The organism is Arthrobacter sp. UNCCL28 (assembly GCF_900102805.1).
In the GTDB taxonomy this organism is placed as follows: Bacteria; Actinomycetota; Actinomycetes; order Actinomycetales; family Micrococcaceae; genus Arthrobacter; species Arthrobacter nicotinovorans_A.
In genome coordinates this window covers 562,422-1,023,794 of sequence record NZ_FMWE01000001.1, presented here as the reverse complement: position 1 = coordinate 1,023,794, position 461,373 = coordinate 562,422, and the positions used below count along the sequence as shown (strand labels likewise).

Below are 461,373 nucleotides of genomic sequence, written 5' to 3'. Positions count from 1 at the left end.
GACTTCCTACAAACTGACCCAGTGAGCTTGGTGTACCAAAACACCAGTGGATCACGTGGCAATTTGGAAAGCTGGATACGTGCTTGCAATCGTCTGCCCTGGACAGGGCTCCCAGACCCCCGGATTTTTGGCCCCTTGGCTGGAACTCCCCTCCGTCGAAGGCCAACTGGCCAACTTGAGCGAGATCGCAGGCATTGACCTCAAGGCCCACGGCACCACCTCTGATGAAGAAACCATCAAGGACACTGCGGTGGCCCAGCCACTGATCGTTGCGGCCGGACTCGTTGCTGCCACGTCGCTGTTCGACGTCGAACTCAGCACCCTGCCGGTGATCCTCGCCGGCCACTCGGTCGGCGAAATCACCGCTTCGGCCTTGGCCGGTGTCCTGACGGAAGCGGAGGCCATGACTTTCGTGCGGGAACGCGCCAACAGCATGGCTGCTGCCGCCGCGGTCACCCCCACGGGCATGAGTGCAGTGGTGGGCGGAGACCCCGCTGAAGTATTGGCAGCCATCGAAGCCACGGGCGCAACGCCGGCAAATGTCAACGGAGCCGGACAAACCGTCGCAGCAGGTACCTTCGAGCAGCTCAAGGCACTTGCCGAAAATCCCCCGGCCAAGGCCCGCGTGATTCCGCTCAAGGTTGCAGGCGCCTTCCACACCGCCCACATGGCACCTGCAGTCAGCGCACTTGAAGCCCTCAAACCCTCGCTTTCGCCGCAAAACCCCACGGTTCCACTGCTGTCAAACCACGACGGCCAGGAAGTCACAGCCGGGCCGGCCGCCGTCGACAGCCTGATCGCCCAGGTTTCCCGCCCGGTCCGCTGGGACAAGTGCATGGAGACAATGGTGGGACGCGGCGTCACCGGCGTCATCGAACTCGCCCCTGCCGGCACCCTGACCGGCCTTGCCAAGCGCGGCATGCCCGGAGTCAAGACCGTCGCCGTCAAAACCCCGGATGACCTGTCCGCGGCCCTGGCGCTCTTCGCAGAATTGGAGGGACAGGCATGAGCACTCCCGTGCTGAACAAGACTGTTGTCAACGAGAATGCGCGCATCCTCGGCATCGGCGCCTACCGTCCCGATGTCATCGTCACCAACGAAGACGTCTGCCAGTGGATCGATTCCTCGGATGAGTGGATCCGCCAGCGCACCGGCATCATTACCCGCCACCGCGCTGCTGCCGACATCAGCGTGATCGACATGGCTGAAGGCGCTGCACGGGAGGCACTCCAGCAAGCTGGAATCGAAGCGTCCCAACTCGGCGCCGTGATTGTCTCCACCGTGACACACCCTTACGCCACTCCCTCGGCTGCTGCGGCCCTCACCGAACGTTTGGGCGCGACGCCGGCACCTGCCTACGACATCTCGGCCGCCTGTGCGGGATACTGCTACGGCGTTGCCCAGGCCGACGCCCTGGTGCGTTCCGGCGCAGCCCAGTACGTCCTGGTTGTCGGCGCGGAAAAGCTCTCCGATGTCATCGACAACCATGAACGCACCATCTCATTCCTCCTCGGCGACGGCGCAGGCGCCGTTGTGGTCGGTCCGTCCGACACACCGGGCATCGGCCCTTCGGTATGGGGCTCGGACGGCAGCAAATGGGACGCCATCGGCATGACCCACTCCCTCGAAGACGTCAAGAAACTGGGCGAATCCGCAAGGCATTCTGACGAAATCGACGATCCCGCCATTCTTTCGGCCACCCAGGATGTTTGGCCGACACTCCGGCAAGATGGCCAGACCGTGTTCCGCTGGGCAGTTTGGGAAATGGCCAAGGTCGCCCAGCAGGCGCTCGACGCAGCCGGAATTGAAGCCAGCGACCTCGCGGCCTTCGTTCCGCACCAGGCGAACATGAGGATCATCGACGAGATGGTCAAGAAGCTCAAGCTTCCCGAATCCGTTGTCATCGGCCGCGACATCGCCCAGGCAGGCAACACGTCCGCGGCGTCCATCCCGTTGGCAACGCACCGCTTGCTTCAGGAGAACCCTGGGCTAAGCGGCGGCCTGGCCCTTCAGATCGGGTTCGGCGCCGGGCTGGTCTTCGGTGCCCAAGTAGTGGTTCTGCCGTAGACCGGGAATCATCCCGGGTTCTCACCAGCCAACTGAATACGACTTACAAACCCAAACCGCAACCCGCGGTTTGCCCCCTTTCCGGCAGTAGCCGGTACAACAAGAAAAGGAGCCAACAATGGCTAGCAACGAAGAAATCCTGGCCGGCCTGGCTGAAATCGTCAACGAAGAGACGGGCCTCGCCACCGAAGCCGTAGAGCTCGACAAGTCCTTCACCGAGGACCTGGACATCGACTCCATCTCCATGATGACCATCGTTGTCAACGCTGAAGAGAAGTTCGGCGTACGCATCCCGGACGAAGAGGTCAAGAACCTCAAGACCGTCGGCGACGCCGTCAGCTTCATCGCCAACGCACAGGCCTAGTCCTGACACCAGCTGTGCCGGGCCGGGATCTCCATCCTTCGCGCCCGGCACAGCCGCAGTAACACCCAAAGATTTTTTTGCCTCCCCTTGTAATGCTTCAGGCGGGACGGCTATCCGACAGAGAGTGATCGCATGGCACGCAAAGTAGTCATAACCGGTCTGGGGGCCACCACTCCCATCGGCGGCGACGTACCCACAATGTGGCAGAACGCGCTGAAAGGGGTCTCCGGTGCCCGCACACTCGGCGACGAGTGGGTGGCCAAGTATGACCTCCCCGTCCACTTTGCTGCCCGGTGCTCGACGCCGGCACTTGAGGTCCTGAGCCGCGTAGAGGCAAAGCGCATGGACCCCTCAACGCAGTTTGGCGTGATCGCTGCCCGCGAGGCGTGGTCTGACTCCGGCCTTGAAGACATTGACCACGACCGGCTGGCAGTAGCCTTTGCTACCGGCATCGGCGGCGTATGGACGCTCCTTGATGCTTGGGACACGCTCAGGGAAAAGGGGCCGCGCAGGGTCTTGCCCATGACCGTTCCCATGCTCATGCCCAACGGTGTAGCAGCGGCGGTCAGCCTTGACCTCGGAGCCCGTGCGGGAGCCCACACCCCGGTGTCGGCCTGCGCCTCCGGAACCGAAGCCCTTCACCTGGGCTTGGATCTGATCCGCTCGGGCAAAGCAGACGTTGTGGTGTGCGGTGGCGCCGAGGCTGCCATCCACCCGATGCCCATGGCTGCGTTCTCCTCCATGCAGGCCTTGTCCCGCCGCAACGACGAGCCGGAGCGTGCCTCCCGCCCGTACGACATCGACCGCGACGGCTTTGTCATGGGTGAAGGCGCCGGCGCGCTGGTCCTCGAGGCCGAGGAACACGCCCTTGCCCGTGGCGCCCGGATCTACGCCGAACTGGCTGGAACATCCGTTACTGCCGATGCCTACCACATCACCGCCCCCGACCCCGAAGGTCTTGGCGCAACCCGGGCGCTGAAGGCTGCCATGTTCGACGGCCGCATCCAGGCCGAAGACGTCGTCCACGTCAACGCCCATGCAACATCCACTCCGGTGGGCGACAAACCTGAGTACACGGCCCTGCGTGCCGCTCTGGGAACTCATGTGGACAATGTGGCGGTCTCCGCTACCAAGTCGCAGATGGGCCACCTCCTGGGCGCATCAGGGGCTGTTGAAGCGGTGCTGACCGTGCTCGCCGTCTACGAGCGCAAGGCACCGGTGACCATCAACCTCGAAAACCAGGATCCTGAGATCCCCCTCGACGTCGTGACGTCCGTCCGTGATCTTCCGTCCGGTGACATCGTGGCGCTGAGCAACTCCTTCGGCTTCGGCGGACACAATGCCGTCATCGCAGTCAGGAACGTCTAAGCGTCGGTTGCCTGCGGGCATTGACTAAGTGAGACGTGAAAAGGGCCCCACCATCCGGTGGGGCCCTTTTCGTTGCTATGGAAATTGCCGGCGTCGAACACTTCAGCGAAGCTGCCGGCCTCAGCTGCGGCGGCGTTCTAGCCGACCTGGTGGAGCCAGCGGACGGGAGCGCCTTCTGCGGCGTGCCGGAACGGTTCAAGTTCCTCGTCCCAGGCTTCACCCAGCGCCAGGGACAACTCATGGTAGACAGCCGAGGGGTCCCCTGCACCTGATTCGTAGGCATAACGGATGCGGTCCTCGGTGACCATGATGTTGCCATGGACATCCGTGACGGCATGGAAAATTCCGAGCTCCGGGGTGTGGGACCAACGGGCTCCGTCCACTCCCTGGCTCGGTTCTTCGGTTACCTCGTAGCGCAGATGCGCCCAACCCCGAAGGGCTGATGCCAACTGCGCCCCGGTACCGGGAGTCCCGGTCCACGACAACTCTGCCCGGAACATTCCAGGCGCGGCAGGTTGAGGGGTCCACTCAAGATCGGTCCGCTTGTCTACGACCGATCCGATGGCCCACTCAACGTGCGGGCAGAGTGCCGTAGGGGCCGAGTGCACAAACAGGACACCGCGGGTTGTTGCAACAGACATTCCATCCTCCATAGCTGTAGGTACGTCTTCCCCAACGACCTCTGCCTGGATGTTTGCTGTTGCTGCCGGATGCCAAGTGACTCTTGCAGGCCCTGACAGGCTATTGAATTATGTGAAGCACTACTGACGATCTTGGCACAGGGGTAACCCTCAACTGTGAATTGAAGGTTTCCCCGTGGTGCTCTTATTTTGCCGTACGACGCCCGTTTCCGCCAGTGCGCTGCTTCGGCGATCGTACTTACGCCCTGGGATGCGCTTGTTGGTAACTCTTCCGCAATCTGTCCACCGACACGTGAGTGTAAATCTGCGTGGTTGCCAGGCTGCTGTGACCAAGAATTTCCTGCACGGCACGCAGGTCCGCTCCCCCATCCAAAAGGTGGGTAGCTGCGCTGTGCCTCAGTGCGTGCGGTCCTGTGGCCGAAGTGTCGCCCAAAGCCTGCAGCAGTTCGCTGACCACGGCCCGGATCTGGCGTGGATCAACCCGGTTTCCCCGCACTCCCAAAAAGAGTGCCGGTCCGCTGTGAGAGGTGACCACTGCGGGGCGTCCCCGGCGAAGCCAGTCATCGATTGCCAAAGCTGCGGGAACCCCGTAGGGGACAGTCCGTTCCTTGTTTCCCTTGCCCAGAACCCGGAGTGTCCGCCGGTCAGGGTCCAGATCATCGACGTCCAGGCCGGCAAGCTCGCCGACTCGAACTCCGGTGGCGTAGAGGAGTTCCACCATGGCCCTGTTTCTCACTGCCATGGGGCCGCCGTCTGCCGCTGCAGTGTTAAGGTCATCAACTATCCGGGTCACCTGCTGCTGCTGGAGGACGCCGGGCAAGGACTTGTCCCTCTTGGGCGCCTGAAGACGGACCGCGGGGTCCACGGCAATGAGCTCTTCCCGCAATGCCCACGCGGTGAAAGACCTGGCCGTAGCTGCCCGCCGGGCCAACGTGGCCCTTGCCATTCCGGCTTCACTCTGTGCGCCAAGCCAGCGCCGCAGCGAGCCCAATTCCACTTGGCCGAGCTCTTCGATCCCCTCCTGCACGGCAAATCCCAGGAGGCTCTCTACATCGGCAAGGTAGGCGCGTACTGTGTGCGCAGACCTCGCCCTTTCGCCTTCCAGATATCGGCGAAAGCCCTCCATTGCGCTGAGCATCGATGCTGGCAGTGATTGTCCGTCCACTTACCCCACTTTGCCAGCATCAGGGGCCAACAGGCCGGATCAACATGATGTTCCGGAACGGCTCAGGTGTTTCCAGCCCTTTTCCAGGCACCCCGTTCCGAGCTGGCCAAGCCCATAAGCCCCAGCCGCCCCAGACCTGCCCGCACGGCATCCGGGCTCAGGCCGGCAACCACCGTCAGCTTTTCCACCGAGCTTGCGGATCGGAGCGGGAGGGCATCCAGGAGGATGAGGTCTTCAAGCGACAAGCCATCGTGTATGGCTGATTCGACGTCTGCTGCCCCGCTGTTGGATTCTCCGATGGCACCGGCCAGCTCAGCGATCTCACCAGCGTCCGTAACGCAGATGGCTCCTCCTTCCCGGAGCAGGCGGTGGCAGCCAGCCGAATTCGCACTGTGGATGGACCCGGGAACCGTCGCAACAACTCTGCCGATCGATTCAGCATGATGTGCCGTATTGAGCGCCCCTGAACGCCACCGCGCCTCCACCACCACCGTGACCGATGCCAGGGCTGCGATGATTCTGTTGCGCTGCAGGAAGCGGTAACGGGTTGGAGCGGATCCCGGCGGCACTTCCGAGACAACAGCGCCTTGGGTGGCTACGGCCCGGAGAAGATCGTCATTTCCAGAGGGATAGAAGCGGTCCACACCGCCGGCCATCACAGCAATGGTGGGCAGGCTGGCTGCCCCACCACCGAGTGCCCCACGGTGCGCGTGGGCATCGATGCCATAGGCACCACCGGATACCACTGTGTAGCCGCGCTGGGCCAAGGCGTACGCAAAATCACCAGTGACCGATGCCCCGTAGCTCGTACTGTCCCTCGACCCCACCAAGGCAATGGTTCGACCAACAGGGGGCAGCGGCTGCTCCTGGCCCCGCCACCAGAGGCAGAGCGGCTCCTGAAGACCGAGATCGGAGAGTTGCTCTGGCCACAGATCATCACCGGGAATGATCAAACGCCCACCAAGCCGCCGCATTGTCTCCAGGTCGCGATCCGGGGCAAGGTCTTTGGTGCGTGGCGCCCATCGGCGAAGACTGGCCGTGAGCCCGGCCCAGGTGGATGGTCCTCCGGCTTCGAGAAGGAGGGCCGAGATCTCCTTCTCCAAGGCCGGGCCGGTCGGCAGTTCCCCGGTAGCGACACCCAGGGCATCAACCGCACCGAGAGCCCGCACCAAGGCAAGGCCCACAGAGTCCTGGGGTTCCATGAGCCGGGCGAGCGCTGCCCGGGCAATCCGTTCCTTGTCCTGCATCGCCACTACGGCCATTGGCCTGGTTCCTTTCGATTCAATTTCCCTCATGTCACGGCCGCCGTTTGCCGCAGCCCCAGCGCTTGGCCGATGTGATCGGCATTTGGTGTTCCGCCATGTCCCAGGTCTGCCAGCGTCCAGGCCAGCCGGAGCACGCGATCGTATCCGCGGGCCGTCAGTGTTCCTCGTTCCAACGCCGTGTCCAGGATCCGGGTGGTCCCCGGCGGCAGCCGCAGCTCACCCCGCAGAGTGCGTCCTGGAACCTGGGAATTGGTTTCGAGCCCCAGGTACCGCAAGCGATCCAGCTGGATTGCCCTCGCCGCCAGGACGCGGGCCGCTACGGTGCGTGTGTCTTCTTCGTCTGTTCCTGCTTGCCCGAAATCGGCCAAGGAGACCCGTTCAACCTGAAGCTGGATATCAACCCGGTCCAGCAGCGGTCCCGACATTCTCCCGAAGTAGCGTCGCCTCATCATGGCGGTGCAGGTGCAGTCCATGCCCTTGCCCGACGCCTTCCCGCACGGGCAAGGGTTGGCCGCCAGGATGAGCTGGAAACGGGCAGGGTAGGCTGCAGTTCCAGCCGAGCGGTGAATCACCAGTTCGCCGCTCTCCAGCGGTTGCCTGAGGGCATCGAGCACCCGACGCTCAAACTCCGGGGCCTCGTCCAGGAACAAGACCCCGCGATGCGCCCGTGACGCTGCGCCGGGTCGGGGAAGCCCGGATCCACCACCAATGATGGCAGCGGGTGTGGCACTGTGATGCGGATTCTCAAAGGGTGGCCTTCGAACCAACCGCACGGCAGAGGACTGCACTGCGGCCAACGAGTGGATGGCCGTCACTTCCATGGCAGCGTTGTCTGCCAGATCCGGGAGCAGCCCCGGCAAGCGCTCAGCCAGCATCGTCTTTCCAGCACCCGGCGGGCCGGTCAACAGCATGTGATGGCCACCGGCGGCAGAGACCTCAAGCGCGCGGCGTGCCTCGCCTTGGCCCGAGACATCACAGAGGTCCGGCACAACGGCGCCTTGGACGTCCTCATCTTCGCCCGGCAGGGTGCCGCTCCCGGGATCGTAGTCCAGAGCCAGCTCTTTGGGGTCGGCGCCGAAGTCGAAAGCGAGCCTGGCGAGCGTCTTGTATCCGCGGACGTTGGCGCCGGGGACCAAGGAAGCCTCCACGGCGTTGGCTTCAGCCACCACCACATCGGGATAGCCTGCCTGGACTGCTGCCATTACTGCCGGCAGGATGCCGCGGACAGGCCGCAAGCGGCCATCCAGGCCCAGTTCAGCAATGAACACCGTCCGGCCGATGGAGCGCACGTCATTGGCGGCGCGAAGAACCGCCATGGCAATGGCGAGATCAAATCCCGAACCCCGTTTCGGGAGGGATGCAGGTATGAGGTTGGCGGTGATCTTACGCCGGCTCAGAGGGATCCCTGAGTTTTGGGCGGCCGACCGGATTCGTTCCTTGGCTTCGTTCAAAGCAGCATCGGGAAGCCCCAAAATCACGAAGTTTGGGAGGGTCTGGCCGCTTTCTTACAATTGACACATGATAAAGACTTCAGCCCCGAAGCGGGTGATCCTGTACCTACGCCTTAGTGTTTCCAAGGACGAGAGCGTGTCCATTGCTAACCAAAACAAGGAACTCGCAGCCCTCGCAGAGCGTGAAGGCTGGGAGATCGTCGCCACCTTCACGGACGACGGTCTTAGCGGCGGCAAGCCAAGAGAAAAGGCCGACAAAGCTCTCCGGATGCTCAGAGACAATGAGGCCGACGTCATCGCCGTATACAAGTTTGACAGGTGGAGCCGCATGGGCGCCCGCGCGGTGGCTGACCTCCAGGACGTCCTCGACGCCCGCGCTGCGAACCATTCCCCGGCTTTGTTCATCGCACTCTCCGATGGACTCCGATCTGATAGCCCCGCCTGGGATATCCAGGTCGCCCTCATGGCCGCACTCGGCCGCACTGAGCGCCAGTTGATCCGCTCCCGCGTTGCCGCAGCGCGCAAGTACCAGCGATCTACCTTCCGCCACTCCGGCGAACCGGCCTACGGCTATAGGACGATCCCGCACCCCGACGGGAAGGGTCGGGCCCTGGAGCTTCACCCCGAGGAGTCCGCCGTTGTTCGTCGTATGGTCGACGCGGTCCTCGACGGCGCCACCGGGTACGCCGTGGCAAAGATGCTCAACGCCGAGGGAATCAAACCTCGCCGTTCTGAGAAGTGGACCGCGCCCGGCGTCGCCGACCTTCTCCGACGCGACGCTCTCCTCGGCTATATGACCCACCGTCGTCCCGGCGAAAACTCCCGCACCCGGCGCCCGATCCTCGGAGAAGATGGCCTTCCCGTACAAGTGTGGCCCGCCATCGTCACTCCGGAGGAGTCAGCCCAGCTTCACGCAGCGCTTGCCCGACGAGGAGACTGGAACAAGATGCCCGGTGCTGGCAGGACGCGCGCCTCGCGTCTTCTCTCCGGCCTCGTTGAGTGCGCCACCTGTGGCCGAACGATGCGAGTTAACTACACGGACAAGCTCAAAGACGGTAACCGCGCTGCCCGCTATGTGTGCTCAGCGCCCGCTGGAGCCTGCCCCGCAAAGGTGAGCATTCACGCCGACATGCTGGAGAAACATCTGACGTCTGAGTTCCTCAACGTCGCTGGCAAGCTTGACGTCTACGAGGTCCGCGAATCAACGACGCGTAACGTCGGCGATCTCGCCCAGGTTGAGCAAGCTATCGCCGCGACCGCCGCCGACATGGCTGCTCCTGGCGCTGATATCGCATTCCTGGCCGCACGCATGGCCGAACTCCATGCACGGCGCACGGCACTTGAAGCGGTCCCGGTCGAGACGCTAACGGAGACAGTAGCGACGGGGGAAACTTTCGCTGAGGCGTGGGAGAACCGCGACACGGCCGGACGCCGCAAACTGATCTCTTCGGCGCTTTCCCGGCGCGTGGTCGTCAAGCCAGCCGTAAAAGGCTCCCGGAAGCTCGACGCTACTCGTCTCGATATACCGTGGCAGTGGACCGAGCCTGACGCTATCGACCCCGCTCATTTCGACGACTGGGAGGCAGCTACGGAAAATCAACCCAATCATGCCCGCGAGCGCATCTGTGGCACTGGTCCGCCCATGGAACTCACCTACAAGCCCGATGCAACTGATTTTCGGCGCTGGCTTCTGACCGACGCCGAGAGGACCGTGCGCGCCGAGGAGGAGCGACTCACGTCAGGCGATGAAGATAACGGCCGCGTGTAAACGCTCTGAAGGCCCTTGCCCGAACTGGGCAAGGGCCTTTTCGTGCGCCGAGGTGGCCGCTGACGGCGCCGAGGAGGGCAACTGACAGGCGTCATGGCGAAAGTATGACGAAATGACGGTTCTTTCGTCATTCTCTATCTCCCCTTAAAGACTCTCTCTCTTAAAGCCCTAATAGAAAATGACGTTTCTTCCGTCATTTCGTCATGGTTCCGTCATTGGCCTTCCCGGCGATGCCCGGCCATCGGCCATCGGCCCTCCCCGGCGAAAACTTTCCAGAAACGTCCCTCTTCAGTGAGCAGAAACGGCGTCCCTGGCTCTCTCTATAGGTAGAGGATCTAGCCTGCCCTCTTCAGCGACGCTCACGCTTCAGGGGGACGTCAAGAGTCGCTGCCGGACAGGCGTTGAGTTCCACAGCAATGTGTTGAGCTCCGCCTGTCCGATCACCGCCCCGCTCTACTGACGAGCGGGGCCTTTCCAGACATTCAACTGTGACATTGCCCTTGCCTGGTCGCCGAAAGGAGACGCCCTTGCTTTGCCCCGTCTGCAAGAAACACCTCGTAACGGGACGCCGCCGCGAGACGTGCTCGGAACGCTGCCGCCAACGGCGTTCACGTGCACTCCGTAGGGAACGCGTCGAACGAACCCTAGTCCTACTGGATAGGCAGACTGCCGCGCTGGCCTCCGGCGCTGACCCTGCCAGCCTTGCGGATCTCGCCCGAGAGGCGCGGCGACTTCTTGAAGCGGCCTGAGTTATCCGTGTTGCCTACAGTTTTCGGCCCACAGTGGGCCAACCCCCGCTAAAAAGCGGCTCCCCTCACCCCCCTAGACGCTCAAAGGAGCACACATGACAAACACCTTCCTTACTGCTGACAACATTGCCCGCACGGCCGCCGCTATCGTAGGTCAGGACTTGAACCTCGCCGGAAAGGTCTACCGCGACCTAGAGGCCGACTTTGCTACTGGTAAGGGCAACACGGTCAAGATCCGTGTTCCCGGCGCCGTAGCCGCCCAGACAAGGGGCATCTACGACACGTCGACCCCGCTCGTGTCGGACGAGATCGCCGAGCAGAGCATCGACGTCGAATTGACAGACCACGTTTACGACAACGTCGTGCTGTCTGACGGCGACCTTGATCTGGAAATCACGGACTACACCGCTCAGGTGCTTCTCCCCCAGGCGGCTGCGATCGTCAAGCACGTGGAGCGTGCCGTCGCGTCGGCAATGAAGGCCACCCCGGAAACAGCGACAATTACCTACTCGGCCGCCACTCCGGCGAAGACCTTCACGCAGATGCGTAAGGAACTGCGCGACAACGGCGTTCCAACCGAGGCGCCGCTGATCGCCGCCGTAGGAAGCGCCGTGTACGCCGATCTTCTGGACGGCCCAGCCGGAACCTGGGACGAAAGTGGCAAGGTGCGCGGTTTCGAGATCGTCGAATCGACACGACTCGCGGCTGACGAGATCGTTGGTTTCATCAAGGAGGCCTTCGCCTTGGTTGTCCGCGCGCCCCGTGTGCCTGACGGCGCCCCCTTCGGCGCGAGCGTCTCCGAGTCCGGCTTCAGCCTCCGTTACATCCGCTCCTTCGACGGGACCGTGGCCGCCGACCGTTCCCTCGTCTCGGCTTTCGTCGGCGTCCAGGCTATGCCTCTCGCCGTCGATAACGAGGACGGCACCGTTTCCCTCGTCGATAACGGCGGCGCCGTCCGCGTCCTGACTGCCTAATCCCACCAATCAAGGGGGCCTCGTTGCTGAGGCCCCCTTCAGCATTCCCTCAGAAACTCTCACGAAAGGGCTTAGTCTCTTGTCCGCCAAACGCCGCGTACGCCGCCAGCTCCACGGCATCGTCGCACCAAAGATTCCCTCAAACCGTCCAACCTCGCTGACGCCCGCACCGACCGGCGATACAACGACGCTTGCAGGCAGCGCTGGTATGTCCCACCTGATACGGCGAAGCGCCGCCCGCCGCAAGAACGCCGGTGACTGTCAGCGTGCCTAGCTCCCTCCCCCCTATCGTTAGCGAGCTAGAGCAACGCCTGGGCCTTGTTCCGGGCTCGCTGGAGGGAGTCGACAAGAGCCGCGCCGAGAAGGCTCTCGAAGACGCCGCGATCCTGGCCTTGGCTGAAGCCTCCGAAACGAAGGCCGCCAAGTGGGAAACCGACTGCCCGAAGGTGGTCCGCCTCGTCGTCCTGAAGGCCGCCCGGCGCGAGTTTGAAAACCCCCGAGGGATCGAAAACGAGTCCCTGGGCGAGCGTTCCGTCGGCCTGACCGATACCTCCGGCGTCTACCTGACCGCCCGCGAGGTTGCCCAGATCCGCCGAGCCGCTTCCGGCCGCTCCGGTGGCTTTGTCGGCTCCATCCGTACCCCGAGCACCTACGGGCCCCATCCGGGAATGATCCCCGCCGACTGAGCTCCACCCTGGGGGTCACCTCCCCCCGCCCCCTCCCGCTCTCCCGAAGAGGCATAGCGCCGCTGGCAAAGCGTGCGTGCCGTGTTTTCGAGCGCAAATGCCCTGTTTTCGACCCTCAAAACCCTAGGAACCAATCTTGCAACGCTGCACCGGCCCCTGCGGCCGACTCCTCTACGTCTCCGATTTCCCCCGGCGCGGCTTCGGCAAGTGCTGGGACTGCTTCCGGGGCGCTACCCCTGACCATGAAGGCCACGACACACCGCACAGCTCCACAACCGCCACCCACGGCCCCGGCCGAGTGCGCGGCTTCTAACCGAAAGGCTCCCGATGACTGAAATACCTGCCCACCTCGGCGACGCGGGCCGTAGTCTCTACGGTGCCGCCCTCGAAGACTTCGAGCTCACCCTTCCCGAGCTCGCCGCCCTGCTGCAGGCCGCCGAAACGATCGACACTCTCCGCATCATCGAGGACGAGATCCGCTCGACCGGCCCCGTCGTCGGCGGACGGCCGTCACCTCTGCTCGCTGAAGCACGCCAGCAACGGGCAATCCTGGTCCGCCTCCTCGGGCTCCTTGACCTCCGGCTCGAAGACGGCGAAGCGCCAGGAGAAAACGGCGTTCGCCCCTCTGTCTCCCGCGCTGCCCGTAAAGCTGCCCGCTCGCGGTGGTCTAAGTAATGGCGCGTCGAAAGACTGTACCCGCGCCCCCGCTCCGCTCGGCGTCGCTTGAGTCCCTGGGCCCGTTGGAACTAAGCCCCGCCGAGGTCGCCGCCGTAGGAATCGTCAGGGCAGCAGCGGACGCCGTCCGTGCTCTACCGCTTCACGGGGCGAGCTGGGAAGCCGCACGAGCGACCCGCCAGGAATCGCCCCTAGCCCAGCACGTTGCAGCAGCGGCGAGCCTCGTCCGGCGCACTGCCGAATCCCACGCCCGCGCTGCCTTGGCTCCCGCCAAAGCCCCGTTCTAGCTGACCTGAAAGGAACCAGCGCTATGCCTGTAACCCCTGAAATCAAAGAATGCGCCCAGTGCGGTCCGCGCCTCGTGTCCCAGTTCCGGCGGCGGAGCGGAGGGCGACGAAACTCAATTTGCCGCCGCTGCACAAAGCTCAACGCCCGGCGCTCGCGATGGGAATCTCGGCAACAGAACGGCTAGAAGCCGCTACAACAAAAGGCCCCTCCGCAGCCCAGGAACTTACTTCCTAGGCTGCGAGAGGGGCCTTTATTCATTTGTCAGCGGGCACTCCAGAACCGGCCGCATCCTGCTGGAGCTCGGCGCTCTTCACGAAGGCCCTAAGCGCCGGAAGAGCCGGAAGATCGACCCAAAGGCTGGACGAATTCTGGGAAACCGATGCCCCGCCTACTTTGAAGGCGTCGTAGTCGAGCGCGTCAAAGATCGGTGCCAGCGCTGCCGCTTTTGCCGCTGAGAGATGTCCAATCTTCCGACCTTTGCCATAAACCGCAACGGCGTTCACATCCCATTCGTTCTCTGGCTCACGAACCAAAAGGTACTCGTTAACGGCATAGCTTCCCCTCGCGGAGTCCGGAATCCAGTAGGAGAGGCCGACAACGCGAGTCCGGACTGATTTGATCCCGCTGAGTTCGAGGATGCTCAATGAACGCTTCGGCAGAAGAACTCTCATTACCCTCGCCGACTGCTCTCTCTCCTCCCTCTTTGGGAGTTCTTCGGGTCGGTTGCTGGATCGTTGCAGAGCTTCACGTATCGGCTCTATCGAGGAAGACAGGGGCGCATCTGACAACGCTGCTATATAAGCATCTGTGAGCTCCTGGCTTACCTCGACGGCGTCTCGTTCCGCGTGCGCCACGACTGTATCGGATGAAGAGGAGCGCCCCAAGAGTCGTCTTATGAATCCCATGTGCGCAGCCTATATCCCTTACGACAACGGATTGAGCATCTTGACCCGGGTAGCTTCTGGGTCATTCTCAACCATCTCCCGCAACGACGAAAACGACTCCTCCTTCGATTCCAACTTCCAACTCAGATAAGCGCGCCACCCGAGTCGACCACAAGAATGACCCCGCCGCGCTCTTCACATAGAGCGCCGAGAACGGCCTCGTCTTCGGCGACGCCCGCGCGGAATCGCGTCGAGGCCTTCCTGACAGCCCTCCTCCCCACTTCAGCTACTGCTCCGCCACAGTTGCCCAGCGTGTACTCGGCGAGTCCGAGATCCTCCTAGTCCAACGAGTCGAACGCCGCGCCCGACAGTCTGCTAGCCCAATTCTTCAGTACTGAGAGCGAAGTAACCCTCCGGCGAGCCAACCCCAATGGCTTCGCGGAGGGGCTATTTATCGTTCAAGGGTGCATCCTCGGCGGGAACCACGTAGTACGGGATAGGGAAACTTCGAACTCGAATGTTTTCCGGGTCGTCCTCTGCCAATTGCCTTAATTCGCCCGAGTCTTTGCGCTGCCAACGCACGCCAGTACCGTCCGTGAACTGGACCTCGCTTTCAGGAAGCGCCATGTCCCCTGTGAAGGGAGTCAAGATCTCGCGGATGCCACCTGCTTCAATACTCTGCCACTGCGCATGAAGGGTGGTCAGGGGGTCGGCGTCCGGATGCATCTCCCGTCGAGCTATAACAATCTTCGAAATAGGTTCTTCTCCGCCGTTGTGAACCTTCCAAAGTAATTTCGTATCGTAGCGAATCTTCCCGGCCCTGTGTATCTCGTTAACGACCGTAACCTGGGCTGCAAGCTTCCGCTTCGCGGCAGTCAGTTCCGCTTCTCGTTGCTGACGAAACTCCGCCCGCTCTCTCGCTGCCGCCTCTCGATCGGCCTTCGCTTCCTCGCGCTCCTCCCTCAAACGCTTACCGTCCCGTCGACCCAAATGGAGAGCAACGAGAACAGCGGAAATCGTCCCAACGCCTGCTAGCCAATCCGGAACGCTTCCCCAGTCTGGGGAGGTGAAAAGTGCGCCAATATCGGTGCTGAACATCTACGGCGCAACCTCTCGAAGAAGGGACCTGGCGAGCCTCCTCAGCCCTGGTAAGGCAGGAAGATCCAACCAGGCATTTACGTCCTGATCCGCGCCTTTCAGCAAGCCGGTCGGCTTCTGTATCGTCCCCATGAGGGAAGCGTAACAGCGGTTATCACCGTTGCAGCGACTTGATGAGCTTCTCCGCTTCCTCGATGCCCGGCGGCAGCAAACGGAGGGTGCCGTCTCCCTCGTCAAACTCAATCCATCGAGCCTTGTGGAGGGGCCGCAGCGTCTGATTGCGCAGGTTGTGCTTGTTACCATGCTCCATCCAGCGAATCACTTCGCTTTCCGTTGCATCGGTCACCCCCGCCAAGAGCAGGAGCAATTGCTCTTTACGGGAAAGGCCGGCCTGAAGCACACGCTTCTTGTCGCCGCGTTGCCACACCAGGGCGATTTGCCGTTCGACCAACTCCTCCACGACGTCTGCCGCCTCCTGCGTGCTACACGTGTGGAGGAGCCGGACGAGTTCGGCGACGAGCCACTTGCTCATGTAGAGGACAACGGTGGCGTCCATCTGGTTGGGGTCGACATCACCCCCGGCATGACCGACGCCTCGGTTGTTCCGTATCTCGTACAAGCCGATCAGCATCCGAGGGATCTGAATCCTCGCCGAACGAACTGCCTGCGGGTACTTCTGTTCCAGCCCTTGGCACGCCTGAACCATGTTGCGGGGCTTCACGGCACGCGGTGAGTAAGTGCCAGACAGGTAGCCGTCAACCGTAGTAAATACAGCCTCACACAGCTTGCCGCCGTTGAGTTCCGACGGTTCCCACCTGTGTTGCTCGAAGTTGGTCACAACTTCGGTAAACGCCGACAGCACGTCCGCCGCCAATCCGGCCGGGAGGGCGGAGAGTGCCGCCTTAGCGTCAACCGGCATTCCTGACCATGTCCTCCACCGCTTTGAGGCCCGGCTGAGAGAGTTTCAACACCCGACGCGACTTGTCCGCAGCACCGCCGCCTAGCTGGATTATGAACTTAGGCGTCTTGTTACGGAAGGAATCGACGATCTTATTGAGGCTAGCGTCCTCGTGGCCCTGGTCTTTCAAGAGTACGTTGATCTCGCGGTTACCAAACGACTCTTTTGCGGCCTTTACCTGCAACCAGTACGCGGCAACCAAAAAACGTTCCGCACGGCTGGACGGGTTGCAGTGGGCATAAAGCTCGGCGAAGTGCTGGAACCGGTCTATAGCCGGGGCCTCCGGCTCCTGCTCCAGTTCACCCATAATCACTGCAGGTTCGGCTTCAGCTTCACTCTGCCGCTGCTGCGCAGACCGCCCCGTCAGCTCCGACGCTGACGCATACTTGGCATAGGCCCAAGCGAGGACCCTTGCCCGGGTATCGTCGTCTAGCGGAACGAAGGCGTCTTCGATGGCCCCCATAGCTTCGATCTCGGCACTTGGCATCTATATCCCCATTTGGTCGATCGGGCAGGCCGCTCCGGCCCAATATCACAAGTTTAGTGTTGGGAAGGGCATTTCACCCGGTGAAACGACGGTTAATTACACATATGTCATTCACCTCATAGCGAACACACGCGAGTACATGTGTCATTTATTAGACAACGGCTGGCCAATATCTGCCTCAACCTCCACGATGTAGCCGTTGAGGCCCACAAGCGCTACGCAGTAGCTGCGACCCACGCCCACTCAGCCCACACCCCGCAAGTGGTCAAGCTCCGGTTCGTCCTCGCCGTTGTCAATTACTGACACGACGTCAACGCGCCTCCGCGGTGCCTTCAGCTCATGTTCACGGCACCAGGCAGAAGCCAAGCGGTGGAGCCGGGCCAACTTGGCCGTCCCCACTGCTTCAAAAGGATGTCCGTAGTCCAGGCTCCGGCGGGTCTTTACTTCCGCCACCACCAGGGTGTCGCCGTCGATCGCGACGATATCAATTTCACCGTCCGGGCATCGCCAGTTCCGGTCGACGATCCGCATTCCCTGTGTTTCCAGGAAACCGGCCGCCAATGCTTCGCCATTCCGGCCCAGCAGGTCTTTTGATCTCATGACCACCACCTCCGCTTACCAGCCTTCCGGCTGGAGGCGGCAAACGGCAGGGGCACACGGGGCTATGTGGGTAAACCCGCCAGGATCAATGCTGTGGAGGAAGGCTCACACGCTAGTTGCCGAGATCTCCCAGGTCTCCCAGCCCGCCATCCTTGGGCAAGGACAGGTCTTCGCTGCGGGGCAGTTCTTCGACGTTGACATCCTTGAAGGTAATAACTCGGACGTTCTTCACGAAACGGGCCGAACGGTAGACGTCCCATACCCACGCGTCCTGCAGGGTCAGGTCGAAGTAGATCTCCCCGTCTGCGCTGCGTGCCTGAAGGTCTACATGGTTGGCCAAGTAGAAGCGGCGCTCTGTTTCCACCACGTAGCTGAACAGCCCGACAACATCCCTGTACTCGCGGTAGAGCTGCAGCTCCATGTCGGTTTCATAGTTCTCAAGGTCCTCGGCGCTCATAGTTCCATCTTGCACTATCTCCCGGCCGGGACGCGCCACCGAGGCCCTGCGTGCAGCGGCCAGACCAGGCGCGGTACCTCTCGGGCTCGCTCAGTCGGTCTCCGGCCCCGTCAGGTTCCAACTGGTCCGGTGATAAGCGCTGGGCCCTTGCAGCCGGATCACGTCCCTGTGGGCGGAGGTGGCATATCCCTTGTTTTCGTTCCACCCGTAGGCAGGGACCTCGGAGTGAAGGTCCACCATGATACGGTCCCGGGCCACTTTGGCCAGGACACTGGCAGCGGCGACACTGAGGCAACTCATATCCGCTTTGACCCGGGTATGCACAGGGGCTTCGCACCACGGCCCGAGCGCGGGCTCATCAAAGAGGGAGGCTTGGACGTCCGGCGACAACCAGTTGTGGCTGCCATCGAGCAGGACGACGTCGGGAGTAATGCCACCTTCCAGGATCTCCAACCAGGCACGCGTGCCTGCCAGGCGCAACGCGGCAATGATGCCAATATCGTCAATCTCCCGTGACGAGGCATGACCCACTGCCGACGCAACGGCCCAATCACGGACCAGGGGTTCCAACCTGTCACGGTCCTCCGGCTTGAGCAGCTTGCTGTCCCGGACATCGGCCAACAATCCGTGATCCTCAAGGTTGACCACGGCAATTCCTACACTGACAGGTCCGGCAAGGGCTCCACGCCCCACCTCATCCACGCCGGCCAGCAACCGTACTCCGGGCGACAGGAAGGATCGCTCCACCTCGAGGGTGGGGAAACCAACAGGACTTTTTGCCTTGGGCTTTGACTTGCCGCCGGACTTGGCCTTGTTCCTGGCGGGGGCCGAGCCCGTGGACCTTGCTGCGGTCCGCCCCGTGGGCAGGGCTGCGGCCGAACCCGTGGACACGGCAGGGGCCTTGCCTGCAGCCTTGCCCTCCGGGTCTGTGATTGCCCTGGCCATTATTTCCCTGCAGTTCCTGCCGGGACGTCCTTGAAGACGTCCGGGAAGTTGTCGAGGTAGGTCCAGCGGTTGACGGGCCAGGCTATGACCGTGGCGCGGCCTTCAATGTCCTCGATGTTAATGAACCCGCCGCTGGTCTCCTGGTGGGCACGGGAGTCGGCCGAGTGGTTTCGGTTGTCGCCCATCACCCACACTTTGCCCTCCGGAACAACGATGTCGAAAGGGTTTGGCTGCGGTATCTCGGCCGGATTGATATAGGTCTCCTCCAGCGGGACCCCGTTGACGCTGACGCGCCCCTGGGCGTCGCAGCAGGTTACATGGTCCCCGGGAAGACCGATGACGCGCTTGACCAGGTGCTGATCGGTGTTGTCGGCCGCCAAACCCACGAACTCCAAGGCATCCCCTACCCAGTCCATGGGGCCGGCAGGCTCTTTGGCAACCGGCGTCAGCCAGTTCTGGGAGTCCTTGAACACCACGACGTCGCCGTGTTGCAGTGCGAAGGGCTCAGGAACCAGGAGGTTGATGAAGATGCGGTCGTTGACATCCAGGGTGCTTTCCATGGATTCCGACGGAATGTAGAACGCCCGGAAAAGGAACGTCTTCAGGAGGAAGGACAGCACCAGCGCGATGGCCACCACTGTGACGATCTCCTTGACCCACACAAGTACAGGATTTTTGCGGGGCTTCTCCAGCGCGTGGGCGCCACCGGGGGTGTCGCCTTTGCCGTCGTTGCTGCCGGCTGCGGCAACTGGAGGCTCGGCGTTCGCACTGGAACCGTCATCGGGCAGGCGGGAACCAGCCACTCCGGCGGTACTTGCCGTTCCGTCCGAGGCCCGGGCGTCGTCGTCGTACCGCTCGGGATTCTCTGGAGCTTTGTCCGGCATCTACTGTCCGTTCTTCGATATTTCGGCCTGCGGAGAGCGAGGCATTTCTGCAAATCTATCAAGTGGCCAGATGATCTGGACCGGTCGGCCAATCACTCGTTCCACAGGAACCATACCGCCGCCCGGTGCGCCCAGCAGCCCACGGGAGTCGGCAGAACGTGAGCGGTGGTCACCCATGAGCCAGAGGCGGCCCTGAGGCACTACGACATCGAATTTCTGCTTACTGGCTTCATCCCCGGGATAAACATAGGGTTCCTCAAGCGGCTGGCCGTTGACTGTGAGGAGGCCGCCTGAATCGCAGCACTGGACATGGTCTCCTGCAACTCCGATGACCCGCTTGACGTACGTGGTGTCACTGCCGGTCAACCCGAACCACTGGCTTGCGGCAGAAACGGCGTCAACGAACGGGCCTTGTCCACTGCTCAGCGGAGCGAACGAGCCGCGGCCGTCGAAGACCACGATGTCACCGCGGCGGATAGGTTCGGAAGTGAAAGCTGTCCGGGACACCAAAATCCTGTCCCCCGTCCCGAGGAGGGGTTCCATGGATTCGGACGGAATGTAGTAGACGTCAAGCCACAGCGACCGGACCAGTCCACTGATGGCTATGGCCAGGACCAGTGCCAGGAAAACAAAACGCCAGCCCTGTTTCCGGGGCTGGCGTTCTGTTGTGTCCATGACTCGTATCCCTGTTGCGTTGCGGATTGCTCCGGAACTACCGGGCACGAATCCTGGACCCGTTGGTAAGTCGCAGGACTTACTTGGCGAAGTCGCGCTTTTCCTTGATCTTCGCAGCCTTACCGCGCAGTGCGCGCATGTAGTAAAGCTTGGCGCGGCGGACGTCACCCTTGGTGACGACCTCGATCTTGTCGATGATCGGGGAGTGTACCGGGAAGGTACGCTCTACGCCGACACCGAAGGAAACCTTGCGCACGGTGAAGGTTTCGCGAACGCCGTCACCCTGGCGGCCCAGGACGAAGCCCTGGAATACCTGGACACGGGAGTTCTTGCCTTCGATGATGTTGACGTGAACCTTGAGGGTGTCACCCGCGCGGAACTCGGGAACATCGTTACGCAGCGAGGCTGCATCTACGCTATCGAGGATATGCATTAATCCACTCCTGGTGAACGCCACAGGTCATTCACTTTGGGTTACGGCAGACAAGCCCGGGGCACAAAAGGCAACCGGAAATCTCCGCCGAAGTTTCTTAGTGTCCGGCTCCGCCACTGATTGGCGCCGCCGGGTTGTCCGACTGTTGGCTGAACTCCCCCTGTGGCAGGTGTCAGCCCAGTAGACACAAGGGTTAATTCTGCCATATGCGCTGCCGTCGGGCCAACTGCCGGGACTGTTGAACGTTCGACGGCGGCAGCGGACCTCAGTTTGTGGCGTCGCCACCGGGCCGGGGACGCAGGCGGCCCTCGATGACGTCGTACCCAAGCTCAGCGAGGGCGTTGCGGTCAGCGCGGCTCAACGCACCGGCGTCGAACTCTTCCAAAAGGTCCGGGCGGCGCTCTGCGGTCCGCCGGAATTGCTCGTGGCGCCGCCACTGGGCGATCTTTCCGTGGTTGCCGCTGAGCAGGATGGCAGGGACGTCATGGTCACGCCATGCCGAAGGCTTGGTGTAAACGGGGTACTCCAACAAGCCATCGGAATGGGACTCCTCAACCAGGGATTCCGGGTTGCCCACGACTCCGGGCAGGAGCCGGCCGATGGCCTCGACCATGGCCAGCACGGCCACTTCACCACCGTTGAGCACGTAGTCGCCCAGGCTGACCGGCCTGACAGTGAAGTGGTCCTGCGCCCAGTCGATGACCCGCTCGTCGATTCCTTCATAGCGCCCGCAGGCGAAGACGAGTTGCTCTTCCTCTGCCAGCTCATAAGCCAGCGCCTGGTTGAACCTCTCCCCCGCCGGCGAGGGAACAATCAGAACCGGCTTGGAGCCTTCACTGGCCCCTGCCACCGATTCAAGGGCCTGGGCCCACGGCTCAGGCTTCATCACCATTCCGGCTCCGCCGCCATAGGGCGTGTCATCCACAGTCCGATGCTTGTCGGTGGTGAAGGCGCGCAAATCATGGACGTTGAGCTCGAGCAGACCGTCCTGGCGGGCCTTCCCTATGAGGGAGAGCTCCAGCGGAGCGAGGTATTCCGGGAAGATGCTGACAACATCAATCCTCATTCAGGATTCATCCCCTGCGCCGTCCGCGGGCTCTCCGGCGTTGTCATCATTGACTTCAAAGAGCCCGTCAGGCGGAGTGATCAGGATGTAGCCGTCCTCAACGTTGACCTCCGGCACGATTTCCTCGACGAAGGGGACCAGTATTTCCTTGCCATCGTCCGTCTTGACCATCAACAGGTCCTGGACCGGCATGGTGTTCAGGGCGGCGACCTTGCCGACTACCTGTGAACCGACCCGTGCATCGAGGCCAACGAGTTCGTGCTCGTACCAGCCTTCGTCATCGTCTTCATCCTCAAGTTCTTCGGTTTCGATGAAGAGCTTGGCACCACGGATGACTTCAGCCGCATTGCGGTCCGCAATCTCATCGAAACCCAACAGCAGGATGTCCTTGTTCCACCGGGCACTGCGGATGGTCAAGGGGCCCGCCGAGGCAGGCTCCACGATGAACTCGGTTCCTGGTACGAAGCGCTCGGCCGGTGTGTCGGTAAGTACCTGTACGGTCACTTCGCCGCGGATACCGTGGGGTTTGCCGATCCGTGCCACCTGGAGCTGCATGGGTTCCTCTGAATTCTTGTTGTGCCCGCGCCGCCGGGCAGCCACGGTTGTGAAATGGTGGATAAAGCAATCCGGCCCCTCCACCATATTCGGTGAAGGGGCCGGACTTAAGACAAGCAGTGCTGAGCGCGTTACCGGCGACGGTCGGTGTCGACGACGTCGACCCTGACCTGCTCGCCACCAGCCAAGGCCGCAACCACAGTGCGCAATGCACGTGCGGTCCGTCCTTGGCGGCCGATCACCCGTCCAAGGTCCTCCTGGTGAACACGCACCTCAAGGGATTCCCCGCGGCGGTTGTTCTTGGCACTGACCTTGACATCCTCAGGGCTGTCAACGATCCCACGGACCAAGTGCTCGAGCGCTTCTGCCAGCAACTTACTCAGCCTCGGTGGTCTCTGCTTCAGCCTCGGCCGGAGCTTCCGCTTCGTCCTTCTTGGCCTTCTTGGTGATGGCTTCCGGAATGATGACGGAACCCTTCTCCGGTGCTACGAAGGCTTCCTTCGGAGCTTTGGTCTTCAGGGTGCCTTCCTGGCCCGGGAGGCCCTTGAACTTCTGCCAGTCACCGGTGATCTTGAGGATCGCGGCAACCTGCTCGGTCGGCTGGGCGCCAACGGAAAGCCAGTACTGGGCGCGCTCGGAAGCGACCTCGATGTACGACGGCTCTTCGGTGGGGTGGTACTTGCCGATTTCTTCAATGGCACGGCCATCGCGCTTGGCGCGGGCATCCATGACGACAATGCGGTAGTACGGTGCGCGCATCTTACCGAAGCGCTTAAGGCGAATCTTTACGGCCACTTTTGTGGTCACTCCTGTTTCTGAAACGAGGTGAACCCGACGTTCTGCACCCGTGGGGCGGGCCATACTGGACGGTTCGAAGGACAAGATACGAGCACGGAGAGAGGGGCCGCACCGATCGAGTACCTGTCTATTGTGCCAGATGCCCGGAGCAAATACGACTTACGCCCCGCGGGCCGGTGTGTTGTTGCCCACCTGCAGTGCAAGCAAGGGCACGCCCGGACCCGCGCCCGCGGCTATTCGGACCAGACGTAGAGTCCGGAACGCTCCACCTTTTCAACGTCGGTTGCCAAGGCAGCCAACTGCTGGACGTACTGGCGGGACTGGGCGGCGTCGAAAGGCATATCGTCCTGGGCGGCCCAGGCGGCAGCAACGTCGTCGAGGACGTTTGCGTCGCCTTCGCTCTCATAGGTGAGCAGTTCGGCCAGAGCCGTCACCATGGCCTCAGGAACGCCCAGGAGGGCATCGCTGGTGACGTCAACCAGCGCGAGTTCGTAGTCGGCACCGGCTGCGTGGACTGCCTGGCCGGCCAGGTCTCCCAACTGCTCCACTTCGAAGTCGGTAATGCCCTCGATCCTTACGGCAGGGCCGGTGACATCCGCGCCCTTGTCCAGGGCGGCTGCCCTCTTGAGTGCTTCATCGTGGGTGGCTACAAAGATTTCGGCAAAGCCCATGGAAAGTACTCTCATTCCTTCGTGCTGACGGGGCGGCGGCACGCAACCCGAACGGTTCCGCGCCATCACCGTCCAGCCTAGTGCAGCACGCGCGCCGCAGCTTAGCGGACCGCTACCCGCAGCTTGTTCCGCCAAGGATCTTCGAAGCGAAGCTCGGCACCGGTGTGATGGTTCTGTACCCCGGCGGTTTTGAGTCGATCTGCAAGGGAAGCGATGTCGTCTGCGCCAGGAACCTCTATGAGTACTTCACCGAGGCCGAGCGTGTCCTTCCGGGGTCCGGCGCCACGGCTGTTCCAGACATTCATCGCCATGTGGTGGTGGTAGCCACCGGCGGAGACGAACAGCGCCTGCCCATGCCAGCCTGCGGTCTGCTCAAAGCCGAGGGTCTCCACGTAGAACTTCCGTGCAGTGTCGACGTCGCCCACCTGCAAGTGGACGTGTCCGATTCCCGCCGCCGCCTGGTGTTGGCCGGTGACTGCAGCTTCGTTGAGGTGCTGTTGCAGGAACCTCTGCGGCGGCAGGGCCACGTTGTCCATCACCACGTTCTTGCCATCCCACTGCCAGGATTCGCGGGGCTTGTCGTAGTACAGCTCAATGCCGTTGCCCTCGGGATCGGTGAAGTAGAACGCTTCGCTGACCAAGTGGTCGGCGCTGCCGGCAAAGGCGCGGGGCTCATATTCGGCGGCGGTTGCAATCGTTGCCGCCAGGGACGGCTGGTCCTGGAACAGAATGGCCGTGTGGAAAAGACCGGCTTCCCCGCGGCCTGGAATCCGGAGGCCCGACGCCGGCGCAAGGTGCACCACAGGCTTTCCGACGCGCCCGAGGTAGAGCCCGCCGTCCTGCTCGGCCACGATTTCCAGGCCGAGGGCCCGCTGGTAGTAGTCACTCATGACCTTCATGTCACCTACCTTGAGCATCACGGTGCCCATGGTGAGTTCGGCCGGCAGAAGATCCTGGCTCAGTGGTGTGGTCAATGTAAAGCTCCCTGGTCCGCGGCGCCGCTCGTCGACACCTTACATAAACTAAATTACTTGAAGCTTCAATTTATTCCTAACGGACTACAGAACCGCGAAGGACGATGTGCGAGAGGTTGGCTACGGTCTGCAGGTCCTGCCTCGGATCCTCCGAACACAGCACGACGTCGGCACTGGCCCCTTCGCTGATACCGTCCTCTCCCAGCCACGCCCGGGCACGCCACGCTGCAGCGTCCAGCACCGCCTCCGGCGGCAGGCCGGCGTCGTGCAGCTCTTTCATCTCATCGGCGATCCTGCCGTGCTTAATCACGCTGCCGGCGTCTGTGCCCGCGTAAATTTCCACTCCGGCCTCGAAGGCTTCAAGCACCCGCTCGCGCCGCCGCTCCCACAGACGGACCATGTGGTCTGCATAGTGCGGAAACTTCGGCGCAGCCTGTGCGGCGATGTCCGGAAACGTGGCGATGTTGACCAAGGTGGGAACGATCGGCACCGACTGCTCCACCAAACGGGGAAGGTGCCGCGGAAGCAGGCCCGTGGCGTGCTCGATGCAATCGATGTTGGCGTCCAACATGTCATCGATCGTGTCCTCGGCAAAGCAATGGGCCGTCACCCTGGCACCCTCATCGTGGGCGGCGGAGATCGCATCCCTGACTACTGCGGCAGGGAATGAAGCAGCAAGATCTCCCACGCCGCGATCGATCCAGTCCCCTACCAGTTTCACCCAGCCATCGCCGTCGCGGGCTTCCTTCCGAACAGTCTCCACGAGGTCACCGGGATCAATTTCATGACCCAGGCCCCGGAGATAACGCCGGCTACGGGCAATGTGGCGGCCGGCCCGGATAAGGCGGGGCAAGTCCGCACGCTGCTGGACCCACCGGGTGTCACTGGGTGATCCGGCGTCCCTGATCAGCAGCGTCCCGGCGTCGAGGTCAGCTTGGGCCTGGGCAAGAGTGGCCTGCTCGTCAACGGCGCCGCCCGCGCCCAAACCGATATGGCAGTGGGCGTCAACAAAGCCGGGCAGGACCCAGCCATCCAGGACGCGGTCCGGCGCCTTCGCAGGGCGCACGAAGGTCAAAGTGCCGTCCACGGACCACATTCCGTGGCGTTCCTCGCTGATTGAGACGAGCACGGGTCCGGAAAATTCGATGGTGGCCATGGGAAAAGCCTAGTCCGCAGCGGCGCCTTCGGAGCTGGATGCTCATGTGACTGCGGGCCCGTTGGGAGCTGTGGTAGCTTCGTCTACGACCACACGGGAGCCCTTGCAGGGGCTGAGATCGGACTGAGGCAGTCTGCGACCGTTGAACCTGTCCGGGTAATGCCGGCGAAGGAAGTGAGCAGTCCATTGAACACCACCAGTACACAGCACAGCCCTGCCCAAAACCCGTCCAGCACGGACGATATTCCATCCAGCACCGGAGCAATCACGCCGGAATCCGTGACCCAATCATTGAAATCCCACTCCCTTGCCTACCGTGAGGACCCGGAGAATGGAATCCGGGTTCCCGTGACGGAAATCGCCCTGGAACCCTCTCCCAACGGCGATGCCAACGAGCCGTTCCAGGTGTACCGCACGGCGGGACCGGGCAGCGATCCGGTGATGGGGCTGGAACCATTCCGGGCAGCCTGGATCGAACGCCGAGGCGACACCGAGGCCTATCGCGGACGGCAACGCAACCTGCTCGACGACGGCAGGTCGGCGGTTCGTCGCGGGGAAGCAACAGCGGAATGGAAGGGTGCCAAGCCCGAGCCGCGACGCGCCGTCGAGGGTAAAACCGTGACACAGATGCACTATGCCAGGCAGGGAATGGTGACCCCGGAGATGCAGTTCGTCGCGTTGCGGGAGAACTGTGACGTTGAGCTGGTCCGCAGCGAGGTCGCAGCGGGCCGGGCAATCATTCCCAGCAACATCAACCATCCCGAGTCCGAGCCGATGATCATCGGCAAAGCCTTCCTTGTGAAGATCAACGCCAACATCGGCAACTCTGCCGTGACAAGCTCCATTGCCGAGGAAGTGGACAAGCTGCAGTGGGCCACTCAATGGGGCGCCGATACCGTCATGGATCTCTCCACCGGCGATGACATCCACACCACCCGTGAATGGATCATCCGCAACTCCCCTGTTCCGATCGGAACCGTCCCTATTTACCAGGCGCTGGAGAAGGTCAATGGCGAAGCCAACAAGCTGACGTGGGAGATTTTCCGTGACACGGTCATAGAACAATGCGAGCAGGGCGTGGACTACATGACCATCCACGCCGGGGTGCTGTTGCGCTACGTCCCGCTGACGGCCAACCGGGTTACGGGGATTGTCTCACGCGGCGGCTCCATCATGGCCGGCTGGTGCCTGGCGCACCATCAGGAAAACTTCCTCTACACGCATTTTGACGAGCTCTGCGAAATCTTCGCCCGATACGACGTCGCCTTCTCCCTGGGCGACGGCCTGCGCCCGGGCGCAACCGCCGACGCCAACGACGCCGCCCAGTTTGCCGAGCTGGACACCCTGGCCGAACTCACGCAGCGCGCATGGGCGTTCGATGTCCAGGTCATGGTGGAAGGACCGGGACACGTGCCGTTCCACTTGGTCAGGGAGAACGTGGAACGGCAGCAGGAACTGTGCAAAGGTGCCCCGTTCTACACGCTGGGGCCGCTGGTCACCGATGTCGCTCCTGGCTATGACCACATCACCTCGGCCATCGGAGCTACCGAGATCGCCCGGTACGGCACCGCCATGCTCTGCTACGTCACTCCCAAGGAGCATCTGGGCCTCCCGAACAAAGACGACGTCAAGACCGGCGTCATTACGTATAAGATCGCAGCCCATGCCGCGGACCTCGCGAAGGGACACCCCGGCGCCCATGAGCGCGACGATGCCCTGTCCAAGGCACGGTTCGAGTTCCGTTGGCGCGACCAGTTCGCCCTTTCGCTGGACCCCGTAACGGCTGAAGCCTTCCACGACGAAACGCTGCCGGCAGAACCGGCCAAGACAGCCCATTTCTGCTCCATGTGCGGCCCCAAGTTCTGCTCCATGCGCATCAGCCAGGACATTCGCGACGAATACGGGTCGGCCAAGGCCCAGGAAGCGATCGCCGAAATGTACAGCGGGATGCGCGGCAAGAGCGAGGAATTCCTGGCCTCGGGCGGAAAGGTCTATTTGCCGGAACCTCAGGTGCCGGGAAGCAAGGCCACCGTCAAAGCCGGCTCAGGAAGCCTGGATTGAAAGGGCCCGTCCGACGTCTGCAACAAAGGATCGGATGATGTGATCTCCGTCCACAGAGTCCTGGGGCCGGTGTCCTCCCGCTGCGACTCGGCGGAGGGCGCCGGTTTCCTGGAGATAACCGGCAATTTCCTCATAAAGAGGCTCCCATCCACCCGTGAGGACCAGGGTGGGAACACCGGGCACAATGTGCAGCGGCGCATCCCACGGCGGAGCCTGGAGCCTGAGCCTGCGGGCCGAACGCCGTGCTTCGGGAGAATCCAATCCCCCGGTTTCGGCAGAGAACGCCCGGCGGTAATACTCACGCTGATAATCGGCGTCGTTGAGCTGGTCCCGCACATCGAACAGCGGTTCCATGAGGGCACGGTGGGAAGCTGTGGCTGGGAGCTCGGCCGTCAGGGAAAGGCAAGCAGGCTCCACCAAGGCCAGCGAATGCACCAGGTCCGGACGTTCGATCGCTGCCAACATGGCAGAGATGGCACCTTGCTCGTGCGCCACCACATGGCCGCCCCTCGAATCCGCAAGGGCGTTGATGACAATGGCCACGTCCGCGGCAACGCTCGATTCCACGGGCTCGGCTACGGCGTCAAAGCCGTGCCGGCGCAGGAAAAGCGCGTCATAAGCCAGGGCCATGCCGTGCTGTTTCGGCCATGCAGCAGCACCGAAGCTGCCCAGGCCGTGAACGAAGACTACGCGCTGCTTATGCATTGGTTCAGCCTATTCCACGGCCCTGACATCCCAACTGCGGACGCGGTTGGGATGCCGGCCACGGCCTATTTGCCGAGGAACTTCTCGAAGCCCTTGGGAAGGTTGAGCGATGAGGGGTCGAAGTCGGCCGCACCCTGGCCAAAAGCTGCACCGGAGGGTGCCGCCGAGGCTGCGTTGGCGCGCTTGGCTTCGGCATCACGCAATTCCTGGGCAGCCTTGGCCGGGTTGCCGGAGCGGGCCTTCTTCTTGGGCGCGTTCTTGCCTCCCTTGCGGCCTCCGCCCGGACCTCCAAGGCCAGGCATCCCGGGCATTCCAGGCATGCCGCCACCCTGGGCCAGCTTCTTCATCATCTTCTGGGCCTGGGCAAAGCGCTCCAGCAAGCCGTTGACCTCGGAGACATGGACGCCTGAACCCTTGGCAATACGGGCACGGCGTGAGCCGTTGATGATCTTGGGAGCAACGCGCTCGTGCGGCGTCATGGACCGGACGATGGCCTCGACGCGGTCGATTTCCTTCTCATCGAAGTTCTCCAGCTGCTGGCGGATGTTCTGCGCACCCGGCATCATCATGAGCATCTTCTTCATGGAGCCCATGTTGCGGATCTGCTGCATCTGGGCGAGGAAGTCATCCAGGGTGAAGTCTTCCTGGTCGGCGAACTTCTTCGCCATCCGTGCGGCTTCGTCCTTGTCCCAGGCCTTCTCGGCCTGTTCGATCAAGGTCAGAACGTCACCCATGTCCAGGATGCGCGAAGCCATCCGGTCGGGGTGGAAGAGCTCAAAGTCGTCCAGGCCTTCGCCAGTGGAGGCGAACATGACGGGCTTACCGGTGACGGACGCAACGGACAGCGCGGCGCCACCGCGGGCGTCGCCGTCGAGCTTGGAAAGCACAATGCCAGTGAAGTTGACGCCTTCATCGAACGCCATCGCCGTGTTGACAGCGTCCTGGCCGATCATGGAGTCGATCACGAAGAGAACTTCGTTGGGGATGATCGCCTGACGGATGCGGCGGGCCTGGTCCATCATTTCGGCGTCGACACCAAGGCGGCCGGCGGTGTCAACGATCACGACGTCGTGCAGCTTCTGGCGCGCTTCCTCAACACCGGCCTTCGCGACGGCGACGGGGTCACCGGCAGGGTGCTCCAGCTCGGAGGTGGCACCGGGATGGGGAGCGAACACGGGGACGCCCGCGCGCTGGCCAACCACTTGGAGCTGCGTGACGGCGTTGGGACGCTGGAGGTCGCAAGCGACCAGCATGGGGCTGTGGCCCTGGGCCTTGAGCCATTTGGACAGCTTGCCGGCGAGGGTAGTCTTGCCTGCACCTTGAAGGCCGGCAAGCATGATGATGGTGGGTCCGGTCTTGGCCAGGCGGATGCGGCGGGTCTCACCACCGAGGATCTCCACAAGTTCCTCGTTGACGATCTTGACGATCTGCTGGCTCGGGTTCAGGGCACCCGAAACTTCGGCGCCCAGGGCACGCTCGCGAACGCGGCCGGTGAACTCACGGACCACGGACACTGCAACGTCCGCGTCCAGCAGGGCGCGGCGGATCTCCCGGACTGTGGCATCAACATCAGCCTCGGTGAGGCGCCCCTTGCCACGAAGGTTCTTGAAGGTTGCTGTCAACCGGTCAGAGAGTGAATTGAACACGCGCCGTGCACTTCTTTCGATGGTCTTCTAATGGCGGCCAATGCGGCACACCAGAGTCTTGACGATTGCCCCCAGCAAACATGTCTCAACCCAACAAATCTGAATCGACTAGGGGACTCGACTATCTAGGGTACCAAGTCGGACCTGCAAGATGGCATGCTGGCACAGTGACCAGTAAAACAACTGTAAAAACGTTGCTCATCCTCGGCGCGTCCGGGGACCTCACAGGCAGGCTTTTGCTGCCCGGCCTGGCCGGCCTGCTGGCCTCCGGCAGGGCCCCGGGATTGCGCCTGGTGGGCGCGGGCTCGGATCCGTGGACTCCTGAACAGTGGCGGGAGCGGGTCAGCGGGGCTTTCGCGGCAGCCGCGGGCACGGCAAACGACGCCGGCCGCTCGGCACTGGAAACCGTGGCCGGCGCCACCGAGTACCACCAGCTTGATGTCACGGCGGACGGGCCCCTGGCGGAGCTCCTGGCGACCCTGGAGGGTCCCATCGCCATCTACTTCGCCCTGCCTCCGCACATCAGCCAGAAAGCGTGCGAGGTACTCCGCCGGGAACAAATCCCCGCCGGTACTCGCCTGGTGATGGAAAAGCCGTTTGGTTCGGGTACCGAATCCGCGCACGAGTTGAACAAGACGTTGGCGGCCCTGGTCCCCGAGGACCACATCCACAGGGTTGACCACTTCCTGGGCAAAGCCACGGTGCTGAACATCCTGGGCCTTCGATTCGCCAACCGGTTCCTGGAGCCGGTGTGGAACCGCGAACACATCGAGAAAGTGGAGATCGTCTTCGACGAGGACCTGGCCCTGGAAGGACGTGCGCGCTACTACGACACCGCCGGCGCGCTCCGGGACATGATCCAGAGCCACCTCCTGCACATCATGGCCTTCCTGGCCATTGACGCACCCGCAACCATTGAGGAGCGGGACCTGCGCGACGCCGTGGCAACGGTCCTGCGGGCCAGCAGCATCAAGGCACCCTTCGCGGACACCACGCGGCGGGCGCGGTACACGGCCGGAACCCTTGGGGAACGAAGCGTGCCGGACTACGCTGCCGAAGACGGCGTGGATCCTGCCCGCAACACTGAAACCCTGGCTGAAGTCCGGGTGGAAATAGACAATTGGCGCTGGCAAGGGGTCCCTTTCATTCTCCGTTCCGGCAAGGCAATGGGACGCCGGCGCAAGGAGGCCGTCATTACCTTCCGCCCGGTGCCCCACCTGCCCCGGGGATTCTCCGGCGTGGACTCCCCCAACCAGCTGCGGATTGGATTCGGTCCCGACGTGCTCCAGCTGGACGTGGACGTCAACGGCCCCGGCGACATCTTCACACTGGACCGTGCCAGCCTTGTGACAGAACTCAATGCAGCCGGAATGTTGCCGTACGGCGAAGTGCTGGAAGGCATTCTCAACGGCGATCCCCTCCTGTCGGTCCGCGGGGATACGGCAGAGGACTGCTGGCGGATCATCGAGCCGGTTCTTCGCGCCTGGGAGGCCGGTGACGTCCCGTTGGAAGAGTACGACGCCGGCGGCGCGGGTCCGGCGGCCTGGCCCACCGCCGTCGTGGAGTAAAGCCGGGACAAAGAGAACAAAACAGCGGGCCGGGTACCTTGACTGGTACCCGGCCCGCTGTGTTCGGCTCAGGATCTTGTTCGCGAGGGACTTAGATTGCGGCCGCGCCGCGCTCCCCGGTCCTGACCCGGACTGCTTCGTAGACATCCACGGTCCAGACCTTGCCGTCACCGGCACGTCCGGTGTTCGAGCTGGCGATCAGGACATCAAGGATGTCATCTGCTTGCTCGTCCGTGGCGAGGACTTCAATGCGGATCTTGGGCAGCAAGTCCACGTTGTATTCGGCTCCGCGATACACCTCGGTGTATCCCCGCTGGCGGCCATAGCCGCTGGCCGCGCTGACCGTCAGGCCCTGGACCCCGTATGATTCGAGGCCTTCCCGGACTGCTTCAAGCTTTTCGGGACGGACGATCGCTGTAATGAGCTTCATGCCTGGACACTCTCCTTGCCTTCTGCGGGGGTCTTGGCCGCAGCGGTCTCCGATTTTCCGATAACTGCGTTGTGCAGCGGCTGGAAGCTGCCGCCGTGGCCGTTGACTCCGAATTCGTAGGCCGTCTCTGCGTGGAGGCTGAGGTCTACGCCAACGTTCTCCTGTTCCGTTGAGACCCGGAAGCCCATGGTCTTGTGGATGGCAAAGGCGATGATGGCCGTCATGATGGCCGAGTAGGCAATGGCGATGCCGGCTGCTGCGAGCTGTGCCCACATCTGGGTCCAGCCGCCGCCGTAGAAGAGGCCGCCGCCGACTCCGTCAGTGGACTTGGCGATGAAGCCCAGTGCCACGGTGCCGATGATGCCGGAGACGAGGTGGACGCCTACAACATCCAAGGAGTCATCGAAGCCCCAACGGAACTTCAGGCCAACTGCCAGGGCTGAGGCAACGCCGGCGACAACACCGAGGCCGAGGGCGCCGATGGGGTCAACGTTGGCGCAGGCCGGGGTGATGGCTACCAGGCCGGCTACTACACCCGATGCTGCGCCAAGGGAGGTCGGGTGGCCGTCACGGATGCGTTCGGTGATGAGCCAGCCGATCATGGCTGCTGCAGGGGCTGCCAGGGTGTTGATCCAGATAAGGCCTGCCTGTTCGGCGGTGGTTGCTGCGCCGCCGTTGAATCCGAACCAGCCGAACCAGAGGACTGCAGCGCCGAGCATCACGAACGGGATGTTGTGCGGGCGGTGGTTCGGGTCCTTGCCGAAGCCGCGGCGGTTGCCGATGATGAGGACCAGGACCAGTGCGGCTACACCTGCGTTGATGTGCACAACGGTGCCGCCGGCGAAGTCAATGGCCGGGCCGAGGGCCTTGCCGATCGCGCCTTCCGGGCCGAAGAGCCCACCGCCCCAGACCATGTAGGCCAGCGGGCAGTAAACCAGGGTGACCCAGACCGGAACGAAGATGCTCCAGGCACCGAACTTGGCCCGGTCAGCGATCGCGCCGCTGATGAGGGCAACGGTGATGATGGCGAAAGTGGCTGCGTAGCCGATCTTGATCATGGCGTCCGGAGTGGTTTCAACTCCTATGAGGCCAAAGGAAGCGAACGGGTTGCCCACGATTTCCAGGAAGCCTTCACCGGAACTCATTGAGGCGCCCCACAGCACCCAGACAACCCCAACGATGCCGATGGAGATGAAGCTCATCATCATCATGTTCAAGGCTGCTTTGGCGCGTGTCATGCCGCCGTAGAAAAATGCCAGACCAGGTGTCATGAACAGCACAAGCGCCGCCGCCACCATGACCCATACGTGACCTGCGGTAAGTTCCATGGTGCACGTTCCTCTCTTGCTAGATCTGCGGTTCAACCGCTGTCCTGACGCCGTTTGCGTCCTGCTTAAGAGTTTTGTGCCACCGTGTTTCACCTGCGCAGGTTTTATATTGCGCGCCGGTTACAACAACCTCCCCAACGTAAATGGTGCATATCTCCGGTGTTACGGATATGTTTCAGGCGTCGGACTTCTCAGGAAAATACCCGTTCTTGACCCTCCGTCCCTCCATTGACCTTCACTACCCGCAAGGACCCACCCCGTATGACCGAGTCGCCCAGATCCGTCAAAGCTCCAAGGATCCGGCAGGAGAAAGAACCCTTGCCCCGCGATATCAAGGTGATGTTGGCCGCAGCCTTCCTGATCGCCCTCGGCTTTGGACTGGTGGCGCCCGTACTGCCGCAATTTGCCACCACCTTCGACGTCGGCGCTACCGCAGCCGCTGTGATCGTGAGCATTTTCGCGTTCATGCGCCTGGTCTTCGCTCCGGCGGGCGGCGCCCTGATCGGACGTTTCGGGGAACGTAATGTCTACGTGTCCGGGTTGCTGATCGTGGCGGTGTCCACGGCGGCGTGCGCGTTTGCCCAGGATTACTGGCAACTGTTGGTCTTCAGGGGCCTCGGCGGGGCCGGGTCGGTCATGTTCACTGTCGCGGCCATGGGCCTGCTCATCCGCCTAGCACCCCCCGAAAGGCGGGGGCGGGTCTCCGGCGCGTACGCCTCGGCGTTTCTGATCGGCAGCGTGCTGGGACCGGTCGTGGGCGGACTTCTGGCAGGCTTCGGGCTCCGTGTCCCTTTCCTGGCCTACGCAGGGGCCCTCCTCGTGGCCGCTTTGGTGGTCCGGACAATGCTCAGCGGCGAAGGGAACGCCGCGGAAGATACACAACCGGCGCCGGCCATGACCCTTAAGGAAGCCCTCTCCGACTCCGCTTACCGTGCGGCAGTCTTCTCGAGCTTCAGCAACGGCTGGGTGACGTTCGGCGTCCGCATGGCCACCATTCCGCTGTTCGCGGTTGCTGTCCTGCAGTCCAAACCCGAAACGGCAGCGTGGGCACTTGCCATCTTTGCCGTCGGCAACGCCCTGGCGCTGACCTTCTCCGGGCGTTTGGCCGACGCATGGGGGCGCAAGCCATTGCTGATCCCGGGTCTGGTCATCACCGGCGTGGCCACCGGTGTCATCGGGCTCACCACTGACCTGGCCGGATTCCTCGTTGCCTCGGCGGTGGCGGGGTTCGGGTCCGGACTCCTGGGCCCGGCCCAGCAGGCCGCCGTCGCCGACGTCATTGGCAGGGGGCGCTCGGGCGGCAAGGTACTGGCAGTCTTTCAGATGGCGGCGGACACCGGGGCCATTATCGGGCCGGTCGCAGCCGGCTTGCTCGCCGACCGACTGGGTTATGGCTGGGCATTTGGCATCACAGGTGGCGTCCTCCTGCTCGCCTCTGCGGCGTGGTTGCCGGCACGGGAGCCCCTTAAAGCAAAAAACTGACCGGCAGCAACGGCCCTCCCGGGTTGTCGGGGAGAACCACTGCTGCCGGCCAGCGCAATGCGCAGGACTGGGGCGTGCTAGTTGAGCAGTGCGTCCACGAAGCTTTCGGCGTCAAAGGGCGCCAGGTCATCCGGCCCTTCACCCAGGCCGATGAGTTTGACGGGCACGCCCAGGGATTTCTGGATGGCCACTACGATGCCGCCCTTGGCGGTTCCGTCGAGCTTGGTCAGCACGATGCCGGTGATGTTCACTACTTCGGCAAAGACACGGGCCTGGTTGAGCCCGTTCTGCCCGGTGGTGGCGTCCAGGACCAGCAGGACTTCATCAACCTCGGCCAGCTTCTCAATAACCCGTTTGACCTTGCCGAGCTCATCCATCAGGCCGGTCTTGTTCTGCAAGCGTCCGGCGGTATCGACCATCACGACGTCGACTTCCTGATCGATGCCGGCCTTCACCGCTTCGTAGGCGACGGAGGCGGGGTCGGCGCCGTCGATGTCGGACTTCACCGTGGGCACGCCAACGCGCTGGCCCCAGGTTGCCAACTGCTCGGCCGCTGCTGCCCTGAACGTATCAGCGGCACCCAGCAGGACATCCTTGTCTTCGGCCACCAACACCCGTGCCAGCTTGCCCACCGTGGTTGTCTTGCCCACGCCGTTGACACCAACAACCAGAACGACGGCGGGGCGGTCGCCCTTGCGCTGGACGTTCAGGGAACGGTCCATGGAAGGATCCACCAGCTTGATGAGCTCCTCGCGGAGCATCGCCTTGACGTCTTCGGGGCTGCGGGTACCGAGGACCTTGACGCGCTCACGCAGGGCGTCCACCAGTTGCAGGGTGGGTTCGGTGCCGAGGTCGGCCAGCAGGAGGGTCTCTTCGACCTCGTCCCACACGTTCTCATCAATCTTGTCGCCCGAGAGCAGCGCAAGGAGGCCCTTGCCCAGGATGCTGTTGGACTTGACCAGGCGGGCACGCAGGCGGGTCAGGCGGCCCTCCACCGGCGCGGGCGTATCAATGGCGATGGTTTCGAGCCCGGCGGCGTCGTCCGGGACGTCGGCCCCCTCAACGGTTCCGTCAAAGGTTGGAGCCGGGGCCTTAACCGCGTCCGGGCGGTCCTCCACCAGGGTTCCGCCGCCTGCTGCCGAGGACTGCGGGGGGTCGTTGGCATCTCGGGTGCCGGGGTACTTCGCCCCCGACTTCCGGGCCTTCAGGAGAACCGGTACGAGTCCGCCGACCACCACAAGGGCAGCGAGAATGGACAGAATTATGGGTAGGAAATCGTTCACACCCCTACCTTCTCATAAAGCTAAGCCCCGGCACCGAGCCTTTGGCTGATGACAGTGGAGACACCGTCGCCACGCATTGTCACACCGTATAGGGCGTCCGCTACTTCCATGGTGCGCTTCTGGTGGGTGATCACGATCAGTTGGCTGGACTCCCGCAATTCTTCGAAGATGGTGATGAGCCGGCCCAGGTTGGTGTCGTCCAGCGCAGCTTCGACCTCGTCCATCACATAGAACGGCGAAGGACGGGCTTTGAAAATCGCCACCAGCAGCGCCACGGCCGTCAGGGACCGTTCACCACCGGAGAGCAAGGAGAGCCTCTTGATCTTCTTGCCGGCGGGCCTGGCCTCCACCTCGATTCCCGTCGTCAGCATGTCATCGGGGTCCGTGAGCACCAGCTTGCCCTCGCCACCGGGGAAGAGCCGGGCAAAGACGTGGTCGAACTGGGCCGAAGTGTCGGCAAAAGCCTCGGTGAAGACCTGCTGCACACGCGCGTCCACCTCTTTGATGATGTCCAGCAGGTCCTTGCGGCTGGACTTGAGGTCCTCGAGCTGGGAGCTGAGGAACTGGTGCCGTTCCTCCAACGCGGCGAACTCCTCCAGCGCCAGCGGGTTTACTTTGCCCAGCGCGGCCAGGTCCCGTTCCGCTTTCTTGAGCCTTTTTTCCTGCTCGGCCCGGACAAAGGGAATGCCTTCAACAATGGCCTCGCCGTGCTCGTCCACCGGTGCCCTGAGTTCGGCCCACTTGTCCGTGGCTGCTCCGGCGGGCACCGGAACAGGGAGCCCGGGGCCATAGTCGGCAACGAGTTGCTCCGCGGATAACCCAAGTTCCTCGATGGAACGCGTCTCCAGCGCCTCAATACGAAGACGCTGCTGTGTTCGCGCCATCTCGTCCCTGTGCACCGAGTCCGTCAGTTCAGCCAGCTCCCGGGCGAGGGCTTCATTGCTGGTCCGGACCTGGGTCAGTTCCGCCTCCAGCCGCTCCCGGGTCTGCTCTGCCAGATCGCGATCCCAACCTGCAACGTCCACGGAGACATCGATGAACCGCAGTGCCTGTTCCACCGCTGAGGCCACAGCCGCTGCACGTTGTGCCTGGGCACGCCGCCGCTGCGCACGGCGGGCAGCCTCTTCGCGGGCACGCCTTTCCGTTGCCGCTGCCCGTTCAAGCGATGCTGCCCGGTTGCTGATGGCGCCCAGTTGCTCTTCTGCGGTCCTCAGAGCCAGCCGGGCTTCTGTTTCGACTGAGCGGGCAACCCTGGCCTGGGCGGCGAGTTCGTCGCGTTGGTCCGTCGATGGCTCTTCGTCGGGAGCTTCCTGGGCGGCGGCGAGCCGCTCCGCGGCGACCTCAAGGTCAAGCTGCGCCTCGGCGATGTTTGCCTCGGCCCTTGCCATCGAAGCGGCGAGCCTGTCACTTTCGCCCACGGCGCTGCGGAGGACGGAATTGAGGTGCCCAAGGCGCTCAGCTACCGCAGCCAGACGGGCGTCGGACTCGTGCAAGCGCTCCAAGGCAGCGTCGGCCCGGTCCTGGGCTTCGGCCCGGCGGGACTGGGCATTGGCCAGTGCAAACCGGCCACGCTCCAGGCGGGCAGTGACCTCATGAAGGCGGGCAACGGCGTCGTCCACTGCAGCCTGGACTTCAAGGAGGGACGGTGCTGTGGCCGAGCCGCCGGTGACGGTCAAGGCGGTGACCATGTCGCCCTCACGCGTGACGGCGTTAAGGTCATGGTGTTCCTTGACCAGTTGGGCGGCTGACCGAAGATCATCGACGACGGCGGTCCCCACCAGCAAGGACAACGCGCCTTGCGCTGCGGGATCGGAAATCTTCACGACGTCGACTGCCCAGCGGCCGCCGGGCGGAAGCGCCACCTCGGCGCCGGCGTCAGTACCCCCGCCGGTTCCGTCGGCCAGGAGAAGTGCCGCGCGGCCGGCGTCGCCCTCTTTCAACGAGGCGATGGCTGCCAGCGCGTCGCCGGTGTTTGCCGCCACCAAGGCGTCCGAGGCACTGCCCAGTGCAGCAGCGATGGCAGCCTCGAACCCGGGCTCGATAGCCACCAACTCAGCCAAAGGCCCCAGAATCCCTTCCGCTGAGAGGAGGCTGGCCGAACCGTCCTTGCGGTTGAGCCCAAGCTGGAGGGCGTCGCGGCGTGCCGTCAAGGCATCGCGCTGCCTCACAGCCTCCCGTTCCGCGGTCTTCAGTTCCTCGATTTCGGCCAGGACGGCGTCCAGGGCGTCGTTGGCATTTTCGTAGTCGGCGTCAAGGCTTTCTTCGCCGTCCTCAACCCCTGCCACCTGGGATTCAAGGGCAGCGAACTCGCTTTGGGCCTTCCGGCGCCGTTCGTCACCGGAAGCCAGGGATTCCCTGAGCCGGCCCCGTTCGGCTTCGGCGGCCTCGGCCCTGGACCGGGCAGCAGCTACCTGGCCTGCAAGCCTGGCCAACCCTTCCCGTCGATCGGCAGCGGCCCGCAACATGGCGGTCAGTCTCTTGTCCTCCGCCGCGGCCACGGCCTCGGCGGCGTCCTTTGCCACGGTGGCTTCAAGAAGCGCCGCTTGCTTGGCAAGGATGTCGTGCTGGAGCGCAGACTCCTCTTCGCGGACCCGGGCAGCCTGCCGTTCCAATTGTTCGGGGTCCCGGCCGGTGTCCGGCGCAGCCTCGGAGGAGCCCAGAAGCCGGCGGCGTTCAGAAGCCAGCGAACCCAGGGAACGCAGGCGCTCCCTGCCGGCGGAGAGTTGGTACCAATGATCACGCGCGGCGTTAAGCTTCGGGGTGGCTTCTGCAGCCTGCTGCTCCAGGGCAGCCTGTCGCCTGCGTCCGGTTCCCAGCTCCGCCTCCACCACCTGGCGCCGCTCCTTCAACGCGGCCTCGTCGGCAACATCCTGTTCAAGGCTGGTAGTGAGCTGCACCAGGTCATCGGCCAGGAGGCGTGCCTTGGCGTCCCTGACATCGAACTGGACCGTCTGTGCCCGCCGGGCGATTTCGGCCTGTTTGCCCAACGGTGTCAGTTGGCGGCGGATTTCCGCAGTGAGGTCACCGAGCCGTGCAAGGTTTGCCTGCATGGCTTCAAGTTTCCGAACAGTTTTTTCCTTGCGGCGGCGGTGCTTGAGGATACCCGCAGCTTCCTCAATGAAGCCCCGACGGTCCTCCGGCGTGGCATGGAGGACCCGGTCCAGTTGCCCCTGTCCCACAATGACGTGCATCTCCCGGCCCAGGCCGGAATCGGACAACAGTTCCTGGATATCAAGCAGGCGGCAGGGCGCGCCGTTGATGGCATACTCTGAGCCGCCGGTCCGGAACAGCGTCCTGGAGATGGTGACTTCGCTGTATTCGATGGGCAAGGCGTTGTCGGCGTTATCAATGGTCAATGACACATGGGCGCGGCCCAGGGGCGGCCGGCCGGATGTTCCGGCGAAGATGACGTCTTCCATCTTGCCGCCACGCAGCGTCTTGGCACCCTGCTCGCCCATCACCCAGGCCAGGGCATCAACCACGTTGGATTTGCCTGATCCGTTGGGACCGACAACAGCAGTGACGCCAGGCTCAAAGTCAAACGTCGTTGCCGACGCGAAGGACTTGAATCCTCGGACAGTCAAACTTTTCAAGTGCAAGGCGCTTCGGTTCTCCTGGGTGTCCCGGGCGGATGTATCCCCTAAATCTACTGCCGTTTGAGCGAAATTCATGGATCCATTGCCGGAACTCCTTGTGGACGGCCAGCCACACCCCTACACTCCTGCCAAGGGCTACTTGGCCTGTTCGTTCCGGTGATCCGGCTGCAAGGTGGGCAGAAGTTCACTTACAGCTGGATCCGGTCCCGATCTTCGGAACTTCGAGCCAAGGATAAATACCCGTGTTTCATAACTGAAGATCTTGGTTTGACCCTGGCTGGGGAGCGGCAAGCAGGGACCGTGCGTGAAAAACGCGGACCCATGTACGCATTTTCGGCGCGCCACCTCCAGGAGTTCTGATGCCCGGTACTTCAGCCAACCGACCCCAGCAAGTCCTCAAGGGCTTCTTAGTGCCCTTGATCCTGGCGATGGTCGCTTCACTCCTGCCCCTCGCGGTGCCAGCCGCCGTCGCAGCGGGACCCTGCGACCCCGTGGTCAATCCAGTGGTCTGCGAGAACTCCAAACCCGGAAGTCCGCCCTCGGAGTGGGACATCAACGGTGCCGGAGATGACAGCATCCAGGGATTCTCCACCGATATCAGCGTCAACGTGGGCCAACCCATCCGTTTCAAGGTGGACACCAACGCATCCAACTACACCATCGCGATTTACCGGACAGGGTGGTACGGAGGCAACGGTGCCCGCAAGATTGCCGATGTCACGCCGTCGGTCCTGCGGCAAAACCAGCCCGCGTGCCGGACTGATGTCGCCACCGGAATCTATGACTGCGGCACGTGGGCGGTATCGGCAACGTGGCAGGTACCCACCACGGCCGTGTCCGGTGTCTACATTGCCGTCCTTCGGCGCCCCGATACCGGCGGCATGAGCCACATCACGTTCATTGTCCGCAACGACGGCAACCGTTCTGCCGTCATCTTCCAAACCGCTGACCAGACGTGGCAGGCCTACAACTCCTATGGCGGCGCCGACTTCTACCAAGGAGTCAACGGCCGCGCCTACAAGGTCAGCTACAACCGTCCCGTGGCAACGCGGGGTGGACCCGATGGCCGGGACTTCTATTTCGCCAATGAATACCCCATGGTGCGCTTCCTGGAACAGAACGGCTACGACGTCAGCTACATCAGCGGCCTCGATGCTGACCGCAGCGGCGGCGAACTGCTGAACCACAAGGTGTTCCTCTCTGTCGGCCACGATGAGTATTGGTCCGGGCCGCAACGGGCAAACGTCACGGCTGCGCGGGATGCGGGGGTCAATCTCCAATTCCTTTCGGGCAATGAAATGTACTGGCGGACACGGTTTGAGCCTTCGTCAGTGGATGGTGCAGCCAACCGCACCCTGACCTGTTACAAGGAAACCTGGGCCAACGAAAAGATTGATCCCACAGCCCAGTGGACAGGCACCTGGCGTGATCCCCGCTTCGCGGCCCAGGCAAATGGAGGCGGCCTGCCCGAGAATGGCCTGACAGGTACGCAATACATGTCCAATTTCTCGGACCTGCCGGTCACAGTGAAAGCAGACGAGGGCAAGACCAGGCTTTGGCGGAACACAACCCTGGCTTCGATGGCTGCCGGTTCCTCTGCAGCTCTGGCCCCCCATACTGTCGGATACGAATCAGACGAAGACCTGGACAACGGATTCCGGCCGGCGGGCCTCATCCGGTTGTCCACCACGGTAGGCAGCGTTCCGCAATATCTCCAGGACTTCGGGAACACGGTGGCTGCAGGAACCACCACGCATAACCTCACCCTCTACCGCGCGGCCAGCGGTGCCCTGGTCTTCTCCGCAGGCAGCGTCCAGTGGACCTGGGGCCTTGACCAGGAGCACGACGGTAATGGTGCACCAGCTGATTCCCGCATGAGGCAGGCCCAGGTCAACATCCTCGCCGACATGGGCGCCCAGCCCGCCACCCGTGCTGCCGGGCTGGTGGCTGCAGCTGCCAGCACCGACACCACCAAGCCCACCGCCGCCATCTCCACGCCGGCCAATGCCGCCACCGTGGCACAAGGCAGCAGCGTCACCGTCACCGGAACAGCCGCCGACGTAGGCGGCGTAGTGGCCGGAGTCGAAGTTTCCACAGACGGCGGAACCACGTGGCACCCCGCCACGGGCAAGCAAAGCTGGAGCTACACCTACATACAAAAGGGTTTCTCCACAGCCACCATCCAGGCACGGGCCATCGACGACAGCGCCAACATCGGTGCCGCTGTCACCAGGAACCTGACCCTCAGTGGCCCCTACAGCGTTTTTGGCCAAACGGTTCCTGTGGTCAAAGACTCCGGTGACGGTGGAGCCTATGAAATGGGCCTGCGGTTCACCCCGTCAATAGACGGCTTCATCACAGGCGTCCGCTTTTACAAGAGCACCGCCAACACAGGCACGCACACCGGATCATTGTGGAGTGCAACCGGCGAGCGCCTGGCCACGGCCACGTTCACCAATGAAACTGCATCCGGCTGGCAGACTGCTTTGTTCAGCCAAGCAGTGCCTGTAGCAGCGGGACAGAAATATACCGCCTCCTATTGGGCTCCCAACGGGCACTATGCCACCAAGGACTACCAATGGGCGAGCTTCGGTTCCACGGACGCGCCTTTGAAGGTTGCTGGTGGTTTCGGAGCTGAACCTGCAGGGGTTTACAGCACCTCTCCAGGGTTCCCCACCACCAGCTTCAACGGTGGCAACTACTTCGCGGACGCGCTCTTCAGCACGGTAGACAGCTCCCCCATGACCGTCTCGGGCCAAACGCCCATTCCGTCGTCGTCGAGCGTGTCCGTGAACACCAAGGTAAGCGCTGTGTTTTCCAAGCCGGTCACTACGGCCAGCGTCCAGTTGGCGCTGCAGTCGTCCTCGGGTCCTGTTGCAGGAACGACGGCGTATGACGCCGCGACGCGGCGGGCCACCTTCACGCCGTCGAGCGCCTTGGCATTCAGCACCCAATATACGGCGACGTTGTCCGGAACCGATTCGATCGGTGGCGGCGTCACGGCAGGCGGAACGTGGTCCTTCACCACTGCTGCCACGCTGCCGGTTCCGGGCGCTTGTCCGTGCAGCCTCTTCGATGACTCGGTCACTCCGGGGATTGCCGAACTGCGTGAAGGCGTGCCCTTGACCCTCGGGGTTAGATTCTCCAGTGTTTCCGCTGGTGAAGTCCTCGGTATCCGCTTCTACAAGGCCGCCGGGAACACAGGCACCCACAATGGCGCCCTGTACACCGCTGCGGGCCAGCAATTGGCGACAGTGGCGTTCACCAATGAAAGTGCGTCCGGATGGCAGACAGCGATGTTCAGCCAACCGGTCCCGATGGCAGCCAACACGGAATACATCGTTTCCTACAAGTCGCTGACCGGTACCTACTCGGCCACAGCCAACGGCTTTGGGTCAGGGATGAGTGTTGGACCGTTGCGGGCAGCATCTGATGCAGGTGCCTACACCTACAGCGGTGACTTCGCCGCTTCACGATCGACCGCCAGCTACCTGGTGGACGTGGTGGTGACCGTGCCGAATCCGCCATTCACAGTCGGTTCACACTCGCCGCTGCCGAACGCTTCAAGTGTTCCCCTGAACACCGCCGTGAGCGCTGTGCTGTCCGAGGCCGCAGCGGCGTCCAGCGTAGGGTTGGCGCTGAAAGCGAGCGGCGGGACCTCCGTAGCGGGCACGACTGCCTACGACTCCGCCACCCGCAAAGTCACCTTCACTCCTACTGCTCCACTGGTCGCAGGTACCACCTACACGGCGACAGTGACGGCAACCTCGGTCTCAGGTCAACCCATGTCCGCCGGCGGAACCTGGACGTTCGCAACGGTTCCCGCGCCGCGCACACCGGGTGCTTGTCCGTGCACGCTGTACCAGGACACTGTGACACCCACCACCCCTGATGCGAATGACGGAGTTGCGTTGTCCCTCGGTGTGCGGTTCGCCAGCGATACTGCCGGGCAGATCACCGGGGTGCGCTTCTATAAAGCCGCCGGCAACACAGGCACCCACACGGGATCGCTCTACACGGCCGCGGGACAACTCCTGGCCACCGCTACCTTCACCAACGAATCAAGTACCGGGTGGCAGACTGTCACTTTCAGCCAACCGGTCAGCATCGAAGCCGACACCGAGTACGTGGCTGCCTATAAGGCTCCCACGGGCAAGTACTCATACACCGCTGGCGGATTTGGTGCAGGATTGACCAGCGGACCGTTGCGCACCGCCAATGACTCGGGAGCCTTCAGCTACACCACTGATTTCCCGGCATCATCATCGACCTCCAGTTACCTGGTGGATGTGGTGTTCACTACAGCTGTGCAGCCGCTGACAGTCACCGAACAGGTACCCGCCCCTGGCGCCACCGGCATCCCGACGGACGTCAAGCCCTCCATCACCTTCTCGGCCGCCATCAACCCGGGAGCGACTTTCACCCTGACAGCCAACGGCAACCCCGTGGCGGGGTCAGCTGCCCTTTCCGCCGACAACCGGACCATCACGTTCACCCCCACTGCGGCGCTGCCGAACAGCACAGTGGTCACGGCCAACGTGGGCAACGTCGTCTCCCAGCAGGGGCAAACCTTCCCGGCCGGCAACTGGCAATTCACGACGGCGGCTCCCACCGTCCAGCTGTCAACGATCTTTGGCTCGCTGACACCGCAAACAGTGACCGCGAGCGACTTCATGCCGGTGGAACTTGGCACTGCGTTCAGTGTTTCGCAGGCAGGGAATGTGACGGGGATTCGTTTCTACAAGGGGGCCGGCAACACCGGAACCCACGTAGGTTCGCTGTGGAACTCGGCCGGTACGCGCCTGGCGCAGGTGACCTTCACCAATGAAACAGCTACTGGCTGGCAGACCGCTACACTGGCTGCCCCGGTGGCGTTGGTGACAGGCCAAACCTACGTGGTGTCCTACCGGGCACCCAATGGCCGCTACTCCTATACCTCCGCGTTCTTCAACCAGACCTACACAAGCGGGGTGTTTACAGCCAGTGGCCCGAACAACGGGCGCTACCGGTACGGATCCGGGGGTGTGATGCCTGCCAACTCCTGGAACGCCACCAACTACTTTGTTGATGTGGTGTATTCCACCACTGCACCGGCACAGCAGACCGCGGCCCCGTCCCCCACCGCTACTCCTACTCCTACGCCAACGGCGACGGCGACGCCAACTGCTTCACCGAGTCCCTCACCCAGCCCGAGTCCTACGCAGTCAGGCGGACTCCTCTGCGGCTTGTTGGGTACCTGCTGAGTCAGCCGGCGCACCACAGGCGCCTCTCTACAGCGGGGTACCACTACAGCGGCGCACTACAGCCACCCTCTCTCAGCGGCGCACCACGACGGGACGAAGCCGGGCGGCCAGGAGTTCCGCCCGGCGGTGAACTACCCATTATTGGTGTCGACACCGAGTGGGGCTCAGCGCACAACGCTTGGGGACCACGCATGGGCTATGAACAGGCTGGGTTGCGAGCCTGGTTCGGTGCCCAGCTGCCAGATGTTGCTGTCACCTTCCACTGCGTCATCCGGCAAGCCGTAAAGCAAGTTCTTCCCATCCAGCCATTCGATCTGGTCATCCACGCTGCGCTGCTCCGAAAGAACGCTTTCCTGCCCTGACGCGAGGTCAAGGACGGCGACCTTCCAATGGGCAACCAGCCCGCCGCCGTCGTTCTTCTTATAAGCGATGCGCGTGCCGTCAGGTGAAATGGACGGGCATTCCACTTGGTCGTGGATGGCGGTGAGTGTCTTGGCGGACAAGCTTCCCCGAACCAGCCAAATGCGGCCTGAGGACGCCGCTGTGGCGTAGAAGACGTCGCTCTGGCCTGGAGCGAAGGTCACTCCCCAGATGTTCCTGTCCGTTGCTGCCAGGCGCTCGCCGTTGACCAACAACGCGAAGTCCTCCAGGTTCCCGGACGTTCCACCGGGCAAGCTGATCTCCGTGGCCGTGGAAAATCCCGAAGCGGCGTAGGAGTGTCCGGTAATAAAGACCGTCGTGGCAATCATCGAGCCGTCAGCGCTGACCCTGGCCCTGCTGGGGATGCCAGGGAGAGCCCATGAGCGTTGGGGCTGCCAGTCACGGTCCAGGACTGCGGCTTCAAATGAGGTGACCAGGCCGCGGTTGGTTTTCAGGCACACCACGTTTTGGGCTGTCCCATAGACGCGGTCGCATTCCTGTTCGCTCACAGCCCGTGGACCGCCCGGAGCGGACAGGGGAACTGTGGCCGCACTGCCATAGCCCTGGCCTGAGGCTGTGTTGCGGAAAAGGACGAAAGGAACGTTCGGAAGTGACTGGCCCGCCGTGACTCCCACGGAGGAAGCTGCGGTCCGGCTCTCTTCAAACCGTTGATAGGCGCCCACAGCATAGATCCCCGCCACCACCAGCACCAGCGCGGTCACGGTTAGGAGGACGGTCCATCGGGTTTTGCTGCCGGCCAGGGTCCCACTCATCCTGCAGTGCCTGCGTCCTGGTGTATTACAGGCCGGGCGCTCCGCAGGATCACCGCCACAGCCAGCACCGCGCAAGCCAGGAGAACGCTTGCCAGCAGCATCGCTGTCGGGGCACCGAGTGCGAACCAGAGCACGCCAAAGCCCGCGGAGGCGGCCATGCGGCTCAATGCCACCACCGTTTGTGCTGAGGCGATTCCGGTGGCAAGTTTTCCTGCGGGGGTGAGCTGGCCTGCCAAGGCGGCCAGGACGCCGTCGGTTGCAGCGTAAAACGCGCCCAACAGCACCAGGCATCCCACCGTGCCCCACAAGCCCCCGAAAGGTACAGCAGCAAGAAGGTACGTTGCCAGCAAAGCGATATGCCCACCCACGAAAACCGGCACTTTGCCTACCTTGTCAGCCAGCCGTCCCAATGGCACCGCGAAGGCCAGGAACACCACATTCGTGCCGACGAACAGCAGCGGAAACCACTGCACGGCGAACGAATCCCTGTCCTGCAATACCAGGTAGATGAATCCATCACCGATGGTCACCAAGCCAAGAAGACCTGCGGCGATCAACAATTTGCCCAGTCCGGGCTCCTTCAAATGGCTCCAGGAAAAGGCGAAGAGCCGCCTGCCGTCGAGCCCCTCCGTGGTCTTGGCGCCAAGAGCACGGATGTCCGGAACCACCAATGCCAGGACGGCAACGCCTATCACGGCGAAGGCGAGCGACACCACGAAGACGGTGCTGAAACCATTGGGAATCATCAACAGGACAAAGAAGGCGATCAAAGGCCCGGCTGCAGCCCCAATGTTGTCCAGCATTCTGTGAACGCCAAAGGACCGTGCCAAATGTTCAGGCTGGGCCGAAACTGTGATCAACGCATCCCGTGGGGCCGTCCGAATGCCCTTTCCAATCCTGTCCCCGGTGACTATCGCCGCAACGAACCAAAAACCACCGGCAAAAAGGAAACCAATCCTGGCCACCATGGATAGTCCATAGCCGGCAAGTGCTATGCGCTTAGGGTGCCCGGTCCGGTCAGCCGCCCACCCGGCCGCAATCCTGACGATCGCACTCGCGCCCTGGTTGATTCCGTCGATGAAACCGAAGGCAATAGTGGACAGTCCGAGGAATCCGGTGACATATAAGGGAAGGATTGCCGTGACGGATTCCGAAGAAACGTCGGTCACCATACTCACGATGCCCAGCCAGAGAATCACAGGGGACAAACGGAACGGCACCTCCGCTGCCAGTGCCGTTGCCTTGTTCGTTGACTTGTTCCGTTTACCGCCGCTGCGGTCCGAGAGCGAGATGTACATAATTTCCTATCCCGCCCTCGTGTGCAGGCTGCCCAACAGCTGGAAGCGCGAGCCGCCTGTCCCGGTGGTGGATACCGAGACGGTTACAGTGTCCGTGCCGCGCACAAAGCGGGCCGCCACAGAACCGTCCGCAGCAGGGGCCTCTTCGGACCAAAAGCCACGAGAGACCAACGATTGTCGGAAGGAGTCAAGGACCTCGGCCCGTGGCTTGGCCACGATGCCATCCGCTGTGAGCTGCAGGATGTCACCGGAAGTGGACACCGAAGTAGAGCCAATGGTGGTTCCGGAAGGCAACGTAACAACGTCTCCCGGCCAGCCGTCCACCAATTCACCCGAAACACTCCCTGGTTGGGGAAGCGCCCCGGTGATGAGCGGAGCCGGGGCAGATGGTGCCGGCAGACCCGTTGGTGTGGCGGTGACCGGTGGAAGAACTTCGAGGAGCTTGGCGGTGGGTTCGCCGGTTTTTCCCTCAGTACCGCTGTTGCCGCTGCCGCCGGCAGCAGGGCTGCCCTCTGCGCCGCCGTTTCCAGCCCCCGACGCCGTACTGCCGGAGGTGGGCGTTCCTGTGCCGGTGGATCCGGCACCCGTACCCGGGCTTGAAGTGGACGATGAAGGGCCTTGCGCCGAAGTGGCTCCGGGCTTGGCCAGCTGGTCGAGCACAATGGCCACGGCGGCAATCAACACAGCCAGGCAGATACCCGCTATGACCAGCCGGCGCGCCATCATGGCATTCCTGGGCCGGCTGCGATGCGGAAGGGGCTCTGTGGTCCCGAATCAGGAACGGCCACAGGTAGAACTGACGCCACCCGCATTGTGGTGGCGTTGGCCTTGTCGTTGATCATTGCGATGGCGATTCGCAGCGCCAAGCTGTTCATGGGGACAGTCTGCCATTGCGATCCGGATTCCGGAACAGTCCTGGCCCTACCAACGTCCATTCCGGGGCCGGGGCTGACACACCGGGCAGGTGTAGGAGGAACGGTTCATGAACTGCTCCCGCTTCATGACGGTGTGCAAACCCAGTCCCTCACACCGGACGCATAGTTCGCCGGCGCGGCCGTAAGCGTTCAACGAGCGGGCGAAATACCCGGAGTCGCCGTTGACATTGACATACAAGGAATCGAAACTTGTACCGCCCGCAGCCAGGGCGGCCTGCATGACGTCCCTGACGGCATCCACCAACCGCCCGGCGTCAGCACGGCGCATGGTGTCCGTGGCCCGTGCGTAGTGGAGCCGGGCACTCCACAAGGCTTCATCTGCGTAGATGTTGCCGATCCCGGAGATGACCGACTGGTCCAGAAGTGCCCTTTTAATGCCCGTCTTGCGGTTCTTGATCTTTCGGTAGAAGAGATCGAAAGAAAAATAGGGATCCAACGGATCGCGTGCGATGTGCGCGGCTTCCTCTGCGATCTCCGGCAGGGGCGTTTCTCCAAGGCCACCTGGGCCGCCGTCGGAGGTGGGGATCAATGACGTCACGAACAGGCCACCGAAAATCCGTTGGTCAACGAACCGCAACTGCTCCGGCATGTCCTCGGCAGGACTGAGCTTGATCCTGACTTTGAGGTGCTTTTCGTCCGGAACGGCCGGGTCCTGCATCAACAGCTGCCCGCTCATTCCCAGATGGGCCATGAGTGCCACCTTTGGGAGGTGCGCGGTTGCCGGCGGTTCGGTGAGGTCGCCTGGGGCGTCGTCCGTGCCGGTCACAGCCAGAGGCATCCAAAGGAATTTGCCCCGCCTGACCACGTCCAGCACCGTGGCATGCTCAAGATTGCCGATGAAGTCTTCGGTTCCGAGGGCATGCCTTCGGATGGAACGCGGATCAATGACGTCCACCCCGGTAATGGAACGTCCGCGGACCCAACGGGCCAAACCGCGGCGCACCACCTCTACTTCAGGAAGCTCAGGCATGTGGGATCAGGTGGAAGCAGGTCCGGTCGGGGCCGGGTCCAAGGCATTCAGCGCGCGCCAGGCATCGGCAGCCGCTTCCTGTTCCGCTTCCTTCTTGGAATGACCGGAGCCACGACCATAAGGAGTGCCGCCGATATTCAACACGGCTTCAAAGGTTCGGGCATGATCGGGTCCGGAACCTTCCACGGCATAGTGGATGGCACCAAGTTGCCTGCTGGCAGTCAGTTCCTGGATGCTCGTCTTCCAGTCGGTCCCGGCACCGAGGGCTCCGGCATCCTTCAGGAGCGGGCCCACCAGGCGCATGACCAGCTGACGTGCGGTTTCCATGTCGTTTGAGAGGTACGTGGCGCCGATCAGGGCTTCCATGGTGTCAGCCAGGATGGAGGCCTTGTTCTTACCGTCGGTCAGCTTCTCGCCTTGGCCGAGGTAGATGAACTCGCCAACACCGATTTCCCGGCCGATCCCGGCCAGCGCACGCGTACTGACGACGGCGGAACGCCGCTTGGCGAGCTCGCCCTCAGGAAGCGTGGGGTTCTCACGGTAAAGAGAATCAGTGACGGAGAATCCCAGGATGGAGTCGCCGAGGAACTCAAGGCGCTCGTTGGTGGGAATCCCGCCGTTCTCATACGCGTATGAGCGATGTGTCAGAGCAAGACGAAGCGTCTCGGTGTCAATCGAGACACCGAGACGCTTCAGAAGCTCTTCAGTTGAAGACATCCTTAGTCAGCCTGTACGGCAGATTAGGCGTCTGCGACCTTGCGGCCCTTGTATTCAAGGAACAGCGCGGTGCCGGCAGAGTCAGTAACGACCTTTGCCTGGTGCGGCAGGCTGTAAGTAACCTGACCGTTTTCGATGGTCTTGACCAAGTTGGGGGCAGTTGCCTTCCACTGGGCACGGCGGGCGCGTGTATTTGCGCGAGACATTTTCCGCTTGGGAACAGCCACGGCTATCTCATTTCTCTCTTAGACGAACACTTACTAATCGGTTTGCCGGTCAGTCTTAGCCAGATCAGCTAGGGCAGCCCAGCGAGGGTCAATGACCTCGTGGTGGTGCCCCGGCTCGTCTTCCAGGCGCGCTCCACATTCGGAGCACAGACCCTGGCAGTCTTCCCGGCACACCGGCTGGAACGGCAGCATAGTGACAACTGCGTCCCGCAACACCGGCTCAAGATCGATCAGATCGTACTCGACTCGACGTTGCTCTTCATCGTCTTCTCCGCCCGAAAGCTCAACGCCTTCATAGAAGAAAAGTTCTTGCACATTGACTTCAAGGTCATACGCAAGGGGATCCAGGCATCGGCCGCACTCGCCGGTTACTTCGACGATGACGGTGCCGGATACCAGAATTCCTTCGTGTACGGCCTCAAGGCGAAGATCCAGCTCAATATCTGAGCCTTCCTTCACGCCAATGAGCGCCACACCAAGGTCACTTGGTGCAGGTACATGCTCGTTGAGTGTCCGCATGGTCCCTGGACTGCGTCCAAGGTCCTTGACTACCAGCGCCAAGGGCGAACTTGCATCTCGCTTAATGAGAACTCCTGTAGAACATATGACCGACGTACCATCTTAGCCTGATCACGCTTGAGGACTCAAACCGACGCCGGGCGCGCACGAATGCGCGGTGGTTTCAGCTTGGGGCACTCCGCGAAAGGGCGCGAGGTACCCATCAAGACTACCCTTTGCGCGGGTGTTCCGTTGCAGGCTCGCCAGCGAGGAGCCGTTTGAGCACCGATTTGGGGACAAAATCAGAGATATCCCCGCCCAGCACGTTCACTTCCTTGATGAGTGTCGAGGACAAATGGACGTAATGCGCTTCGGCAGGAAGGAACACCGTTTCGACGCCGGCCAACTGGCGGTTCATGGTAGCCATGGGAAGTTCGTAGTCGAAGTCAGAGGATGAGCGGAGGCCTTTGACGATGGCAGACACACCCCGGTGGCGGCAGTACTCAGCCAACAAACCTTCACCCATCGGTTCGACGATGATTCCCCGAAGGGACGCCAGCGTTTCACGTGCCATCTCCATCCGGTCTTCCAGGCTGAACCGGTACTTCTTGGCATAGTTGGTGGACACGGCCACAATGACTTCGTCAAACAAGCCCGCAGCCCGGGCGATGACTTCGAGATGTCCATTGTGGATAGGGTCAAAGGATCCAGGGCATACCGCTCGTCTCATGAGACGAACCTACCCCATAGCTTCGCCGGGATACCATGGCAGACATGGCATCCGCAGGCATCAGCCCTTCCCTCGATACGAGCTCCGGGCAGGTCCCGGGCACCGGCCCGGCACCCTGGCAGCGGGCAGCAACCGGAGCCAACCTCCTCTCCCCCGGGGGAGGGTTGGGAGTGACCATCTTCGAGGAGATGACCACCCTCGCCGTCTCGACCGGAGCCATCAACCTCGGCCAAGGGTTTCCGGATGAGGATGGCCCTGCCGAGATCAAGGCGGCAGCCCAGTCCGCCATTGCCGCGGGGGCCAACCAGTACGCACCCGGCAAGGGCCTTCCCGCTTTGAGGGAAGCCATCACAGCACACCAGCAGCGGTTCTACGGGCTGGCTCCGGATCCGGACACCGAGGTCCTTGTCACCACTGGCGCGACAGAAGCGATCGCTGCTTCGCTGTTGGCGTTCATCCAGCCAGGTGACGAGGTTCTGACCTTCGAACCGTTCTACGACTCCTACGGAGCGATCATTGGTTTGGCCGGCGCCACCCACGTCACCGCTCCCCTGCTGGCTCCGGATTTCCTCCCCGACCTTTCGGCCCTTGAAGCGTCCTTCAGCAACCGCACCCGGGTTGTCCTGCTGAATAATCCGCATAATCCCACCGGCGCGGTCTTTCCCCGCCAGGTCCTTGCAAAGATCGTCGAACTCGCAGCCAGGTATGACGCCATCATTGTCAGCGACGAGGTCTACGAGCACTTGACCTTTGGCGTGGACCATATCCCTGTCACTTCCCTTCCGGGAGCAGCGGACAGGACCATCACCATTTCCTCCGCCGGAAAGACCTTTTCCTTCACCGGCTGGAAAATCGGTTGGCTCAGCGGGCCCGAACACCTGGTCTCCGCTGTGCGCACAGTAAAGCAGTTCCTGACCTACAGCTCGGGAACACCATTCCAAGGTGCCATTGCCGTTGGGCTGGGCCTTCCCGACGAGTTCTACACCGGTATTGCCGCGACCCTGGCAAGCAAACGCGACATCCTGGCCGAAGGACTGCGGGCCGCCGGATTCGGCGTCCATGTCCCCAGCGGCACCTACTTCATCAACGTGGACACGGCCCCCCTAGGTATCAGGGATTCCGTGGACCTCGCCAGGCGGCTGCCTGGGCTGGTGGGCGTGGCAGCAATTCCGGTGCCTGTCTTCTGCCATCCGGAGGGAGCGGAGCGAACCCGCAGCCTGCTGCGCTTTGCCTTCTGCAAAAAGACCGCCGTGCTTGAAGAAGCTGCAGAACGCCTCTCTTCACTCCGGGACCGGCTCTGAGTACCACCGGCCCCGGACCACACGTCGCCTCACGCTACCTCCGGACCACGGGGCAGCACGCCACCATCGACGCCGATACCCTGATCGAGGGCAGCTTCATTCTCAGCATCGGCGGTGCCGAACAATCGCACGTCAACCTCGCGGACCCGCGGGAGATCTTTTATGAGTACCTGCGCAGGATTGGCCACGTGGTGGATTTGGCCGCTGAGCCCGGGGAACCCATCCGTGCCCTTCATCTGGGTGCGGGGGCTTTGACCCTTGCCCGCTATATCCAGGCAACCCGCCCAGGTTCAGCACAATACGCCGTTGAATTGGAACGCGAACTCCTGGACTTCGTGCTCCTCAAACTTCCCATGCCACAAGGCACCACGTTGACCACCCACATCGGCGACGCGCGCGAGGCCTTGGCGGAGCTGGACGCCGGGGCGCGTTTCGACGTCGTGATTCTTGACATCTTCTCCGGGCCGGACGCGCCGGCACATATTGCGTGCAAAGAGTTCTACGAAGAAGCTTCAGCACGCCTGGGCCCTGACGGGGTACTGATCGTCAACGTGGGAGATGAACCTGCGCTGACCCTTGTGAAGAGCCAGGTGACTGCCTTGCGCCAGGCCATGCCCGATGTGGCCGCCTTCGCAGAGACGGGAATGTTTGAAGGCCGCTACCCCGGAAACATCATTCTTGTGGGCACTGGCAGGAAATGGTCCCCGGAATGGACAGCAGAGCTGCTGGCCCGCGGCCCGCATCCGGCCACCGTCCTTACCGGGATGGACCTGGACAAGATCGCCGGCTAGGCACCGCTGCCCCTAAGCCGGCTCGGCAAACCACAGCTTGGTTTCGCCGTACTTCTTGTCGGCGAAACAGTCCATGGTCCCAGGCCAGGCCGGTTCAGGACTCCGCGAGCTCCGCTCCACAACCACCACGGCTCCCTCGTCCAAGTGCGGTGCCAGCTTTTCCAGCACCGCGGTCAGGGCCGGTTCGTCCAAAGGGTATGGCGGATCAAGGAAGACCAAGTCCCACACGCCGCCTTCGCGGACCCGTTCCAGGAACGACTCCACCTTGGATCGGTGGACAGAGACTTTCTTGCCGCCCAGAAGTTGGTTGACCAAGTCTGCGTTGCGCTGGCAAACATCGCTGGCTTTGGCATCGAATTCCACCAGGTCCACGCTGCGTGCACCACGGCTGGCACTTTCTACACCCAAGGCTCCAGAGCCCGCATAGAGATCAAGGACCCGGGCGTCGTCAATGATTGCCAAAGATTCCAGCCGGGAAAAAAGGGCCTCCTTGACGCGGTCAGTGGTGGGCCGGGTAGCGGTACCAGGGACACTGGCCAGAGGGTTCCCACCACCCACTCCGGCAATAATCCGGCTCACAGATCTGCTCCCGGGGCCGAGGCACCCCGTGGGCCGCCGGAACCTGGATTTCTAGCCACGTTCAAGGAACGCCTCCTTCTCGGGGTTCAAGTATTCGTCGATTGCTGATGCGAGGCCAGGCTGGTGCTGGAGGGCAGGATCCTCTGCAACAAGGCCTTGGGCGTCCGTCCGTGCGCGGGCAATGATGTCCTCATGCTCCAGGACCCGAAGCAATTTCAGTGTGGAACGTCCGCCGGATTGCGAGGCCCCGAGGATGTCGCCTTCACGGCGCAGCTTCAAATCTTCCTGGGAAAGCTCAAAACCATCGGTGGTGGATGCCACTGCTTCAAGTCGTCGACGACTCGGGTGGCCCGGTTCCAAGGTGGTCACCAACAAGCAGGTACCTGGCAGTCCGCCACGGCCAACACGGCCGCGGAGCTGGTGGAGTTGCGAAATTCCGAAACGGTCCGCGTCCAGAATGACCATCAACGTGGCGTTGTGGACGTCCACGCCCACCTCGATGACGGTGGTGGAAACCAGCACCTTGACCTGGTTGGCCGCGAACGACGCCATGGTTTCGGTCTTCAACTGAGGGTCCTGCCGGCCATGGAGCGGCGCCACGGGGACACCGGACAGCGACGGCTCCTGCAGCAGGCTCTCGACGACGGCAGCCACCGATGCGAGCTCGCGCGCGGATCCTTCGTCCGAGAGGTCCGCGTCGCTTGGTTCGGCTTCTCCGGGACTGAAGTCGCCGTCGTCGTCCGTTCCGATCTTGGGACACACCACATACACCTGATGGCCCGACTCAACTTCTTCACGCGACCGCTTCCAGATGCGGTCCACCCAGCCGGGGTTCTCCGCGAGCCCCACCACATGCGTGGAGATAGGAGCGCGACCGGCAGGAAGCTCATCCAGGATCGAAGTTTCAAGGTCTCCGAAAACCGTCATGGCCACGGTCCGGGGAATAGGGGTTGCCGTCATGACCAGCAGATGCGGCGGGCGCTGGGCCTTGGCCCGGAGGGCGTCCCGCTGTTCCACGCCGAAACGGTGCTGCTCATCGACCACAATCAGGCCAAGGTCCTGGAAGCTGGTCTTGTCACTAAGCAAGGCATGGGTGCCAATGACGATCCCGGCATTTCCCGAGGCAGCGTCCAACATGGCCTGCCTGCGGACCGCCGTCGGCATGGAGCCTGTCAGCAACGTCACCTGGACCGAGTCCGGCCCGGCGTCCCCGCCGAGCATTCCTGCCCCGCCAAAGACATCGTCCCGTGCCAATACCCCCAAGGTCCTGCGGATCGAGTGGAAATGCTGGGCGGCCAGAACTTCGGTTGGTGCCAGCAAAGCGGCCTGGCCTCCGGCATCGACAACCTGCAACATGGCCCGTAGGGCAACAATGGTCTTTCCAGACCCTACTTCCCCCTGCAGCAGCCGGTTCATGGGTGTATCCCGGGCCAGTTCTTCAGCGAGCGTCTTCCCGACGGCGGACTGGCCGGCAGTGAGGGTGAACGGCAGGTTCCGGTCGAAGCTGCTGAGCAATCCGTCCGGGCGGGGACGGCGGGCAGTGGCTTCCTCCGCTGCGAGCTGGGCCCGCCGCCTGGCCAAGGCTGTCTGCAGAACCAGTGCTTCCTGGTATCTGAAGCGCTCCTGCGCCCGCTGCCAGTCCTTCGCCGTCTCCGGTGAATGGATCAGGCGGTAGGCTTCGGCCACGCTGAGCAGCCCATCCCTGCGGACGATGCTTGCAGGAAGCGGATCTTCCAGGGCATCGAGATCCATGGTTTGGAGCAGGGCCGTGATCACCTTATGGATTGACCAGCTGGTGAGTTTGGCGGTTGCCGGGTAGACCGGAATCGGCATGGCGGCAAGCTTTTCCGGGTCCATGGAACCTTCGGCTTCAGGGTCCTCATCCAGCAACAGAAAATCCGGATTGGTCAGGCCCAGCGCACCACCGTAGCGGGTCACTTTGCCGGAGAACATGGCCCTGCGGCCGGCCTGAAGTTCCGCTTTGGCCCTGAAACCATTGAAGAAGCTGACTTTCAGGGTGCCCGGAGCCCCGCTTCCACCGGCTTCATCGGTCACCACGACGTCGGTAATGGAGCCGCGTCGCGCCCGCATCTGGCGCGTCGTGTTGGACAGGACCCGGGCAATCAGGGTGACTTCTTCATCCAGCGGAAGGTTGCTGATGGGCGTCAGCTCCCCACGGCTCAGATACCGGCGCGGGAAATAGTTCAGCAAGGCACCGGTAGTTTTGAGCCCCAAGTGCTTCTCGATGACTGCTGCGGACCTCTTGCCGATCCTGCGCTCGAGGGGAAGTTCCAGCTCAGTAATCATGCCGTGACTGGCCTGTAATGCCGGACTCCTGCGGGTCACCGGACTCAGCTTCGGCTGGCCTGTGGCTGCCGGTGCCGGGCAGGGCCAGTTGGCTGACAGCGATGTCCGTGGGCTCTCCCAGGGATCGAATCAGCGCTACTGCCGGCTCGGGGTCCGGAACGTGAACGTGGACCCTCCACCGGTAGCTGGCTTCAACCGTGGATTCCTCGTCATCATCATCCTGGCTCCGTGCGCCGCCCACTTGGCTCATGATGACCGAATCACCCATCTCATCAAGACGCTGCCTCAGGATGGCTGCGTTCAAAGGGGACAGGTTGATGGTGCACATGACCTCCACACCGTCATCGGCCGGCATACGCTCGTGGATGTGCGGGTCCTGCAGCTTATACCCGTGAAGACCGTCCAGGAGTTCGTCCTGGAGTTCTTCACCCAGAACCGCTGCCCGCAGGCAATCGAGGATCAGCAGCATGCCAACGCCACCGGCATCCACCACGCGGGCTTCCTGGAGCTGGGCGAGCTCGCCCTCAGTACGGATGACGGCCTGGTAGGCAGCTTCCACAACGGCGTCGAGTGCAAGACCGAGGGCGTGATTGCTGTCGTCTGCGTTCTGCGAGGCGTCCACGGCCTGCGCGGCGTCCGATGCCGCTTCCAGGACCGAGAGCATCGTTCCGGCTACAGGCTCACTAAGGGCTGACCAGGCGCGGATCTGGGCCCGGTTCAGGGCTGTAGCCAGCAAGGGCGCACTGAGCCGGGATTTACCGGCCAGTGGCTCGGCAGCAGCACAGAGGAAGACCGCGAACAGCGTGCCCGAATTGCCCCGGGCCTGCTCCATGGCAGCTTGGCCTGCACGTGAGAGGACCCCGCCGACGTCGTTGCCCGTTTCCGTGGTGCCCGTTTCCGTGGTGTCCGGGGCGGTGCCGCCCAAGGCGGAAACCGCGGCACGGACTGTGAGATAGAGATTGGTGCCGGTATCGCCGTCGGCTACAGGAAAAATGTTGATCGCGTTGAGGCGATCGCTGTGGTTGCCGAGGACCACCTCCGCCTTGCCGAGCCAGCGTTTCATGGCGTGCGCATTCGCGGCGATCTTAGTCTGCAAAGTGATCCCATCCAACGGTGTCAACAGCTTGCCCGGCAATCCGGACGCCCCTGCCTGGCGGCTCGACAACGGCTTCAACTGAGCCTATCGCAGTGAACCCCGCCGGTAGCTGAATTCCGGCTGGGAAGGTGGCCAGCAATCCATGGTCCTCTCCCCCGCCAAGGACCCAGGGCAACGCCTCGCAACCCAGTAAAAGAGCGGCCGGTTCCAGCGGCATGGCATGGATCTCCAAGGCCACGGGGTCAAGGTTGAGGGTCACGTTGCTGGCCGAAGCGAGCCTGCCGCCGTCCCGGAGCAGTCCGTCGGAAATATCCATCATGGCAGTTGCACCTCCTCGCGCCGCCAAGGGTCCCGCTGCCAAAGGGGGCTGGGGGCGGCACTGGTTTTCCACCAGAGCCTGCAGTTCGGTATCCAGGCTCTGCATCGGATGTCGGCTTTCCAACAATGCCCAGCCGGCAGCGGCCCTCCCCAAGGTCCCCGCAATTGCCACGACGTCGCCGGGTTTGGCCCCGGATCGCAGCACAGGCGGCAAGCCCCCAAGGCTTCCGACGACGGCGACCGTCACCGACAGCTCGCGGCCCCGCCCAAGGTCTCCCCCGGCAACGGAACAATCAGGAGCGCCCAAGCCGACGATGGCCGCAGTGAGACCGTCGGCAAAAGCCTCCACCCAAACCACAGGAGTGTCCGGGGGCATTGTCAGGCTGACAACCAGGGAAGTGGCGCTGCCGCCCATGGCGTTGATGTCGCTGAGGTTTTGCGCCGCAGCCTTCCAGCCGACGTCGTAGCCGGTGGTCCGGTAACCGTTGTTCCATTCGAGCCTGAAATCCTGGTCCTGGGTTTGGGTGTCGATGGAAATCAAACTGCGGCCATCCGGGGCCGCTACCAAGGCAGCATCGTCTCCAGGGCCCAGGAGAATGCCCGGGCTGTGGTTCAGGCGCGGAAAGATCCTGGCGAGGAGCTCTGATTCCGAAAGGTCTTGGACGGTCAACTGTTCTGCGGGCACGGCTCTACGCTATCGCGATCCACCGACAGGATAATGACATACGGAGGTTCCCCGGCATCGGGGGGAATGTGACCTCCGATACCGGAATCTGCCCTCGAGCCCGCCCGGGATAGGCTGGATGAATGCACCGAAAGACCCTCCGCCGGACAGCCCTGGGCGTATCTTCGGCCCTCGCGGCCACCCTCGCCCTCACAGCGTGTTCACCCACCGTTGATGTCACGGCCGCCACAGACGCCGCCAATCCTGCTTGCGCACCGATGATGGTTGCCCTGCCGGACCAAATCGGCGATGCCGCACTGCGCAAGACCAACAGCCAGGCCACTGCGGCATGGGGTGAACCGTCGCAGGTTATCCTGCGCTGCGGAGTGAACGTACCCGGGCCCACCACGGACCGCTGCGTGAGCGTCAACGACATCGACTGGGTCATCAAAGAAGGTGACCCCGTGTACACGTTGACCACCTTTGGCCGCGAACCTGCCACCGAGATCCTGATTGATCCGGTCAAGTTGGAGGCAGCGAACATCAGCTCCGCAACCGTACTCACCGAGCTCGCGGCTGCTGTCGGCAAGATCAAGGCAACCGGCAAATGCGTTGGCCAGGAGGACCTGCAGAACCTGCCCGCCGGTAAGTAAGGCGGTCAGCGGGCCCGCCAGTCAGTTCAGCAGCCGCCCGTCAGTTCAGCAGGCACGCATCAGCGCAGACCCGTTTTGCGGTTCAGGGCCAGATGTATCAATTCGTCGATCAACTCGCCGTAAGCCAGCCCGGATGCCGCCCACATTTGCGGATACATGCTCTTGGGCGTGAATCCCGGCATGGTGTTGATCTCATTGATGATCAGCTCGCCGGCCGGGGTGTAGAAGAAGTCCACGCGGCTAAGCCCCTCGGCTCCCACCGCATCGAATGCCAGGGCAGCAAGTTCGCGAACACGGATGATGGCCTCTTCGGGCATGTCGGCCGGGCAACTCAACGCCGCCGCTCCATCTTCAACATACTTGGCAGCGAAGTCATAGAACTGGTGCTCTCCTGCTGCCACCGCGATTTCACCGGGCATGGACGTCCGGGGCGCGTCCGTGCCGCGTCCTTGGAGTACGGCACATTCGATCTCACGGCCCACAATGCCGGCTTCGATCACGAGTTTCAGGTCATGCCTGCGGGCCTCTTCGATCGCGGCGTCCAGCCCTTCCAGGGAATCCACTTTCGAGATTCCCATGGACGAACCTGCCCGGGCAGGCTTGACGAACACCGGGAAACCAAGTTTGTCCACGCGCTTACGGACGGCCTCGGCGTCGGTAAGCCAGTCCCGGTCCGTAACAGCAATGTACGGTCCGACGCTTAGTCCGGCGGACTCGAAGACCACCTTCATGAAGTGTTTGTCCATGCCCACCGCAGAAGCCAGGACCCCGGCCCCGACATATCGGGTGTCGGAAAGTTCCAGCAGGCCCTGGATGGTTCCGTCTTCGCCCCACGGGCCATGAAGAAGCGGGAACACAACGTCCACGGAGCCCAACTCCTGGGGAATGGCGTTGGGCTCGGTAACGACCAGTTGATGCTCACCGCCCACTTCGGCCAGGGTCACGGTCTTTTCCGACGCCGGCACTTCAGGCAGTGCTGCGGCGCTGAGGGACCACTCACTGGTGTCAGCCGGGGCCAGCACCCATTGCCCCGACTTGGCAATGCCGATCGGAATGACGTCGTACTTGTTCTTGTCGATGGCTCCCATGACCCCGGCCGCGGTGACGCAACTGACGGCATGTTCGCTGGAGCGGCCGCCGAAAAGAACCGCCACGCGGGGGCGGTTGGTTGCGGGGGTGGAGTGATCTGTCACCATCAGTAGTCGCCTTCGGACTTCAGTGCCCGGGCCAGCAAACGTGGTCCCAGGTCATCAACGGACATTCTGCCTTCCAGCACCGCTACCACGGCTGCCGTAATGGGCATTTCAACGTTCAGTTTGCCGGCAAGTTCGTGCACAGCCGGGCCGGACTTGATTCCTTCGGCAGTCTGGGTCATTTGTTCTGCGACCTGTTCCAAAGTCAGCCCTTCGCCCAGCAAACGGCCCGCCGTGTGATTGCGCGACAACGCCGATGAACAGGTGGCTACCAGGTCACCGAGGCCGGCCAGACCGGCCATGGTGTGGGCTTCGCCGCCGAGGGCGAGGGCAAGCCGGGAGGTTTCCGCAAGTCCACGGGTGATGACCGAAGCCTTGGTATTGTCACCCATCTGCCGGCCTTCGCAAATACCCACGGCGAGGGCAATGACGTTCTTGACGATCCCGCCGATCTCAACACCCACCACATCCGTGCTGGTGTACGGCCGGAAGTACGGCGCTGTGCAGGACAACGCTATGGCAGCGGCAGTATCGGCATCGCTGCAGGCAACCACGGACGCTGTGGGCTGCTCACGGGCAATCTCCATTGCAAGGTTGGGGCCAGAAACCACTGCTACACGGTCGGCAGGAAGCCCCAGTTCCTGTGCGATGACTTCGCTCATCCGGGCATCAGTGCCCAGCTCCAATCCCTTCATCAGGGAAACCACCACGGCGTCGGGGGCCAGCAAGGGCTTCCACTCGCTCAGTTGTGGCCGCAACGACTGGGCAGGAACAGCAAGGACCACCAAGGCAGCGTCTTTGAGCACCTCCGCCACGTCAGTGGAGGCGGTGACGGAAGCCGGAAGCTCAATGTCTTTGAGGTACTGCGGGTTGCGGTGCAGTGAATTGATCTGTTCCACAACCTCGGGACGGCGGCCCCAGATCCGGATGCTGCGTTCAGCGCCGGCGGCCTCCGCGGCGTCGGCCAGGATTTTGGCAAAGGTGGTGCCCCATGATCCGGCACCCAAAACCGCCACGACGTCCGGGGTCCGGGCAGGGCTTTGGATAATGGTCATTTACCTTCCTCGGGTTCCGGAGCGTCGGAGGCTCCGCGCTCGACGAAACGGCCATGTTTTGACTGTTTGTGAACAGCCGGATCCCAACGTTCAGCAGGAGCGTCTTCGTTGCGGAGCGTCGCCAGCAGGCCCGTGATGGCGTCCATAATGACTTCGGTTGCCTCAGTCAGCGTGGCGCGATCCATCGGACGGTCGGCGAAGGCACTGAGGTCAACCGGCTTCCCGACCAGGACCCGTACTGTTTTGCGCGGGAAAATGTGAAAACGCTTCGCATAACGGGGGAAGACTTCCTGCGCTCCCCAGTGCGCCATAGGGACAACAGGCGCACCGGTTTGCAGAGCAAGCCTTGCTGCTCCTGTGTGGCCTTTCATGGGCCACAGATCGGGATCCCGTGTCAGGGTGCCTTCGGGATAGATGATGATCGCACCACCGGCGTCCACTACCTCCTTGGCGACTTGCAGCGAACGGTTCGCTCCCGCCGTCGAGCGTTCAACCGGTATCTGCTTGGTGGCTGCCAGCAGTGCTCCGAGCACGGGGACTTTGAAAAGCCCCTTCTTGGCCAGGAAGTGCGGTGGCCGCTTCTGGTTGTAGACCATGTGCCCAATGACGATGGGATCGATCTCGGTGCAATGGTTGGGCGCCGCGATGAAGCCACCCGGGGGAAGGTTTTCAACACCTTCCCACTTCTTGGCCATCACGAGGTTCATCAACGGACGAGCCAGGCCCGCCAGCAGCACGAATGTGGCACGGCTCTTGGCCGATTCCTTCAAAGGATCCCCCGCTACTTGGTGGTGGTGATATCGAAATCGGCGCCCAGGCCGGCCAGCTTCTCGGTAAAGCGCTCGTACCCGCGGTTAATGATGTCGATGCCGGTAACCCTGGAGGTGCCGGTGGCTGCCAGTGCCGCGATGAGGTGGCTGAAGCCGCCCCGGAGGTCCGGGATATCAATATCGGTGCCACGCAGTGGAGTGGGTCCGGAAATCACGGCGGAGTGAAGGAAGTTCCGTTGACCGAACCGGCACGGCACACTGCCCAGGCACTCACGGTGCACCTGGATGTTTGCTCCCATGCGGGCCAGCGCCTCGGTGAAGCCGAACCGGTTCTCATACACCGTCTCGTGCACGATGGACACGCCCTCGGCCTGGGTCAGTGCCACTACCAGTGGCTGCTGCCAGTCAGTCATGAAGCCGGGGTGCACATCCGTTTCCAGCACCAGCGGGGAGAGCTTGCCGCCCTGGTGGTAGAAGCGGATGCCGTCGTCTCCGATGTCCATCCCGCCACCGACTTTGCGGTAGGTGTTCAGGAAAGTCATCATGTCCCGCTGGGATGCACCTTCAACGAAGATGTCTCCCCGGGTCACCAATGCAGCCGAGGCCCATGATGCGGACTCGTTGCGGTCCGGCAGAGCACGGTGGTTGTACCCACGGAGGTCCTTGACGCCCTCAATCCTGATGGTGCGGTCGGTTTGGACGCTGATGATGGCGCCCATTTTCTGAAGGACCGCAATGAGGTCGATGATCTCGGGCTCCGTTGCAGCCCCGATGAGTTCAGTGATTCCTTCTGCCCGTGTTGCGCTCAGCAGCACCTGCTCGGTGGCACCAACCGAAGGATAGGGAAGGGAGATTTTGGCTCCATGGAGGCCGTGCGGTGCGGAGATGTGGATCCCGCCCGGGCGCTTTTCCACCACGGCACCGAACTGGCGGAGCACATCCAGATGGTAATCGATGGGCCTGTCCCCGATTTTGCAACCACCCAGATCGGGGATGAAGGCCTCCCCGATGGCATGGATCAGGGGCCCGCACAGCAGGATGGGGATCCGGGAATCCCCGGCATGGGCGTCAATGGCCGTACTGGAGGCAGTCTTGGCATCCTTGGGATCCAAGGTGAGGTCACCCGTAACGGGGTCCTTCACCACTGTCACTCCGTGCAGCTGCAGCAGGCTGGTGACAACCTCTACATCCTTGATTTCCGGCACGTTCCTCAGCACCGATGGTTCGCTGCCCAGCAACGCCGCCACCATGGCCTTGGGCACCAGGTTCTTGGCACCGCGAACGGTCACTCGTCCCGTTAATGGGACGCCACCGCGGATTGTCAGAACACTACTCATCTATACCGGTTTCCTCACGACTACTCGCCCCCCAAACTTACAAAGGCTCCAGCTAAGCATAGAAGCTTGCGTTACCGAACCGAAATGGACGCACCCTGCGCCGGCCGTACCGGGCCTCAGCAGGCCCTCTACGAAAAAGGACCGGCGGGCAGCCCTTCACGGTGCCCACCGGTCCACAATCTGCCGCTGTGCGGCCTTGGTTGAAGGCTTTAGCCAGCCTCGACCTTCGCAGGAAGCGTCTTCGGTTTGAAGGAAGGCCGCGTGGCCTCGTAAGCGGTGATGTCTTCCTCGTGCTGCAGGGTCAGGCCGATGTCATCCAGGCCTTCCAGGAGGCGCCAGCGGGTGTAGTCGTCAATATCGAAGGGAGCAACAACATTGCCGCACTCCACGGTTTTGCTGACCAGGTCCACCTTGACTTCGGTGCCGGGGGCGTTCTCCAGGACCTTCCAGATGAGTTCAATGTCATCCTGCGCCACCTGTGCGGCGAGCAAACCCTGCTTGCCGGAGTTTCCGCGGAAAATATCGGCAAATCGGGAAGAGAGCACGGCTTTGAAACCGTAGTCCTTCAGCGCCCAGACAGCGTGCTCGCGGGATGAGCCGGTTCCGAAGTCCGGTCCGGCCACCAGCACTGAGCCGGCATTGAACGGGGCTTGGTTGAGGATGAATGACTCATCCTTGCGCCAGGCAGCGAACAGGGCGTCTTCGAAGCCGGTTCGCGTGATGCGCTTGAGGTAGACGGCAGGAATGATCTGGTCGGTGTCCACGTTGCTCTGGCGCAACGGCACGCCGATCCCGGTGTGGGTGGTGAATGCTTCCATGATGATCCTCCTAGACTGCTGTTCCGGTCAGGCTGCCGGCCGTGGCGGACTCAAGGTCCGACGGCGAGCTCAGCGTGCCACGTACGGCTGTGGCCGCAGCGACAACAGGTGAGACCAAGTGGGTGCGTCCCCCCTTGCCTTGCCTGCCCTCAAAGTTGCGGTTGGACGTTGATGCGCAGCGCTCTCCCGGCTCCAGTTGGTCCGGGTTCATGCCCAGGCACATCGAGCAACCGGCGAAACGCCATTCGGCGCCAAATTCCTTGAAGACCTTGTCCAGGCCTTCCGCTTCGGCTTCCAGGCGGACACGGGCCGAGCCGGGAACCACCAGCATGCGGACCTGGGGGTCCTTCTCACGGCCGCGGATGATGTCCGCAGCGGCGCGGAGGTCCTCGATGCGGGAGTTGGTGCAGGATCCAAGGAAGACCGTGTCCACGCGGATGTCCTTCATGGGGGTCCCTGCTTCCAGGCCCATGTACTGGAGCGCGCGCTCGGCCGCAGCCTTGGCGTTCTCGTCGCCGAAGTCTTCAGGGGACGGGACCTTGGCCGAAAGGGAAACACCCTGGCCCGGGTTGGTACCCCAGGTCACGAACGGCTCCAGGGTGTCGGCGTCCAGGTCCACCTCGACGTCGAACCTCGCGTCCTCGTCGGTGTGCAGCGTGTTCCAGTACTCGACGGCGGCGTCCCAGTCTGCGCCCTCGGGCGCATGGGGCCGGCCCTGCATGTAGTCGTAGGTGGTTTGGTCCGGAGCCACCATGCCTGCCCGGGCACCGGCCTCGATGGACATGTTGCAGATGGTCATGCGGGCGTCCATGGACAGTGCCCGGATGGCGGACCCACGGTATTCCAGGACATAGCCCTGGCCACCGCCGGTGCCGATCTTGGCAATGACGGCCAGGATGATGTCCTTGGCCGTGACACCGGGACGAAGGGTTCCTTCAACGTTGATGGCCATGGTCTTGAACGGCTTCAGGGACAGCGTCTGGGTTGCCATGACGTGCTCAACCTCGGACGTGCCGATGCCCATGGCCAAGGCACCGAAGGCTCCGTGCGTTGAGGTGTGGGAGTCGCCGCAAACCACAGTCATGCCCGGCTGGGTCAGCCCCAGCTGCGGTCCGACGACGTGCACGATCCCCTGTTCCTTGTCACCCAGGGAGTGCAGGCGTACGCCGAATTCCTTGCAGTTGGCCCGCAGCGTTTCAATCTGGGTGCGGCTGGTGAGGTCGGCAATTGGCTTGTCGATGTCCAGCGTGGGAGTGTTGTGGTCCTCGGTGGCGATGGTGAGGTCGACACGGCGCAGCGGCCGCCCGGCCAGCCGCAGGCCTTCAAAAGCCTGCGGTGAGGTCACTTCGTGGACCAGATGAAGGTCGATGAAGAGAAGATCGGGCTGGGCGTTGGCTCCTTCGCCTTCACCTTTGCGCACTACGTGCGCGTCCCAGACTTTCTCGGCCAGTGTCTTTCCCACGGCCTGCTCCCTTCACTGCGTTTGGCTTGTTGCGTTGTTCTTTGTCCACTGAAGCAGCATCGCTGCGATATAGGCCAGCGAAAGAACTTGCATCTCAGATATTGAGACGGCAATATCATTACATGGACAATTCTAGTGGAGTCGGTGTCATTGATAAAGCGGCCCAGGTTCTCGACGCCCTCGAGGCCGGGCCTACGACACTCGCGCAACTTGTAGCGGCTACGGGCCTTGCCCGGCCCACGGTTCACCGGCTCGCGCTGGCGCTGGTACATCACCGTTTGGTGAGCCGCGACATCCAAGGACGCTTCGTCCTGGGCAGCCGCCTGGTGGAGTTGGCCTCGGCCGCCGGTGAAGACAGGCTGATCGCCTCCGCTGGACCGGTCCTCATCCAGTTGCGCGACGCCACGGGTGAAAGCGCCCAGATTTTCCGCAGGCAAGGTGACTGGCGCGTCTGCGTGGCATCAGCCGAACGCCCCATTGGCTTGCGCGACACCATTCCTGTTGGCACGCAGCTGTCCATGAAGGCCGGCTCCGCCGCCCAGGTGCTGCTGGCATGGGAGGACCACGACAGGCTCCTGGAAGGGCTGCAAAATGCCCGCTTTACGCCCACCGTACTGGCGGGAGTACGACGCCGGGGCTGGGGTCAGAGCCTCGGCGAACGCGAGCCTGGAGTCGCCTCGGTTTCCGCTCCCGTCCGCGGACCATCCGGCCGGGTCATTGCGGCCGTCTCGATTTCGGGTCCCATTGAGCGGCTGACCCGCCAGCCGGGCCGCCTGCACGCCGAAGTAGTTTGCAACGCCGCCCGGGTGCTGACCGAGGCGCTGCGGAAGAACAACGACTAGGTCCGCCATGGAGAACTACGCCGTATTCCTCCGCGGCATCAACGTCGGTGGCATCAACATCAAGATGGCCGAGCTCAAAGCCGCCCTCCAGAATTATCCGTTCGCCAAGGTCAAGACCCTTCTGGCCAGCGGAAACGTGGTGCTGCAAAGTGAACTCAGCGCCCTGGAAGTCAAGAAGCAGTTCGAGCAATGCCTGCGAACGAGCTTCGACTACGACGCCTGGGTGGTGGTGCTCACAGCAGCGCGCGTTGGCGAACTGGTGGATGCCTGCCCCTATCCGGCTGACGATAAATCCACGCACAGCTACATAACGCTGGCTTCCGATACCGCCATGCTCGATGAACTCTTTGAGGCCGGCGAAACCCTGGGCAGCGTGGAACAGGTGCGCCTGGGCCCGGAGGCGTCGGCGTGGCTGGCCCCTGCCGGCGGCACGCTTGAGAGCCCTTTCAGCAAGCTTTCCTCCAAGGCACGATACAAAGCCGGCACTACCACCAGGAACCTGCGCACCCTCATCAAAGTCAGGGATGCCGCAGCAGCCCTCTAGGCTCAGCGACTCCGGCTCCACGATTCCAGCTCAGCGTACTGGGGCAGAACGTGCCACCTTCAGCGCAGCATTGAAGGCCTTCAGCCGCGTGATCTCTACGTCCACCGGCTCCACGATCCGTCGCCCGGCAACACCAGCCACTGCGGCCTTCAACCTCTTCGCTGCCCGGGCAGCACGTGCCTTTGCCGCCCATCCGCCCACAATCCTGCCTGCTATGGCGAGGACGATTCCCAGCAGCACTCCCCCGGCCACCATCAAGGTGGGCCACGGCCAACCCTCAGTCCGCGGCACCTCCGGCACGGGCATCTGGAAGTAGCCCAGCGCCGCCAGCACACCGAGCCAGCCAAGCCCACCAACGGCCAGCACCAAGGCGAGCCACTGGAGCGTGTTGAACAGCACCCACCACAGTGGCCGCTGTGTTGCCTTGAGGTCGGTGCCGGCAATTGCCTGATCCAAGGCATCGGGCAACTGTTCCCTGCCGTCGCGTGCGGCTGCGCGGATTGCTGCGCGCCACGGCCCCGGAGCACCAGCGGACGCCGCATCCGCGAAATCCCTGACGGCAGCATCGGTGCGTGCCCGCTCCGGCGCGCCGGCCGGAGGCAGTGAGGTCCTGCTGAGTTCGGGACGTGTGTCCTTCCGCCCCAGGTTCAGCCTCCGCAAGGGGTCCGGGCGGAACCGCAGCAACCAACGCGTCACCGGCCACCCCGTCCTTCGGGCTGATTCCCTTGCGAAGGACCTTTGGACCGCGTCCACCACCACCGGTACGTTTGCCGCCGTCGCCAGTTCGGATGCCAGCCGCGCCTTGGCGCCCGCTGTGATGCCGTGGGCTTCACCGTCGCCGGACGCGATTGCCAATTCCGTACCTGCTTTGAGGACGTCCGCTGCCAGCCTCCGCGTTGTTGCTTCCCGTTGGACCACGACGTTCCTGATGGCCGCACGGACGTCCGGTACGCCGGTGCCTGTTACGGCAGATGCGCCGACCACACGCACCTTGCCCAGACCGTCACGTTCCAGGATGCCTTTCAGGGACTCCATGACGGCAGAAGCATCGCCCGCGCTGAGCTTGTCCATCTGGTTCAGGACCACCAGGGTGACGGCCCCGTGGGAAGCCATGGGCCGCAGGAAGTCGTTGTGCACGGCGGCATCGGCGTACTTTTGCGGGTCCAGGACCCACACCAGGACATCCACCATGCCCACCATGCGCTGCGCGATCTCCCGGTTTTCCTCCCTGGTGGAGTCGAAGTCCGGAAGATCCATGAGAACCAGGCCGGTGTCAGCGTCGGCCAACCCCTCAACCGGGGGCAGCACATGGCGTTCCTTGACATCGAGCCAATCAAGCAACGGACCGCTGCCGTCCCCACCCCAGATCCCCGCCAGCGGAGCTGAGGTGGTGGGTCGCCGCGCCGTAGCTGTGGCGAGGTCGCTGCCGGATACGGCGTTGAACAATGAGGACTTACCGCTGCCCGTAGCCCCAAAGAAGCCCACCACGGTGTGCCCGGCGGACAACGAGCGCCTGGAGGTGGCTCGCTCCAAGACCTCGTAGACCGATTGAAGGTTCTCGTCCGGAAGCACGCCTTCTGCGAGTTCGCGGGCCGTATTAAGGGCCTCCAGCCTGCGCTGCAACTGGGAGGCCTCGCGGACCTGGCCGTGGCGGCTCATGCGGTTCCTGCCAAGCGGCGCAAGGTCTTGGCATGTCCGGCCAACTGGTTCCCGGAACGCGGATGCACCGCTTCAAGGCGGTCCAGGAAACGCTGCCGTTCATCATCCAATAGCCGCTGGCACTGCGTGTGCAAGTCATCCCGGGCTTGCTGTGCAAGGCGACGCACGGCATCCTCACCGAACACCGCCTCCAGCAGCTTCTGACCCACTACGGCCGTACCACCGGCGATGCCGATCTCCAGCCCGCTCAAGCCCGCAGTCATGGAGAACACCACTACCATCAGCGCAGCGCCCAGGCCATTCACGCCAAAGGACAACCAGCGCGCCTGGGTTCGCTTTCCCTGCCCTTGGGTGCGGATCATCTCCATCAGCCCTTCCTGCCAGGAGCGGATGGCGGCTGCGGATTTTGCATCGAAACCTTCGCTTGTTCCGGAGAGGTCATCGGCACCAAGCAGGTGCCGGCCGGCCGATCCGGATCGCCAACGGCTGTCCACGTTCTCTGCTGCGTTGGTCGCTTCATCCAGGATCACAGCCTGCAGGCCGGTCTCGATGGCGGTCTCCACTTTCACCGCAGGAGCAGGCTCCCCCCGAAAGAACGCCCCCATACGGTCCCTCATCCGCCCGATGTTCTGCTCCAGCGCCCGGAAAAACTCTCCCGTGCCCACAAAGTCCTGCCACCGGGCCAGTACTTCCCCACGCAAGAGTGCGCCATCCTTGGTGGCCTCAAGAATGCGGGAAAGGGCGTCTTCATACTCCAGGATGCACATCTTCCGGAGTTCATCCGCAGCAGCATCCTGTGCTGACGCTGCCCCGGCGATGCCCTCCAACCGGACGCCGACGGCTTTGACGGCTCCATTAAGGGTGCGCCGGGCGACGTCCGCCCGGCCCGCCGCATTCGCTGCCAGTGCTGCGAGCCACTCACGCAGCGCTGACACCGATTCATCCGGGAGCATGCCCAGATCGTCCAAGGCGCTTTCCGGCACGACAAAGAGCTCTGCCTCGGCAAGCCCCTGCCGGTCCAGCATGGCTTTGAGGTCTGCCCGTACTTCTTCTTCCGCTGCCAAGGGCACCCGGTCCAGGACCACGGCAACAGTGATGTCGCGCGACGCCGCGTCCAGGAGCAGCCGCCAGGGAACGGCATCGGCATAGCGGTTGGCGGTGGTGACAAACACCCAGAGATCCGCGGCGGCGAGCAACTGGCCGGCAAGCCTGCGGTTGTCATCGGAAATTGAGTCGACATCAGGTGCGTCCAGGAGCGCGATGCCCTGGGGCACGGCGTCATGGCCCACCAGTACCAGAGAGGTGATCGCTTGGGCGTCCGGAGCCGCGCCTGCCTCGGTGGCGGGCACTGGACGCGAGGAAACAGTCCCCCGGATGCGCTCAAGGCTGGGAAGGATCCGGTGGCCTTCGAACCAGCCGGCGTCCTGGGGATGATGCAGGAGGATGGGTTGGCGCGTGGTTGGCCTGATGGCCCCGGCCCGCGTCACGGGATATCCCACCAGCGCGTTGACCAGCGTGGATTTGCCCGCACCCGTGGAACCCCCGACGACGGCCAGCAGCGGAGCGTCGAGGCTGCGGTAGCGGGGAATGATGTAGTCATCGAGTTGCGCCAGCGATTCACGGATCCATTGACGGGCCTCGGGGGCATCCTGGATCGCGAGCGGAAGGGTGGTGAGCGCCAATTCGGCACGGGCAGCTTCCAAGGCCTCGACGGCGGCTGCCGCGCCTTGAGCTACGGGGGCTTTCCGGAGAGCTGCCGGGTCTTCGTTTGCGGTCACAGCATCATCATGCCAGCCGTATCCACCTTCGGGGCGCGCGGCTGGCGCCATGTGCATAACGGAGGCAAAAAGAAATCCCCCGGAACCGTGGTTCCGGGGGATTCTGTGGTGACCCCAGCGGGATTCGAACCCGCGTTACCGCCGTGAGAGGGCGGCGTACTAGGCCGCTATACGATGGGGCCTTGCACTTTATTCACCGTTTCCGGTGATCAAGCTGAATGAGTATTTCATATATTCAGCTTCTCTCCAAATCGCTTCAGCGACTCGGAGGTTCCGATTTTCCAGCGAATTCACGCGGATAATCAGAGCTGGGATACCAGGACTCGAACCTAGAATGACGGTACCAGAAACCGTAGTGTTGCCAATTACACCATATCCCAAAGTGACTTTTGGACCGGAGTTCCGCGCTTCGGTTTCCCTCTGCTTTTCCCTCCGTGCCCCTCAGCACGAGTAATGACTCTACCGGAGTCTTGCCACCTGCACAAATCGAGAAGCCGTTACCTGCATCACACGATTCTTTACTGCCCGGCAGCGGGCTTAGACCGCAGTCGAAGCCTTCATCAGCAACCTCGACAATGAGTCCACTTGCCGGCCCGCGAACTCCTCCACTACCTCTCCTGTCCTGTTAAGCCACACGCCAACCAAACCTGCCGCCGTCGCGCCGTCGGCGTCCAGCAGCCTGTTGTCGCCGACATACAGGGTCTCCCCTGGAGCAGTGCCGAGCAGACGCACACCCTCAAGGTAAATGGCGGGATCCGGCTTGGGCACGCCCACCGTATCCGTTCCCACCAAGACCTTGATCCTGGAAAGGCCGGCGCCATCGAGTTTGGCCCGCTGGTAGTCGTGCACGTTGTTGCTCACGGCACCATAAGGGACACCCGCGGCATCAAGGGCATCCAGCACCCCTGCCACATCTTCAAAGGCCCTCACATACGCCGTCTGGCGCTGGTGGTACTCAGCCACCCACGCCTGTGCATCCTCGCCGTCGTCGAGCTCCACGCCAAAGTGACCCAGGGCAGCCCTGCCGCGAAGCAGGCGCTGCTCGTTGAAGGTCAGCTCCCCTGCCAGGTATCGGTCATAGAAGTGCGTGGTCTCGTGGGTGAAGATGCGGCCGAACTTCACCCACCCGGCCTGGTCCAGGCCGGGCAGGAGATGTTCGCTGACGTCACGCAATGCTGTGGTCATGGCGTACTCGAGGTCCACCAGGGTGTCATCGATGTCGAAGAGGACACCGCGGATAGTGCCGAAGGAGCTTACGATCGCCATGACGTGTGCCGCCCTTAGCCGCGGAAGGCGCGAACACGGGCCAAGGAAGAATCCTTGCCCAGGATCACCATTGACTCGAACAAAGGCGGAGAGATGCGGCGGCCGGAAATGGCAGTGCGCACGGGACCGAAGGCTGCGCGGGGCTTGATTCCAAGGTCTTCCACGAGTGCCTGCTTCAGGGCAGTCTGGATGTTCTCGGCAGTCCAGTCCCCGATGGGCTCAAGGGCGGCCAGGGCAGCGTCAAGGACCTCGTCCAGATTGGCAGGGAGCCCCTTCCGGGCGTCATCCGCCACGTCAATGGCGTCGTCGGCCTTGAAGAGGAACGCCAGCATCTCGGGAGCCTCGCCAAGAAGGGTGATGCGCTCCTGGACCAGCGGGGCTGCTTCGGCAAGAATCTCTTCCTGGCGCGGGGTAAGGATCTCCCCCACGAACCCTGCGGCGCGGAGGTACGGGACCAGGCGCTCCTTGAAGTCTTCCGGAGCCAGCAAACGGACATGCGTACCGTTGATGGCCTCGGCCTTCTTGATGTCAAAGCGTGCGGGGTTGCCCAGGACATCATGGATGTCGAAGTTGGCCACCAGTTGCTCCACGGTGAAGATGTCCTCGTCCGCGCTTAACGACCAACCCAGCAGTGAGAGGTAGTTCAGCAGGCCTTCTGGAATGAAGCCGCGCTCCCGGTGCAGGAACAGGCTGGACTCGGGATCACGCTTGGAGAGCTTCTTGTTGCCCTGGCCCATCACGTAGGGCAGGTGACCGAACTCGGGCATGTACTTGGCCACACCGATCGCGTAGAGCGCACGGTACAGGGCGATCTGTCGCGGAGTGGAGCTCAGGAGGTCCTCGCCGCGCAGGACGTGGGTGATGCCCATGAGTGCGTCGTCCACCGGGTTGACCAAGGTGTACAGCGGGGCGCCATTGGCGCGGACTACTGCGAAGTCGGGCACGGATCCGGCCTTGAACGTGATCTCGCCACGGACAAGGTCGTTGAACGTCAGGTCCTCATCCGGCATGCGGAGGCGAAGGACAGCCTCCCGGCCTTCAGCCTTGAACTGCGCCAACTGTTCCTCGGTCAGGTGCCCGTCAAAACCGTCATAGCCCAGTTTGGGGTCGCGGCCGGCGGCCTTGTGGCGGGCCTCGATTTCCTCCGGTGTGGAATAGGACTCGTAGACGTGTCCACCGGCTTTGAGCTTGGCAATGACGTCCTGGTAGATTCCGCCACGCTGGGACTGGCGGTACGGCTCGTGCGGGCCGCCAACCTCTACGCCCTCATCCCAGTTGATGCCGAGCCACTTGAGGGCGTCCAGCAGTTGGTGGTAGCTCTCCTCGCTGTCACGGGCGGAGTCCGTGTCCTCGATGCGGAAGATCAATTTGCCGCCGGTGTGGCGTGCGTAGGCCCAGTTGAACAGGGCGGTACGGATCAGGCCAACGTGCGGAGTCCCCGTAGGCGAGGGGCAAAATCGGACGCGGACCGGAGTGTCGGCGTTGACGGCAGGAATAGCGCTGGAAGCAGCGTTCGACGCAGAAGCAGTAGTCATAGTAGGTCCAACTTTACCGCTTGGCGCCGGCTCGGTTTTCGACCCAACCGCTCGACGGCGGCACCTACCTTTCGTGCGAGAGGCGGGTGCCGCCGTCGGGCCTTGGGTTTTGAGGTTCCGCTGGCTTTGAGCCTAGCGGCGAACCACCGGATTGGAGAGCCGGCCGATGCCTTCGATCTCCACTTCGAAGCGATCGCCTTCGCTCACCAGCCCGACGCCGGCCGGCGTACCGGTCATGATGACGTCGCCGGGGAGCAGGGTAAAGGCGTGGGAAACGATCGAGACGAGTTCGCGCACGCCACGGATCATCTGGTTGGTGCTGCCGTCCTGGCGAAGTTCACCATTAAGCCGTCCCTGGATGGACAAATCCTCGTGGTCGAGCTCGGTTTCGATCCACGGGCCCAGCGGTGCCGAGGTGTCGAACCCCTTGGCGCGCGCCCACTGGAGATCCGTCTTTTGGACATCGCGGGCAGTGAGGTCGTTGCCGCACGTGTACCCAAAGATGACGTCGTCCGCGCGATCCTCCGGGACGTCCTTGCAGATGCGGCCAATGACCACGCACAGCTCCGCTTCGAAGGAAACTTCCTCCGAGAACTCCGGGAGGATGATGGGATCGTTCGGACCGATCACCGAGGTATTGGGCTTCAGGAACAACAAGGGCTGCTGGGGAACTTCATTGCCCAGTTCAGCGGCGTGCTCGGCAAAGTTCCGGCCGACCCCAATGACCTTGCTGCGGGGAATGATCGGAGCCAGGAGCCGGACGTCCTCGAGCTTGTGCTTCAAATGGGTACGTTCAACGCCGTTGAAGAAGGGGTCGCCGTTGATGACAGTGATTTCCTCACTGCCGGGCTCGCCTTCAACAACGCCGTAAAGGGGATCAGAATCAACTACAAACCGGGCGATACGCATGGGCTCAAGCCTACAGTCCGGGTTTAGCTTCTGAGGTAATCCAACTGGGCGGCAACGGAAGTCTCTGCCGCCCACCGCACTGATGGGTCGACGTCGGGGTACACGGCATCGGTGACTGCCCCGATCGAAGCCCCACCGCCCAACTGCTTCAGCGCTGCCCTGATTTGGTCGAGGCGCTGACCACGGTGATCCCTGTACTCCCGGCACTTATCGTCCAGGGCCGGGAGCACGGGGCCGTGCGCGGGAAGGAGGGTAGCCGGCCCGAGTGCCTCAAGCTTGTCCAGGCTTGCAAGGTAATCGCCCAACCGGCCATCCGGATAATCCAAAATTGTGGTGCCGCGTCCCAGGATGGTGTCGCCGGTCAGGACAGAGCCGTGGGGGCCGTCGGCGGGAAGATGGAAACACACCGAGTCCGATGTGTGGCCAGGGGTGGCAACAACGCGGACTTCCACGCCCCCTGCAGTGAGGACTTCCCCATCCCTGAGGGGCTCGCCGCCGTGGCAGTGCTCAGGCAGAACGGCGCGGACCGGCGCTCCCGTCAGCTCGTGGAAGCGTGCTGACGCTTCAGTATGGTCGGCGTGCCGATGAGTAATCAGGACAACGTCCACAGTGCCCGCCGCTGCCAGCGCTGCCAAGTGCTGCTCATCTTCGGGCCCGGGGTCCACCACGGCCACGCGACTGGAGCCTGGAGCTCCGATGACGTATGAATTGGTGCCGTCCAGGCTCATCGGTCCCGGGTTAGGGGCCAGCCGGAAACGGGTCAGCCCGCTGCTGCGCTGGAGGGGAGAGGTCTCGCCGCTTGGTGCGTTGCCGGTGTTCGCCATTGATTCAGAAGTCACGCTCCCATCTTGGCACCGAACCGATGCTCATTCACATCCCCCGCCCTACCGACCGATCCTCTCTCACATCCCCCGCCCTACCGACCGATCCTCTCTCACATCCCCCGCCCTACCGACCGATCCTCTCTCACATCCCCCATCCGACCGCCGATAGGTGAGAGCGTTGCGCCCACACCAAGGGGACCTGCAAGAGCGTCGCGCCCACACCAAGGGGACTTGCAAGAGCGTCGCGCCCAACCCAAGGGGACCTGCAAGAGCGTCGCGTAAGCAGAACGGCGGCCCTTCCGCTTGATGGCCAAGGGAAGGGCCGCCGTCGTGCCGTGGCGTTTCGAAACGCTCCGGAAGCTAGACCAGGCGGGTCAGCCAGCCGTGGGTGTCCTCGACCTTGCCGGTCTGGATGCCCAGGAGCTGCTCGCGGATGGCCATGGTGGTCTCGCCCGCCGTCGCGTCCTCAGAACCGATGAACTCCGTGGCGTCCTTGAGCACACCGATCGGAGTGATCACGGCTGCGGTGCCGCAAGCGAAGACCTCGGTGATCTCGCCGGAGGCAACGCCGTCGCGCCACTCATCCAGGGTGATCTTGCGCTCGGTGACCTCGCGGCCCATGTCCTTGGCCACCTGGATGACGGACATGCGGGTGACGCCTTCAAGGATGGTGCCGCTGAGGGCCGGCGTGACCAGCGAGCCGTCCTTCATCACGAAGAAGACGTTCATGCCGCCGAGTTCTTCCACGGCGTCGTCGTTGAAGTGGTCCAGGAACAGTACCTGCTTGCACCCGTTCGCTTCGGCTTCCTGCTGCGCGATCAAGGAAGCAGCATAGTTGCCACCGCACTTGGCAGCACCGGTCCCGCCGCGGCCGGCACGGGCATATTCGCGGGAGATCCAGATGGAAACAGGCTTGAGCTCGCCGCCGAAGTAGTTTCCTGCGGGAGAAGCGATAACGCGGAAGGACACTTCACGGGCAGCACGCACACCAAGGAACGCCTCCGTGGCGATCATGAACGGACGAAGGTAGAGGGCTTCACCGTCACCGGAAGGAACCCATTCCTTGTCAGCCTGGACCAGCTCGCGGATGGCACCCAGGAAGAACTCCTCGGGCAGCTCGGGCAGTGCGAGGCGGCGCGCGGACTTGTTCAAGCGCGCTGCGTTGGCCTCGGGACGGAAGGTCCAGACGGAACCATCTGCGTGGCGGTAGGCCTTGAGGCCCTCGAAGATTTCCTGGCCGTAGTGCAGCACCGCCGCAGACGGGTCCAGGGAGATCGGTCCGTAGGGCTCGATCCTGGCATTCTGCCAACCGCCATTGCCATCGGCGTCAACCTTGTAGTCGACGACGGCGGTGTGGTCGGTGAAGTAGTCGCCGAAGCCTGGGTTCGCCAGGATGGCTGCACGCTCCTCAACAGACTTCGGTGTTTCCGAAAGCTGCTGGCTGAATTCGACGCCATGGGCAGTCTGAGTCATGTTTCCTCCACAGTCAGCTACCTGGCAGGGCGAACCGGGCCTAAAAAGGGTGCGGTTCAGCGATGGACCAGGGAAGCAGGTAAATAATTCAACACAAGCTTACGCCTGAGTATTGGGCCTAAAGTGCGGCCGCGATGGCATCGCCGATGGCAGCTGTGCTGCGTGGCTCGCCGGTGCGGCTTTCGACGTCGGCGACCACTGCCGCCTCGATCTTGCGGGCCGCCGTGGTGTAGCCAAGGTGGTCCAGGAGGAGCACTGCGGAGAGGATGGCCGCGGTGGGATCGGCTTTCTGCTGTCCGGCGATATCCGGAGCGGAGCCGTGGACGGGCTCGAACATTGACGGCGCTGTGCGGTCCATGTTGATGTTGCCCGATGCCGCCAGGCCGATGCCGCCGGTCACGGCTGCGGCGAGGTCAGTGAGGATGTCACCAAAGAGGTTGTCGGTAACGATCACGTCGAAGCGCGCGGGGTCGGTCACCATGAAAATGGTGGCGGCGTCGATGTGCAGGTAGTCGTGCGTGACCTCGGGGAATTCCTGGGCCACCGCTTCAACAGTGCGCTTCCACAGGTGTCCGGCAAAAACCAGCACATTGTGCTTGTGGACGAGCGTGACGTGCTTACGCGGACGCTCGTTGGCACGACGGAACGCGTCGCGGACAACGCGCTCCACACCGTGGGCCGTGTTGAGGGAGACCTCGGTAGCGACCTCGTGGGGGGTGCCACCGCGCAACGTCCCGCCATTGCCCACGTACGGGCCTTCGGTGCCCTCGCGGACCACGATGAAATCAATCGTGCCGGGGTTTGCCAAGGGGCTGCCGACAGTGCCGTACAGGCGGGAGGGGCGCAGGTTCACGTAGTGGTCCAGGCTGAAGCGGAGCTTGAGCAGCATCTCGCGTTCGATGATGCCAGAGGGGATGCGGGTATCACCCGGGGCCGCTCCCACAGCGCCGAAGAGGATGGCATCGCGGGTGCGAAGGTCCGCCAGGACCTCGTCCGGGAGGGTCTCGCCTGTTTCAAGCCAGTGCTGGGCACCGAGCTTGTAGTTGGTCAGTTCAAGGGCAACGCCTTCGGCGGCTACGGCCTTTTCGAGGACCTTGACGGCTTCGGCGATGACCTCGGGGCCAATGCCGTCGCCAGGGATGACAGCGAGATTGATGGACGTTGCACTCATAGCTCTATCTAGCCAAGCAATCCACATGCTGGTCAAAATCGTCTCATTCTGCGAACACTTCCATGCCAGAGAGTCAGACCACAGCATGATGCCCGCCATGGGAACCACCGCATAGAGTCTAAGCGTGGATAGAAGGCATGCGGTTTATGAATGGTTCCGGCTCAACCGCTTCATGGTTGACCTGACGGCAACGTGCCTGCTGATCCTGCTCTTCGGCCCGGTTTACCTCCTCGCTGATCGTCCGTGGCTCTCACTGTTGTCCTGCAGCCTCCTGCTCCCCCTCGCCTGGCGACGCACGCGGCCGGAGTTGGCGGCCGGCGCAGTGATCCTGGTGTGCCTGATCCAGTGGGCGGTAGGCGCTGAACCAGTGGCAGGCCAAATCGCCGTCCCTTTGGTCATCTACGCCACCGCGGCCTACGGGCCTGCCTGGGCCAGCCGGAGTGTCCTGATTGCCGGCCTCGCAGGCGGCGTGATGCTTACCACCAGGTTGTTCTCGACCACTGTGGAGTCGGGAATCATGGGCCTCACCATCGGCACGCTGTACACCGTCCTGATCTGGATGCTGGTGCTGGTCAGCTGGACGCTGGGAGACCTCACCCGGGTACGCAGGCTCCAGCTCCAGGCGTTGGAGGACAGGACGCGGCGCCTGGAAGTGGAGCAGTTGCAGGAACGGAAACTGGCCGCCGCGGATGAGCGTTCCCACATTGCCCGCGAGATGCACGACATCGTGGCGCATTCCTTGTCCGTGATCATCACCCAGGCCGATGGAGCGAGGTACGCTGCCGCCGCTAAGCCCGAGCTCGCAACTGAAGCCCTGGCCACGATTGCTGCCACGGGCAGGGACTCCCTGGGCGAAATGCGCAGGCTGCTGGGAGTACTCCGCTCCGACGACGACTCCCCCACCCGCCCGCAGCCGCGACTCTCGGACCTGGACGAACTGCTCCTCGGGTTCCGGGCCGCCACCCTTCAAGTTGCTTTTGAACAGAGCGGCGTTCCCCGCCGGGCGCTGCCTGCCGGAGCGGAGCTCACGGCGTACCGCATCATCCAGGAAGCCCTCACCAACGTCATGAAGCACGCCGGCCCGCAAGCGAAGGCGGGCGTCACTTTGACATGGCAGGCCCGGGGCCTGCAGCTGGACATCCTCGACGACGGCCGGGGCGCCGCTGCTGATCCGCCGGCACCTGGCGGTGGGAATGGCTTGCTGGGAATGAGCGAGAGAGTCTCCCTCTACGATGGTTCCTTGGCAGCAGGCCCGGAACAGGGCGGCGGTTTCCGCGTGTCTGCATTCATCCCGTATTCGGAGGCTTAAGCAATGGCAGAAGTTCCTGCGCCCATCAGGGTGGCGCTCGTTGATGACCAGCAGTTGGTGCGGTCCGGTTTTGGGATGCTCATCAATTCCCAGCCGGACCTTGAGGTCGTAGCCGAGGCCGGTAACGGGATCGAGGCTGTCCAGGCGTTGGCAGCCACCGCCGCCGATGTTGTCCTCATGGATGTCCGGATGCCGGGCATGGACGGCATCGAGGCAACCCGCCGCATCCTGGAACAGGCCGCAGCACAGCCTTCAGGCTCCCAGCGGGCGGAAGTCAAAATAGTGGTGCTGACTACCTTCGACCTGGACGAGTACGCGCTGGCAGCCATCCAGGCCGGGGCCAGCGGGTTCCTCCTGAAGGATGCCCCACCCGAAGAACTACTGGAAGCCATCCGCACCGTCTTCCGCGGGGATGCGGTGATAGCTCCCTCCACCACCAGGCGTTTGCTGGACCATGTGGCACCGTTGCTGAGGACACAGACGCCGGAGCAGTCCGTGCATGCTGCCGCCGTCGAGCGCCTGACGACCCGCGAGCGCGAGGTCTTCCAGCTGATCGCCCAGGGACAGTCGAATCCCGAGATCGCCGCGGGGCTGTTCCTCTCGGAAGCCACAGTGAAAACCCATGTGGGGCACATCCTTGCCAAGTTGGGGGCCAGGGACCGGGTGCAAGTAGTGGTGATCGCCTACGAGACCGGCGTTGTAGCCCCTGGGTCCTAGCATCTCCGACCTGGGTATGAGTGCCGCCGCCGGACAATGGGCCCTTGGCCCGATCCTGTAGGGCCATGGCAGAACATAGCGTGAAAGCATGTCAACTTTCACGCACCTCTCCCACCCGTCAGGAACCGAGCGGCCCAAGGGCTCCGACGCGGCCCAGGCCCGCCCCGCCGTCGAGGCCCACGAGCTGACCAAAAGCTATGGCCGCGCAGATACCACTGTCACCGCACTGAACAAGGTCTCGGTGAGCTTTGATGCTGGAAAGTTCACGGCCATCATGGGGCCCTCAGGTTCCGGCAAGTCCACGTTGATGCATTGCCTTGCGGGCCTTGATACGGCGGACTCGGGCCGCATTGTCCTCGGTGGCACGGAGTTGACTGGCCTGAACGACCGTCAGCTCACGGCGCTCCGCAGGGAGAGGATCGGCTTCGTTTTCCAGGCCTTCAATTTGGTGCCCACGTTGACGGCCGAGCAGAACATCACCCTTCCGCTGGCTTTGGCGGGGACCACCGCCGACGCCGCGTGGCTGGATACCGTTGTCAACACCCTGGGCCTGAAGGACCGGCTCAAGCACCGCCCGCACGAGCTTTCCGGCGGGCAACAGCAACGCGTGGCAGTAGCCCGGGCCTTGCTGACCCGTCCCGACGTCGTGTTCGGCGATGAGCCAACGGGAAACCTTGACTCCAAAGCCGGCGGTGAAGTGCTGGCATTGCTCCGCCGGAGCAGCCAGGAGATGGGCCAGACCATCATCATGGTCACCCACGACCCCGTGGCCGCCAGCTATGCCGACCGCGTGGTCCTGATGAGCGACGGCGGGCTGGTGGGCGAGATCCATGATCCCACCGCGGATTCGGTCCTGGCAGCCCTCGGCAAGCTGGGGGCCTGAGCATGCTGCGTGTTGCCGTTTCCCAATTGACGACGCATTTCCGGCGTTTCGTCGCCATCGGACTCGCGGTGATGTTGTCCGTCATGTTCCTCTCCGCGACGCTGATGGTGGGTGCAAGCACGAATGCCTCCCTGGGCGCCAGCATCGGCGAGTCGTACCGCAACGCCGACCTGGTTGCATCATCCAGGAACGGCGAAGCGTTCACCCAGGCAGCTGTGGACGCTGCCGTCTCCGCCCCTTCGGTGGAGGACAGCTACGCCGAGCGGTCCACCTATGTCATGTTCGAAGCCGGCGGCGGTGAGCAGTACGGGCGCCTTCGCAACGCAGCGCCGGCATCTTTGGAGGGCGCTGTGTTGAAGAGCGGCTCCATGCCTTCAAAGGCGTCGGAGGCAGTGATCGATGTCAAGACCGCTGAGCATCTTGGACTGTCCGTGGGGAGCATGCTTGAGCTCCGCGGAGCAGGACCTGTCAAGACCGCCAAAGTCAGCATTACCGGCCTGATCCAGGCCACCAATGATCCTTTCTCCTCCTCGGCAGCACAGTTGGTGGCCTCCGATGCCGTCCTGAACGCGGTGCAGGACGCCGGAGCCGGGTTTACCGGGGTTCAGTTTTCACTCAAGTCCGGCGAAGACGCGGCGGCGGCCAAGGAGTACATCACCCATCGGATGGAGGCGGCGGGAGCGGCATCTCCTGTGCTGGAAACGGCCCAGGAGAAGGTCACATCCACTGTGGCCATGCTGAGCGCGGGGCAGGACCAGCTGACCATAGTGCTGCTCGCATTCGCCGGCGTGGCCATCCTTGTCTCCACGTTGGTGGTAGCGAACACCTTCTCCGTTCTGGTGGCCCAGAGAACCAGGGAGCTGGCCCTTCTTCGGTGCCTCGGAGCAGGCCGGGGACAAATCCGCGGCTCGGTCATGCTCGAAGCTTTGGTGGTTGGTTTCCTGTCCTCGGTGCTGGGCGTCCTGGCCGCTGCAGGCCTGATGACCGGGCTGATTGCCTGGGCAAGGTCCCAGCCGGAACAGGCCTTTGCGACGTTGGCTGTCCCACCGTCTGCCATTGTTGCCGGCTTGGTCGCCGGAACAGTGTTGACTGTGGTCGCGGCGCTGGTTCCCGCAAAGGCGGCCACCGCCGTCGCGCCCCTTGCTGCGCTGCGCCCCAGCGATGACGCGTCCGTCCGGAACAAACGGGGCAAGGTGCGCCTGGTCCTGGGGCTGGTGACCCTGCTGGGCGGCGCCGCGGCGCTGGCGTACGGCAGCGTGAACGTCTCGCTGGGCGTTGCCCTGCTGGGCGGCGCTGCCTCGTTTGTGGGCATTCTCCTTTGCTCCACGCTGTTCATCCCCACAGTTGTTGCCGTAGCAGGCCGGCTCGCGGCACCGGCGGGAGTGCCGGGCAAGCTCGCCGCCGTGAACGCCACACGCAACCCTGCCCGCACCTCGGCGACGGCTGCGGCACTGCTTATTGGCGTCACCTTGGTCTCGCTCATGATGACCGGAGCGGCCACCTCGCGGCAGGCGTTCAACGACACCCTCGCCGAGAACTACCCTGTGGACCTTTCCGCCCAGACTGCGGTGGATGGTTCAGGCGATCACGATCAGGCCTTGGCGAGGATCAAAGGGCTCGACGGCGTCAGCGCGGCGGTCCTGCTGGAGCCGGTGGGAACACTCAGCGATACAACCACCCCCGACGGCGGCCAGACCATCTACGGCATCTCCGCCGCCGATGCCGCGGAAGTCCTGCGCGATAACAACCTGAAACCTGGTCCCGGAACCCTCTACCTTCCCGAGGACTCTCCGGAAGGACCTGCCAGCATCGCGACTGCGGCAGGCAGCGTTTCCCTTGATGCCAAGGTACTGCGCACCCGCCACGTTCCGGCGTTCGTGGAGAGTTCCAGCATTCCTGCCTCTCCACTGCCTGAAACCGCCTCCATGGTGTGGGTGAAACTGGATGATTCGGTCTCCACGGACAGAGTGCAGGCCCTTCAGAAGGACATTGCTGCGGCATTGGGTGTGCAGGAGCGCACAGTCAGTGGGGCCGCCATCGAGCGGGTGACGTTCAACAGCATCATTGACGTGCTGCTGTTGGTTGTCACCGGGCTGCTGGGTGTGGCCGTAGTCATTGCCTTGATCGGGGTGGCCAACACCTTGTCCCTCTCGGTCCTGGAACGGACCCGGGAGAACTCGCTCCTCAGGGCGCTGGGCCTCACCAAAGGCCAGCTCCGCGGAATGCTGGCCATCGAGGCCGCACTGGTCGCCGGCGTGGCCGCCATCATGGGTGCGGGAATGGGCATCGTCTACGGCTGGCTCGGGGCACAGGCAACCCTGGGCGGGGTAGCGAGTGTTGTTCCGGCCGTGCCGTGGCTGCAATTGGCCGCCGTCTTTGGCGTAGCTGTGGTGGCAGGTCTGCTGGCCTCGGTCATCCCGGCCCGGCGTGCGGCGCGGCTATCCCCCGTGGAAGGATTGGCCACCGCTTAGACCCTCTTCCACATATCCCCCTGAAATAAGAAACGCTCTCCCACTTCCCGGCAGGAAGTGAGAGAGCGTTTCTTATTTATACCCGTTAGGTGGGAGAGGGTTTACGCCTCGGCGGGCTCTTCGTAGCGGGGGAAGACCGGTGCCGGAGCCGGCAACTGTGTGCCCGCAACGATCGGCGTGGCGATTGCGGCGAACTGCCTGGCCTCACCTTCGGCCTGGCCGAGCACCTCAAGCAGTTTGGCGGACGACGACGGCATGACCGGCTGGGCGAGGATCGCCACGATCCTCACTACCTCCAACGTGACGTACAGGACCGTGTTCATACGCTCGATGTCCGTCTTCCGCAGGACCCACGGGGCCTGCTCGGCAAAGTAGGCGTTGGTGTCACCCAGCACGGTCCAGATGGCTTCCAGCGCCCTGCTGAATTCCTGCTTGTCAAAGGCGGAGCGGGCTGTCTCCAGCAACTCCCCCGCCTGTGCCAGCAAGGCAGTGTCCTCGGCAGTGAAGGCGCCCGGTACCGGAACCTTGCCTTCGCAGTTCTTCGCCACCATGGACAACGAACGCTGGGCAAGGTTTCCGAAGTTGTTGGCGAGATCCGAATTCATGCGGCCCACGATTGCCTCGTGGTTGTAGTTGCCGTCAGCACCGAAAGGAACTTCGCGGAGGAAGAAGTACCGGCACTGGTCCAGCCCGTACTGGGCTACGAAATCCTGGGGGGCCACCACGTTGCCGAGGGACTTGGACATCTTGACGCCGTTGTTGGTGAGGAAGCCGTGGATCATGACGCGTTGTGGCAGCTCCAGTCCGGCGCTCAACAAGAACGCAGGCCAGTAGATGGCATGGAAACGCGAGATGTCCTTGCCGATCACGTGGACGTCAGCGGGCCAGAACTTCCTGAAGGATTCAGACTCGATATCCGGGTAGCCAACGCCGGTGAGGTAGTTGGTGAGAGCGTCAACCCAGACGTACATGACGTGCTTCTCATCGCCCGGAACAGGAACACCCCAGTCGAAGGTGGTGCGGCTGATCGACAAGTCCTCAAGACCACGCTTGACGAAGCTGATGACCTCGTTGAAGCGGGACTGCGGTGCGCCGAATTCAGGCTGAGCCTCATACAGCTCGAGAAGCTTTTCCTGATAGTTGGAGAGCCGGAAGAAGTAGCTCTCCTCAGCAGTCCAGGTGACCAGGGTGTCAGTCTCCTTGGAGTAGCGGAGCCCGTCATCCTTCACTACGGTGTCGTCCTCGACGTAGTAGGCCTCGTCGCGGACGGAGTACCAGCCCTCGTACTTGGACAGGTAGATGTCGCCGTTGGCTTCCATCTTCTTCCAAATGGCTTGGGAAGCGGCATAGTGATCGGGATCGGTGGTGCGGATGAAGCGGTCGTGGGAGATGCCCAGGTCCTTGCTCATCTGCTGGAACGCCGCCGAGTTGCGGTCCGCGAGCTGCTTGGCAGTGATGCCTTCCTTCTCGGCAGACTGCTGCATCTTGAGTCCGTGCTCGTCCGTCCCGGTCATGAAGAACACTTCATGGCCGTCAAGGCGCTTGAAACGCGCCATGGCATCGGTGGCAATGACCTCGTAGGCGTGGCCGATGTGCGGCACGCCGTTGGGGTAGCTGATTGCGGTGGTGATGTAGAACGGGGATTTCTCTGGAGACGTCACTCTAAGAAGTTACCTTTATTTAGGATGAAATAGCTTAGTTAAGTTCGGTCAGCGTATCGCTGAGCCGGACCAGTTCGTGGTCGTGGGAGGCCACCAGCACGGCGATGCCATCACTGGTGGTGTCCTTGAGGATCCCGATGATGCGGTTGGCCGCGGCCCGGTCCAAGCTGGCCGTGGGCTCGTCCACCACCAGTACGCGGGTACCCAGGATCAGGGCACGGGCAATAGCCACACGCTGGCGTTCACCACCGGAGAGCTGGGCGGGGCGGTGGCGCATGCGGCGTCCCAGGCCCACCAGGTCCAGGAGGTCCTTGGCCATCTCGGTCCGCTGCTCCACTTCGCCGTCAGGCACGGCGGGAAGCAGGACGTTCTCCAGGGCGCTCATGCCGTCGATCAAGGCGCCGCCCTGGTCCACATATCCGATGAGTGCACGGCGACGGTCGGCGATTTCGTCATCACCCATGGTGTCCAGAGGCAGGCCCTCCCAAAAGACCTTGCCCGACGTCGGGAGCGTCAGTCCGGCGCTCACCGTCAGGATGCTGGTCTTGCCGGAACCGCTTCGGCCGGCGATGCAGTGCATCTCACCGGCATGAAGGGTGAGGTTGAAGTCGTCGACGACGTCCACTTCCTCGGCGCCGCCTTTGTCGCCACCGTAATGGATGGTCACGCGGCTCAGTTCCAAGGGAGTTGCGTGGTCAGCGGCCTTCACGATCGTGTTGGCGCGGGTCTGCAGCGACTCTTCCGTGGATTCCGGGGTGGCCGTCAGCTCGGGGTTGAGTTTGTCAGTCATTTGACTACTTTCGTTGCAATCGGAATCCAGCAAATTACGGCCAGCAGACCGGCCAATCCGGCCCACAGGGCCGCGTAGGGTGCCAGCAGCAACCCGAGTCCCAGGGCGCCGAGGACGCCGAGGGGAAGTGCCACTGTGCCTACAAGGGCGTTCTCGAAAAAGCGAACCTGGCCCAGCATGTCCGGGTTCCAGCCCATGGCCTTCAACGTACCGAGGTACTCCCGCTTGGCGTGGAGTTCAAAGCGACCGGTCACGAGGGTCAGCAGCAAGCCAACCACTACTCCGAAGACTGCCAGGATGACGCTGGGCAAGGCGATGCTTGCAGCGGCCAGGCCACTGAGGGCGCTGGCACCTGCTGCCCGCGGAATATCGATCAGCAGCGCGATCAGGGCACCTACTGCAGCCCCGAACACACCTACCGCCACCGCAAGGGAGATGGAGTTGAACCGGTTGGTGGTGAGTTGCCTGTTGGCGAAGGTCAGCGGAGAGTCCACCGTTACAAGACGGTCATCGTGCTGCGGCTCCTGGTCGATCACCACGCGGTGGCGCAGCTGCTGGGCAGCCAGCCAGGCGGCTCCACAGTAGATGATCAGCATGGTCACTGAAACGATCACGGTGGCGATGTTCCAACTGAGCAGGCTGAGGATGACTCCGGCGGCAGCGAGGGCTGCCGCGCCTACGGCAAATTCTTCAAGGACCCAGGACCGGATGCGTTTCTGCGTCCAGCCCATCGCCCTGAGAATGCCGGCTTCGCTCCGGCGCTGCCTGATGTAGCTGACCGTCGAGGCGCCGGTCAGGAGCGTTGCGCCCAACAGGGTCAGGAAGAGCAGGGTGATGTTGGTACCGGTCAGCGAACCGGAGACGGCATCGGCTGCATCCTGGCGGACCCAAGACTGCTGGACGGTGCCCAGGGGTGATTCCTTGCCGGCGTCGTCCTTGCTGTAGCCGGGGACGAAAATGTTGGCATCTTCGCGTGCGGAACCGGCCACCACGGTGGCCTCCAGCCCGAGCTCACGGATCTGGGTGGCCAGCTTCTCCACCTCAGGCTGGGCAGTCTTCCAGTTACCGGGAGCCGAAGCCTTGACCCGGATGGCGTCGATGACGTCGGCATTGGTGTCGTAGCCGCGGGCTGCAGCGAGGCCGTAGTAGTCGGTAATGGCACCGGCAGACTGGCTGACCAGACCTGTAGCGCTCAAGGAAGGCTTCAGTTCCGTGCCTGCTACATCCTTGCCCTCAGCGTCCTTGGTGAGGGTCATCGGAGTGGGGTCGTAGCCGCCCAGGGGCAGCTTGTTGACATCACCGGCTGCCGACTGGACGGCTGCGGGGTCGAAGGTGCCGTACACCATGGGAAGCGGTGCCGCCGGTTTCTTGCCCGTTTCCAGGTCTTCCCGGTAGGAGCGCTCATCAACAGGCTTCCGTTGGGTCTGGTCCACGGCTGCACCAAAGGAGGACTTCTCCGGGAGACGGTTGACCGTAACCCAGTCCCCCGGCGTGGCGCTCTTGTCCGAGGCGCCATTGGAGGCTTCGTCGCCGTCCTTGTACTTGGGCGCAGCGGCGAATGCTGCGCTCCAGGTTGCCGGGTTGTACAGGCCCTGGCTGAAGGAAGCGGTGCTCCCCAGCAGCTTGCTGTGGTCTGTGGAGCCTGGCCATTCGAGGGCAAACGGGGACTTGGAGACGAACGGGAGGTAATCCTTGTCCAGGCTGCGGGTGACCGTGCCGACCTCGTTGACCACCTTGCCGCTGGCGTCCAGTTCTTCGATTTTGACCGAGTACTGCAGGTCAAGGGAGGTGCCGGAACGGACAATGAGCGGAATCGCCTGGGAATCGTCGGTCAGCAGCCCGTCACGCTTTGCCTGCTGGTACTGGGTCATCAGCGGCGCCCAGTACTTGAGCTTGACGCCCAGGAAGTCGGGGCCCTCCTCCAGCTGGTCCATGCTCAGGCCCGTGGTGAAGAGGCTTTCGAAGTGGCGCCCGATTGCTCCGGCGTCACGTGCATCAGCCGGCGGGGCCTTCTCGAGGGGCGCCAGGAAGTCGCCTGCGGATCCCAGCAGCGCCCTTTCGGCCGCCGGGTCAACCGCGACGACGGACTCGGTCACCTCAGGTGCCAAGGGCAGCGCTACGGAGAGGTTGAAGAGGTTGTGCTCGGAGCCAAGCGCGGGAGCCGGGAACTTGACCCCGGTCTCACCTTCGGGTCCGGCAATCCTGACGTTGGAGCCGCCTGCAGCCTGCTCCTGGATCAAGCGGCCCTTGCCCAGGGTGCCCTCTGCGCTGGTCTTGAAGAGTGTTTGCTGGTTCACTCCGTCGGAGCTCGTGGCCGAGGCCGTCAGCCGGTACTTCTTGGGCGTATCGGACAAGACCGATTCGGCAGCCGGCCATTTGCTGGAATCCATGGCCGAGGGGTCCCCCGCTGTCACAGCCCCGGCCAGGCCGGCGTTGTAGCCGAGGTAGTCCATGGCGTTGAGGCGGGGAGCCTCAAGGTTCTGCGAAACGCGGGAGACCAGGCTGATGGGGGCGGCAACCGCCGTCTGGCCCATGGTGCGGATCTTTTCCAGCTGTTCAAAGCTGATCCCGCCCTGGCCGTTGGCGATTTCCGGCTGGATCAATGCACCGCCGTCGCCATCTTGGTCCTGGTCAGGCTTGGCCTGGACCAGGATGTCGTAGAGACCCCGCGAGTTCTCATCCACTGTCCTGTTCAAAGCAGCCTGCGACTGGCTTTGGACGAGGACGGACAAGCACATAGCGACGATCAAAATGGCCGCGGTCAGCAGCAGCACACGGCTTCTGATGAACCTTTGGACGGCGTTCATTGGGCTCCCTGAGACCTTGATTGCGGGCGCGCACGCAAAGTCCGGAACTCCTCAAAAGACACAAGGGAATACCGGGCTGTAGGTGCAAAAGTTGTGGCCGGCCTGCTGCCGGGTCCGAATCCCGGACCCAGCCATTGTAAGCAGACCGGCCACTCCAGCGTGCCAAAGGTGTGTCGCCGGCACGCGAACTCAGCTGATGGAAATCAGGTAAAGTCCTAGTCCTCCAGGTCCACTTCCCGGACCATGTCCGCACCAATGCCGGCCTTGATGGCTTCCAGGACCTGCTGTGGCACGGAGCTGTCGATGGTCAGCAGGGCAAGAACCTGGCCGCCTTCGGTCTGGCGGGCAACCTGCATGCCGCCGATATTGATGTTGTTCATGCCCAGGATGTGTCCGATGGTGCCGATAACGCCGGGACGGTCCGCGTAGGCCACCACCACCAAGTGCTCGCTGATGGGGATTTCGACGTCGTACCCGTTGACGCCCACCAGCTTTTCCACCTGCTTGGGACCCGTGAGGGTTCCGGCAACGGAGATCTGGGAACCATCGCTGAGGGCACCACGGATGGTCAGGACGTTGCGGTAGTCCTCAGCATCCGGAGTGGTGATCAGGCGGGTGTTGATGCCGCGCTGTTCGGCGATCACAGGGGCGTTGACGTAAGAGACCTGTTCGGTGACCACATCGGCGAAAACGCCCTTCAGTGCAGCAAGCTCGAGCACTTTGACATCCAGCGAGGAAATCTCGCCTGCAACTTCGACGTCGATCTGGGTGAGCGAAGCGTGCGTCAGTGCGGTGAAGATGCGGCCCAGCTTTTCAATCAGCGGGATGCCCGGGCGGACATCCGGGGCGATGACTCCGCCGGCGACGTTCACGGCGTCGGGCACCAGTTCACCGGCAAGGGCCAAGCGAACCGATTTGGCCACGGAAACCCCGGCCTTCTCCTGGGCTTCGTCCGTTGAAGCGCCCAGGTGCGGAGTCACGATGACGTTGTCGAACTCGAAGAACGGCAGGTCGGTGCTGGGCTCCTTGACGAAGACGTCAACGCCGGCTCCGGCAATCTGGCCTTCCTTCAACGCAATGTGGAGTGCTTCTTCATCCACGAGGCCGCCGCGGGCTACGTTGACCACGTAGGCGGTTTCCTTCATCTTGCGGAAAGCATCAGCGCCGAGCATCCCCACCGTTTCGGGCGTCTTGGGCATGTGGATGGTGATGAAGTCGGAGTTCTCCAGGAGCTCGTCCAGGGTGACGAGCTTGACGCCCAGCTGGGCGGCGCGGGCCGAGGTGATGTAGGGGTCGTACGCCAGGATCTGGGTATCGAAGCCCTGCAGGCGCGCTGCGACCAAGGCACCGATGCGGCCCAGGCCGATGATGCCGATCTTCTTCTCGAAGAGTTCGATGCCCGTGTACTTGGAGCGCTTCCACTCGCCATTCTTCAGCGCGGAGCTCGCCTGCGGAATGTGGCGTGCCAAGCTGAGGATGTGGCCAACGGTCAGCTCGGCTGCGGAGACGATGTTGGACGTCGGGGCGTTGACCACCATGACGCCTGCCTGGGTGGCGGCCTTGATGTCCACGTTGTCCAGTCCGACGCCGGCACGGGCGATGACCTTCAGGTTCTTCGCGGCGGCAATGGCTTCGGCGTCCACCTGGGTAGCCGAGCGGACCAGGATGGCATCGACGTCGGCGATTGCGGACAGCAGCTGCGAACGGTCTGCGCCGTCGGTCTGTCGGATTTCAAAGTCCGGGCCCAAAGCCTCGACTGTGGCGGGCGAAAGTTCCTCGGCGAGGAGGACGACGGGTTTGCTGGCTGACACGGGGAGGCACCTTACTTTGGACAACTTTTGGGACAGGACTGGACAAGGAGCGGATGCGTGGCCCGGGGCACGGCGCCGGGACCAGCCCAGAATATCGAATACGGGCCGGGATTCCGCTGCCGGCGGGGGATGTTACGGCCGGGCCGGCGGCCGTTGTGAAGAAGTTCACAGCCAAGGCCGCTGATGAAAACATGGGCGCAATGCCGGTGATACGGCAACGCCCGCCCGGCTTTGTCCACCGGGCGGGCGCGTCGTTATGTGGCGGAGGCCTTTAGGCCGGCGCCGAAGGATCAGCGGGCTGCGGAACCTTCAACGTAGTCAGCGTCCTGCTGCTGCCAGGAGAAGAGGGAGCGCAGTTCGCGGCCGACCTCTTCGATCGGGTGCTGCTCTGCCTTGGCGCGAAGTTCCTTGAACTCGGTACCGCCGTTGTCCTGGTCGTCGATGAAGCGCTTGGCGAACGCACCGCTCTGGATGTCGGCGAGGACAGCCTTCATGTTTTCCTTCACCTCGGGGGTGATGACGCGCGGGCCGGAGACGTAGTCGCCGTACTCTGCGGTGTCCGAAACGCTCCAGCGCTGCTTGGCGATGCCGCCCTCCCACATGAGGTCAACAATGAGCTTGAGCTCGTGGAGGACCTCGAAGTAGGCGATCTGCGGCTGGTAGCCGGCTTCGGTCAGGGTTTCAAAGCCGTACTGGACCAGCTGGGAAACGCCGCCACAAAGAACGGACTGCTCGCCGAAGAGGTCGGTTTCGGTCTCTTCGGTGAAGGTGGTCTTGATGACACCGGCGCGGGTACCACCGATCGCCTTGGCGTAGGACTTTGCCAGGTCCCAGGCCGAGCCTGAGGCGTCCTGCTCCACTGCAATGATGTCCGGGATACCGCGGCCGGCTTCGAATTCGCGGCGAACCGTGTGGCCCGGCGCCTTCGGTGCGATCAGGATGACGTCAACGCCGGCCGGAGCCTCGATGTAGCCGAAGCGGATGTTGAAGCCGTGGGCGAAAGCAAGTGCCTTGCCCTCGGTCAGCTTGTCCTTGATGGAGTCGTTGTAGATCGCGCGCTGGTGCTGGTCCGGTGCCAGGATCATGATGACATCTGCCCATTCGGCGGCGTCCGCAACGTTCTTGACCGTGAAGCCGGCGTCCTCTGCCTTGGCGGCCGACTTGGAGCCGTCCTTCAGCGCAATAACAACCTCGACGCCGGAATCGCGCAGGTTAAGCGCGTGGGCGTGGCCCTGGGAGCCGTAGCCAACGATGGCTACTTTGCGGCCCTGGATGATCGACAGGTCTGCGTCGTCGTCGTAGAACATTTCAGTCACTTGCGTAACTCCTCTTGAGTGGTTTTCTTAGATATTGATTGTGGTGCTGCGGTACTGGACGTTCTGCTCACGCGGAGCGGAGCGCCCTGTCACTCATGGAGCGGGATCCCCGTCCAACGGCCAAGGTGCCGGACTGCACGATTTCACGGATGCCGAACGGCTCGAGCACTGAAAGCAGCGCGGCGAGCTTCTCGGGGGTACCGGTTGCCTCGATCACCAACGAGTCTGTGGACACGTCGACGACTGCGGCACGGAACAGGTCTGCAGCCTGGGTAACCTGCAGGCGTGTCGCGGCATCCGCACGTACTTTGACCAGGATGTGGTCACGTTGTACGGAAGATTCGGAAGTCAGCTCAACGATCTTGATGACGTTGACCAACTTATTGAGCTGCTTGGTGACCTGCTCGATCAGGTCGCCGTCGGCGTCGACGACAACCGTCATGCGGGACATGCCAGGAACCTCGGTGGGTCCCACAGCCAGGGAATTGATGTTGAACGCGCGCCGGGCGAACAGGCTGGCCACGCGGGTCAGCACGCCGGGCTTGTCTTCTACCAGAACGGACAGTGTGTGGCGGGTCATGCCTAGTCCTCCTCTTCCCATTCCGGGGTCATGTTGCGGGCAACCTGGATCTGGTCATTGCTGACACCTGAAGGCACCATGGGCCACACCATCGAGTTGGGGCTGACCACGAAGTCGATGACCACGGGGCGGTCATTGATCTCGAGTGCCTTCTGGATGGTGGCGTCGATGTCCTCGTCACGCTCGCACCGCAGTGCAGCGCAACCGTAGGCGTCGGCCAGCTTCACGAAGTCCGGAATCCGGACGGTGTCGTGGCCTGTGTTCAGGTCCGTGTTGGAGTAGCGGCCCTCGTAGAACAGCGTCTGCCATTGGCGGACCATGCCCAGCGAGGAGTTGTTGATGATGGCCACCTTGATGGGGATGTTGTTGATGGCACAGGTGGCCAGTTCCTGGTTTGTCATCTGGAAGCAGCCGTCACCGTCGATGGCCCAGACCACGCGATCCGGTTCACCGACCTTGGCACCCATGGCCGCCGGAACCGAGTATCCCATGGTTCCTGCTCCACCGGAGTTCAGCCAGGCGTGCGGCCGTTCGTACTTGATGAACTGGGCAGCCCACATCTGGTGCTGGCCCACGCCGGCAACGTAGATGCCTTCGGGACCCGTGAGTTCACCGATCCGCTTGATGACGCGCTGCGGTGCGGTGAGTCCGTCTTCCGGCTCGGTCCAGCCCAGCGGGTACGTATCGCGCAAGTTGCCGAGGAAGGCCCACCAGGAATCCAGGTCCGGGGTTCCGCTCAATTCAAACTGCGTCTTCACGGCTTCGGTGAGTTCGGGAATGATCTCCTTGACCGAACCAACGATCGGGACGTCGGCAGTGCGGTTCTTGGAGATCTCAGCCGGGTCGATGTCAGCGTGGATGACCTTGGCAAACGGGGCGAAGGTCTTCAGCACGCCCGTCACGCGGTCATCAAACCGGGCCCCAAGGGTGATCAGGAGGTCTGCTTGCTGAAGTGCGGTCACGGCGGAGACCGAGCCGTGCATACCGGGCATGCCGACATGCTGCGGGTGCGAATCAGGGAAAGCACCACGGGCCATCAAGGTGGTAACCACGGGAGCGCCGGTAGCCAGCGCAAGTTCCATGAGTTCGGCCGAGGCATGGCCCTTGACCACGCCGCCGCCGACGTACAGCACGGGCTTGCTGGCAGCAGCGATCAGCTTGGCAGCTTCGCGGACCTGCTTGTTGTGTCCACGCACCACGGGACGGTAGCCCGGCAGGTCCACCTTCGGAGGCCAGGAGAACGTCATCTGGCCCACCTGGGCGTCCTTGGCGATGTCCACCAGGACCGGGCCCGGACGACCCGTGGAGGCGAGGTGGAATGCCTCGGCCATCACATGCGGGATGTCGTTGGGGTCCGTCACCAGGAACGAGTGCTTGGTGATGGGCATCGTGATACCCACGATGTCAGCTTCCTGGAAGGCATCGGTGCCGATGACTCCGCTGGATACCTGTCCGGTGATGGCCACCATCGGCACGGAGTCCATGTGGGCATCCATGATGGCGGTAACGAGGTTGGTGGCACCGGGGCCTGAGGTGGCGATGCAAACGCCAACCCGTCCGGTAACCATGGCGTAGCCTTGCGCGGCGTGGCCGGCTCCCTGTTCGTGACGGACCAGGATGTGATTCATGCTGGAGGCCATCAAGGGGTCGTAGGTGGGCAGGATCGCGCCACCGGGCAAACCGAAAATATCGTCCACGCCGAGTTCTTCGAGCGAGCGGACAATTGCTTGCGAGCCGGACATCACCGTTGGGGGTACAACGGTGTTCGGCCCAAGTACAGGAGAGAGAGGTGCAGCAGCGTCGACGACGACGGCCTCAGCCGTACGGTCGACCTTTTCCGGAGCTTTGTGGGCTCCAGCGGACTTTGCAGCCATCAGCGAGGGGCTGATCGGCGATCCTTTGCTCATCGGACTCTTCCTTAGTGGATCTTCAATAGATGGGTCTTGCTTGGGGGAATAAAAAAACCCCTCAGCCTTCCGGCTCTTCGAGGGGTTTGCGCGTGACGGTTCGTTACCAGTCGGGCTAAGCCACGCGCTTGGTAAGGACGACGACGCCGACGGTAACGAATGTGATCATGCGTTCAGTGTTCCCTCTAAGTGAGATACGTGTCAATTGACCACTATCGTATCTCACTATTTGGACAGCCATGTCCGCCTGCCGGACTCCGGCGGCCCTGCGGCAGCCGGAGTCCCAGACAGGAATTATCCGCAGTACGCCCCCGTTGAGGCGCTGTGGACAAGCTTGGCGTACTTGGCAAGGACACCCTTGGTGAACTTCGCCGGCAGCGGCTCCCAGCCCTCCTTGCGGGCTTCGAGCTCCGCCTCGTCCACCAGGAGGTCGAACGAGCGTGCAGCGATGTCGACGCGGATGCGGTCCCCGTCCTTCACAAAGGCGATGGGACCGCCGTCGACCGCTTCAGGGGCAACGTGGCCAATGCAGAGTCCGGTTGTGCCGCCGGAGAACCGGCCATCGGTGAGCAGCAGGACATCCTTGCCCAGCCCTGCCCCCTTGATGGCGCCGGTAATGGCCAGCATCTCGCGCATGCCGGGGCCGCCCTTGGGGCCTTCGTAGCGGATCACCACCACGTCACCCTTATGGATTTCGCCGTTGTCCAGCGCAGTGAGGGCGCCTTGTTCACGCTCGAAGACGCGGGCGGTGCCTTCGAAGACGTCGGCGTCGAAGCCGGCACTCTTCACCACTGCGCCTTCAGGTGCCATGGAGCCGTGGAGGATGGTGATGCCGCCGGTCTTGTGGATGGGGTTGTCCAGCGCCCGGAGGATCTTGCCGTCGAGGTCCGGCGGGTTGATGGAGGCGAGGTTCTCGGCGAGGGTCTTGCCGGTGACGGTGAGGCAGTCGCCATGCAGCAGGCCGGCGTCAAGCAGTGCTTTCATGATGACGGGAACGCCGCCAATCTTGTCCACATCGGTCATGACGTAGCGGCCAAAAGGCTTCAGGTCGCCAAGGTGGGGAATTTTGTCACCGATACGGTTGAAGTCATCAAGGGTCAGCTCGACTTCTGCCTCGCGGGCAATAGCCAGCAAGTGCAGGACGGCATTGGTGGAACCACCGAAGGCCATGGTTACCGCAATGGCGTTTTCAAAGGCCTTCTTGGTCATGATGTCGCGGGCTGTGATCCCCAGGCGCAGCAGGTTCACCACCGCTTCCCCGGACTTACGGGCGAAGTCATCACGACGCCGGTCTGCCGAAGGCGGGGCGGCGGAACCCGGAAGGGACATCCCCAAGGCTTCGCCGATGCAGGCCATGGTGTTCGCCGTGTACATACCGCCGCAGGCACCTTCGCCCGGGCAAATGGCTTTTTCGATCCGGGTGAGGTCTTCCATGCTCATCTTGCCTGCAGCGCAGGCACCGACAGCTTCGAAGGCATCGATGAGGGTGACTTCCTTTTCCGAGCCGTCCTCAAGCTTGACCCAGCCGGGCATGATGGACCCGGCGTAGAGGAACACCGATGCGAGGTCCAGGCGGGCAGCAGCCATCAGCATCCCGGGAAGTGATTTGTCGCAACCGGCCAACAGGACCGAACCGTCGATCCGTTCGGCCTGCATCACCGTTTCCACGGAGTCGGCAATGACTTCGCGGGAAACCAGAGAGAAGTGCATGCCTTCATGCCCCATGGAAATGCCGTCCGAGACGGAAATCGTGCCGAACTGCATGGGAAAGCCTCCACCGGCGTGGACGCCTTCCTTGGCGCCTTGTGCAAGCCGGTTAAGGGAGAGGTTGCAGGGGGTAATTTCATTCCAGGAACTGGCGACGCCGATCTGGGGTTTGGCGAAGTCGTCGTCCCCCATGCCCACTGCACGGAACATCCCACGGGCAGGTGCAGCGTGGATGCCGTCAGTGACCACCCGGCTGCGTGGCTTGATATCCGGCGTGGTGTCTGTCGCAATCTCAGTGTCACTCATGACCAAAGTCTATGGGTACGCAGGCCCGGCCACCGCTGTTCCATGCCGCGTTAAGCGGGACCGGCCGAATATTGCAGGACACCGGCGCGTTCCCTTGTGGTCCAGCCCCCGGCTGTCCGGGGGTTCAGGTTCGCCCGGGAGCATCCTGGAGCTCCCTGGCGATCGCCGCGGCCTCGTTCCTGAGCATGTCAAGGACCATGGCGATGGTGCCCCTGGCTGCAACCTCCTGACGGGACAGGGCAACAATGCTCCTGCTGGCTTTGACGTCCGTCAACGGCCGGAGCACGAGTCCACGCCGGGCACTGGCCCGGGCGGTATAGCGCGGCAGGAGGCAGATCCCGTGGCCGGCGACCACCAGCGCTTCCAATACCCGCAGGTCCGGATACCGCTGGCCGCGCCTGGCTTGACGGCCTGCATGGAGCTCGATCTGGCGAAGGACAGTGTCGAAGGGAAACCCCTCCGGCACGCCGATCCACGGGTAGTCAACCACATCCCCCGGGCTCAAACCTGCCTTCGCTGCCAGCGGATGTCCGGCGGGCATGGCGACGTCCAGGGCCTCTTCGAGCAGCGGGACAACCGTCAGTCCTTGGCGGGCAAATACGTCCGGCCCATCCACGCTGTGGGCCAGGACAATGTCGTAGTCCGCCACCAGCGGCGCGAAGTGGGCGGTTCCCGGGTCTTCGAAGTACGCGTCAAAAGTCAGCCCGTCCACCGCGGATACCCGATGCAGCACCCCGGGCAGGAGCATTTCGGCGGCACTGGGGAAGAAAGCCGCCGAGACACGGGTCTGCCAGCCTTTCCTGTAGGTGTCGATGGTGGACTCAGCGCGCGCCATTGCAGTGGCTATGTCCGCAGCAGCGGCCGCCATGGCATATCCAGCTTCGGTCAACTGGACGCCCCGACCGACTTTTTCCACCAGCACAACACCGATTTCCGCCTGCAGTGTCTTCAATTGCTGCGAGACGGCAGAAGCCGTGACATTCATTGCTTCAGCTGTGGCACCGACGCTTTGCCGGTCTGCCAACTCGCGCAGAATCTGCAGCCTCTTGAAATCCATTCAGCCAGCCTAGGCTACCCCGGAGGAATTGGCTTTCCAGCCATTTCCGGCGCCGGAATTATAGCCTGCAGGGGCGGCAAATTTCCATGGAACAGCAGGTCAAACGCTGGACAGCCCATGGGGAGGCACGTAACGTCAGGAACACCACGAACTGCACCCCTGTGAGCAGAAGGGCATCCACATGGACTGGATAATTTGGGTCATTGTCATTGTGTTGGTCGTTGCCATTATTTGGTGGCTATTGAACCGCAACAAATCACGTAATTCCTCCTCGACTCCAGCACCCGCGGCAATGGAGCCCGCCAACACCGCTTCCCTGCCGGATACGGCCGCAGCAGCGGCGGGAGTAGCCGGACTTGCCGGCGTCACCAACCTGGGCAAAGCTGCCGCAGAGGGCAGCGGTCCCACCGCCGGGGAGCCATCCGGGGAGCCATTTGAGGACCCGGCACCCGCAGTGGACGAGTCCCTGGCAGATGAACCTGCCCAGCTCAAAGCGCGCCGGGACCAGGGTGCGGCCGACGCCGCGCTGTCCACTGACAGTGACACTGTGACTGACGCTGGCGCTGGCCCTGTCACCGACGCTGACAGTGACGCTGGCGCTGGCGCTGATCGCACCTCCCCCATGGGTGAAGTCCGGGATTCGTCGGAAGCCATGTCCACGGAACCGCAGCCAGCCGCCACGCCTGGCCTCACTGTGGATGAGCCTGTCATTGCTGCTCCGGTGGTGGAGGAACCGGAGGTCGGGGAACCCGTGGTGGCAGAACCAACAGTCAACACAGACATAGTCGCCGCCGACACGGTCACCAGCGAGACGGTCAACAGCGACACAGTCAACAGCGGCGCAACGGTGCACTCGGCCGATGCCGGCGACGTTGACGATTGGGATGCCGGCACTGCGGATCCAGCCGGTGCTTCGGAGCCCGCCGGTGCTTCGGCGCTTCCGGCCAAGGATGAGCCTGCAGGCGAGGATGCCACTGCAGCGACGTCTGAGTCGGCAGACAAGGCCGAGTGGGAAACGTCCTGGACGGACTCGTCCGGCACCCCTGTCCACCATCACGAATACACGGACGTCCACGCCCCCACCCTGCCGGGCGCCGAGTCCGCAGCAGCGGAGGACCCCGCAACATCGGGTCACCTCGCCGCCGACCACCCCTACGGAACAGGCTCCTCCAGCACTCAGGCCGACGCCTACCCCGTGAAAGCCAGCGCGACGGCCATGACGTACTACGACGAAGACACCGCAGGCTATGAAGAAGTTGCCGCAGACGTGTGGTTCGAATCGGCGGCCCACGCTGAGGCTGCCGGCTTCAGGCCTCCCAGGCGCAACAGGCACTGAAAGGTCTATCCAGCAGGGTTTCTGAGGGTTACGGCGATCTGATGGTGACGTCGATGGGCAGGCAGGCACGGGCAGCACGAAGTTTGCGCGCGTTCCTGCCTTCCTGTGCCATTGCCTTGGTGCTGGCAGGCTGTACGGGCAGCCCGTCAGCACCTGGAACAGCCGCGACGCCAAACCCAAGCTCCAGCCCGGCAAGTTCCAGCCCCGTTGGACCCGAAGCTCCGGTCGTCACTGAAAAGCTCGACGTCGGGTTGCAGCTGCCGTGGTCGGTGGTGTTCCTCCCTGACGGAACGGCAGTGGTGTCCGAGCGCGACTACGCCCAAGTCAAAGCGATCAGGGACGGGCAGGCCCGTACGGTAGGTGAGGTTCCCGGCGTCGAACCGGGAGGTGAAGGCGGCCTCCTGGGCCTTGCGTTGTCTCCATCCTTCGGCAGTGACCGCTGGCTGTATGCGTACTTCACCTCCGCCACCGACAACCGGATTGCCAGGATGACGCTGATGCAGGGCCCGGATGGCTCGTTGTCCCTGGGCGAGCCGGAGGTTGTCTTCTCCGGAATTTCCAAGGCATCCACCCACAACGGCGGCCGGATCCGCTTTGGTCCCGACGGTTTCCTGTATGCAGGCACGGGGGATTCACAGCGGCGGGAACAGCCTCAGGACATCAACGCTTTGGGCGGCAAGATCCTGCGCCTTACCCCTGATGGGCGGCCTGCCCCGGGCAATCCCTTCGGCGACAATCCCGTCTTCAGCTACGGGCACAGGAACGTACAGGGACTGGCATGGGACAACGAGGGCAGGCTATGGGCCAGCGAGTTCGGACCTGACGTGGATGATGAATTGAACCTGATCACCCCGGGTGGCAACTACGGGTGGCCCACTGTGACCGGAGCTCCGGGCAGGAGCGGCCTGATTGATGCCAAGGTGGTGTGGCCTTCAACGTCCGAAGCGTCTCCGAGCGGACTGGAAATTGTTGGCAACGTGGCCTACACAGGTGCCCTTCGTGGCCAACGGCTGTGGAGCGTGCCGCTCGACGAAGAGACGGCAGGAAAACCTGTGGCTTATTTCACAGGACAATATGGGCGCCTCAGGGATGTTGCCCGGGCCCCCGACGGCACCCTGTGGGTGATCAGTAACAACCGGAACCCCGACTTTGCGCTGATTCTGAGGGTCTCGCCCTAGCGCCGGCCACCCTGTACGGGTCGATTTCGCAGTTGGGCGGATCTCGTGTATAGTTTCATGTCGTTGCGGAGATCGCCGGGGAAACAAAAGCCCCAAAGGTTGGTCGAATTCAACAGCTGCACCTCTAGCTCAACTGGCAGAGCAATTGACTCTTAATCAATGGGTTCCGGGTTCGAGTCCCGGGGGGTGCACCAAGGAAGCCCTGGAGTGATTTTCACTCCAGGGCTTTTTTTATTTCTCCTTCCACCGTGGAATCACCCCGTCATGGCATGCATCACTCCCCCACTCCTTTTGGTTTTGAACAGTCCAAATCTCGTGTAGAGTTATTCCTCGTTGCGGAGCTCAACGAGGAATGCGAATTCATCGAAGACTTGGACAACAGCTGCACCTCTAGCTCAACTGGCAGAGCAATTGACTCTTAATCAATGGGTTCCGGGTTCGAGTCCCGGGGGGTGCACCAATAACAAAAAGGCTCCGGATCGTGAAAACGATCCGGAGCCTTTTTGTTTGGCCTGGCCGAGGCGCTCCGGGTAGGAACGCCTCGGTCTGGGCCTTGGTGTAAGTCAGCTCTGTGCTGCGTCAGCTGCGTCAGCTGCGCCTTCGCTGGGTTCCGGCTCGGGAGCAGGCAAACCAGCCAGCCCCCGGACTACGATCCTCAGCTCCTCACGCAACCGTGCAGTATCAACGGCAACCGGAGACAGGACGTCCTGCTCAAGCTTTACCGCTTCGGCAAGCGCTGCACTGCCGGCATCCGTAAGGGTCACCACGTGGCTTCTGCGGTCGGAGTCGCTGCGCTGGCGCGTGATGTGCCCGTGCAGCTCCAACCGCGCAAGAGTGGTACCCATTGTCTGGGCCTTGACCCGCGCAACTTCGGCCAATGCTGCCTGCGTTATTGCACCTTTGGCAGCAAGCACCTGCATGGCTATGACCCCGGCGTGGGTAAGGCCGATGGACTTCAATTTTTCATTCCACGAGATTTCCACCAGGCGCGCAGCTGTCGAAAGCAATCGGGTGGTGGGCCATCTCTCCATATCTGGCATGCCGACAGTATATGCGCGGACGGGGAGCCAGTGCGGCTTCACCCCACTAAACTGGGAAATCGCGATCCCCAGCTAGGAGCATATTGTGGCAGAACGACTTATCCCGGGCGACGTCGCCCCGAACTTCTCACTTCTGGATGAAACCGGTAAAAGCGTTGGCTTGGCGGACTTCCGCGGACGCAAAACCATCGTCTATTTCTATCCGGCAGCATCAACCCCCGGCTGCACCAAGGAAGCCTGTGACTTCCGCGACACCCTGGCTTCACTGCAGGCTGCAGGCTATGAGGTTGTTGGCATCTCTCCCGATCCCGTCAAAGCACTGGCGAAGTTTGCATCCGAAGAACAACTGACCTTCCCGCTCCTCTCGGACGAGGACCATGCTGTGGCTGAGGCCTACGGAGCTTGGGGCGAGAAGAAGAACTACGGCAAGACCTACATGGGACTGATCCGGTCCACGGTGGTGGTGGATCCCGAAGGAAAGGTGTCTCTGGCGCAATACAACGTGCGTGCAACCGGGCATGTTGCCAAGCTCCGCAGGGACCTCAAGCTGGACAGCTAGCAGGTACACTGGAGGCCGATGGCGGGCCGCCCCTGGGGCGCCGGCCATCAGCCGGCGCGAGTGGTGAAATTGGCAGACACGCAGGATTTAGGTTCCTGTGCCTTCGGGCGTGGGGGTTCAAGTCCCCCCTTGCGCACAGCATCAAAGGCAGTGAATGGACCACATAGAACACCCCCGATTTTGCAATCGGGGGTGTTTTTTCCTCAAGCAGCGGGGACAGCTTCCTGAAAATGCGCTGGGAAGTGCACTCAGGAGGTTCAACTAGACTGGAATGCGGTCTGGCAAAGCCGGCCACAGCACTTCCGACCGGCTTGAGGGGACAAGAGTGGCAAGCAGCAAGATGCGGCGACTGACCGTACAGTTCGTAGCTGCAGCAGCGGTTTTAGGGCTGGCAGCATGCACAGGAGCGCCGGGATCTGCGCCGTCTTCGTCTTCCAGCAGTACAGCTCCCGCAGAGCCTGCTGCCACCTTCAATTTCGGTACTGCCTCCATGCCCCTTGGGCTCGATCCCGCCATGACCGCGGATTCAGAGTCCTACCGGGTCACCCGCCAGGTCCTCGAAGGACTGGTGGGCGTCGATGGCGCCACAGGTGAGACCACTCCCCTTTTGGCCACGGAGTGGAAAGACAGCAACAACGGGCTCAGCTACGATTTCACGCTCCGCTCCGCAGTAACCTTCCACGATGGCACCCCACTTGACGCTGCAGCTGTCTGCGCAAACTTCAACCGCTGGTTCACCTTTTCCTCCGAGCTCCGGAAACAAGCTCCCGGGATCTCTTTCCAAGGGGTGTTCAAGGCTTACTCGGACGAACCCGTGTTCTCCATCTTCAAAGACTGCAAAGTGGTCTCTGCCACTGACGTCCAGATCAACCTGACGCGGCCTTTCACCGGTTTCCTCCAGGCGTTGACCCTTCCCGCCTTCGCCATTTCCTCGCCCACCGCCCTGGAAGCACAAAAAGCGAACGTGCTGGACCAGACCCTCAACGGCCAGGCCGTGTCCGCCTACGCCAGCCACCCCGTGGGGACGGGCCCATATGAATTCAGTGCCTGGGATGAGAATAAAATCACCCTGGCCACCTACAAGGGCTACTGGGGCAACCGCGGCCAGATAGCAACCATCAACTTCATTCCCTACGACCGCGCCGAAACGCGTCAGCAAGCCCTCTTGGACGGCAAGATCGATGCCTACGACCTGGTCACCCCCAGCACGTTTGACCAACTGGTAAAGAAGGGCGTGCAGATCATCCAGCGCGATCCGTTCTCCGTGATGTACCTCGGGATCAACCAGGCAACAGCCCCGTTGGACAAGCTCGAGGTCCGGCAGGCAATCGAAATGGCAGTCGATAAAGAAACATTGATCCGGCGGTTCTTCATCGACAACACGGCCCAAGCCTCGCAGTTCGTGCCGCCCAAGCTCAGCGGCTTCAACAACAATGCCCCCTCCCTGGGGTACAACCCCGATAAGGCCAAGGCCTTGCTGGAAAAGGCGGGTTACAAGGGCGAGGAAATCAAGTTCTACTACCCGTTGAATGCCACCCGCGCCTACATGCCCACTCCGGAGAAGATCTACGCTGAAATCAGCCGCCAGCTGGTTGCCGTGGGCTTGAACATCAAGCCGGTGCCCGTGGACTGGGAGGGCGGCTACCTGCAACGGGTCCAGTCGGCCGGAGACCGCGGCCTGCACCTCCTGGGGTGGAACGGCTCCTACGCTGACGCCGACAACTTCCTGGGGCCGCTCTTCGGCGAGAAACGCGCCGAGTTCGGCTATGCGGATTCAGAAGTATTCCACAAAATCGAGCGGGCACGCGCCATGCCTGATGGTGACGACCGCAACGCCCAGTACCAGGCCATCAATGCCGAAATCGCAGCCTCGGTCCCGGCAGTGCCCATCGCCTTCCCCATCTCGGCGTTGGCGCTGTCCAACAAGGTGGAAAGCTACCCGGCTTCACCGGTCCTCAACGAAGTTTTCACGAACGTCCGCTTAAAGCCTTGACGATTGCCCGCAATTTCAGTATTGGGTCTGCGCGGGGATATTCTGTGACAGCCAGTGCCGCCGCTAACGGAGATTGATCGTGACCTTCATTTCCAAGACTCAACATGCCGACGTCGTCCTTATTGGCGGCGGAATCATGAGCGCCACCCTTGGTGCGTTCATCAAGCAACTCGAACCCACCTGGACCATCTCCCTGTTCGAACGACTCGACGAAGCGGGGCTTGAGAGCTCCGGACCGTGGAACAACGCCGGCACCGGACATGCCGCGCTGTGTGAGCTTAACTACTCGCCCGCAGCCAAAGACGGCTCCGTGGACCCCTCCAAGGCCCTCCACATCAACGAGCAGTTCCAGCTCTCGCGCCAATTCTGGTCCCACCTCGTGGACAGCAGCGTTATCGGTTCCCCCAAGGGCTTCATCAACACCGTTCCGCACATGAGCTTCGTCATTGGCGACGACCACGCGGACTTCCTCAAGACCCGGTACGAGGCACTGAAGCCCAACACACTGTTCCGCAGCATGGAATACACCGAGGACCAGGACCAGATTGCCAAGTGGGCGCCCCTGATCGTCAAGGGACGCGACCGTAAGCAACGGGTTGCCGCTACCCGGGCTGCTGAAGGCACCGACGTCGATTTCGGCGCCCTGACACGTGAGCTGACCACCTACCTGCAGGACAGCGGCGCCGAGGTCAATTACGGCCACGACGTCACCAACATCAACCGGGCTGCAGGTGGCGGCTGGGACCTTTCCATCAAGCATCACAAGTCCGGCGAGCACGGCCGGATCCATGCGAAGTTCGTCTTCGTCGGAGCCGGCGGCGGAGCCCTGCACCTCCTCCAGGCTTCCGGCATTCCCGAGAGCAAGGGCTACGGCGGTTTCCCCGTTTCCGGCCAGTTTTTCCGCTGCACGGACGACGCCATCACGTCCCAGCACAGCGCCAAGGTATACGGGCAGGCATCCGTAGGAGCGCCGCCCATGTCCGTACCGCACCTGGACACCCGCTACGTGGACGGCAAGCGTTCGCTGCTGTTCGGCCCGTACGCCGGTTTCTCCACCAACTTCCTGAAGACCTCCAGCTACCTGGACCTGCCCTTGTCCATCCGGCCGGGAAACATCATTCCCATGCTGGCTGTAGCCAAGGACAACATGGACCTCACCGCTTACCTCATCAAAGAGGTGGCCAAGCGCCATGAGGCCAAGGTTGAGGCCCTGCGCGAGTACTACCCGGAAGCTGCCGGTGGTAATTGGGAACTGATCACGGCCGGCCAGCGTGTACAAATCATCAAGAAGCACCCTCAGAAGGGTGGCGTCCTGCAGTTCGGCACCGAGGTCATTGCCTCCCGCGATGGTTCCATTGGCGCATTGCTGGGTGCCTCTCCGGGAGCCTCCACTGCTGTACCAATCATGATCGAACTGCTCCAGAAGTCCTTCCCGAAGAACTTCAAGGGCTGGCAGTCCAAGCTCAAGGACATGATGCCGGGCTACGGCGTCAAGCTCAACGAGAACCCTGAGCTCGCTGCCGAACTCGAAGCAAGCACCGCGCGTTCGCTGCAACTCGAAGTGGCAAACGCCGTCCAAAGCTAGGCCATACCCGGGGCTGCGGCCGGTTCCCGTCAGACGAATCGTTTCGTAGACCCTGGGAGTCAATGCAATGTTCCGCCTGGCCAAGCTTTCTCTGGGAAACCGGGCCCTGATCGCGCTGATCACCGTCTTCGCTGCCGTGTTCGTCGTGATCACCATGGGATCCCTGAAGCAGGAACTCATACCGTCCATCGAGTTCCCGCAGATCACTGTGGTGACCTCGATGCCGGGGGCCTCTCCGGAGGTGGTGGACAAGCAATTGAGCCAGCCCCTGGAAACAGCACTGAACAGTGTTGAGGGGCTGGAGTCCACCACGTCGACCTCCCGCAACGGTGTTTCACAAATCACCATGGTGTTCACCTACGGGTCCAACCTTGACCGGGCACGCAACCAGATTGACCGGGCCATCTCGAACGCCAAGCGGGTTCTGCCGGCCGACGTCGAGCCACAGTCCATTGCCGGGAACATCAGCGATTTTCCGATTGTCTACCTGGCCGTGTCCTCGGACAAACCGCTGAGCGAACTCAACGCGGACCTCTTGCGGTTGAGCGTTCCACGGCTGCAGAAGATCGACGGCGTCCGCGGCGCCGACGTCACCGGTGGAGCCAGCCAGCACATCCTGATCGAACCGCGCCCGGCGGATCTGGCCACCACTGGAGCGTCCATCCAGGCCATCAGCAGCGCTTTGAAGAACAATGGCACCCTGGTCCCCGTGGGCACCATCGAGGACCAGGGAAAGACGCTGTCCCTCCAGCTCGGAAGTCCGGTTGATTCGCTGGAGATCATCAAGGGGCTGCCCCTGGCCGGCGCCAAGACCGCGGCCACTATCGGGTCGGTAGCCGATGTCAGCATCGAAGACGACGCCGCCACCTCCATTACGCGCACCAACGGCAAGCCGACGCTGGCGCTGTCCGTCACCAAAAAGCCCGAGGGCGATACCGTGGCGATTTCCCATGCCGTGCGGGACGCGATCGCACCTATGCAGGAAGAACTCGGCAACAACGCAACGTTCACACCGGTCTTCGACCAGGCTCCGTTCATTGAGAAGTCCATCAAGGACCTCACCACCGAAGGACTCCTTGGACTGGGCTTCGCCGTGGCCGTCATCCTGGTTTTCCTCATGTCCGTACGATCGACCTTGGTGACCGCTGTTTCGATACCGCTGTCCCTGCTGATCACCTTCATCGGCATCTCGGCCACAGGCTATTCCCTGAACATCCTCACTTTGGGTGCCCTGACCATTGCGATCGGGCGCGTGGTTGATGACTCGATCGTGGTGATCGAGAACATCAAGAGGCATCTGAGTTACGGTGAAGCCAAGCTGACAGCCATTTTGACCTCCATCAGGGAAGTCGCCGGGGCCATCACCGCTTCGACGTTGACCACCGTTGCCGTCTTCCTGCCCATTGCCTTTGTGGGAGACCTGGCCGGGGAGCTGTTCCGGCCTTTCGCCCTCACAGTGACCATCGCCCTGTTGTCCTCACTGCTGGTCTCGCTCACGATCGTGCCAGTCCTGGCCTACTGGTTCCTCGCTTCCCCGACACAGGGAGCGGCGACCCAGGCTTCCCTCCGGGAAGCTGCGGCAAAAGCCCGGGAAGCCGAGGAAAGAAGCAGGCTCCAGCGCGGCTATCTTCCGATCCTGGCGAAAACACAGAAACACCCGGTTATCACGTTGTCCGCCGCCGCCTTGATCCTTGTGGCAACGGTCGCCGTTTCACCGCTCCTGGCCACTGACCTGCTGGGCCGCTCCGGCGAGAACAGCATGACCGTACGCCAAGTGCTTCCAGCCGGCACGAGCCTGCAGGCCACCAGCGATGAGGCAAGCAAGATCGAGGATTCCCTCAAGGGCATCAACGGCATCAAAGACGTGCAGGTCACCTCCGGAAACGCCCAGACAGGCTTCGCCGCCCTGACCTCCACTGGTTCCTCCAACTCGACGTTCACCATTGTGACTGATGAGAAAGTGAACCAGGCCAAGCTCCAGGATGAGGTCCGCTCCAAGCTCCAAGGCGCGGCGGGAAAGATCACTGTCGGGTCCCAGCAAGGTGGATTCGGCACATCTTCCACGGTGGACATCACTATCCGGGCAGCGAACTCCGCCGATCTCCAAACGGCCAGCGACGCCACGGTGAAGGCCATGGAAGGAGTGCCCGGCAGTTCGGAGGTAGCCACCAACCTGGCCTCCAAGCAATCAGTGGTCCAGGTCCGCGTTGACCGCGCCAAGGCCGTGGCCGCCGGACTGACCGAGGAGCAGGTTGGGGCCTTCCTTGCTTCCACCGTCAGCCCCGTCCCTGCCGGCACCGTGCGCATCGATACCAACGACTACCCTGTGCAGATCGGCGAGGGCACCCGGTTCACCAGCATTGCTTCGGTGCGGGCGCTCCAGCTCCCCACAGCCCGGGGTGGCGTGGCGCTGGAGACGATCGCCGCCGTCGAGCAGGTTGATACTCCTGTGTCCATCACCAGCAGCAATGGGCAGCGTACAGCGCGGGTGACTGTCACGCCGTCAGGTTCCAACCTAGGCAGCGTCAGCGCCGCGGTCCAGGAGCGTCTTGCATCCCTGGAACTTCCGGCCGGGGTTACAGCCACCATCGGAGGTGCGACCACCCAGCAGGCGGAGTCGTTCCGGCAGTTGGGCCTGGCACTGCTGGCAGCCATCGCGATTGTGTACGTCATCATGGTGGCAGCGTTCAAGTCACTCATCCAGCCCCTGATCCTGCTGGTCTCCGTGCCGTTCGCGGCAACGGGAGCGGTAGGCCTGCTCCTGGTGACCGGTGTTCCGCTGGGCCTGCCCTCGTTGATCGGCATGCTGATGTTGGTAGGCATCGTAGTCACCAACGCTATTGTCCTCATTGACCTCATCAACCAGTACCGCAAGCCCCACGATGGCAGCCCCGGCATGAACGTCGCGGAGGCCATTACGCACGGCGCCCGCCAGCGGCTCCGCCCCATCCTCATGACGGCGTTGGCCACGGTGTTCGCACTGACGCCCATGGCATTTGGACTTACCGGCGGCGGCGGCTTCATTTCACAGCCCCTGGCGATCGTGGTGATCGGAGGCCTGGTCTCCTCCACGGCGTTGACCTTGGTGCTGGTCCCGGTCCTCTACAAACTGGTGGAGGGACGCAGGGAAAAGAAAGACTTGCTGAAGGCCTTGAAGGAGAAGCCGGCACCTGAATCCGGAAGCGGAACAGCCGCCCCGGCAGGAAACGCGGCCGGTGGCTCCTCCGATGAATTCCAGGATTGGACCACGGGAATGATTCCCAGGGTCAAGGGTCGCCGCGCTGCCCACAACCCCGGCGAATAGCGGCCACAGCCAACAAACTCCATGACATGCAGGGCCGGGAACAATTCCCGGCCCTGCCCTGTTACAGGTATCGATACATGCAAATGCATCTAGTTTGAGGTACACTGTTGAAAGAGCCCGGACCTCGGGCAGGGAGAAAGGCACATCATGCAGATCGGCGTATTCAGCGTCAGCGACATCACAGCTGACCCCACCACGGGCCGCACACCCACAGAGAACGAACGCATCAAGGCCTCCGTTGCCATCGCCAAAAAGGTCGAAGAAATCGGCATGGATGTCTATGCCCTTGGCGAGCACCACAACCGGCCGTTCTTCTCCTCCTCCCCCACCACGACGTTGGCCTACATCGCTGCCCAGACCGAGCGCATCACGCTGTCCACGGCCACCACACTGATCACCACCAACGATCCTGTGAAGATTGCCGAAGACTTCGCAATGCTTCAGCACCTCTCCGACGGCCGCGTGGACCTGGTCCTTGGCCGCGGCAACACTGCACCGGTCTACCCCTGGTTCGGCAAGAACATCCAGGACGGCGTTGAGTTGGCCATTGAGAACTACAGCCTGCTCCGCAAGCTGTGGGATGAGGACACCGTCAACTGGTCGGGCAAGTTCCGCACGCCTCTGCAGAACTTCACCTCCACGCCGCGCCCCCTCGACGGCGTCGCCCCGTTCGTGTGGCACGGTTCAATCCGCACACCGCAGATCGCGGAAGTTGCCGCGTACTTCGGCGATGGCTTCTTCGCCAACAACATCTTCTGGCCCAAGGAGCACTACCAGCAGCTGATCGGCCTCTACCGTGAGCGTTACGAGCACTACGGGCACGGCAAGGCAGACCAGGCAATTGTGGGACTCGGCGGTCAGTTCTTCATGAGAAAGAACTCCCAGGACGCGGTGAAGGAATTCCGCCCGTACTTCGACAACGCACCGGTTTACGGCCATGGACCGTCCTTGGAAGACTTCACCTCCCAAACGCCCCTGACCGTGGGAAGCCCCCAGGAAGTCATCGAAAAGACGCTGACTTTCCGTGAGGCCTTCGGCGACTACCAGCGCCAGTTGTTCCTGATCGACCACGCCGGACTTCCCCTGAAGACCGTGCTTGAGCAGCTGGACCTGTTTGGTGAGGAAGTCCTTCCTGTCCTGCGCAAGGAATACGCCGCCATGAAGCCCGCCCACGTGCCGGACGCTCCGACCCACGCATCCCGCGTGGCCGCTTCGCTGGAGGAAAAGGTCAGCGAATCCGCTACTGCAGGTGCCGCGGGGCAGGACGCCTGATGTCCGGTCCAACGGGCGCGGCATCCTCCGCCGTTCGCCTCGCCGCCGAAACCTGGGAGTCGCTGTTCCGCTCCCAGGTGGCGGTGATGCGGAAACTTCAGTCAGGTCCGGCGTTCAAGACCCTGCCCGTCAAGGAATACGACGTCCTTTTCACGTTGTCCAAGTGCCCTTCCGGCCAGCTGCGGCTCAATGAGATCAATGACAAGGTTCTGCTGAGCCAGTCGAGCCTGAGCCGTTTGGTGGATCGCCTGGAGAAGCGCGGATTGGTGGAGCGGACGGCAGCCCCCGACGACGGCCGCGGAGTGCTGCTCTCACTCACCGAGGCCGGCAGCGAGCTTCAAAAAGCCATCGGACGGGACCATGTAAGGGACATCGCCCATTTGGTGGGGCCCGCACTTACACCCGAAGAACAGCGTGAACTACTCCGCTTGACCGAAAAACTCCGGGCCTCGGTGGCCGGACACTAGCTAAGCCGGACGAGCTCCCGGAGGTTTTCCACCGGGAGCTCGCCATTGACCGAAGCACTGACCTTGAGTGTCTTCAGCGTCAGGCTGCCGCCTACGGTGGAGAGGAACGCCGTGTCCGAGGAATCCCGGCCGGCGGTGATCCTCAGCATGGATTCGCGCGGAGCAAGGCCTGTGGGATCGATGATGTACCAGGCGCCGTCAACGTAGGCTTCGGCAACGGCATGGAAATCCATGGGACTCAGCCCGGGAGCGTACACAGCCGCGAGCCGCGCGGGAATGTCTTTGGCCCGCAGCAGGGCGATCGCCAGATGGGCAAAATCGCGGCACACGCCCTTGCGGTGCAGCAACGTTTCCACGGCTCCATCAGTACCCCGCGAAGAACCGCTGACGTAACGGAGTTCACCGTTGACCCAGTCGCGGACAGCCTGAAGCAGTTCAACGCCTTGCAGGTTTCCGAACTCGGCATAGGAAGTAGGCAGCAGCCTGTCCGACTCCGCATATCTGCTGGGCCGGACGTAGCGGATCAGTTCCATGGGATTGGAGGTTTCGGGGATGCCAACGCCGTGGACAGTTGCCCTGTACTCCACGGTCACTTCACTGGGCTCGGTGAACTCAAGGTAGTGGAAGCGTCCGCCGTGGTGGTCGCAGAGTTCGGCAAAGGGAAGCTCCCCACCTGCCGCCGTGATGGACAGGGTTTCGGTCACTGAGTCGTAGCCGGAATTTTGGGCCACGGCTATGGCCATGGCTACTTTGGTGTTGGCTGCGGTCTTGAAAACGAGCGTGGCAGCAACGTTGCGTTCCATTGATCTCCGGGGTGTGTTGCGACGGGAAGCCCCCAACGCCGCCGTATGTGTGAACCAGCCAATCGCCTGGGCTATTGATTGACCTTCAGAGACAGTAGCATCCGCTGGACATTGGCGAATTCAGAACCGTGGACCGCATACTTTGCCGCGAGGTCAAGAGTTTCGAAAGACTTGGCCGGGGCCACCTTCTCGTCGGCAGCATATGCATGGAGCACGGGGATGTCTCCAAAGGAATAGTCGCCTTTCCCATCCGGTCCCAGCACCCGGTTCCTGAGTTCGCACGATTGCCCGTCAGCCCCGGCCACCGTATTGGTGATGCCATATGAGCCGAAGAATTTGTATCCCTGGATCACCCGGAAAACCGCCCGTGGATCAATGGTGTCCGGCCCATCGGCATGCGGAACGTCCAAAGGTACGCTGCTGATCACTACATAGGGCCTGGCTTGTCCGGCCGGGCAATTGACCGGAGCAGATGGCGGCAGGCCGGTCTGGAGGGTGGCAACGTATTTCCCGGCACCGTCCTTGACTTCGACCTTCACTGCTGCCGGCAAGGAACCCGGCTCGGGAGTCACCGACTGGGCAATCCAATCCCTGGGCAGTTCGAAACTGACGCTCTTGGCCGGATCCGTATAGGTCTTCCATGAAAGCGCCGTTGCTGCGGGACCCGGCGTGGCGACGGCCGCCCCCGACGAAGCCGCCTGGCCCTCCGGGCCCGGTGTTGCCGAGGGTGAGCCAACGGCGGTACCAGGCTCCGGCGTCGCGCTTTCCGTCGGCGCCCCCGTGCCCGACTCCGAACTGTTCGGCTTCGACGTTGCCGTGGAGGTAACCTGCGGTCCCTTGTTTTCAGCCGAGCAAGATGCCGTTGCGGCCAGGACCGTCCCTGCAAGGACCAAGGCAGCGAGCTTCACCGGAACGCGCTTCAGGTTCATGATGCCGATCATGGCCCCAGCCTATCGGCGGCGATACCGCGACACGCACAGGGTTAGGCTGTGGGTATGGCTCCCGATCAGCAGGACTATTTCGAGGACGACATCCCCACCATGTCAGCGGTTGATATAGCCGACTGGCGCCTGCGGACGTTCGCCCTGTACGACAAAGTGCGTCAACTTGCAGCCACCAATCCTTTCGACGCCCACGTTTTCTGGCGCCAGGAGCGGGACCTGATGTTTGCCACCCATCCGGCATCCGCGCTGACGGCCGGGATGAAGGCCTCCTTTTCAGGACTGCGTACGGCTGACTACGACCCCGCCTTCCGCAGGCACGCGGTGTTGCTCCCTGACGGATCCGGGCAGGAAATGAATGTTGAGACAGGCACCGACGGCGTTGTGCCGTTTGTCAGGATCGGCACCTTCGACTTGGATGAACTGGGCTCCTTGGCAGTGTGGCGGCTCAGGAGCTACGGCGGCGGGATCTTTGTCCCGTTCCGTGACACCACCGCAGGCAAGGATGGCGGAAGCTACGGGGCGGGTCGGTACCTGCTGGACACGGTCAAGGGCTCCTTCCACGGCACCAGGAGCTCCTCCGGTGAACCGGAGTTCATCCTGGATTTCAACTTTGCCTACAATCCCTCCTGCGCCTACAACGAGGCTTGGGCGTGCCCCTTGGCAGGACCGGACAACCGGTTGGCCACAGACATTCCCGTGGGCGAACTCTACGTGGGCTAGCCAAACACCCCTCCTGGGCCAACGACTGTGAGGGCCGCGATGGCCGCCGTTATGGTCAACGGGGCCACGATCAAGCCCAACACCGCGTAACCCTTCCACTTGATCAACACGTTCATGCGGACCAGGCGATCGTGCCACAGCAGGGTGGCCAGGGAAGCCCATGGCGTGATCAGGGGTCCTGCATTGACACCTATCAAGAGTGCAGCCATCCGCACTGGACTTCCTGCCAGCGGCTCGGCCAAAAGATAAGCAGGCAGGTTGTTGACCACATTGGATCCAAGCGCACCTGTCATGGCCAACCTCAGCAGTTCGACGAAGCCGCTTCCTTCCCCTGCCACCTGCCCAAGCAACACGGAGGCGCCAAGGTACTGGGTTGCTTCGACCACCAGGAAAAGGCCGCACGTAAAAAGCAGCAGCGACCACGGAATCAGCGTCACCTTAAGCACTTTCGGGCGCCGAATGGCGAAAAACGCCGCCAGCACCACGGCTGCGGCGGTGGCCGGAATCCAGATCGCCGCACCGGACACCAGGGCCGGCAAGAGGAGAACCAGGACCACGGCGCTGGCACCCAGCAGCACCCGATCAGGGGCGGCGGCCGATGTTGGCTCTGGGGCGGGTCGTGCAGAATCCAAGGCGTAGGTCTTGCGCAGCTCGCGCCGGAACACCACTGCAACGAACACCAACGGAACCACAATTGCCGCCAGGGACGGAGCCCACATCAGGCGGGCAAACTGTGCCGGGCTGATGCCACCCAGATTGTGCTGCGCCAGGAGGTTCGTCAGATTGGAAATCGGCAGCAACAGACTCGCCGTATTCGCCAGCCACACCGTGGTCAAGGCCGAGGGCAGGACGGGCAACCCGGCTTGGCGGGCTACGGTGACCACCACCGGAGTCAGCAGGACCGCCGTCGTATCCAGCGACAGGAAGATCGTACTCAGGACGGCGAACAGCGCAAGCAGCAACCACAACAGGACACCACGGCCACGACCCCATCTCCGGAGTCGCCGGGCAATCCACTGGAAAGTCCCTGCCTCACTGACGAGCTCGGTGACCACGGTCATGGCAACGACGAACGCCAGGATGGGTGCCACCCGGTCTACCAGGACGGCTACTTCGTGCCACGGTAAAACGCCCGTGGCAACGGTTACCCCGCCTGCCACGAGGAGAACCAATCCGATGATCGCCAGGCGCATGAATCGGATTCTAAGCCCGGGGCCTGGGATTCTCCCCCAGGCGCTCTGGTTTCCCCGTCCGTTCAGACCCATCCATTCACACCCAGCCGGGGCACAAGCCGTCACGGGACCGTAAGCAATGGAACGCGGTTGTGCTGTCCCCCGAAGCCTAGGCTTGATCCATGAACCGAATCCGGATTTTCATTCGCTCCCACAGGGCTCTTGCCGCAGTGATCGCAGTGATGGTCCTGGCAGCGGTGATGGCAGGGGCAGCACTCTTCCAACCGTGGCGGATTTTCACCAGCAGCAATGTCAACGAAGCGCTGCCTGTTGTGGAAGGCCCTGCGAACACATCATCGGGTGGTGGGACGGCGGCTGCGTCACCTGGGAACACCGCGACCCAGCCCACCAACCCCCAGCCCACCAACCCCCAGCCCACCAGTCCCCTGCCCACCAATCCCATCCCAAGCCCGGCGATTCTCAAGAGCGGCGCCTTCGAATCCCAGGAGCATGAGACCACCGGCTCCGCGCAGTTGCTGGCGTTGCCCGACGGCAGCCACGTACTGCGCCTCGAGAACCTGGCCAGCAGCGACGGACCCGATGTCAAGGTGTGGCTCAGCAGCCTGGAAGCAGGCGGTGACTGGTTCAAATACCGCTCAGGGGCTTACGTGGACCTCGGCAGTATCAAGGCCACCCACGGAAACCACAATTGCGCCATTCCCGCCGGCACTGACGTCAGTGGGCTGACGTCGGTAGTCCTGTGGTGCGATCGCTTCAGTGTAGCTTTCGGATCTGCACCGCTGGCCTGAGGCGCAGCGAAGCCGCCCCTGCCTATCCCGGATGATCGCGCAACTGCCACAAGAACAGCCACAAGAAGTAACGCGGGCCAAGGAACACCGGCACAACGCATCAGAGGACGTAGGATGTCATCATGACTTCACGCCTCCCTCGTCGTATTGCCCGTGTCCGGCCCGTCCCGCCGCTCTCAGCCGATGAGCACTTCTTCGTGGCCAATGACGCCCGGGACTTCGGCTCCGATGCCGGCCGGGAGTGGACAGTGATCGATTCGCCGTTCCCGTCATCCCGGGCGAACACCGCCAGTCCAGCGCGGGACGGCTGGGAGACCGGTGCGACGGTCACGGAAGGCTCCTTCACTTTCCTGGCACCGGCCGTCCCCGTGAATGTGTTGGGCATGGCGCACAACACAGGCCAGCCGGGCCGCGACCTGCCGCCCCAGGCATTCCACAAGGCCGCCTCGAGTGTGGTTGGCCCTGGCGAGGCCATCCAGCTGGACTCCACGGTGGGCTACGTCGACCCTGAAGCCGAACTAACGGTAGTCATCGGGCGCCCCGCCCGCGGTTTGACTGCCGAAACGGCGCGTTCGGCGGTTCTCGGCTACACCATCGGCAACGACGTCTCGGCAAGGGATCTGCAGAAAACCGACGAACTCTGGATCAGCGCCAAAAGCCAGGACACCTTCACTCCAGTCGGCCCATGGATTGTCACGGACCTTGAGGCCTCCAACCTGGAAATCGGGATCGTACACAACGGCCATGAACTTCAGACCGCCAGTTCAGCTGACCTGGGTTGGAAAGTGGATGAGATCCTTGTTTACCTGACCTCTTTCATGACCCTCCAGCCCGGCGATCTTGTGCTGACGGGCTTCCCCGCCGAGTGCGCCCGCATCCAGCCAGGCGACACCGTGGTGTGCCGGGTTGAGGGGATAGGCGAGCTCCGGAACCCCGTTACCGGCGCTTCCTGGGAAGATCTTCCGGCGTAGTGTGTCAGGCTTAAGCCATGGAGACAGCTGCGGACGCCACTGAGCTACGCCCGTCTCCCCCGCAGAAACCACCCCGCATACGCCACCGTGGGGTCCTGAAATACCCCGTAGTGCGGCAATTGATCCGCTTTACCGGGGTGGGTGTGGTCTGCACCGCGAGCTCGCTGGCCATCTACGCGTTGTTGCGTCCGTGGATTGACCCCCAGCTGGCAAACGCCGTGGCATTGATTGCGACCTCGCTGATGAATACGGCGTTGAACCGCAGGCTCACGTTCAAGATCACGGGGAAAAAGAAGCGCACCCGGGATCACCTCAGCGGGGTCCTGGTGATCGCCATCGCCTTGGTCATCACCGGTGGCAGTCTGGGTTTGCTGCACCTCTTCCGGCCCGAAGCCACGGTCACCGAAGAGCTGTGGACCACAACCCTGTCCGGCTTCGTGGCCACTGCGGTCCGGTTTACCCTGCTGAGGCATTGGATATTCCGGCGAGCGCGGCACGTATAGCCGGCCGTGCAGCCGTTGCGGGGCCAGCCGGTAGCGCAGCTGCGCAAGCCTGCCTCAGTTGTCGCCTTGAGGGGAGGCAAGGTTCCGGACACGCCCGACGGCGGTTTCCACGGCGTCCGCGGCCTGCTCCAGTTCGGAGCCGGTGACTGTTGGAGGGAAACTGAAACGGACTGCCGTCTGGGCTGTCTCGGGAGCTATTCCCAAGGCCACCAACACGGGCGAGGGGGCATCGGATCCTGCAGCGCAGGCCGAGCCGCTGGAGCACACCACGCCCAGCCGCTCAAGTTCGAGCAGAACCGATTCGCCGCTGGTACCCGGGAAACAGAAGGACGCCACCGATGGCAAACGCTGCAGCCGGTGGCCAGTGACCACAGCTCCCGGCACGCCGGCCAGGACCCGTTCGATGAACTGATCCCTGAGACCGGAGACCCTGGCTGCCTGTTCCGGCTGCTCGGCACCTGACAACGCCAGTGCGGTGGACAAGGCAACGGCGCCGGCCACGTTCTCCGTCCCTGACCTCCTGCCCCGTTCCTGTCCCCCGCCGTGAACGAGTGGTTCCACCCGGAGCCGGCCCTTGGTGAACAGCACACCTGAACCCTTGGGCGCACCGAGCTTGTGCCCGGACAAGCTCAGGGCATCCACCCCGAGCGCTTTGACATCCAGGGGAAACCATCCGGCGGCCTGGACTGCATCGGTATGGAAGGGGATTCCGTGTTCGCGCGCCACCGCAGCCAGAGCCGTGATCGGTTGGACCGTTCCGATCTCATTGTTCGCGTACATGATGCTGATCAACGCCGTGTCCGGTCCTGCCACCGCACGCAGACCCTCGATGGAGACGAGCCCTTCAGAGTCAACGGGAAGGACGTCCACAACAAAACCGTGCACCCGCTCCAGATACCTCGCCGATTCCTCCACGGCTGGATGCTCGATTGCGCTGATAACTACCCTGTTCAGCGAAGGATCAGCGGACCGCCTGGCCAGTGCAATGCCTTTGACGCCAAGGTTGTCCGCCTCGGTGCCTCCTGAGGTGAAAGTCACCTCGCCAGCACGGCAGTTGAGGATCTTCGCGACACCTGCACGGGCTCCGGCGAGCGCAGCTGCTGCGGCTTCGCCCAGGGTGTGGTGGCTGGAGGGGTTGCCGAACTCACCGCTCAAGTAAGGCCACATGGCCTCAAGTGCCTCGCGGCGAACGGGGGTGGTGGCTGCGGCGTCGAGGAAGATCATGGGTGCCTCAGGCTGTCTCCAGGACCACGTCGAGGCCGAGATCCAGGGCGCTCACGCTGTGGGTCAACCCACCAATGGAGATGACGTCTACGCCGGCAGCGGCAATTTCCGTTACGGTTGCGATGTTGACGTTGCCACTTGCCTCCACGATGGCGCGGCCGTCCACTTGTTTCACTCCGGCGCGGAGTTCCTCGATGGAGAAGTTGTCCAGCATGATGGTGTCCACTCCAGCGGCCAAAACGGGTTCGATCTGTTCGGCCCGGTCCACTTCGACCTCAAAGTGGGTGGTGTGGCCCAGCTGTGCCTTGGCGGCGATCAGCAGTTCCGTCAGTTTTGCGGAGTCGCCACCGGTCATGACGGCCAGGTGGTTGTCCTTGGCCAGTACGGCGTCCGAGAGACTGTAGCGGTGGTTGGCCCCGCCACCGCAGCGCACAGCATAACGTTCCAGGACGCGAAGACCGGGTGTGGTCTTGCGGGTATCAGTGATCCGGGCACGGGTGCCTTCCACCAGCCGGACAAATTCCGCGGTCTTCGTAGCGATGGCGCTCATGCGCTGCACCAGGTTCAATGCGACGCGTTCGGCCAGCAGCACCGAGCGGGCGCTGCCGCTGACCCTGGCAAGGTGCGTCCCGGCGTCGAACGCTTCACCGTCGGCCAGCAGCAGGTCTACCTCGGTATCCGGGTCAACGAGCTTCATGGCGTCACGGAACACGGTGCCGCCGCTGAAGACGCCGGGGACGCGCGCATTCAGCACCGCGGTTGCCCGGGCATCGGCGGGGATGAGCAGTTGCGAGGTGATGTCGCCGCTGGGAGCGTCCTCCGCGAACGCCCGTTCCAGGATGTCCCGCACGGGCGCTGCGGGGAGGGTCAGGTTAGTCATGGACGAGGCTCACTTTCCGGCTCATGGTGTAACGCTTGTCAAAATCTTCGACGGCGGCCGGCTCCGTCATGCTGTCGCTGCGGTAGTGCGCCCCCAACGACTCCCGGCGCTCCCGGGCCGCATGAACGAGCAGCTGTGCCGCCAACAACAAATTCGAGTCCTCATGCACACGGACATCGAGGGAATCAGGAACATTCAACGGCTGCACATCTCCAGCCCAGGCAACCAACGCCACACCGGCCTCCCGCAGCAGTGCGCCATCACGCAAAACCCCTGCCTTGGCAGTCATCAGCCGCCGCAAGGACCCCCTCGAAAACACCCCTGCCCGCGCAAACGAAGCCTCACGAACCCCCGGCCCCGGCAAGCTCTCAAACTCCCAGGAAACAGGAGCGGGCAGGTCAGCATCCAGCTCATCCAGCGGCGCCGGAGGCCCCGACAGCGCCGTTGTCGCGTGAGCGCCCGAACCGGCCGCCGAGCTTGCGAGGCGTTCGCCGGTTCGAGGCGCGAGCGCAGGCGCCAAGGGGACTGCGGCGTCGCGGTAACCGGAGAGAAAAGCGTCAATAGCCCGCCGCCCAAACACCAGTCCCTCGAGCAGGGAGTTGCTTGCCAAGCGGTTAGCTCCTTGCACACCGGTACAAGCCACCTCACCGGCAGCGAGCAATCCGGGAACAGAGGTCCGGCCGTAGAGATCCGTCACCACCCCACCCATCCAGTAGTGGGCAGCCGGTGCCACGGGAACCAGGTTGCGGGTCCAGTCCACGCCCGCCTGGCGCGTGCGCGTACTGAGGTTCGGGAAGCGCCTGGCCAGGAAGCCGCCGCCGCGTTGGTGCTCAATGACGGTGGCGTCCAGGTAGACGTGACCGTTGGGGTCACCAAGTTTCGCAAGGTGAAGGGCGATGCTGCGGGAGACCACGTCCCTGGGCGCGAGCTCGGCGTCGGGGTGGTAGTCCGGCATGAAGCGATGACCGGCGGCATCGAGCAGGATGGCCCCCTCACCCCGGACTGCTTCGGAGATGAGCAAGGGATCGTTGTTGCCCTCGGCCTCCCTGGCTTCCTTGTCCAGCACCATGCAGGTGGGATGGAACTGGAAGAATTCGAGGTCCGCGACGGCGGCACCAACCCGCCATGCCAACGCAAGTCCGTCAGCCGTTGCAACAGAGGGATTGGTTGTTTTGGCGAACAGTTGCCCCGCGCCGCCCGTGGCGAGCAGGACGGAGTCGCCATGGACCCCGAGGCTGCGTCCGTCGTGGAGGAAATTTACTCCCACCACACGGCTGCCTTGGTGTCCGCCCAGGGCCAGGGACGTGGCGTGTGCGTGGCCGATGACCTGGATTTTGCCTGCGGCTTGGAAATCCAGCACGGTCCGGATCAGGGCTGCGGCCACTCCGGCACCGGTGGCATCTCCCCCGGCGTGCAGGATACGCGGGGCTGAATGGGCAGCTTCCAGGCCCAAGGCGGGATCGCCTTGGTCATCGAGGTCGAACTGGACACCGAACCTACCCAACCCGGCGATATCCATACGGGCCTCGGTGCACAGGACCCGAACGGCTTCTTCATTGCAGTGGCCGGCCCCGGCTTTGAGGGTGTCGGCGATGTGGGCCGCCACAGTATCACCGGGTGCAGGTTCGTCCAGGACGGCGGAGATGCCACCCTGGGCGTAGTAGGTGTTGCTGTCCGCCAGAGCACCCTTGGTCAGCAACACCACTTCCGCCCCGGCTTCAGCGGCAAGCAGGGCTGAGTACAGTCCTGCGATACCGCTGCCGACGACCACCAGCCGCCGGGGCACGGGGCCGCGGGCAAGGCTCTCTGTTGTCATGTGGGGCTCGATTCGGTTGGTCCGGTGTGGCCGGGCTAGGCCGGCTTGGCTGCCAGCATGCGCTCGAGCGCAATCTTGGCGTTGTCCTGCACGGAGTCATCCACCGTGATGCGGTTGACGATTCGTCCTTCCACGAGCTCCTCAAGGACCCAGGCAAGGTACCCCGGGTGGATGCGGTACATGGTGGAGCACGGGCAGATGACGGGGTCGAGGCAGAAGATGGTGTGCTGCGGGTTTTCGGCGGCGAGCCTGTTCACCATGTTGATCTCGGTGCCGATGGCGAACGTGGTGGGTTCGGTGGCGGCGGCGATGGCTTTCTTGATGAAGTCGGTGGAACCGGCGGAGTCGGCGGCGTCCACTACCTCCATGGGGCATTCGGGGTGGACGATCACGTTGACCCCTGGGAAGTCCTGCCGGGCTTTCTCGATCTGTCCTACGTTGAAGCGCTTGTGGACTGAGCAAAAGCCGTGCCAGAGGATGACGCGGGAGTCCAGGAGGACCTGTTCGTCGTTGCCGCCGAGTTCCTTGCGCGGGTTCCACATGGGCATCTGCTCAAGCGGGACGCCGAGTGCCTTGGCGGTGTTGCGGCCCAGGTGCTGGTCGGGGAAGAACAAGACCCGCTGACCGCGTTCGAAGGCCCACTCCAGGACGACCTTGGCGTTGGAGGACGTGCACACGATTCCGCCGTTGCGCCCACAGAACGCCTTCAAAGCAGCTGAGGAGTTCATGTACGTGACCGGAATGACCGGTACACGTCCGGACGCGTCCGGCTCCGTGCCGAAGATTTCCTCAAGTTGTTCCCAGCATTCTTCCACTGAGTCTTCGTCTGCCATGTCAGCCATGGAGCAGCCCGCGGCGAGGTTCGGCAGGATGACGGCTTGGGCCGGGGTGGAGAGGATGTCAGCTGTCTCGGCCATGAAGTGAACGCCGCAGAAGATGATGGCTTCGGCGTCCGGCTTGGTCAGCGCTGCATTGGCCAGCTGGAACGAGTCGCCCACGAAGTCCGCGTACTGGATGACTTCATCGCGCTGGTAGAAGTGCCCCAGGATGACGGCCCGGTCCCCGAGAGTCTCTTTGGCGGCCCGGATGCGGGCGTCCAGTTCGGCGTCGGAGGCCTTTTTGTATTCTTCGGGCAACTGCCCCTGGCGCGGCGTGGCTTTCGGTGCCACGTCATCGCTTGAAGCGCCGGGGCCGTAGGCTGGTTCGCCGGCGAGGGCTTCGGCAAGGTCATATTCCCAGGGGCCCCTGGCCAGTGCGGGGCTGCACGTGGATCCCGCGCGGGAGAGGCCCTTCTCGGCTTCCTCGCGGGTGATCAGCTGGACGGCAGTATTGACGCTGCTCATGGTGTACTCCTGTTGTCTGGCCCGAGGCCTGGGGTGCCGGTAAAGCGGTAGAGGCGTGGTGGGCGGTGTTTTCCGCCTTGCAGGTATTCACCGGTTTCTTCTATTTCCGGTGTTGCCTTGACGTGCCTGCGGAAGTTTGCGGGATCGAGCGGGCGGTCCAGCACGGCCTCGTAAACTTCGCGGACTTGGGCGAGCGTGAAGAACTCGCCCAGCAAGTGGTAGGCGATGGAACCGTAGGCCATCTTGTTGCGGAGCCGCCAGAGGGCGTAGTCGACGATCGCCTGGTGATCGAAGGCCAGTTCCCCAAGCCGGTCTGCACGGAACCAACGCACGTTCTCGGACTCGTCAGCGAGGGCAGCTTCCGTGGGTTGCACCAGCGCCCAGTACACAATGGAAACCACCCGCTGGGTGGGCGACCTGTGGAGTCCGCCAAAGGCGTAGAGCTGTTCCAGGTAATGGGGCGCCAGTCCCGTGGTTTCGCGGAGGTTCCTTGAGGCAGCGTCCTGGAGGGATTCGTCGTGGGCCAGCGGTCCGCCCGGGAGCGCCCACATGTCCTTGAACGGCTCACGGATACGGCGGACCAGCGGCAGCCACAGGGTGGGCCGGCCCGACTTTTCACTGGGGCGAAGGGCGAAAATCACCGTGGAGATAGCCAACGACGGCGGCGCGAGCCGCCTCTCGGCGACATTGGCTGAGTTCGTGTTCACGGCGTTTCACCTCGCTTCATCGCCGCCAGGAGCTCTCGGTGTACACCAGACAGTCATGCACACCGGAAAGCTAGTTAAAGTCATGTTGACTAGAACTAATGGTACGGCTCAACGGGCGACAGGCAAAATGCTTTACGTCACACTGCCTTCGCGGCAGCTTCCATCAGGGGCAGGGTGCGGCCCTGGATGTGGCTGTTCAGGACAATCACCGACGAGCACCTGACCACGGACTTGGTGGCGATCATGGCGTCCAGCACCCGCTGCATGTCCGGGTTGGACCGTGCTGCGATCCTCACCATCAGGTCCGAGTTTCCCGTGACCGTGTGGACCTCGATGATTTCCGGGATGGCACCCAGGCTTTCAATGATGGCGTCGTGGCCGATCTCCTGGGTGATCGTGACCGAACAGAACGCCACCACCGGAAACCCAAAGCTGGCGGGATCCGGCTGGGGAACCCATGATCCGATGACCCCGTTCTCGATCATCCTGTCGATCCGGGACTGCACCGTGGCACGGGCCACCCTGAGCACGCGGGAAGCCTCCAGCACTGAGGATCGCGGCGAGTCAGTGAAGAAACGTACAATTTTTGCATCAAGCGCATCGACCAGCATCAAAGTTCCTGTCCCCGGGGATTCGTACCCATCACATCGCTACAGCAAAAAGTGATGTATCTTACAAACTGCGAGAATTATTCCACGGCTCGTGCCGCGTCGTCGACGCCTGCGTGCCAAGCCCATGAGGCCAACACGCCAAACCAGCATGCAATCCATAGAAGGTAGACACGTATGACAACGAAGTCCATCGCGGCTCCTGCCCCAACATCAGGCCTCGGGCACTCGCTCAAGCCGCGCCAGCTCACCATGATGGGATTGGGCAGTGCGATCGGCGCCGGCCTCTTCCTCGGCTCGGGGGCAGGGGTCCAGGCTGCAGGTCCGGCAGTGCTCATTTCCTACCTCGTCGCCGGCACCCTGATCATCCTGGTCATGTGGGCGCTGGGCGAGATGGCGGCCGCCAACCCCAACAGCGGCGCTTTCTCTGTGTACGCGGAAAAGGCCATGGGCAAGACTGCCGGCGGAACCATCGGCTGGCTGTGGTGGCTCCAACTGGTGGTGGTCATCGCCGCCGAAGCCCTCGGCGCAGCCGGACTGCTGTTCTCGATCTGGCCCGTCATCCCGGTGTGGATACTCGCCCTGGTGTTCATGGTGGTCTTCACCGGCATCAACCTGGTGGGCGTGCGGAACTTTGGCGAGTTTGAATTCTGGTTCGCCATCCTCAAGGTCGCTGCCATCGTGATCTTCCTGCTCATTGGTGCCGCCCTGCTGTTCGGCTGGCTCCCGAACGTTCCCTCCCCCGGATTCTCGGCCTTCGGCGACTTTGCTCCCAACGGCATCGGCGGAATCGCAGCAGCCTTGTTCGTGGTGATCTTCGCCTTCGGTGGCACCGAGATCGTCAGCGTTGCCGCAGCAGAAACCGAGAACCCCGCCCACAGCGTCGGCAAGGCCATCCGCACAGTGGTGTGGCGCATCCTGGTCTTCTACATCGGCTCCGTCTTCGTCATCGCCGCCGTCCTGCCTGTGGGCTCGGAGGGACTCAAGTCCCCGTTCGCCGGAGTGCTGGACCTCGCAGGAATTCCGGGCGCCGGCGCAGCCATCACCCTGGTGGCCGTGGTGGCCCTGCTGTCGGCATTGAACGCCAACCTGTACGGCGCCTCCCGCATGATCTTCTCCCTCTCAGAGCGCGGCGAAGCTCCGCGTTTCCTCTCCCGCCTGAGCGGATCAAAGGTTCCCGTTGCCGCCGTCGGAATTTCGGTTGCTTTCGGCTTCATCGCCACGGTCCTGGAATTGCTGTTCCCGGAGAAGATCCTGCCGGCACTGTTGAACCTTGTGGGCTCCACCTGCCTGGTGGTCTGGGGAACTGCCCTGGTGTCCCAATTCATCCTTCGCCGCAGGGCAGACCGGGATGGCACCGAACTGCCCTTGCGGATGAAGGGATTCCCGTTCCTGACCATTCTGGGACTTGTGCTGCTGGGCCTGATCCTGGTGGTGGGCTTTGCCAACCCGGAAAGCGCCGGACAACTGATCGGAACGTTCATCCTGATCCTGGCCATCGCCGCCGGCTGCTTTATCAACGCCAAGTCCAAAGCCACCCGCCACAGCACGGCGGCGAAGTAACACCTGCACATCACAACTAAGAAGTCCTGCACAGTTTGTACTGTGCAGGACTTCTTTTTATGCCCAACTTGTACAAAGTGTTTCGTTTGAACTGTGCTGATTGCGCACAGCCACAATCGGTGACTAGGGTCACAACCATGACGACCAAACCCGTGCTGGCCGCCGTCGACGACGACGCGGCCCCGCTCACGCACCATCAACTCCGTGAGCTGTACACCTTGATGGCAGCAGTCCGGCACCTGGATACCTCAGCGGTCGCCTGGCAACGCCAAGGCATCATTCCCGGCTACGCCCCGGAGCTCGGCCAGGAAGCCGCACAGGTAGGCAGCGGCTATGCCGTGGACCGGACCCGCGATTTCGTTTTCCCCACGTACCGTGAAATGGGCGTTGCCCGGGCCATGGGACTGGACATGGTGGGCTACATGTCCACCCACAAAGCCACCTGGCATGGCGGCATGTACAACCCCCTGGAATCACGGTTCGCCCCCATTCAGGCAGTGGTGGCAGGATCCGTGCTCCATGCAGTCGGCTGGGCCCACGGCCAGACCCTCACCGGCCCGGGAACAGACGGACTGGGGGTGGCCATGACCTACTTCGGCGACGGCGCTTCCTCCCAGGGCGACGTCCATGAGGCCATGAACTTCGCCGCTGTCTTCAAGGCCCCCGTGGTCTTCTTCGTGCAGAACAACGGGTGGGCCATCTCGGTCCCCACCGAACGCCAGGTGGCAGGCGGCTCCGTGGCCGCCCGCGCAGCCGGATACGGCATCCCGTCCCTGCAGGTAGATGGCAACGACGTCGCAGCCGTCTACGAAGCCACCCGTTCCGCTTTCGCCCACTGCCGCGCAGGGAACGGCCCGGTGGTCATTGAGGCCATGACCTACCGGCGCGGCCCTCACTCCACAGCGGACGACCCCGGCCGCTACCGCACCCTGGAGGAGGAACGTCTGGACGCCGGCGAGGATCCCCTGGAGCGCTTCAAACAGCGCCTGCTGGCCGAAGGAGTGGCCGATGAGGCCTTCTTCGCCGAGGCCCAGTCCTTGGCTGAGCAGGAAGAAGAGGCAATCCGCGCCGGAATCGCGGACCTCGGCGCGCGTCCCGGCGCGGAAATGTTCAGCATGGTCTTCCAGGAGCCCACCCCTTCCCTTCAATCCCAGGCCACCGCGTGGCGCGAGGAGTCCGAACATGTCTGAGACCATCACCGGGCTGCACCCCAACGTGGACAGCACAGCCGGCGTCGAGCACCTGTCCATGCAACAGGCCCTCAACCGGGCATTGGACGAGCTCCTGGCCGGGAACGCCAGGACCGTCATTTTCGGCGAGGACTGCGGCCGGCTGGGAGGCGTCTTCCGCATCACGGACGGCCTGCAGGCCAAGTACGGCGAGGACCGGGTGTTCGACACCGCGCTGGCCGAGTCGGGCATTCTGGGCATGTCCGTGGGCCTTGCCATGGCCGGCTTCCACCCCATTCCCGAGGTCCAGTTCGATGGCTTCGCCTATCCGGCCATCAACCAGATCATTTGCCAGATCGCCCGGATGAACTACCGCAGCCGGGGCACATTGCCCATGCCCATTACACTGCGCGTGCCCAGCTTCGGCGGCATCCGAGCGCCCGAACACCACGGCGAAAGCCTTGAGGCACTCTTTGCCCATGTGCCCGGACTCAAAGTTGTCTCCCCTGCTACCCCGCACGACGCCTACCACCTGCTCAAGTACGCCGCCACCCGCCCGGATCCGGTGATCTTCATGGAGCCGAAGTCGCGCTACTGGCAAAAGGGGCCGGTGGACGTCACCACCGCGACTCCCGGTGAGGCAATCCACGACGGCGGCACCTCCGGCGGCGGCAGCCTCACCGGCGCCCGCGTGGCCAGGGAGGGCAAGCACCTCACGCTGGTGGCATGGGGCGCCATGGTGTCCCGTTGCCTGCAGGTTGCTGAACTGGCCGCCGAGGACGGGATCGATGTCGAGGTCCTGGACCTGCGCTGGTTGAAGCCGATTGATGCAGAGGCCCTGGCGAGGTCCGTCGGAAAGACGCGGCGCGCCGTCGTCGTCCATGAAGCGCCGCTGACTTCCGGACTTGGCGCCGAGGTGGCCCAACTCATCACGCAGAGCTGTTTCGCAACGCTCAAGGCGCCGGTGGAGCGGGTCACCGGCTTTGACGTGCCCTATCCCTCCGGAGACCTGGAGGACGAATACATCCCCAACATCGACCGCATCCTCTTTGGGATCCAACGCGTACTGGAGTACCGCCGTGGCTGAAATTTCGTTCCCCCTCCCCGATCTCGGTGAGGGACTCATCGAAGCAACTGTGCTGGAGTGGCTGGTTGAACCCGGCCAGCAGGTGGAACGCAACCAAGCGATCGTGGAGCTTGAGACCACCAAATCGGCCCTCGAGTTGCCCAGCCCCCAGGCAGGTAAAGTGGTGCGTATTCACGGGGCGCCCGGTGAGACCATCAATGTGGGCGAGCCGCTGATCGTGTTCGAGGTTCCGGACGACACCGCCGGGATCGTGGGCACTGTTCCGAAGGACGAAGCACCCAAGCGCCGGGTCCGCCTGAGCGCCGTACTCGATGAGGACTGAGACCATGACCGGCAGGCACACCGTGGAACAACACCGGCACACCGTGGAGGGCACCGACCCCGGCCTGTTCGTGGCCGTGCATGAATCCGCCACTGACGCCGGCTTGCGCCCTGTCCTGCTGATCCATGGCTTCTCCTCTTCCAGCAAGCTGAACTGGGAGGACAGCGGCTGGATCACTGCCCTCCAGGACGCGGGCCGCCAGGTGATCACCGTCGACCTGCCCGGCCACGGCCGGAGCCATTCCCCGGAGGATCTGGACTCATATACGCCCAGCCGCATTCGCGCGGACCTTCTGCAGATAGTGACCGACGCCGGTGCCCGGCCCCTGCGCGAGGGCGATCCGTCCACGGGACTGGACGTCATTGGCTACTCTCTGGGTTCACGGCTGGCCTGGGAATTTGGCGCCACCCAGCCGGACTTGGTCCACCGGATCGTCCTCGGTGGCCCAAGCTCAGCGGATCCTCTGGCTGCCTTCGACCTCGCGGCCGCCCAGCGGCACCTCTCCGACGGCACGCCTGTGGAGGACGCATCCACCGCAGGGCTGCTGAGGATGGCGCAAATGCTTCCCAGCAACAACCTGTTCGCCATGTTGTCCCTCATCGAAGCCGTGAAGGGAGAACCTTTCGATCCCGCCGAAGCAGCCCCGCATATGCCCCTGTTGTTGGTGGCCGGCGAAAAGGACGAACGGGCAGCCACCATGCCGGAGCTCGCGGCCATTGCCGGTAAGCGGGGCGGACTGGTGGAAACCCTGGTGATCCCCGGGCGGACCCACACCAACGTCATCACCAGCCGTGCGTTCAAGGAAGCCGCCATCGCGTTCCTTGGCGTCTGATCCGCGGGACAAGTTTGCGCCGGGTTGGCACTTCACACCCATGTTTGGGGAAAACATGGGTGTGAAGTGCCCACACGCGCGACTTCAACCACCGCGTAATCAGCGCGCCAGCCGCTCCGCGTTAAGGCTCATGCGCTCCAGCACGCTTAACGCCATGGCGTACTCGTCAATCCCGATGCCCATGGACAGGTCCTCTCGGGCGGCTTCAACAAACCGCTGGGCTTCATGGAACTTCTCCCGACCACGGTCACTAAGGACCAGCCGGTCATCAATCATGGTGATCATGCCCCGGCCAACCAACGCCGCGAGTTCCCTCTCCCGCATCCGGATATCGTTCCCCCATAAAGGGCGCAAGGTTTCCTCCAGCTGGTCCGGAAGTATCGCCCCCTCGGACAGAACGCTGAGGGTTTGCCACTGACGCCGGCTGAGCTTGATCCGGGCAAGGATGCTGTCCAGCTGGGCCTCCAACGCGGCGTCGAGCCTCTTGATCCAATATCCGATGGGCTTGTTCACAAGCCCATGCTTTCAGCGGATACGCCGCCGGGCAAGGTCTGGACGGTAGGCTTGGAAGGGCAACGAATTACGTGGAAGTGGAGCAGATGGGCATGCGTTTCAAGGACCGTGCGGAAGCCGGTCGACGCCTGGCTGAAGCCCTCCCCCAACTCCGGGAGCAGCCGGACACCATAGTGCTGGGCCTGGCCCGCGGTGGCGTTCCCGTGGCCGCTGCGGCAGCAACCGCGTTGTACCTGCCCTACGGTGCCGTCCTGGTACGCAAGCTTGGCATCCCCGGCCGCGACGAGACCGCCTTCGGCGCCCTGGCGTGGTCACAAGGGGATGTTCTAAGGATCATCAACAGGCCACTGAAGGAACTTATCCTCGCCCACGGCATCTCCCAGTCCGCGCTGGATGCGGTGGAGGCAAACGAACGGTCCGAGCTGCTCCGGCGTGCGCAGGCCTATCCTGGCATCGGGCACGATCTTCGCGGAAAGACGGTGGTGCTGGTCGACGACGGACTGGCCACCGGGGCCACCATGCGGGCGGCCGTGGAAGCTGTTCGTTCAGCCGGGGCACGCACGGTCATTGCCGCCGTGCCTGTCGCCTCATTGGAAGCCTCGACGTCGCTGGCCCGGGTCTGCGACTTCGTCATGGCATTGCACACACCCGGAAAGTTCCATGCTGTTGGCGCCTTCTACGAACACTTCGGGCAGTTGACCGACGCCGACGTCGTCAGCCGGCTGGAAGGTGCCGGGGCCGGCGGGCGCCCCTAGCCGCCGTCGTTCTCCAACGCACAAGCGGGTGCGGTCCGTTGTGGACCGCACCCGCTTTGCAGTTTCCCGAATTAGTGGTGGACGCTGTAGCCCAGCGGCCGGCCGCGGGTTTCCTTGGCGAGGATTACGCCTACGGCGGAGATGATGCACAGCCCCATGATGTACAAGCCCACCGAACCGGACCACTTGGTGGAGTCCAGGAGCAATTGGGCTATAAACGTGGCGAAAGCGCCGCCAAGTATCGAGCCCAATGCGTATCCTATGGAGATTCCGGAGTAGCGAACCTGCGCCGGGAACATCTCCGCGTACATGGCGGACATCGGACCGTACGACAGCCCCAGGCCTATGGTCAGCACGAACAATGCCAGTCCGTAGAGAACGATATTCTTCGAGTCAATCAAAAGGAACATAGGAATCATCCACACAAAAATCAGACCATAACCAATGAGGAATGTCTTTACGCGGCCGATCTTGTCCGACAACCAACCGCCCACCATGGTGAAGATGAGCCAACCGAAGGAGGCGACAGTTGTGGCAAGCAGGACCGGCGGCAAAGGCATGCCGAGTGCTTTGGTCGCATATGAGATGAAGAAGGCAATCAGCAGGTACCCGGCGGCGTTGTTGGCAATGAAGATCAAAGCGGCGAGAACAACTTCCTTCTTGTTCTTCCGGAAGAGCTCACCCAAGGGCGCCTTGCTTTCAGCCTTGCGCTGGGCAATCTCCTTGAACACCGGGCTTTCGCCGACGGCGCGGCGGATGAGGTAGCCCACCACGATCAGGACTACGGACAGCAGGAAGGGCACACGCCATCCCCATGAGGCGAATTCTTCCTTGGACATGGCCGTCTGAAGGATGAACAGCAGGCCGGTGGCCAGGATCATGCCGATGGGCACACCGATCTGCGGGTAGGCGCCGAAGAGTCCGCGCTTTTTGACCGGTGCGTGCTCCACGGCCATGAGCGCGGCACCGCCCCACTCACCGCCTGCGGAGAAGCCCTGGACCACGCGGAGCGTGATCAGCAGGACCGGAGCCCAGACACCGATGGTGGCGTAGGTGGGCAGCAAGCCGATCAGGGCGGTGGCTGCACCCATCATGACCAGTGTCATGACCAGGACGGCTTTACGGCCCATCCTGTCGCCGAGGTGTCCGGCGACGAATGCCCCGAGGGGACGGAACAGGAAGCTGATGCCGATCGTGGCGAACGACAAGAGCTGGGCGACTCCGGGGTTGGACTTCTCCAAGGGAGAGAGGAACAACGGTGCCAACAGTGTTGCCGTGAGTTGGGCGAAGATGAAGAAGTCGTACCACTCAATGGTGGTGCCTACCAGCGTTCCGGCCAGTACCCGGCGCTCTTCGCGCTTACTGCTGGGTCCTGACTGGGAGTCGACAGTGGAAGTTGCGGTCATTGGAACTCCATGGGGTGAGAGTGACTGGTCGGCGTTTGACTTGCATTAACCGACAGAACGGTCAGTTAGGAAAGAATACTACATTCTGTGACCCAAAGCACAGCCCTCGGGAAGTTCGCACCAACATAGGATGGTTCGCATGAATCCCCGCAGCGATGTCCACCCTCCAACGGAAGCGGCGGCACAAGCACCGCCGTCGCAAACCTTGTCACGGGGAATCCGCGCCTTGGAGATCCTCGCGGCCGCCGACCATCCACTGACCATTGCCGAGCTCACCGAAGCGCTCGGTGTGCACCGCTCCGTGGCCTACCGGATTCTCCGGACCCTGGAGGACCATTCCCTCCTGGTGCGCGATGACTCCGGGCGGGTACAACCCGGGCCCGGGCTGGCAGTCCTTGCCAGTGGCGTCTCCCGGAACCTGCAAACCGCCGCGCTGCCGGAACTGACCCAACTCGCCAACACCTTGCACATGACGGCCTTCGTGGCCGTCTGGGACCATCAAGAGTGCGTCACCCTGGTCACCGTTGAACCGCGGCACGCCGGCGCTGCGCTGGCCCAGCACCCCGGAAGCCGCCACCCGGTCAGTACCGGCGCGCCCGGAATCGCCATTCAATCCACCATGACCGAAGAACGCTGGCAGCAGATGGGCGCCGGAAACCCCTACCGCCCCGAAGCCCATCAGGCGCGCCGCCTGGGCTACGCCACCAGCCACGACGAAGTCATCGCCGGACTGTCCTCCATTGCCGCCCCCATCAGGGTCCCCGGCGGACGGCCCGCCGCGATCGCCGTCGTCTATATCCGCCTGGACCAAGACCCTGACGCCGTTGGCCAGGCACTGGCGGCCAGTGCGGCACGCATTGAGAGCCAGCTGGCTTGAACCTTTCCGTGCAGGTCAAGTGGCGTGCCCCACAGCACAAGACCGGCAGCAACGGGAACTGAATACTCGAAAGAAGGACCGGACATGCCGTCCGGTCCTTCTTTCGAGCCCGAGAAGGAACCCATGAGCCTGAATCTCCTAGACACCTCCAATTGGCTGCCGTTGGACGGCCTGGCCCCCGGCTTCGACGCCAACAAGGCGCCCACCGTGCAGGACCTGGCAGGAAAGCAGTTCTCCCTCAGCAATGACGGCGGCCCCATGATTTTCAGCTTCGATGACGAAGAAGTTCAGTGGGCTGCGGCCGGCCAGTCAGGAACCGCACCCTATGAGGCCTTCCTGGTGGCCGAGGAACTGTACTACGTCCAATGGCAGAGCACCCAGGATCCCGGACTCGCCGTTTCCCTGGTCCTGGACCTGCTGCACGGCAGGGCGCTGTACATTGGTGCCGCACTGGGCAGGGCAACAGCGTCGAGTGTGGCCGTCCAGCACGATTTCCGCCCCGGGACGCTCGATGGCCACCATCCCACGGGGGCCGAAATTTCAGAAAGCAACGCACTCATTGGGCGGCGAGTTGAATGGGTCTACAGCGAATCCCACGCCTATGAGCACATCTACCTCAGCCCCACCTGGTACACCTGGCAATGCCTGGCAGGTCCCGAGCGCGGATTGGCGGACACGGACTCCAACACCGTCTTTCAGATCCGCCCCGGAATCTTCGTCTTCACGTGGCGCGAGAAAGTCATACCGTGCGGATCGGTGACCATTGCGGACCACCGTGATCCCCATGCCATCCGGTCCCACGGCAGCCTCTTCGGTTGGGACGAGGCGGGCATCGCGCCGGTGCACTTCACTTTCGGCGCCCACGGCCGGCTGATCAGCATCAGCCAGCACAGCCCCGGGCTCAACCCGGCGATGGGAATCTAGCTCCACGGAAACAGGACAAGGAAGCCCCGGCGGGCGAAACACCCGCCGGGGCTTCCTTCTGGATCAAGGACAGTTCTCAGTCTTCGGAACCATGGCCGATCCGGGCGTACAGTGCAGGCTGCGAGCGCCGGAGACGCAGGCCCCAGATGAGTCCAACAACTCCGGGCAGCAGCACCAGCATCGGCAGGACAAACGAGGCGGCCGTTGACTCGGTTTGCCCCAGCAGGACGTTGAAGTTGGCCATGATGAGCACAAAGACGATCGCCAGGAGCACGAACCCCAGGCCGGGAGCGATCACCCTGACCCACAGGCTTGCCCCGTGCTGCTGGCGGCGGAAGAATCCGATCACTGCCACAGAGACCACGGCCATCAACAGCACAAGCCCCATGGCACCACTGTTGGTGAGCCAGGTAAACATGGTCAGGACGGGATACAGCTCGCCCATTTCCGAGCCGGAGCCGGCAATGGCAAAGGCAATGGTTACGACGACGGCAATGACCGTCTGTGCCAGCGAACCGGCAAAGGGTGCCCCGCTGGCGGCCCGCACCTTGGCCAGCGCCGACGGCAGGACACGCTCTCGTCCGAGGGAGAAGAAGTAGCGGGCTACGGCGTTGTGGAAGCTGACGAGTGCGGCGAAGAGGCTGGTGACAAAGAGGATCTGGGCAATGTCGCTGAGCAGGACGCCGCCACGGGTGCCCAGGAAGGCGAAGATCATGTCAGGCCCATTGGTGGTGGCCGCCTCAATCACAGCGGAGGGGCCGGCGCCTACGGTCATGGCCCAAGCGGAGATTGCGTAGAAGACAGCGATGATGCCAACGGCCGAGAAGGTTGCCCGGGCCACGGTGCGTTTGGGGTCCTTGGCCTCTTCACCGTAGATGGCCGCGGATTCGAAACCCATGAAGGCGGCAATACCGAAGGAGAGGACTGCTCCAACCCCGGGAACGAACAGGCTTTCGGGGCTGAAGGTTGCTGCGCTGATGCCTTCGGGCGCTACTGCGAGGCTGATGACGTCGTAGGCAATGACCACCAGGAACTCCAGGGCGACCAGGACGCCCAGCACCTTGGCGGACAGATCCACCCTGTTCACTCCCAGCCATCCGACGATTGCGATGCACACCAGCACAGGAATCCACCACGGCACGCTGATACCAAGCCTCGCGGACAACAGCGATGAGACGGTGAAGCCGAACAAGCCGTAGATGCCCACTTGCATGAGGTTGTAGGCCATGAGGGCAATCAGTGATGCCCCCACACCGGCCGGCCTGGAAATGCCTTGGGCAATGTAGGCGTAGAACGCCCCGGCGTTGGTGACGTAGCGGCTCATTGCGGCGTAACCGACAGCGAACAAAGCCAGGATTGCGCCCAGGATCAGGAAGGACAGTGGGACACCGGTGACCCCGGTAACGGCGAAGGTGGTGGTTACTCCACCCGCAAGCACGGTCAGCGGTGCCGAGGCCGCGATAATCATGAAGGTTACTGCCGGTACGCCCAGACGCCTCCTGGTGCCTACGGCTCCAGCGGCCTTGCCTTTGACGGGGTTGTCCACGCTCATAGTGTGCTCCTGCCTCGGTGCCACGGGAGATTGCGCGGCACGATGTCTGTCATTCCGCAATCTTCCACCGCATGGTCCCTGCGTGACTTGTCTCACACGGCAGGGTGTTTGTCGGAGCACGCAAGCACGGACGCACGGGGCGCCCGGTGTAGAATCGTGGGCAAGCTCACGTCCGCACAACCGGGCATTCCCGGCATCAGTGGCAGCGGCGCCGCGGGCCACTAAGAAGGAGTTTGATGACCGTCGCGGCTGATACGGGCCCCGCAACCGTGGAAACCATCGTGGCGGAGTCGTTCCAGGAGTGGAGCAAGGCGATCTCCACCTCCTTTGTGCCCCTGCTGGCAACGGGTCCGGTCAGTTCCTCGTTCCAGGCAGCGTCCTTCCACGGAACAATGCGGGCACGCGTGCTGGGACAAATCTCCGTGGTGGAAATTACCGCCGGTCCCCACACTGTCCAGCGCACACCGGAGCTGATTGCCAAGTCAGCAGGACGCTTCTTCAAACTCAGCATCCAGTTGGCGGGATCGGGCCGCCTGGTTCAGGACGAACGCGAGGCCGTGCTGCTCCCCGGCGATCTCTCCATCTACGACACCTCCCGCCCGTATCAACTAACGTTCGACGACGACTTCCGCACTTTGGTGCTCATGTTCCCGCACGTCCTGCTGGACTTGCCCGCTGAAGCGATGGGACATGTGACGGCCTTGCGCATTCCGGGCGATGAGGGCCTGGGCGAACTCATCAGCCCCTTCCTGGTCAAGCTGGCCGATAACCTCGAAGCCCTCTCCGGCACCAACGGGCTCCGGTTGGTCCACAACGCCCTGGACCTGGTCACCACGCTTTTCAACGGTGAACTCGATCAACTGATCGAGACAGGGAGGGATCCGCACCTGCTGCTGTTGGGCCGAATCCATGACTACATCGAGGCCAACCTCGGTGACCCCGAGCTCTCCCCCGGGACCATTGCCGCTGCCCATTACATTTCCACGCGGCATCTGCACGACCTCTTCCAGGAAATCGGGACCACTGTAGCGTCCTCCATCCGGCAACGGCGACTGGAACGTTGCCGGCGGGACCTCAGGGATCCGGTGCTGGCGGATCGAGCTGTCACGGCAATCGCGGCGCGGTGGGGGTTCACCGATGCCGCCCATTTCAGCCGCATCTTCCGCGCAGCTTTCGGGAATTCCCCCACCGGATACCGCAGCGAACCGCGGTAGCTGGAGTTACGCCTGAGGCCTGCTTTTCATCACCAAGGATGTCAGGACGCCAAGCACCAGAAGGCCCGCCGCGGCTGCCATCGAAACCACGAAGGCCGCACCGGGCCCCTGTGTCTGGGCCAATTGCCCCGCCAGGTAGGCACCCAACGCGGTACCTGCAACGATTCCACTTGCCAGGGCCGTCATGACTGTGGCCATGCGACCCGCCGGCGCCACCACTCCGCCGATGCTGAACACGGTGACCATCACTGGGCCCACGGGAATACCCAGGATCAGCAGGACAAAGACCATTGGCCAGATACCGGCGGGCAACAGGAGCAGGAACGACAATGCTGACATCGCAAGGGCAGCCGCGACCCAACGGGAGGCCAAGCTGAACCGTTGCGGCCAAAAGGCTACGGACAGAGCCGCCACAGCGGAACTCAGACCCATCACGGCATACAAAAGACCTGCGATCTCGGCCGTTGCGTACTGCGCTGAATAGGCGCTCAGCGCGTTTTGGGTCGCCCCGAAAAAGGTACCCATGCACACCATGGCAAGGACCGGAACGGCCACTACTGCTCCAGCCCAACGGTTGCGCCGCTGCGGACCCGTTTGCGCAGCCCCATCACCGGAAGGCACGACGCCGGGCGCCGGCTTGCGGGGTGCGGGAACCACTGCATGCTGGCTGGGGTGGACGGCGAAAGCCGGCACCAATGTGATGGTCATGACCGCTGCCAGGGCCAGTGGCAGCCACGGCGCCACCATGCTGGCCAGGACACCCACCAACGCAGGTCCGAGGACGAACGTCACTTCGTCAGCGGTGCCCTCATAGGACAACGCGGTATCCAGATCGGCACGGTTTGATGCCACGCTCTTGCTTCCACTGGTGGCCGAGGGGGAAAGGTTGCGGGTGGTCAGTGCCATCCAGCGGACCCTTGCCATCGGACCAACCTGCGGGCAGCTCGCACCGGCCATGAAAGCCGCCACCAGGACGACTGCGGCATCACCTGCCGAACCGTAGGCCGGGGTGAGGTACGCCGCGGCAAGCAATCCGGCAACAGCCAATGCGTTGATGACCGCGGCCACGAGAAGCACTATCCGCTGACCTGCGCGATCAGCCAGGGAACCAAGGACCGGCGCGCCAAGGGCAGAACCGATGCCAACAGCCCCGGCAGCCATGCCGCCAATGGCGTAGGACTGGCTGACGGCGGTGACCAGTGTCAGGGTTCCGACGGTGAGCATGGCCAGGGGAAGCCGGGCGAAGAGGCCCAAGGGCAGGAAACCAGGTCCTGCCAACTCGGGAAGCCGCGCGAAACGGCCAGGCAGGCGTGATGGGCGTGAGGTCGCAGAAGGGAGGGGCTGGGAGGCCACTGAAGATTTTTCCATTAATCCGGGTTCGCTAAAGGATGCGCATCGTCCCTCCTCCCGATGCGCGCGACCCGGTGTAACGGGTTAAGTCTATCGGATATGTCCTAGGCCGGCACCGCTTCAGCGATGCGCACCGTGGATCCGTGCCGGCCTTTGACTACTTGCACCTGGCTGGTGATGCGTTGCTTCATCTCGGCCACGTGGCTTACCAGGCCAACAACCCTGCCTCCATCACGCAGTCCTTCCAAAGCATCCATCACTTGCTCCAGTGCTTGCTCGTCGAGGCTGCCGAAGCCTTCATCGACGAACAGCGTCTCAATATCCACGCCACCGGCCTCCTGCTGGACAACATCGGCAAGGCCGAGGGCAAGGGACAGCGAGGCCATGAAAGACTCCCCGCCGGAAAGGGTTGAGGTGTCGCGGCGCTGGCCGGTCCACTCATCCACCACTTCCAGACCCAGTCCCGACTTCGCACCCCGTGCTGCCTTGGCGTCAGTGTGCTGCAACGTGTATCGGCCATCGCTCATGGCGACAAGCCGCTCCGAGGCGGCGATGGCCACTTGTTCCAGGCGCGCGGCCAGAACATACGTGTTCAGGCTCATCCGGTAACTGTTGTCACCGGCTCCCCGCACCGTGTCTGCCAACTCTGCGAGCAGCCGGGCCTTGTTCCGCGGCTCCTTGCCCGACTGGGCGAGCACCCCGTACTCAGCCCTGAGCCGGACAACAGCTTGGACCGACTTTCCAGCCAACCCTGCTGCAACGGCGGCCTCACGTGCTTTGTCGGCAGCCTCGGCAGCCAACTGTTCCAGGCCGTCAAGTTCCGCCTCTGGCAGGGGAAGCTCGCCAATGCCCGCTTCCTTCGCGGCCAGGACCAGGTCCTCACCGGCAAACAGCTCGTCGAGCCGGGAAGACTCAGCGTCGAAATCGGTGAGGTCCTTTTCAAGGCCAACAACATCGGCCGGCGGCAGGAGTTCACGACGTGCTTCCTCCGCAGACCCGAATCCGGATTCCGGCAACGCCCGGTCAAGGGAGGCAAAGGCATCCGCCTGCGATTGTGCTGCGCTTTCGATGTCCCGATCAGCATCAGCGGCCTGCTGCAGCAGAGTGCGTTCAGCCGACAGGGCCTCCAACCTTTCGCGCAGGCTCTTGAAGCCACCCCTCAAGCCGGAGAGTTCGGTTTCCAGTTCAGTGAGTTGTTCCTCGAACAACCCCACCTCGGAAGCTGCCTGGGCAGCGGCCGAGAGGGAGCCGGCGCGTTCTTCCTCCACCAGTGCGATGCGCCGGTCAAGGGACTTGTGACGGCTCCGCAGCACCTCCAAGGAAGCTTCTGCCTTTCGGGCCTCCGAGAGGGCCTTCCTGGCATCCTCACGCTTCGTCCCGGCGTCGGCGGCGTCCGCAGAGCCTCCTTGTGCTTTCAGGCCGGCGAGAACCTGGGCTGCCGCGGAGACCTGCTCTGCAAGCTTGGCCTCGGCTTTCTCGCAGGTATCGAAACGCTCCTTCAGCTCTTCCTCTTCCTGGGCGAGCGAGAGGGCCGAACGTACTGCGGCAGCTGGGTTAGGGTGGTCCGTGCTGCCGCATACGGCACATGGCGAACCGTCTTCCAAGGCTGCTGCCAGCTCTCCCGCCGCATTGGCAAGGCGCAACTCCCTCAGATCGAGCCACTGCTGGCGGGCATTCTGGGATACGGTCCGGGCACGGAGATGTTTCCCGGTGATGTCCTCCAAATCTTCGGCAGCAGTGGCGTGGCGGGCCACAATCTCCACCAGTTCGGTGGCCGCCGCAGCTTCCCCTTCCAGCTCTGCCAGCTTCCCTGCTACAGGTTCGAGGACCGTAATCTGCGACTCCACATCAGCCGCTTCGTCGCGAAGCTGGTCCAATGCGGAGCGTGCCGCTTCAGCTGCAGCAGCATGTTCGGCCGACGCTGCGCGTTTGGCTGAAAGCCGTGTTGCGATACCTTCCAGGCGCTGCTCATCGGGAAGACGTGCCTCCAGCACGGCGCAACTTGCCTTGACGCTCTCCAGGGATGTGGCAGGGTTCTGGGGGTTAATATCGGCTGCGTCCAATTTTGCGCGAATACCGGCCGCTAGCCCAGCGACAGCCTCGACTTTGCGGGCTGCCGAATCCACGGCATCCAATTGGCCGCTAAGAACAGCGGCACGCCGATGCCGGCCGAGCCTTTCCCTGTTCTCCTGCGCGCGGGGAGCGGCCAACTCCAAAAGGACCCGCCGCTGCATCGCAGCGGCGAGACGCCCGTGGCGTGCAGCCTTGTCCTGTGCTTCCACGGCTTTGGCTGCGAGTCGCGTGGCCAAAAACCCGGCGTCTGCGGCATGGTCCTGACGGCGCTGCCACTCGGCCGTGGCTTCGTCCTCCACCCCGGCCAGCCATTCCTCGGGATCTTGCCCTGCGACGATGGTGGCAGAGGCACCTTCGGAATCCCCCGTCCCGGCCTGGGTTGTCCCCAGTTGTTGCCGTTCGGCGGCAACCCTGTCCAACAGCATGGTCAGTTCCGCTGTGTTCTCCTGGACGGCCCCGGCAGCGAGAACGGCCTGCCGTGCCAGATGGCGCTCAACAGCTTCAAAGCGCTGGGTGCCGAACAGTTTTTGGAGCAGTTCCAATCGGTCCCCTGCCTTGGACCGGAGGAAGGCGGCAAAATCACCCTGTGGCAGCATGACTACCCTGGTGAATTGCTCCCGGTCCATTCCCAGGACGTCGGAAAGCTCGGCCCCTACTTCATCATTCCTGGAGGATTTCTCTTCCCAGGTGCCCTTCACCCTTTCACGGAGCAGCGTCTTGGCCTGTTGCGTGGTGAAGCCGTTGCGCCCACGGGCGCTGGGCCGATCCCACGCGGGCGAGCGCGTTACTTCGAAACGCCTTCCACGAGCGGAGAACTCACACACCACGCGTGGTTCCGCGCCCGGGGCCGCGTGGTCGCTGCGGAGCCTTTTTCCTTCCTGCCGTGCACCCGGGACGGAGCCGTAGAGGGCAAAACAGATGGCATCCAGGATGCTGGTTTTCCCGGCACCGGTAGCGCCGTTCAGCAGGAAGAGGCCCTGGGCACTGAGTTGGTCGAAGTCGATGTGCTGGGGCGTGGCAAAGGGACCGAAGGCTTCGATGTCCAAACGATGGATTCTCACAGCTCCGCTTCCTCCAATCGCACAGCTTCAAGGGCTTCCTTCAGGGCGGTTTCCTCGGCCTCGCCTGAACCGCGTCCCCGGACATGTTCCAGGAAGCCGCAGCAGACGTCGAGGTCGTCTTCGGCCTCGGCGAGCCGGCTGCTGTAGCTGGTCTTGGCCACGGCTTCGACGCCTTCGGGGTCGAAGGCCAGAACCAAGGTGTCGGGGAAACGGGTTCGCACCCTCTCCATTGCCTGGGCGGGGCGTTGTGCATCCGTCAACGTGATCTGGCAGTAAGCAGCTTCCGCCCATGCGTGCTCCCCTGATGCCAACAGGCCATCCAGCGTGCCGCGCAGGATGGCCAACGGTTTGGGAGCTTCCCACAAAACCTCGTCGACCTTCACTTCACCGTCGGCGTCGATGTCCACCAGCCAGGCGCCCTTGCGGTGCTTGGCCTCGGAGAAAGAGTAGGCCAGCGGCGAACCTGAGTATCGGACGTTCGGCGCAAGTTCCTGGCGGCCATGAAGGTGCCCCAGTGCGGTGTAGGCGAAGCCCTCAAAAAGATCCAATGGAACAGCCCCCAGTCCGCCGATGCTGAGGTCCCTCTCGCTGTCCGAGGTGATGCCTCCGCTGGCGAAAGTGTGGGCGAGGACTACAGGGTGGACCGGTCCGTTTTCCCGGCGGCGCTCCACATCACGCCGAATGCGTTCCACAGCCTCCAAGGTGACATCGAAGTGGTTGGCAGTTTCGACGCCCATCCGTTCAGCCACCAGCCGGGGCTCCAGATAGGGAATCCCGTAAATGGCCACGTCCCCGCTGCCAGGGTCCGGCCCCAATGGCATGACCACCGGCACGTCCAGGTCCTCAACCCGGGTCCGGAGATGCACTCCCCCACGCTCCAACAGCCGGGAAGCGAAGCCCAACCGGATGGCGGAGTCGTGGTTGCCGCTGGTCAAAACCACGGCGGCACCTGCATGGGAGATCCGGACCAAGGCATCATCGAGGAGTTTCACCACGTCAAGGCCCGGCAAAGCGCGGTCATAGACATCACCTGCGATCAGGACGACGTCAACGGATTTGGCCTGGACAACCGATACCAATTGGTCCACGAAGTCGCGCTGGGCTTCAAGCATGCCAACGCCGTGAAATGACCGGCCGAGGTGCCAATCCGAAGTGTGAAGTAACCGCATAATCCCAAGTTAACCGGGGGCACCGACAATAAAGCGGAGGCGGGCCGTCCGGCGTCGATCCTGTCCGGCAGTCAGCCCTTTTTACCGTCGAAGAAATCACGGGCATCATCTGCGGCGGCAGCAGGGGCAGGTGCCCGGCTGACCGTGCTCTTGCCCGGCGAAGCGTCGTGGACCTTGGCATCAGCGGTTTCGGCCGCCTCTACCGTGACATCCTGGTCGGTATCGAATTCATCGTGGACTCCGTCAGCAGCGCCCGCCTGCTCATCCGTGGTCCCGGCACCGTTGGCTGCGGTAAGGCCCTGGAAACCACGGAAGACGAGACCGGCCAGCGCCGCGCCCATCAGCGGTGCCACCCAGAAGAGCCACAGGCCCTCAATGGCCCAAGGTGAACTGAAGAAAGCCTGGGCCGTTGCCCGTGCGGGGTTGAAAGGAAGGTTGCCCAGGACCTGCCCCAGCTGGAGCAGCACCACCATGGCAAGGCCTACGGCGAAGGGAGCCACTGCGGGAACAGCCCGGCGGCCGGCGGTCGCTCCGAGGAAAACCGCAACAAGCAGGGCAGAACCAAGGATTTCAACCATCAGGACCCCCGCCATCTGCGTTTGGGCCGGCGCGTGCTCCCCGAAGCCGGGAGCCACCACGTCGAAGGCAGCGCGGGCGTTCGTCAGCACGGGGACGGTGGTCACCACGAAGTACACGAGGGCAGCACCAGCGATGCTTCCAACGATCTGGGCCGCCAGGTAGGCCACTGCAGCGATGGCCCGGATCCGGCCCGCTACCAGGTTGCCGAGGGTGATGGCCGGATTGAAGTGGCCACCGGACACATGCCCGAAGGCCAGCATGGCGACTGTCACTGTCAGGCCTGCCGCCAGGGCAACCGGGACAGGTGCCCCGCCCGGGTTGGAGAAAATCCCGACACCCACCGCCACGACCACAATGAACATCGATCCCAACGCCTCAGCCGACAAGCGGGCAAAAAGCCCCGGTTGGGGTTCGGAAGTGGCCTGAACAGGAGAGGTCATGTCGAATGTGTCCTTAAGGTTGGTCAGGGAGGCGGCCCGGCCGGCCCCGAAGCGTGCTGCGCGCACTTGTCCAGTGGTGCTTGCTGCCCGGCGCATCCTTGGCGCAGGTACGCCGTTTGGAAGTCCAAAGCTCTGAGCATTGTGCCAGCCGAGTCTGGGCGGTTGCTGAATCCTGCCTTCGAGCTTAGCCGCCCAAAGCTATGGCGGCGATCGCCGTTCCACCAAGGCACACTACGGCCACGGTGCTGACCAGGACCAACTGAGGGGAAGCAGCGGCGTTCCCGGCCTGGAGCTGGCGTGATCGAACCCACACCACGGAGGCGAGGACGACGGTGGCAAGAGCTGACATGAGCGCACAGAGGCCTTGGTAGTCAAGCCCCGGGAGCCCGGGGGCAAGTGTGCCCCTGGACGGCTCCGACGTCAACCAACTCCGCCAAATGAAAAGGTCCACCACCACCAGGGAGATCAGGGTCCGGCGCCATGCCAGCGTGGTCCGCTCCGGTTGAAGGCCGGGATCGCGGACGTCGGCACTCACGGGATGTCCTTTATCACCGGGCCACCAGGATCAGTACCGCGAAGGCGAAGGCTGCCAGGGCCACCACGATGGTCATGAACAACATGACACGGGAGAAGGGAAGCGCTTGGTCGTTGCGCATTGCCGCTTCCATGTGCCCCCACCGGCGGTAGGACAAGGCGGCCAAACCTGCGCCGACCAGTGCCAAAAGGACGCAAAGGACCAGCCGAACCGGAGCCGGCGCGATGTTGGGAGCCAGCTGGTCAACTGCTACGGCGCCGGCAAGCAGGGCCAGGGAGGTACGGATCCAGGCGAGGAAGGTGCGCTCGTTGGCAAGCGAGAACCGGTAATCAGGTGTCTTGCCGGATCGTCGCCAAGCAGGTTCACGCACGCAGGTTCCTCCAAGGTTTCATCGGTGCCGGGCAGCTTCCCCACCATATCAGCGGGCGTTCGCGGGCACGGTAAGTTACTGGCATGAGTGTTGAACCTTCCTCCCGTGTAGCGCCGTCCTTCGAATCCCGTGTCCATGGCTCACTTTTGGGTGGCGCGCTGGGTGATTCCCTTGGCTATGCTGTGGAGTTTGATTCCATCGCAGCGATCCGTGCGAAGTACGGCCCTGCCGGCCTGACTGGCTTTGGACAGCTCGACGGCGGCAGCCACTTCTCGGACGATACCCAGATGACGCTGTACACCGTTGACGGCCTGGTGGAAGCCCTGGAGTGGGCCAACGATGGCGTGGCTGCGGACGAGATTGCCTGCCTGTGGTTGGCTTACCTGCGGTGGCTCAACACCCAGGACGTCGCTGTTGCCTCGTCCGCACCCGCACCCCAACCCCGGTGGATCGATGCCCAGGAAGTGCTCCGGCACCGCAGGGCACCCGGGAATGCCTGCCTGAGCGGCCTGGCTACCGGGGAGATGGGCACGGTGGCCCGTCCGGTGAATCCCGATTCCAAGGGATGCGGCACGGTGATGCGTTCAGCACCCTTTGGACTGGTCCCCCACATCCCGCGGGAGGCTGTCTATAAGCTGAGCTCCGACGCTGCTTCATTGACACACGGCCATCCTTCAGCGCGGCTTAGCGCAGCGGCCTTCAGCTTGCTGATCCACAACATCGTGGCCGGCAGCGACGTCCGTGATGCCGCAACCACAGCCCTCAGCTACGTAAACGATGTTCCCACCAAAGCGCCGGAACTTGGCGAGCGGCTGGAGAACGCCCTGCAGTTGTCGCAGCAATCCCCCGTCCTGAAACCCGAAGAGCTCACCGCAGCGCTCGGTGAGGGCTGGGTCGCCGAGGAGGCACTCGCCGTCGGACTGTACTCCGTACTGGCCACGAGTGGCGCTTCACCAGCGGAGCACTTCGGCAATGCTGTGGCCGTTGCCATCAACCACAGCGGTGACAGCGACTCCACCGGATCCATCGCCGGCAACATCCTGGGGGCCTTCTACGGCGAAGAATGCCTCCCTGCCGACTGGCTCGCCGCCCTGGAAGCCCCCGAGGTCATCCGTGGCATGGGAGAGAGGCTTCTGGCCGTCACTACCGGATGACGGGAGCTATGAGCTGCGGAGCGCCACGTTGTTGCAGGCCTCGCAAACAGCCTCGGGAATGATGCCGCGGCGCTGCAGGAAGCCGAAAATTGCGCAGCCCAGGCAAAAGCCGGCGAACGCCTCCAGCGAGGCCGCCACGATCAAAACAGCCAGCAGGACCCAGGCAGCGAGCTGGTGGCCGGTGAAGAACAGCACGACGGCGGCACTGGTCAAGGCGGCGCCAATGCCTTGGGCAAAGCGCTTGGGCGGGCCGGCAACGAGCTTCACGTGCCCGATCCTGGGTGCGAGCACTTTAACCGAAAGCAGCGCGAGCGGGGAAACACGGGGACCAAACAGCACGCGGAGCCAAAAACCTGTGGCAAGTACCGCCAGGCCCCATCCCCAGCCGGTCACCAGTGTTGCCCCGGACAGAACCACCACGAGCCCGGCGGTGATGCGGGCAGCGTAGTCGTTCACGGGATTGGGGAACGCGAAAACGGCACGCCAATCAGTCCTGCGGTATGAATCTGCCCCTGCAGCATCATCGTGCCCACGCAGCTGCGCCGGGCGAAAGGGAAGCTTGGTCATCCACCAAGGCTAGGAGCGCAGTTCATCGGGCGGGAAGCATTGTTGCGCAGTGTGAACACGGCCGTGTCCGTTCCCGCCCTCCGCGGTCAGGGCTTAGCCCCCGCCCACCATCTGCAGGAATTCGCCTTCGGAGACAACCTCGATTTGTTGGCCCTTGGCATGGAGCTCCAGCACCCGCTTGGCTTTGCCCGTGAGTCGACCGGCGCGCAGGTCCCCGGCCACAAAACCGTCGCCGACGATCAGCACGGTGGTCCTTGCCGTCACCCTGCTCTCGGGCCGGGCTCCCATGTCCGCGGCACGCACTTTGGCTTCAGGCCGGGTGATGGCAAGATCCCCGGTGAAAACCACAGTCTGTCCGTACAAGGGGTGCCCCGGCTCCGCACTGGGATTCGGTAAGGGATTGGGGCCTTCCTCGGGCCAGGCCGACCATCCACTGGGACCTCCGGCAGCGCGGTCCGGCGCAGCTTCACCAGCGCTTCCCATCCTGGCTGCGAGCGCAGAACGGGTGGCTTTGGAAAGACCTTGGGAGGGATCGAACGCCGGCTGCCGGGGAAGGTTAAGGCCCAGGGAGAGATACAGTTCGGCGATGCTGTTCGCGTTGTTCCGCCGGGCGATGTCCACCAGGATTCCAGCGCAGGCCCGGGCATCCTCCGCCGCATCGTGGTGGTTGACCAGGGGCACCCCGGCTTCTTCCGCGGCGTATGGCAGGGAGTTGGACACCAGGGAGTAGCAGCGCCGGGAAAGCATGACAGTGCAGACATAGTCATAGGCGGGGCCGGCGAGCCCTGATACTTCGAGGCCGGAACGGATGACTCCGAGGTCGAAGGCTGCGTTGTGGGCTGCGAGGACGTCACTGCCGATGAACGCACCGATTTCGGGAAAGAGTTCACCGAACCGTGGACGGCCGGCAACGTCTTCGGCCCTGATCCCGTGGATGCGGGTGTTGTGGAACTCAAAGTGGTCGTGGTTCTCCGGGGGGCGCATCAACCAGGACGCTTCTTCCACCACGACTCCGCCGCGGACTTTGCTCAGGCCCACCGAACACGGCGACCCCCGGAAGCCGTTGGCTGTTTCAAAGTCGATCGCCGTAAAGTCCAATGCCACTGGACAAGGTTACAGCCGGCAAAGGCCGCCCCTGCCAATTTCCGCGGCGGGGCGGCCTCTCCAGGCCAGTATTGTGGCGAACGCTACACGTTGACCCCTATGGGGTGGCTTTGCGAAGGGTTGTGTAGGAGCCGGCAGCCAGGACCACACACAGCAGCGCTGCCCAGCCGCTGATGCTCAGGGGGCTCTGCTGGGCAAACCAGGCCCCAATCGCTCCCCACCATTGAAGCAAGGTGGACAAGGCGGCCACACCAATCAGGAGCAGCCCGGTACCCAGGGTCGAGATCAACGTCCCGGTGGTCCCCCAGCGCTTGAAGACCGTGGCGAACCAAAACCCGATGATGAACATGAACATCATCACCACGAAGAAAAACGCGGCAGTGGAATACCACGGACCGTCCGTCACCCACGGGATGTTGAAGAAGTAGCCGTAGACACCCCAGCCATTGGTGGCTTTTTCAATGACGCCGCCGAGCATATAGAGCACCGTCATGCCCACCGCAATGAGCGAGAACAAGCCCAGGGTTCCCAGGTAGAAAGCCTTGCGGCTGATGCTCAGTCCTTGGGAAAACGGGAACACCAGGGTCATGCTTTGGATTCCCAGGACCAGGAAGTACCACAGGGGCGCCTGGCTGCCGCCGCCGTTTTTCCCTTCGGTGACGGGTATGAGCGCAAAGATGGCCAGCGACATGAGGAAGGAAGCCGCCAGGATGGTCAACGGCCACCCGATGTACGTCCACTTGTTGATCAGCTGCATCCGGGCAACTGCCATGGTCCTGCTCATCGTCGTGCCTCCATCGTGTCATCGGCGAAGTCGCCACTCGGCGTCCCTGCAGAGTCGGCGCCGGCCATGGTCTTTCGCACCACCAACTGCTGCAAGGAAACCGGCGACAGTTCAAGGCCCAACTCCCGGGCCTCGGTGCGTTCGCGGTGATCCAACACCTCGTCCACGGTCACTGACGCCAGGGACCCGAGCGTTTCGCGGTGCAGGACCTTCCTGCCGCTGAGGAACGAATCCACCGTTTCGGCAGAACCGGATACCGTGACCGCCGAACCCCGGATCTCCTCGGCATCGGCGTCCATGATGATCCGGCCCCGGTCGATCACCACTACGTGCTCCAGGAGGTTTGCTACCTCATCGATCAGGTGGGAGGAGAGGATGATGGTTCGCGGGTGCCGGGCGTAGTCCTCAACCAGGCGGTCATAGAACAATTGCCGGGCAACGGCGTCGAGCCCCAGGTACGGCTCATCGAAGAAGGTCAGTTCTGCGCGGGAGGCGAGGCCGATGATGACCCCGACGGCGGATAACTGCCCCCGTGAGAGCTTCTTGATGCGGCGTGTGAGGGGAAGCTGGAAGTCTTCAGCCAGCCGGTCCGCGAAACCCTGGTCCCAGTCCTTGTAGAACAGGGCGGCCGAGCGGAAAGCGTGGCGGGGCTGGAAATCGTCCGGATACTTCTGCGATTCCCGGATGAAGCAGATCCTGGATAACACGGCGTCATTTTCATAGGCGCTGGCGCCAAAGACGAGTGCTTCCCCGGAGGTGGCAAAGGCCTGGGCGGTGAGGATGGACATCAGCGTGGTCTTCCCGGCGCCGTTTCTCCCCAGCAGGCCGTAGATACGGTTCGCGGAGAGGCTGAGGTTGACGTTGTCCAGTGCGTTGAGGTCTTTGTAGTGCTTGATCAGGTGACGGGCCTCGACGATGGTCTCGTTCACAGGGCCGCGCTCCTTTCCTTGTCTGTCCCGGTTTCCGGTACAAGCCCGGAGGTGCGTTCAATCATGGTGTTCAGCTGCTCGGCCGTAATGCCCAGCTTCCGGGCTTCCAAAGCCAGCGGCTTGACGTATTGCTCGACAAATTCTTCGGTGCGGCGCGCTATCAACTGGGCGCGGGCCCCTGTTGCTACGAACATCCCTATCCCCCTGCGCTTGTACAGAATTCCTGAATCCACCAGCAGGTTGACGCCTTTGGCGGCGGTCGCCGGGTTGATCCGATGGAAGGCAGCAAACTCGTTGGTGGAGGGCACCTGCGACTCTTCGGCCATGGTTCCGTCCACGATTCCGTTCTCGATGAGCTCTGCGATCTGAAGGAAGATCGGCTTGCTGTCATCGATCATGAGCACCACCGCCTCTTTGGTTCGTTACTCATGTAACTAACCATACAAGCAGTGAAGCAGGAGTCAAGGCTCGCGCCGGGAAAATCACGACGACGGCCGTCAAGTAGGCTTGTTGGGTGATCTTTTCTGCGATAAACGACCTTGCCGTATCCACCATCGGGGGTGCGGGACCGGTTCAACCCTCCATGGCTTCGTTCCTGCCGGACTGGCTGAACCCTGACGTCTTCCTCCGCGATTCACCGCTGGGACCCTGGGTGATCCTCCTGGTCTGCGCCATCGTTTTCGCAGAAACAGGCCTCCTGGTGGGTTTCTTCCTGCCGGGTGATTCGATGCTGTTCACGGCAGGGCTGCTGGTCTCCACCGGTGCCATCGAATTCAATCTCTTCGCCATGTGCGGCCTGATCATCGTCGCTGCCATCATCGGCAACCAGACTGGCTACCTCATAGGGTCAAAGGCCGGCCCGGCCATCTTCAACAAGCCTGATTCACGGCTTTTCAAGAGGGAAAACGTCGAAAGCGCCCACGCGTTCTTTGAAAAGCACGGTGGCAAGGCCTTGATCCTTGCCCGCTTCGTTCCCATCATCCGGACCTTCGTGCCGGTCATCGTGGGCGTTGCGCAGATGGATAAGCGCAAGTTCTTCCTCTTCAACGTCATCGGCGCTGTCCTTTGGGGCGGCGGAGTGACCCTGCTCGGTGCATGGCTTGGCCAGTTCGAGTGGGTCGGAAACAACATCGACATCATTTTCATTGTGATCGTCCTGATCTCGGTCATCCCGATCTTCATTGAGATTGGACGTGGATTCGTAGCCAAGCGCCGTGCGGCTGCCGGAGGCGGGGACCCCGTGGAGGAGTTCATCGAGGAACACGAGGGCGGCAAGCAGGAGCACTGAGGCTTCACAGCCGCTCCGAGGCACAGGCCGCGCCTGGAGCCCGGAACAGCAAAAAAAGGCACCCCGCATCGGCGGGGTGCCTTTTTTGCTGACGCAGAGCTTACTGCGAACCGGGGCCGGACAAAGCCGAGACGATCGCGGGAAGCAGTGCCCGGAACGCCTGGCCGCGATGGCTGATGGCGTTTTTCTCCTCCGGGCTCAGTTCTGCACAGCTGCGGTCCATGCCGGCCGGCTGCAGCACGGGGTCGTAGCCGAAGCCACCCTCACCCCGGGGTTCACGCAGGAGCGTCCCTTCGAGCTGGCCGTATTCGACGGTTTCATGGGCGATGCCATCGGAACCCGGCACAGCCAAAGCGGCAGCACAAACAAACGCAGCTCCACGGAAGTCGTCCGGAACATCAGAGAGCTGGGCCAGCAACAAGTTCAGGTTGGCGGTGTCGTTCCCGTGGGTTCCGGACCAACGCGCCGAGAAGATGCCCGGAGCTCCGCCCAGAACATCGACGGCCAAGCCGGAATCATCGGCAATCGCGACCAGACCCGTAGCCTCCGCCACGGCGCGGGCCTTCAGGAGCGAGTTCTCGGCAAAGGTGACGCCGGTTTCCGCAACGTCCGGGGCACCGGCCGCAGCGGCGTCCACCACCTGGGTATCGACGTCGAGTCCTGGTACCTGGTCCCGCAGCAACTCCCTGAGTTCCCTCAGCTTGCCCTTGTTGTGGGTAGCCAGGACAAGGCGCGGAGCCGCGGTTGCTGCCGTGCCGCTCACGGGGCCTCGGCCAGGGTTTCGCGCTGGATGGCTGACAACTGCGTGGTGCCCAGCAGGGCCAGGTCCAGCAGTGCGTTCAATTCGTCGCGGTCGAAGGGAGCACCTTCAGCGGTGCCCTGGACCTCGACGAACTTTCCGGATCCGGTGACCACAACGTTCATGTCGGTCTCGGCCCGGACGTCCTCCACATAGGGCAGGTCCAGCATGGGCACGCCGTCGATGATTCCCACGGAGACCGCTGCGATGGTGTCCACCAGCGGCTCGGCGTTGCGCGCGATCAGCTTGTTCTCCCGGGCGAAGCGGATGGCTTCAGCCAGCGCGACATAAGCACCCGTGATGGCAGCGGTGCGGGTGCCGCCGTCGGCCTGCAGGACGTCGCAGTCCAGCACGATCGTGTTCTCACCCAACGCCTTGGTGTCGATGATCGAGCGCAGTGAGCGCCCGATCAGGCGTGAGATTTCGTGGGTACGGCCGCCGATCTTGCCCTTCACGGACTCGCGGTCCGATCGGGTGTTCGTAGCCCGGGGCAGCATGGCGTACTCCGCGGTGACCCAGCCGCGGCCTTCGCCCTTAAGCCAGCGCGGCACGCCCTCGGTCAGGGAAGCTGTGCACAGGACCCGGGTGTTGCCGAACTCGATCAGCGCCGAACCTTCGGCCTGCTTGGACCAGCCGCGCGTGATGCTGATGGGGCGCAGTTGGTCTGGGGTCCGGCCATCGGCACGGATGACGGGGGTGGCTGTAGCTTCAGAAGTCATGCTCCAAGCTTAGCCAAGCCCGGACACCCCCGGCGCCCGCACTGGCCGGCGCCTTCCAGGCTGGATCGTTCGACTGGATCGTTCGACTGGCTCATTCGGCTAGATCGTGTAATGCACTCCGGCGACAGCTACGGCGACGTCGCCGGCGAAGACCGGTTTCGCCTCGGACAGGACCTTGGTTTGTGAAGTCCATACCGGAATGTGGGTCAACAGCAACCTCTTGGCAGCAGCGTTCGTTGCTGCCTCCCCCGCACGCTTGCCGGTGAGGTGGACGTCCTTGACGTCATCGTCCCGGCCTTCCTCGAACGCCGCTTCACAAAGGAACAAGTCCGCGCCCTGCGCCGCATCCTCCAGGCCTTGGCAGGAATCGGTGTCCCCGGAGTACGTCAGGACCTTCGTAACCGCCACACCGTCCTTGCCGGGCTCGGTGGCAGTCACTCGCAACGCGTAGGCCTCTTCCACCGGGTGGTTTACGGCAAACGGGGTCACCGTAAAGGGGCCCACAGTGACAGGTTGCCGTTCGGCCCAGTGGGTAAAGTCGAATTCCTCGTGCATGCCCGGATCCAAATCCAGGCCATAGGCTGTGGCCATCCGGTCCGCCGTAGCGGCAGGTCCCCAGACCGGGAGCCGGTCCCGCCCCCATCCGCCTGGCTTCCAGCGAACAGCCACGTGGAGTCCGCAGAGGTCCATGCAGTGGTCCGGGTGGAGGTGGGTGAGGAAGATTGCGTCAATGTCTTCCAGATCCGTGTAACGCTGGATGGCACCCAACGCACCGCTGCCCAGGTCCATGACGATCTTCCATTCGCGCTCACCGTCATGCGCGGTCACCAAATAGCACGACGCCGGGGAACCGGGTCCGGGGAATGAGCCCGTGCAGCCCACAATGGTGAGTTTCACAATCCACGCCCCAGGGTGTTGCCCGCGCCGGCGTTGACGGCCGGATCCGGCTGTACAAAGTACGAGCGCCGGGACAGACCGGTTCCCGAGCGTGCCGCTTCCAACATCTCGGGCGTAATACGGGCCAGGCTGCCGGTGGGGTACTGCGCCGCCACATGGTCCACGTGCTTCACCGAGAGGACCTCCGGTCCCAGGAAACGGCGGGCGAGGGTCTCGAACTGGGCAGCATCTCCAGTGGCAATGAACTCGTGGCTTGGCGTGGTGGGCTCCGTCCGCTGGATGCCATGGTTGGCCAAGGCACGGTAGACGTCTTTGGCTGTTTCCTCGGCACTGGAAACCAGCGTGACGTCCTCGCCCATGACAAAGGAGATGACGCCGGTCAGCAACGGGTAGTGGGTGCATCCGAGGACCACAGTGTCCACTCCGGCTTCCTTGAGCGGCTCCAGGTATTCGTTGGCTGCAGCGAGAAGGTCGGGCCCGGTGGTGATGCCAGCCTCCACGAAGTTCACAAAAGCCGGGCAGGCCACTGAGGTGATGGTGAGGTCAGGAGCAGCAGCGAAAGTATCTTCGTAGGCACGGGACCCAACAGTGGCTGAGGTTCCGATGACGCCGATCCTGCCTGAACGCGTAGCCGCGACAGCCCGCCGCACGGCCGGCTGGATGACCTCGATGACCGGAATGCCATAGCGGGCCGTATACCTTTCCCGCGCATCCCGGAGCACGGCGGCGGAGGCGGAGTTGCAGGCAATGGTCAGCAACTTCACGCCCGAATCCACCAGCTCATCCATGACGCCCAAAGCATTGGCCCGCACCTCGGCGATGGGAAGGGGACCGTAAGGGCCGTTGGCAGTGTCACCTACGTAGAGGATTGACTCGTTGGGAAGCTGGTCGATGATGGACCGCGCAACGGTCAACCCGCCTACTCCGGAGTCGAAAATGCCGATCGGGCGCGTGCCGACAAGTTCCCCCGTGCTGATGGGGGCGTCAGAGCCCAGGGCGCCGCTTGGTGAACCCGATGCTGAAGTCATAATTATTCGAGAATAAGGCTTCCCTTGGTGTGCGGCCATTACCTGTGGTCTCCGCCTCGTGTCTGATGTGTCACACGGAAGGAGCAGCACTTGGCCGTCCGGATCAGGATTTCCCCTGCCTTGCCGCCATCATGGCCTGTACCAGGGACTCCTGCAGCCAGGTAGTGAAGTTGTACACCAGGGCCAGGTAACTTTCCACGTCTTCGGCCTGGCTCCAGTCCTGCATGCTGTGGATGTGTTCGGCATCAGCTTCATCGCGGATGTCCAGGCGTTCGGCGAGGACCAGGCGGACGTCGTTCAGGGCCATGGACCACCGCGTGGCGTCCTCTGGAGTGAGGACCAGGTCGTCTTTGTCCAGCCCCATGGCCGCGGCCCTCAGGGCTCCGATCTTGTTTTCCCGCACCGAGCGTTCGGTGAGCTGCCGGAACTCCAGCGAGCCGCCGTCGTCGTCCTTCATGACGTTGGGCAGCAGCCGCAGCAGCGCACGGTCGCTGGGCTGCTTGACGTCCATGTCCAGGCCGATGAGGGCCGCCAAGGGGTCTTCGTTCTCCTTGATGTCCTGCTCCAACATGGAAATGACGTCGTCCAGCAATCCGCGCAAGAGGTCCCGTTCAGCGGGTTCGAGGTATCCCGTGATGCCCTTGAGTCCGTACTTGAATGCCTTAGCCACGCTGGCGGCCGCCCTTTCCGGGTGTTTCGTTTCCGCTCGCGGCCTTCTCCACGGTGGCCCACAAGCCAAAACCGTGCATGGCTACCGCGTGCTGCTCCACTTGTTCCTTGCTTCCGTGGGCCACGATGGAGCGGCCCTTTTTGTGGACCTCCATCATTAGCTTGTGGGCTTTGGACTCGGAATAGCCGAAGTAACTCTGGAAGACAAAGCTCACGTAGCTCATCAGATTCACCGGATCATTCCAGATCACAAGGTTCCACGGGATATCAGGGGCGGTCAGGACATCGGTGGCGGACTGCTCTGCAGCTTTGGTCCGCTCATCGATGTCCGTGCCATACGCAACGCTGGGGCTCATCTGTCCATTCTATGGCGGCTCGCACTAGAGTGAATTCGTGAGTAGAGCCACGTCCTGGGACCACCCCGCAACTTCCTTGTACACCGACCATTACGAACTGACCATGCTTCAGGCCGCCTTGCATTCGGGCGCCGCGCATCGCCGTTCGGTCTTCGAAGCCTTCGCCCGGCGGCTGCCGGACGGCCGGCGCTACGGCGTGGTGGGCGGCACGGGGCGCCTGCTGGAGGGCATAGCCGACTTCCGCTTCGGCGACGCCGAGCTCGCATTCCTCCAGCAGAACAAAGTGGTCAACCAGGAAACACTGGACTATCTGGCCGACTACAAGTTCAGCGGCGACATCTGGGGCTATGCCGAGGGCGACGCCTATTTCCCCAACTCCCCCATCCTGATCGTCGAATCCACCTTCGCAGAAGCCTGCATCCTGGAGACCTACATCCTGTCCGTCCTCAACCACGACAGTGCCATTGCCTCCGCCGCTTCACGCATGACCTCCGCAGCGGGCACCCGCCCCTGCATCGAGATGGGCTCCCGTCGGACCCAGGAAGAATCGGCGACGGCGGCAGCGCGCGCCGCCGTGATCGCCGGCTTCGCCAGCACCTCCAACCTGGAGGCCGGACGCCGCTACGGCATCAAGACGGTCGGCACGGCAGCCCACTCCTTCACCTTGCTCCATGACACCGAGCGGGAAGCCTTCGAAGCGCAGATCGCGACCTTCGGACCCGGGACCTCGCTGCTGGTGGACACCTACGACGTCGAGACCGCGGTGCGCACTGCCGTGGAACTCGCCGGCGACAAGCTCGGTGCAGTCCGCCTGGATTCCGGGGACCTGATTGCCCAGGCACAGTGGGTCCGGCAATTGCTGGATGACCTGGGCAACGTCAACACAAGGATCGTGGTGACCTCGGACCTTGACGAATTCGCCATCGCTGCCCTCCAGTCGGCCCCGGTGGACTCCTACGGCGTGGGCACGTCCCTGGTGACAGGTTCCGGTGCTCCCACGGCCAGCATGGTCTACAAACTGGTGAGCCGTACCAACGATTCCGGCGAGTTCATTTCAGTGGCCAAGGCCGCAAAGAACAAAGCCAGCGTGGGTGGACGGAAGTACGCCCTGCGCAAACTCAATGACCGCGGCCGCGCCACCCAGGAGGTGGTGGGCATCGGCCATCGTCCCCAGGACGACGGCAACGACCGCGTGCTGCTGCACCAATTCGTCAAGAACGGCGAGGTCCTCCCGGGATGGACCGGGCCCGAAGGCGTGATCCGCGCCAAGGAGAGGCACACGGCCACCATGGCCGAGCTGCCCGCCGTCGTCAACCGCCTCCAGCGCGGCGAGGCCGCCATTCCCACTGTCTACGAGGAGAACTGATGTCCCGTGCCCTGATCATCGTTGATGTCCAGAACGACTTCTGCGAGGGCGGTACCCTGGCCGTTGAAGGCGGCGCAGCAATCGCCGGAGCCATCACCGAGTATGTTGATGCCAACCAGCAGCACTTCGACCACATCGTTGCCACGCAGGACTGGCACATCGAACCGGGCGGACACTTCTCGGATGACCCCGACATGGTGGATTCCTGGCCTCCGCACTGCCGCGCCCGGACAAAGGGCGCGGAACTGCACGAAGACCTCGACCCCGAGTACATCCAGGCCTATTTCCGCAAGGGACAATACACCGCGGCCTACTCCGGCTTCGAAGGGGTCCTCGCGCCCGAAGACGACGTCCCTACCGGAGACTTGAAGGCCGGCGCAACCGTAGCCGACGTCCTCGAGGAAGATGCGATCGGGCTCGATGACTGGCTGCAAAGCCACGACGTCGAGGACGTTGTGGTGGTGGGCCTGGCCACCGACTACTGCGTGAAGTCAACGGCACTTGACGCCGTTCAGGCCGGCTACAACACCACCGTCATCGCGGGCCTTACGGCCGGAATCGCCGAAGACCTCACCGATGCGCTGGACGAGATGGAAGCAGCCGGCGTCGACGTCGAACGCGACTGAGCTGCCGCTTTCTGAACAGACACGGAAGGCCCGCAGCAGATACGCCGAAGGGCGCCGCAACCGCGGCGCCCTTCGGCGTATCTGAGGGATGACGGTTCCGCTACTTCCTGCCGATGAACCAATCCTGGAGCTTGCGCAAACGGGCCTGCAATTGCTCCTCGTTGGCTTGGGCGACCGCCGGACCGCCACACACTTCACGAAGTTTGGTGTGGACAACCCCATGCGGGGTACCGGTTCGGGCAGCCCAGGCGGCGACGTTCTTGGCCAGCTCGTTTCGCAGATCCATGAGCATCCGGTGGTCAGGCACAGCGGGAGAGGCAGCAGCGGCCAGCGGCGACTGACGCTTCTTCCGCGACTGTTGATCGTGCTGGCGCTGACGCAGCAGCGTCCCTACCTGCTCGGCGTCCAGGAGCCCTGGAATGCCAAGGAAGTCCAGCTCGTCATCGGAACCGATGTCCGCACCGGTGCCGAATTCGCCGCCGTCAAAAAGGACGCGGTCAAAAGAGGCCTGGGAGTCCAACGCTTCAAACTTGCCCTTGGTCAGTTCATCCGATGCCTTGTCCTCGCGGTTGGCCTCGGCCATGAGGTTCTCTTCGGGACTGAAGAGACCATCCTCATCCTTCTCCGGGCGGTCCAGGGCGTGGTCACGCTCGGCCTCCATGGTGTTGGCGAGGATCATCAGCGGCGGCACCGACGGAAGGAAGACCGACGCCGTTTCACCCCTCTTGCGGGCACGCACAAAACGACCCACAGCCTGGGCGAAGAACAGCGGAGTGGAGGTTGAGGTTGCGTACACACCGACAGAAAGACGCGGGACGTCAACGCCTTCGGACACCATGCGGACGGCAACCATCCAGCGCTGGTCCCCAGCAGAGAATTCCTCGATCTTGCTCGAGGCCTTGGAGTCGTCCGAGAGGATCACCGTGGGCGACTGGCCTGTGATCTTCTTGAGCTGGCCCGCATAGGCCCGGGCGTCGTCGTGGTCCGTGGCGATAACCAGGCCACCGGCGTCGGGCACCGTCCGCCTGACCTCGCCCAGACGCTTGTCCGCCGCGGCGAGAACGGCGGGGATCCATTCCCCGGTGGGGTTCAACGCAGTACGCCACGCCTGGGAGGTGATGTCCTTGGTGACAGCTGCTTCACCCAGTGAAGCAGCCATCTCGTCGCCTGCACTGGTGCGCCACCGCATCTGGCCCGAATAGGCCATGAAGAGCACGGGACGGACCACGTGATCCCTCAGGGCATTGCCGTAACCATAGGTGTAATCGGCCTTTGAACGCCTGATGCCGTCGCGGTCCTCGGCGTATTCGACGAAGGGAATGGGCGAAGTATCCGAACGGAACGGCGTACCGGTCAGCGACAGGCGCCGCGCGGCAGGATCAAAGGCCTCACGCAGGCCATCGCCCCAGGAGAGCGCTTCACCGCCGTGGTGGATTTCATCCAAAATCACCAAGGTACGCGCCGCTTCGGTCTTTGCGCGGTGCAACATGGGCTTGCTCGCCACCTGCGCGTAAGTCACTGCGACGCCAACAAAACCACGGCCATGCTGGCCATCGGAGTTCTTGAAGTTGGGGTCGATGGCGATCCCGACTTTGGCTGCGGCGTCAGCCCACTGACGCTTCAAGTGATCGGTAGGGGCAACGATGGTAATCCTGTTGACCACACCGCTGTCCAGCAAGGTGGTGGCAATCCGCAACGCAAAAGTAGTCTTACCGGCACCAGGGGTAGCCACGGCAAGGAAGTCTTTGGGGTTGCGGGTCATGTAGAGGTCCAGCGCCTCCTGCTGCCAGGCGCGGAGCTTGGGCGCAGTGCCCCAGGCGGCCCGTTCCGGGTACGCCGGAGGCAGGGATGGGCCGCCGAAAAGTGTTTCTGTCATGCTGGCTCCCCCGGCCTGATGGCAGCGCCCATGGCCTCCAACCCGGCTAAGAAGCCGGGTTGGAGGAGGCAACTGTGACGATCAGAAGGGACCTGTGTTCTCTTCCCACCCACTACTTGGAGTTGCCCGGGCCGCCGTTGTTTCCACCGTCGTTGCCGGGGCGGAGGCCTTCGTAAATCTCCTTGCACTCCGGGCAGACCGGGAACTTCTGGGGATCACGTCCGGGTGTCCAGACCTTACCGCACAAGGCAATGACCGGTTCGCCGGTCAAAGCCGACTCCATGATCTTTTCCTTGCGGACGTAGTGGGAAAAACGCTCGCGGTCGCCGGGTTCCACTTCCTGGCGCGTTTCTTCGCGCTCAATGGTGGCAGTGGACGTTCCGGCTCCGGAAAGCTCGCGCATGGGGTCGTTTTCGAATGGATCCGGAGGAAGCGTAGTCATGCCAAACATCTTACCGTCTAGATGCCCTGCCACTCCGGCTTGTTGTCGAACGTGTGGCGATAGTAATCGGCCAATTTCAGCGATGACGCGGCTGCCTCATCCACCAAAATTGTTGCGTGCGGGTGCATCTGGAGGATCGATGCAGCGCAGATCGCCGCCACGGGGCCTTCGACGAAATCGCGGACAGCCTGCGCCTTTTGGGCACCCGTCGCCACCAGCACCACATGCCGGGCATCCATGATCGTCCCCAGTCCCTGCGTCACCACATGGTGGGGAACGTCATCGATGCTGTCGAAGAAGCGGGCGTTGTCCTTGCGGGTCTGCTCGATCAGTGTCTTGATCCGCGTCCGCGACGCCAGGGAGGATCCTGGCTCGTTGAAGCCGATGTGCCCGTCAGTGCCCACGCCCAGGATCTGGAGGTCCACGCCGCCGACGGCCTTGATGGCATCCTCATAATCCTGGCAGGCTGCTTCCAGGTCCTCGGCAGCACCGTCCGGCCCGTGGACGTTCTCCGGCTTGATGTTCACCCGGTTGGTGAATTCGCGCCGGATCACCTCGCGGTAGGACTCGGGGTGCCCGGCCTCCAAGCCCACATATTCATCGAGCGCGAAACCATGGGCCTGGCTGAAGTCCAGTCCCCCGGCATCGTAGCGGCGCGCCAGTTCGTCATAGACGGGCAGCGGCGAGGACCCCGTGGCAAGGCCCAGAACAGCATTCGGCTTGCGGCGGACCAACGCTTCAATGGCATCGGCTGCAAGCGCACCGATCTGCTTGGTGCCAGGGAGAATGACAACTTCCATCGTCACGGCCTTTCTTGGTAAGGGTCTTCGAGCTATCTGACAGAGACGTTATCCCATGTCCCACCTATGGGCATGGTTATTACGCGGCTAACGGTTCACACTGAGCTGGGCGAACATCTCCGGACCCCGTGCATCCAGCCATTTTCCACCCAGGCGGACACCCACGACGAACAGTACGATGCCCAGGACCGGGCCCGCCACCAGGTTGATCCAACCAGCCTCCGGCCCACCGGTGAAAGCCTGGACTGCAACGAGCGCAAGCTCCGGAACCAGCAGGAGCGCCAGGACACCCATGCCCACCGCTTGGACGGCCAGGGTCTGGGCCACGTTTCCCGGCGGCTTTTTGAACGGGCTGTCTCCCGGCAAGGGGACGGCAATGTTGTAACGGGCCGAAATCACCGAAGACAGACCCAGGCCCGTGAAGAGGGTTCCGAGGGACAGGCCCATGAGGTTGGGCAGCCACTGCCAATCCCCCGTCACAAAGAGGGGCCCCACCGTGAAAATCAGCACTATCGGAAGGGATATGGCCAGACAGGCCAAAGCCCGCCCAAGCCTGTCATCGACTCCCCGGACACCGGCCGCCAGGTGGAGCGCAAATGCCGTGTTGTCGTAGGAGACATCGGCGCAAATGGACCATGCCATGACGAAAGCAGTCAGCGGCCCAAGAATCATGAGCAAACCGTAGCTGCCGCTCTGCGAGCCGCTGAAGAAGAAGAGGATGGGGAACATCGGGACAATCACCAGTGACGCCGCGTACCTCGGATCCTTCAACCAGTAGATCAGGGCCCTGGCAGCAACGGCCCCGGACGGAGTGCCGGGGAGCAGGCCGAACAGGCCCAGCTTTCCGCCCTTCCTGGCCGTTCCTCCGGAGTATGCGGGCGTCACCAGCGCGCGCTTGAGGAGCACATGCCAGCACAGCAGGAGCCCCGCAATGGTCGCCGCCGCAATCAGGAACTTCAGTCCCGCCGCACCCGCATTGCCCGCCTCGAGGTCCCCGCCAAGGGACCAGGCCGCACCGAGCGGAGTCCAGGACACCGTTCGGGCCAGCACCGGAAGGTAGTCGGCGCTGCCGCGAACACCTTCCACCACGCCCATCATGATCGGACCCAGCAGGACCAAAGGAATGAAGACAATGATGCTGCTGACATCCTTGAAACGCCGGGAGGCCGCCAGGCCGGCTGTCACCGTCGTGACCACCTTGGACAAAACAATGCACGTCAGGGCAGCCAGGACGGCGCCCAGCAACGCTCCGGAAACGGCCGGCACACTGCGCCACCACGTTCCCACCGTTCCCAGCGCGGCAATCAAAGTGGCCAGGCCGGGAATTCCGATGAAACCGGCCAAGGCGAGGCCCGTCAGCAGTTGCTTGGAAGGAATTGCGAAGGTTGTGAACCGCGCAGGATCCAAAGTCATGTCTGCCGCCGAAGCTACGAGCGGGATGATGGCCCACCCCAGGACTGTGGCCGCTCCACCCAATACCACTACGGTGTGCGCGATCTCAGGATCGGCCCACCGCAGTGCTATGAGGCCTCCAACCAGGAGGACCAACAATCCCAACGCGTAAAGAAGCCCCAGGGCCATGCCCACCAGCTGCCACGGACTGCGCTTGAACCCATTCAGGAGCAGGCGCCATTTCAGGCTTAGAAGGTGCGCAACCATTCCAGGCCCTCCGTTCGGTGTCCGCCGCCCACCAACTGGACGAAACGTTCCTCCAGCGTGGAGCCGTCGCGGACTTCGTCCACGGATCCCGCAGCCAGGACCCGCCCACCGGCCACCACTGCTACGTGGCTGCACATGCGCTGCACGAGGTCCATCACATGGCTGGAAACAATGACCGTGCCTCCGGAAGAGACGTAACCCTCCAGGATGCCGCGGATATTGGCGGCCGAGACAGGGTCCACCGATTCGAAAGGCTCATCAAGGACCAGGAGCCGCGGTGCGTGGATGAGTGCGGAGGCCAGTGCGATCTTCTTGGTCATACCGGCGGAGTAGTCCACCACCAGGGAGCCCGCGTCCGCTTCAAGGTCGAGGGCAGCCAGCAACTCAGGAACACGTGCTCCTACGACCTCGCGGTCCATGCCGCGAAGGAGACCGGAGTACGTCACCAGTTGCTCGCCGGTGAGCCTGTCGAAAAGGCGTACACCGTCAGGCAGTACACCCATGAGCTTCTTGGCTTCCAACGGGCGGGCCCATACGTCGACGCCGTGGATCAAGGCCGTGCCGAAGTCCGGCCTGAGCAGCCCGGTTGCCATCGACAACGTGGTGGTCTTTCCTGCACCGTTGGGGCCGACCATCCCATAGAAGGATCCGGCCGGCACTTCCAGGCTGACGCCATCGACGGCGATCTTCTCCCCGAAGCGCTTGGCCAGGCCCCGGATGGACAATGCGGACAAAGGCGCTGACGCTCCCGATGCTGCAGGGGCATTCAGTGCTGCGGAGTCTTGCTGTGCTACAGGGTCATTCAGTGACGCGGGTTCAGTCAGTGATGCAGTTTCCCGCTGTGCTGCAGGATCATGTGCCGGCGCGGCATACTGCGGCGGCGCGGATGTGGGCGTGGGTTCATGGCGTGGTTCCGTCATGTGACCAGCCTAACCTCGCGCAGCAGGGCCGGTGGCGGTTCTAGAAGCCGTGGCGGGGGACGGCCCGCTGGTACTGCGGAACCCAAGCGATGTCATGACCCAGCTCGTAGGCAGCCCTCAACCACCAATGGGGATCGCGCAGGGCCGCGCGGGCCATGAAGACGGCGTCCGCCCTGCCGTTGGCAACAATGTCCTCAACTTGGGCAGCACTGGTCAGGAGCCCCACAGCAGCTGTGGGGACACCGGCGTCGCGCCTGATCTGTTCGGCAAACCCGGCCTGGTAGCCGGGCGCGGCCCTGATCTTCTGGTGGGCCACGGCGCCACCGGACGAGACGTCCACGAGGTCGACGCCCCGCGCTGCTGCCGCTTGGGCCAGCCGCGCTGACGCCGCAGGGTCCACTCCCCCGTCCGCCCAGTCGGTAGCGGAGATTCTCAACAGCAACGGCATGGAGTCGGGAATGGTATTGCGGACTGCATCCACCACGGCGAGCATCAGCCTGTTCCGGCCGTCCTCGCTCCCGCCCCACCTGTCCGTGCGGGTATTGATGAGGGGGCTTTGGAACTGGTGCAACAGGTATCCGTGGGCCCCGTGGATCTCCACCGTGTCAAAGCCGGCAGAAACGGCCCGCGAGGCCGCGGCAGCAAAGTCCTCCACCACGCCGAGGATGTCTTCCTCGCTCATGGTTTCGGGCGCCGCATAGCCATCGAAGGGTTGGGGGCCGGGTCCAACGGTGGCCCACCCGCCGTCGGAAGGCGCTACGGAACCGGACTTGTCAGCGAACGGCCAGTACGTTGATCCTTTGCGGCCCGCATGGGCCAACTGGGCCCCGATCCTGCAGTCCACGGCGCCATGCCGATGGACAAAATCGATAATCCGTTCCCATCCCGCAGCCTGTTCATCCGAATACAGTCCCGCGTCCAACGGGCTGATCCTGCCCACGGCGTTCACCGCTGCGGCCTCGCTCATGATCAAAGCGGCGCCCCCGGCGGCGAAAGAACCCAGGTGCATCAGATGCCAGTCGTTGGGTACGCCCTCACCGGTTTCCGGATGGCAGCTGTACTGGCACATGGGTGAAACCCACCCACGGTGCGCAATGGAGAGCGAACGAAGCTGCAGCGGGGAGAACAGCGCGGACGGCACTAGAAGAGAACCCTCGCCAGTCCCTGACGGGCTTTGGCCACCCTTTGGTCGGTGGTGCCGACTACCTCGAAGAGCTCAAGGAGCCGGACGCGGGCCGTCTCGCGTTCCGGGCCGAAATTCCTGCCGATGAACGTAATGATCCGGCTGAACGCATCCTCGATGTGTCCACCCGAAACATCGAGGTCAGCTACGGCAAGCTGGGCATCAATGTTGTCCGGTTCCCGGGCGGCAAGGTCGCGCAGGGCCTCGGCATCGGGAGCGGAGAGGCTTTCCAAACGGGCCATCAGTTCAACCTGCGCCAGACCGGCTTTGGCGTCGGCGTCGGCCGGCTGTTCCAAAAGGGCTTGCTTGTAAGAGGCTGCTGCCGCGGCATAGTCGCCGGCCTCGATCGCGTCGATCGCTGCCTGGTGCAGGGGCGGGATAGGTTCAGGCTCCGCCTCTTCGCCCTGGTCTCCGGGGTCGCCGATGCTTCCGGTAACCCCATTGGCCGCAGCCACCTTGAGGAGTTCCTCCACGAGGTCCTTGATCTGGGCGTCGTCGGCAGGACCTTGGAACAGGGGAACGGGCTGGCCCTTCACCACCGCTACGGCGGTGGGAACAGCTTGGACCTGGAAGGCCTGGGCCAGTTGGGGAAAGGCGTCGACGTCGGCCGCGGCAAGTACCAGCCGGCCGGCGTAACTTTCCACCACGCGCTGGGCTGCGTCAAGGACTGCAGGCGATTCCGGCGCATAGCGGGACCACAGGAGGAAGAGGATAGGAATCTGGGCTGACAGCTGCACCAGGTCCTGGAAGTTTGTTTCTGTGGCATCCACCCTCAAGGGCGCCTTGCCGGCAGCGCCGCCGGTGTCATCACCGTTGGGGGCGCCTGCGACGGGCGAACCGGCGTCGGCTGGGCCGGAGGCCGGAGGCGCGGCCGGGCGGCGCAGTGACGAGAGGTCTACGGCGCCGCGAAGGTTGAGCTGGCTGGCAGCGGCTGGAGTGGGTCGGTATCCGGGCGAACTCATACCATCCACTCTAGCCGCTGCCCTGCAGCGCAATTGCCTACTTGAAGCTGGCCCCGACCAGGCCGCGGGTGGCCGCCACGAGCTTCATGGGATCAGCGGATCCTGCCGGCGGAATGTACACCGCTACGGACTCGGCGAAGTTCAGCACCATACCCGTGGTGGTTTCCTTTCCGCCTGCAAAGACGGCGGAATCGTCCTCAAGCAGGAGCTTGTCCCCAGCCGCCTTGGGCGTGCCTTCGAAAGCGAAGTCAAGGCGTCCCACCACCAATGCACCGCCGTCAGCAGTGCGCAGCACCACGGTCTGGTTGGTCACCGGGGTGTGGGTGAACTTGAAGTTGGCGCTGGTCCCGTTCTTCACGGTGTCTGCCTGGTAAGCCAAAGCACCGGCGATGTACGGGGAGGCCTGGCCGTCAGCAAGCTTGCTGCGGTTTGGGGAGTCAGGCGTGGTCAGCATTTCAGCCAGAATGCCCAAAGCCTCGTTGCCGCTGTACGCCAAACCGGTGTTGTCGCCGGCAGGTACTGGTTCAGTTCCTTCGCGGGGAACAGGGAACGACGGGAAGTTGGTGCCCGGCTGCAACGGAGCGCTGCCCCACAGCTTGTAGTTTTCGCGCGGCGAGAGCTGGACCAGTGTCAGGACCTGCGGCACAACGTTGCCTTCGCCCTGGGTCAGGGCAAAGACCGTGCGGGGCCACTCGCGCTTGGTGCTGATGACGCTGCTCTGGAGTTTTGTGGCCCGCACGGGCATCCGTGCTTCGTAAGCCGATACCGCGGTGCGGATCTTGTAGTTCTGCGTGCGGATCTGCAGTTCCATCTTGTCCACGCGGGGAGCCAGCTTGGCTGCGTCCTTCGCTGCATCAGCAGCATCCACTGTGCTTGCGACCTGTTCGAGGATCCGTTGCAGCTGGGATTCCAGGAGTACTGGAGTGCCGCCGTCGCCTTCGGCAGGAGCTGCTGCGGAAGAAGTGGAGGTGGCCTCCGGGGTGGTGGTGGCTTGGGCCGCGACAGCCGTGCCGCCTACCATGACCGCTGCCAGCGCAGCAGCGATGGCGGTAACCCGGAGTGCAGGACCTTCGGTTTCCGGGCCACGGCGGCGGTTTGCTTCACTTGAGCCGGACTGGACGGGAAGCGTGGTGGTGGCTTCCCCGTCATCGTGCGGCTCGTCGTCCTGGCCGTCGTTGCGGCGGTTGGACAAGGCCTTGGCTATGAACGGAAGGGCAGCGCCCACCAGGATGATGATGATGCCCAGAACAATCAGCGGCACGGCCCAAGGGGTGGTGGCGTTGTTCGGGAAAGTCATGGAAATAGACGACGGCGCGGGCTGGGTTCCGTCTCCGGCTACCAGCAGGGACCACTCGCCATCGGCAGGCGGGTTCCAGGTGTAGTCCAGCTCGCCACTGGCGTCTTCGGTGCTGACCCACAGATCCGATCCGGCCGGGGAAGGTGCCGTTGCTTCACCGTCCACCGAGGTTGCCTCAAGTGACTTCTGGTCTGCCGACACGCCCGTCACGGTGGTGTGGGCGGTCTTGCCAACCCAGGCATCGACGTCGTCGGGGCGTCCGGTGGCGACCATGAAGTTGCCTTCGCCCTGGATCTTGATCTTCACTGGCCCGTCATGGAGGGCGATCAACTTTTGGTCGATCACCGTCAGCGGGGCAGCTTTGGTATCACTGGGAACCGAGGCGGTTACGGTCTCGGAGGGGGCCCAGAAAGTCAGCTGGCCAATGCCGGCCAGCATCGTCAGCAGGCCCAGCAGCACCAGCAAGGCTGCAGTCTTCAAACGCACAGGATCACCTATCATCAGCGGTCGTTGAACTTCAAGGGTAACCGTTTTGTTATCAGAGAGTCAGATCGGGGTGATCGGGGCAACATCCCCAAAAGCCCGCCACCGCGCCGCTGCAGCGCCATTCCGCGCTCCTGATAGTGTGGCGATGATCATGATATCCGGGCCCTTTAGCGCCTGAATCAGCCCCTTACCACTAGTGAAAAGGCAGCAAAACCGCGTGAAAGACCACTTGGAGCCCCGTCCCTCCGATGAGACCGGGTCAAGTGCGGTGGACGCTCCCTCGGACGGCACCGCCGCAACGGTTCCGGTTCGCACCGGACGCCTCGCCGCCTTGGGACGCAGGCTCAGGCAGCCAATCCCCGGAGCCCGCACCCGCGTCCGGTTCGAAATGCCACCGGAAGACGAATCCGAAGAAGGCCGCAGGGGGCCCGGTTCCGAGGACGACCACGGCTTCGGAGCGCCCGGGCCGCGCATGTCCTCCCAGCACCCGCTCTATGTCGGATTCATGGGGACCGCAGGCGTCGGGATTGCATTGGCAGTGTTTTATATCGCCAGCAATACCACCCAGCTCATCCTGTGGATTGTTGCCGCACTCTTCATAGCCTTGGGGCTTGACCCCGTGGTCCGCTGGCTTGAGTCCCGGCGGGTTCCCCGCCCTGCGGGCATCCTGATTTCCGTTTCGGCCCTCGTCCTGGCCGTGGCCGGGTTCTTCGCCACCCTGATCCCGACGATTGTTGAGCAGGTATCGGAAATTGTCCGCCAGGCCCCGGAATGGATCCGAGGGTTCCTTGACTCGGACTTTTTCCGCAACGCCGACAGCCAGTTTGGCGTCCGTGACCGCATCACCACGGAACTGGACAAGTTCGTCAAGGATCCCGAGGCCATGGGCGGTATTTTCGGAGGAGTCGTTGGCTTCGGATCCACAGTTGCCAACGGCCTGTTCGGCTCGCTGATTGTGCTGGTCCTCAGCCTTTACTTCCTGGCTGCGCTCCCCTCCATGAAGAAGTGGGCATACCGCCTGGCTCCCCGTTCACGCCGCCCCCGGGTGGAGGCCCTTTCCGAGGCCATTACTGATTCCGTGGGCAACTACGTGATCGGCCAGGCCTGCGTTGCCCTCCTGAACGCCATCTTCGCCTTCATTGTGATGACCATCCTGGGCATCCCGTTCAGCGTCCTGCTTGCTTTCGTGGTGGCCCTGCTCGCCTTCATTCCGCTGGTAGGTGGCCTGATCGCCGCCGTCGTGGTCATCCTGGTCTCCCTCACCGCGGGGTGGCAGACTGCCGTGGTCTACGCGATCGCCTACTTCGCCTACCTTCAGTTCGAGGCGTACTTCATCTCTCCGCGCATCATGCAGCGAGCCGTGGCCGTCCCCGGCGCCGTTGCTGTGATCTCGGTGATTGCCGGCGGCAGCCTGCTCGGTGTCCTGGGTGCCCTGATCGCCATCCCGACCGCCGCGGCGATCATGCTGCTGATCAAGGAAGTTTTCATCGTCCGCCAAGACCGGCACTGACGGCCCCGCAATGCGCGGGGTTAGGCGTTGGCCACACGCCCGGCCCACTCACGCGGCAGGCCGTCCACGCCGGCACCTGCTGGAGTAACGTCGTCGACGATCTCGTTCAGGACGCGCGCGGCGTACTTCTCCCCCACCCACAGGTGCTTGGCGCCGTCGACGCCGACAAGCCGGGCCTGCGGGACAAGGCTGAACCGCTGGGCTGCTTCGGCAGGCTGCAGGTAGTCATCGTGTTCCGGCACCAGGACCGTGAGCGGCTTCCCGGATGCCGCCCACTCCTTCAGGTGGACATCCGTGGCCCGGTGCAAGGGCGGGGACAACAACACGGCCCCTTCGATCTCCGAGGCCACCGGCTGCACAGCGCCGTACATCAAGGCAAGTTCCGTGCCAAAGGACCAACCGACCAGCCAACGGTTCGGCAGGCCCCGCTCAACAGCAAACCGTACCGCCGCCTCTACGTCGTACCGCTCCCCCGTGCCTTCTTCGAATTCTCCATCGCTGGTCCCGCGGGGAGACTGGGTGCCGCGCGTGTTGAACCTCAGCACAGCCACTCCGGCCAGCGCCGGGAGCCTGTAGGAGGCCTTCCGGTAGACATGGGAATCCATGAACCCGCCGTGGGTCGGCAACGGATGGAGGGTAATGAGCGTCGCGGTGATCTCTCCGGATTCCGGAAGTGCCAACTCGCCCAGCAACACCTTGCCGTCCTCTGTGGTGAACTCCACATTCTCGCGGCGGGCGGGCAGGACAGTCGAAGCGCGGATCTCCGATGGGGCAGCCTGCGGGGTAAATACGAACGAGGCGGGGTCGAAAGTCATGGTTCCCAGCCTAGCGAATCAGCGGTAGCGGTAGGTCCTGCCGGTCCAGCAATTGGTGTGCCAGTGCCGGCGTTCGGCCAGCCCTGCGGCCTGACCGAACAGGTGGCTGTCGGACCACACCACCAGATGCGCGATGCCTGGGACGATTGCGGTGGAACAGCCGGGGCATATGTACTGCTTCTCCGCTTTTTTGGCCGTCATGGTCCTGACCATCCAGTCACCATCCGGGGCGCTCTCACGCCGGGCAATTCCGCCCCTTGCCCGTTCCAGGTCAATCTCGGGTACCGGCTCGGCCCACTTGCCGGAGCGTGCGCTGGACGCGTTGCGACGAGGTCGGTTGGAGCGGGGCATGCTTCCATTCTGCCCCAGCCACCCTGTTGCAGATGGTGAGACGGTAATGTGGAGCGGGTGCGACTCGTCATAGCCCGTTGTTCTGTTGATTACGTTGGCCGCCTCAAGGCCCACCTTCCCCTCGCCACCCGGCTGCTGCTGGTCAAGGCCGATGGCTCCGTGCTGGTGCACTCGGACGGCGGCTCCTACAAGCCGCTGAACTGGATGAGTCCCCCGGCTACACTGCGGGTGACGACGCCGGAGGAGACCGACGTAGAGGAAGGCGTCGTGGAACAGTGGACCGTCCAGTCCGCCAAGACCGATGACCGCCTGATCATCAACATTTACGAGCAACTGCATGACACCTCGCACGAGCTCGGTACAGATCCCGGCCTGATCAAGGACGGAGTGGAAGCCGATCTCCAGCGGCTCCTCGCTGAGCAGATCGAGACACTCGGAACCGGCTACTCGCTCATCCGGCGTGAGTACTTCACGGCGATCGGACCGGTGGATATCCTTGCCCGGGACGCCAACGGAGCCACAGTTGCCGTAGAACTGAAGCGACGCGGTGACATCGACGGCGTCGAGCAGCTCACCAGGTACCTGGAGCTGTTGAACCGCGACCCCCTGCTGGCACCTGTGCGTGGCATTTTCGCCGCCCAACAGATCAAGCCGCAGGCGAAGGTCCTGGCGAACGATCGCGGCATTGCCTGCGTAACGCTCGATTATGACGCCATGCGCGGCGTGGATGACAGTGAGTCCCGGCTCTTCTAGCCTCTTCCCCAGGCACCTGTGCCGCAGGCCACTAGAATCAACAGCATGACTGCCGCAGATCGCTTGCCCACTTCTTCCGCGCCGAGCCACCAGATCATCAAAGGCACGATCGTCAGCGATGGCGAGGTGGTTCAGGACGGCCTTGTTGCCATTGAAGGCGACAGGATTGCCTACGCCGGACCTGCGGACGGCTTTGATCCGGCATCTTTCGAAGGCTTCCAGAGCGCTGTCCGGCTTGGAGTTCCCAGCGGCAGCTACCTCATTCCAGGACTGGTGGATGTTCACTGCCACGGCGGAAACGGCGGGGATTTTCCTGGCGGAGATGAGGCCTCCGCGCGCCAGGCCGTGGATTTCCTGCACCGTTCGGGCACCACGACGTTCCTTGCCAGCATGGTGACCGCACCCCCGGAAGACCTCCTCCGTGGCATCCAGCTGTACGTGAAGCTGGCCGATGAAGGCCTTGTTGCCGGAATTCATCTCGAAGGCCCCTTCCTTTCCCATGCCCGCTGTGGAGCCCAGAACCCGGAATATTTGCTGGAACCGGACCTGGACCTCATGGAGGAACTCGTCGGCGCCGCAGCCGGCAAGCTGGCCACCATGACCTACGCGCCTGAGCTTCAGGGTGCCGCGGCACTGGTTGACCTGATGACGTCCCACGGCGTGACCCCGTCCCTGGGACACACCGATTGCGACGACGCCACCGCTGCTGCGTCGCTGGCTGCCGCCCGCGAGGGGCTGGAATCAGCAGGGTTCGACGGCGTCAGCTCGCTTCCCACCGTGACGCACCTTTTCAATGGGATGCCACCGATGCACCACCGCGCCCCAGGCCCGGTGGCAGCGTGCCTTCGAATGGCCCAGGAAGGCAAAGCTGTGGTGGAACTCATCGCCGACGGCACGCACCTGGACCCCAGCATGGTGGCCACGGTCTTCCAATTGGTGGGAGCGGCCAACATCGTCCTGGTGACCGATTCCATGGCGGCGGCCGGCCTTTCCGATGGCAGCTACATGCTGGGCCCCTCCCCCGTGACGGTCAGCGACGGCGTTGCCACCCTTGATGCCACCGGATCCATCGCCGGCGGCACCGCCACCCTCCTGGAGGTCGTTCGCAAAACGGCAAGTGCCGGCGTCGCTCTTCCCGATGTCATTTGCTCCGCTACAGCTGTGCCCGCAGCTGTCCTGGGCCTTTCGGATGAAATTGGCGGACTGCGCCGCGGACTGCGCGCAGACGTTGTTGTTACCGACGGGGACCTGGAACTCACCGGCGTGATGCGCAACGGCATCTGGTTGTCCCAGAGCTAATTCACTGCTGCCGCGTTACCTTCTTTTTACCGAAAATTTTCCCGAATTGCCCAAAAGACCGTTGACCTGCGGCAGGCCACCATGAAAGTGTTGTAGCAGTCTTTGTGTAGGTGGTTTTCATGCTCGCAAGACGAGTTGCGAGCGTGAAGCTCCTGCGAAACCAATCCGGGTCCGCCCGGATGGAATCCAAGGTCTTCTCGCGGAGTAACAAAGCCGGTACGAAGTGTATCGGACTGATGTTCCACAATGAGGAGAAATACATGGCACTGGGAACCGTCAAGTGGTTCAACGCTGAAAAGGGCTTCGGCTTCATCACCCCGGATGACTCGGATGGGGACGTTTTTGTTCACTACTCCGAGATCCAGACCGGCGGATTCAAGACCCTCGATGAGAACCAGCGCGTTCAGTTCGAGATCGGCCAGGGCGCCAAGGGCCCCCAGGCAACCGGCGTTACCGTCGTCTAGTCTTACCCGTTGAATTCTGCTGGTTGCAGATTCAACAAACACGTTGACCCCGGCTTTCATGCCGGGGTCAACGTGTTTAAGGACAGTAATGTCTGATATTCCAACAACTACTGTGACTAACCGTGAAGAAAGCAGAAACCGCGGTTCTGAATGGCCCTTGCCTATTCAGGCAACAAGGGTTCGGAGCAACCGCGCAGAATGCCGCACGGACAATCCCGGAAGATAGGCCCGGGTGAGTGCACGGCCCATTGCAGGAAGGTGCAGCGGGTCCTGGTAATACATGTACAACGTTCGGTACTCCGGCTGGAAACGCGACTTAAAGGAAGCCAAGGACCTGAATCCATAAACTGGTTCCAGTGCTTGCCCAACCGCATCAAGAATTCCTGCCAAGCCCTCTGCCTGCTGTTCGATTTCGCCCTTCTCCCGGGCCAAAGGCGAGCCCGACAACGAGATAACCTCCACGGAACTGCGCAGGTGGAGGATGGCGGAGGCAATGAGGAACTCCATGACTCCAGGGAAGGAGTCACCCCGGCGCCTCATGAAGTCCAATGTCCAACTGACTACCCGGCCATCTTCATGGACCGGAAGCCAACTGGTGACCCCGTACACGAAGCCGGCATCATCCACAGCGGCGCAGCAAAGGACGTCATCGTCCTCCACTTCGTCCAAGCCACCCAAAGTGAAACCCATTTCCGGGATCTTCTTCTGCGCGGCCCACTCTTCGGAGACTTCTGAGATCTGGGAGCGCACGCCGGGGGGAAGTTCGGAGTAGCGGCCCCAAATGGCGGTGATACCAAGCTTCCTGGCACGGTTCAGCGATGTCCTGACGTTCTGCCATTCCTTGCCGCGGAACTCAAGGTCCCTGATCCGCAGACGGGTTTCCTGGGCCACCGAGACCCTGCGGAAACCGCGCGCGCTGAGCATGGGCCACAATTCATCGGTGCACGAGTAGAGGCAGGGTATCAACGCCTGCTGGGAACAGTAATCGAGGAAGCCCCTGGCAGTGTCGAGATGGTGGACAGCGGGCCCAAAGGGACCAGCCATGGTCAAGGCCACATGGCCGTGGACCTGGTACGCCACTCCCCCTGTTCCTTCAGCGTTGAACCAGTACTTGTTGGACTCCCAGAGGGCCATCCACGACAGGGAGTCGCCCCCTGCCTTCACCAAGGACCTGGCCCTCTCACGGGATTGATGATCGAGCCCACCGGAATGGTGCCCACGAATCAGCAGGATCCACACGCCTGCGAGTGCCACCAGCCAGAAAACAGTGCCGGAGTAGGAGAAGAGGAAAACCTCCACCACATCACGTTCAGCGAAGACCTTCCGGTAAACGCCCGGTAGCGGGACCGGAAGATACTGCCTGGCAAGCTCAGAAGCCAGGCCCAGCAAGCCGTCGTCGCGGTCCATGCCACCGGATGCCAGCCACACCAGCGTATAGGCGAGGCCAAGGCCGGCCCCGGTCAGGCCCACCAGCCAAAAAATCCGTCGCCTCAGGCGGTCCGACGACACCACCCGGAAGTGGCCGCGGTAGGCAAAGAGAAGCACCGCCAACACCAGCGGCACCAGAACCAGGGGCAGGAGATGAACTACAGCCGTGTTCAACATGGGCACGTGCGGACGTCCCTGGAGCCTCGGCATCCCGGCGAAGAGACCCAGGTAAATTGCCGACAACGCGACCACCACCAGTTGGACACTGATCGCAATCCCCACAGCAAGCCGACGACCACGGCGCATACCGTCAGCACAAATGAGCAGCAGCACTACCGGCACGACGGCAAGCGCCAAACCGAATGGCCCCGTATAGGCCTGTCGGCCCACTTCCAAACACGCCACATCAATGGTTCCCCCGCAGTTGCTTTCCAGCTGGCTCAACGTAGGCAAGGGATTCAAGATGACGTCGCGCAACAACGCGAGGGGACCGGAAGGACTCTTGGCAGCTGCGGTCACTATGGGGCCAACAGCAAAGATTGCCATCGTCAGGGCAAGAAGGTTCCTGACCTCCCTGCCCGTGGAGCGATGCAGATAAAGATGCCCGTTGCTGCTTTGCATCCACCACCCCGCGGCAAGGCCGATCAGAGCCCCCAGGAAACCCACGACGGTCTCGGCATGGCCAACATACAAGACCAGAAGCAACGACACCGAGATAGCCACCGTGCGCAAGCGCCGTTGCCACAAGGTGGGAAGCAGCGCGCTGGCAGCCAGCGCAGTGCCCAAAACCGCGCCATAGGGGCCTATCAGCCGGGTATCGGCCATTCGCGACAACCAGCCATCATCGGAATACTGCGCCACCTGGGTGACCAGGAGGAAAGCGGTCACACAGGCAAACTGGCTGCCCAGGAACACGCCTGCTGTCCTGAGCGATCCCAGACGCCGCTCGGCCAGGCCCAGGAGGAACAGGAACATCAGGATGGCTGTGACATAAGCCAAGGGGTTGGTGGTGAAAAACAATGACGTCCAGATGGACCACCATTCACCGGACCGCAGGCCATCCAGGGACACCCCGGCAAAGGCCAGCCACGGCTCCGGTGGACCAGACAGGAAGCTGGCGGAGGCAAGGGACAATATGACAAACAAAGCCAGCACCACCAGGGTGAACGGCGTCGCCCGAAGGTGCCTCCCTGCCTGCTGCAACGCAGGCTTGATCACACCGTTGATGGCAAGGCTCACCGCGTCAACCCCCAGCGATCTGCGAGGAAGTCCAATGCTCCCGGCATCCCCCGGACAACGGCATCCCAGGAATGCCCGGCGTGCCGAATGGAATGTTCCTCGGTTGTGAAGCCCGCCGTCTTTGTCGCCCCTGCGAGTTCATGCATGTAGTCGGTGAATTCGTGGTCGGTTTCACCAGCGGTGAGGTAGACGCCGTTTCCCCCGAAGTTGCGCTCCTGCAGAAGCACCAAAGGGGTCTTGGACTCGAAAGCCGCCACATCGCCGTCGAACGAGTCCTGAATGGTCTTGTTTCGATCCTTGGCCAAGGCCGGTTCCCGTTCCGCGGAAAACGCCAACACTGTAGGAAAGAGCTCCGGGTGGGCAGTACCCATCTGCAGGGCGCATGTGCCTCCGAACGAGAAACCACCTACTGCCCATTGTTTGGGGTCAGGCGAAACGTCAAGGGTGGAGTGGATCCACGCAGGAACATCCTGGGAAAGATAGGTGTCCGCAGGGGCAATCAAGCTATCCATGCACATGGTGTTGGCGCTGCTCGAGCCGTTGGGATCCACCACCACCGTGACAGGGGCAATTCCATGGTGCGCTTCGGCGAAACGGTCCAGCTGCGTACGGAGCTGCCCGCCAGTCAGCCAGTCGGCCGGGCCACCGGGTTGCCCGGAAAACAGGACCAGCACAGGCAGCGCAGGGCGGGCATCGGTCAGGTAGGCAGGGGGAAGATAAATATACGCATCCCGTGCAGTAAATCCGGAGATGGTTCCTGGAATTTGTGCTTTGCGCAGCATCCCGCCCGCCGGCATGGAGTCCGGTGATTTCCAGGCTGCAGGCAACGGACCGGGCTTTGCTCCCGGGCTCCGTTGGAGACCGGCCTCCAATGGTTGGATGCGGGCCACTGCTGTACCCAGCAAATCTGCTACCGAATTGTTCAGCCCAAAATAGAGATTCACCTGGACTGCGCTGAGGAGGACTACTCCCAGCATCGCCAGGACGCTGAACGTGCGCCCCCGGACCCTGCTGCGGGGAAGGCGAACTGCGCAGAGGAGGATGGCAGCGACGGCCGGCACCGACCAAGCCAGCGTTTCAAAAGGCAGGTTCTCGGAAAAGGTGGCCATGAGGTCCACCAGGATCCAGTGAACCAGGGCAACAATGCCGATGGAAACCGCCAACGCAGCTACGACCACCAGCGGCCACGAACGACCACGCCTCCATAGAAGGTACGCCCCGCCGGCAGCACCGCAAGCGATGCTGAACCAGAGGAACGGACCATCCACCAGGCTGAGGTCGGAAAATAGATCCATGGCGCCTAACGCCAGGTGCCAACGCCGACGACCGGACCGGCCTCCAGCCAGGATGACAAGCCTGCATACGCGTCGAAATTCATGGCAAGCATGAACTTCGAGCCTTCGTACTGCAGTTCAACCACTACGACGCCGGGCTGTACCCTGACGAGTTCGTCTTCCGTGGGTTGTCGGCGGCCCAGCAGTTCAAGCGAACTGCGTGTGAATTTATGCTTGGGGATCACGCTCAGGGACATCAAGCGGAACCACTCCAGCTCATTGTCCTGATAACGACAAACCCCCATCTGCCAGCTGTTTCCAGCCATGCAAATGGAGGCGTCTACCGTGCCCAGGGCACGCCGCAGGTTGAAGCGGCGCACCCCGAACAGGCACAGTGAAATGATCAGCAACGTAAACGCTGTTGCCAGGGCGATGAACGGAATAAGGGAATCGTCCATCAAGGTCGTGCTATCGGATCCCCGCTGTAGCCGCTTCGCCCAATTTGGCGTTGTCAGCAACAATGACCACGCGATCGTTGTCAACGGAGAAGAACCCGCCGTCGACCACTACCGCAATACGGTCACCGGAAACCGGCTGGATTGCCAGCTCGCCCTCGGCCAGGATGGCCAGAAGGGGCGAGTGGCCCGGCAGGATTCCGATTTCACCATCGCTGGTGCGGGCCTTCACCATCTTGGCCGCGCCGGACCACACGAAGTGGTCCGCTGCGACAATCTCAACCTCGAGCTCAGCCATACTACTTGGTCTGTTCCTGGATCTTGGCCCACTGACGCTCGACGTCATCCAGGCCACCGACGTTGAAGAACGCCTGCTCTGCGATGTGGTCCAGCTCGCCGTCGCAGATGGCGGTGAAGCCTTCCACGGTGTCCTTGATGGACACGGTGGAGCCCTCGACGCCGGTGAACTGCTTGGCGGTGTAGGTGTTCTGGGAGAGGAACTGCTGGATACGACGTGCACGCGACACGACGATCTTGTCCTCTTCAGAGAGTTCGTCAACACCGAGAATGGCGATGATGTCCTGGAGTTCCTTGTTCTTCTGCAGGATCTGCTTAACACGGACAGCCGTGTTGTAGTGGTCCTTGCCGATGTACTGGGGATCCAGGATGCGGGAGGTCGACGTCAGCGGGTCAACGGCCGGGTACAGACCACGGGATGCGATTTCACGGGAAAGTTCCGTGGTCGCGTCCAGGTGTGCGAAGGTCGTGGCCGGGGCCGGGTCGGTGTAGTCATCAGCCGGCACGTAAATGGCCTGCATCGACGTGATGGAGTGACCCTTGGTGGACGTGATGCGCTCCTGGAGGAGACCCATCTCGTCAGCAAGGTTGGGCTGGTAGCCCACGGCGGACGGCATACGGCCGAGCAGCGTGGAAACTTCCGAGCCTGCCTGGGTGAAGCGGAAGATGTTGTCGATGAAGAGCAACACGTCCTGGTTCTGGACATCGCGGAAGTACTCCGCCATGGTCAGGGCCGACAGGGCCACGCGCAGACGCGTTCCCGGCGGCTCATCCATCTGGCCGAACACAAGGGCGGTGTCCTTGAGGACGCCTGCCTCTTCCATTTCAACCCAGAGGTCGTTACCTTCACGGGTACGCTCGCCAACGCCGGCGAATACGGAAGTACCACCGAAGTTGCGGGCAACACGGGTGATCATTTCCTGGATCAGAACGGTCTTGCCAACACCGGCGCCACCGAACAGGCCGATCTTTCCACCCTTGATGTACGGGGTGAGAAGGTCGATGACCTTGATGCCGGTCTCGAGCATCTCCGTGGAGCCCTCGAGGGAGGCGAAGGCCGGAGCCTTGCGGTGGATCGGCCAGTAGGCGTCAGCCTTGATCTCGGACTCATCGACGTCCAGCGGCTTGCCGAGGACGTTGAAGATGTGGCCCTTGACGCCGTCGCCGACGGGCACGGAGATCGGAGCACCGGAGTCCTGCACGGTGGTGCCGCGGACGAGTCCGTCGGTTGCCTGCAGGGAGATGGCGCGGACGAGGTTGTCACCCAGGTGCTGGGAGGTCTCGAACGTGATGGTCTTCGTCTGGCCGTTGAGAGTGATCTCAGTGGTCAGAGCGTTGTAAATCGAGGGGATTGCGTCAGCCGGGAATTCGACGTCGACAACCGGACCAATAACACGGGCAATGCGGCCGGTGGCACCGGCCGTTGCTACGTGTTCGGTAGCAGTGGCAGTCATCTCTCTCACTTCACTCAGTAGATGGCGTGGGGTTAAGTTTATCTGTTTGTTGCAGGTGCGGCTTCGAGCCGAATCCGGTGCAGGCTAGGACGCGAGGGCGTCGGCGCCGGCAACGATTTCGGAAAGCTCCTGCGTAATCTCGGCCTGGCGGGCCGTGTTGCGAAGGCGCGTGTACTTCTTGATCAAATCCGTAGCGTTGTCACCGGCCGACTTCATGGCACGCTGGCGGGCTGCGAGCTCGGAAGCTGCGGCCTGCAGCATGGCTGCGAAGATGCGGGACTCGATGTAACGCGGAAGCAGTGCGTCAAGCACCTGCTCTGTTTCCGGTTCAAACTCGTACAACGGCAGCAGCTCGGAGTCCGAAACTGCTTCCTCTTCGACGACCTCGAGCGGGAGCAAACGGATGACCGTGGGCTCCTGCGTCACCATGGACTTGAAGCGGGTATATACGACGTGGATCTCATCCACGCCACCCTCTTCGTAGTCAGTGGAGAAGTCTTCGAGAAGTGCAGCTCCGACTTCCCGTGCGGTTTCGAATTCCGGGGCGTCCGTGCCACCGGTCCATACACGGGTGTATGACCGGTTGCGGAAATCGAAGTACGCCTGGGCCTTGCGGCCAACCAGGTATGCCTTGACTTCCTTGCCTTCTGCGTGAAGAAGCTCGGTGAGACCTTCAGCCTGCTTGAGCACACTCGCGGAATACGATCCTGCAAGGCCACGGTCCGATGTAATGATCAGGACTGCGGCGCGGCGGATCTGCTCCGGCTCGGTGGTCAGCGGGTGGTCGATTTCGCTCTGAGTTGCGACAGCAGAAACGGCGCGGGTAATCGCGTTCGCGTAGGGCAGTGAAGCTGCTACGCGGGCGCGGGCCTTACCGATGCGCGAGGTAGCGATCAGTTCCATCGCCTTGAAGATCTTGCGCATCGACGTCGTCGAGCTGATCTTCTGACGGTAGACCCGAATCTGGGCTCCCATACTTATCCTTTCCTATGTTCCCGATCTGCTGCCCTGCCGGGGCCCTTTCGGACCCCGGCAGGGCAGGTAATCGGAACTAGCGCTTCTGCTTGACGATCTTTTCCTGGTCGACGTCGCCGCCGGAGATCGCTGCGTGCTCTTCGTGGCCGGCGCCAACCAAGTGGTTGTCGCCTTCTCCGAAGAAGCCCTTCTTGAAGGAAACGATTGCTTCGGTCAAGGCTGCAGCGGTGTCGTCATCCAGGACGTTGGTCTGGGCCAGCGTGGTCAGGATGGAGGACTTGTGCGCAAGGTGCTCCAGGAACTCGGACTCGAAGCGGCTGATGTCCTCAACCGGAACGTCGTCGAGGTAACCCTTGGTACCGGCCCAGATGGAAACAACCTGGTTCTCAACCGGGAACGGTGAGTACTGGCCCTGCTTCAGCAGTTCCATCAGGCGTGCACCACGGGTCAGCTGCTGACGGGAAGCAGCATCCAGGTCAGAGGCGAACATGGCGAATGCCTGCATGTCGCGGTACTGCGCCAGGTCCAGCTTCAAGGTACCGGAGACCTTCTTCATGGACTTGACCTGTGCAGCGCCACCAACGCGGGAGACAGACACACCAACGTCAACAGCAGGACGCTGGTTGGCGTTGAAGAGATCCGACTGGAGGAAGATCTGCCCATCGGTGATGGAGATCACGTTGGTGGGGATGTAAGCGGAGACGTCGTTTGCCTTGGTTTCGACGATCGGAAGACCGGTCATCGAGCCTGCACCGAGCTCGTCGGAGAGCTTGGCGCAACGCTCCAGCAGACGGGAGTGCAAGTAGAAGACGTCACCCGGGTAGGCTTCGCGTCCCGGCGGACGACGCAGCAGCAGGGACACGGCGCGGTAGGCTTCGGCCTGCTTGGACAGGTCATCGAAGATCACCAGGACGTGCTTGCCACCGTACATCCAGTGCTGGCCGATGGCCGAGCCTGCGTAGGGTGCCAGGTACTTGAAGCCGGCGGGGTCAGATGCCGGAGACGCCACGATGGTGGTGTACTCCAGGGCGCCGTGGTCCTCAAGGGTCTGGCGCACGGCTGCGATGGTGGAAGCCTTCTGGCCGACACCAACGTAAACGCAACGAACCTGCTTGGTGACATCCCCAGAAGCCCAGTTGGCCTTCTGGTTGATGATGGTGTCCACTGCGATGGCGGTCTTACCGGTCTGGCGGTCACCAATGATCAGCTGACGCTGGCCGCGGCCGATCGGGATCATGGCGTCGATAGCCTTGAGGCCGGTCTGCATCGGTTCGTGAACCGACTTGCGCTCGGTAACGCCCGGTGCCTGGAGTTCCAGTGCACGGGTGCCTTCGGCCTTGATCTCGCCGAGGTCATCGATCGGCTGGCCCAGCGGGTCAACAACGCGACCCAGGAAGGCGTCGCCAACCGGAACGGACAGGATCTCACCGGTACGGTGAACTTCCTGGCCTTCTTCAATACCGGTGAAGTCACCGAGGATAATGACACCGATCTCGCGGACGTCAAGGTTCTGGGCCAGGCCCAGCGTGCCATCTTCGAAGCGAAGCAGCTCGTTCGCCATGACCGAGGGAAGACCCTCAACACGGGCGATGCCGTCACTTGCGGTGGTCACACGACCAACCTCTACGCGCTCTGCGTTACCGGGTTCGTAGGACGCCGCGAACTCGTTCAACGCATTACGGACGTCGTCGGCGTTGATGGTCAATTCGGCCATCTGCAGTCCCTGCTCTCCTGTTTTCGTGATCATCGTTGCTCACGATGACCGGGTTTTATATCAGTTAAGTTGTGCTTTGTCTTCGCTAGCCAGCGAGCTGGCGGCGGAGCTCGGACAGGCGGGCGATAACCGAAGCGTCGAGCACTTCGTCACCTACCTGGACGCGGATTCCACCGATCAGTGCAGGGTCAACATTGAGGTTGACCTTCAGTTCGCGGCCATACAGGGCGTCAAGCCCGGCCTGCAGACGGCTGGCCTGCGTTTCCGTCAACGGACGGGTAACGCTGACAGTTGCAATCCAGCGCTGCTGACGCTTGGCTGCAAGCTTGGCGAATGACTCGACGAGCTTGCTCGGCTTGACACCGCGCGGCTGCGTCACTGCCTGGCTGATGAGAACCTTTGCTTCCTCGCTGCTGCCAGGAACAAGCTTCTCAGCCAGTGCAATCTTTGCCGCAGGCGATGCCTGCGGCTCAGACAGAGCACGTTGTACTTCGTGGCTGGAGGCGACGGCCTGGTTGAAGGCAAACAGATCGTTTTCCAGCTCTTCCAGCCCCGTGATACCGGAGGCAGAAACGGCCGACTTGTTTTCAGCTACGGCAATGACAACCGTGGCGGCAAGCGTCTCGAGTGCATCGCCGATATCGCGTGCCGATGCCCAGCGCGAGCTGGCCAATCCGCCTGCAATCTCAGCAGCATCAGCGGAGACTTTTCCGCCAACCAGCTGCTTGACCAGCGCCGACTTCTCGTCACCGGAACGGGACGGGTCAGTCAGGGCGCGGCGCAAGCCAGCCGAGCTGTCCACCGTTCCCAGGATTCCGAAGAGGTCCTTAGCCAACTGCAGCGAGGCGAAGGGAAGCTTGGCTTCCAACTGCGCCAGTGCTGTGGTCAGCGATTCGCTCGATATACCTGCCATTACTTAGCTGCACCTGCGCTCTGGGTCTCCAGATCTGCAAGGAAGCGGTCCACAACGCGTGCGGCGCGCTGGTCGTCGGTGAGTGCTTCACCAACGATGCGGCCGGCCAGCGTAGTGGCCAGGGTGCCTACCTCGGAACGAAGCGAGACAACAGCTGCCTGGCGCTCCGATTCGATGGCAGCGTGTGCCTGCTCGGTGATCCGTGCAGACTCTGCTGCAGCCTTGGCCTTCAGGTCCGCAAGGATCTGGGCGCCTTCGGCGCGTGCTTCTTCGCGGATACGGTTGGCTTCGGCGCGGGCATCGGTGAGCTGCTGCTTGTACTCTTCAAGAGCTGCAGAAGCTTCCGCCTGGGCCGCTTCGGCCTTTGCAATGCCACCTTCAATTGCTTCGGCGCGCTCTGCGAAGGTCTTCTCGAACATCGGGACAATGAACTTGACCACGATGTACAGGAGGACCGCAAAGCCGACGAGGACGACGCCCATTTCCCAAACATTGGGAACGAGAGGGTTGGCGGCCTCTTCGCCTTCAGTGGCGGCTGAGATGATCAGCTGATTCATATTTCACCCGTCCTATCTACTCGGTTGCGGAATTCGCTTTGTTCTAAATCCGAAGACTAGAGAACGAAAGCGAAGACGAGGCCGAGGATGGCGAGAGCTTCGGTCAGAGCCAGACCAAGGAACGCGATCGGCTGCAGCACACGCTGAGCTTCCGGCTGACGAGCAACACCGTTGATGTAAGCCGCGAATACGAGACCCACACCGATACCACCGCCGATTGCGGACAGACCGTAACCTACGAGGTTGAGATTGCCTTCCATTTTTTTCCTTTCAAGATGCCACCCATGTGGCAGGTTGTTTGGTTTACTTCAATCCCCATCAGGGGAAGTTTTTGGTGCCTAGTGGCTGTCGGCGTGCAAGGCGCCTTCGATGTAGATCGCAGTCAGCAGGGTAAACACGTACGCCTGCAGGGCCATGATCAAAGCTTCAAGCATGTACATGGCGACGGCGCCTACGAGGACCAGAACCGAGGTGCCCTTCAAGAGGACGTTTTCCTGCATGACCAGATACTCGATACCGGATCCGGCGAGCATGACGATCAAGTGGCCGGCCAGCATGGTCGCGAACAGACGGAGGCTGTGCGTCACAGGGCGGACCAGGAAGTTGGAGATGATTTCGATCGGTACAACAATCGGAAGGATGTACCACGGAACCCCTGAAGGAACGGTGGCCAGCTTGAAGTACTTCAGGCCGTTCTTCTTGATGCCGATGATGATCCAGGTGAAGTACACGATGCCGGCCAGCACGTAAGCTCCACCGACGTGCGAGAAGCTCGGGAGCTGGATGACCGGAATGGCGCCGTAGATGTTGTTCACCAGAATGAAGAAGAACAAGCTGAACAGCAGCGGGACGTACTTGATGAAGTCCTTGCCGCCGATGATGTCCTTGGCGATGCTGTTACGGACGAAGCCGTAGGCCATCTCACCGGCGAACTGCAGCTTGCCGGGAACCAGCTGCTGCTTACGTGCAGCGAGGATGAAGAATGTAGCGATAATGACGACCGAAAGGATCACCAGCAGCATCTGCTTGGAGAATCCGTCGTGCGCACCCCAAGGCAGGATTGCCGGCAGGTGCATTTCGTCGATTCCGGGTGGGGTGAATGACCCCGAATCCTGGGCGGGGAGCGCAAGCGCGATCAACGCGTTTCCTCTCTGCTGTGTCCATCATTGGGCATTGGTTGGAATCCGGCGGCGTTGGACGCATCCGCATTCCATGTGAAATTATTTGGCATTACTGTCCCCGTCCGTGGACGGACCGCTGTCTGCGTTGCTCTCGCCAGAAGAGGAGCTTTGCCTGGTGAGGCCGTGCATATGGGAAAGATAGAACCCTCCTGCGGCTCCCAGCAGAGCGCCAAGGAGCACAATCCAGCGGGTCCCCCACAGATTATCCAGACCCCAGCCTATCAAACTCCAGACAATGATCCCGCCAACGATGTAGCTGAAGACGGCGATGCCGGCGTTGTATCCGCCGTCGCTCCCGGCTTGCGCCGTTTCATTGGCTTTTGCAGGTTGCCGGGCTTGCGCAGGCGGGCGAGAATAACGCTTACGCGGAGACATCCGGGCCACCCTCCTGCTCTTCGGGATCGTTGTAGATCTGAAGGCGGGCCTTGCTGAAACCGTAGATTTCTGCGGCCTGCCAAAGAACAACGGATACAACCGCACCGATGAGGAACCACCGACTGTGGAGCCATTCGGGGGTGCCGATCGCAAAGAGCACAATGGCGAACCCGACGACCTTCACAAAGTACGTAGCTACGAAAAGACCAACGGCGCCAGAAGGATTGTTGCGTCCAACGAAGTGTCCGATCAGGAGACTTATTGCGAAGAAGGCCATGACGAGCCCGCCGCCAAAGACCACCGAGAAGGCGCCCTTGCTGCCGTTGATCAATCCCGCCACGATGCTCGTAATGACCAGTCCGGCCAAAGATGCGGCGGAACTCAAGAAGAGCAATCTAAGCCAAAGCTTCGGTGTCTCACCGGAGACTCCAACACCACGTTTACCGGACGGGCGTCCGGTTTCGGCGTTGGATGTCATGGGGATACCAATCCTCGTGGCACAGGTGCCATATTCTCAAAGTGGGGATACGGGCGAGTGACTGTCCGCAGTAAGAATTCTACATGAGATAGAACTGTGACGATAACCAGGAGTAATAACTACTCCCCCGGCCGCGACGAGTTACGCGTGAAGTAGGGCCATGCTGTCACGGCGGCCATGATGAGGGCTGCCGCAATGATCACGATGAGCACAATCTGCCACGGGAAGACGGCGAATGCGACGCCGCCAAAAGCCAGGATGCATGTCCAGACGTAAAGCATCACGACGGCGGTGCGGTGCGAGTAGCCAAGGTCCACCAGCTTGTGGTGGAGGTGCCCGCGGTCTGCCGACCACGGGGATTGCCCCCTGGCTGTCCTTCGGACGACGGCCATCCCCAAATCGAGGAGGGGAAGGGACAGGACGGCGAAGGGCAGCAGAATCGGGACGATGGTGGGGATACCGTTGGCACGGTCATAGAGGCCGGACCCGATCTGTCCCGTTGCTACCACGCCGGCTGAGGCCATGAGCAGGCCGATGAGCATGGCCCCCGAGTCACCCATGAAGATTTTTGCGGGAAACCAGTTGTGCGGCAGGAACCCGATGCAACTGCCCACCAGGATGGCCATCAGGAGTGTGGCGAGGTCCGAGTTGTCCGTGGACGGATTGTTCCGGTGCACCCAGTAGGCGGTGAGGAAGAAGGCGCCGCCGCCAATGATGGCCACGCCCGCTGCCAGTCCGTCCAAGCCGTCAATGAAGTTGACGGCGTTCATTGTGGTGACGATCAGCCCGGCAGTCAGCACGATCTGGACTACTTCGGACTCCAGGAATATCGGCTCAGGGATGAAGGGCACCACGGACATTCTGACGCCCCAGATTGCCACGATGAAGGCTGCTGCCGCCTGCCCCAGCAGTTTGATCCACCATCGGATGTCCAGGATGTCATCGGCCACTCCCACAGCGACGATCACCACGGCACCGGCCAGGATCCCCCAAGGTGCATCGTTGTGCCTGAAGATGTCCTTGACAAAGAATGAGTTGCTGGCCACTACCAGGGCAGCGAAGAACCCGACGAAGATCCCCAACCCCCCGAGCTTGGAAATCAAGGCCGAGTGCATGTCGCGGCTGCGGATGGGACGGTACAGGCGCAGTTTGTTTCCAGCCACGCGGGCGCCCCACGTTCCCGCATAGGACACCACGGCAGCCGTGAGTGCCATCAGCAGATACATGATCATGATGCGGCTCCCGGGAGCTGCCTGCCCTCTGTTCCGGAAACGGTGACCAGCGGACGCAGCCGGCGCGTCGCGGGAAAGCCGATGGTTTCCGGGCACCTTGAGGTGTGGAATTCTGTCTGTGGATAAATGGAACTACTCCGTCGCCATGCCTGCACCGGCTGTGCCGAATGTTGCGGGATTTCTGTGGACTCTAGTCACGATACTAATGCCAACGGCCGTGACCCCCCTGTGACACAGCCGTTGGTCCCCGCCTTCCCGGCCGGGATCAAGGCTGCGCAACTGTCAGCTGACCGGCTCCTGAATGTTCCGCAACGCGTAAATTCCCTTGAGCACTTCAGCGTTGGAGCGCGGTGCTTTGAAGCTGTGCCGCAGGCCTTTGAGTAGCCCTCCCAGCAGGACTTTGCGGTTGGGAGAGGCTGCGATGGTGCGGGTCCAGTTGCGCACCGACGCGCCGGTGAAAAGGACTTTCTCCCACGGTGCCAGGGCGCGCGAACGTGTATAGACCCAGAGCTTGTTCCGAACCTCATAGTAGAAGCGGGGTCCGGGGTCGGCACCGGCATCACCGAAAACCTTGGTGTGGTGATTGGCCACCGACGCTTCGGTGGTCAGCGCCGTTCCCTTGCGCGAGACCCTTGCCGTGTACTCAAGATCGTCATTCCAGATGAAGTAATCCGCGATCGGCAACCCATGCTTCCTGATTTCCTCGGCGCGGATCACCACTGACACAAAGGAAGCACTGCGGATCTGCGTGGCACCGACCCGGGCGGCGGCGCTGCGTGCTTCCTCGCTGGCACCCAACCGGGGCCGCATGCGGTTCATGGGGTGGTCCCGGCCATCGGTCCAGACCACGCGGCTGGCGATGAAGGCCGGCGTGTCTCCGGTTTCCTGCTCATAGGCAGCGGAAACCTCCAAGGCTTCGGCAAGAGCGGCCGGTTGCGGTTCTGTGTCGTCGTCCATGATCCAGACGTGGTCCGCACCGTGATCCAGCAGCGCGCGTTCCATGCCGACCACGAACCCGCCGGCTCCGCCCACATTGGTGCCCAGCGTAACCACGTCCGTCACCAGCGGCCCTTGATAGTCCCGGAGGAACCCTGCGGTTCCGTCCGTTGAGGCATTATCAACCACGACGACGGCGTCCGGCACCCGGGTGCCGGCCGCGATGCCGGACAACGTGGTTTGGAGCAGTTCTCGGCGGTTATAGGTCACCACAACGGCGACCACGACAGCTTGGGACGTCATTTACTTGCCTTTGGTCGTGGGTAGTTGAATACGGCGCCGAACCAGCAGGCTTGCGAGCTTCCATGGCTCCACAAAAACCCTGTAGGCAACCCTGTCCGGGTGCAGGACCAGCCGCCAGGCCCATTCGAGCCCCAAGCGTCCCAACCAACGCGGCGCCAGTTTCTGGATACCGGCAACCTGTTCGATCGCTCCGCCGACAGCGCAATAGACAGCCGGCGGCAACTCGTTCAGCCTGCGACGCAGAACATGCTCTTGGAGCGGCATTCCCAGCCCGATCAACACCAGTTGTGGCCGGAAGGTGCCCAGCCATCCCACTACGGCTTCCTCGAGGGCGTCGTCCCAACCTTCGCCGGGCATGCCGTCCACTGTGGCTCCGGGAATGATGGACCGCAGACGGGCAACAGCCTCGGTGTTGGCCTCACGGCCGGCACCAACAACAGCAACCCGGTGCAATCCCGGGACCTTTCCCAGCTCAGGGATCCAGTCCATGGAACCCAGCCGGTACGCCATGGCCCCCTCATCCAACGGAGGCAGCCGGCGACGACGCGAGAGACCCCAGAGCAACGTGGCCGGAGCGCCGTCAAGGAGGACGATCGAGCTTTCCCCGTAGAGGGCACGGACATCGGGGCAGGAATGAAACAGCGTAATGCTGTGCAGGTTGTGGCCGAGCACCGTGCTCTTGGTTCCCGCAGCAATGAGTCCACCCATGGCATCAATAAGGTCATTGACGCGCAACGGAGTAGCGTCGACGTCAAGGACGGGGACGCGCTGACGGTCCGGAATCATTCGGATTTGGCTTCTTGTGTGGCCTGCGGTTCCCCATCGCCGGCAGGCAGCGGGGCCTCTTCGGGTGCGGCTTCGACGACGGCGGCCCCGGTCACCTCGGCCGGTGCGTCGCCCGCCGTCGGGATCCCTACGGCAGCCTGACCTGCTGCTTCCGGAGTCTCAACCACTTCGGAAGCCTTTTCTGCTTCCGGGGCCTTTTCTGCTTCCGGAGCCTGTTCCGCTTCCGGAGCCGCCGCAACAGCATCGGCTGCTGAAGGTTCCGCAACCTCGGTGGAAACAGTCTCGCCAAAGCCCAGAATGGTGGGGACTATGGCCCGGAGGCTTTCCAGGGGAATGGCTCCCTGGCGCACTACGCGGAACGGGGTGGCAGTTGCGTCCACAATCGTGGACGGCAGCGCCGCAGTACCTTCCACGGGCCGGAATCCGCCCTCAAGATAAACCTCTACGGATTCGGCCAGTTGCATGCGGGCTTCGGAGGCAGTCTGCGCTGCCTCCTGGCCGGTGCGGTTGGCCGAGGAGACAGCCAAGGGACCCGTGAGCCCCAGAAGTTCCAGCGCGATCTGGTCATCGGGCATCCGCAGGGCAACGGTGCCCTTGGTGTCGCCCAGATCCCAATCCAAGGACGGTTGCGCGTGCAGGATCAAGGTCAGCCCGCCCGGCCAAAATGCCTGTGCCAGCGCGCGGGCATCGGCAGGGACGTCCGTAGCGAGGCCATCCAGGGCGTTGATCCTGGGAATCAGGACAGGAGGAGGCATCTGCCGGCTGCGTCCCTTGGAGGCCAGCAACATGGTCACAGCCAAGGGAGAGAAGGCGTCGGCGGCAATGCCGTACACGGTGTCCGTCGGCAGCACGATGCACTTCTTCTCACTGATGGCACGCTGGGCGTGCTGAAGTCCTTCAGCCCGCTGGTCATCGGAAGTGCAGTTGTAGGTTGTGGTCACAGCGCTATTCTTTCACTCATCAGAGGCGGCGCTTGCCAGCACCGCGCTGGTGGCACGTTCCTTGCCGTTCAAGTCGAAGTGTGTGGTGACGTCATTCCAACGTCCCGTGCGTTGCAGCATCCCGGCAATCCAGCCTGCCTGGACTTCGGCGTGTTCCATCACGAAGTAGCCGCCAGGTTTCAGGAGCCGGGCCGCAGAGGCTGCAGCCGCCGTCGGGAGTTCCATGCCGTCCGCTCCCCCACCGTACAGTGCCTCGGGAGGGTCGTGCAGCGCGACTTCCGGTTCTGTGGGAATCGCCTCTGCCGGAATGTAGGGGGGATTGGAAACGACGACGTCGAAGGTTCCGTTGTGGTCGGGCAGCGCATCCCTGAGGTCGCCCTGTACGAGCGTGACGCCCAGTGGTTCCAGGTTCTTCGCAGCCCAGGCATGCGCGAAAGTACTGTATTCCACGGCATGGACGTCGGCGCCGGGCACCTCGTGGGCAATCGAGCCGGCGATTGCTCCGGATCCGGTGCCAAGGTCCACCACTTTGGGGTTCGGCATTCCCTTGAGGCGGTCAATGACCAGTTGGACCACCGATTCCGTTTCCGGGCGGGGTATGAAAACGCCGGGGCCTACGCGCAATTCAAGGTACCGGAAATAGGCGACACCGGTGATGTGCTGCAGCGGGACGCGGCCCGCACGCTCACGAACCAGTTCTTCATAGCCATCTGGGGCAGCAGTGTCACCCAGAAGCATGGCCCGGAGGCGTCCCAGTCCTCCGCCGAGGAGGTGTTCGGCCAGCAATTCTGCATCCACCCGTGGTGTTGGCACGCCGGCGTCGGTGAGAACGGCAGTGGCCTCGCGAACTGCGTCCGCGAGGCTCTGGCCCTGGTAAAACGTCATGGATCTACTCTGCTGTTGATCTGGGCGCGGCGCTATTCGCCGATTGCGTCCAGGCGTGCTTGTTCGTCCGCCTCGATGGCCGACTGGATGACGGGCTCCAGGTCTCCATTCATGACCGCATCAAGGTTGTATGCCTTGTACCCGGTGCGGTGGTCCGCAATACGGTTTTCCGGGAAGTTATAGGTCCGGATGCGCTCCGAACGGTCCATGGTACGGATCTGCGACTTGCGCTGCTCCGAGTTGGCGGCGTCGATTTGTTCCTGCTGGTGCGCCAGGAGGCGGGCACGGAGGACACGCATGCCTGCTTCACGGTTCTGCAGCTGTGACTTCTCGTTCTGCATGGCCACCACGATGCCCGTGGGCAAGTGGGTGATGCGTACGGCGGAGTCGGTGGTGTTCACGGACTGGCCACCCGGACCCGAGGACCGGTAGACATCGATCTTGAGGTCGTTCTGGTTGATTTCGAGCTCTTCGGGCTCGTCCACTTCAGGGAGCACCAGTACGCCGGCGGCCGAGGTGTGGATCCGGCCCTGCGATTCGGTCACGGGCACGCGCTGGACACGGTGAACGCCGCCTTCGAACTTCAGGCGGGCAAAAACGCCCTGTGCGGGATCGTTCGAGTTGCCCTTGATGGCCACCGCAACATCCTTGTAGCCACCAAGATCCGACTCCGTGGCTGAAATCATCTCGGTCTTCCAACCCCGTGATTCGGCATAGCGCATGTACATGCGAAGAAGATCGCCGGCGAACAAAGCAGCTTCATCGCCGCCTTCACCGCCCTTGACTTCGAGGATGACGTTGCGGGCATCATCAGGATCACGCGGAATCAGCAGACGCCGCAGACGCTCCTGCGCCGCAGGAATCTGCTCCTCCAGCTGCACAACTTCCGCAGCGAATTCGGGATCTTCATCAGCCATCTCTTTGGCCGCTTCCAGATCGTCATTGAGCCCGCGCCACTTGTTGTAAGCCTCCACGATGCCCTGGAGCTGGGCAGAGCGCCGCCCCAATTTCCGGGCCGCAGACTGATCGGCATAGACAGCAGGATCACTCAGCTGCGCCTGGATGGCAGCATGCTCATCAAGCAATCCCTGTACGGACTCAAACATTTTCAAACCTCTTTCGACTTCTACAAGTCTAATAACTGCATCGTGGGGTCACGCACAGCCCATCCTGGGCCCACTGGGCCGTTTCTGACCTCACGTGGTGTCGGGCCACGGAGTCCTTAAACAAGGACCGCTCAAAATATGCCGGCCAGGGAGTGGCTTCGGGCCTGCCGGAGCCGGGTAGCTTTCGATCGTAGATCGGAAGCTACCCGGCGTAGGGGCGCGGCCGGCATATTTTGAGCGGTTAGAGCACAGCTATTTGTCGTTGTCCGACTTCGCTCCGAGCGTGGTCTTCTGAACCTGCATGAGGAACTCGACGTTGCTCTGCGTCTCCCGGATCTTGTTGGTCAGCAGCTCAAGGCTCTGCTGCTGTTCCAGGCCCGAAAGGACGCGGCGCAGCTTCCACATGATCTTGACTTCTTCAGGCGAGAGCAGGTTCTCTTCGCGGCGCGTGCCGGACGCGTTGACGTCCACGGCCGGGAAGATGCGCTTGTCTGCCAGCTGGCGGGACAGGCGGAGCTCCATGTTGCCGGTGCCCTTGAACTCTTCGAAGATCACTTCGTCCATCTTGGAGCCGGTCTCGACGAGGGCCGTTGCCAGGATGGTCAGTGAGCCGCCGTTTTCGATGTTGCGTGCAGCACCGAAGAAGCGCTTGGGCGGGTACAGGGCTGCGGAGTCCACACCACCGGACAGGATTCGGCCGGAGGCCGGTGCTGCCAGGTTGTAGGCGCGGCCCAGGCGGGTCATGGAGTCCAGGAGGACTACAACGTCCATGCCCATTTCAACGAGGCGCTTGGCGCGTTCGATGGAAAGTTCGGCAACCGTGGTGTGGTCATCTGCGGGGCGGTCGAAGGTGGAAGCAATGACCTCACCCTTGACGGTGCGCTGCATGTCCGTAACTTCTTCGGGACGTTCGTCAACCAGGACCATCATGAGGTGAACCTCAGGATTGTTGGTGGTGATGGCGTTCGCGATGGACTGCAGGATGAGCGTCTTACCGGCCTTCGGCGGGGAGACGATCAGGCCACGCTGGCCCTTGCCGATCGGGGCCACGAGGTCAATGACACGCGGGCCGATCTTCTTGGGGTCAGTTTCAAGGCGGAGGCGCTCGGACGGGTACAGCGGCACGAGCTTGGCGAACTCGACCCGGTCCTTGAGTTCTTCCGGAGTCTTGCCGTTGACGGAAGTGACGCGAACCAGCGCGTTGAACTTCTGGCGGGCTGACTGCTGGCTGCGGTCTTCGCCGTCGCGGGGTGCACGGATGGCGCCGACGACGGCGTCGCCCTTGCGGAGGTTGTACTTCTTGACCTGTGCCAGGGAAACGTAGACATCGTTTGCCCCGGGGAGGTAACCGGACGTACGGATGAACGCGTAGTTCTCCAGAACGTCCAGGATGCCTGCTACGGGCAGCAGGACGTCGTCCTCGGTGACCTCGACGTCGTCGACGTCCGGACCCTGCGCGCGGCCACGGCGACGTTCGTTGCGGTCGCGGAAACGGTCGCTGCGGGTGTTCCCGTCGCGGCTGTCCTGACCTCCCCGGCGATCGTTGCGGTCGTTCTGGTCGTTGCGGTCACGACGGTTGCGGCGGTTGCGGCGGTTGCCGGTGTCGTCGCCGTCGTTGTTGTCCTCACGCCGGCCACGGGTGTTCTCACGCCGTTCGCGCTGCTCGCCCGAATCGGGCTGCTCGGTGCGGTCGGTGCGCTGCTCACGCTGCTCGGTGCGGTCGGTGCGCTGCTCACGCTGTTCGGCGCGGTCGGTGCGCTGCTCACGCTGTTCCGTGCGGTCGGTGCGCTGCTCACGCTGCTCGGCGCGATCGGTGCGCTGCTCACGCTGCTCGGCGGCAGGTGCTTCGGCTGCTTCAGCGGGTGCTGCAGCAGCTTCGCCGCGGCGGCGGTTGCGGGTACGGGGTTGGCGACGCTCGGTGCCGGTCTCCCCCGCTTCAGGCGTTGCCGGAGCTTCGACAACCGGCGCAGCTGCGTTTTCAGCAGGCGCAGCCGTGTTTTCGGCAGGTGCAGCAGCGGCTACGACACCGTCGCTGGTAGCGCGGCGGCTACGGCCACGGGCACGTCCGCGGGGAGCATCCTGGGCCGGAGCCTCGGAAGCTGCATCCGCAGCGGCACTGTTTTCGGCAGCCTTGCCCTTGGTCTCCGCTGCAGCCTTGGTTTCCACTGCCGGGGCTTCCTTGGCCGCCGAGGTGGAACCCTTTGCCTGGGCACTGCCCCTGGCAGGTGCCTTGGTAGTGGAGGTTCCGGCACGGTGGGCGGAAATGGCGGTAACCAGATCCCCCTTGCGCATCCGCGATCCCCCGGAGATGCCCAGCTGGCTCGCGAGAGCCTGAAGCTGGGCGAGCTTAAGGCCTGCAAGGCCGCTGCTCTTGGTGGTTGCTGCCGTTGACGACTCAGCAGCAGAAGATGTTGTGTCCACAGCTGAAGCCAGCTCAGTGGTTTCTGTCACGAAGGATCCTTCCCCCTCGACGGCGTCCAGAGCGAGAGCTGGACGCGATGATTTGTTCTGGGCTGCAGTTCAGATCTGCAGCCGGTGATTTCGGCCGTGCCTGATGGATTGTGGCCAACAGGGCCGGATACTGATCGTCATCACTGGAGCCGGTGACCCGGACAGCCGGCTGCTTTTTCAGGGAACAGAGAGAATTCTCGGCACCTGAGACAGGCCGGAAAGAGACGACACCACCAACGTTGGCACAGTTGACGAAAGGTACGGCGAAACACCGAGATCCAAAATCAGGGAACTGCCCGCGGCTTTACCGGCGGTGCACTTCCACTCTAGCACCTTGAACGTCCACAGCCAGCGTCATCACGCGCCAGCCAATCCCGGGTGTGTTGGACTCCGTGTAGGACCCAATGAATTCCTCGACAACGGCGGCTTCGCCAGGACCGTTGGCCAGCACCATGACAGTGGGACCTGCGCCGGAAACAACGGCCGCATGGCCGGCAGAACGAAGAGCCGAGATGAGGTCGGCGCTGGGGCGCATGGCCTGTGCCCTGTAGCTCTGGTGGAGGTAGTCCTCGGTAGCGGGCAACAGAAAGGCCGGCTGCGCGGTGAGCGCGTGGATCAGCAGTGCAGCACGTCCGGAATTCATGGCAGCAGCATGATGGCCCACTGAAGCGGGGAGTAACCCACGTGCAGTCTCCGTGGACAATTCAAAGTCCGGGACTGCGACTACCGGGATGACCGAAGGAGCAACGTCCGCTTTGGTACTGCTGTACTGCTCGCTGTCCTGCCAGGACAGCGCCAGTCCGCCGAAAATGGCGGGTGCGACGTTGTCCGGGTGGCCCTCCATCTCGCTGGTCAACTGAAGGATCCAGTCGCGATCCTTCCGCGATCCCTCCGGCACCAAGGCATTGGCGGCCGTCACTGCGGCCACTACGGCAGAAGCCGATGATCCGAGGCCACGACCATGGGGATTGACATTGTCCGCGGTGATTTTCAGTCCGGAGTGCTGGTAACCAAGGCGATCCAAGGCAAGATCAATGGCGCGCACCACCAGGTGGCTGGAATCCCGGGGAAGGGTTTCGGCGCCCTCACCGGAGAGCTCGAATTCAAGCTCTCCGGTGCTCAGGGTTTCTACCGTCAAGGTGTCGTAAATAGACAAGGCCAGGCCAAGGCTGTCGTAGCCAGGGCCCAGATTGGCGCTTGTACCGGGGACCTTGACCGTCAGCCGCTGGCCTGCCGCGACGAACGCACGATCAGTCGCGGTGGGCTGCGTTGATTCCACTCTTATTTTTCTTCCAGTCCCAGTTCTGCGGCAACGGTGACGACGTCGTTGGGCACCTTGACGGGCTGGACATCATGGCCATCCTCGGTGCGGAGAGCCCATTGCGGGTCCTTGAGGCCGTGACCGGTCACCGTGATGACGATGGTCTTTCCCGAAGGAACCTCGCCGGCAGCATGCTTCTTGATCAGGCCTGCGACGCCGGCCGCTGAGCCGGGTTCGACGAAGACACCTTCCTTGGCTGACAGCCAGCGGTGGGCTGCAAGGATTTCCTCGTCCGTGACGGCCTCAATCAGTCCACCGGATTCGTCGCGGGCAGCAACAGCCGTGTCCCATGAGGCGGGGTTGCCGATGCGGATGGCGGTTGCGATGGTGTCCGGTTCGGTGATCGGATGTCCGGCGACGAACGGCGCCGCGCCTGCAGCCTGGAAACCCCACATGATGGGCGTCTTGGTTGCAACGGCCGGCAGGGTTCCGTTGGCGGTCTCGAAGGGCGCGGAGTACTCCTTGTAGCCCTTCCAGTAGGCGCTGATGTTGCCGGCATTTCCGACTGGCAGCACATGGATGTCCGGAGCATCACCGAGCGAATCGACAATCTCGAAAGCACCTGTCTTCTGGCCCTGGATGCGGGCAGGGTTGACCGAGTTGACCAGGAATACCGGGTAGGACTCGCCGAGCTTACGGGCAATATCCAAGCAGTTGTCGAAGTTGCCGTCGACCTGCAGCAAAGTAGCGCCGTGGGCGATAGCCTGGCTCAGTTTGCCCATGGAGATTTTGCCTTCGGGAACCAACACCGCGCACTTCAGGCCCGCAGCAGTGGCGTAGGCAGCTGCAGAGGCGGAGGTGTTTCCGGTGGAAGCGCAGACCACTGCCTTGGCTCCGGCTTCAACTGCCGCTGTCATGGCCATGGTCATGCCGCGGTCCTTGAAGGATCCCGTGGGGTTCATGCCTTCGACCTTGAGGTACACCTCGGAGCCGGTGAGCTCGGAGAGCTGCCGGGCGTGGACCAAGGGCGTTCCGCCCTCACCGAGGGTAATGACCTTGGTGGCTTCCGTTACAGGCAAGCGATCAGCGTATTCGCGGATTACTCCGCGCCATTGGTGAGCCACTTAGACTCCTTCTACCCGCAGTACGGATGTCACAGAATTGATGACGTCCAGGCCCTTGACGGCCTCGACGGTTGCTGCGAGTGCAGCTTCGGATGCACGGTGCGTCACGATCTTGAGCTCAGCCGAGGCCACGTTCGACCCGGAGTCGCGGTGGATCGTCTGACGCATGATCTCGATGGAGACGCCGTTTTCCGCAAAGATATGGGCGATCCGGGCCAGAACACCGGCCTGGTCGGCGACGTCCAAGCCGATGTAGTAGCTCGTGGTGGAGGCGTCGATGGCCAGGGCCGGGACGTGTCCGGTGGTGGTTTCCGTGCGGCCGGGACCGCCCAGGACCAATCGGCGTGCTGCGGAAACGAGGTCACCCAGAACGGCAGAGGCCGTGGGGGTTCCGCCTGCACCCTGGCCGTAGAACATCAGTTCACCGGCGTTCTCTGCCTCGATGAAGACGGCGTTGAAGGCGCCACGCACCGCTGCCAGCGGGTGTTCGCGGGGCAGGAGTGTGGGATGGACGCGTACTGAAATGCCACTGCCATTGTCGGAGGAGTCGATCTTTTCGGCAATCGCCAGCAGTTTGATGACGAATCCGGCTTCCTTGGCAGAAGCGATATCAGCGGCGCTGACCTTGGTGATGCCTTCGCAGTACACATCGTCCAGGGAGAAACGGGTGTGGAAGGACAGCGAAGCCAGGATGGCCGCCTTGGCTGCTGCGTCATGGCCCTCGACGTCGGCAGTCGGGTCCGCTTCGGCGTAACCGAGGCGCTGGGCTTCGGCCAAGGCGTCGGCGAACTGCGCTCCAGTGGTGTCCATTTGGTCAAGGATGAAGTTGGTGGTTCCGTTGACGATGCCGAGGACCCGGGTGATGCGATCGCCGGACAAGCTGTCACGGATGGGACGCAGGATGGGGATGGCCCCGGCCACTGCGGCCTCGTAAGACAACTGGACCCCGGCCTTGTCGGCCTCTTCGTACAGGGTCGGTCCGTCCTGCGCCAACAGGGCCTTGTTGCCGGTGACAACGCAGGCGCCGTTTTGGATCGCCGTCAGGATCAGCGAACGCGCCGGCTCAATGCCACCCATCAGTTCGATGACGAGGTCGGCATCCTTGACCAGGGTGTCGGCATCGGTGGTAAAGAGTTCACGGGGCAGCTCGACGTCACGCGGAGCATCGATGGTGCGCACGGCGATCCCGGACAGTTCCAGGCGGGCGCCGCTGCGGGCAGCAAGGGCCTCGGCGTCGTCAATCAGAATCCGCGCGACCTGGGCCCCAACGTTGCCACAGCCCAGCAGGGCCACCTTCAAGGTTCGCACTTCAGACATTCGCCACTCCCATGTCGCGGTTCAAGAGATCTTCTTCGGTTTCCCCGCGGACAATCAGCCGGGCAGCTCCGTCGCGTACAGCGACAACGCCAGGCCGTGCCAGGTAGTTGTAATTGCTGGAGAGGGCCCAGCAGTAGGCGCCGGTACCCGGTACTGCGAGCAAATCACCGGCTGCCACATCCGCGGGCAGATATACATCTCTAACAACTATGTCGCCGCTCTCGCAATGTTTGCCCACTACGCGGGACAGCTGCGGAGCCGCCGAGGAGTCACGCGAGGCCAAAATGGCCGAATAATCCGCGTCGTACAGCACTGGACGGGCGTTATCGCTCATCCCGCCGTCCACCGACACATACCGGCGCGGATGCGTAACGTTCTTGTGCCCGTCTTCAGCCCCTGGGGCGTCGACACGGACGGTTTTAAGCGTGCCCACTTCATACAGGGTGAACGTGGTGCTGCCGACAATGGCGCGACCGGGTTCGATGGAGATCCGCGGCGGCTTGATGTCCAGTTCAGCGCACGTCGAACGCACGACGGCGGCCATGGCCTCTGCAATCTCCGCTGGCGGGCGGGGCGTGTCAACAGGGGTATAGGCGATGCCGTAGCCGCCACCGAGGTCCAATTCCGGCAAGACGATGGAGTACTTGGCTTGCATGGCGGCAAGGAAGCCCAGAAGCTTCTCCGCTGCAACGGCAAAACCGTCCGGCTCAAAGATCTGCGAGCCGATGTGGCAGTGCAGGCCCAGCAATTCGATGCCCGGGTAGGAGGTGGCTGCTGCCACAGCTTCCTCGGCTGCTGAAAGGCCGGCTTCTTCCGTGGAGTCCTCAGCCATGGACAGACCGAACTTCTGGTCCTCGTGCGCGGTGGCAATGAACTCATGGGTGTGGGCATGCACGCCGGGTGTCAGGCGCAGCATGACCTTGGCAATCTCGCCGCGACCGGACGCTATCTTGGCAACGCGCTCGAGTTCGTCGAGGCTGTCCACAACGATCCTGCCCAGCTTCATGTCCAGGGCGCGATTGATCTCGACGTCGGACTTGTTGTTGCCGTGCAAACCGAGGTTGGAGCCATCAATTCCAGCGCGGGCAGCTACAGCGAGTTCGCCTCCGGAACACGTATCCAGGCGCAGGCCCTCTTCCGCCACCCAGCTGGCCACGGCGGTGCACAGGAAGGACTTTCCTGCGTAGTAGACATCCACTCCCCCGCAGATGTCAGCGAAGGCGGCATCGAAGGCATCTTTGAAAGCCCTGGCCCGTGCGCGGAAGTCCGATTCGCTCATGACGAACAGCGGAGTTCCGAACTGCTCCTTGAGCTCACTAACGGAGACGCCTTCAACGGTGACCTCGCCGGCGTCGTTCTTTTCAACCCCGGCAGCCCACATGGGCTCTTGAAGTGCGTTGAGGTCCCCTGGGACGGCCAACCATTCGGGGGCAAGCGGAGAAGCGTGATCAGCGGCTGTGTTCATGGCCCTACATCCGTTCCGGCGCCGAGACGCCCAGCAGTTCGAGTCCGTTGGCAAGTACCTGGCTGGTGGCGTCATTGAGCCAAAGCCGGGTGCGGTTCACATCCAGGACGGGATCATCACCCTGCGGAGATACCCGGCAGGCGTCGTACCAGCGGTGATAGGCCCCGGCGATGACCTCAAGGTGGCGTGCCACCCGGTGTGGCTCGCGCAGCTCGGCGGCCTTGGCCACGATGGACGGGTAACTGCCCAGGTAGGAAAGGAGCTCGTTTTCCGTGGGGTGATCCAGGAGCGAGGCATCGAAGGCATCCACGCCATCAACCTGGCGCTCCACTCCGGCCTCGGCCGCGTTGCGTGCTGTGCCGCGGGAACGGGCGTGGGCGTACTGGACATAGAACACAGGATTCTCGTTGCTGTGCTTCTTCAGCAGTTCCGGATCCAACGTCAGAGGTGAGTCGGCGGGGAAACGCGCCAGGGAATAGCGGACAGCGTCTTTGCCGAGCCAGGAAATAAGGTCCTTGAGCTCGATGATGTTGCCCGCACGCTTGGACAGCTTTGCGCCGTTGACCGAGACCAACTGGCCGATGAGGACCTCGATGTTGACCTCCGGGTCATCGCCGGCACAGGCTGCAATGGCCTTGAGCCGGTTGATGTATCCATGGTGGTCCGCGCCGAGGAGGTAAATCTTCTCGGTAAATCCGCGGTCCTTCTTCGAAAGGTAGTAGGCAGCGTCCGCGGCGAAGTAGGTGGGTTCGCCATTGGCGCGGATCATGACGCGGTCTTTGTCGTCACCGAAGTCCGTGGTGCGCAGCCAAACGGCATCGCCGTCGTCAAAGACGTGGCCCTGTTCGCGAAGGCGGGAGACGGCTGATTCGATCGCACCGGCGTCGTGCAGTTCCTTCTCCGAGAAGAAGACATCGAAGTGGACGCCAAATTCCGCCAGGGTGGTCTTGATATCGGCCATCTGCGCCTCATAGGCAGCAGCACGGATCACCGGCAGGGCGGCCTCATCCGTCAGTTCACGGATGTCCGGGTGCGCCTTGAGGACTTCGTCGCCAAGTTCGCGGATGTATTCGCCCGGGTATCCGCCCTCGGGCACTCCGCGGCCGTGCAGGCGGGAGAGGACCGAGTTGGCGAAGACGTTCATCTGCGAGCCGGCGTCGTTGATGTAGTACTCAGCGGTGACGTCGGCGCCGGAAGCACGCAGGACACGGGCAATCGCATCACCAAGTGCGGCCCAACGGGTGTGCCCGATGTGCAGCGGCCCTGTGGGGTTCGCCGAGACGAACTCCATGTTCACCACGCGGCCTGCGAGCGCCTGGTTGGTTCCATAGCTGGTTCCGGCCTCGACGATGGCTTTGGCAAGGGCGCCGGCAGTGGCGGCATCCACAGTGATGTTGAGAAATCCGGGACCTGCGATCTCCACGCCGCTGACGCCGGGAATGCCTTGCAGGTGGTTGCTGAGGATACCGGCGAATTCGCGCGGATTCATGCCTGCCTGCTTGGAGAGCTGGAGGGCGATGTTGGTGGCCCAGTCTCCATGATCCCGGTTCTTGGGTCGCTCCACCCGCACGGATTCGGGTACGGCAGATTCCGTCAAGGCGATTTCGCCGCTGGAGACGGCGTCCTTAAGGCAGGCGGATATGGCAGCAGAGAGTTCTTCGGGAGTCACGCATCTAGCCTACCGGGGGCCTGCAAAGTCGCGGAATTGGGGGTTCCTTATGTGGATAGTCACGTCACAGGCGGGGCACAGCCATGAGAGCCCGGTGGCACAGACTGAACCATTACGCTGAATTCAACGTTGTGAACACGTAGGAGGCGGCCTGGTCCGCCCTCCTGCGAGCACCAGCCCCAAGACCGATTCTTGTCCAGTTGAAACGAGCAGAACCATGACTACGCCACTCCGCAAGAGCATTTACGCCGGATTTGCCGGCCTCTCCCTCATCGGTGCCGTGGCCGGCTGCGCCCCTTCTTCGCAATCGCCGGCCGCCGAATCCACGCCGGCTGCCGAAAACGGCGGTCAGGCGAGCACCACAAGCCCCACCTCTTCTTCGTCCGGCTCAGCCGCGGCGGGAACATCCACCTATAAGGACGGTACCTACAGCGCCGACGGCACGTACACCTCCCCCAACGGCCAGGAGACCGTTGGCGTGGAATTGACGTTGGCCGGTGACAAAGTTTCAGCAGTCAACATCACCACCCACCCCTCAAACCCCAACACCAAGAAGTTCCAAGGCGAGTTCGCCGGCGGAATCTCGGCACAGATTGTCGGCAAGAACATCGATGAACTGAACGTCTCCAAGGTGGCCGGCTCCTCCCTGACCTCCGGCGGCTTCAATGACGCCGTGGAACAGATCAAGTCCCAGGCCAAGTAGCACCATGCCGCACCCGGACTGGGCCTCCTTCAGCTTTGACGGCATCGGGACACGCTGGGAAGTTTCGACGCCGGAGGCATTGGTACCGGCCGTGCGGCACCAACTGCTGGAAACAGTCAGTGAGTATGACCGGACGTATTCGCGGTTCAGGCCGGACTCCCTGGTGTCCGGCCTGTCCCGGGGGCCGGGCAGGATCACGTTGCCCGGACACGCCACAGCCCTTCATCAGGTCTACGACACCCTGTATCGGCTCAGCGGGGGAACCATGAGCCCGCTCATCGGCAGCAGCCTGGAACGGCTTGGCTACGATCCCCTGTACTCTCTGGTGCCCGCCGGAAGTCCCCAGGCCCCGCCACGCTGGGAAGATGTCCTCGAGTGGACTGGTACTTCCCTGGCTGCCACCGAACCGGTGGTCCTGGACGTGGGGGCAGCAGGAAAGGGCCAGTTGGTGGACCTGCTGGGTGGGGTCCTGCGTTCAAAGGGTCATTCCGACTTCCTGGTGGATGGGAGCGGCGACATGCTCCACTCGGGGACCCATCCCGTGATGGTCGCCTTGGAGCATCCCTATAACCCGGGCCAAGCCATTGGAACTGTTGAACTGAACAATTCCGCGCTCTGCGCCTCCGCTTCCAACCGGCGCGCCTGGGGAGATGGGCTGCACCACGTCCTGGACGGGACCACCGGCAAACCCATTTACACCACAGTGGCCACCTGGACCATGGCGGCGAGCGCGCTGGTGGCCGATGCCGCGGCTACTGCCCTGTTCATGATTGAACCGGCCCGTTTGCAGGAGGAGTTCGATGTCGCCTGGCTCAGGGTGTCCTCCAGTGGTGCCGCCACGTTTTCGGAGAGTTTCGAGGGGAGACTGTTCTCATGATTGCCGTTAAGTCCCGGGTGGATACCTGGTTGGGACGCTTCACGATGTACCGGTTGATCCTATGGGTGTTGGCCGTGCTGGTGGTCTTCAGCATGGTGCTTAATATCCTGGGCTGGCTGACGTTCGGGCTTCCGGAAATGCTGGTGCACCTGGCGCTGTGCCTTGGGGTGACCTATGCCTCCAACCGTTTGTTGGCCGCCGTCTTCCGTGTCAGGCCGCACACGGAGTCCTCCCTGATTACGGGGCTGCTGCTCTATTTCCTGTTTTGGCCCGCGTTCGGGATAACGGACATGACCGGTGTTGCCTTGGCCTGCGTGGTAGCGAGCGTCTCCAAGTACGCGCTGGCATTCCGGGGGCGGCACATCTTCAATCCTGCCGCGGCCGGCGCGTTTGTCACTGGCCTGACGGGATTGAACATTGCCACGTGGTGGGCTGCAACCCCGGCTATGCTCTGGCTGCTGGTCCCGGGCGTGCTGCTTGTCCTGTACCGCACGCGCAAAATGCTCATGGCCACGGTGTTCCTGGTGGTGGCTGCCGGCATTATCACCGTGGAACTGATGAGCCGCAGCATGACGTTCGGGCAGGCCTTGTGGCAGTCCTTCGCCCAGCGGCCCCTGTTGTTCTTCGTGGGCTTCATGCTTTCCGAACCCCTTACCCTCCCGCCCCGGCGCTGGCAGCAGTTGGCGCTTGCCGGCGTCGTGGGCGTTGTTTTTGCGGTTCCCTATAATTTCGGGTTCATCGCCAACTCCCCCGAACTGGCGTTGTTGCTGGGCAACCTTGTGGCGTTCTTCCTGGGCCAGCGCGGCGGGGTTGAGCTGACGTTCAAAGGTGCCAGGGCCCTGACCCCTGGCACTACGGAGTTCCGGTTTGAGCCGCAGCGCCCTGTGCGGTTCGAGGCCGGGCAATTCATGGAACTCAACCTCCCGCACTCCGCCTCCGACGGCAAGGGCCGCAGGCGGGTCTTCAGCATCACAAGCCCCCCGGGGGCTGATGAGCTGACGTTCGGCGTCGGGACCGCCGAGCCGCTGTCCACGGCAAAACGGGCATTGCTGGCTTTGCAGCCAGGAGACAAGCTTTCGGCCACAGCCGTGGGCGGAGACTTTCTTTTACCGCACGACGCCGGGCGGCCGGTCCTGCTGATGGCTGCGGGCATCGGTATCACGCCCTTCCTCTCACAGTTGGCCGCAGATGCGCCGGCACGTGACACCGTGGTTCTCTACCTCGCCAAAAGTCGGGAGGAACTGGCCGGCGTGGAGCAGTTGGAGGCCTCAGGGGCCACGGTAATTGCCAGGTTGGCCGACGGTTCCGCTCCGCCGGAGTTCATGACAGACGCCGGCGCCGCCAGGATCGATGCGGCCCGACTCAAGGAGTTGGTGCCTGACATCGGGGAACGCGAAGTCTTCGTTTCCGGGTCACCGGCGAGCGTCGATTCGCTGCGCGCCGCGGCCCGTTCTGCCGGGGCGCGGCGTGTCCACGTGGATTCATTTGCCGGGTATTGATCCCCAGAGAGCAGATGGTCCACGGCAGAGCTTGCCGGCGGAGAGCCGGGTTTTCATTTGCGGCTCAGTGGCTGCTAAGCTCTAGGACGTCCCACCGGCAACGGAGGGAACCCTGGATGCCCTCGTAGCTCAGGGGATAGAGCGTCTGCCTCCGGAGCAGAAGGCCGTAGGTTCGAATCCTATCGAGGGCACAACGAATACCCCGCCAGTTCGCTGGCGGGGTATTTTTGTGTGCCGGTTACCCGCTATCAGTTCAAGGCTTGCCGGGCATGCACCGCAATTTTGTCTGCGGCTGCTCCTAGTCTGAATTCAGTTGGTCTTTCCGATAGCCAAAGGGGTTTGCCGTGATGTGCTCGATCGTACCGCCGTACATGCTTCGCAAGATTGCCGCCCAGGACGAGCCACGGCTGCGGGCCGTGGCCAGAGCCGCCAAAGAGTCGCTGGTGCACATCAAGAACCTGCAGGCCATCCGCACCGCGCCCGTTCCCCCGGCTCCGCCCAGTGCCCGCCAGGCCAAGCCCGGACCACCCAAGCGGACCATCTACGACGCCGGTTCTTCAGAGGCCTTGCCCGGCCGGGTTGTCCGGAAGGAAGGCGCGGAGCCCGTGGAGGACACCGCTGCCAATGAGGCCTACGATGGCCTCGGAAGCACGCACCGCCTGTATGGAGAGATCTTCGGCAGGGACTCCATCGACGACGCCGGCCTGGCCCTTGATGCGACCGTCCACTACGGGAAGCTCTATGACAACGCCTTCTGGGACGGCTCCCAGATGGTCTTTGGCGACGGTGACGGACAGATCTTCCAGCGCTTCACCAAGTCCGTCAGCGTTATAGGCCACGAACTCGCGCACGGTGTCACCCAGTACACTGCCAACCTGGCATACCGGAACCAGGCCGGTGCACTCAACGAATCCATGTCGGACGTTTTCGGCGTCCTCGTGGAGCAATACCTGAAACAGGAATCTGCGGCGAGTGCCAGTTGGCTCATCGGCGAAGGCCTCTTCACCGACCAGGTCCAAGGCGCTGCCTTGCGCTCCATGAAAGCACCGGGCACCGCCTACGATGACGACATCCTCGGCAAGGATCCGCAGCCGGATTCCATGGACACTTACGTTCGCACCAGCGCCGACAACGGCGGGGTGCATATCAACTCCGGCATCCCCAACAAGGCTTTCTACGTGGTGGCCTCGGAACTGGGCGGGGCAGCGTGGGAGGCGCCCGGACAGATCTGGTACAGCACGCTGACAAGCGGATTGCTCCCGGCGACCTGCACCTTTGGCAAATTTGCCAAGACCACCGCAGCTACCGCCGTGGACCTCTTCGGTTCAGGCTCGGCAGAGCATGACGCCGTCCTGAAGGCATGGGAGACTGTGAAGGTCAAGGTTTAGTCGGATGGCGGGACCGGACGGCTTGGTGCGGTCCCGCTGGCTGACTGACGGAAAACGTCGAACGAGAAGCAGCCGGCCATGAAGATCACCGTCCAACGCAGTGGGGGAATTGCAGCGATGACACGCGTCTGGAGCGTGGACGCAGTCTCTCCTGATGACAAGGAACGATGGGTCCCCATGGTGGAGGCTTGCCCTTGGGATGAAGCCAAAAGCCAGGCACGGGCAGCCAACGAGCCGGACCGGTTCATGTACTCCATCAGGGCAGGCCAACGGCGCGCAACCCTCCCGGACCGCGCTGTCACAGGGCCTTGGCAGGAACTGGTGGAGTGTGCCAAGGCCGAGGGGTCCGAGTCCCGCGGCCGGCTCGGAGGAAGGCGCTGAAAGACCGCGCCCGCCTTGGTCCTTGGCGCCCCTAGATAGCCTCCGCCAACTGGCCCCGGAACGCGCGGCGGTAACTTTGCGGGCTCGTGTCCAGCACCTTCGTGAAGTGATGGCGGAGGAGCACCGAATGTCCGAAGCCCGCTTCCCTGGCGATCTCGTCAATGTTCAGCTCCGTACTCTCCAAGAGCTCCTGGGCCCTGAGCACCCGCTGGGAATTCAACCAGGCGGCTGGAGTAGTACCTGTCTCGGCCCTGAAGCGTCGGGCGAAGGTCCTTGGCGACATATGGAGGCGGGCCGCCAACTCGTTCACGCTGTGTTCCTGGTCGAGGTGTTCCACCATCCACCGGAGGAGTTCTTCCATGGGCGCGGACCCGCAGCGGGGCATGGGACGGTCGATGAACTGGGCCTGACCACCATCGCGATGCGGCGGAACCACCATGTCGCGCGCTATGGCGGCTGCAACATTGGCTCCCAGTTCAACGCGGACCAGGTGCAGGCAGGCATCGATCCCCGCCGCTGTCCCGGCACTGGTGATGATGGTCCCGTCCTGTACATAGAGGACGTTCTCATCCACGATCGCCGAGGGGTATCGGCCGGCGAGGTCCTGCGAGTAGTGCCAGTGGGTGGTACACCGGCGTCCGTCCAGCAGCCCTGCCCGCGCCAGTGCATAGGCGCCTGAGCAAATCGACATCACCCACGCGCCCCTGGCATGGGCATTGCGCAGGGTTTCCAGTACTGACTCCGGGAGTTCCTGGTCCCGGCCGAAGGGCGCCATGATGACGAGGTCTGCATCGGCTGCTGCTTCGAGGCCGAGGTTCACATGAAGGGACAGACCGGACTTCATGAGGATATCCCCCGGCTCGGGTGCAACCACCCGGAAGTCGAAAGCCGGAACGCCGGCGCCCCTGTCCGTCCGGTCGATGCCAAAGACCTCGAAAGCCGTGCCGAATTCGAAGACCGAGAAGTTGGGAACCACGATCACTGCCACTGATTTCAACATGTTTCCAGTGTGGCAGAAAATTATCTAAATGGGGCATTTCTGCCACTGTTTCCAGGCGTTCCACAGGAGCAGGCTTGAGACATGGAAATCTTCGGAATCATCCTCTTCATCGTCCTTATCACCTCCGTCGCAGCCACCGTCTCAGCCTTGTTGAAGGACGGCCGCGGCCACAACCCGCCCATTGAGTCCAAGGAACCCTGGAGTGCCTTCGAGGCTCCCAGCACGCCGTACTGGAACCCCCGCATTTACTAGGACATGCCGGGAAACTGCACCTCTTCGCATGCCCACCACCCGTCCGACGCCCGCCGTTCGCGGAATTCTGCGCAGATTCCCCAAACGGCGGGCGTTCCTTCGCCGGCCCACGCGGCGAGGGCTCAACATCCCGCATATGGACTAGATTCACTTCCATGATCCAAACCTCCGCGCGGCTCCTTCAACTGCTGTCCTTGTTGCAGGTGCGCCGGGAGTGGACGGGACCGGCACTCGCTGACCGCATGGGCGTGACCGAACGGACCGTGCGCCGTGACATCGACAAGCTGCGCAACCTCGGGTATCCCATCCATGCATCCCCGGGAATCGCAGGCGGCTACCAGTTGGGAGCGGGCGCACAACTGCCGCCGCTGCTGTTGGACGACAACGAAGCGCTGGCAGTGGCACTGGGATTGAATTCCGTAGCTGCTGGGCCCGTTGCCGGGATTGGCGAGGCCTCTGTACGCGCCTTGGCAAAACTGGAACAGGTGCTGCCATCGAGGCTGCGCCCCAGGTTCGCCATGCTGAAAGCAGCGGTGACCACGTTGCCCAGCAATGCGGCCACGGTTGATCCGCAACAGCTGACCGTGGTTTCAGCGGCGATCTCGGACCGGCGCCAGATTTCCTTTGACTACGTCACCTCCGAAGGCGAGGCTGCACGCCGGCTCGTGGAACCCTACAGATTGGTCGACACAGGAAGGCGCTGGTACCTGGTGGCCTGGGACGTGGACCGGGAAGACTGGCGGACCTTCCGCGCCGACCGTTTCGCCTCACTTCCGTCCGAACGAAAAAGATATACGCCCCGTGCCTTGCCCGCCGAGGACCTGGCAGCCTACGTGCAGCAGTCCATCACCCGCTCCCCCTACAGGTTTGACGTCGTGGTGCGGCTTAACGAGCCCTTGGCGGAGGTGGCCGCCGTCGTCAGCCCGCAGTACGCGACGCTGACCGCCGATGGTCCGGGAGCAACCATCCTGCGCTCAGGATGGGACAACCTGGCCGCCCCGGCTGCTTATCTTGCCGCCCTGGACATGGACTTTGAGATCCTTGAGCCGGAGGAATTCAGGTCCTTCGCCCGCCACCTTTCCTTCCGGCTTGCTGCCGCAGCGGGCACTGTGACGGAGGACGCGGACGCGGAACCGCAGCCACAGTAGACTGGCAGCAGCCATGACACTTCATATTTCCTACCCCGCTGAGCTGCCCGTCTCCGAGCGCCGCGAGGATCTGATGGCGGCCATCGCCGCCAACCAGGTGACCATCATCGCCGGCGAGACCGGCTCGGGCAAGACCACCCAGATCCCCAAGATGTGCCTCGAACTCGGCCTTGGAGACAAGGGCCTGATCGGCCATACCCAGCCCCGCCGGTTGGCGGCCCGTACCGTCGCTGAGCGCATTGCCTCTGAGCTGGGGGTTGAGATCGGCCAGGAAGTGGGCTTCCAGGTCCGCTTCACCGGCGAGGTCAGTGCGGCCACCAAGATCAAGCTGATGACTGACGGCATCCTCCTCGCGGAGATCCAACGGGACAAACTGCTGCGTAAATACAGCACCATCATCATTGATGAGGCGCACGAACGCAGCCTCAACATCGACTTCATCCTGGGCTATCTCAAACGCATCCTCCCCCAGCGCCCCGACCTGAAGGTCATCATCACCTCGGCCACCATCGATCCCCAGCGCTTTGCCAAGCACTTCGGAAGCGAAGAAGAGCCCGCCCCCATCATCGAGGTCTCGGGCCGTACCTATCCGGTGGAGATCCGCTACCGGCCGTTGTCCCAGCCTGCCGGCGGCGACGAGGACAGCTCGGATGATGAACTCGAAGAGGACCGGGATCCCCTGGACGCGGTGTGTGACGCCGTGGACGAGCTCGCCAAGGAAGCACCCGGCGATATCCTCATCTTCTTCTCCGGTGAGCGCGAAATCCGCGACGCCGCCGAAGCCATCAACGGGCGTATCCAGAGCAACCGCCGCCTGGCCGGGACCGAAGTCCTTCCACTTTTTGCCCGGCTGAGCCTTCAGGAGCAACACCGGGTCTTCAATCCCGGGGGCAAACGGCGCATCATCCTGGCCACCAACGTGGCTGAAACCTCGCTGACCGTCCCGGGGATCAAGTACGTGATCGACACCGGGACCGCCCGTATTTCCCGTTACTCCCACCGGACCAAGGTCCAGCGCCTGCCGATCGAGCGGGTGTCCCAAGCCTCGGCCAGCCAGCGCTCGGGCCGGTGCGGGCGTGTGTCCGAGGGCATCGCCATCCGTTTGTACTCGGAGGAAGATTTCGAGTCGCGTCCGCAGTTCACGGATCCGGAAATCCTCCGGACAAACCTCGCAGCCGTCATCCTCCAGATGACCGCCATGGGCGTGGCCCGCAGTCCCAAGGACGTGGAGAACTTTCCGTTCGTGGAGCCGCCTGATTCCAGGGCAATCAACGACGGCGTCACGCTCCTTCGCGAACTCGGTGCGTTGAGTTCACCCAAGTCAGGTGACGGCAGTGGCGGCGGCCGCAGCGGCAGCGGCCTCACCGCCGTCGGGCAAAAACTTGCCCAGTTGCCGGTGGATCCCCGGCTGGGCCGCATGATTGTCGAGGCCGGCAAGCGCGGCTGTGTCCGCGAAGTCATGATCCTTGCTGCGGCACTGACCATCCAGGACCCCCGTGAACGGCCAACGGACAAGCAGCAACTGGCCTCGGAAAAGCACGCGCGCTTCCGGGACGAGCTCTCCGATTTCACCGGCTTCCTCAATCTCTGGAACTACATCCAGGAGAAGCAGCGCGAGTTGTCCTCCACCCAGTTCCGGAAATTGTGCCGCAACGAGTTCATCAACTACTTGCGGGTCAGGGAGTGGCAGGATCTCTTCACGCAGCTCAGGCAAATGGCCAAGCCCTTGGGCATCGCCCTGGACAACAAACGCGAAGCCGATCCCGTGGGCAACTACGAGGGCATCCACATCAGCCTGCTCTCGGGACTACTAAGCCATATTGGCCTGCTGGATGAACGCAAGCGTGAGTACGCCGGGGCGCGCGGCAGCCGCTTCGCCATCTTCCCGGGCTCGGCATTGTTCAAGAAGTCGCCGACTTTTGTCATGGCAGCTGAACTGGTGGAAACCAGCCGGTTGTGGGCCAGGGTCGCTGCCAAGTTCGATCCCCTGTGGGCTGAGCAGGTGGCTCCGGACCTTGTGAAGCGCTCTTACAGCGAACCCCACTGGTCCTCCCGCCAAGGCGCAGTCATGGCCCATGAGAAGGTCACCCTCTACGGCGTGCCGATCATTCCCCAGCGCCGGATCAACTATGGCCGGGTGGATCCTGAACTCTCGCGCGAACTTTTCATCCGGCACGCCCTGGTGGAGGGCGAGTGGAAAACCCACCACAAGTTCTTCCACCGTAACCGGGCACTGCTGCAGGAAATCGAAGAACTCGAAACGCGCATGCGACGCCGCGACATCCTGGTGGACGACCAAACGCTGTTCGAGTTCTACGACGCACGCGTGGGCAAGGAAGTGGTCTCCGAGAGGCACTTTGACAAGTGGTGGAAGGACGCCCGCCAGTCCGATCCCACAATGCTGGACTTCGACCAATCGCTGCTCATCAGCGAGGACGCCGATGCCTTGGACGACTCCGCCTATCCCCAGACCTGGCTGCACAGGGGCTTCGAGCTCCCCCTGAGCTACGAATTCCATCCCGTTGCACCGGGGTCTGCCCCCAACCCATCGGACGGTGTCACCGCCGAGGTCCCTGTGTTGTTCCTCAACCAGTTGGACGATGCCCCGTTCCGTTGGCAGATACCTGGCCAGCGCGTAGAACTTGTCACGGCACTGATCAAGTCGCTGCCCAAGCAGGTGCGGAAGAACTTCGTCCCTGCCCCTGATGTGGCCCGGCAGGCAACTGCTGCCCTTGAAGCGGACTTTGACCCGGCTGCCGATGAGCTGGAGCCGTCGTTGGAGCTGGTGCTTCGCCGCCTCCGTGGGCATGTTATTCCCCCCGGTTCCTGGAACTGGGATGCCGTGCCATCGCATTTGCGGGTGAGTTTCAAGGTGGTGGACAGCAAGGGGAAGGTCCTGGACGAAGGCAAGGACCTTGCCGGGCTCCAGGAAAGGCTTGCCCCTGCCACACGCCGCGCAATCGCCGAATCCCTTGGCGCTACCCCGGCCACTACCGCACCTGCCAAAGCCGGCAAGGCTTCCGGTGCGGCGCGCACGGCAAACGGCCAGGGACCCGACGCCACTGCTGCCTCCGGAAGCCGGACTGATGCTGCAGTGGCTGAACGCAGCGGCATCACGGAGTGGGACTTCGGGACTGTGGAACGGCAGGTAACGCGTACTGTCAAGGGCCACTCCGTCACCGGCTTCCCGGCAGTGGTTGACGAAGGAACCACTGTGGCCCTGCGGGTCTTCCAGACCAAGGCAGAACAGGAAGCCGCCATGCGTGGCGGCGTCATCAGGCTGCTGGCCCTGCGGATTCCGCCTCCTGACCGCTACGTGCTGGAGCACCTGAGCAACATGGAAAAACTGACCTTCAGCCAAAACCCGCACGGATCCGTCAGTGCTTTGATTGCGGACTGCGCCCTGGCGGCCATCGACAAACTGACGCCCCAGGAACTGCCGTGGGACAGGAAGTCCTTCGATGCGTTGTATGAAGTAGTCCGTGCGGAACTCATCGATACCGTGTTCACGGTGACGGCCGTCGTCGAACGCGTTCTGGCCAGTACGCGACGCATCCAGAAGGAGCTGAAGTCCAACGCAAGCCTGCCGCTCATCAGTGCCCTCAATGACATGAAGTCGCAGCTGGAGCAGTTGGTGCATCCCGGCTTTGTGGCACAGACGGGCTATGCCCAGCTCAGCCAGTTGCCGCGATACTTGCAGGCGATCGAGAAGCGGCTGGAAAAGCTTCCCGGCAACGTCCAGCGCGATGGACTCAACATGGCGGTCGTGCAGGCGCTCGAGGACGACTACGACGACGCCGTTTCCGCACTTCTCCCGGGACGCCGCGCCGGCACTGAGTTAACACGGGTGCGCTGGATGATCGAAGAGCTGCGGGTCAGCCTCTTTGCCGTAGAACTTGGAACCGCGTACTCGGTCTCTGAGAAGCGTATCCGGACGGCACTGAACCAGGCCTTGGCTCCGGCCTAGCTGGGGACAAAAAACCCGGCGGTGCCGATTCAGCACCGCCGGGTTAACTTTGTTGGACCCTCAATCCTGTGGGACGGCGTCTCCATGGCCGGCCGAGCGCAGGGCGGCACGGAGCTTCACGGCGGTGGCGTCCATGACAGCCGGATCCGGGTTGTGGTCCACGTTGTGGATTTCGAAGTCGGCCGTTGAGTAGGCAGGCCACACGTGCACATGCAGGTGGTCCACTTCGATGCCTTCCATCAGGACACCTACTCGTTTGGCGTTGAACAGCTCCTCTTGGACCTTTCCGATGCTTTGGGCAACATCCATGACCCTGGCAAGCAGTTCAGGACTGGCGTGGGTCCACGAGTCAACCTCTTCGCGGGGCACCACCAGAGTGTGTCCGGGGGTGATGGGCGCGATGGTCAGGAACGCCACCACGTCCTGGTCCTTCCAGACAAAGCGGCCCGGAATCTCCCCGTTGATGATCTTGGTGAACAGCGTGCTCATACGTCTGCCCTTTCGGTTGGTTCCTGGAGTGTTGAAGTGTCCAGGACAAAACGGTACTTGACTTCGCCGGCCACCATTCGGTCATAGGCCTCGTTCAGCTGTTCGGCCCGCACCACTTCGATGTCGCTGGCAACCCCGTGTTCAGCACAGAAGTCAAGCATTTCCTGCGTTTCCTCGATGCCGCCAATCAGCGAACCTGCATAGGCAAGCCGGCGGCGGATGAGCAGCCCCGGGCTGACAGGCGGCATGTCATCGGCCGGAAGGCCCAGCTGGAAGAGTGCGCCGTCCAAACGAAGCGTGCGGAAATAGGGGTTGAGGTCATGCGGTGCCGCAACCGTGTCAATGATGACGTCAATGCTCCGGTTGGCAGCTTCCATGGCGTCCGCGTCCTTGGACAGGACCACGTGGTCGGCCCCCAGCTGGCGGGCAGCGTCGAATTTGGACTCGGAGGTAGTGAAAACCGTAACCTCCGCACCCATGGCCTTGGCGATCTTGACGGCCATGTGGCCCAAACCGCCCAAACCCACCACCCCAACGGCGTCCCCTTCTTCGACGTCGAAGTAGCGCAGCGGTGAATAGGTGGTGATCCCGGCGCACAGCAAAGGAGCTGCAGCTGCGGGGTCGAGTTTTTCCGGGACGCGCAACACGAAACGGCGGTCCACTACGATCGACGTCGAGTAGCCGCCTTGCGTAATGGCATCGCCCTGCCGCGGATCAGCTGCCCCGTAGGTGCCCACGTTGCCTCGTTCGCAGTACTGCTCCAGGCCTTCCAGGCAGCTCTCGCATTCCCGGCAGGAATCCACCATGCAGCCCACACCCACATGGTCCCCTGGAGCGAACTCCTTGACGTCGGAACCCACGCGGGTTACCCGGCCAACAATTTCATGGCCAGGAACCAGCGGGTACGGCGGAACCCGCCATTCACCCCGCGTTGCGTGGACATCCGAGTGGCACAAGCCGCAGAACTCAATCGCGATCTCTACGTCATCAGGTGTCGGTGCCCGCCGGGCAACGGTCAGGGGCACCAAGCCGCTGTCCGGGGAGGTGGCACCGTACGCTGCAGCCAAGGTGGCGCTTCCGGTTCCGCTGGTGTCCGGAGTGATGGGCTTGGCAAGGGGCGGGGGTACTGGTCGTCCAGGAGTCATTATCCGACGCTACTCCCGCCGACGCTGCTTGTGCCAGTTGGGCCGGTTGAGCCAGTTGGGCCATCACCATCAGCGGGCTCCTCCAACGGCTCACCGCCCACAGCCACAGGGTTCCCAGTGTTGGTGGACCACTGGGAAAAGGACCCCGGGTAGAGGGCGGCCTTGTACCCGGCGATGTGCAGCGCGGCGATCTCATGGCTCGCCGTTACGCCGGATCCGCAATAGACCGCCACGGCAGAGGCCCCACCCAGGCCCAGCGCGTCAAAGCGGCGGCGTAGTTCTTCGGCTGGCAGGAACTTTCCCTCGGCCGAGATGTTTTCGGTGGTGGGGGCGCTCAAGGCGCCGGGAATGTGCCCGGCCCGTGGATCGATCGGTTCCACTTCGCCCCGGTAGCGCTCCCCCGCCCGGGCATCAAGCAACACTCCATGGCGGTGCCACTGCCCGGCTTCGGCTTCGCTGATGACCGGCATCATGCCCTCGCCAAGGGAAACATTCCCGACGGCGGGCCTAACCTCGCCTGTCTCAACGGGGTAGCCGGCCGCGCGCCAGGCGGCCAGGCCGCCGTCGAGCAGGTAGACGGACTCCAGGCCGGCGTTCCGCAACATCCACCAAGCACGTGCCGCAGCCATGCTCCCGCTGTTGTCGTACGCAACCACGGTGTCGCCGTCGTTGATCCCCCATCGCCGCGCTGCATCCTGGAACCGTTCCGGCGGGGGCAACGGGTGCCGGCCGAAACCCGGCCCGGCGTGGTCGGCCAGCTCAGTGGGAAGGTCCACGAACACGGCGCCGGGAAGGTGCGCTGCCAGATACTCGCTGTGTCCATCCGTCCGGCCGAGCACCCACCGGACATCCAGGAGCACAGTCCGCACCCCTGAACCGGGACGATCGTGTGAACCGAGACGATCCCGCAGTTCCGGGGCACTTATCAGCGTGGCCATCGATTTCTCCTTCATTTCTGCCGCAAGGGGCTGGCGTTGCCGCCGGCGCCCGGATTCCAGCCTAGGCTTATCCGGTGAGCAATTCGTGCATTCAGGACAGGGCATGGGCCAGTGAAGCCATCCGTAAAATCGAGGCCGAGAACAACCGTTCGGCGGACACGCACCTTTATGCGGTCCCGCTGCCCGAACACTGGGGCGTCCAGCTGTACCTGAAGGACGAGTCAACCCACCGCTCCGGCAGCCTCAAACACCGGCTCGCGAGGTCCTTGTTCCTCTACGGCCTGGTCAACGGCTGGATCACCGAGGGAACCACCATCGTTGAGGCCTCGAGCGGCAGCACGGCTGTGTCCGAAGCCTATTTCGCCCGGCTCATCGGTTTGCCCTTCATTGCAGTGATGACAAAAACCACCAGTCCGGAGAAGATCGCCCTGATCGAGGAGTTCGGCGGCGCCTGCCTTTTGGTGGACCACGCCTCGGAGGTCTACGCAGTGGCCGAAGAGACCGCAAAAACCTCCGGTGGCTACTACATGGACCAGTTCACCCATGCGGAGCGTGCTACGGACTGGCGGGGCAACAACAACATTGCGGAGTCGATTTTCGATCAACTCTCCCTGGAAGAACACCCCATCCCGGAGTGGATTGTGGTGGGTGCGGGAACCGGCGGAACCAGCGCAACCATCGGCCGCTACCTGCGATACAACCGCTACCCCACCCGCCTTGCGGTGGTGGACCCGGAAAACTCCGCCTTCTACCCGGCCTGGCGCGACGGAGACGCCGCCGCAGCGACCGGCTTGCCGTCACGGATCGAGGGTATTGGCCGGCCGCGGTCCGAGCCGAGCTTCGTGCCGGCCGTCATCGACCACATGATCCAAGTTCCGGACGCCGCCTCCGTGGCAGCCATGCGCCACCTCCGGAAACTCACAGGGCTGCACGCAGGGCCCTCCACGGGCACCAACCTGTGGGGCGTCTGGCAGTTGGTGGCAGGGATGGTGGCCCAGGGCCGCCGGGGCAGCATCGTTTCGTTGATGTGCGACGGCGGCGACCGCTATGCCGGAAGCTATTACGACGCCGGGTGGCTGGCTGCCAAGGGACTGGACCCCACCCCGCACGAGGCAACCCTGGAGCGGTTCCACGACACAGGCGTGTGGACTGCTTAGACCTCTACGGAACTGCCTGGGGCAAGATGCTCATAGCGGGTCCCGTAACGGGCGCCAATGCGGGTCACGTGGCCTTCAACCAGGCCTCTTCCGATGTCGTTGAGCAAAGCATCGTGGACCGGGAACGCCCGGGGTGCGCGGACAGAAATCACGAAGTCAACAACCTCCCCCACTTTGGACCACGGAGCATGGATGGGCACCAGGAGTGTCTTGACGTCAATCCCGTCCGGGACCACGAACGAGTCACCGGGGTGAAAAACGTTCCCATCCACCAGGTATCCGATGTTTGCCACCACCGGGATCTGCGCATGGATCACCGCGTGCTGGCCTCCGAACGTGCGCACGCTGAAGCCGGCAGCCTCAAAGTCGGTACCCGGCACGGCGGTATGGACCCGGGCTGCAATGTCGCCCTCCTCCCTGAGTGCCGCTGCAACCCCCTCCGGCGCATGGACTTCAAGCCCGGCGTCGCTGCGGAGCGCGGAGACCACGGCGGGTTGGTCAATGTGGTCGTTGTGCTCGTGCGTGATGAGGACGGCGTGGGCACCCGTCAACGCTTCCCCTGACTCCGAAAAGGAACCGGGGTCGATGACCAGGACCTTCCCGTCTTTCTCCAACCGGACACAGGCGTGGGTGTATTTGGTGAGCAACATGACCAAAGCCTAGGACCCCCGGCTGAGAGTTTCCAAGCCTTCCCTGCTGGTAAAATTGGGGTTTGCCAGCATCCCCAGGGAAATGAGTCCTTCAATGCCACACGGCACCAATTCCGCCACGACCGGCCCCTCGGCGCCGGCCACCAGCGGGGTCAAGGAGCAGCGCGTTACCAAGCAGCGCTTGGCCGTCAGCGCCGCACTGGACGAATTGGACGACTTCGTCAGCACCCAGGAACTGTACCGGCTCCTGCAGAACAAGGGCATCTCGGTATCGCTGGCCACGGCATACCGCATTCTTCAATCGTTGGCCGATGACGGGCTGATTGATGTCCTGCGCAACGGTGAAGGCGAAGCCGTCTACCGGCGATGCAACGTCACCGGCCACCACCACCACCTGCTGTGCCGCAACTGTGGCAAGGCCGTGGAAGTGGAGGCGCCCGCGGTCGAGACTTGGGCGGCACGAACCGCTGCCGAACACGGCTTTACCGAGGTGGCCCACACTGTGGAAATTTTCGGCCTATGCCCTGAGTGCACTGCCCGGAAGGCGGCCGGAACCCTTTAGGCGGGAACCCTTTACAGGGCGCCTGCGGGCTGGTCGCGGGAGACCCTGCCGTTGAGTCCCCTGTTGGCCCTGACCCGGCCGATCACCCGGCACACCACGTAGATCAGGAATGACAACGTGGTGACGTACGGGCTGATGGGAATCCGGCTGCCGAGGGCCAGGAGGATGCCGCCGACCGTCGCCGTCATGGCAAAGACCACGCTGAGCAGCACCACCAATCGTGGCGAGGTAGTGACCCGAAGCGCGGCTGCTGCCGGCGTAATCAGCAACGCAAGAACCAGCAGGGCCCCGACGATCTGGATGGACAGCGCCACGCTGACACCCAGGAGCACCATGAACCCGATGGCCAGCCCCCGGACCGGAACTCCCCTGGCCTCAGCCATTTCCGGGTCCACGCTGGCAAAGCTCAGCGGCCGCCAGATTGCCGCCAGGGCAATCATGACCACTACCGCGGTTCCGGCAAGGACCTGCAGCTGAACGGCGTCCACTGAAACAATCTGGCCTGTCAGCAGGCCGAACTTGTTGGCCGCACGGCCCTCATACAGTGCCAGGAACAGAATGCCCAGCCCCAGGCCGAACGGCATGATGACACCAATAATGGAGTTCTTATCCCGCGCCCGGACGCCCATGAATCCCAGCAGGACAGCGGCAGCCACCGAGCCGATCAATGATCCAAAGATGATGTCGGCACCGATCAGCAAGGCGAACGCAGCACCGGCGAAGGACAATTCGGAGATGCCATGGACGGCAAAGGCAAGGTCCCGCTTCATCACGAACGTGCCCACCAGCCCGCCCAACAGACCCAGCACCGCTCCGGCCCAAATGGAGTTCTGGACCAGGACCAGCAACTCGCCATAGTTCTCGAAGTTGAAGATGGTTTGCAGAATGGTTTCCAGGTCCAACTAGAACTCCTCCCCGGCAGTTGCATGGGCATCGTCATGGAAGTGCGTGGTGGCGTCTGGAAGTCCGACGACGACGATCCTTCCGTTGGTATGGATGACTTCGACATGGCTGTCGTACAGCTCCGAAAGAACTTCGGTCGTCATGACTTCCTTGGGGGCACCTATGCGGAACTGGCCGCCGGCGAGGTAAAGAACCCTGTCGACGTAGTCGATCACCGGGTTGATCTCGTGGGTCACGAAAACCACTGCACTGTTCCGCTCATGGCATTGCTTGTTGATCAGGGAGCTGACGCCCTGCTGGTGGTGCAGGTCCAAGGAAAGCAATGGCTCATCGCACAGGAGCACCTGCGGTTCGGTTGCCAACGCTTGCGCCACCCTGAGCCGCTGCTGCTCTCCGCCGGACAGTTGGCCCACAGGCACTTTGGCGTAGTCGGAAGCTCCAACCAGTTCCAGCAGTTCGTCTATTTTCGGATTGACCTTCCCGGCCGAGAGCCGCATGCCCCACCGGTGTCCATCGATCCCCAGTCCCACCAGGTCCCGTGCACGCAAGGGGGTGTCCGGAGCAAACGACTTTTGCTGGGGGATATAGCCGATCCGCTTGCTGCCGCGCTCCACAGGGTGGCCGCCCAGGGATACAGTCCCTGAATGCAGCTCCTGCAGTCCAAGGAGGACTTTGAGGAAACTGGTCTTGCCGCTGCCGTTGGGTCCGAGGACAGCGAAGAACTCGCCGGGATTGATGTCGAGGTCCAGGTCCCGCCACAGTGTCCTCTTGCCGAACTGAAGGCTCGCTCCGCGGAGGCTCACTACCGGTGTCAAAAGATGTCCTCGATCCATGCGCTGCTGGGAACGCAGTCAATTGCGCCGCTGGTGTTCACGGCTGTACTGGTGGCAGGCAAAAGGCCCCGCAGCCATCCTGAATATCTTAGGACGTTGACAGGGCCCTTCACCGCACCCGGGTGTCGGGAAATGCTACTTCTTGAGAGCGGAGGAAATTGATTCCACGTTGTCGGACATCCACTGGAGGTAATCCTTGCCGTCAGGAAGCGTCTCGGTGAAGTTCACCACCGGCACGCCGGCAGCTTCAGCGGCCCGCTTGACGGTTTCGGTCTGGGGTCCCTCCGTCTGCTCGTTGTAGGCAAGGAACCGGACTGATTTGTTGCTGAGAAGGTCCGTGGTTTCCTTCAGGACGGCGGCCGGAACGTCGGATTCCTCTTCAATGGCAGCGCTGTAGGCCTCGGGGGTCTTGTTTTCCAGCCCGGCGGCTTCCAGGAGGTACAACGGGACGGGTTCCGTTACAGCAACCGGAGCGTGGTCATTTGCGGCCTTGACGGCGTCAAGCTTTCCGGTGAGGTCAGCGAGTTTGGTCTTGAAGGCTTCGGCATTGGCTGTGAATGTCGCCGCCGATCCCGCGTCGAGGCTGCCGAGCTTGGCCGCAACTGCATCGGCAAGCTTGCCCATGGTGTCCAGGCTGTACCAGACGTGCTCGTTGAACCCGCCGTGGTTGTGGGTATGGCCTTCTTCGCTGTGGGATTCGGCGCTGTGGGCGTCTTCTTCCGGGGCGAGCCCGGAGACTTCCACGGCGCTGATCATGTTGTCGTGGCCAACCTTGGTCTCATCGGCAATTTTGTGAAGGAACCCGTCGTAGCCGCCGCCGTTCTCCACCACCAGTTTGGCCTTGGAAATAACCAGCTTGTCCTGGGCGCTTGCCTCATAGGAATGCGGGTCCTGGCTGGTCTTGGTGATGATGGCATTGACGTTGACCTTGTCGCCGCCAACCGCCTTCACCACATCCCCGTAGACGTTGGTGGACGTGACCACTTCAATGGATCCAGAGGATGAGGAAGGACTCCCGGCACCCGCGGTGCCGGCGCAGGAAGAAAGCAACAGGGCAGCCATCCCTGCGGAAGCGGCGATGGACAGGCGGGCGGCGGAACGACGCACAAGGACCTCGGATCTACTCAAAATGAGAATCAAACACAATTACTGTCGGACTTCAGTGTAGCCCTAGATGGGAATGATTCCTATTTAGACGGAGACGGCGCCGATCATATGCGATCGACGCCGTCCCACTTACACCGTTATTTCACCTGCTGGTCTCCATAGCGGCGGATACCCGTCGCTTGGGTGGCGTCGCGGATCTCGCCGACCAATTGCTCAATGACATCCTCAAGGAACAGGACACCCTGGGTCTCTCCCCCGGCACCGATCACGCGGGCCAGATGGGAACCGGTACGTTGCATGACCGACATGGCCTGCTCAATTTCGTCATCCGGTGCCAGGTTGGCGAAGGAGCGGATACGTCCCTCGGCAATGGGATGCCTGCGCCCCTCATCGGGGATGGACAGGATGTCCTTCACGTGCAGATACCCGGCGAGTTCGCCGTCGTCGTCCACCATGGGGAAACGGGAGAATCCCGTGCGGCTGACCGCCTTCTCCAGGTCCACCGGGGTGGACGCCGTTTTCAGCACCACCAGCTTGTCCAGGGGAACCATGATGTGCGAGGCCGTGTGCTCTGAGAATTCCAAGGCACCACTCAACAGGCCCGCTTCATCATCCACCAATCCGTGCCGTGTGGACTCCTGGACGATGGACTGCACTTCCTCCAAAGTGAACGATGAGGACACTTCATCCTTGGGCTCGATCTTCATCAGCCGCAGGATGTGGTTGGCCAGCCAGTTGAGCGTCCAAATGATCGGGTTCACCAGGCGCGCAATGAACATCAAAGGAGGCGCCAACAGCAGCGCGGCCTTATCGGCCACCGAGACTGAGATGTTCTTGGGCACCATCTCCCCGAAGGTCACATGCAGGAACGTGACAAACAACAAGGCAATGGCAAAGGCAATGATGTCTGCCAATTCAACAGGAACGCCCACCAGCTCAAGGGGTTCTGCCAGCAGGTGATGGATGGCAGGTTCGGCCACCTGGAGAATCAGGAGTGAACAAACCGTGATGCCCAGCTGGGCACAGGCGAGCATCAACGAGACATTCTCCATGGCCCGCAGGGTTGTCTGCGCACGCTTGGATCCGGCTTCGGCCAAGGGCTCGATCTGGCTCCGGCGCGCGGACATGACGGCGAACTCGGCCCCAACGAAGAAGGCGTTGCCAATCAGGAGAACGACGAGCCAGAGAATTCCTACCCAGTCGCTCATACGGCACCTGCTTCATGACGGTTCTCTGCGTCCTCAGGACTGGACTGATCCGTCTCCACGTGATGGAAACAGATACGGTCAATCCTGCGCCCATCCATCCTGGTCACAGTAAGCGTCCCGCCTACCGCGTCCACGACGTCCCCTGTCCGGGCAATACGGCCAAGTTGGCTCATGACGTAGCCGCCCACCGTTTCGTACGCTGATTCGTCAGGAACCGTGAGGTTGGGGATCTGCTCGGACACCTCATCCGGGCGCAACAGCCCGGGGAAGTACCAGTCGCCGGACGCGCTCTGAAGCACTCCCGGGCGGACTTTGTCGTGCTCGTCAGCGACCTCGCCCACGATTTCTTCCACCAGATCCTCAAGGGTAGTGATCCCAGCCGTTCCGCCGTACTCATCCAGTACCACCGCGAGCTGGAGGTTACCTTCGCGCAGTTCGGCGAGGAGTGCATCCAGGTGGATGGTTTCGGGAACCTGCAGGACATCGGTCATGATCGCACCGGCCTCAAGCTTGCCCCGGCGCTCTGCCGGCACGGCTACTGCCTTCTTAACATGGACTACGCCGCGGATGTCGTCAGTGGAATCACCAATCACCGGGAACCTTGAGTATCCAGTGCGCCGTGCGGCGTCCAGGATGTCCGATACCGGCTGGTCGGCGTCGATCGTTTCCATGCGGATGCGCGGTGTCATGACGTCAGCTGCCGTGCGCCCCGAAAAGTTCAGGGTTCGGGCAACAAAGTTGGCAGTACCGGCGTCCAGGGTCCCCAGCTCAGCGGAGCGCCTCACCAGGGAAGCGAGCTCGGCAGGGGTCCTTGCCCCTGAGATTTCTTCCTTGGCTTCAAGTCCAAACAGATTGAGGACCTTGTTCGAGAAACCGTTCAGCACCACGATGGCGGGCTTGAAGACGGCCGTGAACACCAGTTGCGGGCGGGCCAGGCGCTTTCCCAAGGGAAAGGCAAGTGCAATGGCCATATTCTTGGGTACCAATTCGCCGATCAGCATCGACAAGAGGGTAGCCACAGCCATAGCCAGGACCAACGCCACCGAATGCGCCGCCTCCGGCGACAGCCCCAGGGAAGCAAGGGGGCCGCCGAGAAGCTGCCCCAGGGACGGCTCCATGACGAAGCCGGTCAGCAACGTGGTCAGGGTGATACCCAGCTGGCAACTGGAAAGTTGGGTGGACAACGATTTGAGGCACTTCAGCAACGGGGCTGCAGCCTGGTCACCGTTGTCGACCGCACGCTGTACGCTCGCCTGGTCCAAGGCAACCAGGGAAAACTCAACTGCTACAAAAAAGCCGGTGCCCAGAATCAAAGCAAAGCCGGCGAGGAGAAGTATCCATTCCACTTAGTGCATCACTCCAAGAGTGGGCACGTGCAATGGGGAAGGCGCCTTCAGCGCCGGGATTCGCCCCGGCGGAGGCTGGTCGGGTCCCGCGGACGCATGGTCCGAAGAACCACCGGCAGCGAAGGCCGGCGCGTGATGGGCATGTGAACGGGTATTGCCGGCTCGACGGGCACGCTGTGCGGAGTTGCCAGTTTGGCTCCCCCGACAGTTCCCAGGCCGGCACCTAGATTTACTGTCCATAAGGGTTCCAGTCTACAGTCCTGCCCCGCGGCGGCTCCAACAGCGGGCTTAACCACGCGACCAAAAGCCGGGACATCCCACTAAGTCAGCCGCAACATGATTTAGGTCACCACTATTGGCAGTTAACCAACGATCCTAACTAGACTGTCAGGGGTCTGAGTTCGCGGGACCCGGACCCTGTGCCCATTGTTGCGGAAAAGCAACTTTGGCCAGCGGGAAAACAACACTCATGGAAGAGGCGTATTTCAAGTGCCAGAGCAGCCCAGCCACCGTCTACCAGAGGAATTTGGCGGAAACGAGTGGCTCGTTGACGAACTGTACGAGCGGTACCAACAGGATAAGAATTCGGTCGACACCAAGTGGTGGCCGCTCTTTGAATCCTTTGCTTCTGCTGACGGCACTTCTTCCAACGGATCCTCCGCAGCTCCCTCAGCTGCCAATCCCCCTACCCAAGTACTTCCCGTAGTAGCTCCTGCTGCAGCGGCTCCGGCATCGGCGCCGGCCGCTCCGGCCGCTGCCGCGGAACCCGCCGCTCCTGCGGCACCTGCCCCGGCGGCACCTGCCCCGGCGAAGAAAGCACCGGCCACTGTTGCCCGGGACGGTTCAAAGAAGCCCGCAGCCGGAACCACGGCCCAGCCCATTCCTGCCCAGCTGCCCAAGAGCAACAAGGCGCCCACGGCACCTGAGGAAGACGTAGTTTCCGTCCTCCGGGGACCGGCCAAGGCCATCGCCACCAACATGGTGACCAGCCTTGAAGTACCTACCGCCACCAGTGTCCGGGCAGTTCCCGCCAAGCTCCTGATCGACAACCGGGTGGTCATCAACTCCAACCTTGCCCGTGCCCGCGGTGGCAAGGTCTCCTTCACCCACCTCATCGGCTACGCGGTTGTCCGTGCACTGTCCCAGTTCCCGTCGATGAACGTCTACTACGACGAAATCGATGGCAAGCCCAGTGCCGTGCAGCCTGCACACGTCAACTTCGGCATCGCGATTGACATGCCCAAGCCCGATGGCACGCGCCTCTTGATGGTTCCCAACATCAAGAAGGCCGAGACCATGGACTTCGCTGAGTTCTGGCACACCTATGAAGACCTGATCAAGCGTGCCCGCGCCGGCAAGCTGACCGCAGACGACCACGCCGGCACCACGGTCTCCCTGACCAACCCCGGTGGCATCGGTACCGTGCACTCGGTGCCCCGCCTCTCCAAGGGCCAGGCCGCCATCATCGGCGTCGGCGCCCTTGACTACCCGGCTGAGTTCCAGGGTGCCAGCGAGAAGATCATCGCCCAGAACGCCATCAGCAAGATCCTCACGCTGACTTCCACCTATGACCACCGCGTCATCCAGGGTGCCGGCAGCGGCGAGTTCCTCAAGCTGGTCCACCAGCTCCTGCTGGGCGCGCAGAACTTCTACGACGAGATCTTTGAAGCTCTGCGTATTCCTTATGAACCCGTTCGCTGGAGCCCGGATCTCCAGGTGGACCCTGCCGATGAGATCAACAAGGTTGCCCGCATCCAGCAGCTGATTCACTCCTACCGCGTGCGCGGCCACCTCATGGCGGACACCGATCCCCTGGAGTATGTCCAGCGCAAGCACCCGGACCTGGACGTCCTGACCTACGGCCTGACGCTGTGGGACCTGGACCGCGAATGGCCTACCGGCGGATTCGGCGGCAAGCCGCAACTCAAGTTCCGCGACATCCTTGGTGTCCTGCGCGACGCCTACTGCCGCACCACGGGCATCGAGTACATGCACATCCAGGAACCCGCAGAACGCAAGTGGTTCCAGGACCAGCTGGAACACCCCTACTCCAAGCCGAGCCGCGAAGAGCAGCTGCGCATCGTCTCCAAGCTCAACGCAGCAGAGGCATTCGAGACGTTCCTGCAGACCAAGTTCGTCGGCCAGAAGCGTTTCTCGCTTGAGGGTGGCGAGTCGCTGATTCCGCTGCTCGACGCCGTCATCTCTGATGCAGCCGACGACGGACTGGACGAGGTTGCCATTGGCATGGCCCACCGTGGCCGCCTCAATGTGCTGACCAACATTGCCGGCAAGACCTACGCCCAGGTATTCCGCGAATTCGAAGGTACCCAGGACCCCCGCTCGGTCCAGGGTTCCGGCGACGTCAAGTACCACCTTGGCACCGAAGGCACTTTCACCTCGGACAACGGCAAGCAGACCAAGGTCTACCTCGCCGCCAACCCTTCCCACCTGGAAGCCGTGGACTCCGTCCTCGAGGGCATCGTCCGTGCCAAGCAGGACCGGCTGGACCAGGGCGAGTCGTTCCCCGTCCTGCCCATCATGGTCCACGGTGACGCCGCGTTTGCCGGCCAGGGTGTTGTGGCTGAAACCCTCAACCTCTCGCAGCTGCGTGGCTACCGCACCGGCGGTACCATCCACGTGATCGTCAACAACCAGGTGGGCTTCACTACCGCGCCGTCGTCATCGCGTTCGTCCACGTACTCCACCGACGTCGCCAAAATGATCCAGGCACCGGTGTTCCACGTGAACGGTGATGACCCCGAGGCAGTTGTACGCGTTGCACAGCTCGCCTACGAGTTCCGCCAGCGTTTCCACAAGGACGTTGTCATCGACATGGTCTGCTACCGCCGCCGTGGCCACAACGAGGGCGACGATCCCTCGATGACCCAGCCGCTCATGTACAACCTGATCGAAGCCAAGCGCTCCGTACGCAAGCTGTACACGGAGTCCCTGATCGGCCGTGGCGACATCACCGAGGAAGAAGCAGAGCAGTTGCTCCGCGACTACCAGGAGCGCCTCGAGCGCGTCTTCGCCGAGACGCACGCAGCGCAGACCTCACCGATCCCGATCATCACCGCGGATTCCGCTGCGGTCTCGGACATCGAGCGTCCCATTGCCCAGCAGGCTGATTTCGGCACCAACTCCCCGGCGTCAACTGCCATTTCCGCTGAGACCCTCGCCCGCATCGGCAAGGCCCACCTCGAAATTCCGGATGGCTTCACGGTTCACTCCAAGCTCAAGCAGCTCCTGGAGAAGCGTGAGCAGATGTCCCGTGAAGGCGGCATCGACTGGGGCTTCGGAGAAATCGCAGCCTTCGGCTCGCTGATCATGGAGGGCGTACCCGTCCGCCTGGCCGGCCAGGACTCCCGCCGCGGCACGTTCGTGCAGCGTCACGCCGTGTTCCACGACCGCGCCAACGGCAACGAGTGGCTGCCCCTGGGCAACCTCTCCGATGACCAGGCCAAGCTGTGGATCTACGACTCCCTGCTGTCCGAATACGCGGCAATGGGCTTCGAGTACGGCTACTCAGTGGAACGCCCCGACGCCCTGGTCCTGTGGGAAGCGCAGTTCGGCGACTTCGTCAACGGCGCCCAGACCATCATTGATGAGTTCATTTCCTCGGCTGAGCAAAAGTGGGGCCAGCGTTCCTCGCTGGTGCTCATGCTTCCGCACGGCTATGAAGGCCAGGGTCCGGACCACTCGTCCGCCCGCATCGAACGCTTCCTGCAGATGTGCGCCGAGGACAACATGATCGTGGCCAACCCCACGACTGCTGCCTCGCACTTCCACCTGTTACGCCGCCAGGCCTACAGCCGTCCGCGCAAGCCGTTGATCATCTTCACACCCAAGCAGTTGCTCCGCCTCAAGGGCGCCGCTTCCGCCGTCGAAGATTTCACCACTGGCGGATTCCGTCCGGTCATTGCCGATCCCGAAGTACAGCCGGCAAACGTTGACCGGGTCATCCTGGTCTCGGGTCGCTTGTACTACGACCTCCTGTCCAACCGACAGAAGTCCGGTGACACCTCCACTGCCATCATCCGCGTCGAGCAGCTGTACCCGCTGCCCAAGGCCGAGATTGATGCCGAGCTGGCCAAGTACCCGAACGCTGACATCGTCTGGGCACAGGACGAACCGGCAAACCAGGGACCGTGGCCGTTCATGGGCTTGAACCTGGCACCGGAGCTTGACCGCAAGCTCCGCCTGGTCTCCCGCCCGGCGTCTGCCTCCACGGCGGCCGGTTCCATGAAGCGCCACGCCGCTGAGCAGGATGCCCTGATCAAGCAGGCATTCGAACGCAAGTAAAGCGAAACTGCCCGGCCTGAGGAGTGAATGCGCCCCTCAGGCCGGGCAGTTCTGTTTAATGGGACAGGTATCCGGTTGCAGAACCGGCCAATGATCCGGTAAACCGTGCAAGGACCGTAACGAGTGTGAAGAGGTAACCGTGGAAGACAGGAAGCTGCGTATAGCAGCTGTAGGAGATGAACTGCTCGCGGGCCTGGGGGATCCCCGCGCCTTGGGTTGGCTCGGACGAGTGCTGGCCCGTACGCCCCAGGACTCCGTCGTGGTGGAAAGTTTCCCGCTCCCCTGCCCCATGGAAGGCACGGAAGGCTTGGCGGCCAGGTGGCAGGACGAAGCCGGGAGGCGTTTCAGCGACACGCACGAAAACCGCCTGGTCATCGGACTTTCGGGCCGTGACCTGGAATTCGGCCTTTCCACGGCGCGCAGCCGTTTGAACCTTGCCAACATCCTGGACGGCGCCTCGCACAGCAGTGTGGAGGTCTTCGTAGTGGGACCGCCTCCCACGCTGGATCCCGTCCGGAACAAACGTCTGGCAGAACTCAACACGGCCTTTGCCGATGTGACCACCCGGCGCAACCACCACTACGTTGACACGTTCTCTCCCTTGCTCAATCATGAGCAGTGGAGGACGGACCTCGCAGCCAATGGGGGAACACCGGGCCAGGCAGGCTACGGATTGATAGCGTGGCTTGTCCTGCACCGTGGCTGGTTCCAATGGCTTAATATCGCTCAACCGGAGTAGCCATGACGCGGAACACGCAGGTTTCTGCCAGAGCAGCATTCACAGTGGTCACCGCGGTGGCCCTGGCGGCCACAGTCTCCTGCAGTTCCGGTCCACCGGCCCCTGAGTCATCATCGTCACAGGCTTCGTCAGCTGTTTCCCCATCGGCTGCCACTTCAGGCTCCGGTGCGCTCCAGGCCTTCGACGCCGGAACATTGCGGACGGAATTCGAACGGGCAGCCAAAGAGGTCCTGGCGCCCGGCGCAGTAGTGCTGTTGGAGACTCCTGGCGGGTCGCTCACGGCGTCCTACGGTACGGGAACCAGGGGTGCTGAACGCGAGGTCACGCCCGAGGACCATATCCGGGTAGGTTCGGTGACCAAAACCTGGACCACGACGGTGGTCCTCCAACTGGTGCAGGAAGGCAAGCTTTCTCTGGGTGATCCGGTATCAAAGTACCGCCCCGACGTTCCCAACGGGGATGCGATCACCCTTGAACAGATGCTGACCATGCGCAGTGGGTTGTTCAATTACACCGAAACCCTCGAACTCAACACTGCCATGGACCAGGATCCGCAGAGAGTTTGGAAGCCGGAAGAACTCCTCGCCCTGGCGTTCGCCCACGCACCGTATTTCGCACCCGGCAGCGGCTTTCACTACTCGAACACCAACACAGTCCTCTTGGGCCTGATCGCCGAGAAAACTGAGGGAAAGCCGCTCGCAACCCTCTTCAAGGAGCGGATCTTCGAGCCCCTCGGACTCAAGGGGACAGTTTTTCCCGAGGCTTCCTCCAACGCCATTCCGGAACCCCACCCCCAAGGATATTTCTACGGCGACAACGTCCTGACCATGACCACCCCGGCTCTTCCTGAGGACATGCAGAAGGAAGCGACCGCGGGTACCTTGGCACCCAACGACGTCACCGACGTCAATCCGTCATGGGCCTGGGCCGCCGGATCGGGCATCTCCACTGCCCGGGACCTCAAGGTTTTGGGTGAAGCCCTTGTCAACGGCAAACTCCTGGGAGCCGAGCTCCAGAAAAAGCGTCTTGAGAGCCTCACCCCCACCGATCCGGACAAACCCGGTGGTGCCTCGTACGGCCTGGGAATAGCGAAGTTTGGCAACTTGTACGGGCACACCGGGGAGTTGCCCGGCTTCAACACCTTCATGGGCAATGACCCTGTCAACGCCGTGTCATTGGTGGTGTGGACCAATCTGGCGCCGGCGGCCGACGGGCGTGACCCCGCCACTACCATTGCCCGGGCGCTCATCGGCAAGTTGTATCGATCGGCTCCCTGACAAGGCCTTGCCTTCGGAGAACTTGCGATATATCGTGATCTCATCAACGCGATATATCGTATCTGGAGGGATCATGTCTGAAGAACTATGGACCGTAACGGGTCCGCAAACGATAGACGTGGACGACGTCCGCTCGCTCAAACTGGGAATCGTCAAAGGCCGCTTCGACGTCATGACCCACGACGAACCATCCGTCCGCATCGAGATCACTGAAATCACCGGCGACCCGCTGACGGTGACGCTCGTGGACGGCCGGCTTGAAGTGCGCCATCAGTTACAGGGTCCGCAAGGCTGGTTCCGCAACCTGATGGGCACTGTGAACAACACCAGCACCAACTCTGTGGTGGTCGGGATCGCCCTCCCACCCGGTGTGGACGTTGAGGCCGGAACGGTCAGCGGCGACGGCTTGGTTTCCGGAATCAGCGGACGCACACGCCTCAACACCGTCTCCGGCTCCGTCATGTCAGATGGCACCACCGGCGAACTGCATGTGAACACCGTCAGTGGAGAGGTCATTGTCAGAAACCACGACGGCGTCCTGACCGCCAAGAGCGTCTCCGGCGAGGTGACCACTTCGGGCAAGTTCAAGAACGTCAGGGCCAGCACAGTCAGCGGCGACCTCAGTTTTGACCTCCAGGACTTTACCAACGACCTTGGGGCAAACTCCGTCTCGGGCGATCTGACCATCAGGCTTCCCCACGACGTCGGCCTGGACATCGTGGCAAAATCCGCCAGCGGGAGCGTCGTGATCGACGACATGATGTATGCCCAGCCAGGCAGCAACGTGCATACGATCGTTGGCCCCGACGAGAAACTCATGGTGGTGCGCACCAACACGGTCTCCGGCAAGACTTACATCATGCACGGCTCAGCACCGGCACCGGCACCGGAGAACAACCTGCGGGCCACCGGGGAAGCCGGCCTCTGATGCCTCCCGTCTTTGCACACGGCGCCTTGCGCCTTTACCTGCTGGCGCTGCTGGAAGCCGGCCCCAAGCACGGCTACGAACTGATCAAGGCCTTGGGTGACCGTTTTGGCGGCACATATTCCCCCAGCGCTGGAACCATCTATCCACGCTTGGGGAAACTGGAGGAAGAAGGGCTGGTGTCCACCGAAACCGAGGGGCGCCGCACCAAGTACTTCATCACGGACGCCGGCCTCGCCGAGCTGAACGGCCGGCGGGAGGAAGTGGCCGACGTCGAAAATACCATCTCTGCCTCCGTCAGGCGGCTCGCCGACAACTTGCGCGAAGACATCAGGACCAATATGCGGGGGCTGCGGGCGGACCTCGCTGCCACCGCCGAGGCGGCGCGCAGCACTGCAACCTCCGCGCCCGTCCGGGGCAGGTCTGCGGGATACACCCCCGAGGGCCAACGCCTGTTGAAAGAAGCAGAATTGATGGTTCAGTCATTCAGGGACGACATCCGGGTGGAGTTGCGCCTGCATGGCGCGTCGGAGCCGCTGACGCCGCTGGCGCTGGAAACAGTGCGCACGGTATTGGACCAGGCACGTATCTCGATCCGGAATTCCCTGCGGAATTGATGCCGACCTGGCTTCCGGCTGGGCAGGACGGCTCCCGGTTCGCGACCCGGCACCTTGATGTGCGAAACTGGAGGGCAGCTCTATTGAGTATCAATCATTGAAGGAGGCCAGCTATGAGCAAGCGTGCACGTAAGCGTCGTGACCGTAAGCGCGGCGGCGCGAACCACGGCAAGCGTCCCAACACCTAAGCCAGCGGCTTAGTGTCACAGGCTTAAGAGCGAGGGCCCCGGAAACCATGAGGTTTCCGGGGCCCTTGGCGTTGGCCGTGCATTGTTGGCCAGAGGCTTTGGTGTTGGCCAGCGGCTTTGGTCAGGCTTCTACCGGCTTGATCGAATGGATCCGGTCCAGAATCGAGTTCTTGAGGTTCTCCGGCGCTGACTCTGTGCAGGACCGCTTGACCATGGTGCGGATGAGGCACTCCAGGTCATACTGCTCGGAGCATTCCTCGCAGGTGTCCAAATGCTGCTTGATCTCTCCGAGGTCCTCGCGGGTCAAGGCGCCGTCGAGGTACTCGTAGATCCGCTGCATCCGCGTATCGTCGCAATCGCCCAATCCCTGGCAGTCGCTCATTTCTCTTTCTCCTGATTGTTGCTTCCGGCCGCGGCCTGATCTTCGGTTTGGGCCCTGAAGCCCCGTTCGGTGGCGTAGTCCGCCAGCATGTCCCGCAGCATCTTCCTGCCGCGGTGCAACCGTGACATGACCGTGCCGATGGGAGTGTTCATGATTTCTGATATTTGCTTGTACGCGTAGCCCTCGACGTCCGCAAAGTAGACAGCCAGCCGGAACTCCTCCGGTATGGACTGCAACGCGTTCTTGACGTCCGAGTCCGGCAGGTGGTCCAGGGCCTCTGTTTCGGCGGACCTCAGCCCGGCCGAAGTGTGCGACTCTGCCTTGGCCAGCTGCCAATCCTCGATGGTGTCCGAGTTGGACTGAAGCGGCTCGCGCTGCCGCTTCCGGTAAAGGTTGATGTAGGTATTGGTCAGGATGCGGTACAGCCAGGCTTTGAGGTTGGTCCCTGGCTTGTACTGGTGGAAAGCCGAGAACGCCTTGGTGTAGGCCTCCTGGACCAGGTCCTCCGCATCCGAAGGGTTTCGCGCCATCCTCATGGCAGCCGAATACAACTGGTCCACATACTGCATGGCGTCACGCTCGAAGCGCTCCCGCCGTTGCTCGGAAGTCTCCGAAGCGACGTCGACGTCGGGTGCGGCCGCTGCGTCTTCCGCGCCGGCCGCCTGGTACATGGCCGCTGCGGCCGGTTCCGTGGTGCTCATCGCTGCCAAGTCTACTGTCAGCTGCGGGGAATCCGGCTGTGGGCCGTACCCGTGCTCCGGTAGAACCACACGGTCCTTAACCAAAGTCAAAAAATCAACTCCGTTCACCAAGGCGGCAACACCTTGCCGCAGTCCGGTCTCCACCGCACCACTAGTTCACAACGGCCGCCGCTGGGTAAATATTCCGCAAAGGTGCAAGACTAGAGCAGACTGCACCCCTTGAACACAACACTCATTGAAATAGTGTGGCAAGCCATCCAGGAGGCAAGACATGTCTGTTATCCGTTTTCTCGCGCGGCCGATGCTCGCGTCCAGCTTCGTCGTAGCAGGTCTGGACAAGCTCAGGAACGCGGACGACACCGCCAAGCAGCTCTCGCCCGTTCTTCGGCGGGCCTCGGAATCCCTGCCTTTCAAAGCGGACGAAAAAACCCTTGCACGCCTCATCGGCGGTGCCCAGCTGGGAGCAGGAGCGCTGCTCGGTTTGGGTAAACTCTCCCGTTTCGCCGCCACAGTGCTGGCAGTGACCTCGGCGTTGAACTCTTATGTGGAATGGCGTTCAGCGGACATCAGCAGCAAGGAAGGCCGCAGCGCCCGCAAGGCCCAGCTGCTGAAGAACATCTCCCTCACTGGTGGCGTGCTGCTGGCCGCGGTTGATACCGACGGACGACCCAGCATCGCCTGGCGGGCGGAGCACCTGGCCGCCGATGCCAAAAAGGTGACGGGCAAGCAGATCAAACGCGCGGACAAAGCAGTACGCAAGGCCGTAGACAACGCAGTTGGAGCATAAGGAAGCATGACAGGTACCACCGCCGCACACACCGGACCTACCAAAGCCGACGGGTTGCCACTCTGGCCGGCCCCCTTCGCAAGGGGCCCCGTGGACGCCACGGTGACGGTACCTGGTTCAAAGTCGCTGACCAACAGGTTCCTGGTGTTGGCGGCTTTGGCGGACGGTCCATCGCGCCTCCGTGCTCCACTGCACTCCCGTGACTCAGCCCTGATGATCCAGGCATTGCGGCAATTGGGGGCCACCGTCACCGAAGTGACCGGCGATGGCCACTACGGACCGGATCTTGAAATCACCCCGATGCAGCCTGCTGCCGTCATTGCAGGTAGTGCCGGAACTGCCATCGACTGCGGCCTTGCAGGTACCGTCATGCGGTTCGTACCGCCGCTGGCCGCCTTGCGCGCCGGAGCTACCGTCTTCGACGGCGACCCCCACGCCCGCAACAGGCCCATGGGAACCATCATCGAGGCCCTGATTGCCCTCGGTGTCCCTGTTGCAGCAGAGGGCGGCAGGACGCCGTCGGCCCTTCCCTTCACCGTGGAAGGCACCGGCGAAGTCCGGGGCGGCCATTTGGTGATCGATGCCAGTGCGTCCTCGCAGTTTGTCTCCGCATTGCTGCTGGTGGGGGCGCGGTTCACCGAAGGACTCCACCTGGAACACGTCGGCAAGCCCGTGCCCAGCCTGGACCACATCACCATGACCGTGGAAGTCCTCCGCAGCGTTGGTGTCAGCGTTGATGACTCCGTGCCCAACCATTGGAGGGTGTCCCCCGGACCCATCCGGGCGTTCGACCAGAGGATCGAGCAGGACCTCTCCAACGCCGGGCCCTTCCTGGCCGCGGCACTGGCAACACAGGGCACTGTCCGCATCCCCAATTGGCCGGCCGGAACCACCCAGGTCGGCGATATGTGGCGGTCCATCCTCGCTGCAATGGGAGCCACCGTCACGCTGGAAAACGGGACTCTCACGGTGACGGGCGGCCCGGTGGTCAAGGGCTCGGAATTCGACGAAACCAGTGAACTCGCACCCACGGTGGCTGCCTTGTGCGCACTGGCCGATGGCCCCTCGCGGCTGACCGGCATTGCCCATCTCCGTGGCCACGAAACAGACCGGCTTGCAGCACTGGTCAACGAAATCAACGCCTTGGGCGGCGACGCAGAAGAGACCGCCGATGGCCTCATCATCCGACCAGCCACACTGCACGCCGGGGTTGTCCACAGCTACGCTGACCACCGCATGGCCACGGCAGGAGCCATCTTGGGCCTCGCCGTCGAGGGCGTCCAGGTCGAAGACATCGCCACGACGTCCAAGACCATGCCGGAGTTTCCTGAAATGTGGGCCCGAATGGTGGGAACCATCTCCGGCACCACGGTGGAGAACAACTGACCATGGGCCGTGATGCACGCTCCTGGGATGAGTCCGACGTCCGCATCCGACCCAACAAAAAAGGGTCCAGGCCAAGGACCAAGGACAGGCCCAGCTACGATGACGCGGTTATTGGCCGGATCATCACCGTTGACCGTGGGCGCTACAGGGCGATTGTGGACGAGGATTCCGCGAACGCCCGCGTCGTTATCGCTGCCCGTGCCCGCGAATTGCGGCGGAACCCGGTAGTACCCGGGGACTTCGTGGCCTTGGTGGGCGACGTCTCCGGATCGCCGGACACCCTGGCGAGGCTGGTCAGGGTGGAAGAACGGCGGACCCTCCTGCGCCGCAGTGCCGACGATACCGACCCGATCGAACGTGTAGTGGTGGCCAATGCCGATCAGTTGGTCATTGTGGTGGCGGCCGCCAACCCCGAACCGCGCACCGGGTTCATCGATCGCGCCCTGGTGGCAGCCTATGACGCCGGCATTGAGCCGCTGCTTCTTATCACCAAGGCGGATGTCAAGGATCCAGCGGAACTGCTCGCCAACTACCTCAGCCTGGACTTCCCGGTGATCATCAGCCGCACCGCCGACTCCGAAGCAGGCGGCATCGACGCCCGATCCGACGACGGCCTCTCGGCCCGGCTGGACAGGGATGCCGTAGCGCAGCTGCGCTCCCACCTCGGCGGAAAAGTCACCGTGATGCTCGGCCATTCAGGCGTCGGCAAGTCCACCATGGTCAATGCCCTGACGGGGGCAGAGCGGGCCACCGGCGGCGTCAATGCCGTCACAGGCCGTGGCCGGCATACTTCCTCCTCCGCCTTGGCCCTGAAACTATCCGACGCCCCGGCCGGCAGCTGGATCATCGACACTCCCGGCATCAGGTCCTTCGGCCTTGCCCACGTGGATCCGGACCGGATTCTGCATTCCTTCCCGGATCTCGAGCCTGGAACCGAGGCTTGCGAACGGGGCTGCAAGCACGATGCCACCGCCATCAACTGTGGACTGGATTCATGGGTGAACGAGGGCCATGCCGGACCGTCGGGTGTGGCGCGGTTGGCTTCGCTGCGCCGGCTGCTGGGTGCGGACCCACGGTTGGAAGCAAAAGAGACCAAGGAACTGGGCACCGTCAACTGATCGTTTGGGGCTTCACCTCCCCCCGCAGCGAATGTTTCAGGATAGTTTGGTGGCATGACCCATCCCGTTTCCACCTACAACGATGACCTGCGCCTTGCCCACGTCCTCGCTGATTCCGTCGATGCCCAAACCATGGATCGCTTCAAGGCTTTGGACCTCAAGATCGAAACCAAGCCCGACCTCACCCCTGTCACTGACGCTGACAAAGCGGCCGAGGAAGCCATCCGGGGTCAACTCTCGCGTTCGCGTCCCCGCGATGCAGTCCTGGGTGAGGAATTTGGCAGCACCGGACATGGCTCGCGCCGTTGGATCATTGATCCCATCGATGGCACCAAGAACTTTGTCCGGGGTGTACCGGTGTGGGCTACGTTGATCGCGTTGGTTGATGAGGGAGAACCGGTTGTGGGTGTTGTCAGCGCCCCCGCCTTGGGCAAGCGCTGGTGGGCCGCCAAGGACATGGGTGCCTACATGGGCCGGTCCCTGGCTGCGGCCACGCGGTTGAAGGTCTCCAACGTCACCCAGCTCTCCGATGCCTCGTTGTCGTACTCGAGCCTGTCCGGTTGGAAGGAACGCGGCAACCTGGACGAGTTCCTTGGACTGACGGAGGACGTCTGGCGAACCCGCGCCTACGGTGACTTTTGGTCCTACTGCCTCGTCGCCGAGGGTGCCGTGGACATCGCCTGCGAGCCCGAACTGAACCTCTACGACATGGCGGCCCTCGTCCCGATCGTGACTGAGGCCGGTGGCCGCTTTACCTCCCTTGAAGGCGAGGACGGCCCTTTCGGCGGCAACGCACTGGCGACCAATTCAATCCTGCACTCAGAGGTACTCAAGCGTCTCAACCCAGGTTTGGACGATCTCCTCTAGTTCCAGTCCGCTGGCAACGTTTAGGTCCTTTCAGCGAATATTCGACGGCGGATGCCCCCTTTGGTGGGCGTCTGCCGTTTTTTCTTCGCCAAAGATCCGTTTTACAAGCCTGACGTAACAAAGTGCTTAACATTGCGCAGCGACTTTGGAGGGCCGCTGGAGGTGCCCTAACCTTTTTTACAGGTCACGAGTGCCAGTGCTAAACCCCGGTTTGCTGGCCGGCAACCCTCCATTCGCGGTGGGGTGCCCCGGGTGACGACCCGGCCGGTCCGGAACGGATGCGGCAAGCGCGGATCCCCTATGGGGGTCCCTCTTGAATGAGGTCCCATGAGTACTGTCACGTTCGATGCCAACGCCATTCCTTCCTTTGTCGAAGAAGCCCCGTCACCGGCAGCTGCTGCAATCCGCCCGCTCGCCGCGGTCACAGGCGCCGAGCTGCAGGCCCCGCTGATCCAAGGCGGCCACGTTCGTTACGCCAACCTGGACTATGGAGCATCGGCTCCGGCACTGACCATCGTCTCGGCATATCTCAACGAGGTCCTGCCTTACTACGCCAGCGTGCACCGCGGCGCTGGGTATGCTTCACAGATCAGTACCTCGGTCTATGAGAACTCGCGGAACATCGTGCGCGACTTCGTGGGTGGGCGCCCGGACGATTCCGTCATTTTTACACGGAACACCACCGATTCCCTGAACCTTTTGGCCGACTGCCTTCCGCAGACCGATGGCCGGTTCTCCGGCGAAGTCCTCTACCTGGACATTGAACACCACGCCAACCTGCTCCCCTGGCAAGGCGTCCCGCACCGCAGCGTGGTCGCGGCCTCCACGCTGGCCGCGACGCTGGACAAGCTCCGCGCCGAGTTGGCGCAGGGCGGGGTCAGCCTCCTCGCAGTCACCGGTGCCTCGAACGTCACCGGTGAGATCCTCCCGATAGCCGAACTCGCTTCTCTGGCACATGAGTACGGCGCCAGGATCGTGGTGGATGCAGCCCAGCTGGCGCCCCACCGCAGGATCAACATCACCGAAGCCGACGTCGACTACATCGTTTTCTCGGGCCACAAGTTGTACGCGCCCTTCGGTGCCGGTGTAGTGGTGGGCCGTCCGGACTGGCTCGACGCCGGCACCCCGCACCTGGCCGGTGGAGGCGCCGTCCGTGAAGCCCGACTGGACTCCGTCAGTTGGGCCACCGGACCCGCCCGTCACGAGGGCGGCTCCCCCAACGTGCTCGGCGCCGCAACCCTTGCACGGGCGACGCAGGTCCTCGCCGGACTGGACCAGGAGGCCTGGCACTCCCACGAGGCCGCCATCCGCTCCTACCTGGTGGACGGTCTTGAGGCCATTGACGGAGTGACGGTCCACCGGATCTTCTCCGACTCCGTGGACACCATTGGCGTCGTCAACTTCTCCGTGGAAGGATTCGACGCCGGTTTGGTCGCCGCTTATCTGGCCGCCGAGCACGGCGTTGGCCTCCGGGACGGCCGCTTCTGCGCCCACCCGTTGCTCAAGCGCCTGGGCCTTCCCTCGGGATCCCTGCGTGCAAGCTTTGGCGTTGGCTCCCGGTTGGAGGACGCCACAAGGCTGCTGGCGGGCATCGAGAGCCTTAAGGACAACGGACTTGGCTGGGACTACGTGGTGGACGAAGGCCGCTGGGTACCTGCCAATGACCACCGGACCTACCCGGAGTGGGCTCCCAATACTCCTGGCACAGCAGGCGCCGCTCCCTGCACCGTGGACTAAAGCGTCCTCGCCGACCAAGTCATCACCGTCGACTACAGCGCCACCGCGGACCAAGACATCACCGCCGACTAAGACATCACCGTGGGGCAAGCCGCTCCATCGGGACCGGTGGGCTTCCCGGACGCGAGGCATCAGATCGTGTCCGCTGCGGTAAATTCGTAGGGTACCTTTTTGGCGAGCCTGTGAAGGAGTCTTTGGTGGCGATACGTTCTACGGCTGCCTCGAACGGGCGGCCCGCCATTCCCGCACCGGCCGGACCACGTGGACCCAAGCTTCATGCCCACCGCCGCCATGAATTCGGCCAAAGCTTCCAGGATGGCGGAGAGCACTACGACCGCGTACGGCCCGGGTATCCCCTGGACTCCGTCGAGTGGCTGGTTCCCGAAGGAGCCGGGACAGCCGCAGACATCGGAGCGGGGACGGGCAAGTTCACGGCACTGCTCGTGGAGCGCGGACTGGACGTTGCCGCCGTCGATCCTTCCACCGACATGCTGGACCAGCTGCGGAAGTCCCACCCCAACGTCGTCGCGTTGGAGGGAACTGCCGAGTCAACCGGACTGGCGGACTCAGCATTCGACGTCGTCAGTGTCGCCCAGGCCTGGCACTGGTGCGAACCGCTCGCAGCGAGTACGGAAATTGCCCGGATCCTGAGGCCGCATGGAATGTTGGGCCTGATCTGGAACCAGTTGGATACCGAGGTCCCCTGGGTTCATCGGCTCTCGCGCATCATGCATGCAGGCGATGTCCACAAGCCTGGCTTCCGGCCAGTCGTCGGCCCGGAGTTCACCGGCCTGGAAAGTCACTTCACCTGGTGGGAGGACGCCTTGACGCCGAACGACATCATGGAGTTGACCAAATCCCGGAGCTACTACCTCCGGGCCAACGATGCCACCAGGGCCAAAGTGATGGGGAACCTGGAATGGTACCTCTACGAGCACCTCGGATACGTGGCCGAAGAGACCATCAAGGTGCCGTACGTGACCCAGACGTGGCGTGCATCCAGGAACTCCGGACCCCTTCCACGGTAGGCTTGGGATGTGAAGACCAGTACGCCCTCCTCCTCGATCGAGGACTACGTCAAGGTCATCTACTCCTATACGGAGTGGCAAGACAAGCCGATTACCTCCTCCCAGCTTGCCCAGCGCCTTGGTGTGGCCAATTCGTCCGTGTCCGAAATGGTCCGGAAGCTCAAGGACCAGGGCCTGGTGGACCACCAACCGTACAGTGCCATCCGCCTGACCCCTGCCGGCATGCGGCTTGCACTGGCCATGGTGCGCCGCCACCGCCTCATCGAGACCTACCTGGTGGAAGAACTCGGGTACAGCTGGGACGAGGTCCATGACGAAGCCGAGATGCTGGAGCATGCGGTTTCGGACACCTTCATTGAGCGCATGTCCGCCAAATTGGGCCATCCCGTCCGGGATCCGCACGGAGATCCCATCCCGTCGGCAGACGGTTCGGTTGATCTTCCGCACGCTTACCGCATGATCGAGCTCGACCAAGGCCATTCGGGCCGTATCACCCGGATCAGCGATGAGAACCCTGAACTCCTCAGGTACCTCGCTGCCGAAGACATTGCACTGGACGCCCCGGTCGAAGTGATGGGACGCAAACCGTTCGGGGGTGCCTTGGTGGTGCGGATCGGATCCGGGGTCAAGGGCCGTGAATTCGATCTCGCCGACGAAGTGGCCTCGGCGCTGTGGGTTCAAAGCGCCGGGGTTCACGAAGGCTGCGTCCTCCAGGGCCGCTGACCCGAGCATGGCCTGACACTGGCGTGGCCCGACCCGGGCACTCCGGAAGGTCAGTCGCGCTGCCCGGCCGCTTCGTCGTCGTCGGGTGCTGCCACCGGTTCCCCCTCATCAGCGGGCGCGGTGACCCTGGCAGGGTTTCGAATTCCGACGGCGGACGCCACCGCCCCGGTCAGGAACAGTGCCGCTGTGACCAACAGCGCGTTGTACAAGCCCTCCCGGCTGAAGACCGGTCCTACTATCAGCCCGGCAAAGGCGATGGTGATCAACCCGGCGATGCGGGCTACCGCGTTATTTACTGCCGAACCTATGCCCGCTTCCGCCGGCGGGACTGCACCAAGGATCGCGGCCGTCAGCGGCGCCACCAGGGTGGCCAGGCCAAGTCCGAAAACGATCTGCCCGGGCAGTACCTGGGTCCAGTAGTTCAAAGGCTCCTGGATGGACAGGGACATCAGGAAACCCACACCACACAGCAAAGGTCCTGCTGTCATGAACCAACGGGGACCGTACTTGCCGGCCAGTCCGCCAAAATAGGATGCCCCGATCATCAGGATGACCGTGCCCGGGAGCAGCGCCATCCCCGCAACCGTAGCGGCCATTCCTCCTACCTGCTGAAGGTAGATACCCAGCACAAAGAACCCCAGCGAAATTCCGCCGTAGATGGCAAGCGTTGCAAGGTTGCCCCAGCCAAAATTGCGGATCGCGAACAACCTTAGCGGCAGCATCGGCTCATCTGTCCTGGCTTCATGGAACAGGAACAAGGCCATGGCCACGATGCCTACAGCCAGGGGTACCCACACCTGGGCACTGCCCCAACCCATCCGGCCTTGCTCGATAAACGCAAACACCGGACCACCAAGGCCCACCATGGCCAGGAAGGCCCCGAGGTAGTCGATGCGTTTGCTCTTGTCCCTCGCTGCATCGGATGCTCGGAGGCCGGCAAGCATGGGCCAGATCGCAATGGCGGGGATGACATTGATGAAGAAGATGACGCGCCAGGAAAGAAGGTCCACCGCCATTCCGCCAATCAAGGGGCCGACTATGGCTGCCGCGCTGGTCCATCCGGACCACTGGCCGATTGCTTTGGATTGGGCAGGCCCGGAGAAAGAGGTGATGATCATGGCCAACGAGCTTGGAACCAACAGGGCGCCGGCAATTCCCTGGAGTGCCCTTGAAACCACAAGGACTTCGCCCGTCCAGGCCAGGCCGCACAAAACAGAGGTCGCAGCAAAGCCTGCAAGCCCCCATTCCAGTATTCGCGCCCTGCCGAAATGATCGGACAAGGAGCCCGCCACCAGGATCAGGGCGCCCAATGTCAGGAGGTAAGCGTCCACCACCCATTGCTGGATAACCAGGCCGCCGCCCAGTTCCCGCCCGATGGCAGGCAGTGCGAGATTCACCACAAATCCGTCAAGGATTGCGATGAAGGACGCCACGATAGCTACCGCCAACACGCGCTTTTGTAGCGGCGTACTGGGTAGCAAGGCCGCTGCGTCAGTCATGAGCACAGCCTACGCCCGGTAAGTCCCGTATCGTTGAATGGTGATTAGCAGACGTGATGCCGCATTGGCCCTTGATATTTCGATGGAAATGGCCCAACGCCACGGTATTCCGTCCCGGCTCTCCGAGGCCGAGTTGCGCGATATGCAGGACAATCCGCCGGCTTGGCTGGTGCAGTCCAGGGCCAACCGCACCGGTAAACGCCCTGTCTGGGTCCATCTGACCTGTGCTGTTTGCTGTTATTCGGAGGCCATCCGCCCCAAGAAGTGGTGGCCGGACTTTTCCTTCGTGTACTGCGGTACCCACCGGAACAGTGACCTCCCCAAGCTCTTCCTGGGCGAAGTGCGCAGCGAATATGAAGGTGTCGGCAGCCGTTTTGTGGGCGTCGTTGATGTTCCGGAGAGCAAAGCCTAGCCTGCCGCTTATTGCTGCTGTTCCATCTCCGACGGCACCGCCAGGAGTTCAAGGGCCCGGCCCTCCCTGAGGACCGTCAACGGGAACGGTTCCCCGATCGCTTCGTCGAAAAGCAGTTTCTGCAGGCTCTCTGCACTCGATACTGCCCGCCCCTTGGCGCGGAGCACTACGTCTCCGGGCTGGAGTCCAGAGATCTCGGCCGGCGACCCCGGAAGCACCTCCACTACGCGCAACCCCTCCTTTTGCCCGGTCCGGACCACGGCACTGGCGTCCAGCGGGATGGGAGTACTCACCAACCCCAAGTACGCACGATGCACCCGGCCATCCCTCAGCAAGGATTCGATGATCCGCCTGGTGGTGGTATTGATGGGGACCGCCAAGCCGAGTCCCAGTCCTGCCACGGCGGTGTTGATGCCGACGATGCGTCCGTGCGTATCCGCCAACGCTCCCCCGGAGTTCCCCGGGTTAAGGGCGGCGTCGGTTTGGATAACATCTTCTATGACCCGCCGGTGTTCGCCTGCCCGGACGGGAATGGACCTGCCCAGGCCGCTGACCACGCCGGCAGTCACCGAGCCCGCCAAACCAAGCGGGTTGCCCACGGCAATCACCAACTGGCCCACCCGCAAGGTTTCGGCGTTGCCTAAAACTGCCGGTGGCGGCGTGGATTTCAGGCCGCGGATGACAGCGAGGTCGGACAACGGATCGGCGCCCACCAACTCCACGTCGGAGTGCTTGCCGTCGGCGAACACAGCCCTGCCGCTCCGGATGCCGGACACAACATGGGCGTTGGTTAGCATGTATCCCCCGGCAGTAAAGACCACGGCAGAGCCGCTGCCCCTGAGGATGCGGCCGCGCCGGCCGGTGCTGGTCATCTCAATGGCTGCAACATGGGGTGTCACCGACTCCGCAACGTCGATCACAATCTTCGAGTAGGCATCCAGCGCGGGCTCCTCCCCGGAGTCCAGTGATTCGAGTTCAGGCCCAGTGTTCACCGCATGCCTCCTGCCACCGCTGCGCCCGGTTTGGGCGCTTACCCACTTCAACGGGGATTCCTCCGCCCGTAGTCCTTGGCGCAGTACGCCGTGGGTGAACGGGGTCACGGGGATCCAGCGGGTAGGGTTCGGCACTTCTCTGCGGGTCCTGCCCTTCCGGACTCTGCCTCCGGATCTTCCCCTTCCCGCTCCCGCGCCGGACATGGGAAAACCCCCGGATCACGAGGATCCGAGGGCTTTCCTTGGGGTGGAGATGGGGGGAATTGAACCCCCGTCCGATGTCGTTTTGTCAGGGCTTCTCCGGGCGCAGTTCGCGTCGGATTTTCTCGGCCCCAGCCATCCTGCGAACAGGTGGCTGATCCGGGCCCAGTCATCTAAGAGTCCCGTTTACCTCAATGACGAAGGCAAACAGCAGTGGCTATCTAAATGACGCCAGGAACCGGGGCGATAGCAACCCCGGGCTGACGGACTGTCTTACTGCTTAGGCAGCGAGAGCGAAGTCAGTGCGCTTAGATTCGGCACTTATTGGTTTGCAGACAGCGTTTACGAGATAATTCTGCATCCTCGGCCCGCTTCACCTGTCGCGACTAACATCGTCGAAACCGATCATCCCCGTATTTTGTTACCAAACCCGATGGAAGCCTCGATTACTTCGAGTTCCCTTCGGACTATCCATCATAACGCATCCACACGGCGGTACATTCCCTACCGGCGGTTGCGTTCCCGCAGTTCACGCAGCGATTCACGCTTGTCCTGCTGTTCACGCAGGGTTTGACGCTTGTCGTAGTCCTTCTTACCGCGGGCAATGGCGATTTCCACTTTGGCCCGTCCGTCCAGGAAGTAGAGCTGGAGCGGTACCACGGTGAAACCCGACTCGCGGATCTTCTGCGAAATTTTGTCTAATTCCTCGCGATGAAGCAAGAGCTTACGACGCCGGCGCGCGGCATGGTTCGTCCAGCTCCCTTGGTGATACTCAGGGATATGGATACCTTCCATCCACAACTCATCGTTGTAGAAGGTGCAAAAGCCGTCCACCATGGAGGCATGCCCCTCGCGGAGGGACTTCACCTCGGTTCCCATGAGGGCGATACCGGCCTCATAGGTGTCCAGGACATGGTAGTTATGCCGGGCCTTCCGATTGGTGGCCACTACCTTACGGCCACTTTCCTTGGGCACGGTAGAACTCCTTGTTAGATGCGGATTTCAACTAGTGTACGCCAGCGGCGAGGCAGCCCCGCGCCGTTGGGTGCCCTAGAGAAGGTTCATGGGATCCACGGCGGAACCGTTCAACCACGTTTCGAAGTGTGCGTGGCATCCGGTCGAGTTGCCGGTGCTTCCCGAGTAGGCGATAAGTTGGCCGGCCGAGACCCGCTGGCCGTTTGAGACCACAATGCTGCTGTTGTGGTAGTAGATGGTGGTCAGTGAATTCCCCTGGACCACTCCGTGGGACAACTTCACGCGCCATCCGCCACCATCGGCCGAGTTCCACCCGGAGTTGAAGACCTCTCCTGCAGCCGCAGCGTAGACGGGAGTACCGCAGGCCGCACCGAAGTCGATGCCCGTGTGCATGTACCCGCCGGTACCGTAAAAGTCGATGGTCCCTGGGGGCGTTGCGCGCCAACCGAATCCGGACGTGATGGGAACGTAGCTGGCAAAGGGGTGACGCAGTCCGAACGCGGACGGTGAACCCGCTGCCGGCGGAACATAGGGCTGTTCCGGCGGAGCAGGCCGGCCCTGGGCTGCAGCGGCAGCGGCCGCGGCAGCAGCAGCTTCTTCAGCGAGACGGCGTTGCTCGGCTTCCCACGCTTCCCTGAGTTTCCGGTCGCGCTCCACGATCTCTGCGGCTACGGTGTTCTGCTCAGCCTTCACCCGGGCCAGGTTGGCTTCAATTCCCGGCTTTGCCGCCTGCAACTGCCCATTGAGGCGGGTGGTGTCCTCGATGAGCTTATCGACTTCGGCCTTCTTGTTCGCAGCCTCGTCCCTTGCCGATTTCTCGCGTTGCAGCGCAGCGTCTGCTTTAGCTTTGAGGTCCTGGATCTCTTCCTCGACGGCTACGAGCCTTGCCTGGGAATTGACGTTGGTGGCGTTCTGCTGGGTCAGCTTGGTCATCGCAGCGTTCTGGCTGCGCATGGCCTGGTCGGCCAAGTCCATGGACTCGGTCAGGTTACCCGATTCGCTGGATCCGAAGAGAAGGGCGATGTTTGTGGGGACGCCGCCGGACTTGTACGCCTGGGACGCTATCTGGCCGATCAGCTTCTTGGTGTCGGTGATCTTCTGCTTATCACTTTCCAACTGCTCGGTGATCTTGGCCTTGTTTTGCTGGGCAAGTTCGACCCTGGCCGCCAAAGCTTCAACTTCCTTGACCGCGCTTGCCACCCGTCCCTGCGCTTCAAGCAAAGCTTGCTGGGCACCGGGAAGTCGGCCTTGGTAAATGACGAGGTCCCCGGCGGCCTTGGCGATGTTGGCATCCACAAATTCCAGGGATGCCTGGACCCTTGCAGCTTCGGCTTCAAGCGCGGCTTGCTGGTCTTCAAGGTTGTCGGCCCGGGCAGCGGGAGCGCCCGACAGGAGGCTGACAGCCAGGCCCACTGCGAGCACGGCACCCATAATCCGAGCATTGCCCGACGCGAGCCGCCGGCGCAGGGAGATTGGGTCCAACGCGGTCATCAGGAGTCCTTTTCGATTGTCAGCATGAAGGGTGATCGGGCTTTGGCGGTCATCGCTAGACCTTCAAGTATCGCCGGAGGGTCAAAAGAGAGGATATCCCGGCCAGGCCTGCACCCAAGGCAATCAGCACAGGCGCAATCACCAGTACTTGGGCAGAGGAAATAAAGGGAGTGTTGAGGAACTGTGTCGACAGTTCGCCGTTCAGCCAGAAGTGCGCCATCAACCAGAGCGTCACCGAGGCGAGGACCGCCCCCACCACGGCAGCGATAACGCCCTCCAGGATGAAGGGCAGCTGGATGACTGTCTTGGAAGCACCGACGAGCCGCATGATCCCGGTTTCCCGCCGTCGGCTGAAGGCGGAGAGCCGGATGGTTGTGGTGATCAGCAGGACCGCGCAGAAGATCATGACCACTGCTACGCCCATCGCAGCCACAGACGCCCCATTCATCCAGGAGAAGATGCGTTCAAGGACCTGCCGTTGGTCGCTCACCGTCTCGACGCCAGGCTGTGACGAGAACGTCTCACTGATGATCTGGTACTTTTCCGGGTTCTTCATATTGATCCGGAACGAAGCAGGAAGTTGGTCCTCGGAGACTGAGTCAACAATCGGCGAATTCGAGAACTGTTCCTTGAAATGTGTGTAAGCCTCAGCCTGGGATTCAAACTGGAAATCGTTGATGTATTGCTTGACGGCCGGAGATTCGAGCATTGCCTGCAGGTTCTCCTGCTGCTCTTTGGTGGCCGGACCGGAAGCGCAGCCGACCGCCGTCGAACCGTCGTTGCAGAGGAAAACAGCCACCTGGACTTTGTCGTACCAGTAGCCCTTCATCTGGGTGATCTGCATCTGCAGCATTCCCGCCGCACCTACGAACGTGAGGGAAACAAAGGTCACCAGCACTACGGAGATGACCATGGAAAGGTTCCGGCGCAGTCCGCTGCCGATTTCCCCGAGGATAAACAGGAGCCTCACAGCTGCGCCCCCTGTGCACGGTCGAGTTCCTCGCCGCTGGCATCCCGCAGGCGGCGTGATTCACCAACCACCGGAATCATGGAGGTGTAGAGCGCCTTGGCTTCGTCTCTGATGACCTTGCCGTTCTTGAGCTCCACCACGCGGCGGCGCATTTCATTAACGATGTCGTCGTCGTGCGTTGCCATGACCACGGTGGTGCCATTCTGATTGATCTTGTCCAGGACCCCCATGATGCCCATCGAGGTGATGGGGTCCAGATTGCCGGTCGGTTCGTCCGCCAGCAGGATGCCGGGACGGTTCACGACGGCGCGGGCGATCGCCACGCGCTGCTGCTCACCACCTGACAACTCATGGGGCATGCGGCGTTCCTTGCCCTCCAGCCCCACGGTCTTAAGGACTTCAGGAACCGTTTCGCGGATGATCGAGCGGCTCTTGCCAATGACCTGCATGGCGAAGGCAACGTTGGCAAAGACGTTCTTCTGCGGGAGCAGCCGGAAATCCTGGAAGACGACGCCGATGCCGCGACGAAGCTTGGGTACGCGCCAGCTCGAAATGTTCGCAACGTTCTGCCCGGCAACGTAGACAGATCCGGACGAGGCTTTGTCTTCCTTCAGGATCAAGCGAAGAAAAGTGGACTTGCCCGAGCCCGACGCACCTACGAGGAAGGTGAATTCGCCGCGGTTGATCTCAAGGCTGACAGAGTCGAGCGCCGGTCGGGCATTCTGCTCGTAGACCTTGGTGACATTCTCAAATCTGATCATGGCCCTTTAGAACCCCGCCGGACATGACATAGTCGCCCAGTCCAACAGCCGGAGCGCGGGCTTTCGATGGGGGAAGTGAGAGCACCGGCCACTCGACTATACGCACGCACATGCCGGGTTTAGCTGGCTTTGGCAGGCGTGTCGCGGAATCCGGCGCCCGGCATGACCGGATGCCGGCCCGGGAATCCCCGAGGTTGGTTCGCCGTTTGGCTGCCGGGTCCTGGTTGGCTGCCGGGTCCTGGTTGGCTGCCGGGTCCTGGTTGGCTGCCGGGTCCTGGTTCGCTGCCGGGGTCCTAGTTGGCTGCCGCGTTGCGGTTGCCGGTGCGCCAGCGGATTCCAGCGTCTATGAAGTCGTCGATGTCGCCATCAAGCACAGCCGAGGTGTTGCCCACTTCATGCTCCGTGCGCAGGTCCTTGACCATCTGGTACGGGTTGAGGACATAGGAGCGCATCTGGTCGCCCCAGGACGCTTTGACGTCCCCGGCCAATGCCTTCTTTTCGGCGTCCTGCTGTTCCTTCTTGACCAACAGGAGGCGGGACTGAAGCACCCGCATGGCCGCTGCCCGGTTCTGAAGCTGTGACTTTTCGTTCTGCATCGAGACCACAATGCCAGTAGGGATGTGCGTCAACCGGACTGCCGAGTCAGTTGTGTTGACCGACTGGCCACCTGGCCCCGAGGAGCGGAAGACGTCCACGCGGATTTCGTTGTCCGGTATTTCAATGGAGTCCGTCTGTTCAATCAACGGAATGACTTCCACTGCCGCGAAGGACGTTTGCCGGCGGCCCTGATTGTCGAACGGGCTGATTCGGACCAAACGGTGTGTTCCCGCTTCAACGCTCAAAGTGCCGAACGCGTACGGAGCCTTGACCTCGAACGTGGCGGATTTAAGCCCCGCTTCCTCGGCATAGGAAGTATCCATCACGGTGGTCGGGTACCCGTGGCGTTCGGCCCAGCGCAGGTACATCCGCATCAGCATTTCGGCGAAATCTGCCGCATCCACGCCACCGGCACCTGCACGGATGGTTACCACAGCTTCGCGTTCGTCGTACTCGCCCGACAACAGCGTGGTGATTTCGAGTTCCGCCAGCGCTTTGCGAATGGACGACAACTCCTTTGCAGCCTCTGCCATGGAGTCGTCGTCGCCCTCGTCCTGGCCCAGTTCCACCAGGACTTCCAGATCATCGATCCGGGAAGCGAGCTTGGAAAGACGCTCAACTTCGGACTGGCGGTGCGACAACCTCGAGGTGATCACCTGGGCGGAAGCCGGGTCGTCCCAAAGGTCCGGGGCTCCGGCTTGCTCGCTCAGTTCAGCGATCTCAGCTTTAAGGGCATCAACATCGGTGACATTCTCGATGGAGCTGTAAGTTGCGCGAAGTGCGCGGATTTCTGCGGAAAAATCTATCTCAGCCATGGTCATCCCAGCGTACGCTATCGATCACGCTCCCCCGACGGCCCGTTCTTTCATGCCGGACCATTACTGGCTCAGCGATGACCGGGCTACAGACCGCGCCTCAACCAGGATTCCATCGGGCAGGAGGAAACTGATCACAGGAGGATGGGCCACAGCGGTGACCACCACTACGGCCGTACCCCCTGGCTCGCTGCCAGTACGGCCGTCCAACGTAAGCCGGTCATGACGGGAAGAGGCGCCACTGGTGGCCAGGTAGGACGCAGCCCCGGCGCGCACCCGCTCGTCCACCAACGAAAGGCCGGGCTGGCTCCCGGCTCCCAGATCGGCCACCACAAAGGAGCCGGCAGCGGCCAGGGCAGCTCCGTCCGCCAGGGACAAAAGCTTCTTGTGCTCCAGGTAGACCGCCGAGACTGCCATGACCACCGTTGCCAGAAGCAGCGCCAGCACAACGAAGCCGATGATGAGAACGGCGATCTGGCCTTCTTCCGGTGACTTGCCCGTCGGAGGCCACCAGCCGCGACGGTGGGGCGATGTCACTGGTACTGCCCCACAACCTGGGTCGACGACGCACTCAGCCGGGCGGCGTTCATCTGCAGCGGGTCCGCGAATGGCACCAGTGGCAGAGCTATATCCAAACGAACGGTCACCGTCACGTGCGCTCCTGCAGACAAGCAGTCGACTCGATCGCATGCGATGTCAACACCGGCTTCGTCCGCTGTGTGACCGTAGTCCTTAATGGCCAGAAGAACCGTGTCTTCAGCTGCAGCCCTCGCGCTCTGTGCGTCCGTACGATTCACAAACACCTTGGCGGCCTGGTCGGCAGCCCCTACCACCGCAAATGCCCCTCCTTGGATCTGGCCCACCGTGACGACAAAGTAGACCACCGGAACCATGAGCAGTACCGCCAGGAACGTAAATTCCACCACGGCGCTGCCCCTTTGTCCCTGTAAAGCCGCCCAGCTGTCACAGACCGTCCCAGCCGTGGGGACGGGACGGCACACTGCCTCACGAAACCTTCGCAGGAAGGAGTCCTGCACACTCATGAGTGCCTTAGCCGGCGAGCGCCGCATGCCCCTTCACCTCCAGCACTCCACCCGGACCCATCAGCCCGACTACAGGCAGCGGTGCCTTCACCGTCACCTCCAAGGCAAGAACGCCCTCGACAGTGACGATGGAAGAAGAAACGTCCTGCGAGTAATCGCTGTTCAACGCCGTCTGAATCAGTTCAGTGGTCCGCACTTGGGCATCGGCCTGCGTGCGGTCCGCAAGCGCTCCGTAAGCCGCGCCGGAAGCCGCGGCGTCAATGAGCGTGTTGCGTATATGAAGCACCAAGGTCAGCTGAATGACCGCCATGAAGAACACAGTCAGCAACGCCCCGACCAAGACAAAGTCCACAATGGCTGAGCCGCGCTCTTCCGGGACTCCCGGCGGCCGATCCATGGCAAAAGATGCAGCAACGGCGGGGCTGCACCACATTCCCTACTTGCCCACCTTGCTCATTGCCTGCTCAAACATCCCGCTCAGTGCCGGTGTGGCAACGGCAAGAAGTCCGGCGACAAGAATGGCGGACATCAGTGTGATCATGACCCAACCGGGAACGTCACCCCGATCACGGTCTTCGCGACGGGGTATCGCCCTCAGGGTGATCGCCGTCAGCCACGGGATGCAGCCAAGGACCAGGATCGAAGCTGTGGACAGTCTTCCTGCAATGTGATTCATGGGTTCCGTTCGGGTAGTAGTGCGGTGCGGATACATTTGTGGTTTGGGCAGATGCGGTTGTGGGCGCTCAAAGGATCATTTCGAAGGCGGCAATTGCCGGGAAGGCAGCAAAAATGACCGTGAGCGGGAGCACCCCGAACACAACGGGCACCATCATGGCTATCTCCTTTTTGCCTGCCGACTCCATGAGCTCGCGCTTGGCGGAGTCGCGGACATCCGCGGCCTGGGCCCGGAGGACATCGGCGAGGGGCGTTCCCCTCTCCACTGCGACCACGAGGCCGTCAAAGAACCTGACCAGGGGCGGCAGCTCCGACCTGGTGGAGAAAGCCTGCAGCGCCTCGGGCAGGGACTTACCGGAGCGGGCATCCGCGAGGACCAAGGCAAATTCTGCAGAGAGTTCCCCGCTGGAACTGCGGCTCACCCTGTCCATTGCTCCCATGGCACTCTCACCTGCTGCAACGGCGAGCGCCATCAACTCTGCGAGGCTCGGAAATTCTGAGAGCATCGCCGATTCCCGCTTCCGGATGCGTTGACCCAAAGCGTAATCGCGGAGCAAGTACCCGCCCGCTGCGCCGGAGATGACACAAATCAGAAGGAACGGCGGGCTGAACTGGCCGGCTGCGGCGCTGGCCACTACAACGACAAGGGCAGCCACAAAGCCTGCGCCGGCCCACAGGAGCTGCTCTGCCCGGAAATCCAAGGGGGATTTCGAAGAACCTGACCGCGCCAGCCTCTTGGCCACTGCTGCGGTTCCGACGTTGAACCTCGACAGGTATCTGACGGCGTCACCGATGATCGGGCGAACTATCCTTTCCAGCGGCCCAAAAGGTGTGAGGTTGTGGGTTGCCGTACGGAGCAGCCGCGATTCGAGGTTCCTGGACCTAAGTTGGGCCTCGATCCGATCAGAGAAGCTGTTCCCGCGCATGAAGGGTAACCGAACCAGGATCAACCAGCAGCCCGCCCCAAGAAGCAGCCCGCAGAGCACGGCGAACGCAGTGTTGGTGCTCATCGAAACACCCGCTGGTCCTCGGGCAATGCGCCAACACGCAGCATCACCGAATAGCTGAGGACTGATACCAGCAGGCCGCCGAGCAGGACCACGACCCCTGTGGCCGAGTTATAGGCCTGCATCGCTTCCGGTCGGCTTGCCATAACCACCAGGACGATCCATGGTGCTGCCACCGAAAGGCGTGCGGCGTTGATTGTCCATGACTGGCGGGCTTCGAGTTCACTTCGAGTGCGTGCACTATCCCTCAGGAACCCCGAGAGAGTTCCCAGCATCCGCCCCAGATCCGAGCCACCTACTTCGCGTGTCATTCGGAGGGCTTCGATGATGCGGTCCGCCACAGGGTCTGCAAGCCGTGCTTTCAACCTGTTCAACGCGGCTTCGAACTGTCCGCCGGACCTGTAGTCCGCCCCAAAGTCCAGGAACAGGGGGCGAAGTTCCTCCGGTCCCTTGTAGCCCAGTTGGATGAGCGCTTCGGGGAGGGCAAGACCGGCCCGGATGGCTGAGCGCAAGTGGTCTACAACGTCCGGCCACAATTGCCGGAGCGCTGCCCGGCGCTTGCGGGCCCGCCGACGGACCGCGGCGAAGGGAACCCACGAACCAAAGAGGCCGAAGCAGGCGGCCACCGGCGGTGACCCAGTGAGGACAAAGAAGACCAGCAGCGCCAGGAGACCGACGCCGGCGCAGGTGAGGAGAAGTCCCCCACCCGTCACTTTTTCGATGCCCGCTGAGGTGAGCAGGAGCTCCAGGCGACCGGGAACACTTTCCTTTGGGGCCGCCGGCGGCATGGCCCACGCGGACCACCAGACGAGGAAGACGCCCAGGCCAAGGAGGATGCCAAGGAGGGACCCCATCAGTTCAGTTCCAGCAGTGCGGCGACGTCGAAGCCCGCCCGGGCAAACTTCTCCGCGGAAGGCATGGAGTTTGCCCGCGGCAGCAGTTGTGAGCCAACCATGCCAAACACACCCGAAGACTCGATGATTCCGTTTTCGACCCTCCGTCCGAGGGACAGAATCTCGGTCACCTGCCTGCGTCCTGTTGAATGGCGGCTGCAATGAACCACGAGGTCGATGCATGAGGCCACTGTGGGCACCACGAAGGCACTGGATATGTTTGCCCCCGCCAAGAGCGGGAGTGTGCAGATCTTGGTCACGGCATCGTGGGCGGAATTGGCATGGACAGTGCACATACCCGGCAGCCCGGAGTTGAGGGCAATGAGCATGTCCAGGCTTTCCGCTTCACGGACCTCTCCCACTACCAACCGGTCCGGACGCATCCTTAATGCTTCTTTGACCAACCGCCGCAGTGGGATCTCCCCTTCTCCTTCCAGGTTGGGTTGCCGGCATTGCAAGCCAACGACGTCGCGCAAGGGAAGTTGCAATTCAAAGATTTCTTCCACCGTGACCACACGTTCACGGGAACCTATGTGCGCGGCCAGGCAGTTCAACATGGTTGTCTTACCTGCTTGCGTGGCACCTGAAACGAGGATGTTAAGTCCGCTGGCCACAGCGGCTCCCAGAAAGCGCGCTGCTTGGGGCGTGAGGCTTCCCAGTTCGACAAGATGCTCCAGCCGGCTTGCCCGTGCAATGAACTTCCGGATATTGACCGCCCAGTGCTTCCGGGTGATGTCCGGGATCGCGACGTGCAACCGCGAACCGTCGGGAAGGGCGGCATCGACGAACGGCGAGGACAGGTCCAGCCTGCGTCCTGAACTCTTGAGCATTCTTTCCACAAGGTCCCTGACCTGCTGTTCGGTGAGGCTGATGGCTGTCAGTTCGGATTCGCCGTTACGGGCAACGAAGACCTCGTGCGGCGCATTGATCCATACCTCTTCAATGGCGGCGTCGTCCAGGAGCGGCTGCAGCGGTCCGAAACCCGCGACGGCGTCGAAGATATGCCGGCGGGCTGTCTCGAGGTGGCCCAGGGAAGGCAGTGGACCCAGCAGCGCCCGCTCGTCGTAGTCATTGACTGCCGCTTCCACCAGAAGTTTCACGTCCGAGGCCTGTTCGAGGGGATCCAGCCCCCTGCGCCGGATAAGCTCCCGGACTTCTCCCTCAACAATCGTTACAGCGTCCACTTCTTCCCCAACCACCACAAAGCGTCCTAAAACGAGAGGAGCCTCCCGCCTCACCCACGCTAAGTGAGCACCAACACCCCTTCAACCCGGTGGAGGAGGTATGTGGATAAGTGAGGATCACCAGTCACCTCAGCAACCTCAATCCCACTAGTCACTCCAGTTTCAGGATGTTAGGGTAAAGCCCGTTAGGAGCTGGCCTTTGGTCTCATGCGCAAGCGCCCGCCCCGGAGCTTGTCCGCAAGCCACCCCATGCGCCGCTGAGCCGCGGTACAGGGCCGGATATGAAGATGAAAAGACGTTCAAGTGAACCGTCCCGCCGGACCAGGCTGGCCCGGGCCGGCATAGCGCTGACGATCGCCCTCGCAGCAGGCTCTTGCCTGGGATCACCGGCTTGGGCGGAGACCCCCGGACCGCGTCCAGCTCCACCATCGGAGGCCCAGGCAGAAAGTCCGGGGCAGGGACCCCAACCGGTTGACGGCCCCTCCCCTGCGACCAGCCCTGGCAGTGAACCCTCCGCGACGACGCCACAGGCGCCGGGGCAGCAGGAGCCGATACCCGCCGTCGTGCCTTCACCCGCTGAACTGCCGCTTCCCGCGGCCGGATCCGGCAGCGCGTCCGGGGAGCAGCCGACCGGGAAACAGGCCATGCCCGACAACGCACCTGATGCAGAAGCCATGAAAGCTGCGATGCGTGCCGCCATCCCGGCAGGCGGAGCGGAAATGGGGCAAAGGTCTCCCCGTGTCCTCGCGGCCAAGCAGGGCAAAGAGGCTTCTGGAGCCTCAGGCTCCCGTGCAGCAGGGGCCGCCATCAGCGCCGCCGTGCCCATGGCAGCGGACCCAGGCCACTGGCGGCCCTCCATCGGCGTGGCCGGCCAGGATGTCAGCGCCCACCAAGGGAACGTGAATTGGCAAAGCCAGTGGAACCAAGGGTCCCGTTGGGCGTACGTCAAGGCATCGGAAGGCAATTACTACCTCAACGAAAACTACACCCAGCAGTACAACGGATCCCGCAACGTTGGAATGGTGCGCGGCGCCTATCACTTCGCCATCCCCAACTGGTCCTCGGGTGCCGACCAGGCCCGGTATTTCGTGGCCAACGGTGGAGGCTGGACCGATGACGGCTACACCCTCCCACCTGTCCTGGACATCGAATACAACCCCTACGCAGGGCGGACCATCAATGGGTTCTACTTCGGCAACACCTGCTATGACATGTCCAAAGTGCAGTTGGGCCAGTGGGCAGCCGACTTTGGCAACACCGTCAAGGCCCTTACCGGCCGCTTCCCGGTCATTTACAGCACCACGGACTGGTGGAACACGTGCGTTGGCAATACCACCTTCGGCAGCTACCCCCTATGGATCGCTTCCTATTGGAACAACCCCACCAACTCTCCTGGCTCCATGCCGGTCAGTTGGGGCGACTACACCATGTGGCAGTACAGCAGTACCGGTCCTTTCGAGGGCGATTCGAACATCTTCAACGGCAGCTACGACCAACTGCGGACCTTCGCCCGCGGGGTCCCGGATCCCTCAAACCCCTCCATCAAGTCCGCTGCGGACATCCTGACCACCAGCGCGGCCGGACGCCTGGATGCCTTCCCGGCGAACGGAGCCGGCAGAATCACCGGACCCGTGAACATAGGCTCAGGTTGGTCCGGTGCGAAGGCCCTTTACGTAGTGGACTGGAACCAGGACGGCGTCCAGGACATCCTCTCCCAGTGGTCCGATGGGACTCTCAAGGTTTTCCGTGGCGCTCCCGGAGGTTCTTTCTACGCGCCCATCCAAGTCGGTTCCGGCTGGCAGGAAATGTCCCTGACGGTGGGCTGGTGGAACTACAAGGACGCCTACCCCGGAGTGATCGGACAGGACTACCAAGGCAATCTCTACAGGTACTCGAACACTGCCGGCGGCGGATTGGGGAACGGCGTCCTGATCGGGACCGGCTTCAGTGGCCACCAACTGAACCAGATCGACTTCGACGGAGACGGCAACCAGGACATCGTCACACGCACCACCGATGGAACCCTTCGGCTGTTCCGCTCCAACGGCGTAGGCAGCTTCATCAGCGAGCCCGGACGAGTCATCGGTTCCGGCTGGGGCGGCATGACGGCAGTGAGCTCGTCAACAAACTTCAAGGGCGCGGATTCCCAGGGACTCCACGCCCGGGCATCCAATGGCGACCTTTACTACTACCCGGCCGACTCCGGCTCCTGGGGCACCCGCAGCCTCATCGGTGTTGGGTGGGATGACGCAAGCCTCATCAGCGGTGCGCCACTTGATGTTGAGTCGACCCTGGGCATCGACCCGGAGGACATCGTGGCAGTCAGGCCCGACGCCAACCTCTACCGCTACCCGGGCACCGGTACCACTGCGCTGATGCCGGAAGACCTCATCGGCACGGGATGGTCGGGCCTGAAAGCAGGCTTCGTTACGGACTGGAACGGGGATGGAGCCCTGGACATCGTGGCCCAGTGGTCCGATGGCCGCTTGAACGTATACCCCGGCAGGAACGGCAGCGGCTTCGGATCGGCGATCTCGCTTGGGAGCAACTGGAAAGACTGGACACTGAGCGTAGGTACGTGGAAGAAAGCTGACGCACACCCCGGGATTGTCGGGTACGACGCCACCGGCCGTTTGTACTACTTCAACAACCCCACGGGAAGAACCGTTTCCACCGGGATATCCATAGGTGTCGGATGGACAGGCATGGAGATCACGCAGGTGGACTTCGACAAGGACTCCAATGCCGACCTCCTTGCCAAAACGAGCACCGGCGATCTCAAGCTGTACCGCTCGAACGGCACCGGAAACTTCATTCAGGAAGCTGCCGGCGTTGTGGGCACCGGGTGGAACGTGATTTCCGGCTTCGGCGCCATCCGCGGTTTCGCAGGAGCGGGCTCATTGGGCATCATCGCCCGGACCACCGACGGGGAATTGCGGTACTACCCCGTGGGCTCCAACAGGTCCTGGGGAACGCCAACCAGAATCGGAACGGGCTGGAGCAGCCTGACAATTCTCTCGCCCGCCGCCAAGTAGCGGGAGGCACTGCAAATAAAGTTGCCGAAGCCGGCCCAGGAATTTCCTGGGCCGGTTTCGGCAATCAATGCAGACACTTCCTAGGCGAGCAAGGCATTCATGGCATTGACCAACGTTGTCTCCACTCCGTTGGTGCCCGCCTTGAAATGTGCCAAATGCCCGTACACCGTCATGGAGCCGCCAGCGATTCCCGGGAAATCAGGTTCCCATCCGCCCTCGTAACTGCCAAGCGGCATAAAGGGCGGGAAAAACTCATTACTTGGAATGTAGCAGCATGATTCATTTGCATATCCGCCAACAATGATTCCGTTGGTACCGCCGTTCCGTCCACGGAAATATGCAGCGTACCCGCTGACGAGTTCACCGCCAATCATGGCGATCTTCAATTGGGGGCTTCCGTTGAATTTCCACACTTGGAAGGGTGAGGGCACGGATGTATCAAAACTGTTGCTGTCGATCCGGCCGATCATGACCTGGGCATGCCGCTGATACCACTGTGGCTGGCCGTTCGGATTGGCAAGGCGGGCTACGTAGGATGCCCGGACTGCAGCCAGGTTGCCTGCTGTCGGGGTGATGTCCAGCGGCAACTGGACCTCTTGGTAGCGCGTAACCATGGGCCCGCTCAAGGCCCGCCCGGCGGATTGCATATTGGTGTGCACGGTGGCGCCCAGGGCATCCCCATGCTGGTCCCGCAGTTGCCAACTGCGAACTCCGCCTGGATCCTGGTCTCCGGCGGGACCCTGGATGAACATCGCAAAGCAATTTGGGTTCCGGTTTTCGATGTAATTGCAGGCTCCCGCGGCAAAGTCGCCGTCAAAGAGTGTTCGAAGCCCGGCGCTGATGGGGTGGCACCCATAGCTGAAGATCACTGCCGCCGGAGTTCCGTTGCCCCTCCGGGCCACAAGAATGGGAACAGCCGTTTCGGTGTACGGCAGCCCTACCCGGTTGGCGGAGAAATTTTGGGACGACACCTTGTAGTCGAAGGTCACGGCCGTTTCATCCGCGTCCAATGCTTCCTGCGCGAGGTTCACAATAGTGTCTTCAAGGTCCGCACTATAGGAACGCACCAAGCCCAGGTCTGCAAGCCCATATGCCATGAATGGGTGGAGCGTATCAATCAGCGCCGGGCCATTGTGCGTATGTGTTGCCTGGATCAGGATGTCGCTGCTGGACCATGGAGCAAGGTCAATGATCCTGTCGCGGATCCGTTGATGCATCGCCCGTGGCAACGCCAGGACATCCAGGCTGATGATGATGTGGGGATTGGCGTCTTCCCAGATAAGAATCGCCCGCGCATACAGCGGTTCAAAGGGCGAACTGCTGGTGGCCTCCCGTCCTCCGTCGGTTGAACCATATCCGGCCATGTAGGGATTGGTGCTCAGCGACGGCGTTATGTCAGCGCTTGCAGTTCCAATTCTGAACGCCATAAAAGATCACTCCTTGATTGTGCGTAACGGGTAATCTTTGTTGGCTTCCCAACAGAATTTCGTTTCCCGGATACGCTGAACAGCCAATACGTGAGACCACTTTCATTAGACCATGTGATCCCGCAGTTTTGTGTGGTTGGAAGGGACTGAATCCGGCTGACGAATCCCCCCGGGGGTGGGAAGATCCTGCCGGTTTTCAGGACTGGCCAGGCGCCGCCGTCTTAAGCCATCTGGTGAGTTGGGCAGCCTGCGGAGCCAGCGGCGCCAAGGTCAAAGCCCCCTTGACCACAGGTATGCCGTAGCCGGCAAGTGAAGCTGACAGCGTTCTGTGGTCCGTTCGGGTAGAGGCCTTGATGATGAGCAAGCACAAAGCGGATTCTTGTCCGGACGGAGCTCCTGCGGCAATCGCCGCGTTAACAGCCGCCCGCTCTTCCGGCGTCAGGACGTGCGGGCCGCTTCCGACATAGTCCACTTGGCAGTCGGTGATGTGCATGTACCGGGTGGAAGCCCACACTTCTTCAAGGCTGGAAAACTTGCCAATGAGGCTGCCATCGGCCGCCGTGCAGGTGAATTGGTACCGGATCAAGGGTTCTGGACGCTCAACGGCAACTTTGTCGTCGTTCGCAACGACTGGTGCCATATCGAGTGCGGCTGGTTGGGACGTATCTACTTTGGTTCCTGAACAACCGGCCAGGGCAAGACTTGCCACACCGAGTTGAAGAACACTGCGCCTGCGCATGTTCACCGAGGGATCCCCACTTCATTCGGATGCTCCCCAGCTCCGCATGCATTGGTTATTCGCCCCAAGCCGTTTCCGGCTGCGTCTTAGTACATCTTCCCCCAAATTCCGCATTTGTCACTAGTGAATTTTTGGCCCGGTTGCACTTCCACCGTGGTTCCGGCCTCGATGAGGCTGCCGCTGGCAACAACGGACCCATCGGCAGCGGTGACGGACCAGGTGCATCCGCCGCCCGCATCGGATGGTTTCACCAACTGCAGCTCCCCCGGCTCCACGTCTTCGCCTGCCACATAGGATCCATCACCCACCCGGCCACCTTCTGCCCACGCAGCAAGGATCTTCCCCTGGGGAGCATCCGGACAGAATTCCGCCGCTGCCAGCAATGGCCCCCTGCCTGCTTCGGCAAATCCCCCGGGACCCGTTTCGTCACTGATCCTGGTGCAGAGGCGAAGGACATCCAGCATGGTTGCCAACGCGTCATCAGCCGTCCCTCCTTGGGCGCCGGCTGTTGAAATCGCTTCGGCTTCCCGGGGTGTGGGTTCAAAGGGCCCGTCTGCTGCAAAAGCGACCTCGCACGAATCCAATCGCGTGTAATTGGTGGCAGCCCAGACTTCCGCCAGACTCGACAATTGAACTTCAGGCGAGGCATCAAGGCTCGTGCAACGGTAGGAAAAGCGGCCCGGTTCGTCGTCGCCCGCCGGCGGAGCCTCACCGCGCGGTTTACCGCTGCCCTGGACGTTTCCGCTGGCCGGAGCGGACGACGGCGGCTGGCCGGGTCCGGCGGTGGCGCCTGCACTGCTGGTGGCCGACGACCCGGTTCCTGCGGTTGGTCCGGCCGAAGGCACCGTGCAGGCCGCCAGCACCAACGCCATGGGTACCGCCATCAGGAACAGTCTGCGCATTATGGCCTCCACCTCAATCGTGGGGTGCGCCCGTTGCGTGGTCAAGACTGACTGGTTCCGGGACCCGCTGAGGACATCTTCCGGTTTTGGTAGTGACAAATGTGAAAATTGGTGGAAGATGTACGTAGACGCAGCCGGAAACGGCGTGGGGCGAATAACCAATGCATGCGGAGCTGGGGAGCATCCGAATGAAGTGGGGATCCCTCGGTGGACACGCGCAATCGCAGTGTTCTTCAGCTTGGTTTGGCATGTCTTGCCTTCGCCGGTCGCTCAAGAACCGCTCATAAAACTCCTCGTCACCTTTCAGCAGGCCCGGTGGGCGGAAGCCGGCAACGCAACAAGCTCACGGCAATTCTGGCAACGGCCAGCCTGGCAACGGCGGCGCTTACCGGGGTGCTGACGGCGGGCCCGGCTTTTGCGGACCAAGCACGGCAAACTGTGGCCACCGGTCTGACCAATGCTGCCGGCACTGTGGTGGATCCTGCCGGACGCCTGTGGGTTTCCGATGCACGCGCAGGATTCTGTCGCGTAACAGAGGCATCCGGTGCAACCGCGGGTGGACTGGAAACAAACACCTGCCTGGGCGGGACACTTCCAGGTCACGCCAATGGTCCGGCCCTGGCCGGTACGCCGGCCATGATCGATCCCTCCCCTGCCAGCCACGGCAATGGCGACGAAATAGCGTTCATTCCGGATGCCGCCGTCGGAAGTTCCGACGTCGTACGGGCGCTCTGGAATACTGGCAGCGGGCTGTTCAAATACGACGGTGCCCTCACCATCTTTGACGGCGACCTGCGGCCAAACGCCGTCAGCGACGGTCCGGACGGCAATATCTACCTCTCGTTCGCCAACGCCCGGTCGATCGTGAAGATCGTGGACCCCACGGCGCTGCATCCGAGCATCGAATCCATCGCATCGGTAAACTCCAAATCCCTCAGCCTTGCGGCCACGCACCGCAACAGCGCGGGGAATGTTGTGGTGTACGTCGCCGAAACTACCGGCCTGACAGTATTTACGGCTCCGGACGACGGTGTCCTGACCAACTATGTCCCGACGCCCCTCTATAACGTCGGTAAGCCGACGGCGATCTTCTACGACTGGCAATCACCCCTGGTCCTCTACACGGGAACCGGCGGTGGAACAACCACAGCTGATGCCGGCAAGGACACGATCACCAGGATTGACCTGAGCACGGACACCGTCAACAACCAATGGGCCCTCGGCTTCAGCAAGATCGGTGGCCTGGCCATGCGTGATGGCAAACTCCTGGTCATGGAAGACCCGGGACAGCTGGATCCCGCGAAGCCCGCTGAACGCGGCAGGCTGCTCACCTTGGGAGGCGTTGTTCCATCCATCGTCAGCGGTCCGACGGCGGCAAACGGAACCCAGGCTGCCAACCCCGCCTTCACCAACGATTCCACGCCAACGTTCACGGTAGCCTCAACACCTCCGGGCGGCGCGCTCGAATGCAGTCTTCAGCTCAGCACCGCGACGCCGGTGTGGCAGGTGTGCACCGGCGGAACGTTTACACCGTCCACGGCTCTGGCCAACGGGGCCTACACGTTCTCAGTGCGGGCGGCACCAACCGGCCTCCCGGTATCACGGGCATTCACTGTCGACGTCACGGCTCCTGCAGCCCCGGTTATCACCTCACCTACTGCCAACGCAACCGTCAACGGCTCGCCTGTCCTGGGGGTCACTTCAGATACCGACTCGACCCTGTCCTGCTCGGTGGATTCCACCACGGCCTTTACAGCCTGCAGCAACGGACAGGTCCTGACCCTGGCCACAGCAGGTCAACATGTGCTGCGGGTTCGGGCCACGGACATGGCAGGCAACGTCAGCCCCGTCGCCTCTGTGACCGTGACTGCCGATCTGACCGCACCCCAGGTATCGATCAGTTCGCCGGCAGAAGGAGCAACGGTGGGCATCTCGCCCTCATTCGCCTTCGCTTCAACTGCTACGGACATTGCTGGATTCCGGTGCAAGCTGGGCTCAAATGCCTACACGGCCTGCACCTCGCCCAAGGCCTACACCAACGTTCCAAGCGGTCCCGTCAGCTTCACGGTTGAAGCAAGGGACAACGCAGGAAATACCGCTACTGCCACGAGGAACGTCACGGTGTTTGCCGCCGACACGGCTCCGCCGGTTGTCACTGCGGATCCGGTTGCCGGCACCTACGGCACCGGTAAGTCCATCACGTTGTCAGTCAATGAAGCCGCCACCATTTATGTCACCACAGATGGTACGACGCCTACGACGTCGAGTCCGGTGTACTCCGGCCCTCTTCCCTTGACCTCCCTGACCCTTAAGTACTTTGCAAGGGATACGGCAGGAAACTCCTCGGCCGTCGCAACCCAGACCTACGTGCTGGACAACACTGCACCCACCCTGACCGTGGCGCCGGCCGCTGGAGGATACGCCTCGGGACAACCAGTGACCATGTCATCGAGCGAACCGGGCAGCATCTTCTACACCACCGATGGCAGCACGCCGGCGACATCTGCCACGGGAAGCACGTCTGCCTACACCAACCCGATCGTGCTGACCGGCAACACCACAGTGAAAGCCGTTGCTGTGGACGCCTACGGAAATGCCTCCGCACTAGCCACACGGGTCTACACGGTGCTGGACACAACACCTCCGGTGGTTACGGTGGCACCGCCTGCGGGCAGCTACCCCGCCAACCAGCAAATCACCCTGACGGCAAATGAGGCGGGTGCCAGCATCTACTTCACTACCAACGGCACGAATCCTACGGCTACAGCAGCCAACAAGTACTCCACGGCCATCACGTTGACCGCTGCCATGACGCTGAAGTACTTTGCCGTTGACACCTCGAACAACAGTTCGGCCATCGCAACGCAGGCCTACACCGTGACTGCACCGCCGACGAATACCTGGAAGGACTACACCGGTGATGCAAAGAACGACGTCGTGGCACGCGACAACGCAGGAACCCTGTGGCTCTACCCGGGCAACGGTGCCGGAGGTTGGTTGACCCAGCGCTCGCTCGGCACCGGCTGGAACTCATTGAATGCGATCGTCCCCACCAAGGACTTCAATGGGGACGGACGCAGTGACGTCCTGGCACGGGACACCAACGGCGTCCTGTGGCTCTACCCTGGGAATGGGTCAGGAGGCCTCCAGCCCCGGGTTCAGGCCGGCACAGCCTGGGCAGGCATGACACTGATACTGGCACCGGGCGACTTCAGCGGCGACGGAAAGGCCGATGTCATCGCCAGGGACTCTGCCGGAATCCTGTGGCTTTACCGAGGGAACGGCACCGGCGGCTTCGCTTCGAGCGCCCAAATCGGCACCGGATGGAATTCCATGAATGCCATCCTGAGCACCGGTGACTTCAACGGCGACAGCAAGACCGATGTCCTGGCCCGTGACACCTCGGGGATCCTCTGGCTCTACCCCGGAAACGGCACCGGCGGCTGGCTCAGCCGGGTCCAAGTCGGTAGCGGCTGGAGTGGAATGACCGCAATCCTCGGACCGGGCGATTTCAACGGAGACGGCAAGAATGACGTCCTCGCACGTGACGCCGGCGGCAACCTGTTCCTGTACCCAGGGAACGGGACGTCCGGGTGGCTCTCCCGCAGCCAGGTGGGCTGGGGCTGGGGAGGTTTCACTTCCCTGCCGTAGGGAGGTGGGACAACGAGGGGCCCGGACGCTGATGCGTCCGGGCCCCTCCTTGATTCAGCACATGCTTAGGTTCGTTCCTTCATCGGATGCATGGTGGGCCTGTTCGGGCTTGCCTGGATATCCAATTGCAGGGAGACCAGCAGCATCTGGACGCCAAGGACAAAGGGAACCACAGCCAGCATCACTGATCCCGCCGTCGGTGATCCAACGCTTGCTGCAAGCACCCAGATACCGGCCACAAGGCCCATGACGATGAGGGCAATACCGGCGATCAGCAGGAGGGCAACTGCGGAGAACGACCACACCATGTACTTCCACCAGATACGGCGCCAGAAGCCGCCAAAAAGCATGGCAAGAAGTTCAGGAATGACTTTGCGGAGCTTGATGCTGGAGACTTCGTTGCCGTAAACAGCCGGAATCGGAACGTCCACGATCGGAACATCAAGGATGTTGAGGTGGATCAGGAGATCGTTTTCGAAGCTGTAGCGGGCTGCCACCTTATTCATGGGGAGGCGGCGCAGGACCTCGGTGCGAATGGCCGTGTAGCCGTTCTGCGGGTCGAAGATGTGCCAGTAGCCCGAAGCAAGCTTGGTCATGAAGGACAACACAATGTTGCCGAAGATCCGGTAACCCGGCATCCCCGCGAATGATTCACCTGAGAAGAAGCGATTGGCTTTGGCGAATCCGTAACCATCCACCACCGGGTCAAGGAGCTGGGGCAGGTAGTCCGGATCCATCTGGGCGTCACCGGCCATTACCACGTTGATGTCGGCCCCCAGTTCCATGGCGGCCTTGTGCGCCGTCAGGACAGCACCACCAACACCCTGGTTGACTTCGTGGCGGATCAAGGTGACCCTCCCGTCGTCGGCGCGACGTGCAGCCCCCGAGGTATCGTCCGGGCTGCAGTCATCGACGATCACGATGTCATCAACAAAATCAGGCATCGTTTCGATGACCTGTGCAATGTGGTTTTCTTCTTTATAGGCCGGTACTACCGCGGCAATTCGAACGCCTCGATACATCGATTATCCTTCGCTGCTGTTTGGTGTGAGTTTCGGTGTTGGCGCGTCGGTATCCGACTGGCCATCTGAGAGTTCGCTGCCGCTGTCCGTTTGCTTCTTTTGCGGGAAGACCCAGTGCTTGTAAATAAAGTAGTTCCATCCCATGGTCACGATGGTCGCCACCACTTTACCCACCACGTATCCGGCACCGATGAACTGGAACAGCTCAACTATGCCCATCACGGCGAGGGTGTTGAAAACCAGCAGCCCTGAGTAACGGAGGACGCCGCCCAAAGCTGTTCCTCCGCCGTTGAAGGCAAAGTGTCGCTGCAGGAAGTAGTTGAAGAAGAAGCTGCCCCAGAAGCCTGCGCCGGTCGCCAGCCATAGCGGCCATCCGAAGACCTGGTAGCACAGGGCCAGCAGACCGAGGTCCAGGAGGAAGCTCAGGCCGCCGATCAGGAGGAACTTGAACAGGCTGGACGCCAGGAACTTGGAGATGAATGCCTTCATAATCAGCAGATCCTTCCGAGCGGTGCAATGCCATCGGGGTTCCGGTTCTCGAGGATCCCCGCGACACCATCGAGTTGGATCCGGTCCTTGGCAGCGGCGTCAAATGCTTCTTTGCCTCCGGGCAGCTGCGACCAGTCGATCTTGTACAGCGCAGCATTGCCTTCCCGGACAACAAGTTGAAGGTAGGGAATGGAGTCAGGCTGGGTCAGTCCCGCCTTTGGCTCGTCCCACGCCCGGATCCGGCCATCGGCAATGTACACCCATTCAATGCCCAATTCAGCGGCTGCGTCCCGCACCTCTGAATCCGTGGCAAGCTCGGGAAGCTTTTGAAGCACCAACAACTGGCGGTTCGTGGGAAGGATTTCGAAGTGGCGGATCATGGGCATGCGGTTGCCCAGTGCGTACATCCAGACTGAACCGTCACAGGAGTCGTTCAGGACGGTGGCATCCTGCGGCACGTACTGGTCCATCTTGCTGAGCAGCCCCACTTCGGAGGCGCTCAACGTGGCACCGTCCGCCTTGGTATTGATGTTGATGCGTTGGGCGTTTTGCTTGAAATAAGGGATGGCCGCGATACCACTGACAAGGAGCACTGCAGCGGCGGCAACTGCAGTCACCACGTGGCTTGGCCTGCGGCCGGCTTTGCTTCCATCCGCAGTGGAGCCAGCCGACCTGCTGCGCACCTTTCCAATCAGCCAGGCAATGCCCTCGGCAAGCTGCGCTACTCCCAAGCCCGCAAGAGGCACCAGTAGCATGACGAGGATGCCGAAAATACGCCATTGGTCGTCGTAGAACGGGGCTGTCAGGGTCATGAAGCGCGGGTTGTCCGTTCCCATGGTGTAAACCGAGAGGAAAGCGAAAGCCAGGACAGGACCGAAGTACCACCACATCCGGATTCTGAGTACTACCGCCAGGCAGCCGAGCGCCACAAGGGCCGTCAGGATCGGCATGGCCATGGAACCGTGGTTCAGGAAGATGATGTTTTGGATTGCGCCGTTGCGGTCGGTGTCCGCGGCCCAAACCTGCTTGGAGACGCGTTCTGATTCCTTCAGCATCTGGGCGATGATCGGCCAGCCAAGGACCACTGCCAGAACACCGGAGACTGCAAGGTAAACGGTGATGCCAAGGATCCTGCCCTTGCGGCGGATCAGGGCGGAAAGCAACCAGAAAATCAGTACGGGGAGCACCACGAAGGCGAGCGAAGGATGGACTGCTATCAGTCCTACCGCTCCGAAGGCTATGCCAGGGATCCAGAACTTCTGCCGTTCCACTGCCCCTCTGACTGCAAGCAGGGCAAACGGGCCCACCAGCAGCATGCCTGCAAAGAATGGAATCAGCGGCCCACGCCAGAGGAGATCGTACGGGTATACGGTAAACCAGCCGGAAACGGCTGCGGCTGCAGCCAGGGCAACCGGACGGCGGGTGACCAGCATGGTCAAGGCCATGGTGCTCAAGGGGAGTTGAACTGCCATCATCACCAGGACAAAGACATTCAGGAATACCGGGATGCTGACGCCGCTCATCGGCCAGAAAAGCGACAACACCGCATGGAAGGCAATCGGGTAGCTCCGGATCGGAGCCTCAGGAATTGTGGTGTCGTAGTAGGCAAAGTTGCCGGCGACACTCGGATCCCATTCGTGGTTCACCGAAATTAGCCGGATCATGTTGGCGTGCCAGGGAATATCCCAGTCCTGGTTGATCCCCTGGAGGCCTTCGGTACCCACGATCCATGAGACCGCCGCAACAACACCGCCGGCGGCCAGGCCAGCGAGGAGGATCCACCACGAGCCCTTAAAGCCCTGTTTTCCGAAGACAGGCGGCTGGGCAGGGACCCCGAACTTATCCGGGAAATAGCGCCTCAGCGCAATCCTCACAGCAAACAGGAGCGCAGACAGGACCAGCAGGACAGCAGTCACCGGAAGCAACTGCCAGCTCAGTCCCAGCGCGTTGCCCATGACACCGATGACGGTCAAAACGCCCATTCCCAGCAACGGTGCCACTACGGGGAGCAATACGCGGCGAACACCCAAGGCTTCGCCCAGGATCCAGCCTGGACCCCACCACAACACAACGATCAGGAGTACACACAACAGCAGCGGGCCGATACCCATTCCTACGATCGCCTTTCTTAGATGCTTCCACCAGCCATCCGTTGACAGACGACTCTTTGCAATTGGACGCGGTTAGTTACGTTCCCGCAGCCACGCCACAGCTTGATCGGCCGGGCCCTCGAACTGGACTGTGCCGGAGGACAACACCACGCCCCGATCGCAGATCCGGGAAATCATGTCGAGGTCATGGCTGACCACAACCAAAGTGCGCCCCTCGTCCGAGAGCTGCTTGATTTTCGCCAAGCACTTCCTCTGGAAAGGTTCATCACCCACGGCAAGGATTTCATCTACGAGGAAAATGTCCGGCTGGGTGTGAACTGCCACTGCAAAGGCGAGGCGGAGGAACATCCCCGAGGAATAGAACTTAACTTCGGTATCGATGAACTGTTCGATCTCGGAAAAGGCGACGATGTCGTCGAACTTCTCTTGGATCTCCTGCTCCGTCATACCCAGGATGGCGGCGTTGAGGTAGACATTTTCACGCCCGGACAGGTCCGGGTGGAAACCGGCGCCTACCTCGATCAAGCCGGCAACCCTGCCTTTGGTTCGTACAGTCCCCTGGTCGGGCAGGATGACTCCGGAAATGAGCTTCAAAAGCGTGGACTTACCCGAACCGTTGAAGCCCAGCAACGCCACGGTCTCGCCCGGCTGGATCTCAAAACTGACATCATGCAGGGCATCGAACTTCTTGGTGAGGTCCCCCTTGCGCCCCTTCACCAGCCACACCAGCGTTTCCTTCAAGGAGTGCGAATGGCGGAGGTTGAAGGTCTTCTTCAGGCCCTTGACGATTACTGCAGCACCCATTTAGACCTCCTGCGCAAAGTGGCCCTCGAGCCGTCGGAAGACGATCTGGCCAATAACAAGGAACAGCGCCGCCATGCCCAGGCCGATGAAGCCGGTCACCAGGAGGTGCGGGGGCAATTCGACTGGCTGATTGACGGTGGGGTACCAAAACGCCCAATGGAACAGTTCCACCGCAACGGTAATGGGGTTCAGCTGGTAGATCGTCAAGACCCACGGAGCTGCCAAGCGGCGGATCATGGTCCAGTCGTACAGAACCGGCGATGTCCAGGTGACGATCATCATCAGCATGTCGACGATGTTCTCAGCGTCCCGGAAAAAGACATTGATGGCACCGGCCAGCAGTCCGAGGCCGGTAGCCGTGACAGCCACGATGACGAACCCCAGGAGGGCGCCAAAGAGCTGCATGAGGTCCGGATGCCATCCGCTAAGGAGGGCTGCGGCCAGCAGAACGATCAACTGCGGCAGGAAGTGCACGGCGGCCACCCATACGGAGGCCACTGGGAACAGCTCACGCGGAAGATAAATCTTCTTGACCAGCGCCGCGTTCGACACGATGGATCGGGTGGCGTTCGAGAACGCCTCGGAGAAGAAGTTGATCACAATGACGCCGGAGAACATGTAAAGCGCGTAGTTGGGAATTTGGTCCCCAACGCGCAACACGATGCCCAAGGCGAAAAACAGGACCACGTACTGGACCAGCGGCTTGACGTAGGACCACGCCAAACCCAGCACCGAGCCGCGATAGCGGACACGGAGCTCCTTGCGGACAATCAGTTTGAGCAGGTACCGCCGGCGGTAGACGTCCAGCAGTCCGGCGCCCACCCCCGGAACTGCATACGTATCAGTGGAGTTCGACATCGCTACTTGCCGGGCTCCGACTTTTCAAAGGTTTCCCGCCAGGAGTCCATCGACGTGATCTCAGGAAGGGCTTCACGATACTGCGCACGCAGGGACTCCCAATTGGAGAAGAGCTGGGCGTGCAGTTTTGCCGATTCCACCACGAGCTGGCGGGCCAGCTTGGGGTCACGCAGGTGCCAGGAAGCTCCCGTGCCGTCCGCGTTGGACACGACGGCGCTGTCCAGGTGCGCCAGGCTCCACCATTTTCCATCCTGGTGCGCTACCTGCGCCTCAGGGTTCTCCTTGGCGGAGTCACGCACAGGGGCCAGGGTTTGCTTCAGGACGGTCTTCACAGCCCAGGGCAGCAGGCCAAGTGCGCCGGGCTGCTTGTAGGACTGGGGTTTCTTGGGCGGACGCTTACGGAAGACCTCCGGGAAGGCCCCTGGATCCGTCTTGACCTGGGAGTCCTGGAATTCCTCGCGCATTGCGCGCAGTTTGGGCATGGTGGTGGGCAACTGCTGGTGCAGTTTGCCTGGCCCCTCGAGGACGTCACGCAGGGCCATGATCCGCGCCTGCTCAGGGTAATACTGCATGGACACCAAGTGCTTGACATCCGTGTTCAAGCTTTCGCGCAGGATCCGTCCGCCCTTGGGGAACGGTGAGTGCAGGAGCGTCGCGATGAGCCTGTTGCGCTCGTGGTAGTAGGCCTGCCAGTCAACTGAATCGTCCTTGTCGGCCCAGGAGACGTGCCAGACCGCTGCACCGGGGAGAGTGACCGTGGGGTATCCGGCAGCCCGGGCGCGCAGTGAGTATTCAGCGTCATCCCACTTGATGAAGACGGGGAGGGAGAGGCCAATGGTCTCCACCACGGTCTTGGGGATAAGGCACATCCACCAGCCGTTGTAGTCAGCATCCCAGCGCCTGTGCAGCTGGGGGGTGGACCGCAGGCCGGCAGATGAGAAGTCATGGTTGCCCAGGCCCTCTACGGGGCCCCACAGGAAGCGGTAGAAGTTCACTACCTCGGAGTAGGCATGCAGTACTGACTTGTTGTACATGTCAAACATGTGGCCACCAACAATGGTGGGCTTGCGGCAGAGGTCAGCGAACGCCACGGCGCGCATGACGCCCTCGGTCTCTAGCTCAATGTCATCGTCAAGCAGCATGACGTAGTCGCTCTTGTCGGAAACGACCATCTCGTACATGTTGCGGGCGAAGCCCCCGGAGCCACCGAGGTTGCCCTGGTTGATGATCCGGAGCTGGTCACCCATGGACGCTGCGACGGCATCGAATCCGGCTTCGTCGGCGACCTTCTTGTTGCCTTGGTCCACGATGATCAGCTCGGCGAGGATCTCCCTCAAGCCGGCGTCGGCGTCGATCGACTTGATCGTCTCGAGGCAGTAGTCTGCGCGGTTGAACGTGGTGACGCCCAGCGTCACGCGGCCCTGGGGGCGTCCGTCATCCGGAACCGACCAGTGCGCACTGTTCAGTGTCATGCCATCGCCGCCGGCGATGAGGTCGAACCAGTACCAGCCGCCGTCGCCAAATGGCGCCAACGTCAACTCAAAGTCATTGCTGGCCGTGCCCTCAACGAGGATGGAGTCAACACGCTGCGAGGCGCCGCGTGCGTTGGAGCGGTAAACAATGACCGTCCCCTCGCCCTCTGTTTCAAGATGCAGGACTGTCTTGGTGGCAACGGTCCACTTCCGCCAGTAACTGGCCGGAAAAGCGTTGAAATAGGAGCCAAAGGAGAGCCGCTCGCCTCGGCGGACCTGCACGGAACCACGGCCCAGGATGTCCTCGGGGTGCAGCTTCCGCGTCATGCCAACGGCCTGCACGACGGCGCTGCTGTCGCCATCTTCCTTTTTCACCGTGCTGGTGTCCGGGTCGACGTACAGGGGAAGGGTGTCGAGGTCGCGGTTGGCGGGGAAAACAACACGCTGAACTATGCGCAGGTTTTCCTTGGCCGGTGCCAGGTCATCCGTGGTGGTCATCGCAGTCTTCTGACTTTCGTTCGTAGTAGCCGTCATGCGTCCACTCCCCCGCTTTCAAGCTTGGCGCCGCCAGTGAAGTGCGGCTTGATCTTGTTGTCGTACATGGAAAGGGCAGAGCCAATGGCCATGTGCATGTCGAGGTACTTGTAAGTTCCCAAGCGGCCGCCGAAGAGGACGGACTTCTCGCCGCGGGCAAGGTCACGGTAGGCGAGCAGCTTCTGGCGGTCATCAGAGGTGTTGACCGGGTAGTACGGCTCATCGCCCTTTTCAGCGAAGCGTGAGAACTCGCGCATGATGACCGTTGCGTCCTTGGTGTAGTCACGCTCAGGGTGGAAGTGGCGGAACTCGTGGATGCGCGTGAAAGCTGCATCAGCGTCCGGGTAGTTCATCACAGAACAGCCTTGGAAGTCCTCAATGGGAAGTACTTCTTCTTCGAGGTCGATGGTGCGCCATGACAGGTCGCCCTCGGCGTAGTCGAAGTAGCGGTCCACCGGGCCGGTGTAAATGACGGGAACCTGGCCAAGAACGGAAGACCGGCCATATTCGCCGTCGTCGAAGAAGTCCGTGTTCAGGACGACCTCGATGTTGGGGTGGTCCGCCATCCGCTCAATCCAGGCTGTGTAACCGTCAACCGGGAGACCTTCATAGGTGTCGTTGAAGTACCGGTTGTCATAGTTGTACCGGACTGGAAGCCGGGAAATAATTTCAGCGGGCAGGTCCTTGGGATCCGTCTGCCACTGCTTGCCTGTGTAGTGCTTGATGAAAGCCTCGTACAGGGGGCGGCCAATCAGCTGGATGCCCTTGTCGTTGAGGTTCTGCGGATCGGTACCGGCCAATTCACCGGCCTGCTCCGCGATGAGTGCTTTCGCTTCGGTGGGGCTCATTGCCGACCGGAAGAACTGGTTGATGGTGCCCAGGTTGATGGGCATCGGGTACACCTCGCCTTTGTGGCTGGTGTACACCTTGTGCTGGTAGCTCGTGAACTGGGTGAAGCGGTTCACGTATTCCCAAACGCGTTCATTCGACGTGTGGAAGAGGTGTGCACCATAGCGGTGGACCTCGATTCCCGTCTGCGCTTCGTTCTCGCTGTAGGCGTTTCCTCCAATATGGTGGCGGCGATCGAGCACCGCGACCTTCAGCCCCAACTCGGTAGCGGCGCGTTCTGCAATGGTCAGGCCAAAGAAACCCGAGCCGACGACGACGAGATCAGCGTTCACAAACTCTCCTGTGTATTGGCGTGCGGGCACAGAAATGCCCACGTCTACTGGTCAAGGCTACCCGACATGACGCGGGTTCCCTGTATCCGGGGCGGGGCATGGTGGCGACGGGCCGCACCGGGAAACGGCAAGGGGAGGTTGGCCGGCGGCCAACCTCCCCTTGGTGCTTTGCTTGATCCGGAGTGCTCAGAGAGTGATGACTGAGCCGGATTTCGCGGATTCCAAAACGGCCTCTGCGACCCTCAGGGTCTCAAGGCCTTCTGCCATGGTGACGATGTTCAGCGACTTTCCGAGAACTGCATCACGGAATGCCTCATGCTCCATTTTGAGGGGTTCCCGCTTGGCAAGCGCAAAGCGAGTCGAGGATCCCTCGGATACTCCACGGAACGCCGCGACGGAATCCCAGTCCGTCTGGAACGTACCGTTCTCCACGAAGGTCAGATCCGCGGAAATGGTGTCAGCAATGAACGCTCCGCGTTCACCGAGAACCACTGTGGTGCGTTCCTTCATGGGCGACAACCAGTTGACGATGTGGTTGGTCACAACACCACTCTTGAGGTGGCCGATGGCCGTGACCATATCCTCATGCTCGCGGCCGCTGCGGGACGTAGTGTGGGCAACGACATTGACGAAGTTGCTCTGGGCCAGCCAGGCCGTGAGGTCAATGTCATGGGTTGCGAGGTCCTTGACCACGCCGACATCGGCGATGCGGGCCGGGAACGGTCCCTGGCGCCGCGTGCTGATCTGGTAGACGTCGCCCAGGTCCCCGTTCTCCAACCGGTCCCGGAGGCTTTGCAGGGACGGGTTGAACCGCTCAATGTGCCCGACGGCGCCGATGAGGCCCCTGGATTCAAAGGCTTCAGAAATGCGCCGGCCGGACTCGGAATCATTTGCGATCGGTTTCTCCACGAGGCAATGAACGCCAGCCTCGGCGAGCTGGAGTGCCACTTCCTCGTGCAGGATGGTGGGCACTGCCGCGACAGCCATGTCGATGCCCTGAGCGATGAGTTCCTCAACCGTGGAGAAGACCGTCAGGCCGTCGGCAACGTTGTGGGGGTCGCCGAAGGAATCGGCTACGGCAACCAAATCAACGCCTTCAAGCTCACGAATGACACGGGCGTGGTGGCGCCCCATCATTCCCAGTCCGATGAGGCCTGCGCGCAGATTTGCCACTAGCTGCCCGCCTTGGCCACAGCGTTGACGGCTGCAACAATCCGGTCCAGGTCATCCTGGCTCAGTGACGGGTGTACCGGCAGCGACAGGACGCTGGCAGCAGCCTCTTCAGTGACGGGGAGGTCATCGGAGGTCTGGAAAGGTGCAAGGCGATGGTTGGGAATCGGGTAATAGACTCCGCAACCGACGTTGTATTCTTCGCGGAGGGCCTTGGCGAAACCGTCGCGGTCTTCAGCGATGCGGATCGTGTACTGGTGGTAGACGTGCTCGTAACCCTCAGCGACCTTCGGCGTGACGACGCCTTCGATGTTCGCGTCAAAGAATGCCGCGTTCTCCTGACGGGTCTTGGTCCAGCCGTTGACCTTGGTCAACTGGACGCGGCCAATGGCGGCATGGATGTTGGTCATCCGGCAGTTGAAACCAACCAGTTCGTTTTCGTACTGGCGCTCCATGCCCTGGTTGCGCAGCAGGCGGAGCCGACGCTCGACGTCGTCCAGTCCAGTGCTGACCATGCCGCCCTCACCGGACGTCATGTTCTTAGTGGGGTAAAGGCTGAACATGGCGAAGTCTCCGAAGGTGCCAACCTTGCGTCCGTTGACCGCTGCGCCATGGGCCTGTGCCGCGTCCTCGAAGACCTTGACGCCGTGCTTGGAGGCAAGGGCGCCAATCGCATCCACGTTAAACGGGTGGCCGTAGAGGTGCACCGGCATAATCGCAGCGGTACGATCCGTGATCTTCGACTCCACGGATGCCGGGTCCAACGTGTAGTGGTCGGGATCAACGTCGGCAAAAACCGGAGTTGCACCCGTCAATGCCACCGAGTTGGCGGTCGCCGCGAAGGTGAAGGACGGAACAATGACCTCGTCCCCAGCGCCGATACCGGCAGCCAAAAGGCCAAGGTGCAGGCCGGACGTGCCGGAGTTAACAGCTACCGCTGCCCTGCCGTCAAGGAGGACCTGGGAGAACTCCTGCTCGAAAGAGGCTACCTCCGTGCCTTGGGCGAGCTGGCCGGAAGCCAACACGGCATCAACGGCCTTGCGCTCTTCATCGCCGATGATGGGTTTGGCGGGGGGAATGAATTCGGGGCTCATGCCTCTACCTCTCGAAGGGTCTCGTTCTGTTCAACATACGTTGCGCCGGTTTCCGGACACACCCAGTTCTCACCGCTGCGCTGCAACGGGAAACCGGCCTTGCCGACCCAGCCATGACGCTTGGCCGGGACTCCGACCATCAAGGCAAAATCCGGGACGTCTTTGGCCACTACCGCTCCAGCGGCAACTGTGGCCCACCGACCAATGGTCACGGGCGCGACGCACACGGCGCGCGCACCGATTGAGGCGCCCTCCCGGATGGTGACGCCAACCGGCTCCCAATCATGGGCGCTCTTCAAGCTGCCGTCGGGGCCTACAGCTCGGGGGTAGGTGTCGTTGGTCAGCACAACTGCCGGGCCAATGAACACACCGGCTTCCAGTTCCGCGGGCTCGTAGACAAGTGCATAGTTCTGGACTTTGCAGTTGTCTCCCATCTTGACCCCGGTGCCGATGTAGGCACCTCGTCCCACGATGCAATTGACGCCTAGCTCGGCCTGCTCGCGGACTTGGGCAAGATGCCAAATCTTTGATCCATCACCAATTACCGCCTTGTCTGAAACATCGGCGCTCTCTGCAACCACTATCACCGGTGAAGGTCCTTCCTCATTGAGCACACGCGACAACGAGATTCATCTTAGCGGAGACACCATGCCGCAGCGTCAAGGGCCATCCGCGAAGATCGATGCCCGTTTGTCCACATACGTCCTGCAAGGGGCTGCGGCGTGGCCGGACCACCCATACGGTCAGGTGTAAGGCCCACAAAGAAGGGCCGGAGTTTCACAGATCAAGGGAAGACGGAAGCCATGACGTTGGAATGCACATTGGTGAGGGGACCGGCGGCTGCGGATTCTTCGGCTCCGGAGGAGCTGACCATCAAGGTCCCGGCGGGTACATCCGGGACCAGGCTTCAGTCAATCCTCGGGGAGGAGCGCGGGACTGGTCCGCTGGAAGTGGATGGACAGGATATATCGGAGATGACAGTAGGCCGTCCTCCCTTGGTGTCCGGCGCAATCATCGTCGATGGCTCTGCACCACGGCAGGCCGCCGCCCCATTGCCCCTGCCCCTGTTATTGCTCGTTCATTCCGGGCCCAGTGCAGGGGCTGTATTCCGTATTCATCGGGGCCGGTTCCGGATTGGCCGCGGCACCGCAGAGATTTCCCTGCCCGATCCCGGCATGTCCAGGGAGCACGCCGTTCTGGATGTTTCCAGCACAGCCATGACCCTTAGCCGGGAAGGTGCCGGCAACCCGACCTTCGTGGATGGGCGGCCTGTCCGGCAGGCCGCCGTGACATCGCAATCAAGAATTCTCTGCGGCAACACCGTATTCTCCGTTACCACGGAGACGAGTCTGCTGCCACAAATTTTCAAGGATGCCGGCCGGTCCGTGGAAGAACCCCTGGAAGTGGCGCATGCCGGCCGGCAGGGAAACCGCGCGGCGATCATTCTTACCGCGATTCTGCCGCTCATCGCGGGCATCGGACTGGCCGTTGCCACAGGAATGTGGATGTATCTGGGATTCACCGCCATCTCGGCGCTCACCCTTCTGGTCCCCTTCATTGCAGGACGGAAGAACCGCCGGGACTGCGCAGCGGCTGTGGCAAGGGCTGCTCAAGAGGATCTGGTTCGCCGGCAACGATGTTCCCCTTCCGCGGCGGAGTTGGCCGTGATGGCATCCGGGGGCTGCACAGCTGCCGCGCCAGATGCCCGGAGCGCACCTGCGGAGCCCGGTTCGTCGTCCTTCCAACCGCCAGGCCGCCTCGCCGGGGCACCCGTACTCGTTGAGCCCGGTACCTGGATACGGCTGGGAACTGCCAACGCCATGGCGAATATCCGGTTGGCACCTGATGATCCAACGTTCAACGCGCCGGAAATCGGATCAGCCGCAGTCACCTTGGACCCGGAACTTCCCACTGTGGTACTTGACGGGCCTCACCACCACGTTGATTCCTTGCTGCGTTTCATGATGATGCAAATGGCCGCCTTCCCTGGTGCTGCACAGACGCCAGTAGTCGTCCTGGGGAGTGTCGGAAGGCTGCCGCTAAGCGCCCGGTTCCTGCCGGGGGTGACACTTGCGACCACATACGAGGCCGCCCTGGCCTCTATTCGCCGGCCGGTGAGCGGTACGCGTGGATTGCTGGTCATCATCGAGCACAATGCAAGCGAAGACAAGAACTCCTTGAAGCTGGTTCTTGGCGCTGCAGAACGGAACGGGTGGCAGGTGGTCCTTTGTGGCCCATCTGATGAACGCTCCGGCCCGCTGATCAAGCTTTCCCACTCCGGGACCAAGGGAACCCTGGAAGTCGCCGGCGAGCGCCGCAACTTCGTTCCGGACCTCGTCCCGATGGGTGTTTTCGATGCGTTCTGCCGCGGCATGTCGTCGCAGGGTCGTCACCAAGGCGCCGTACCCCAACAGTCTGTTCCTGAGCAGTGCGCCTTGGCTGCGCTTCTTCCTTTCGGGACCCGACGGGTTCTTCTTCGCTGGGAAGGGAACGCCAAGGTACCAGGGCTTGCGGCCGTTCTGGGCCAGGACCGCCACGGGCCGTTGACATTCGACTTCAAGCGCGACGGCCCGCACCTCCTGGTGGCCGGCACCACGGGTTCTGGAAAGTCCGAGCTGCTGAGAACCCTGGTGGCATCCATGGCCTTGACGTACTCCCCCGAGCACACCACCTTTCTTTTCATCGATTTCAAAGGCGGCTCCGGATTGCGCCCACTCGCAGGACTGCCCCACTGCGTTGGCCTGTTGACCGATCTTGGCAGGCACCATTTGGATCGGGCCCTTACTTCGCTCCGCAGCGAGATCAGGTACCGCGAGGAGTTGTTCGCCGCCGCTGAAGTCACGGACCTGGACCAATACCACCGCGCGGCGGCGGACAACTATCCTGCGATTCCTCATCTGGTTTTGGTCATCGACGAGTTCCGCATGCTCATTGAGGAGGCTCCCGGCGCCCTCCGCGAACTCATGCGGGTAGCCACCATCGGCCGTTCCCTCGGAATCCACCTCGTCATGGCCACCCAGCGCCCCCAGGGCGCATTGACCGCCGATATCCGGGCAAACGTTGCCTCAAGCATCGCCCTGAGGGTGCAATCCGAAGCGGAGTCCACGGACATCATCAACTCCAAGGTCGCAGCATCGATATCGGCGGACATTCCTGGAAGGGCCTATCTGGTCCGGGCCTCAAGTGTCCCCGAAGAGTTCCAGTCCGCGTCACTGGCAGTTCCCCACGGCACGTTGGTTACTGGTGGTCCCGGAGTTGGCGTTCCGCGGCTGGTCCATGCCACCACCCTCGTACTCAACGGTGGTCCGCTCCAACAAAGCCCGTTGCCGGACCCTCTGCGCGATCAGGCAGATTCAATCGCGGATGAGGGTGTCCGGCAGCTTTTGGCCGCTGTCAAGGACGCATGGCACCGCCACGGCGGTTCCCTCCCCCGCCAACCTGTGGCGGCGCCCTTGCCATCTGCCATTCCCTGGGCCGAAGTTTTGTTCCCCGTGCCCGACACCAAGCTTCCCGTCCACAGGGATGCCACCAGCGCTATTCCCGCCCGCACTGAAACAGAGCCTTGGAGCATTGGTCCATTGGCCTGGGTAGACAAACCGACACGGCAAGTCGTGGAAACCCTGCAATGGTCCCCGACCAAGGACGGGCATCTTGCCATGATCGGGAGCCCTACGAGCGGAATGCACTCCTGCTTCAGGGCGGTTTCGGCCATGCTGGCAACTCAAGGTTCCCAGCCTCATTCCTACGTCCTGGATGGGGCCGGGATACTCGGCGACGTCCTCGGGCAAAGGGAAGTGGGGGCCTTGGCCGGCCTCCATCAGTTGCCGCTTGCTGCTCGCGTCCTGAAGCGCTTTGCCGGGGAAATGGACCGCAGGCGCAACATCAGTGAGTCCGCGAAGACCGACGATCCCCTCGCTTTGATCATCACTGGGTGGTGCTCGTGGGCAACTGCCTTCCGCGCAGGCCCTTCGGCCTGGGCAGAAAGCCTGCTGCAGGACATTGTGCGTGATGGGCGGTCCCTGGGCATCACCGTGTTGATTTGCGGGGAGCGGGAGTTGGTCGGGGCGCGCTTCTTTGCGGCGATTCAGAACCGGGCCTATTTTCCGCTGGGCTCCACCGAGGAGGCGCGGTTCCATTGGCCCCGGCTTACGGAAGTGGAGCCAATTCCAGGGCGGGCCATCGCCACAGGCAACTTCGTAGACGGAGACGTTGTGGTGTCGCAGTTTCTTGACGCCCCGGAGGCGGGACCCTGGCCGTTCGCTCACCTTCCCCTTAAGAAGCCGCCCTTCCGCCTGCGACCACTTCCTGATCGGCTGGACGAACAGGAATTTTGTGATGTTTTGAAGGAGTCCGGCATTACGGTGCGATCTGCCGGAGGAATATCGGACGGTGCACTGTGGATCGGAGTCGGGGGCGACGAAGCATTGCCCGTTTCGCTGCCTCTTCGCTTAAAAGGTTCCAGCATCATCCTTGGCGGCGCCCGGTCTGGAAAAAGCACGGCTTTGGCATCACTGCGTCGCCTGAACCCTGCCGTTTCCTGGGTTGAACCGCCGGTGGGAACGTCTCCGGACCGCTTCTGGTCTACTACCGCACAGGAGGTTGAAAACCTGGACCCGCAGAGTATTTTGTTGGTGGACGACGCCGACTCACTGGGCACCCATGGGCGTCAGGCCATCACTGCCCTGAGCGGGAAGGTCCGGGGCATCGTCATGACGGCCACTCCCGGTCCGGCGCTCATCCAACAACTGCCGCTGGCGCGCGAGCTCCAGACAGCCCGGATGGGGTTGGTTCTTGCACCGGGATCTCCGCACGATGCCGAACTCCTGGGAGTCCGCGTGGAAACGGAGCGCCCAATGCGGCCCGGCCGCGGCTATGTGGTGGAGGGCGGAGACATACTGCCGTTTCAAGCAGTTCTTACATCAGGTGTTCCTGCGATTGGCGACTTCTGTTCCCCAACTGAGGCTCATTAGGTTCCCCAACCGGGCAAGCTAGAGGACCCCGGACGTGCCGCCGGTGCGCGAGGCGTAGGCAATGACGTCCTTGTGGAAAAGGAAAACGATCGCCGCAATGGCGGGGATGATCATGGCCAGACCCGGCACCACGAGACCGCCGGTCATGGTGGGAAAGCCTATGGTGAGGACGAACAACTGAGCCACAAGGGCCGCTGCCCGGGTCCAACGGTATCCACGGAAAAGAAAGTGGCCCACCGCGAACAGCCACACGGAGAAGGCCAAGAGCAGCCCCAGCGTGAAAACGGCGCCCCAGAAGGTCAGCACCGGAGCACCGGTAAGGAGTTGGTACGCGTACCAAGCCGCTGCACCCATCAGGGCCAGGGCTTCGAGAAGGACAACGGCTGAAATTACCGCGACCCCACGGGGCCGACGGCCCGCTGTGGAATTGCTCATTTCGTCGTTTGCCTGCGCATCGGAATTTTCACCCGGCTGCTGTCCGGAAGCGGGCTGGGATGGGTTTACGGGAGGTCTTGACACACTGGCACACTACCGGACATAGTCGTCTAGCAGTGAGGGCACTGGCGGCTGATGTGATGCATCGCTCACGGATTCCGGGCATTTCGACCACTAACACCCCTTGTTTACAAGGCGTTAACATGAAACGCTTGACTCAGACGACCAAGGGGGCCCATGCGGGCCCCTTTCCTTTGGAGCCTCTCGTGAATGTTTTCACAAAAGGCCTATCTAGTTCTCACGAATGGAGTGACTGATCAGCATGGATTGGCGTAACCGCGCAGCCTGCCTCGACAAGGACCCGGAGCTCTTCTTCCCAGTCGGCAACACCGGACCAGCACTTCTGCAAATCGAGGAAGCCAAGAGCGTCTGCCGCCGCTGCCCCGTAGTGGACACCTGCCTGCAGTGGGCGTTGGAGTCCGGACAAGACGCCGGCGTTTGGGGCGGGATGAGTGAAGATGAGCGTCGCGCTCTGAAGCGTCGCGCTGCCCGCGCTCGTCGCGCTTCCTAGACCCAAATACTAAAGAAGGCCGCGGACCATTTGGTCCGCGGCCTTCTTTTGTTAAACCTCGGCGTTGCGTGCGCCCTCCATTATTGGTGGGCAAGGTTCTTTAGTTAAACCTTGGCCCTGTGTGCGCTCCCCCATGTTTCGTGGCCAATCACAGTCAAAAGTCAGGCTCGGGCCAGGTTCAATACGATTTCGACGGCGGTCCCGCCCCCATCGCGCGGGCTCCATTGGATGGATCCACCGAGCTCGCTTGTCACCAGCGTGCGGACAATCTGCAAACCCAGGCCCTCGGTGTACTGACCATCCGGCAAGCCAACACCGTCATCGGCAATGGTCACGGTCAGGAATTCATCATTTCCGTCTCCGTCGGCCCGGTCAGCCAGGAGCCATACGGTCCCTGTGCGCCCCTCAAGGCCATGCTCCACGGCATTGGTTACCAGTTCGTTAATGACCAGGGCCAATGGTGTGGCGAAATCGCTGGGCAGTTCACCGAACAACCCGGAGCGTTCGGTTCGCACCTGCTGGGATGGCGATGCGACCTCGGCTGAGAGCCGGAACTGCCGACCTATCAACTCATCAAAATCAACACTCTGCGTCAACCCCTGGGAAAGGGTTTCATGGACGAGGGCAATGGTGGCCACACGCCGCATCGCTTGTTCCAGGCCCTGCTTCGCTTCGTCGCTGACCATGCGGCGCGATTGCATGCGCAGGAGGGCCGCAACAGTTTGAAGATTGTTCTTTACCCGGTGATGGATCTCGCGGATGGTGGCATCCTTGGTGACGAGCTCCATTTCCCTGCGCCGCAGTTCAGAGACGTCCCGGCACAGGACCAAGGCACCGAAACGGTGTTGTTCATCGCGCAAGGGAATGGCACGCAGGGAAAGGCTGACGCCGCGGGACTCAATCTCGCTCCGCCAAGGCATGCGTCCGGTGACAACCAGTGGCAGTGTCTCGTCCACCATCCGGCGGTCCTTAAGGAGCCCGGCAGTGACTTCGGCCAGTGACCGTCCCTCAAGCGACTCAACTTCGCCGAGTCGCCTGAAAGCCGATACACCGTTGGGGCTCGCGTACTGAACAATCCCCTCGGCGTCCAGTCTGATGAGCCCGTCCCCCACGCGTGGTGCGCCACGGCGTGATCCTGTGGGAGATGCGAAGTCCGGCCAGAGTCCCAGCGTGCCCATGCGGAGGAGATCATAGGCACACTGACGGTACGTCAGTTCCAGCCTCGAGGGCATGCGTGAGCTGGACAAATCCATGTGAGATGTCACGACGGCCAGCGTCCTGCCATTGCGCACCATGGGAACAGCTTCAACACGCAGGGCCATCTCGCTGCTCCAGCTTGTTTCGCTGGAGCGTTCGATCGAGCGGCTGTTCCATGCCTTGTCCACCAGCGGGCGGAGATCGGAACGGATGCCCTCACCCACGAAGTCCGCATGAAACACCGTATGGGATGTCGACGGACGGACGTGGGCGAGGGCTATATAACCGAACTCCGGGTGCGGGAACCACAAAGCAAGGTCCGCGAATGCCAGGTCGGCGACCATCTGCCAGTCACCGACGAGGAGGTGCAGCCATTCGGCATCCCCAGGCCCGAAATCAGCGTGTTCCCTGATGGGGTCTGTAAAGATTGCCACTGCACCTCCATTTGCGACGCCGGGATTGCCCCTAGCGTCGAACGATTGACCTCAAGAGCCTTAATGCTACCGACAGTGAAGCCATGTCGTCGGCTTCGAGCGCGTTGACCTCGTCAAACATGGTCTTGGCACGGCCGAGTTGCTCGGCATTCTGCCCTTCCCAGGCCTTCAGGCGATCTTCAGCGGAGGCGCCTGACTCCGTAGACTCAAGCACCGACGTCGTCATATCCGCGACAGTTGAATAAAGGTCGTCGCGAAGGGCAGCCCTGGCCAGGGCCTGCCAGCGGTCATCACGCGGCAGTGAACTGATCCGTTCCAGCAACGAATCGACGTGGAAGCGGTTGAACACCGTGTAATAGACGTGTGCGACGGCTTCGACGCTGCCACCGCCGGTCTGGGCGATCCTGGCAATATCCAACAGCGCGTAACTTTCGAACAGCTCAGCCCACCTGTGGGCAAGGTGTTCGGGCAAATCCCAACTGCGTGCTTTCTCAAGCCAACCCGAGATGCGTGTCTTGTCTTCGCCGCGGAGGTAGTCCAGCAATTTGGCCCGCAAAGGAGCCAGCATCGGCTTGAACGATTCCACAACCTCGGAAATCGGCTGCGATGCCATTCCTTGCCCAAGGATCCATCGAACGGCCCTGTCGAGCAGCCGGCGGATATCCAGGTGGACTTCGCTCCAGTGCTCAGTCGGGAACGAAGCGGGCAGTGCATTCAACTCCGCCACCATGGGATCGAGATCGTAAATTTCGCGCAGGGCAACAAATGCCTTGGCAACTGCGACCTCATTGGCCGATGTTTCTTCAATGGCGCGGAAGGCAAAGGTAATGCCGCCAAGGTTGATGATGTCGTTGGCCACTACGGTTGCGATGATTTCGCGGCGCAGCGGGTGGGTGTCCAGTTCGGCGTCGAACTTCTCGCGCAACTGCTTGGGGAAGTAGTTCCGGATGGTCTCCGCAAACCAAGGGTCGTCGGCAAGGTTGCTCTCACGCAGTGCCGCGCCGAGTTCGATCTTGGCGTAAGCCGCCAGGACTGCCAGTTCAGGCGATGTCAGGCCCTGACCCTGTTCCAGCCTTGCACGAAGCGTCTCTGTGGTGGGCAGAGCTTCGAGATCACGCTTGAGATCGGCGGACTTCTCCAACCAATCCATCAGCCGCTCATAGCTGGGACTCCACTCGGCAACCCGCGTCCGGTCATTCAACAACAGGATATTTTGGTCGATGTTGTCCTGGAGGACGAGTCGTCCCACCTCATCCGTCATGTCTGCCAGGAACCCGGCCCGCTCTGCTGCCTCAAGCTTGCCGGCAGCGACCATGCGGTCCACGAAGATCTTGATGTTCACTTCATGGTCGGAGCAGTCCACACCGGCCGAGTTGTCGATTGCATCAGTGTTGAGGATGACCCCTTGCAGGGCAGCTTCGATGCGCCCACGCTGCGTCAAGCCGAGGTTTCCACCTTCTCCCACAACCTTGACCCGCAGATCACGCCCGTCCACGCGAATGGCGTCGTTGGCTTTGTCCCCTACGGCCGCATGTGTTTCTGTGCTTGCCTTGACGTAGGTTCCGATGCCGCCGTTGTAGAGGAGATCCGCCGGAGCCAGCAAAATCGCGCGAAGGAGTTCAGGCGGGCTCAGCTGTGTGGTGCCGTCGGGAAGGCCCAGCGCCTTACGCACTTGGTCGGAAACCGGTATGGTCTTGGCCTGGCGCGGGTAGACGCCCCCACCTTCACTGATGAGTGAACGGTCGTAGTCATCCCAGGAAGACCGGGGCAGTTCGAACAGCCGCTGACGTTCCTTGAATGATGCTGCGGCATCCGGTGTGGGATCAAGGAAGATGTGGCGGTGGTCGAAGGCGGCCAGCAGCCTGATGTGACGGGACAGCAACATTCCGTTGCCGAAGACGTCACCGGACATATCGCCAACACCGACCACCGTGAATTCCTCGGTCTGTGTATCCAGATCGAGTTCACTGAAGTGCCGCTTGACTGATTCCCATGCTCCGCGGGCTGTAATTCCCATGGCTTTGTGGTCGTAGCCCACCGAGCCGCCCGAGGCAAAGGCATCTCCTAGCCAGAACCCATACTCGGCTGCGAGTCCATTTGCGGTGTCGGAGAACGTCGCAGTTCCCTTGTCAGCTGCCACCACAAGGTAGGAGTCGTCGCCGTCGTGGCGAACAACGTCCGACGGCGGGACGAGCCTTTCGCCGTCCGCTGAGGTCACAAGGTTGTCAGTGATGTCCAACAGGCCCCGGATGAAGGTCTTGTAGCTTTCGATTCCTTCCGCCATCCAGGCTGCCCGGTCGATCGCCGGGTTGGGCAACTTCTTTGCGAAGAAACCTCCCTTGGCACCCGTCGGAACGATCACGGCGTTCTTGACGGTCTGGGCTTTCACCAGGCCAAGGATTTCGGTGCGGAAGTCTTCGCGGCGGTCGGACCAGCGGAGACCACCGCGGGCGACCTTGCCGAAACGCAGATGCACGCCTTCAACCCGGGGTGAGTAAACCCAGATCTCATACATGGGGCGCGGGAAAGGCAGCCCGTCAATCGACGTCGGGTCCAGCTTGAAGCTGAGGTATTCCTTGTTCTGGAAGTAATTGGTCCGAAGGGTGGACTCAATGAGGTTCACGAAAGTACGCAGGACACGGTCAGCGTCCAACGTTGCCACCTGCTCGATGGATTCGGCCAAGGCCAGCCGTGCCGCTTCCTGGCGTTCGGACCGAAGTTCTTCAGGTACCGCGGGGTCGAACCGTGCGGAGAAGAGCGCGTTCAGGCCACGGGCTACATCGGGGTTGCCCAAGAGCGTGTCGGCGATGAAACCGAAGGAGTTGGTGTTCCCCATTTGCCGCATGTACTTGGCGTAGGCGCGGAGGACCACTACCTGACGCCAATGCATTCCTTCACGCAGAACCAGCCGGTCGAAGTTGTCCGACTCTACGGATCCCGTCACGGCGGCACCGAAGGAATCGCTCAAGAGTTCCCCCGTAGCAAGGGGGTCGACGCCGGCAGGGTACTTAAGTCCGAGGTCGTAAAGGAAGAAGTCACGGTGATCGGAGGTTTCGATCTCGAAGGGACGTTCATCCAAAACTTCAAGGCCGAGGTTGTGGAAGTAGGGAAGGATCTGGCTCAGGCTCTTAGGCTCCATGAGATAGAGCTTGACGCGGGCGTCCTCCTCCAAAGCTTCGCCGGCACCTTCAGGCAGGTACACGTGTACCCCGGGTTTGACCTGCTTCGGTGCCTCCCCCGCCCTTTCAGCCTCGGCTCCGTACTTTTCGAAGCGCTCGATGTCCTCCAGGGCGTCTTCAACTTCGTAGTCCACGCGGTAGCCTGCGGGAAATGCCTCTGCCCACAGCGCGGACAGGACGTCGGCGCTCTCTGCCGACCGGTGCTCGCGGAGGACCTCGGTGATACCTTCACTCCAGGAACGGGATGCCCTCATGAGCCGGTGTTCCAGCTCGGCAACGTTGACTTCGGCCAGCTCAGCGGTGCGCGGCAGCCGGATCCTGAAAAAGACCCGGGCCAGGGCAGACTCAGTGATCCGGGCCTCGTAATCGATGCTCTCGGCTTGGAAGGTTTCCCGGAGTTCCTGTTCGATCCGAAGGCGAACGCTGGTGGTGTAACGGTCCCGGGGCAGGTACACCACGGCCGACATGAAGCGGCCGTAGATGTCCGGGCGAAGGAACAGCTTGGTTCGGCGTCGTTCCTGCAACCGCTGGATTCCAGTAGCGGTTGCCGCCAGGTCCGGTATCTCGATCTGGAACAGTTCATCGCGCGGGTAGGTCTCAAGGATGCCCAGGAGGTCCTTGCCCGAATGGGAGTCGATCGGGAACCCGGCGTTGCGCAGAACAGCATCCACCTTGTCCCGGACAATCGGGATGTTGCGCACGGAACCGGTGTAGGCGCTTGTTGCGAACAGGCCGATGAAACGCCGTTCCCCATTGACGTTGCCCTGGGCGTCGAAGCTCTTGACTCCGATGTAGTCAAGGTAGGCGGGCCGGTGGACAGTCGACCGGGAATTGGCTTTGGTAATGACCAAGGCACGCTTTTCCCTGGCGCGTTTTCGTCCGGCGTCTGTGAGGTGTTGAACCTGGCGCGTGGCGTCCCCGGCGCGCAGGAGCCCAAGGCCGCTGTCTTCACGGAGTTGCAGAACGTCCTCGCCATCCTGGTCCACGAGGTCGTACTCTCGGTATCCGAGGAAAGTGAAGTTGCCGTTGTCGAGCCAGCGCAGGAGATCCTGCGCTTGGCGAAGTTCGGCGATCTGCTCAGGGTGTGAGATGCCCCCAAGAGCTTCGGCCAGCTCCAGTGCCTTACTGCGCATCTTTGGCCAGTCTTCGACCGCTGCACGGACATCGCCCAGAACGCGCTGGAGTCCTTCGACCAATGCTGCACGGGCGTCGTCGCTGACACGGTCAATCTCAACGGCAATCCAGGATTCCATGTGCGAGGAGTTGTCGCCGTCACCCAAAAGATGGGCCACGCTTGGAAGTGCAGCGGTGTCGCCACTGGAAATACCGACGTTGGACGGGACCCGGGAGATGTTCCGGAGCTCCCCGGAAACACGGTCGCGGGTGACTACGAACAATGGGTGCATGACAAGTCGGATCGCGCAGTTTTGACGAACGAGTTCTGCGTTCACTGAGTCCACGAGGAAAGGCATGTCGTCGGTGACGATATACACGACACCTCGGTCAGCTTCACCGGAAATTTCGACGACGGCGTTGCCCGGCATCCGCGACTGGGCGACTTTCTTGTGATTTGTCGCCCGCGAGATCAGCAGCTCAGCCGAATAGGCGCGTGCGTCCTCCTCTGCGAGGTGTTCATAGTAGTCACCGAAGAAACCTTCACGGACAACTGCTGCTTCGGACCGATCCTCCACGCTGGATCCTGACGACATCTACAAACGCCTCCATCACATGTTGATTGCTGCGACTCTGCAGCCCACATTTTGAGCCTAGCGCTTATGTGGGCGGGCGGCTCTGGTATTTCGGCCAAAGGAATTCGCCTTTTGCTGGACAGGCGCACAGACAAGGTTGGCAATGGCAAGTCGAAGTGCCGATTCGGGTGCGCATTCCAAGAGAACGGACCCTGAGAGCAAGGCTGCATCACAAGCTATCGGGTCCGCCGGCAGGTAGGCGTCGATTCCCAACCCCGGCCCAAACCTTTCCCACGCCTCCGCCAATTGCTGCCTTGGCGCATAACCCACGGCCGACTTTTTGACCTTATTAAGGACCACCCGCACCGATGCGTCCGGAACAGCTGCCTGCATTTCGGCCAGGCCACGGACCAGCCGCGGTACTCCGATGGCGTCTGCCGCTCCCACAGCGAAAACCACATCAGCCATTTCCAGGCTCCGCAAAGTTGCCGCGTTCCTGCGTGGAGCCATGGTGTCGAAGCTCAGTTCCTCATCCGATTCGAGACAAAATCCGGTGTCTACCACCACGACATCCGAGACTTCCTTGGCCCGTTCAAGGACGCGGGACATCGCAGCAGCCCTCAGCTCTGTCCATCGGTCCGCACGCGTGGTCCCCGTCAGCACCCGGAAGGAGAATTCTTTCGTGAATACTGGAACCGCCGCGGCCTTCAGCGCTTCCGCGTCAAGGATCCCCTGGTCAGCAAGCCTGCAGGCCTGGGCGAGACCCGCGGCTTCGTCCAACAGCCCCAGGACAGCAGACACGCTGGCGCCATAGCTGTCGGCATCGACGAGGACGACGGATTTTCCTTCCGCCGCCAACTCGGCAGCGATGTTGACCGCCAGCAGCGTCCTGCCGGGGGACCCAATGGGCCCCCACACGGCAAGCACCTGGCCCGAACCCTCCTGCGGGTCCTGTTCAACTTCAGGAGTTGGTACCGATAACGGACCACCTCCGACATCGGCGAAACCTGAGTCCTGGCCCGAGCCGAGCAGGGCCCGTGCGTGACCGCCCCCTACCGCCTCGGATATTCTTGCCGCGAGCACGGAGGGTGCTATGCCTGAAGCGGCCACAACAACTCCAATGGAGTGCAGCCGCCCGGCCTCGACCGGGTCATCCGTGAGCGCCACGACCGAGACCCCGACTGCCCCGAGCCGATCCACCAAGGTAGTGGTTAGTTCGTCACAGCCCTCCGCGACAACGGCTGCCATGGCAAGACCGCTCTGGCAGGCTGCCATAAGCTCGGCAAGCTCCGAACAGCGCCTGACCACCGTCACCGGCCCATGCAGGCCCTCCAGCCCGCCTACTACTGCCTCTTGCGCGGGACCTACAGTAACCACGGGAATGCTCATGGGTTCAGTCCCGCCGGATTCCACACCACTGAAATGCTGGCCTTATTCGCTTGTGCACCCAACAGCTTGGGCATCTGCTCATCCGTCACGAGGACAAGGATCTGGGTGGTTTTGGATGCTCCCAAACCAACGGGTCCAGACACCACCTGCGCAATTTCGGCGCTGGGCAGCAGCAAATGCGGCTCATCAAACGCACTGCTTGAACCGGGCAACGCAACCCAGACGTCGACCCGCGCACCTCCAACGACCTGAACAGGCAGTTCCCCTTCGACGGAAACAGCGACAGGCTTCCGGTTCAGCGCATCGGCCTGCCCCAGGCTTTCCTTGGCGAGAAGCTGGTTCTTCGCGACCCGTTGCAGAGCTACCCGGCCGTCGGCCCAGCCGCCCTCTACGGTGACGTACCCGGACTCAAGATCGTCCAGGCGCACATTGGCAATCGAGAGGTCCGCCATGGTGACCGCTTGGCCAACTGCGATTTCTTCGCGCGCCGTGTAGACCTGCGTCGTTCTGTCTGCCGAGCCAACCAGGGCGATGACGCCGGCAACGGAGACGAGTACCAATAGGATGCCGATCAGCAGCCGGGGATCCTTCCACGACGGCTTCTTCAATCTTGCTGCAGCGACCACTGCCCCTTGACCCATGTCCTGCTACCCCCGGTGAGCTTATGGCAGGTCAATGGACCCGCTCCCTCATTCTTACCGGCCGTTCCCACGAGGCAAAAGCCACTGACCACAAAGTAGCCATAACTGTGGATAAACGCACCAAAAGCAGTCCAACGGTGGCAAAATGGTGCCATGCCCCGATTCCTGACTCTGGCGGATGTCGCCGAACAACTTCAAATCAATTCCCCACAGGCCTATGCCCTGGTGCGCAGCGGCGAATTGAAAGCCATCCAAGTAGGAGGGCGGGGTCAGTGGCGCATTGAGGAGACGATGCTGGAAAAATACATCCAGGACCGCTATGCCGAAGCAAGCCGCATGATCCAGGAGGCAAGAGCCAAGGCCGGCCAGCCCTAGGCGTATCCGCGACGGTAGTTACCAGCCGGGGTATGAGCACAGAGCTGCAACAGCGCCGAACGGGACAGTCATGACCGAGGCCACGTTTCCCGCCCGCCGCGCTTCACCGTCCCGGACAACGGCAATATCAAGGTGGTCCCGGCCCACCCTGTCTATGACACCCCTGATCTTCACGGCAGTTCCGGCTGGTGCGACCAAGTGAAGTACCAGCTCGGACCGGTCCATGGCCAGCGCCCTGAGGACGGATGCGATCCCGGGTAACCCAAGAATCGTCGAGGCGGGTTTCAAGGCCAATCTCCCCAGGCCCCGGAATGTCAGAACTGCAGCGAATGGCACCAACCATTGCTTGGACCCCTCAGCCACAACCAGCCAGTCACCGCCCACACGCCTCACCACCCCTTCCAGGACGGTGTCGTCGGCGAGAAGCAGTGTAATCACTGAGCCAGCTGCACCACGGAGCCGATCACCCAATTCGATCCCGGCAAGCTCCACCCTGGACCGCTCAGTGATCTCGGACTCCGCCGAAAGGGCGTGCCCGGCAGAAAATTGTGCGTCCAGATCGTCAAAGAGAGAGTCCCATCTCATGTAGTCAGACTAGGCTGCAACATGAAGACGGAGCGAATATGGCGTTATCCGGCGATCCGGATTGGACAGAACGGCTGCAACGTGTTCAGAATAGGCCTAACGATGTCAAAATGCATCAAACTGCATCAAACGGAGCTTGGGGGCTTTGAGTGGCAAGAACAGTACGCAGCGACGCCTGCCTCGCCGGGACAATCCTGGGACTTGGGCTGCTGCTTTTCTACGTGGGCACCATGCTCTTGGATCAATGGCGGTCAGCGGATCACCACAACCAAGTCATCTCCATTGAGGACCTGATCGGTTTCATCGCGAACGGTGCTGGTGCAGCACTGGTGGCGTGGTGGATTCTCTCATTTGTGCTCGCATTCTTCGCATCGCTTTTGCACCGTAGGGGAAAGAAGGCCAGCGCCAATGCCCTGGCAAAGTTCAGCCCTGCTTTTATGCTGCGGATTGCCGCAGCGGTCCTGAGCTTGAATCTCCTGGGTGCCACTATGGCCCAGGCGTCCGCTCCCCTACCCGAGCCCGGCTGGGGACCCACAGCTGTCAACAGCCGAACCTCTCCGCACCCTGCCTGGACTCCCAAGCCCGCTGCGGGGTCCGCTCCCGATTTGCAGAAAACCGGGTCCATCGCCAAGGCAAACTCCCTTGATCCACGGTGGAAGCCCCAGCCTCCCCTCGCCGATCCCGGACTTCTCAGCCGGTCGCCGATGAGACAAGGGATCCCTCCAGAAGAATCCGGTGTCGTCGTGAAGTCAGGAGACACTCTTTGGTCTATTGCAGCGTCACGGCTGGGTCCCCTTTCAACCGATGTCGAGGTCGCGCTGTTGTGGCCCAAGTGGCACGCCGCCAACCGTTCGGTCATTGGCGAGGATCCTTCAGTGTTGGTCCCGGGCCAGGTCCTGCGGCCGCCCTTGCCGGGCTGACAATCCGGTAAACGACTACTAAAAACGTGACCCGCTCAGGGGTCCCCCACAAGCAACACAAGCGTCATCCCAGCAGAAGCCACCAGAACAGGGCGTCCCCACGCCCGGGTTCATGTAGTGAATGCCTGAGGTATGACCATGACCGTTGCGACCGCGAGCCGGCCCACGGACCGCCAGAACTCCCAACGACCATCTCCCGGTTACGGTTCGAACAGTTCGGACATTGACGTTCGGCTGGTTGCACGCAGTATCGCGCAGGCAGCGTTGGAGGTTCTGGCAGGTACCCGCGCCCTGACCCAGCTCTCACGTTCCCTTGATCCTGACTGCTATCTATCCCTGCAGCACAGGGCTGCCCTCACCCGGAAGCACGCCGCCAGGGTCCGGGGAAACCTTCATCCCCACCGGAGCCCTATGGTCCGCTCTGTTCGAGCCTGCTCAATCACCGAGGACATCTGCGAGGCAAGCATTGTTGTTGCCGAAGAACAAAGATGCCGCGCTGTGGCCATGAGACTGGAACGGTTGGATGGAGTGTGGCGGGTTACGGCTTTGGAAATCGGTTGACCCCGGAGCAGCCATCCGCGGACAACAAAAAAGCAGGCCCCGGACGCTAAGTCCGGGGCCCGCCCTATTCTTTGACCAGCCCTTTCATGGCATGCCACCAGCAATGCCAGTTGCGGCCACTACATCAGAGGATCAGCGACGCTTCTTCTTGGCAGGTTTGCGCTGCTCCTGGCCGGCTGCCTTGGCCGGATTGCCGGAACGACCGGACGTGCGGCCCTCGACGCGGGTTTGGGTCCCACCATCTTCACCCGGCGCGGTGTACTGCAACTGCGCCGGCTTCTCCGGCGCCTGCAGGCCCGCTGCCCGAATCTGCGGTTCATGATGTTCAGTGTGCGTCCCGGCGGCGGTGTCGTCGGCAACCACCACGTCCTCGGCCGGCGTTACTTCCACCTCAAGGTTGTAAAGGAATCCGATGCTCTCTTCACGGATGGCTTCCATCATGGACTGGAACATCACAAAGCCCTCGCGCTGGTACTCCACCAGGGGATCACGCTGGGCCATCGCCCGGAGACCAATACCTTCCTTCAGGTAATCCATCTCGTAAAGGTGTTCCTGCCATTTACGTCCCAGGACCGACAACACAACACGTCGTTCCAGTTCGCGCATGCTCTCGGAGCCAATGGCCTCTTCACGGGCCTGGTAAACCAGTCGGGCGTCGGAAAGAATCTCATCCTTCAGGAAATCGGCAGTGACACGGGACTTTCCACCGGCTTCCTCGATGATCTCTTCGGCCGTCACCGTGGCCGGGTACAACGTCTTCAAGTTGGCCCACAGCTGGTTGAAGTCCCAATCGTCGCCTGTTCCCTCGGCAGTGGCTGCCTCGATGAGTGCGTTGATGGTGTCTTCAAGGAAGAACTGGACCTTCTCGTGCAGGTCGTCGCCCTCAAGGATACGGCGGCGGTCGCCATAGATCGCTTCACGCTGCCGGTTGAGGACGTCGTCGTACTTGAGAACGTTCTTGCGCTGTTCAGCGTTGCGACCTTCCACCTGCCCTTGGGCAGAGGCGATGGCACGGGAGACCAGCTTCGATTCAAGCGCGACATCATCGGGCACGGAGCTGTTCATGAGCCGTTCGGCCGCACCCGAATTGAACAACCTCATGAGGTCATCAGTCAGGGAAAGATAGAAACGGGATTCGCCGGGGTCACCTTGACGTCCTGAACGGCCGCGCAGCTGGTTGTCGATCCGGCGGGATTCATGCCGCTCAGTTCCCAGAACGTAGAGCCCGCCAAGGTCCAGGACTTCTTCGTGCTCATCTTTGACCGATTGCTTGGCGGCAGAAAGCGCCTCGGGCCAGGCCGCCTCATACTCCTCCGAGTTTTCCTCGGGATCGAGTCCACGCTTCGCCAGCTCTGCAATGGCAGTGAATTCCGCGTTGCCGCCAAGCATGATGTCAGTACCGCGACCTGCCATGTTGGTTGCAACGGTAACGGCGCCTTTTCGTCCGGCTTGCGCAACGATCGAGGCTTCACGTGCATGGTTCTTGGCGTTCAGCACCTCGTGCCGGATACCTTCTTTGGCCAACAGCTTGGAGAGGTACTCGCTCTTTTCCACGCTGGTGGTGCCTACCAGCACCGGCTGGCCTTTCTCGTGCCTCTCGGCGATGTCCTGCACTACGGCGTCGAACTTTACGACCTCGTTCTTGTAAACAAGGTCCGGCTGGTCGATCCGCTGCATGTCCCGGTTGGTGGGGATGGGCACCACACCCAGCTTGTAGGTGCTCATGAACTCAGCCGCTTCAGTCTCGGCCGTGCCGGTCATGCCGGCGAGCTTTGAATACATGCGGAAGTAGTTCTGCAGTGTCACGGTGGCGAGCGTCTGGTTCTCGGCCTTGATCTCGACATTTTCCTTGGCCTCAATGGCCTGGTGCATGCCTTCGTTGTAGCGACGCCCGGCGAGGATACGGCCGGTGTGTTCGTCGACAATGAGGACCTCGCCGTCGAGGATGACGTAGTCTTTGTCGCGCTTGAAAAGCTCTTTGGCCTTGATGGCGTTGTTGAGGAAGCCGATCAGGGGGGTGTTGGCGGATTCGTAAAGGTTTTGGATTCCGAGGTAGTCCTCAACCTTTTCGATACCGGCTTCGAGTACGCCCACCGTGCGCTTCTTTTCATCGACCTCGTAGTCGACTTCGGGTTGCAGGCGGAGAACGACTTTTGCGAACTCGCTGTACCAGCGGTTGGTGTCGCCTTGGGCAGGGCCGGAAATGATGAGCGGAGTACGGGCCTCGTCAATCAGGATGGAGTCGACTTCATCGACGATCGCGAAATTGTGTCCGCGCTGAACGAGTTCACTGGCATCCCAGGCCATGTTGTCGCGCAGGTAGTCGAAACCAAACTCGTTGTTGGTTCCATAAGTGATGTCCGCAGCGTACTGCTGCCGCCGGACCGCGGGATCCTGGTTGGACAGGATGCAACCGCTGGTCAGGCCCAGGAACCTGTAAACGCGGCCCATCAACTCGGACTGGTATTCGGCGAGGTAGTCGTTGACCGTGACAACATGGACACCCTTGCCCGCCAGCGCGTTCAGATACGCGGGCGCGGTTGCCACGAGGGTCTTGCCTTCACCGGTCTTCATTTCCGCGATGTTGCCCAGGTGAAGTGCAGCGCCGCCCATCAGCTGGACATCGAAGTGGCGCATGCCCAAGGTACGGGAAGAGGCCTCACGTACAGCGGCGAATGCTTCCGGGAGGAGCGCTTCCAGGGTCTCGCCGTCTTGGTGGCGGGACCGGAGATGGTCGGTTTCCTCGCGGAGTTCGGCGTCCGTGAAGGACTTGAAGGAGTCTTCCAGGGCATTGATGGAATCGGCATAGTTCCGCAATTGCTTGAGTGTCTTTTTGTCACCCGTGCGGAGAAGTTTTTCGATTAGTGATGCCACGTGAAATTGCTCCCAGTCTCATGCTGCCGAATTCTGGCTGTTTCAGTCTACGGGAGAGACCAGCACCACGTGGCCGCGTTCACCTCTCAGCGGACTGGCCGGTGGCCAAGGGGTCCACCCCGTCCTTCAGCGCGATCAGCCACGGCTTGGGCGAGATCGCCTGCGAGGTCCCCCACCGGCCACACCACGACGTCCTGCAACCTGAGCCAGCCCGCCATGAGTTCCAGCTCGGCAGCAAGTTCGACGGCGGTATCGGCTGGAGCACCAAGCTCAGCAAACGCCGAGCGCACCAGAAGGCGGCCGGTTGCGCGGTCTGCCTTCAGATCCACCCGTGCCACGATTCCGTCCCTGAGAAGGAACGGGAGTACGTAATACCCGAATTGACGCTTGGCCGCGGGAGTGTAGATCTCTATCCGGTAATGGAAACCATGCAATTCCTCAAGTCGCCGCCGTTCAAAGACCAACGAGTCAAAAGGGCTCAGCAATGCACGGCCTTCAGCCCTGCGTGGCACCCTGGCGGTGATGTGCTTGTAGGTTTCCCTGTCCCAACCACGCACCGACACTGGCAGGAGGCGGCCTGCCTGGACCAACCGCCGGACCGACTCCGCTCCTGCCTTCACAGGTGTCCGGAAGTAGTCCGAAAAACAGCGGACAGTGCCGATTCCGTGGGCTTGGGCGGCAGCATCCATCAGGCGGTCGAGCGAGTCCTCGGCAGTTCCCGAGGGCGCGGCAATGTCAGGAACAACCCTGGAGGTCAGGGTGTACTTACGCTCGAATTGCGGTGTCCGCGACGCGGCCGAGATGCGTCCTTGTTCAAACAGGTGCTCCAGGACCCGCTTAACGATGTTCCAGTTCCATCCCCAATTGCCACGGTCAGCTGCCTCCTCGTGCCCGAGTTCAGCCGTAAGTTCCGAGGCAGTCATAGGGCGTCCTGCACTGAGGGCGGCCAGAACGCGGTCTTCCATATCCTGGCGGACATGCGGTTCAAGGTGGTGGGCTCCCACCCACGACCGCTTTTGCCACACCAGAAGGTCTTGAAAATGCTCCGGGCGGATAAAGCTCGCCTCGTGCGCCCAATACTCCATCATCCGGCGCGGCTTTCGACCTGCCATCGTGTGCAGGATCCCGGGGTCGTAGTCGCCCAACCGGGAAAAGAAGGGAAGGTAGTGACTTCTGGCCACCACGTTCACGGAATCGATCTGAACAAGCTGGAGTTGGGCAAAAGTCCGGCCCACCGCCCGTGCTGTCACGGGGCCGGCGGGCCGGATTTTTGCCAATCCTTGAGCTGCCAATGCGATCCGCCGTGCCTCTGAGAGGCTCAGCGAAGCGGTCATGGAAGTCCCTTCATACGGGCAATAATGCCTTACTTTGCGGTGGACGCCTGGTCATCGGAACGGTAGGCGTGGATTTTCTCTTCCACGGCTTCCTCGCCGGGTTCACAGGTGGAGTCGAGAGTGATCACGCCGTAGGTCCAACCACTACGGCGGTAGACGACCGAGGGCGCATTGGTTTCCTTATCCAGGAAAAGGTAGAAGTTGTGGCCAACGAGTTCCATGTTGTCCACAGCGTCATCCAGCGTCAGGGAAGCAGCGGGGAAGACTTTCCGGCGGATCAGGACGGGCGAGTCGCCTGCCGGAATGTCGTTCTCGATCTCATAGGGAGAACGCTCGTCTGCCGCCGGCGCGGGGTCCTGGTGATTGCTTGCTTCGAGGTAGAGCGGTTCGCTCGCGCTGGCTGGTTCCAGTGTTGCAGTGGCTTCGCGCACGGCCTTCGGCGTGTGGCGGCCGTGGTGGACCTTTTTCCGGTCCTTCGCGCGCCGAAGCCTCTCAAGAAGCTTGTTGTATGCCAGATCGAAGGCAGCGAATTTATCGTCGGCTGTGGCCTCGGCACGGATGACGGGGCCCCGGCCCAGGACTGTCACTTCAACGGTGAGCTGGCCCGGCGTCTGCCGCGGGTTGGTTTCCTTGGAAACCTTGGCGTCGACTCGCTGGACCTTATCCCCCAGCGACTCAATCTTCGAGATTTTCTCGCCGGCGTATTCGCGAAAGCGGTCGGAAACTGTGAGATTTCGTCCGCTGATCATGAACTCCATGGTGCCCTCCAAATAACTCAGGTGACACGACAACGACGCTGTTGGGGGCTTGTCTGACGGACAGTCGAGCCCCTTTCCGAGCCGCTATCGACAGGTACATCTATTCTTGGTACCCACAACCGACGTTAGTTCATCGTCACGCGTTATTCATCCTTTGCTCGCTTATTTTTTGATTGAGTCTTGAAGACTTCATCCGGATCGCGCCCTATGGAGTTGGAAGCGTAGGCTGGTGGCCTCGTGGCCGCGAGGACAACGGCGCCACAGACCACACCGCCCGCAGCTTCCACTGCCCGGGCTGCTTCGGCAAGGGTCGCGCCGGTGGTGAGCACATCGTCTACAAGAAGGCATTTCCTGCCCTTGATTTGTTGGAGGTATCGGCCTTTTACCCGCATGGATCCACGGACCCTGCTGGCCCGGGCACCTCTTCCCAGTCCCTTCTGGCCTGCACCGGAGTGCCGTGTCCCCTTCCTGCCCGGAAAGCCGGCGGTCCGCTCCAGAAGGTCTCGAAGCGAGTCCCTTCGGACCGCGGATGCCGGTGAAATAACTCGCTTTTCCAAAGCGTCAAGGCTTGTGCACTGGGGCAGCATGCGTCGTATCCGCACGACGAAAAGCAAGAGATGCACCGGACTGAATCCCCTTTTTCGGTAGGCCCGGCCACTTGTAGGAACCGGCACAAGGAAGAATCCGGATTCATCACCAATGGCCCGCCGCACCGCGTTGCCAAGACAATGCGCCAGGACCCCGGCCAAGCGCCACTGGCCCAAGTGCTTGAAAGAGAGGATGCACTGGGCCAGTTCGTCACGGTAGGGCCCAGCGGCAACAACTCCCATCCTTGCCGCGCCATCGAACCCAACCAGGGCGGGCGACTCCTGTTCTGCGCGGAACGGCCGGCTGCAGAGTTGTCGGACCCGCTTGGCACAGGCCGCACACAACACGGTGTCTTCCGCAGAGCAACAAACGCAATCCACAGGCACCAGCAGGCCCAGCAGGTCAGTGGCAGTGCCTTGAAGCACCGCCAGGAAGCGGCCAAGAGGCTGTCGGTCAGGAGCACGCCGACGAGCCTGCACAGGATCCACCGGGTGGAGGTCGGGGTCTTGGTCCCGCCGTGGCTGCCTGGCACGGGTAGCCGCACGAAGCTCCCGGAAGCCGTGCTGGTCAAGAGCGGTAGCCATGGCAGTGCTGTGCGGCCCGAAGGAGCCGTCCCTGGTTTCCTTTTCTGCCCTGGTCATGGCAGCAAGCATGCAGGGAACCAAACCCGACGGAAAGGCATGCCCCACCCTATGTGCACAACGCGGACTCTATCTGCTCCCTGGTCAGCCGGGGAAAGCGGGCTCCGTAGGTCCTTTAAGCTGGAGTTCCCAGCCGTTTCCTACCCGTTGGAACACGCCGTCCTCGGATTGACCGTAAATCTGCTCCGAGCCATTACCGGCGCTGAGGCTGGTCAAGCCGTCCCACGGAGCCAACTGTTGTGGTTCGCCCGACTCCAGCGAAAGCAGTTCAGGGACCACGGTTCCACTGGCCGATCCAGACATCACGGCCACTGTTGAACTGTTAACCCAGACACCCTGGTCAACCGAGCCGCTGCTGACCAAGGTGATGGGCGCAGTGAGGTCCTTGGGCACGCCGTCGGCATTTCGGACTATTCCGGTAATCTGCACCGTTGACTTGCCGTTTGCCTGGGAAATGACCAGCGCCCGGGTCCCTTCCCGGGAAACCCTGAAGTCCTTGACGGTCCGTCCGGACAACCAAGCCGGAGTCAAGGTGACATTGGGAATGGCCATGCCCGGGGCAACCCCCGTGGGTTTGAAAGCCACCACTTCGGCCGCTCCGTTGGCGCCCGGCCCGGCTGTCCAAACCCAATCGTGGGGGCTGAAGGAAGGCCCTGTGAGAGTGCTCCTGGTGGTCAACTGGCGTGCCGGCTGACCGGGTTCAATCGCATACAGGGTTGTCTTGTCCCCGTTGAGGAACGCCGCCGTTTGGGAAACAGGCGATTCAGCCGGCGAGTGGGGGCCCAGGCCGGACACTGGTTGCATGTCCGGAAGCGGAGTCATCCGGTTATTTTCATACCGCACCAGATCGCCGTTGCTGACAGCTATCTGACGGGCCGGAACGCTCTTGTCCACTACAGGAGGCAAGACTGTTCCGTTGTCCTCAACCCGGACAAGGTCCTGATCGGCGCGAAGCTGGACGTTGATGACATCAGGCTGGTCCCGGAAGGTCAGAGCCAACTGGTTCTGCATCCTCTGGCGGTCCTCTGCCGATGCATCGAACAGTTCCTTGGCGGAGAGGTCGACCTGCGCAGACCCGGACACCACAGGCACGGATTCGCGTGCGAGTTTCATCCCGGACGGGAAGGCACTGACCACTGCACCCCGAAGGTACGGAGCCGGCCCTGCAAGCACCGCTGAAGTCATGGACTTGACGGTGTTCTTCTTGATGAACCAACGGTAGTCGGGCACGGCATAGGTAAACGTGGGGTCATAGAAGTAGATGGGGAATGCCCCATAAATTACCTTGAACGTTTCTTCCGGTATGGCCGTACCGTCGGGCACCTTCGAAATCCGCCACTGGCCTTCCACCTGCTCAAGGGTCAGCGGAATGGTCTCCTTGGTACCCGGCGGGAACTGCGTGGCCACGCCATCGGCGTCAACCGAATAGGCAACGTCCAATTCGTAGAGGTACTCGTTTTCCCCAGCTGCTTTGACTACCTGTGCTTCACGGAAAACAATGGCCCGCTTGTCTGGTTTCCATGTAACGGACTGTGCCTGGGTCAAATACTGGCGCGCAACAGGGTAGTCATCCTCATACCCGCTGCCGGCCATGTAGAAATCCTCGATCACGGTCTCCGGGCTCGATCCCGCACGCGGGGCCGCAGGAAAGAAGACTGGTGCGTTGGGATTGCCCGCACCTTCGTCCTTGCTTTTACCGACGGGCCCGGACCGCGGAATCTGGGCACAGGAAGCCAGCAGCACCATCAGGACAGCAAGAACCGCAAGAAACGCCCGCCGGCGCCTTGGCCCGGTCATGCTCACGCCTCCCTCCCCGCTTGATCGTCAGGAGCAGACTTCGCGGCGTCCGGGCGCTGGCGCTGCAGGCCGGCTCCGGAGTCCGCGCCCAGGATGAGCATGTGCCGCTCGTTCGCGCTCCCGGTCCCGGGGAATTCAATATCGGCCGGTTCAAGCTGAAGCGGAGACTTCACAATGGTGCCTCCCTGCCGGAGGGGAAGTGTCAGCCGGAAGTTCGAACCCGATCCCTTGCGGCCCCACGCCTGAAGCCAACCATTGTGCAGTTTGGTGTCCTCTGCGGCAATGGACAGGCCCAGGCCACTGCCTCCGGTGGTACGGGCACGGGCGGGGTCGGCCCGCCAGAAACGATCGAACACCCTGGCTGCTTCTGCCTGGGTCATCCCGATGCCGTGGTCCCGGACCGACACTGCAACGGCCTCATGGTTGGCTGCAACTGAGATGTGGATCGGTTTCCCTTCCCCATGTTCCAGGGCGTTCAGCAACAAATTGCGAAGGATCCGGTCGATCCGCCGGGAGTCCATCTCCACCACGATGCTCTTTTGCCGGGCATTCAGCCGGACCTCGGAGCCGTATTCTGCTGCAACAGGTGCCGCACCTTCCATGACATGGGAGATCACCTGGAAGATGTCCTGGGGTTCTGCATCCAGGACTGCTGCCCCGGCGTCGAAGCGGGAGATTTCCAACAAATCCGAGAGCAGGGACTGGAACCGCTCAACCTGGTGGTAGAGCAGTTCGGCTGACCTCTTGTTCATGGGATCAAAGTCATTACGGGCGTCAAAGAGCACTTCGGCAGCCATCCGGACAGTGGTCAGCGGGGTACGAAGCTCATGCGAGACGTCGGAAACGAATCTCTGCTGCATTTGCGACAAAGTGGCCAGCTGGGTGATTTGCTCCTGGAGGCTGGCAGCCATGTGGTTGAAGGAAGCGCCCAACCTGGCTACCTCGTCCTCGCCCTTGACCACCATGCGCTCCTGGAGCTGGCCGGCCGCGAGCTTTTCGGAGACCACCGCAGCGTGGCTCACAGGACTGACCACGTTGCGCGTCACGTACCAGGCGATCGCCCCGATCATCAGGACCAGTGCAGCTCCACCGGCCCAGAGCACGTTCTGGATTTCGTCCAACGTTTGCTGGGCAGTGTTGAGGTCGTAAATCAGGTAGAGCTCATAGGAGGTGCCGTTGAACGTCACCAGGTTTCCGACGGCGATGCCCGGGCGGTCCTCATTGCCTACAGGGAACTGCGTGGAGGCCCAAAACTGCTGCTTGCCACCCTCCTGCACGGCTTTCCGGAGCTCGGGAGGTATGACCCGGACCGTCAACTGGTCCGAAGCGCGCGACTCGACCCAGCGGTTACGGGGTTTTGTCTGCTCTGGCTTTGCTTCGAACACGTAGCGCCGTTGGATGACCGAACCCCGGCCCTCCACGGCCGTCAGGGTGTCATAGACCAAGGTAATGACGCTGGACTGATCGGTGACCTGCGCGCCGTCGAACGTGTCCTGGACCTGTTTGACGTTGTATCGGGTCTCCGACTCTGCCTGGGCGAGCCGCTCCTGGAAAAGGTTGTTGGCAATTTGGTTGGACAGGTAGGCGCCCACTATCGCAAAGGATGTCACGGCCAGTAGAAGGGTGGTCAGGACGGTACGGAACTCAAGGGACCGCCGCCACCGGCGCAGCACCGAGCGCCAAAGGTAGCGAAGCCCAGGTTTGATCTGCCGGACTCCAATGGACACAAGGCGTGAGACCCGCAAAACAAGGATCAGTCCGCGCCGTGTCCAGATCCGTGCGCGGGAAAGGAGCCATGGCAAGGTGCGGGTATTCCGGCCGGGCTGCTTCGGGTCCGGTTGACCGGGGCCCCCGGCGGACGATTCGCCAGTCGCTTCGGGGGTCGGTGGCAAGGCCGGGGTCGAATGGTCGACTCCGGCCGCCTCTGGACCCTTGGTCCCGAGGTCTCCTTCTGCCATGCCGGCTTTGCCGGCCGGGGACTCAGGAACCTGCTTTATATCCGACACCACGCACCGTCAAAACGACCTCGGGCGCCTCCGGGTCGCGTTCGATCTTGGACCTCAGGCGCTGGACGTGGACGTTGACCAGGCGCGTGTCCGCGGCGTGCCGGTAGCCCCAAACTTGTTCGAGGAGCAACTCCCGGGTGAAAACCTGCCAGGGTTTGCGCGCCAATGCCACCAGGAGGTCGAACTCCAGGGGGGTGAGCGAAATCCGGTCGCCGCCGCGGGTGACCAGGTGGCCTGCGACGTCGATGGTGACGTCGGCGATGCGCAGCGTTTCGGGGGCCTTCTGGTCGCCGGGACGGAGTCGCGCACGGACCCGCGCCACCAGTTCAGCCGGCTTGAAGGGCTTGGGCACGTAATCGTCGGCTCCGGACTCCAGTCCCCGGACCACATCGGAAGTATCGGACTTTGCCGTCAGCATAACGATGGGCACATCGGATTCACCGCGGATCTGGCGACAGACTTCGATGCCATCGGATCCGGGCAGCATCAGGTCCAGCAGCACAAGGTCCGGCTTGGAAGAGCGGAAGATCTCCAACGCCTGGCCACCGTCTGCGCAGAACACCGGCTCGAAACCATCATTGCGCAGGACGATGCCAATCATCTCTGCGAGTGCTTCGTCGTCGTCAACTACCAGAATGCGTGCCTTCATAGTTATATATTCCCTTATCACCAAGTCTTTGTCCCGTTGGGCACAGCGCACGGCATGGCGCTCCAAGGGCAGTTCCACCGTACTGCACATGCGTGGTGGCCTGCCTGCCGTGGCTGCCCGGGCGTCAGGCTATGAGGGACGACGGCGGGCCTATAGGCTGGGGGCCAAGGCGCGTTTGGGGACGTCGGACGTCGGCGGGCAGGGTCTTATGGGGAGGATATTTTGTCACAACCAGAGCACGGCCGGGGTGCTTCACCAGGCAACCAGCCAGCGTGGGGAAACCAACCCCAATGGGGTGGTCCCCCGGCATGGGCAGCCCCCCAAGGCGGCGGCCAGTATGGCCAAGGACAACCGGCGCCGGGATGGCCACCGGGTCCACCGTATGGACAACCCCTCTATGTCGCTCCGCCCAAGCCGGGCGTTATCCCGCTGCGGCCGTTGCAATTCGGCGAAATCCTTGACGGCTCTTTCCAGACAATCCGCCGCAATGCGGCTTCCATGTTCGGTTCTGCGCTTATTGTGCAGGCCATCGGTGCCGTGCTCATTGGTATTGTCACGCTGGGAATGTTCCAGCTGACCATGTCCTTTGAATCAGTCAACTCAGAGGCTGACTTCAACGAGGCCATGGGCCCCTTCCTCGCCATCATGGCGAGCACGTTGGGTGTCTCGGTCCTGATCGGTTTTCTTGGTTCGGTACTCCAAGGCGTCCTGGTGGTGCCCGTGGCGCGCTCGGTCCTGAACCGGCGGACGGGTTTCAAGCAGATGTGGAAGTTGGCCGGCAGGAGAATCCTGCCGCTGTTGGGTGTCGCAGTCCTCCTGACCCTCGGCGGGCTGCTCGCCGCCGCCGCAGTGGTGGGTATTGCCGTTCTGCTCTTCACTGCCATGGGGCCCGGGGCTTTGCTGGTTGTCCTGCCTCTTGGGCTTGGGTCGGTGGTCTTGTTCGTCTGGATCGGGCTGAAGTTGATGCTGGCGCCCGCCGCGATCGTCGTTGAGCGGACAGGTGTCTACGACGGACTCCTGAGGTCCTGGCAGCTGACCAAAAACAACTGGTGGCGGATCTTCGGCATCACCTTGGTGGTGGCGATCATGGTGGGCATCATTGCCCAGATCGTCCAGATCCCCGCGTCCTTGGCAGCTACGGCTGTTGGCGGGGTAGTCAATCCCCACCCCGACGCCGAGGCAATAGCCTCCAGCCTGGTGGTCACCACTGTGATTTCCTCAGCCATCGGTGCGCTTGTGGGGTCTGTGACGTTTGCTTTCCAGGCCTCCGTGTTCGGCTTGATCTACATGGATCTGCGCATGCGCCGTGATGGTTTGGATGTTGAGCTTATGAGGCTGATGGAAACCGGAGACGATCCCGAGGGAATCCCTGGCAGTCCGTCGGTCCTGGGTCCTCACTCCGGCGCTTCGACCCGGAATCAAGGCTGGCCGCCGCAGGGCACACAGCCCCCTGCCGCGCCTCCCGGGCCCTGGCCGCCGCAGGGCACACAGACCCCTGCCGCGCCTCCCGGGCCCTGGCCGTCGCAGGGCGGACAGCCCCCTGCCGCGCCTCCCGGGCCCTGGCCGTCGCAGGGCGGACAGCCCCCTGCCGCGCCTCCCGGGCCGTGGCCGCCGGCATGAGGACTATTCCACTGGAACCCACCATGTGGGCGGCCCAGGAGCCGCCCGTGACACCGGACCGTGAAGAGGCGCGGCGATGGGCGGCCGAGGAACTCTCGAAACCCCAATACCCGGACGCGCAACCCGGTTGGCTGGACCAATGGTGGCGCGACTTCCTCGACTGGTTGTCGTCCCTGGAAGGCGACGCATCGGGTCAAGGACCGGATCTTGCAGTTCCGCTCATGATCGCGTTGGCCCTTGCACTCATCATTGCTGCGGTCATCGTGGTCCGGCCCCGACTGAACGCCCGCCGAAAAGCCGCTGGAACGGACATCTACGGCGATGACAGCAGCCTGGACTCGGAGGGCTACAGGAAGCGCGCGGCAACCGCAGCCGACGACGGCGACTGGCCGTCCGCCGTCGTCGACCAGTTCAGGGCGATTGTCCGCTCCGCCGAAGAGCGGGAGATCGTTGATGCCCGTCCCGGGCGGACCGCTGACGAAGCGGCAACCCAGCTGGGGCAGGTGTTTGGCACCGCGCAGTCCCGGCTGGACGCAGCCGCGCTCCTTTTCGATGCCGTGCGTTACGGCGAGCAGGGGGCAACGGCTCCGGACTATGAGTCCGTCCGCAGGCTCGATGCAGACCTCCTTGACATGAAGCCTGACTTCGCCGGACAGGCCCACGCAGGTTTCGCGGTGCCGCGATGACTACTTCCACGGTGGCAGACACCACGACCCACGGTGAAGCTCCCGCTCCCCAGCAGTCGGCTGGGAAGACGGCAGGGAAAAGCCTCCGTACCTGGTTCCGGAAACACCTGGTCTGGATCCTGATCGGAGTCGTCCTGGCTGGGCTGGTAACCTACCTGGCAATCTCCAGTGTGTCGGGCGCAAAAGATCCCCGTCCTTTGTCCGCCCGGAACCCAGCGCCAAATGGTGCAATGGCGGTGGCTGAAATCCTGGCGGATCACGGTGTATCGGTCGCATCGACCGATACCTTCGCGAAGACCATGGACGAGGTGGCCGAAAAGGACGACGCTACCGTCCTCATCTACGATCCCCGCGGTTTTTTGGACCGAACACAGCTTGAAGACATTACGGACGCCGTGGAGCACGTGGTACTGGTCAACCCGCGGCTGAGGACATTGAATGCGCTGGAGCAGGGTTTCCGCCCGGGCGGGGTGGTTCCTGAAGCGACAACGGTTCTTGAACCCCGCTGCGACCTGGACGATGCCGTCGTGGCCGGCAAAGTCTCCGCCCAAGGCGCCATCTATTCCGGACCTGTGGTGTGCTACCCGGCCGCGGCCAAGGGATCCGGCATCTATGCTGCATCCCAGGACGGCAGGGTGGTGGTGCTGGGCAGTACCGACTTGCTCGACAACCAGCATCTGGCCTCTGAAGGCAATGCAGCACTCGCGCTGCGGACTTTGGGGAAGGACCAGAACCTGGTGTGGTACCTGCCCGGCGTGGGAGACGTTTCCGCGACTGACTCAACCCCTACCCTCAACGAGTTGGCTCCCCGCTGGCTTGCGTTCGCTGGACCGTGGATGGGAATCGTGGTGCTCCTGGCCATAGCGTGGCGGGGCCGGCGCATGGGCCCGCTGGTCTTCGAGCCACTTCCCGTGGTGGTGAAGGCTGCCGAGACGGCGGAAGGCAGGGCGCGTCTTTATCAGGACTCGCGGGCAGTGGAGCGCGCAGCCGACAACCTGCGGGCAGGCACACTGGTCCGCCTGGCCAGGCATTTCAACCTGGGAACAGAGGCCACCCCGGAAGCAATTGTGGACGCCTCGGCCGGACACATGGGGCAGCCGGCCCCGGAAGTCAGGTTCGTGCTCCTCGACTTCAGGCCGGAGAACGAAGGACAACTGGTGCAATGGGCACAACAGATCGAACGAATCGAACAGGAGGCGACCACCCGATGAGCAGCCAGCCGAACAGCTACACGGACAGCAACAGCCAACAGGGTGGTGGCGGCGCGCCCCTCCAGGGTGCCGCACCGGACCAAGTCGCGCCGCCCCACCACTCCGCGCCGCAAAATGTGCGGCAAGAAGGGGATCCCTCAGGAAACGGGCACCGCAGCACACAGGAAGACCCGGCCCGGCAGTCCCTGCTGAATGTGCGCAACGAAGTGGGCAAAGCCGTGGTGGGGCAGGATCCCACCGTGACGGGCATGCTCATTGCCCTGCTATGCGGCGGCCACGTCTTGTTGGAAGGAGTCCCCGGCGTGGCCAAGACCCTGCTTGTGAGGGCGTTGTCCACCGCACTGAGTTTGGACACCAAACGGGTCCAGTTCACCCCCGACCTCATGCCGGGTGATGTCACAGGCTCGTTGGTCTATGACTCCCACTCCTCGGAGTTCACCTTCCGTGAAGGCCCCGTTTTCACCAACATCATGCTTGCGGACGAAATCAACCGGACACCACCGAAGACCCAGGCGTCGCTCCTTGAAGCCATGGAGGAACGCCAGGTTTCCGTTGATGGAGTCTCGCGTCCGCTGCCGAGCCCGTTTATCGTAGCTGCGACGCAGAACCCCGTGGAGTATGAAGGCACCTATCCCCTGCCCGAGGCGCAGCTTGATCGGTTCCTGCTGAAACTGACAATGCCGTTGCCAGGAAGGGCCGAGGAGATCGAGGTCATTCGACGCCATTCCACCGGCTTCGATCCGAGGAACCTCGCAGCTGCCGGTGTCCGTCCGGTGGCGGGCGCGGCAGAGCTTTCCGCCGCGCAGGCCGCCGTTGCCCACGTAGCGGTGGCCCCGGAAATCCTCGCGTACATTGTTGACGTTGTCCGTGCCACCAGGTCCGCACCGTCCTTCCAACTCGGGGTTTCCCCCCGCGGTGCCACGGCGCTGCTCAATACGTCCAAGGCGTGGGCATGGTTGTCCGGGCGGGCCTTCGTCACCCCTGACGACGTCAAGGCTTTGTCTTTGCCCTGCCTGCGGCACCGTGTGGGCCTCCGTCCCGAAGCACAGATGGACGGCATCCAGGTCGACGACGTCCTGGGCAGCATCCTTGCATCGGTTCCGGTGCCTCGGTGACTCCGGATGCCCGCATGAATGGCGGCGCCCAAGGCAGCCCTGATACCCAAGTGCGCCCCGGCATGCGACGGACCCAAGGCACACCAGGGAGCCCTGGCAAACCACGGTGCCCCGGATCGAAGGGGGCCACCGGCTGCCGCATGGGTTCCGGCGCGGCCCAGAGTGAGGCGGACTGAGTGGCGGTTTCCGGCCGATTCGTCCTGCTGGCCCTCGCCGGGCTGCTTCCCCTCGTGGTGTTTCCGGGTTGGAACACTGTCTTGTTCGTTGCCATGGGACTGCTGCTGTTGCTGATCCTCGACCTGCTCCTGGCTGCTTCTCCTGCAGGCCTGGCCCTGGACCGGGGGCACCCGGGAAATGTGACGCTGGAGGGCCGGGCAGAGACTGTTGTAACGGTTGCCAACCCCACGCGCAGGAAGTTGCGGGCCAACATCAGGGATGCCTGGCAGCCTTCTGCCGGAGCCACCAATAACATCCAGTCGCTGGTGGTTCCTCCGGGCGAGCGGCGGCGCATGCGGGTGGCCTTGGTTCCCCGCCGCCGCGGTGACCTGGAAAGCCCCCACATCACCATCCGGTCCTGGGGACCGTTGGGTCTGGCCGCCAGGCAGCGCACCCGTGGGTTGCCCGGACATCTGCGGGTCCTGCCTCCCTTTCACTCGAAACGCCACTTGCCCTCCAAGCTCCGCAAGCTCCGGGAACTGGACGGCAAGGCTGCCGTGCAGATCCGGGGAGCAGGAACGGAATTTGATTCCCTGCGCGATTACGTCCGCGGTGACGACGTCCGCTCCATCGACTGGCGGGCTACGGCCCGGCGCACCTCGGTGGTAGTCAGGACCTGGCGTCCGGAACGTGACAGGCGCGTGGTCATCGTCCTGGATACCTCACGCACTGCGGCGGCCAGGATCCAGGACGAGCCCCGTCTTGATACCGGAATCGAAGCGGCATTGCTGCTCTCGGTGCTGGCCGAACGCGGCGGGGACCGGGTTGACTTCCTCGCCTATGACCGCAGGTTGCGTGCAAGGGTGGAGTCGGCATCCAAAGGAAACATGCTCGGCCAATTGGTCCAGGCCATGGCCCCTTTGGAGGCTGAACTGATTGAACTGGACTGGCAGCAGGTCCCGGGACAGGTAAGGGCGGTCTCGGCCCACCGGTCCCTGGTGGTGCTGTTGACAGCGCTCGACGGCGGTGCCCCCGAGGAGGGCCTGTTGCCTACGGTGGCACAGTTGTCGCGACAGCACGTTGTGGTGGTTGCGTCCGTCAGGGATCCACTGCTGGCAGCAATGAAAGAGGAGAGAACCACGGCCAGCCAGGTGTTCCGGGCCGCGGCGGCCGAACGTGCCCTGTTGGAACGGGCTGCGGTCACAGCCCAGCTACGGCAGTTGGGCGCCGAAGTGGTGGACGCCGAGCCCCTTGAGGTCCCACCACTGCTCGCGGATACCTACATCCGGCTAAAAGCTGCCGGAAGGCTCTAGTTCCCGTTTCCGGAAAGGACGGCCATGAACACCCCTATCTACAAGCTGGCACTCGGCGATGACTTCACCAAGCTCGCACCCGAGCTTCAGGAGTACTTTTCACTGGCGGCAGGTTCCGGCTACTACGGCATAGGCGAAGGCGTCTTTGATGTGGTGGGTTGCAAGCAGAAGTGGCTGCGTCCCCTGCTAGCCCTGACGGGACGCGAAGAAGCATTTTTTCCCGAGTTCGGTGAGGGCATCCGCTTCAGGATCGAGAACCATGCGCACGTGGATCCATTTGGACGACCTGCGCTGACCGCCCGCCGGGAAATCTACTTTCCAACGCGGACCAGGCTCTTCCATGACACGACAAGTGCCGTGCTGCCCGAGCCTGGGCAGGAAGGAAACACCCAGGCACGCCTGGTGGACTATGTAGGGCGGTACAGGCGGCTTGTGACCGACTTGGATGTCAGTGTCACTGCCGAGGGCCGGCTTCGTGGTGTCTCCCGATCCAGCCGGCTGCTCCTCGGGCCGCTGCGCATACCGTTACCGGCCGCCCTGGACGCGCGCGCCTACGCGGAGCAATGGTGGGACAGTGCCGAGGGCAAACACCGGATCCAGGTCAAAGTCATCCAGCCGCAAGTCGGTTTGGTCCTGGTCTATGCGGGCCGCTTCGATTACCGGCTTGCGCCCTATCTGCCGGGAACAGCTCCTGGCACTACACTGCCTCGATACGCAGAACCGGACCGTTGGGAACGACGCATTTGACCGCCGGGCACGGCATCAGCATCTGCTAAGAGGTCTTCCCGGACGCTCACGTCAGCCTTGGGCCAGTTGATCAAGTCCGTCAGCAACCTGGGTGAGTCTGGCCAGCACTTCCATTGCCGCTGACGGCTTGTAGCCTGCCAGTCCTGTGGAGGGTGTGACGCGGAGCCCTGTCAGAGCCGATGCCGGCAGTCCGAGCTGGCGCCAGGGCTTCCAAATACTCTCCACGATCTCCGAGGTACGCGGCAGTTGAGCGTCTGGATTATGGGTAGGCAGGGCACCGGCCCAGATGCGTTTGCCGCTTTCCACTGCACCGGCCAGCTGTTCCCATTGACGGGTGGTCAGCGCCCGCAGGGGCAGTGCAACACCGTCGGCTCCAGCTGCCAGGACCCGCTCGATCGGTGCTTCTATTTCCGGCAAGGACACCACAGCCTCGACGACGCCGGCGGACTTCAGTGCCTCGATCACCAACCGCCAGGCCCCGGTGACTTCTTCGCCCGGGACCGATCGCAGTGTCCTGTACCCGCTCGCCGTCGGAATGGTTCCGGCCATGACGGATGCAATGTCAGGTTCGTCCAGTTGGACCACAATGCCTGCACCCGGTACTGCTGCGCCGACGCGGCGCACATGTTCTGCGACCCCGGCAGCCAGGGACTCTGCAATATCGCGCCTGGCGCCATAGTCCAGGAGCGCCCGTTCGCCATTGTGGAGATACAAATTGGCTGCCAGGCTCAGGGGGCCAAGCAATTGGATTTTGAGTTCCGTTGCGGAAACATCCTCGGTGCCGGCGATATCGGCCAGGACGTTGATATCAGTGGAGAGGGCGGAGCGGGCGCGCTGGGCATCCTTCCCGGGTCGGTCCACGAGTCGCCAGCCGTGTGGCTGGACATCGAGTGCAAGGTCCACCAGCAAAGTCCCGGTCCGGCCCACGGCATCCGAGCCAACGCCACGGTCCGGAAGTTCGGGAAGGAAGGGCAGGTGTGGATCTCCCAGCTCGCCCCGGATGATCCGGTTTGCCTCCGCAGGGTCGTTGCCAGGCCATGGCCCCAGGGCGGTTGCGCTGGCGCGCGGGTCATTCACTGCTGCCATGGTCAAACCTGCTGGCTTGAAATCTGGTGGTCCTCGGCGATTGCCTCGTGGTGGCGGATCACTTCGCTGATGATGAAGTTCAGGAACTTCTCGGCGAACGCCGGGTCCAGGTGCGCATCTTCGGCGAGCCGGCGGAGGCGGGCAATCTGGGCTGATTCCCTGCCCGGATCTCCGGCGGGAAGCTTGTGGGTGGCCTTGAGGACTCCTACCTTCTGCGTGGCTTTGAAGCGCTCGGCGAGCAGGAAGACCAGGGTTGCGTCGATGTTGTCGATACTGGACCGGATGGACAGCAACTCATCCATGACGGCGCTGTCCACTTGGCCGGCCAGTGAACTCGCAGCCGGGTTGAAGGAATCGGCGGCATCGGGAAGGGCGTTGTTCTGCTCGGTCATGCGTCCCAGTCTATGGTGCCGGACGGTGCGCACGTGGGTGTTACTTTTGTGCCTCGGACCGCCGCAGGGCGGCGCAGACCGGGGCAAACCGAACGCACGCCCCTGCAATGATGGCAGTATCCCCGAGGCCGGTTTCGGAGCACAATGACAGCATCACTGCAGGTTCGGCAAAGGAGACACCATGAAAATCGCTGTTCTGGGCACAGGCATGGTGGGGCACGCCCTCGCGGGCAAGCTGGTGTCGTTGGGCCATGAAGTCACCATGGGCTCCCGCGAATCCGGCAATCCAAAGGGGCAGGAATGGGCCGCCCAGGCAGGGCCACGAGCCCATGCCGGCTCTTTTGCCGAGGCGGCTGGGCAAGCAGAATTGGTGGTCAATGCCACCCCGGGCACAGTCAGCCTCGCTGTCCTGGCTGAGGCCGGCGAAGCAAACCTCAACGGCAAAATCCTGTTGGACGTCTCCAATGCCCTGGATTCTTCGAGTGGGTTCCCTCCGTCATTGACCGTGTGCAATACCGACAGCATCGCCGAAACAATTCAGCGGACGTACCCGGATGTCCTGGTAGTCAAGTCGCTCAACACGGTAAGCGCACCGGTCATGGTGGAGCCCTCGAGGCTGCCCGGATCCCACGATATTTTCATGGCAGGCAACGATCCCGCCGCAAAGTCCCGTGTTTCGGATCTCCTCCAGGAATTCGGCTGGGCGCACGGGCACATCAGGGATCTGGGCGGCCTCGACGCCGCCCGCGGAATGGAGATGTGGTTGCCGCTGTGGCTGCGGATTTTTATGCAGCAGCCCCAGGGAAAAATGTTCAACATCGGCATCGTCTCTGAATAGCGCCGGCTCCTCCCGCACAGGAAAGGCACGCCCCACCAGGGGCGTGCCTTTCACGGGCTTTGCGGGTCCGCCGGCAGTGCAGCTAGCCGCCCAGCAGCGCCCGGTGGGCTTCCCGCCGTCGTGCTTGTTCGTCAGGGTCGGGTACAGGCAGCGAGGCGATGAGCCGCTTGGTGTAGTCGTGCTGCGGTGAGCCCATCACGTGGTTGCCAATCCCCTGCTCCACAAGTTGGCCCTTGTACAGCACGCCCACCCAATGGGACAACATGTCCACCACTGCGAGGTCGTGGCTGATGAACAGGGCAGCAAAGCCGAACTGCTCCTGGATGTCCTTGAACAGGTCCAGGACTTTCGCCTGCACCGAAACGTCCAGGGCAGAGGTTGGTTCGTCGGCAATGAGGAGGCGGGGGTTCAATGCCAGCGATCTCGCCAGGGAGGCACGCTGCCGCTGTCCGCCGGACAGCTCGTGCGGATACCGTTGAGCGTACGACGCCGGCAACTGGACTGATTCGAGCAGCTCACCGACTTTTTTCCTCGCCTCGGCCGCGCTTGGTTTGGTATGGATCATCAACGGCTCCGCGACGCACTCACCGATGGTCAGGTGCGGGTTGAACGAGGCCGCCGGATCCTGGAAAACGAAGCCGATCTCCTTGCGAAGCGGCCGGAAGGAACGCTCCTTAAAGTCCAGCATCTCGTAGCCGAGAACCTTCAAACTGCCGCCCGTAGCCCGGTTCAGGCCCGCGATGGCCCGGCCAATGGTGGATTTGCCCGAGCCGGACTCCCCTACCAGGCCAAAGACCTCATTTTCCGAGACAGTAAAGCTGACGTTGTCTACGGCCTTGAATCCGTTGCGCCCGAACCTGCCCGGATACTCAATGGTGAGGTTCTTGGCTTCCACCAGGATCTTGCCGTCTTGGTGGAGCCGGCCACGGGCACCTTCGGAGGCCGAATGACGGCCCAGGTGCGGGACGGCGGCAAGCAGCTTCTTGGTGTAGTCCACCTTTGGTTCGGCAAAGAGGACACGGGAAGGTGCTTCCTCCACGACGTCCCCTTGGTACATGACCACTACCCGATCCGCGAGATCGGCTACCACGCCCATGTTGTGGGTAATGAGCACAATGGAGGTGCCGTAGTTGTCCCGCAGGTCCCGGAGCAGCTGCAGGATCTCGGCTTGGACCGTGACATCCAGGGCGGTCGTCGGCTCGTCGGCGACGATGAGGCCGGGGTTCAGGGCCAGCGCTGCCGCGATGACTACACGCTGTTTCTGGCCGCCGGAGAATTGGTGCGGATAGTAGTTGACGCGGGTTTCGGGATCCGGGATTCCTACTTTGCGCAGGGCCTCAACAGCGCGTTGCCTGGCCTCTTTGGCGGAGACCCGTTTTCCGTCCGTGGCGTGGGCCCGGATTCCTTCAGCAATCTGCCAACCAACGGTAAACACCGGGTTCAAGGCTGTGGAAGGCTCCTGGAACACCATGGCAACATCGCGTCCGCGGATTTTACGCAAGGCGGCTTTACTGACACTGATCACGTTGTTGCCGTTGATCACCACGGCGCCGGAGCTTATGGCAGTTTCCGGCAGCAGGCCCAGGATGGTCTTGGCGGTGACCGTCTTGCCTGATCCGGACTCCCCGACGATCGCAACAACCTCGCCGGAGTTCACGGTGAGGCTCACGTCCTTGACGGCGTGGACATCCCCGCCGTCCGTGGCGAACGTTACCTGGAGCCGGTCAATGCTGAGAACGGGTTCAGCGTTGACGGACTTCCCTGACATTTGTCCAAGGTTGGTGGTCATGGCTTACCTGCCTCTTCGGGCTCTGAGGCCGCCGTTGTTGGTGCTGCCGGGGCTGCAGATGGCGCAGCCGGCGTTCCGCCTGCCCGTTTGCGTCCGCGGATCCGGGGATCGTTGAGGTCGTTGATGCTTTCGCCCACCAGGGTCAGGCCCAGGACGGTGAGCACAATGGCGATGCCCGGGAAGACGCCGGTCCACCAAATGCCGGAGGATGTATCAGCCAGCGCCTTGTTCAGGTCAAAGCCCCATTCGGCAGCAGAGGTAGGTTCGATGCCGAACCCCAGGAAGCCGAGCCCCGCGAGGGTGAGGATCGCTTCGGAGGCGTTGAGGGTGAACATGAGCGGCAGTGTCCGCGTGGCGTTCTTGAAGATGTGGCGCCCGATGATGCGCATGCTGGACGCGCCCAGCACCTTCGCCGACTCGACGAATGGTTCAGCCTTGAGCCGGATGGTCTCGGCGCGGATCACCCTGAAGTACTGCGGCACGAAAACCACGGTGATGGAGAAAGCACAGGAGAAGATACCGCCCCAGAAACTGGATTGGCCCTTGCTGATGACGATCGAGATGACGATGGCCAGGAGCAACGTGGGGAAGGCATAGATGGCATCTGCCACCACTACCAGGATGCGGTCCAGCCAGCCGCCGAAGTAGCCGCTGAGCAAACCCAGTGCGACACCCAGGAAAAGGGACATGGCAACGGAGACGACAATGACCGTAACGGCCGTCTGGGATCCCCAGATCACCCGCGACAGTACGTCATAGCCGCTGACTGTGGTTCCCAGCAGGTGCTTGCCGCCCGGTGCCTCCTGCGTGGGAAAGGAACCGGAAGCGTCGCTGAGTTGGGAGTAGCCGTAGGGTGCCAGCAATGGCGCGAAGATGCTGGTGAGGATCAACAGTCCTGTGAGAACGAGGCCTACGATCAGCATGCCGCGTTGGAGGCCGACGCTTTTCTTGAAGTGCGAGACCACAGGCAGCCGGTGGAGCAGGGGCTGCTTGGGTGCTGTCAGGGAAGGAGTGCTCATGGTCAGTACCTCACTCGGGGATCGATGAGCGCGGCAATGATGTCCACGATGAAGTTGGTTACGGCCACAATGATGGCCAGCAGGACCACGATTCCCTGGACGGCCACAAAATCGCGGGCGTTCAGATACTGCACCAATTGATACCCCAGGCCCTTCCATTCGAAGGTGGTTTCCGTCAGGATGGCCCCGCCCAGCATCAACGCGATCTGCAGCCCCATGACAGTGATGATGGGGATCAGTGCAGGCTTGTAGGCGTGCTTGGTCACGAGCCGGAACTCACTGACTCCCCTGGAGCGCCCTGCCTCGACGTAGTCCTTTCCCAAGGTACCGATCACATTGGTACGCACCAGGCGCAGGAAGACCCCGGCCGTCAGGAGGCCGAGGGCAAGGGCCGGAAGGACGGCGTGGGAAGCGATGTCACCCAACGCGGTCAAGTTGCCGCTGCGGAGGGCATCCAGCCAATAAATTCCTGAAGGCGCTGCCAGGCCGCTCATGGTCAGTTCTGTCCGGGTGGACGCCCGCCCGGCCACCGGGAACCAGCCCAGCCACACAGAAAATGTCAGTTTGAGGAGCAGGCCGGCAAAAAAGACGGGGGTTGCGTAGCAAAGGATCGCAAAGAACCGCAGCACGGCGTCGGGAGTCTTATCCCGGTGTTGGGCCGCAATGAGGCCGAAGGGAATACCTACCAGCAGGGCGACGATCAGTGCGTTGATGGAGAGTTCAAGGGTGGCTGCTCCGAAAGTGGTCAGTACTTCCACCACTGGACGCCGGTCAGTGATGGTGGTGCCGAAGTTGCCCGTCAGGAGTTGGCCAATGTATTCGAAGTACTGGACCAGGATGGGGCGGTCGTAGCCGGCGTCGTGGATGCGCTGGGCCAGGACGTCCGGAGGAAGCCGGCCACCCTGGGATGCCGTGATGGGATCTCCAATGACCCTCATCAGGAAGAACACCAGCGTCACAAGGATGAAGACGGTGGGAATGATCAGGAAGAACCGGATCACGATGTATCTGCCAAGCCCTCCCCCGGCTTTGGACTTGCTCTTGGGAGCAACGATCCCGGGCTCGGCCTCGGGTACCTCTATAAGTGTTGTCATTATTACCTGTATTCCTGCCCGTGGATTGCGCGGGGTTGGCTCATGCGTGCCGGCCAAGATGGTGGTCAGCAAAGGAGGCGGGACACCGGGTCAGTGTCCCGCCTGCCTTCTGGTCACGTTGGTGCGGTTACTTGGAAATGACGCCCAGGCGGAACTTGAAGGACGGGTCCAGTGTCTTGTCGACACCATTCACGCCGCTTCCGACTACCGCCACCTGTGCACCCTGGAGCAGGGGCAGCGTGGAAATGTCCTTGGCGAGGGCGTTCTGGACATCCTTGATGTCTGATTCCCGCTTGGTCTTGTCAGCCTCCGTCAACTGCTTGCCGATAAGGTCGTTCACCGTGGCGTTGTTGTAGTGGTTCTTCAGGAAGCCGCCCTCCGGGAAGAAGGGAGTGAGGTAGTTATCGGCATCGCTGAAGTCCGGGAACCAGCCAAACTGGAACAACGGGTATTCATCGGCGCGGCTGGCCTTGCTGTAGGTGACCCATTCCGTGGACTGCAGGTTCACGGTGAAGAGGCCCGACTTCTCCAGCTGTTCCTTGACCATTGCGTATTCATCTCCGGATGATCCGCCGTAGTGGTCCGGGTTGTACTGCAGGTTCAGTGCCACAGGCTCGGTAATTCCTGCGTCGGTCAAAACCTTCTTGGCCTTGTCCAGGCTTGGCTTTCCGCCATCACCGTAGGCATCCTTGAACGACTCGTTCGCACCAAGGAATCCGCTCGGAACGTTGGAGTACAGCGGCAGGTACGTGCCCTTGTAGACCTGGTCTGCAATGGCCTGGCGGTCAACGAGGTTGGCCACGGCCTGGCGGACGGCCAATGCCTTGGCCGGATCTGCGCCGGCTGCCTTGGTTCCATAAGGCATGGTGTCGAAGTTGAAGGTGATGTAGCGGATCTCGCCGCCAGGACCGGTGAGGACCTTGACTTTGGAGTCCTTCCGGAGGTCATCGATGTCCGTGGCACTGAGGCTGCGGAAGGCGACGTCGATGGCTCCCTGCTGGATTTCCAGCTTCAGGTTGGTGGGGCTGGCGTAGTACTTGATGGTGGCAGCATCGTTGGCCGGCTTGCCCAGGACGCCCTGGTAGTCCGGGAACGCCTTGAAGCTGACAAGCTCGTTCTTCTTGTAGCTGTCGATGGTGTACTGGCCGTAGAAAGCATTGGCCTTGATGATCTCGTCGTCGGACAGGACTTTGTCGGCCGGGAAGACTTCGTCGTCCACGATCGGCGCGGCAGGGCTGCTAAGGATCTGGCTGAAAGTCTGGTCGTTGGCGTTCTTCAACTTGAACACCACTGTGGTGGCGTCCGGTGCGCTCACGCTCTCGATGTTCGTCAGCAACGATGCCGGGCCGGCGGGGTCGTTGATGGCCACCTGCCGGTCAAAGGAGAACTTGACGTCCTTGGAATCCAAGGTGTGGCCGTTGGCCCACTTCAGGCCGGATTTGAGCTTGACGGTGTACTCGGACGGAGCCGTGAACGACGACGATTCCGCCAGGTCCGGGACCGGCTCGGCTCCACCGGGCTTGGAGTTCAATAGGAAGGAGTAGATCTGGTTCATCACCATGAACGAACCGTTGTCATAAGACCCTGCCGGGTCAAGCGACGTGACCTTGTCTGTGGTGCCGTAGGCGATGGGGCCCGCGGCTGCCGGGGCGGACAAGGAGCCGCCGCCCGAGGGACCCGTGCATGCCGTCAAGGCGAGCGCGGAGATGCCCGCCAGCGCGATAACGCCGTGCAGGGCCTTCTTGTTCATTGCCATCTGGTGAACCTTCTGTTCGATGGATTCGGCGCGCCGCCGTGGGATATTTGTGACGGCGCACACTCTTAGTGCCTCGATTCAACCAGACTTCGAACGGGGCGAACCCTCAAAACAGTGATTTGAGACACAAAATTTACTTTCCAGTAGCTTCGGTCCGCTTCGGCAAACCATTGCCCGGGGTGGAGCTCAGGAATATGGTTTATTCCGAGTCTCCACTCACTGAAAGTCGGCACAAAGGACAGCCACATGAGCAAGGCAGCATTGTGCGTAGGGATCAACGAGTTCAAGTTCCTGCCCCAAGCCAGTTGGCTCAACGGCTGTGTGAACGACGCCGAGGATCTGGCGGGGATGTTGGAGAAGGACTATGGCTTCGACCGGTCCTCGATCACGGTCCTTCGCGACGCCGGCGCTGCGAAGAAAAACGTCATGGCCGAACTCAATAAATTGGTTGACGCTGCGGTCTCGGGCGCTGCCAACCACATCGTCTTCACCTTCTCCAGCCACGGGACCCAGATCCCGGACAACAGCGGAGACGAAGACGACAGCCTTGATGAGGCATTCGCGTGCTACGACATCAATGACGCCGGTGACTCCTGGGATCCCGACACCGTCATTTCGGACGACGAACTGGCAGCAGCGTTTTCGCGCCTTCCGGAAGGCGTTTTGATGGACGTGGTCCTCGATACCTGCCACAGCGGCACCGGGTTGAAGTCCTTGGACTTGATCCCTGGTCGTCGTCCGCGTTTCCTGCCGGCACCCACGCCACGCGCTGTTGTGGCCAACGAGGATCTGGAAACGCGGACCCTGCGGGACTTGGTCAAAGCGGCCAAGCTCTCTACCCCGGTACTCATGGCAGCTTGCCGGTCTGATCAAACCGCCGCCGATGCCTTGATGGATGGCCGCTACAACGGCGCATTCACCTACAACTTGGTCAAGTCTCTGCAGGGTGACCGGACCTTGGGGCGTGCGGCCCTGCTCAAAGAGGTCAGCAAGGGGCTCAAGTCCGGCGGCTTCGACCAGGTGGCACAGCTGGAAGCTTCCAAGCACGCACGAAACGCCGCCTGGGGTGCCTGACCGCCGCTCTTACTCCGCCCGGACGTAAATTTTCGGCTATCAGTTGCCGGTGCCGTGGAACTTGTCCCGGACTCCCGAGGAGGCGGCCTCTTCGGCATCGTGGTGCTGGTCCGAACCAAACAGTTGTCCTTGCCGTTCCCTGTCCATTACCGGTTTGAGCGCTGCGTATACCAATCTGCCGCCGGCATCGAATCGCAACAGGCCTCCCCCACGGATGTCAACGAATTCCCTCCGGGTTTTCAGGCCGAGGCGCACATAAGCTTCCCTGCGGCTCATCCGGACGGTCTGGATGAAAGATGCGCCGATCTCGGAGATGATGAAACCGTCCGGGGACACACGCTCCGAGGTCCTTACCCGCGTGGAGCTCAAGGGCGTGCGGCGCTCCAGCCGCGCCGCCTCCAGAAGCCGCGGATTCTCCCAGACGAATCGCTGCACCTCCTGGGGATCGGAGCCGAGGGCCGACAACCTGATGGGGTAACGGAGTCCTTGGTAGCTGTCCACGCCGCTGATGTTGTTAATGGACACCCTGCGTATGCCGATTCCGGAGAACTCGGCCTGGAGCGCCTCACGGTATCCATGGTTGTCTTCGGGAACCATGTCCAGATCGGCCGCGATGATGCCACGAAGGAGGTCCCGCCACGAAACGTCGACCGGTGGCATGTAGGAGAGGCCACGGATCACCATGCGCAGGACACGCGTAGCCACTATCGAGCCTGATTCGGCCTTCTGTTGCAGGCTTTGGTTGTCTCCGAACCGCGCGTTCCGCTCGGACCACAGCCGCTTGACCGCCCGGAGCACCGCCCCCACCACCACGGCCCCCCTCGCATGCGGTTCCGGAAGGGACTGCCAGTCTTCGGGCACGGCGCCTATGAACGGTTCCCGCAATGGTCCACGGGCGAAGAGATCGCGGGCAAAATCGAAAAGGGACCGCATCAGGACCACATCGTCCACTACTTGCCCGGCCTCAAAGCCGCCACCGGCCGCTTCAAGTTGCCGCGACACGATGTCCCGGGAAGAAAAGACCGAAAGGATGGCTACGATGTCGGCCAACGCCTCGTGCATGGCCAACTGCTCCATGGTGGCCATCTGGTCCGCCCACGCGGGACGGAATCCGTCCAGGATGGCATGGGTCACCTCGTGGGCAACAATGTCACGGTAGAGGGCTGTGGGTACTTTATAACCCATCCGGTCTACCGAACCGAAGCGGATGATGTTGGTGCCCCGCTCGTAGCCGGTGTCGGTGGCGGTGATGAGGTCCCTGGCTTTGAGGACCACCCGCCCTTCCGGATTCCACGGCATCCGCCTGCCGAGGGTTGATTCGAAGATGTCCAGGGTGCTCATGGCCACGCCATAGACGTGCTGGGCCAGGAAGCGGGTGTCATCAAGGAGCTCACGCAAACCGGCCGGTGGGGGTTCGGAAACCAGCTTCCAGGGATCACCTTGCTGCGTCAGGGTCACCGGGGACACAGAGGTTCCTCGCCACTTCCTGATGTGGATTGCATAGCGATGACCCGTGGGACCACGCCTCAGGCGTTCTACCGGGATCCGGACCTGTGCAGTCAGCGGCGCCATTCCCGGGGCGCCAATCGGCCCCTCGGCAAGAACGGTCACTGAGACCATCTGCCCGGCTTTGATGTCTCCCGGGCTCTTTTTTGGAAATGCCACAGTCATCGCCGTCCCGAATGCGGACCCCAGATACCGCAGCGGAAGCGCTGCTTAGGCCAGTATGGAGGCGCCCCATTCCGGTGGCAATGGCTGTGGCCGGAATGGGCTCTGGACCGGATTGCTCCTAGAGAGCCACGCGCTGAAGGGAACGGGCGGCGTCGATGGTCGCCTGCCCCAAAACCCTGCTGCCCTGGTACAGGACTACGGTCTGCCCCGGAGCCACGCCGCGGAGCGGCTCGGTCAGGGTGACAACCAGCTCTGCACGCTGCACTCCGGAGTCGTCATCGACGGTCTCCACGTGGGCTCGCGCCGGAACGGGATCCCCATGCGCCCTTACCTGGGCATGGCAGTCAAACTCTGCGCCCGTCTCGACTTCTGCGATGGGCAGGCCTGCCCAGGAAACCTTGATGCCGCGGATCTCGTCGATGGCCAGCAGTGCCTCCGGCCCCACCACCACTTTGTTTTCCTTGGGACGGATTTCCAGGACAAAGCGGGGCTTGCCATCAGCGGCCGGGGTTCCCAGCTTCAAACCGCGCCGCTGTCCCACTGTGAACGCGTTGGCACCGGGGTGCTCGCCGACCTTGGCGCCGGTCTCGTCCACGATGTCACCGGTAGTCATGTCGATCTTCTCGGCCAGCCAGCCACGGGTGTCGCCGTCGGAAATGAAGCAGATGTCGTGGCTGTCCGGCTTGTTGGCCACGGACAGGCCCCGCCGCTCGGCTTCAGCACGTACTTCTGCCTTGGAGGGGGTCTCTGCCAGCGGGAACATGGAGTGCTTGAGCTGCTCATGGGTCAGGACGCCCAGGACGTAGCTCTGGTCCTTGGCCCAATCGGCTGCGCGGTGGAGTTCACGGTTGCCGTCGGCGTCCTCGATCACCTTGGCATAGTGCCCGGTGCAAACTGCGTCGAAGCCCAGTGCGATGGCCTTTTCCAGCAGGGCCGCGAACTTGATGCGTTCATTGCATCGCATGCAGGGGTTCGGTGTCCGGCCGGCCGCGTATTCATCAATGAAGTCCTGGACAACGTCTTCCTTGAAGCGCTCCGAGAAATCCCATACGTAGTACGGGATTCCCAGGACGTCGCAGGCCCGCCAGGCGTCACGGGAGTCTTCGATGGTGCAGCAGCCCCGGCTTCCGGTACGCAGGGTGCCGGGCATGCGCGACAACGCGAGGTGGACTCCGACGACGTCGTGTCCGGCCTCTACGGCGCGGGCGGCGGCTACGGCGGAGTCCACTCCGCCGCTCATTGCTGCAAGTACTCGCATGCTGGCTTTCTGTTGGGGCTGTGGCTACTGGTCCGGATCAGACCAGCCGACGTGCCCGTCTATTCTAGCGTGCTTTACCACGGCTGCACTAAATCCCTTGACCGGCCCCGCCAAGGATTCTAAAGTCAAGACAACTGGTTTTAGAAACGAGTGGACATGGCACAGGAACGAATGGTTATTGCCGGCGCGGGACTGGCCGGTGCCACCGCAGCCAAGACACTGCGCGCAGAGGGCTACGAGGGACCCATCACGCTGCTGGGCGCCGAAAACCGGAATCCCTACATCCGTCCGCCCCTGTCCAAGGAATTCCTCCTTGGCAAGGCCGACGCGGACACCGCAGAAGTGGTTCCGGCGGACTGGTACGCCCGGAACGACGTCGAACTCCTCCTCGCCAGTCCTGCCCACGGAGTCGACACCCGCAACCATGAGGTAGTGCTGGCAACGGGTCGAACTCTTGGCTACTCCAGACTGCTCCTGGCAACCGGGGCACTGCCGCGGACCATCCCGCTGCCGGGTTCTGAACTTCAGGGAGTGATGACGTTCAGGACTTTTGAGGACAGCTTGAAGCTGCGCGGCCTGCTGGCCGACGGCGGGCGCAACGTTGTGATGATCGGTTCAGGCTGGATCGGCATGGAACTGGCCGCAGCGGCGCGCACCTACGGGAACGACGTGACGCTCCTGGGCCTGGAAGATATTCCCCTCAGCGCAGCCATCGGGCCCGAGCTTGGTGCCTGCTTCCAGCGGGTCCACACTTCCCACGGCGTGCATTTCCGTCTTCCTGCGAGCGCCGCTGGTATCGAGGGGCGCGAGGGCAGGGCAACAGCGGTCCGTACGAGTACGGGCGAAACGATTCCGGCGGACGTCGTCATCATCGCAGTTGGGGTTGTCCCGGATACTTCCCTCGCCGGTTCAGCGGGCATTGCCCTCCGCAATGGGATCCTGGTTGACGCCGGGCTACGCAGCAGCGCCCAGGACGTCTTCGCCGCCGGTGACGCGGCGAACGCCCTGCATCCCTTCACGGGCGAACACCAGCGCAGCGAACACTGGGCAAATGCCCTCAACGGCGGCAAGGTTGCGGCGAAGTCCATGCTGGGCCAGGCTGCCGTGCTGGACGTCATCCCCTACTTCTACACAGACCAGTTCGAGCTCAGTATGGAGTACTGGGGATTCCCGACCCTGGCCACAGGCATTGAACCAGTAATCCGTGGCTCGATGGCCGATGCCGGCTTCATGGCTTTCTGGCTGAACGACGGCCTGGTGGTGGCGGGCATGAGCATCAACCAAACAAAGGTGCAGAAGCCGGTCAAAGCCCTGATTTCCGGGCGGGTCCGCGTTGACGTTGCAGGCCTCACGGATCCAGGAGTGCCCTTGGAAGAGCTGATTCCCGGCTAGGCGCATGGCCGTCAGGACGTGTGCGATCCCTGCCGCGCCACTGTTGCCGCAGTTTGGATGCTGGACTCGTGACCGGCCATGCCCGCTTGCCGGGCCCTTGAACAGGCCTCGGGAAGGGCTTTCAGGAGCGCTTCAACGTCCGTGCCCGTAGAGCTGTGGCCCAGGGTGAAGCGTTGTGCCCCGCGGGCCGTGTCCTCATCCAGGCCCATCGCCAACAGCACGTGGGATGGCCGCGGCACCCCTGCCGTGCAGGCAGAGCCGGTGGAAGATTCGACCCCTGCCAGGTCCAGGAGGAAAAGGAGCGAATCGCCCTCGCATCCCGGAAAGGTGAAGTGTGCATTTCCCGGCAGTCGCCCCTCGCCCGCAGCACCGCGCAGCACTGCCTCGGGTACGGCCGCCATGACGCCCTCGATCAGCTGATCGCGCAAGGCGCTGAGCCGCCTGCGCTCTTCGGACAGGCTCTGTGTCACGGACTGGGCCGCTGCGGCGAAAGCTGCAATGGCCGGCGTATCCAGCGTTCCGGAGCGAACATCCCGTTCCTGGCCACCACCGTGCTGGACCGGCGTCAGCTTCACTGACCTGCCAAGGAACAGGGCACCAACGCCCACGGGACCGCCAAGCTTGTGCCCTGAGACCGACATGGCCGCCAGCCCGCTCCCCCGGAAATCCACGGGGACGGACCCAAAAGCCTGGACGGCGTCAGAGTGGACCGGTATTCCGTGGGGCTCGGCGAGCTCAACGATCCCAGCGACCGGCTGGATGGTTCCGACCTCGTTGTTGGCCCACATCACGGTGATAAGCGCAATTGACTCCGGGTCCCTGGCGATCTCCCGCTCAAGGACCTCGAGCCGCACCGCGCCGGACCCATCGACCGGAAGCCACACGACGTCGGCGCCCTCGTGGCGCTCCAGCCACTCGACGGTGTCCAGAACGGCGTGATGTTCGACGGCGGAGCAAAGGATCCGCGTCCGGCGCGGGTCCTCGTCCCGGCGGGCCCAGAACAAGCCCTTGACAGCCAGGTTGTCCGCCTCGGTTCCGCCGGAGGTGAAAATGACCTCCGAGGGATGCGCTCCGGCTGCAGCGGCAAGCATTTCACGGGCGTCCTCTACGGCGCGGCGGGCACGACGACCCGCTCCGTGCAGTGAGGACGGATTTCCGGTTCGCGCAAGCTCCCGCGTCATGACGGCGAGCGCTTCGGCCGATAACGGCGTGGTGGCAGCGTGGTCGAGGTATACAGGCACCTTGCCATTCTACCGGCGGGGCCTAGGACGGCGGGGTTTGGTTCGCCGTAACGATCCGCGCACAGCAATGGCCCGGTCCCAGGTCTGGCACCACCTCGACTGCATCAGCGGCCAAAGTGTCGGCGACTCCGGAGAGGAAAGCGCCGTTCATGGCGCACACCACCTCCCGATGCTCCTGGGATAACCGATGAAACGGGCAGTTCAGCAGGTTGTATCCGCCTTCGCCATCAGGCACAGGCTCGTATCCGAGGCCGGCCAGAGTGGCTGCAAAATCCCCATCGCCTCCGATCTGCCGCCCCTTGGTGGCTGCGACTTCCGCCAGAGCCTCAGCGATAGGGACGTCCGCCGTTGCCGAGTGCGAAATGGCGGAGGCCAGGAGGTCCCCTGCAAGATCGTAGTGTCGCGGCGGAACGGAGACTCCTACCTCGTCCACCACGGGTACGTAGAGTTTGGCAGGGCGCCCTGAACCAGGCCCTGCTTTGTCCGCCGTTTTCCGGAACTGCGGGCTCAGCAATCCATCCCGGACCAACCTGTCCAAGTGGAAGGACGCTGTACTGCGCGGAATGGCCATGGCTTGGGCGGCCTCGTCACGCCCCACCGCGTGGCCCGCACGCTTGACGTAGTTATACAGGTCCCTGCGGCAGGTGTCGTTCAGGGAAGCTACCGCCGCAAGCCGCTGGAGCCAGGTGAGGCCGTTCATGGAGCAAGGGTAACTCTAAAAACAAGGAACGCTGCTTAATTTGGCGGGACCACCACAAGGTGGGCAGCCGCCTCGGCGCGCGCCTTCTCCAACAACGCCCCATCCGGGCAGGCCACCGAAACGAACACCGAAGACGCAGGAGCGCTGAACAACCTCGCCATGACAACAGCGGCGTTACCGCCCGAGGCTGCCGGGGATTCCAGGCCGAGGAACTCCACGGCATGCTGGGGCTTATCCGAATCCTGTCCCCAACGCAGGGACACCGGCTTCAACCGTTCGGTCGCAATGCCCGGATCAAGGTAGTGGAAGAGTTCCTTGGTGGAGGCTGCGTCATCTCCCGCCACAACCAAGGGAGCCTGGTTGACGCTGATCCTGATGGCCAAAGTGCAGCCGTCACCCTTCCGATACCGCACTTCGCCTTGAAGGCCGGAATGCACCACAGTCCACCCCGGAACTTCCTCCAACCGGGTGGAAACGGTCACAGGGTCCCCTGCAGCCAACGTACCTCCAGCCGCCAAGGGCAAGTCCTTCGCCGCAACCGCGGCAGCATCATGCCCGGGGGTGATGGTGGGCGTCGCCAGCGTGGACTCCGACGGCGACGGCTTCGGCGCCGCCGGATCAGGAACGTTGACGGTGCAGCCGGCCACCATGGCGGCGGCTCCCAGGGCAGCAATCCCAGCCACCCGTCGTCGAACGTTTCGCGTCACCATCGCTCCTTATCACCGTGCCGATTCATCAACCTGCCCTGACGCCACCATGCCGATTCATTAACCTGCCGGGACATCACCCTGCCAGGACAGAAAGCAGGCCATCTGCCGCGATCGAGTCTAGCCGCCAGGCCCGCCTACGCGAGGACCCGCACAGCGCCCGGAACAACATCCACGTCCACCGGCAACGGACCGATGCGCTCGCCGTCGGCGTAGGCCACTACGCCCTCTGCCTCCAACCGCACCTTTTGTACGCGGGTGATCTGCACGGCAGGGTGGCCGGTGTGTTTGCCGGCGAATACTTTCGGAAAAACAGCAAGGAACCGGAGCCGCGACAACGGTTTGACCACAAAAAGATCCAGCAGGCCGTCCTCGGGCGAAGCCTCCGGTGTAATCCGCATGCCACCGCCGATGTACTGCCCGTTCGCCACTGAGATCAGCAGCGCCGGCTGGCGCCATGTCATGTTGTCCGCCGTCACCGTGTAGTCGATCCTTCGGAACGAACCCAACTCTTTGAGCATCGCAAGGTTATAGCGGCTTTTTCCTCGCGGCCACCTCCACGAATTGGCCCGTTCGTTGACTGCGGCATCGAACCCGGCCGAGAGAACTCCGGCAAAGTAGCTGGTCCGGCCCTCAGAGACAACCCGGCCGGCGTCGATCCGCCTTCCTCCTGCGGCCATCGAGGCCAGGATGAGGCGACAGGCCGCGGCGGTGTCGTGAAGCGGCATTCCAAGGAGCCGGGCAACGTCATTCCCCGTTCCGCTGGGAACTATGCCCAGGGCAATGTCGGATCCGGCGAGCGCGTTGACCCCTAGATGGACCATGCCGTCGCCTCCCACCACCACCAGGGCGTCCACTTCCCGGGCGATCAGGGTTTGGTCGACGAGTTGCCGCAGTCCGCCGTAACCATCCGCTTGGAGAACGACGACGTCACGTCCGGCGGCGCGGAACCGGGCTGCGGCATGGTCCCCGGCAAGGCGGGTGCGGCCAAAGGAGGCAGCCGGGTTGATCGCCAGAGCGATGGTTCCCCGCGTGCTGGAGGGGTTATCGGCTGCCGGTGGGGTCACAGCGTGAATTATGCCAGCGGGAACCACCCGCCCCGGTACCAACGTTCACATAGTGGCTGGATAAACTTGCCAGTACCGCGCCTCCCCTGGAGCGCACCACTTTGAGAGAAGGGCCCGTGCTTGGCCGAGGGCAGCAGTTCGCACTATCAGGTTCTTCGTGTTTCCGTCACCGCGACGGACAAGGAGATCAAGGTCGCCTACCGCAAGGCTGCCCGGAAGGCGCACCCCGACCACGGCGGAGAAGCGGAGATGTTCCGGCGTGTCACCCTGGCTTACGAAACCCTGATCGACCCCCGGCGCAGGGCTGAGTACGACCGCCGCTACGCCCGCGGAGCATCCGGGGTAAGCCAGCCCCGTCCCGGGGACTACACGGGCACCTCGGCACCGGGTCCATTCGCCACCGGGAACGTCAGGCGTCCCCAGACCCAGCGGAACACCGCCGGTGATCCACCCGTTTACGTCCCTGCGTTTGAGGATCCCAACGAGGTCCCGCTCATTTCCGAGGCCGAAGCCGCGCAGCAGGTCCATGGGCTCCCCCGGAAGCGGGGCATCTTTGGAGCCGAAGCGCGGATCCAACGTGAAATGCGCACCGTCCAGCTCATCAGCCGCCAGGTGCTGCCGGTCATTCCAGCAGCCCGGCTCATCAATGGCCTGCGCTCACCCTCGGACAACAACCACATTGACCACGCCGTGCTCTCCGGTTACCGATTGGCCTTGGTAGGCTCCATGCTGCTTCCCAAGGGTGCGTACTCCTGGGACGGCCACTCCCTTCGGCACGGCGGCCGTTCCGTCGCTCCCCCGCAACTGGCACACATCGTCCGGCACATGCAGGACATCTTCCCTGAACTCAACGTCACCGGATGGGTGGTCCTGCACAGCCCTGACGGCAACCTGCACGAACCGGTGATTGATCAGTATGGCAAGGGCCAATCCGGCCACAACGCCGTGGAAGTGGTCAATGGCGCCGGACTGGCCAGGGGGCTCAAGCAGTTCCTCAGCTCGGGGCCAGCTCCGAACACCGTAGTGGTGCCGGTGCTGGCACGCCTGCTGCGCGGGATGCACTAGGCACCACCTGGGCTCCTGCCCGGGCCCGACGGCACTGACCGATAGGATGGGCGGGTGTTCCGCATCCTCTTCCACACTCCTGAAATCCCGGGCAATACGGGCAATGCCATCCGCCTGGCCGCCATCACGGGAGCCGAACTCCACTTGGTGGAGCCCCTCGGCTTCGACTTTTCCGATGCCAAACTGCGCCGTGCCGGCCTTGATTACCACGACCTTGCCGTAGTCACCGTCCACAAAGACATCGACTCCGCATGGGAGGCCTTGCAACCGCAACGCGTCTTTGCCTATACCTCCGACGGCGAAACGTCCTATACCGATATCAGCTACGTCGAGGGTGATGTCCTGATGTTCGGGCCAGAGTCCGTTGGCCTGCCGGACTGGTTGAAGAACGACCCCCATGTCACAGCCCGCGTCCGCCTTCCCATGAAGCCATCACTGCGCTCCCTTAACCTGGCCAACGCTGCTTCGATTGCAGTGTTCGAGGCCTGGCGGCAGAACGGATTCGCCGGAGCCAAGGTGTAGCCCATCCAAAGGCGCCGCAGCACCGAATACCTGATGCAGGACAAATCCTGCCGGGACATTCGTTGAGGGAGCTTACGTGAGCGCGCTGCAGACCAGGGCGATATCAGTGAACCGCTGCACCGCCGCGCCCGCAACATCACACGGTGGTGCTGCCGGTTTCAAACGCGACGACATATGCTGGACGGTGATGGACATCCCCAACACCCCCGGCCCACCGGTCTTTGAAGCTACAGGCACCGCGACAGATGTGAATTCGCAGCTCACCGGCCTGCTTGAGCTCATGGCTTCCGGCGACCAACAGGCTTTTGCCGAGTTCTACCGCCTGACCTCACGGCGTGTCTTCGGCATGGCCAAGCGCGTCCTCATAGACCCCGACCTCAGCGAAGACGCCACCCAGGAAGTGTTTATCCAAGTGTGGCAAGGCGCAGCCAAGTTCGATCGCTCCGCAGGCACGCCGCTGGCGTGGCTGATGACCATTGCGCATCGCCGGGCCATTGACCGTGTGCGGGCCGTGCAGGCCGCAACGGATCGTGAGGCCAAATACGGCGCTGCAAGCCAGGACCCGGACCGTGACCTGGTGGCCGAAGAAGCCGACACCAACCTGGAAGCCGAAGCAGTCAGCCGTTGCCTCGGCACGCTGACGGACACCCAGCGCGAATCGGTCCGCCTGGCTTATTACGGCGGATTGACCTACCGGGAGGTTGCCGAGCACTTGGGCGCTGCCGTCCCCACCATCAAGTCCCGCATCCGTGACGGGCTGCTTCGTTTGAAGACCTGCCTGGGGGTGGGTTGAAATGAGTGAAAACACCAGTGGAGGCTTTATCCGCAGAATGTTTGCCAACGACATCGCAACCGACCTCGCCGAGGGCCGTGTACTGGAACTTGCTGAGATCTATGCCTTGGACGCCATCAATGATGACGAACGGGACATGATCGATTCCTACCTCCGGGATGCTCCGGAGAGCCGGGAATTCCACGAACGCGTCCGTGCAGCCAGGGAGACCCTGGCCGTCAGCTTCGCGCCCGAGGAGGAGCCTCCGGCCGCCCTTTTTGACACCATCATGCAGCGCATCTCCCATGAAGCGCCGGCTGAGCCCTTCGCCGGAACGGCGGCCACTGAGCCGGCGGCCACTGAACCGGCGGCCACTGAGCCTGCACCTCCGGTATTGGATGAGCTGGCCGCTGCGAGGGCAAAACGCGGGGAGCGCAGCGGGGCCGGTGGGGCCCGTCGTTGGATCGTGGGCGCGGCCGCAGCAGCAGTGATCGCCCTTGGTGGTATTGGTGTGGGAGCTTACGTTTCCACCCAAAACGACCCCGTCAACCAGGTGCTGCAGGCACAGGACGTCCAGCAGAAGTCCGCACCGGTTCCCGGCGGCGGAACGGCTACCATTTCCGCTTCTTCGGCCAAGGACTCCTTCGTGGTCCTCATGGATGGCGTGGCCCCGGCTCCGGAGGGCAAGGTGTACCAATTGTGGACCCTGCCCAAGGACGGTTCAGCACCGGTACCGCAGGGAACCATGGATGCCCAGACTCTCTCCAAGCCGGCCGTGGTGAAGGGCCTGTCCTCAGCCTCGTCCGTAGCGATCACCGTGGAACCCACGGGCGGATCAAGCGCCCCCACCACGGACCCTGTCCTGGTGGTTGCACTGAGCGCCTGAAGTAAAAGCACCTAACGCCCGACGGCGGCCGTCCCACCTTGGGGATGACCGCCGTCGGGCGTTTTGTTTTTTTCAACAGGCAGCTATAACACCAGGGACAGGAGCATGACGAACCCGAATCCCACCACCGAAATCAGCGTTTCCATAACGGACCAGGTCTTGAACGTTTGCCCGACGGTGAGTCCGAACAGTTCTTTGACCAACCAGAAACCGGCGTCGTTGACATGGGAGAGGAACAGGGATCCTGCGCCGATTGCCAGGGCGAGCAGGGCAGCATGAGTGGGACTCAGGCTGCTCGCCAGCGGCGCCACGATGCCGGCTGCCGTCACTGTGGCCACCGTCGCCGATCCTGTGGCAAGGCGGAGTGCCACCGCAACGATGAAGCCGAGTACGAGGACGGACATATTGGCGCCCTCAGCCCACTTCTTGACGGCGTCGCCCACGCCGGCCCCGATCAGCGTCTGCTTGAAGCCTCCGCCGGCACCCACGATGAGGAGGATCGCCGCGATCGGCCCGAGGCTTTCGCCCAGTTTTGCCGTGATCCTGCTGCCGGTGAAACCTACGGCATACCCGAAAGTCACCATGGCCACCAACACAGCCAGCGTCATGGCCACCAAAGGCTGGCCCACAAAGTCGAAGAAGATCCGAAGGGCAGGTGCCGTCGCAGGGTCCGGCCAGATGATGCCGCCCAAGGCCTTCAGCAACATCAGCACTACGGGGAAGATGATGGTCAGCAGGGTCACCAGGAACGATGGTTGCCGTTTGACTTCACTCATGTCTGCAGCGTGCTGGGTGTCGATTCCACCTGCTACGGCGGGCGCATCAACCGGAACCCACCGTGCGGCCAGCCGGGAGAAGAGCGGCCCACAGATGATGACGGTGGGAATCGCTACCAGGATCCCCAAACCCAGCGTCGTTCCGAGCTCGGCCTTCACGGCGCTGATGGCAATCAAGGGGCCGGGGTGCGGCGGCACCAGGCCGTGCAGCACAGACAAACCAGCCAGTGCCGGGATCGCAATCCGCATCAGCTTCATTTTCGAACGCTGCGTCACCAGGACGATCACCGGGAGCAGGAGGACCAGGCCGATCTCGAAGAACATGGGCAAGCCGATGATCACGGCCACCAGGGTGATCATCCAGACCAGCTTGTTGCCGCTGGCTTTGGCCAACAGGGTATCCACCACGCGGTTGGCACCACCGGAATCCGCCAGGAGCTTGCCGAGCATGGCCCCGAGCGCAATCAGCAGCCCGACTTCCTTGAGGACACCGCCCACGCCGTCCTCGAAGTTGGTGATGACCTTGCCCAGTTCCACGCCCGAAGCCAGGCCCACGAAGGCAGACCCCAGCACCAGGGCCAGGAACGGGTGGAACTTGAGTTTGGCAATCAGCACCACGATCAAGGCAATGCCCAGAGCAGCTACTACCAGGAGCCGGGTGTCGTGCCCGGTCCATTCCTGTACTTGCGTGGCGGTTTCCAGGACGCTCACGAGGCGGTCGCTTCGCTGCCGGCGGCTGCGGGGCGGAGGCCGAGCCGTTCGATGACTTCGTCGGCTTCCTCAGCCGGGGAGGCCGAAACACACAACGAGATGTAGTTTTCGTCCTCAGTCGGTTCCTCCAGCGCGTCGAACTGGGACTCAAGGAGCGAAGGCGGCATGAAATGGCCGTGCCTTGAGGCCAGGCGGTCGGAGATCTTGTCCTTGCTCCCCTGCAGGAAGACGAACACCACACCTTCGCTGCGAAGGACATCGCGATATTTCTTCTTCAATGCCGAACAGGTAATGATCGCCGGAGTTCCGGACTCTACGTGTTCGCGAATCCAGGCCGAGATGATGCCCAGCCAAGGCCAGCGGTCCTCATCACTGAGGGCTTGTCCCGCGTGCATCTTGGCGACGTTCGCTTCGGGATGAAGGTCGTCGCCTTCGGCAAGGTCCCAGCCAAGCTTTCCGGCCAGGACTCCGGCCACGGTTGATTTACCGGAGCCGGAAACTCCCATAATCACCAGTACAGGTTGTTGCGCAGTCTTCGCCATCAAAGTCTGCCTTCCTCGAATAAATATGATTTAACCGAGATCAAGCATATGACACGGGTAACACCACGGCAATGTTAAAAGCCGGCTATGGTTCCGGACCCGTTGACCGACACCACGTGGAAGCCTTCTGCACTGGTCCCGGCAGGCAGACCCGCGCGCTGTCCGTTCGTCAGCATCTGACCCCTGACAACACGCTCCATGCCCTCAATGTCCGGGTGCTGGCTCGCATGGACCCGGATGGCGTCCAACTTGGCATCGACATGGGTCGAGACATCAACAAAGTGATTCTCCCTGGCGTCCGGACTGCAGATAAACCACAGCCACGGCAGCTTGTAGGCATCCAAGCCTGCTTCGGCAAGTTCCGGATACGCAAAGGGATTCTCCACTGCAGGATAGACGGCCCGGGTGACTGCTTCGCCGGCTGCCAGGTGGTCCGGGTGGCTCTTCTGGAGACGGTCCCAGTTCCGCTCCGGATGCATGGTCAGCACAATGTCCGGGCGGACTTCCCGGATCAGCTTCACCACCTGCTTGATGACGCCATGTGTCGGCTCAAGGTAGCCGTCGAGCTCGTGCAGGTAGTGGATGTCCTTGACGCCCACAAGGGCGGCGGCCCGCTGTTGCTCCCCGGTGCGGAGCTCGGTAATCCGTTCCCTGTCCACCGGATCAAAGCCGCCGGCGTCGCCGTCGGTCATGATGCAATAGCTGACCTCCACCCCGGCAGCCGTCCAGGCGGCGATGGTACCGGCGGCACCAAAATCGATGTCATCAGGATGGGCGGTAAAACAAAGCACCCGCTCGACGCGCTCCGTGGAGGCGTCGAACGGGCTCTTCGCTGACGATACGCCAGTAGACAAAGGGATCAGCCTTTCCGCTTCTTGATCTCGGCAGCGGCTTGCGGGAGGACCTTGAAGAGGTCGCCGATGATGCCGTAGTCGGCGATCTCGAATACCGGTGATTCGGCATCCTTGTTGATGGCCACGATGACCTTGGAGGTCTGCATGCCGGCTTTCTGCTGGATGGCTCCGGAGATGCCTGCAGAAATGTACAGCTGGGGTGAAACGGTCACACCCGTCTGGCCCACCTGCGCGTCATGGCCGATCCAGCCCGCATCCGTGGCGGCGCGGGATGCGCCCACTGCCGCACCCAGGGCATCTGCAAGTTCTTCAACCGGACCGAAGTCGCCGTCCACGCCCCGGCCACCGGCCACGACGATGCGCGCTTCGCTGAGGTCCGGCCTGCCGCTGACAGGCTTCTCGGACCGGGAAGCGATGCGTGCAGAGTTGGCCGCGGCATCCGCCGGCAACTCAACCGTGGCAACTTCCGGGGTTCCCGCAGTTTCGGCCGGGGCGGGCTCGACGTTGTTGGCTTTGATTGAAAGGACCGTCACCGGGGTGGTGGCCTTCGCGGTGGTGTTGTACGAGCCTGCAAGGACCGATTTGTGCGCTGTGCCGTCAGCCTCCACGCCTACGACGTCGGTAATGACGCCCGCGTTGAGCTTGATACCCAGCCTGCCCGCGATCTCCTTGCCCTCGGGCGAGTTGTCCAGGAGAACAGCCGTGGCTCCCGAGCTCTGCACCGCAGCAGCAAGGTAGGCGGCCTTCGGGCCAACCAGATAGTTCTCGAGGTCCTGCGTCGACGGCTGGTACACCGTACCGACGCCGTAGGCACCCAAGGTGGCGGCGACGTCGTCGTTCAGCTCACCGGTGAACGCGACGGCGGTCTCCCCCAGCGAGCGGGCGATGGTGAGGAGTTCGAGGCTGCTCTTCTTCAGAGCCGCTCCCGGGTTGTCAATGAAAACAAGTGCGTTTGCCATGGTTGCGATCCCCTTTAGAGCAGCTTCTGTGCGGCGAGGAAGTCGACCAGCTTGATGCCGGCGTCGCCGTCGTCGGTGATGATGGTGCCGGCTGTCCGCGGCGGTCGGGCCTCTGCGGCCTCAACTACGGTCCAGGAACCAGCCAGGCCCACCTGCGAGGCGTCCACACCGATGTCGGCAAGTGACAGGGAAGCAATCTTCTTCTTCTTTGCCGCGAGGATGCCCTTGAAGTTGGGGTAGCGGGGCTCGTTGATTTGATCGGTCACCGAAACGACGGCCGGAAGTTGCGCTTCAACGGTTTCCGAGAAGGCACCGGCATCCCGGCGGGCAGTGACCTGGTTGCCTGCAACTTCCAGGGTGGAAGCGAAGGTGACCTGCGGGAACTGCAGCCGCTCGGCCAACTGGGACGGAATCAGCGATGTCTCACCATCGGTGGACGCCATGCCGGTCAGGACCAGGTCCACCGGGCGGCCGTCGGCTGACAGATGCCTGATGGCGGCCGCGAGTGCCAGCGAGGTGGCAGCGGCATCGGAACCTGCCAAAGCGTCATCGCTGAGGTGGACGCCCGAATACGCGCCGATCTGCAGCGACTTCTTGACGGCGTTGACCGCTCCTGCCGGGCCCATGCTCAGCGCAATGACCTCGTTGCCGGCCTTGGGTCCGCCACGTTCTTCGGCAAGTTGCAACGCTGCCTCGAGCGCGTACTCGTCCAGCTCGGACAAGATGCTCTCGTCACGGTCGGTTGTGTTGCCAGGTCCGGTGATGTGCCGGTCGAACTGCGCGTCCGGGACGTGCTTGACCAGAACGACAATCTTCAATGTCTCTTCCACTGTCTTCGAAGCAGCCTTCCATGCTTGTGGACGGCCAACCGCAACAGCGTGGCCGTGAATAGCCCAGCGCGTGGGCTCGTCCTAGCTAAGCATATTGCCCGCAGAAAACCACTCCCAGCGTTAAGCACTGTTTAGGATGACTCCCGATGCCTCCGGCTGCCGACGCCGATACTCCCGGCTTACCCGACGCAGCACGACGGCGGGCGGCACCAGTGAGGTGACGCCCGCCGTCGTGCGCTTTTGCTGCCGCCTACTGCTGCGCGGCGTCGAGGGTAACTTCGACCTCTTGCGATTGGCCGCCCCGCTGGATGGTGACCTTGACCTTGGCACCTGCCGGCTGCTCGCGGACCGCTGCGGTCAACTGGTTTGGATCGCTGACGGTGTAATCGCCGAACTTGGTCACGACATCGCCAACCTTCAGGCCGGCCTTCGCTGCGGCCGAACCGCTGGTCACCGCGGCAACCTCTGCACCCACAGAGAAGCCCGAGTTGCTGCCGGTGGAGGACTTGGACCGAACCGACACGCCAAACTGGCCGTGGCTGGCCTTGCCGTTGTCGATGATCTCCTGGGCCACCCTCTTGGCGTGGTTGATCGGCACGCTGAAACCTACGCCGATGTTTCCGGTGGAAGAATCGGAGGTTCCGCTGCCCGCAGATGCGATGGCGACGTTGACCCCAATGACTTCACCCTTGCTGTTCACCAGCGCACCACCGGAGTTGCCCGGGTTGATCGCAGCGTCGGTTTGAATGACGTTGATGGCGATCGAACCCTCATTGGCAGTGGCCTGGCTCTGGCCACCGTTCGGTGGCGCAAACTGGAAGCCCTCGCCGCCACCCTGGCTTTCGTCCGGCGTGCCCTCGGGAACAGCGGAGGAGGCAACGCTGATGGTGCGGTTGAGCGTGGAGACGATTCCGTCCGTCACGGTACCGGTCAGGCCCAAAGGCGAACCGATTGCGACGGCGGTGTCCCCCACGTTGATCTTGGACGAGTCGCCGAGCGTTGCAGGAACCAGCCCGGACGCATCACTGACCTTGATCACGGCCAGGTCCGAGAGCGGATCCGTGCCAACAACGGTGGCTTTGAGGACCTTCCCGTCACTCGTCCGGACCTCAATCGCGGCATTGGCCGTGGCGCCGTCGAGCGTTACGACGTGCGTGTTGGTGAGGATGTGGCCCTGGTCATCAAGGATGATGCCGGAACCGGTTCCGCCCTCGTTGCCGCTGGTTGCCTTGATGGTGACCACGCTGGGCGAAGCCTTGGCAGCTGCAGCGGTGATGACGTTGACGTCATCCTTGTTGTTGACGATGACAGTGCTGGACTGCCCGCTCGTTGACGCTGCCGGAGCCGGCTGGTCCCAGAGCACATTGCTTCCGGCCACCACACCGCCACCGATCAAGCCCGCCGCCAGCATGCTCGCCACCAAGGTCCCCACGCCGAAAGCGGGCTTGCGCTTGGCAGGGCCATTGGTGGCCGGGGAGTGCTGCGTGCCCGGGCCGTGAGGTCCCTGGGGGCCTTGGGGGCCGGCGCCTCCGCCGTAGAACGGCTGGTGCTGCGGGTAGCTGGGACGATGGGACGGATCCTGCTGCGGAACGCCGTAGTACTGCGGCTGCTGCGTGGTCGCGTTGGGCTGGCCGGAGGCCTGGGCGGGAGCGGTGTGCTGTCCGGGGTGCTGGGCCGTGTACTGCTGCGGCGAGTGCTGGGCCGGGGCAGCGTGCTGGCTTGCGTGGTGCGCTTGCGCGCCGGCCTGGGCGCCCTGGTAGGTTTGGGCGCTCTGGTCGGCTGCAGGCGGCTGGTAGGCCGGCAAGGGGGTGGTGGCGTGGGTGTCCCCGTGGCCATGCCCCGCAGTTTCATGATTTGCAGTTTCCTGACCGGCATTCTCCTGCCCTGAAGTCCAGGCCGGCTGCTGCTGGGTGGCTGTGGCGTCGCTGTGCCCGCCGGTTGTCTCCCGCGGCTCGGATGGCTCGCGGTTCTCCGGTGCGGTGCCCTGCGCTGGGTTCTCCGTCATGGGTCTTCCTTTCGTCCTCGTCTCCAACAACTATGTACCCAGTAACTGGAACAAAAGCGGACGTTCGCTGGGAGCTTCCTGAAAGGTCCGGCCGGGCTGCAACAGACCTGCCGAATTGTCCTCAACGGCTGAACAATCCCGACCTCTCCTATATTTCGCTGGTGGCATATTCACCCCTGTGGACGGAGCATGGGGTGCACCATAGAATCAAGAGGAATTGCCACAGCGACCTGCGGCTTTACACCATGCGTGGGGGCGCTGAGCATTCTGTGACGATTGGTACGCCTTGTTCCAGTCGCAGACGTGCTGAAGGGTTGCACATGCGGTCAATAGTTAAACGCGTACTCGCCGGAATTGGCGTGGCTGGATTGCTGGCGTTCCCGGCGACAGCTGCTTGGGCCACCGATCCGGTGACCATTCCGTCCGGGCAGAACATCGTGGACGACGCCAATGTCTTGGGAAGCCGAAAAGGTGAAGTCCAGGAAGCCATCCAAAAGACGCTCAAGGACCACAAGTACAACCTGTACGTGGTCACGGTGGACTCCTTCGAAAACCCGACGGACCCCAAACAATGGACTGAGGCCGTCGCCAAGAAAAAGCTCATGGGCAAACCGGACGCCATCCTGGCAATTTCCACGGCTGGACAGTACAACTTCGCCCTGAACTCGGGCAGCTCCATCTACTCGAAGCAGTCGGCAATTGCCCAGAACGCCGTCGTTGCCAATCTGGCAGGCGGCAAGAAGGACTACGCCCAGGCAGCCATAGACACAGCTGCCGCCATCGGCGATGCCGCAGGTGGTGGAAGCGGGACGGTGCCCAGCGGGAACGCCGGCGTCGGCGTCCTTGTCGGGGTTGGCGTTGTGGCCGCCGGAGGTGCCGGCACCTACCTGTACCTCCGGAACCGACGCAAGAAGGGCGGCACCAAAGCCGTCAGCGCCAGCTATGGACCACAGGGCGAACAGCTTGATCCGCTCGCCGGATTGAGTATTCCGGAACTGCGACAGAAGAGCGGCTCGCTGTTGATCGAGGCCGACGACGCCATCAAGTCCAGTGAGCAGGAGCTCGGCTTCGCCCAGGCGCAGTACGGTGATGCCGCAATTGGCAACTTCACCAAAGCGCTGGAAGAAGCCAAGGCCCATATGACGGAGTCGTTCAAGCTTCAGCAGCAGTTGGACGACCATATCCCGGACACCGAAGAGCAGCAGCGGAGCTGGCTCGGCGAAATCATCCGCCGGTCCGAGGCAGCGCTTTCATCGCTGCGTGACCAGAAGGCCGATTTCGACTCACTGCGCGAGCTGGAAAAGAATGCTCCCCAAGCCTTGGCCGCCGTTTCGGCAGGAGCCAAGGACGCGGATTCAAAGATCGCCAACGCGGAACAATCCCTCGCGGGCCTACGGGTCAAGTATGCCGAGTCTGCCTTGACCCAGGTTTCTGACAACATACTGCAGGCCAAAGAGCGTCTTGCCTTCGTGCAGAACGCCGTTGCCGCAGCCCAAGAGAAGCTCACCGCAGGCGAGAACAGCATGGCGGCAGTAGCCGTTCGGGCCGCTGAGGAAAGCCTGCACCAAACCAACGTGCTGATCGATGCCATTTCCAAGACTGCTGGCAGCTTGGATGAGGCCCGGGCATCCTTGGAAGGAGCTGTTGCTGAGACCAGCCAGGACCTTGCCCAGGCACGGGCCATGATCCAATCGGGCGAACACCCCGAGCTTGCCGGCCCCGTGGCCGGTGTGGAAGCTGCCTTGGCCCAGGTGAAGACTGAGATCCAGGGTGGAAAGATCGACCCCATTGCTACTCTCAGCCGCGTGGAGTCCGCACACCAGGCGCTGGATCAGTCGCTGTCCGGTATCCGTGACCAGCAGGAACAGGCGCGCCGGGCCCAGGCATCCTTGCAACAGACCATCATGGCTGCCCAAGCGCAGATCAGCGCCACGTCCGATTACATCACTGCCCGGCGAGGTGGCGTTGGTACTGAAGCCCGGACCAGGCTGGCAGAGGCTCAGCGAAACCTGGATTACGCCCTGTCCATTTCCCGCAATGATCCCGTCACGGCGCTGACCTACGCCCAGCAGGCGCATTCGCTTGCCGCGCAGGCCGCCCAGCTTGCCCAGTCCGACGTCGATCAGTTCGGCTATGCAGACCAGGGGCAGGGCTACGGCCGCGGTGGCATGTTCGGCGGTGGCGGTGGAGGCGGCGGTGGCCTTGGCGGCGCCATCCTTGGCGGCATCCTCATCAACTCCATCCTCAATGGCGGCGGAGGCGGCTGGGGCGGCGGCAATAACGACGGCGGCGGAGGAGGAGGCTTCTTCGGTGGCGATTCCGGCGGCGGCGGAGACTGGGGTGGTGGCGGAGGCGACTTCGGCGGCGGAGACTCCGGCAGCTTCTAGCCAGACAGACTAAGTGGGGTCAATGCCCCGCATAGAAGCGGTACAACAACTGATCACTGATTTCAGTGGCACCACTGAGCAGGACGAAAGGCAACACCATGGTTAAGCAGTCCATTTTCGGTCGGATCTCACAGCTCGCCAAGGCAAACATCAACGCCTTGCTGGACCAGGCTGAGGACCCGCAGAAGATGCTGGACCAGATGGTCCGCGACTACACGAACAACATTGCCGAGGCCGAATCAGCCGTGGCCCAGACCATCGGCAATCTCCGGATGCTGCAGGCGGACTACAACGAGGACATCAAGAACGCCCAGGACTGGGGCAACAAAGCCCTCGCCGCGTCCAGGAAGGCCGACGAGTACCGCTCCGCCGGCGATTCGGTTGATGCCCAGAAGTTCGACAACCTTGCCAAGGTCGCCATTCAGCGTCAGATGACTGCGGAATCCGAGGCCAAAGCAGCTGAGCCGAGCATTGCCTCCCAGACCGAGGTTGTGGACAAGCTCAAGACCGGTCTCGACCAGATGAAGAACAAGCTCAACCAGCTCACTGCCAAGCGCAACGAGCTCGTTGCACGCTCCAAGACCGCGGCTGCACAGTCCCAGGTCCACGACGCCCTGAAGAGCATCGACATCATGGATCCCACCAGCGAGGTCGGCCGCTTCGAAGAGAAGATCCGCCGCGAAGAGGCCAAGGTCCTGGGCCAGCAGGAGCTTGCAAGCTCGAGCCTCGACGCCCAGTTCAACCAGCTCGAGGACCTCGGAGAGCAGACTGAGATCGAGGCCCGCCTCGCAGCACTGAAGTCCGGCGGTTCCAAGCCGGCCATCGGCGCGGGAGCTCCTGCAGCAACGGGCTCTACCATCGACGAAGCCGACTTCGACAAGCTCTAGACCCCCCCCCCGGCCCGCTTGGCCGTGACATATCGCTGAACATACCAATGGGCCGGATCCTGAAAGGATCCGGCCCATTGGTCTTGGGTGCAATGGTCGAAACTACGGGGCTTGCTGCCCTGAGTGGGGCACGGCGGCGGAGTCCTGCCCCGGGCTGACGTCCGTTGCCACTTCGGCGCGGATCTCGAAACCCTTGGGATGGAAGTACGTCACCGTGCATTCCAGAACCTCCCCGTGAGCGCCCAGGGTCGTCCGCTCCAGCCGTGGCACCATCGCGAAGCCACGGACGTTGAGGGCGTCTGCAAGGTGCTCCGGGGGCTCGTGCATGGTCACGGTGATTTCAGCGCGCTGGAGCGGCTTCAGCGTCCTATCCTGGATGACCTGGTAGATGGAGTTCCTCTCTGCATCGGCGAGGCTGATGTGCCGTCCTATATGCGAGGGGATAAAGATCTCCGCAATGGCATAAGGCCAACCGGCACTTGAATATGATCGGCGGATCACCAGGACAAGATTGTCATCGGAGACCAGCTTTGCCGGCACGGTCCTGTCTTTTTCCATCCATTTGTATTCGATCAGCCCTTTGACAGTCTTCATCCCTGCCGCGGTGAACGTTTCCATGAAGGGCGCCAACCGGTTCAGCATTTTGACCGGCCGCTGTGCCATCACGAATGTTCCCTTGCCCTGCCTGCGGACCAGCAACCCTTTAACGACGAGCGTTTCGATTGCCTTGCGGACTGTAGTCCGGCTGATGCCGTACTCGTCCATCAGCGACTCTTCCGTGGGTATCCGCGATCCCGGTTCCAGACGGCTGACCTGATCCGTCAGAACGTCGGCCACCTGCTGGTAGACGGCCACAGGGCTGTCCCGTTCCAGGACTTCCCTAGTGGGACCGGACCTGACGTCTTCATTCACCATGGGGCCGTCCCCTCCAATTTCCTGCCTCAGCGAATCCGGACTTGATGCTAGCACCCGTTACCCCGAAGGCCGCTTAAACAAAAGATCCGGATCAGTGAAAACTGATCCGGATCTTTTCTCCAGTTGCGGGGACAGGATTTGAACCTGTGACCTCTGGGTTATGAGCCCAGCGAGCTACCGAACTGCTCCACCCCGCGTCGCAAGAACAACACTACCGCACCTCCGCGGCCCTTCCGACCAAATAGCACCAAAGGTGCCCTAGATCACTCACCGTTCCCCTACCGCCAACCTGCAAGAGGGCGCAGCATCACCGTGATCCTGCCAAAGGGTCGCGCCCAAACTCCGGGGGGGGACATGAGAGACGGTCAGACTCAAACCCGGGGCACATGAGAGACGGTCCGGCTCAAACTCGGGGGACATGAAAGAGCGTCCCAACAAACCCAGGGGGACATGAAAGAGGGTCCCGACCAAACCCCGGGGAAGTGCGAGGGTCGCGTCTTCCAAGGAGGGTTTGAGGGAAAACAAAAGGTCCGGATCAGTAATTACTGATCCGGACCTTTTCTCCAGTTGCGGGGACAGGATTTGAACCTGTGACCTCTGGGTTATGAGCCCAGCGAGCTACCGAATGTTTTTTGCTTACCGGCAGGTGAAGGGGAGACCAAATCCTGACTGCGTGATGTGCGTCTCCCCCGCCAAAAAGGGCCGGTGTCCGCCCCCCTTTGCAGGGAACGGGCACCGGCCCTTATCAGTCGCTGTTCAGCCACGCAGCCGCGTGGCTGCCCTGCCTAGCTGCTCGGAGAAGGTGACGGTGTGGCGCTGGGGCTGGCACCGGGGGTCGCCGTCGGGGCAGTTGTGGCGCCAAGACGCGTTTCCGCATCCAACGCCTTCTTCAAGGCCTCGGACAGCTTGGCCTGCTGGGCGCCATAAGTTGCAAAGTCGCCCTTGGCCAAGGCGGCCTGGCCGTCCGTAATCGCCTTGTTCGCCTCGTCCAGGGCTGCCTTGAGGTCAGCCTTGGCATCGGTCGGGCCAGTAGGCGGCGCAGTGGTTCCCGGAGGCGCGGTAGGCGTCTGGCCATTGTTGTCGGCATCTCCGGCTGTGGCGCCGGAATTGCCACCGAACAGTTGGTCCAGTGCCTCGTCCAAGGTGGGCGCAAAGCCGATCTTGTCACCGAAGGCCACCAAAACACGCTGCAGCGTCGGGTAGGACGTTTCACCCGTGGACTTCAGGTAGACCGGCTGCACGTACAACAGGCCACCACCTACGGGCAGCGTCAACAGGTTGCCGTTCAGCACATCCGAAGCACCCTGCCGGAGGAGGTTCAACGCCTGGGAGACGGTGGGATCGGAGTTGAATTTATTCTGTGCCTGGCCCGGTCCCGGGACCTGGGTGTCCGTGGGGAGTTCAAGCAGCCGAAGCTTGCCGTAGCTCTCCCCCTTGACGCCCTTCTCGTTTCCAGCGTCGGAGTCGGCAGCCAGGAATCCGTACAGGATGTTCCGGGCACTGCCATTGACGGTCTGCGGAATGAACGAGGATGTCAGCTGGAAGGCCGGCTTCTCCTGGTCGGGCATCTGCAGGGACATGTAGAACGGCGGCTGCTTGACGGCTTCCGAAACGGTGGGATCGTTCGGAACGCTCCAAGCATCGTTGTTCTGGTAGAAGCTGTCCGGGTCTGTCACGTGGTAACGGCCGAGAAGTTCGCGCTGGACTTTGAAGAGGTCCTCCGGGTAGCGAACGTGGCTCATGAGATCGCCGGACATTTCCGAGTATGGCTTGATGACGGTCGGGAAGACCTTCTGCCACGCTTTCAGGATGGGGTCCTGATCGTCCCACGCGTACAGGTTGACCGAACCGTCGTAAGCATCCACGGTGGCCTTGACCGAGTTGCGGATGTAGTTGACCGAGCTGTTCGGCAAGGCCACGGTGCGGCCTGCGTTCGTCTGGGAGTCGGCCGTGGCGTTCTGCAACTGCTGCGGCTGGGAGTACGGGAAGTACTGGCTGGTGGTGTAGCCGTCGACAATCCACTTCACGCGTCCATCAACAACGGCCGGGTAGGCGTTGCCGTCAACAGTCAGGTACGGAGCCAGCTTCTCGACGCGTTCGCGCGGATTGCGTTCGTAAAGGATCTGGGACTCGGCGTTGACACCATCGGAAAGCAGCAGATCCGAGGACTGGAACTTGATGGAGTACAGGATCCGGTTGAGCCAGTTGCCTACGTTGGGTCCACCGTTGCCGCTGAAGGTGTACTGGGTCTCTCCCCCACCTTCCCTGCCTGCGGGTCGGTCCTGCTCACGGTTCGGAGCACCGTCAGGTGCACCCACGATGGAGTACTCAGGAGAGTTTTCGCCGAAGTAGATGCGGGGCTCGTACGTGGTGTCGTTGCCGAGCACGCCGTTGGAGGGGATGCCGGACTGCAGGAACTCGGGTTTTCCGTCAGCAGTGAACTTGTTGCCCTTGGCAGCAACCACACCGTAGCCGTGAGTGTAGACAATGTGCCTGTTGACCCACGTCTGCTGGTTGGCGCTCAATCCGTCCGGGTTCAGCTCGCGAACAGCGATCACGGTGTCCTGGACCTTGCCGTCAACCATGTAGCGGTCCACGTTCAGGGTCTGCGGGAACTGGTAGTACGGGCGGTACTGTTCCAGCTGGGCGAACGCTGAGGAGATGAGGTTCGGGTCCAAAAGCCGGATGTTGGCCGTGGTTTGCGCATCTGCCGCCAGTGCGCCGGTGGTGGCGGTAGTGGTTGCGTTATAGGCCGAGACATCAATCTGGTCCAGGCCATAGGCGGCCCGGGTCATCTTGATGTTTCGGTCAATAAATTCCTTTTCCAGCGTGTTCTCGGAAGGACGGACCTGGAACTGCTGGATGACCCACGGGTACACCCCGCCGGCCAGAATGGCAGTGATGACCAACATCGCAGTACCGATCACCGGGAGGCGCCAGCGTCCGATGACTGCGGCAATGATGAACAGGATGGCTACCAGCCCGGCGGCAACCGCAAGGATGGCTTTGGTGGGAACCACAGCATTGACATCTGTATAGAGGGCACCCGCCCAGCGACCGGAGTTGCTCTGGACAGTGGTGTACCGATCGAGCCAGAAGTTAACGCCCAGCAGGACCAGGAAAAGCGCACCGGTCACGGCGATGTGGATCTGGGCGGCGCGGCTGGTGAATATACCGCGCTCCATCAGGCGGATGCTGCCGTAAAGGTAGTGGGTCAGGATTCCGGCAATGCCGGCGACGACGGCGATGCTGATCAGGAATCCGGTGACGAAGCCCAGGAAAGGAAGGGACATCAGGTAGAAGCTGATATCCAGGTTGAACAGCGGATCCGTCTGGCCGAATGGCTCCTGGTTGAAGAACAGCAAGGCCTTCTGCCATTGGCTGGCCGCCGCGCTGCCCGCGAACAGGCCGAACAGGATGGGAAGGCCAATCATGACAACCCGGCGTACAGGCTCAAGCTGGGCCTGGTAGCGGTTGAGGTTGTCCCGCGACTCCGCATCCGGAGCGTAGACGGGGCGGGAGCGGTAGGCGATCCTGATGGCAAAGAAAACAGCGGCGAACATCATGGCGAAGCCGATCAGGAACGTGATGATCCTGGCCAGATTTTCGCGTATGTACACTTCGAAGAAACCAAGCTGCTGGTACCAGAGGACGTCGGTCCACACATTGGCGAAGAAAATGAACCCGACGACGGCCACTGCCACGACAATGAGCGTCGGAGTCAGGGCACCTCGTCTCAGCGGTGATCTTCCGGGCGGGTTGGAGCTGGCGGGACGGGACAAACTCTGTACCTCATTGGTGTCAGTGAACAGTCGGTATGCGAGTGGTTGACATTCTCTGCCGCTGGGATATGGCGGAGGCCGTCATATATGCCACGAGTGGCGGTGGAGCTAAGTTCCACCGCCAGTCTAGTTGTTTGTGCAGGTGGGAAGGCCCGCCGTGTCTTCTCCCGACCCAAGCCGCTCCACAGCGGAGTTGGCATCGGCCAATGTTTCGACTTTGACTACCTGTAATCCATCGGGAACATGGCCAACGACATCGGAGCAATTGGCGGCCGGAGCCAGGAACATCGTGGCCCCTTGCTGCCGGGCGCCAATCATCTTCTGGGCTATGCCGCCGATGGGACCCACGGCACCATCTGCTGTGATCGTTCCAGTGCCGGCTACGTGTTTTCCGCCCGTAAGGTCGCCCGGCGTGAGGTTGTCGATGATACCCAGGGCAAACATCATGCCCGCGCTGGGGCCGCCCACGTTCTCAAGGGAGATGCTGACGTCGAAGGGGAACGTGAAGTCACTGGCGAGCAGCACACCCAGGACATAGCGGTCGGCCGAATTCCTGGTGGGAGTGATGGTCTCCGTTACGGCAGCGCCTTTCCGTTCCACCACAACAACCGCCGGGGCCCCTGCACCGGCGGCCAGTTCAGCTTGGATCACGCTCATCGAGGTGATGACCTTGCCGTTGATGGACTTCAGGAGGTCGCCCTCCTGGATCTTGCCGGCAGCAGGGGACGCTTCCGAGAGGCCCGCGACGTTTAGTCGTTGCTCGAACGGGATGTCCAACTCACGCAAGGCGGCAGCAAAGGCATTCTCCTGGGAAGTCTCCATGGCAATCTCCCCCTCCTGCACCGTCTGTTCTGCGGTGGTGCCCTTGGGATAGATCAGTTCCTCCGGATATATGGCCTTGGAACTGTCCAACCATGCACGGAAGACGTCAAAGATGGTTGCGGGAGTCTTGGGACCGCCGGTCAAGACCACCGTGGTGAGATCCAGGTTGCCGTTTGCCGGAAAGGATTCCCGTCCGGAAATGGTGATGACTGGCTTATCGCCGTCCTTACCCAAGGTATTGAAGGTAGGTCCGGCCGATTCGATCACATAGGGAACGGGAAGCGCCGCAGCGCCAATGCCGAGTCCCAACGCCAAAAGACCCGAGATCACCATGATCATGTACCTGTTGTCCCGCGCTGGTGCCGGAGGCACTGGGGAGGGACCGGCGTCGGACGTTTGACGCGGGTCCAATGAGCCCTCGGGGCTGGGCGAAGTAAGCATTGAGGCCTCTCTATGCCGGCATTGCGTGACCGGTTCCACGGCTGTTGCCACCGAATACGGCAGCGGCACATACCAAACATCAACAGTACGCGGTCCGGCGTTCGCGGGCTGCTTTGCCTAGAGCGAACTACGCCGCATGCAGGCAGACAGCGTTCCGGCCGCGGGGTACGGTGAAAGAGATCACCAGCCAGTTCGACGATCGGCGGCACCATGACATCCAACCCCAACAATCCGTCCAACGACGACGACACTCCCAAGGACCCGCTGGCAGAAATGCTGCAGAACCTGATGGGTGGCCAGGGCATGGGCAACATCGATCCCGCCGAGCTGGCCAAGGCCGCCGGCTTGCCCAACGATCCCCAACTGCTCCAGCAGATGTTCGCCCAGGTCCAGGCCATGATGAGCTCCACCTCGGACGGGCCCGTGAATTGGCAGCTGGCCCACGAGAATGCGCGCCGGGTTGCAGCGGCCGGTAACGATCCTTCGGTGAGCGCTGTCCAGGCCCGGGAGATCGACGAAGCCCTCAGGCTTGCCGAACTTTGGTTGGACCCCGTGACAGATCTTTCCGCCACCGGCCTGATCGGCCGTGCCTGGTCCCGTGCGGAATGGGTGGAAGCGACCCTGGGCACCTGGAAACGCCTGACCGAACCCGTTGCCAACAGCGTCGCCAATGCCCTGTCCAACGCGCTCACGCAGCAGATGCCCGAGGAAATGAAATCCATGATGGGCGGCGCCTCGTCCATGCTGCAGAACATGGGCGGTGCGATCTTCGGAATGCAGCTGGGACAGGCCATCGGGGCGCTTTCTGCCGAGGTTGTCAGCTCCACCGATATCGGCGTTCCTTTGGCCGACCTGGAAATGGCGTTGTTGCCGGCCAACGTCGCCAAGTTCGGGGAAGGCCTAAGCCTCCCTGAGAACGATGTACGCCTGTTCCTTGCCGTGCGTGAAGCAGCGCACGCAAGGTTGTTCGTCCAGGTGCCCTGGTTGCGTGGCCACCTGCTGGGTGCGATTGAGGCCTATGCCCGCGGCATCCACATCGACATGTCCCGTATTGAAGACCTGGCGCGGGACCTTGATCCCAGCAACCCTGAGGGAATCCAGGAGGCGCTTTCGCAAGGCGTCTTCACTCCGGAGCGCACGCCGGTTCAAACTGCTGCCTTGGAGAAGCTCGAAACCGCCCTCGCCCTTGTTGAAGGCTGGGTGGACGAACTCACTGCAGAGGCCACGGACAAAGTCCTTCCCTCTGCCACCGCCCTTCGGGAAACCGTTCGTCGTCGTCGTGCCACCGGCGGCCCGGCCGAGCATGCGTTCTCCTCCCTTGTTGGCTTGGAATTGCGTCCCCGCAGGCTCAGGGAAGCCGCCACTCTGTGGGCAACGCTCAAGGAAGAACGCGGCATCGCGGGTCGCGACGCCATCTGGCATCACCCGGATTTGCTGCCCACCGGTGAAGACCTGGACGACCCCAAGGGCTTCTCCGAACGCCGCAGGCTGGCCGAAGCCAGCGACAGTGAAGTGGACGATGCCCTGCAAAAGTTGCTCAGCGGCGGCTATGACAGCACCGACCCACAGGACTCCGAGGCAGAAGGTTCGGCCGCGGATGAGGTGCCGGACAGCGAAGCTGAACCCGAAGACACCGACACCGACGGTCCGACCAAGTAAGCCAGCACGGAAGCCGCACAACACGCAGCAACGGCCGCCATCTCCATGGCGGCCGTTGCTGCTTTAAGCCCCGGTTTCCGTCGCTGGGGTTGAGTCCGGCTGGAGGCCCCTTGACGTGGCAAAAGCAACCCCCTCAAGGAACGCCTTGGCACGCTGCGCCTCGGGATACGCGTCCACCAGCCGCCAAAAGTCTGCGTTGTGCCCCGCCACCAGCAAATGCGCAAGCTCATGCACCATGACGTAGTCGATGACCCACTGCGGCATGGGCTGCAGCTTGTTCGATAGCCTGATGGTGCCGTCCGCCGGGGTGGCAGAACCCCAGCGCGAATTCTGGTTGCTGACCCACCTCACAGATGTAGGGACGGCACGCCCGCCCAGATAAGTCCGCGAAAGGTGCGCGGCATGCTCAGCAAGGGCTTCGTCGGTAGCTGGACGCTGCCGGCCCTTGCCCGGCCGCTGCTCACCTTGCTTCTTCAGCTTGGCCAGCATGCGGTGGACCCACTCCCGTTCCTGGGACTTGGTGAAGCTGGCCGGGATGGCCACTACTGCTTTCCCGTCTTCCCAAAAGGCAGCAACAGTCCTGCGCCTCCTGCTCGAGCGGCGCACTACTACGGGAGCGCCGTCCTCGGTGACCAAGGGAACATCAGGCTCCGCAGCCGACCGGCGAGCCATCAGAGTTCCGAGCTTTCGGTCAGGACCGCCAATACAGCCTCGCCATAGCGCTCAAGTTTGGATGGCCCAATGCCCGCCAAACGGGCCAGCTCCTCCAGCGAGGAAGGCTTCGCCTCAGCGATTGCCGTGAGCGTCGCATCGGTGAAAACGACATAGGCGGGGACGTCGGCGGACTTCGCTTCGTCCTTTCGCCACTGCCTTAGCGCATCAAATGTCTGTTCCTCATATGTCGGCGGGCACTGGTTGCATCGTCCCACCTTGCGCTCGGCCCCGCTGGCGAGCATGCTTCCACATACCCTGCACGACGCCGGTGCGGCGGCTTTTCGGCGCACGGGACCTGTCTTGCTGCGGGCGTTTGCCGAGGCCACTGAGTTGGGTCGGAGTCCGTCAAGGAAGCGGGATGGCTTGCGATTGGCTCGGCCACCCGGAGTTCGGGCAGTGGACCAGGACAAATTGAGGTGCTCACGCGCCCTGGTGATCCCGACATAAAGCAGCCGCCGTTCCTCGTCAACGTCTTCCGGTGTGTCTGCGAAGGAAATGGGCATAAGTCCTTCGCTGAGGCCCACCAGGAACACGGCGTCCCATTCGAGCCCCTTGGCCGCGTGAAGGGATGCAAGTGTTACGCCTTGGACGGTGGGGGCGTGCTGTGCGACCGAGCGTTCCTGAAGCTCGTTGACGAACTCGGCCAGGGTGAAGGCCTCGCCGCGGCTGACGGCCAGTTCATCTGCCAAGGCAACCAACGCTGCCAAGGATTCCCAACGTTCGCGCAGGGCTCCCCCGTTGTGCGGTGCTGCGTCCGTGTAGCCAAGCGATGCAACAATGTCGCGAACGATCTGTCCCAGTGGCTCCTGGGGTCCTTCGGCGACGGCCCGGGTTGCGGCACGCAGTTGAAGGATGGCGTCCCGGACTTCCTTGCGGGCGAAGAACCGCTCGCCTCCGCGAAGCTGATATCCAATGCCGGCTGAAGCCAGTGCTTGTTCGTAGGCTTCGGACTGGCCGTTGGTGCGGAACAGGATTGCGATCTCGCTGGCTTTGACCCCGGTATCGAGCAGTTCTTGGATCCGGCCTGCCACCACCGCCGCCTCGGCTTCGTCATCCGGGCATTCCATGAAGCGCGGTTCTGGACCGGTTGGTCTTTGGGCGACGAGTTTGAGCGGAGGTGCCCAGGCAGCATCTGCCACGGGTCCACCGCTTCGCCGGGACCCAAGAAGGTCATTGGCCAACTTCACAACTTGCGGGGTGGACCGGTAATCGCGGATCAACTTAACTACGGTGGCATCCGGGAACTGTGCCTTGAATCCCAAGAGATGCTTGGGTGAGGCTCCCGTAAAGGAGTAGATCGTCTGGCTGGCATCGCCGACCACGCACAACTCGTTGCGCCCGCCGAGCCACAGGTCCAGGAGCCGCTGCTGCAGCGGCGAGACATCCTGGTATTCGTCCACCACGAAGTGTCGGTACTGCTCGCGGACGGTGGCGGCGACTTTCGGATCTTCCTGGAGAATTCCCACCGTAATCAGCAGGACGTCTTCGAAGTCGATGACGTTCCTGTCGGTCTTGATATCCTCGTACGCCTGGAAAACCCTTGAGACCGCAGTCAGGTCAAACCCGCCTGGTGTTCCACGGTCCTGCGCGTTCTCAAGATAATTGGCGGGCGTCAGCATGGAGACTTTGGCCCACTCAATTTCAGCGGCCAAATCCCGGATGGTTGCGCGGTCAGTGCTGAGCCGGAGCCTGCGCGAAGCCTCGGCGATCATGTTGGCCTTGTGGTCCAGCAGATTCGGCAAAGTGCCGCCAATGGCCTGTGGCCAAAAGAACTGCAATTGCCTGAGGGCGGCAGCGTGAAAAGTCCGGGCTTGGACATTCGCCACGCCGAGGTCCCGAAGCCTGCTGCGCATTTCCGCTGCTGCCCTCGCCGTAAACGTCACGGCCAGCAAGCGCTGGGGGCTGTAGACGCCGGAGTGGACTCCGTAAGCTATGCGGTGGGTGATGGCACGTGTCTTTCCCGTGCCCGCCCCCGCGAGAACACACAGGGGACCCGTCAAGGTACTTGCTACTTCACGCTGTTCTTCATCCAAGCCGCCGAGGATGCGTTCCTCAAGTGAACCACCGGCGTCGAAAATGTCTTCTGTCACGGCTGGAGGTCTTCGATGACGCCGCCGTACCAATGTTCAATCAAGGAACGGGCAATGGACAGGCGCGTGGAGATGGTGATCTCACCGCTGGAGACAGCTGCCTGCAACTCTTCACGGCTGAACCAGCGTGCCCTCGTGACTTCAACTCCGTCCGGCCGGGCAACGGAGTCTTCAGTGGTGGCGGTGAAGCCCAGCATCAGCGACGCGGGAAATGGCCATGATTGAGAACCGAGGTACTGGCATGCCGACACGCGAACGCCCACTTCTTCGGCAATCTCCCGGACAACCGCCTGTTCCAGCGACTCGCCGGGCTCCACGAAACCTGCGAGCGTGGAATAGTTCCTGGCGTCCGTGGGACCACCACCGCCCAGGAGCAACCGGCCGTCAGGGCCAACTACTGTCACGATGATGGCGGGATCCGTCCGAGGGTAATGCTCTGAATTGTCCTTGGGGCAACGGCGAACCCATCCACCTGCCTCAATGTCAGTGGGATGTCCACACTTGGGGCAGTGCGTGTGTGTGGCGTGCCAGTTGGAGATTGCACTTGCCTCGATGAACAGCGCAGTATCACTGGCGTCCAAACTCGCGGCGACATCCCGGAAACCTGCCCATCGGGCATCGGCCGGCACTGTGGCATTGCCTGGCGCGGGCGGTTCATCCGAGGTAAACAGCAGGACGGCCGTGCCTTCAGGCAAAGACGACGATTCCAAAGTGGTTCCCAGGTAAACAGCGGTAGTGGCGCCGTTATCCGTTCCGCTTAGGGCATTCCACAGCGACGTGGCGTCCCCGAACCAGAGTCCGTCACCGGTCACCAGAGCCTGGCGCTGGGAAATAACCATGGCCTTGGCAGTACCGGAAGCGATGAGGTCATCCACCATGCCCGGCTTCATCCGCACCCCGGAGCCACGATCCACCATGGCAGGGCGGACTGGAAGAACAGTGTCCATCAGGTGGTTTGCCAGCGCCGGTGACTCCGAATAGCTCATGTATCTACCGTACTGACTCGTACCGACAAAAAACATTTGGGAGGGTCCCCCTTGTGGACGCACCCGGTTCCGGCATCAATCGTGCACAGAAATGTCCTGTTTTATGGCGGATCTGAAGACTCGCCGCACTGCATCATGACCACAGGCCACACTCAATCTACCGTTGGGAAGGTGAGAAGAACACCGCTCGAACTGGCCGCTGTAGCAACCGCGGCGGTGCCTGGCCTGGCGCCGACGGCTACAGCCTTTTCCCCCGACGATGACGCCGACTTTGACTCGGCGTTGCTGCTCGATGCCGATGGGAAACGTTGGCGCGTCCGTTCGCCGCGCCATCCTGAGGCCAGCACCCGGTTGGAAACCGAGTTCATGGTGCTGCGCGCCTTCGCTCCTGCCATTCGTGCCGAGCTGCCCTTCCACGTGCCGACCGTGGCCGGCACCGTGCGCCAAGGCGCCTTGACCACCTTTGTCTACACCCACCTCCAGGGCGCCGTGCTCTCCATCGAAGAGCTCTCGGCCGGCAGTCCTGCCCTTGCCCGTGAGATTGGTGCGGCTCTGGCCGCCATCCACGATCTCCCGTTGACCTTGGTGACCAACGCCGACCTGCCAAGCTACTCTGCCAACGAATTCCGGCAGCGCAAGCTCAACGAACTGGACCAGGCTGCTACCACCGGCAAGATTCCGGCCACCTTGCTCCGGCGCTGGGAACACGCCCTTGAAGATGTGGCGTTGTGGCGGTTCAACACCTCAGTGGTCCATGGCGACCTCCACGAGGACAACCTCATGGTGCAGGACGATTCCGTCACGGCCCTGACAGGGTGGACCGACCTCCGTATTGGTGATCCAGCGGACGACTTTGCATGGTTGGTGGCTTCCAACGAAGCCTCATTCGTGGACGCCGTACTGAACCACTACACCCAGGCAAGGCGTGAGAAACCGGACATGCACCTGCTCCGCAGGGCAGCGCTGTTGGCCGAGTTCGCCCTGGCCCAGTATTTGGTCAAGGCAATGGCCGCCGGGCACCAGAGCATGACGGCGGAGGCGGAGTCGATGCTTCAGACGCTCTCGGATGACATTGATGAACAAGCGCGGCGTGACGAAGAAGCGGCAAGGGCCGCAGAGGATGAGGCGGCTGAAGCACAGGCTGCCGGCGCTCCGGCTGGTGCGATCCCTGCGGTCAGTGTTGCGGTGATTCCCGACGCCGGATCGCCGGTTACGGTGGCAGCTATACCACCTGCCGCGGAGCCGGCGACGGCGGTCGCCAGCGAATCGGCGCCCGTGGACGTCAGCAAGCCGGCAGCGGCAGCGCCTGGGCCGACCGACGGCACCGAAACAGCGGACGACGCCGCGCAAGCAGCTGAGCTGCCCCCGACCGAAGGCCGCGTCTCTTCGGGAACCAACGACCCGGATGACACGTCCACCGCCGCAATCAGCGTGGTGAACGTAACTCCGCTCCATACGGCCGATCGCTCCTAGAACACACCGAGCCCAGTACGCATCGGTCCTTGCCACTCCCACCGTTGATCTACCGGTCCAGGCTGCCTGCCTCCAACGCCGTGGCCACGATCTGTTCCAAGTCTTCGGCTGTGCCCAAATCGTGGGGCCGGACAACTGAGTCATCGGCTACGTAGTAGAACGCGGCGCTGACTTCCTCGAGGGGCACACCCTTCAGGCGCGCCCAAGCCAACCGGTAAACGGCCAGCTGCAGGGCACGGGTCGCCAATTGCCGACCCGCGGGGCGTCGTCCGGTTTTCCAGTCGATCAGCTGCCAGCGGCCATCGGCGTCGCGGAATACGGCATCAATACGTCCTCGGACCACGACGTCGCCGATCCGCGTTTCCACTGGCACCTCGACGAAGGCGGGCGCGCGCTGGGCCCACTCGGACTTTTTGAATGCGGCCACCATGTCGTCCAAGCCGTAGGCCTCGTCGATGTGGGAATCCGAGCCCGGGGCCTCGTCCAGGTCCAGCATGCCGGTAGTCCCGAAATACTCCTCAACCCACGCGTGGAAGGCCGTGCCTTTGCGGGCCGAAATGCCCGGTTCACGCGGCACCGGCCGGCGGAGCTGGGAAAGCACCGCACCCGGATCGGCGCCAAGGTCAACGAACAGTGATGCAGAGATATGGCTGGGAAGGTGGACGTCCTGCGTGGTCCGGCCCCGCTGTTGGCGGTCCAGGAGGAGTTCTGCCTCTTCAGACCATCTCGCCGCAGGGCCCGTGAGCCCAGGGACCTGGGCCTCACAAGAGGCATCGGCGAGATAGGCACGGACATTTGCGGCGGCCTGGTCCATGACGACCCGGCGCCCGGGAACCAACCTGAGGCGTGCGCCCGTCCGGGGGTCGACAGGACCTTCAAGGGGATCGTAAGGGAACCCTGCAACTTCAAGCGCGGCTGTCAGGGGGCTTTCCTCCGGGAGTGCTTCCTCGGCCACGGACCCAGGATGGACCACCGCTGACCCTGTTTGAACTGCAGAGGTTCCCCGGCCGCCGTCTGCGGCGACTCCAGCAGCTCCCGCGAGAGGCGCCAAGTCTGCAAGGAATGCGGACATCCCGGCCATTCCGGAACGCGAACCGTTCCAGGCAGCGCTGGATGCGCATAGGACGAATTTTGCCCGGGTATAGGCGACGTAGGCGAGCCGCCGTTCCTCGGCCTCACCGTGGTGCTGTACCTCGGATTTAAAGTCCTTTTCCGCATCCAGCCATCCCTTCTGGTCAGGCTGGTCCAAGTCCCACTGCGGGAGGTCTGCACGGTCACCCCGCAAGGGCCAGGGCAAGGCCGCAGCCCCACTGCTCCACCGTGAATCCCTGGTACTGGGGAACGATCCTGCGTTGAGGCCCGGAACGAAAACAACGTCCCACTCCAGCCCTTTTGACGCATGGACGGTAAGCAGCTGCACGGCTTCCCGGTTGGTCTCCACAGGGGCGAGGTCCAATCCACCTTCTTCGGATGCTGCTGCCTCCAGCCACGACAGGAAAGCCAGGAGATCGATACGCTGGGATGTCTGCAGGAACCCCGCTGCGGCATCCTGAAACGCGTCAAGGTTCCGCCGGGCCTGGTGGATAGTGGTTCCAGGCTTTGCAGCTACTTCGATATCCAGGAGCATGGCACGCTCAACCTCACCAAGGAGCGTAGTGAGGTCATCCCCGATGTATGTGCGCAGGGATCGCAGCTCCGAGGCCAGGAAGTCCAGCCGTTCCAGGGCGGTACTGCTCAGGGTACGGCCGTTCCTGGAGGTCCATCCGGGCTTTGGCAGGTAGTCAAGGGCCTCTACAAGGCTTGAGGCATCGGTGATATCGCTTTCAACCACCACCGATGCTGCTTCCTCGTTTTCATCCATGGGTTCAGAAGCCGTGCCAGGATTTGACCGGCGGCGGGCCAGGAAACGTGACCAGTCGTTAAAGGCCATCAAATCCGCCGGGCCAATGCGCCAGCGGGCCCCGGCCAGCAACCTCATCAAGGCATCGGACCGCCCGGGATCGGCCAGCACACGCAGGGTGGCCACAAGATCCACGATTTCCGGTGTGTCCAACAATCCGCCGAGACCGACGATCTCGTACGGAATTCCCTGCAGCTCGAATTCCCGGCGCAAGCACTCCATCTGTGCACGGCGGCGGCACAGGACGGCCATGGTCGGCTTGATGGGCGTGCCGTCCTTCTCTTCCTCAAAGACGGTCCGTTGATAGCGGCGGACATCGCGGGCTATGGCCGCGGCTTCGTCCTCGTCGGTGCTGAATCGTCCAATCACCACACTTCCGTCGACTGCCGCCGGGCTCGGAACCAGCGGTGGGACGGAGACATCTCCCGCTGCATCCCGATCCCCCGCAGGGCCGTCCGTTGCAGCTGCCTTGTTCAAAGGTGCCGCGATGGTGTTGGCTGCCGCAAGGATGTTCCTTCCGTTCCGCCAGGCGGTGGTCAGGTACGAGGTTGGAGCCACTGAAAAGGTCTCGGCGCCATCCCCTGTATCCACGTGTTTGACGGGAAACTCCTGCACGAAGTGGAAAAGCTGTCCGGCTGAAGCCCCACGGAACCCATAAATGGACTGGTTGGGATCGCCCACTGCAGTGACGGCGTGGCCCTGGCTGAAAAGACGCGAAAAAAGCACCAACTGGGCGTGGGAGGTGTCCTGGAATTCGTCCAGGAGAACCACTTTGTACCGGGCTCTCTCGGTGGTTGCTGCGAGAGGGATGTCGCTGGCGATCCGGGCAGCCAGGGCAACCAGGTCTCCGAAGTCAAGGACACCGCGTTGCCGCTTGGCTTCCTGGTAGCGCACCACCATGTCTGCCACACTGGCGCGGGTCCGGAGCATGGCGGACAGTGAGGCAGCAGCCGTGGTGGGATTCTTGCTTGCTCCCGCCAGATAAGGAAGCTGTTCGAAGGTGGCCACGCGGTCCAGCACCCAGTTGCGCACCGTGCCGGGATCCTGGAGGTGTTCGGCGCACTCCCCCGCCAGTTGGATGACAGCATTGACCAAGGTTGACTTGGCGGCGGTGAAATGCTCGAACTCTCCGTCGTAGGCTTCCACTACTTCGCTGGCCAGCTGCCAGGATTGGGCTCCGCCGAGCAGGACGACGTCCCGCTCGATGCCCCGCCGGAGTCCATAATCGGACACTATTCCGCTGGCGTAGGAATGGTAGGTGGAGACCTTGGGTTCGAGGTCGTCAGCCCCCAGCAGCCCCTCCGGGAATCCGATGCTGCCGTCATCTTCTGCTGCGATGCGCTGGAGGGTGGCCAGCTTGCTCCGGATCCGGCTGGCCAGTTCGCCGGCAGCCTTCCGTGTGAAAGTCACACCAAGCACTTCCTCCGGGCGGACCCACCCATTGGCGACCAGCCACACCACCCTGTCCGCCATGGTTGCGGTCTTGCCGGAGCCGGCTCCGGCGATCACCAATCGTGGGGACAGCGGAGAGGCGATGATGTCCGACTGTTCGGCAGTGGGATGGTTTTTCTCGCCAAGGATGTCAGCCAGTTCAGAGGGAGTGAACCGGGGCTCAGGAACAAACGCGCCGCCAATAGTGCCGGGTTGTGTAGCGGCAACTCCGTCCAGGACTTCGGTTGTCATTCGGTGACCTGCTTTCCTCTGGCGCACAACGGGCAAACATCCGGAAGGCGGCATCCATGGCCACCATGCCCGCTCTTGCCAGGATCATGACGTGCTTCGAAGGAGGCCCCTGCCATCAAGGCAGCAGCCTCGTTGACCAGTTCCTCCGCCCAGTTCGCTGAAGGATCCAAGGGGTCCTGTTGCTGAACTGCCGGCGTCTTTGTCTTTGTTCCCAGGTGGGCCAGCACCGCGCCGCCCGGGGCAAAGCCTTCATGTTCGGTGTTGGATCCGGAGTCGGTGGCTTCCTCTGAGGTTCCTGCGTCCTTGAAGGCTCCTCTTAGCACCGCTGCCTGATATGCACCCAATTGCGGGTGCCTGGCAACTTCTGCCTTGCCTGGTTGCCGCTTGCCGGTTTTGAGGTCCACCACAACAAGCCGGCCTTGGTCATCAACCTCCAGGCGGTCCACCTGACCCCGAAGCACAGCATGCCGGGTAAAGTCCGCTTCAGGATCTGCAGAGCCCGAAGCATCCAGGAAGACATCCGGAAGCTGGACTTCGAAGTCATGTTCCACAGCGAGCAAGCTGCGTCCCTCGCTGCGCATGACGAGGACGTATTGGGCCAATTTGCGCACCATCTGTTCCGCGCGTTGGAAGTCGAGCTTGCCCTCCCAGTTCTCTTTCATGCCAAGGGTTGGCCATCTGCGGACAAGTTCGGCTACGTACTCCGAACCCGAGGCCTCCGGCATTTCCTGGGCGATGCTGTGGACCAGGGTTCCGAGGCTGCGAGCGAAGTCGGTGGCGGCCTCGCCCCCGGCAGCCTGCACGAACCAGTCCAGCGGGGACTTATGGACAGCTTCAACCTTGGATGGGGACACGGACACTGTAGCCCCCGGGGGGACCACCGGCTCCCCCGAGCTCAGCGGGGCCAGGCCCCACCAGGTATCGGGATTGGCACCGGGAACGGGCGGTTCTGAGCTGGCGAGCCGGGCCAGTATCCGCGCGGCTTCCTGGCTGGCCGCGCTGCCACCGGCTTCCCCCGTAGAGGAGGTGACCCCTTGTGCGTGCTGCCTCAGCTCGGCAACAAGGGCCCTGAGAGTCAGGGGACGCTCGACAAAGGTGTAGTCGCGTTTGTACTGCCCTGATTCCAAAGGGGCAACATAATCCAGGAAAGCCGAGGGCTGGTCATCCTCCGAGGACACCGCTGTGCAGATCAGGACCTCCCGGGCCCGGGAAACTGCCGTTGAGAAACTCCTGAGTTCGTCGTAACGGATGTCTCTAAGCCTGCTCAAGGGGCCCCGGCTGACGGCGTAGTCCACTCCATGCTCCACAGCGTCGGCGTAAACGGTACTGCCGAGGAGTTCGCCGCGCAGCCGGGTATTCGGCCAGACGCCTTCCTGGAGACCGGCGACGATCACCACAGGCCATTCCCGGCCCGCAGCACTGGCTGGGGTCATGATTTCCACGCACGCCTCCAACTGGGCACGTGCGGCAAGAGTGTCCATGGGAAGTTCCTGGTTCAGGAGATAGTCCAGGAACTGCTCGGGACCGGATCCTGGCAATTGGTCCACAAAGCGTTCGGCGGTATGGAACAGTGCCATCATGGCGTCGAGGTCCCGATCGGCCCGTGCGCCGGCGTTGCCGCCCTCCAGCGCCATCTCGGCCCAGCGTGATGACAAACCGGTGGCCTGCCACAAAGCCCACAAGACCGACTCCGCGTTGGCGCCCGGCTCGGCTGCGGCCTTGGATCCTGCCGCAATCATGCGGGCAAGCCGGCGGGCCGAGCTGCCTTCGATTCCCAAGGACGCCAGGGCCCCGGGTTCCAGCAGTGCTTCGACCAGCAGGGCATCGCTGGACCTGCCGCCTCCACCCAGGAGTTCCTCGCGTCGCAACGATTGCCTGAGCCGGCGCAGTTCTATGGCAGTGGCCCCTCCAATGCGCGATGTCAGCAGCGAGACGGCCGTTTCCGGAGTCAGCTTGGCCGGGTCAAGGACAACCGCAAAGGCCTCCAGCAGCGGACGGACGGCCACCTCATCGCGGACAGCCGAGTCCGCCACCGGAACACGCACCGGTATTCCCTGGCCGCTGAGATAACGCTGCATCTGCGCAATCTGGCCGCCATTGCGCACGATCACGGCAATGTCACTGAACTCCCGCCGCTCCCTCAGTTGAGCTTCCAGGATCCGCTGGGCAACGTATCTCAGCTCATGGACGGCAGATGGCAGGACATGTCCTTCCACCCTGCCTTCACTGCCGGGGGCCTCTCCTGCGGTGTCCGGGCCAGGCGGCTGCTCCAGCCGCCTGGCAAGCTGGCCGCCGGAACGTTGGGAAATGCGTGCCGCAACACGTGTCCATGCTTCCGCTACCGAGGGCTTGTGCCGGTGGGTAAACCACAAAGGACGCTCGTGGACCACGCCCGGCATGCCTCCCAGCAGGGAAGGCAGTTCTGCCACAAGATCAGGACGGGCACCACGGAAGCCCTGCACCACAGTGTCCGGCGAGTAGGTGACTACCACGTCCTTTCCCTCGGCGACATCGGCCAGGAGTTCAAATACTGCAGGATTGGACTCCTGGGAATCGTCCACCAGGATCAGTTGGAGCCGGTCCCGTTCCGCAGCCAGGAATTCCGGCGAGTCCTGGAAGATCTGCCGCGCCGTGGTGATGATTCCCGCAGGGTCGAAGGCCTCGGGCATACGGAGATCCAGGACGTCCCGGTACTCGCTGTACAGCTGGGCCGCGGCCATCCAATCAGGCCTTCCGCATTCGTAGGCGAGTCCCACCAGGTCCTCTGCAGTACGCCCGGACTCAATGATGCGGTCGAACAACTGGCGGATTTCGTGCCGGAAGCCCCGGGTGGGAAGGGCCGCGTTGAGATCCTCCGGCCAAGGCAATTCGAATCCCGAGCGGGAGTGCCCTTCAAGCAGCTCCTTGATGATGAGATCCTGTTCCGGACCGGAGAGGAGCTTAGGGGGCCGGCCCAGCGGTATGACGCCCTCGGCTTTGGCCCGCCGGATGACGTCGAACGCGTACGACGCCCAAGTACGTGCCGGCGTCGTACTAAGACTCCGGTCCAGCCGCCCGGTGAAGGTATCCCGCAGCGCGGCGGCGGCATGCCGTCCGGGGGCAAGTATGAGGATCCGTTCAGGATCCAGGCCGTCCTCCCGGACGCGGCGTACCGCCGATTCGACCAGCACGGTGGATTTTCCGGTTCCGGGACCACCAGGTACCAGCACAGGGCCACTGCCTTGCCGCAGGGAAACAACGGCACTTTGGTCCGGTGACAAAACGGGGGCCGCGTAGTGGGTCTCGCGCGGAGGCAGCAGGCGGAGAGCAGCTGGTGCTGGGCGGGTCTTGGCAGGAGTGGCGGTCACACAGTCATTTCATCATCGGGCACCGACAATTTATGGAGTTGACGCTCCAACTGGTCCGAGATCACATCCAGTTGATCAAAATCGGCCTCCCCTGGTGCCCATCGCGCCGTTGCCAGGTCAACGCGCCAACGGCCTTCTCCCGTCCTGGAGAAGGCCTCAAAGGCGCCATGCAGCGGCGTCGATTCTTCCAGGTAGTGCTTCAGTGCCTCGACTTCGTGCCCGGAGGGTGCCTCGCCGCTGGCCCGCAGGACGCGCCACCAGGCCACTGAGCTGCCGTAGTGGCTCATGACTGCCCCAACCTGTCGCGGCCCGCCGGCACCAAGAAGCTCTGCGACATCCCCGTAGGAAACCGCCGAACCGGGAGGAACGAGGTCCACAACGGCCAAAACCGCCGTCACATACTCCATCCGCATGTGTTCAGCGTAACGGCAGGAGTGTCGCGTCCAAAGACTGTCGGACCCAGCCGGTAGCTTGAAGACATGAGCTCCTGGAACACCCTCTCCCGCGCCGCATTCGACCTCGAGACCACCGGGAAGAACTCGCGGTCAGCCCGCATCGTCACCGCTTCGATCACCGTTGTCGATGACCACGGAGAACTCATTGCCGAGCACGAGTGGCTGGCTGACCCGGGCGTTGAGATTCCCCTTGAAGCCAGTGAAGTCCATGGCGTGTCCACGGAGAAGGCCAGGGCAGAAGGCCGTCCGGCGGCAGAAGTCACCCGTGAAGTTGCCGCGGTTCTCCAGGAACTTTTCGACGCCGGCACTCCAGTCATCGCTTTCAACGCCAGTTACGACTTCACCGTGCTGGCCGCTGAGTCTGCACGCTATGGAGTGCCGCAACTGAGCCGCTTCCCCGTGTTGGACCCCTATGTCATGAACAAACAAGTGGATCGCTACCGCAAGGGAAAGCGCACGCTGACTGCCCTGTGCGAGGAATACGGGGTTGACCTGACCAACGCCCACACCTCCGCAGCGGATGCGCTCGCCACCCTCCGCGTCCTGGATGCAATGGCCGGCAAGTTCCCCAAGCTGCAGATGCCTGCCTCCACACTCCACCAGTTGCAAGTAGACTGGGCCGCGTCCCAGGCCGCCGATTTCCAGCAGTATTTGCGGCGCAGCAAACCCACCGCAGTTATCGAGGGCGAGTGGCCGGTCCTGCCGCCTGAGGATGCGGGTCGGGGCGGTTTCTAACCAAAGCTTCCTCCCAAGGGATTGCATTCTGCGACGCATGTCACACGAAACAGCGGGAACCCCAAAGGCCAGCCACTTAGCGTGCGGATTCCACACACGCACCGGCTGACGGAATAGTCCGGAACCCCAGGACTCACCCAGGGGAACTTTCTTCGGCCAAATCGATGGCGAGCAATCATTTGTTCGATTCACACTGCCCGGGTGGGCGGGTGACATAATTAAGTTTGGCGGGTTGAAGTCTGCTAGGGCAGCCACCCTTCCTTTCGGTTGCCACATTCCCCGCCCACCGTGAAACGTCTTCGTGACCCGATGAAAGTGATTTCTTCATGAAATTCAAAGCCCCTAAGTGGCTGTCTGTTGCCCCCGTGGCCGCAGCCCTGGTGATTTCCCTGGCAGCTTGTGGCGGTGGAACTTCCGAGCCCAGCGGTTCGCCCACCGATGCGTTGGCCGGCAGCGACCAGAAGTCCCTGGACACGTTCACCACCGCCGAGGTAACCCCGCTGGACAAGATCGACAAGTCCAAGTTGGGCCTCATTACCGACGGCACCCTGCGCGTGGGCACCCTCTCCGATGCCCCGCCGAACATCTTCATTGACCCCTCGGGCAAATTCACCGGCTATGACAACGAGCTCCTCCGCGCCATCGGCGACAAGCTGGGCCTGAAGGTTGAGTTCGCATCCACCGACTTCTCCGCGTTGCTCTCCCAGGTGGGCAACAAGCAGTTCGACGTCGGATCCTCCTCGATCTCCACCACCGACGCACGCCGTAAGACAGTCGGGTTCACCAACGGCTACGACTTCGGCTACATGGCCATCGTGACCAAGAGCGACTCCAAGGTGGGCGGCTTCGCCGACGTCAAGGAAGGCCTGCGCATCGGCGTTGTCCAGGGCACCGTCCAGGATGACTACATGACGAACACGCTCAAGATCGAGCCCGTCCGTTTCCCTGACTACAACACCGTTTACGGCAACGTGAAGAACGGTCAGATCGACGCATGGGTCGCTCCCTCCCAGCAGGCTGAAGGCCAGGTCAAGGAAGGCGATAACACCAAGATCGCCGAGAAGGTTGTCAACACCCAGAACTTCACCGCCTATGCAGTGAACAAGGACAACCAGCCGCTGATCGACGCCTTGAACTCCGGCTTGGATGCCGTCATTGCCGACGGCACCTGGGCCAAGCTCACGGCCGAGTGGTACAAGGACCGTCCGACTGCTGCCGAGCAGACCCCCCAGGGCTGGAAGCCGGGCAGCAAGGCCGTCCAGCTCCCCGCCAAGTAAACAAGGCGTTCCATGGATATCCTCAATCAACTTGCCGAGACCTTCTTTGACTGGGAGGCAATGGGCGAAGTCCTTCCCAAGATGTTCGCCGTCGGCCTGCCCAATACCATCGTCCTGGCTGTCGTCTCCGGCATCATCGGGACCGCGATCGGGATGCTGCTCGCCCTGATGGGGATTTCCCGGAACGCAGCAGCACGGTGGATAGCCCGCATTTACACGGACATTCTCCGCGGGCTTCCTCCGGTGCTGACCATTCTGGTGATCGGGTTCGGTTTCGGCCCCATCATTCGTGAACTGACGGGGTCCACCAGCCCCTACCCCATGGCTATCGCGGCGTTGTCGTTGATGTCCGGCGCGTACATCGGCGAGATCTTCCGGTCCGGCATCCAGAGCGTGGACAAGGGACAACTCGAAGCGACCCGTGCCCTCGGGTTCAGCTACGGCTCCTCCATGCGCCTGGTGGTAGTACCCCAGGGAATCCGCAGGGTCCTTCCGGCCCTGGTAAACCAGTTCATTGCACTGATCAAGGAATCCTCACTGGTGTTCATGCTGGGCCTCCTGGCCACGGAACGCGAGATTTTCCAGATCGGCAAGGACGCCGCCGCCAACAGCGGAAACCTGTCCCCGTACGTTGCTGCCGCCATCTTCTACCTCGCGCTGACCATCCCGCTCACGCATTTTGTGAACTGGATCGACGCCCGCATGCGCTCCGGCAAGCCGGAGAAGAAGGAACCGGATGAGGCAGCAGCCGTGGTAGGAAAAGGAGCCCAGGCATGAGTGAATTCGCATCCGGCACATTAACTGCAAAGAACATCCACTTGTCCTTTGGCAGCAACCACGTGCTGCGGGGCATTGACCTGCACGTCGAGAAAGGCACCACGGCCTCCGTGATCGGCCCTTCCGGCTCAGGCAAGTCGACCCTTCTGCGCGTGATGAACCGCCTCATCGAACCCGACCAGGGCGACATCCTGCTGGACGGACGTTCTGTGCTCAAGGACAATCCGGACGAACTGCGTCGCCGGATCGGCATGGTGTTCCAGCAGTTCAACCTGTTCCCCCACAAGACCGTGGCTGAGAACATTTCGCTGGCATTGCGCAAACTCCGTGGCATGTCCAAGGAGCAGGCGCGCGACGAGGCCCTGTCCCAACTGGACCTTGTGGGCCTGAAGCACAAGGCTGACTCGCGTCCTGCAAACCTTTCCGGTGGCCAGCAGCAGCGCGTGGCGATCGCCCGTGCCCTGGCCATGAAGCCGGAGGTGATGTTCTTTGACGAGGCCACCTCTGCACTGGACCCGGAATTGGTCAAGGGCGTCCTTGCCCTCATGACCGACCTGGCCCAAGGCGGCATGACCATGGTGGTGGTAACCCACGAGATGGGCTTCTCGCGCAACGTCTCCGATGTGGTGACCTTCATGGACGCCGGCGTGGTGGTGGAATCCGGACCTCCGGAGCAGCTTTTCACCAATCCGCAAACGGAACGCCTGCAGGGCTTCCTGTCGGACGTCCTTTAGGCAAAAAAGCACCAGCCCAAAGAACCCCGTCTTCGTTGCGAAGACGGGGTTCTTTGCTGTGGCATTGGCCCTGCTGTGATCACAGCCCCCTGCAATCACTGCCCCCTGCAGTCACAGCCCCCATGCAATCACTGCCCGGCTTTGACCCGCAGCACGGTCAGCGCCGCGGCATCGACCTTGGCGCGGAACGAGGCATCTGCCTGGGCCTTCTTCACCACTGCCTGGTGCATGGCGGGAATACTCGCAGGATCCGCGCACACCAGCATGGTTCCGCCGGCACCAAAGAAGTTCAGGGCGCGGTCCGCATCCGACCAGGCTTCCAATTGCGCGGCGCTGCAGAGATCGTCCGAGAGGACGATTCCGGTGAAGCCGGCGTCTTTCCGCAGCATCGTGTCCATGACGATTGGCGAAAAGGGTGCGATGTTTGCGGGGTCGATCTTGTCGTAATAGGCGTTTGAAACCATGACCCACCGGGTGCCGGAGGAGATGGCGGCCTTGAAGGGCTCCAGGGCGGGATCCTGCCGGGTGGTGGAGGTGTCCCTGACATCACTGGTCACGTCCGTGTTGGGAACCACCTTGCCCAAACCGGGGAAGTGCTTCACTACAGGCGCTACGCCCGCTTCTTTCATGCCATCGGCAAAGGCATTGCCGAGCGCCGAAACCGTTCCGGGCGCATAGCCGTATTCGCGTTGGAAGTGGCCGATGGGGGCGTTGGAAGGAGCAAATTCCGGGCTGGTGACAGTGTCCAGCACAGGGGCTAGGTTGACGTTGATCCCGGCGCTCCGAAGCTCCTTGCCCCACACGGCAGCGTCAGCCCGGAGTTTTGCCTGCCCTGCCCCTGCCTGAACCAGGGCCGTGGGTATTGTTGAGAATCCCGGACCCGAAAGAACCTGGACATACCCGCCTTCCTGGTCGGTGGCTACGAAAAGCGGCACACCGCCGGTGGTCCCGGCGGAGACTGTGCCCGTCAGGGAAGACACCACGGAAGCGGTGGCGGCGCTGCCTGCTTTGCTGCGACCACTCAGATAGACATTGCCTGCGTGGTATTCCTTCAGTGCCTGCATGGTTCCCGGCTCAGCGCCGGTGGCTTTGGCTGCCACCATAAACAGCTGGCCCACTCTCTGCTCAAGGCTGAGCTTCACCAACTGTTGCTCAGCAGCAGTGGGCGCACTCGTAGCGGGCGCGGCAGACGCTGTGGGAACGGCGGATGGCGCCGGTGCCGCCGTCGTGGTTCCGGGTGCCGGCGTTACCGGCCGGGGAGAACTTGGGGGCGGAGAAGCAGAGGTCGACGCCGTCCCTTCCGTTGGGGACGCAGCGGTGCTTCCGCTGCCGCTTGAGCAGCCGGACGCCAGGGCGAGCAAAGCTCCAGCCGTTGCGATGCTCACACCAAAAGATGCAAATGTCTGGGTCTTGCGCATGGTAAACCGTTAGTTCGTTGGGGGTGGGTTTCCACTTACGAGCCTACCCCGTGTGAAGACGGCGATGCCCCGGCCCTGTGCTTTTCCGCACGTGGCCGGGGCATCGGCGTTATCAGGCAGTGGCGCCGGCAGCAGCCTGGGCGGCCGCCGGGAGGGCTTCGAAAATACGGTTCATCGCGGCGTCGTCGTGGGCGGCAGACAGGAACCAGGCCTCGAAGACCGAAGGCGGGAGGTAAACGCCCGAATCCAGCATGGAGTGGAAGAACGGCGCGTAGCGGAAGCTCTCCTGGGCCTGGGCGTCGTCATAGTTGTGCACGCCGTGGGCCGAGGTGCCAAAAGCAACCGAGAAGAGGTTTCCTGCCCGTTGGATGGAGTGGTCAACGCCGGCAGCATCCAGGGCTGAGGAAAGTGCCGCGGAGAGTTCAAGCGAGCGGGCATCGACGTAGGCGTAGACCTCGGGCGTCGCGTTGCTCAGCGTTGCCACACCGGCGGCCATGGCTACCGGGTTACCGGACAGTGTGCCTGCCTGGTACACCGGGCCAACCGGCGCGAGGTAGTCCATGACGTCGGCGCGGCCGCCCAGGGCCGCCGTCGGCATTCCGCCGCCGATGACCTTGCCGAAGGTGAGCAGGTCCGGCGCCCACCCTTCCTGGCGTCCGGTGAGGCCCCAGTAGCCCGAGTAGCCCGTACGGAAACCGGTGAGGACTTCGTCCACGATCAGGAGTGCACCGTGTTCCTTGGTAATGCGGGACAGCCCTGCGTTGAAGCCCTCTCCCGGGGTGACGACGCCCATGTTGGCAGGAGCGGCTTCAGTAATGACGGCGGCAATGTTGTTGCCGTGGGTGGCGAAGGCAGCCTCTACGGCAGCGAGGTCGTTGTAGGGCAGAACCAGGGTTTCGGCCGCCGTCGCCGCAGTGACACCCGCCGAACCTGGGAGTGCCAGGGTTGCAACGCCGGAACCTGCCGCTGCCAGCAGTCCGTCCAAGTGACCGTGGTAGCAGCCTGCGAACTTGATGATGAGGTTCCGGCCGGTGAAGCCCCGTGCCAGGCGCACGGCGGTCATGGTGGCTTCAGTGCCGGTTGAGACCATGCGGAGACGCTCGACGGCGGACACCCGTTCCTTGACGATCTCGGCCAGGTTGGCCTCATCCGGTGTCGAAGCACCGAACGACAGTCCCCTGTCCACAGCTGCATGAACGGCCTCGAGCACGGCCGGGTGCGCATGGCCCAGCAGGGCAGGTCCCCAGGAACAGACCAGGTCCACGTACTCCTTGCCATCGGCATCGGTGAGGTAGGCGCCCTTGGCGGAAACCATGAACTTCGGGTTACCGCCTACGGATCCGAAGGCACGAACCGGGGAGTTCACGCCACCGGGCATCAGGGACCGGGCACGGTCGAACAGCTGATCGGAGACAGGGGTATTGGAAGTCATGGTTCCTATTCTTTCAGTGATTCAGGAGCAGCAGTGGTTGGCCGGGCACGCGCTAGTGGGAGGCCAGCAGCTCGGCGACCCTCGGGGCCACCTCGGTACCGTAAAGCTCGATGCAGCGCATCATGGACTGGTGGGGCAACGTCCCGTTGCTGTATTTGAGGTCGAAGCGGTCCACGCCCAGATTCCGTTTGAGCAGGACGATCTTTTGCGCCACGGTCTCCGGCGATCCGACGTACAGCGCGCCCTCGGGGCCGCACATGGCCTCGAATTCGCCCCGGTTGCCCGGACCCCAGCCGCGTTCGGCACCGATCCTGTTCCGCTGGTCGAGCCAGTGCGGGAAAAGCTCTTCCCGGGCAGCTTCGTCGGTATCGGCAATATAACCGGGCGAATGCGTTGCGATCTGCCGCATGGGGTGGCCGTACTTTCGCATCGCCTCACGGTAAAGGTTCACCAAGGGGGCAAAGCGGCGGGGTTCTCCCCCGATGATGGCGAAAATGATCGGATAGCCATATTCCGCGCAACGGAGGACGGACTCCGGTGTTCCGCCCACACCAATCCAGGTGGGCAGCAGGTGATGCTGCAATTTGGGGTACACCTGCAGCCCATTGACGTTGGGACGGGTGCGGCCTTCCCAATGAACCGGCTTCTGAGCACGTACCTTGTCGAAAAGCTCCAGCTTTTCCTCGAAGAGAACTTCGTAGTCGGCCAGGTCAAGGCCGAACAGCGGGAAGGATTCAACAAACGAGCCCCTGCCGAGCATTACCTCGGCCCTGCCGTTGGACAGCGCATCAACGGTGGAGAAACGCTGGAATACACGAATCGGATCATCCGAGCTCAGCACGGTGACAGCCGAGCCCAGCCGAATGCGGGAGGTCACAGCCGCGGCAGCTGCAAGGAAGACCTCCGGCGCTGACACTGCGAAGTCCCGGCGATGGTGCTCCCCTACCCCGAAGGCATGGATCCCGACGGCGTCCGCCAGCTTTGCTTCTTCGAGCAGTTCACGCAGGACCCGGGCGTGTTCCTTGGGATTCCCATCGGCGTCGACACCGGCGTCGCCGAAAGTATTCAAGCCCAGGAGAATTTCGTTGGCCGGTACAGGCGCCACTGGATCCGGGGAAACAGCAGGGTCCGAAGACACTTCAGGGTCAGAGGGAACGGATGTCATCAGGACTCCTTCAGCCAGCCTGCGAGTTCGGAGGCCCAATAGGTCAGCACGGTATCGGCTCCGGCTCGCTTGATCCCAAGGACGGATTCGGTGATGGCACCGCGCCTGTCGATCCAGCCGTTGGCCGCAGCCGCTTCGATCATGGCGTACTCGCCGGAGATTTGGTAGGCCGAGACCGGCACCGGGCTCATCGCGGCCACGTCGGCCAGAATGTCCAGGTAGCTCATGGCAGGTTTGACCATCACCATGTCGGCACCTTCTTCAAGGTCAAGTTCAACTTCCAGGATGGCTTCCCGACGGTTGGCGGCGTCCATCTGGTAGGTCCTGCGATCGCCCTTGAGCTGGGAATCGACTGCCTCACGGAACGGTCCATAGAAGGCCGAAGCGTACTTGGCGGCATAGGCGAGGACCACGGTGTTCTTGTGGCCGGCTTCTTCCAAAGCCTGGCGGATCACGGCGATCTGGCCATCCATCATGCCCGACGGGCCCAGCACATGCGCCCCGGCATCGGCCTGGGCTACTGCCATCTGTCCGTAGATTTCCAGCGTGGCATCGTTGTCCACGTAGCCGGCGGCGTCGAGGACACCACAGTGGCCGTGATCGGTGAACTCATCCAGGCAAACGTCACCCATGATGACCAGGTCATCGCCCACCTCGGCCTTGACATCGCGGATGGCCTTGTTCAGGACGCCTTCCGGGTCAAGGGAAGCCGTGCCCTGGGCGTCGCGTACCGCTGGGATGCCGAACAGCATGATGCCGCCCACGCCGAGCTCCACTGCTTGGGCCGCAGCACGTTTCAGGGAGTCGGTGGTGTGCTGGACTACCCCCGGCATTGAGCTGATGGGGCTCGGTTCCGTGAGGCCTTCCCGGATGAATGCCGGGAGGATCAGGTCAGCCGGTGCCAGCCGGTTCTCCGCGGTAAGCCTGCGCATGGCAGGAGTTGTGCGCAGACGGCGGGGACGATGGTTCGGAAAGCTCATTGTGGGTTCCCTTCGTTGGCGAAAACGGATTCCAAGGCGGCCACGATGCCGTCCGGAGTTGGTTCTTTGGCGGTGGCAGCTACGGTGAGGCCCAGGCGGGTGGCTTCAGCCGCCGTCGGACGCCCTATGGCTACCAGCCGGCATCTGCCCAGCGGCAGCAAGGTCTCAGCAATGCGCCGCGCGGCGCTGGGTGAGGCCGCCACCACTGCGTCCACAGCCCCGGCTTGGAGGGCATCCCGGGCCTCTTCCGGGTTGAGCGTCGGCGGCAGTGCCTTACCGGAACCCCCGACGACGTCCGGCAGTTCCGCTTCGAGGCGGAGTTCCGCCCGGGCCGGGTAGTCCACTGTGTGGTAGGCGACGGCCGCGGTGACGTCCGCGCCTTTTGAGGCCAGGCCTTCGCGCAGCCCAGGTGCTGCGATATCGGCTTGGGGCAGGAGCACCCGGGACGGCCCCGGTTCCCACAGTTCCACCAGACCATCGGCGGACTGCTGCCCGGCAGGGGCAAGATGGACCGTGAGGCCGATGGATTCGAGCATGCGGACCGAGGTGGGCCCAATGGTGGCCACCTTGGTAGTGGCAGGGACCAGGCCTGCCGGCGTCGTTCCCCTCTGGGCAGCCTTTTCGAGGAGGACTTTGGCGCTGGTGATGCTGCTGATCACCAGCCAGTCGAAGTCACCTGCGGCCAGGCGGTCAAGAACGGAGTCCAGGGCCCGCTGGTCCTTGGCACGCTCGAAATCGATCAGTGGCAAAACCAAGGGGGCGGCGCCGCGGCTGTGCAGGAGTGAGGCCAGGTCCCTGGCCCGGTCGGCGCTCCTGGTAATCAGGATGCGCCGACCGTTCAACCCTTGGGGATCAGGCTGTTCAGGATGCGGCAAGGTCCGCGATCTCCGCGGCACCGGCAGCGAGCAAAAGCTCAGCCACTTCGATGCCGAGCAACGTGGCGCCCACTTCCGTGAGCCCATCGGTGGCTTTCTTCTCCCGCACGGTCTTGGTACCGTCCACCGCGCAGACCACTGCTTCAAGGTGCAGCATGCTGCCCTTGCGGAAAGCATAAGCACCTACAGGAGCAGCGCACCCCGCTTCGAGCCTGGCAAGCACGGCACGCTCGGCGGTAACGGCCAAACGGGTGTCGTCGTCGTCCAACGCGGCAAGCGCCTGGGCCAGGACTCCGCTCGAGCCGTCAGCGGACCCGTCCTGGCGCGGAGCGTCACCGGTGCGGCATTCAATGGCCAGCGCACCTTGACCGGGCGCGGGGAGCATCACGGTGGTGTCGAAGAACTCGCTGACGGTGTCCAGCCGGCCCATGCGTTCCAAACCTGCAGCTGCCAACACCACGGCATCAAGGTCACAGGACTTGCCCGGCACTACTTCCTCCGTGAGGTTTCCCGGCAAGCCGGGAACCCTGCCGAGGCGGGTATCGACGTTGCCGCGGATGTCCAGGACTTCGATATCCGGCCGCGCTGCCCGGAGCTGGGCCGCACGGCGCGGTGAACCCGTGCCCACCTTGGCCCCGCCGGGCAACTCGGAGAGTGTCATCCCCTCGCGTGCACACAGAACGTCGCGGACATCCACCCGTTGAGGTGTTGCGGCGATACTCAGTCCCAGGGCTGCCCCCGTGGGCAGGTCCTTGAGGGAGTGGACGGCGACATCGCACGTCTCAGCCAGCAAGGCGTCACGCAAGGCAGCAACAAACACGCCCGTTCCGCCCATCTGGGACAGGGAACCTGTCTTGACGTCGCCCTCGGTCTTGATGTGGACCAGCTCCACCGGGAACCCGCCAACCGCAGCCAGCTTGTCTGCCGTTTGCTGCGTCTGCGTCAAAGCCAGCTTGCTGGCCCTGGTGCCGATGCGTACGGTCACTTGGCGGCCTCCGCTGCAGGATAGGCGTCATGGCCAAGACCCACAGTGGTTCCGACTTCTGAAATGACCGGCTTCGCGCCGCGGAAGTTCTCGCAGCAGTTGGGGCGGCAGACGTCGTACCAGGGTCCGAGGTCCGTCACGTGGGGACGCTCGGCGATGTTGTTTTCCACCGTGCGTTCGCAGATCAGGTCAACCAGGCCGGACACGAAGGCGGCATGGGTTCCCGGAGTGGGAACGCGCGTGGCTTCGATGTCCAGGTTCTTGCAGGTTTCCAGCGCTTCGGTGTCAAGATCCCAGGCAACTTCCATGTGATCACTGACGAAGCCCAGCGGAACGATGACAACACCGCGGACACCTGCAGGGGCGATTTCCTCGAGGTGGTCATTGATGTCCGGTTCGAGCCAGGGGATGTGCGGGGCACCGGAACGGGACTGGTACACCAGGTCCCAGGCAACGTTGGGAGCCACAGCATCCATGATGGCCTGGGCATTGGCCAAGTGCTGGGCAGCATAAGCCGAACCTTCGGCAAATTCGCGCGGCTCGTCCTCGGACCGGCCTGCCGCCTCGGCGTCCCGCGTGGGGATGGAGTGGGTTGCGAACAGGACGCGGATTTTCGAATCCGGGTCATCCTCGCCGGCCGCAGCGAGTTTGCCACGGATCTCTTCCAAGCCCGCTGCGGTACCTTCCAGGAAGGGCTGGACTACGCCGGGGTGGTCGAAGTACTGGCGGATCTTGTCCACCTGCAGCTTGCCGTCCAGCCCGGTTTCCGTCAGGGCAACGCCGATGTCTTCGCGGTACTGGCGGCAGCTGGAGTAACAGGAGTAGATGCTGGTGGTGAGCATCAGGAGCCGGCGGTGTCCGGCGTCGTAGGCGTCCTGGAGGACCGGGGCGATGTACGGATCCCAGTTCCGGTTTCCCCAGAGGACCGGCAGTTCAATACCACGGCGGGCCAGCTCGGCTTCGATGGCAGCCTTCAGTTCGCGGTTCTGCTGGTTGATGGGGCTGATGCCACCAAAGGCGCGGTAGTGGTGCGAGACCTCTTCGAGCCGCTCATCCGGGATGCCCCGGCCACGGGTGACGTTGCGTAGGAACGGAATGACGTCATCCTGGCCTTCGGGACCACCGAAGGACGCCAGCAGCACGGCGTCGTATCGCTTGGGCTCCTGGCGCCCACGCTCGGTGACAGCGTTCGGTGCTGTGGAGATAACGGGCTGGTTCATGCGAGCACCTCGGCAATCTCGGCAGCCGTCACGCGGCGGCCGGTGTAGAAGGGGACTTCTTCGCGAACGTGGTGGCGTGCCTCGGTGGCCCGCAGGTGGCGCATCAAATCCACCAGGTCCACCAGCTCCGGTGCCTCGAGGCCAAGGATCCATTCCCAGTCACCGAGCGCGAAGGAGGAAACGGTGTTGGAGATGACCTGCGGGAATTCGCGTCCCAGCAGGCCATGGTCGCGGAGCATCTTGCCGCGCTCGTCCGTCGGGAGCAGGTACCACTCGTACGAACGGACGAACGGGTAGACGCAGAGCCAGGTGCTCGGCTCGACGCCACGGGCGTAGGCGGGTACGTGGCTCTTGGAGAACTCAGCTTCGCGGTGCACGCCCATGGCGGACCAGACGATCTCCGTTCCGGCGAAGAGCTTGCTGCGCCGGATGGAGCGGACAGCGGACTGCAGGTCCTCGGGCTTGGGGCCATGGAGCCACACCATGATGTCGGCGTCGGAGCGCATCGCCGAGACGTCGTAGCTGCCGCGCAGGATCACGTCGCCCTCCGCGAGCTTCTCCGCAAGGGCTTCGAATTCCTGGGCAGCATCGCCGCTGCGCAGGACGTCGGCCGAGCGCTTGAAGACCGTCCACAGCGTGTAGAACTGTTCTTCGGTTTCAGCAGTTTTAGTGACAGATTCGGCAGAAGTGTGGCTCATGGTTCAAGTTTGCCCCGAGCCGGCCCCTAAGTCGAAACGGATCAGTTCTACAACGCGTAGAAGTGAGGTAAATCACATACCAGTGGGCTCGCGGGAGGTTGTGGCAGCCACTTGGGACCTCGTATCGGCCACCACCGCTGCCAGGCCATTGCCCGCCAACCAGCCCCCAACTACCGTCAAGCCATCCACAGCAGCGCAGATCGCGCGCACCTGCCCGACGCGCTGTTTATGACCGACGGCGGCGAAGGGCAAAGCACCAGCCCATCGCACCACGTCCCAGTCCACAATGTCGGCACGTACAACCGGCACCGTCAAGAGGGCAGAGGCGTCCTCCAAGGCCGCAGCCAGGAGCGATTCGTCATCCATGACGATGTCTGCTCCCCCACCGGCTTCTTCACGCCGGCCATAGGAGAGCCGCAGCACGTGGGTCCCCGGACCGGCCTCGCCGGCCAACCAGTCCCATTTGGCGGTTGCATGGGTCAGCGCCTTCGCTTTAATGCCGGGAGTCTGCGGCGCCACCAGGATGCCCGTACCGCGCGGCCTGCCATCAAGCTCAGGCAGGTCCACCACCATCGTCACCAGGCTCACCAAAGGTCCGGGGGCAGGCCGCAACGCGGACAGCTCCGGCATGGACGGCTCCAGAAGCCCAACGGCAGAAGGGCCGTCGAGCGCCACCACCAGCCGGCCGGCGTCGTAAGTGGAACCGCCGGCCGTTACCTGCCATCCATCCTGGGTCTTCGCCACAACGTCAGCGCGCCGACCGGTCAACAACGCGACGCCGCGCACGCGCAGGTCTTCCACGAGTGCAGCCACCAGGGTGTTCATGCCGCCCTTCAAGCCCGCGACGGCGGACCCCGCCTTGGCAGGGCCGGAAACGGATCCGGCAGCGGCCTTGCGCTGCGCCGAAACGGCGGCAGCCAGCGAGCCATGCTTCCGGATCCCTGCCCTCAGGCCGGGTGCAACCATGTCGACGTCCAGGAGACCGGGATCGGCCGAGTGGACACCTCCAACCACCGGGGATACCAGCCGCTCAAGAACCCTTTTGCCCATGCGTTTCCGAACCAGAGCAGAAACACTGGTGACCTCCGAGGAGGTGCCAACAGAGGCAGGGAGCCAACGGTCAAGCGCAGCCCGCACCGCTCCCGCCAGGCCCAGGGAGCGGCGGACTTCCGGATCCAAGGGATTGGCCGGAATGCCCAGGACTCCGGTCTTGGGTAGTTCCTGCGGCCCATCGGGCAGTTGGACCCACGCACCTCCAGGGTGCGGGGCCACGATCATGTCCGCCAGGCCAAGCTCGCGGGCCAGGCCTGCAACAGCCGGGGAACGGGTGGCGAAGGATTCCGCGCCACTGTCCAGCTTCAGCCCGGCCACAACATGGCTTCCCACGCAGCCACCCCAGGCGGGGCCGGCCTCAAGGACGGTGACGGCAAAGCCCGACATGGCAAGCTCCCGGGCCGCGATCAGTCCCGAAATGCCACCGCCCACCACAAGGGCTGCCGGTGCGTCCGATGCCATTCCGGGCGTAGGGTGCCCCCCGCGCATTGGCCTTACTCCGAAGGAATGGAGTGGATGAGTTCCACCACGCGGGTCAGGACGGTGGGGTCCGTTTCCGGAGGCACGCCGTGGCCAAGGTTCAGCACATGGCCCGGCGCATGGGCCCCGGCCGCAATGACCTCGCGGACGTGGGCTTCAAGAACCTCCCACGGAGCGGAGAGAAGTGCGGGATCGATGTTGCCTTGCAGCGGCACGGTGCCGCCGAGCCGGCGGTTGGCCTCATCCAGGGGCAGCCGGTAATCGACTCCCACCACGTCAACACCGACATCGCGCATGGCGACCAGGAGCTCGGAGGTGCCGGTACCGAAATGGATCAAGGGAGCACCCAGGCCGCGGACGTGGTCCAGTGCCCGTGCCGAGGCCGGAGCCACGTACTTCCGGTAGTCGGCCAGGCCCAGGGAACCGGCCCACGAGTCAAAGAGCTGCGCAGCCGAAGCGCCGGCTTCGAGCTGGGCTTGCAGGAACATCCCTGAGGTGTCGGCGGCCCAATTGGCCAGCGCCGCCCAGGTTTCAGGATCGGCGTGCATCATGGTCCGGGGGCCAAGGTGGTCCCGGGACGGCCTGCCTTCCACCATGTAGGCGGCAAGGGTGAAGGGGGCACCGGCGAAGCCGATCAGTGGTGTCTTGCCGAGTTCGGCGACAGTAAGCCGGGCGGCCTCACGGATGGGTTCGAGCGCCTCCCACGTCAGCGTGGGCAGGGCTGCGACGTCGGCGGCCGTGCGTACCGGCTTATCCAGGACCGGCCCGACGCCGGGGACAATGTCCACGCCGACACCGGCCAGCTTCAGCGGAATCACAATGTCGGAGAAGAAGATGGCCGCATCCACGTCGTGGCGGCGAACCGGTTGGAGGGTGATTTCGGATGCAAGCTCCGGGCGCAGGCAGGAGTCGAGCATGGCCACGCCCTCGCGCACCTTCATGTACTCCGGAAGTGAGCGGCCCGCCTGGCGCATGAACCATACGGGCCTGCGGGTCGGTGTGCCGCCACGGTAGGCCGTGATCAACGGAGAATCCGAGGTGCGGCCGTCCTTCAGCGGGTGGTTGGCGCCGAGGGTTCCCGCCGGGGCGTTGGAGGCCGTACTCTGGGATGCTGCCGAGCTAGAAGTCATGCCTTCGATTGTGCCCAAAATCCGGGGCAAAAGATAACGACAAGCTGTCATGCAAGGCTCCGCACAGGCCGCTGTGGCGGTGATCACGCCGGTGCGTGTGGATCGCCACGGTGCCATATTGTTCTACCGGGCTACGAAAAAGCTATGATTGGGGTGCTGTGGTTCTTTTCTCATTGGTGGCTACACACGCCGACATCGACCTCGAAACCGTCGCTCAGTTGAGCAACGGTTCCTCTGAGCTTGCCTCGGCAGCCCTGACGGACTCCTCCGTGGTTTCCGGCGCCGTGGTCCTGGCCACGTGCAACCGCTACGAAATCTATGGCGAAACAGCCAACGGCGCTGACCTTGAAGCTGCCCGTTCGGCCCTAGTTTCGCAGATCAGCGAACTCAGCGGCCTCAACGAGCAACTTGTCTCCCGCTCTTTCGCCACGAACACCGGTTCGGATGTCACCCGGCATCTCTTCGCCGTCAGCGCCGGCCTGGATTCCGCCGTCGTGGGTGAACGCGAGATCGCCGGCCAGGTCCGCCGGGCATTGATCACCGCCCAGCAGGAAGGCACCGCAAGCTCCGGCCTGGTGCGCCTCTTCCAGGCGGCGTCCAAGACGGCCAAGGACGTCGGTGCGCAAACCGCGCTCGGCTCCCGCGGGCTCTCGATCGTATCCGTCGCGCTGGACCTTGCCACCGACCTCGCTGAGAACGACGATTGGTCCGCCAAGAAAGTGGTGGTCTTCGGAACAGGAGCCTACGCCGGCGCTACCATGTCGCTCTTGCGTGAACGCGGCTGCACCGATGTTTCCGTCTACTCTTCGTCCGGCCGCGCGGAAGCTTTCGTAGCCACCCGCGGGGGAACAGCGCTCGACGCCGGGACTCTTCCCGCCGCTGTTGCCGCAGCGGACGTCATGATCGGCTGCAGCGGATCGGACAACCGCGTGGAAGCTGAAGAACTTGCGCGCGTCCGGGCCCACTCCGGTAAACCTTTGATTGCCATTGACCTCGCCCTCACCCACGACTTCGATCCCGCGGTGGGCGAACTCGACGGCGTCGAACTCCTGACGCTGGAGTCCGTACGGCTCGCTGCACCGCAGGAACAGGCAGAGTCCCTGACCCAGGCAAGCGCAATCGTCACCGGCGCTGCGGCATCCTTCGAGTCTGAACGCGAAGCCCGCTCCGTGGACACGGCAATCGTGGCGCTTCGCCGCCACACCATGAACGTCCTGGACGCCGAAATGGAAAAGGTCCGCGCCCGGCATGGCTGCACTGCCGCCGCCGAGGAAGTGGAGTTCGCGCTGCGCCGCATGGTCAAGCAGCTGCTGCACATCCCCACCGTCCGGGCGCGTGAACTTGCCGCCAACGGTCAGCAGGACGATTACGTTGCAGCCCTCGAGGCCCTGTACGGGATCCAGGTGGAACAACCACAGGCTGCCGCTCCGGCCGCAGAATGCCCCGTGGACCACCAGCAGCTGCGCTCCGAAAGCGCCTGAAACTCCCCCTTATCCGAAGGCATTCACGCCAGTCAGTTCCGCCGACAGATTCCATAGTTTTGTCGCCTCTGCCCTGTCCACCGCGTGAGCGTCAACTCCCTGGTAGCGGGCCAGCGGTGAATTCTTGTCGGTGGGCCTGGCGATATCGCAATCCTCACAGTAGACACCTCCCTTGCCTGCCAGCGCAGGGGAAGTCGCTGCCCATACGGAGGTCGCTGCGCCCTGCTCCGGTGACTTGAACCCTTCCCGCAGGTTTCCTTCGGCATCCATCCACCCTGCGGCCACCATTTCTTCCTTGGGCAAATGGCGCTGCAATTCTGTCATGATGCCCCCTGGATGCACGGCGAAAGCCCGCACGCCGGAGCTCTGTCCGCGGCGGTCCAATTCCACCGCGAAGAGGGCGTTTGCGGTTTTGGCCTGGCCATAGGCCTGCCACTTTTCATACCCGGCGGAAAAGTTGATGTCCTCAAAACGGATTGGTGAGAGCTTGTGTCCTGTGGAGGACAAGGAGACGACGCGGGCCGAACCGGACGCTGCCAGGGCCGGCCACAGTTCATTCACCAGGGTGTAATGACCCAAATGGTTGGTAGCGAACTGCGCTTCCCAGCCAGGACCCACGCGTTCTTCCGGACTGGCCATGATGGCAGCGTTGTTGATGAGGATGTCCAACGTGTCATGGCCGGCGAGGAACCGTGCGGCAAATTCCTTGACGCTGGACTGGTCTGCCAGGTCCAGGTGCTCCACGCCAACATCGGTGAGGCCCGCTTCCTGCAGGACACCCCTGGCGTGTTCAGGCCGGCGGGCAGGGACAGTGACTTCCGCACCGGCGGAGACCAAGGCACGCACAGTCTCCAAACCGAGGCCCGAGTATCCGCCTGTGACAATTGCGCTCTTGCCGGTCAGGTCAATGCCTTCAATGACATCTGCGGCTGTTGAACCGTGCCCGAATCCGGAGTCGATGGGGTGCTGCGGGGTTTCTGTCCATTCTTCGCTCATGGTTGAGCTTCGCAGATCCGCCGGGAACGGGCAACGATCAGTACACTGGCTTGCCCGGCTCGACGTCCCGCACCCAGGCGAGGATTCCGCCGTCGAGATGGCTGACGCGGGTATACCCGGCCTTTTGCGCCGCCTCCAGCACAGCGGCCGAGCGTGTCCCGGCCTTGCAGTGGAAAACAATGTCCTTGTCCTGGGGCAAGTCCGCCCACGCTTCACCTGAGAGGATGCGGCCTTGCGGGATGAGGACAGAGCCATCGATGCTGACGATGCTGTGCTCGCCGGACTCGCGCACGTCCACGAGATCGAAATCCCTCTCCCCCGCCTGGCGCTCTGCCAGCATCCGCGAGAGGTCCTTGGCCGAAACAGTATGGTCCTGGTCGGTTGCCGCCGGTGGCGTCACACCGCAAAAGGCCTCGTAGTCAGTCAGTTCCGTGATGGGTTCGGCTTCCGGGTCCTTGGAGACCTTGATTTCGCGCCAGCTGCCGCCCAGCGCGTCAAAAAGGGCCACCCGGCCCAGCAATGAACGCCCGACGCCGGTGATCAGCTTCACGGCTTCGGTCACCATCAGCGACCCCACCGCTGCGCACAACATCCCGAAGACTCCGCCCTCGCCGCAGGACGGTACCGACCCGGCAGGAGGAGCTTCAGGATAGAGGTCCCTGTACGTCGGACCATGCTCGGCCCAAAAGACGCTGACCTGGCCGTCGAACCGGAAGATGGACCCCCAGACGTAAGGCTTCCCGAGGATGGACGCGGCGTCGTTGACGAGGTACCGGGTGGCAAAGTTGTCTGCGCCGTCCAGGATGAGGTCGTACTGGGCAAACAGCTCCAGGGCGTTGGATGAGTCCAGCCGGATGTTATGCAGGACCACGTTGACCAAGGGGTTGAGCCCGGCGATTGCGTCACGGGCGGATTCGATTTTGGGGATTCCCACGTCCTTGACGCCGTGAATGACCTGGCGCTGCAAATTGGTGAGATCCACCACGTCGTCGTCCACGATTCCGAGGGTGCCAACGCCTGCCGCCGCCAGATACAGCAGCGCCGGAGAACCCAATCCGCCGGCGCCTATGACCAGGACCTTCGCATTCTTGAGCCTGCGTTGGCCCAGGGCGCCGATTTCGGGAATGATGAGATGCCGGGAGTATCGCTCCACCTCGGCCGGCGTGAGTTCGGCGGCAGGTTCAACCAAGGGCGGCAGGACAGCGGGCGCAGCAGGGCGGGCAGCAACAATTGAGGCCATACCCCAATGTATGCCCGCCGATGCCGCCCGGTCATATTACCCACCGGTAGAGTGGTCATAACTGCAAAGGAAAGGCGGCAGACTGTGGCTGACGGCACAAGGGCACACGACGGGGTACCGGCCAAGCAGGAACGGGCTGTTTCAACCCGTTCACCAAGATTGCCGCGCGACGAGCGCCGCGCACAGTTGTTGAATGCCGCACTTGAAGTCTTTGTCTCCAACGGTTTCCACGGTGCGGCCATGGACGAAATCGCTGAAGCCGCCCACGTCAGCAAGCCGGTGCTTTACCAGCACTTTCCGTCCAAGCGCGAGCTCTATATGGCCCTTTTGGACAGCCACCTGGCCACGCTGACAGAGCTGATGCTCAGCGCCTTGAACTCCACTTCGGACAACAAAGAGCGCGTGAAGGCCGTCATGCGCGCCTATTACCGGTTCATCGCCGATGACGACCAGGCCCACCGGCTGGTCTTCGAGTCGGACCTCATCAACGATCCCGACGTCAGTTCCCGCTTGGAGACTTTCAACAAGACGTTCGCTGATGCAGTGGCCCACGTCATTGCCGAGGACACCAAGCTGCCTCCTTTGGAGGCCCAGCTCCTGGGCCGCGGCCTGGCCGGAATGGCGCAGGTCAGCGCCCGCTACTGGCTTGAAACAGACGGAAACCTTGACCTCGATGTGGCCAGTGATCTGATCTATCGTTTAGCTTGGCGCGGAATCAGTCGATTCCCCAAAGAGTCCTAGGCTACAAATAGAGGACAGACTTACAACTTGATTGGCTTGGAGGCCTTGCTGTGGAAGTAAAGATCGGCATTCAGAACGTTGGCCGTGAAATCGTGCTCGAATCCGCTTTGGATGCAGACGCCGTGGCCAAGATCGTGGCAGAGGCCGTGTCCAAGGGCTCGGAACTGCGCCTGACCGACGAAAAGGGCCGCCAGATCATTGTTCCCGGCAGCGTCCTTGGCTATGTGGAGATCGGCGCCGAGGAAGTCCGCCGCGTCGGTTTCGGCGCCCTCTAGGGCACCGGCCCAAACCAACGCAGTCCGCTAAGGAGTCTTCATGCTTTCACTCGTCGTTGTGGTCCTGGCCACCGTTGCCACCGGATTCATCGTGTGGGCCAACGACAAAAGGCACGGCAAATACGGTGTCGCTTTGCCTGCCGGAGTTTCGGCGACTGTGGGCACCTTGAGCTGGATTGCGTTCATCAGCGCCGGACTGGGCTATCAGCCCGGGGCCACCTGGATTCCGTGGGTGCTGCCCATCGTTCTGGGAACAGCCGCAGCTGCAGGCGTTGTGGTCTACCTGGGCCGGGTCCGCACGCAGCACGATACCGCTGCCCTGACCAAGGCGCTCAGGCTCTAGCAGCCGCAAGAACAAACAACAGTGACCGACGCCCTGGGGCGCCGGTCACTGTTGTTTAATCCTTCACTGTTGTTTAAGCAGTCACCGTTAGAGGAACTCCGCCCGGCCCTCCATGGCCGAGGACGCCAAAGCGTGCTCACGCCGGGGAATCCTGCCCGCCAGCCTGGCCAGCCGGCCCGCGATCACAGCATGTTTGAAGGCCTCGCCCATCTGCACCGGGTTCTGCGCCCGGGTGACCGCGGTGGCCAGCAGCACGGCGTCGCACCCCAGTTCCATGGCAAGGGCAGCATCGGAGGCAGTCCCAATTCCTGCGTCGAGCACCACTGGGACCGTGGCCCGGGAGACGATGAGTTCAATGTTGTGCGGGTTCAGGATGCCCAGTCCGGTTCCGATGGGCGAGCCCAGGGGCATCACAGCGGCAGCTCCCAGATTTTCGAGGCGCAGGGCCAGGACGGGGTCGTCGTTGGTGTAGGCGAAGACTTTGAATCCCCGGTTGACCAGTTGTTCCGTTGCCTCGACCAGTTCCACGGCATCGGGGAGAAGCGTGTGTTCGTCAGCGATGACCTCCAGCTTCACCCAGTCAGTCTCCAGCGCCTCACGCGCCAATTCAGCAGTCATCACCGCGTCTTTGGCCGTGAAGCAGCCGGCGGTGTTGGGCAGGACACGGATCCCGTGGTCCACCAGGAGCTGGAAGAGCGATCCCGTTTCCGCCGGGGAGTAGCGGCGCATGGCCACGGTGGTGAGCTCGGTTCCGGATGCGAGCAGCGCGGCACCAAGGCCGTCCAGGCTGGGGGCACCCCCTGTGCCCATGATCAGGCGGGAGCCGAACCCGACGCCGTCGATCACCAGGGCGTCGGTACGGACCTCAGTATTTGTCGTAGTCATGGTTCAGCCTCCTTGGACTGCTGTTAGAAGTTCGAGTTCGTCTCCGTCGGCGAGCGCCGTCGCGGCCCATTGACTGCGCGGTACCACCTCGGAATTGCGGGCGACGGCGATACCCAGCTTGCCGCCGTCGGCCGCCTGTCCGCTGTGGTCCAGGGCGCGGCCGGTGACAGCGGTGACCAAGGTGCTGACGGACGCGTCCTCCGGCACGGCGTGATCGGAACCGTTGAGTTTGATGTTCATGCTGCTTCCTTGTTCTCGGGATTAAGGCAACGCAGTGTCACTTATGGCCCACTGCGGAGGCTTCAAAGGGCCACAAGTGACCCCGGGTTGCACTGAAACGGGCGGGGCGGAAGGGGTCCCACCTGGGGTCTGATGAACCGTTGAACAACCCGCCCACGATTTTTGCGGCTACCGGTGTCAGGAGGACACCGTGCCGGAAGAAGCCCGTAGCGACCACCAGACCTTCAACGTCCCCGGTGGGGCCGGCCGCGCGTCCCAGCAACGGGGCGTTGTCCGGCGTTCCGGGGCGGGCCCGGGCTGTTGCTTCGAGCAGTTCGAGTTCGGCCACTGCGGGAACCAGCACCTGGGCGTCCCGCAGCAACTGGTAGACGCCACCTGCGGAGACGGCATTGGAGGATGCTGAGAGCCCGTCCTCCCGCTGGGTAGCACCGATGACCACGGTGCCGTCGTCGCGGGGCACGATGTAAACGGGTACTCCGCGGACCATCCCCCGGACAGTGGAACTGAGCAGGGGGCGCAGGTGTCCGGGCACCCGGAGCCTGAGGATGTCGCCGTATACCGGCCGCACAGGGAGGGTCAGCCCGTCCGGAAGGCCCTCAAGCTCAGATGACCCCAGTCCGTTGGCCACTACGGTTTCTTTGGCCAGGACTGTGGCCCCGGACTCAAGTTCGGCTCCCGTGACACGACCGGATTGCCAGAGCAATCGTGTCGCCTTGGCCGCAACGGCAAACCCGTTCCCGGCGCCCTGGACCCAGGTGGAGTCGCCGGCTGCGTGGTCTGCCAACCCTGCGATGAGGCATGAGGCCAGCTTTCGGGGATCCACCTGGTGATCTGCGGGAATGTCGAAGGCACAGGAAATTTGCGGGCTCAGGAGTGGCTCGCGTTCGCGGGCCTCGCGCAAGGTCAGGGGCTCAACCCCAAGACCGGCAGCAAGCTGGACCGTACGCAGATCTGCCAGCGCCTTCCGGTCCGCGGCATCGGCACCTACGGCCAGCGTCGGCGTCGTGCGGTATCCGGTGTCCCGTCCTCCGTGACCCAGGCTTGCGGCAAAGGAGGGCCACAGGCGGGACGATTCGAGCATCAGGTCCAGAAGGTCTTCCTCCTGGTAGTGCAACTCGCTTACCGGTGCCAACATTCCAGCGGCAGCATACGTGGCTCCCGTAGCGGGCGCGGGATCGATGACCACCACTGAGCGGCCCAGCCGGCGTGCTTGGTGGGCAATGCCGAGTCCGATCACGCCTGCGCCGATGACGGCCACGTCTGCCTGGAGTTGGGGATGGCCGGAATCTGCCATTCGTTTCCTTCCCTACGCCGGTACTAGCCGGATCAGGTCAAGCGGTCGGCGCTGAAGCCCTCTCAGCCGGACGGTCATATAACGAACGTCGCGGCTCCCGCAGTACGTGCCCAGTTTAGAGGAACTACGCTGGTTTCCATGACCCCGACTGACGCCCTCGCCACCGCCCGCCTGTACCTGTGCACTGATGCCCGGAGACGGCAAGGCGATTTTGAAGACTTTGTGGACGCCGCTTTTGCCGGTGGGGTGGACATCATCCAGCTGCGCGACAAAACCCTGGAAGCTGCCGAAGAGTTGGAGCTCCTTGCCGTCCTGCGCGGAGTTGCCGAACGCCACGGACGGCTCTGGGCCGTCAACGACCGTGCCGATGTTGCCAGTGTTTCCGGGGCTCCCGTGTTCCATATCGGGCAAAAGGACCTGCCGTTGGGAGTGGCCAGGACATTGCTGCCGCAGCCGGTCACGATCGGCCTGTCCACCCACTCTCCCGAGCAAGTGAACGCGGCAATCGCAGCCTCGCCGGGCGAGGGTGGCCTGGACTATTTCTGTGTTGGTCCCCTCTGGGCAACACCTACCAAACCGGGCCGCGCAGCTGTGGGATTGGACTTGGTCACATATGCCGCAGAAGCAGGCAAACGGGCCGGGGAGACCACAGGCGGCGCCGTGAACCTGCCCTGGTTTGCCATCGGAGGGATTGATCACAGCAACGTCGAACAGGTAGTGGCTGCCGGAGCCACCAGGATTGTTGTGGTCCGCGCCATCACCGAAGCGGCGGATCCGACGACGGCCGCGAAGTCGCTGCTGGAGGCCTTGGACGCCGCCTGAGCCGGCCATTGCGCGGCGGGTAGTCCCGGAAGGCTGTCCACAAGCCCCTTGGCGAAGATTTGCTGCCGCCCGCGGTGGTCCTACTAGGCTGAGTCGAAGTGAGTTGACTGTCCGGCCTGCCCGCAGGCCACGTGTCCTCCCCTCGCACCCACTCCCCCGAAGGATGATCCATGAGCAATCCGAGCTACCCTCCCGCGCCCGGGAACGGGAATGCTGCCCCGCCAGTTCCGCCCGCACCCGGTGCTTACGGCAACCAATACCAGGGCCAATACCAGGGCGGGCCGCAATCCACTTATCAGCCTGATCCGGCCTCCAGCCCTTACGGTGTTCCCGGCACGGGTGCTCCGGCAAAGTCCTTCATGGTCACCTGGATCCTGTCCTTGCTTCTGGGTGGCCTCGGTGTTGACCGTTTCTACCTGGGCAAGATCGGCACCGGCATTGCCAAGCTGCTCACGGCGGGTGGGCTCGGCATCTGGTCCATCGTGGACCTCATCATCACACTGACCGGCAACGCACGGGATAAGGAAGGCCGCCCGCTGCAGGGCTATCCGGAAAATAAGAAGAAGGCGTGGATCATCACGCTCGTCGTCTGGTTCGCCGGCCTGATTCTTGGAATCCTGTCCACAGTGTTGTCCCTGACCTTGGTGGCTGCCGCCGTCCAAGGACAGTCCACGCCCCTCCCCGCCGTCGCATCGGCCTCCCAAGAGGCACCGGTCCCGTCCCAGGGCGCTGCCACTGCCGGAAATTCCTTTGACATCACCGTCTCCAAGGGCAACGACGTCAAAGTTACAGTCCTTGACTCCGGATACACCACCGAGATTCCCGAAATGGCTTTTATGAAGCCTCTTAATGGAGGGTTCCTCCTGGTGGAGGTTTCCTGGGAGACAACCGCCGGATCAAGCTTCGCCACGTTCACCAATTTCGAAGCCTTCGACGCTGATGGCAAGAAGGGCGACCGGATCCTGCTTGGCAGCGAATTGGGTGGCCTGAAGTCCGGTGAGGTCGCCGCCGGAGACATCCAGCAGGGCGTCATTGCCTTCGACATCAAGAACGGCCCCACCACCGTGGTCATCAATAATGACGTTGGCGACAAAGCAGCCAGCTTCACCCTGACCCCGGCAGGCTAACCCCCTACCAGGCCAACAGCCGTGCCAAAAGCCCGTTGCCTCCTCGGAGCAACGGGCTTTTGCGTGCGGCGGCGAAGACTATCCGCTGGTTTCGGGCTACCCTGATTTTCGTGTCACATCATCGGATAGCGCCCAACGTAGACGACTCCTCGGACCAGCTTGCTAAAGCACTTGCGGCCCTAAGGACGGAGTTGGAACTCCCTTCTGTCTACCCGGCGGAGGCAGTGGCCGAGGCACAGCAGGCCGTGGAAACCCATGGGTTGCCGGAGCAGGATTTGCGGGACATTCCGTTTGTCACCATCGATCCCGCGACCTCCACTGACCTGGACCAGGCCCTGTTCATCGATCGCGCCGGAGAAGGCTACAAGGTCCTCTACGCCATTGCCGATGTCCCATCCTTCGTGGTTCCAGGCGGTGCACTTGATGCCGAGACCCGGCACCGCGGACAGACGTTCTATGCGCCCGACGGCCGCATTCCCCTGCACCCGGAGGTCATCAGCGAAAATGCCGGCAGCCTGCTGGCCGGCCAGGATTGCGGTGCCTTCGTGTGGGACTTCGACCTCAACGCAACGGCCGAAGTCGTTTCCGTGGGCCTGTCCCGGGCTGCGGTCCGCAGCCGGGCCAAACTGAGCTACAAGGGCGCCCAACAGCAAATCGATGACAACACGGCCCCGCCTGTGTTGCAGCTCCTTAAAGAAGTGGGACTGAAACGGGTTGAACTGGAAAGGCAGCGTGGAGGCGCGAGCCTGAACATGCCGGAACAGGAAATAGTGCAGGCAACCGACGGCGGCGGGTACAGGATCGTCGCAGCTCCCTCCTTGCCGGTGGAGGACTGGAACGCCCAGATCTCCTTGATGACCGGCATGGCCGCCGCCCAACTGATGCTCGAAGGAAAAGTGGGCATCCTTCGCACCATGCCCGCCCCGGACGAACGTTCGCTGCAGCACTTCAAGCGGCAAACCACCGCCTTGGGCAAGCCGTGGGACGGCCACGTCACCTACGGCGAGTACTTGCGGACCCTTGATGCGTCCGACCCCCGGCAACTGGCCATCCTGCACTCTGCGGGAATGCTGTTCAGGGGTGCCGGTTACACGCCTTTCGACGGCGAAGTCCCTGACACCGTCATCCAGGCGGCCATTGGAGCTCCCTACGCCCACACAACAGCACCATTGCGGCGCCTTATCGACAGATTCGTCCTGGTGATCTGCGAGGCACTGAGCAACAACAGGGACATTCCTGGCTGGGCCCGTGAAGCCTTGCCCTCATTGCCCGAGATCATGGCATCCTCGGACCAACTGGCGGGGCGGCTTGAGCGTGCAGCACTGGACACCGTGGAAGCGGCACTGGTAGCAAACCACGTTGGCCAGGAATTCGATGCCGTGGTCATTTCAGGTTCCAAGCCCGCCAACGGGAACAACGCCAACGGCAACGGGAATAACACCAACGGCAGTAACGGCAACAGAACCAACGGCGTTGGCCCCTACGGGACTGTCCAGATCGCAGAACCCGCCGTCACGGCCCGCTGCGACGGCGAACTGGAATCCGGAACCAAGGTTCGCGTGCGCTTGGTCAAGGCCGATATTGCCAGCCGGGAAATCCGGTTCGAACTGATGCAGTAACGCGTTGGGACGGGCGATCCGGGCTTTATGGCTCCCAGAGGATAGACTGGAACTGTAGTAATGGATGCCCGGTCGTTGATTCAGTAGATTTTTTGAATTCAACAAGCCCGCCCCTACGCGATCTTGAGATGTACCAACTGGTCACCAGTGCCAGTACTTAGATAGCCCGCGATCGGCTTCCACTGGATTTGCTTGCGCGCCCGTTCGTGCTCCGGTACGGCTCCGCCGCCCCCGTTGAGCATGCAGCGCCAATGCCCAAATGAATAAGGAAACTCCCTGTGAGTGAATTGCACACCCATGAAGTCCTGACGGACTCCACCGGAACTGAAACCATCGAGCCCGAGGAAACGATCACCTCGGATGAGACGCCCCACGAGATCGAAGAGAAGTCGTTCGCGGACTACAACGTCCGTGCGGACATTGTAGAGTCGCTGGCTGACGCCGGGATTACCCACCCCTTCCCCATCCAGGCCATGACCCTGCCGGTGGCCCTGAGCGGCCACGACATCATTGGCCAGGCCAAGACGGGTACCGGCAAGACGTTGGGCTTCGGCATTCCCGCCCTTCAGCGCGTAGTCGGCCGCGACGATGCCGGCTTTGAAAAGCTTGCCGTTCCGGGTGCACCCCAGGCCTTGGTCATCGTGCCCACGCGTGAACTCGCGGTGCAGGTAGCCAACGATCTCCAGACCGCCTCACGCAAGCGCAACGCCCGCATCGCCACGATCTATGGCGGCCGTGCCTACGAGCCCCAGGTCGATGCCCTGCAGAAGGGCGTCGAAATCGTCGTCGGCACCCCTGGCCGGTTGATCGATCTCTACAAGCAGAAGCACCTGAGCTTGAAGAACGTCAAGATGGTCATTCTTGACGAGGCCGACGAAATGCTGGACCTCGGCTTCCTCCCGGACGTAGAGACGCTGATTGCCGGTACTCCCGCCGTCCGGCAGACGCTGCTCTTCTCAGCGACGATGCCCGGCCCGGTCATCGCGATGGCTCGCCGCTACATGACGCAGCCCACCCACATCCGCGCCGCTGATCCCAACGACGAGGGCCTCACCAAACGGGACATCCGCCAGCTCATCTACCGTGCACACAGCATGGACAAGACTGAGGTCGTAGCCCGTATCCTCCAGGCCCGCGGACGCGGCCGGACCATCATCTTCACCAAGACCAAGCGCACCGCTGCCAAAGTTGCCGAGGAACTGGTTGACCGCGGTTTTGCTGCCGCAGCCATCCACGGCGACCTCGGCCAAGGTGCCCGCGAGCAAGCCCTCCGCGCTTTCCGCAACAACAAGGTGGACGTCCTGGTGGCCACAGACGTCGCAGCCCGCGGCATCGATGTCGATGACGTCACGCACGTCATCAACTACCAGTGCGTGGAAGACGAAAAGATCTACCTGCACCGTGTGGGACGTACCGGCCGCGCAGGCAACAAGGGCACCGCAGTGACGTTTGTCGACTGGGATGACATGCCTCGCTGGGGCCTGATCAACAAGGCCCTGGGGCTCAGCGTTCCCGAGCCGGTGGAAACCTACTCCTCCTCGCCGCACCTCTACTCCGACCTGGACATCCAGGAGGGCACCAAGGGCCGTTTGCCGCGCAATAAGCGTGTCCTCGCCGGCGTCGACGCGGAGGTCCTTGAAGACCTCGGCGAGACCGGCAAGAAGAACGCCGGCTCCGGTCGTTCGGGCCGCGACGGCGGACGTGACGGCAAGCGCGACGGCGGTCGCGACAGCGGCCGTGGACGGCAAGCCAGGAACAACGACCGTGTCTCCGGCGAGTCCAGTGACTCAAGCGAATCCAAGGGTGAGGGCGGACGCAACCGTACGCGCCGCCGTCGTACCTCCGACGCTGAAGCAGCCCCCGCAGCCGGCGCCTCGGAAAGCCGCACAGCTGCGACCGACGGGGCAGAAAAGCCTGCCCGGACGCGTCGTACGCGCACGCGCCGCCGCAACGGCGAAGTGGTTTCCGGTGAAACCGCAGCTGCCCAGTCCGGCAGCGCCGAGGCCTAAAAACCTCAATGACTGAAACTGTTTGGGCGCCGGACGGCGGCAATTTGGTGGTGCACGCGGACAACGCGGAGTTCCTCCCTACGCTGCCGGACGGCGCCTTCACACTCATCTACGTGGACCCGCCCTTCAACACGGGCCGGGTTCAGCGCCGCCAGGAAACCCGCATGGTGCGCAACGCTGATGGCGACGGCGATCGCGTGGGCTTCAAGGGCCGCTCCTACGACACCATCAAGGGTGCCCTGCACAGCTACGATGACGCCTTCAGCGACTACTGGTCCTTCCTGGAACCCAAACTGGTCGAGGCCTGGCGGCTGCTGTCCGACGACGGCACCCTGTACCTGCACCTGGACTACCGCGAGGTTCACTACGCCAAGGTGATGCTTGACGCCATCTTCGGCAGGGAATGCTTCCTGAACGAGATCATCTGGGCGTACGACTACGGCGCCCGGGCCAAGAACCGTTGGCCTACCAAGCACGACAACATCCTGGTGTACGTGAAGAACCCCGCCAAGTACCACTTCGACAACGCCGAAGTGGACCGCGAACCGTACATGGCCCCCGGCCTGGTGACCCCCGCCAAGCGCGAGCTCGGCAAGCTGCCCACCGACGTTTGGTGGCACACCATCGTTTCCCCCACGGGCCGCGAGAAGACCGGCTACCCTACCCAAAAACCCGAAGGCCTGGTCCGCAGGATCGTTTCGGCCTCCAGCCGCGAAGGTGACTGGTGCCTCGATTTCTTCGCCGGATCAGGGACCTTGGGAGCGGTGGCAGCGAAGCTTGGCCGCAGCTTTGTCTGTGTGGACCAGAATGAACAGGCCATTGAGGTCATGCGGAAACGGCTGGGCAGCAAGGCCGTGTTCCATGAGGTGCAGCCAAGCAGCCTCTAGCCGATTTATGGCGAGGCCGTTTTAGGCAAGGCCAATTTTTGGCACGGCCGATTTAGGCAAGGCTCAGCCTGGGTTTCAGGCCGTCAGGCTGCGCCTTTCACGAAAGCTGTCACGGAATCCGCGATCATCTGGACGGCAATGGCCGAAAGGAGCAAACCGGCAATCCGGGTGACAAGCTCCACGCCGTTCTCGCCCAGCACGCGCTGCACCACGCCCGCGAACCGCATGGCCAGGTACAGCGAGGCCAACACCACGGCAATTCCAAGCCCCACAGCCAGATACTCAGACAACTGGCCGGACTGCTGCACGAACACCATCACGGCAACGATCGCGCCGGGACCGGCCATGAGTGGGGTGCCCAGCGGCACGAAGGCCACATTCTTGTATTTGGCCGCATTTTCCTCGCCGCTGGTGGAGCCGGTCAGCAACTGCAAGGCAATGAGGACCAACAACAGTCCGCCGGCACCCTGCAAGGCAGCCAGCGAAATATGCATGTAGTTGAGGATCGACTGGCCAAAAATCGCGAAAACCACAATCACGCCTGTGGCCACCAGCAGTGCCTGGAAGGCCGAGCGGTTGCGGTCCCTGGCCGACATTTGGGCCGTCAAGGACATAAAGATCGGGACCGTCCCGGGCGGGTCCATGATCACGAACAGCGTGACGATCACCGAGGCGAGCAGCTGCAAATCCACTCAGGGACCCCTTTCAACGAATAACGGTGCTGCCTGTTGCCAGTTCCTCAATCCGGGCCAGTACCGTGGGCGAGGTAGTGTTCTCGCCCAGCAGGTTCGGCTTGCCCGCGCCGTGGTAATCCGATGACCCCGTGATAAGCAGGCCGTGCCGGGCAGCCAATGTCCGCAGGAAGGCCCGCCCGTCCTCCGGGTTGTCCCGGTGTTCAACCTCAAGGCCCAGCAGTCCGGCATCGATCATGTCCTGGTAGGTCCGCTCCCCCACGATCCTTCCCCTGGACGACGCCACAGGATGGGCGAAGACTGGAACACCGCCGGCGGCGCGGACAAGCTCGACGGCGACAGCGGGGTCCGGCGCATAGTGCTGCACGAAGTACCGCGAGTGTGAGGTCAGGATGGAGGTAAAGGCCTCGGTACGGTCCGCGACCACCCCGGCGGCGACCAGGGCGTCGGCAATGTGGGGGCGTCCCACTGTTGCACCGGGGGCCACGTGGTGGATGACGTCGTCCCATGTCAAGGGATAATCCTCGGACAACAAGGTGACCATGTGCTCGGCACGGGTCAGCCGGGCATCCTTGGACTTGGTGATTTCCTCCAGGAGTCCCGCGTGTGAGGGATCATGCAGGTAGCTCAGCAGGTGGACGCTGATGCCTTGTTCGGTCCGGCAGGAAATCTCCATGCCCGGAACAAAGGCAATGCCATGTTCGCGGGCGGCCGCAGCGGCCGGATCCCAGCCATCGGTGGAATCGTGGTCCGTCAGCGCCACCGCGTCCAGGCCCGCCGCAACAGCAGAAATGATCACCCCCGCCGGGGTCTCGGTTCCGTCGGAAACATTGGAGTGCGCATGCAGGTCTATCCTCACTTTCCCAGCCTAGGGGATGTGGGCCTTCTTGGCCGGTTGCGCCGTTGGCCTCCTCACCGAACTGGTGGGACGATGTAACGGTGAACGATGCTGAAAACACCCAAAACATGGATTCCTCAAATTCCCAGCCGCTGCAAGAGCGCGTCAACAACCGCTCACAGAGGCCCACATCGGATGCCTTCAAGGCATTCATGGCAAGCAATTGGGCACCGGCCCCGCAGGTGACCCCTGCGCGTGACGCCGTCGCAGACCATGCCGCCCGCCGCCGTCGTACCATCTCCGAACTGTTCAAGGGCGAACGGCTTGTTGTCCCGGCGGGTCCTTTGAAGGTCCGCTCCAACGACTGCGACTACCGTTTCCGCCCGCACTCAGGATTCGCCCACCTCACCGGTTTGGGCCTTGACCACGAGCCGGACGCCGTCCTGATCCTGGAGCCGGTGGCTGAAGGAAAGGGCGACGACGGCGGTCACCACACTGCCACGCTCTACTTCCGCCCGCTGGCAGGCCGCGATACCGAACAGTTCTATGCGGACTCCCGCGCAGGCGAGTTCTGGATCGGCGCCCGCCCCACCCTGGCTGAGTTCGAAGCCCGCCTGGGCCTGCCCACCGCGCACATCGCCGAGCTGGAAATGGCCATCACCAAGAACGTTGGCGCCCCGGAGATTGGCGGCATCTCGATCCGCTTGGTCCGCAAGGTGGACGAGAACATTGACGCACTGGTGGACACCGCTCGGTACAACACCGCCAAGGATCCCGAAAACCTGGACCTCGGCGAGCTCGACGCCCTTGATGAAAAGCTCAGTGAAGCACTCTCCGAGCTGCGCCTGATCAAGGACGAATGGGAAATCGAACAGATGAAGGTCGCCGTGGCGGCAACCGTGGAGGGCTTCGCCGATGTTGTCCGTGCCCTGCCCCGTGCACTGACCCACAAGCGTGGCGAGCGCGTTGTTGAAGGCGCCTTCTTTGCCCGTGCCCGCGAGGAAGGCAATGAGCTCGGCTACGACACCATTGCAGCCTCAGGGAACAACGCCACGGTCCTCCACTGGAACCGCAACTCGGGTACCGTCAACGCCGGGGAGCTCCTGCTCCTGGATGCCGGCGTCGAGGCAGATTCCCTGTACACCGCAGATGTCACCCGCACGTTGCCTGCAACCGGCACGTTCACTGATATCCAGCGCAAGATCTACGAGGCCGTGCTGGACGCTGCCGACGCCGGATTCGCAGCTGCACAGCCGGGCGTGAAGTTCCGCGACATCCACACGGCCGCCACCACGGTCCTGGCCGAGCGCCTCGCCGAGTGGGGCTTGTTGCCCGTCTCCGTGGAAGAAGCCATCAGCCCCGAGGGCCAGCAGCACCGCCGGTGGATGCCGCACGGTACCAGCCACCACCTCGGCCTTGACGTGCACGACTGCGCCCAGGCCAAGCGCGAGCTCTACCTCGACGGCATCCTCACTGAAGGCATGGTCTTCACGATCGAGCCTGGCCTCTACTTCAAGAACGAGGACCTTGCCATCCCCGAGGAGTACCGTGGAATCGGCGTCCGCATTGAAGACGACATCCTCATGACTGCCGATGGCCCCGTGAACCTCAGCGCCGCTTTGCCCCGCAAGGCAGAGGACGTCGAGGCGTGGATGGCAGGCATCTACCAGGACGCGCAGGGCTAAAGACCCTGCTCCAGAGCGCATAAAGGAAGGCCACCGGTTATCCGGTGGCCTTCCTTTATGTGCTCTTATACGCAGCCCTTGGGCCTGCCGGGTGATCGCCTAGTGCTTGGGCGAGCCTTCCGGGCCGGACTCCTGTCCGTCCTCCCGGGGCCCGTTCTGCGGCGGGTTCTGCCCTTCGGTGACGCGGACGCCGTACTGCGGACGGCCGTCCGGGAGGTCGGGATAGCGCACAGCCGCCGGTGCCGGGTTCTGCACGGGCTGTTGGGCGGCAGGGCCCGGTGTCCCGGCGGGTGCATTCTGTCCCTGGGGAGCGCCAGCGGTGGACTCGGGACCGCGCTGGCCGTAGGGGTCGTTCCACGTGGAAGGCCGCTCAGGAGCTTGACCGGGTTGCTGCACCGGCGTGTTCTGCGGGTTGTAGTGGGTGGCCTGCGCCGTTGCTGCCTGTGCCGGGTTCATGGGCAGCTGCTGGAGCAAGCGGCGGGCTTCATGGGCGGCTTCCATGGCGACGATGACGTCATAATTGGTGGCCACCACCTGGCTGGTGGACGTGAAGTCGCGCTTCCCACGCTGGGTGGCATAGGTGACGATCCCGAACAACATGAAGAAGGCCGCACCCATCAGGACCGAGGTGATGATGGAGAAAGGGCCGCCTGCCGGGGTGAAGAAGGACAGCATCACACCCACGAAGAGGCCAAACCACATACCACTCAACGCTCCTGACAGCGCCACCCTCGGGTAGCTGAGGCGCCCGGTCACCCGTTCCACCATTTTGAGGTCATTGCCCACGATCGACACCAACTGCACCGGGAACTGCTGGTCAGCAAGGTAGTCCACCGCCTTCTGGGCATCCAAATACGAGGTGTATGAGCCCACGGTGTCGCCCTGGGGGACGCTGCGGGATTCCTCAACGGCTTTGGGACCACCAAAAATGTTAGACATAGCCCCATTGTGTCCCATGGACATGTGAACTGGCTGGAATTCAGCTAAAAGAGAGCAGACTCGGTAGCCTGTAAACATGAGCACACATCCTTCACGCGTCTTTGTCGCGCGCCTGCTCGGCTTGGACGTCTTTGACCCTTTGGGTGATCGTTTGGGCCGCTTGCGCGACGTCGTGGTGCTCTCCCGCGGGACCCGGGGCGCTCCGCACGTGGTGGGCATCGTGGTGGAGGTACCGGGCAAGAAACGCGTCTTCGTGCCCATGACGCGCATTACCTCCATCGACCAGACGCAGATCATCTGCACAGGCTTGGTCAATCTGCGCCGCTTCGAGCAGCGCGGCGCGGAAACACTGGTGGTTGCCGAGATGTTCGACCGCCGTGTGACGTTGGCGGATGGTTCCGGCGACGCCACCATCGAGGACATCGCCATGGACCAGCACCGGTCCAAGGACTGGTTTGTCAGCAAGCTGTTCGTGCGCCGCGGCCACTCGTTGTCGCCCCTGAGCAGGCTCCGCCGGAACGAAACGTTGATCATTGACTGGGCTGACGCCCAGACCGGGGCCCACAACGAACCCCAGGCAGCAACCCAGTTCGTGGCAACACACGAGGACCTTAAGCCTGCCGACTTCGCCGAGGCCCTCCAGGAGATGAGCGACAAACGCCGCTTCGAGGTAGCCAGCGAACTCCAGGACGAGCGCCTTGCCGACGTCCTCCAGGAGCTCCCGGAAGACGACCAAGTGGAGATCCTCTCAGCCTTGGATGTGGAGCGTGCAGCCGACGTCCTCGAAGAAATGGACCCCGACGACGCGGCCGACCTCCTGGCCGAGCTCCCCTCCGCCCAGGCTGAGGAGCTGCTCCAGCTCATGGAACCCCAGGAAGCAGAAGACGTCCGCCGCCTCCTGGAGTACGACGAAGACACCGCAGGCGGTCTGATGACCCCGGTCCCGGTCATCCTCCCGCCCGAAGCAACTGTTGCCGAAGCATTGGCACACGTCCGCCGCGAAGAACTTTCCCCGGCGCTGGCCTCTTCCATCTTCATCGCACGGCCGCCTTTGGAGACACCCACCGGCCGATTCCTGGGAGTAGTGCATATCCAGCAGCTTTTGCGTTTCCCGCCACCGGAACCGCTGGGCAACCTCGTGGACAAAAACCTCGAACCGTTGTCGGACCAGGCCCACATCAGCGAAGTTGCCCGGACCTTGGCCACCTACAACCTCAATTCCCTTCCAGTCGTCGACGACGACGGCCGCCTTGTCGGGGCGGTGACTGTTGATGACGTGCTGGATCACCTGTTGCCGGATGACTGGCGCGCCCATGAGGACGACGCCCCTATAAGGAAACTTGGAGGCCGCATTGGCTGATAACAACGCCACCCGATCCCCCAAGTCGCCGGGACGCTCCAGCAGCAGCCTTGACACGCCTCTGAGCGGCCGCCAGCGGATCCTGCCGAAGTTCTCTCCCAACCCGGACGCATTCGGGAACGCAACGGAAGGTTTCGCCCGCTTCATGGGGACACCGACCTTCCTGGTCTACATGACCATCTTTTGTGTCTTCTGGCTGGTCTGGAACACATTCGCGCCCACGGAGTGGCAGTTCGACCGGATGGAGCTGGGCTTCACCCTGCTGACCCTCATGTTGTCGCTCCAGGCCTCCTATGCCGCTCCCCTGCTGCTCCTGGCCCAAAACCGCCAGGATGACCGCGACCGCGTCTCCCTCCAGCAGGACCGACAGCGTGCCGAACGGAACCTGTCCGATACCGAGTACCTGACCCGGGAACTGGCCTCGCTGCGCATCGCCCTGCGCGAAGTAGCCACCCGTGACTACGTCCGCGCCGAACTCCGCAGCCTCCTGGAGGACATCATTGATGCCCAGGAAGAGCTGCGCGAGAACGATGCCGGTGATGGAACTGAGTCTCCCGGCGAGAAGGTCAAGGACAAACTCAAGGACAAACGGGACAAGTCCCGCGGTCCCCGCACGCAACAGATCCCCAAAGTCCGTCAGCCGCGGCCCACTGGGCCACAACACTCCACGGCAAAACCCTCGCCTGAAACCCCTGAAAGCCGGGCTTGAGAACATGAGCGCCCCATCTGCCGAGGAGCTCCATGCTGCCCTGGCAACCGTCATCGATCCCGAACTCCGCCGCCCGATCACCGAGCTCGGGATGGTGGAATCGGTCTCCTCCGACCACACCGGGACCGTTAGCGTCGCTGTCCTGCTGACCATCGCCGGTTGTCCCCTTCGGGAGACCATCACCCAGGACGCCACTGCGGCTCTGTCCAAACTCGACGGCGTCACGGCCGTGGACGTGGAACTGAAGGTCATGACCCCGGCCCAACGCGAGGCACTGAAGAAACAGCTCCGCGGACCAGGCGGCCAGCGCGGCATACCCTTTACCAAGCCGGGGTCCCTGACCAAGGTTTACGCCGTAGCAAGCGGCAAGGGCGGCGTGGGCAAGTCCTCTGTCACCGTCAACCTGGCTTGTGCCTTGGCCGCCCAGGGTCTTCGCGTGGGCATCGTTGACGCCGATGTCCATGGTTTCTCTGTTCCCGCCCTGATGGGCATCACGCAAAAGCCCACCCAGGTGGATGACATGATCCTGCCGCCGGTGGCCTATGGCGTCAAGGTCATCTCCATTGGGATGTTCGTGGCAGGCAACCAGCCGGTGGCCTGGCGTGGTCCCATGCTGCACAGGGCACTGGAGCAGTTCCTCACCGACGTCTATTTTGGCGATTTGGACGCCCTTTTCCTCGACCTGCCTCCCGGCACGGGTGACATCGCCATTTCCGTGGCCCAACTCCTGCCCAACGCCGAGATCCTTGTGGTGACCACCCCCCAGGCTGCTGCTGCCGACGTCGCCGAACGTGCCGGAACCATCGCGACGCAGACCGGGCAGAAGGTGGCCGGGGTGATCGAGAACATGTCGTTCCTGGAAATGCCCGACGGCGGCAGGATGGAATTGTTCGGAAGTGGCGGCGGTGCCATCCTGGCGGAGCGCTTGAGCGCCGCAGTCGGCAGCGATGTTCCTCTACTTGGCCAGATCCCCTTGGACATCCGGCTGAGGGAAGGCGGTGATGCCGGGAACCCGGTGGTATTGGCCGCCCCGGAAACGGCCGCAGCGAAGGCCATGCAGCACATCGCCTCGGGCCTTGCATCCCGGCCGCGGGGATTGTCGGGATTGTCGCTGGGCATCGAACCCCGCTAGACCTGTTTCCGCTTTCAGGTGACCGTTTCCTGGTGTCCGCAGTCAGGTGACCGCCGCCCCTGTTCGCCTAGGGGCTGGCGCGGATCAGGTCGCTTCGGTATCGAAGGGCGCAGCTTCGCCTTCTGCAAGCCGCTCAATCACCCTGGCGGGAGCCTTTGGCTTGGTCTCGACCGATGCTGCGGCGGCTGTCGTAGCGGCCATGGCGGGCCCTCCGGCGCTCACTGGCTTGGTGTCGTCATCCAGCAGCGCATCCTTGATGATGCGACGCGGGTCGTATTGGCGGGGATCGTACTTCTTCCAGTCGACCTCATCGATGTCGATGCCGACTTCTTCCTTGATCTGCTCACGCGCACCGGAAGCCATCCGCCGGACTTCCTTGACCAAGTTGGCAAGCTTTTGAGTGTATTCGGGCAAACGGCTGGGACCGATGACGAGTACGCCGATAATCAGAAGGAGTATGAACTCCGGGCCGTTGATTCCAAACACGCTACGAAGATTACCTTGTCTGTGGTGCCGCTCATAAACCAGCGGGACGGAGAAGGGTCTGGAGCCCACGCAGCAGTCGCGCGTACCAGGCCTCGGTTCCTTCGTTGGGGTGTGAAGCTGCCATGGATTCGCCTGCCCTGACGATTTCAGGAACGGCGTCATCCGCGGCATCGGCTGGGAGGTCGGAGACGTAGCTGATCACGGCCGCAGGCATGGTGTAGACGGCCTTCCAGGGGCTCCCCTGCGCGACAGATAGCCGCGCGGACGTGGTGGTGCCCTGCCCGGACTGGGCGGCTGGCAGGTGCTCCTCCACGATCGTGGCGTAGTGGCCGTTGTTTTCAAGCCTGATCTCCACTGCAGGGTGCCCGTTGTACATGGTGCTGTGGGCAGAGACCACGGTGAAGCCCATCCCTGCAAGCTCAGGGCATGCCCACCCTTCTTCCCGCAGGGCATCCAGTTGGGCAGCGTCCAGGCTGACCGTGCTCCCTGCCCGGAACGTGGGGCCCGCCATGCTTCCCACAGGGTTTCCCGTCCACGCTCCGGCGAGGGCACCGACGTCGCTGCCGGCGCTCAGTTGGGGAACGTCGTTGCCGGCCACGACGTAGGCCGACAACGCCAGGGCGCCGGCGCTGACAGCCAAAGTACCGGCAGCAGCTGCGGCAACTCGAAGTCCACGGCGCATTTCGCCTGGCGTTGACCTGGCCTCCAGATGTTCATCCGGTTCGTTGGCGAGGCGTTCAGTATGCTGAATCAGCCGCGTGGCAAGATCCTGGCTGGCTTCGGGCACCGAAGCACCCCGTAGGCGTTCAAGGTACTGCCGTTCCCGGCGAAGGGCACTGCGGCACTCAGTGCATTCCCGGACATGATCGGGGTTTCGTGTGTGGCGCAGGGCAGCCAGCTTGTGCCGGGAAAACAGTCCCGGACGGCGGGGGTGTCGAGGCATCGACGTCCTAGAGGATACTTGCGATGCGCGGCATCTTCAGGCGTGGCTTGCGGGCCTCTGCCGGACGGGGATCGCGGTGGGCAAGCTTCTCGCGCAGCATGGTCCTGCCGCGATGGATGCGGGACCTGACGGTTCCCAGCTTCACACCCAATGCCTCTGCGACCTCGTCATAGGAGAGGCCTTCAAGGTCGCACAGCACGACGGCGGCGCGGAAGTCAGGCGGCAGTTCTTCCAAGGCACGCTGGACATCCAGGTCAAGATTGTTGTGTTCAAAGCTCTGTTCGGGACCCGGTTCGCGGCCGGGCAGGCGGGAATCGGCGTCTTCGGCAAGGGCATCGAAACGGATCCGGCTCTTGCGACGGGCCTGGTCCAGGAACAGGTTGGTGGTGATGCGGTGCAACCAGCCGTCCAATGTCCCCGGTTTGAAGTTCTCGAGTGAACGGAAAACCCGGACAAAGACCTCCTGAGTGAGGTCTTCGGCGTCGAATTTGTTGCCCGTCAAGCGATAGGCGAGGCGATAAACCTTGGCGGAGTGGTTGGAAACCACTTCCTCCCAGCTGGGCATGACCCAGTCGGCAACGCCCTCAATGCTCTCCGATGTTTGGACTGGCGCAGCATGCGATGCCGGCATCGTCCACTCCCCTCAAAATGTGGTTCACCGAGTCCTTCGGCGCCGGCTGCCTCATGGGTGGCCGGAGCAATATCATCCCAAGGTTGTCTGGGAATTTCCTGACTGGTGCTGGTTTTTCCCGCAGGGCTGAAAACTGTCCCGGACACAAGGGCCGGGGCGGCCGTCCAACAGCGGGTTTCCCGGTGCTTACACAGTAGTCTTGGTACAACCACCCCTACCCGCGGAAAGCGAAACCCTTCATGAGTGCCGACAAGTCAAGCAGCTGGTCCTATGCAGAAGATCTGCCTGCTGAGGATGACGTCTTGTTGCGCGCCCGGGAACGCTCTTTCGAGCTCGGAGTCACGCCCATCAGCCCCGGCGTAGGTGCGGTGCTGACCGTCCTGGCTGCGGCGTCCAAGGCACAGACCGTGGTCGAGGTCGGTTCGGGGGCCGGGGTGTCCGGCGTCTGCCTCCTGCGCGGATTGAGCCCGCAGGCCGTCCTGACCACCATCGACGTCGACGTCGAACACCTCAAGGCGGCCAGGGAGGCGTTCCTTGAATCCGGCAGCCCTGCCAACCGCACGCGCACCATTTCAGGCCGCGCGGCCGACGTCCTGCCGCGGCTTACCGATTCTGCCTATGACCTCGTGTTCATCGACGCCGACAAGCCCAACTTCCCCAAGTATGTTGAACAGGCCATCCGCCTCCTCAAGTCAGGCGGGACACTGGTGATCAACGATGCCCTGGACAAGGACCGGGTCGCCAATCCGGCAGCACGCGATTCCACAACCGTGGTGCTGCGCCAGATCGGCAAGGCAATCCGCGACGACGACCGGCTCGCTTCAGCGATGCTTCCCACCGGCGATGGACTGCTGGTAGCTGTCAAGAGGTAAGGCACCAGCCCTGCCTTAAACCAAAAAGCAGGGCCCCGGCTCAGCCGGGCCCTGCTTGGTAGATCTATTCGGTGACGCCTACGAGGCATTCCTTGAGGTTTTCCGCTTCAGCGGCGTTGAGTTCGACAACAAGCCGTCCTCCGCCTTCGAGCGGCACACGCATGATCAGGCTGCGTCCCTCTTTGGTAACTTCCATCGGGCCGTCGCCAGTACGTGGTTTCATCGCCGCCATTAGGAAAATCCCCTCCATTTGTCCCAAGTCACGCCCAACCCGGCCGGGCTGGATCCGCATCGCAATTGCAGCCGGCGGCAACGCTTGGGAGGCCGCCTTGGCCGGGCACTTTTAGGTGCTTTGTCCTTGCTCGTAGACCATTATCCCGTACTTACCCGCCCGTAAGCTAATCAGCACGCCATTTGTCCGGGCGTTGTACATATTGCCGTTCTCCGGCATAGCTCCACGTCAGGGCGGATAGTCGCCTCCCCCGGGCAACTGGGCCCATGCCCACAGCCATACCACCCAGACAATCTGGAGCAGGATGAACATGGTCACCACGGTGCCCCGGTAGGCCTTGGATTTGGACAGCAGGGCCGCGCCGAGGGCCAGGGGGAACAACGGCAGGAGCATACGGAACGTGCTGGTCTGCGGGTGCAGGAAGACCAGCAGGTAGCCCATGTAGCAGGCGCACCACAGCCGCAGCTCCGTTCCGATCGCCCGGACGGGCCTGGAAACCATCACCAGGACAAAGAGCCCTGTGAAAACGAAGGGTGCCAGTACTCCCAGCACCGGACCGAACAACATACGGCCGGTATCGAACCACGGCTTGAACGGCACCAGATCATGGCCACGCCACGCCGTTTCAGTGCGCGTATAGGCGGTCGGATCTCCCGTGACGGCCCACGCAATGCCCGGCCATGCCAGAGCCGCCAGGCCCGTGGCGACCACGAGGACGGCCAGTGATACCAGGCTGCGGGTGGACGTCGGCTCCTTGTTTCTGCCCGTTGTTCCGGTGGCGCCATTGCCCGGAAGCTCCGTGGACGACTCCCGGTACCGTTGCCACAACCGCCCAACGAACAACAGACCCAGCATCGCGGCAAACGGCACGCCCGTGGGCCTGGACAGACACATCAGGAGCACCACGGGAATGGCGGCAAGATAGCGGCGCCGGACCACGAGCAGTAACGATGCCGCCAGGAGCAGGAGGTTCAACGACTCCGCGTACGGGACCTGCAGGATTGGAGAGACCGGGAAGGTGGAAACGAAGATAACGCCCCACATTGCCGACCGCCGGCCTGCGAACTCCCGGAAGAGCAGGTAGATGACCAGGGCCGCCCCGAGGCCGGCCAGCATGGCAATTGCCGTCAGGGCGGGCAACGTCCCCATCCCGGTGATGGCAGACAAGCCCCTGGCCAGGAAAGGAAACAACGCGTAGAAGGCCCAGGCGTTTTCCTTGACGACGCCGTTGGCGTCCACGGGAAGCTCTGCGGGATAGCCTTTGTCCGCGGCCTCCTGGTACCAGCGCCCGTCCCAGATGGTGATGAAGTTCCAATAATCCGGTGCAGGCGGAAACCACGGACTGGTGCCCTGGTGAATGGCCGCGGCCATGAAGATGCACGCGCTGACCAGCCTGGCAACCACGAAGACCAAGGACACCTGGACCCACCACGGCCATGCCGCCATTCTTGCGGTGGCTGCTGTTGCGGCGCGGGAGATCCGCTCCGCGGGCCCCAGCCCGGCTTTGCTCCCGGCCGGGCGGTTCACAGGTTGATCCGGCCGGTTCCGCCATCGTCAAGCCGTGGCTGTGCCAGCGCGCTGAGCCGTTCGATCTCGCTGTCCTTGGCCTGCAACTGGTCCCGGAGATCATCGAGTACCTGGTCAACCTGGTCCATGCGGTAGCCGCGCAGGCCAAGGGCGAAACGCAGGGAGTCGACGTCGGACGGTTTGGCCTTGGACGGCAGCACCACCGGGGGCAGGTTGGGCACGGGCTCGTCAAGGCCGGCCCCGACCGGGCGTCCCCGGACGATCCCGGCTCCGAGGTACAGCACAGCGCCGACGATGACGATCGCGAGAAACACCAGGAAAAAGCTCACAGGTCCATCGTGCCAGAAACGGCCGGCTATTCCGGGCGCTGGTTTCCGTTGGAGGTGGGAGGCAGCGGTTCGCCGTGCAAAACGCGGTGCACAGCGTCCGCGGGGTCATCCACCAGCTGGATCAGGTCGAGGTCCTTTTCGGACACCATGCCCTCGGCCACCAAGGTCTCCCGGATCCACTCGATCATGGGCCCCCAGAACCGGACCCCCAGAAGAACGATGGGGAACGAGGTGACCTTGCGGGTCTGGACCAGCACCATGGCTTCGAAAAGCTCGTCAAGGGTGCCCAGGCCGCCGGGCAGGACCACAAAGCCCTGTGCGTACTTGACGAACATGGTCTTTCGGGCGAAAAAGTAGCGGAAGTTGATGCCCAGGTCCACCCACTGGTTCAGTCCCTGCTCGAAGGGAAGTTCGATTCCCAGGCCCACGGAGATTCCGTTGCCCTCCACGGCACCTTTGTTGGCAGCTTCCATGGAGCCAGGACCGCCGCCGGTGATCACAGCAACGCCCGCTTCAGCGAGCTTGCGTCCTACGTCCACGGCCATTTCGTAGTACTCGGTTCCGGGCTTGGTCCGGGCAGAGCCGAACACGCTGACCGCAGGACCCAGGTCCGCGAGGGCTCCGAAGCCCTCCACGAATTCGCTCTGAATCCTCAAGACACGCCAGGGATCGGTGTGGATGAACTGTCCGGCGCCGCTGGTATCGAGCAAATGTTGATCAGACATCCCCGTATCCGCTTGTTTGCGGCGAAGCTCCAAGGAGCCCTTGTGCTTGGCCGGAGCGATGTCCGAGGGCAGGGGCACTTGGGTGGCCCTGACCTGGCCGTTGGCATCCGGGCGGGGTACTGGGTGCTGGCTGATGCTCATCGCACAAGGCTAGCGCTTTCACCTGCCTGCCCCGTTGCTGCGACCCGCTTCTTGCATTGCAGTCTGATATCTCGCTGTGGGGCAGGTTTCTGTTCAGTCACGATCTTGGGGAAGTTGCCGTGACCGTGGTCATATTTGCTTCTTTGTTCGCTAGATTCGTCGTATGACTACTCAAGCGTCCGGCGATGCCCTCGTCTCCCTGAATGGCGTCAACAAGCATTACGGTCAACTCCATGTCCTCAAGGACATCAACCTTCAGGTCAAGAAGGGTGAAGTGGTAGTGGTTATCGGGCCCTCCGGTTCCGGTAAATCCACACTGTGCCGTGCCATCAACCGTTTGGAAACCATCGACGACGGCGACATCGCCATCGACGGGAAGAAGCTTCCCGAAGAAGGCAAGGACCTCGCACACCTGCGTGCCGACGTCGGAATGGTCTTCCAGTCCTTCAACCTGTTCGCCCACAAGACGATTCTTGAGAACGTCACGTTGGGTCCCATCAAGGTCAAGGGCGTGGCCAAGGGCACGGCCGACAAGGAAGCCATGGCCCTCCTGGAGCGTGTTGGGGTCGGTCACCAGGCCCCCAAGCTTCCTGCGCAGCTCTCCGGCGGCCAACAGCAGCGTGTGGCCATCGCACGCGCCCTCGCCATGAAGCCGAAGGTCATGCTGTTCGACGAGCCCACGTCCGCGTTGGACCCCGAAATGATCAACGAAGTCCTCGACGTCATGATCCAGTTGGCCAAAGAGGGCATGACCATGATCGTCGTCACCCACGAGATGGGCTTCGCCCGCAAGGCTGCCGATCGCGTGGTGTTCATGGCTGACGGCCAAATTGTCGAAGATGCCACCCCCGAGGAATTCTTCACCAACCCCAAGAGCACCCGAGCCAAGGACTTCCTGTCCAAGCTCCTGACCCACTAGCTCTTTACCGCCCGCACCCAGGCCGTAAAGACCGCACCCAGGCCGCAAGACGGCCAATCTATGAAAGGAATGTCATGAAGGCTTTCATTACCCGGAGGAAATCACTCCTGGTGGCCGCATCCGCAGCCCTCGCCCTCTCGCTGAGCGCATGCGGCGGCGGCAGCACCACCACCACTCCTGTTGCCTCGGCCAGCTTCGAAGCCGGCACCACGATGGAGAAGCTGAACAAGGCGCAGAAGATCACCATCGGTACCAAGTTTGACCAGCCCCTGTTCGGCCAGAAGGGCCTGGACGGCAAGCCTGTCGGTTTCGACGTTGAAATGGGCAAGGCAATCGCCGCCAAGCTGGGAATCGCTCCGGACAAGATCGAATGGGTAGAGACCGTCTCCCAGAACCGCGAATCGTTCATCGAGCAGGGCCGCGTTGACCTGGTCATCGCCACCTACACCATCAACGACGCCCGCAAGGAAAAGGTCGCCTTCGCCGGACCGTACTACGAAGCAGGCCAGGCGCTGCTGGTGAACAAGGACGACAACTCCATCACCAAGCCTGAAGACGTCAAGGGCAAGAAGGTCTGCTCCGTCACCGGGTCCACCCCCGCCAAGACCATCGCGGAGAAGTACGGCGCTGAAGTTGTTCCCGCTGCAACCTACACCGCTTGCCTGGAGCCGCTGCGCAACAAGCAGGTTGTTGCAGTCACCACGGACAACGTGATCCTCGCCGGCTACGTGGACAAGGAGCCGGATGCCTTCAAGCTTGCTTCGGATGAAACCTTCACCAAGGAGCCTTACGGCATCGGCCTGAAGAAGGACGACACCGTCTTCCGCAACTGGATCAACGACCAGCTCGAGGCATTCCAGAAGGACGGCGATTACAAGAAGGCTTGGGAAGCCACTGCAGGCAAGGTCATCAAGACCACTCCTGAACTTCCTGCGATCAACCGCTACTAGTCGGGATCCGTTGACTGCCGCCGCCCACCCGGGTGGCGGCAGTTGACGACTCCAGGACCCTGTTCCCTGATTAGCTGCAGCCAAAGGAAGCCATGGACGCCGTCATAGCAAGCCTCCCCGAATACTGGGACGGATTTCTCCGCACCCTCTATCTCTCCGTAATTTCAGGAATCATTGCCCTCATTGTCGGCACACTCCTGGCGGCCATGAGGGTTTCCCCCGTGGCTGCGCTGCGCGGTTTCAGCATGTTCTATGTTGAAGTCGCCCGTAACACCCCATTGACCATCATCTTCTTCTTCGCAGCCATCGTTCTCCCCCGGCTGGGCGTTAAGTTCGAACAGTTCGAAGTTGCCGCCATCATCGCGCTGAGCAGTTACACGGCCGCCTTCATCGCCGAAGCCGTCCGTTCCGGTGTCAACAGCGTGCCCGTGGGCCAGGCTGAAGCTGCCCGCAGCATCGGCATGACCCTTACCCAGGTCCTGGGCTTCATTGTCCTTCCCCAGGCCGTCCGTACCGTTATCCCGCCGTTGATCAACATCCTGATCGCACTGGTGAAGAACTCCTCGGTGGCCGGCGCGTTCTTCGTCCTCGAGCTTTTTGGCTACGGCCGCAAGCTCTCCAACGACTACGGTGACCAGGTCCTCTGGATCCTCCTCGGGGTGGCCTTCTTCTACCTCCTGATCACGGTTCCGCTGGGCCTGCTGGCGCACTTTGTTGAACGAAAGGTGGCGATTGCCCGATGACTTCGGTCCTGTACGACGTCCCCGGGCCCAAGGCCCGCCTCTATTCGCTCATCGGCTCCGCAGCGGGCATCCTGATCATTCTTGGCATCCTTGCCATTGCGGTCATGACCCTCGCGCAGCAGGGAATTTTCGACGCCGACCGCTGGGAAATCTTCTACGGTCCCATGGCACCGGATGTCTGGAGCCTGATCGGCCAGGGCATCCTGTCCACGCTGGCCGCAGCCGCAGTCGCAGCAGTCATTGCCTTCCCGTTGGGCATCGCGCTCTGCCTGCTGAGGATCTCCCTGATCGCCTGGGTCCGCATTCCCACCCAGGTGGTCCTTGAGTTCCTCCGCGGCATGCCCGTGGTCCTCATGATGTTGTTCGTGCTGCTGGTCTTCGCAACCGGTCAGTTCCAGGCCGTAGTGGTGGGCTTGACCCTCTACAACGCCGCCATCTTCGCCGAAATCCTCCGTGCGGGCATCCAGTCGCTGCCCAAGGGTCAACGCGAAGCCGGCCTCGCCATTGGCCTGCGGAGCTTCCAATCGCGGATGTCCATCGAGTTCCCCCAGGCTGTCCGCCGCATGCTGCCCTCGTTGGTCGCACAGCTGGTGGTCCTGCTCAAGGACACCTCGCTTGGCTACATCGTGGGCTATGAGGAACTCCTGCGGAAGATCCAGATCATGGCCGACTTCCTGGGTCCGGACTTCCTGTTCCCGGCCTTCTTCGTCGGTGCCGCGATCTACATCCTGATCAACCTCACCGTCTCGCGGATTGCGATCATGATCGAGCGCCGCGGTTCCAAGAAGGCAGCCGGTGGCGTTGCTGCCCCGAGCCTTCGCACCGGCCTGATGGTGGGCGGAAACGACCCCATCGCCAAGGATTCGGTAGACGGACCGGACAAGAAGTAGTCCTGCACCAAACTAGGAAGGTCCGCAGCCACCAGGCTGCGGACCTTCTTTATGCCCAGTTCAGGAAGCCGGCAGACTACGGCGCCAGCCACGTCCTCAGTGCGCGGAGGCACTCACGGATGGCGTCGGCGTCGACGTGCTCGTTGTCCTTGTGCGCCAGAAGGGGATCGCCGGGGCCGAAATTCACCGCCGGGATACCCAGTTCGCTGAATCGCGCGACGTCGGTCCAACCATATTTGGGCTTGGGCTCAGCACCTACTGCGGCAACGAAGGACGCTGCGGCGGGGTGGTTGAGTCCGGGCCTCGCGCCGGCAGCAGCGTCCGTACGGACGACGTCGAATCCTTCCAGCAGGTCCCTGACATGGGCCTCGGCCTGGTCCGGTGTCTTATCCGGGGCAAAGCGGTAGTTGATTTCCACCACGCAGCGGTCCGGGATGACATTGCCGGCGGTTCCACCCTTGATCTTCACCGCGTTGAGGCTCTCACGGTAATCGAGCCCGTCCACGTTGATGGTTTGCGGCTGGTAAGCGGCGAGCCGGGCCAGGATGGGGGCTGCTGCATGGATGGCATTTACGCCCATCCATGCCCGCGCTGAGTGTGCTGTTTCGCCGATGGTGGTGGCCTCAAACCGGCTGGTGCCGTTGCAGCCGCCTTCCACCGTGCCGTGCGTGGGCTCCAGGAGGATTGCGAAGTCACCCTCCAACTTGTCCCCGTGGTTCCGGACCAGCCTTCCCAGGCCGCTCTTGACCGCTTCCACTTCCTCATGGTCGTAGAAGACGAACGTGACGTCCTTGTCCGGCTGGCCGTCGTCGTCGAACAGTGTTGCGGCAAGGGCGAGTTGGACCGCGACGCCGCCTTTCATGTCGGTGGTTCCCCGCCCGTACAGCACACCCTCACCGGGAACACCGGATTCCCAGGTGGCCGGGACAGTTCCCAGCGAACCGTCAACCGTCGGCAGGGGCACAGTGTCCAGATGACCGGCGAGGATGACGCGTTCGGGCCGGCCCAGTTCGGTGCGGGCAATGATGGCGTCGCCGTCACGGATCACCGTATAGGCAGGGATGGCGCGCAAAGCTGCCTCGACGGCGTCCGCGAGCTCAGTCTCGTTGCCGGAGACGCTGTTGAAGTCGATGATCGCTGCCGTCAGCAAGGCAACGTCCTGGCGCAGGTCAAGGAGGGCGGGAGCAGGGTTCAGGGTCACCCGTCCACAATATCTACCATTCTTGGTCATCCGGGCCACCAGGTTGCACCCGTATTGCGACTTCTCTGGCATGAGACGGGTTTTAACCGACCTCTGCCTGCTGGATAGACTTGCCCCATGACTGAAACTGCTTCCTCTGCTGCGCCCGCAAACGCGTCCGACAACCACCGATCGGCCTACGGCTTCGGCCTGGCCACCATCGCCACCTCGGCTTCCGGGGAAGCAACCGTGCTGGACGTCTGGTACCCCGCGCCTGCCCTGGGCGTTGCCGCCGAGTCCTTGCGCGACGTCGGGAACGCCGATCCCGCGCTCACCGCACTTGCCGAGGAGGGCAAGGACGCAGATCGTGGCACCGAGCAGAAAGTGGTCTTCGCCCAGATTGACCTCGACGCCGCTCCGGCAGACACCGCCGACGCCTACCTGCGTCTGCACCTCCTCTCCCACCGCTTGGTCAAGCCGAACAGCATCAACCTGGACGGCGTCTTCGGCAAGCTGCCCAACGTGGTCTGGACCAACTTCGGCCCGGCCGCCGTGGACGGCTTCGAGCTGACCCGTGCCCGCCTGCGCAAACGCGGCAACGTGGTGGTATTCGGCGTGGACAAGTTCCCGCGCATGGTCGACTACGTGGTTCCCACCGGCGTGCGCATTGCCGACGCCGACCGCGTCCGTTTGGGTGCGCACCTCGCCGAAGGCACCACCGTGATGCACGAAGGCTTTGTAAACTTCAACGCCGGCACCCTGGGCACCTCAATGGTGGAAGGCCGCATCTCCGCCGGCGTTGTGGCCGGCGACGGCACCGACGTTGGCGGCGGCGCGTCCATCATGGGCACGCTCTCCGGTGGCGGCAAGGAAAAGATTGCCCTGGGTGAGCGGGTGCTGCTCGGCGCCAACTCCGGTGTGGGCATCAGCATCGGCGATGACTCCGTAGTGGAGGCCGGCCTGTACGTCACCGCCGGTACCCGCGTCCGCGTTCCCGGCCCCAAGGACGAGAACGGCGAGGACACCAGCAAGATCATCAAGGCTGTGGAACTCTCCGGCGTTCCCAACCTCCTGTTCCGCCGCAACTCCACCACAGGCGGCGTGGAAGTCCTTCCGCGCAAGGGCCAGACTGTGGAGCTGAACGAGGCCCTCCACGCCAACTAGCAGGAGATCAACCAATGCGCCGGTTCCGCCTCGGCATCGTTGCGGTGCTGGCTTTGGCACTGGTAGCAGGTGCCATTTACGCAATAGCCGCAGTGCTGCAGCGCTCCGAGACCCTGGTCACGGAGCGCTGCTTCGCTGTTGTCGGCACAGAAAGCCATGAGCTGGCCACGGATCAGGCCGCCAACGCCTCCCTGATCGCTGCCATCTCCGTCCAGCGCGGGCTTCCACCCCGGGCAGCAACCATTGCGTTGGCTACGGCCATGCAGGAATCCAGGCTGCGGAACATCAATTACGGCGACGACGCCGGGCCAGACTCCCGCGGCCTGTTCCAGCAGAGACCTTCCCAAGGCTGGGGAACCGAGGAACAGGTCATGGACCCCACCTACGCCGCGAACGCGTTCTTTGACGGCCTGGTCAAGGTCCCTGGCTATGAATCCATGGAAATCACCCAGGCCGCCCAAGCCGTTCAACGCTCGGCCTTCCCACGGGCCTACGCCCAGCATGAAGGCATGGGCAGGGCCTTCGCTTCTGCGCTTACCGGGCACTCCGAGGCGGCACTGAGCTGCGAACTGCGCATGCCCGAAGCGGCGGGTGATCCTGCCGCCGTCGTGGACGAACTCAGCACGGCCTTCGGCGCCCTGCCGGCCACCGTCCAAGGCCGCTCGGTGCAACTGGACATCACCGGCACTCAAGCTTGGGCCGTTGCGCATTGGGCTGTGGCAAACGCCAAAACGCTGTCAATTACCCAGGTGGATGTTGGAGGCCAGGCCTGGAACCGGGAGAAACGTGACGGCTGGCAGGTTTCGCCGGCTCCTTCCGGGGCGGTCACCATTACCGTTTCCGCCCCCGCCACGTAGGTTTTTGCACTCCCGCTGCTTAGGCGAGGATCTCCACCACCGGCTGAACATAGCTCCGGAAAACATCCGGCTCGGACAAGAGCTTGTGGCTCATGATCATGGTGCTGGGCTCCAGATACCAGGCACGCGGCTCGTTCAGCGGCAACTCAATGATGGTTAATTCAAAGTCACGCGAACTCCGGCCGACTTCCAGGAGCCTGTCCTCCACCATTTCATTGAGGACCTGGGTCACACCGTTGACCTCACGGGCAGCCTCGATCTCGGCGTACTCGTCAATCCTGTCAGTGGCCCAACCCAAAGCAGAGCCAAAGTGGGCTTGCAGCACCCGCTGCAGTGCCGGGGAGTTACCGAAAGCCTTGAAGCTGGGTGGCGCCAGTTCGGAGGCGGGGTTGGGGTAGGACTTGAGCAGGCTTTCCCACCAGGCTTCCCATTCGGTTTTGAGGGCGTGGATGCCTCCGACGTCCGAGGTGAGGTGGCTATGGTCTGCGTGCCGGACTTTGGGGGCTGCATGTGACAGGCTCGGCGTTCCCGCACCATCCAGGCCGGCAATCTCCCGCAGGTACAGGGCGATGAGCATCGGCCCGGACGTGTCCATGGTGATGCGCCAACCCGGGCCACCTGACTCGTGCATACGAATTCCTCCCTTGGCAGGGTGCCGACATCTCCCAGTCTATTCCCGTTGGGACGCGACGTCAGGGGCGGATTTCATTGCTTTGCTGAGGCATGGGCACCCGCTCCCTAACCGGCAGCGGGTGCGCCGGACAGGGAATGGAGATGGGCAGTGATGACATCGCTGCACATCTCCGCTGTCATCCACTCCGGTTGCAGCAGGGCGTGCATGCACAGGCCGTCCATCGTGGCCAGGAGTCGTTCAGCCTCGGTAACCAGGGTTTGTTGGGCATCGGCCCCTCCGGGGTTCAGGAGCATGATCAAACGCCCGACGGCGGCAGCTACGGTGCGGTGGCTGCGCTCGGCTTCGGCTGCCAGGACAGGTTTGATCCGTGCTGCGTGCCTGAAGGCCATCCACACGCAGGCGTCCACGGCGAGCTCCTCATCCAGGGGCAGGAACTGGCCCAGGAAGTTCACCACTGCAGAATGCTGTTTCGGGCTTCCCTGCGGCTCCTGTTCGACTAGTGCCAGGGATTCTTCCAGCCGTGCAGCAATGCGGTCAATGACAGCGCCGAAGGAGAACACCAGGAGGTCGTCGCTGCTGGCAAAGTAGTGCCGGACCGAGCCCACGGCCAGACCGGCCTCATCCGCTACTTCCCGGAGGGACGCCCGTTCCAAGCCATCGCTGGCAATGATCCGGAAAACGGCTTGGACAACTTCCTGGCGCCGGGCTTCGGCATCAACAATTTTGGGCACTAATTGTTTTTAGCACAAATGTGCTTCAACACCGCTCAACACTGAGCGGCGTGGCTCCACTTTCCGATAGCGTAGAGACCATGAAAATTCTTGTCACGGGCGGCACCGGCTACATCGGTTCCCACACCGTTTTGTCCCTCCAGGAAGCCGGCCACGACGTCGTCGTGCTTGATAACCTGGTGAATTCCAGCGAGGAATCCCTCCGCCGGGTCTCGGAGCTTACCGGCAAGACTGCCGCGTTCCACAAGGTTGACCTGGTTGACGAGCCTGCGGTCGAGGCCGTGTTCGAGCAGCACCAAATCGACGCCGTGATCCATTTCGCCGGCCTGAAGGCCGTGGGAGAATCCGTCCAGGAACCACTGGCCTACTACTACAACAATATTGTGGGCACCCTGAACCTGCTCCGGGCCATGGACAAGCACAACGTGCGATCAATCGTTTTCAGCTCTTCAGCTACGGTCTACGGCGAGCACAACCCCATCCCCTACATCGAAAAGATGGAAATCGGCGCCAACAACCCGTATGGCCGGACCAAGGAACAGATCGAGGACATCCTCTCGGACCTGGGCAACGCGGACGACCGCTGGCATATCGCACTGCTGCGCTATTTCAACCCGGTGGGCGCACACCCGTCCGGACGCATCGGCGAGGATCCCCAGGGCATCCCGAACAACCTTGTCCCTTTCATTGCCCAGGTGGCTGTGGGACGCCGTGAGAAGCTCATGGTCTTCGGCGGCGACTACGACACCCCCGATGGCACCGCCCAGCGCGACTACATCCATGTGGTGGACCTTGCCGACGGCCACGTAGCAGCCCTGAACTACATCGCCGAGCGGGCAGGCGTCCGGCGTTGGAACCTTGGCTCCGGCCGCGGCTCCTCCGTCCTGGAAGTCCTGCGGTCCTTCGAAAAGGCAGTCGGCCAGCCGATTCCGTACGAGATCACCGGCCGCCGTGCAGGAGACCTCCCGGCCTTCTGGGCCGATGCTTCCTCTGCCCTGGCCGACCTCGGCTGGTCAACTACCAAGACCGTGGACCAGATGTGCGAGGACCACTGGCGCTGGCAGAAGAACAACCCCTACGGCTACAACGCTTCTGCTGCGACGTCCGCGGCAAACAACGCCTAGGCTGCAGAAGCCTCCGCTACCAACGACGACGGCCGCTCACCTCGCGCGAGGTGAGCGGCCGTCGTCGTTACTGACTATTTTTGCCGTGTCAGTTGGCCGGGTAGTTGCGCTCCGGCTCCCCTGTGTAGAGCTGCCGTGGGCGGCCGATCTTGGTCTGGGGATCGTTGATCATTTCGCGCCACTGGGCAATCCAGCCCGGGAGGCGTCCAATGGCGAACAGTACGGTGAACATCTTCTCCGGGAAACCCATGGCCTTGTAGATGAGGCCGGTGTAGAAGTCAACGTTCGGGTACAGCTTGCGCTGGATGAAGTAGTCATCAGCCAGGGCCTTCTCTTCCAGGCGCATGGCGATGTCCAGCAGTTCGTCGTTGCCGCCGAGCTTGCCGAGAACTTCGTGGGCCGTTGCCTTGATGATCTTGGCGCGGGGATCGTAGTTCTTGTAGACACGGTGCCCAAAGCCCATGAGGCGGACGCCGTCTTCCTTGTTCTTGACCTTCTCCATGTAGTCCTCGGGCTTGATGCCGTCGGCCTGGATCTGGCGGAGCATCTTCAGCACGGCCTCGTTGGCGCCGCCGTGGGCAGGGCCGAAGAGGGCGTTGATGCCTGCGGACACCGAAGCGAAGAGGTTCGCGTTGGACGAACCCACCAGGCGAACGGTGGACGTGGAACAGTTTTGCTCGTGGTCTGCGTGCAGGATGAGCAGGAGATCCAGCGCCTTGACGACTACCGGGTCCATTTCATACTGCTCGGCCGGGAGGCCAAAGCTCAACCGAAGGAAGTTCTCCACCAGGTTCATGGAGTTGTCCGGGTAGAGCATCGGCTGGCCGATGGACTTCTTGTGGGCGTAGGCCGCGATGACAGGCAACTTGGCCATGAGCCGGATGGTGGATACTTCCACGTGCTCCGCGTTGAAGGGATCCAACGAGTCCTGGTAGAACGTGGACAGCGCGGAAACTGCCGAGGAGAGCACCGGCATGGGGTGGGCGTCACGCGGGAACCCGCCGAAGAAGCCCTTGAGCTCTTCGTGCAGGAGGGTGTGACGGCGGATCTTCTGGTCAAACTCTTCCAGCTCCGTGGGAGTGGGGAGGTTGCCGTAGATCAGCAGGTAGGAAACTTCGAGGAAGCTCGAGTGCTGCGCGAGCTGCTCGATGGGGTAACCGCGGTAACGCAGGATTCCTGCGTCGCCGTCGATGTAGGTGATGGCCGAGGTGGTGGCCGCTGTGTTCATGAAGCCGGGGTCATAGGCAACGGCGCCCGTCTGCTTCAGCAGCTTGGAAACGTCGTAACCTTCGTTTCCTTCTACAACCTTGATGCGCGGCAGTTCGAGTTCGCCGCCGGCATGGCGCAGTGTTGCGCTGGTGGTCTCAGTCATGGAGTCCCCTTCATGAGGCCTTTGGGCCTCTATCGAACGCTTGTCCAACCAACTTCTGGTGCCGCCGCCCTTGACCCTGCTGTTGCAGGGCTCCAACGGCCGAAGTGCTTTCTTAGAGAAGGCCACCATTGATAGTCAGTTAAAAGCTACCGCCAGTAACCCTCCGGAACTAATCCGTGCCGTCGGGTTACTGGCGGAATGGCGCTGATAGTGGCGCAAGTCACAGCAATGTTATGAGGCTGTGGCCAGCCGTTCCACTGCGGCGTCAATCCGTTCATCAGTGCCCGTCAGGGCCACCCGGATGAAACCGTTCCCGGCATCTCCATAGAAAACGCCCGGCCCCACGACGACCCCAAGTTCGGCGAACCGTGCCACCGTATCCCAGGTGGCTTCGCCGGCCGTGGACCAGAGGTAGAGCCCGGCTTTGGATTCGTGGATTTTCAGCCCGAATTGCTCAAGGGCAGGGACAATCCTCTCGCGGCGGCCGCGGTAGAGGTCTTTCTGTGACATCACGTGGCCGACATCGCCGAGGGCGACGCGCATCGCTTCCTGCACGGGGTAGGGAACGATCATCCCTGCGTGCTTGCGGCTGTTGACCAGGTTGGCCACGATAGCGGAATCTCCCGCGACGAAGGCGGCACGGTAACCAGCGAGGTTGGACTGCTTGCTCAACGAGTACACGCAGAGCAGGCCATCCGTGGAACCGCCGGTGACGCGGGGATCAAGAATGCTGGGGACAGCTTCTCCCCCGCGCTGTACATCCCACTCGCCCCAGCCCAGTTCGGCATAGCACTCGTCCGATGCCACCACTGCACCGAGCTCACGGGCTTGGCCCACTATCCTGCGCAGCGACTCGACATCCCGGACGCTGCCCGTTGGATTCCCCGGAGAGTTGATCCAGATCAGGCGGACCTTGGCACGGGTGGCCGGATCCAGTTCATCCAGGTCATCGGCAGCAACGGCTGTGGCGCCTGCCAGTGAGGCGCCGATGTCGTAGGTCGGGTAAGCAACCGTAGGCCGCACCACGACGTCTCCGGCGTTGAGGCCGAGCAGGAATGGCAGCCACGCGACAAGCTCTTTTGAGCCCACGGTTGGCATGACGTCCTTGGGATCCAGGCCCGGAACTCCGCGGCGGCCGGCGAACCAGTCCACTACGGCCTGGCGCAGGGCTTCGGTACCATGCACCGTGGGATAGCCATGGGCGTCCGCTGCCGCTGCCAAGGCATCCCTGATAAGCCCCGGAGTGGGGTCCACTGGCGTTCCAATGGAAAGATTTACTGCGCCGCCCGGATGCTTCGAAGCTGTGGCAACATACGGCGCCATGGCCTCCCACGGGTAGTCAGGCAGGTTCAGGCCGAAAGCCGGTGCCGCGGAAATCAACGAAGCTACCGCCTTTAGTGGTCTTGGTTCTGCGGGGGCAGCGCGGCGATGAACGGGTGGTCCTTACCCGTGTTGCCGATCTTGGCTGCTCCACCCGGGGAACCGAGGTCGTCGAAGAATTCAACGTTGGCCTTGTAGTAGTCGGCCCACTCTTCCGGAGTGTCATCCTCGTAATAAATGGCCTCCACCGGGCACACAGGTTCGCAGGCACCACAGTCGACACATTCATCGGGGTGGATATAGAGGGAACGCTCACCTTCGTAAATGCAGTCGACAGGGCACTCTTCAATACATGCCTTGTCCTTGACATCCACACACGGCTGCGCGATTACGTACGTCACGTCCCAGACCTCTCCACAGTTTGTCCCGGCGATGACCGGGGTAATACGGCCGGCATCATGCCGGGCACTGAACTTCCGAGCCTATTATCCAACAGTGCAATGACGCCAACCTAGCCCGCGTCTTAGTATGAAACGGTGACTCCCCCGCATTTGCCGCCCAGACAATTCCTACTCACCGCGGAGCCAGGTATCCGGGTGGTGGTCCGGTACAGGATCGACGACGGCTTGACCGACGCCCTGGGCTACCTGCTGGACGCCGGCGAAAACAGTTGCACCGTACGGACCCGCACCTCCGACGTCGAAATTCCTTTGGCCATGGTCATCGCGGCGAAAGAGGTTCCCCCGCCGGCGCCCCGGCGGCAGTCCATCCGGCACGCAGGCGGCTCGCAGCCACCAGCATGACCAGCGTGACTGCAGCGATACCAAAGACCCATACGTTGCCTACTGCGTCGCCCAGTACCAGCTGCTTGGCGGCTCCGGCTGATGAGAAGACGCCGACGGCGGCATAGCCCACCACGCCGGCAACCGCCGTCGGGACTATTGAGCGGGACCAGGCAGCAAGCCACAGTTGCACCGATGCCAGCAGCAGCAGGGCCGCTGCAACACCCCACGGGACCTCGACGCCTGAGACTTGCAGCACCTGACGGTGCAGGCCTGTTCCTGCAATGGCAACGAAAAGAGCCGCCAGTACGGCCGCGGCAATGCCACGAACCGTACCAACGGCTCCCCTCTTCATTCAGCTGCCTTTGACTGCGTCAGTCAGTGCGGACTAGGACTTGGCGCGGGCGCGGTTGGCCTTGGCGCGCTCGTTGGAGTCCAGGATGACCTTGCGGATACGGATGGATTCCGGAGTTACCTCGACACACTCGTCTTCGCGGGCGAATTCGAGGGACTCTTCGAGGGTGAGATCGCGCGGCGGCGTCAGGTTTTCGAAGGTGTCGGAGGAAGCGGCACGCATGTTGGTGAGCTTCTTTTCCTTGGTGATGTTCACGTCCATGTCATCAGCGCGGGAGTTCTCGCCAACAATCATGCCTTCGTAAACCTCGGAGGTGGGCTTGACGAAGAAGGAACCGCGCTCCTGCAGGTTGATCATGGCGAACGGCGTCACAACACCGGCACGGTCAGCGATCATCGAACCGTTGGTACGGTATTCGATCGGACCGGCCCACGGCTCGTAGCCTTCGGAGATGGAGGCAGCGATACCGGCGCCACGGGTGTCCGTCAGGAACCGGGTACGGAAGCCAATCAGGCCACGCGCAGGGACGATGAACTCCATGCGGCACCAGCCGGTGCCGTGGTTGGCCATGTTGGTCATGCGGCCCTTGCGGGCAGCCATGAGCTGGGTGACGGCGCCGAGGTATTCCTCGGGGACATCGATGGTCATGTGTTCCATCGGCTCGTGCAGCTTGCCGTCGATGGTCTTGGTGACTACCTGCGGCTTGCCCACGGTCAGCTCGAAGCCTTCGCGGCGCATCTGCTCCACCAGGATGGCAAGCGCGAGCTCGCCACGGCCCTGGACTTCCCAGGCGTCGGGACGCTCAGTGGGGAGAACCTTGATGGAGACGTTACCGATCAGTTCCTTGTCCAGGCGATCCTTCACCTGGCGGGCCGTGACCTTGGCACCCTTGACCTTGCCGGCCAGCGGCGAGGTGTTGATACCGATCGTCATGGAGATTGCGGGATCGTCCACGGTGATCAGCGGCAACGGCTGCGGGTTCTCGGCGTCGGTGAGGGTTTCACCAATGGTGATTTCCTCGATGCCGGCGACGGCGACGATCTCGCCGGGTCCAGCGGACTCGGCCGGAACGCGGGTCAGTGCCTTGGTGGCGAGCAGTTCGGTGATCTTGACGTTCTTGAGCTCACCGTTGGCACGTGCCCAGGCAACGGTCTGGCCCTTGCGGAGCGTGCCGTTGTAGATGCGAAGCAGGGCAAGGCGGCCAAGGAACGGCGAAGCGTCCAGGTTGGTCACGTGTGCCTGCAGCACGCCGTCCGGGTTGTACGTCGGAGCGGGAATGTGCTCGATGATGGTCTTGAAGAGGGGCTCGAGGTCCTCGTTCTCCGGTGCCGAGCCGTTTTCCGGCTGGTCCAGGGACGCGCGGCCAACCTTGGCGGCAGCGTAGACGACGGGAACTTCGAGGACCTTGTCGAGGTCCAGGTCCGGAACTTCGTCGGCGAGGTCCGAGGCGAGGCCAAGGAGCAGGTCCATGGACTCGTGGACGACCTCATCGATGCGGGCATCGGGACGGTCGGTCTTGTTGACCAGGAGGATGACCGGCAGGTGCGCAGCAAGGGCCTTGCGGAGCACGAAGCGGGTCTGCGGCAGCGGGCCCTCGGAGGAGTCGACCAGCAGGACAACTCCGTCAACCATGGACAGGCCGCGCTCTACCTCGCCACCGAAGTCGGCGTGGCCAGGGGTGTCGATGACGTTGATGGTGATGGTCTCGCCGTTGGACGACGGGCCGTTGTAGGCAACCGTGGTGTTCTTGGCGAGGATGGTGATGCCCTTTTCGCGTTCCAGGTCACCGGAGTCCATGACACGGTCCTCAACCTCACCATGGGAAGCGAAGGAGTTGGTCTGCTTGAGCATGGCGTCGACCAGGGTGGTCTTACCGTGGTCAACGTGTGCGACGATCGCGACGTTGCGCAGATCGCTCCGCGACGCAGTGTTGGTGATGGTTTCAGACATGCGTTAATGACTCGATTCAGTGGTGAAGTCAGCTGTTTGTATCCGCGCGCATACCTGATCGACTTGATCGGAACACACAGCGAAAAGACCCCGGGACACAGGGCACCTGCATCCAGTCTAAACGCAGTTGCATTTCCCAGCCTAAAAAGCAAGCCATTGACCTGCCGAATGTGGTGCTGCTCACATATCGTCACGCTTTAGTAACCGCTACTCCAGATGCTGGATTTTCTGTTCGTTGTGCCTCATGATTGCTGCAGAACCAGTGCCACACGGAGACCCATTGATGCGACAATCTTCGGCCGCGTTCCGCCTGCTCGCACCATTGATCGCCATCGGCTTTCTGGCAACAGGCTGCGGACCCAGCCCCACTAACCCCGCTTCCACACCCACCCGATCTGCTGCGCCCGGGCCCGCCCAGACAGCCGCTGCCCCGCCCCTGCGGGCCGCTCAGGCCCCCGGCCCCTTGGACCTGCCTGTCGGCTCGCTCTACAAGAACCCGGCGAACAACCGCAATGAAGTGGTGCTCGCCGACGTGCGCCACACGGCCGTACTGATCGGCGACTCCCAGGCCATGCCCAAGGACTCGTGGCCGCAGCAAGGCATCGCAGCCCTGGGCTACAAGTTGCTGGTAGTGGGCATGGGCGGCACGGGCTTTGTGGCCTCCAACGGCAAAACAGGCAACTACATCGACGCCCTGCAGCGCGGAGACTGGATACTCCCCTATGGAGATCCGCCGTTGATCGTGGTGCAGGGCGGCGGCAACGACGCTTCCCAGAAGGCAACGGACGCACAGATTACCAGTAACGCCGAGCGCCTGCTGGCCGCCTTGAAGAAGCGCTACCCAGGCGCAGCCGTCGCCATGATCGGCACCTTGGCACGCGGGGCTGACAATGGTGGGGGTCGTCGGACGGAAGTCGATGCCCTCCTTGGACGTATCGCTGCGAAACACGGGATTCCCTTTGTCAGCACGGGCGACTGGCTCACCCGCTACAACGCCGTAGGCGATCTCCAGGATGGGGTGCACCTCAAACCCTCCGGCCACGCCAAGCTTGGTGGGGTTCTGGCGAAGGAGCTCGGCGCCTTGGGCCTCACTGCACGCCCGGACAGCGCCATCCCGGCGAAGTAGCCCGCGGCGTCGTCGTCTCCTGCGTTGTGGCGACGCCCCCGTCTGGCGTTGTGAGGCCCGCTCTGCTCGGTTCATGGGCCTTGAGACACGCAAAGCGGGCCCCGCAACAAGCGTTTTAACGGCAAGAGCCGGTGGTTTCCTTTCGGAACCCACCGGCTCTTGTTGTGAACGGCTTCTTGAACGTACGACGCCGGTCAGGCCACTTCCGGCGGCAACAGCAGCGAACCACCCGGGATCGCATCCAGGAGTGCTTGCGTGTAGGTTTCGCGAGGGTTGTCGAAGACGTCATCCGTGCTGCCCGTCTCCACAAGCTTGCCCTTTTGCATGACGCAGACGTGATCCGCGATCTGGCGAACAACCGCAAGGTCGTGGGTAATGAACAGGTACGTCAGGCCAAGGTTGTCCTGCAGATCAGCCAGCAAGTTCAGCACCTGTGCCTGGACCAGGACGTCCAGGGCCGAAACAGCCTCGTCACAGATGATGACTTCCGGGTCCAGCGCCAAGGCGCGCGCGATGGCGATGCGCTGCCTCTGCCCACCGGAAAGTTCGTTGGGGTAGCGGCGCATTGTGGACTGCGGAAGTGCCACCTGGTCCAGGAGCTCCCGGACCTTCTTTTCCCGGCTGGCCTTGTTGCCGATCTTGTGTGTCCGCAACGGCTCTTCGATGGTACGGAAGATGTTGTACATCGGATCAAGCGAACCGTAAGGGTCCTGGAAGATGGGCTGGACGCGGCGGCGGAACTTGAACAGGTCCTTGCTGTTGAGCGTGGACGTGTCGACGCCGTCGAAGATGATCTTCCCTGACGTCGGCTCAAGCAGGTTAAGAACCATCTGCGCCACGGTCGACTTGCCGGATCCGGACTCCCCAACGATCGCTGTTGTGGTTCCTCGTTTGACGGCAAAGGAGACAGAGTCCACAGCCGTGAAATCCGTAGCCTTGCCGATGCCTCCGCGAAGCTTGAAGACTTTGGTCAGGTTTTCAACCTTCAGAACCTCCTCGGGAAGAGCCGCCTCAACAACTACCGGCTCGGTAGGGGCCAGCAGTTCCTCCGATTCGAGGCCCTGTTCCTTTGCCACTTGGATTCGTCGCGAAGCCAACGACGGCGCCGACGCAACCAGTCGCTTCGTGTAAGGGTGGCGCGGATTACGGAGCAGCTCAAGTGACGGGCCGGACTCCACTACCTGCCCCTTGTACATGACAACCACCTTGTCCGCGCGCTCGGCTGCAAGGCCGAGGTCGTGGGTGATGAGCAGAACAGCCGTGCCCAGTTCGGAAGTCATCTTGTCCAAGTGATCCAGAATCTGTCGCTGAACGGTGACGTCAAGCGCCGAAGTTGGTTCATCCGCGATCAAGAGTCGTGGCTGGCACGACAACCCGATTGCAATGAGCGCACGTTGGCGCATGCCGCCGGAGAACTCGTGCGGATACTGCTTGGCCCTGCGTGAGGCATCAGGCAGGCCCGCCTCAGAGAGTACTTTGGCAACATCTTCGGGCCCGGAGGGAAGCCCGTTGGCTTTCAAAGTTTCCTTGACCTGGAAACCAATTTTCCATACGGGATTTAGGTTGGACATAGGGTCCTGGGGAACCATGCCGATTGAGTTTCCACGCAGCTCGATCATTCGCTTCTCGCTGGCATGTGCGATGTCTTCGCCGTCAAAGAGAATCTCTCCGCCGGCGACCCGCCCATTGCCGGGGAGCAAACCGATCGCGGCCAGGGCCGATGTGGACTTTCCTGAGCCTGACTCACCCACAATCGCTACAGTCTCACCGGGCATGACCGTTAAGTGGGCATTCCGCACTGCGTTGACTTCACCATTACTCGTAGTGAAGTTGATAGCGAGGTTTCTGATCTCCAGCAGCGGACGCTCCGAGCCGGCGACTTCTTCCTTGATATGAACCGGAGAGCTCATGGCTTCGCCTTTCATCGTTTGCGGGCCTTGGGATCCAAGGCATCACGGAGGGCATCGCCGAGCATGATGAAGCTCAGGACTGTGATCGACAGCGCGATAGCCGGGTACAGCAACGGCATGGGGTTTGAGCGCAAGGAAGCCTGAGCTGCCTGAATGTCATTGCCCCAGGACATAACGCTGGGTGGCAACCCAATTCCAAGGAAGGAGAGGGTTGATTCAGCGACGATGAAGGTGCCGAGGGAAATCGTTGCCACGACGATGATCGGAGCCAGTGAGTTCGGCAGCACGTGGCGCAACAGGGAACGGAAGCGCGAGACACCAAGCGAACGAGCGGCTACGACAAAGTCGGCGTTTCTCACCTCGATCACAGCACCGCGGGTGATGCGTGCGATCTGAGGCCAGCCAAAGACAATCAGGATCAACACCAGCGTCCACACTGTGCGGTTGGCACGGAAAACGGGGAGCTGCATCATCACAATGGCGCCGAGGATCAGCGGCAATGCGAAGAAGATGTCCGTCAGGCGTGCAAGGAGGGCATCCGCCCAGCCACCGTAGTAACCCGCGAGGGCACCAACAATGCCGCCGAATAGAACGACGCCGATAGTAGTGAACAGACCGACGGTAACCGATGAACGAGTACCGAAGATGACACGGGCATAGACGTCACAGCCCTGCTGTGTGAAGCCCAGCGGGTGCCCACTGGTAGGTCCGCCATCCGAGTTTGCCAACTGGCAGGCCTCATTTGAGGGATCAATTTGCGAGAACAAGCCAGGGAAGAGCGATACCACGACGACGGCCAGGATCATGATGGCCGAAATGATGAACAGCGGCTGCTTGCGCAAGTTCTTCCATGCCTCACCCCAAAGGCTTGACGGAGCGCTGTCTTCCTTGACCTTGTCGGTGGCCTGGAGGGGCGTTTCGTCCAGGTCGGCAACAAAGTGCTCGATGTGTCGCCGGGAGGTGTCCTGCCCGGTCAGGTTACTTTCAGGAGTCATAGCGGATCCTCGGGTCAAGCCAGGCGTAAAGGAGGTCAACAAGCAAGTTGGAGAGACAGTAGATCAACACCAACACGGTGACAATGGAGACCACGGTGGGACCTTCACCCGACAAGACGGCCCGATATAGCCTGTTGCCCACGCCGGGAACGTTGAAGATGCCCTCAGTAACAATTGCTCCACCCATCAGGGTGCCGAGGTCTGCCCCCAGGAACGTCACAACTGGGATCAGCGAGTTCCGCAGAATGTGGACGTTGACAACCCTGAAACGGGACAAGCCCTTAGCGGTCGCTGTACGAACATAATCGGCGTTCATGTTTTCGATCACGCTGGTTCGAGTCAATCGCAGAACGTAGGCGAAGGATGCCAGGCCAAGAACAATTGCCGGCAATATCAGGTCCTGCACTGTTGCGGCAGCACTGACAGTCGGTTTCGCCCAACCCAACTGCACACCGATGAAGAACTGAAGAATGAAGCCCAGCACGAAGATCGGGATGCCAATGACGATCAGCGAAGCGATCAGAACGGTGCCGTCGAACAACTTCCCCTTGCGAAGACCAGCTACAAGACCGAAAGCGATACCGAAGACGGCTTCAAAGATGAGAGCCATCACTGCAAGGCGGGCTGTAACCGGGAAAACCTCGCCGAGGACTGCCGCGATGGGCCGACCGGAGAAGTCTTGTCCAAGGTCAAAAGTGAAGATGCTCTTCAGGTAAAGCAAATACTGGATGATGAAGGGCTGGTCCAGGTTGTACTGGGCACGCAGCTTGGCCGCGACCGCTTCATTGACAGGCTTATCGCCAAAGAGCGCGGCAATGGGGTCTCCAGGAAGGCTGAAGACCAGGAAGTAGACCAGCAGTGTGGCTCCCAGGAAAACAGGGATCAGCTGGAGGAATCGCTTGAGGATGTATGTGGCCATCAGCGCATCACACCTCGATCAGCAGGCACCCTGTGCAGGGGTGCAGCGGAGTTGTTCATCGAAGAACCTTTTCGTCTGATGTGCAAACGGTCCATGCCGAGGCAAAGTAGGCCTGCACAAGGACGCCCAACCGGAGTTGGGCGTCATTGATTTGCAACGTGAGACGGCGGCGGACGCGCTCAGCTGAGCACCTCCGCCGCCGTTTCGCGGTTACTTGCCAGTGATGTTGTAGTACAGCGGGACGCCGTCCCAACCGTAGTCAACATTCGTGACGCCAGTGCTCCAGCCACCCTGTGATACCTGGTACCACAGCGGGATAGCGGGAAGGTCCTGCAGCAGGATTTCCTGGGCCTTGTTCATAGCCTTGTTACCCTCGGCAACCGAAGGTGCAGACAGTCCGTCGGAAATCGCCTTGTCAAAGGTCGGGTTTTCATAACGGGCGTCGTTCGAGCCAGCGCCGGTCTTGTAGATCGGGCCGAGGAAGTTGTACAGCGACGGGTAGTCTGCCTGCCAGCCGGCACGGATTGCACCAGTCAGTTTGCCGGTGGTTGCAAGATCGCGTGCTTCCTTGAAGGTTGCGAACGGAAGTCCCTCTGCCTTGATGCCGAGGTTGTTCTTGAGCTGGTTGGTCAGAGCCTCAACCCAAGCCTTGTGGCCACCCTTGTCAGCGTTGTAGGCAATGGTGAAGGCCGTGTTCGGATCCCACTTCTGGATGGCATCTGCCTTGGCCCAGAGGTCCTTGGCCTTGGTGGCGTCGAACTTCAGGTTGTCCGAGCCCGGAATGCTGTCGCTGTAACCGTCCAGGACGGGAGCAGTGAAGTCCTTTGCCGGCTGACGGCCGCCGCTGAAGATCACCTTGGTGATTTCTTCCCGGTTGATGGCCATGGAGATAGCCTGGCGGCGGAGCTTGCCAGCTTCGCCACTCCATTCCGGAAGGTACTCCGGGATAGCGATGGTCTGGTTACCTGCGTAGGGCTTCTCGATGAAACGATCGCCCAGGTCCGACTTGAAGTTCTTCAGTGCGCTCGTGGGGATGACCTGAAGGATGTCCAGGTTGTTGGACAGGAGATCCTGGTAGGCAGCGTCGTCGTTCTGGAAGATCTTGAACGTCACGCCGCCGTTCTTCGCCTTGCGGGGACCGTTGTAGTCCGCGTTCGGTACAAGCTGGATCTGCACGTTGTGCTGCCAGCCGTTTTCGGCCATCTTGTACGGGCCATTGCCTACCGGCTTTTCGCCGTAGGTCTTCGGGTCGGCCAGGGCGGCTGATGGGATCGGCATGAATGCGGTGTAGCCAAGGCGAAGCGGCCAGTCGGATTCAGGCTGCTTGAGCTCGACGGTGAAGGTGGTGTCGTCCACAACCTTCAATCCGGACATGGTCTCTACAGTGGAACCCTCTGCGCTGGTTTCGTCGTAGCCCTTGATGCTCTCGAAGAAGGTGGCGCTCAACTGGGCGTTCTTAGCCGCAGCGCCGTAGTTCCACGAGTCCACGAAGGTCTTGGCCGTGATGGCCTCGCCGTTGGTGAACTTCTGGTCCTTCTTGATCTTGATGGTGAAATTCTGTGCGTCCGGCGCTTCGATGGACTCCGCCAACTCGTTGACGGGCTTACCGGAAGGGTCGTAGCTGACGAGACCGGAGAAGATCAGCGTGGCAATCTTGCCGCCCCCGACTTCGTTGATGTCTGCCGGCATGAGCGGGCGCTGCGGCTCTGAGCCGTCGGCAATGATGACCTTGTTCGGGTCGCCCGCCGATGTACCGGAGTCGTTGCTGCCGCCGCCACCGCAACCGGTAGCTGCGAGGGCGATGATCGCCGCTACGCCTAGAGCTTTGGAAGTGCGCGAGAAACGCATTCCGCCTCCTATGAGTCGTGGAGTTGAGCAGGGGAAGTTCGTGACATCCCCCAGGCACAGGCACAGTTTCCTACTGTGACGTTGCCTACATGTGAGTGTAAGCCTACCCACATTGTGTCCGGATATTGGGACTTGCTGGCCAAACTGTAACCGTTCCGCAACCTACACATGCCTAAATTGCCGCGGATTTCAAGTCAAACGTTACCCGGTGGTAGCATACGCTGTCTGACAGCAGGACAGGACGCTTTAATCGCGAAAAAGGACCCTGGTTCTGTCGAACCGAGGTCCTTTGAGATACCGCGTGGCTTATGTTGCGAATGCCTTGTCAGTTGTGCTGTGCCGGCTCAGGTCAGATGAGCCGGTACCCCCGAACCGACTGAACCCCATTCCTGAAGAACGTGCGGCTATACCAGCCGATATCGAAGCCATAGGTCGCGCCAATAGTGAAACTCGACGCCACCTCGTCCCGGTTCTCGAAAGTAACGCCGTGCGATACTCCAAGCGTCCCGCAGTTGGACGTCTTTACCAGGACGGAGGCAGTCGAGGCTCCCCCTCTGGTCCCGCCCGAACTCGTTGCCGGCTCTGCGGCCACAACCTCGCACTCCAATGTCTGGACATCCTTCGAGTCCAACCAAGGACCAAGAAGAATGAAGATCAGGAGTGCTGGCATGAGAATGGCGAACCCAAGCCCAACCCGACCCATCAATGACGGCTTCCTGCGCGGCCGAGGCGTCATTGGACGCGGAGCCTGTGCAGGGGCCAACCCGAGTCCGCGGAGACGGGAATTCAGCCTAAGAGCGGCCGCCTCCTGCTTTTGAAGCAAGTACGCGGACCGGCACTCGGTGGTGGTCCAACCCGCTCGCCGGTAAGCAGCCCACTGCCGACGGGCGGGCCTCCCCACGAAAAAGGCAATCAAGGCAACCACGAAGGCAATGATCTGGCTAAGGCTTCCGAACATGAGGCCGAACATGCCAATGTTGGCCACCATCTCCGCATCCGTGTGTAGTTTGTAGCCGGTGCTGTCCAGGTACCCGAAGAACATTCCCATGGCACTGCCTGGGATGCATATGCGCAGGGAATACCGCCACAAATATGACCAGAACCACCAATGCGCTGGAGGCAATGTAGTCACCGCTGGCAGGGCCGTGCCTATCGCGGAGCTCCCACGGAAAGCCCAGCCAGCTACTTCATCTGTGCCCGAAGAGTGCTGGCGGCGGCCAGCCGTGGATCGGGGATTCCTGTCGCGGCTCATGACCTTAGACGTTGAAGCGGAACTCCACCACGTCGCCGTCGGCCATCACGTACTCTTTGCCTTCGATCCGGACCTTGCCGCGGGACTTTGCCTCGGCCATGGAACCGGCGTCGATGAGGTCATCGAAGGAGACAACCTCGGCCTTGATGAAGCCACGCTGGAAATCGGAGTGGATCACGCCGGCGGCCTGGGGCGCAGTGTCACCCTGGCGAATGGTCCAGGCGCGGGTTTCCTTGGGGCCGGCCGTCAGGTAGGTCTGCAGCCCAAGGGTGTGGAAGCCAACGCGTGCCAACTGGTCCAGGCCGGATTCGCTTTGGCCGTTCATTTCCAGCATCTCGCGGGCTTCTTCCTCATCCAGTTCAACGAGGTCGGACTCAAGCTTGGCATCAAGGAAGACAGCATCAGCCGGGGCGACCAAAGCGCGCAGTTCATCCTGCTTTTCCTGGTCACCAAGAATGCCTTCATCGGCGTTGAAGACGTAGATGAAGGGTTTGGCGGTCAGGAGGCCGAGTTCTTTGAGGTGCTCCATCTCCAGTTTGTCGCTCTTGATCGAGGAGAAGATGGTGTCTCCGCGTTCCAGAACTGCCTGGGCGGCCTTGATCGCGGCGAGCTCGGCAGCTTCGCGCTTCTTGATCTTGACTTCTTTTTCGATACGCGGGATGGCGTTTTCGATGGTCTGCAGGTCGGCCAGGATCAGCTCGGTGTTGATGGTCTCCATGTCGGAACGCGGATCCACCTTGCCATCAACGTGGATGACATCGGGGTCGTCGAACACGCGGACAACCTGGGCAATGGCCTCGGCCTCGCGGATGTTCGCCAGGAACTTGTTGCCCAGGCCTTCACCTTCTGAGGCACCCTTGACGATGCCGGCGATGTCCACGAAGGACACCGGAGCGGGCAGCAACTTCTGGGAACCGAAGATCTCAGCCAGCTTTGCCAGGCGGGGATCCGGAAGGTTCACGACGCCGACGTTGGGTTCGATCGTTGCGAACGGGTAGTTCGCTGCGAGCACCTGGTTGCGGGTCAGTGCGTTGAAAAGAGTTGATTTGCCGACGTTGGGCAGTCCGACGATGCCAATAGTAAGAGCCACGAGCATTGATTCTACCCGTTGGAACCTCATCGCCGCGTGTTGGTGGCCGCGAAGGGCGCCCACGAGGGCAGTGTCACCCATGCAGCCTCACTAAAACTGTCGTAGCCCTGTGACAGGGTTGCCTCATGGATGGATTTGGATTGGTTTTGGCCCTGCTGATGCTCTTGATCGGCGCCGCCGTAGGCCTGGCAGCGGGCTACATTGTCTTTCGGCGCCGGGGCGCAGGCTTGGAAGAAGACTTCGACGCCGTTTCGGCGCGCCTCTCGGAGGTGACGGCGCAGCTTGCAGCGGCCGACGCCGAACGTCGGCTTTTGTTCTCACAGAACCGCGAGTTGACCGCGTCCAGGAACTCGGACGGCAGTGTTCTGCGTGCGCTCGCTCCGGTCGCTGAGAAGCTGACGGCCGTTCAGCAGCAAGTGTCGCTGTTGGAACGGGACCGGGTGGAACAATACGGCCAGCTTGCCCAGCAACTCCAGGATGCCAGGCTGTCCGACGAGCAACTCCTGCGGTCCACGCATGCCTTGGCCTCGGCCCTTCGCTCCAACAGTGCCCGCGGCCAGTGGGGCGAAGTTCAGCTCCGCAGGGTGGTGGAGGCTTCCGGAATGCTGCGGCATGTGGACTTCCACGAGCAAGTCCATTCGGGCCGGACCGAGAACACGCTTCGCCCGGACTTGGTGGTCCAGCTGCCAGGGGGAAAGCAATTGGTGGTTGACGCCAAAGTCCCGCTGGCTTCCTACCTGGCCGCGCAGGAACAGATGCACGGCGACGGTTCCTTTGGGGAGTCCGTAGCGCCGGCCAGTAACCATGATTCAAAGACTTTGCTCGCCAACCATGCCAAAGCCTTGAAGGCCCACATTGATGCTTTGGCGGGCAAGAAGTACTGGGACATCCCAGGGAACTCCCCTGAACTGGTGATTTGTTTCCTCCCTGCTGAGTCCATCCTGGCCTCAGCCCTGGAGGCAGATCCGGCACTCCTGGAATATGCCCTGTCCAGGAACGTTGTGCTGGCATCGCCTGGCACCTTGCTCGCGGTCCTGAAGTCTGTAGCCTTCACTTGGCGCCAGGACGTCCTCACAGACAGCGCGCATGAACTGTTCGAGCTCGCCAAGCAACTGTACGAACGCATGGGCACCCTGGGCGAAAATGTGGGCAAGCTGGGCAGCTCCCTGAAAACGTCCGTGGACCGCTACAACGCAATGGTGGGAACGCTGGAGGCACGGGTCCTTCCGACAGCACGCAAGCTCAACACCATGGACGAGGCCGGTCTTGCCGCGCCCATGTCAGTAGAGGCAGTCCCCCGCACTCTGGCTGCACCGGAGCTTCTGGCCGTGGAACCCCACGAACAGCAGACATCGCTCAGCCATCACAGTGACATGGATGAAGAAGACCGCGAGTCTGCCGCTTAAACGAAGCAGCCCGTAGTGGTTCCCGTCCTTGGGACGGCAACCACTACGGGCTGGCCCGATTACATCTGTTGTTCTAGGACGTGGAGCGGTTGCCGCGCCCGCCAAGCGCACGTGTTACGTCGCCGGCCTTCTTCAGGGTGGCCCGCAGCTCCTTCGGAAGCGAGAACAGCAGGTCTTCCTCAGCCGTCACCACTTCCTGGACCTCGCCGTAACCGTAGTCCGCCAGCAGCCGCAGGACATCCTGAACCAGTACTTCCGGAACCGAGGCCCCTGAGGTGACGCCAACTGTGGCGACACCCTCGAACCAGGCTTCGTCCACCTCATTGGCGAAGTCCACCCGGTAGGAGCTCTTGGCACCGTATTCAAGGGCGACCTCAACCAGCCGCACGGAGTTGGACGAATTGGCTGAACCCACCACGATCACGAGGTCTGCCTGGGGCGCAATCTTCTTGATAGCCACCTGGCGGTTGGTGGTGGCGTAGCAAATGTCGTCGCTGGGCGGATCCTGGAGGGTCGGGAACCGATCCTTGAGGAGGCGCACCGTCTCCATGGTTTCATCCACGCTCAGGGTTGTCTGGGAAAGCCAAATCGTCTTCTCGGGGTCCCGGACGGTTACCTTATCGACCTCGTGGGGCCCGTTGATGATTTGGATATGTTCCGGCGCTTCCCCGGCGGTTCCTTCGACTTCCTCGTGGCCTTCGTGGCCAATCAGCAGGATGTCGTAGTCGTCCTTGGCGAAGCGGACGGCTTCCTTGTGGACCTTGGTCACCAGCGGGCAGGTTGCGTCGATGGTCCGAAGGCCACGGTCTTCAGCAGACTGGACCACGGCCGGAGATACGCCGTGGGCAGAGAAAATGACCAAGGCGCCTTCCGGGACCTCGTCTGTTTCCTCAACGAAGATGGCTCCTTGTTCTTCAAGGGAGCTGACCACATGAACGTTGTGCACGATCTGTTTGCGGACGTAGACCGGAGGCCCGTAGTGCTCCAGGGCCTTCTCAACAGCAATGACTGCCCTGTCCACGCCGGCACAATACCCTCGCGGGGCCGCCAGCAGAACCTTCTTGGGACCCGTCACGGGCGCCGCTGCCTGTACCTCTTCCGGAGATCGCCGTCTGCGGGGCACCGTGGGCATAGGAATGGAAACTGCTGTGCTGGTCATGCATCCATGCTACCGGCCCAGCCTTTAGCTTCGGGCCGAACGTGACCCTCGTCGCCCTGTGAGCACTGCCGCTATGACGCCCGCCACCAGGATGGCTCCGGAGATCAGGGCCGCGACCCCCACCCACTGACCAAAGCCGTTGCGCGCGGTGGTGAGGAACTCGTTCTTGAAGAGTTCTGCAACATCGTTGGCGCTGGCAAGATTTCCGACCATGCCACCGGCCATATCTGCACCCACGGACCAAAGCGCCGCCAAAGCCAGGCCGCCAAGCCCCAGGAAAACCAACGCCAGGGAGCGTCGTCGGGCAGCAACCAAAGCCAGGAGGGCAGAAACCAGCGCCCCGGCAGCAGCCACCCACCACAACGGCGCATAGGCTGCCACACGCTCCACAAGCTGCCGATGTGAAGGTTCGCCCAGGGATACGAGGCTCTCGGCGGGAACATCAAGACGGATGCGTGTCGCTTCGGCGAAATGGTCGCGAATCAGCCTGACAAGCGGCCCAATATCCAGGACCAGCGTCGTGGACGCAGCCGACCCGTCGCCAGGGGCCGCGGTCCCAAAGTTCAGCCTGTGGCTGCTCCGCACGGTTTCCTCCCAGGCCTGGGGATAATCGCTCCAGGACTGCATCCCCGTGGCCGCGTTCCGAAGTGCTCCGGCCGCAAGGGACTGAAGAGGTCCAGGCAGATCAACGGAAGACTCGAAGGTTCCAACCGCCGCGGCAGCCAGACGGTTCTGGAATTCGGGATCATTGCCCAGCCCGCCGGCAATCCGGACGAAACCCTCTTCTTTGACGATGTTTTGGTCCACCCAGGCCGCGGGGACAGCGACGGCTGTCAAAAGAACGGCGAGGATCACTCCCAATGCTGAAACAAATGTACGCAAGGTCATCCTCATGGTCGTCGGCTGTGCCACCATCCTAGGTCTGTCCACATGATAGGAAAAATGTCGGGGCGGGTTGGGAAGCTATGGATAGAGTTGGAAAGCGGCCGCCACCAAAGCCGCATCCCCGAGCAAGGACACATCATGCAGCAACAGACACGGAGACCGGAACAGGCACGGACCACACATGTCCGCTGAAGCCACACCCGAATCCACCTTGCCGGGAACAGCGGCTGAAACAAGCCCGGACAATCCGTGGCCGCTGCAACTGCTCTCCCGGAAGCTCAAAGCCCATATTGAAAGGGCACCCGCGGCGTGGATCGAGGGGCAGGTCATTGAACTGAACCGCCGGGGCGGCAACGCTTTCCTGACCTTGCGGGACGTTGACGCCGAAATTTCCCTTCCTGCCTCGGTGTGGTCCACGGTGCTTGATCGCCAAAAGGTCCCCCTCGAACGCGGTTCCCGCGTAGTTGCCTTGGTCAAGGCGGATTTCTGGGTCAAGACGGGCCGGCTGAACATGTCCGTCAAAGACATCCGCCCTGTGGGCCTGGGCGACTTGCTGGCCAGGATCGAGCGGCTCCGGCAGGCTCTGGCAGCCGAAGGACTGTTCGCCGACTCCCGTAAACGCAAGCTGCCCCTGCTCCCCCACCGGATCGGCCTCATCACGGGCCGCGACTCCGACGCCAAAAAGGACGTCCTGCGCAACGCCGCGCTGCGTTGGCCCGCGGTCGAGTTCGATGTCCGTGAGGTTGCCGTCCAAGGCAATACCGCCGTCGCCCAGATCATCGCGGCGTTAAAGAAGCTCGACGCCGACCCCCAGGTAGACGTCATTGTCATGGCACGCGGGGGCGGCGCGTTGGAAGACCTCCTTCCGTTCAGCAACGAGGACCTCATCCGTGCGGTCTCGGCGGCCACCACTCCGGTTGTCAGCGCGATCGGGCACGAAGCCGACCGCCCCATCCTTGACGACGTGGCGGACCTTCGGGCGTCGACGCCCACCGATGCCGCCAAGCGGATAGTTCCTGACGTGGCCGAGGAACTGGCCATGGTGAGGCAGGCAAGGGACCACTTGCGCCGGAGCATCGGCAGGATGGTGGACCGGGAATCGGACCGGCTGCAGTCATTGAAGTCACGGCCGGTGCTGGCCACCCCGGCCTCGATGGTGGACGCCCGGGCCGAAGACATCCATCGCCTGCAGCGCCGCTCCCATTCAGCCGTCAGCACTGCCGTTGCCCGCGCCCTGGACCAGGTCCATCACCTGCGCGCACAAGTCAGGGCCCTCTCCCCGCAAAAGACACTGGACCGTGGCTATGCCGTGGTCCAGATTGTTGGCGAGGACCAAGCCGGGCACACAGTGGTCAGCAGTCCTGAGGAAGCCCCTGAAGGAACCTCCCTGGCCATTCGAGTAGCCGAAGGTCGCTTCAGGGCAGTGTCCACAGGCCAAGGACACATCGTGGACCGTTGATGAATCGGTCACCATCGTCACTACCGAACACAAAAGGACATCATGACCGAGAACAACTCATCCGCATCTTCACCGGAATCCTTGGATTCCTTGAGCTACGAGGAAGCACGCGAACAGCTCATGGGCGTCGTTAGCCGCCTGGAAGCCGGAGGTGCCAGCCTGGAAGAATCCCTGGCACTCTGGGAAAGGGGCGAAGCCCTGGCCAAACGCTGCGAGGACTGGCTGGAAGGCGCCCGCAAACGCCTGGCCACAGCCCGGGACGCAAGCAACGACGCCGGTGCTGCCGCCCAGTAACGCGCACTAACGTCCAAGCAGCGGAGTAACGCCCAGCCGCGTAGCAGCGTCCAAGCCGCGCAGCAACGTCCAAGCCGCGCAGCAACGTCCAAGCAGCGCACTAACGCCAAGCCGCGCAGCACCGGGCAGCCCTCGGAGGGGAGTCCTAGGAATCCACCACCAGTGCGCGTTCGGCTGCTACGTCGAACCCGGCCTTTGGCCAGTCCAGCTGGAGGCGTTCAAGGGCATCGATCAGCAACTGTTGCACAGCGATGCGTGCGTACCACTTCTTGTTGGCCGGGACCACGTGCCAGGGCGCTATGTCCGTTGACGTCTTCTCGAACGCCACGCTGTAGGCATCCATGTAGTCGTCCCAGAACGCGCGTTCGGCCAAGTCTCCACTGCTGTACTTCCAGTGCTTGCTGGGGTCATCCAAGCGCGCTATCAGCCGCTCTTTTTGCTCGTCTTTGCTGATGTTGAGCATGACTTTGACGATGGTGGTGCCTTGGTCCGCGAGCCGGGCCTCGAAGTCGTTGATGGCGGCGTAGCGGCGTTCCAGCTCCGCAGCGTCGGCCCATCCGTGCACCCGATGAATCAGGACATCCTCGTAATGCGAACGGTCGAAAACTCCCACCATCCCGGCAGCGGGAGCTTCCTTTTCGATCCGCCACAGGAAGTCATGGGATTTTTCCTCGTCAGTGGGAGCCTTGAAGGCGCGCAGTTGAACGCCCTGCGGGTCCATGGCGCCCACTACATGGCTGACGATGCCGCCCTTGCCTGCCGTATCCATGGCCTGCAGGATCAGCAGCAGCCTCTTGGTGCTCGCGAACCGGCCTTGGGCAAAGAGCTTCTCCTGCAGTTCTGCCAGCCGTGCATCCTGGGCTCCCAGCAAGGCCTTGCCGTCAGCTTTCGCGCCCGGATATCCGGGGGTGGAGCCAGAGTCCACACTGGCGAGCGTGAACCCTGGCCCGACCCTCAATACCTCAGCAGGACTCTTGGCAAACTCAACTGCAGCCACCGGCATGCCTTTCCGCAGGGCCGCGCCCTCGTGGAACGGCCATGGACCTCAGGCTAGTTCCCCGGGTACCTCGACAGGAAGTCCGCCATGCGGCCAATGGCCTCTTCAATGTCCTTGACGTTGGGCAGGGTGACCATTCGGAAGTGGTCCGGGCGCACCCAGTTGAAGGCCCGTCCGTGGGAAACCAGGATTTTCTGTTCCTTCAAGAGGTCGAGGACAAATTTCTCGTCATCGCGGATGTGGTAGACCTCCGGGTCCAGCTTCGGAAACAGATACAGGGCGCCCCTGGCCTGTTGGGTGCTCACTCCGGGAATGGCATTCAGGAGGTCATAGGCCTTGTTGCGCTGTTCAAGCAGCCTGCCGCCGGGCAGGATGAGGTCGTTGATGCTCTGGTACCCGCCCAGGGCAGTCTGGATGGCGTGCTGCGCGGGAACGTTGGCACACAAGCGCATGTTGGCCAGCAGGTTGATGCCTTCAAGGTAGTCCGCAGCGTCCTTCTTCGGCCCTGAGATGGCCATCCAACCGGCCCGGTAGCCACAGACGCGGTAGGCCTTGGAGAGCCCGCTGAATGTCAGGCACAGGACATCGTCGCCGGTGAGGCCGGCCAGGTTGATGTGGACGGCGTCCTCGTAAAGGATTTTCTCGTAGATTTCGTCGGCGAAGAGCACCAATCCGTGTTTCTCTGCGAGGGCGACGATCTTCTTGAGTGTCTCTTCCGGGTACACGGCGCCGGTGGGATTGTTGGGGTTGATCACCACGATGCCCTTGGTTCGCGGCGTGATTTTGGCTTCCATATCCTCAAGATCGGGCTGCCAGCCGGAATCCTCGTCACAGAGGTAGTGCACCGGGCGGCCACCGGCCAAGGCTACGGAAGCTGTCCACAAGGGGTAGTCCGGGGTGGGAATCAGGACCTCGTCGCCATCTTCAAGAAGGGCCATGAGGGACATGGTGATAAGTTCGCTGACCCCGTTGCCGAGGTAGATGTCATCTACGTGGATATTCTGGATGCCACGGGTCTGGTAGTACTGCGAGACTGCGGTCCGGGCCGAGAAAATTCCGCGGGAATCGCTGTAACCCTGGGCATTGGGAAGGTGGCGGATCATGTCCACCAAAATGGCGTCAGGCGCTTCAAAACCAAACGGGGCCGGGTTTCCGATGTTCAGTTTGAGGATCCTGTGACCCTCCGCCTCCATCTGCTGGGCGGCCTGAAGAATCGGTCCACGGATGTCGTAGAGGACATTATGAAGTTTGGTGGACTGCTTGAATTTCGCCATTCCTCAAATATGCCACACGGGTGATGCACTTCAGTTGAGACTTAACTCACACATACGACGACGGCGGTGACGGGCCCGCACGGGTCCGTCACCGCCGTCGTGCACGGTATTGAAAAGGCGTTACTTAACGATGCCCTTGTCCTTGAGCCACGCAGCGGCGGCATCCTTGGGAGCCTGCTTCTGGTCACCGCTGACCGCGCGGTTGAGGTTGATCAGGTCATCGGTGGTGAGGATCTTGGAGACGTTGTTCAGCGCTTCCTTGGCCTTGTCCGTCATCTTGTCCTCCTTGACCAGCGGCAGGACCTGCTGGGCTTTGAAGTTGTTCTTGGGATCCTCAAGAACAACGAGGTCGTTGTCGACGATGGACGGGGTGGTGGTGTAGATATCGGCCACCTGGACCTTGTCCTCAAGCAGCGCCTGCAGGGTCAGGTTGCCACCGCCGTCGCTGAACGGCTGCAGTCCCTTGAGCTCGCAGTTGTAGTTCTTCTTCAGCCCCGGGAAGCCGTAGGAGCGCGTCTCGAACGTGGCCGGAGCTGCCATGGTGAAGTCCTTGCACACCTTGGCCAGGTCCTCGATGGACTTCAATTGGTACTTCTCCGCCGTCGCCTTGGTCACTACCATGGCGTCCTTGTCCTCGGCCTTGGAAGCATCCAGCACTGCCAGGCCGTCCGGAAGCTTGCCGGGAAGGGCCTTGTAGACGTCCTCGGCTGATACTTCCGCTGCCTCGGTATCCACAAAGGAGAGGAGGTTGCCGGAGTAATCCGGGACGAGGTCCACGGAGCCGTCCTGGACAGCCTTGAAGTAGATTTCACGGGAGCCGATGTTGGGCTTGGACGTGGCAGTGAGTCCTGCCGCGTTGAGGGCGCCAACATAGATCTCGGCGATGACCTGGCTTTCCGGGAAGTCAGCCGATCCAACCACCAGCGAGCCACCGGCAGCGGAACCGCCCGAAGCCGACGTGGACGGTGTGGCCAACGGGCTGCCGCCACATGCGCTCAACGCAAGGGCCACACCCAGTCCGGCTGCGAGGCCGCCGAGACCACGGCGCGTAAGGGTCATGGGGACGGGGTTCTTCATGGTGTACCTCCTTGAACGGCAGCCCCGGCTGGAGCCGCGGCTGTGAGATCGTCGGCTGCCTTGTGGCTGCCGTTTGAGTCGAGGGTAAGGCCCGGGGATAGGACCAGCCGTTGCACGCCGGCGAGGATCAGGTCCACGGCAATGGCCAGGCCGGCGATGAGCAGGGAACCGCCAAGCATCCTGGGGAAATCCTGCAGGACGAGTCCGTCAAACAAATAGCGGCCCAGCCCGCCGAGGGGCAGGTAAGCCACCACGGAAACGGTTGCGATGACCTGCAACACCGCGGTACGGATTCCGCCGAACATGACTTGCAGGCCGTTGGGAAGTTCCACGCGGAAGAGGATCTGCAGCTCGGTCATGCCCATGGCCCTGGCAGCATCCACCACCGTGGCGTCCACACTGGAAATACCGGCGTAAGTACCTGCAAGCAGCGGCGGGACCGTGAGGATCACGAGCGCCCACACCGGTGGCATCAAACCGCTGCCGGCGAGCAACGCAAACAGCACCAGCAACCCGAGCGTGGGGAGCGCCCGGAGCGCACCGGCCACGGCAACAGCGACCACGCGTCCACGGCCTGTGTGCCCGATGAAGAGACCGATGGGAACGGCGATGGCGGCCGCAATGAGGAGGACCAGGGCGCTGTACTGCAGATGTTCCAGGACACGGGTGGGAATGCCACCGCTGCCGGTCCAGTGCTTGGGGTCAACGAGCCAGGCAATCGTCTCGGCAAAGATATTCATGCGGACGCCCCCGGATCCGGGCGGAGGCCCGACTTCGCCACGCGGGGTCCGGCCTTGGGCTCAGTGAGCAGGGTGTTGGCGTCGGTGCGGGAGGACTGTCCACCGGCTGCGCGGGTCCAGGGAGTCAGAAGCCTTTCCAGAACCACCAGCACCGCATCCATCAGCAGTGCCAGCACCAGAATGGCAATGATGCCCACCACTACCTCGGTGACGAAGGTCCGCTGCAGCCCGTCGGTGAAAAGGACGCCGAGATTTCCCACGCCCAGCAGTGCCGCGACGCTGACCAGCGAAATGTTGCTGACCGAGACCACCCGGAGTCCGGCAAACAGCACCGGAAGCGACAACGGCAGGTCCACCTGGAAGAAGCGCGCCAGGGGTTTGAAGCCCATGGCCACGGCTGCATTCCGGAGGTCGTCGTCCACCGAATCAAAGGCGTCCATCGCTGCACGGACCAGCAGGGCTACGGCGTAGATCGTCAACGCCACCACCACGTTCAGGGGGTCCAGGATCCGGGTGCCCAGGATGGTGGGAAGGATGATGAACAAAGCCAGGGAAGGAATCGTGTACAGCAGCGAGGTGGCAGTAGCCACTACGGAGCGGAGCGTGCTGTTGGCCCGGGCCAGCTGGGCCAACGGGATGGAAATCAGGAGGCCAAGGACCATGGGAATGATGGCGAGCACCATATGCTGCCCAGCCAACCCGAAAACCAGGCCGGTATTGCCGAGGAACCACTCCATCAGGTGGCGTCCTCCCTGTGGTGCCGGACTTCTTCAATGAGGGCCAGGACTTCGGGCGCCTTCAGGACTCCGGCAACGCGGCCGTCGTCGTCCACTGCTACGCCAAGACCCGACGGCGAGGACAACGCCGCGTCCAGGGCGCGGCGCAGGGTGTCTCCCTTGCGGAACAACGAACCGCCCGGGATCAAACCCGCGCCGTCACGCGGAGAGGACCATCCCAGCGGGCGGGAGTCGGCGTCCACTACCAAGGCCCACTCCCCCGATGCCCGGCCCGCCTGATGACCAGCCGAAGGGCTGACCATGGTTACCGGGTGCAGGGTGACGGCATCGGCTGTATTGAAAGCAAGGTGCCTGAAGCCGCGGTCGCGCCCGACGAAGGATGCGACGAAGTCGTTGGCCGGCGCCCGAAGGATTTCTTCCGGCGCAGCATATTGAGCCAGTTTTCCTCCCACGGCGAAGACGGCAACTTTATCGCCAAGAACAGTTGCCTCATCGATGTCGTGGGTGACAAAGACGATGGTTTTAGCCAGTTCCCGTTGCAGGCGAAGGAGCTCCTGCTGAAGTTCGTCACGGACCACTGGATCAACCGCGCTGAAGGGTTCATCCATCAGCAGGACGGGTGGATCAGCAGCGAGCGCCCGGGCAACCCCGACGCGCTGCTGCTGGCCACCTGAGAGCTGGGACGGGTAGCGCTTGCCAAGAACCGAAGCCAGCCCCACGACGTCGAGCAATTCCTCTGCGCGTTTGCGCGCATCGGACTTGGATACCCCGTTGAGCCGCGGGACTGTAGCGATGTTATCCAGCACCGACCGGTGCGGCAGCAGGCCCGATGACTGCATGACGTAGCCCATGGAGCGGCGTAGCTCCGGGGCGGGAACCTGCGAAACGTCCTTGCCCCCAACGGTGATGGTTCCGCTGGTTGGCTCCACCATCCGGTTGATCATGCGCAGGGATGTGGTCTTGCCGCAGCCCGAAGGGCCAACAAACACGGTGATGGAGCCTTTGTCGATGGACATGCTGAGAGCGTCCACGGCTGGCTGCCCACCCTGGTATTGCTTGGTGACGCTCTTGAACTCAATCATGGCTTCGGCCATACCCGGGCTTACCTATCTGTGGTGGAGAACATCGGTAGAGCCACATGATCATATGCACTCTTATTACTTGGCTGCAAAGCAATCTTCACCCAGCGTAGCCAGCACCACCGACGATGTCAGCGCCGCCACGAGTTCTGTAATGAATCGGCAATGTTCATCGCTTCCGCCGTTTGCCTGCTTTGCCTCCCCGTGCCTCAGCTTGGTCGTGCCTGTACCTTTCCGCCGCGCGCTGGCCGCGGTCCGCCGACATGACCTTTTGGTGCCATTCGCGCTGGTACGCACGCCGGGCTGCTGCGTCGTGTTTCCGGGCCAGGGCAGCCAACTCACGTTGCAGTTTCTGGTAGCTGGCCCAACGCCGGGGATCCAGTGTTTCCTCCGCCAGCGCCTCCTGGACCGCGCAGCCCGGCTCCGCTTGGTGGGCACAGTCGGCGAAGCGGCATTGGGCGAAGAGAGTTTCAAGATCGCCGAACATCTCCTCCATGCCCTCGTCCGCGTCAAAGAGTCCAAAACCACGGACGCCCGGGGTATCCATCAGCACCGCACCGCCGGGCAGTGGCACCAGTTCACGTGAGGTTGTGGTGTGTTTGCCCTTGCCGTCACCTGCCCGGACCGCACCGGTTTGCTGGACCTCATGGCCGGCAAGGGCATTGATGAGCGTTGATTTTCCTGCACCGGAAGGACCCAACAGGACAAGGGTTGCACCAGTGGGTATGTGTTGCAGGAGTTCATCGAGCCCGTCCCCTTGCTCTGCAGAAGTGGTCACCACCTCCACTCCTGCAGCCTGCAGAATGACCTCCCCCACGACGTCGTCAGCCAGATCGGCCAGGTCGGCTTTGGTGATGACCACCAGCGGCGTAGCACCGGAATCCCACGCCGCAACCAGCGTCCGCTCAAGACGGTTGTGGGTCAGGGGACGGTCCACCGGCACCACTACGGCCACAATGTCGATGTTGCTGCCAAGGACCTGTTCCTCGGACGAGGCCTCAAAGGCGCGTTTCCGGCTCAGCGCCGACTGCCGGGGAAGAACCTCGACGACGGCAGGCTCACCCGCGGTGTTATGGCCCAGCCATACCCAGTCACCGGTAGCGGGTACCGGTCCCTGTGTTGGATAGGGCAAGTGCAGCAGACCGTCTGCCGACGCTACGAGCACCCGGTTGCGGTCCAGGCGCACAATACGGGCCGGGCTGGAGTTTTCCTGCTGTTCCGGTGGAGTGTGGACGCGGAAGAGCTCCGCGGTTTTATCGGTGTAGCCGTACTCTGCTGGTCCCCTGGCGGGACGTTGCTTGGTTGATGCCGGGCTGAAAGATGGGTCGCTTATTGAAGCGTAAGTTTTCAATGGAAGCCTCTGGTGAGGTCCGGCCGCCTAGCTTTGGCTGGCTGATGCCGGGACAGGAATGATGGGCTGATGACGGCGCGCTGCAACGGGCAGCGGGGCACGCAAGATCATGGCAATCATCAAATCCACCTCCTCGGCATCCAGGCCGGCAACCAAAAAGCCGGCAACGTTGTTCAGAGTAGCCAAGGCGCGCAACTTTGGCTAGTCCCAGGCTCCGCGGTTTTAGTCGAGCTTCCCATTTACCGGGCGCTCCCGGTGGAGCCGCAAGGCAGTGTCAACCAAAGAAACCCGGTTGAGTTTGCCGACGTCGTCCAGCGGAACCCAAGCAGCATGGGTGGTGCTTCCATCTACCTCGTGGGTCAGTTCGCCGCCCACCACCGTGGCCTCATATACCAGGCGCAAGGCCTGGAAGTCCCTGACTGAGCCATCCGGGCGGACATCGCCGGGCCAGTGGCCGACGTCGATACCCAGCATGCGATCAATACGCGCTTCGTAGCCGGTTTCCTCGAAAACTTCGCGCCGGCAGCCGTCCACAGGATGTTCAGCGAGGTCCAACCCTCCGCCGGGAAGTGTCCACCCTTCTTTGCCATCCTGCTTCCAATAGGCCAGCAGGATCTTCCCTTCCCGGATCATTACGGCGTAAGCGGCTGGGCGGGTGTCGAACTGCAGGGTCATGGTGCCAGCATAATTGCCTGTCCGGCTCCCTTAGGGAAGTTCGGCCGCCTCGATGGGGCCGGCTTCCACCGGACCCAGATCCGGCGCCTCGCGAAGTTCGACGACGGTCCCCGGCTTTCCGAGTTCGAGCACCTTGATGCTGTTACGGCCGGGCTTAAGCAACGGAGCGGGTGCGTAAAGGGTTACTTGGGGGCCTTTGTTCCAGTACCTGCCGAGCAGGAAGCCGTTGAGCCAGACGAAGCCCTTCTCCGAACCCGGCAAAGCGATGTAGGTATCGGCCGCCTCGCCAATCTCGAACTCGACTCCGGACAGGACATCCAGGTGGTCCTGCGTCCACTCGGCCAATGGCACCGGAGTCTGCGTCCAGTGGAAGGTGTATCGCTGGTTGATGAGGACGCCTCCGAGGATGCCTTTGCCATGTCCGGTCAAAGGACCGTAGTTGATCCGGCCCAGGTTCTCCACGAGGATCTCAAGCCTGGCAGCAACACCCGTGCCGGTAACCAACAGCCCTTCGGCACCGGTGACGTCATCAAGGACACCGGCAAAATTACCATCCACCCATACATAGGCGCGGTCATTAAGGCCGGTGATCTTGAGCCGGCTTTCAACGGGCATCCCGGGTTGTCCGGGCAGGATGGCTTCAGCTGAATACAGCACCAAGCCGGCGTCCAGTCCCAGCTGCTCAAAACTCAGCGGCTTGACGCTGGCAACGGCAATCCCCGCGTTCCGGACGATCGAAAGGAGGCCTTGCCCGCTACCCAGTGGCAGTGACTGGGCCGGAACAACGGGAGAATCCGCCAGCAATTCCACTGGGAGTTCCGGGAGTTCTTCGATGCCCTGGGCACGGAAGAATTCTTTTCGGAAAGCATGGAACTTCGGCGTCAGGGTGCCGTTCTCCGCGATCGGAGCGTCGGAATCGTAACTGGTGACCGTGGGCTGGAGCATGGTGCCGTCGTGGTTGCTGCCCGAGGTGAGGCCGAAGTTGGTCCCGCCGTGAGCCATGTAAGCGCACAGCGATCCGCCGGGATCGAGCATCTTGCGTGCTTCCGCTGCCGCGTCATCGGCGTCGCGGCGGTGGTGGAGTTCGCCCCAGTGATCGAACCAACCTCCCCAGAACTCAACGTTGAAGAACGGCTCTCCGGGGCGGCGCCGCTGCCAGGTGGCTATGGCTTCATCGCCCCGGCTTCCCAGCGTGGCGGTGGCCCAGGTGCCGTCGATTGAGCCGCCGTCGAGGAAGTAGTCGGTGCCGCCGTCGGCAGTGAAGAGCATCTCGGTGATGCCCCGCTCTTCCAAGGCCCGCCGGTTCCATCGGATGTATTCGTGGTCGTCACCGTAGCTGCCGTATTCGTTTTCTATCTGCACGGCCACTACAGGACCTCCTGACGAGGCCTGCCGTGACGCCACGATCGGCAGAAGGTGGTTGAACCACTCCTCAATGGCCGCAGTGAACACGGGGTCCATGCAGCGCAGGCCGATCCCCGGAATGCCGGTCAACCACGCCGGAAAACCCCCGTTGTCCCACTCGGCACAGATATAGGGCCCCGGACGGACGATGACGTCCAGGCCCTCCCCGGCAGCGAGGTCCATGAAACGTCCGATGTCACGCCAGCCGCTGAAATCCGGGGCCTGGTCGCGCTTAGGCTGGTGGAAGTTCCAAGCAACGTAAGTGTCCACGGTGTTGGCGCCCATGGCTTTGAGACGACGCAGCCGGTCCTGCCACAGGTCCGGGTGCACGCGGAAGTAGTGGATGGCTCCAGCGAGGATGCGATACGGTTCACCCGAACGGTAAAGGACGGCGTCGTGGTAGCTCAGGAGGGCGTTGTTCACGTGGAACAGATTAGCTCAATTTCCAACATTTATGCACAGGCGATGATCACATGACCAATCTTGATACTTCCCCCGCCCAGGAAGTATGTCCGGCGGCCCACGAAGGTCAGGGGCCTTGCGTGCAGCTGTGGCCCGAACGCGAAGTTCCCCTCGGCGGTGTCCGGGCCATGAACGTCATGCGGACCCTGCCCCAACGTGGGCTGCCTACTGTAGGTGCGTGGTGCTTCCTGGACAGTTTTGGCCCGGACCGGGTGGCCATGAGCGTCCTGCCCCACCCGCACAGTGGCCTTCAAACTGTCACGTGGCCCCTCGAAGGGGCCGTCAGGCACCGGGACAGCGTGGGCAGCGATGTCGTGGTCCGGCCAGGCGAGCTCAACATCATGACCGCGGGCCATGGAATCTCGCACTCGGAGTTCTCAGTCCTGCCCGCCACCAGCGGATCAAGTTCAAGCCCGCTGGTGGAACAGCTGCCTGTCTCCCGTGGGCTGCAACTGTGGGTTGCATTGCCCGAAGAGCACCGCCACCGGGCGCCGTCGTTCGAGCAGGTCCAGGACCTGCCCGTGGCGGTGGGCCAGGGTTTCACCGCCACAGTGATGGTGGGGGAATTTGCGGGCCAGCGCTCCCCCGCCACCATGTTCAGCCCCATTCTTGGAGCCGATATCACCGGCACTGGAACCCTTGAGCTGCCTTTGCAACCGGAGTTCGAACACGCCGTGTTGGTCCTGGACGGCCACCTTGTCATTGACGGCCAGGATGTCGAGGCCGGCCCGTTGGCCTACTTGGGCGCAGGTAGATCGCTTCTGAGCGTGGAAGCAAAACCCGACACCCGCTTCATGCTCCTGGGCGGCGAGCCGTTCGGTGAAGACCTGCTCATGTGGTGGAACTTCGTTGGGCGGACGCACGAGGAAGTGGAACAGGCCCGCGAACAATGGGAGGCCGAGGGTTTGCTCGACGACGCCGCTGCCGCCACCTCACGCTTCGGGCACGTCCAAGGCCACGGGCCAGACGCCGGACCGGAGGCCGGACGAATTCCCGCTCCCCCGCTGCCAGGCGTCAAGCTGCGCCCCAGAACCCGCGGCTGAGTCCTAGTACCGCCAATACCCCCACGCGGTGTGGGGTATTGGCGGCACAAGAGTCCCCTAACGGCGCTGCTCGGCCACCAGCCGCGGCACACCGAACACAGGATCCTGCTGGAGGATGCGGACATCAGTGATGCCACGTTCGGCCAGCTTTGCCTTGAAGGCTTCCTGCAGCAGCGGGACGTTCATGCCCAGTCCGCTGCCGAGAATCACCGGACCGTCCAGGCCCAGTTGCCGAACGGCCTGTTCGGCCAGATCAGCCAGATCCTGGGCTGCCTGGGCCACCATTGCCCTGCTGACCCCGTCTCCGGCAGCGGCGGCTTCCACCACGATCCTTGCCTGCTGTGCCCAGTAGCGGCGACCGGTGTCCGGCGAATGGAACAAGGCGATCAGCTTGCCGGGTTCATCCACCCCGCACGCGTCCAACAAGGCCTGGCTGAGCTCATCGGGCTCCAGACCTTGGTTCATGCGCTTCAGGCTGTGCCGGACGGCCTCACGCCCCAGCCAATAGCCGCTTCCTTCATCGCCCAGGAGGTAGCCCCAGCCACCTGCGCGGGCCTCTTCGCCGGCGTCGTTCTTCCCCCACGCGGCTGAGCCTGTACCGGCGATGACGGCAACACCGGCACTGGCGCCACCGGCCGCCAACAGCAAGCGGGAATCATGGACCACAGTGATACGGGCCCCGGGCGCATGGGGGGCGATCAGGTCTGCGAGCGCCTGTGCATCTTCGTCCGTATCGATCCCGCCGGCACCGGCGTAAACCTCGTCGATCCCGCCGCCACCGATTTTGCCGAACAGTTCGGCAAGGTTGGCTGCTGCCTGTTCCCTGCTGACGTTCTGCACATTGGAGCTGCCGGCGCTTTCATCCCGGACGGGCGTGCCGTTCTGGAACCGCACGCCACGGGTCTTGGTGCCGCCGATATCGAGCCCAATGACCGTTCCGCTCAAGGTTTCCGCGGGGGCAAAGGAATGCTGGGCCGAGTCAAGATTGTTCACCGTGAAAGACTAGCTTGGAGCGTCCGGAGGAGAAACTGCACATGCCATATTCCCTGTTCCATACACCCTTTATTGCAGCTCCAATGGCGGGCGGAACGTCGACGCCGGCTTTGGTGCGCGCCGTTCATGAGGGCGGCGGACTCGGGTTCCTTGCCGCGGGCTACAAGGGAGCGGACGCCATGCTTGCCGAGATTGCTGCGGCAAGGGCCCTGGGCATTCGTTTTGGCATGAACGTCTTTGTCCCCGACCAGCGGCAGCTCCCACCCGACAGGGAGGCTGTGGCTCGGATCGAGGCCTACCGTGCAGAGCTGGAACCTGAGGCTGCCCGATACGGGGTGGCGCTGCCACCCCTCCGCCTCGACGATGACGACGCCTGGCAGGACAAGATCGATGCCCTGATCGCGGACCCCGTGGAGTTTGTCAGCTTCGCATTCGGCCTCCCGGGAAAGCCGGTGGTCCGGGCCTTGCAAAAAGCGGGCAGCCGTGTCATTTCCAGTGTTACCAGTGCCGAGGAAGCTCTTGCTGCTGCAGAAGAAGGCCCCGACGCCCTTGCGGTGCAACACAACTCTGCCGGAGGGCATACTGCGGCCTTCCTGCCTGCCCGGCGGGGACAAGAAGCCCGCACGACGGCGGAACTGCTCGCCCAGGTGCGTGGCGCCGTCGGCCTTCCCCTGATCGCGGCAGGAGCCGTCATGGACAGCCAAGGGCTGCGTGAGGTGCTGGCAGCCGGGGCGTCGGCCGCGCAGATCGGCACGGCCCTGGTGCGGACCACCGAGAGTGGCGCCCGGCAACCGCACAAGGACGCGTTGGGAGACCCTGCGTTTACGCAAACAGCCATGACCCGTGCGTTCACCGGAAGGATGGCCCGATCACTGGTCAATGACTTTGTTCGTGACCACCAGGACGCCCCTGAGGGATACCCTGCCATCCATCACCTCACGGCACCGGTCAGGGCGGCTTCGTCGGCGGCCGGGGATCCGCAGCGACTGAACCTGTGGGCAGGCACCGGCTGGCAGCGGGCGCGGCAAGGCTCAGCCACTGACGTGGTCAGGGAGTACCTGAACGGGCTCTGACGAGCTCCGCCAACAGTTCCCCGCCCTCGGCGACCACCAGTTCACGGAAAAGCCGCACGGCCTCGGGCTCGAAACTTCTCTCCCGCCAGGCAATGCCGATCTGCCGGAAGGCCAGGTCCGATTCGATGGGCACCTCTACCAACCCCAGTTCGGCTTCGGGCAGGAACTGACCTGTTCCTGACCCTGGGCCGGCAGGGGGAAGGATGGCGAACCCCAGGCCCGCCGAAACAAGGCCGCGTGCGGAGGTGGATTCCTGGACTTCGAACGCGATCCGCGGGCGGAAACCGGCCTCGCGCAGGAGCGTCTCGCCCAGCGCGCGCAGACCAACTCCGGCAGGAAGTGTCACATAGGGGTCGTGTCGCAGTTCTTTGAGGTGCACACTGGTCCGCCCAGCCAAAGCGTGCCGGTAATGCAGGACCACCCTGAGCGGCTCGCGGTAGAGCGGAAGGGACCGGATGCCCTTGCCTTCGGGGGCTATGGGCGCAGTCAGGGCGAAGTCCATCCCACCGCCGGCCAACTGCTTCAGGCAATCGTCACGCGGACCCTGCCAAAGCTCAAAGACCGCATGCGGATGGCGCCCACGGAAGGCACTGATCAGCAGCGGAAGTGTCGCTTCGCCAAAGGTGTGCTGGAAGGAAACGCCGATCCGTCCCCTGACGACGTCCGACTCGTGCCTGACCCTGTCCAGCCCGGCCTGGAAATTCTCCAGCGCGGCTTCGATGTAGGGCAACAGGGTCCTGGCCTCAGGGGTGAGCCGGATGCCCCGTCCGTCGCGAACCAGGAGATCGGCCCCCACAATGGCACTGGCCCGCGCCACCGCACGGCTCACCGTTGACTGTGGAACGCCGAGGACCTCGGCGGTTTCTGTCATGTGCTCTGTGCGGCCCAGCTCGGCAAGTACCGGCAGCAGGGGAAGGAGTTGGATGAGCTGATGATGGTCCGGTTCCATGGTGTTCTCCCCTTTGCCGGCGGCCCGGCTCATGACTCAACAGGCTCAATTGATGCTCTCTTGCATCAATTGTAGGTAAACCATGCATTGGAATGCGGAGTTGCCATGGTCCTAACCTTGCCGGGTGACCAACACCATCGCCACTGGCAATGCAGGAACCTGGGACGGCCATGCCAAAGGCTCCCGTGGCTACAGGCGTGTCCTTGCAGCATTGGCGCTTGCCGGCGTCGCGACGTTTGCCCAGTTGTACTCCACCCAGGCTGTCCTGCCCCTGATGGCCGGCGATCTGAACATCACTGCCGCTGAGGCGGCGCTCAGTATTTCCCTGGCTACTGCAGGCCTTGCCGTCACAGTGCTGCCCTGGTCCTTTGTGGCAGACAGGATCGGCCGCGTGCGTGCCATGGCCATCGGCATTGCAGCGGCGACACTGCTGGGGCTGCTGGTGCCCTTGGCGCCCACCGTGCCCCTGTTGCTGGCTCTGCGCACCTTGGAAGGCATGGCTCTGGGCGGCATACCGGCCATAGCCATCGCCTACCTCAATGAGGAAGTGACCAAAGTACACACGGCTCTGGCAGCAGGAACCTACGTGGCAGGGACAACCCTGGGCGGTTTGGCGGGACGGCTGGTGGCCGGCCCGGTGGGGGAACTCTGGGGCTGGCGTGCCGCGACCCTCGCTGTCTCCTTGCTGGCCACCGTGTCCGCTGTGCTGTTCCTGGTACTCGTCCCCCGGCAACGACGTTTTACTCCCGCCCCGGCCCTGGGATTCCGGGGCGCGCTCAGGACCCTTAAAGGGCACTCGAGCAATCCCAAGCTGTTCTCGTTGTACTTGCAGGCCTTCCTTCTCATGGGCGGTTTCGTGGCGGTCTACAACTACCTGGGTTTTCGATTGCACGCCGAACCCTTCGGACTTCCGGCCACCGTTGTGAGCCTGATCTTCCTGGCGTATCTGTCAGGGACCGTGAGTTCACGATGGGCCGCTGGACTGACTACCAGGTTTGGCAGGCGCAACGTGCTGGTGACCGGAATCGGCGTGATGTCCGCGGGCCTGGCACTGACCTTGGTGGAGAACCTCGCTGCCACCTTGGCCGGGCTCGTGATCTTTACCGGCGGCTTCTTCGCCGCCCACAGTGTTGGTTCCGGGTGGACCGGAGCCTTGGCGAGCACAGGCCGGGCGCAGGCTGCGTCCCTCTACAACCTTTCCTATTACCTGGGTTCGAGCGTCATAGGTTGGGCTGGGGGGCTCGCTTTCCAGGCGTTCGGCTGGCCGGCCCTGGCGTTGGGAGTGATCGCCCTTTCAGCTACGACGGCGGCGGTCACCTGGGTGGTGCACCGCCCGCCGCGCCACTCCCCGTGATTTCGGCCGGCCTGCCCCTACAATCGGAGGCATGACACAGGTCCCAAAAAGCCGGGAGTTGTCGTCACCGGAGCGTTTGCAGGCGTTTACGGATGCCGTGGTGGCGATTGCCTTGACGTTGTTGATTCTTCCGTTGATGGAGAGCGTCGGTGAACTGGCCGACCACCAGGGCACCACTGCCCAATGGCTGGAGGAAGAACAGTACGCTGTGCTCGGCTTCGTGTTGAGCTTTGTCCTCATCGCAGTGTTCTGGGTCCAGCACCACAAGCTTTTCCGCAGCGTCAAGCACGTGGATTCAGGATTGTTGTGGTTGACGGTCGCTTGGATGTTCACCATCGTGGTGATGCCGGTGGCAACCTCGCTGTCCACCCAGATGGCCTCCGATTGGGCCCAGCCGCTGGTGTACATCGGGACGCTCTTTGCCACCAGCCTCCTGCTCCTCTTGGCCCGTACTTATTTGCGGTCCCACCCGGACCTCCACGCCATGGACGAAGCCGAGGCAGTATCAGGGATTCGAGCCAGCGGCATCGTCTCGGCGTTGTTCCTGGCCTCGCTGATCCTGTCCCTGGTCATCCCGGGTGCAGGAAACTGGCCCCTGCTGCTGATGCTGCTCAGTGAGCCACTCCAACGGCTGGACCGGCGATGGGTCCGCCGCACGTCCACCCCACGCCCGCCTCACGATAGTCGCTGAACATTTCACCGATTAGGATGGATGAAAGGCAATTTCAGGAGGATCGGTGTCCAACCCCACGAAGAATGTTCGGTCAAGCCCGGGCAGCGCAGAGCCGCTGGACGCGATCGATGAACGAATCCTCGCAGCATTGGTCGATGACGCCCGTATCTCCAACAAGCAGTTGGCTGAGCTCGTGGGAATCGCCCCCTCCACCGCCTTGATGCGGACCAGGGCCCTCTCCGAGCGCGGCATCATTGAAGGCTTTGAAGCCGTCTTGAGCCTGCCCGCGATCGGACGCTCCGTACAGGCCCTCATCGCTGTCCGTCTTCGCGCCCACGACCGCGACCAGATCGACCGCTTCACGGCCCGTGTTCCGAAACTTCCGGCGGTCATCTCCACGTTCCACACCACTGGATCCGTGGACTACCTGTTGCACATCGCCGTCGCAAATACTGACGACCTCCGCAATTGGCTCCTGGACAACCTCGCCACGGATCCCGTAGTGGGCCACACGGAAACCACCATGGTCTTCCAGCACATACCGGGCAATCGCGGACCGCTGCCTGAGTAGTGCGCCGTGGCGGCGCAAACCGTCAGGAGCGAACAGCGCTCCGCAGCGAGATGACCGCGAGCGTGAACGCAGCAACTCCGCACAGGAGCGTGAAGCCCACGACGGCGGTCTGCAGGCCAAGTGCCGAGACAGCCATTCCCAGCCCAATAACGGGAACGGCGCTGCCCAAGTAGGTGATGACGTAGACGGTGCTGATGACCTGTGCATGGCGGGCGGCTTCAACCTTCCCGGCGACCTCGTTGAAGACCTGCCGGAACGCAATGCCCTGGCCCACGCCTGCCGTGATGCTCGCTGCCACCAGCAACCACGGGCTTGTCCAGGCGGCGGCAGCACCCACCAGGACAACCGAGACACCCAGGACGGCCAGCGCCACTGGAACCACAAAGCGTCCACGGGTACCAAGCAACTGGCTTAGCGCCGAAGCGCCCAGTGTGACTCCGGCGAGCAACCCGATCAGTGGCCGCGAGTCCACGTGGACCACACCGGCGAAGTATCCGGGTGCCAACGACAGGCAAAATCCGAAGACCGCGAAGCTCAGGAACCCGGTGGCGGCGGCCATCCAGAATGCCCCACGGGCATCGTGGGAGATCGATGGCTTCCGCGGGGCGAGGACCTTCAATGGCTTTGGACCTGCCGCCGGAGCTATCGCGGGGCGGGCCTTCAAGAGCCACAGGGGAATCAATGCTGCAAGCAGGACCGCCGAGTGAACGTAATAGGGAGTCCGGGTAGGGTCCGGCAGGAGTGACAAGAGTCCGCCGATGGCGGGACCAGCGGCCACGCCGCCTGCAGAGGAAAGCAACGTAAACCGTGAGGCCCACTCGGGTCGCTGTGGGAGAAGCTCCCGCAAAGCCGCAGAACTGGCTCCGGTTGCCAGTCCCACTGCAACTCCCTGAAGCGCCCTGCCCAAGGACAAGGCAACCAGCGAGCCGGCGTTGGCGAAGATCACGCCACCCACCAGTCCCACAAGAACGGCCAGGACCAACGCGGCCCGGCGCCCGATGTGGTCCGACCAGTGGCCGGCCACCATGAGGACACCGACCAGCGCCAGGACGTAGCTGGAGAATGCGACAGTCACATCCAATGACGTCATGCCGAGCCTGGCCTGCAACAGCGGATACAGCGGGGTGGCCAGGTTGGCGCCCACCAGCAAGGTGAAGATCACGACGCCGGTCAGGACCAGCCTGGCGGTGGTGGAGGCATCCCATCCCCAGCGGTCGGCGGTCACCGGACGCATGCGGAGTTCGCTCAAGACAGTCATTTCCATGCCTTCGGGCTCGGTGGCCGGATGGTGGGTTCCTTGTGGGAAGCACAATCCGGCAAAGTATTGGTGGCAACAGAATCTAATAGTGCTGATCTCCGGGCGATAAAAAGATGCAAAGATTGAGCAAAAGAATCAAAGTAGGACCACCCAAGTGAGCTGGAGTGACCATTTGAACACCCTAGACCCCATGGACCTGAAAATCCTCCTGGAACTCATCAAGGACCCCCGCATCCAAATCGCCGAGTTGAGCGATACTTTGGGCATTGCCCGCAATACAGCCCAGAGCCGGGTGAAGCGCCTCCTGCGGTCCGGAGTGCTGCATGCCGCGGGCAGGGAGGTGGACCTCGAGAAGGTGGGCTACGACGTCGTGGCTTTTGTCACCATTGAGGTGACACACCGCGAGCTCGACGGCGTCATAGGCGCCTTGCGCCTGATCCCCCAGGTCCTTGAAGTCCACGAAATTTCAGGGCGCGGCGACCTGTGGTGCCGCGTCGTGGCCACGGACACGCACAACCTGCAGTCGGCGCTGCGGTCTGTCCTTCGCACCAAAGGCGTCATCCGCACGGAAACCGTGCTCGCCCTCCATACCCACATTCCGTACCGGACAGAGCCGCTGATCGAACGGATGTCCGCAGCGCCAACACGGACAAGGCAGGAGAGCCAGAGCCCGGGTTCCCAGGCTCGAACAGACTAGGATTTCAGGAATGGATTGGCTCTCACACATCTCCCAAATCAACTGGTTCGCTGTACTTCTGGCCTTCGTCTCAAGCATGGTCATCGGCTTCGTTTGGTACATGCCGGCCGTGCTGGGCCGCAGGTGGATGCAAGCCATCGGCAAAACCGAAGACGACCTCAAGAACATTGAAGGCGGCGCAGGAATCTGGGTTCCCATGATGGCGGCCGCTGCCCTGACCAGCATCCTCCTGGCTGTGCTCATCAGCGCCCTGGAACTCAACAATTTCTGGGCCGGCGGTTTCTTCGCGCTCATCGCCGCCCTCGTCTTCCGCGCCGGCGGCCACGTGATCCACAATGGCTTCGCGGGCCGACCCACCGCAGTAACAGTGATTGATTCGGGCCACGACCTCGTTGCCATGACCATTGCGGGCGCCATCATCGGAGCCATGCAGTAGCGTTCAACCAGTGACCATCATTGACAACGCCGTATATGTAGACGGCGTCCGCACAGCCACACCGCACAGCCTTGAGCAAACGTTCGAGACCCTGGCGGAACACGGCGGCATGGCCTGGATCGGCTTGTACCGTCCCACGAAAGACGAGATGGCCGCCGTCGCCCAGGAATTCGGGCTCCACGACCTCGCCGTCGAAGACGCTGTGTCCGCGCACCAGCGGCCAAAGCTTGAGCGGTACGACCACAATCTGTTTACTGTCCTCCGCCCGGCCAGATACCTCGATGAAACCGAGACGGTGGAATTCGGCGAGCTGCACATCTTCACGGGGCCAAATTTCGTGGTGACCATCCGGCACGCTGAAACCGGAGGAGTCGCCCGGGTCCGGCACCGGCTGGAGACGCGTCCGGACCTTCTCTGCCATGGGCCTGAAGCTGTGCTGTACGCGCTCCTGGACCAGGTAGTGGATGACTACGCGCCGGTTGTGGCAGGTCTTGAGAACGACATCGACGAAATCGAAGACCAGCTCTTCAGCGGCGACAGCGCCGTTTCCCGCCGCATCTACGAACTTGCCCGTGAAGTGATCCAGTTCCAGCGGGCCATCCAACCCCTCCCGGACATGATGGCGCTTCTGGAAAAGGGATTCGAAAAGTATGGCGTGGACATTGAGCTGCAGCGCTCCCTCCGCGACGTCGAGGACCACGTTCAGCGGGTTATCTCCCGCGTGAACTCGTTCCGGGACCTGCTGCAGAACGCGCTCACCCTGGATGGCACGCTGACTGCCAACCGCCAAAACGAGGCCAGCGCCGCGCAGAACGAGCAAGTCAAGAAGATCTCCTCCTGGGCTGCCATCCTCTTTGCACCCTCCTTCGTGGCAGGTGTGTACGGGATGAACTTCGACCATATGCCCGAGCTGCACTGGGACTATGGCTATCCCTTGGCGGTGGGGCTCATGTTCGGTGCAGCCCTGCTCATGTACCTCATTTTCAAGCGCAAAGGCTGGCTGTGACGCCTCTGTTGAGGCCAGTTCCGGGTTCGGCCCGGGACACCCTGCGCACCTTGCTTGAGGGCCTGGAGCACGACGCCGGACGGGCGGGTTTTGAGCTTGAGCCCAGTCAGCGTCAGGCAGCCGAGCGGTTGGCGGCCTTCGGCGCCCAACTGACGGGCCGTCGTCGTGCGCTTTCCCGGAAGGCGCCGCGGAGCCTGTACCTTCATGGACCGGTGGGCCGGGGCAAGACCTGGTTGATGGACAGCTTCCATGGACGGTTGGACGCACGGAAACGGCGTGTCCACTTCCACGACTTCTTCCGCAGCCTGCACGCCGGAACCCATGGTTTGGAGACCGGCAACGGAACAGCCATCCAGCAGTCCGTGGATGCGCTGCTCGATGGCATCGACGTGCTGTTCTTTGACGAATTCCATGTCCATGACGTTGGCGATGGCATGTTTATTGCCCGGTTGTTGCGTTCAGCTGCGCAGCGTCGCATCCCCCTGGTGGTGACCTCGAACTACGCCCCGGAGGAACTCCTGCCCAATCCCCTCTGGCATGAGCATTTCCTTCCCACCATCGAGGCCATCAAAGAAATGATGGACATCGTGGAAATCAGCGGTGCCTCGGACTTCCGCCGGTTTCCAGCGAAGGGAACGGCTCCCGCCACCGGGTTTGATGCGTTCCGCTCGGGTCGGATCATCTCCCCCGGCACCGCCGGGCAGTTGGGGCGCCTGGGCCTATTCAGGCCGGCACCGTCACAAAGCCGCGTGCTGACCCCCACCACCCAACCGGTGGTGGTCAGGAATTCGGACCCCGATCTCCTCTGGGTGGATTTTGAGGAACTCTGCGGCGGGCTGACTTCAACAGCGGACTTCCTGGTGTTGGCCGGGACCTACAAGACCTGGGTGATCGACAACGTCCCCTCCCCTGCAGGGAATGACCCGGCCTCGGCACCTGCCTGGCAGCGTTTCAGCAACGTGGTGGACGTGCTGCACGACCAGGACATCACGCTGTTCCTGATCGGCAAGGGACCTTTGGACTTCGATATTGAGGCGTCCGGTGGTGATTCATCTGTTTTGCCGGTGGACCTGGCACGGATAGCGAGTCGGCTGTCCTTGTTGGGACGCTTCCAGGACCACGATGGCGCGGACACTCCCCCGGGCAATTTACCGGGCGGTGGCCATGGCACTCTCCCGGGCAACGAAAAGGCCGCCGGAAGCTAAGCTTCCGGCGGCCCCTTCGAACGATGCAGGGCTTGCGCTTAGATGACGCCGCCGGCTGCGGACGGGGCGCCAGCGTCCTGTCCGCCGTCGCCGACGGTTTCGCGGGCGACGTAGTTCTCGATGTCGAAGAGGTTCTCGGCCCGCTCCGTGATGTTGAGCAACGTGGTCATGGAAGCTACTTCCTCAACCTGCTCCTTCAGGAACCAGAGCATGAACTGCTCGCCCAAAGCATCTCCCTCGGCGCGGGCAACGCGGAACATCTCCTCGATGTTCCGGGTGACTTCCTTTTCCTGCTCCAAGGCCAGCGCGATGGGTTCCTTGGCGTTGGTGAAGTTGTTGCGGACGGGGGCAATGCCCGGGATCTCCACGTGCACGTTGCGGTCCAGCATGTACTGGACCATCATCATGGCGTGGTTGCGCTCCTCAAGGGATTGACGGTAGAAGTGCCGGGCGAGCTGCGGCAAGTCTTCACCATCAAAGTACACAGCTACTGCGATGTATTGCTGGGAGGCGGCAAACTCGTTCGCGACCTGGGCGGACAACAGCTCATTGAAAGTCTTCTTAGCCATGGCTCGATCCTACAGGCGGACCATGCCTCTTCCGGTGGTGAGGTTCGCCACTGCTCAGGGCAGCACCATGCTGATCCACACACCCGCTGTGGCCGCCAGGACGCTCACCGCCATGGTCCCCAACCCATTGATGACCGCCAACGCCGTGCGCCCGCTTTGAACCAGCCGGATCGTCTCAAGGCTGGCAGTGCTGAAGGTTGTGTAGCCGCCCAGGAAACCTGTTCCCAGAATGAGGAGGAGGGAATCCGGTGCCTGCCCACGCATGACCAGTCCACCCAGGAAACCCAACAGCAGCGAACCCGAGACATTGATGGCCACGGTGCCCCACGGGAAGGCAGTCTTCAGGCGTGCCCGGAGGAAGCCATCGACGACGAACCGTACCGCCGCGCCCAGCCCACCTGCCAGGGCAAGAAAGATGACCGTCACGATCGAGGCCCCATTCCGCGCCTGTGGTGCCAGGCGCCCACCCAGATACCGGCAGTGGTTGCTGCGGCCCCGCCCAACAAGCTCGCCGCGAGGTACCCTGCTGCGGCAGTAGCCGCCCCGGCAGTAAACAGGTGCACTGCGTCCAAGGCCAGCGTGCTGTAGGTGGTGTAGGCACCCAGGAAACCCGTACCCAAGGCGAGCCGCAGGACCTGGCGGTTGCCGACGTCGGGCCCCCTGCGGGAAAGTCCCTCAAGCAGCGCGCCCAAGGCCAGGGCCCCCGAAAGGTTGATGAGCAGGGTGGGAAGCGGCCACGCACCGGGCGCGGGAATCACCAGCCCCAGGCCGTACCGCGCCAATGCTCCGAACACCCCGCCTGCTGCCACGATCGCGATGAACTTGCCCCGGAGATGGACGGAGCTGTGCTCTTTAGTCCTCGGCATCGTCGGTGGGGATCCGGGGATTGACGGGGACAACCAGCACGGGCCGTTCCTGGCGGTGGAACAAGTGGCGGGCCACCGAGCCAGCTGTCAGTTCCTTCATCGCCGCGGCCAGCTTGTGCTCACGGGTACCCACCACGATCATGGACGCTCCGGTGTCCTCCGCTTCACGGGCCAAGGCGCGGGCAGGCTCCCCCGCCAGATGGACCAGCGACCATTGAACTGGCGTGCCGTCCAAATAATCGTGGAGGGCTTTGGTGAGGGATTCGGGAATCGCGTGAGGATCCTCATCAACCCCATCGGGGTCGATCGGCGCGGCCGGCCCCCCAGTGGTGCCGTCCACCGGATACACCGTAACGTCCGCGTAGGCGCACACCAGCGGAAGCCCGGCGCTGGCTGCAACACTTGCCGCTTGTTCGAGGACCACTGGGTGTTGCCCCGGCATGACGCCAACCAGGATGGGGCCGGCCGCACTCGTGGGGGCCTCGGAACGCGGAGCGGGAGTCTCTGTCACAGGGAAAGTCTACGGCGTGGTACTGACGCTGCCCGGTGAGGGAAATGCTGCTCAGTGAAGGAGTCGATATTAGGCCCCTCCCGATTAGCGGCGGGCCCGGATCTCAGGGCCGGCTCCGGCCCGACCATAGCCCGTACAGCAAGGGGAGGACGGAGCCGATCATCAGCACGTTGCCCAATCCGGGATCGTCCGCCCGCAGGATGGCTCCGGCAATCAGCAACGCGCCGAAAACCAGCGCCGCGACTGCCCGTCGGGCCGTCAGGAGAAGCCGCGCAATCTGGCGCTCCAGGCGTCGGTTGCCCACCTGGAGCGAACCTTCTTCTGCCCGCGTCACCAGCCCGTCCAGCCTCTTGGGCAGGCGCAGGGCTATGGCGGCGGCTTCGAGCGTTTGGGATGCGACATCGTTAATCAGGTTGCCGCGCTCGTCCCGCAGCAACTGTGCAGCGTATGGTTCAACGGAGTCCCACAGGTTGAAGCGGGCATCCAGCGAGCTGCACACTCCCGAGGTCAGTGACATGGCCCTGATGATGAGCAGGAAGTTCTCGGGCAGCTGGAAGGGAAGGGAGCGGATCACGCTGCCGAACTCATTGCCGAATTCGCGGAACTCCCTCGGGTCAACATCGCGAAGCTCGGCGAAACCCATGCCGCCAAACCGGGCAAAGAGTTGCGTCATGGCCCGTTCAAGCTCCGCGGTATCGGCAGACTTCATCAGCACTCCCACATCACTGATGGCGGTCACCATGCCCTTGCCGTCCCTTGAGGCAGCGGCGATGAGGAGCTTCCGGAGGCCGCTGCGTGTCTTGACCGGGACCTCACCCATCATGCCGAAGTCAATAAACGTCAGCTTCCAGGGATGTTCGCTGGATGGATCATTGGACGGCGTGACGAAGATATTGCCGGGATGGGGGTCGGCATGGAAGAAACCGTTGGTGAACAACTGCTCAAACATCACCGAAGCGAATACCGGTGCCACCTCGGACGGGTCGATGCCGGCCAGGCGAAGCGAACCGGCGTCGGTGATCTTGATGGCGGTGACATCTTCGAGGGTGAGCACACGGCGGGTGGTCCGCTCCCAGACCACTGCAGGGACCGTCACCCGTGCGTCGTGGGCGAAGTCAGCAGCAAAACGCTCGGAGTTGGCTGCCTCATTCAAGTAGTCGATTTCCTCGAGGCTGGTCTGCGCAAATTCCTTGATGAGGGCGGGCACATCTGCCCGGTTGGAGACGAGGCGTATACGGCTCAGCCAGCCTCCCACCTTGCGCAACGCAGCGAGATCGACGTCGACAATCCCGGCGATGCCGGGCCGCTGCACCTTGAAGACCACACTGCTGAGGCCAGTGTCCTCGGCATTGCCGGCCAGGAGCTTGGCCCGGTGCGCCTGTCCCAGTGATGCAGCCGCGATTGGCGTCTCCTCGACAGAGGCAAAGACCGATTCCAAGGGCGCGCCAAGTTCGGCCTCGGCCAAGGCCCGGATGGCGGGAAACGGAACCGGCGGAACTTCGTCCTGAAGCCCTTCCAGCTCTGCGGTAATTTCCGGTGGCAGCACATCAAGCCTGGACGACATGAACTGGCCAACCTTGATCATCAGTCCCCCGAGGTCCACCGCAAGGCCATGAAATCGCCGGGCGAAGCGCCGCATCCTGGCAGCACGGTTCCGTTCGGTCAGGCGGCGCAAGCCCACCCTGGGCAGGAACAGCTCAAACCACCATGTGACCGCCAAATGCCACGCGGCGAATCGCAGAATCCGACGATAGCGGGCACGGGGATTACCTGTGCCGCTCGTGGAATCAATCCGTTCGGGCCGAACCGACGTCACCCCTTCAGTCCTGGGCGAGGATCGAATACAGGCGGCGGCGGGCCTCCTCAAGCACCGTCACAGCCTCCTGAACTTGCTTCGGCGTTCCGGTACGGCCAACCTGTGCCGCGGCCTGCGCCAGGTCCACTCCTGCCTTGGGCAATGCGGCGAAGCCCGGGCTTGATGGTGTACCCAGGGAATCCCAGGGTGCGGACGTCTCAGACCCTGCCACGTCTTCCCGCCCGGCTTCGGTCAGGGAGTAGATTTTGCGTCCGCTGGATTCCTCGGCGCTGACGAAGCCCTCGTCTGCCAGCAGTTGCAGTGTGGGATAGACCGAACCAGCACTCGGCTTCCAGCTGCCGCCGCTGCGCTCCTCGATTTCATGAATGATCTGGTAACCGTGCATAGGACGCTCAGCGAGGAGGGCAAGGATCGCCGTTCGCAGTTCGCCGCGGCCGGCGCGGGTTCCTGAACGTTTCTCGAACCGGGAACGGAACTCTTCAACGGCCTGCCACATGCCGTCCAGGTTGTTGCCCATAAATCCGTTTGCAGGGAATGAATTGTGCATCAAGCTCACCTCAATCAATCGCGAACGATACTAAACGATAGTTAACGATATACCCCCGCGCGGTTCCAAAACAACGAAAAAGGACCATCCATGGGAAACGAGGAGGCCGTGGTCCTCAAGCCTCAGGTCCTTGTGGGCAGGGCCGGACAGCACTTCTGGGGTGATGCCGTCCGGCCCCCGCTGCGGAACCTTGGGGCAGCCCCGGCGAACGAGGGGGATCATTGGCCGACGCGTGGGCTCCGCTGGGTTCAGTAAAGGCGAAACGGAGGGGTGGGCACACGAGTAGTTGGTACTCGTCTTTTGCTTGCCCGGGAAGGGGCCACTACTTGCCGGGCATGAAGGCCGGAGGGCTAAATGTGGAGCTCAGGAGAGACCAGCGGCCGCGGCGTGCAGCTGCACCATGAGCCCACCGACCAAAGTCCAGTGAGTGGACGGCAGTGCCCTGGCCAGTTCCACACACTGTGGCCACGGAGTTCCCCAACCTCCCGGAGGAACGGGCACGTCCCAGGACTCGCGGACACCTGCTGGTTCGGCGGCGTCAAGTCCCGCCTCAGACATGGAGAAGGCCATTGATGACACGTTGCCCGGCGCTGCGTTCGCGGGTCGCCAACGAGCCCATGAGATCTACGGCGATCGCCGCCACCGGCGCCCGCCCGTCGACGAAGGGTTCGCCCAAATCGACTTCATGAATGATGGCGTTGCCGTCGGGATCTTTGACCAGGCCGAACGCGTCCGCGAGGGCGGAGACGTCTCCGCTCATGACGTAGCCTTCGGCAGTCCCGCTCCCACCTGCCATCCCGAAGGTCCCTGCAATGGACTCCTCGCGCATGGCCGATGCACCACTGGGGATCAGATGATCGTTAAGTGCCGCCAGCCCGTCCGAGGTCGCCCTATAGCGATGGGTTTTGTCCTTGTTCCGGGCAAGAACAAAAACGGCGTCGGCGTCCAACTCACGCAACCGGCTCTTCAACCGGGACTTCTCCGAGGCACTGATCCAAGTGGGGTTCTGGCCAGAGAGCAGCGCCAAGGCAGCCCAGGCAGTCCTGGCCGTCCAAGCACGGCCACGACGGGTGCCGGCGATGGCCAAGCGCTCCACCGACGACCGATCGATGAGCAACATACGGCCAGCCCTGCCACTGGCCGTCAACTGTCCAGAGTCGACCAGGTCATGAACTGAGGCACGAGTAATGCCAAGCCTGCCCCCGACCTCCGCGACAGTCATCTCCTTCTTGTACATACACTAAACCCTACAGTCGTGGGGCTTAGTGTCAATAGTTGAAGATGAGCGACAGACGCTCGGAGTTTGCAGCGGGCATCCACCGTCTCGGAAGCTTGTTGTGGGTGAGCGCTACGGCGACGACCCACAGCACGGAAGGTTCGACGGCAGGCACACAGAGCAGAAGGGCTCTGGCATTTTTCGACACGGATGCCGCGTCGAAGACCTCCGGGATTCGTAACTGGTGACAGGTCAAGAAGCACCGCCATCTGTGGAGCTAAGGAGATTCGAACTCCTGACCTCTTCGATGCGAACGAAGCGCTCTACCAACTGAGCTATAGCCCCTGGACCAGTCCGTATCCGACCGGCCAGTGTCCCTAGGCTACAAACTTTCCCGACGCTTTTCCAACCACGACACGAACGTCTCCCTACCATCCTTCTGCCCCGGGATCAGGTTGTTGCCGGCACGGAGGAACGCACCCATGGCACCGGGCAGCGGCACCTCCAGGATCCGGCCACGCGTGCCGGTGACCCTTTTCCATGACTCCGCCATCTTCCGCATGGTGAGCAATTCCGGGCCAACTACCGTCCGCAGACGGTGACGGTCCGGAGACGCGCTCTCCAAAGCGGCATCGAGCAAGGCTGCGGCAACGTCCACCGGAGAGATCGTCTGGAAGCTGGCACCCCTGAACACAGGAATCAGGCGCACCTTCGCTCCAGCGGCAAAAATCGCCGCAACCAAGCCGTGGAACTGAGATGCCCGGACCACCACGGTCTCCATCGGTGACTCAGCGTACTTGCGCTCTTTGGCAGCCTTGGACGCGTAGTAGGAGTAGGTGCTCTTGTCACAGTTGATGATGGACAGCACCACCGCCCTTCCGACCCCCGCACGGTGTGCCAAGGCAAGAAGCCGGGCACCGCCGTCGGCGAATTTCTTACGGGCTTTGCCAAGCTGCCCTTCAAGGCAGTCGATAACGACGTCGGCACCCGCCAATGCGGTTGCCAGCCCTTCGCCGGTGGTGACGTCGCCCGCAAGGTAGGTGACGCCGTCGTGATACTTCGCTGAGCCGGGAGGCGCCACGTGGCGGGACAAAGAGATCACCGTGTGACCGGCAGCAGAAGCAAGCCGGACAACTTCCTTTCCGACCTGGCCTGTACCGCCCGCGACACAGATGATGGCCATGCGGGACTAAGCGCGGCGGCGCTGCAGGACGTCGTCCAGGTTGCTGAGCGCGCTCTGGCTTTTAGCGGACGGCGCTGCCGTGGGCTCCGCTGGTTCTGCACTTTGCTTCAGGACCGGCTTGCCCACGGGCTTGGGAGCTTCCGGAAGGTCCAGGGGCTCGGGCGCAGGCCTCTGAGCCTTCGCGGCCTCAACATAGGTGGGCTTGGGGACGGCGACAGGCTCCCAGCTGGAACCCTTGGCGTTTTCGGCGGCTTGCGCCGAGGTGTCCCCTGCGGCGACGGCAACAGCCAGCGCGGCCTGGCGGAGTTCAACAGCAGACAAACGCGCAGCTTCACGGCTGGCGGCTTCGGCGTCGAAGACCGTAGTCTCCTTCGCCTCGACAACTGGTTCCTTCGGCAAGTAGCGTGCGGGCGTCGGGATGGGCGCCGCCTGTGCGGCTCGGCGGGCCCGGCGTTCGCGAAGATCCCGGAGGGCGAGCTTGCGCAAAGTCACGACGGCGAGCACCGCACCAATGAAGGACACCAACGGCAGCCAGAACGACCCCGCACCGAAAATGAGGAGGATGCCCGAAACCGCCGCAGTCACCAGCAAGGCAAGACCTGCCAATGCCAAGGTCAGGCGGGCATAGCGGATGGTGAAGGGAGTGGTCGGCGCTGGCCGAAGCGACGACTCAGTCACGCGGGATTCCTGGGGCGACGCCGGTGCTTTGCTGTGCATGGTCTCCATCGGTTTCTCCTGCTGAGGTGCCAAAGTCAATACCACCCCTGCCTGCGGTTCGTCTGGTTCGTCGTCGATCGCCTCTGCTGGAACAGTGGCCGTTTGGACTTGTTGGCGCCTGTTCCGGAGAACGTAGGGCGCCACCCAGACCATCCACAGCGCAACAGTGACCACGAGTATCACTGAGCTGCTGAGAGGGAAGTCCACATTCAAAACCGTAGAAGCAAATCACCGGGTGCACCGGCATTGCGGCCGGTGTGTCGTCGTCGAGTCCGCAAATGACTGGATATACGGACAAAACGGCCCATGACCTGCCCGTTTATCCCCTGAGCCACCGACGTAGCAGGCCTTCAGGAACCTCGTCCGCTGTCAAGGCGAAGGAGCGGTGGTCAGCCCATTCGCCGTTGATGTGCAGGTACCGTTCCCGATACCCCTCATCGCGGAAACCGAGCTTCTCAACTACCCGTAAGCTGGGTTTGTTTTCGGGCCTGATGTTGATTTCCATCCGGTGAAGGCCCAACACCTTGAAGCAGTGATCGGTTGCCATGGCCACCGCTGTCGGAGCAATACCCTGCCCCGCCCGGCCCTTATCCACCCAGTAACCCAGCGTGGCCATCATGGCCGATCCCCAAATAATGGAAGAAACGGTCAGCTGCCCGACGATGAGCGGCTCCCGGAATCCCGGGGTCCTTTCAACAATGAGGAAAGGCAACGCAGTGGACTGGCGCGCCTGGTAGTTCAGCGAGGCCACCATCTGCCGATAGCTGGGCAGGCGCCCACCCGGTGCCGGGTTGGACGCCTCCCAGGGAGCAAGCCATTCGCTGTTCCGCGAACGGACTTCGGACCACTCCCGCTTATCGCGGTATCGGATGGGGCGAAGAAGCAGGTCTCCGCTTTCCAGCGTCACCGGCCAGATCGCAGAGCCGTACATCCTGAGGTTACTTGGGAAGCGAGGCAGTGAAGGTCGGCAGCCACTCACGCAGTTCAGGACCAAGGTCCTCGCGTTCGCAGGCAAGCTCGATGCAGGCCTTGAGGTAGCTGAGTTTATCGCCGGTGTCGTAACGGCGGCCCCGGAAGACAACGCCGTACACGCCGTAGCCTTCACCTTCACCGGCCGCAAGGACCTCAAGGGCGTCAGTCAGCTGGATCTCCCCGCCACGGCCTGGAGCTGTATTCTCCAGGACGTCAAACACGGCCGGGTGCAGCACGTAGCGCCCGATCACGGCAAGGTTGGACGGCGCTTCTTCCGGGGAAGGCTTCTCCACGAGCTGCTTGATGCGGACGTAGCCGTCCTCGCCGATCTCTTCGACGTCGGCGCAACCGTAGGCGCTGATCTTGGAGGGCTCCACCTCGATGAGCGCAACCACGGACCCGCCGGTCTTCTGCTGGACGGCGATCATGTCGCTCAGGAGGTTGTCGCGGGCGTCAATGAGGTCATCACCCAGGAGAACAGCAAAGGGCTCGTGGCCGACGTGCTGCTTTGCACGAAGGACTGCATGGCCGAGGCCGTTGGGGTCGCCTTGGCGGACGTAGTGGATGTCACCGAGGTTGGTGGCGGACTGGATGGCCTCAAGCTTGGCGGTATCGCCCTTTTCGGCCAGCGTCGCTTCCAGCGCCGGCACGCGGTCGAAATGATCCTCCAGGGCGCGCTTGCTGCGCCCGGTGATCATCAGGACGTCGTGCAGGCCAACCTTGACCGCTTCTTCGACGACGTACTGGATGGCTGGCTTGTCAACCACGGGCAGCATTTCCTTCGGCATCGCCTTTGTTGCAGGCAGGAACCGGGTGCCAAGACCCGCTGCGGGGATGACGGCCTTACGGACAGCATTGTTATCGAGAGTCACCGGACTAATGTAACGGAAGGAACACATCATCGGCTAAACCCTCGCCGCGCCGGGAAGACTTTTCTGTGGACCCGATGGCAGCTTCTGTTGCCGGACCAGCACCAGGCGAACCTCACGATCGGACACCCATGGCATCGAAGGAAGACATCCGCAGCACCCGGCGCCTCCACCGGCGGGGCCTCACCCCCGAGCAGATTGCCGCCGCAGGCACGTCCCTTGCACAGCATGGAACGGCATGGGCCGCAGCAGCCACTTCGGGCGCACCGGCCACTTTTGCCGTCTACGTGGGCGTCGCATTCGAGCCACCCACCATGCCCCTCATCCACTCCCTGCACGAGGCAGGGCACCGCATCCTCCTTCCCGTTTGCGAGCCCGGCAGGCAGTTGAGCTGGGTCTACTGGACGCCGTCCACCGTCTTTGTCCGTTCGGCCTATGCCCCTATTGACGAACCCGAGGGTGAACGCCTGGAAAGCCAGGTTGTGGCAGGAGCCGCCGGAATCTTCATGCCCGCCACGGCTGTGGACAGGGACGGCAACCGGATTGGCCAGGGCGGGGGCTACTACGATCGGCTCCTCCAGGGCCTGGACACTTCGGGCTCGCGGCCGCCCACCATTGCGGTGGTGTACGACGACGACCTCTTGCCGGAAGGTTCGATTCCCGCCGAAGCCTTCGACCGCCCCGTGCGGGAGGTGTTGACGCCAGCCGGCGTGGTCAAACTCCACAGCCGGGCAGAGGACAGCAGAACGGCGGACCCGGGCACCGCTGGAAGAACAGCCTGAGGACACTGCCTGCTGGTGAGGTCCGGCACATCTGCTGGCGCATCGGACGGAGCCGGATGATAGAATTGGCACTCAGGCCCTGCGACTGCTAATGCGAAGTAAAATCTTCGCCACGCTGCACAGGACCTGAACTTTGTCCTGAAGGAGGAACTCAGTGCCCACATACGCATACGCCTGCAAAGACTGTGACCATGCCTTTGACATCGTCCAGTCATTCTCTGACAGCTCCCTGACGGAGTGCCCTGAGTGCAAAGGCGCCCTTCGCAAGAAGTTCAACAGCGTCGGCGTCGTCTTCAAGGGCTCAGGTTTCTACCGGACTGATTCCCGTGACGCCAAGGGAAGCACCGTCTCAGCGGCACCGGCAGCACCCGCTGCGGCATCTTCTGCGCCTGCAGCCACCCCGGCCCCCGCAGCTGCTGCGAGCTGAGTCCCCACCTTTTCCACATACGCCGCTGGGTCCCTGTCAGGTGTGCCGGCGCGTGGCTAGCGTGGCGTCATGCCACAACAGTCTCGAAGCGCCCTCCTTGCCCGCGCCCGTCGATCAGCGTCAGCAACCACCGGTCCTTCGCGCCCGGTTCCCTCCGCGAATCCTGGGCACCAATCTCCGGGCCGTAACATGCCCACGAGGTTCCATCGCCCGCCGGATCATTCCACCCCTCGGGGCAGGCGGCGAAGGATTGGCTCGTGGATTGCCCGGAACAGGCGCCTCACCGTTGCCCTCCTGCTGTGCTTGGCCGCCGGCATCGCAGTCCAACAACTGACCCCGGCCCCGGAGCTGCAGGTCAGCGTTTTGGTGGCCGCCCGCGACCTCCCAACGGGAGCTACTCTCGCTGAGTCTGACTTCACCACCATGGGCATACCCCGTGACTTCGCCCTCACCGGGGCGATCTCGGATGGCGGGGCCCTTGTTGGCCGCCAGTTGGCTGCACCTTTGAACCGGGGTCAGATTCCCACGGAATCCAGCCTTCTGGGCCCCGGGCTCCTCACCGGATCACCGGTGGGCACGGCGGCCGTTCCCCTGCGGATGGCCGACCCGTCCTCCATCCAGCTGCTCTCCCCCGGCCAGTTGGTCACCGTGGTCCTGACATCGTCCGGTTCCTACGACGAATCACGGCAAACCCAGGTACTGGCAGGTCCGGTACCTGTGCTCTGGACCTCAGCACACGGCGGCAAAGCCGGCGAATGGTTGGGCACCAACGACACCGAAGGACTTGTGGTGGTAGCCGCGGATCCCCAACAAGCAGAAAAGCTTGCCGGCGCATCTACGCAAGGCAAGCTTTTCTTTGTTCTGGTCACCCCGTGACGGGCGATCCACATGGTGGCGGAAGATCAGCCCCAGTGCGGAGGCTTTTGTTCCTTCAACCACTGCTCATGGTCGTAGCCGGACTCGTCTCCCCATCGGCGGGGATCATCTTCCGCGGCTTTGGTGGGAAGAATGCCACTCACGCCGGGCTTGGCTGCCGCACTCCTGGCCTCCGAAGCCTCATCATCGGCATCGGCGGCCGGTTCGGCAGATTCGACCCCAACCTCGTCTTCGGGACCGGTTGCTTGTTCCATCAGTACTGCTTCTTTCCCGTTGTCTGCGTAGCTGTCTTCGTTTCCGGCAGCTTCGCCAGGCTGAACCTGGTCCTCCCGTGCCGGACTCGGAGCAAATGTGGGCTGCCCTTTGTCCGCACTCAATTGTTCAACGTCCATGTCCAGGAAGCCATGCTCCGGCGACGTCGACCGCGGAATGTGGTTCTCCAGCCCAAGGTAAGATCCGATGCGATCCGCGCAGGATGAAGGGTCCGTAAAGACCTCGATGGTCCACAGGGACATGTACCGCCACCCCATGCGCTCCAGCAGTTGCGGACGCAGCCGGCTGCGTTCGCGGACACTCATCCGGCGATAGCGCTCGGTTCCATCGGATTCGATGGCAACGGGTGTGGGGATTTCCGCTCCCTCCCGGCCAATCGTATGAACGGGATCAGCGGCAGCAGCAATGTCCAGCACGCCATCATAGAGATGCCATACACGGGCACCGCGGGCCCTCAGTCGTTCTCCAAGGTCAGCCACCAAAGGATCTTCGCCAAGAGCCTGCTCACTGGCAACAGCACGGGAAGCGGGGGTACCAAGATTGCTGTTTCCCGAAAGCTCCCTGTCCAGCAGCTCGTAGAAGTCCACGGCGCCGTGAGCCAGCCGGTCAAGGTCAAGGTCCTCGGGACGGAAGCAGCTCAGGACATGCATCGAACGCCTTGCACGGGTCATGGCCAAGGCGAACCGGTTACGGCCACCTTCAGCGGACAGCGGCCCGAAAGAGTGCAGTGCCCGGCCGTGCGGGGTGCGCCCGTATCCGAGGGAGAAGATCACGTGGTCCCTCACCAGGCCTTGGGCACGCTCCAGGTCCACCACACGGAAAGACTCGGGGCCGGCGCCAAAGAAGGTGGACAGCAACGGATGGTTGGGCAGTTGCAGCCTGATCGCCTCGCCGATGCGGGCAGCATGGCGCAGGCTGGCCGTCACAACCGCCAACGACGTGCGGGGCCGCAGCCTGGCATGTTCGAACACAAGGTCCACCACGCGGTTGACCTCTGCTGTCACGGATTCGACGCCCTCGTGGTCAGCCCCGGGAAGGCCAGTGCCGTCGGGAATGTACTCCACCAGGATGGAGCGGTCCAGCCCTGTGACGGAGTTCCCGTCGGGCAGGCGGCGCAGGCCCCCGTCGTAATAGTTTTTGCTCAGCTGAAGGATCAGGTCCTCGTCCACTGCCCGGTACACCCAGTTCAGCTGCCAGGTTGGCAGGACCCTTGCCAGTGCTTTGAAGGCGCTGTCGACGTTCTCGTGGCTTGCAACGCCGGCAACCGGCGGCTCCACGGCAACGCTGAAGGTCCGTGCATGGGCAATCTTCGCATCACCGAAGGCCACCACTTGCTTGGCCCTGGCAATGGCCGGAAGGACAGCCTGCAGCGAGGTGGATTCGGCGTCAATCACCACCACGGCGTCAAACTTTTGCTCGGCGGGAAGAACACCGGTCAGGAGGTAGGGGCTGACCGACCACACAGGCACAAGCAGCGGCACCAGGTCCGGCGCCTGGGCACTGAGCGCAGGCAACGTGACCCGGCCGTCCTTCAGCAGGGCACGCAGCAACTCCGCCTGCCTTGGATGCTCTTGGAGCCCCTGGCGCCATTTCTGCGCCAACTGCCACCGGAGGCGGGCGGCACCGCTGGCGATGTGCGCCTGGTCTGCAAGCCGGTATTCGGCTTCAAGGCGACGCAGGGAATCGCCGTCGGACATAGCCAGGTAGTCGTCCCCGCTGATCATGGCTTCCAAAGCGGACTGCCACCAGGCCAGGTCCAGTTCGGCGGCCACGGAAGCGGCAGGAACTTCGCGGGCAGCCAGGTCGGACAACAATTCACCGAGTCCGTGCTCGCGCATTTCCTCGATGAGGAGGGTCCGTTCGGGAAGGGTCTCCAGTGTTGCCGTGTCTGCAACAAGCCGTTCCAACCGCTCCATGAGTTCCAGATACGGGGTCCCGTGCAGGGAGCCACCGGCGCTGGTGTGCTTGAGCGAGGCACCGAGGCGGTGCAGGACATCGTCAAGTTCCCGGTAAAGGACACCCAGGTCAGCGAGCCCGGAAGGCACTGCGGGGTGGCGCTGAGTGGTTGCATAGCCTGCCCACAGGGCCCTCTGCTCCTGAACCAGGACAAGGGAACTGTGCAGATCGGCGATGTGCACGCCGGGCCGCACGTATTCCTTCGCTACCCGGCGCAGGCGGGACCGCTGCATGGAGGGCATCTCCAGGTTCCGCTCCCGGCGCCAGGCGGAGCTGGCGGTCGCGGAAATAAGGTCATGTACCGGCCGGTCGAAGATATCGG

Annotated in this window: 414 protein-coding genes, 9 tRNA genes, 1 other RNA gene, 1 pseudogene and 3 riboswitches (1 of these 428 cut by a window edge); of the genes and pseudogenes, 145 read left to right on the top strand and 280 right to left on the bottom strand. The window is 62.7% G+C overall.

The window, feature by feature from the left end; all coding sequences use genetic code 11:
• Window positions 1-79 precede the first annotated feature (79 nt).
• From BLQ01_RS04610 to BLQ01_RS04595, 4 genes are all read left to right on the top strand, one after another.
• Window positions 80-1,009 (top strand): ACP S-malonyltransferase, encoded by a 930-nt coding sequence (locus BLQ01_RS04610; protein WP_175493334.1) that lies wholly within the window; start codon window positions 80-82, stop codon window positions 1,007-1,009.
• A complete protein-coding gene (locus BLQ01_RS04605) occupies window positions 1,006-2,067 on the top strand; it encodes a beta-ketoacyl-ACP synthase III (RefSeq protein ID WP_026540275.1) in 1,062 nt (353 codons plus the stop codon). The genes BLQ01_RS04610 and BLQ01_RS04605 overlap by 4 nt, the downstream gene beginning before the upstream one ends.
• A 118-nt stretch (window positions 2,068-2,185) precedes the next feature.
• Window positions 2,186-2,431: an acyl carrier protein gene (locus BLQ01_RS04600; protein WP_011692310.1), complete on the top strand. Its 246-nt coding sequence runs from the start codon at window positions 2,186-2,188 to the stop codon at window positions 2,429-2,431.
• 132 nt (window positions 2,432-2,563) lie between these two features.
• Window positions 2,564-3,799, top strand: coding sequence for a beta-ketoacyl-[acyl-carrier-protein] synthase family protein (locus BLQ01_RS04595; RefSeq protein ID WP_026540274.1), 1,236 nt, complete (start codon window positions 2,564-2,566; stop codon window positions 3,797-3,799).
• 137 nt (window positions 3,800-3,936) lie between these two features.
• Here the strand turns inward: BLQ01_RS04595 and BLQ01_RS04590 are convergent, their stop codons facing one another.
• The 4 genes and pseudogenes from BLQ01_RS04590 to BLQ01_RS04575 form a co-directional block, all read right to left on the bottom strand.
• The gene (locus BLQ01_RS04590; RefSeq protein ID WP_026005636.1) at window positions 3,937-4,440 is read right to left on the bottom strand and encodes a DUF3145 domain-containing protein; all 504 of its coding nucleotides are present in this window, start codon (window positions 4,438-4,440) and stop codon (window positions 3,937-3,939) included.
• A 238-nt stretch (window positions 4,441-4,678) separates the two neighbouring features.
• Window positions 4,679-5,605 carry a tyrosine recombinase XerC gene (locus BLQ01_RS04585; RefSeq protein ID WP_175493333.1) on the bottom strand — a complete coding sequence of 309 codons (927 nt, stop codon included), beginning with the start codon at window positions 5,603-5,605 and terminating at the stop codon, window positions 4,679-4,681.
• A gap of 62 nt (window positions 5,606-5,667) precedes the next feature.
• Entirely contained in the window at window positions 5,668-6,900 is a 1,233-nt protein-coding gene (gene dprA / locus BLQ01_RS04580) for a DNA-processing protein DprA (protein ID WP_091550298.1), read from the bottom strand.
• A pseudogene (locus BLQ01_RS04575) lies at window positions 6,897-8,369 on the bottom strand (YifB family Mg chelatase-like AAA ATPase); the annotation flags it as partial. The pseudogene BLQ01_RS04575 and the gene dprA, both read right to left, overlap by 4 nt.
• 19 nt (window positions 8,370-8,388) lie before the next feature.
• Here BLQ01_RS04575 and BLQ01_RS04570 point away from each other — a divergent pair.
• The 5 genes from BLQ01_RS04570 to BLQ01_RS22055 all read left to right on the top strand — a co-directional run bounded on the left by BLQ01_RS04570 (window position 8,389) and on the right by BLQ01_RS22055 (window position 13,460).
• Window positions 8,389-10,089 (top strand): recombinase family protein, encoded by a 1,701-nt coding sequence (locus tag BLQ01_RS04570; RefSeq protein WP_091550296.1) that lies wholly within the window; start codon window positions 8,389-8,391, stop codon window positions 10,087-10,089.
• A gap of 844 nt (window positions 10,090-10,933) precedes the next feature.
• Window positions 10,934-11,812 carry a P22 phage major capsid protein family protein gene (locus BLQ01_RS04565; protein ID WP_091550294.1) on the top strand — a complete coding sequence of 293 codons (879 nt, stop codon included), beginning with the start codon at window positions 10,934-10,936 and terminating at the stop codon, window positions 11,810-11,812.
• A 266-nt stretch (window positions 11,813-12,078) separates the two neighbouring features.
• The gene (locus tag BLQ01_RS04560; protein WP_139183435.1) at window positions 12,079-12,498 is read left to right on the top strand and encodes a hypothetical protein; all 420 of its coding nucleotides are present in this window, start codon (window positions 12,079-12,081) and stop codon (window positions 12,496-12,498) included.
• Between the two features lie 327 nt (window positions 12,499-12,825).
• Window positions 12,826-13,173, top strand: coding sequence for a hypothetical protein (locus BLQ01_RS04555; RefSeq protein ID WP_091550291.1), 348 nt, complete (start codon window positions 12,826-12,828; stop codon window positions 13,171-13,173).
• A complete protein-coding gene (locus BLQ01_RS22055; protein ID WP_139183434.1) occupies window positions 13,173-13,460 on the top strand; it encodes a hypothetical protein in 288 nt (95 codons plus the stop codon). The genes BLQ01_RS04555 and BLQ01_RS22055 overlap by 1 nt, the downstream gene beginning before the upstream one ends.
• A 255-nt stretch (window positions 13,461-13,715) precedes the next feature.
• Here BLQ01_RS22055 and BLQ01_RS04550 read toward each other — a convergent pair whose 3' ends face one another.
• The 17 genes from BLQ01_RS04550 to BLQ01_RS04470 all read right to left on the bottom strand — a co-directional run bounded on the left by BLQ01_RS04550 (window position 13,716) and on the right by BLQ01_RS04470 (window position 26,102).
• Window positions 13,716-14,366 carry an HIRAN domain-containing protein gene (locus BLQ01_RS04550; RefSeq protein ID WP_091550290.1) on the bottom strand — a complete coding sequence of 217 codons (651 nt, stop codon included), beginning with the start codon at window positions 14,364-14,366 and terminating at the stop codon, window positions 13,716-13,718.
• A 426-nt stretch (window positions 14,367-14,792) separates the two neighbouring features.
• Window positions 14,793-15,443 carry a hypothetical protein gene (locus BLQ01_RS04545; RefSeq protein WP_091550288.1) on the bottom strand — a complete coding sequence of 217 codons (651 nt, stop codon included), beginning with the start codon at window positions 15,441-15,443 and terminating at the stop codon, window positions 14,793-14,795.
• A 154-nt stretch (window positions 15,444-15,597) separates the two neighbouring features.
• Window positions 15,598-16,362 carry a hypothetical protein gene (locus tag BLQ01_RS04540; RefSeq protein ID WP_091550287.1) on the bottom strand — a complete coding sequence of 255 codons (765 nt, stop codon included), beginning with the start codon at window positions 16,360-16,362 and terminating at the stop codon, window positions 15,598-15,600.
• Window positions 16,352-16,888: a hypothetical protein gene (locus tag BLQ01_RS04535; RefSeq protein ID WP_091550285.1), complete on the bottom strand. Its 537-nt coding sequence runs from the start codon at window positions 16,886-16,888 to the stop codon at window positions 16,352-16,354. Before BLQ01_RS04535 ends, BLQ01_RS04540 begins: the two co-directional genes overlap by 11 nt.
• A gap of 243 nt (window positions 16,889-17,131) precedes the next feature.
• Complete coding sequence (locus BLQ01_RS04530; RefSeq protein ID WP_175493332.1) at window positions 17,132-17,497, bottom strand: YraN family protein; 366 nt, start codon at window positions 17,495-17,497, stop codon at window positions 17,132-17,134.
• A gap of 103 nt (window positions 17,498-17,600) precedes the next feature.
• Window positions 17,601-17,945, bottom strand: coding sequence for a DUF2469 domain-containing protein (locus tag BLQ01_RS04525; protein WP_026540269.1), 345 nt, complete (start codon window positions 17,943-17,945; stop codon window positions 17,601-17,603).
• A 90-nt stretch (window positions 17,946-18,035) separates the two neighbouring features.
• A complete protein-coding gene (locus tag BLQ01_RS04520; protein WP_223945464.1) occupies window positions 18,036-18,692 on the bottom strand; it encodes a ribonuclease HII in 657 nt (218 codons plus the stop codon).
• Window positions 18,693-18,889: 197 nt separating this feature from the next.
• Window positions 18,890-19,774, bottom strand: coding sequence for a signal peptidase I (gene lepB / locus BLQ01_RS04515; protein WP_091550283.1), 885 nt, complete (start codon window positions 19,772-19,774; stop codon window positions 18,890-18,892).
• Window positions 19,775-20,449: a signal peptidase I gene (gene lepB, locus BLQ01_RS04510; RefSeq protein ID WP_026546035.1), complete on the bottom strand. Its 675-nt coding sequence runs from the start codon at window positions 20,447-20,449 to the stop codon at window positions 19,775-19,777.
• Window positions 20,450-20,528: 79 nt separating this feature from the next.
• Window positions 20,529-20,882, bottom strand: coding sequence for a 50S ribosomal protein L19 (gene rplS / locus BLQ01_RS04505; RefSeq protein ID WP_014922079.1), 354 nt, complete (start codon window positions 20,880-20,882; stop codon window positions 20,529-20,531).
• A gap of 265 nt (window positions 20,883-21,147) precedes the next feature.
• A complete protein-coding gene (trmD, locus tag BLQ01_RS04500) occupies window positions 21,148-21,948 on the bottom strand; it encodes a tRNA (guanosine(37)-N1)-methyltransferase TrmD (protein ID WP_026540265.1) in 801 nt (266 codons plus the stop codon).
• A complete protein-coding gene (gene rimM / locus BLQ01_RS04495; RefSeq protein WP_026540264.1) occupies window positions 21,949-22,503 on the bottom strand; it encodes a ribosome maturation factor RimM in 555 nt (184 codons plus the stop codon).
• A 131-nt stretch (window positions 22,504-22,634) separates the two neighbouring features.
• Window positions 22,635-22,877, bottom strand: coding sequence for an RNA-binding protein (locus BLQ01_RS04490; RefSeq protein ID WP_011775119.1), 243 nt, complete (start codon window positions 22,875-22,877; stop codon window positions 22,635-22,637).
• Between the two features lies 1 nt (window position 22,878).
• Window positions 22,879-23,298: a 30S ribosomal protein S16 gene (gene rpsP, locus BLQ01_RS04485; protein WP_017199647.1), complete on the bottom strand. Its 420-nt coding sequence runs from the start codon at window positions 23,296-23,298 to the stop codon at window positions 22,879-22,881.
• 236 nt (window positions 23,299-23,534) lie between these two features.
• Complete coding sequence (locus BLQ01_RS04480) at window positions 23,535-23,972, bottom strand: hypothetical protein (protein ID WP_026540263.1); 438 nt, start codon at window positions 23,970-23,972, stop codon at window positions 23,535-23,537.
• Between the two features lie 101 nt (window positions 23,973-24,073).
• Window positions 24,074-24,901, bottom strand: coding sequence for a VOC family protein (locus BLQ01_RS04475; protein WP_051420718.1), 828 nt, complete (start codon window positions 24,899-24,901; stop codon window positions 24,074-24,076).
• Window positions 24,902-25,022: 121 nt separating this feature from the next.
• Window positions 25,023-26,102, bottom strand: a complete 1,080-nt coding sequence (locus BLQ01_RS04470; protein ID WP_091550282.1) for an amidohydrolase family protein — start codon at window positions 26,100-26,102, stop codon at window positions 25,023-25,025.
• 83 nt (window positions 26,103-26,185) lie between these two features.
• Window positions 26,186-26,293: riboswitch (TPP riboswitch) on the top strand.
• Between BLQ01_RS04470 and thiC the strand changes: the two genes are divergently transcribed.
• Window positions 26,289-28,163, top strand: coding sequence for a phosphomethylpyrimidine synthase ThiC (thiC, locus tag BLQ01_RS04465; protein ID WP_091550280.1), 1,875 nt, complete (start codon window positions 26,289-26,291; stop codon window positions 28,161-28,163). Its footprint overlaps the riboswitch before it by 5 nt.
• Here thiC and BLQ01_RS04460 read toward each other — a convergent pair.
• Together BLQ01_RS04460 and ffh are read right to left on the bottom strand one after the other, a co-directional pair.
• The gene (locus BLQ01_RS04460) at window positions 28,146-28,868 is read right to left on the bottom strand and encodes an alpha/beta fold hydrolase (RefSeq protein WP_026546039.1); all 723 of its coding nucleotides are present in this window, start codon (window positions 28,866-28,868) and stop codon (window positions 28,146-28,148) included. The two genes, thiC and BLQ01_RS04460, sit on opposite strands and share 18 nt — an antisense overlap.
• Before the next feature lie 65 nt (window positions 28,869-28,933).
• A complete protein-coding gene (gene ffh / locus BLQ01_RS04455) occupies window positions 28,934-30,514 on the bottom strand; it encodes a signal recognition particle protein (protein ID WP_091550278.1) in 1,581 nt (526 codons plus the stop codon).
• 167 nt (window positions 30,515-30,681) lie between these two features.
• Here ffh and BLQ01_RS04450 point away from each other — a divergent pair, with 167 nt between their 5' ends.
• The gene (locus BLQ01_RS04450) at window positions 30,682-32,082 is read left to right on the top strand and encodes a glucose-6-phosphate dehydrogenase (RefSeq protein WP_026540257.1); all 1,401 of its coding nucleotides are present in this window, start codon (window positions 30,682-30,684) and stop codon (window positions 32,080-32,082) included.
• 91 nt (window positions 32,083-32,173) lie between these two features.
• Here BLQ01_RS04450 and BLQ01_RS04445 read toward each other — a convergent pair whose 3' ends face one another.
• Entirely contained in the window at window positions 32,174-32,512 is a 339-nt protein-coding gene (locus BLQ01_RS04445; protein WP_011775128.1) for a P-II family nitrogen regulator, read from the bottom strand.
• On the bottom strand, window positions 32,509-33,840 hold the full coding sequence (locus tag BLQ01_RS04440; RefSeq protein ID WP_091550276.1) for an ammonium transporter: 1,332 nt from the start codon (window positions 33,838-33,840) through the stop codon (window positions 32,509-32,511). Before BLQ01_RS04440 ends, BLQ01_RS04445 begins: the two co-directional genes overlap by 4 nt.
• A gap of 261 nt (window positions 33,841-34,101) precedes the next feature.
• Here BLQ01_RS04440 and BLQ01_RS04435 point away from each other — a divergent pair, with 261 nt between their 5' ends.
• Window positions 34,102-35,322 (top strand): MFS transporter, encoded by a 1,221-nt coding sequence (locus BLQ01_RS04435; RefSeq protein WP_091550275.1) that lies wholly within the window; start codon window positions 34,102-34,104, stop codon window positions 35,320-35,322.
• Window positions 35,323-35,399: 77 nt separating this feature from the next.
• On the opposite strand, the gene ftsY is transcribed toward BLQ01_RS04435, so the two are convergent.
• Both ftsY and smc read right to left on the bottom strand, forming a co-directional pair.
• The gene (gene ftsY, locus BLQ01_RS04430; protein WP_026540254.1) at window positions 35,400-36,605 is read right to left on the bottom strand and encodes a signal recognition particle-docking protein FtsY; all 1,206 of its coding nucleotides are present in this window, start codon (window positions 36,603-36,605) and stop codon (window positions 35,400-35,402) included.
• Window positions 36,606-36,625: 20 nt separating this feature from the next.
• Window positions 36,626-40,204: a chromosome segregation protein SMC gene (gene smc / locus BLQ01_RS04425; protein ID WP_175493353.1), complete on the bottom strand. Its 3,579-nt coding sequence runs from the start codon at window positions 40,202-40,204 to the stop codon at window positions 36,626-36,628.
• Window positions 40,205-40,560: 356 nt separating this feature from the next.
• On the opposite strand from smc, the gene BLQ01_RS04420 reads away from it, so the two are divergent.
• The gene (locus BLQ01_RS04420) at window positions 40,561-45,444 is read left to right on the top strand and encodes a DUF4082 domain-containing protein (RefSeq protein WP_091550273.1); all 4,884 of its coding nucleotides are present in this window, start codon (window positions 40,561-40,563) and stop codon (window positions 45,442-45,444) included.
• 164 nt (window positions 45,445-45,608) lie between these two features.
• Here BLQ01_RS04420 and BLQ01_RS04415 read toward each other — a convergent pair whose 3' ends face one another.
• From BLQ01_RS04415 to coaD, 9 genes are all read right to left on the bottom strand, one after another.
• On the bottom strand, window positions 45,609-46,637 hold the full coding sequence (locus BLQ01_RS04415; protein ID WP_026546045.1) for a hypothetical protein: 1,029 nt from the start codon (window positions 46,635-46,637) through the stop codon (window positions 45,609-45,611).
• Window positions 46,634-47,857, bottom strand: coding sequence for an MFS transporter (locus BLQ01_RS04410; protein ID WP_091550378.1), 1,224 nt, complete (start codon window positions 47,855-47,857; stop codon window positions 46,634-46,636). The genes BLQ01_RS04415 and BLQ01_RS04410 overlap by 4 nt, the downstream gene beginning before the upstream one ends.
• An 84-nt stretch (window positions 47,858-47,941) precedes the next feature.
• Window positions 47,942-48,661 (bottom strand): hypothetical protein, encoded by a 720-nt coding sequence (locus BLQ01_RS04405; RefSeq protein WP_091550271.1) that lies wholly within the window; start codon window positions 48,659-48,661, stop codon window positions 47,942-47,944.
• Window positions 48,658-48,810 carry a hypothetical protein gene (locus tag BLQ01_RS22285; RefSeq protein WP_155854572.1) on the bottom strand — a complete coding sequence of 51 codons (153 nt, stop codon included), beginning with the start codon at window positions 48,808-48,810 and terminating at the stop codon, window positions 48,658-48,660. The genes BLQ01_RS04405 and BLQ01_RS22285 overlap by 4 nt, the downstream gene beginning before the upstream one ends.
• 46 nt (window positions 48,811-48,856) lie before the next feature.
• Window positions 48,857-49,840, bottom strand: a complete 984-nt coding sequence (mutM, locus tag BLQ01_RS04400) for a bifunctional DNA-formamidopyrimidine glycosylase/DNA-(apurinic or apyrimidinic site) lyase (protein WP_091550270.1) — start codon at window positions 49,838-49,840, stop codon at window positions 48,857-48,859.
• Between the two features lie 6 nt (window positions 49,841-49,846).
• Window positions 49,847-50,557: a ribonuclease III gene (rnc, locus tag BLQ01_RS04395; protein ID WP_026540247.1), complete on the bottom strand. Its 711-nt coding sequence runs from the start codon at window positions 50,555-50,557 to the stop codon at window positions 49,847-49,849.
• A gap of 23 nt (window positions 50,558-50,580) precedes the next feature.
• Window positions 50,581-50,784, bottom strand: coding sequence for a 50S ribosomal protein L32 (gene rpmF / locus BLQ01_RS04390; protein ID WP_011775139.1), 204 nt, complete (start codon window positions 50,782-50,784; stop codon window positions 50,581-50,583).
• A gap of 33 nt (window positions 50,785-50,817) precedes the next feature.
• Entirely contained in the window at window positions 50,818-51,345 is a 528-nt protein-coding gene (locus BLQ01_RS04385) for a YceD family protein (RefSeq protein ID WP_081733237.1), read from the bottom strand.
• Window positions 51,346-51,511: 166 nt separating this feature from the next.
• Window positions 51,512-52,012: a pantetheine-phosphate adenylyltransferase gene (gene coaD / locus BLQ01_RS04380; protein WP_026540246.1), complete on the bottom strand. Its 501-nt coding sequence runs from the start codon at window positions 52,010-52,012 to the stop codon at window positions 51,512-51,514.
• 35 nt (window positions 52,013-52,047) lie between these two features.
• On the opposite strand from coaD, the gene BLQ01_RS04375 reads away from it, so the two are divergent.
• Window positions 52,048-53,313 carry an aminotransferase class I/II-fold pyridoxal phosphate-dependent enzyme gene (locus tag BLQ01_RS04375; protein WP_026540245.1) on the top strand — a complete coding sequence of 422 codons (1,266 nt, stop codon included), beginning with the start codon at window positions 52,048-52,050 and terminating at the stop codon, window positions 53,311-53,313.
• Between the two features lie 29 nt (window positions 53,314-53,342).
• Here BLQ01_RS04375 and BLQ01_RS22595 read toward each other — a convergent pair whose 3' ends face one another.
• On the bottom strand, window positions 53,343-53,501 hold the full coding sequence (locus BLQ01_RS22595) for a hypothetical protein (protein WP_223943266.1): 159 nt from the start codon (window positions 53,499-53,501) through the stop codon (window positions 53,343-53,345).
• Between BLQ01_RS22595 and BLQ01_RS04370 the strand changes: the two genes are divergently transcribed.
• Complete coding sequence (locus BLQ01_RS04370) at window positions 53,469-54,104, top strand: spermidine synthase (protein ID WP_238324858.1); 636 nt, start codon at window positions 53,469-53,471, stop codon at window positions 54,102-54,104. The genes BLQ01_RS22595 and BLQ01_RS04370 overlap by 33 nt on opposite strands.
• A gap of 12 nt (window positions 54,105-54,116) precedes the next feature.
• Here the strand turns inward: BLQ01_RS04370 and rsmD are convergent, their stop codons facing one another.
• From rsmD to BLQ01_RS04350, 4 genes are read right to left on the bottom strand one after another with little or no spacing between them, the layout of a single operon-like run.
• Window positions 54,117-54,683 carry a 16S rRNA (guanine(966)-N(2))-methyltransferase RsmD gene (gene rsmD / locus BLQ01_RS04365; RefSeq protein ID WP_091550268.1) on the bottom strand — a complete coding sequence of 189 codons (567 nt, stop codon included), beginning with the start codon at window positions 54,681-54,683 and terminating at the stop codon, window positions 54,117-54,119.
• A gap of 51 nt (window positions 54,684-54,734) precedes the next feature.
• Window positions 54,735-56,990: an ATP-dependent DNA helicase RecG gene (locus tag BLQ01_RS04360; RefSeq protein WP_091550266.1), complete on the bottom strand. Its 2,256-nt coding sequence runs from the start codon at window positions 56,988-56,990 to the stop codon at window positions 54,735-54,737.
• Entirely contained in the window at window positions 56,980-58,053 is a 1,074-nt protein-coding gene (locus tag BLQ01_RS04355) for a DAK2 domain-containing protein (protein ID WP_254779204.1), read from the bottom strand. Before BLQ01_RS04355 ends, BLQ01_RS04360 begins: the two co-directional genes overlap by 11 nt.
• 22 nt (window positions 58,054-58,075) lie before the next feature.
• On the bottom strand, window positions 58,076-59,089 hold the full coding sequence (locus tag BLQ01_RS04350; protein ID WP_091550265.1) for a thiamine-phosphate kinase: 1,014 nt from the start codon (window positions 59,087-59,089) through the stop codon (window positions 58,076-58,078).
• A 122-nt stretch (window positions 59,090-59,211) separates the two neighbouring features.
• Here BLQ01_RS04350 and BLQ01_RS04345 point away from each other — a divergent pair, with 122 nt between their 5' ends.
• Window positions 59,212-59,721, top strand: a complete 510-nt coding sequence (locus tag BLQ01_RS04345) for a DUF3515 domain-containing protein (protein ID WP_091550263.1) — start codon at window positions 59,212-59,214, stop codon at window positions 59,719-59,721.
• 59 nt (window positions 59,722-59,780) lie between these two features.
• On the opposite strand, the gene BLQ01_RS04340 is transcribed toward BLQ01_RS04345, so the two are convergent.
• The 6 genes from BLQ01_RS04340 to leuC form a co-directional block, all read right to left on the bottom strand.
• On the bottom strand, window positions 59,781-60,917 hold the full coding sequence (locus tag BLQ01_RS04340; protein WP_091550261.1) for a D-alanine--D-alanine ligase family protein: 1,137 nt from the start codon (window positions 60,915-60,917) through the stop codon (window positions 59,781-59,783).
• Window positions 60,917-61,969, bottom strand: a complete 1,053-nt coding sequence (locus BLQ01_RS04335; RefSeq protein WP_026546055.1) for an NAD(P)H-dependent glycerol-3-phosphate dehydrogenase — start codon at window positions 61,967-61,969, stop codon at window positions 60,917-60,919. Before BLQ01_RS04335 ends, BLQ01_RS04340 begins: the two co-directional genes overlap by 1 nt.
• Window positions 61,966-62,739, bottom strand: a complete 774-nt coding sequence (locus BLQ01_RS04330) for a lysophospholipid acyltransferase family protein (RefSeq protein ID WP_026540236.1) — start codon at window positions 62,737-62,739, stop codon at window positions 61,966-61,968. Before BLQ01_RS04330 ends, BLQ01_RS04335 begins: the two co-directional genes overlap by 4 nt.
• A gap of 11 nt (window positions 62,740-62,750) precedes the next feature.
• Window positions 62,751-64,076, bottom strand: a complete 1,326-nt coding sequence (gene murA, locus BLQ01_RS04325; protein WP_026540235.1) for a UDP-N-acetylglucosamine 1-carboxyvinyltransferase — start codon at window positions 64,074-64,076, stop codon at window positions 62,751-62,753.
• A gap of 209 nt (window positions 64,077-64,285) precedes the next feature.
• A complete protein-coding gene (gene leuD / locus BLQ01_RS04320; protein ID WP_026540234.1) occupies window positions 64,286-64,894 on the bottom strand; it encodes a 3-isopropylmalate dehydratase small subunit in 609 nt (202 codons plus the stop codon).
• Window positions 64,895-64,904: 10 nt separating this feature from the next.
• Window positions 64,905-66,356: a 3-isopropylmalate dehydratase large subunit gene (gene leuC / locus BLQ01_RS04315; protein ID WP_026540233.1), complete on the bottom strand. Its 1,452-nt coding sequence runs from the start codon at window positions 66,354-66,356 to the stop codon at window positions 64,905-64,907.
• A gap of 122 nt (window positions 66,357-66,478) precedes the next feature.
• Between leuC and BLQ01_RS04310 the strand changes: the two genes are divergently transcribed.
• Both BLQ01_RS04310 and BLQ01_RS04305 read left to right on the top strand, forming a co-directional pair.
• Window positions 66,479-67,198 (top strand): IclR family transcriptional regulator, encoded by a 720-nt coding sequence (locus tag BLQ01_RS04310; RefSeq protein ID WP_014922101.1) that lies wholly within the window; start codon window positions 66,479-66,481, stop codon window positions 67,196-67,198.
• A gap of 7 nt (window positions 67,199-67,205) precedes the next feature.
• On the top strand, window positions 67,206-67,742 hold the full coding sequence (locus BLQ01_RS04305; RefSeq protein WP_091550260.1) for a DUF1697 domain-containing protein: 537 nt from the start codon (window positions 67,206-67,208) through the stop codon (window positions 67,740-67,742).
• A 30-nt stretch (window positions 67,743-67,772) separates the two neighbouring features.
• On the opposite strand, the gene BLQ01_RS04300 is transcribed toward BLQ01_RS04305, so the two are convergent.
• The 10 genes from BLQ01_RS04300 to BLQ01_RS04255 form a co-directional block, all read right to left on the bottom strand.
• Window positions 67,773-69,401, bottom strand: coding sequence for a GTPase (locus tag BLQ01_RS04300; RefSeq protein WP_091550258.1), 1,629 nt, complete (start codon window positions 69,399-69,401; stop codon window positions 67,773-67,775).
• Entirely contained in the window at window positions 69,398-71,179 is a 1,782-nt protein-coding gene (locus tag BLQ01_RS04295; protein WP_254779202.1) for a dynamin family protein, read from the bottom strand. Before BLQ01_RS04295 ends, BLQ01_RS04300 begins: the two co-directional genes overlap by 4 nt.
• A 106-nt stretch (window positions 71,180-71,285) precedes the next feature.
• Window positions 71,286-71,361 (bottom strand) — tRNA-Glu (locus tag BLQ01_RS04290).
• Between the two features lie 126 nt (window positions 71,362-71,487).
• Window positions 71,488-71,559: transfer RNA gene (locus tag BLQ01_RS04285), tRNA-Gln, on the bottom strand.
• 157 nt (window positions 71,560-71,716) lie between these two features.
• Complete coding sequence (locus BLQ01_RS04280; RefSeq protein WP_091550256.1) at window positions 71,717-72,445, bottom strand: HAD family hydrolase; 729 nt, start codon at window positions 72,443-72,445, stop codon at window positions 71,717-71,719.
• Between the two features lie 14 nt (window positions 72,446-72,459).
• A complete protein-coding gene (gene gltX / locus BLQ01_RS04275; RefSeq protein WP_091550255.1) occupies window positions 72,460-73,980 on the bottom strand; it encodes a glutamate--tRNA ligase in 1,521 nt (506 codons plus the stop codon).
• Window positions 73,981-74,112: 132 nt separating this feature from the next.
• Entirely contained in the window at window positions 74,113-74,889 is a 777-nt protein-coding gene (locus BLQ01_RS04270) for a fumarylacetoacetate hydrolase family protein (RefSeq protein WP_091550253.1), read from the bottom strand.
• Window positions 74,890-74,912: 23 nt separating this feature from the next.
• Window positions 74,913-75,713 (bottom strand): MBL fold metallo-hydrolase, encoded by an 801-nt coding sequence (locus BLQ01_RS04265; protein WP_091550252.1) that lies wholly within the window; start codon window positions 75,711-75,713, stop codon window positions 74,913-74,915.
• A gap of 360 nt (window positions 75,714-76,073) precedes the next feature.
• Window positions 76,074-77,186, bottom strand: coding sequence for a branched-chain amino acid aminotransferase (locus BLQ01_RS04260; RefSeq protein ID WP_026540226.1), 1,113 nt, complete (start codon window positions 77,184-77,186; stop codon window positions 76,074-76,076).
• Window positions 77,187-77,304: 118 nt separating this feature from the next.
• Window positions 77,305-78,357: a 3-isopropylmalate dehydrogenase gene (locus BLQ01_RS04255; protein WP_091550250.1), complete on the bottom strand. Its 1,053-nt coding sequence runs from the start codon at window positions 78,355-78,357 to the stop codon at window positions 77,305-77,307.
• 124 nt (window positions 78,358-78,481) lie between these two features.
• On the opposite strand from BLQ01_RS04255, the gene BLQ01_RS04250 reads away from it, so the two are divergent.
• The 4 genes from BLQ01_RS04250 to BLQ01_RS04235 all read left to right on the top strand — a co-directional run bounded on the left by BLQ01_RS04250 (window position 78,482) and on the right by BLQ01_RS04235 (window position 83,737).
• A complete protein-coding gene (locus tag BLQ01_RS04250; protein ID WP_091550248.1) occupies window positions 78,482-79,666 on the top strand; it encodes a sensor histidine kinase in 1,185 nt (394 codons plus the stop codon).
• 3 nt (window positions 79,667-79,669) lie between these two features.
• Entirely contained in the window at window positions 79,670-80,383 is a 714-nt protein-coding gene (locus BLQ01_RS04245; RefSeq protein ID WP_026546067.1) for a response regulator, read from the top strand.
• 88 nt (window positions 80,384-80,471) lie between these two features.
• On the top strand, window positions 80,472-81,266 hold the full coding sequence (locus tag BLQ01_RS04240; RefSeq protein ID WP_091550246.1) for an ABC transporter ATP-binding protein: 795 nt from the start codon (window positions 80,472-80,474) through the stop codon (window positions 81,264-81,266).
• Between the two features lie 2 nt (window positions 81,267-81,268).
• Window positions 81,269-83,737 (top strand): ABC transporter permease, encoded by a 2,469-nt coding sequence (locus BLQ01_RS04235; RefSeq protein WP_091550245.1) that lies wholly within the window; start codon window positions 81,269-81,271, stop codon window positions 83,735-83,737.
• Window positions 83,738-83,838: 101 nt separating this feature from the next.
• Here BLQ01_RS04235 and metG read toward each other — a convergent pair whose 3' ends face one another.
• The 9 genes from metG to BLQ01_RS04190 all read right to left on the bottom strand — a co-directional run bounded on the left by metG (window position 83,839) and on the right by BLQ01_RS04190 (window position 97,679).
• Window positions 83,839-85,398: a methionine--tRNA ligase gene (gene metG / locus BLQ01_RS04230; protein ID WP_091550243.1), complete on the bottom strand. Its 1,560-nt coding sequence runs from the start codon at window positions 85,396-85,398 to the stop codon at window positions 83,839-83,841.
• A gap of 34 nt (window positions 85,399-85,432) precedes the next feature.
• The gene (locus tag BLQ01_RS04225; RefSeq protein WP_026546071.1) at window positions 85,433-86,188 is read right to left on the bottom strand and encodes an ABC transporter ATP-binding protein; all 756 of its coding nucleotides are present in this window, start codon (window positions 86,186-86,188) and stop codon (window positions 85,433-85,435) included.
• Window positions 86,185-88,995 carry an FtsX-like permease family protein gene (locus BLQ01_RS04220; protein ID WP_091550241.1) on the bottom strand — a complete coding sequence of 937 codons (2,811 nt, stop codon included), beginning with the start codon at window positions 88,993-88,995 and terminating at the stop codon, window positions 86,185-86,187. The genes BLQ01_RS04225 and BLQ01_RS04220 overlap by 4 nt, the downstream gene beginning before the upstream one ends.
• 215 nt (window positions 88,996-89,210) lie before the next feature.
• Entirely contained in the window at window positions 89,211-90,806 is a 1,596-nt protein-coding gene (serA, locus tag BLQ01_RS04215) for a phosphoglycerate dehydrogenase (RefSeq protein WP_026540217.1), read from the bottom strand.
• A gap of 290 nt (window positions 90,807-91,096) precedes the next feature.
• A complete protein-coding gene (ilvC, locus tag BLQ01_RS04210) occupies window positions 91,097-92,122 on the bottom strand; it encodes a ketol-acid reductoisomerase (protein ID WP_026540216.1) in 1,026 nt (341 codons plus the stop codon).
• 67 nt (window positions 92,123-92,189) lie between these two features.
• Window positions 92,190-92,702, bottom strand: coding sequence for an acetolactate synthase small subunit (gene ilvN / locus BLQ01_RS04205; protein ID WP_021470923.1), 513 nt, complete (start codon window positions 92,700-92,702; stop codon window positions 92,190-92,192).
• Window positions 92,703-92,704: 2 nt separating this feature from the next.
• Window positions 92,705-94,609 carry an acetolactate synthase large subunit gene (locus tag BLQ01_RS04200; RefSeq protein ID WP_026540215.1) on the bottom strand — a complete coding sequence of 635 codons (1,905 nt, stop codon included), beginning with the start codon at window positions 94,607-94,609 and terminating at the stop codon, window positions 92,705-92,707.
• Window positions 94,610-94,903: 294 nt separating this feature from the next.
• Window positions 94,904-96,622 (bottom strand): dihydroxy-acid dehydratase, encoded by a 1,719-nt coding sequence (gene ilvD, locus BLQ01_RS04195; RefSeq protein WP_026540214.1) that lies wholly within the window; start codon window positions 96,620-96,622, stop codon window positions 94,904-94,906.
• A gap of 124 nt (window positions 96,623-96,746) precedes the next feature.
• The gene (locus BLQ01_RS04190) at window positions 96,747-97,679 is read right to left on the bottom strand and encodes a LysR family transcriptional regulator (RefSeq protein ID WP_026540213.1); all 933 of its coding nucleotides are present in this window, start codon (window positions 97,677-97,679) and stop codon (window positions 96,747-96,749) included.
• 181 nt (window positions 97,680-97,860) lie between these two features.
• Between BLQ01_RS04190 and BLQ01_RS04185 the strand changes: the two genes are divergently transcribed.
• From BLQ01_RS04185 to BLQ01_RS04170, 4 genes are all read left to right on the top strand, one after another.
• Window positions 97,861-99,015 (top strand): sunset domain-containing protein, encoded by a 1,155-nt coding sequence (locus BLQ01_RS04185; protein ID WP_091550240.1) that lies wholly within the window; start codon window positions 97,861-97,863, stop codon window positions 99,013-99,015.
• Between the two features lie 53 nt (window positions 99,016-99,068).
• Complete coding sequence (locus tag BLQ01_RS04180) at window positions 99,069-100,193, top strand: PQQ-dependent sugar dehydrogenase (protein WP_091550375.1); 1,125 nt, start codon at window positions 99,069-99,071, stop codon at window positions 100,191-100,193.
• A gap of 118 nt (window positions 100,194-100,311) precedes the next feature.
• Window positions 100,312-100,387, top strand: a tRNA-Lys gene (locus BLQ01_RS04175).
• Between the two features lie 190 nt (window positions 100,388-100,577).
• Window positions 100,578-100,653 (top strand) — tRNA-Lys (locus BLQ01_RS04170).
• 103 nt (window positions 100,654-100,756) lie between these two features.
• On the opposite strand, the gene BLQ01_RS04165 is transcribed toward BLQ01_RS04170, so the two are convergent.
• Window positions 100,757-101,233: a MarR family winged helix-turn-helix transcriptional regulator gene (locus tag BLQ01_RS04165; RefSeq protein ID WP_081733236.1), complete on the bottom strand. Its 477-nt coding sequence runs from the start codon at window positions 101,231-101,233 to the stop codon at window positions 100,757-100,759.
• Window positions 101,234-101,318: 85 nt separating this feature from the next.
• Between BLQ01_RS04165 and bcp the strand changes: the two genes are divergently transcribed.
• From bcp to BLQ01_RS04130, 7 genes are all read left to right on the top strand, one after another.
• Window positions 101,319-101,792 carry a thioredoxin-dependent thiol peroxidase gene (bcp, locus tag BLQ01_RS04160; protein WP_091550238.1) on the top strand — a complete coding sequence of 158 codons (474 nt, stop codon included), beginning with the start codon at window positions 101,319-101,321 and terminating at the stop codon, window positions 101,790-101,792.
• A gap of 54 nt (window positions 101,793-101,846) precedes the next feature.
• A tRNA-Leu gene (locus tag BLQ01_RS04155) sits at window positions 101,847-101,928 on the top strand.
• Between the two features lie 204 nt (window positions 101,929-102,132).
• Window positions 102,133-103,785, top strand: a complete 1,653-nt coding sequence (locus BLQ01_RS04150; protein ID WP_175493351.1) for an ABC transporter substrate-binding protein — start codon at window positions 102,133-102,135, stop codon at window positions 103,783-103,785.
• 79 nt (window positions 103,786-103,864) lie between these two features.
• Window positions 103,865-105,370, top strand: a complete 1,506-nt coding sequence (locus tag BLQ01_RS04145; RefSeq protein WP_091550236.1) for a malate:quinone oxidoreductase — start codon at window positions 103,865-103,867, stop codon at window positions 105,368-105,370.
• A gap of 67 nt (window positions 105,371-105,437) precedes the next feature.
• Window positions 105,438-108,674 carry an efflux RND transporter permease subunit gene (locus tag BLQ01_RS04140; RefSeq protein WP_091550234.1) on the top strand — a complete coding sequence of 1,079 codons (3,237 nt, stop codon included), beginning with the start codon at window positions 105,438-105,440 and terminating at the stop codon, window positions 108,672-108,674.
• Window positions 108,675-108,821: 147 nt separating this feature from the next.
• Window positions 108,822-109,946 carry an LLM class flavin-dependent oxidoreductase gene (locus BLQ01_RS04135; RefSeq protein ID WP_091550233.1) on the top strand — a complete coding sequence of 375 codons (1,125 nt, stop codon included), beginning with the start codon at window positions 108,822-108,824 and terminating at the stop codon, window positions 109,944-109,946.
• Window positions 109,946-110,413 carry a MarR family winged helix-turn-helix transcriptional regulator gene (locus tag BLQ01_RS04130; protein WP_091550232.1) on the top strand — a complete coding sequence of 156 codons (468 nt, stop codon included), beginning with the start codon at window positions 109,946-109,948 and terminating at the stop codon, window positions 110,411-110,413. Before BLQ01_RS04135 ends, BLQ01_RS04130 begins: the two co-directional genes overlap by 1 nt.
• Here the strand turns inward: BLQ01_RS04130 and BLQ01_RS04125 are convergent.
• Together BLQ01_RS04125 and BLQ01_RS04120 are read right to left on the bottom strand one after the other, a co-directional pair.
• Complete coding sequence (locus tag BLQ01_RS04125; RefSeq protein WP_091550230.1) at window positions 110,410-111,216, bottom strand: transglutaminase-like domain-containing protein; 807 nt, start codon at window positions 111,214-111,216, stop codon at window positions 110,410-110,412. The genes BLQ01_RS04130 and BLQ01_RS04125 overlap by 4 nt on opposite strands.
• A gap of 71 nt (window positions 111,217-111,287) precedes the next feature.
• Window positions 111,288-112,157 (bottom strand): hypothetical protein, encoded by an 870-nt coding sequence (locus BLQ01_RS04120; RefSeq protein WP_091550228.1) that lies wholly within the window; start codon window positions 112,155-112,157, stop codon window positions 111,288-111,290.
• A 54-nt stretch (window positions 112,158-112,211) separates the two neighbouring features.
• Between BLQ01_RS04120 and BLQ01_RS04115 the strand changes: the two genes are divergently transcribed.
• A complete protein-coding gene (locus BLQ01_RS04115; RefSeq protein WP_091550226.1) occupies window positions 112,212-112,880 on the top strand; it encodes a DUF1684 domain-containing protein in 669 nt (222 codons plus the stop codon).
• On the opposite strand, the gene BLQ01_RS04110 is transcribed toward BLQ01_RS04115, so the two are convergent.
• The gene (locus BLQ01_RS04110) at window positions 112,877-114,073 is read right to left on the bottom strand and encodes an SLC13 family permease (protein ID WP_091550225.1); all 1,197 of its coding nucleotides are present in this window, start codon (window positions 114,071-114,073) and stop codon (window positions 112,877-112,879) included. The two genes, BLQ01_RS04115 and BLQ01_RS04110, sit on opposite strands and share 4 nt — an antisense overlap.
• Before the next feature lie 161 nt (window positions 114,074-114,234).
• Between BLQ01_RS04110 and BLQ01_RS04105 the strand changes: the two genes are divergently transcribed.
• The 3 genes from BLQ01_RS04105 to BLQ01_RS04095 all read left to right on the top strand — a co-directional run bounded on the left by BLQ01_RS04105 (window position 114,235) and on the right by BLQ01_RS04095 (window position 116,335).
• Window positions 114,235-114,861 (top strand): DM13 domain-containing protein, encoded by a 627-nt coding sequence (locus tag BLQ01_RS04105; RefSeq protein WP_091550223.1) that lies wholly within the window; start codon window positions 114,235-114,237, stop codon window positions 114,859-114,861.
• Between the two features lie 122 nt (window positions 114,862-114,983).
• Window positions 114,984-115,832: a fumarylacetoacetate hydrolase family protein gene (locus BLQ01_RS04100; RefSeq protein WP_091550222.1), complete on the top strand. Its 849-nt coding sequence runs from the start codon at window positions 114,984-114,986 to the stop codon at window positions 115,830-115,832.
• 17 nt (window positions 115,833-115,849) lie between these two features.
• Window positions 115,850-116,335, top strand: a complete 486-nt coding sequence (locus BLQ01_RS04095; protein WP_091550220.1) for a GtrA family protein — start codon at window positions 115,850-115,852, stop codon at window positions 116,333-116,335.
• 54 nt (window positions 116,336-116,389) lie between these two features.
• On the opposite strand, the gene BLQ01_RS04090 is transcribed toward BLQ01_RS04095, so the two are convergent.
• From BLQ01_RS04090 to BLQ01_RS04065, 6 genes are all read right to left on the bottom strand, one after another.
• Window positions 116,390-117,559, bottom strand: a complete 1,170-nt coding sequence (locus BLQ01_RS04090; protein WP_091550219.1) for a cysteine desulfurase family protein — start codon at window positions 117,557-117,559, stop codon at window positions 116,390-116,392.
• A gap of 7 nt (window positions 117,560-117,566) precedes the next feature.
• A complete protein-coding gene (gene nadC / locus BLQ01_RS04085) occupies window positions 117,567-118,439 on the bottom strand; it encodes a carboxylating nicotinate-nucleotide diphosphorylase (protein WP_091550217.1) in 873 nt (290 codons plus the stop codon).
• Entirely contained in the window at window positions 118,432-120,255 is a 1,824-nt protein-coding gene (locus BLQ01_RS04080) for an L-aspartate oxidase (protein ID WP_091550215.1), read from the bottom strand. The genes nadC and BLQ01_RS04080 overlap by 8 nt, the downstream gene beginning before the upstream one ends.
• Before the next feature lie 35 nt (window positions 120,256-120,290).
• Window positions 120,291-121,598, bottom strand: a complete 1,308-nt coding sequence (nadA, locus tag BLQ01_RS04075; protein ID WP_091550213.1) for a quinolinate synthase NadA — start codon at window positions 121,596-121,598, stop codon at window positions 120,291-120,293.
• Window positions 121,595-122,305, bottom strand: a complete 711-nt coding sequence (locus BLQ01_RS04070) for an NUDIX hydrolase (RefSeq protein ID WP_026546087.1) — start codon at window positions 122,303-122,305, stop codon at window positions 121,595-121,597. Before BLQ01_RS04070 ends, nadA begins: the two co-directional genes overlap by 4 nt.
• Before the next feature lie 137 nt (window positions 122,306-122,442).
• Entirely contained in the window at window positions 122,443-122,916 is a 474-nt protein-coding gene (locus BLQ01_RS04065) for an Lrp/AsnC family transcriptional regulator (RefSeq protein ID WP_091550211.1), read from the bottom strand.
• 174 nt (window positions 122,917-123,090) lie between these two features.
• Here BLQ01_RS04065 and BLQ01_RS04060 point away from each other — a divergent pair, with 174 nt between their 5' ends.
• From BLQ01_RS04060 to BLQ01_RS04040, 5 genes are all read left to right on the top strand, one after another.
• Window positions 123,091-124,476: an amino acid permease gene (locus BLQ01_RS04060; RefSeq protein WP_091550210.1), complete on the top strand. Its 1,386-nt coding sequence runs from the start codon at window positions 123,091-123,093 to the stop codon at window positions 124,474-124,476.
• Window positions 124,477-124,613: 137 nt separating this feature from the next.
• Window positions 124,614-125,666, top strand: a complete 1,053-nt coding sequence (locus BLQ01_RS04055) for a thiamine pyrophosphate-dependent enzyme (RefSeq protein ID WP_091550208.1) — start codon at window positions 124,614-124,616, stop codon at window positions 125,664-125,666.
• Window positions 125,659-126,732 (top strand): alpha-ketoacid dehydrogenase subunit beta, encoded by a 1,074-nt coding sequence (locus tag BLQ01_RS04050; RefSeq protein WP_091550206.1) that lies wholly within the window; start codon window positions 125,659-125,661, stop codon window positions 126,730-126,732. The genes BLQ01_RS04055 and BLQ01_RS04050 overlap by 8 nt, the downstream gene beginning before the upstream one ends.
• Window positions 126,725-127,054 carry a biotin/lipoyl-containing protein gene (locus tag BLQ01_RS04045; protein ID WP_026540188.1) on the top strand — a complete coding sequence of 110 codons (330 nt, stop codon included), beginning with the start codon at window positions 126,725-126,727 and terminating at the stop codon, window positions 127,052-127,054. The genes BLQ01_RS04050 and BLQ01_RS04045 overlap by 8 nt, the downstream gene beginning before the upstream one ends.
• Window positions 127,055-127,058: 4 nt before the next feature.
• Window positions 127,059-127,886: an alpha/beta fold hydrolase gene (locus BLQ01_RS04040; protein WP_026540187.1), complete on the top strand. Its 828-nt coding sequence runs from the start codon at window positions 127,059-127,061 to the stop codon at window positions 127,884-127,886.
• A 99-nt stretch (window positions 127,887-127,985) separates the two neighbouring features.
• Here the strand turns inward: BLQ01_RS04040 and BLQ01_RS04035 are convergent, their stop codons facing one another.
• Window positions 127,986-128,399 (bottom strand): MarR family transcriptional regulator, encoded by a 414-nt coding sequence (locus BLQ01_RS04035; protein WP_091550204.1) that lies wholly within the window; start codon window positions 128,397-128,399, stop codon window positions 127,986-127,988.
• 71 nt (window positions 128,400-128,470) lie between these two features.
• Here BLQ01_RS04035 and BLQ01_RS04030 point away from each other — a divergent pair, with 71 nt between their 5' ends.
• Window positions 128,471-129,154, top strand: a complete 684-nt coding sequence (locus tag BLQ01_RS04030) for a phosphoribosyltransferase (protein ID WP_091550202.1) — start codon at window positions 128,471-128,473, stop codon at window positions 129,152-129,154.
• 71 nt (window positions 129,155-129,225) lie between these two features.
• Here BLQ01_RS04030 and BLQ01_RS04025 read toward each other — a convergent pair whose 3' ends face one another.
• Window positions 129,226-130,560 (bottom strand): MFS transporter, encoded by a 1,335-nt coding sequence (locus BLQ01_RS04025; RefSeq protein WP_026540184.1) that lies wholly within the window; start codon window positions 130,558-130,560, stop codon window positions 129,226-129,228.
• 130 nt (window positions 130,561-130,690) lie between these two features.
• Here BLQ01_RS04025 and BLQ01_RS04020 point away from each other — a divergent pair, with 130 nt between their 5' ends.
• Entirely contained in the window at window positions 130,691-131,437 is a 747-nt protein-coding gene (locus tag BLQ01_RS04020) for an IclR family transcriptional regulator (RefSeq protein WP_035760506.1), read from the top strand.
• A gap of 123 nt (window positions 131,438-131,560) precedes the next feature.
• On the top strand, window positions 131,561-132,361 hold the full coding sequence (locus BLQ01_RS04015) for a MoaF C-terminal domain-containing protein (RefSeq protein ID WP_091550373.1): 801 nt from the start codon (window positions 131,561-131,563) through the stop codon (window positions 132,359-132,361).
• Between the two features lie 76 nt (window positions 132,362-132,437).
• On the opposite strand, the gene BLQ01_RS04010 is transcribed toward BLQ01_RS04015, so the two are convergent.
• Entirely contained in the window at window positions 132,438-133,913 is a 1,476-nt protein-coding gene (locus tag BLQ01_RS04010; RefSeq protein WP_091550200.1) for an APC family permease, read from the bottom strand.
• 236 nt (window positions 133,914-134,149) lie between these two features.
• On the opposite strand from BLQ01_RS04010, the gene BLQ01_RS04005 reads away from it, so the two are divergent.
• The gene (locus BLQ01_RS04005; protein ID WP_026540180.1) at window positions 134,150-135,127 is read left to right on the top strand and encodes an AraC-like ligand-binding domain-containing protein; all 978 of its coding nucleotides are present in this window, start codon (window positions 134,150-134,152) and stop codon (window positions 135,125-135,127) included.
• 6 nt (window positions 135,128-135,133) lie between these two features.
• Here BLQ01_RS04005 and BLQ01_RS04000 read toward each other — a convergent pair whose 3' ends face one another.
• From BLQ01_RS04000 to BLQ01_RS03975, 6 genes are all read right to left on the bottom strand, one after another.
• Window positions 135,134-136,495: an MFS transporter gene (locus BLQ01_RS04000; protein ID WP_091550199.1), complete on the bottom strand. Its 1,362-nt coding sequence runs from the start codon at window positions 136,493-136,495 to the stop codon at window positions 135,134-135,136.
• 86 nt (window positions 136,496-136,581) lie between these two features.
• Window positions 136,582-139,611: an AAA family ATPase gene (locus tag BLQ01_RS03995; RefSeq protein ID WP_091550197.1), complete on the bottom strand. Its 3,030-nt coding sequence runs from the start codon at window positions 139,609-139,611 to the stop codon at window positions 136,582-136,584.
• Entirely contained in the window at window positions 139,608-140,780 is a 1,173-nt protein-coding gene (locus BLQ01_RS03990) for an exonuclease SbcCD subunit D (RefSeq protein ID WP_091550195.1), read from the bottom strand. Before BLQ01_RS03990 ends, BLQ01_RS03995 begins: the two co-directional genes overlap by 4 nt.
• A 71-nt stretch (window positions 140,781-140,851) precedes the next feature.
• On the bottom strand, window positions 140,852-141,799 hold the full coding sequence (locus tag BLQ01_RS03985) for an aquaporin (RefSeq protein ID WP_091550372.1): 948 nt from the start codon (window positions 141,797-141,799) through the stop codon (window positions 140,852-140,854).
• Window positions 141,800-141,983: 184 nt separating this feature from the next.
• Window positions 141,984-142,334, bottom strand: coding sequence for a DUF202 domain-containing protein (locus BLQ01_RS03980; protein WP_091550194.1), 351 nt, complete (start codon window positions 142,332-142,334; stop codon window positions 141,984-141,986).
• Window positions 142,335-142,347: 13 nt separating this feature from the next.
• On the bottom strand, window positions 142,348-142,704 hold the full coding sequence (locus tag BLQ01_RS03975; RefSeq protein ID WP_026540174.1) for a YidH family protein: 357 nt from the start codon (window positions 142,702-142,704) through the stop codon (window positions 142,348-142,350).
• An 83-nt stretch (window positions 142,705-142,787) separates the two neighbouring features.
• Between BLQ01_RS03975 and BLQ01_RS03970 the strand changes: the two genes are divergently transcribed.
• Entirely contained in the window at window positions 142,788-143,858 is a 1,071-nt protein-coding gene (locus BLQ01_RS03970; protein ID WP_091550192.1) for an ADP-ribosylglycohydrolase family protein, read from the top strand.
• A gap of 6 nt (window positions 143,859-143,864) precedes the next feature.
• Here the strand turns inward: BLQ01_RS03970 and BLQ01_RS03965 are convergent, their stop codons facing one another.
• The 5 genes from BLQ01_RS03965 to BLQ01_RS03945 form a co-directional block, all read right to left on the bottom strand.
• Window positions 143,865-144,425 (bottom strand): DUF4395 domain-containing protein, encoded by a 561-nt coding sequence (locus BLQ01_RS03965; RefSeq protein WP_091550190.1) that lies wholly within the window; start codon window positions 144,423-144,425, stop codon window positions 143,865-143,867.
• Window positions 144,426-144,518: 93 nt separating this feature from the next.
• Entirely contained in the window at window positions 144,519-145,529 is a 1,011-nt protein-coding gene (locus BLQ01_RS03960; protein ID WP_091550188.1) for a 3'-5' exonuclease, read from the bottom strand.
• 97 nt (window positions 145,530-145,626) lie between these two features.
• Complete coding sequence (locus BLQ01_RS03955; protein WP_091550187.1) at window positions 145,627-146,313, bottom strand: hypothetical protein; 687 nt, start codon at window positions 146,311-146,313, stop codon at window positions 145,627-145,629.
• The gene (locus tag BLQ01_RS03950) at window positions 146,310-147,242 is read right to left on the bottom strand and encodes an ABC transporter ATP-binding protein (RefSeq protein ID WP_026540169.1); all 933 of its coding nucleotides are present in this window, start codon (window positions 147,240-147,242) and stop codon (window positions 146,310-146,312) included. Before BLQ01_RS03950 ends, BLQ01_RS03955 begins: the two co-directional genes overlap by 4 nt.
• Entirely contained in the window at window positions 147,239-147,640 is a 402-nt protein-coding gene (locus tag BLQ01_RS03945) for a GntR family transcriptional regulator (RefSeq protein WP_223943312.1), read from the bottom strand. Before BLQ01_RS03945 ends, BLQ01_RS03950 begins: the two co-directional genes overlap by 4 nt.
• Window positions 147,641-147,771: 131 nt before the next feature.
• Here BLQ01_RS03945 and BLQ01_RS03940 point away from each other — a divergent pair, with 131 nt between their 5' ends.
• Window positions 147,772-148,530: a VTT domain-containing protein gene (locus tag BLQ01_RS03940; protein WP_175493349.1), complete on the top strand. Its 759-nt coding sequence runs from the start codon at window positions 147,772-147,774 to the stop codon at window positions 148,528-148,530.
• A 100-nt stretch (window positions 148,531-148,630) separates the two neighbouring features.
• Here BLQ01_RS03940 and rdgB read toward each other — a convergent pair whose 3' ends face one another.
• From rdgB to clpS, 6 genes are all read right to left on the bottom strand, one after another.
• Entirely contained in the window at window positions 148,631-149,293 is a 663-nt protein-coding gene (gene rdgB / locus BLQ01_RS03935; protein ID WP_026546106.1) for an RdgB/HAM1 family non-canonical purine NTP pyrophosphatase, read from the bottom strand.
• On the bottom strand, window positions 149,290-150,048 hold the full coding sequence (gene rph, locus BLQ01_RS03930; protein ID WP_011775233.1) for a ribonuclease PH: 759 nt from the start codon (window positions 150,046-150,048) through the stop codon (window positions 149,290-149,292). The genes rdgB and rph overlap by 4 nt, the downstream gene beginning before the upstream one ends.
• Window positions 150,049-150,147: 99 nt before the next feature.
• Window positions 150,148-150,945 (bottom strand): MBL fold metallo-hydrolase, encoded by a 798-nt coding sequence (locus tag BLQ01_RS03925; protein ID WP_091550185.1) that lies wholly within the window; start codon window positions 150,943-150,945, stop codon window positions 150,148-150,150.
• On the bottom strand, window positions 150,942-152,012 hold the full coding sequence (gene murI / locus BLQ01_RS03920; protein ID WP_035760504.1) for a glutamate racemase: 1,071 nt from the start codon (window positions 152,010-152,012) through the stop codon (window positions 150,942-150,944). The genes BLQ01_RS03925 and murI overlap by 4 nt, the downstream gene beginning before the upstream one ends.
• A gap of 64 nt (window positions 152,013-152,076) precedes the next feature.
• The gene (locus tag BLQ01_RS03915) at window positions 152,077-152,643 is read right to left on the bottom strand and encodes a DUF2017 domain-containing protein (protein WP_091550183.1); all 567 of its coding nucleotides are present in this window, start codon (window positions 152,641-152,643) and stop codon (window positions 152,077-152,079) included.
• On the bottom strand, window positions 152,636-152,998 hold the full coding sequence (gene clpS, locus BLQ01_RS03910; RefSeq protein ID WP_026540162.1) for an ATP-dependent Clp protease adapter ClpS: 363 nt from the start codon (window positions 152,996-152,998) through the stop codon (window positions 152,636-152,638). The genes BLQ01_RS03915 and clpS overlap by 8 nt, the downstream gene beginning before the upstream one ends.
• Before the next feature lie 37 nt (window positions 152,999-153,035).
• Here clpS and BLQ01_RS03905 point away from each other — a divergent pair, with 37 nt between their 5' ends.
• Both BLQ01_RS03905 and BLQ01_RS03900 read left to right on the top strand, forming a co-directional pair.
• The gene (locus BLQ01_RS03905) at window positions 153,036-154,364 is read left to right on the top strand and encodes a nicotinate phosphoribosyltransferase (RefSeq protein WP_026540161.1); all 1,329 of its coding nucleotides are present in this window, start codon (window positions 153,036-153,038) and stop codon (window positions 154,362-154,364) included.
• On the top strand, window positions 154,364-154,990 hold the full coding sequence (locus BLQ01_RS03900; RefSeq protein ID WP_026540160.1) for an isochorismatase family protein: 627 nt from the start codon (window positions 154,364-154,366) through the stop codon (window positions 154,988-154,990). The genes BLQ01_RS03905 and BLQ01_RS03900 overlap by 1 nt, the downstream gene beginning before the upstream one ends.
• A gap of 100 nt (window positions 154,991-155,090) precedes the next feature.
• Here BLQ01_RS03900 and BLQ01_RS03895 read toward each other — a convergent pair whose 3' ends face one another.
• The 8 genes from BLQ01_RS03895 to BLQ01_RS03860 form a co-directional block, all read right to left on the bottom strand.
• Window positions 155,091-156,866, bottom strand: a complete 1,776-nt coding sequence (locus BLQ01_RS03895) for a DEAD/DEAH box helicase (RefSeq protein ID WP_026546109.1) — start codon at window positions 156,864-156,866, stop codon at window positions 155,091-155,093.
• A 112-nt stretch (window positions 156,867-156,978) separates the two neighbouring features.
• Window positions 156,979-157,317 (bottom strand): DUF3039 domain-containing protein, encoded by a 339-nt coding sequence (locus BLQ01_RS03890; protein ID WP_026540158.1) that lies wholly within the window; start codon window positions 157,315-157,317, stop codon window positions 156,979-156,981.
• A gap of 8 nt (window positions 157,318-157,325) precedes the next feature.
• Window positions 157,326-158,108: a glucosamine-6-phosphate deaminase gene (nagB, locus tag BLQ01_RS03885; RefSeq protein WP_026540157.1), complete on the bottom strand. Its 783-nt coding sequence runs from the start codon at window positions 158,106-158,108 to the stop codon at window positions 157,326-157,328.
• An 87-nt stretch (window positions 158,109-158,195) separates the two neighbouring features.
• Window positions 158,196-159,767, bottom strand: coding sequence for a transporter (locus tag BLQ01_RS03880; protein WP_091550181.1), 1,572 nt, complete (start codon window positions 159,765-159,767; stop codon window positions 158,196-158,198).
• Window positions 159,749-160,687, bottom strand: a complete 939-nt coding sequence (locus BLQ01_RS03875) for an ABC transporter ATP-binding protein (protein WP_091550180.1) — start codon at window positions 160,685-160,687, stop codon at window positions 159,749-159,751. The genes BLQ01_RS03880 and BLQ01_RS03875 overlap by 19 nt, the downstream gene beginning before the upstream one ends.
• Before the next feature lie 40 nt (window positions 160,688-160,727).
• A complete protein-coding gene (locus BLQ01_RS03870; RefSeq protein WP_026546112.1) occupies window positions 160,728-161,828 on the bottom strand; it encodes an NADH:flavin oxidoreductase/NADH oxidase in 1,101 nt (366 codons plus the stop codon).
• Window positions 161,828-162,832 (bottom strand): tetratricopeptide repeat protein, encoded by a 1,005-nt coding sequence (locus tag BLQ01_RS03865; RefSeq protein ID WP_091550178.1) that lies wholly within the window; start codon window positions 162,830-162,832, stop codon window positions 161,828-161,830. Before BLQ01_RS03865 ends, BLQ01_RS03870 begins: the two co-directional genes overlap by 1 nt.
• Window positions 162,833-162,869: 37 nt before the next feature.
• Window positions 162,870-164,630, bottom strand: coding sequence for a DUF8094 domain-containing protein (locus BLQ01_RS03860; protein WP_091550176.1), 1,761 nt, complete (start codon window positions 164,628-164,630; stop codon window positions 162,870-162,872).
• 202 nt (window positions 164,631-164,832) lie between these two features.
• Here BLQ01_RS03860 and BLQ01_RS03855 point away from each other — a divergent pair, with 202 nt between their 5' ends.
• Window positions 164,833-166,125, top strand: a complete 1,293-nt coding sequence (locus BLQ01_RS03855; protein WP_026540151.1) for an AI-2E family transporter — start codon at window positions 164,833-164,835, stop codon at window positions 166,123-166,125.
• A 20-nt stretch (window positions 166,126-166,145) separates the two neighbouring features.
• On the opposite strand, the gene BLQ01_RS03850 is transcribed toward BLQ01_RS03855, so the two are convergent.
• Window positions 166,146-166,940 (bottom strand): alpha/beta hydrolase, encoded by a 795-nt coding sequence (locus BLQ01_RS03850; RefSeq protein ID WP_091550174.1) that lies wholly within the window; start codon window positions 166,938-166,940, stop codon window positions 166,146-166,148.
• Between the two features lie 18 nt (window positions 166,941-166,958).
• Complete coding sequence (locus tag BLQ01_RS03845) at window positions 166,959-167,291, bottom strand: hypothetical protein (RefSeq protein WP_026540149.1); 333 nt, start codon at window positions 167,289-167,291, stop codon at window positions 166,959-166,961.
• Between the two features lie 57 nt (window positions 167,292-167,348).
• On the opposite strand from BLQ01_RS03845, the gene nucS reads away from it, so the two are divergent.
• From nucS to BLQ01_RS03830, 3 genes are all read left to right on the top strand, one after another.
• Window positions 167,349-168,044, top strand: coding sequence for an endonuclease NucS (nucS, locus tag BLQ01_RS03840; RefSeq protein ID WP_026540148.1), 696 nt, complete (start codon window positions 167,349-167,351; stop codon window positions 168,042-168,044).
• Between the two features lie 45 nt (window positions 168,045-168,089).
• A complete protein-coding gene (gene nagA, locus BLQ01_RS03835) occupies window positions 168,090-169,343 on the top strand; it encodes an N-acetylglucosamine-6-phosphate deacetylase (RefSeq protein WP_091550172.1) in 1,254 nt (417 codons plus the stop codon).
• A 260-nt stretch (window positions 169,344-169,603) separates the two neighbouring features.
• Window positions 169,604-169,807: a cold-shock protein gene (locus tag BLQ01_RS03830; RefSeq protein ID WP_018776337.1), complete on the top strand. Its 204-nt coding sequence runs from the start codon at window positions 169,604-169,606 to the stop codon at window positions 169,805-169,807.
• 165 nt (window positions 169,808-169,972) lie between these two features.
• Here the strand turns inward: BLQ01_RS03830 and BLQ01_RS03825 are convergent, their stop codons facing one another.
• The 25 genes from BLQ01_RS03825 to argS form a co-directional block, all read right to left on the bottom strand.
• Window positions 169,973-172,489, bottom strand: a complete 2,517-nt coding sequence (locus BLQ01_RS03825; RefSeq protein WP_091550170.1) for a DUF2156 domain-containing protein — start codon at window positions 172,487-172,489, stop codon at window positions 169,973-169,975.
• Window positions 172,471-173,769 carry an alpha/beta hydrolase gene (locus tag BLQ01_RS03820; protein ID WP_091550168.1) on the bottom strand — a complete coding sequence of 433 codons (1,299 nt, stop codon included), beginning with the start codon at window positions 173,767-173,769 and terminating at the stop codon, window positions 172,471-172,473. Before BLQ01_RS03820 ends, BLQ01_RS03825 begins: the two co-directional genes overlap by 19 nt.
• A 5-nt stretch (window positions 173,770-173,774) precedes the next feature.
• Complete coding sequence (locus tag BLQ01_RS03815) at window positions 173,775-174,206, bottom strand: DUF2550 domain-containing protein (protein ID WP_026540144.1); 432 nt, start codon at window positions 174,204-174,206, stop codon at window positions 173,775-173,777.
• A gap of 10 nt (window positions 174,207-174,216) precedes the next feature.
• Entirely contained in the window at window positions 174,217-174,501 is a 285-nt protein-coding gene (locus tag BLQ01_RS03810) for a F0F1 ATP synthase subunit epsilon (protein WP_026540143.1), read from the bottom strand.
• A 1-nt stretch (window position 174,502) separates the two neighbouring features.
• On the bottom strand, window positions 174,503-175,954 hold the full coding sequence (atpD, locus tag BLQ01_RS03805) for a F0F1 ATP synthase subunit beta (protein ID WP_026540142.1): 1,452 nt from the start codon (window positions 175,952-175,954) through the stop codon (window positions 174,503-174,505).
• A gap of 84 nt (window positions 175,955-176,038) precedes the next feature.
• Window positions 176,039-176,929 (bottom strand): F0F1 ATP synthase subunit gamma, encoded by an 891-nt coding sequence (locus BLQ01_RS03800; RefSeq protein WP_026540141.1) that lies wholly within the window; start codon window positions 176,927-176,929, stop codon window positions 176,039-176,041.
• Between the two features lie 76 nt (window positions 176,930-177,005).
• Window positions 177,006-178,643: a F0F1 ATP synthase subunit alpha gene (gene atpA / locus BLQ01_RS03795; protein WP_026540140.1), complete on the bottom strand. Its 1,638-nt coding sequence runs from the start codon at window positions 178,641-178,643 to the stop codon at window positions 177,006-177,008.
• 85 nt (window positions 178,644-178,728) lie between these two features.
• Entirely contained in the window at window positions 178,729-179,556 is an 828-nt protein-coding gene (locus BLQ01_RS03790) for a F0F1 ATP synthase subunit delta (protein ID WP_026540139.1), read from the bottom strand.
• Window positions 179,556-180,113 carry a F0F1 ATP synthase subunit B gene (locus BLQ01_RS03785; protein WP_026540138.1) on the bottom strand — a complete coding sequence of 186 codons (558 nt, stop codon included), beginning with the start codon at window positions 180,111-180,113 and terminating at the stop codon, window positions 179,556-179,558. Before BLQ01_RS03785 ends, BLQ01_RS03790 begins: the two co-directional genes overlap by 1 nt.
• Window positions 180,114-180,169: 56 nt before the next feature.
• Window positions 180,170-180,373: an ATP synthase F0 subunit C gene (gene atpE, locus BLQ01_RS03780; protein ID WP_009356484.1), complete on the bottom strand. Its 204-nt coding sequence runs from the start codon at window positions 180,371-180,373 to the stop codon at window positions 180,170-180,172.
• Window positions 180,374-180,451: 78 nt separating this feature from the next.
• Window positions 180,452-181,252, bottom strand: coding sequence for a F0F1 ATP synthase subunit A (gene atpB, locus BLQ01_RS03775; RefSeq protein ID WP_026540137.1), 801 nt, complete (start codon window positions 181,250-181,252; stop codon window positions 180,452-180,454).
• A gap of 81 nt (window positions 181,253-181,333) precedes the next feature.
• Window positions 181,334-181,669, bottom strand: a complete 336-nt coding sequence (locus BLQ01_RS22505; protein ID WP_026540136.1) for a hypothetical protein — start codon at window positions 181,667-181,669, stop codon at window positions 181,334-181,336.
• The gene (locus tag BLQ01_RS03765) at window positions 181,656-182,147 is read right to left on the bottom strand and encodes a Cg1360 family ATP-synthase-associated protein (protein ID WP_091550167.1); all 492 of its coding nucleotides are present in this window, start codon (window positions 182,145-182,147) and stop codon (window positions 181,656-181,658) included. The genes BLQ01_RS22505 and BLQ01_RS03765 overlap by 14 nt, the downstream gene beginning before the upstream one ends.
• Window positions 182,148-182,266: 119 nt before the next feature.
• Window positions 182,267-183,379 (bottom strand): MraY family glycosyltransferase, encoded by a 1,113-nt coding sequence (locus BLQ01_RS03760; RefSeq protein WP_026540134.1) that lies wholly within the window; start codon window positions 183,377-183,379, stop codon window positions 182,267-182,269.
• A 282-nt stretch (window positions 183,380-183,661) separates the two neighbouring features.
• On the bottom strand, window positions 183,662-184,618 hold the full coding sequence (locus tag BLQ01_RS03755) for a glycosyltransferase (protein WP_026546116.1): 957 nt from the start codon (window positions 184,616-184,618) through the stop codon (window positions 183,662-183,664).
• Entirely contained in the window at window positions 184,619-185,404 is a 786-nt protein-coding gene (locus BLQ01_RS03750; RefSeq protein ID WP_091550165.1) for a WecB/TagA/CpsF family glycosyltransferase, read from the bottom strand.
• On the bottom strand, window positions 185,401-186,345 hold the full coding sequence (locus BLQ01_RS03745; RefSeq protein WP_254779200.1) for an L-threonylcarbamoyladenylate synthase: 945 nt from the start codon (window positions 186,343-186,345) through the stop codon (window positions 185,401-185,403). Before BLQ01_RS03745 ends, BLQ01_RS03750 begins: the two co-directional genes overlap by 4 nt.
• A 12-nt stretch (window positions 186,346-186,357) precedes the next feature.
• The gene (gene prmC / locus BLQ01_RS03740) at window positions 186,358-187,230 is read right to left on the bottom strand and encodes a peptide chain release factor N(5)-glutamine methyltransferase (RefSeq protein ID WP_091550163.1); all 873 of its coding nucleotides are present in this window, start codon (window positions 187,228-187,230) and stop codon (window positions 186,358-186,360) included.
• Window positions 187,231-187,262: 32 nt separating this feature from the next.
• Window positions 187,263-188,336, bottom strand: coding sequence for a peptide chain release factor 1 (gene prfA / locus BLQ01_RS03735; RefSeq protein ID WP_014922181.1), 1,074 nt, complete (start codon window positions 188,334-188,336; stop codon window positions 187,263-187,265).
• Between the two features lie 252 nt (window positions 188,337-188,588).
• Window positions 188,589-190,787 (bottom strand): transcription termination factor Rho, encoded by a 2,199-nt coding sequence (gene rho / locus BLQ01_RS03730; protein WP_091550162.1) that lies wholly within the window; start codon window positions 190,785-190,787, stop codon window positions 188,589-188,591.
• Between the two features lie 304 nt (window positions 190,788-191,091).
• Entirely contained in the window at window positions 191,092-192,066 is a 975-nt protein-coding gene (thrB, locus tag BLQ01_RS03725) for a homoserine kinase (protein WP_026540128.1), read from the bottom strand.
• Window positions 192,067-192,068: 2 nt separating this feature from the next.
• Window positions 192,069-193,172: a threonine synthase gene (gene thrC / locus BLQ01_RS03720; protein ID WP_026540127.1), complete on the bottom strand. Its 1,104-nt coding sequence runs from the start codon at window positions 193,170-193,172 to the stop codon at window positions 192,069-192,071.
• On the bottom strand, window positions 193,173-194,489 hold the full coding sequence (locus tag BLQ01_RS03715) for a homoserine dehydrogenase (protein WP_026540126.1): 1,317 nt from the start codon (window positions 194,487-194,489) through the stop codon (window positions 193,173-193,175).
• Window positions 194,482-195,954, bottom strand: a complete 1,473-nt coding sequence (gene lysA / locus BLQ01_RS03710) for a diaminopimelate decarboxylase (protein ID WP_091550161.1) — start codon at window positions 195,952-195,954, stop codon at window positions 194,482-194,484. The genes BLQ01_RS03715 and lysA overlap by 8 nt, the downstream gene beginning before the upstream one ends.
• 4 nt (window positions 195,955-195,958) lie before the next feature.
• Entirely contained in the window at window positions 195,959-197,623 is a 1,665-nt protein-coding gene (gene argS, locus BLQ01_RS03705; protein ID WP_026546124.1) for an arginine--tRNA ligase, read from the bottom strand.
• 217 nt (window positions 197,624-197,840) lie between these two features.
• Here argS and BLQ01_RS03700 point away from each other — a divergent pair, with 217 nt between their 5' ends.
• The 6 genes from BLQ01_RS03700 to BLQ01_RS03675 all read left to right on the top strand — a co-directional run bounded on the left by BLQ01_RS03700 (window position 197,841) and on the right by BLQ01_RS03675 (window position 202,471).
• Window positions 197,841-198,326: an FMN-binding protein gene (locus tag BLQ01_RS03700; protein WP_091550159.1), complete on the top strand. Its 486-nt coding sequence runs from the start codon at window positions 197,841-197,843 to the stop codon at window positions 198,324-198,326.
• 4 nt (window positions 198,327-198,330) lie between these two features.
• Window positions 198,331-199,203, top strand: a complete 873-nt coding sequence (locus BLQ01_RS03695) for an FAD:protein FMN transferase (RefSeq protein WP_091550158.1) — start codon at window positions 198,331-198,333, stop codon at window positions 199,201-199,203.
• Complete coding sequence (locus tag BLQ01_RS03690; protein WP_091550156.1) at window positions 199,200-200,702, top strand: FAD-dependent oxidoreductase; 1,503 nt, start codon at window positions 199,200-199,202, stop codon at window positions 200,700-200,702. The genes BLQ01_RS03695 and BLQ01_RS03690 overlap by 4 nt, the downstream gene beginning before the upstream one ends.
• Before the next feature lie 118 nt (window positions 200,703-200,820).
• Window positions 200,821-200,893, top strand: a tRNA-Arg gene (locus BLQ01_RS03685).
• 156 nt (window positions 200,894-201,049) lie between these two features.
• Entirely contained in the window at window positions 201,050-202,090 is a 1,041-nt protein-coding gene (locus BLQ01_RS03680; protein ID WP_035760499.1) for a M4 family metallopeptidase, read from the top strand.
• A gap of 78 nt (window positions 202,091-202,168) precedes the next feature.
• On the top strand, window positions 202,169-202,471 hold the full coding sequence (locus BLQ01_RS03675) for a protealysin inhibitor emfourin (protein ID WP_026540119.1): 303 nt from the start codon (window positions 202,169-202,171) through the stop codon (window positions 202,469-202,471).
• Window positions 202,472-202,502: 31 nt separating this feature from the next.
• On the opposite strand, the gene BLQ01_RS03670 is transcribed toward BLQ01_RS03675, so the two are convergent.
• Window positions 202,503-203,471, bottom strand: a complete 969-nt coding sequence (locus BLQ01_RS03670; protein WP_026540118.1) for a GlxA family transcriptional regulator — start codon at window positions 203,469-203,471, stop codon at window positions 202,503-202,505.
• Between the two features lie 81 nt (window positions 203,472-203,552).
• On the opposite strand from BLQ01_RS03670, the gene BLQ01_RS22280 reads away from it, so the two are divergent.
• From BLQ01_RS22280 to hrpA, 3 genes are all read left to right on the top strand, one after another.
• The gene (locus tag BLQ01_RS22280) at window positions 203,553-203,723 is read left to right on the top strand and encodes a hypothetical protein (protein ID WP_167332875.1); all 171 of its coding nucleotides are present in this window, start codon (window positions 203,553-203,555) and stop codon (window positions 203,721-203,723) included.
• 155 nt (window positions 203,724-203,878) lie between these two features.
• Window positions 203,879-204,871, top strand: a complete 993-nt coding sequence (locus BLQ01_RS03665; protein WP_091550155.1) for a helix-turn-helix transcriptional regulator — start codon at window positions 203,879-203,881, stop codon at window positions 204,869-204,871.
• A 13-nt stretch (window positions 204,872-204,884) separates the two neighbouring features.
• A complete protein-coding gene (hrpA, locus tag BLQ01_RS03660; protein ID WP_091550153.1) occupies window positions 204,885-208,838 on the top strand; it encodes an ATP-dependent RNA helicase HrpA in 3,954 nt (1,317 codons plus the stop codon).
• Between the two features lie 60 nt (window positions 208,839-208,898).
• Here the strand turns inward: hrpA and BLQ01_RS03655 are convergent, their stop codons facing one another.
• From BLQ01_RS03655 to BLQ01_RS03645, 3 genes are read right to left on the bottom strand one after another with little or no spacing between them, the layout of a single operon-like run.
• Window positions 208,899-209,327, bottom strand: coding sequence for an HIT family protein (locus BLQ01_RS03655; protein WP_091550151.1), 429 nt, complete (start codon window positions 209,325-209,327; stop codon window positions 208,899-208,901).
• Window positions 209,324-210,472 carry an NAD(P)-dependent alcohol dehydrogenase gene (locus BLQ01_RS03650; RefSeq protein WP_091550150.1) on the bottom strand — a complete coding sequence of 383 codons (1,149 nt, stop codon included), beginning with the start codon at window positions 210,470-210,472 and terminating at the stop codon, window positions 209,324-209,326. Before BLQ01_RS03650 ends, BLQ01_RS03655 begins: the two co-directional genes overlap by 4 nt.
• Window positions 210,472-211,410, bottom strand: a complete 939-nt coding sequence (locus BLQ01_RS03645) for a sulfurtransferase (protein WP_091550148.1) — start codon at window positions 211,408-211,410, stop codon at window positions 210,472-210,474. Before BLQ01_RS03645 ends, BLQ01_RS03650 begins: the two co-directional genes overlap by 1 nt.
• A gap of 74 nt (window positions 211,411-211,484) precedes the next feature.
• Between BLQ01_RS03645 and BLQ01_RS03640 the strand changes: the two genes are divergently transcribed.
• Window positions 211,485-212,567 (top strand): L-cysteine desulfhydrase Cds1, encoded by a 1,083-nt coding sequence (locus BLQ01_RS03640; RefSeq protein WP_091550147.1) that lies wholly within the window; start codon window positions 211,485-211,487, stop codon window positions 212,565-212,567.
• Here BLQ01_RS03640 and BLQ01_RS03635 read toward each other — a convergent pair.
• On the bottom strand, window positions 212,564-213,217 hold the full coding sequence (locus tag BLQ01_RS03635) for an MBL fold metallo-hydrolase (protein WP_091550145.1): 654 nt from the start codon (window positions 213,215-213,217) through the stop codon (window positions 212,564-212,566). The two genes, BLQ01_RS03640 and BLQ01_RS03635, sit on opposite strands and share 4 nt — an antisense overlap.
• Before the next feature lie 94 nt (window positions 213,218-213,311).
• Between BLQ01_RS03635 and BLQ01_RS03630 the strand changes: the two genes are divergently transcribed.
• Window positions 213,312-213,779: a Fur family transcriptional regulator gene (locus BLQ01_RS03630; protein WP_026540111.1), complete on the top strand. Its 468-nt coding sequence runs from the start codon at window positions 213,312-213,314 to the stop codon at window positions 213,777-213,779.
• An 11-nt stretch (window positions 213,780-213,790) separates the two neighbouring features.
• Here the strand turns inward: BLQ01_RS03630 and BLQ01_RS03625 are convergent, their stop codons facing one another.
• The 5 genes from BLQ01_RS03625 to BLQ01_RS03605 all read right to left on the bottom strand — a co-directional run bounded on the left by BLQ01_RS03625 (window position 213,791) and on the right by BLQ01_RS03605 (window position 219,176).
• The gene (locus BLQ01_RS03625) at window positions 213,791-214,681 is read right to left on the bottom strand and encodes a metal ABC transporter permease (RefSeq protein WP_091550143.1); all 891 of its coding nucleotides are present in this window, start codon (window positions 214,679-214,681) and stop codon (window positions 213,791-213,793) included.
• Entirely contained in the window at window positions 214,682-215,515 is an 834-nt protein-coding gene (locus BLQ01_RS03620; RefSeq protein WP_175493331.1) for a metal ABC transporter ATP-binding protein, read from the bottom strand.
• Between the two features lie 135 nt (window positions 215,516-215,650).
• Window positions 215,651-216,655, bottom strand: a complete 1,005-nt coding sequence (locus BLQ01_RS03615; protein WP_091550142.1) for a metal ABC transporter solute-binding protein, Zn/Mn family — start codon at window positions 216,653-216,655, stop codon at window positions 215,651-215,653.
• Between the two features lie 104 nt (window positions 216,656-216,759).
• Complete coding sequence (locus BLQ01_RS03610) at window positions 216,760-217,830, bottom strand: hemolysin family protein (protein WP_026540107.1); 1,071 nt, start codon at window positions 217,828-217,830, stop codon at window positions 216,760-216,762.
• On the bottom strand, window positions 217,827-219,176 hold the full coding sequence (locus BLQ01_RS03605) for a hemolysin family protein (RefSeq protein ID WP_026540106.1): 1,350 nt from the start codon (window positions 219,174-219,176) through the stop codon (window positions 217,827-217,829). Before BLQ01_RS03605 ends, BLQ01_RS03610 begins: the two co-directional genes overlap by 4 nt.
• Before the next feature lie 489 nt (window positions 219,177-219,665).
• On the opposite strand from BLQ01_RS03605, the gene BLQ01_RS03600 reads away from it, so the two are divergent.
• The 5 genes from BLQ01_RS03600 to BLQ01_RS03580 all read left to right on the top strand — a co-directional run bounded on the left by BLQ01_RS03600 (window position 219,666) and on the right by BLQ01_RS03580 (window position 227,036).
• Window positions 219,666-223,478, top strand: a complete 3,813-nt coding sequence (locus BLQ01_RS03600) for a multifunctional oxoglutarate decarboxylase/oxoglutarate dehydrogenase thiamine pyrophosphate-binding subunit/dihydrolipoyllysine-residue succinyltransferase subunit (protein WP_026540105.1) — start codon at window positions 219,666-219,668, stop codon at window positions 223,476-223,478.
• A gap of 139 nt (window positions 223,479-223,617) precedes the next feature.
• Entirely contained in the window at window positions 223,618-224,217 is a 600-nt protein-coding gene (locus BLQ01_RS03595) for a GDSL-type esterase/lipase family protein (RefSeq protein ID WP_026540104.1), read from the top strand.
• Between the two features lie 2 nt (window positions 224,218-224,219).
• A complete protein-coding gene (locus BLQ01_RS03590; protein ID WP_091550140.1) occupies window positions 224,220-225,494 on the top strand; it encodes a serine hydrolase domain-containing protein in 1,275 nt (424 codons plus the stop codon).
• A gap of 73 nt (window positions 225,495-225,567) precedes the next feature.
• On the top strand, window positions 225,568-226,422 hold the full coding sequence (locus BLQ01_RS03585; RefSeq protein WP_091550139.1) for a DUF4097 family beta strand repeat-containing protein: 855 nt from the start codon (window positions 225,568-225,570) through the stop codon (window positions 226,420-226,422).
• Window positions 226,422-227,036 (top strand): PadR family transcriptional regulator, encoded by a 615-nt coding sequence (locus BLQ01_RS03580; protein WP_026546139.1) that lies wholly within the window; start codon window positions 226,422-226,424, stop codon window positions 227,034-227,036. The genes BLQ01_RS03585 and BLQ01_RS03580 overlap by 1 nt, the downstream gene beginning before the upstream one ends.
• Window positions 227,037-227,345: 309 nt before the next feature.
• On the opposite strand, the gene rsrA is transcribed toward BLQ01_RS03580, so the two are convergent.
• Together rsrA and BLQ01_RS03570 are read right to left on the bottom strand one after the other, a co-directional pair.
• The gene (gene rsrA, locus BLQ01_RS03575) at window positions 227,346-227,606 is read right to left on the bottom strand and encodes a mycothiol system anti-sigma-R factor (RefSeq protein ID WP_026540100.1); all 261 of its coding nucleotides are present in this window, start codon (window positions 227,604-227,606) and stop codon (window positions 227,346-227,348) included.
• Entirely contained in the window at window positions 227,603-228,397 is a 795-nt protein-coding gene (locus tag BLQ01_RS03570) for a sigma-70 family RNA polymerase sigma factor (RefSeq protein WP_091550370.1), read from the bottom strand. Before BLQ01_RS03570 ends, rsrA begins: the two co-directional genes overlap by 4 nt.
• Before the next feature lie 181 nt (window positions 228,398-228,578).
• Here BLQ01_RS03570 and BLQ01_RS03565 point away from each other — a divergent pair, with 181 nt between their 5' ends.
• The 7 genes from BLQ01_RS03565 (at window position 228,579) to BLQ01_RS03535 (ending at window position 235,953) form a co-directional block, all read left to right on the top strand.
• Complete coding sequence (locus tag BLQ01_RS03565) at window positions 228,579-229,094, top strand: DoxX family membrane protein (RefSeq protein ID WP_026540098.1); 516 nt, start codon at window positions 228,579-228,581, stop codon at window positions 229,092-229,094.
• Window positions 229,095-229,100: 6 nt separating this feature from the next.
• Complete coding sequence (aroA, locus tag BLQ01_RS03560) at window positions 229,101-230,480, top strand: 3-phosphoshikimate 1-carboxyvinyltransferase (protein ID WP_026546141.1); 1,380 nt, start codon at window positions 229,101-229,103, stop codon at window positions 230,478-230,480.
• Window positions 230,481-230,482: 2 nt separating this feature from the next.
• Complete coding sequence (locus BLQ01_RS03555) at window positions 230,483-231,598, top strand: ribosome small subunit-dependent GTPase A (protein ID WP_026540096.1); 1,116 nt, start codon at window positions 230,483-230,485, stop codon at window positions 231,596-231,598.
• 54 nt (window positions 231,599-231,652) lie between these two features.
• Complete coding sequence (hisN, locus tag BLQ01_RS03550) at window positions 231,653-232,465, top strand: histidinol-phosphatase (RefSeq protein WP_026540095.1); 813 nt, start codon at window positions 231,653-231,655, stop codon at window positions 232,463-232,465.
• 182 nt (window positions 232,466-232,647) lie between these two features.
• Window positions 232,648-232,761: riboswitch (SAM riboswitch) on the top strand.
• A 31-nt stretch (window positions 232,762-232,792) separates the two neighbouring features.
• Window positions 232,793-234,202, top strand: coding sequence for an aminotransferase class V-fold PLP-dependent enzyme (locus tag BLQ01_RS03545; protein ID WP_091550137.1), 1,410 nt, complete (start codon window positions 232,793-232,795; stop codon window positions 234,200-234,202).
• A gap of 203 nt (window positions 234,203-234,405) precedes the next feature.
• A complete protein-coding gene (locus BLQ01_RS03540) occupies window positions 234,406-235,230 on the top strand; it encodes a class I SAM-dependent methyltransferase (RefSeq protein WP_238324857.1) in 825 nt (274 codons plus the stop codon).
• Between the two features lie 9 nt (window positions 235,231-235,239).
• The gene (locus BLQ01_RS03535; RefSeq protein WP_026540092.1) at window positions 235,240-235,953 is read left to right on the top strand and encodes a metal-dependent transcriptional regulator; all 714 of its coding nucleotides are present in this window, start codon (window positions 235,240-235,242) and stop codon (window positions 235,951-235,953) included.
• A gap of 50 nt (window positions 235,954-236,003) precedes the next feature.
• Here BLQ01_RS03535 and BLQ01_RS03530 read toward each other — a convergent pair whose 3' ends face one another.
• Window positions 236,004-237,452 carry an MFS transporter gene (locus BLQ01_RS03530; RefSeq protein ID WP_175493330.1) on the bottom strand — a complete coding sequence of 483 codons (1,449 nt, stop codon included), beginning with the start codon at window positions 237,450-237,452 and terminating at the stop codon, window positions 236,004-236,006.
• Between the two features lie 37 nt (window positions 237,453-237,489).
• Between BLQ01_RS03530 and BLQ01_RS03525 the strand changes: the two genes are divergently transcribed.
• The gene (locus BLQ01_RS03525) at window positions 237,490-237,864 is read left to right on the top strand and encodes a hypothetical protein (RefSeq protein ID WP_254779198.1); all 375 of its coding nucleotides are present in this window, start codon (window positions 237,490-237,492) and stop codon (window positions 237,862-237,864) included.
• Window positions 237,865-237,872: 8 nt separating this feature from the next.
• Here BLQ01_RS03525 and BLQ01_RS03520 read toward each other — a convergent pair whose 3' ends face one another.
• The 14 genes from BLQ01_RS03520 to BLQ01_RS03455 all read right to left on the bottom strand — a co-directional run bounded on the left by BLQ01_RS03520 (window position 237,873) and on the right by BLQ01_RS03455 (window position 249,468).
• Entirely contained in the window at window positions 237,873-238,856 is a 984-nt protein-coding gene (locus tag BLQ01_RS03520; protein WP_035760495.1) for a S1C family serine protease, read from the bottom strand.
• Between the two features lie 245 nt (window positions 238,857-239,101).
• Window positions 239,102-239,470: a transfer-messenger RNA gene (ssrA, locus tag BLQ01_RS03515) on the bottom strand.
• Between the two features lie 91 nt (window positions 239,471-239,561).
• Complete coding sequence (gene smpB / locus BLQ01_RS03510; protein WP_026540087.1) at window positions 239,562-240,032, bottom strand: SsrA-binding protein SmpB; 471 nt, start codon at window positions 240,030-240,032, stop codon at window positions 239,562-239,564.
• Window positions 240,033-240,107: 75 nt separating this feature from the next.
• Entirely contained in the window at window positions 240,108-241,523 is a 1,416-nt protein-coding gene (locus BLQ01_RS03505; protein ID WP_026540086.1) for a M23 family metallopeptidase, read from the bottom strand.
• A 55-nt stretch (window positions 241,524-241,578) separates the two neighbouring features.
• Window positions 241,579-242,493, bottom strand: coding sequence for a permease-like cell division protein FtsX (gene ftsX / locus BLQ01_RS03500; RefSeq protein WP_026540085.1), 915 nt, complete (start codon window positions 242,491-242,493; stop codon window positions 241,579-241,581).
• On the bottom strand, window positions 242,490-243,254 hold the full coding sequence (ftsE, locus tag BLQ01_RS03495; RefSeq protein ID WP_026540084.1) for a cell division ATP-binding protein FtsE: 765 nt from the start codon (window positions 243,252-243,254) through the stop codon (window positions 242,490-242,492). The genes ftsX and ftsE overlap by 4 nt, the downstream gene beginning before the upstream one ends.
• A gap of 293 nt (window positions 243,255-243,547) precedes the next feature.
• On the bottom strand, window positions 243,548-244,666 hold the full coding sequence (gene prfB, locus BLQ01_RS03490; protein WP_091550368.1) for a peptide chain release factor 2: 1,119 nt from the start codon (window positions 244,664-244,666) through the stop codon (window positions 243,548-243,550).
• A gap of 63 nt (window positions 244,667-244,729) precedes the next feature.
• A complete protein-coding gene (locus BLQ01_RS03485; protein WP_254779196.1) occupies window positions 244,730-245,203 on the bottom strand; it encodes a pilus assembly protein TadG-related protein in 474 nt (157 codons plus the stop codon).
• The gene (locus BLQ01_RS03480) at window positions 245,200-245,592 is read right to left on the bottom strand and encodes a hypothetical protein (protein ID WP_309803149.1); all 393 of its coding nucleotides are present in this window, start codon (window positions 245,590-245,592) and stop codon (window positions 245,200-245,202) included. The genes BLQ01_RS03485 and BLQ01_RS03480 overlap by 4 nt, the downstream gene beginning before the upstream one ends.
• 124 nt (window positions 245,593-245,716) lie before the next feature.
• Window positions 245,717-246,106, bottom strand: coding sequence for a TadE family protein (locus BLQ01_RS03475; RefSeq protein ID WP_091550365.1), 390 nt, complete (start codon window positions 246,104-246,106; stop codon window positions 245,717-245,719).
• 39 nt (window positions 246,107-246,145) lie between these two features.
• The gene (locus tag BLQ01_RS03470) at window positions 246,146-246,385 is read right to left on the bottom strand and encodes a hypothetical protein (RefSeq protein ID WP_091550134.1); all 240 of its coding nucleotides are present in this window, start codon (window positions 246,383-246,385) and stop codon (window positions 246,146-246,148) included.
• A gap of 67 nt (window positions 246,386-246,452) precedes the next feature.
• Complete coding sequence (locus BLQ01_RS03465) at window positions 246,453-247,394, bottom strand: type II secretion system F family protein (RefSeq protein ID WP_091550132.1); 942 nt, start codon at window positions 247,392-247,394, stop codon at window positions 246,453-246,455.
• Window positions 247,391-248,245, bottom strand: coding sequence for a type II secretion system F family protein (locus BLQ01_RS03460; RefSeq protein WP_091550130.1), 855 nt, complete (start codon window positions 248,243-248,245; stop codon window positions 247,391-247,393). Before BLQ01_RS03460 ends, BLQ01_RS03465 begins: the two co-directional genes overlap by 4 nt.
• Window positions 248,245-249,468 (bottom strand): TadA family conjugal transfer-associated ATPase, encoded by a 1,224-nt coding sequence (locus BLQ01_RS03455; protein ID WP_026540076.1) that lies wholly within the window; start codon window positions 249,466-249,468, stop codon window positions 248,245-248,247. The genes BLQ01_RS03460 and BLQ01_RS03455 overlap by 1 nt, the downstream gene beginning before the upstream one ends.
• A gap of 644 nt (window positions 249,469-250,112) precedes the next feature.
• Here BLQ01_RS03455 and BLQ01_RS03450 point away from each other — a divergent pair.
• On the top strand, window positions 250,113-252,503 hold the full coding sequence (locus BLQ01_RS03450; RefSeq protein WP_254779194.1) for a GH25 family lysozyme: 2,391 nt from the start codon (window positions 250,113-250,115) through the stop codon (window positions 252,501-252,503).
• Between the two features lie 80 nt (window positions 252,504-252,583).
• On the opposite strand, the gene BLQ01_RS03445 is transcribed toward BLQ01_RS03450, so the two are convergent.
• From BLQ01_RS03445 to BLQ01_RS03435, 3 genes are all read right to left on the bottom strand, one after another.
• Entirely contained in the window at window positions 252,584-253,930 is a 1,347-nt protein-coding gene (locus BLQ01_RS03445) for a hypothetical protein (protein ID WP_026540074.1), read from the bottom strand.
• A gap of 196 nt (window positions 253,931-254,126) precedes the next feature.
• A complete protein-coding gene (locus BLQ01_RS03440) occupies window positions 254,127-254,570 on the bottom strand; it encodes a hypothetical protein (RefSeq protein ID WP_254779193.1) in 444 nt (147 codons plus the stop codon).
• Window positions 254,571-254,755: 185 nt separating this feature from the next.
• Window positions 254,756-255,571 carry a hypothetical protein gene (locus BLQ01_RS03435; protein ID WP_051421467.1) on the bottom strand — a complete coding sequence of 272 codons (816 nt, stop codon included), beginning with the start codon at window positions 255,569-255,571 and terminating at the stop codon, window positions 254,756-254,758.
• Window positions 255,572-255,886: 315 nt separating this feature from the next.
• Here BLQ01_RS03435 and BLQ01_RS03430 point away from each other — a divergent pair, with 315 nt between their 5' ends.
• Window positions 255,887-259,222 carry a chitobiase/beta-hexosaminidase C-terminal domain-containing protein gene (locus BLQ01_RS03430; protein ID WP_091550124.1) on the top strand — a complete coding sequence of 1,112 codons (3,336 nt, stop codon included), beginning with the start codon at window positions 255,887-255,889 and terminating at the stop codon, window positions 259,220-259,222.
• 65 nt (window positions 259,223-259,287) lie between these two features.
• On the opposite strand, the gene BLQ01_RS03425 is transcribed toward BLQ01_RS03430, so the two are convergent.
• The 10 genes from BLQ01_RS03425 to BLQ01_RS03380 all read right to left on the bottom strand — a co-directional run bounded on the left by BLQ01_RS03425 (window position 259,288) and on the right by BLQ01_RS03380 (window position 270,544).
• Window positions 259,288-260,244 carry a glycosyltransferase family 2 protein gene (locus tag BLQ01_RS03425; RefSeq protein WP_026540071.1) on the bottom strand — a complete coding sequence of 319 codons (957 nt, stop codon included), beginning with the start codon at window positions 260,242-260,244 and terminating at the stop codon, window positions 259,288-259,290.
• A 3-nt stretch (window positions 260,245-260,247) separates the two neighbouring features.
• Window positions 260,248-260,733, bottom strand: a complete 486-nt coding sequence (locus tag BLQ01_RS03420; RefSeq protein ID WP_026540070.1) for a GtrA family protein — start codon at window positions 260,731-260,733, stop codon at window positions 260,248-260,250.
• Window positions 260,734-260,735: 2 nt separating this feature from the next.
• Window positions 260,736-262,844 (bottom strand): DUF6541 family protein, encoded by a 2,109-nt coding sequence (locus BLQ01_RS03415; protein WP_091550123.1) that lies wholly within the window; start codon window positions 262,842-262,844, stop codon window positions 260,736-260,738.
• 72 nt (window positions 262,845-262,916) lie between these two features.
• A complete protein-coding gene (locus BLQ01_RS03410; RefSeq protein ID WP_026540068.1) occupies window positions 262,917-263,648 on the bottom strand; it encodes an ABC transporter ATP-binding protein in 732 nt (243 codons plus the stop codon).
• Window positions 263,649-264,506: an ABC transporter permease gene (locus BLQ01_RS03405; protein WP_026540067.1), complete on the bottom strand. Its 858-nt coding sequence runs from the start codon at window positions 264,504-264,506 to the stop codon at window positions 263,649-263,651.
• Between the two features lie 2 nt (window positions 264,507-264,508).
• The gene (locus tag BLQ01_RS03400; RefSeq protein WP_091550121.1) at window positions 264,509-266,512 is read right to left on the bottom strand and encodes a glycosyltransferase; all 2,004 of its coding nucleotides are present in this window, start codon (window positions 266,510-266,512) and stop codon (window positions 264,509-264,511) included.
• Window positions 266,509-267,693 carry a UDP-galactopyranose mutase gene (gene glf / locus BLQ01_RS03395; protein WP_026540065.1) on the bottom strand — a complete coding sequence of 395 codons (1,185 nt, stop codon included), beginning with the start codon at window positions 267,691-267,693 and terminating at the stop codon, window positions 266,509-266,511. The genes BLQ01_RS03400 and glf overlap by 4 nt, the downstream gene beginning before the upstream one ends.
• Before the next feature lie 186 nt (window positions 267,694-267,879).
• Window positions 267,880-268,866: a Gfo/Idh/MocA family protein gene (locus BLQ01_RS03390; RefSeq protein ID WP_026540064.1), complete on the bottom strand. Its 987-nt coding sequence runs from the start codon at window positions 268,864-268,866 to the stop codon at window positions 267,880-267,882.
• Window positions 268,866-269,957: a DegT/DnrJ/EryC1/StrS family aminotransferase gene (locus BLQ01_RS03385; RefSeq protein ID WP_026540063.1), complete on the bottom strand. Its 1,092-nt coding sequence runs from the start codon at window positions 269,955-269,957 to the stop codon at window positions 268,866-268,868. Before BLQ01_RS03385 ends, BLQ01_RS03390 begins: the two co-directional genes overlap by 1 nt.
• Window positions 269,954-270,544, bottom strand: coding sequence for an acyltransferase (locus BLQ01_RS03380; protein WP_223943353.1), 591 nt, complete (start codon window positions 270,542-270,544; stop codon window positions 269,954-269,956). Before BLQ01_RS03380 ends, BLQ01_RS03385 begins: the two co-directional genes overlap by 4 nt.
• A 216-nt stretch (window positions 270,545-270,760) precedes the next feature.
• Between BLQ01_RS03380 and BLQ01_RS03375 the strand changes: the two genes are divergently transcribed.
• Window positions 270,761-274,927 carry an FtsK/SpoIIIE domain-containing protein gene (locus tag BLQ01_RS03375; RefSeq protein WP_091550120.1) on the top strand — a complete coding sequence of 1,389 codons (4,167 nt, stop codon included), beginning with the start codon at window positions 270,761-270,763 and terminating at the stop codon, window positions 274,925-274,927.
• An 18-nt stretch (window positions 274,928-274,945) separates the two neighbouring features.
• Here BLQ01_RS03375 and BLQ01_RS03370 read toward each other — a convergent pair whose 3' ends face one another.
• A complete protein-coding gene (locus BLQ01_RS03370) occupies window positions 274,946-275,446 on the bottom strand; it encodes a hypothetical protein (RefSeq protein ID WP_026540060.1) in 501 nt (166 codons plus the stop codon).
• Window positions 275,447-275,684: 238 nt separating this feature from the next.
• Here BLQ01_RS03370 and BLQ01_RS03365 point away from each other — a divergent pair, with 238 nt between their 5' ends.
• Window positions 275,685-275,933, top strand: a complete 249-nt coding sequence (locus BLQ01_RS03365; protein ID WP_003804966.1) for a WhiB family transcriptional regulator — start codon at window positions 275,685-275,687, stop codon at window positions 275,931-275,933.
• Between the two features lie 161 nt (window positions 275,934-276,094).
• On the opposite strand, the gene BLQ01_RS03360 is transcribed toward BLQ01_RS03365, so the two are convergent.
• The 4 genes from BLQ01_RS03360 to BLQ01_RS03345 are packed head-to-tail and all read right to left on the bottom strand — an operon-like array spanning window position 276,095 to window position 284,461.
• Entirely contained in the window at window positions 276,095-277,564 is a 1,470-nt protein-coding gene (locus tag BLQ01_RS03360) for a sensor histidine kinase (protein WP_026540059.1), read from the bottom strand.
• Between the two features lie 31 nt (window positions 277,565-277,595).
• Window positions 277,596-282,452: an NAD-glutamate dehydrogenase gene (locus BLQ01_RS03355; protein ID WP_091550118.1), complete on the bottom strand. Its 4,857-nt coding sequence runs from the start codon at window positions 282,450-282,452 to the stop codon at window positions 277,596-277,598.
• 57 nt (window positions 282,453-282,509) lie between these two features.
• A complete protein-coding gene (locus BLQ01_RS03350) occupies window positions 282,510-283,820 on the bottom strand; it encodes a CpaE/TadZ family protein (RefSeq protein ID WP_091550117.1) in 1,311 nt (436 codons plus the stop codon).
• Complete coding sequence (locus tag BLQ01_RS03345) at window positions 283,817-284,461, bottom strand: flagella basal body P-ring formation protein FlgA (RefSeq protein WP_026540056.1); 645 nt, start codon at window positions 284,459-284,461, stop codon at window positions 283,817-283,819. The genes BLQ01_RS03350 and BLQ01_RS03345 overlap by 4 nt, the downstream gene beginning before the upstream one ends.
• Before the next feature lie 153 nt (window positions 284,462-284,614).
• On the opposite strand from BLQ01_RS03345, the gene BLQ01_RS03340 reads away from it, so the two are divergent.
• Entirely contained in the window at window positions 284,615-284,836 is a 222-nt protein-coding gene (locus BLQ01_RS03340) for a helix-turn-helix domain-containing protein (protein ID WP_026540055.1), read from the top strand.
• 18 nt (window positions 284,837-284,854) lie between these two features.
• On the opposite strand, the gene BLQ01_RS03335 is transcribed toward BLQ01_RS03340, so the two are convergent.
• On the bottom strand, window positions 284,855-285,421 hold the full coding sequence (locus BLQ01_RS03335) for a hypothetical protein (protein WP_026546154.1): 567 nt from the start codon (window positions 285,419-285,421) through the stop codon (window positions 284,855-284,857).
• A gap of 149 nt (window positions 285,422-285,570) precedes the next feature.
• Between BLQ01_RS03335 and BLQ01_RS03330 the strand changes: the two genes are divergently transcribed.
• Together BLQ01_RS03330 and BLQ01_RS03325 are read left to right on the top strand one after the other, a co-directional pair.
• A complete protein-coding gene (locus BLQ01_RS03330; RefSeq protein WP_026546155.1) occupies window positions 285,571-286,341 on the top strand; it encodes a LysM peptidoglycan-binding domain-containing protein in 771 nt (256 codons plus the stop codon).
• A 138-nt stretch (window positions 286,342-286,479) separates the two neighbouring features.
• Window positions 286,480-286,902 carry an Rv3235 family protein gene (locus BLQ01_RS03325; protein ID WP_223943356.1) on the top strand — a complete coding sequence of 141 codons (423 nt, stop codon included), beginning with the start codon at window positions 286,480-286,482 and terminating at the stop codon, window positions 286,900-286,902.
• A gap of 132 nt (window positions 286,903-287,034) precedes the next feature.
• On the opposite strand, the gene secA is transcribed toward BLQ01_RS03325, so the two are convergent.
• From secA to mtrA, 7 genes are all read right to left on the bottom strand, one after another.
• On the bottom strand, window positions 287,035-289,776 hold the full coding sequence (gene secA / locus BLQ01_RS03320; RefSeq protein WP_026540051.1) for a preprotein translocase subunit SecA: 2,742 nt from the start codon (window positions 289,774-289,776) through the stop codon (window positions 287,035-287,037).
• Window positions 289,777-289,862: 86 nt separating this feature from the next.
• Window positions 289,863-291,110 carry a winged helix-turn-helix domain-containing protein gene (locus BLQ01_RS03315; protein ID WP_091550115.1) on the bottom strand — a complete coding sequence of 416 codons (1,248 nt, stop codon included), beginning with the start codon at window positions 291,108-291,110 and terminating at the stop codon, window positions 289,863-289,865.
• A gap of 29 nt (window positions 291,111-291,139) precedes the next feature.
• A complete protein-coding gene (gene raiA / locus BLQ01_RS03310; RefSeq protein ID WP_026540050.1) occupies window positions 291,140-291,868 on the bottom strand; it encodes a ribosome hibernation-promoting factor, HPF/YfiA family in 729 nt (242 codons plus the stop codon).
• A 143-nt stretch (window positions 291,869-292,011) separates the two neighbouring features.
• On the bottom strand, window positions 292,012-293,097 hold the full coding sequence (locus tag BLQ01_RS03305; RefSeq protein WP_081733248.1) for a ComF family protein: 1,086 nt from the start codon (window positions 293,095-293,097) through the stop codon (window positions 292,012-292,014).
• Between the two features lie 84 nt (window positions 293,098-293,181).
• A complete protein-coding gene (locus tag BLQ01_RS03300; RefSeq protein ID WP_026540049.1) occupies window positions 293,182-294,894 on the bottom strand; it encodes an LpqB family beta-propeller domain-containing protein in 1,713 nt (570 codons plus the stop codon).
• 2 nt (window positions 294,895-294,896) lie between these two features.
• The gene (mtrB, locus tag BLQ01_RS03295) at window positions 294,897-296,903 is read right to left on the bottom strand and encodes an MtrAB system histidine kinase MtrB (RefSeq protein WP_254779191.1); all 2,007 of its coding nucleotides are present in this window, start codon (window positions 296,901-296,903) and stop codon (window positions 294,897-294,899) included.
• Window positions 296,875-297,549, bottom strand: a complete 675-nt coding sequence (mtrA, locus tag BLQ01_RS03290) for an MtrAB system response regulator MtrA (RefSeq protein ID WP_035760565.1) — start codon at window positions 297,547-297,549, stop codon at window positions 296,875-296,877. Before mtrA ends, mtrB begins: the two co-directional genes overlap by 29 nt.
• Window positions 297,550-298,047: 498 nt before the next feature.
• Between mtrA and BLQ01_RS03285 the strand changes: the two genes are divergently transcribed.
• The 6 genes from BLQ01_RS03285 (at window position 298,048) to BLQ01_RS03260 (ending at window position 304,397) form a co-directional block, all read left to right on the top strand.
• Window positions 298,048-299,169 carry a DUF7847 domain-containing protein gene (locus BLQ01_RS03285; RefSeq protein WP_254779189.1) on the top strand — a complete coding sequence of 374 codons (1,122 nt, stop codon included), beginning with the start codon at window positions 298,048-298,050 and terminating at the stop codon, window positions 299,167-299,169.
• On the top strand, window positions 299,166-299,855 hold the full coding sequence (locus BLQ01_RS03280; protein ID WP_091550362.1) for a DUF4129 domain-containing protein: 690 nt from the start codon (window positions 299,166-299,168) through the stop codon (window positions 299,853-299,855). Before BLQ01_RS03285 ends, BLQ01_RS03280 begins: the two co-directional genes overlap by 4 nt.
• A complete protein-coding gene (locus tag BLQ01_RS03275) occupies window positions 299,852-301,066 on the top strand; it encodes a DUF4350 domain-containing protein (protein WP_091550113.1) in 1,215 nt (404 codons plus the stop codon). Before BLQ01_RS03280 ends, BLQ01_RS03275 begins: the two co-directional genes overlap by 4 nt.
• Entirely contained in the window at window positions 301,063-302,181 is a 1,119-nt protein-coding gene (locus tag BLQ01_RS03270) for an AAA family ATPase (protein WP_091550112.1), read from the top strand. Before BLQ01_RS03275 ends, BLQ01_RS03270 begins: the two co-directional genes overlap by 4 nt.
• Before the next feature lie 176 nt (window positions 302,182-302,357).
• Entirely contained in the window at window positions 302,358-303,650 is a 1,293-nt protein-coding gene (locus BLQ01_RS03265) for a DUF58 domain-containing protein (RefSeq protein WP_026546160.1), read from the top strand.
• A 24-nt stretch (window positions 303,651-303,674) separates the two neighbouring features.
• Window positions 303,675-304,397: a DUF4166 domain-containing protein gene (locus BLQ01_RS03260; protein WP_091550110.1), complete on the top strand. Its 723-nt coding sequence runs from the start codon at window positions 303,675-303,677 to the stop codon at window positions 304,395-304,397.
• 51 nt (window positions 304,398-304,448) lie between these two features.
• Here the strand turns inward: BLQ01_RS03260 and BLQ01_RS03255 are convergent, their stop codons facing one another.
• Window positions 304,449-305,483 carry a uroporphyrinogen decarboxylase/cobalamine-independent methonine synthase family protein gene (locus tag BLQ01_RS03255; RefSeq protein ID WP_091550108.1) on the bottom strand — a complete coding sequence of 345 codons (1,035 nt, stop codon included), beginning with the start codon at window positions 305,481-305,483 and terminating at the stop codon, window positions 304,449-304,451.
• A 2-nt stretch (window positions 305,484-305,485) separates the two neighbouring features.
• Window positions 305,486-305,875, bottom strand: coding sequence for a chorismate mutase (locus BLQ01_RS03250; protein ID WP_026540041.1), 390 nt, complete (start codon window positions 305,873-305,875; stop codon window positions 305,486-305,488).
• Between the two features lie 181 nt (window positions 305,876-306,056).
• Here BLQ01_RS03250 and BLQ01_RS03245 point away from each other — a divergent pair, with 181 nt between their 5' ends.
• Window positions 306,057-306,713 carry an NADPH-dependent F420 reductase gene (locus BLQ01_RS03245; RefSeq protein WP_091550107.1) on the top strand — a complete coding sequence of 219 codons (657 nt, stop codon included), beginning with the start codon at window positions 306,057-306,059 and terminating at the stop codon, window positions 306,711-306,713.
• An 82-nt stretch (window positions 306,714-306,795) separates the two neighbouring features.
• Here the strand turns inward: BLQ01_RS03245 and BLQ01_RS03240 are convergent, their stop codons facing one another.
• The 4 genes from BLQ01_RS03240 to BLQ01_RS03225 all read right to left on the bottom strand — a co-directional run bounded on the left by BLQ01_RS03240 (window position 306,796) and on the right by BLQ01_RS03225 (window position 312,371).
• A complete protein-coding gene (locus tag BLQ01_RS03240; protein WP_091550105.1) occupies window positions 306,796-308,502 on the bottom strand; it encodes an ABC transporter ATP-binding protein in 1,707 nt (568 codons plus the stop codon).
• Window positions 308,499-309,521: an ABC transporter permease gene (locus BLQ01_RS03235; RefSeq protein ID WP_051420661.1), complete on the bottom strand. Its 1,023-nt coding sequence runs from the start codon at window positions 309,519-309,521 to the stop codon at window positions 308,499-308,501. The genes BLQ01_RS03240 and BLQ01_RS03235 overlap by 4 nt, the downstream gene beginning before the upstream one ends.
• Before the next feature lie 2 nt (window positions 309,522-309,523).
• Window positions 309,524-310,615, bottom strand: a complete 1,092-nt coding sequence (locus tag BLQ01_RS03230; protein WP_026540038.1) for an ABC transporter permease — start codon at window positions 310,613-310,615, stop codon at window positions 309,524-309,526.
• A gap of 127 nt (window positions 310,616-310,742) precedes the next feature.
• On the bottom strand, window positions 310,743-312,371 hold the full coding sequence (locus tag BLQ01_RS03225) for an ABC transporter substrate-binding protein (protein ID WP_091550104.1): 1,629 nt from the start codon (window positions 312,369-312,371) through the stop codon (window positions 310,743-310,745).
• A 246-nt stretch (window positions 312,372-312,617) separates the two neighbouring features.
• Between BLQ01_RS03225 and BLQ01_RS03220 the strand changes: the two genes are divergently transcribed.
• Window positions 312,618-313,445: a caspase family protein gene (locus BLQ01_RS03220; protein WP_026546166.1), complete on the top strand. Its 828-nt coding sequence runs from the start codon at window positions 312,618-312,620 to the stop codon at window positions 313,443-313,445.
• A gap of 39 nt (window positions 313,446-313,484) precedes the next feature.
• On the opposite strand, the gene BLQ01_RS03215 is transcribed toward BLQ01_RS03220, so the two are convergent.
• Window positions 313,485-315,110, bottom strand: coding sequence for a gluzincin family metallopeptidase (locus BLQ01_RS03215; protein ID WP_139183432.1), 1,626 nt, complete (start codon window positions 315,108-315,110; stop codon window positions 313,485-313,487).
• A gap of 124 nt (window positions 315,111-315,234) precedes the next feature.
• The gene (gene mnmA / locus BLQ01_RS03210) at window positions 315,235-316,374 is read right to left on the bottom strand and encodes a tRNA 2-thiouridine(34) synthase MnmA (RefSeq protein ID WP_026540034.1); all 1,140 of its coding nucleotides are present in this window, start codon (window positions 316,372-316,374) and stop codon (window positions 315,235-315,237) included.
• 156 nt (window positions 316,375-316,530) lie between these two features.
• On the opposite strand from mnmA, the gene BLQ01_RS03205 reads away from it, so the two are divergent.
• Complete coding sequence (locus BLQ01_RS03205; protein WP_091550360.1) at window positions 316,531-317,766, top strand: NAD(P)/FAD-dependent oxidoreductase; 1,236 nt, start codon at window positions 316,531-316,533, stop codon at window positions 317,764-317,766.
• 11 nt (window positions 317,767-317,777) lie between these two features.
• Here BLQ01_RS03205 and BLQ01_RS03200 read toward each other — a convergent pair whose 3' ends face one another.
• The 4 genes from BLQ01_RS03200 to BLQ01_RS03185 all read right to left on the bottom strand — a co-directional run bounded on the left by BLQ01_RS03200 (window position 317,778) and on the right by BLQ01_RS03185 (window position 321,481).
• Window positions 317,778-319,007 carry a cysteine desulfurase family protein gene (locus BLQ01_RS03200; RefSeq protein ID WP_026546169.1) on the bottom strand — a complete coding sequence of 410 codons (1,230 nt, stop codon included), beginning with the start codon at window positions 319,005-319,007 and terminating at the stop codon, window positions 317,778-317,780.
• Between the two features lie 22 nt (window positions 319,008-319,029).
• On the bottom strand, window positions 319,030-319,707 hold the full coding sequence (locus BLQ01_RS03195; RefSeq protein WP_091550100.1) for a helix-turn-helix transcriptional regulator: 678 nt from the start codon (window positions 319,705-319,707) through the stop codon (window positions 319,030-319,032).
• Between the two features lie 35 nt (window positions 319,708-319,742).
• The gene (locus BLQ01_RS03190) at window positions 319,743-320,417 is read right to left on the bottom strand and encodes a hypothetical protein (RefSeq protein WP_043431834.1); all 675 of its coding nucleotides are present in this window, start codon (window positions 320,415-320,417) and stop codon (window positions 319,743-319,745) included.
• Between the two features lie 134 nt (window positions 320,418-320,551).
• Complete coding sequence (locus tag BLQ01_RS03185; RefSeq protein WP_254779187.1) at window positions 320,552-321,481, bottom strand: diacylglycerol/lipid kinase family protein; 930 nt, start codon at window positions 321,479-321,481, stop codon at window positions 320,552-320,554.
• Between the two features lie 120 nt (window positions 321,482-321,601).
• Here BLQ01_RS03185 and BLQ01_RS03180 point away from each other — a divergent pair, with 120 nt between their 5' ends.
• From BLQ01_RS03180 to BLQ01_RS03165, 4 genes are all read left to right on the top strand, one after another.
• Window positions 321,602-322,546: a J domain-containing protein gene (locus BLQ01_RS03180; RefSeq protein WP_091550096.1), complete on the top strand. Its 945-nt coding sequence runs from the start codon at window positions 321,602-321,604 to the stop codon at window positions 322,544-322,546.
• Between the two features lie 54 nt (window positions 322,547-322,600).
• Complete coding sequence (locus BLQ01_RS03175) at window positions 322,601-323,068, top strand: tRNA (cytidine(34)-2'-O)-methyltransferase (RefSeq protein ID WP_026540027.1); 468 nt, start codon at window positions 322,601-322,603, stop codon at window positions 323,066-323,068.
• Between the two features lie 76 nt (window positions 323,069-323,144).
• Window positions 323,145-323,861: an ECF RNA polymerase sigma factor SigK gene (gene sigK, locus BLQ01_RS03170; RefSeq protein WP_091550095.1), complete on the top strand. Its 717-nt coding sequence runs from the start codon at window positions 323,145-323,147 to the stop codon at window positions 323,859-323,861.
• A 1-nt stretch (window position 323,862) separates the two neighbouring features.
• Window positions 323,863-324,726 (top strand): anti-sigma factor, encoded by an 864-nt coding sequence (locus BLQ01_RS03165; RefSeq protein ID WP_026540025.1) that lies wholly within the window; start codon window positions 323,863-323,865, stop codon window positions 324,724-324,726.
• A gap of 83 nt (window positions 324,727-324,809) precedes the next feature.
• Here the strand turns inward: BLQ01_RS03165 and BLQ01_RS03160 are convergent, their stop codons facing one another.
• From BLQ01_RS03160 to BLQ01_RS03135, 6 genes are all read right to left on the bottom strand, one after another.
• The gene (locus BLQ01_RS03160; RefSeq protein WP_091550093.1) at window positions 324,810-326,213 is read right to left on the bottom strand and encodes a GntT/GntP/DsdX family permease; all 1,404 of its coding nucleotides are present in this window, start codon (window positions 326,211-326,213) and stop codon (window positions 324,810-324,812) included.
• Window positions 326,210-326,755 carry a gluconokinase gene (locus tag BLQ01_RS03155; protein WP_026540023.1) on the bottom strand — a complete coding sequence of 182 codons (546 nt, stop codon included), beginning with the start codon at window positions 326,753-326,755 and terminating at the stop codon, window positions 326,210-326,212. Before BLQ01_RS03155 ends, BLQ01_RS03160 begins: the two co-directional genes overlap by 4 nt.
• Before the next feature lie 74 nt (window positions 326,756-326,829).
• Entirely contained in the window at window positions 326,830-327,609 is a 780-nt protein-coding gene (locus BLQ01_RS03150; RefSeq protein ID WP_091550092.1) for a PIG-L deacetylase family protein, read from the bottom strand.
• Between the two features lie 5 nt (window positions 327,610-327,614).
• Window positions 327,615-328,568, bottom strand: a complete 954-nt coding sequence (locus BLQ01_RS03145) for an electron transfer flavoprotein subunit alpha/FixB family protein (protein WP_026546178.1) — start codon at window positions 328,566-328,568, stop codon at window positions 327,615-327,617.
• Between the two features lie 14 nt (window positions 328,569-328,582).
• Window positions 328,583-329,386, bottom strand: coding sequence for an electron transfer flavoprotein subunit beta/FixA family protein (locus tag BLQ01_RS03140; protein ID WP_035760560.1), 804 nt, complete (start codon window positions 329,384-329,386; stop codon window positions 328,583-328,585).
• A 262-nt stretch (window positions 329,387-329,648) separates the two neighbouring features.
• On the bottom strand, window positions 329,649-331,403 hold the full coding sequence (locus BLQ01_RS03135) for a trypsin-like peptidase domain-containing protein (RefSeq protein ID WP_091550090.1): 1,755 nt from the start codon (window positions 331,401-331,403) through the stop codon (window positions 329,649-329,651).
• 320 nt (window positions 331,404-331,723) lie between these two features.
• Between BLQ01_RS03135 and BLQ01_RS03130 the strand changes: the two genes are divergently transcribed.
• Window positions 331,724-333,790, top strand: coding sequence for a TPM domain-containing protein (locus BLQ01_RS03130; RefSeq protein WP_026540018.1), 2,067 nt, complete (start codon window positions 331,724-331,726; stop codon window positions 333,788-333,790).
• Window positions 333,791-333,888: 98 nt separating this feature from the next.
• A complete protein-coding gene (locus tag BLQ01_RS03125; protein WP_026540017.1) occupies window positions 333,889-334,677 on the top strand; it encodes a PspA/IM30 family protein in 789 nt (262 codons plus the stop codon).
• A 102-nt stretch (window positions 334,678-334,779) separates the two neighbouring features.
• Here BLQ01_RS03125 and BLQ01_RS03120 read toward each other — a convergent pair whose 3' ends face one another.
• From BLQ01_RS03120 to BLQ01_RS03100, 5 genes are all read right to left on the bottom strand, one after another.
• On the bottom strand, window positions 334,780-335,592 hold the full coding sequence (locus BLQ01_RS03120; RefSeq protein WP_091550088.1) for a GntR family transcriptional regulator: 813 nt from the start codon (window positions 335,590-335,592) through the stop codon (window positions 334,780-334,782).
• Window positions 335,593-335,715: 123 nt separating this feature from the next.
• A tRNA-Met gene (locus BLQ01_RS03115) sits at window positions 335,716-335,789 on the bottom strand.
• 371 nt (window positions 335,790-336,160) lie between these two features.
• Window positions 336,161-336,285, bottom strand: a tRNA-Met gene (locus BLQ01_RS22275).
• Window positions 336,286-336,377: 92 nt separating this feature from the next.
• Window positions 336,378-339,374 (bottom strand): UPF0182 family membrane protein, encoded by a 2,997-nt coding sequence (locus BLQ01_RS03105; protein ID WP_026540015.1) that lies wholly within the window; start codon window positions 339,372-339,374, stop codon window positions 336,378-336,380.
• Window positions 339,375-339,500: 126 nt separating this feature from the next.
• Entirely contained in the window at window positions 339,501-340,637 is a 1,137-nt protein-coding gene (locus BLQ01_RS03100) for a YlbL family protein (protein ID WP_091550086.1), read from the bottom strand.
• A 210-nt stretch (window positions 340,638-340,847) separates the two neighbouring features.
• On the opposite strand from BLQ01_RS03100, the gene BLQ01_RS03095 reads away from it, so the two are divergent.
• Window positions 340,848-342,296, top strand: a complete 1,449-nt coding sequence (locus BLQ01_RS03095) for a zinc-dependent metalloprotease (protein ID WP_091550085.1) — start codon at window positions 340,848-340,850, stop codon at window positions 342,294-342,296.
• 63 nt (window positions 342,297-342,359) lie between these two features.
• On the opposite strand, the gene BLQ01_RS03090 is transcribed toward BLQ01_RS03095, so the two are convergent.
• Genes BLQ01_RS03090 through nudC form a run of 3 tightly spaced genes read right to left on the bottom strand, consistent with a single transcriptional unit; the run spans window position 342,360 to window position 346,086 of the window.
• Complete coding sequence (locus BLQ01_RS03090; protein ID WP_091550083.1) at window positions 342,360-342,968, bottom strand: YgjP-like metallopeptidase domain-containing protein; 609 nt, start codon at window positions 342,966-342,968, stop codon at window positions 342,360-342,362.
• Window positions 342,968-345,100, bottom strand: a complete 2,133-nt coding sequence (locus BLQ01_RS03085) for an ATP-dependent DNA helicase UvrD2 (protein ID WP_026540011.1) — start codon at window positions 345,098-345,100, stop codon at window positions 342,968-342,970. Before BLQ01_RS03085 ends, BLQ01_RS03090 begins: the two co-directional genes overlap by 1 nt.
• Entirely contained in the window at window positions 345,097-346,086 is a 990-nt protein-coding gene (gene nudC, locus BLQ01_RS03080) for an NAD(+) diphosphatase (protein ID WP_091550081.1), read from the bottom strand. Before nudC ends, BLQ01_RS03085 begins: the two co-directional genes overlap by 4 nt.
• A gap of 171 nt (window positions 346,087-346,257) precedes the next feature.
• Between nudC and BLQ01_RS03075 the strand changes: the two genes are divergently transcribed.
• Entirely contained in the window at window positions 346,258-347,559 is a 1,302-nt protein-coding gene (locus BLQ01_RS03075; protein WP_043431837.1) for a macrolide 2'-phosphotransferase, read from the top strand.
• A gap of 49 nt (window positions 347,560-347,608) precedes the next feature.
• Here BLQ01_RS03075 and BLQ01_RS03070 read toward each other — a convergent pair whose 3' ends face one another.
• The 3 genes from BLQ01_RS03070 to BLQ01_RS03060 are packed head-to-tail and all read right to left on the bottom strand — an operon-like array spanning window position 347,609 to window position 354,902.
• Entirely contained in the window at window positions 347,609-351,142 is a 3,534-nt protein-coding gene (locus tag BLQ01_RS03070; protein WP_091550080.1) for an ATP-dependent helicase, read from the bottom strand.
• Window positions 351,139-354,489 (bottom strand): ATP-dependent helicase, encoded by a 3,351-nt coding sequence (locus BLQ01_RS03065; protein ID WP_091550078.1) that lies wholly within the window; start codon window positions 354,487-354,489, stop codon window positions 351,139-351,141. The genes BLQ01_RS03070 and BLQ01_RS03065 overlap by 4 nt, the downstream gene beginning before the upstream one ends.
• Window positions 354,486-354,902: an MGMT family protein gene (locus BLQ01_RS03060; RefSeq protein ID WP_026540006.1), complete on the bottom strand. Its 417-nt coding sequence runs from the start codon at window positions 354,900-354,902 to the stop codon at window positions 354,486-354,488. Before BLQ01_RS03060 ends, BLQ01_RS03065 begins: the two co-directional genes overlap by 4 nt.
• Window positions 354,903-354,968: 66 nt before the next feature.
• On the opposite strand from BLQ01_RS03060, the gene BLQ01_RS03055 reads away from it, so the two are divergent.
• The 4 genes from BLQ01_RS03055 (at window position 354,969) to BLQ01_RS03045 (ending at window position 358,467) form a co-directional block, all read left to right on the top strand.
• On the top strand, window positions 354,969-355,679 hold the full coding sequence (locus tag BLQ01_RS03055) for a 3'-5' exonuclease (protein WP_026540005.1): 711 nt from the start codon (window positions 354,969-354,971) through the stop codon (window positions 355,677-355,679).
• A gap of 326 nt (window positions 355,680-356,005) precedes the next feature.
• The gene (locus tag BLQ01_RS22500) at window positions 356,006-356,956 is read left to right on the top strand and encodes an ABC transporter substrate-binding protein (protein WP_026540004.1); all 951 of its coding nucleotides are present in this window, start codon (window positions 356,006-356,008) and stop codon (window positions 356,954-356,956) included.
• A gap of 12 nt (window positions 356,957-356,968) precedes the next feature.
• The gene (locus tag BLQ01_RS22495) at window positions 356,969-357,733 is read left to right on the top strand and encodes an amino acid ABC transporter permease (protein WP_026540003.1); all 765 of its coding nucleotides are present in this window, start codon (window positions 356,969-356,971) and stop codon (window positions 357,731-357,733) included.
• Window positions 357,730-358,467, top strand: a complete 738-nt coding sequence (locus tag BLQ01_RS03045) for an amino acid ABC transporter ATP-binding protein (protein ID WP_026540002.1) — start codon at window positions 357,730-357,732, stop codon at window positions 358,465-358,467. The genes BLQ01_RS22495 and BLQ01_RS03045 overlap by 4 nt, the downstream gene beginning before the upstream one ends.
• Before the next feature lie 128 nt (window positions 358,468-358,595).
• Here BLQ01_RS03045 and BLQ01_RS03040 read toward each other — a convergent pair whose 3' ends face one another.
• On the bottom strand, window positions 358,596-359,609 hold the full coding sequence (locus BLQ01_RS03040) for a glycoside hydrolase family 3 N-terminal domain-containing protein (RefSeq protein WP_254779185.1): 1,014 nt from the start codon (window positions 359,607-359,609) through the stop codon (window positions 358,596-358,598).
• A 19-nt stretch (window positions 359,610-359,628) separates the two neighbouring features.
• Between BLQ01_RS03040 and BLQ01_RS22590 the strand changes: the two genes are divergently transcribed.
• Entirely contained in the window at window positions 359,629-359,898 is a 270-nt protein-coding gene (locus BLQ01_RS22590; protein ID WP_254779183.1) for a hypothetical protein, read from the top strand.
• A gap of 99 nt (window positions 359,899-359,997) precedes the next feature.
• On the opposite strand, the gene hemL is transcribed toward BLQ01_RS22590, so the two are convergent.
• From hemL to hemE, 9 genes are all read right to left on the bottom strand, one after another.
• Window positions 359,998-361,317 (bottom strand): glutamate-1-semialdehyde 2,1-aminomutase, encoded by a 1,320-nt coding sequence (gene hemL, locus BLQ01_RS03035; RefSeq protein ID WP_026546189.1) that lies wholly within the window; start codon window positions 361,315-361,317, stop codon window positions 359,998-360,000.
• Between the two features lie 52 nt (window positions 361,318-361,369).
• Window positions 361,370-362,482 (bottom strand): LLM class flavin-dependent oxidoreductase, encoded by a 1,113-nt coding sequence (locus BLQ01_RS03030; RefSeq protein WP_091550075.1) that lies wholly within the window; start codon window positions 362,480-362,482, stop codon window positions 361,370-361,372.
• Complete coding sequence (hemB, locus tag BLQ01_RS03025; protein WP_091550073.1) at window positions 362,482-363,462, bottom strand: porphobilinogen synthase; 981 nt, start codon at window positions 363,460-363,462, stop codon at window positions 362,482-362,484. The genes BLQ01_RS03030 and hemB overlap by 1 nt, the downstream gene beginning before the upstream one ends.
• Complete coding sequence (locus BLQ01_RS03020; protein WP_254779181.1) at window positions 363,459-364,337, bottom strand: uroporphyrinogen-III synthase; 879 nt, start codon at window positions 364,335-364,337, stop codon at window positions 363,459-363,461. Before BLQ01_RS03020 ends, hemB begins: the two co-directional genes overlap by 4 nt.
• On the bottom strand, window positions 364,324-365,322 hold the full coding sequence (gene hemC, locus BLQ01_RS03015; protein WP_026539996.1) for a hydroxymethylbilane synthase: 999 nt from the start codon (window positions 365,320-365,322) through the stop codon (window positions 364,324-364,326). Before hemC ends, BLQ01_RS03020 begins: the two co-directional genes overlap by 14 nt.
• Window positions 365,319-366,542: a ferrochelatase gene (locus BLQ01_RS03010; RefSeq protein ID WP_026539995.1), complete on the bottom strand. Its 1,224-nt coding sequence runs from the start codon at window positions 366,540-366,542 to the stop codon at window positions 365,319-365,321. Before BLQ01_RS03010 ends, hemC begins: the two co-directional genes overlap by 4 nt.
• The gene (hemQ, locus tag BLQ01_RS03005; RefSeq protein WP_026539994.1) at window positions 366,539-367,240 is read right to left on the bottom strand and encodes a hydrogen peroxide-dependent heme synthase; all 702 of its coding nucleotides are present in this window, start codon (window positions 367,238-367,240) and stop codon (window positions 366,539-366,541) included. The genes BLQ01_RS03010 and hemQ overlap by 4 nt, the downstream gene beginning before the upstream one ends.
• Window positions 367,241-367,312: 72 nt before the next feature.
• Complete coding sequence (gene hemG / locus BLQ01_RS03000) at window positions 367,313-368,755, bottom strand: protoporphyrinogen oxidase (protein ID WP_091550070.1); 1,443 nt, start codon at window positions 368,753-368,755, stop codon at window positions 367,313-367,315.
• Between the two features lie 32 nt (window positions 368,756-368,787).
• On the bottom strand, window positions 368,788-369,903 hold the full coding sequence (hemE, locus tag BLQ01_RS02995) for a uroporphyrinogen decarboxylase (RefSeq protein ID WP_091550359.1): 1,116 nt from the start codon (window positions 369,901-369,903) through the stop codon (window positions 368,788-368,790).
• A 158-nt stretch (window positions 369,904-370,061) separates the two neighbouring features.
• Between hemE and BLQ01_RS02990 the strand changes: the two genes are divergently transcribed.
• Window positions 370,062-371,384, top strand: coding sequence for a glutamyl-tRNA reductase (locus BLQ01_RS02990; protein WP_026539991.1), 1,323 nt, complete (start codon window positions 370,062-370,064; stop codon window positions 371,382-371,384).
• Window positions 371,385-371,393: 9 nt separating this feature from the next.
• On the opposite strand, the gene BLQ01_RS02985 is transcribed toward BLQ01_RS02990, so the two are convergent.
• Together BLQ01_RS02985 and moeB are read right to left on the bottom strand one after the other, a co-directional pair.
• Entirely contained in the window at window positions 371,394-372,380 is a 987-nt protein-coding gene (locus tag BLQ01_RS02985; RefSeq protein ID WP_091550068.1) for an SDR family NAD(P)-dependent oxidoreductase, read from the bottom strand.
• 37 nt (window positions 372,381-372,417) lie between these two features.
• Entirely contained in the window at window positions 372,418-373,620 is a 1,203-nt protein-coding gene (gene moeB, locus BLQ01_RS02980; protein ID WP_026539989.1) for a molybdopterin-synthase adenylyltransferase MoeB, read from the bottom strand.
• A gap of 6 nt (window positions 373,621-373,626) precedes the next feature.
• On the opposite strand from moeB, the gene BLQ01_RS02975 reads away from it, so the two are divergent.
• The 3 genes from BLQ01_RS02975 to BLQ01_RS02965 are packed head-to-tail and all read left to right on the top strand — an operon-like array spanning window position 373,627 to window position 374,979.
• Window positions 373,627-374,361 (top strand): TetR/AcrR family transcriptional regulator, encoded by a 735-nt coding sequence (locus tag BLQ01_RS02975; RefSeq protein WP_026539988.1) that lies wholly within the window; start codon window positions 373,627-373,629, stop codon window positions 374,359-374,361.
• 50 nt (window positions 374,362-374,411) lie between these two features.
• Window positions 374,412-374,636, top strand: coding sequence for a DUF3107 domain-containing protein (locus BLQ01_RS02970; RefSeq protein WP_026539987.1), 225 nt, complete (start codon window positions 374,412-374,414; stop codon window positions 374,634-374,636).
• Window positions 374,637-374,676: 40 nt separating this feature from the next.
• Window positions 374,677-374,979, top strand: a complete 303-nt coding sequence (locus BLQ01_RS02965) for a hypothetical protein (RefSeq protein ID WP_026539986.1) — start codon at window positions 374,677-374,679, stop codon at window positions 374,977-374,979.
• 87 nt (window positions 374,980-375,066) lie between these two features.
• Here BLQ01_RS02965 and BLQ01_RS02960 read toward each other — a convergent pair whose 3' ends face one another.
• The 3 genes from BLQ01_RS02960 to thiO form a co-directional block, all read right to left on the bottom strand.
• Window positions 375,067-375,864: a thiazole synthase gene (locus BLQ01_RS02960; RefSeq protein ID WP_091550067.1), complete on the bottom strand. Its 798-nt coding sequence runs from the start codon at window positions 375,862-375,864 to the stop codon at window positions 375,067-375,069.
• A 3-nt stretch (window positions 375,865-375,867) separates the two neighbouring features.
• Entirely contained in the window at window positions 375,868-376,104 is a 237-nt protein-coding gene (gene thiS, locus BLQ01_RS02955) for a sulfur carrier protein ThiS (RefSeq protein ID WP_091550066.1), read from the bottom strand.
• 37 nt (window positions 376,105-376,141) lie between these two features.
• On the bottom strand, window positions 376,142-377,398 hold the full coding sequence (gene thiO, locus BLQ01_RS02950; RefSeq protein ID WP_091550064.1) for a glycine oxidase ThiO: 1,257 nt from the start codon (window positions 377,396-377,398) through the stop codon (window positions 376,142-376,144).
• Window positions 377,391-377,509, bottom strand: a riboswitch (TPP riboswitch). Its footprint overlaps the gene before it by 8 nt.
• 27 nt (window positions 377,510-377,536) lie before the next feature.
• Here thiO and thiE point away from each other — a divergent pair.
• From thiE to BLQ01_RS02925, 5 genes are all read left to right on the top strand, one after another.
• The gene (thiE, locus tag BLQ01_RS02945; protein ID WP_091550062.1) at window positions 377,537-378,220 is read left to right on the top strand and encodes a thiamine phosphate synthase; all 684 of its coding nucleotides are present in this window, start codon (window positions 377,537-377,539) and stop codon (window positions 378,218-378,220) included.
• Window positions 378,221-378,390: 170 nt separating this feature from the next.
• A complete protein-coding gene (locus BLQ01_RS02940; protein WP_091550061.1) occupies window positions 378,391-379,347 on the top strand; it encodes a TM2 domain-containing protein in 957 nt (318 codons plus the stop codon).
• A gap of 110 nt (window positions 379,348-379,457) precedes the next feature.
• Window positions 379,458-380,966 carry an RNB domain-containing ribonuclease gene (locus BLQ01_RS02935; RefSeq protein ID WP_091550059.1) on the top strand — a complete coding sequence of 503 codons (1,509 nt, stop codon included), beginning with the start codon at window positions 379,458-379,460 and terminating at the stop codon, window positions 380,964-380,966.
• A gap of 278 nt (window positions 380,967-381,244) precedes the next feature.
• A complete protein-coding gene (locus BLQ01_RS02930; RefSeq protein ID WP_091550057.1) occupies window positions 381,245-382,975 on the top strand; it encodes a DEAD/DEAH box helicase in 1,731 nt (576 codons plus the stop codon).
• Between the two features lie 8 nt (window positions 382,976-382,983).
• Entirely contained in the window at window positions 382,984-383,862 is an 879-nt protein-coding gene (locus BLQ01_RS02925; RefSeq protein ID WP_026539979.1) for a DNA-methyltransferase, read from the top strand.
• Between the two features lie 83 nt (window positions 383,863-383,945).
• Here the strand turns inward: BLQ01_RS02925 and BLQ01_RS02920 are convergent, their stop codons facing one another.
• Window positions 383,946-384,554 (bottom strand): MarC family protein, encoded by a 609-nt coding sequence (locus BLQ01_RS02920; protein ID WP_026539978.1) that lies wholly within the window; start codon window positions 384,552-384,554, stop codon window positions 383,946-383,948.
• Window positions 384,555-384,567: 13 nt separating this feature from the next.
• Complete coding sequence (locus tag BLQ01_RS02915) at window positions 384,568-385,413, bottom strand: PHP domain-containing protein (RefSeq protein WP_091550056.1); 846 nt, start codon at window positions 385,411-385,413, stop codon at window positions 384,568-384,570.
• An 80-nt stretch (window positions 385,414-385,493) separates the two neighbouring features.
• Here BLQ01_RS02915 and BLQ01_RS02910 point away from each other — a divergent pair, with 80 nt between their 5' ends.
• A complete protein-coding gene (locus tag BLQ01_RS02910; RefSeq protein WP_026539976.1) occupies window positions 385,494-387,077 on the top strand; it encodes an aminopeptidase P family protein in 1,584 nt (527 codons plus the stop codon).
• Between the two features lie 99 nt (window positions 387,078-387,176).
• Here the strand turns inward: BLQ01_RS02910 and BLQ01_RS02905 are convergent, their stop codons facing one another.
• On the bottom strand, window positions 387,177-388,016 hold the full coding sequence (locus BLQ01_RS02905; protein WP_026546204.1) for a YflT domain-containing protein: 840 nt from the start codon (window positions 388,014-388,016) through the stop codon (window positions 387,177-387,179).
• A gap of 76 nt (window positions 388,017-388,092) precedes the next feature.
• Between BLQ01_RS02905 and BLQ01_RS02900 the strand changes: the two genes are divergently transcribed.
• From BLQ01_RS02900 to BLQ01_RS02890, 3 genes are read left to right on the top strand one after another with little or no spacing between them, the layout of a single operon-like run.
• Window positions 388,093-389,376 carry a magnesium transporter MgtE N-terminal domain-containing protein gene (locus BLQ01_RS02900; RefSeq protein WP_026539974.1) on the top strand — a complete coding sequence of 428 codons (1,284 nt, stop codon included), beginning with the start codon at window positions 388,093-388,095 and terminating at the stop codon, window positions 389,374-389,376.
• Entirely contained in the window at window positions 389,357-390,085 is a 729-nt protein-coding gene (locus BLQ01_RS02895; RefSeq protein WP_026546205.1) for a DUF1003 domain-containing protein, read from the top strand. Before BLQ01_RS02900 ends, BLQ01_RS02895 begins: the two co-directional genes overlap by 20 nt.
• A 4-nt stretch (window positions 390,086-390,089) precedes the next feature.
• The gene (locus tag BLQ01_RS02890; protein WP_091550054.1) at window positions 390,090-391,217 is read left to right on the top strand and encodes an Mrp/NBP35 family ATP-binding protein; all 1,128 of its coding nucleotides are present in this window, start codon (window positions 390,090-390,092) and stop codon (window positions 391,215-391,217) included.
• 84 nt (window positions 391,218-391,301) lie between these two features.
• Here the strand turns inward: BLQ01_RS02890 and BLQ01_RS02885 are convergent, their stop codons facing one another.
• Genes BLQ01_RS02885 through sigE form a run of 3 tightly spaced genes read right to left on the bottom strand, consistent with a single transcriptional unit; the run spans window position 391,302 to window position 393,277 of the window.
• Window positions 391,302-391,703, bottom strand: coding sequence for a twin-arginine translocase TatA/TatE family subunit (locus BLQ01_RS02885; RefSeq protein ID WP_091550053.1), 402 nt, complete (start codon window positions 391,701-391,703; stop codon window positions 391,302-391,304).
• Between the two features lie 31 nt (window positions 391,704-391,734).
• On the bottom strand, window positions 391,735-392,646 hold the full coding sequence (locus tag BLQ01_RS02880; protein ID WP_254779179.1) for a hypothetical protein: 912 nt from the start codon (window positions 392,644-392,646) through the stop codon (window positions 391,735-391,737).
• A gap of 7 nt (window positions 392,647-392,653) precedes the next feature.
• Window positions 392,654-393,277: an RNA polymerase sigma factor SigE gene (sigE, locus tag BLQ01_RS02875; protein WP_026539969.1), complete on the bottom strand. Its 624-nt coding sequence runs from the start codon at window positions 393,275-393,277 to the stop codon at window positions 392,654-392,656.
• A 239-nt stretch (window positions 393,278-393,516) separates the two neighbouring features.
• On the opposite strand from sigE, the gene BLQ01_RS02870 reads away from it, so the two are divergent.
• Entirely contained in the window at window positions 393,517-394,149 is a 633-nt protein-coding gene (locus tag BLQ01_RS02870; RefSeq protein WP_026539968.1) for an O-methyltransferase, read from the top strand.
• Between the two features lie 64 nt (window positions 394,150-394,213).
• On the opposite strand, the gene BLQ01_RS02865 is transcribed toward BLQ01_RS02870, so the two are convergent.
• The 4 genes from BLQ01_RS02865 to BLQ01_RS02850 all read right to left on the bottom strand — a co-directional run bounded on the left by BLQ01_RS02865 (window position 394,214) and on the right by BLQ01_RS02850 (window position 397,103).
• Window positions 394,214-394,381: a DUF3117 domain-containing protein gene (locus BLQ01_RS02865; protein ID WP_064721643.1), complete on the bottom strand. Its 168-nt coding sequence runs from the start codon at window positions 394,379-394,381 to the stop codon at window positions 394,214-394,216.
• Window positions 394,382-394,609: 228 nt separating this feature from the next.
• The gene (locus BLQ01_RS02860) at window positions 394,610-395,827 is read right to left on the bottom strand and encodes a hypothetical protein (protein WP_175493343.1); all 1,218 of its coding nucleotides are present in this window, start codon (window positions 395,825-395,827) and stop codon (window positions 394,610-394,612) included.
• A 77-nt stretch (window positions 395,828-395,904) separates the two neighbouring features.
• Entirely contained in the window at window positions 395,905-396,237 is a 333-nt protein-coding gene (locus BLQ01_RS02855; RefSeq protein ID WP_091550051.1) for a DivIVA domain-containing protein, read from the bottom strand.
• 26 nt (window positions 396,238-396,263) lie between these two features.
• Entirely contained in the window at window positions 396,264-397,103 is an 840-nt protein-coding gene (locus tag BLQ01_RS02850) for an LOG family protein (RefSeq protein ID WP_175493329.1), read from the bottom strand.
• A gap of 163 nt (window positions 397,104-397,266) precedes the next feature.
• Here BLQ01_RS02850 and BLQ01_RS02845 point away from each other — a divergent pair, with 163 nt between their 5' ends.
• The 4 genes from BLQ01_RS02845 to BLQ01_RS02830 all read left to right on the top strand — a co-directional run bounded on the left by BLQ01_RS02845 (window position 397,267) and on the right by BLQ01_RS02830 (window position 400,605).
• Window positions 397,267-398,022: an amino acid ABC transporter ATP-binding protein gene (locus tag BLQ01_RS02845; protein ID WP_026539964.1), complete on the top strand. Its 756-nt coding sequence runs from the start codon at window positions 397,267-397,269 to the stop codon at window positions 398,020-398,022.
• 74 nt (window positions 398,023-398,096) lie between these two features.
• Complete coding sequence (locus tag BLQ01_RS02840; RefSeq protein ID WP_026539963.1) at window positions 398,097-398,972, top strand: glutamate ABC transporter substrate-binding protein; 876 nt, start codon at window positions 398,097-398,099, stop codon at window positions 398,970-398,972.
• Window positions 398,973-399,064: 92 nt separating this feature from the next.
• Complete coding sequence (locus BLQ01_RS02835) at window positions 399,065-399,715, top strand: amino acid ABC transporter permease (protein ID WP_091550049.1); 651 nt, start codon at window positions 399,065-399,067, stop codon at window positions 399,713-399,715.
• Window positions 399,712-400,605, top strand: a complete 894-nt coding sequence (locus tag BLQ01_RS02830) for an amino acid ABC transporter permease (protein WP_091550048.1) — start codon at window positions 399,712-399,714, stop codon at window positions 400,603-400,605. Before BLQ01_RS02835 ends, BLQ01_RS02830 begins: the two co-directional genes overlap by 4 nt.
• 76 nt (window positions 400,606-400,681) lie before the next feature.
• Here BLQ01_RS02830 and dapE read toward each other — a convergent pair whose 3' ends face one another.
• The gene (gene dapE / locus BLQ01_RS02825; RefSeq protein WP_091550352.1) at window positions 400,682-401,836 is read right to left on the bottom strand and encodes a succinyl-diaminopimelate desuccinylase; all 1,155 of its coding nucleotides are present in this window, start codon (window positions 401,834-401,836) and stop codon (window positions 400,682-400,684) included.
• Window positions 401,837-401,923: 87 nt separating this feature from the next.
• Here dapE and dapD point away from each other — a divergent pair, with 87 nt between their 5' ends.
• Both dapD and BLQ01_RS02815 read left to right on the top strand, forming a co-directional pair.
• Window positions 401,924-402,949, top strand: a complete 1,026-nt coding sequence (gene dapD / locus BLQ01_RS02820; protein WP_091550046.1) for a 2,3,4,5-tetrahydropyridine-2,6-dicarboxylate N-succinyltransferase — start codon at window positions 401,924-401,926, stop codon at window positions 402,947-402,949.
• A 14-nt stretch (window positions 402,950-402,963) separates the two neighbouring features.
• On the top strand, window positions 402,964-403,806 hold the full coding sequence (locus tag BLQ01_RS02815; RefSeq protein WP_091550044.1) for a transglycosylase SLT domain-containing protein: 843 nt from the start codon (window positions 402,964-402,966) through the stop codon (window positions 403,804-403,806).
• A 19-nt stretch (window positions 403,807-403,825) separates the two neighbouring features.
• Here the strand turns inward: BLQ01_RS02815 and BLQ01_RS02810 are convergent, their stop codons facing one another.
• Both BLQ01_RS02810 and BLQ01_RS02805 read right to left on the bottom strand, forming a co-directional pair.
• Window positions 403,826-404,437, bottom strand: coding sequence for a hypothetical protein (locus BLQ01_RS02810; protein ID WP_026539957.1), 612 nt, complete (start codon window positions 404,435-404,437; stop codon window positions 403,826-403,828).
• Between the two features lie 107 nt (window positions 404,438-404,544).
• On the bottom strand, window positions 404,545-405,171 hold the full coding sequence (locus tag BLQ01_RS02805) for a TetR/AcrR family transcriptional regulator (protein ID WP_091550043.1): 627 nt from the start codon (window positions 405,169-405,171) through the stop codon (window positions 404,545-404,547).
• 80 nt (window positions 405,172-405,251) lie between these two features.
• Here BLQ01_RS02805 and galE point away from each other — a divergent pair, with 80 nt between their 5' ends.
• A complete protein-coding gene (gene galE / locus BLQ01_RS02800; RefSeq protein WP_091550041.1) occupies window positions 405,252-406,295 on the top strand; it encodes a UDP-glucose 4-epimerase GalE in 1,044 nt (347 codons plus the stop codon).
• 88 nt (window positions 406,296-406,383) lie between these two features.
• Here galE and BLQ01_RS02795 read toward each other — a convergent pair whose 3' ends face one another.
• From BLQ01_RS02795 to typA, 5 genes are all read right to left on the bottom strand, one after another.
• Window positions 406,384-407,667 carry a citrate synthase gene (locus tag BLQ01_RS02795; RefSeq protein ID WP_024817462.1) on the bottom strand — a complete coding sequence of 428 codons (1,284 nt, stop codon included), beginning with the start codon at window positions 407,665-407,667 and terminating at the stop codon, window positions 406,384-406,386.
• Window positions 407,668-407,898: 231 nt separating this feature from the next.
• Window positions 407,899-409,047: a succinyldiaminopimelate transaminase gene (gene dapC, locus BLQ01_RS02790; RefSeq protein ID WP_091550039.1), complete on the bottom strand. Its 1,149-nt coding sequence runs from the start codon at window positions 409,045-409,047 to the stop codon at window positions 407,899-407,901.
• Between the two features lie 14 nt (window positions 409,048-409,061).
• Entirely contained in the window at window positions 409,062-409,388 is a 327-nt protein-coding gene (fdxA, locus tag BLQ01_RS02785; protein ID WP_018776555.1) for a ferredoxin, read from the bottom strand.
• 319 nt (window positions 409,389-409,707) lie between these two features.
• On the bottom strand, window positions 409,708-410,124 hold the full coding sequence (locus BLQ01_RS02775) for a hypothetical protein (protein ID WP_091550038.1): 417 nt from the start codon (window positions 410,122-410,124) through the stop codon (window positions 409,708-409,710).
• Between the two features lie 33 nt (window positions 410,125-410,157).
• Entirely contained in the window at window positions 410,158-412,074 is a 1,917-nt protein-coding gene (gene typA / locus BLQ01_RS02770) for a translational GTPase TypA (RefSeq protein ID WP_026539952.1), read from the bottom strand.
• Window positions 412,075-412,357: 283 nt separating this feature from the next.
• Here typA and BLQ01_RS02765 point away from each other — a divergent pair, with 283 nt between their 5' ends.
• Window positions 412,358-413,200: an SGNH/GDSL hydrolase family protein gene (locus BLQ01_RS02765; protein WP_254779177.1), complete on the top strand. Its 843-nt coding sequence runs from the start codon at window positions 412,358-412,360 to the stop codon at window positions 413,198-413,200.
• Window positions 413,201-413,394: 194 nt separating this feature from the next.
• Here BLQ01_RS02765 and BLQ01_RS02760 read toward each other — a convergent pair whose 3' ends face one another.
• The 6 genes from BLQ01_RS02760 to ychF form a co-directional block, all read right to left on the bottom strand.
• The gene (locus BLQ01_RS02760; protein WP_223943398.1) at window positions 413,395-415,110 is read right to left on the bottom strand and encodes a dipeptide ABC transporter ATP-binding protein; all 1,716 of its coding nucleotides are present in this window, start codon (window positions 415,108-415,110) and stop codon (window positions 413,395-413,397) included.
• 11 nt (window positions 415,111-415,121) lie between these two features.
• Window positions 415,122-416,105: an ABC transporter permease gene (locus BLQ01_RS02755; protein ID WP_051420672.1), complete on the bottom strand. Its 984-nt coding sequence runs from the start codon at window positions 416,103-416,105 to the stop codon at window positions 415,122-415,124.
• Window positions 416,095-417,024 carry an ABC transporter permease gene (locus tag BLQ01_RS02750; RefSeq protein WP_026546219.1) on the bottom strand — a complete coding sequence of 310 codons (930 nt, stop codon included), beginning with the start codon at window positions 417,022-417,024 and terminating at the stop codon, window positions 416,095-416,097. The genes BLQ01_RS02755 and BLQ01_RS02750 overlap by 11 nt, the downstream gene beginning before the upstream one ends.
• A 210-nt stretch (window positions 417,025-417,234) precedes the next feature.
• Window positions 417,235-418,872, bottom strand: a complete 1,638-nt coding sequence (locus BLQ01_RS02745; protein ID WP_026546220.1) for a peptide ABC transporter substrate-binding protein — start codon at window positions 418,870-418,872, stop codon at window positions 417,235-417,237.
• A 349-nt stretch (window positions 418,873-419,221) separates the two neighbouring features.
• Entirely contained in the window at window positions 419,222-419,920 is a 699-nt protein-coding gene (locus tag BLQ01_RS02740; protein ID WP_254779175.1) for a hypothetical protein, read from the bottom strand.
• A 208-nt stretch (window positions 419,921-420,128) separates the two neighbouring features.
• Window positions 420,129-421,214 carry a redox-regulated ATPase YchF gene (gene ychF / locus BLQ01_RS02735; protein WP_026546223.1) on the bottom strand — a complete coding sequence of 362 codons (1,086 nt, stop codon included), beginning with the start codon at window positions 421,212-421,214 and terminating at the stop codon, window positions 420,129-420,131.
• Window positions 421,215-421,339: 125 nt separating this feature from the next.
• Between ychF and BLQ01_RS02730 the strand changes: the two genes are divergently transcribed.
• Window positions 421,340-422,620 carry a DNA recombination protein RmuC gene (locus BLQ01_RS02730; RefSeq protein ID WP_254779173.1) on the top strand — a complete coding sequence of 427 codons (1,281 nt, stop codon included), beginning with the start codon at window positions 421,340-421,342 and terminating at the stop codon, window positions 422,618-422,620.
• 73 nt (window positions 422,621-422,693) lie between these two features.
• On the opposite strand, the gene BLQ01_RS02725 is transcribed toward BLQ01_RS02730, so the two are convergent.
• Both BLQ01_RS02725 and BLQ01_RS02720 read right to left on the bottom strand, forming a co-directional pair.
• Window positions 422,694-423,779, bottom strand: coding sequence for a 4-hydroxy-3-methylbut-2-enyl diphosphate reductase (locus BLQ01_RS02725; protein ID WP_026546225.1), 1,086 nt, complete (start codon window positions 423,777-423,779; stop codon window positions 422,694-422,696).
• Window positions 423,780-423,803: 24 nt separating this feature from the next.
• Complete coding sequence (locus BLQ01_RS02720) at window positions 423,804-424,667, bottom strand: hypothetical protein (RefSeq protein WP_091550031.1); 864 nt, start codon at window positions 424,665-424,667, stop codon at window positions 423,804-423,806.
• Between the two features lie 178 nt (window positions 424,668-424,845).
• Here BLQ01_RS02720 and xseA point away from each other — a divergent pair, with 178 nt between their 5' ends.
• On the top strand, window positions 424,846-426,123 hold the full coding sequence (xseA, locus tag BLQ01_RS02715; protein WP_091550029.1) for an exodeoxyribonuclease VII large subunit: 1,278 nt from the start codon (window positions 424,846-424,848) through the stop codon (window positions 426,121-426,123).
• Between the two features lie 42 nt (window positions 426,124-426,165).
• Window positions 426,166-426,417 carry an exodeoxyribonuclease VII small subunit gene (locus BLQ01_RS02710; RefSeq protein WP_026539912.1) on the top strand — a complete coding sequence of 84 codons (252 nt, stop codon included), beginning with the start codon at window positions 426,166-426,168 and terminating at the stop codon, window positions 426,415-426,417.
• Window positions 426,418-426,562: 145 nt separating this feature from the next.
• On the opposite strand, the gene BLQ01_RS02705 is transcribed toward BLQ01_RS02710, so the two are convergent.
• The 10 genes from BLQ01_RS02705 to BLQ01_RS02665 form a co-directional block, all read right to left on the bottom strand.
• A complete protein-coding gene (locus BLQ01_RS02705) occupies window positions 426,563-427,420 on the bottom strand; it encodes a polyphosphate kinase 2 family protein (protein WP_091550028.1) in 858 nt (285 codons plus the stop codon).
• Between the two features lie 47 nt (window positions 427,421-427,467).
• Entirely contained in the window at window positions 427,468-428,688 is a 1,221-nt protein-coding gene (locus BLQ01_RS02700) for a pyridoxal phosphate-dependent aminotransferase (RefSeq protein ID WP_026546228.1), read from the bottom strand.
• A gap of 120 nt (window positions 428,689-428,808) precedes the next feature.
• Window positions 428,809-429,765 carry an ABC transporter substrate-binding protein gene (locus tag BLQ01_RS02695; protein ID WP_026539909.1) on the bottom strand — a complete coding sequence of 319 codons (957 nt, stop codon included), beginning with the start codon at window positions 429,763-429,765 and terminating at the stop codon, window positions 428,809-428,811.
• A complete protein-coding gene (locus tag BLQ01_RS02690) occupies window positions 429,762-430,505 on the bottom strand; it encodes an ABC transporter permease (protein ID WP_026539908.1) in 744 nt (247 codons plus the stop codon). Before BLQ01_RS02690 ends, BLQ01_RS02695 begins: the two co-directional genes overlap by 4 nt.
• The gene (locus BLQ01_RS02685; RefSeq protein WP_026539907.1) at window positions 430,502-431,242 is read right to left on the bottom strand and encodes an ABC transporter permease; all 741 of its coding nucleotides are present in this window, start codon (window positions 431,240-431,242) and stop codon (window positions 430,502-430,504) included. Before BLQ01_RS02685 ends, BLQ01_RS02690 begins: the two co-directional genes overlap by 4 nt.
• Window positions 431,242-432,336, bottom strand: coding sequence for an ABC transporter ATP-binding protein (locus tag BLQ01_RS02680; RefSeq protein WP_026546230.1), 1,095 nt, complete (start codon window positions 432,334-432,336; stop codon window positions 431,242-431,244). Before BLQ01_RS02680 ends, BLQ01_RS02685 begins: the two co-directional genes overlap by 1 nt.
• A gap of 154 nt (window positions 432,337-432,490) precedes the next feature.
• On the bottom strand, window positions 432,491-433,672 hold the full coding sequence (gene rsgA / locus BLQ01_RS02675) for a ribosome small subunit-dependent GTPase A (RefSeq protein ID WP_091550026.1): 1,182 nt from the start codon (window positions 433,670-433,672) through the stop codon (window positions 432,491-432,493).
• 27 nt (window positions 433,673-433,699) lie between these two features.
• Window positions 433,700-433,858: a hypothetical protein gene (locus BLQ01_RS22270; protein ID WP_167332876.1), complete on the bottom strand. Its 159-nt coding sequence runs from the start codon at window positions 433,856-433,858 to the stop codon at window positions 433,700-433,702.
• 36 nt (window positions 433,859-433,894) lie between these two features.
• Complete coding sequence (locus BLQ01_RS02670) at window positions 433,895-434,347, bottom strand: NUDIX hydrolase (protein WP_091550025.1); 453 nt, start codon at window positions 434,345-434,347, stop codon at window positions 433,895-433,897.
• Between the two features lie 30 nt (window positions 434,348-434,377).
• Window positions 434,378-436,174: a glycoside hydrolase family 35 protein gene (locus tag BLQ01_RS02665; RefSeq protein ID WP_091550023.1), complete on the bottom strand. Its 1,797-nt coding sequence runs from the start codon at window positions 436,172-436,174 to the stop codon at window positions 434,378-434,380.
• Window positions 436,175-436,224: 50 nt separating this feature from the next.
• Between BLQ01_RS02665 and BLQ01_RS02660 the strand changes: the two genes are divergently transcribed.
• Window positions 436,225-437,256: a pirin family protein gene (locus BLQ01_RS02660; protein WP_091550021.1), complete on the top strand. Its 1,032-nt coding sequence runs from the start codon at window positions 436,225-436,227 to the stop codon at window positions 437,254-437,256.
• A 57-nt stretch (window positions 437,257-437,313) separates the two neighbouring features.
• On the opposite strand, the gene BLQ01_RS02655 is transcribed toward BLQ01_RS02660, so the two are convergent.
• Window positions 437,314-438,249 (bottom strand): N-acetylglucosamine kinase, encoded by a 936-nt coding sequence (locus BLQ01_RS02655; RefSeq protein WP_091550020.1) that lies wholly within the window; start codon window positions 438,247-438,249, stop codon window positions 437,314-437,316.
• Window positions 438,250-438,290: 41 nt separating this feature from the next.
• On the opposite strand from BLQ01_RS02655, the gene BLQ01_RS02650 reads away from it, so the two are divergent.
• Window positions 438,291-439,322 carry a nitronate monooxygenase gene (locus BLQ01_RS02650; protein ID WP_175493328.1) on the top strand — a complete coding sequence of 344 codons (1,032 nt, stop codon included), beginning with the start codon at window positions 438,291-438,293 and terminating at the stop codon, window positions 439,320-439,322.
• Here the strand turns inward: BLQ01_RS02650 and BLQ01_RS02645 are convergent.
• A complete protein-coding gene (locus BLQ01_RS02645) occupies window positions 439,297-440,271 on the bottom strand; it encodes a LysR family transcriptional regulator (RefSeq protein ID WP_026539899.1) in 975 nt (324 codons plus the stop codon). The genes BLQ01_RS02650 and BLQ01_RS02645 overlap by 26 nt on opposite strands.
• Window positions 440,272-440,395: 124 nt before the next feature.
• Between BLQ01_RS02645 and BLQ01_RS02640 the strand changes: the two genes are divergently transcribed.
• Genes BLQ01_RS02640 through BLQ01_RS02630 form a run of 3 tightly spaced genes read left to right on the top strand, consistent with a single transcriptional unit; the run spans window position 440,396 to window position 442,869 of the window.
• Complete coding sequence (locus BLQ01_RS02640; protein ID WP_091550016.1) at window positions 440,396-441,625, top strand: MFS transporter; 1,230 nt, start codon at window positions 440,396-440,398, stop codon at window positions 441,623-441,625.
• A 31-nt stretch (window positions 441,626-441,656) separates the two neighbouring features.
• Entirely contained in the window at window positions 441,657-442,316 is a 660-nt protein-coding gene (locus BLQ01_RS02635; RefSeq protein WP_026546238.1) for a TMEM175 family protein, read from the top strand.
• Window positions 442,317-442,362: 46 nt separating this feature from the next.
• The gene (locus BLQ01_RS02630) at window positions 442,363-442,869 is read left to right on the top strand and encodes an Lrp/AsnC family transcriptional regulator (RefSeq protein ID WP_026539896.1); all 507 of its coding nucleotides are present in this window, start codon (window positions 442,363-442,365) and stop codon (window positions 442,867-442,869) included.
• Between the two features lie 22 nt (window positions 442,870-442,891).
• On the opposite strand, the gene BLQ01_RS02625 is transcribed toward BLQ01_RS02630, so the two are convergent.
• The gene (locus tag BLQ01_RS02625; RefSeq protein ID WP_175493327.1) at window positions 442,892-444,127 is read right to left on the bottom strand and encodes an MFS transporter; all 1,236 of its coding nucleotides are present in this window, start codon (window positions 444,125-444,127) and stop codon (window positions 442,892-442,894) included.
• 172 nt (window positions 444,128-444,299) lie between these two features.
• Between BLQ01_RS02625 and BLQ01_RS02620 the strand changes: the two genes are divergently transcribed.
• The 4 genes from BLQ01_RS02620 to zapE are packed head-to-tail and all read left to right on the top strand — an operon-like array spanning window position 444,300 to window position 447,471.
• Window positions 444,300-444,824, top strand: a complete 525-nt coding sequence (locus BLQ01_RS02620) for an Lrp/AsnC family transcriptional regulator (RefSeq protein ID WP_026546240.1) — start codon at window positions 444,300-444,302, stop codon at window positions 444,822-444,824.
• A 10-nt stretch (window positions 444,825-444,834) separates the two neighbouring features.
• Complete coding sequence (locus BLQ01_RS02615) at window positions 444,835-445,260, top strand: DUF1761 domain-containing protein (protein WP_026546241.1); 426 nt, start codon at window positions 444,835-444,837, stop codon at window positions 445,258-445,260.
• A gap of 10 nt (window positions 445,261-445,270) precedes the next feature.
• Window positions 445,271-446,266, top strand: a complete 996-nt coding sequence (gene corA, locus BLQ01_RS02610; protein ID WP_026546242.1) for a magnesium/cobalt transporter CorA — start codon at window positions 445,271-445,273, stop codon at window positions 446,264-446,266.
• Window positions 446,263-447,471, top strand: a complete 1,209-nt coding sequence (zapE, locus tag BLQ01_RS02605; RefSeq protein ID WP_254779171.1) for a cell division protein ZapE — start codon at window positions 446,263-446,265, stop codon at window positions 447,469-447,471. Before corA ends, zapE begins: the two co-directional genes overlap by 4 nt.
• A gap of 38 nt (window positions 447,472-447,509) precedes the next feature.
• Here the strand turns inward: zapE and BLQ01_RS02600 are convergent, their stop codons facing one another.
• From BLQ01_RS02600 to BLQ01_RS02575, 6 genes are all read right to left on the bottom strand, one after another.
• Window positions 447,510-448,040, bottom strand: a complete 531-nt coding sequence (locus BLQ01_RS02600; RefSeq protein ID WP_026539891.1) for a ferritin — start codon at window positions 448,038-448,040, stop codon at window positions 447,510-447,512.
• A 54-nt stretch (window positions 448,041-448,094) separates the two neighbouring features.
• Window positions 448,095-448,466 carry a fluoride efflux transporter CrcB gene (gene crcB, locus BLQ01_RS02595; protein ID WP_091550013.1) on the bottom strand — a complete coding sequence of 124 codons (372 nt, stop codon included), beginning with the start codon at window positions 448,464-448,466 and terminating at the stop codon, window positions 448,095-448,097.
• Window positions 448,463-448,906: a fluoride efflux transporter FluC gene (locus BLQ01_RS02590; protein WP_091550011.1), complete on the bottom strand. Its 444-nt coding sequence runs from the start codon at window positions 448,904-448,906 to the stop codon at window positions 448,463-448,465. Before BLQ01_RS02590 ends, crcB begins: the two co-directional genes overlap by 4 nt.
• Window positions 448,893-449,417 (bottom strand): universal stress protein, encoded by a 525-nt coding sequence (locus BLQ01_RS02585; RefSeq protein WP_091550009.1) that lies wholly within the window; start codon window positions 449,415-449,417, stop codon window positions 448,893-448,895. Before BLQ01_RS02585 ends, BLQ01_RS02590 begins: the two co-directional genes overlap by 14 nt.
• 103 nt (window positions 449,418-449,520) lie before the next feature.
• Window positions 449,521-451,233: an ABC1 kinase family protein gene (locus BLQ01_RS02580; RefSeq protein WP_091550008.1), complete on the bottom strand. Its 1,713-nt coding sequence runs from the start codon at window positions 451,231-451,233 to the stop codon at window positions 449,521-449,523.
• A 4-nt stretch (window positions 451,234-451,237) separates the two neighbouring features.
• Window positions 451,238-451,780 carry a PadR family transcriptional regulator gene (locus tag BLQ01_RS02575; RefSeq protein ID WP_026539886.1) on the bottom strand — a complete coding sequence of 181 codons (543 nt, stop codon included), beginning with the start codon at window positions 451,778-451,780 and terminating at the stop codon, window positions 451,238-451,240.
• A 90-nt stretch (window positions 451,781-451,870) separates the two neighbouring features.
• Between BLQ01_RS02575 and BLQ01_RS22265 the strand changes: the two genes are divergently transcribed.
• The gene (locus BLQ01_RS22265; RefSeq protein ID WP_175493326.1) at window positions 451,871-452,035 is read left to right on the top strand and encodes a hypothetical protein; all 165 of its coding nucleotides are present in this window, start codon (window positions 451,871-451,873) and stop codon (window positions 452,033-452,035) included.
• A gap of 295 nt (window positions 452,036-452,330) precedes the next feature.
• Here the strand turns inward: BLQ01_RS22265 and BLQ01_RS02565 are convergent, their stop codons facing one another.
• The 6 genes from BLQ01_RS02565 to galU all read right to left on the bottom strand — a co-directional run bounded on the left by BLQ01_RS02565 (window position 452,331) and on the right by galU (window position 456,740).
• Window positions 452,331-453,002 (bottom strand): helix-turn-helix domain-containing protein, encoded by a 672-nt coding sequence (locus BLQ01_RS02565; protein ID WP_254779168.1) that lies wholly within the window; start codon window positions 453,000-453,002, stop codon window positions 452,331-452,333.
• A gap of 266 nt (window positions 453,003-453,268) precedes the next feature.
• Window positions 453,269-453,341 (bottom strand) — tRNA-Ala (locus tag BLQ01_RS02560).
• 37 nt (window positions 453,342-453,378) lie between these two features.
• The gene (locus BLQ01_RS02555; RefSeq protein ID WP_091550004.1) at window positions 453,379-454,179 is read right to left on the bottom strand and encodes an SDR family oxidoreductase; all 801 of its coding nucleotides are present in this window, start codon (window positions 454,177-454,179) and stop codon (window positions 453,379-453,381) included.
• Window positions 454,180-454,185: 6 nt separating this feature from the next.
• Window positions 454,186-455,070: a hypothetical protein gene (locus tag BLQ01_RS02550; protein WP_091550003.1), complete on the bottom strand. Its 885-nt coding sequence runs from the start codon at window positions 455,068-455,070 to the stop codon at window positions 454,186-454,188.
• 145 nt (window positions 455,071-455,215) lie between these two features.
• Window positions 455,216-455,827, bottom strand: coding sequence for a GNAT family N-acetyltransferase (locus tag BLQ01_RS02545; protein WP_026539881.1), 612 nt, complete (start codon window positions 455,825-455,827; stop codon window positions 455,216-455,218).
• 7 nt (window positions 455,828-455,834) lie between these two features.
• Window positions 455,835-456,740 carry a UTP--glucose-1-phosphate uridylyltransferase GalU gene (galU, locus tag BLQ01_RS02540; RefSeq protein WP_026546252.1) on the bottom strand — a complete coding sequence of 302 codons (906 nt, stop codon included), beginning with the start codon at window positions 456,738-456,740 and terminating at the stop codon, window positions 455,835-455,837.
• A 128-nt stretch (window positions 456,741-456,868) separates the two neighbouring features.
• Between galU and BLQ01_RS02535 the strand changes: the two genes are divergently transcribed.
• From BLQ01_RS02535 to BLQ01_RS02525, 3 genes are all read left to right on the top strand, one after another.
• Window positions 456,869-457,519 (top strand): 5-formyltetrahydrofolate cyclo-ligase, encoded by a 651-nt coding sequence (locus BLQ01_RS02535; protein ID WP_091550001.1) that lies wholly within the window; start codon window positions 456,869-456,871, stop codon window positions 457,517-457,519.
• 154 nt (window positions 457,520-457,673) lie between these two features.
• Entirely contained in the window at window positions 457,674-457,946 is a 273-nt protein-coding gene (locus BLQ01_RS02530; protein WP_026546253.1) for an FmdB family zinc ribbon protein, read from the top strand.
• A 69-nt stretch (window positions 457,947-458,015) separates the two neighbouring features.
• Window positions 458,016-458,822: a Flp pilus assembly protein CpaB gene (locus BLQ01_RS02525; protein WP_091549999.1), complete on the top strand. Its 807-nt coding sequence runs from the start codon at window positions 458,016-458,018 to the stop codon at window positions 458,820-458,822.
• 26 nt (window positions 458,823-458,848) lie between these two features.
• Here BLQ01_RS02525 and BLQ01_RS02520 read toward each other — a convergent pair whose 3' ends face one another.
• A protein-coding gene (locus tag BLQ01_RS02520; protein WP_091550347.1) for an ATP-binding protein crosses the window boundary here: on the bottom strand, window positions 458,849-461,373 show its 3' portion. 1,639 nt of this gene lie beyond the right edge of the window; 2,525 of the gene's 4,164 nt are visible here — the last part of the coding sequence; its start codon lies off the right edge, out of view — the gene reads right to left on this strand; it ends in the stop codon at window positions 458,849-458,851.

Bases quoted from the DNA above. Each gene is read 5' to 3' on its own strand.
- BLQ01_RS04105 (WP_091550223.1), top strand. From the start codon at position 114,235: ATGAACCGAATCCGGATTTTCATTCGCTCCCACAGGGCTCTTGCCGCA.
- BLQ01_RS03270 (WP_091550112.1), top strand. From the start codon at position 301,063: ATGAGCAGCCAGCCGAACAGCTACACGGACAGCAACAGCCAACAGGGT.
- BLQ01_RS02905 (WP_026546204.1), bottom strand. From the start codon at position 388,016: ATGTCTAACATTTTTGGTGGTCCCAAAGCCGTTGAGGAATCCCGCAGC.
- BLQ01_RS03565 (WP_026540098.1), top strand. From the start codon at position 228,579: ATGTCTGTTATCCGTTTTCTCGCGCGGCCGATGCTCGCGTCCAGCTTC.
- murI (WP_035760504.1), bottom strand. From the start codon at position 152,012: ATGGCCGCACACCAAGGGAAGCCTTATTCTCGAATAATTATGACTTCA.
- BLQ01_RS03060 (WP_026540006.1), bottom strand. From the start codon at position 354,902: ATGCGGATGGAGTATGTGACGGCGGTTTTGGCCGTTGTGGACCTCGTT.
- BLQ01_RS04405 (WP_091550271.1), bottom strand. From the start codon at position 48,661: ATGATGGCGCGCCGGCTGGTCATAGCGGGTATCTGCCTGGCTGTGTTG.
- BLQ01_RS04135 (WP_091550233.1), top strand. From the start codon at position 108,822: ATGCAGATCGGCGTATTCAGCGTCAGCGACATCACAGCTGACCCCACC.
- BLQ01_RS02965 (WP_026539986.1), top strand. From the start codon at position 374,677: ATGCTTTCACTCGTCGTTGTGGTCCTGGCCACCGTTGCCACCGGATTC.
- BLQ01_RS02740 (WP_254779175.1), bottom strand. From the start codon at position 419,920: ATGGGAATGTTCTTCGGGTACCTGGACAGCACCGGCTACAAACTACAC.
- BLQ01_RS04080 (WP_091550215.1), bottom strand. From the start codon at position 120,255: ATGACAACAGAGAGCCTTGCCCGCGGCCCCGTGCCCCGGCGGCTGGTG.
- trmD (WP_026540265.1), bottom strand. From the start codon at position 21,948: ATGAGGATTGATGTTGTCAGCATCTTCCCGGAATACCTCGCTCCGCTG.
- BLQ01_RS03385 (WP_026540063.1), bottom strand. From the start codon at position 269,957: ATGAGCCCCGAATTCATTCCCCCCGCCAAACCCATCATCGGCGATGAA.
- BLQ01_RS03690 (WP_091550156.1), top strand. From the start codon at position 199,200: ATGATTGCCGTTAAGTCCCGGGTGGATACCTGGTTGGGACGCTTCACG.
- BLQ01_RS03285 (WP_254779189.1), top strand. From the start codon at position 298,048: ATGTTCGGTTCTGCGCTTATTGTGCAGGCCATCGGTGCCGTGCTCATT.
- BLQ01_RS04415 (WP_026546045.1), bottom strand. From the start codon at position 46,637: ATGAGTGGGACCCTGGCCGGCAGCAAAACCCGATGGACCGTCCTCCTA.
- BLQ01_RS02830 (WP_091550048.1), top strand. From the start codon at position 399,712: ATGACTTCGGTCCTGTACGACGTCCCCGGGCCCAAGGCCCGCCTCTAT.
- BLQ01_RS02725 (WP_026546225.1), bottom strand. From the start codon at position 423,779: ATGACCAGCACAGCAGTTTCCATTCCTATGCCCACGGTGCCCCGCAGA.
- BLQ01_RS03355 (WP_091550118.1), bottom strand. From the start codon at position 282,452: ATGTCGTCAGGATCCAGCGTGGAGGATCGGTCCGAAGCAGCAGTTGTC.
- BLQ01_RS03275 (WP_091550113.1), top strand. From the start codon at position 299,852: ATGACTACTTCCACGGTGGCAGACACCACGACCCACGGTGAAGCTCCC.
- BLQ01_RS02700 (WP_026546228.1), bottom strand. From the start codon at position 428,688: ATGGCGAAATTCAAGCAGTCCACCAAACTTCATAATGTCCTCTACGAC.
- thiO (WP_091550064.1), bottom strand. From the start codon at position 377,398: ATGGCAGATTCCGGCCATCCCCAACTCCAGGCAGACGTGGCCGTCATC.
- BLQ01_RS03400 (WP_091550121.1), bottom strand. From the start codon at position 266,512: ATGACGGCTACTACGAACGAAAGTCAGAAGACTGCGATGACCACCACG.
- BLQ01_RS03860 (WP_091550176.1), bottom strand. From the start codon at position 164,630: ATGATAGGTGATCCTGTGCGTTTGAAGACTGCAGCCTTGCTGGTGCTG.
- BLQ01_RS22505 (WP_026540136.1), bottom strand. From the start codon at position 181,669: ATGTCTCCGCGTAAGCGTTATTCTCGCCCGCCTGCGCAAGCCCGGCAA.
- BLQ01_RS04565 (WP_091550294.1), top strand. From the start codon at position 10,934: ATGACAAACACCTTCCTTACTGCTGACAACATTGCCCGCACGGCCGCC.
- BLQ01_RS02555 (WP_091550004.1), bottom strand. From the start codon at position 454,179: ATGGCCATCATCTGTGTCGCGGGCGGTACAGGCCAGGTCGGAAAGGAA.
- BLQ01_RS02880 (WP_254779179.1), bottom strand. From the start codon at position 392,646: ATGCCTCGACACCCCCGCCGTCCGGGACTGTTTTCCCGGCACAAGCTG.
- BLQ01_RS22280 (WP_167332875.1), top strand. From the start codon at position 203,553: ATGGAAATCTTCGGAATCATCCTCTTCATCGTCCTTATCACCTCCGTC.
- mutM (WP_091550270.1), bottom strand. From the start codon at position 49,840: ATGCCTGAGCTTCCTGAAGTAGAGGTGGTGCGCCGCGGTTTGGCCCGT.
- BLQ01_RS03260 (WP_091550110.1), top strand. From the start codon at position 303,675: ATGAACACCCCTATCTACAAGCTGGCACTCGGCGATGACTTCACCAAG.
- hemL (WP_026546189.1), bottom strand. From the start codon at position 361,317: ATGACTTCCAATACCCCTGTCTCCGATCAGCTGTTCGACCGTGCCCGG.
- BLQ01_RS02925 (WP_026539979.1), top strand. From the start codon at position 382,984: ATGACTGAAACTGTTTGGGCGCCGGACGGCGGCAATTTGGTGGTGCAC.
- BLQ01_RS02575 (WP_026539886.1), bottom strand. From the start codon at position 451,780: ATGCACAATTCATTCCCTGCAAACGGATTTATGGGCAACAACCTGGAC.
- BLQ01_RS04015 (WP_091550373.1), top strand. From the start codon at position 131,561: ATGAGCCTGAATCTCCTAGACACCTCCAATTGGCTGCCGTTGGACGGC.
- BLQ01_RS02835 (WP_091550049.1), top strand. From the start codon at position 399,065: ATGGACGCCGTCATAGCAAGCCTCCCCGAATACTGGGACGGATTTCTC.
- BLQ01_RS03810 (WP_026540143.1), bottom strand. From the start codon at position 174,501: ATGGCTGAGCTCGAGGTTGAGATTGTCGCAGCGGACCACTTCGTGTGG.
- BLQ01_RS04240 (WP_091550246.1), top strand. From the start codon at position 80,472: ATGTCAACTTTCACGCACCTCTCCCACCCGTCAGGAACCGAGCGGCCC.
- nadC (WP_091550217.1), bottom strand. From the start codon at position 118,439: ATGACTAACCTGACCCTCCCCGCAGCGCCCGTGCGGGACATCCTGGAA.
- BLQ01_RS03125 (WP_026540017.1), top strand. From the start codon at position 333,889: ATGGTTAAGCAGTCCATTTTCGGTCGGATCTCACAGCTCGCCAAGGCA.
- BLQ01_RS02645 (WP_026539899.1), bottom strand. From the start codon at position 440,271: ATGGAACCGGACCATCATCAGCTCATCCAACTCCTTCCCCTGCTGCCG.
- BLQ01_RS03235 (WP_051420661.1), bottom strand. From the start codon at position 309,521: ATGAGCACTCCTTCCCTGACAGCACCCAAGCAGCCCCTGCTCCACCGG.
- BLQ01_RS03350 (WP_091550117.1), bottom strand. From the start codon at position 283,820: ATGAGCATTCCCGTGGTTACTGTAGGTCCCGCGCAAGAGGCAGTAGTA.
- BLQ01_RS03970 (WP_091550192.1), top strand. From the start codon at position 142,788: ATGAGTGTTGAACCTTCCTCCCGTGTAGCGCCGTCCTTCGAATCCCGT.
- BLQ01_RS03135 (WP_091550090.1), bottom strand. From the start codon at position 331,403: ATGACGGAGAACCCAGCGCAGGGCACCGCACCGGAGAACCGCGAGCCA.
- BLQ01_RS03095 (WP_091550085.1), top strand. From the start codon at position 340,848: ATGACATCCAACCCCAACAATCCGTCCAACGACGACGACACTCCCAAG.
- BLQ01_RS02795 (WP_024817462.1), bottom strand. From the start codon at position 407,667: ATGACTGAGACCACCAGCGCAACACTGCGCCATGCCGGCGGCGAACTC.
- BLQ01_RS02975 (WP_026539988.1), top strand. From the start codon at position 373,627: ATGTATGCCCGCCGATGCCGCCCGGTCATATTACCCACCGGTAGAGTG.
- nadA (WP_091550213.1), bottom strand. From the start codon at position 121,598: ATGAGCAGCGTCAATACTGCCGTCCAGCTGATCACCCGCGAGGAAGCC.
- murA (WP_026540235.1), bottom strand. From the start codon at position 64,076: ATGAGTAGTGTTCTGACAATCCGCGGTGGCGTCCCATTAACGGGACGA.
- BLQ01_RS04460 (WP_026546039.1), bottom strand. From the start codon at position 28,868: ATGCATAAGCAGCGCGTAGTCTTCGTTCACGGCCTGGGCAGCTTCGGT.
- thiS (WP_091550066.1), bottom strand. From the start codon at position 376,104: ATGAACATCAAACTCAACGGTTCCGATCACGCCGTGCCGGAGGACGCG.
- BLQ01_RS04065 (WP_091550211.1), bottom strand. From the start codon at position 122,916: ATGCTGGTCGATGCGCTTGATGCAAAAATTGTACGTTTCTTCACTGAC.
- BLQ01_RS02615 (WP_026546241.1), top strand. From the start codon at position 444,835: ATGGATTGGCTCTCACACATCTCCCAAATCAACTGGTTCGCTGTACTT.
- BLQ01_RS04345 (WP_091550263.1), top strand. From the start codon at position 59,212: ATGCACCGAAAGACCCTCCGCCGGACAGCCCTGGGCGTATCTTCGGCC.
- BLQ01_RS02745 (WP_026546220.1), bottom strand. From the start codon at position 418,872: ATGCGTTTCTCGCGCACTTCCAAAGCTCTAGGCGTAGCGGCGATCATC.
- BLQ01_RS04360 (WP_091550266.1), bottom strand. From the start codon at position 56,990: ATGATTACTGAGCTGGAACTTCCCCTCGAGCGCAGGATCGGCAAGAGG.
- BLQ01_RS02690 (WP_026539908.1), bottom strand. From the start codon at position 430,505: ATGAATATCTTTGCCGAGACGATTGCCTGGCTCGTTGACCCCAAGCAC.
- BLQ01_RS04130 (WP_091550232.1), top strand. From the start codon at position 109,946: ATGTCCGGTCCAACGGGCGCGGCATCCTCCGCCGTTCGCCTCGCCGCC.
- BLQ01_RS03415 (WP_091550123.1), bottom strand. From the start codon at position 262,844: ATGGGTATCGGCCCGCTGCTGTTGTGTGTACTCCTGATCGTTGTGTTG.
- BLQ01_RS03435 (WP_051421467.1), bottom strand. From the start codon at position 255,571: ATGCGCAGACTGTTCCTGATGGCGGTACCCATGGCGTTGGTGCTGGCG.
- sigE (WP_026539969.1), bottom strand. From the start codon at position 393,277: ATGCCGGCATCGCATGCTGCGCCAGTCCAAACATCGGAGAGCATTGAG.
- BLQ01_RS03955 (WP_091550187.1), bottom strand. From the start codon at position 146,313: ATGAGCAGGACCATGGCAGTTGCCCGGATGCAGCTGATCAACAAGTGG.
- dapE (WP_091550352.1), bottom strand. From the start codon at position 401,836: ATGACCAAGAATGGTAGATATTGTGGACGGGTGACCCTGAACCCTGCT.
- lysA (WP_091550161.1), bottom strand. From the start codon at position 195,954: ATGAACACAGCCGCTGATCACGCTTCTCCGCTTGCCCCCGAATGGTTG.
- BLQ01_RS02810 (WP_026539957.1), bottom strand. From the start codon at position 404,437: ATGCACGAGTCAGGTGGCCCGGGTTGGCGCATCACCATGGACACGTCC.
- BLQ01_RS04600 (WP_011692310.1), top strand. From the start codon at position 2,186: ATGGCTAGCAACGAAGAAATCCTGGCCGGCCTGGCTGAAATCGTCAAC.
- BLQ01_RS03340 (WP_026540055.1), top strand. From the start codon at position 284,615: ATGCCCCGATTCCTGACTCTGGCGGATGTCGCCGAACAACTTCAAATC.
- BLQ01_RS03900 (WP_026540160.1), top strand. From the start codon at position 154,364: ATGTCCCGTGCCCTGATCATCGTTGATGTCCAGAACGACTTCTGCGAG.
- BLQ01_RS04605 (WP_026540275.1), top strand. From the start codon at position 1,006: ATGAGCACTCCCGTGCTGAACAAGACTGTTGTCAACGAGAATGCGCGC.
- BLQ01_RS04260 (WP_026540226.1), bottom strand. From the start codon at position 77,186: ATGACTCAGACTGCCCATGGCGTCGAATTCAGCCAGCAGCTTTCGGAA.
- BLQ01_RS04100 (WP_091550222.1), top strand. From the start codon at position 114,984: ATGACTTCACGCCTCCCTCGTCGTATTGCCCGTGTCCGGCCCGTCCCG.
- hisN (WP_026540095.1), top strand. From the start codon at position 231,653: ATGACCCATCCCGTTTCCACCTACAACGATGACCTGCGCCTTGCCCAC.
- BLQ01_RS04165 (WP_081733236.1), bottom strand. From the start codon at position 101,233: ATGCCAGATATGGAGAGATGGCCCACCACCCGATTGCTTTCGACAGCT.
- rplS (WP_014922079.1), bottom strand. From the start codon at position 20,882: ATGCATATCCTCGATAGCGTAGATGCAGCCTCGCTGCGTAACGATGTT.
- ilvD (WP_026540214.1), bottom strand. From the start codon at position 96,622: ATGAGTGACACTGAGATTGCGACAGACACCACGCCGGATATCAAGCCA.
- BLQ01_RS04125 (WP_091550230.1), bottom strand. From the start codon at position 111,216: ATGGAACGCAACGTTGCTGCCACGCTCGTTTTCAAGACCGCAGCCAAC.
- BLQ01_RS03895 (WP_026546109.1), bottom strand. From the start codon at position 156,866: ATGACAGAAACACTTTTCGGCGGCCCATCCCTGCCTCCGGCGTACCCG.
- BLQ01_RS03220 (WP_026546166.1), top strand. From the start codon at position 312,618: ATGAGCAAGGCAGCATTGTGCGTAGGGATCAACGAGTTCAAGTTCCTG.
- BLQ01_RS02900 (WP_026539974.1), top strand. From the start codon at position 388,093: ATGAGCACACATCCTTCACGCGTCTTTGTCGCGCGCCTGCTCGGCTTG.
- prfA (WP_014922181.1), bottom strand. From the start codon at position 188,336: ATGTTTGAGTCCGTACAGGGATTGCTTGATGAGCATGCTGCCATCCAG.
- hemG (WP_091550070.1), bottom strand. From the start codon at position 368,755: ATGGCATCGGACGCACCGGCAGCCCTTGTGGTGGGCGGTGGCATTTCG.
- rph (WP_011775233.1), bottom strand. From the start codon at position 150,048: ATGACTTCTGAAGCTACAGCCACCCCCGTCATCCGTGCCGATGGCCGG.
- BLQ01_RS03100 (WP_091550086.1), bottom strand. From the start codon at position 340,637: ATGCTTACTTCGCCCAGCCCCGAGGGCTCATTGGACCCGCGTCAAACG.
- typA (WP_026539952.1), bottom strand. From the start codon at position 412,074: ATGTCTGAAACCATCACCAACACTGCGTCGCGGAGCGATCTGCGCAAC.
- BLQ01_RS03335 (WP_026546154.1), bottom strand. From the start codon at position 285,421: ATGAGATGGGACTCTCTCTTTGACGATCTGGACGCACAATTTTCTGCC.
- BLQ01_RS04555 (WP_091550291.1), top strand. From the start codon at position 12,826: ATGACTGAAATACCTGCCCACCTCGGCGACGCGGGCCGTAGTCTCTAC.
- BLQ01_RS03450 (WP_254779194.1), top strand. From the start codon at position 250,113: ATGCCCGACAACGCACCTGATGCAGAAGCCATGAAAGCTGCGATGCGT.
- BLQ01_RS02765 (WP_254779177.1), top strand. From the start codon at position 412,358: ATGCGACAATCTTCGGCCGCGTTCCGCCTGCTCGCACCATTGATCGCC.
- BLQ01_RS04475 (WP_051420718.1), bottom strand. From the start codon at position 24,901: ATGGGCACCGTGATGCTCAAGGTAGGTGACATGAAGGTCATGAGTGAC.
- BLQ01_RS02650 (WP_175493328.1), top strand. From the start codon at position 438,291: ATGCCATATTCCCTGTTCCATACACCCTTTATTGCAGCTCCAATGGCG.
- BLQ01_RS03070 (WP_091550080.1), bottom strand. From the start codon at position 351,142: ATGACAACCGAAGTCCTGGACGGAGTTGCCGCTACACAACCCGGCACT.
- BLQ01_RS03120 (WP_091550088.1), bottom strand. From the start codon at position 335,592: ATGGTGAATGAAGACGTCAGGTCCGGTCCCACTAGGGAAGTCCTGGAA.
- BLQ01_RS03800 (WP_026540141.1), bottom strand. From the start codon at position 176,929: ATGGGAGCCCAGATTCGGGTCTACCGTCAGAAGATCAGCTCGACGACG.
- BLQ01_RS02705 (WP_091550028.1), bottom strand. From the start codon at position 427,420: ATGCCGGTGGCTGCAGTTGAGTTTGCCAAGAGTCCTGCTGAGGTATTG.
- thiE (WP_091550062.1), top strand. From the start codon at position 377,537: ATGACCCCGACTGACGCCCTCGCCACCGCCCGCCTGTACCTGTGCACT.
- BLQ01_RS02680 (WP_026546230.1), bottom strand. From the start codon at position 432,336: ATGGCCGAAGCCATGATTGAGTTCAAGAGCGTCACCAAGCAATACCAG.
- BLQ01_RS03590 (WP_091550140.1), top strand. From the start codon at position 224,220: ATGACGCGGAACACGCAGGTTTCTGCCAGAGCAGCATTCACAGTGGTC.
- BLQ01_RS03580 (WP_026546139.1), top strand. From the start codon at position 226,422: ATGCCTCCCGTCTTTGCACACGGCGCCTTGCGCCTTTACCTGCTGGCG.
- BLQ01_RS04480 (WP_026540263.1), bottom strand. From the start codon at position 23,972: ATGGGCTTTGCCGAAATCTTTGTAGCCACCCACGATGAAGCACTCAAG.
- BLQ01_RS04310 (WP_014922101.1), top strand. From the start codon at position 66,479: ATGGACAATTCTAGTGGAGTCGGTGTCATTGATAAAGCGGCCCAGGTT.
- BLQ01_RS03205 (WP_091550360.1), top strand. From the start codon at position 316,531: ATGGCACAGGAACGAATGGTTATTGCCGGCGCGGGACTGGCCGGTGCC.
- BLQ01_RS03225 (WP_091550104.1), bottom strand. From the start codon at position 312,371: ATGGCAATGAACAAGAAGGCCCTGCACGGCGTTATCGCGCTGGCGGGC.
- BLQ01_RS04280 (WP_091550256.1), bottom strand. From the start codon at position 72,445: ATGGCGATCGTAAGCTCCTTCGGCACTATCCGCGGTGTCCTCTTCGAC.
- BLQ01_RS02535 (WP_091550001.1), top strand. From the start codon at position 456,869: ATGGCATCGAAGGAAGACATCCGCAGCACCCGGCGCCTCCACCGGCGG.
- BLQ01_RS04570 (WP_091550296.1), top strand. From the start codon at position 8,389: ATGATAAAGACTTCAGCCCCGAAGCGGGTGATCCTGTACCTACGCCTT.
- BLQ01_RS03610 (WP_026540107.1), bottom strand. From the start codon at position 217,830: ATGAGCGACTGGGTAGGAATTCTCTGGCTCGTCGTTCTCCTGATTGGC.
- BLQ01_RS04140 (WP_091550234.1), top strand. From the start codon at position 105,438: ATGTTCCGCCTGGCCAAGCTTTCTCTGGGAAACCGGGCCCTGATCGCG.
- BLQ01_RS04445 (WP_011775128.1), bottom strand. From the start codon at position 32,512: ATGAAGCTCATTACAGCGATCGTCCGTCCCGAAAAGCTTGAAGCAGTC.
- BLQ01_RS03305 (WP_081733248.1), bottom strand. From the start codon at position 293,097: ATGACCAGGGCAGAAAAGGAAACCAGGGACGGCTCCTTCGGGCCGCAC.
- BLQ01_RS02870 (WP_026539968.1), top strand. From the start codon at position 393,517: ATGAGTGCCGACAAGTCAAGCAGCTGGTCCTATGCAGAAGATCTGCCT.
- BLQ01_RS02590 (WP_091550011.1), bottom strand. From the start codon at position 448,906: ATGCCGAGGACTAAAGAGCACAGCTCCGTCCATCTCCGGGGCAAGTTC.
- BLQ01_RS03850 (WP_091550174.1), bottom strand. From the start codon at position 166,940: ATGACTTTCGACCCCGCCTCGTTCGTATTTACCCCGCAGGCTGCCCCA.
- mtrA (WP_035760565.1), bottom strand. From the start codon at position 297,549: ATGAAGGCACGCATTCTGGTAGTTGACGACGACGAAGCACTCGCAGAG.
- BLQ01_RS03460 (WP_091550130.1), bottom strand. From the start codon at position 248,245: ATGGGGTCCCTCCTTGGCATCCTCCTTGGCCTGGGCGTCTTCCTCGTC.
- BLQ01_RS03345 (WP_026540056.1), bottom strand. From the start codon at position 284,461: ATGGGTCAAGGGGCAGTGGTCGCTGCAGCAAGATTGAAGAAGCCGTCG.
- BLQ01_RS02565 (WP_254779168.1), bottom strand. From the start codon at position 453,002: ATGACTGTCGCGGAGGTCGGGGGCAGGCTTGGCATTACTCGTGCCTCA.
- BLQ01_RS03680 (WP_035760499.1), top strand. From the start codon at position 201,050: ATGTGCTCGATCGTACCGCCGTACATGCTTCGCAAGATTGCCGCCCAG.
- BLQ01_RS03670 (WP_026540118.1), bottom strand. From the start codon at position 203,471: ATGTTGAAATCAGTGGCAGTGATCGTGGTTCCCAACTTCTCGGTCTTC.
- BLQ01_RS03240 (WP_091550105.1), bottom strand. From the start codon at position 308,502: ATGACCACCAACCTTGGACAAATGTCAGGGAAGTCCGTCAACGCTGAA.
- BLQ01_RS03830 (WP_018776337.1), top strand. From the start codon at position 169,604: ATGGCACTGGGAACCGTCAAGTGGTTCAACGCTGAAAAGGGCTTCGGC.
- BLQ01_RS03090 (WP_091550083.1), bottom strand. From the start codon at position 342,968: ATGGCTCGCCGGTCGGCTGCGGAGCCTGATGTTCCCTTGGTCACCGAG.
- BLQ01_RS04040 (WP_026540187.1), top strand. From the start codon at position 127,059: ATGACCGGCAGGCACACCGTGGAACAACACCGGCACACCGTGGAGGGC.
- BLQ01_RS04255 (WP_091550250.1), bottom strand. From the start codon at position 78,357: ATGAGTGCAACGTCCATCAATCTCGCTGTCATCCCTGGCGACGGCATT.
- BLQ01_RS02600 (WP_026539891.1), bottom strand. From the start codon at position 448,040: ATGGCTAAGAAGACTTTCAATGAGCTGTTGTCCGCCCAGGTCGCGAAC.
- BLQ01_RS04190 (WP_026540213.1), bottom strand. From the start codon at position 97,679: ATGGATTTCAAGAGGCTGCAGATTCTGCGCGAGTTGGCAGACCGGCAA.
- BLQ01_RS02940 (WP_091550061.1), top strand. From the start codon at position 378,391: ATGAGCAATCCGAGCTACCCTCCCGCGCCCGGGAACGGGAATGCTGCC.
- BLQ01_RS03365 (WP_003804966.1), top strand. From the start codon at position 275,685: ATGGATTGGCGTAACCGCGCAGCCTGCCTCGACAAGGACCCGGAGCTC.
- mnmA (WP_026540034.1), bottom strand. From the start codon at position 316,374: ATGCGAGTACTTGCAGCAATGAGCGGCGGAGTGGACTCCGCCGTAGCC.
- BLQ01_RS04270 (WP_091550253.1), bottom strand. From the start codon at position 74,889: ATGCGTATCGCCCGGTTTGTAGTTGATTCTGATCCCCTTTACGGCGTT.
- BLQ01_RS04010 (WP_091550200.1), bottom strand. From the start codon at position 133,913: ATGAGCGTGGACAACCCCGTCAAAGGCAAGGCCGCTGGAGCCGTAGGC.
- atpE (WP_009356484.1), bottom strand. From the start codon at position 180,373: ATGGAAGGCAATCTCAACCTCGTAGGTTACGGTCTGTCCGCAATCGGC.
- hrpA (WP_091550153.1), top strand. From the start codon at position 204,885: ATGACACTTCATATTTCCTACCCCGCTGAGCTGCCCGTCTCCGAGCGC.
- BLQ01_RS03715 (WP_026540126.1), bottom strand. From the start codon at position 194,489: ATGTCTGAAGTGCGAACCTTGAAGGTGGCCCTGCTGGGCTGTGGCAAC.
- BLQ01_RS03300 (WP_026540049.1), bottom strand. From the start codon at position 294,894: ATGACCGGGCCAAGGCGCCGGCGGGCGTTTCTTGCGGTTCTTGCTGTC.
- BLQ01_RS03315 (WP_091550115.1), bottom strand. From the start codon at position 291,110: ATGACCGCTTCGCTGAGCCTCTCAGAGGCACGGCGGATCGCATTGGCA.
- BLQ01_RS03635 (WP_091550145.1), bottom strand. From the start codon at position 213,217: ATGTTGCTCACCAAATACACCCACGCCTGTGTCCGGTTGGAGAAAGAC.
- BLQ01_RS03675 (WP_026540119.1), top strand. From the start codon at position 202,169: ATGAAGATCACCGTCCAACGCAGTGGGGGAATTGCAGCGATGACACGC.
- BLQ01_RS04550 (WP_091550290.1), bottom strand. From the start codon at position 14,366: ATGGGATTCATAAGACGACTCTTGGGGCGCTCCTCTTCATCCGATACA.
- aroA (WP_026546141.1), top strand. From the start codon at position 229,101: ATGACAGGTACCACCGCCGCACACACCGGACCTACCAAAGCCGACGGG.
- BLQ01_RS02775 (WP_091550038.1), bottom strand. From the start codon at position 410,124: ATGAAGAGGGGAGCCGTTGGTACGGTTCGTGGCATTGCCGCGGCCGTA.
- BLQ01_RS04180 (WP_091550375.1), top strand. From the start codon at position 99,069: ATGGGCAGGCAGGCACGGGCAGCACGAAGTTTGCGCGCGTTCCTGCCT.
- BLQ01_RS03765 (WP_091550167.1), bottom strand. From the start codon at position 182,147: ATGACATCCAACGCCGAAACCGGACGCCCGTCCGGTAAACGTGGTGTT.
- rnc (WP_026540247.1), bottom strand. From the start codon at position 50,557: ATGTCTTCAACTGAAGAGCTTCTGAAGCGTCTCGGTGTCTCGATTGAC.
- atpA (WP_026540140.1), bottom strand. From the start codon at position 178,643: ATGGCCGAATTGACCATCAACGCCGACGACGTCCGTAATGCGTTGAAC.
- BLQ01_RS03785 (WP_026540138.1), bottom strand. From the start codon at position 180,113: ATGAATCAGCTGATCATCTCAGCCGCCACTGAAGGCGAAGAGGCCGCC.
- BLQ01_RS03410 (WP_026540068.1), bottom strand. From the start codon at position 263,648: ATGGGTGCTGCAGTAATCGTCAAGGGCCTGAAGAAGACCTTCAACCTC.
- BLQ01_RS03875 (WP_091550180.1), bottom strand. From the start codon at position 160,687: ATGACGGAACCACGCCATGAACCCACGCCCACATCCGCGCCGCCGCAG.
- prfB (WP_091550368.1), bottom strand. From the start codon at position 244,666: ATGGCTGAGATAGATTTTTCCGCAGAAATCCGCGCACTTCGCGCAACT.
- dapD (WP_091550046.1), top strand. From the start codon at position 401,924: ATGACTGAAACTGCTTCCTCTGCTGCGCCCGCAAACGCGTCCGACAAC.
- BLQ01_RS02760 (WP_223943398.1), bottom strand. From the start codon at position 415,110: ATGAGCTCTCCGGTTCATATCAAGGAAGAAGTCGCCGGCTCGGAGCGT.
- BLQ01_RS02840 (WP_026539963.1), top strand. From the start codon at position 398,097: ATGAAGGCTTTCATTACCCGGAGGAAATCACTCCTGGTGGCCGCATCC.
- BLQ01_RS03700 (WP_091550159.1), top strand. From the start codon at position 197,841: ATGACTACGCCACTCCGCAAGAGCATTTACGCCGGATTTGCCGGCCTC.
- BLQ01_RS03475 (WP_091550365.1), bottom strand. From the start codon at position 246,106: ATGGATCGGCCGCCGGGAGTCCCGGAAGAGCGCGGCTCAGCCATTGTG.
- BLQ01_RS02865 (WP_064721643.1), bottom strand. From the start codon at position 394,381: ATGGCGGCGATGAAACCACGTACTGGCGACGGCCCGATGGAAGTTACC.
- BLQ01_RS03530 (WP_175493330.1), bottom strand. From the start codon at position 237,452: ATGACTGACGCAGCGGCCTTGCTACCCAGTACGCCGCTACAAAAGCGC.
- BLQ01_RS03440 (WP_254779193.1), bottom strand. From the start codon at position 254,570: ATGGCACCAGTCGTTGCGAACGACGACAAAGTTGCCGTTGAGCGTCCA.
- BLQ01_RS22495 (WP_026540003.1), top strand. From the start codon at position 356,969: ATGGATATCCTCAATCAACTTGCCGAGACCTTCTTTGACTGGGAGGCA.
- BLQ01_RS04200 (WP_026540215.1), bottom strand. From the start codon at position 94,609: ATGAGCAAAGGATCGCCGATCAGCCCCTCGCTGATGGCTGCAAAGTCC.
- BLQ01_RS02695 (WP_026539909.1), bottom strand. From the start codon at position 429,765: ATGAAGAACCCCGTCCCCATGACCCTTACGCGCCGTGGTCTCGGCGGC.
- rsrA (WP_026540100.1), bottom strand. From the start codon at position 227,606: ATGAGCGACTGCCAGGGATTGGGCGATTGCGACGATACGCGGATGCAG.
- dprA (WP_091550298.1), bottom strand. From the start codon at position 6,900: ATGAGGGAAATTGAATCGAAAGGAACCAGGCCAATGGCCGTAGTGGCG.
- BLQ01_RS03790 (WP_026540139.1), bottom strand. From the start codon at position 179,556: ATGGCAGGTATATCGAGCGAATCGCTGACCACAGCACTGGCGCAGTTG.
- BLQ01_RS02850 (WP_175493329.1), bottom strand. From the start codon at position 397,103: ATGAGCATCAGCCAGCACCCAGTACCCCGCCCGGATGCCAACGGCCAG.
- BLQ01_RS03630 (WP_026540111.1), top strand. From the start codon at position 213,312: ATGCCACACGGCACCAATTCCGCCACGACCGGCCCCTCGGCGCCGGCC.
- BLQ01_RS22500 (WP_026540004.1), top strand. From the start codon at position 356,006: ATGAAATTCAAAGCCCCTAAGTGGCTGTCTGTTGCCCCCGTGGCCGCA.
- BLQ01_RS03650 (WP_091550150.1), bottom strand. From the start codon at position 210,472: ATGACTCCTGGACGACCAGTACCCCCGCCCCTTGCCAAGCCCATCACT.
- BLQ01_RS04340 (WP_091550261.1), bottom strand. From the start codon at position 60,917: ATGGTGACAGATCACTCCACCCCCGCAACCAACCGCCCCCGCGTGGCG.
- BLQ01_RS22285 (WP_155854572.1), bottom strand. From the start codon at position 48,810: ATGAACAGCTTGGCGCTGCGAATCGCCATCGCAATGATCAACGACAAG.
- raiA (WP_026540050.1), bottom strand. From the start codon at position 291,868: ATGGAGTTCATGATCAGCGGACGAAATCTCACAGTTTCCGACCGCTTT.
- BLQ01_RS22265 (WP_175493326.1), top strand. From the start codon at position 451,871: ATGGGAAACGAGGAGGCCGTGGTCCTCAAGCCTCAGGTCCTTGTGGGC.
- BLQ01_RS02545 (WP_026539881.1), bottom strand. From the start codon at position 455,827: ATGTACGGCTCTGCGATCTGGCCGGTGACGCTGGAAAGCGGAGACCTG.
- BLQ01_RS04355 (WP_254779204.1), bottom strand. From the start codon at position 58,053: ATGAAACGCTGGCTCGGCAAGGCGGAGGTGGTCCTCGGCAACCACAGC.
- BLQ01_RS04535 (WP_091550285.1), bottom strand. From the start codon at position 16,888: ATGCCAAGTGCCGAGATCGAAGCTATGGGGGCCATCGAAGACGCCTTC.
- BLQ01_RS03665 (WP_091550155.1), top strand. From the start codon at position 203,879: ATGATCCAAACCTCCGCGCGGCTCCTTCAACTGCTGTCCTTGTTGCAG.
- BLQ01_RS04420 (WP_091550273.1), top strand. From the start codon at position 40,561: ATGCCCGGTACTTCAGCCAACCGACCCCAGCAAGTCCTCAAGGGCTTC.
- nagA (WP_091550172.1), top strand. From the start codon at position 168,090: ATGACTGCCGCAGATCGCTTGCCCACTTCTTCCGCGCCGAGCCACCAG.
- BLQ01_RS03760 (WP_026540134.1), bottom strand. From the start codon at position 183,379: ATGATCATGTATCTGCTGATGGCACTCACGGCTGCCGTGGTGTCCTAT.
- BLQ01_RS04335 (WP_026546055.1), bottom strand. From the start codon at position 61,969: ATGACCATTATCCAAAGCCCTGCCCGGACCCCGGACGTCGTGGCGGTT.
- BLQ01_RS03130 (WP_026540018.1), top strand. From the start codon at position 331,724: ATGCGGTCAATAGTTAAACGCGTACTCGCCGGAATTGGCGTGGCTGGA.
- lepB (WP_026546035.1), bottom strand. From the start codon at position 20,449: ATGGACACAACAGAACGCCAGCCCCGGAAACAGGGCTGGCGTTTTGTT.
- BLQ01_RS03165 (WP_026540025.1), top strand. From the start codon at position 323,863: ATGAGTGAAAACACCAGTGGAGGCTTTATCCGCAGAATGTTTGCCAAC.
- BLQ01_RS03465 (WP_091550132.1), bottom strand. From the start codon at position 247,394: ATGAGCACCAACACTGCGTTCGCCGTGCTCTGCGGGCTGCTTCTTGGG.
- BLQ01_RS03545 (WP_091550137.1), top strand. From the start codon at position 232,793: ATGAGTACTGTCACGTTCGATGCCAACGCCATTCCTTCCTTTGTCGAA.
- BLQ01_RS03990 (WP_091550195.1), bottom strand. From the start codon at position 140,780: ATGCGGTTACTTCACACTTCGGATTGGCACCTCGGCCGGTCATTTCAC.
- galE (WP_091550041.1), top strand. From the start codon at position 405,252: ATGAAAATTCTTGTCACGGGCGGCACCGGCTACATCGGTTCCCACACC.
- BLQ01_RS03190 (WP_043431834.1), bottom strand. From the start codon at position 320,417: ATGGTGACGCGAAACGTTCGACGACGGGTGGCTGGGATTGCTGCCCTG.
- BLQ01_RS02960 (WP_091550067.1), bottom strand. From the start codon at position 375,864: ATGACTACGACAAATACTGAGGTCCGTACCGACGCCCTGGTGATCGAC.
- BLQ01_RS04110 (WP_091550225.1), bottom strand. From the start codon at position 114,073: ATGCGCCTGGCGATCATCGGATTGGTTCTCCTCGTGGCAGGCGGGGTA.
- BLQ01_RS03405 (WP_026540067.1), bottom strand. From the start codon at position 264,506: ATGTCGAACTCCACTGATACGTATGCAGTTCCGGGGGTGGGCGCCGGA.
- BLQ01_RS03555 (WP_026540096.1), top strand. From the start codon at position 230,483: ATGGGCCGTGATGCACGCTCCTGGGATGAGTCCGACGTCCGCATCCGA.
- atpD (WP_026540142.1), bottom strand. From the start codon at position 175,954: ATGACTGCCACTGCTACCGAACACGTAGCAACGGCCGGTGCCACCGGC.
- clpS (WP_026540162.1), bottom strand. From the start codon at position 152,998: ATGAGCCCCAGCGTTGCGTATGGCACGGACATCGATGAGCGGACCAAA.
- BLQ01_RS03280 (WP_091550362.1), top strand. From the start codon at position 299,166: ATGAGGACTATTCCACTGGAACCCACCATGTGGGCGGCCCAGGAGCCG.
- BLQ01_RS04000 (WP_091550199.1), bottom strand. From the start codon at position 136,495: ATGGAAAAATCTTCAGTGGCCTCCCAGCCCCTCCCTTCTGCGACCTCA.
- BLQ01_RS03325 (WP_223943356.1), top strand. From the start codon at position 286,480: ATGACCGTTGCGACCGCGAGCCGGCCCACGGACCGCCAGAACTCCCAA.
- hemB (WP_091550073.1), bottom strand. From the start codon at position 363,462: ATGAGCTTTCCGAACCATCGTCCCCGCCGTCTGCGCACAACTCCTGCC.
- BLQ01_RS03420 (WP_026540070.1), bottom strand. From the start codon at position 260,733: ATGAAGGCATTCATCTCCAAGTTCCTGGCGTCCAGCCTGTTCAAGTTC.
- BLQ01_RS04185 (WP_091550240.1), top strand. From the start codon at position 97,861: ATGGACTGGATAATTTGGGTCATTGTCATTGTGTTGGTCGTTGCCATT.
- BLQ01_RS02845 (WP_026539964.1), top strand. From the start codon at position 397,267: ATGACTACTCAAGCGTCCGGCGATGCCCTCGTCTCCCTGAATGGCGTC.
- BLQ01_RS04375 (WP_026540245.1), top strand. From the start codon at position 52,048: ATGGCAGACATGGCATCCGCAGGCATCAGCCCTTCCCTCGATACGAGC.
- hemE (WP_091550359.1), bottom strand. From the start codon at position 369,903: ATGACTTCTAGCTCGGCAGCATCCCAGAGTACGGCCTCCAACGCCCCG.
- BLQ01_RS04595 (WP_026540274.1), top strand. From the start codon at position 2,564: ATGGCACGCAAAGTAGTCATAACCGGTCTGGGGGCCACCACTCCCATC.
- BLQ01_RS04545 (WP_091550288.1), bottom strand. From the start codon at position 15,443: ATGTTCAGCACCGATATTGGCGCACTTTTCACCTCCCCAGACTGGGGA.
- BLQ01_RS03230 (WP_026540038.1), bottom strand. From the start codon at position 310,615: ATGACAACACTTATAGAGGTACCCGAGGCCGAGCCCGGGATCGTTGCT.
- BLQ01_RS03820 (WP_091550168.1), bottom strand. From the start codon at position 173,769: ATGGATCTATTTTCCGACCTCAGCCTGGTGGATGGTCCGTTCCTCTGG.
- BLQ01_RS02750 (WP_026546219.1), bottom strand. From the start codon at position 417,024: ATGGCCACATACATCCTCAAGCGATTCCTCCAGCTGATCCCTGTTTTC.
- BLQ01_RS03030 (WP_091550075.1), bottom strand. From the start codon at position 362,482: ATGACATCCGTTCCCTCTGACCCTGAAGTGTCTTCGGACCCTGCTGTT.
- BLQ01_RS04235 (WP_091550245.1), top strand. From the start codon at position 81,269: ATGCTGCGTGTTGCCGTTTCCCAATTGACGACGCATTTCCGGCGTTTC.
- BLQ01_RS02730 (WP_254779173.1), top strand. From the start codon at position 421,340: ATGGATGGATTTGGATTGGTTTTGGCCCTGCTGATGCTCTTGATCGGC.
- BLQ01_RS04470 (WP_091550282.1), bottom strand. From the start codon at position 26,102: ATGGCCACCATCGAATTTTCCGGACCCGTGCTCGTCTCAATCAGCGAG.
- BLQ01_RS04150 (WP_175493351.1), top strand. From the start codon at position 102,133: ATGCGGCGACTGACCGTACAGTTCGTAGCTGCAGCAGCGGTTTTAGGG.
- BLQ01_RS03470 (WP_091550134.1), bottom strand. From the start codon at position 246,385: ATGAATCACATTGCAGGAAGACTGTCCACAGCTTCGATCCTGGTCCTT.
- BLQ01_RS03750 (WP_091550165.1), bottom strand. From the start codon at position 185,404: ATGATTCCGGACCGTCAGCGCGTCCCCGTCCTTGACGTCGACGCTACT.
- BLQ01_RS03155 (WP_026540023.1), bottom strand. From the start codon at position 326,755: ATGGCGAAGACTGCGCAACAACCTGTACTGGTGATTATGGGAGTTTCC.
- BLQ01_RS03890 (WP_026540158.1), bottom strand. From the start codon at position 157,317: ATGTTTGGCATGACTACGCTTCCTCCGGATCCATTCGAAAACGACCCC.
- BLQ01_RS03245 (WP_091550107.1), top strand. From the start codon at position 306,057: ATGAAAATCGCTGTTCTGGGCACAGGCATGGTGGGGCACGCCCTCGCG.
- BLQ01_RS04540 (WP_091550287.1), bottom strand. From the start codon at position 16,362: ATGCCGGTTGACGCTAAGGCGGCACTCTCCGCCCTCCCGGCCGGATTG.
- BLQ01_RS03645 (WP_091550148.1), bottom strand. From the start codon at position 211,410: ATGGCCACGCTGATAAGTGCCCCGGAACTGCGGGATCGTCTCGGTTCA.
- BLQ01_RS02625 (WP_175493327.1), bottom strand. From the start codon at position 444,127: ATGACTGTCTTGAGCGAACTCCGCATGCGTCCGGTGACCGCCGACCGC.
- leuD (WP_026540234.1), bottom strand. From the start codon at position 64,894: ATGGAAGCATTCACCACCCACACCGGGATCGGCGTGCCGTTGCGCCAG.
- BLQ01_RS02860 (WP_175493343.1), bottom strand. From the start codon at position 395,827: ATGGCGGCATGGCCGTGGTGGGTCCAGGTGTCCTTGGTCTTCGTGGTT.
- BLQ01_RS03585 (WP_091550139.1), top strand. From the start codon at position 225,568: ATGTCTGAAGAACTATGGACCGTAACGGGTCCGCAAACGATAGACGTG.
- BLQ01_RS04435 (WP_091550275.1), top strand. From the start codon at position 34,102: ATGACCGAGTCGCCCAGATCCGTCAAAGCTCCAAGGATCCGGCAGGAG.
- ilvN (WP_021470923.1), bottom strand. From the start codon at position 92,702: ATGACCCGCCACACACTGTCCGTTCTGGTAGAAGACAAGCCCGGCGTG.
- BLQ01_RS03010 (WP_026539995.1), bottom strand. From the start codon at position 366,542: ATGAACCAGCCCGTTATCTCCACAGCACCGAACGCTGTCACCGAGCGT.
- rimM (WP_026540264.1), bottom strand. From the start codon at position 22,503: ATGCAGCTCCAGGTGGCACGGATCGGCAAACCCCACGGTATCCGCGGC.
- BLQ01_RS03375 (WP_091550120.1), top strand. From the start codon at position 270,761: ATGACGTTGGAATGCACATTGGTGAGGGGACCGGCGGCTGCGGATTCT.
- BLQ01_RS02660 (WP_091550021.1), top strand. From the start codon at position 436,225: ATGACCAATCTTGATACTTCCCCCGCCCAGGAAGTATGTCCGGCGGCC.
- BLQ01_RS04225 (WP_026546071.1), bottom strand. From the start codon at position 86,188: ATGACTGACAAACTCAACCCCGAGCTGACGGCCACCCCGGAATCCACG.
- BLQ01_RS03445 (WP_026540074.1), bottom strand. From the start codon at position 253,930: ATGGCGTTCAGAATTGGAACTGCAAGCGCTGACATAACGCCGTCGCTG.
- BLQ01_RS02755 (WP_051420672.1), bottom strand. From the start codon at position 416,105: ATGACTCCTGAAAGTAACCTGACCGGGCAGGACACCTCCCGGCGACAC.
- BLQ01_RS04020 (WP_035760506.1), top strand. From the start codon at position 130,691: ATGGTTCGCATGAATCCCCGCAGCGATGTCCACCCTCCAACGGAAGCG.
- BLQ01_RS03865 (WP_091550178.1), bottom strand. From the start codon at position 162,832: ATGAGTTCGCCCGGATACCGACCCACTCCAGCCGCTGCCAGCCAGCTC.
- hemQ (WP_026539994.1), bottom strand. From the start codon at position 367,240: ATGAGCCACACTTCTGCCGAATCTGTCACTAAAACTGCTGAAACCGAA.
- BLQ01_RS03815 (WP_026540144.1), bottom strand. From the start codon at position 174,206: ATGGACGATTCCCTTATTCCGTTCATCGCCCTGGCAACAGCGTTTACG.
- BLQ01_RS02710 (WP_026539912.1), top strand. From the start codon at position 426,166: ATGACCGAGAACAACTCATCCGCATCTTCACCGGAATCCTTGGATTCC.
- BLQ01_RS03945 (WP_223943312.1), bottom strand. From the start codon at position 147,640: ATGATCGATGACAGCAAGCCGATCTTCCTTCAGATCGCAGAGCTCATC.
- BLQ01_RS22055 (WP_139183434.1), top strand. From the start codon at position 13,173: ATGGCGCGTCGAAAGACTGTACCCGCGCCCCCGCTCCGCTCGGCGTCG.
- coaD (WP_026540246.1), bottom strand. From the start codon at position 52,012: ATGAGACGAGCGGTATGCCCTGGATCCTTTGACCCTATCCACAATGGA.
- BLQ01_RS03045 (WP_026540002.1), top strand. From the start codon at position 357,730: ATGAGTGAATTCGCATCCGGCACATTAACTGCAAAGAACATCCACTTG.
- BLQ01_RS04025 (WP_026540184.1), bottom strand. From the start codon at position 130,560: ATGACCGCAACTTCCACTGTCGACTCCCAGTCAGGACCCAGCAGTAAG.
- BLQ01_RS03505 (WP_026540086.1), bottom strand. From the start codon at position 241,523: ATGACCGCGTTGGACCCAATCTCCCTGCGCCGGCGGCTCGCGTCGGGC.
- BLQ01_RS04005 (WP_026540180.1), top strand. From the start codon at position 134,150: ATGACCGTCGCGGCTGATACGGGCCCCGCAACCGTGGAAACCATCGTG.
- BLQ01_RS03985 (WP_091550372.1), bottom strand. From the start codon at position 141,799: ATGACCTCTCCTGTTCAGGCCACTTCCGAACCCCAACCGGGGCTTTTT.
- BLQ01_RS02985 (WP_091550068.1), bottom strand. From the start codon at position 372,380: ATGAGCGAAGAATGGACAGAAACCCCGCAGCACCCCATCGACTCCGGA.
- BLQ01_RS04050 (WP_091550206.1), top strand. From the start codon at position 125,659: ATGTCTGAGACCATCACCGGGCTGCACCCCAACGTGGACAGCACAGCC.
- prmC (WP_091550163.1), bottom strand. From the start codon at position 187,230: ATGACGTTTTACCAGGGCCAGAGCCTCGCGGACGCAGTTCGCGAGGCC.
- BLQ01_RS03195 (WP_091550100.1), bottom strand. From the start codon at position 319,707: ATGAACGGCCTCACCTGGCTCCAGCGGCTTGCGGCGGTAGCTTCCCTG.
- BLQ01_RS02815 (WP_091550044.1), top strand. From the start codon at position 402,964: ATGCGCCGGTTCCGCCTCGGCATCGTTGCGGTGCTGGCTTTGGCACTG.
- BLQ01_RS03145 (WP_026546178.1), bottom strand. From the start codon at position 328,568: ATGGCAAACGCACTTGTTTTCATTGACAACCCGGGAGCGGCTCTGAAG.
- BLQ01_RS03655 (WP_091550151.1), bottom strand. From the start codon at position 209,327: ATGAGCACGCTGTTCACCAAGATCATCAACGGGGAGATTCCGGGCCGC.
- BLQ01_RS02720 (WP_091550031.1), bottom strand. From the start codon at position 424,667: ATGACCTTGCGTACATTTGTTTCAGCATTGGGAGTGATCCTCGCCGTT.
- ftsE (WP_026540084.1), bottom strand. From the start codon at position 243,254: ATGATCAGATTTGAGAATGTCACCAAGGTCTACGAGCAGAATGCCCGA.
- BLQ01_RS03845 (WP_026540149.1), bottom strand. From the start codon at position 167,291: ATGCCCCGCTCCAACCGACCTCGTCGCAACGCGTCCAGCGCACGCTCC.
- BLQ01_RS04060 (WP_091550210.1), top strand. From the start codon at position 123,091: ATGACAACGAAGTCCATCGCGGCTCCTGCCCCAACATCAGGCCTCGGG.
- BLQ01_RS03695 (WP_091550158.1), top strand. From the start codon at position 198,331: ATGCCGCACCCGGACTGGGCCTCCTTCAGCTTTGACGGCATCGGGACA.
- BLQ01_RS03755 (WP_026546116.1), bottom strand. From the start codon at position 184,618: ATGACGTCCCAAGCTGTCGTGGTCGCCGTTGTGGTGACCTATAACCGC.
- BLQ01_RS04300 (WP_091550258.1), bottom strand. From the start codon at position 69,401: ATGAGCCGCCACGGCCAGGTCCGCGAGGCCTCCCAGTTGCAGCGCAGG.
- gltX (WP_091550255.1), bottom strand. From the start codon at position 73,980: ATGACTACTGCTTCTGCGTCGAACGCTGCTTCCAGCGCTATTCCTGCC.
- BLQ01_RS03250 (WP_026540041.1), bottom strand. From the start codon at position 305,875: ATGACCGAGCAGAACAACGCCCTTCCCGATGCCGCCGATTCCTTCAAC.
- BLQ01_RS04220 (WP_091550241.1), bottom strand. From the start codon at position 88,995: ATGAACGCCGTCCAAAGGTTCATCAGAAGCCGTGTGCTGCTGCTGACC.
- BLQ01_RS04305 (WP_091550260.1), top strand. From the start codon at position 67,206: ATGGAGAACTACGCCGTATTCCTCCGCGGCATCAACGTCGGTGGCATC.
- BLQ01_RS03965 (WP_091550190.1), bottom strand. From the start codon at position 144,425: ATGACCAAGCTTCCCTTTCGCCCGGCGCAGCTGCGTGGGCACGATGAT.
- lepB (WP_091550283.1), bottom strand. From the start codon at position 19,774: ATGCCGGACAAAGCTCCAGAGAATCCCGAGCGGTACGACGACGACGCC.
- moeB (WP_026539989.1), bottom strand. From the start codon at position 373,620: ATGGCCTCAATTGTTGCTGCCCGCCCTGCTGCGCCCGCTGTCCTGCCG.
- BLQ01_RS02890 (WP_091550054.1), top strand. From the start codon at position 390,090: ATGAGCGCCCCATCTGCCGAGGAGCTCCATGCTGCCCTGGCAACCGTC.
- nagB (WP_026540157.1), bottom strand. From the start codon at position 158,108: ATGGAAGTTGTCATTCTCCCTGGCACCAAGCAGATCGGTGCGCTTGCA.
- BLQ01_RS03055 (WP_026540005.1), top strand. From the start codon at position 354,969: ATGAGCTCCTGGAACACCCTCTCCCGCGCCGCATTCGACCTCGAGACC.
- BLQ01_RS03880 (WP_091550181.1), bottom strand. From the start codon at position 159,767: ATGGTTGCGCACCTTCTAAGCCTGAAATGGCGCCTGCTCCTGAATGGG.
- nudC (WP_091550081.1), bottom strand. From the start codon at position 346,086: ATGAGCTATTCGGAGTCACCGGCGCTGGCAAACCACCTGATGGACACT.
- BLQ01_RS03525 (WP_254779198.1), top strand. From the start codon at position 237,490: ATGGTGATTAGCAGACGTGATGCCGCATTGGCCCTTGATATTTCGATG.
- BLQ01_RS04265 (WP_091550252.1), bottom strand. From the start codon at position 75,713: ATGGCGAACACCGGCAACGCACCAAGCGGCGAGACCTCTCCCCTCCAG.
- BLQ01_RS02670 (WP_091550025.1), bottom strand. From the start codon at position 434,347: ATGACCCTGCAGTTCGACACCCGCCCAGCCGCTTACGCCGTAATGATC.
- BLQ01_RS04115 (WP_091550226.1), top strand. From the start codon at position 112,212: ATGGCTCCCGATCAGCAGGACTATTTCGAGGACGACATCCCCACCATG.
- BLQ01_RS02635 (WP_026546238.1), top strand. From the start codon at position 441,657: ATGACACAGGTCCCAAAAAGCCGGGAGTTGTCGTCACCGGAGCGTTTG.
- BLQ01_RS04090 (WP_091550219.1), bottom strand. From the start codon at position 117,559: ATGATCTTCCTCGACGCCGCAGCCACCACCCCCGTTCGCCGCGAGGCA.
- BLQ01_RS04120 (WP_091550228.1), bottom strand. From the start codon at position 112,157: ATGATCGGCATCATGAACCTGAAGCGCGTTCCGGTGAAGCTCGCTGCC.
- BLQ01_RS03425 (WP_026540071.1), bottom strand. From the start codon at position 260,244: ATGTATCGAGGCGTTCGAATTGCCGCGGTAGTACCGGCCTATAAAGAA.
- BLQ01_RS03620 (WP_175493331.1), bottom strand. From the start codon at position 215,515: ATGGATCGAGGACATCTTTTGACACCGGTAGTGAGCCTCCGCGGAGCG.
- BLQ01_RS04245 (WP_026546067.1), top strand. From the start codon at position 79,670: ATGGCAGAAGTTCCTGCGCCCATCAGGGTGGCGCTCGTTGATGACCAG.
- BLQ01_RS04590 (WP_026005636.1), bottom strand. From the start codon at position 4,440: ATGTCTGTTGCAACAACCCGCGGTGTCCTGTTTGTGCACTCGGCCCCT.
- BLQ01_RS04095 (WP_091550220.1), top strand. From the start codon at position 115,850: ATGGAGACAGCTGCGGACGCCACTGAGCTACGCCCGTCTCCCCCGCAG.
- BLQ01_RS04055 (WP_091550208.1), top strand. From the start codon at position 124,614: ATGACGACCAAACCCGTGCTGGCCGCCGTCGACGACGACGCGGCCCCG.
- BLQ01_RS04440 (WP_091550276.1), bottom strand. From the start codon at position 33,840: ATGGAACTTACCGCAGGTCACGTATGGGTCATGGTGGCGGCGGCGCTT.
- BLQ01_RS04525 (WP_026540269.1), bottom strand. From the start codon at position 17,945: ATGAGCGCCGAGGACCTTGAGAACTATGAAACCGACATGGAGCTGCAG.
- BLQ01_RS02685 (WP_026539907.1), bottom strand. From the start codon at position 431,242: ATGGAGTGGTTCCTCGGCAATACCGGCCTGGTTTTCGGGTTGGCTGGG.
- BLQ01_RS03255 (WP_091550108.1), bottom strand. From the start codon at position 305,483: ATGGCAGCAGTGAATGACCCGCGCGCCAGCGCAACCGCCCTGGGGCCA.
- xseA (WP_091550029.1), top strand. From the start codon at position 424,846: ATGTCCGCTGAAGCCACACCCGAATCCACCTTGCCGGGAACAGCGGCT.
- BLQ01_RS02525 (WP_091549999.1), top strand. From the start codon at position 458,016: ATGCCACAACAGTCTCGAAGCGCCCTCCTTGCCCGCGCCCGTCGATCA.